We start from the raw sequence: 461,373 nt of genomic DNA, 5'->3' as shown, positions 1-461,373 counted from the left end.
ACCATCCAATATACACATCGAATTCTTAAAAATATATTTTCTCGTGCGGTGGAGTGGAAGCTTATCAAGAGCAATCCCGCCGCGGATATCAAGAAGCCAAAGGTTATTCGGAAAGAGATTGAAGTATATGATGAAGAGGAAGTCAGTATGTTGTTTGAGTTTCTAGAAAAGGAACCCTTAAAGTGGCGTATGATGATTATGCTTGCGATAACTACTGCACTTCGTAGAGGTGAACTAGTTGGATTGGAGTGGAAACACATCGATTTGAATAAGGGCATCCTCGAAGTAAAGCAAAGTATTTCGCATTCCATTAACGGTCAAAGAATCATATCCGAACCTAAAACAGCAAAGTCAAAACGAAGGGTAAGCTTGTCGGATACTGTAGTAGAGCATCTCAAAGATTACTCCCTTGAATCTCGAAAGAAACGCCTTGTGCTAGGCGATGCATGGAAAGGCGGAGATCATTTCTTCGTGTTTACTAATGATGAGGGCAACGCCTATTATCCTGAGTCACCTTACCTCTGGTTTCGCAATTTTCTTAAGAAACATGGTCTAAAGTACATTAGATTCCACGATCTCAGACATACGAGTGCAACTTTATTGATTAACAAAGGCGTACATGCCAAACTTATCTCGGAACGACTCGGGCACTCGAATATCTCAACGACGATGAATGTCTACGGACATGCTCTACAATCGGCCGATAAGGATGCAGCTAATAAACTCGATTCGCTAGTCCCTCCCAAGAAAGAAAAAAAGAATGGTTAGATAAGACCGTGCTGGACATTCCAGTGCGGTCTATTTTTTATCCCTGTTACATAACTCGGTACCTTGCTGAGCCTCTGAACACTTCTCTTATATACCCATTAATAAAATTCTCTTTCGGTATATATACCGGATGTATGGGGGCACGTACTTTTTGACCGTAAAAACGCATAAGCAACTCCTCAATTACAAATACAAATAGCTGTGTTACTGCAAAACAAAAGGCTGAATTTCAATTGATATTATAGCCATTTCTAATCAACAGAGATGTTTAAATAAAACAAATTACACTTTGACAAAAATAATTTACAAAATGACAAATATTTATTGCAATACGAGCAAGGAGGAAAAAATGCATATAAATGGAGAGCTCCAAAACAACGTATACCTCTTTAGAGCAGCAAAAAAATGGTCACAGCAAGAAGTTGCTGATCGTCTAGGCGTCAGCAGACAAACGATTGCCTCAATCGAATCAAACAAATACAACCCCTCATTAATCCTAGCCTTCAAGCTCGCTAAATTATTTGAAGTTGAAATCACGGAAGTTTTTCAATTTAAGGAATATTAAGAGGAGGGATTTAGAATGGAATGGTTGGAATTAATCACTGCGTTAATTGGCCTTGTTGTCATTATTTATTATTTCTATTATGATAGGAAATTTATTAAGGAAGAAGGCATGGACGAACGAGGAGCTAAAATTTTGGGGTTATCCTCAAGAATGTCGTTTTCATACGTTTCTGGGATGATAAGCATTTTGATTTTAGCCGATGTTTTTTTTGATTTCCCTCTTCAAGTTTATAAGCTTCTCGTTTTTGTTATTTTGATCCTTTCAAGTGTAATATCGCTCATTTCGTTGAGCAGGCTACGCAAAGATTACTAATTGCTCGTCATAGAGCGAAGATTGTTATGAATGGATAAAAACAATCACATAATTAAGAGAATGCACTCTAACTTGTAGCACCCTATTTTGAGTCCTAAAATTATGCAAGAAAATAGCCGTAAGATACTATATCTACGGCCATTTCTCGTATATCCAATGTTATCTTCATACCAGTATTCGTTATTGACAAAAAGGAACTCTTGTTGATAAGCTTGCTTTATTATTTTTGCTTTCTATATTCCCCGCCAACGCCGTTGGTTGTGGTGATTCTCTGATTGTTTAATTCAAACTCGCCATTAGCTTATGCTAATTGTGCCGAAAGAGCCTCCTACTATTGAGGCTCTTTGTCTTACTTCTCCACATTCATAGCTTAAGTATCCTTACGACCGTTCCTCCTCTGAAAAATTCCAACCAAATCCCTCTCCTGCTACAATGTAAAAAGATACTCCATTTGATCGGGATATTAGCGATACTTTGGCTATGGAAAGCAGATGGAGGAGTAATATGAGAACTAAATAAAGATTAATCAAACAACCATTTCCCTGTTAGGAGGTGATATAACGAAGGGTACTGCTGACATAATCTTCAAAGCTGCAAATACAATTTACTTGGTGGTGGAGACGTGGATGGAGCTATTTTTTAGGCGGAGGCAAAAGAATTCTTGAAGAGTGCATAAAGATCCGAGAGTGGAAAGATGGTTGTGCGGTCGGCGATGCAGTTATTACTACAGCGGGCGGGCAATCTACCTGCCTCCTATGTCGTTCACACTGTTGGCCCTGTATGGAACGAAGGAAACAACAAAGAAATCGAAAAACTTAGAAGCTGCTATCAAAATTCGCTGGCACTTGCCTCGGAGTATAAGGCCAAAAGCATTACTTTTCAGAATATCAGCACTGGCATTTATCTCATCCCTAAACAGTTAGCGGCAGAAACTGCTCTTGAGTCAGTGACAGCTTATTTGGATTCCTTAGCGTCCCAGTAGACGACGATCGAACAGATTTATTTTGTCTGCTTCGATGATGTGAATTTTAATATATATCGTAATAAGCTCGATAATACTTAAATAAGGAGTTGATCTGGATAGTGGATAACATTAGACGTTCTGATTCAAAGCAAGAACTCTCCGCATTATACAAGGAAAATAAGGATGATCTCGCTTTTAAAATCGTGAGACGTATTTTGTCTGACATTCAGGGGAGATACGGTCTAGATAGAATAATTCTTGGTGGACCAGATCGTAAGGATCAAGAGATACTCGTTTCAATGTTTGAAGAATGGAGACATCTGGTTTCCCACGAGCTATACGTTAAAGGCCTCATTAGTGAAAGCTATACACCTATGGAAATACACGAACTTGGAAAGTTAAGTCTTTACCAACTACTCGAAATACGAGAGAACTATTTGCGATTCGAAGGCGAAGATTAGTAGTATTTCCCAAAGGTTAAAGAATAAATCTGGGTAGAGGATGACAGCAATAGCTTTTTTTAGAAGATAAAAATTGCCCTATTTGAAAATGCCTGCGCGTTATTACCGAAACCGCATTTTCCTTCTTAGTAATTATTTTTCCTATCCTAGCTTCCTTAATCTTTTGAACTCTTTCTGATTTATTCTTTAGTGATACTTACTACTCCGCGCAGAACTATACAATTACTCCGTGGAGATCAATACATTCTACTCCGCGAGCAATAGCTTTCAAGATACTTAATGAGATAGTGATTTGATTCCCTTTCCTCACTTTCTTTTCCAGCTTAAAACGTTTCTCCATCTTCTGGCTTCCTCAACCTTTTGAACTCTTTCATTACGCCGATTCACTCTTTGATGATAAGCTTCTCGCCCCGCGGGACTCATTGTCTTTAGCTTTTGAATTACCTCACTGATTTCTTTATCGTACCCACCACCATTAAAGGATCCCCATGTAACACCTTGATCCCAAGCACTTTGGAGTTCAAAGGCAACTTTATCCGCAAGCTCTTCTGTCGGTAACTCCAATAACTGCACATCGAAAACACCGTCAGCTACAAGAACAAGAAACTTACCGTCTCTGACTACCGATTTGTACAAAGTCCCGATCTCCTTTCACAAACTACTTTCAAACCATCTTACTTCCTTCATAGGACGGATAAGAGAACAAATATAAATGAGTATTAACGACTGCGATGAAAACTATTGAAACTTAGTAAGCATCATACTTCGTCTTTGCTTAACCCTTTTTACCCATTCCTAGTTTGAGTGTCAATGGACGGCCAATACTCGATACTCGGTATTAATCATGAAGTTTGAGCAAATTCCTTCACTCCAGATAGGAAAGAAAACATAATAACTAGATTTAATCACCCACTTCCGAAATGAATAGAACTCCTCAAGTAACCTGTTCTATGCAAGCCATTCCCTCAATATTAGGATTTTATTGTACTCTCTTGAATCCATAAATCAATTTCATCTTTGTGAAATAATATCCTTCTTCGAATCCTCACGTGGGGAACCTGCTTCTCGCGTACCATCGTGTATATACAGTCAGTAGAGACGCCAAGATAATTAGACAATTCGATTACTGAAAAAACGGATCTTTTCTGGCTATTTTCTTTAAAATGAACAAATTCTCTTATCTCATTTTCACAAGAACTTGCTTCATATTTATTCTGATTGTCGAGATTAAGATTGGCAACCCGCTCCTCTTCTAATTCCAATAAAAATCTTAATAATTTTACTCGCAACAGATCATCATTTTTCATGATTTCGCCCCTCCGTTTATTTAGCGCAAAGCCTTAACATTTCTCCAATTTGCCAATCTTAGTTCTTTACATTTTGCAAAATAGTTATTTTAGAGATAAAGTTTTAACCAAGATAAATAGCTTTTTTAAGCTCAATAAGCATTCATGCCCATATTAAATAACATTTAACCCGCTTCTTTTAAAACTACACTCTGTTAAAGAATTAATATTGGAGATCGCAAGCTTTAATTTGATAAACAACAATAACGAGATGGATGTTTAATGCCTAAACCTTAATTGATAGGTATGATAATCTAACCTTTAATGGGGCTGGCTTTGCCGGTCTTGAAACGACCTGTCTTACGTCGCCCCATGTAAATAACTGTTCCGTATAGAGCTTCTCTATATTGGCTTCGCTTTTCAATTCTCTTTGTGCCGCTTCTTCATGTAAAAAAGGATGCCCAAATCCACTGAAGGATTCAGACATCCTATGATTATAAACGCGGGTCAATCTCCCGCTCCTGCGCAACTTCAAACAGCAAATTGGCCGCGATCTCTTTATATGCCGCGCAATCTCTTCAAATGGCACCGACAGCATTCGCATCCCAAGCTGGTACTCATTAAGGGATGTGCGAAGCTTTTGATTCAAATCCTATTCTATTTCTATCTCTAAATTCCTTTGGACCTCTATCCATTTCATACGAAAATGAACCCAATCACCCTCGGGTAATAAATCTGCGGACCATTTTCTATCTAGAAAGTGTAATACAGTCTTCACCGTTTTCAGAATGTCAATGTCAATAGAAATTGTTCTCGACAAATATTCCAAACTAGATAATAAATACCCAAATCTTAAATATATATTATTATTAAGTTCTATGCCACTCTCGATGAATATTAACATTTTTTCAAGTTCACGCTGGGCATCGTCAACTGACCTTACCTCCGGGTCTCTCTCAGCGCCATCCAGAGCATTGACTTCCATAATCTTTTTCCCTATTTTATTTATTAATTTATGTAACTTAGTTAGTATGCTTAATCTACACTTACAATAATCAATTGCTTCTTTAAGGACATTCTCCGATAAACTTTGTTCGGCTTGGTTCAGCATAAACGAGATCGATTTATTGAACTTATCAATTTCTATGTCTGATGAAATATTGTTTGCAGCAACTAATTCTTCCCCGATATACTCATGTAACATATCATTGATATCTTTCAATGAATATAGATCTTTATAACTAGCACGGATGTTTTCCCAACGACCTTTTTGTTGGTATCTATATAACCAAGCAACTCTCGAAATATCATCTAGAAAAGGAAGATTTATTTCAATATCTAAAGTTAGTTTGTTTAACGCTAAATTTTTTTCGGCATTATTTTTAAACACTATAGCACTGTCCAACCGTTCCTCCAATTTCTCCAAATAGCCAATATCCCATGAGAGGAACTCCCCGCCAATATAATGCCTGTCTAACCAACCAATTGTATCCTGCAATCTCAGTTTTCCTTCATCACAACTTTTAAATAGAACCTCAGTGAGCTTGATTAGTCGTGACTTCGTCTTTGTAGAATTTCCTTCACCCCATTGCTGCATTTTAATTGCATATATATAATTGCTTATTTGTTCAATTGCCTCCTTTTCATCGATATCAATAGGTTCATCTCTGTCTAGCTTCTCAACAAATCTCAAAGAAGTAGGTTTGAGTTCTTGCAAAATCATTTCGTTGTCCATTTGGAATATGATCTCGTTATAGATATTCAGCATCATTTCCTGTTGATATTGTTCTATCTCTCTCAGATATTTGCGACTAACATCATGTAAAACATATTTTATAAGAGGAGAATTTACTTTATTAGCGTATTGTTTTAAATCACCACTCTCTAGCATCTCCCTATATTCCAACTCGAATATTGACTTTAGAAATCCAGCAGTAAATGCTATCTTGTATAATTTCACAGTATTCCAGTTATCTGCTAACGACCCGCCATTATTATCTCTATATATATTATCTAAGTAATCAAAAATTTCTTTAATTGCACGATACATCCGTTTTATTTTACGGGGGTTATTCATATTATTATAAAAAGCCTGAATATCGTCCTTCAATAACTTGATATCATCCTGAAGTTGGAGCTTTTCGTCCTGAAGTTGTCTTTCCCTTGTCCCATTATTTGCTGTATTGCGAAGATTAACTTGCAATTCGTTTTCTTTCTTTTCAAGTTGATTTGATAAATAGTCAGTAATTGTTTCAAGCATGCCAACTATCTCTGACTCAAGTTTTGTTCCATGAAGTACAATATCGGAAGATGACCAATTAGAGTTAATTAACAAATGTTTTTCGTTAAAAAATCCCAGCATCTCAAGATGAGATATTTTTTTTAAATAAAAATGTTGCCCAATAAATTTATCAAGATAACTATTGTTTATTTTTTTTTCCTTTAAATATCCATAATGCATGGAGAAGATAACCGCACATTGTTTAAAGTCTACAACTTCCTTAATAAAAACTAATGTCTCACGCATTGCGGACTCTTCTACACGGTCAAAATCGTCAATGACTATTATAAGTCTTCCTTTTTTTCCTAACATCTGCTGAATATCAATTTCTAAATTTCCCTTGAGTTCACGGTATTCCTCCTTTTTTTCTTTAGGAATAACATCGAAAAATTCAGCCAATTTGGAAAACTTCTTATTATCCGTTAAAGCAACGAACTGGTTAATATACTCTTTATAAGGGCTCCCTTTACCGGTAAATACACCGTTTTCCAGTAACATCTTCTCAAGTTGGGAGAAAAAATATTGGCTCAACTTCTCTCTAGTATCCCAAATTAAAGGCTTTATAAATATTGATTTTGTTCCCTCACTCTTTAGTTCTTCTAGTAGTACATTTAAAAGACTACTTTTTCCTTCACCCCAAGGTGCATTTATTACTATTGCAAAAGGTTCATTGTATTTTATTTCCCGAATATGATGTTTAATACGAACAAGTTCTTTCTTCCTCGTCGGGAATAGAAGTTCCGAATGGCGGACTTCTTCGTCTGTCTCTAGAATGAGTTTCAGCTTTTCGGGATCATCCAGAAATTCATTGGTCTTTTTCTTACGTTTAATTTCAGAAAACAAGTTTGAAAGAAACACTAATATAGACCAATTTAGGATAATAATAAAAGGATTATGTTCTAATACTAATTTAATTAACAATAGCAATCCCAGGAAACTTACTAATTTGATTCCATGCTTAAACGATTTGCTTTTCGTCTTGTAATAAATAAATATATCCTTTATTAGTACGAGCCCAATAAGACTGAGTAATGGAATAATCATTGTATTGATAATAAATAAGAGAGACTTGACTAGCTTTTCATTATCTGGATTCTGGCCCCAGCGAGAAAAAGCCCAACCCAATCCTAAAGCAATTGCTATATAAAAAAACGACTTTATCGCTGAAGGCAATTTAAATTCAAACACAGGTGAAATATTAATGTTAAAACACCTGATTCCACAAATTGTCACCCAAAAGAAAAGTATCGTAAGACATAACATTGATAGAAACAAAACCCAAGGGTGTTCTCCAAAGTAAAGTAATCCTCTCCCAACCCAATCCTTGAATATAGTTAATAAATCAATAAAAATATGCAATTATATACCCCTTCTCCTATTATTAAATGTTAGAATAACTTCAATCCTGCGCTAAAAAATACCAACAATTTACCATACCACATTGTTTTTCAAAAAAAGCTCAACGCGCATCAAGCAAAAAAAAAAAAAACACTCAATCGTAAAGGGTTAAGTGTTTCCCGTTATTTTGTATCTTATCTGTACTACTCATCTGACTCGCTTCCTCAGCATAGCGATCTGTACCATCACTTACAAAGCTACCGATTTAACGTGAACGATTTACAGATACGAGTTCGTTAGAATTGGTGAGCGGATAACCCATTATTTAACTAAGTTTTTCGTATATATATCAGTCACTGCCCTTTCGATTATACCAAAAAATAAAATCTGATTATTTGTAAATCTCCTATTCCTTTTAGACCTAAATATTCAACGCAATCTTGACAATGCTTTCTGCAGGTTCATCATTTTCAATTGCTTCGGCGAACTGAGCAAAGGCGTCCATCCGTTTCCCCCGCTTCGCTTCTTGATCGTTCATGATGGTCGCAACTGTTTCATCATCAAGCTCTTTCTTCATCGTATAGAAAATCGCTTTAGTGGGCGAAGATATGAGCGATAGTTCGCCTTTGGAGCATATCCGCCACGTGTCGAAAGTCAGCGAATTAATGGATGCTCCCCGTTTTTTGCACACAATTTTCATTAACACGGTTGAAGTTGAAGCCGTAATGTCATCCAGAAACTTTTGCCCTTGGCCCCCAGCTGCCTTAAAGCACTTGAAGCTCTGCACCCCTTTGGCTAGTACGCCAATGATCCCATATTCGACCAACAAGGAAAAAGCTGTCCGTCGTTCTTCGGCAAGATCCTCATACTTGATAGAGCCGAATAAATCTCCCTGCGCGAGTTTTCGGTCTTCATACTCGTCGCGCAATGTCTTCTCTATACAAAGGGAGCTTTCAATGAGCCTTTTGCGCCCTCTCCGCGATTGACTGGTATAAAGTAAGTAACCGTATGCAGGTTCTCCATCTCTGCCAGAACGGCCGACCTCTTGATAATATTGTTCGACGGATTCCGAAATCAGGTAATGGACAACAACACGGATATCCGGAATATCCACACCCATGCCAAAAGCAGAGGTTGCGAACACTATTTTGACGCTCCCGTCTTTGAATCCTTGAAGGATCCGATCCTTCTCACCATCCGGGATATCCGCATCAAAGAAAGCACAATCAAGATATTTTTGGGAAAACTTTTCATAAAGTGTCCGAGTAGTCCCTTTATTCCCGTACTTTCTGTGAACGAATACGAGAATTTTATCTCCTTTGTGTTGCTCGAGAATCTTTTCTAGCGCCTCGTCTTTTGTATCTTCTTTCCCGGAGCCTAGATTCTTCAGCTCTAGCTTAAGATTGCTTCTTAGCAGATTCGGACTTTTGATGGTTTTCGTGATGCCAAAATCCTTACAAATCTGTGATTGATCCTCTTCGTTAAGCGTTGCAGTCAAACATAACACCCGGGGCCACTCTGAGCCGAAGACACGATCGATAAAAAGAGGAATCGTTTTGTATGCCGGCCTAAACCCGTCACCCCACTGAGAAATGCAGTGCGCCTCATCAATCACAACTAGACCGATTTTGTCCTTAACGAGATTCAGAACAAATTCCAAATATCCGTCGTTTGCGGCGCGTTCTGGAGAAATGAAGATATAATCCGGTATCATCCCTTTCGCAATAGCCGTAAGAGCCTTGAACTGCTGCTTATAATCGAGACCCGACATAAATAGACAATTGAAGCCTTTCAGCATTAGATCGGCATACTGCTGTTTCATTAGGGCGATTAACGGAGAAATCACGATAACGGCCTTTTCGAGACACACCCCGGACACTTGGTAAACTAACGATTTGCCTTCGCCGGTAGGCATTAAACAGAGAACTCTCCCGCCATCCAGCACAGCGTCTATCGCTTCTTCCTGTTGGCCGCGGAACGCATCCTTCGAAAAATACTGTTTCATAACTGAGAATTTATCCATATCTCACCATCCTAACGCAAACAAAATTATATGGAATACTTGAACTTCAATTGGTCGTCGTTGCCTAGCAGAGTTTGAATCGTCTGCTTGTTGACCTCACATATGAAATCATAAAAATCATTCGTCAATACATATCGGAAATCATCTGGAAATTTGGCATGAAAGCGGTCGCTTATTTCTTTCTCAAGGCTGCAATATATTCGTAAAGAGTACAATCCAAACGTTTGGTACGGGTAGTAATAGTTATGCTCTTGTTCGATTGTGCCAGTTTTAGAACGAATGTCGTCTTTGACCATGAGGAACTCCGAACTACCGGACTTCATGGCTATCGGCTTTTTTCCGGATAAGATGAACAAGGAGAACATCCCCATCTTGAACTGTCCTGGAAATAATCTCGGATGAAGAGTATTCAGAACAGTGGACAAAATGCCCGTACCCACAACTCCAGGCAAATAACAGGCATCCTCCGCCAGTTGAGAAAACTCCGTCGCTTCGATGCTGTCGACACCCTGAAGTACTTCTTCTGACATCTTGTCGTTATATTCCTCGGCATAGAATATCAAATTATAGAACGTATCATACAATTTCTGGGGAGCCGCCAGCTTGTAAGCTATTTTCCAGTCTTTTAGCGCTTCCGAGCTGCTGTTTAATGTACGCTGAATGACAACACATTGCCTGCTAAGCACACTGCCCTTGAAGCCGTCGACATCCTCTTGATACTCAACCATTACATCGGGCTCAAATATTTCTACGTACTTATCTCGATTTCTGGCATGTTCGTTGACCAGCTTCTGTATATAGAGGCTCATGCTCGCTTCCGGTTTCAAACTTGGACTGCCTTGTACGATTTTATCCAAATAAGCTGCAATCGTTTGCTTCAGTTCTGGCTCAATGGAGGACCAGACTTCTTCAAAATGTGCCTGATCCTCCATTAACCCTAATTCCTCGTTCCAAATGTCCGAATCTATCAAACTGTGAATCATATATGAACCCCTCCCTGTCAATGATCGATTTTCACATTTAACAAGCGCCCTAGACCTTTCTTGTTCTTCGGAACGTTTCTTGAGGAATTTATCCTTCTTAAGCAATCCCCAAGCTCTGCGGAATTGGTATCATCATAAATCGCAATACTCAGCAGATGCTTTGCCCGGGAGCATCCGACGTAGGCAAGACGTTGTTTTTCAGGGTGAGTCAATGCTCTAATCGAAACGTCGATAATCATGACCGCTTTGGCCTCAAGCCCTTTAAACTTGCGCACTGTTGTAAATAAGATACCGTCTGTCGAGAAATCGCTTTTAATAGGAATGTCGTTAACAGAGTTAATATCCGAAAACCAAGATTTATTCTCCGTTTCTACTGTCAGAAAAACAATCTCGCTGGGCTCAATGCCCGCATTGATTGCGGTATTCACAAATTTAGAGGCTGCTTGCAGCAAGTCCAATCTTGACATATAAAAGACCGCATTCGGTGTTTCTCCATGCACAGAGCTGTTCGAATTATTGCCTTCTAAAGGGATCATGCTGCATGCCGTATTATGAATCTCCACCGTATTCCGGCAATTTCGATGCAGGATGAGCCTGCATTCCGCTTTTTCCACCCACGAGGGCATCTCATTTCTCATTACATATTGATTTCGATCGTAAAATACATAGAAATTGCCGCCTTTTCCTTTGACCATCTCATTTAGGCGGTTTATCAGTTTTTCGTTCAAATCTTGCCCTTCATCAATAACAATGTGTTTGTACGACCAGTCTTCCAGCTCGAAAACCTCGATCAAATACTCTTCCAGTTCACTGAGGAGCTCATCAACTCCGATTGCTTCATCCCGCAACATTTCTCCTGCAAGCGAATGAACGTTATGAAACACAATCCCCGGCTGGGAAAAATGTTTGCGCAGATAATCCTTCAGGAAACTGTTATAACAAAGAAATAATACGTGCTCTCCTTCTTCGGCCAGCATTCTCGCCTTCTCCTTGGCCAGTACTGTTTTGCCCGTTCCAGCAAGACCGTGAATGACTGCGGTTTTCTGCTCCCTTAAATAATCCAGAAGCGCAGCCTGCTGATTGGTAAGTCGAATATAAATTTGCTCAGCTTCGTTAATGATGCTTTTCATACCCGGCACGGCATGAAAACGGGGAGCAATGATCTCCAGCACTTCATTTAGTTGCCCCAAGTCCATTGTCGCTCCATAGCCAGTCTTTATTTTCCAATAGTCAAAAGCCCTGTCGATTTCTTTCCTTGCCTCGACGAGGGTTGTCATGTCAAATACAATGTCTCTGGGTGCTTCCGGTGGAAGCTTGTCAGTCTGCTTCACCTCAATCGAAGGAAACCAAACGGCATGACATACCAACGGGGGCCGTCCTGAACGAAGTCCAAATTGGAGTCTGTCCAATATTTCAAATTGGCTTCTTTTCGCTTGAACGAATGGGGCGATAATCTTGGTGTATCTTGTCGAAGTATTGGTTTGTAGCCACTGCCCATCCATGTATTCAATTTCGCCGGATTTCACTTCAACGACCATAATTCCTTTGTTGGGATGGACAATAACAAAATCCGCCTCGCCTTGGGTTCTCCCGTTAATCCCGATCCAATTAAAAGAATGAAACACGATGTAGTTGTTATCCAGAAGGCGAAGAGCCTCAAAAGCTTTCTCTTCCCCGAAACTACCATTGAAAGAGTCAGGAGTCTTTGGTATGAATTTAGCCAAATAATTCACCTTCAATTAAGTCGTTAGACCCATTTTTTACTGTATTATTCGTTATCGCTAAAAAGCTTTAGTTGCTTTAATTCTAAAATATGACAATTAGAAGTGCAATTATTAGTTTTTATTTAAGAAAAGTTCTACAAATTCGACGAGTTCTTCATGTCTTTATAGCTTAAACATCATTCGCTATACAACTTATGAGTTGTCAATTTAATCCTTGGGCAAAATCTCTTTTTAATAGTTTAGTAAATGTATCTTCTAACTCAATAATTCTTACTAGATGGCCGAGCTTATTAATCACAAAGAATCCCGAAGCGTCACTGTCCAAATTATAATTACCATCTAATGCTGATAATACTTTTACATTCGTTTTAAAATGCTCTTGAACACGCCAACAAACTATATATTTAGCCAATGTCAGACGATGGTTCATCGTCCGCTTTAATTCCTTCTTAAGTTCAACATAAAAACAATATTCTCCGACCAAACCCGCATTATTATGCCTAGCAACACAATCGAGACCCAATCTATCATTGTAGTCTAGAATCTCAAATGGAATTGAAGTAGGAGAAAGTATTTTGATCATTTGTAATAATCCAAAAACCTCACCTTCTAAAGAAGGTTTAATAATATTTAAAAAGCATTTTATTCTATGATCAATGTCTTCAATCTCCAAAGAGTAGAAAAAACGTATAAACTCACGAGATTTTATATTCTTAACCCTTGCGTTAAAATTTGCTCGATGCTCATCTTCCGTATATTCTGGTATTTTTTTTAGCTCTTCCTCATCTAAATCATTAAAGTCGTAGTAAGTATGCTCCTTTTTAGGCTCATCAGATTTTTGATTCCTCCAATCCTGCTCTCTTTTTCCTTTATTTTGAGGAACAATTTCGGTTGAATTCGTTGATACGAGTGATAAGGGGTCGGTTTTAATAACTAAAGATCTTTCTTTTAAAAATGTTCTAACTTTTGAAGCAACAGTCCTCCCCGAAATCTCCCCAAAGTATTCGATCATTTTTTGGTATAATATTTGTTCTATCACACTTTTTATTTCTATTTTGCTCTTATTGACTTGTACTCCAAAAAGTTCATCATAAATAGGATTAAACTTAAGTTCTGCCCTGAATTGATTATAATCATTATGCATTTTGTTTATATTTTTAAATTTAACAGCCCTATCAACTTGCCTCCGATTTCTTAGAATATAAAAACCGCTATTTTCTTCATTAACTTTCATGAAACCCGGTAATGTCCTGTTTTTGACCTTATTAACTTCAAGTCTAACCATTGTCAACTCCATAATCGGTTCATTGAATTCAACTTTATAATATAGATGCCTCTTATAAAAATCACTCACGAGAATAGAATCCTGAACTTGAAGGTTTGTTTTGACGTCTTCAAAAAAAATATTAATAGTGCCTAATGAAACAGAGCATTCATCGTCACTATAAAATAGCAACCTATTGTTGTTTCTCATTAATGGATCAATCAAGTGTATTACTTCACCGTTAATAAATATACTTTTATCAATAAGATCCCTTCTGTACGTCTCACCAATGTAGTATTTGAGCATGTCTTTTAGTTGTTCCAAATCATTTACTTCGGCAAGGATAACTTTACTGATTCTTTGTATATAAAAGATTATTCCGGTAGAACTGCTCTTCAATCTATATTTAATTTGTTCTATTGCGAAGGGATCTTTCATTTTTGGAGAAGTACCATCATATGGATATTGGGTGTGATACCACGTACCACTATCTATTGAATAAATCTCTGCATAATCCGATAAAGCTCCAAGGGAAGCCGCTAACCCCCAGTGGAATTTTCCATTTTTCTTGATATCCAATGTTGAACTATCATTTCTAAACTCAATAAAATTGTTCAGTTTTCTTGAAGAGACACCCTGACCATTATCTTGAAATAAGAAGGATACACGATTTACACCTGCAAATTCTTCTTCAAAGAACCACATATGTATCTCATCTGCTCCTTGGTCAAATGAATTATCAATTAATTCACTTATACAATCCTTTACTTTAAAACCTAGGTTTCTATATCCTTCGCTCATTTATCTCACTCACTTTTCTAGGCATCTCTTCTCTGATAATAGTAAAATAAGATGTATTTCTATCTATTCTAGAGTACAAACCAGTTCTAAGCTTGGAAATTTATTGAATATAAATAAATATTTTTTTCGCCTTCATTAATTCAGAAGTCATTTGATTCTTCGAAAAATAAAGAAGGAGAGACCGTGGCTACACCATGTTATGACACAATTTTATCAGCAGACGTATAAATATAATTGATGATTGGTAAGAAAAAGCACCCATTTTAACAACAGGTGCCAAACGATATTAATCTATTAATTTCGTCAACAATCAGTCAACTCTACTATTTTTCCGCCTCTGTTTCTCACTTCCGTACCATCTGTACTAGTCACGAAACCCGTTCCATCACAGCAATCTCAGCGATCTGTACCATTCCTCACCAACAAAGCCACCGATTCTACGTGAACGGTATGCGGAAACATATCCACCGGCGTCACCTCAACCGTCCGGTACCCGCCATCCTCCAACACCCGCAGATCCCGCGCCAGCGTCGAAGGATTACAAGACACATACACCACCCGCTCCGGGCGCATGGCCAGGATCGTCTCCAGCAGCGCTTCGTCGCAGCCTTTGCGCGGCGGATCGACCATGATCACGTCCGGCACGATACCTTCCTTACGCCAACGCGGGATAACAACCTCCGCGGGTCCGGCTTCGAACGAGACGTTGGTGATGCCATTCAGCTCCGCGTTGCGCTTCGCATCCTCAATTGCCTCCGGCACGATCTCAACCCCGTACACCTGCCCCGCCTTGCGGGCAAGAAACAACGAAATCGTCCCGATGCCGCAATACGCATCGATGACTCTCTCATTCCCCGTCAGCGCCGCATAGTCCACCGCTTTGCGGTACAACGCCACGGTCTGCACCGGGTTCACTTGATAGAACGAACGCGCCGAGATCGCGAAACGAATACCGTCCAGCTCGTCATAGATAACCTCACTGCCCCATAACACGCGTGTCTCGTCGCCGAAGATGACGTTCGTGTCGCGCTTGTTAACGTTCTGCACGATGCTCGTTACGCCCGGAATCGTCTCGCGAATGCGCGCGATCCACTGCTCCACATGAGGAATACGCGCACCGTTGGTAATAAGCACGATCATCGCTTCGCCGGTCACGAATCCAACGCGGGCCATAACGTGGCGGAGAAGGCCTTGACCTGTCTCCTCGTTGTAGGCCGTAATGCCGAGCTCGCGGCCGATCGCCTTGACGCGGGCGACGATCTCGTCGTTGCTGTTATGCTGAATCAGACACTCGTCCATGTCGATGATTCGATGGCTGCCGCGGGCATAGAATCCACCGATGAGCTGCTCGCCGTTCAGATCCGGCTGAGGCAGTCCGTCCTTGCCATGGATCGCGCCGCTAACGGCCATGCCCATAGGCACGGACGCCTTGTTCCGGTACCGCCACGGCGCGTCCATCCCAATCGTCGGATGTACGATAACCGCGGACTGCACTGCTTCCTCCGCCTGCGCACCACCTGCGGCGCGATTTCCCACGTCTCCGGCAGCCGCATCACCGCCGCTCACGCGCACCGCTTCTCCCGCTGCTGCACCGCGCTCGCCGCGTACAGCCTCTCCCGCTACCCGCAGCTTCCCGATCCGCTCCAGGCTATCCACCACATGCTGCCGCTTCCAGCCCAGCTGCGCCTCGTAGCTCATATGCTGCAGCTGGCAGCCGCCGCACTGCTTGTAGATCGGGCACGGCGCCTCGACGCGGTCCGGACTCGGCGCGACGATCTCCGTCAGCTTCGCGTACCCGTACGTCTTCTTCACCTTCATCACGCGCGCACTTACGGTCTCCCCGGGAAGCGCACCTTGAACAAAAAGGGTAAAGCCGTCCACGCGGCCTACCCCTTCGCCTTCATGCGTCAAGCCGATAATCTCGACGTTGACGTCATCATTCTTATTAACCGCCGTTTCGTAGCTGACCCTGCTCTCACTGCCGCTTCTGCCAGCACCCTTACCCGCAGTCCCGCTGCCGCCTCTACCGCCACTCTTGCCTCTATACTTGCTCATTCGTTATACCCGCTCCGTTACTGATCTTTTCATTCTTTCAACATACCGACAACGCCGACCGCACTCACTTATACGTCGAATTCCCCGCCTCATCCACGAAAATATGCAGATGCGACGGCAGCACCGTGAACGTGCACGGCAGCGTTCCGCCATACTCCCCATCGAGGTTCAGCTGCACATAATCCGGCGTCGTCACCGTCATCTCGCGCGTCTGAAAATGCACCACGTGCGGATCGTTCAAATGCTCGCCGCGCAGCGCCAAGGACGCCAGGCGGATGAACTCGCCGAGGTTGCACTTCTTCAGCACGACGACGTCGAACAGCCCGTCGCTTAAGCTCGCATCCGGCGCAAGCTTCTCGAAGCCGCCGACGGAATTGCTGTTGCAGATGAGGAACATCATGATTTCCTCATGGATTTCGCCGATTTCCGCGGCTTGGATGCGAAGCTCCGTCGGCCGCAGGCGGGTCATTTTCTCGAGACCCTTCATATAATAGGCCAGCTGCCCGATCATCGTCTTCAGCTTGCTCGGTACCTCGTAGGTCAGCTCCGTCAAGGAACCGCCCCCGGCGATGTTGATAAAATACCGCTTGTTCGCCCGGCCCAGATCGATCGGGGTCGCGTACTGCTGAATGATCAGATCGCACGCATACTCCCAGTGCTTCGGAATGCCGAGCGCCCGGGCAAAATCATTCGTCGTCCCAAGCGGCAGAATCCCAAGCGGCGGCCGGACGTCTTTCTCCGCCAAGCCGTTAATCACTTCATAAAGCGTGCCGTCCCCGCCGGCCGCGATGATCATATCGAAGCCGCGGTCCGCCGCTTCCGCAGCCGCGACCGTCGCGTCACCTTCGCTGATCGTCGCATGGCAGCTCGTCTCGATGCCGCCGCGCTCCAGCCGCTGCAGAATATCCGGCAGCCGCCGTTTTATTTCCTCCCGACCCGAGGTCGGGTTATAGATCAGTCTTGCCCGCTTAATTGACACGCGTCCACCTCCGGCACATTCAAGCAGCACGCCAAGAAACGGCGCGAAGCGCCCCCGACGCGCAGGAACAGGCAGATGCCGGCATCGCCGGGCCCCTGACCTGCACGCCAAACACTTCCGCTCGGCGGTCCTGCCCTGAAGACAGACCGCCCGCCGTTTCCGCTGCAAACACCTGCTGCCTGCTGCCCGTTTATCTTCTCTCATTCACTATTCTCTACTATACACTAACGAAGCGAACTTCCCAAACGCTCGCCATCGCCCGTTTCCAGCTCTGCCAGCCACGCCCTGATCTGACGCTCCATCCAGCGGGCGATGGCCGGATTCGGCAGCAGCGCCCGGCCGTTATATCGATAGGCGAGCCCTTCAAGCCGCTTCGGAATGACGGTGCTTGTAAAATAACCCTCGCTCAGAAACAGCGGAACCACGAGGAAATCTTCCCCTGAGTAACGCCGCTGCAGCGCGCGCAGCTTGCAGGCCGCCTGATTCGGCAGGAGCATCGCGATATCCGCTCCCGCGAAACCGCCAAGGGCGCGAAGCCGCTCCGCCAGCTGCGTCATGCCGGCCCGCCAGCGGCCGTGAAACACCGCTTCGCGCGAGCCGTGCGCGACCAATAGCAGCCGCTCCCGCGCGGGTGCCGACGACAGGGACGCGATATTGCCGAGCAGCAGCTCCGCAATATCCGCATCGTCGTCGATCGGCAGCCCGAAGCGCACGCGCACGCCCTGCGGGATGCGAAATGGCTCCAGCTCGCCGGGACGTCCCGCAGCGACCGGCGCCATGCCGAACGCCTGCGCAATGTCGTCCACATGCGTGCTGCCGGACGACACAAAAAGCGGAAGGACGTATAACTCCGTCACGCCTTCCGCTGTCAGCCGATCTATGCCGTCTTGAATGAGCCGGCCGTCCACGATCTCGAGAAACGACGACACGACGGGCACCTGGTTACCGCCGGGAACTGAAGACGAACACGCCTCCGACGCGGCGACAGCCATGGCGGCGTCATCGACAAGCCGCACCCATCCCGCTTCGCGCGAGCCGTGGCTGATGACGAGAATGCCTGGCTTCATCCGCTTAGCGACCCGAGCGCTCCAGCGCCATTTTGTACCCGTCGTTGCCGTAGTTCAAGCACCGTTTCACGCGGGAGATTGTTGCTGTGCTGGCGCCGGTCTCCGCTTCAATCTGATTATATGTCGCGCCTTTGCCAAGCATGCGCGCCACCTCAAGGCGCTGGGACAGCGACTGAATCTCGTTCACCGTACACAGATCGTCGAAGAAAATATAGCATTCCTCAACGGTTTTCAGCGTGAGCACCGCTTCGAACAGCTGGTCGACCGTCTTATCATTGAGCTTCTTCAGTTGCATCGTCCATTCACTCCTACCTGATCTCACTATTAAGCTCAGTGTACTTCTTTCAGAGGGTATTTTCAACCGTCACCGTGTTGTCGCTTTACAGATTCGAAGAGTTGCAGTAAAATGCATGCGTTTGTTCAAGCTGTGCCCGCAAGGTCCGAAGCGGTAACGGCAGCGGTCCAGCGTCCTGGGACAACGCACAGTCCAAATTATTTGCCGAAAACGGGCATCCGTCCAATCCGTATGTTCGCCTATCCCATAGACTACTATCAAAACGGTAAAAAGGTTGTGATCTGCGTGAAATACCGCTACGATCCGTCCGTCAGAAGCTTCCAGCAGCCCTCCGGCGGCCAAGGTCAAGGCCTGCAAAATCAAGGACAGAGTCCTTTTCCGGGCATCAACGATCCGTTCGCGAGCAAGAGCATCGGGTTGAAAGCGCCCGTTCCCTTCGACACGTCCGAATTCTCGACCGGCGTCCCGTCCATCACCATTCAACCGGCTACGTCGCAGCAGATCATTCCGCTGCCGGAGTCGAACACTTCCGTTCTCCCCGCAGCGGCTGCTGCTGTCACGGAGACGAAGTCCGATACCAAGTCCGGCTTCAATCTCGCGAACAGCCTGAGCGACATCAAGGGCGTCGTCGACCGCATGGGCGGCATCGACGGCATCGTCTCGACGATGGGCAAGGTGCAGAAGGTGGTCGGCAGCATCACCCAGATGGCGCCGCTCATCAAGGTGCTCGCAGGCTCCTTCGGCAAGAAAGGCGCCGCAGACGCCACCATCGCGGAAGACGAGAGCAGTAAGCCGAAGCCGCGCAAAAGGAGACGCAGACGCCCCGGCGCAAGCTCTGCGCCAGGCACGAAGCGCAAACGCCCGCGCAGATAGGTAACTGCGGACTGAGTGCTTGCGCCCGCCAATACCAGCAGGCACGCCCTGCCGAGCAGTCCACGAACGGCTCCCGCCGCTTTGGACTGCTCTTTGTCAGGTGCGCCCCGCTCGCACGGGCTTCATGAAGTCCTCCAGCGTTTGGCCCTCTACCGTTATATCGGGTTGAGTGGTCCGGCCGACGACCGTCACATTCGGCATGTACGTGTGAAGACCTAGCGTCAGCAGCGCGGAGGCGCTCGCCGAATGCTCGTCGACCAGCACGCAGATGCATTTTCATGCCACTCATTCCCGCATGTTCCCCCAAAATAATAGGATGATTACACCGGATTGATAGAGTTCTTAGGAACTAGATGGCGCTCTAAATCCGCCATTCTCGACATTAATCCCGAATATATGATGATTTTTTTGAAAATATAGGATAATATTGACTCTAGCATTTGTTCGAAATTTATTCACATTTCCCTTACATGACGTGCATAGGTTAGACAGGGGAACAAAAATCAAACCAAAGGTGGTTCGCTGCAAACATGGTAACAAGTTCAGAATTGCGAGCAAGAGCAAGGCAAAGCTTAGCAGGACAGTGGGGAAGAAGCGCGCTCTTTACGCTTGTTATGTATGCCATTGCCGGAGGGCTCGGCGCCATTCCGAATATCGGCAATATCATTTCGTTTCTTATCTCCGGAGCGCTGGCCTTTGGCGTTTACGCGTACTACATGAACGTTGCGAGAGGCGAACGTCCCGCGTTCGCAGTGCTTTGGAGCGGCTTTCCGCTGCTTTGGCGCACATTCGTCTTATATTTCTTCATGACGGTTTTCACATTATTGTGGTCCTTGCTGCTCATCGTTCCCGGCATTATCGCGGCTATCCGCTACTCCCAAGCTTATTTCATATCCAGAGACAACCCCGAAATCGGGGCGCTCGAAGCCATCCGGCGCAGCAAAGCCATGATGGCCGGCCATAAAGGACGATTCTTTGTACTCTGGCTGTCATTTATCGGCTGGGCGCTGCTTTGTATCCCTACGCTCCTCATTGGATGCTTGTGGCTGTATCCTTATTTCATGACGACGATCGCCCACTTCCACGAGGACCTGCGCAGCCAGAACAGCAGCTTCGGCGGCTACAACACGCTCGCCCCTCTTGACCCGCCGCCGCATCCGCAGAGCTTCTAACTCCTCTCTTGCGAAACAAAACAAAGAGACCCTTCAGCCATTCGGCGAAAGGGTCTCTTTGTTTTGTTTGATCATGCTTGTTGTGTGATCCTATTTGGCTGCGCCGCTGTTAGATAAACAGGGCAATCACTTGATAGATCAGCGCCGACAGGATCATCGTAATCGGAATCGTAATCAACCACGAAATGATGATCCGTCCCGCGAGGTCCCATTTGACGTCGGAGAAGCGCTTCGCGCTGCCTACGCCGAGAATGGAAGAGGTGATGACGTGCGTCGTGCTGACCGGCAAATGCGTGAACGTCGCAGACAGAATGACGGAGGCGGAGGTAATATCAGCTGCGAACCCGTTGATGGGCTCGATTTTGAAAATTTTCGTCCCCATCGTCTTGATGATTTTCCAGCCGCCGATTGATGTGCCGAGCGCCATTGCCGTTGCCGCGGATAGTTTAACCCACAGCGGAATATGGTCCGTGCTGTCCTGCACATTCGCCGTCACGAGCGCGAACGTGATGATGCCCATCGCCTTCTGCGCGTCGTTCGTGCCGTGCGTAAACGACTGGAATGCCGCCGTGAAGATTTGTCCCGTGCGGAATGCTTTATTGACTTGATGCGGACTCGAACGCGCGAAGATCTTCTTCAGAATCCACATGATGACGAAACCGCCCGCGAATGCGATAAGCGGGGATAGAATAAGTGCCTTCATAATATCGATGAAGCCTGCCGCGTTCACGGCCTTGAAGCCCGCCGAGCTGACGACCGCTCCGGTGAGCGACCCGATCAGCGCATGCGAAGAGGAAGAAGGAATACCGATCCACCATGTGAATAGATTCCAGACAATCGCCCCGATGAGGGTAGCGACCACGACCTGAACCCCATGCTCAAGCACGGTAGGATCCGCGATTTTTCCTCCGATCGTCTTGGCTACCCCGGTAAAGAGGACCGCGCCCACGAAGTTCATCACCGAAGCCAGAATAATCGCCATGCGCGGCGATAAAGCCCGCGTGGATACCGTCGTTGCGATCGCATTGGCGGTATCATGAAACCCGTTGATGAAATCGAATCCAAGCGCAAGGAAAATAACGATGCCAACCCAAATGTAAATGTCCATGACTGCTCGTCTCCGTCTCCTTAGCTGTTGCGCATGATGATGGTTTCGAGTGTGTTCGCGACATCCTCGCAGTAGTCGGTCGTCTGTTCAAGGCGCTCATAGACTTCCTTGCGCTTGATGAGCTCGATCGGGTCCTTCACGTTCGTGAACAAGCTCTTCACGCTGATGCGCAGCAAGTCGTCGGCTTGATTCTCAAGCTCGTTGATATGAATGGCCGGCTCGCGCATCGCCAGCAGCTTCTTCTCTGACAAGAGATAGATCGCTTTCTTGATCTGCTGGGCGCAGCGCAGAATATTCTCCGCGAACAGCGTGATATATTCGTCCGGCTCCGTGATATCGTACATCTCGAAGCGCGAAGCGCAGGCTTCGATGCCGTCGAGCACATCATCAAGCGAAGTCGTCAGCCGCAGGATATCGTCGCGGTCGATCGGCGTTATGAACGTTTTATTCAGCTCGGTCAGTATGGTATGTACATGACGGTCGCATTTGCTTTCGTACTCTTTCATTGCTTTTGCAAACTGCGCCGCATCACTGATCTTGGAAACGTTCTGCTGAAAATAGAGCACGCCCTCCAAAATCGTATCTGCCATGGCCTCTAGTGTCGTAAAGAACACGTCATTCTTCTTCTTAAACATAACTATCCCCTTTGCCACCCGAGCTTGATTTGATGAAGTCGGTACGATTCACCACTATGGTTATGAAACCGACAATATCTTAACATAGTTTACAATGGAATTGTTAAGGTAATGTAAAGGATTTATGACTTTCTCAAAACTTCTTTCACTTTACACTGACGCTTCTCCTATTCTTTTCCGCATCAGCCGAATTTAACCGCTCTAAGGCAAATAAAAAAAAGGAAACTGGCAGTCCGGTTTCCTTCTTCTCTAGGCCTATCGTTAAAGCTTCAACGCGGCGATCGTGAACGTCTTCGGAATGCCCTGGTCGAATACGTCCGACGACTGGTTCGGCAGCTCCTCCAGCAGGGTGATGTACAGCCCCTCTGCCGCAATGCCTGTCACGATCTCGCCGAGCGTCCAGTTGCGCAGCTTCACCGTCTGCGTCTGGCCGCCATGCTCCGGCAGAAACTTCGAGAACGCCACTTCCTTCTCCTCCAGCTCCGTGCTGAAATAATCGCCCGTTACTTTGTGCTTGCGGATGTTGGCCGTCGTGCCGCGCGACGAGATGAGCTTCGTCGATACGGGATGAAAATCCTGCAGCACCAGCTTTCCGCCTTGACGTAATAACCCGCGCACGACCGCGAACAGCGGCGCCAGGTCGAGGAAATAATGCAGAATGCCGAACTCCATGAACACGATATCATAATCGGCGGTCAGCTGCGCCTCAGGCAGCTTCAGCACATCGGCCGATATATAAGTCAGCGGAACGCCCGCTTCCGCCGCCAGCTCCTCCGCATACCGCTTGTTCTCATCGGAGAAATCAATGACGGTCGACTGCGCGCCGAGCAGCGCCAGGGCAACCGCTTTGTTGCCGTTCGAACCAAGCAGATTGACGATCCGCTTGCCCGCTACGTCGCCCATATAGGATAAGGCCGTGCCGAGCCGCTTGGCTGGTGCCGCCTTCAGTTTCACCGCCGCTTCCGCCGGAGTGCCGAACCGCTGCAGCCATGCTGCATAAGCGCCCGTGTTCCACGATTGTTGATTTTGCTTCGTTGTCGATTCCAACTGCCTTGCCTCCATCTCATCCGTTGCCCGTGCTTACGGGACTGTTACCTTCATTATATGCCGAGCTTTACATGCCCCGCAAACGTCGGCGTCATCGGCACGATATGGTAGAACGTGTGCCCCGGAACGAACGGCAGCTCCTGGCCGTCCTTCATGAGGCGAATCAAGCCGTCGCCGCTTCTGACCCACTCGCACGCCACGGATTTGCCCAGCTGGATCAGCATGGCAGGTCCGCCGGATTCCAGGTCGATTTCGAGCCTGCCGTAATCGTCGTAGGTCTTATGCTTCGCGCCGAGCACGACGAGATTGGAAGCCGTCAGTTGCGCCTTCGTCGTCAAATCCGTGTGCGGCTTATCGTTGACGAAGCGGTCGTACAGCTTCGTTGCCGCATTATACGCGTAGGATACCTTGTAATCCTTCAGCAGAAAATGAATCTCGACCTTCGCGGCGTCCGTTCCTCCGCTCGTCGCACCCGTCTCTGACCATGGGAATGCCGGCAGATCGACCGTCTGCGCGTACTTCTTCTTCGCGGCGCCGGCACGCAGCTTCTCAAGATTGGAATAGAGATTATGAGGCGGCTTGCGGAACGATTCGCGGTAGAAGTACGCCCCCGCGTTCGAGATCTCGTCCAAATAATCCTTATGATGATGCTGCAGCAAATCATAGCCGTCCGTGCTCGCGCCCGAGTGCGCCAGCACCGCATGATAGGCTTCGCCGATTCGGATCAGATAAGGGCGGTTGCTTCGGATCGGACCGATCGGATCCGTGGAGGTCGTGCTCTGGAACACGGCCACGAGCCGCGTGATGCCGCCCTCGGCGAGCACTTCCCACACGACGTCGGCATTGGGCAGACCCGACTGCGGACGCGCCGAAGCGAAGTTGTTGACCATGACCGCCATCGGCCGCAAGGTCACTTCCTTCTCTAAAGGGAGCCCGGTCAGCGGCGCTATGTATTGGGGCGGGTCAACGACAGGCGGCTCCTCGGCGGCGGACGTGTCGGTTTCCGGCGCGGGTGCCGTTTGTTCGGGCGCTTGCTGTCCGCTGTTCCCTGTGTTTAATTTGTTCTCGCTGCAGCCGCCCAGCAGCATTGCCGCAGCCAGCACGAGCAGCAGGCCAAGACGAGCCTCTGGCAGGTGATTCCGTCGTTTACGCATCATAAGCTAGCCCACCTTTTGTCGAATTAGAAGGATAGAAGAGTATACCTTATTAAACCACAGGAGGAATGGGATTGTCTTCCTTCTCCAGTCGTCGACCGCCTTGGCGGTATGTAGAACGGGAGCCTCATACCGTGCGTAAACAGCAAAAAACAAGCGCACGGCCGGTCATTCGGCTGGCGCTTGTCTGCTTGTGCTTCTAGGGTTTCGTCGCTCGTTAAAGTACGTTAAGCGTGACGGGAATATTACCCTGTACCGCCTTAGAATACGGACATACTTGATGGGCCGCTTCGGTAAGCTCCTGCGCGAGCGCGTTGCCGACTCCCATCAGGTTAACATCGAGCTGAACCTCCAGCGCGTAGCCGCCGCTGTCATCCTTGCCGATCGTAACACGGGCAGTCACTTCAGTGCCGTCTACCTTCACATTCTTCGTCCTGCATACCAAATTGAGTGCGCTCTCGAAGCAGGCCGAATAGCCGGCTGCGAACAACTGCTCGGGATTGGTCGCGGCTCCGCCTTGTCCGCCCAGTTCTTTGGGCATGCGAAGCTCCAAATTCAAGACACCGTCGCTCGATGCCAGTTTGCCTTCCCGCCCGCCCGTTGTCGTTACGGCGGCTGTGTATAGATTCTGCATGTTTATACCTCCGTGATCAATGTAGAGCCGGAGTCTGCTCCGCCGATAAGCCGCGGAGGACTCGGCTTGAAAGCCGCTATCAGCGCCTTTAGTAGACTTCTCCTCGGTCATCGTTTCCATACCTGCCATCATCCCGTATATGAAGCCTTCGCTTTGGCATACTATTCCTAAAACCTGCCCTAGGAGGCCCAGCTATGCCAGCATTTCTGAACTGGATCAGCCAGCATTGGTTTTCCTGCAGCATTATTGTGCTAGCGCTGATCGCTGCCGGCTACGTGCTGAACAAACGCAAGTCGTTGTTCTATAAAGAATGATGCCGCCTCTGCAAGCAAGCCAAAAACCCGGCAGACTCGCTCCAGAATGGCGCGAACGTGCCGGGTTTTTATGTTGATCGCATGTCTCCAGCCGCTGAACTCTCGCGTAAAGACTCCAACATCCACCTAGGCATGCTGCTGCGTCCCCGTCTTCAGCAGCGGAAGCGTGATCGTTACCGTCGTACCCACGTCGACGACGCTGCCTACCATGAAGCTGCCGCCGTGCAGCTCGACGATTTCCTTGCAAATGGCGAGTCCGAGACCGCTGCCGGAGCGCTGGCTCGATCCTTTGTAGAATTTCTCCGTGACATGCGGCAGATCCTCGGGCGGAATGCCGACGCCGGTATCCCGGATCGTTATCCGGACAGCCCCGTCCTCCTGTTCGGCGCTTACGTAGATCGTGCCGCCGCGCGGGGTGAATTTCAGCGCATTGTCAATGACGTTGATGAATACCTGCTTCATCCGGTTCGCATCCACCTTCGCTGGCAGCTGAGCGTCGCCTGTGCTTTTGCTGAAGGTGATCGATTCTCGCTGCCCCCTCGCTTCGAACTGCTGCAGCGTCTCCCACAGCGTCTTGCGAACGTCCATCACTTCGGGATGCAGCACGATGCTCTTCGCGTACAGCTTGGAGAAATCGAGCAGATCCTCCACCAGCCCCGAGAGCCGGACTGTTTCCCGGTCGATAATGGCTAGTCCCAGATTCAGCTCTTCCTTATCCGCGAGGTCGCCGGAAGCGAGCGTCTCGCTCCAGCCCTTGATTGAGGTCAGCGGCGTCCGCAGCTCATGCGAGACAGAGGAGATGAAATCCTCCTTCAGCTTCTCCCGCCGCGTCAGCTCGGAGGCCATCGTATTCAGCGTCTCCGCGAGCCGGCCGATTTCGTCCCGGTCATGCAGCGCGGCACGGCGCGTCCAGTCGCCCTCCGCCATCTTCTCCGCGACCTTCGTCAGGTTGCGAATCGGCCTAGCGATCCGGTTCGCAATCAGCACGCTCGTCGTGAAGAATAGAAGCACGACGACGGAGCCGACCAGCAGCGTCAGCCATAGAATGTTGCGAATAATCGTATCGACGGTCGCGAGCGAGGCCGTGTACCGAAACATCGCCACGATTTGCTCGCCCTGCTTCACCGGCAGCGTGACGGCCGTAATCCGCTCGTTCGTAATAGGGTCGCGGCCGCGCCATATGCCCTTGTCCTGGACCAACGCCTGACGGACATCCGGCGTATCGAGCGGCGTGATGCCGTCGCCGGTAAGCCCGTCGCTGTCCACGACAAGGATACCTGAGCCTGTCAGCAGCTGCAGATGCGCAGTGCCAACGGCCATGTTTTGCAGCATGTAGCGGGCCTTCTCTTTCATCGGCTGATTCGCGATCATCCGATTGTGGATAGCCGCTTCCGTCTGCGCTCGCTGCAGCACGGAGCCGACGGCGCTGCTGTAATAATAGTTCCATACAAGTGTGCCGAACATGGAGCCGAGCATGACGACGACGAGCACGATCAGCACGCCGTAGCTCCAGACGATCCGGGCTCGGAGGCTGGTGCCGCTCATTGCTCGCCGCTCCGTTTCCACCTGTAGCCGTAGCCCCACAGCGTTTCAATATGCTTAGGATCGGACGGCTTAATCTCGAGCTTCTGCCGGATTCGGCGGATATTCACGTCGACGATCTTCAAATCCCCGACATAATGCCTTCCCCATACCGCGTCCAAAATATCGTCCCGGCTCAGTCCCTCGCCTTCCCGCTCCATCAGCAGCTTCACAAGCGTCCACTCCGTCGGCGTCAGCACGATCTCTTCGTTGTCCTTCCATAGACGGCGCTCCGCCGAAGACAGGCGGAACGGTCCCGAGACGAGATCCGCCGGCCGGCCGGGACGCTGGCCCGCAGCCGGGGACACATCAGCCGCGCCGGCGTGTCCCCCCGCAGCCCCGCCGGGCTGCACAGCCGAGCCATTGTCCGGCGCGCCAGCCATACCGGCCCGGCCCGGTGCGCCCGCATTCGAGGCGGCGCCGGCATTGTCAGGTGCCGCCGAACCGGCAGCCCCGGCAGCCGCAGCATTCCCGGCAGCACTCGCACCGCCTGCGCCGCCGTTATCCGGCTCATCGCCGTACGGCATCATCCGCCGCTTCAGCGCGTTCAGGCGCGCGATCAGCTCGCCGGGGCTGAACGGCTTCTGCACGTAATCATCAGCGCCAAGCTCCAGCCCGCGGATCTTGTCTTCCTCCTGCGACTTGGCCGTCAGCATGATGATGCCCATGCGCGGAAACAGCCTGCGCAGCTGCTCGCACACCTCGAAGCCGCTGATCGTCGGCAGCATGACGTCAAGCAGCGCAACGTCAAAAGGCGGAGATGCCGCCTGCGCAAGCGCAAGTGCAGTCTCTCCGTCTTCGGCCTCGGTTACATCCATGCCGTTTCGTTTCAAATTAATGCGGACGAAGCCGCGAATGGCTTCTTCATCCTCCAGAAATAAAATCCGCATGCGGCGGTCCCCCTTCAACGTTCGCTTATGCCTCCGGCAGCAGCTTGAACAGCCGTTTCATTTCCGCTTCATCCGGCGGAAAACTCCCTTTGGCCGTGCGCGTGCCTTGTTCTTCCGCATCCTTTGACAGCTTATCGCGCCATACCGCATAGTAGACAACCCCGTTGCTCCTGCCGAGCTCCAAGTACCGGCTGTCATCCTCCTGCAGCACCTGCTCCTTCTCGTTCCATCCGCCGAGCGGCTCCCCGCGCACCGTCAGCACTTCCTCGCGCTTGCCCGTTTCTTCGTCGTAGGCATCTAGCGCAATATCGTTGGTATCTCCATCAATGGGATGCCGGAAGGTGAAATTCGTCCAAGAAAGCGGTACGTACAGCGCATAGCTGCCGCCTGCGGTAAACCGCTTGCCCACCACGCCGAATAGATCCTTTCCGTTCCATTGCCGGTATTCTTCAATCCAGAGCAGTCCGCTGTACGGCACGTTATCCGGCTGTCCCGGCGCTTCGCTCAGCACATCCATATCCAGAATGCCGTCGCCGTTGCCGTCGCCGCTGAGCACGGTATAGGCATTCGTCTGGACGTTCTCGTCGCCCGTCGTTTTGGTCGGATAGACCGTTATGAGCTTGCCGTCCTGCCAAGCCAGCATCGTCGTCGTCGAAGAATGCGCGCCGATCGCGGCATCCGTCACGACGCCGAAGCGGCCTGGCGCGATCGTGCCGAGCTCGACCTGAATGTAGGCGTTGACCGAGCCGTCCAGCTGCGCCGTCGTCAGCTTGACCGCATTATCCTTGCGGAATTGATAAATATCGAGCGAAGCGGATATTTTGGCACGCTGCAGTTGAATCAGAGCAAGCTCCGGAATACCGTCCCCGTTGCCGTCTCCGGTGCCCATCGTATCGTAAGGCATCTCCGCAAGCGGCTTCGGCGCATCCTGGCTGCCGCCCTCTTTCCCCACGTGATACAGTGTCAAAATATGCTGCGGCTCGCCAAACTGATTCCATCCGATCATAACCTCCGGCTGACCGTCGCGGTCGAGGTCCGCGGTCCGAAGCACATCAATCCCATAGACGGACGATTCGGCAAAGGTAAACCACTGCCGCCAGCTGCCCCCGGCTGCCTGCTTCAGCACCATGACATGCTGCGTGCCCGTATCATCCGAGAAGATGACGAAAGCTTCCCGTTCGCCGTCGCCGTCCGCATCCAGCTTCAGCACGGCTGAATTGGAGTGCTCCTGCAGCGCCACCGACAGCTTCGCCCGGGCGGGCAGAATGTCCTGCAGCGCGGAAGCGAGCGCTGCATTCTCCGGCGTCGAACGCGGTGCGAGCAGCAGATCCGCCGGCGTAGCCGTGTACTGGCAGCCGGCTGTCAGCAGCAAGCCGAAGACTCCGCCGGCAAGAAGAGCGTGACGCAGCAGCCATCGTAATGCATTCATAATAAGTGCGCTCCTCCCGGACTACTTCTTCCTAGCTTGCTTGTTCTTCGCCTTCGCACCCAGCAGCTCGCTGACCGTGACGAACGTATAACCTTTGGCCTGCAGGTCCTTAATGATTAACGGCAGCGCAGCTACTGTATTGGCGATGTGCTTGCTGCCGAACGAATGCATGAGAATAATGCCCCCGGGATGCGTATGCTTGTTCACGTTCGCCCGTATTGCCGCAACCGGACTGCCGGACCAGTCTCTCGTATCCACCGTCCAATTGATCAACTCGCGGTGGTTGTCCTTCATGAGCTGCTTAAGCAGCGGCGAAGCCGCCCCGTATGGCGCGCGGACAAGCCGCGGCACATAGCCCGTCTGTTTGGCGATCAGTGTATCCGTCCATTTAATCTGATTCAAGATGGGATCGCTGTCAAGTTTGGACAGATCCTTGTGCGAATAGCTGTGATTGCCGATTTCGCTGCCTTCGTTCACGATGCGCTTGACGACGGAGCTGTAATGCTTCACCTGAATGCCTACTGCGAAGAACGTCGCATGAATTTTGTTTGCCTTCAGAATATCCAGAATCGCCGGTGTGTACTTCCCGTCCGGGCCGTCATCGAACGTCAGCGCCGCGAGCTTCGCTCCCGGCTTTCCGCTATAACTCGCCGGCGGTTCGCTCGGCTTATCCAGCTTGACCGTCGGTACGGAGGGCTTATGGATCGGCGGCTTCGGCTGGTCGGCGTTCGCATCCGAATCCGGCTTCGACGGCGCTTCGGGAGCGCTACCCTTGCCCCCGCCGTTCAAGCCTGCCTTCACGATGCCTGCCTGTTCACCGCCGCTGCCTGTGACCGGATGCGCGCTGGTTCCGCCATGTCCTTCGCCTGCAGCAGCCGGCTTACCGCCGGCAGCCGAGCCGCCCCCGGTCGCAGCGCTGCTGCTTCCATGTCCTTGATCCGCCTGCAGCGTGTCTTTCATGCCGCAGCCGGTCAGCGTCAAACTAACTATCATCAGCGTTGCCATTATCGAAACGGCTAAACGCCGTCTATTTCCGCTTTTTACCCAAGAATCCATGATGCTGCCACCTCGCGCTCTACTCTATCCTCTACTATACCTCAATCGTAATAGAATAGGCGGCTTCAGTAGTTACAAAGAGGTAACATCCCGCTGGGAAAATCATGCTGATTCCGGTTTTCATCCCCAATGAGGCCTGTGCGAGATCATAAAAGTCCATTTTTTATCCGGAAAAAGCACATTGAAAACGCTATCATTGTGCCTTATACTCTCCTTACACCTACGATTTCCCACTAGATTTATCCACTATTGGAATACTTTAAACTCTGGAAGGGGTAGAAAAAGCCATGAAGAGAACATGGAAGCTTACTGCGGGGTCAGTAGCTCTAATTTCAATGATCGCAACGGGGTGCAGCTCCGGATCATCAGGCGGTTCGAACGGCGAAGTACTGCATTTGAAATGGAGTACGTGGGGAAATCCAGGTGAATTGAAGCGTTTCTATGAATTGACCGACCAGTATAACAAGGATCATCCGAAAGTGAAATGGGAGCTCGTCGCCGTACCGAACGACGGTTACGAAGAGAAGATCATTACCCAGCTTCAAGGCGGAACAGCGCCTGATGCGTTCTATGCCGGCGATGCGACAGTCGTTAAGCTGATCGCGAACGGCTCGATTACGGAATTAACGTCGCTGATCGACAACCCGAGCAGTCCGATCAAGTCCTCTGATTTTGCCGATGGACTATGGGGTGGTTCGAAGGTCGGCGATAAAATATACGGCGTCACCGTCGACTGCAACCCGCTTGTCATGTACTACAACAAGAAAGTGCTCGCGGATGCCGGCATCACCGACGATCCGCAGCAATTGTTCGAATCCGGCGAGTGGAACTGGAAGAAGCTCACCGAAATTACCGGCAAGCTGCAAGCTGCAGGCAAATACGGCCTCGTGCTGGAAGACTGGTCCGCTCCGGTCTACTCGTGGGTAACGACGAACGGCGGCAAAGTCTACGACAAGGAGCAAGGCGGCAAATTCATCGGCGATACGGATCCGAAGACGGTTGAAGCGTTCCAATTCCTGGCTGACAACGTGAAGAACAAGAACTTCGTCTTCTCCGGCTCGCTGCCGAAGGGCCAAGGTCCGGATGCGATGTTCATGTCGAACCAAGTCGGCTTCGGCATCGCCGGCCGCTGGTGGGTACCGCAATTCAACGCCAACACCGCCCTGCAATACGACATCGTGCCGCTGCCTACGAACACGGGCAACAAAATGGAATCCGCCGGTATTCCGACAGCCTACATGGTCATGAACAAGAAAACGGCGCATCCGGATGAAACATACGACTTCCTCTCCTACTTCGTATCGAAAGAAGGCCAGCAGTTCCGTCTTAAAGGCGGCAACGCCGTTCCTTCCGTATCCGGCGTAGACGATCTGGTACTCGACAAAAACGCTCAGCCTGCCCATGCCCAATACTTCCTCGACGCCCGCGAAATCGGCTATGCGCTGTGGCCGTCCGAATCCGGCGTTCCAGGCGCTTCGGATGTCGTGAAAGACAACTACGATCTCCTGCTGCTCGGTAAGCAGGATGCGGCGACGACACTGAAGAAGATAGCCGAAGGCGTCAACAAGAAGATTGAAGAAGCTGCCGCCAAATAACGCTTATCGCCAATAGGCACGAATGGCAGAAGGGGAGGAATTCGTTCCACCCCTTCTGACCTGTTTTCACTATGCATAGTCAGGAGGGACCGCCATGAATCCGAAACGTTCCAATACGATATGGGGCTTTGTTTTTATCGCGCCGCAGCTGATCGGGCTCCTTCTCTTCTCACTCATCCCCTTGGTCAGCGCGTTTGTGCTCAGCACCTTGAACTGGGACGGGTTCACCGCCGCGAAATTCATCGGCATCGATAATTTCTCGTACGCATTCCATAACCCGGATTTCCAGAAAGCAATGCGAAACACGCTGTACTACTCTGTACTGACGGTGCCTGCGGGCATCTTTCTCGCGCTTCTGGTCGCTGTCGCCTTGAATAACGTGCGCCTGCGCGTCATGTACAGGCTGTTCTTCTTCATGCCCGTCGTGACGAGCTCCGTTGCCGTCGCCATCGTCTGGATGTGGCTGCTTAACGGCGATTTCGGGCTTGTCAACATCATGCTTCGCGAGCTCTTCGGCGTGAAGGGGCCGCAATGGCTGACGGATTTGAACCTCGTGTTGCCTTCGCTTGCGATCGTGAGCATCTGGAAGGGCCTTGGCTTCAACATGGTCTTGTTCCTCGCCGGCCTGCAGGGGATATCGCGCGATTACTACGAAGCATCCATGATCGACGGCGCGACGAAGCGCCAGCAGTTCTGGCGCATTACGGTGCCGCTTCTTTCCCCGACGACCCTGTTCGTGACGATCATCGCGGTCATCGATTCGTTCAAGGTATTCGACACCGCTTTCGTCATGACGAGCGGCGGACCGGCGAAAGCCAGCTACACGATGGTGTACCATCTGTACGAGCTTGCGTTCAAGAACTTCCAGTTCGGCAAGAGCGCGGCCGCGGCCGTTGTCCTGTTCATGCTCATTCTCGTCCTCACCATGCTGCAAACCTATTTCTCCCGCAAATGGGTCCACTACGCCGAATAGGAGGGTAACGTTATGCAACCAGCCGCAAACCCGGAAGCACCGCGAAGCAGCGTCAGCTCCCGTGCTTCTCGCGTAAAAATAAGCTACTCTGCCATTCTGCTCCATCTCGTGCTGCTCGCGGCGTCCATCCTCATGATCGCGCCGTTCTGGTGGATGATATCCAGCGGGCTGAAAGACTTGTCCCAAATCTTCCTCATTCCGCCGACGCTGTTTCCGCATCCTTGGGTGTGGTCGAACGTTCACCGCTCCTTGACTGCGATGCCCTTCGATAAGGCGTATATCAACAGCGCGTACATATCCGTATGTATCGTAATCGGGCAGCTGCTGACTTGCTCCATGGCGGCCTATGCCTTTGCCAAAATCAATTTCCCGTTCCGGAACTTCTTCTTCATTCTGTTCCTGTCCATGCTGATGGTGCCTGAGCAGGTGACGATCGTTCCGTTGTACATCATTCTCAAGAACTTCGGCTGGCTCGATACGCATCTGTCGCTGATCATTCCGGATTCGCTGTTCAGCGCGTTCGGCGTGTTCCTGCTGCGGCAGTTCTTCATGGGCATTCCGCGCGACTTGTCGGAATCGGCTTACGTGGACGGCGCCAACATGTGGACGATCTACTGGCGAATCATGATTCCTCTCGTGCAGCCGGCGCTCGCGGCGCTCGCGATCATCGCGTTTCTTGGCACGTGGAACAACTTCTTCCGGCCTGTTATCTTCCTCAGCTCGACGGAAAATTTCACGGTGCCGCTCATGCTCAGTACGTTCAAGGGACTGTTCGTGACCGACTGGACGCTCATGATGTCCGGCTCCGCCATCGCCGTCATTCCCGTGCTGATCGTCTATCTGCTGCTGCAGCGTTATATTATCGAAGGCATCACGATGACGGGGATAAAGGGTTAAGCTGAAAGTAAGTATTGATGGGGTATCTTTCCTCGATCGTGACATCGTGCACGAAATGCTGGCCGTCCGGGTTCGCGTACTTCCCTCTGTAGGCGGAAGCGGATAAGCCGAAGTTCGCAGCGAACGTTCTGGAAAAATAATGGTTCTCGGAGTAACCGCATTGGGCCGCGATTTCGTTGATGCTAAGCGTACTATGGCGCAGCGTGTGCGCGGCCCGCTCCATCCTAAGCTGGATGATCATTTGGCGAATCGGAATGCCGACCTCGCGGACGAACAATCTGGATAAGTGCTCGTGCGAGATTTGGCAATGCCTCGCGATTTCCTGCGCAGTAATCGGTTCGGCGAGATGGGATTTGATATATTTGATCGCTTTGCTGACAATGAGGGAGAAAGAGGTGTCGGATTTGCTCCCTTGCGGGAGATTGCCAAGGCGGCTTGCCGATTGCGCCAGGGCGGCCAGATGGTCGAGTTCGTTCAGCAGGGACGCAAGCAGGCTGTCGCTGCGCCTGCTGTTCTTCTCCAGGTAGGTGATTTCGAGCAAGTGACTGATCATCGCGGCGTGAAACCCGCTTTCTTTGGCGGGAATGAGGTCCGCTCCGCTCTCGAGCAGCAGATGCGGGAACAGTGCCCCGTCTGCGCTGAAATGCAGAAATTGATGCCTGGTGGCCGACGATTCGCTGAACTTATACTGATGCGGGGTACCGGCCCGCGTGATCACCCAAGCAGGTCCGTCTATCGTATACGACCGGTCTCTGACCTCATACACGGTGCCAGTCCCGATCGGGAAATAGACCAGCTCATGCTCCTGCAGTACGCGCATTTCCAGCTTCCAATTCCGTCTGACTACGAAGTCTCCGCAAAAATGAAGAACCGGCATTGTCATCGCCTCAGCGTCATCTCCTACTTATCCGTCGTGTAATGTGCCTCTTGCAATCCTTCGATTCCCGAAACAGACGACAATTAACCATAAAGAACAGAACCATTGCATGTGGTACTAACAATGCTCATCTCTATGGCTGCTAGATAAATAAGGTAAGCGTTTTCCCCATTATTCAATCATGAAACCCCTTACATTGTCAATACAGAAATAGGAACTCGAACTGTGTCCGTGGCACGCAATGACCAGCGGATTCTACCAAGATGCGAAAAAAAGCGATGCCCCGTCATCCTTAGATGAGGCATCGCTTTTTGAAGTTGAATGCGTGAGCAACGCGTTATCAGCGAAGGGCCTTCGCGGCAATATCGGTACGGCTGTGCATGCCGTCGAACTGGATGACGGATACCGCTTCGTACGCACGGGCACGCGCCTCCGCGATATCGCAGCCTCGGCCGACGATGCCAAGCACACGGCCGCCGTTCGTGACAATGGCGCCGTCCTTCAGCGAGGTGCCTGCGTGGAACACGAGCGCGCCCTGTGCCTTGGCCGCGTCAAGGCCCGTAATTGGCAGCCCTTTCGGATATGGACCCGGATAGCCTTCCGAAGCGGCGATGACGCAGACGGCCGCTTCGTCGCTCCATTCGATGTCCAGCTGATCCAATCGGCCATTCAAGGAAGCAAGAATAATATCAAGCAGATCGGTCTTGAGGCGCGGCAGCACGACCTGCGTCTCCGGATCGCCCATACGCGCGTTGAATTCGATCGTCTTCGGGCCGTCTTTCGTAATCATGAGACCCGCGAACAGTACGCCGCGGAACGGACGTCCTTCGCTCACCATGGCTTTCGCCGTCGGCTTGATGATATGTTCGATCGACTCTTCCACGATGGCAGGATCGATATGCGGCAGCGGGGAATACGTGCCCATGCCGCCGGTGTTCGGGCCTTTGTCGTTGTCGTAGACCGGCTTATGATCCTGCGCTGGTACCATCGCGCGTACCGTTTCACCGTCCACGAACGCCAGGATGGACATCTCTTGGCCTTCGAGGAATTCCTCGATAACGACGCGTCCGCCGGATTCGCCGAACACTTTGTCGACCATCATGCCGTGCAGCGCTTCTTCTGCCTCTTGCATGGAATAGGCTACCGTTACGCCTTTGCCCGCCGCTAAGCCATCGGCTTTAACCACGATCGGCGTCTTCTGCTGCTGTAAATAAGCCAGCGCAGATTCATAGTCGGTGAATGATTCGTATTTCGCCGTCGGGATGCTGTACTTTTTCAGCAGGCCTTTCATGAAAATCTTACTGCCTTCGATCTCGGCCGCATTCTTGCGCGGACCGTAAACCGGGATGTGATGCTCCTCGAACGCATCCACGATGCCTTCCGCCAGCGGATCGTCGGGACCGACGACGACCAGATCCACTTCGTTGTCGCCAGCGAATTGAATGAGATCGCTGAATCGGTTGACCGGAATCGGCACGCATTCTGCCAGCTCCGCAATTCCAGCGTTGCCCGGTGCGCAGTAGAGTTTGCTAACCTTCTCGCTCTTATTGAGCGCCCAGACGATGGCGTGCTCACGCCCGCCGCCGCCAATGACCATAATACGCAATAGAAACCCTCCTTCAACTATTCCGTTCCCAGCCGACTGCTAGTGTTTAAAGTGACGTACGCCCGTCAGGACCATCGCGATGTTGTTGGCATTGGCCACCGCGATCGACTCCTCGTCCTTGATGGAGCCCCCTGGTTGGATAACAGCCGTGATGCCAGCCTTCGCCGCAAGCTCCAGCGTGTCGCCCATCGGGAAGAACGCGTCGGATGCGAGGATCGCGCCTTTGGCTTTGTCTCCAGCTTGCTCGATCGCAATACGCGCCGCGCCGACGCGGTTCATTTGACCAGCGCCTACGCCAACCGTCATGTCATCCGACGCCAGCAGAATCGCGTTCGATTTGACATGCTTCACGACTTTCCAGCCGAATAGCAGCTGCTTCAGCTCTTCTTCCGTCGGCTGACGGTTCGTAACGACCTTGATGTCCGCTTCCGTCAGGCTGTGCACATCGCTCTCTTGTACGAGCATCCCGCCGTCCACACTCGTAACGAGCCATTCCGGCTTGCGCTCGCCCGCGGCTTGCAGCTCGCCGAGCTTCATGAGGCGGATGTTTTTCTTCTTGGTGAGAATCTCAAGCGCCTCTGGCGTAAAGCTTGGCGCAATGACGATTTCAAGGAAAATCTCGCTCAGCAGCTGCGCCGTCGCCGCGCCGATTTCGCGGTTTGCCGCCACGATGCCGCCGAAGATGGATGTCGGATCAGCCGCGTAGGCTTTCTGATAGGCTTCGTGGATATCTTGGCCGATGCCCACGCCGCAAGGATTCATATGCTTCACCGCAACGACAGCCGGCTCGTTGAATTCCTTGACGATGGCAAGCGCCGCGTTGGCGTCATTGATGTTGTTGTAGGACAGCTCCTTGCCGTGCAGCTGCTCCGCCGTCGTGATGTTGCCTTGCGAAGCAAGCGGCTTGCGGTAAAATGCCGCCTTCTGATGCGGATTCTCGCCATAGCGCAGATCTTGGACTTTCTCGTACGTCACCGTCAGGCTCTCCGGCAGCGGGTTGCCCTGCAGCTTGGAGAGGTAATCCGAGATGAGCGCGTCATAAGCGCCTGTGTGACGGAATACTTTGGCCGCGAGCGCTTTGCGCGTGTCCAGCGTCGTGTCGCCGCCGGCTTTCACTTCGTCCAGCACCGTCTGATAGTCCGCCGCGTCAACGACGACCGTCACGAACGCGTGGTTCTTCGCTGCTGAGCGCAGCATCGTCGGGCCGCCGATATCGATGTTCTCGATGGCGTCTTCATACGAAACGTCCGGCTTCGCGATCGTCGCCGCAAACGGATACAGGTTCACGACTACGAGATCGATATAGTCGAGTCCGAGCTCCTGCATCGCTTTCTGATGTTCCTCGTCGTCGCGTACGGCAAGCAGGCCGCTATGTACAGCAGGGTGCAGCGTCTTTACGCGGCCGTCGAGGATTTCCGGGAAGCCTGTCACGTCGGAGATACCGATAACCGGCACGCCTTCCTTCTCCAGCAGGCTCGCCGTCCCGCCCGTCGAAATAATTTGTACGCCAAGTCCGGCAAGCGCCCGCGAAAATTCCACAATCCCCGTCTTATCCGACACGCTAATCAGTGCTCTGCGAATAGTCACAATGAAACCTCCTAAAAGTTTTTGCTTTACTACTTGAATGGACTTCCTTGTAAGCAAAAACTTACTTCGGAAGCATGGGCTTAGTTTTTGCGTTGCTTCTTGAAATAACTTCCTGCGAGCACAAAACTCGCTTCGGAAGCATGGGCTAGTTTTTGCGTTTCTTCTGTGCGCAATTGGCTAATTGCACCCCATGTAGGTGATCTGGTAGCCTTCTTTGACGCTAATGCGCCAGTTTCGTCCAATGTGGGTGATCTGGCAGCCCTCTTTGAAAGCTATTCCGCCAGTTTCGCCCAATGTGGGTGATCTGGCAGCCTTCTTTGACGCTATTCCGCCAGTTTCGCCCCATGTGGATGATCTGGTAGCCCTCTTTGACGCTAAGGCATCGAAGACTCCTCGAAACCAGCATTCCCTAATTCACAACCACATTTCGCCCATTGAGCGTAACAGCCCCGGCCGCGATACGCCCCACGACCCACGGAAGCAACTGCCGCTCCGCGGCATGCATGCGCGGCGCCAGCGTTTCCAGCGTCTCGCCTTCAACCACTTCAACGACGCGCTGCGCAATAATCGGGCCGCTGTCCAAGCCGCCGTCCACGTAATGAACTGTCACGCCGGTCAGTTTTACACCGTATTCGAGCGCTTGCTTCATGCCGTTCACGCCGGGAAAAGCAGGCAGCAACGACGGATGCACATTGACCATTCGCCCGTAAAACGGCTCCACCAGCACCGGCGTAATAATTCGCATATAGCCTGCCAGCACGATTAGCTCAATGCCGCGGCGCCGAAGCTCCGAAAGGATTTCCGAATCATGCGCCTCGCGCGATGGGTATTCCTTCGGCCGGAACACGAACGTATCTACGCCCGCTGCCCGTGCGCGTTCCACGACAGGGGCCTCCGGCTTATCACATACAAGAAGCTCGAGGCTTGCGCCCTCGAGCCTTTGTTGTTTTGCCGCTTCTGCCAGCGCTCCAAAGTTCGAGCCTTGTCCCGAGGCGAAAACGGCAATACGCATTGCTGCCATTACACATCAGCTCCCGTGAAGGTCACCACGCGGTTTCCTTCGGTCACTTTGCCAATGATGTAAGCATCTTCGCCAAGCTCTTTCGCCGTGCGGAGTGCTTCTTCTGCTTGATCTGCGCTTACGACAACGACCATGCCGACACCCATATTGAACGTCGTGAACATGTCGCGGTTCGTGATACTGCCTTTTTCCTGCATCAGCTTGAACACAGGCTGGATTGGCCAAGAGCCGTATGCGATTTCCACGTTGACGCCTTCCGGCAGCACCCGCGGAATGTTTTCGATGAAGCCGCCGCCCGTGATATGCGCCATGCCTTTGACCGTCACGCGGTTAATCAGCTCCAGCACGGATTTCACGTAAATGCGAGTTGGTTCGATGATTACTTCACCAAGTGTCTTCTCGCCGCCAAGCTCAGGCAATTTGTCGTTCAGGCTGTAGCCGGAGTTGTCCACCAGCAAGCGGCGAACGAGGGAGAAGCCGTTGCTGTGAATGCCGCTCGAAGCGAGGCCGAGCACGACATCGCCGGGAGCGATCGTAGTGCCGTCGATGATTTTTTTCTTATCTACGATACCGACCGTGAAGCCAGCGATATCATATTCGTCACCTTGGTACATGCCCGGCATCTCAGCCGTTTCGCCGCCGATCAAGGCGCAGCCGGACTGCACGCAGCCGTCGGAGATACCTTTTACGATCGCTTCGATTTTCTCAGGCTCGACCTTGCCGCAGGCCAGATAGTCGAGGAAGAACAATGGCTCCGCGCCTTGCACGACGATATCGTTCACGCACATCGCGACCGCGTCGATCCCGATCGTGTCATGCTTGTCCATAGCAAAAGCAACTTTCAGCTTCGTGCCCACGCCGTCCGTACCGGAAACAAGCACCGGCTCCTCGTACTTGTCTTTGTTCAAGCCGAATAACGCGCCGAATCCGCCAAGCTCTGTCAGCACTTCAGGGCGGAACGTCTTCTTCACGTGCTTCTTCATCCGCTCGACCGCTTCATTGCCTGCCGCAATGTCGACGCCGGCTTGTTTATAAGCTTCTGCCACTCTGGTCACTCCCTAAAGTTTTTGCGGGCTTCGCTTACCTTCGGGATAAACCGAAGGTCAAGCAAAAACTCGCATCTTCGATTTTGCGGGCCTTGCCCATATTTCAAGCGAAAGCGCGTCATAAACGCGTCAGCTCCGTTGCATTTAAAAATTGAAAAGGTGAAGCAGCGGCCGTAGGCTGATATGAACAGGCCCGAAGCGCACTTCTTAGCAGCTGCAGCTTTTCTCCGAAGTCGGATCAACAGGCGTCGGATAATCGTTATCGAAGCAGGCCATACACATACCGCGGTTGTACTCGCCGTCGTTGCCGCCAACGGACTCGACGAAGCCTTCGTTGCTCAAGAAATATAAGGAATCCGCGTTGATCTCCTGGCGGATCTCTTCAACGGTCTTCTGTGAAGCGATCAGCTCCTTGCGGTCCGGCGTATCGATGCCGTAGTAGCAAGGGTTCTTGAAAGGCGGCGACGTGATGCACACATGCACCTCAGTCGCACCTGCTTCGCGAAGCAGGTTCACGATGCGCAGGGAGGTCGTGCCGCGAACGATGGAGTCATCAATCATGACGACGCGTTTGCCTTCGACGACTTTGCGAACGGCGGACAGCTTCATCTTCACGCCTTTTTCCCGCAGTTCCTGCGAAGGCTGGATGAACGTCCGGCCCGTGTACTTGTTCTTGATCAGCCCAAGCTCGTACGGAATGCCGGTTTGCTCGGCATAGCCGATCGCCGCGGAAATACTGGAGTCCGGCACGCCGGTCACGATATCCGCGTCGATAAACGATTCGAGCGCCAGCTGGCGGCCCATGCGCTTACGCGCGGAGTGCAGGTTGATGCCATTGATGTCGCTGTCGGGACGGGCAAAATAGATATATTCCATGGCACAGGTCGCGCGGCGTTCCAATTTCTCGAAGCGATCCTCGCGCATGCCTTCTTTATCCAATACAAGCAGCTCGCCCGGCTGCACGTCTCGCACATACTCGGCACCCACCGTTTCCAGCGCGCACGTTTCCGATGCGAACACGTATCCCTCACCCAAACGTCCCATGACGAGCGGACGCAAGCCATGCGGATCGGAAGCGACAAGCAGCTTGTCGTTCGTCATAATGAGGAACGCAAACCCGCCGATAATCCGCTGCAGCGCGTCTTTCGCCGCACTGACGAAATCTTTGCTGGAACGCGCGATCAGATGGGCGATAACTTCCGTATCACTGCTCGTTTGGAAAATCGAGCCCTGGCTCTCTAATTCCTTGCGAATAGATGGCGCGTTCACGATATTGCCGTTCGTCGCAACAGCCAAGTCGCCGTCGCGGTACTTGAACACGAGCGGCTGCGCGTTCGCCAGCTTGCTCTCGCCCGCCGTCGAATACCGAACATGGCCGATAATCCGGTCACCCGGAAGGCCTTCCAGTTTCGACTGGTCGAAAACTTCCTTCACGAGACCCATGTTGCGGTGGTACGTAAACTTGCCAGTCTCAGATTCCACGGCTGCCATTCCGGCGCTTTCTTCCCCCCGGTGCTGCAGCGCGTGCAAGCCATAGTAGCCGAGTGAGCAGGCATCCGGTATGCCAAATGCACCGAATACCCCGCACTCCTCACGCAATTTATCGAAAATATCGTCCCTGCCAATGCCTTCGTTGTAATGATCACCTGTCCACAGCTTCGGAAGCTGTTTTATTGCATCAGACATGGAATCGCATCCTTCCAGACCTTCTCCAGTTGCTCAACCGGTACGTTAACGCCCGGTTTGCCATTGATGTTGATGACCAGTCCGCTGCTGCGTACGGCGCCGATTGCTTTATTCGGAACGCCTTGCTCCGTCAGATATTGCATTAGTTGATCCGCTTGATCTGCTTTAGCAGAAAGCAGGATACGGGATTGGGATTCACTGAACAGCGCTGCATCTGCGCGCAAATCAGTTACGACATTGACTTCAGCGCCCAGCTTGCCGCTGATTGCAGATTCCGCAAGCGCGACTGCAAGGCCGCCTTCGGAAAGGTCATGCGCCGAAGCAACGAGGCCTGCCCGAATAGCGCCCAGAACGCCATGCTGCAGTTTCTTTTCAATAGCCAGGTCGATTTCAGGCGGACGTCCTTCGCTCTTGCCGTGAAGGACATATTGCAATTCGCTTCCGCCAAGCTCGTGCTTCGTTTCGCCGGCAAGAATGATGATGTCGCCGTCTGCTTTGAAGCCTTGCGTCGTAATATGGTTCACGTCGTGCACGAGACCAACCATGCCGATGACCGGCGTAGGGTAGATCGCGCCTTTCGCGTTCTCGTTGTACAAGCTGACGTTACCGCCGATAACCGGCGTTTCCAGCACGCGGCAAGCTTCGGAAATACCGTCTGCGGCTTTCTCGATTTGCCAGAACACTTCCGGTTTCTCCGGACTGCCGAAGTTCAAGTTGTCCGTGATCGCAAGCGGCTCTGCACCGGAGCAGACAACGTTACGCGCTGCTTCCGCAACGGCGATTCGACCGCCGACTTCTGGATCGAGGTATACATAACGGCCATTGCAATCTGTTGTCATCGCAAGTGCTTTACGCGTACCGCGAATCGTAACGACTGCCGCATCGGAACCCGGCGCAACAGCCGTGCTCGTGCGAACCATATGGTCATATTGGCTATAAACCCACTCTTTGCTCGCAACCGTCGGCGAAGCAAGCACTTGCTTGAGCGCGCCTGTCAAATCCGTTACTTCCGGATATGCCGTTGTATCGATTGCTGCATTTGCCGCATAATAAGCAGGCTCTTGGGATGGTTTGTCATACATCGGGCACTCGTCGACAAGCGCCGTCACCGGCATGTTCGCGACTTCTTCGCCTTGGTGGAACAAACGAAGACGGCCGTCGTCCGTTACTTTGCCGACCTTCACGCAGATGATGCCCCAACGATCGAAAATCTCCTGCGCCTGCGCTTCGTGCTGCGGTTCAACGACGAACAGCATGCGCTCCTGCGACTCCGACAGCATCATTTCGTAAGGCGTCATGCCTTCTTCGCGCTGCGGCACTTCATCCAAATACAGCTCCAAGCCGTTGCCGGCCTTAGACGCCATCTCCGCGCTGGAGCACGTCAAGCCCGCAGCGCCCATATCTTGAATACCGACAACGATGCCGGAATCAATCAGTTCGAGCGTCGCTTCCATAACGAGCTTCTCCATGAACGGATCGCCGACTTGTACCGCCGTACGCTTCTCTTCGGACTCTTCAGAGAGCTCAACCGAAGCGAAAGTCGCGCCGTGGATGCCGTCGCGGCCTGTTGCAGGACCTACGTAGAAAACAGGGTTACCAACGCCTTTTGCGACACCGCGTTGAATTTTGTCGTGATCGATAAGACCCACGCACATAGCGTTAACGAGCGGATTGCCTTCATAGCTCTCATCGAACATCACTTCGCCCGCAACGGTTGGGATCCCGATACAGTTGCCGTAACCTGCGATACCGCCGACGACGTGTTCGAACAAATATTTAACACGCGGATTCTCCAGGTTGCCGAAACGCAAGCTGTTCAGCAGAGCCACGGGACGCGCGCCCATGGAGAAAATGTCGCGGATAATGCCGCCGACGCCTGTCGCTGCGCCTTGGTAAGGCTCGACCGCGGACGGATGGTTATGCGATTCGATTTTGAAAACAACCGCTTGGTTGTCGCCGATATCCACGATTCCCGCGCCCTCGCCGGGTCCCATAAGCACCTTAGGTCCGGTAATCGGGAATTTCTTGAGGATTTTCTTGGAATTCTTGTAGGAGCAGTGCTCCGACCACATTACGCTGAATACGCCGATTTCCGTATAATTCGGCTTGCGGCCGAGAAATCCGCAAATGAGGTCATATTCACTATCCGTTACGCCAAACTGCGTATAAATGCGTTGATCCGCGATTTGTTCCGCTGTCGGCTCCTTAGCCGTTAACTGCTGCGCCATGCTGTTCCCTCCATGCGTTCAAAATCGATGTAAACATCCGTTTGCCGTCTTCCGAGCCAAGCAGCTGATCGATTGCGCGCTCCGGATGCGGCATCATGCCGACCACGTTGCCGCGCACATTGCTGATGCCCGCGATATTTTCGATCGAGCCGTTCGGGCTGGTGTCGCCCGCGTAACGGAACACGATTTGATTGTTTGCTTTGAGCTCTGCGAGCGTTGCATCGTCGCAGTAGTAGTTACCTTCGCCATGCGCGATCGGTATGTTGATAAGCTCGCCTTCGCTGTACTGGCTGGTGAAAGCCGTCCGGTTGTTCGCAACTTCAAGCTGCGTCTGCTGGCAGATGAATTTCATGCCTCTGTTGCGGCGAAGCGCGCCGGGCAGGAGGCCTGCTTCCGTCAGGATTTGGAACCCGTTGCAAATGCCGAGGATGAACTTGCCGGCTTCCGCCGCTTTCACTACTTCATTCATGACCGGGGCAAAACGCGCGATCGCGCCGCAGCGCAGATAATCGCCATACGAGAAGCCGCCTGGTACGAGAATCGCATCATAGCCGGAAAGATCTGTTGCCGTGTGCCATACGTATTCGACCTCTTGGCCGATCGTGTCTTCGACGGCCTTGAGGCAGTCGATATCACAGTTGGAGCCTGGAAAAACAAGTACCGCGAACTTCATCGTATTACCCCTCCAATTCGAAACGGTAGTCTTCAACGACTGTGTTTGCAAGCAGCTTCTCGCACATTGCTGTCACACGCGCTTCGGCTTCTGCACGGTCGGACGTGTCCAGGTTCAGCTCCAAATACTTGCCGATGCGGACTTTGCCGACTTCCTCGAAGCCCATTGTGTGCAGCGCGCCTTGAACGGCGCTGCCTTGCGGGTCGAGCACGTTTTCTTTGATCGTTACGTAGACTTTAGCTTTCATTAGGGGGTCGCCTCCTGAAAATGTTGGTTGTTTTGGATGGGAAGGTTCCGCAAACGCTGGGAGTTCCCGACTCCGTCGCTGTTGAACTTTCGGAAACTTGAACAATGTACCTGCGGTTGTTTCCGAAGTTCAAAGGCGACCGCTGACGCTCTTCGTCGGGAATCCCGCGTTTGCTCCACCCATCCGGGAAAACATTTGCAGGATGCTCTTGGGGGGCATCCTGCGCGCTGCGCGGGCTGTTCGCCGCTTGCGGCTTGTGTTCGGTTGCTGGCGCGAGCGGTGCTCCGCGCACGGTGTTGTTGTTTCGCGAGCGGCGATTCGTTCGCCGCTCGATGATTTATTTGATGCGGGACATCTTTGCTTGTCCCGCGTGTTGTAGTGATCGATTGACGCAGCGCCTGTTCGGGCCGCGCTGTTGTGGCAAGTTGCCCTTGCTTGGCGTCTGCGGTAGGCATAGCCGCGAGCAGTTGACTTCACCCATGCTGCTTGGGCCCGTTTCGCTTACAGCGACTCGCCGGTCAGCGCTTTGTAGATGGCCAGATAGCGGTTCGTCGTTTCGTCGACGACGGACTGCGGAAGCGGAGCCGGCCTGCTGTTTTGGTCCCAGTCGGAGCCGAGCAAGTACGTGCGGACCGGTTCTTTGTCCATGCTGTCGATTTCGATATCGAAGGCATAGTTCGCCTTCGCCCAAAAACGGGAGGAATCCGGCGTGAAGATTTCGTCGATCAGGATGACTTTGCCGTCGACTAAGCCGAATTCGAATTTGCAGTCCGCCAGGATGATGCCGCGTTCTTCGCAGAAGGCGCGTGCGAACTCGTACAGCCGGATGCTCTTCTCACGAAGCTCCTCGGCGAGCTCGGCGCCAACCATTTCCTGCATGCGTGTGAACGGAATGTCTTCGTCGTGACCGACGTCGTTCTTCGCCGCAGGCGTGAACAGCGGCGCCGCGAAACGCTCGTTCTTCCGCAGGCCTGCCGGCAGCTCGATGCCGTTAATTGCCGAGGTTTTCACATATTGTCTCCAACCGCCGCCAGTGATATAGCCGCGAACGACGCATTCGATGTCGATGCGCTCTGCTTTCTTAGTCACCATGATGCGGTTCTTCAGCAGCTCGGGCTCCGTTACAAGGTCACCCAGCTTGTACACGTCCGTATGCACGATATGATTGGGCATCATTTCGGCAGTTTGGTCAAACCAAAACGCCGACAGGCGGTTCAGCACGTTCCCCTTCTGCGGAACCGCAGGGTCAAGCACGTAATCGAACGCGCTAATGCGGTCCGTCACGACGATCAGATAATGCTCACCGTGATCGTACAGCTCGCGCACCTTGCCTTTGTATAAAAGCGGTGCTTTAATAAGCTCAACAGCCGTAGACAACGCTTGTGTCATTTCTCCCTCTCCCCTTCTTTTCAGAGTTTGGCTTTGGTATTCAAGGTAGTGAAGAAGCAGAAGAAAACAGTCTATAGAAGCGTAGCGTTCGCCTTTGTGTCGGTGAATGCTGCATTCCCTGGCTTCTGCCAGTGAACGCAAACCAATCACCATTAGCGATCGAAAGACGTTTTCTAATGCGCAGTCATGCCTTTAAATCAATTCCAAACGTCTGAAAATGGTATCCACATGCTTCAAATGCCAAGCCGGATTAAAGCAATCAGCAATTTCATCGGCGGACAGCTGGCTCGTAATCTCTGGCGTCGACTCGATAATGTCGCGGAATTGGCGCTGTTCTTCCCACGCCTGCATCGCGCGCGGCTGCACCGTATCGTACGCTTGCTCGCGGCTGAAGCCTTTGTCGATCAGCTTCGTCATGACGCGGCCGGAGAACGGCACGCCGAATGTGCGCTGCATATTACGTTTCATATTCTCAGGGAACACCTGCAGGTTCTTCAGGATGTTGCCCAAACGGTTCAGCATGTAGTTGAGCAGCATCGTCGCATCCGGCAAAATGATGCGTTCTGCCGAGGAGTGACTGATATCGCGCTCATGCCACAGCGTCACGTTCTCGTAAGCCGTCAGCATATGTCCGCGAATGACGCGGGACAAGCCGGAGATGTTCTCGCAGCCGATCGGATTGCGTTTGTGCGGCATTGCGGACGAACCCTTCTGCCCTTTCGCGAACGGTTCTTCCACCTCGCGGAATTCGCTCTTCTGCAAGGCGCGGATTTCCGTCGCGAACTTGTCGAGCGACGTTGCGATCAGTGCCAGCGTCGCCATGTACTCGGCGTGGCGGTCACGCTGCAGCGTTTGGGTCGAGATCGGCGCAGGCGTGATGCCGAGCTTGCGGCAGGTGAACTCTTCCACGAACGGGTCGATGTTGGCGTACGTGCCGACCGCGCCGGAGATTTTGCCGAATTGAACGCCGTTCGCCGCATGGCGGAAGCGCTCCAGGTTCCGCTTCATCTCCTCGTACCATAGCGCCAGCTTCAAACCGAACGTCGTCGGCTCGGCATGCACGCCGTGCGTACGGCCCATCATGGCCGTATCTTTGTAAACAACCGCTTGGCCGCGGAGGATGTCGATGAAGTTAATGATGTCTTTCTCCAGAATCGTGTTGGCCTGCAGAAGCAGGTAGCCCATCGCCGTATCCACAACGTCCGTGGAAGTCAGACCGTAGTGCACCCATTTGCGCTCCGGACCTACGGTTTCGGATACCGCGCGCGTGAACGCGATGACGTCATGGCGGGTTTCCAGCTCGATTTCATTAATACGGTCGATATCAAACGTAGCGCTCTGGCGAAGCGCCGCTACATCTTCACGCGGAATAACGCCTAACTCCACCCAAGCCTCGCAAGCGCAAAGTTCAACTTCGAGCCACGCCTTGAATTTGTTTTCTTCGGTCCAAATCGCTCTCATTTCCGGTCTGCTGTATCGTTGTAACATGATTATTTAAACCCTCCAAATGTTTGTTTCGTAAATCCATTCCAACGCTTGTTCCACATGAGCGGCGAGCACGTTGACATGCCCCATCTTCCGTTTCGGTTTGGCTTCATGTTTCCCATATAAATGAATTTTAGGCGCAACGCCCAAACGTTCTGCTGTTTCATCTCGCCGCGAAATCTGCTCAAGCAGCGGCTCCACGTGCTCGCCGAGCACGTTGACCATTACGACCGGCGTCAGAAGTGCCGTGTCGCCGAGCGGCAGCCCGCATACCGCGCGCACATGCTGCTCGAACTGTGAGGTACGGCAGGCTTCCATCGTATAGTGGCCGCTGTTGTGCGGACGCGGCGCCAGCTCGTTCACGAACAGCTCGCCTTCCGCCGTCAAGAAGAGCTCCACCGCAATCAGCCCGACCGCGCCAAGTCCTTCGGCAATGCGCGCCGCGAGGCGCTCAGCCTCCCGCTGAAGCTCTTCATCGATGCGTGCCGGCACGATCGACAGATGCAAAATGTTATCCACATGGATGTTCTCCGCCGCCGGGAAGGTGCGGATCTCGCCCTGCGAACTGCGCGCTGCGATAACGGATAGCTCCTTCTGGAATCGAATGAACTGTTCCAGAACAAGCTCCGTACCCGCGCGGTTCAGCGTCTCGAACGCTTCTTCGATCTCGGCTTCGCTGCGAATGACCCATTGGCCCTTGCCGTCGTAGCCGCCCATCGCCGTCTTCAGCACGCAGGGCAGGCCGAACCGGCTCACCGCTTCGCGAAGCTCGTCCGCGCTGCGCACCTCCGCGTAAGGCGCCACCTTCACGCCCGCCGCTTCGATCGCGCGCTTCTCACGCAGCCGGTGCTGCGTCGTGTAGAGCAGCTCGCTGCCCTGCGGCACGTACGCTTCTTCCATCAGCATCGCGGCTACGCCGGCGTCGACATTCTCGAATTCGTACGTGATAACGTCCGCGCGCTGCGCCAGTTCCCGAGCTGCGCCGCGATCGTCATAAGCCGCGACGATCTGCTGCGCGACCTGGCCGCAAGGCGCATCCGGCGTCGGATCGAGCGCCACGAAGCGGTAACCCATCGCGCTGCCCGCGTTCGCCATCATCCTGCCGAGCTGTCCGCCGCCCAGGATGCCGATCGTCGAGCCCGGCAAAATCACATTCGCGCTTTCACCCGCTTGGCTCATAGCGTCTCACTGCTTTCCAGCACTTCCTGCTGAATCCGGTCGCGGCGCGCCTGTACGCGTGCCTGCACCGCAGGATCGAACGCCCCGATGATCTGGCCGGCGAGCAGGCCGGCATTCGTGCCGCCCGCATTGCCGATCGCCACGGTCGCCACCGGGATGCCGCCCGGCATCTGTACAATGGAGAGCAGCGAATCGAGCCCGTTCAAATTCGAGGACTTCACGGGAACGCCAATAACCGGCAGGATCGTTTTGGCTGCGACCATGCCGGGTAGGTGTGCAGCACCGCCTGCTCCCGCGATAATGACTTTCAACCCGCGTTCTGCGGCAGATTCCGCATAATCAAACATAAGATCCGGCGTACGGTGAGCCGATACAACCTTCTTCTCATACGGAATTTGCAGTTCCTCCAGAACGTCACAGGCTAGTTTCATCGTCTCCCAGTCTGACTTGCTGCCCATGATGACGCCCACTTGTACTGACATCTGCTTATGACCACCTTTTTCATAGTAGGAAGATTCTCCGAATAAAAAAGTCCCTCAGCACGTATTCCGTTTCGCGGAATGCTTCGGGACTTCAAAAGACCAGCAATAAAGAGCTTTCGCCTTGTCCCGCCGTATGTTACAGATGGTAAACAAGAACGGTAAAGACAACTTCAGGCTGCCCCGTCACGGCGGCAACCTGTCTCTTCATTACATGGCTCGTAGTCCGAAAATTAAGGTTCTCGGGTAGATACTCTCGGGCCTGATCCCCAAGTATATACGAGTCGTTCGACAAAATAACTTCTAATCAGCTACTCCTAGTTTACCAATCCTAACGTGGAATGTCAACGCAAAAACACGAACATTAAAACGTAATATTTGTTTATAGTTCGTGTTTTTTGGTCGTTTTACCCCATTTCCTTTTCTTTTCTTCCAAACCAGCATTTAGATTTGTCTGATTATTGAAAAAGCCTTCTTCCACCTTCTAGAAGCCAAAGGAAGCTGGCGGACACTAGATGACTTTTTAAAAAAAAGAACAGCGCCGGTCCGCGCTGTTCTCCATTTCTCTATCGTTACCCCTGGCTGCCGATGAAGGCATAGCGCGCGATAATGAGGATCGCGAGCACCCACATAAGCCAGTGGACGTTGTATTTCTTCTTGCCAGACAGGTTCGCGATGACCGCAAGCACCACGTAAGACACGATCCCGAAGGATACGCCGTTTGCGATGTTGTACGTGAACGGCATCATGACGATCGTAAGGAACGACGGAATAGCGTAAACCATGTCTTGGAAGTCAATTTCCTTCACGGACTGCACCATGAGAACACCGACGATAATCAGCGCCGCCGCCGTTGCGGAACCTGGAATGAGCGAGATGAGCGGCCACAGGAACAGGGCTGCCAAGAAAGCAACGCCTGTCGTTACCGCCGTTAAGCCCGTACGTCCGCCCTGCGCGATACCCGCGGAGCTTTCGACGAATGCCGTTACCGTGCTCGTACCGAGAATCGCGCCGCCGCTGACGCCGACCGCGTCAACGAACATCGCTTTGCCGACGAGCTTCTTGCCTTTCGCCGGGTCTTTCATGAAGCCCGCGCGGTTAGCCGTACCGACCAGCGTACCGAATGTGTCAAACAATTCAACGAATGTGAATGTTGCGATGATGGACACGATACCGGTATGCCAAACGCCCTTGAAATCGAAATCCCAGAAATTCAATTGACTGAAATCCGGGGACCAGCTTTGGCCCTTCAGCGTTGCCGCTACATCTACGTTACCCGTGATGATCGCGATGATCGTCACGCCGATAATGCCGAACAGAATGGCGCCCGGCACGCGCAGCACCATCAGAATCGCGATCAGCAGCACGCCGATCAGCGTCAGGTAGACGTTAGCGTTCTCCAAGCTGCCCATGTGGAATACCGTTTCAAAGCCGAGCACATCCGTGAACGCGCCTTTCGGGATGTCGTTCAGCGATTCCACGCCGACCGACATAATGCCGCTGTTCTTCAAGCCGATGATCGTGATGAACAAGCCGATCCCGACCGTAATCGCGTGCTTCAAGCTGTCCGGCACGGCGACGATCAACATTTGACGAATCTGCGTAACCGTCAGAATGACGAAAATAATACCGGAGATAAAGACGGCCGTCAGGCCCATTTCCGGCGTGATCGGCGAATTCGTCGCTTTCGACGCAAGCACCGTTGCCGCGAAGTACGCGTTAAGCCCCATGCCAGGAGCAAGCGCAACAGGGAAGTTCGCGAACAGCCCCATCGCGATGGTGAAGATTCCGCCGGCCAGCGCGGTAGCTAGAAATACGGAGTATAGGCTAAGGCCTGTACCGCTCAGAATGCCCGGATTGACGGCCAATATGTAAGCCATCGTCATGAAAGTCGTCAAACCCGCCATAATTTCTGTCCGTACATTTGTTCCGTGTTCCTTCAAACGAAAGAATGAACCCATTTTCTAAAAACCCTCCCAAAAAATGTTCTCAGAACAAACAAGAACCTAAAAAAAAATGCCGGATTCTCGGCATCTCTCCCTAGGTTCTACGCAAAACAAGATGAGACTGCACGAATGGACCGTCCGCGCGCGCTTATCTTGCTTTTCGTAGACAGGTCATTTACGGTGACCTCGTAGAGACTCTCAAGCCGATTCTTGAGATTATACGAAAAGACATGCAATTGTTGTTTGTATTGATTCTGTCAATATTTTATCGGCACTATGCATGTACGTCAATGGAAATGCATTGCAAATAATGGGGATTCATTCTAGTTACTAAGTCCTAGCTTAATTTTTTTGCTGAAGCTGACGGGTACCGGCATCTTGTAAGCTAACGAACCGCCGCCGTCCTTAGCGACGGGGCTGTGGTCTTCAAAACACAGCGTATCCCCCTCGCGTTTGACGACATGCAGCTCGTCGCCGCGGTAGGGCACGTAAGTTCGACATTGAAAAAACTCCCTTATCCGCGAACACGCAGATAAAGGAGTTTTGTGCTCATGCCTATTCCCACTCGATCGTAGCCGGCGGCTTCGACGTCACGTCGTAGACGATCCGATTGACGTTATCGACTTCATTGACGATCCGAACGGAGATCTTCTCAAGCACGTCCCAAGGGATACGCGCCCAATCCGCCGTCATCCCGTCGATGGACGTAACGGCACGGATGCCGACCGTGTACGAGTACGTACGCGCATCTCCCATTACGCCGACGCTCTTCATGTTGGGCAGGGCCGTGAAGTACTGCCAGATCTCGCGGTCGAGCCCTGCTTTCGCGATCTCGTCGCGCAGAATCGCATCGGAGTCACGAACGATCTTCAGCTTCTCCTCGGTAACTTCGCCAAGCACGCGGATTGCAAGACCCGGACCTGGGAACGGCTGACGCCATACGATGGCTTCAGGCAGACCGCATTCTTCGCCGACTTTACGAACCTCGTCCTTGAACAGCGTCTTCAGCGGTTCAACGAGCTTGAATTTAATATCTTCCGGCAAACCGCCGACATTATGATGCGACTTGATCGTTTGTGCTGTAGCCGTGCCGCTCTCAACGATATCCGTGTACAGCGTGCCTTGTGCCAAGAATTCGAAATCATCGAATTTGGCGGACTCTTCTTGGAACACGTAAATGAACTCATTGCCGATGATTTTACGCTTCTGCTCCGGATCGTCGACACCCTTCAACTTGCCCATGAAACGCTCTTTGGCATCGATTTTGACAACCTTCATATCGAACTTGCCGACGAACGTTTCCATAACGCCCTCTGCTTCGTCTTTGCGCAGCAGACCGTGATCGATGAACATACAAGTCAGCTGATCGCCGATTGCTTTGTGCAGCAAAATCGCTACAACAGAGGAATCTACGCCGCCGGACAGCGCGCAAAGCACTTTGCCATTGCCCACTTGTGCGCGGATATCACGGATCGTGTCGTCGATAAACGTGCTCATGCTCCAGCTGCCTTCGCAGCCGCACACGTTATAGAGGAAGTTGCGAATCATTTCGTTCCCTTGTACGGAGTGACGTACTTCCGGGTGGAATTGAACCGCGAATACTTTGCGCTCCGGATGGCTCATCGCCGCGATCGGCGCATGGTCCGTGCTTGCATCAACGCGGAAGCCTGTCGGCAATTCCACGACATGGTCGCCGTGACTCATCCATACGGTTTGGTTGCTGTCCAGATCCTTCACGAGCTCGCTGCTCGCGATGAATGCTACATCAGCTTTGCCGTATTCGCGCTTGCCTGCGCGCTCGACTTTACCGTCCAGCTGGTGCGCGATCAGCTGCATGCCGTAGCAAATACCGAAGATCGGAAGACCCAGGTCATAAATCGCAGGATCTACAAGCGGCGACTTCTCTTCATACACACTTGCGGGTCCTCCCGAGAACACGATGCCTTTCGGCTGCAGCTCGCGGATCCGTTCCACCGAAGTATTGTATGGCAGCAATTCGCTGTATACACCTAAATCCCGAATACGTCTTGCAATTAACTGGTTGTACTGTCCGCCGAAATCGAGGACGACGATCATTTCATTTGGCTTGTCCACTTTTTAAAGCCTCCCTCAAATCATTGTGTCAATTATATATAGGCGCTATGGGACAGTCAAGGTAATGAGGGGCACAGCCATGATAACGACAAAAAGAGCCGCACAGTGCATTTCTGCATGCGCGGCCCGCGTTCCGGACCAGCCGTCAGGCCTGTTCGGCTGCAGCTGCAGCAAGCGCCTGGGACTGTTTGTTTTTGGCCAGCTTCAGATAGCCGTATACGTTCTGGAACTCGCTGTCCTCGACGAACCGAAGCCGAACGCTTCCCGCCGCCTCGATTAAATAACTGCGAAGCGCCGAAGCGCCGCCTCCCAGCACGTAGAAGCACTGAATATCAGGGTTCTTCTTCCACCGCTTCAGAATCAAATCCATCACCTTATTCGCCGCGCGGCCAAAATAATCGTCCACGATCGGACGGATATCCGCCTGCCCTTCGCCGATGCGATGAATGATGTAGTCGTTATGCTTCACGCGCTGAACCAGCTTCGCCCGGCTCGGGAACCGGTGGCCGAACCTGTCCTCGACTTCGCGGATGATCTGATCCAGATAGCCGGCCAGACCGAACTGCTCGCCCGTGCTGAACTGATTGTCGATGCTCATTCGCTTAATGACAGGGAAGTCCGTCGTCAGTGCGCCCATCTCGCAAATGCCGATGCAGCCGTAGTACAGCTCCTCGTTTCGAACGGAGAGATTATCGTGCGTCGCCATATGGAACAGCGCCGCAGCCCCTTCGATGGAAATGACCGCCCGCTTGATGACGACGCGGATGGAACGTCCGCGCAGCTGCGGCGTCGAGAGGAACGTAACCTCATGCTCGCCAACCAGGCGTTCCTCGAAAGTCTTATGGAAGCCGGCATAGGTCCGAACCGGAAGCCCGGTGCCGACGACGTATTCCACGATTTGCCCTCCCGGTCCCTCGGACGGCTGATAAGCCCCACTGGTCAGCCCCGTATAAGCAAGCGCCGTAAGGGCGACGATCAGCGCTTGATCGCTCGTCGCTTTGTTGTCGGTCTCCTCCAGCTCGGAATTATCCTGATCCTCCATGGCCAGAAGTCCCACGAAATAACGCTGGTTGTTCTTCTTCAGCTTCGGGCTGAAAATCCGCACGTCCAGCGCCTTGAGAGGCGAATCCTCCTCTTGGAAAATATGACGGTCATAGCCAGGAGCCAGTATGCTCGGGATGACGACCGGTTCCGCCGCCCCGTCGACGACCAATTTAATACTGTCGTTTCCGACATCAATGCCTGCAAGCCTAATCACATGCTTGTCCTCCGTTCCTGGTGTTGACAATTGCCGAAGCATCGTTTGTCTGTTATGGACATCCAATTCGCTATTATCCGACAAAATCCTTTTTATTGCACAATTTTTCCTAAAGCTAAGATTTCCGCCCGCTTCTGCCGAAAATAATCCGTATATAGGCAAAATCAGCATATTAAACGGGAAACAACGAGTAAGGGATAGTAATGCCAGCAGCACCGATACGGGGGTGCCCAGGACTGGCGATGAGGGGGATGCCGAGCATGTTCAATTGGAGAAGGGACAAGATTAGCACGCAATTGACGGATACGTTTATCGGAGAAGGCACCATCGTGGAAGGCCCGATCCGTTCTTCGGGAAGCGTTCGGCTGGAAGGTCAGCTCCGCGGGGATATTTTTTGCGAAGGCGACGTGACGCTGGGGGAGAGCGCCTTCGCCGTCTCTAACATTACCGCCCGCAACGTATACCTGGCTGGCCAAGTCACGGGCAATGTACGCATCAGCGGCAAGCTGATGATTACCTCTTCCGGCAAGCTGTACGGCGATATGGATGCGGCGACGTTCGTGGTCGAGGAAGGCGGCGTATTCCAGGGCAACAGCGCCATGGACATGGGCGAGCCCGTCATGAATCCCACCCAGCGCAGAAGCGGCCGTGACCGCCGCGTTGCCGCGGATCCCAATTGGTTCGGAAATGAACGCCGCACCGGGTACGACCGCAGGAATCCGGAGGAAGCCGGGTTTTTTCAGAAGAAAATCAATTATCGCGGGCCTGAGCCCGCCTCCGCCGGGGAAGCAGCCGAAGAAGCAGCGGTGAGCCGTGAATGGGACGATGCACAGGGGGCCGCTTCATCGACGGCAGCAGAGCCGCTTCGCGAAAACGGCCGGACGACCATGCCAAGCAGGCATGAAGCTGGTGAACTTTACGCGGAAGGGGAACCGATCCGTATGGACATCCCTGTCGCGGGCGAAGTCGGGCTGGAATTGAACGATGCCGTGCTGGATGGGTATGCGCCGGGTGCGGCTGCGGAAAAAGATCATGACGCTGCAGCTGACGAGCCGATGGCCGTCATCGAAACGGAACCTGCAGGGAGCGGTCCGCTCTACGACAAACAGCAATTTGCCGAAGCTGAACGTGCAATGAAGGCTGCTGGGAACCAGCCGGGAATTGAGGTCGCCCCAGCGCTTGAAACCTATGCACAACACCCTGTTCGAGAGCAGATTAACGAACATGAATATTTGAACAATCATGAGCATGAACATATTAACGGACTTACGTACAGCGGCGATCAGGAGCAAGCAGACGCAATGGACAGCGCTGGATCGCATGCAATCAAAAGTGAATATGAAGCCGTTCACGCGTCCGACGATGGCATTGAAGCCTCCTTGGAAGAAACGAAGCAAGCGGACGCGCATGACGGGATCGCGCCAGAGACAGCTGCTGCCGCAGCGATAGAAACCCTTAACGAAGAAGCTGGTGGTTCGGAATTTGCAGATCAATTGGGAGTTCGTACTGCGGACATCGGTGATGCGGCGTATGAGTTCGCTGTTGATTACGATGGTGATGCTGCTGAGGATGAAATAGTTAGCGAGTTTAATGGCGATGCAGAGCGAGAGTTAACTAGTGAATTGGACGACGATGCCGCTGAGAACAATGCTATGTTCTTCCATGAGGATGAGGGCAGCTTAGGGCAGAAAGATGAGACTAGCTTCGGACAAGAAGTCGAGCTTATGGATGCAAGCGGCTTCGTGCGAAATGAGGAGCGTAAGACCGCGGGCAGCTTCAGTCAGAAGGACGAGCTGTTCGACACAAGCGGTCCTTTGCCGAAGGTTGAGCAAAATACCGTCAAATCGGCGGGCAGCGTGTATGCCTATGGTTTCGAAGAAAAAACCTACGCGAACGGCAGCCAGCACGAGCAGCGCACCACTTCCTCGGCGAAAGCCTTTAACGGCCGCAGCGCCGAGGATGCCGCTGCACTGTTGAAGAACTGGTAAAGAACAAAGGAACTGTCCTGCGGGACAGCTCCTTTGTTTGATTTGCTTACGGCCCTTATCATGCCTTCCCGTTCGGCCATTTCGCGATCAGCTCGCTCATTTGATCCGGCGTGGGCAAGCCGCGGGCAATTGCGTCATAGCGCGCTTCTTCATCCCAGCGCACGAAATTCGCGACGAGCGGCGCAGTGTGCGGCGGCAGGTTCAAAGCCGCCGCGTATTCGCGCGCGGTGCGGTGCAGCGGCTTCGCGCCGCACTGCTTGTACAGCTCGCGCCATAAGGCGTCCGCGAGCTGGAGGAACTGGCTGCGGGCCGCGGTATGCCGGCCCGCCTGGATCGCGCTGCCATACCGGCGCAGCGCGGGAGCGAACGCGAAGCGTTCGTGCTTGCGCCGCCGCGCGGCCATGGCGAGCCCGGCTGCGCCTACGGCGCCTGCGGCGCAGGCCGCCTTGGCCCACGGCGGCGAAGCCATCGCGCCGCGGCCCGCTTCCGCGGCGGCATGCGCCCCGCGTACCGCGGCAGCGCGCAGCTGCGCGGCTAAGCGCCCGGCCATGCCCCGGGCGCCAGCGGCTTCGCCGCCGGCCGTGCCGGCCGCGCCGCCTACGCTTGCGGCAGCCCCGGGCTTCGCCCCCTCGCCCGCCGGCACAGGCGAGCCGGCTTCGCCGGAGGCGCCGCTGCCCGGCGCCGCAAAGCCCGGCGTCGGCTCAAATGCTGCCCAGCCGACGCCCGGGAAAAGCACCTCCACCCATGCATGCGCGTCACTCGCGCGCACGGTGTAAAGCGCGGCTTCGCCGGATCCCGCCTGGCGGCTTTCTTCGCCCGCCGCAAACCCCTTCACGTACCGCGCAGGAATGCCCTGCGTTCGCAGCATGACAGCCATCGCCGACGCGAAATGCACGCAATATCCCTGCTTCTGCCGGAACAAGAAATCATCCACGAAATCCATGCCCGCTGCAGGAATCGACGTCTTGTCGAGGTCGTATGCATAATGGCCGCGCAGATAGTCCGCGATAGCCACGGCTTGCTCGTAACGACCTTGCGGATGGCCCGCATCGGCAAGGATTTGCGCGGCTAACGCGCTCACCCGGGCAGGCAGCCCAGCTGGAAGCTGCGTATACGCCGCCTCGTCCGGATCGGAAGCCGGATGCCAGTCTGACACGCCTGCAGCCGAAGCCTCCCCCTGATCCGATTCCCGCAGCGCATGGACGGCCGGAACGGCAGTCTCTACCATATACCGCACGACTCGATTATCGTCCGATGCCGGATAAAGCGCCCCCGTTGCCTCATCCCTCTTATACTCCTGGCTGTCTTCCTTCGATCCGTTCATCAGGACCAGTGCCGTCACCTTCGCGGCTGAGCCTCCTGCAAACAGCGGCAGTCCGGCTGTCGGAACCGCGGCGGTCACGGTTTGTACGAAAGGCGTATTCGGCGCACCGCCCGCTTCACTCGAAATCGCGTTGGAATTCGCGTTTACGTCTAATTTTGAACCCGAGTCGCCGCCCTCGACAGTAACAGCCTGCCAATCATGCTCCTTCTGCTCCCAGCCGCTGCCGGTATAGATATCCTTGCTGTCCCCGCGCAGATATGCCGCCTCCTTGGAAACGACCGTCATCAGGACTGTATGATCCCGCGTAAGCGGACTGCCGAGCTTGCTGTCGTCAAATCCATAGCCCGTTTGGGCAGCGCTGTCCAAGCCTGTCTCGGCCATCGCTTCTTCAGCCGTCGTATGCGTACGCGCGCTACCTTCGCCCATACGCGCCTCACCCCATTTCAGGGCTTGGGCCGCCCACGGCGCAGGCTTCGCCGTATCTCCCTCCGACCAGCTCCACGATGCCCCGATCCCCGACGCGACAATGACGACCGCAAGCCAAGCCGAGCCGCTCCACCAGCCGAGCGTCCAGCCCGCCAAAATCCCTCTGCCGCCTTCAGCAGCAAACAGATTGCTCGTCCCCGTAAGCCGCTCAATCCGCGGCACCGTAACAAGCGCGCTCAAGAGCAGCCCCTCCGCGCAAGCGCGAAGCAGCCCCGGGAAAACCGGCAGTCCCAGGAACCCGTATAACAGCAGCAAATAGACCGCCGTCAGCGCCGTCAGCCCCAGCCCCCACTGCCTTAGCCACATCAAGGACTGTACGGCGATGGACATCATGCCGAGGCCACTGATTAACAGGAGTGTCCGGGTTTCGCCGCTCAGCATCATATTGCCCTGCGCCATTTGCAGCGCGTCATGCTGGATGGCACGGAGCAAGGCTTGAACGGCGTTCGGCACCGAATGGTACTGCGGCATAAACAAGAAGAGAACTGCACCTATCGTAATGCACCCGTTCAGCAGCAGCGCCGTCCAAGCGGGCGGCACGAAGAGACCGACAGCGAGAAACAAGCCGACGGCCGTGAGCAGCGGACTGACCTGATAGAGCTCCGTATATTGCTGAAGCTGCTGCAGAGGCAGGAGCCATTCCACGATAAGCCCGAACAGCAGCATGCTGGTGATCAGACGGCGGGTAAAATAACTGAAGAACTGCAGCCCTTCGCGTTCCGCCTGCCGCTTGGACAACCGCGAGCCCGCGGCTTTTGACGGTCCGCCGGTTCGTACCGGGGGCTTGGCCGCTCCGCCGGTTCCAACCGGCTTCCCCTTCTCTTCAGTCCCGCCCGGCTTCACCTCACCGCTTACAGCGCCTGAATCATGTTTTCCCGCATTACCAGCTCCGCCCGTCATTTGCGGTCTCGACATAATTGACGCCCCCTTCCTTGGCTGCACGCATTGAAATTTCCGCCGCCCGCGGCCTGACGCTTCTGTAGCTGTCCGGCACTTGCAGCGCCTTCACCTGGCAGCCGGTTCCTTGAAGCTGCTTCAGCCAGGATGCCTCCGCCGCGCGGCTTCCCGTCTCCGCGGCAGAGAGCAGCAGGAGAAGCCGGACGCCGCGAACGCCGGCGAGCTTGGCGCCGTAGCGCAGATTCTCAGGCGCCTCCGATTCCCCGGCTTGGGCGCCGTCGTGATCTGCATGACCCGTCGTCATGCAGATCACGACGGCGCCTCTCGGCGCTCCCGCAACGACGTCGGATAAGCACTGCGACATCGGCTTTGCCGCTCCCAAGCGCAGCTTGGCAAGCCGTACTTCCGCTTCGCGCAGCTCGGAGCTGCCGCGGCCGCCGGTATGTATTTCTGCTGCCTCCGGCGAATTCGTCAGCACGATGACGCGCTTCGCTTCCCGTTCCGCCTTCTTCATAATGGCTGCCGCACGCCCTGCATGCGCGTCAAACAGCCGCTGATTCTGTCCGTACACCTGCAGAGACGTCTCCAATACGAGCAGGATCGTCCCTGCCTCCGCAGCCTCGCCGGTGCGTGTAAGCATACCCTGCCCTCTTGCCATCGCCCGCCAATCCACGCGCCGCAGCGGGTCGCCAGGCACGTAGGTGCGCAGCTCCGAACCGGCGCCGTCGCGCCGCAGCCGCGAAGCCGCCGACGCCATTTGGCCGCCGAACGACAAGACGGGCTGGACGCCGTTCCGGTTTCGTCCTGCTTGAAAACCCGGCAGCTCTTCCAGCTGCTCGCCCTTGGGAGGCTGCGGCATTACAAGCAGCGTGCCCGGGCAGGTCAGCTTGAACGTCCGTACCGTCAGGCCGAGCATATCTCCCGTGCGTACCGTAATCGCGTGAAACGCATATTCACCCCGTTGCAGCCCGTTCACGCGATAGTCGATCGACAACTGACGGTTAATACCGGGTAGAAGCGCACCCTCAATCGTAACCGCACCGCTCTGCGCGGCAGCACTCTGATTGACCAGCTCTTCCCGAATACTCACCCACATGAATGGCAGCATCCGGCTTAGCTTCAGTGTCAGCGTAACGTGAGCACTGCCTCCGTCGACAAGGTCGCTCTCCTGAACGACCCGTTCCGCCGTTATCCGGCCGACAGCCGCATAGGGCATGATCAGGCCGCCGCCCGCAGCCAAGACCGCGACAGCCGCAAACAGCCATTCCACTGCGCCCCCGCGCTCCACGACTGCAGCGATACTTATCAGAAGCACGAGCAGCGCTGCCAGCCGCACGAACGCACGGCTTCGCAGCTTCGGCGCCTCTGCTCTGGCAGCCCCGGCTTTGCCCGGCCCCTGCTCCTTCTTCCCCGCAGCGGCTCCGCCTCCTGCCGGCGTCTTCTTCTCTCCCGCCGCTTTCATCGGCGGCGCCCGCCTTCCGAAGCCGGCATCGGCACAGCGGTCGACGACAGGATCGCTTCCAGCACCTTCGCAGGCGTACTGCCCTTAACCCATGCCTCATCCCGGAGCAGCAGCCGGTGCGCGAGAACAGGCACTGCCGTATGCTTCATATCATCCGGCACGACGTACCGCCTTCCTGCCACATAAGCAGCCGCCTGCGAAGCGCGAATCCAATCGAGCGAGGCTCTCGGACTGGCGCCAAGCAGCAAATCCGGCGAAACGCGGGTTGCGCCGGCTACCTGCACCGCATAAGCCAGAAGCGCCGGATGCACGTGCACCGACTGCGCGTCCCGCTGCATGCGCAGCCACTCCTCCGGTACGATGACGGGACGCAGCAGCTCCGGCAGCAGGCGCTGGCGGCCGGACTCCAGCATGCCGATCTCGTCCTCAGGCGCCGGGTAGCCGATGGAGAGACGCATCATGAACCGATCCAGCTGCGCTTCAGGCAGCGGATAAGTGCCGTCATCGCGCAGCGGATTTTGCGTGGCAAGCAGCATGAACGGCTGCGGCAGCTGCCTGGTTTCCCCGTCCGCCGAGACGCTCCGCTCCTCCATCGCCTCAAGCAGCGCGGACTGCGTGCGCGGCGGTGTGCGGTTAATCTCGTCGGCCAGCACCACGTTCGCCATCAGCGGCCCTTGGCGAAATACCAGCTCGCCCCGCTTCCCGTCCCAAATCATGCCGCCTACGACGTCTGCCGGCTGCATGTCGGACGTGAATTGAATACGGCGGAACTCACCGCCCATCACCCGGGCGATCGCGCGCACGAGCAGCGTTTTGCCGACGCCGGGAACGTCCTCCAGCAGCACATGTCCCCCTGCGAGCAGCGCGCTGAATACCCGGGACACAACCTCGCTTTTGCCGAGCAGCACGCTGTTCACGCGCGCCATCATCAGCTGCAGCGATTGCTGTGCTGCGGCCGGCCACAGATCCGGCTCCATGCCCTGCAGCGGCTCGGCAAGCCCGCTCTCTCCCTGCTGCGCCATTTGTTTTGGAATCATTATCGCTTCATCTCCTAACCTTTCAACCTATGACTAGTTCTACTTGCTAGTTTCGCCAGCAATCCCCCCCTTTACACCCGCTGACGCAAAACAAAAAAATCGCCCCCTGCCTAGGTCCGTAGACCACGCAGAGAGCGATACAAGCTATTCCTTACCCTATTGAATGCCAGCTAGACCCTTACTTTAACTTGCCTTACTTGTCCGACTTGCCTATTGCGGCATTCAACACTTCCTGTACATGGCCCTTCACTCGAAGGTTCCGCCATTCCTGCACCAGCTTGCCCTTCTCGTCAATGAGAAACGTAGAGCGAACAAGCCCCATGTATTCCCTGCCGTACAGCTTCTTCAGCTGCCATACGCCGTACAGCTCGCATACTCGGTGCTCCGTATCCGCCAGCAGCTCGAACGGCAGCTCGTACTTGGCGGCGAACCGCTCATGCCGCTCCGCCGGATCGTTGCTGATGCCGATAACGACCGTATTGTGCTTGCCGAACTCGGCGTAGGCGTCGCGAAAATCGCAGGATTGCTGCGTGCACGCCGGCGTTAAATCCTTCGGATAGAAGAATAGGACGACCTTATGACCGGCGAACTGGCTTAAGCTGACCTCGCGTCCGCCCATGGCCTGCAGCGTGAAATCAGGCGCTTTTTTCCCAACGATTGCTTTTGCTTTGATGACAGCCATTGCCTTCCATCTCCCTTCTCCGCTTCATAGGGCCATTAAGACCCTGCGCCCCGGTAGCGTTTGACCCCGTGATTCCAAATCAACAGCCCGATGCCAAGGACGATAACGCCCATAACCGGTGTAAACAACGCCAAATTCGAAAGCCCCGCTTCATGGCGTCCGAGGAAATACGATGCCGGGATAACGCCGACAAAGGCGAATGGCAGCAGCCAAGTCAGCAGGAACCGAATGATCTTGTTGTAAATGTTAACGGGGTAGCGTCCGTAATTGGATATATTATACATGAGCGGCAGAATGCCCGTCGGCGCATCGGAATAGAACGAGATCGCCGTCAGCGCCGTGAACAAGCCGCCGTAGATCATAACGGAACCGATCGTGAACACCGCCATCATCAGCACGTCCGTCAGGTGGAACGCGAGTCCCAGATCTCCCCAGCTCAGCACCATAATGACCAGCCCGACCAGCGAGCCGAATAGGGATGGCGGGTCCAGATTTTCGAGCAGCACTTGGTACAGATTATACGCCGGCCGCGTCAATACGCGGTCCATCTCGCCCTTGACGATATACCGTTCGCTAAAGTTCCAAATGTTGAAGAACGCTCCGAAGATGCCCGCCGGCACCATGAAATAGCCGTATACGAACACGACTTCCGCTTCCGTCCAGCCGCCGAGCGTCGGCGTATGCTGGAATACGATGAGAATAAAGATCAGGTTAACCCCTTGAAACAGCAGGTCCGACAGCAGCTCGACCCAGAAATCCGCCCGGTAGGTGAGCTTAGTTTTGACATAATTCTTCATATATTCAACCGCAAGCGACCAATAAAACATCTTCTCTTAACCCCCCTGCACGAACAACCGGGTCCGCGCCTGACGCCATACCCATGCGATCGGAATAATCAGCACGATGAACCAAATCACTTGAATGCCAAGCACCCGCACGACCTCGGAACCCGCAATGCGGCCCGTGAAGACGGAGCTCGGCAGAAACGTAATCGCTTGAAACGGCAGCCATTTCATCGTTACCGCGAGCCAGCCGGGAAAGAAGGAAATCGGCACGATCACACCGGAAAACAAGTCGACGAGCACCCGCTTCATGCGAAGCATCCCCTCGTTATTTTCTACGAAGAACGCAAACAAGCCTACAAGCATATTGATCTGCGTATTAATAAGAAAGCTGAACAGCAGCATAACAAAATAAATCGCCCAGACGCCGGGATCCGTCGGCAGCTTGACCGGAAAAATCAAGCATACGAGCGCAAGGCCCGGGCCCATGAACAAAATCAGGCGGAACAGCCCCTCGCCGAAGCCCTGCATCAGCTTGACGATCAAATAATTATAAGGACGAATGAATTGAATGGCGACGCTGCCGTCCCGGATTTCGTTGGCAATCTCGCGATCCAGGTTATTGAAGTAGAAGGCCCTCGCCATCCAAGAAACCGCGACGTACGTCGTCATCTGCGCCAGCGTGAACCCGGCCAGCAGCTTCTGCTCGCCGAATATCGCTTCCCACAGGAAATAATACGCGCCGATGTTGATCGTGTAGATGACGATGCCGCTGTAATAGTTGACGCGGTAAGCCAGCATCATCAGAAAACGGATGCGGATCAGGTCGAGATACGCACTGTTCATGACTGAGGCTCCTTGCCGGCGCCGGCGGCGACAGGTGCGGGATCCACGGCATCGTCCGAGGCCGCTGCGGCTTCTGGTCCCGCCATGTCCACATGCTGCGCAGCGGCCTGCACGGCAGCTTCGGTTTCCGGCTCGCCGGTGCTTTGACTGAGCTTCGCCGCCGCTTCGCTCGAGGCTGATCCGGATTGATAGATTTCGCGAACGATCTCGTCGGTGTTCGTCTCCGTGATCTTGATGTCGCGAATATCCGTGCTTCCGCCGACGACGCGGCCGAGCGCATCCGATACGTTCACCGCATGCGGCAGCCACATTGTCGCCGTCAATTCGTTGTCGATGCTCCACGTCACGCCGCTCAGGCCGGCCGTCATGCTCCGCAGCGCGTCCAGCGCAGGCATCTCTCCGAATTGGAATTGAATCTCGCGACCCTTGCTCCAGCGCGCCTTCAGCTCATCCAGCCCGCCGTCGTAGATAATGCGGCCGTCATCCAGCATGATAACGCGGGAGCACAGCGCTTCAATATCCTGCAGATCGTGGGTCGTCAGCAGGATCGTCGTCCCGTGTTCCTTGTTGATCTTCTTCAGAAACTCGCGGATTTCCGTCTTCACGACGATATCGAGGCCGATCGTCGGCTCGTCAAGGAACAGAATCGACGGATTGTGCAGCAGTGAGGCCACAAGCTCGCAGCGCATACGCTGTCCGAGGCTCAGCTTGCGCACAGGACGGTTCAGCAGCTCGCCGAGCTGCAGGCGCTCCACCAATTCGTCCAGCCGCTTGCGGAATTCCGCTTCCGGCACTCGGTACACTTTGCGGAGCAGCTGGAACGACTCAATAACGCCGATATCCCACCACAGCTGGCTCCGCTGGCCGAACACGACGCCTATGCCGTTTACGAATTTCTCCCGTTCCTTGAACGGAACGAAGCCGTTTACCTTCAAATGGCCCGAGGTCGGCACCAGAATGCCTGTCAGCATTTTGATCGTCGTCGATTTCCCCGCGCCGTTCTCGCCAATGTAACCGCAGATCTCGCCCTGCGGAATCTGAAAGCTGATATCTTTAACCGCCGTAATCTCGTTATATTCACGCTTGAACAAGTCCTTGAGCGCGCCTCCGAGACCTTCTCGGTTCTTCTGCACCTGAAATTGCTTGCGTAAATCTTTTACATCTATTGCCAGCATATGAGCGTGTGGCTCCTCTCTCCTTCGACATTTCCTGGGAAATATCAACTAAATTCGCGCCTATCAGATAAAACTTGCTTCTCTACGACAATCCATTTTATAATTTTATGATATGTAATGCTATACGTAATAATAAAGTTTGGTTAAATGGACCTTATACCTGCAATTATCTTCAACTTGTTCCGAAGCAGCTTCTCATACTGCTTCTGTTTCGGACCGATTACAAGGAGGAACGGAAACGAATATGTCGCGTGCGAAACAACCGAAACGAAAGAGACCTTGGAAATGGGCATGGCTGGGCGTGGCTGTCGCTATTTTGGCAGTCGTAGGCTTCTTTGTTTATCAAGGCGTCGGCACCTATAATGGACTCGATAAACTAAGCGATCCGACTAACGATCCCAAGTTTACAAACTATGAAGTGCCTGTCACCGAGAAGCCGCCCGAATGGGAAGGCACGGAACGAGTCAACATCCTCATCATGGGCGGCGACAACCGCGGCCTGAAGGAGAACGAGAAGGCGCGTTCCGATTCCATGATGGTCGTATCCATCGATCCCCAAACGAAAAAGATCCATCTGTTCTCGGTGCTTCGCGATACGTACGTGAACATCGAAGGACATGGCGACGACCGCATCAATACGGCGTTCGCGCTCGGCGGCCCCGATCTCGCGATGCAGACGATCGGCCACCTGCTCGGCCTGAATATCCAATATTATGTGTACACGGACTTTGAAGGATTCAAGTCTCTGATCGATGCCATCGGCGGCATCCAAAACTTCGAGGTCGAGAAGAATATGAACTATGTCGACAACGCCGACAAGAACCGCTATGACATTCACCTGAAGAAAGGCATCCAGGATCTGGACGGCACGAAGGCGCTGCAGTACGTTCGCTTCCGTCACGATGCCTTGAGCGACTTCACCCGCACGGAGCGTCAACGCAAGCTGCTCGGGGCGGTAGCCGACAAGATGAAGAGCGGCTGGAGCCTGCTGAAGATGAAGCAGATCGTCGACAGCGTCGACGGTTACGTCAAGACCAACATCGAGGTATCCGATATGATCAAGCTCGGCAAGCTTGGCGTCGACAGCCAGATTGCCGGACAATCGCAAGTGCCTCCGATGAACCTGATCGCCGACAAGAGAGCCGGCGGCGCGTCCGTCCTGGCCGTCAGCGACGACAACGAGCTGCTGCAGTACGTGCAGGATGAACTGCAGAAGGACACGGCTCCCGAAACCGATGCGGCAGGAACGAATTCCGCTCCGCTGACGAATTCGGGCACGAGCTCCGGAAGCCAAGACGGCGGCAACACCGCGAACGGTTCCAGTAAATAAGCATGCACAGAGAGGGTGAACGGCTCCGATTCGTCGGACGTTCCCCTCTCTTTTGTTGTGCAGCCCGGTCCGGCAGATGTACAATGGATTCATTGTGAAATTCGATTTTTCATATCAAGGAGGCACTTTATGTCCACATCGCATCGTCCGCGCTCGGAAGCTCTGTACGCCGAAGCGCTCCAGCATATCGTAGGCGGGGTCAACAGCCCGTCCCGTTCGTTCAAAGCCGTCGGCGGAGGCGCGCCGGTATTTATGAAACGCGCCCAAGGCGCGCATTTCTGGGATGTCGACGACAACCGGTATATCGATTACTTATGCGCCTACGGCCCCATCATTACCGGCCATGCTCATCCGCATATTACGGAGGCAATCACGACCGCGGCAGCTAACGGCACGCTGTACGGCACGCCGACCGAGCTTGAAATTCGGCTGGCCCGCATGCTGAAGGAAGCGATTCCTTCCATGGACAAGGTCCGCTTCGTCAACTCCGGCACGGAAGCCGTCATGACGACGATCCGCGTCGCCCGCGCCTATACGAAGCGGAGCAAAATCATTAAATTCGCCGGCTGCTACCACGGCCATTCCGATCTTGTGCTTGTCGCCGCCGGCTCCGGCCCGTCGACGCTCGGCATTCCCGACAGCGCCGGCGTTCCGGTCAGCATCGCCAGCGAGGTCATCACCGTACCGTTCAACGATCTGGACGGCCTGCGCACGGCGCTGGATACGTTCGGCAGCGATGTCGCCGCCGTCATGGTAGAGCCCATCGTCGGCAATTTCGGCATGGTCATGCCAAAGCCCGGCTTCCTCGAGGGACTCTGCCGCATGACCCGCGAAGCCGGAGCGCTCGTCATCTACGACGAAGTAATCAGCGCCTTCCGCTTTCACTACGGCAGCGCGCAAACCTACAGCGCGTTCCCGGACCACGCGGCCATCGAGCCGGATCTGACGGCGCTTGGCAAGATCATCGGCGGCGGATTGCCGATCGGCGCTTACGGCGGCCGCAAAGCCGTCATGGAGCAGGTAGCGCCGCTCGGCCCCGCCTATCAGGCAGGCACGATGGCCGGCAATCCGGCCTCCATCTCGGCAGGCATCGCCTGCCTGGAAGTGCTGCAGCAGCCGGGCGTATACGACCGCATGGATGCGCAGGCCGCTAGGCTGGCGGATGCGCTGCAGGGCGCAGCGGACAAGCACGGCATCCCGCTCACGATTAACCGGATCCGCGGCTCATTCTCCGCGCATTTCTGCGCACATCCCGTCACGAACTACGACGAGGCCCAGGAAACGGACGGCGAGCTGTTCGCGCAGTTCTTCCGGCTCATGCTGGACCAAGGCGTCTGCCTCGCCCCTTCGAAATACGAAGCCTGGTTCCTCACGACCGCGCATACCGATGCGGATATCGAGGCAACCATCGCGGCGGCGGAGCATGCATTCCGCGTCATGAAAGGCTAATCTCCGCGGGTAACTGAAACTGGGACGAATGCCTCACAACCAAAGCTAATAACGCCTCGCCAAGTATGCGGCTGCCGCATGCTAAGCGAGGCGTTTCTATGTGCTCGCCGATCAAGTCATCCGCGCAACCAGGGCGACAATGATAAACGGTATTAAAATCAGCATGCCCGTTACGATCCAGCCCGGCGGACGTCCAAGATTGACTGTCCAGCCGATGCCGTATTTCTTCGCGACGAACACCGCGGGATCCTTCGGATTATAGTAAACGATGCCTCCGGCAATCCAGTGGTCCTCATCTGGGCTGCCTGCCTGAACTTGTCGGCCTAAGCGCCTCAAGGAGAGCATCAAGCCCCCTACCCCGCCTATAATCAGGACCAGCGCCGCGATGGAGACCGCCGCCAGCGCCGATGACGGCCAGCCGTACAGCATCGTTGCCTGAATGTAGCTGAAGTATGTCGTCAGCAGCAGCGACAGTCCGTACAGGAAGACGCTGTTTGCATAGCTGAATACCCGCTGTCTATCCGCTCCTGCGCCTTCTTCCGAGCCCGAAGGACTCTTGGCGGCTGCAATCGCTGCGTTTACGACTAGCAGCGTTACAAGCAGCGAGGTCTGTACGATATTGAGCATAAACACCGTACCCCAGCTCTTGGCCTCATAGCCGTCAGGCTCGAAACGAATGTTGTAATGGGTCGTCAGCATGCCCGGAATCTTGTCCCAGCAAAGTACGGCCGCAAGGACAGATCCTAAGATCAATAGCCCTTGCAGCCCATACCATTGCAATGGAAGACTGCTTCTTCGCTCCGTCTCTTGCTTCTTCATTCCAATGCGTCTCCCATCCTAGCCAGATCGCTGCGGTATATCCTTACGCAGACTTTGCTGAATTCAGATTCCGTCATGCCTCTGGCTCTTGCTTCCCCCGCCAATACGCGAAGCTGCTGCTGCAGCCGGTCGAGAAAAGCCTCCGTCACGCGAGGCATCTCTTCCGCCGACGTCACGAGCAGCCCTGTCCTGCCGTCGTAGCGCTCTTGAAGGAACCCTTCCGCGAGCAGTCCCTGATACGCTTTATGCACAATTTGTGATTTGATCCGCAGATCCGAAGCCAACCGTTTGGCCGAAGGCAGCGGCTTGCTCGGCTTCAGCGACCCTGAAGCGATTCCTGCAATGATTTGCTGCGCAATCTGCTCATGAATCGGCACGCCGCCCTGCACGTCAAGTTCGATAAACATCCTGCCGGCCTCCCCCTGATTCCTGAAAAAACGTCCTGCGCTATACTATGCAAAAAAACGCCTCTTCTCCCGTCATATGCAGACGGTTCAAGAGACGTTCTTCGCTAGCTGCCGGCTTCCGCCTGCTGCAGGACTTGCAGGAACTCGTCATGAATATGGCCGTTCGATACCGCAATATGGCGAACACCGAGATCGTAGGGACTGCCCTTGACATCGGTTACCGTACCGCCGGATTCCTTAATCAGCAGCACGCCTGCGGCCAAGTCCCAAGCGTTCAGTCCCATCTCCCAAAATCCGGTGAGCCGTCCAGCGGCGACGTAGGCCAAATGAAGCGCCGCCGATCCCCCGGAACGGATATTGCGCACGCGGGGCACGAGGGCCTGCAGCCCTTTCATGTTCAGCGGCAGCGCATAATTCGGATCCGCAGGGAAGCCTGTAGCGAGCAGGCTCTCCCGCAGCGTCTGTTCGCCGGAAACCGCCATGCGGCGTCCGCGCACGTAGGCGCCTTTGCCCTTCTCGGCAACAAAAAGCTCATCCCGCATCGGGTCGTAGACGACGCCGACGATGACCTCGCCCTTGTAAGCAAGCGCAATGGAAACCGAGAAGAACGGAAACCCGTGCACGAAATTCGTCGTGCCGTCGACAGGATCTACAATCCATAAGTACTCTGCGTCCCGGACGCTTTGCAGCGCCTTGGTCGAGGCCTCCGGTCCCGGCTCCACGCCCTCTTCCCCAAGGAACGAATGATGGGGGAAATGGGTACCTACGAGATTGCGTATCATCGTTTCCGCGCCTTTGTCCACTTCGGTCACAAGGTCTTGAGCGGAATATTTAGTCGATAGACTTGTATGGTTCCCAAGCTTTGTCTTGATCCACTCGCCGGCTTTGGCTGCACAATTGATTGCGACGGCGGTGAAGCTCTTGCCGCCCACAGCCGAGCTGTCAAACCTTTCACTCACGGTGATCACACTACTTTCCTATGAGTTCTATTACGCTATACGACTGACTATACGTCATTCCAGAAGAAAAGTTCCGCCCCCGGGAGGTCATGGTGAACGCTTACACCTATTCTACTCCATGTTGACGGGCTCCTGCTACCCATTCACAGAACCCTCACCTAAATGGAATAATAGCTCCGATACCACGACGTGAACAAGGGAATTCCCTTGTCGATCGAAACTTGCGGCGTGTAGCCGGTCAGCTGTTCCAGCGCTTCGACCGAGGCGTAGGTTTCCACAACGTCTCCGGGCTGCATCGGCATCATCTTCAGCACTGCTTTTCGGCCAAGCGCCTGTTCCAGCACAGCGATGAAATCCAGCAGGCCCGTCGGCTCATTGTGTCCGATATTGTACAGCCGATAAGGAGCGTAGCTGCTTGATGGGTCCGCTGGCGCGCTGCGCCAATCGGCGTTCGGCTTCGGGGCAAGCGGAATCACCGCCATGATTCCGTCCACGATATCGCTGATATAGGTGAAATCCCGCCTCATCCGGCCCTCGTTGAACACCAGAATGGGCTCCCCCGCCAGAATCGCCTTGGTGAACGCAAAGGGCGCCATATCCGGCCGGCCCCACGGCCCGTACACGGTGAAGAACCGCAGTCCCGTCGTCGGTATTCCGAACAAATGGCTGTATGTATGCGCCATCAATTCATTGGATCGTTTGGTCGCCGCGTAGAGCGAGACGGGATGGTCCACGGCATCCGATTCGTTGAACGGCATCGCCGTATTGGCGCCGTACACCGAGCTGGAGGACGCGTAGAGCAGATGCTGCGCCCCGAACGTTCTGACCGCTTCCAGTATGTTAAGAAACCCCGTTACATTCGCATCGATGTACGCCTGCGGCTGAATCAGGCTGTATCTGACTCCGACCTGTGCAGCGAGATGCAGCACCGCATCCGGCTTATGGACAGCAAACAGTGCATGAAGCGCCGCTTTATCCGCCAAGTCCCCCTGTACGAACGTAAAATCGTCTTCCTGCTTCAGCAGCGCCAATCGAGCTCGTTTCAGTGCCGGATCATAGTAATCGTTTAGGTTATCGAAGCCGATCACCCTGCCTCCCGCCGCGAGCCAGCGCGCCGCGCAATGATAACCGATAAAACCCGCGCAGCCCGTAATAAGTAAAGTTGAAACCATAAGACGACATGCCTCCGCTTCCATAGACCTCTCTATCGTAGCGGTCTGCGCGCAAGTTCGCAAATGGCTGCGCGCAAGTCACAAAAAAAGACGATAACCAGCTCCCGCGCCTATGCCGGGTTGTCCGATTATCGCCTAGAAGCGTTGCCGCGCTCAAGCCTGTTCCTTACCGCCTAGAGCCCGACTATATAGCAGATTCAGTCTTACACGCCGACAATATTGTAGCCGTTATCGACATAAATCACTTCGCCCGTAATGCCGCGGGAGAGGTTGCTGAGCAGAAACATAGCCGTGTCGCCCACTTCGGAAGCATCGGTCGTCTTGCGCAGCGGAGATTTCTCCTCCACCTGCCGCAGGATCGCGTTGAAGTCCTTGATTCCTTTGGCCGCCAGCGTCCGGATCGGTCCTGCCGATACCGCGTTGACCCGAATGCCGCGGGGACCGAGATCTGCAGCCAAATAACGGACGGAGGCTTCCAGCGCGGCCTTGGCGACGCCCATGACGTTATAATTGCGGAGTGCGCGCTCTGCGCCGAGATACGTCATCGTCATGATGCTGCCGCCCTCTGTCATAAGCGGATGCAGCCGCTGCGCGACAGCCGTCAGCGAGTAGGCGCTGATGTCGTGCGCCAGCGCGAAGCCCGCGCGCGACGTGTCCACGAACATCCCCTCCAGCTCCTCCGTCTTCGCGAAGGCGATGCTGTGCACGAGGCCGTGCAGCACCCCGAAGCTCTCTCCAATCTGAGCGGCCAGTCCGTCGATCTCTTCATCCGCCGTCACGTTGCAGGGCAGCAGGATGGAGCCCGGAATCGTATCCGCGAGCTTGCGCACCCGCTCCTCCACGCGCTCGCTCTCGTAGGTAAAAGCAAGCCTTGCTCCTTGCGCCGCCAGCGACTGCGCGATCGCCCATGCAATGCTGCGGTCGTTCGCCACGCCCATTACGAGTATATTTTTCCCTGTGAGTAATCCGTTCATTTGCCACAATCCTCTCCGAAATGTGATAGACCGGGATGATTGACCAGGGTGCAGTTCATGCCTTCAGCTTTTATATGATAGCGCTTACTTACCAAAAATAACCGAAGGAGCGAAAAAGATCAAGCCCCTCTCGCTCCTGCTTGCTGCAGTCCATTGGCTCTCACAATAGCTCGATGCTTCCGCCGTCAATAACGCGGATTCCTTCGCCTTCCCCTTCCAAGCGGCGCATATCCGCCATCAGCTGGAGCAGCGCAGCGTCCTTCTGCTTCGCCTCGATCATGACATCAAGCTGCGGCACGGACCCGTTAATGCCGCGCAGGAAACGCAGCAGCGGCTGAACGTCCACGTTGTCAGCATGCCCCCGCGGATCGCGCTCGCTCTTCGGACTCGATACATGCAGCTTAGGCCCAATCGGCAGCGGGTTCCCATCCGGACCGTTCCAGGTCCGAAGGATGCGTGACCACAGCTCGCCGTGGAGCACCGCTTCGCTCTCGCCGCCGTCATTCACTGCATGGTGGTGAATATCCAGCACCATCGGCGTGCCGACGGCTTCAGCGACCGCCAGCGTCTCGCGCACGTTGAACGTCTTATCGTCGTTCTCAAGCGTCACGCGCTCCCGCAGCCGGGCCTCCAGGGCGCCGAATTGCTTCACGAAGCGATCCGCGGACGCAGGCTTATCTCCGTAAGCACCGCCTACGTGGATGTTGCATTTCGTCATGGGATCAAGTCCCATATGCTCCAGCATCGTCACATGATAGTTCAGATCCTCTGCCGATTTCGCCAGCACCTCCGGACGGGGCGTGCTGAATACGCAGAAATGATCGGGATGAAACGAGACCCGCATTCGTTTCTCCCTGGCATAGCGGCCGACTTCCTCGAAAGCCGCCTCCAGCGCTGGGTACGGGTTCCAATCCTTCAGCGCGTCATGTGTCGCGAGCGGAATGAGCTTGGACGTCATCCGGTAGACGAATACGTCATGGCCTATGCAGTGCTTCATAATCCGCAGCGTCGTCCGAAGGTTCTCTTCCGCGAGACGCTCCAATCGGCGCAGCCCCGCTTCCCTGTCATCCAGCTTGGCGAAATTCGTGTACGTCATCGTCCGTGACGGCGACGTATTCTCCAGCAGCACGCTCATGGCGACGAAGCCGAAGCGGACAATCATGCATGCTCGCCGAAGAACATCTCGTACGCCAGCGCCGTTTGCACGCGCGCCTCTTCCTCCGTCAGCTTGCGAACAAGCTCCATCTCCACTTCCGTGACCTCTTCGCCTTGAAAATTGATTTCGGCGATGGAGACAAGAATGCGTACGATGGCAATCGCTTCGTTCTCGGGCGTGTACGCAATCACTTTCTGGCCGGTCGGGTAGACGCGAAAGCCGCTTTTGACCATTTTGCCGCGGCCGTATTCCAGAAGCTCGTACAATTCTTGCTTGGACTTGAACTTGCATACAGAATTAAATTCGGATTGGAATCCCATCAGCTCACTACCTCCTAAGGGTAAAAAAACGGGGAAACCGGCGTTTATGCCGGACTTCCTCCGCTGTAATCAATGCGCTGCTTCTCCGTATGGCGCGAGATCGCAAGGGCGATCAGCGTATCCAGCAGCTCCGTGTACGACACGCCGCTTTCCTTCCACATGAGCGGATACATGCTGTACGGCGTGAAACCCGGCATCGTGTTCACCTCGTTGATGAACAGCTGTCCATCCTCCTTGCGCAGGAAGAAATCCACGCGGGAGAGACCGGAGCCGTCGATGGCTTGGAAAGCCTGAACCGCCATCTCGCGCACGGCTTCCGATATTTCCTCGGAAATGTTCGCAGGAATATGCATCATCGATTTGCCGTCGATATACTTCGCCTTGTAATCGTAGAATTCGCTCGAAGACGTGATCTCGCCGACTACGGAAGCGCGCGGCTCATCGTTGCCAAGCACGCTGACTTCGATCTCGCGGGCATCCACGAATTCCTCTACGATGACTTTGCGGTCGAATCTGAACGCGTAATCAATCGCTTCAATCAGCTCTTCGCGGTTACGCGCCTTGGAGATGCCGACGCTTGAGCCCAGATTCGCCGGCTTGATGAAGCATGGGTAGCCGAGCGCCACTTCGATTTCCATGATGTAATAGGATGAATCTTTCTGCCACTGCGTCCGGTTGAAATACCGGTAAATGCACTGCGGCAGGCCGTCCTGGGCGAATACCTTCTTCATTGTGATTTTGTCCATGCCAACCGCGGATGCGAGCACGCCTGCGCCGACATAAGGAATATTGGCCATTTCGAACAAGCCTTGAATGGTACCGTCTTCTCCAAACGTGCCGTGAAGCAGCGGGAAGATGACATCCAGACCGTCTTCGCCAGCAGATTCGCTGACAGCTGAAGAGACGGCCGAAATCTTCACCTTGCCCGGAATCGCTGACACCACTGCCGTACCTTGCGCTTCGTCCGAGCTGCCGCTGAATACCGGCATCAGCGCTTCCGTGCCGACGACGGCGCTGCCGCCCGCGAGCCGAAGCTGGGCCAAATCAGACGGAGGGGCGAGCAGCGTCTCCCCTGAGCGCCACTGCCCTTCTTTGGAAATATAAAAAGGTTTAATTTCGTATTTGGTGTAATCAAAAGCTTTCATGACCGCCAAGGCCGTTTGCAGCGAAACCTCATGCTCGCCAGAGCGCCCTCCGTAAACCAGTCCTACGCGCACTTTCTCCCCCATGATTAATCCTCCGGTTACGTTTAATTTCCCACGCTGGTGGGTCGTCAATTCATCTGGGCACAAAGCGCTTCTTAAAATTCGTCCGCAATATGGAAAAACCGGTATTTGGTGTTTTCCGTCCAAGCGTAGGAATCCTGATAGTCCCAATATCGGTGACGGCTCGGCACCGTATTCGCATTGACGAGCGGCATGCCGGCAGCATCGAATGCGGTTACGATCGTGCTGTGCTGAAAGCGGCCATCGCCGCCCCAGTCATAGATGATGACATCGCCAAGGGCGAGCTGATCCGCCGATTGAACGACCGTTGCCCGCAGCGAGGAATTGTGCGGCGCAGACAAATAATGCTGCAGCGCGTTCGCCACGGCCCAACTATAGCTCCAATTTTCCCGACCGCCGCTGAACCCGCGGTACCACCAGCCGGAAGCCCTTTTACCAGTATAGTTCATCGGCCCGTTGCCTGCAAAGAGACATTGGGAGATGTAATTGGTGCAGTTTACCTCGAAATTCTCATAGGCGGGGTTCGCTTCGTTCCACCAGCGGTCGGCATAAGCGGCAGCCAAATCGCGTCTATAACGGATTCCTGCGCGGCCATGTTTGAAAAACGGCAAAACATCATAGTTTATATAAGGTATGGATTGCGGCTTGCTTTCGGCTGCGAGCAGCTGCTCGTCGGCGAATTCGGACGCATGGCTCGATTGGGACGAGCTGAAGCGCGGGCGCCTCTCCGACACGATCGGCTCGACGCGGGTGATCGAATAGGCGTCGCCGTCCGCGGCAAGCCACAGCCGCTCGCGGTCGCAGCGCTCCTCAAGGTAAGTCCTGCCCTGCTGGTCGATCGTTCGCTTGATCCGCAATTCGATGAGCACGCAGACTTCGGAGAGCGAACCGGATTCGCTGATGCGCAGCAACTCAGCGCTGGTTTCGCTGCGGGAGGGAAGCACGCCGCGAAGGAGCTCCTGTTCGCGCAGTCTGTCTAGACGCTGCGTGAACCGGAAGAGATGGTCCCCGTCGATGATGACTTCCTCGAACGGTGCCGCATAACGGTCGATTTCAGCCTGATTGTAAAGCTTCACATAACGGTGCACGGCGGCCTTCCAGCCTTCCGGCTTGGCAGTATCCGCCGCCGCTTCTCTTCGCTGAGGAAGCGCCTGGCTGCCAGCTCTTTCCGCGCCGTGCAGCTGCACGGCCTGCACGGAAACACGTCCCGGCTTCGGCACCGTGCCCTTTCTAGCTGCAGCTTTGCCTGTTCCGGCCCGTATACGCGATCGCGGCACTTGTGATCCCTCCCATTGGTCCGATTTTTGAGCAAAAAGAAAATTGGTTCATTATATGAACCGCAGAGCAAATTCATGTGAAAATGGGCGAAACATCTTCTGATCCACATGATATTTGGTCTTTCTAAATCCGCGAAAAAACGCTATACTAAGGTCATGAATTGTTTTTTGAAATCGTGTTTCACAGAGTGAAACCGAATCTGTACACAGTCAAGGAGGCGCGAAGCGCAATGACAAAGCAAAACGAGTACTCCGTCCGCGAATCGCTGCAGGTCGGGGGTAAGCAATTCGCTTACTACCGCTTGGGCGGGCTGGAAGAGCAAGGCCTAGGAAAAATTTCAAAACTCCCATTCTCCATCAAAGTGCTGCTTGAAGCAGCTGTCCGTCAATTCGATGGCCGCGGAATTACGAAAGAGCACGTCAAACAGCTGGCAACATGGGCTGACGGCCGTGAAGACAAAGAAATTCCATTCATTCCTGCACGTATCGTCCTGCAGGATTTCACCGGCGTTCCGGTCGTAGTCGATCTGGCAGCGATGCGTGACACCGTGAAGAAATCCGGCGGAGACCCGAAACAAATCAACCCGCTTGTGCCTGTTGACCTTGTTATCGACCACTCCGTTATGGTGGATGCTTTCGGCACGCCGGAAGCGCTTGAGTACAACATGGACATCGAGTTCAAACGCAACGAAGAGCGTTACCGCTTCCTTCGCTGGGCGCAAACGGCCTTCGATAACTTCCGCGCCGTTCCACCGGGCACGGGTATCGTTCACCAAGTCAATCTCGAGTACCTGGCGTCCGTTGCCGCTACGAAAACCGTTGACGGCGAAACGGTCGTTTATCCGGACTCCCTCGTAGGTACGGATTCCCATACCACGATGATCAACGGTCTTGGCGTTGTGGGTTGGGGCGTCGGCGGGATCGAAGCCGAAGCCGGCATGCTCGGCCAGCCGCTGTACTTCGTAACGCCGGAAGTTATCGGCTTCCGCCTGACAGGCAGCCTTGCAGAAGGCGCTACGGCGACTGACCTTGCGCTGACGGTTACGCAGATCCTTCGTAAAAAAGGCGTAGTCGGCAAATTCGTCGAGTTCTTCGGCCCCGGCTTGTCCAACATCAGCCTGGCTGACCGTGCAACAGTTGCCAACATGGCACCTGAATACGGCGCAACTGTGGGTTACTTCCCTGTTGATAACGAAACGCTGCATTTCCTTCGCTCCACAGGCCGCACGGAAGAGCAAATCGCGCTTGTTGAAGCTTACTATACGGCTCAAGGCATGTTCCGCACGGACGAGACGCCTGAACCAACGTTCTCCGATATCGTGGAGCTGGATTTGTCCACAATCGTACCGTCCCTTGCCGGACCGAAACGTCCGCAGGACCGCGTAGAGCTGACAGCGATGAAAGAATCGTTCAACAGCATCGTCCGCACGCCGATCGACAAAGGCGGATACGGCCTCTCCGACAGCAAAATCGAAGAGATGGTCGAAGTGAAGCACAACAACGGCGAAGTGACCAAAATGGGCACCGGCGCTGTTGTCATTGCTGCAATCACAAGCTGTACGAACACATCCAACCCGAGCGTTATGCTGGGCGCGGCGCTTGTCGCGAAGAAAGCCGTTGAACGCGGCCTGAAGAAACCGGCATACGTGAAGAGCTCCCTGACGCCAGGTTCCCTGGTCGTTACGGAATACCTGAAGAAAGCGAACCTGCTCGGCTCCCTGGAAGCGCTCGGCTTCCACGTAGCAGGCTACGGCTGCGCAACTTGTATCGGTAACTCCGGTCCATTGCCGGACGAAGTGAGCAAAGCGATTGCCGACAACGACATGACAGTTGCAGCTGTCCTCTCCGGTAACCGTAACTTCGAAGGCCGCGTGCACGCGCAGGTGAAAGCCAACTACCTGGCATCGCCGCCGCTCGTCGTCGCTTACGCGCTTGCAGGAACAGTCAACATCGACCTGTCTACCGATCCGATCGGGTACGACACCAAGAACGAGCCTGTCTACCTGAAAGACATCTGGCCGACTTCCAAAGAAATCGCAGATGCAATCGCAACGGCGATGAGCCCGCAAATGTTCCGCGACAAATACGAGAACGTGTTTACGCAAAACGAGCGTTGGAATGCAATTGATGTGCCGACAGGCGAGAGCTACGAGTGGGATGCGAAATCCACGTACATCCAAAACCCGCCGTTCTTCGAAAACCTCGGCGCTGATATTGGCGACATCGCGGACATCAAGAGCTCGAGCGTGCTTGCACTGATGGGTGACTCCGTTACGACGGACCATATCTCGCCGGCCGGCAATATCAAGGCAGACAGCCCTGCGGGCGAATATTTGATCAAGCATGGCGTGGACAAAGTCGACTTCAACTCCTACGGCTCTCGCCGCGGTAACCATGAAGTCATGATGCGCGGTACGTTCGCGAACATCCGGATCCGCAACCAAGTTGCTCCGGGTACGGAAGGCGGCGTTACGACGTACCTGCCGACGAACGAAGTCATGTCCATCTATGACGCGTCCATGAAATATCAAGAAAACGGCAAAAACCTCGTCGTTATTGCCGGTAAAGAATACGGTACGGGAAGCTCCCGTGACTGGGCGGCTAAAGGTACCTTCCTGCTCGGCGTAAAAGCCGTTATCGCGGAAAGCTTCGAGCGGATTCACCGCTCCAACCTGGTCGGCATGGGCGTACTGCCGCTGCAATTCCAAGGCGGCCAAAGCTGGAAAACGCTGAACATCACAGGCCGCGAAACGTTCGATATCGTAGGGCTGAGCAACGATGTTCAACCTGGCCAAAGCGTGCAAGTCATCGCTACGCGCGAAGACGGCACGACGTTTGAATTCTCGGCTGCCGTTCGCCTGGATTCCATGGTAGACGTTGACTACTACCGGAACAGCGGTATCCTGCAAACCGTTCTTCGTCAAATGATTGCAGCTAACAGCAAGTAATATACTGTTGTCGCAGCAAAAGGTCCCGCTCTTCGTGAGCGGGACCTTTTTTGCTGGATATGGAAGCCGGCAGCGCGGCGTGAACCTCTTCTGCCGGCCCGTCATCTATCGTCAGAGCTGTTCTGATCGGGGCTTAGACTGCGATAAGCTCTTCAGCATGCTCATGAAATTCGTCGTGTACATCTCGCAGGAAAAATGCTGTTTCATATGCTTCATGTTGGAATACATAATGAGCTTCTGCTGCAGCTGCAGCGTATTCACCCATCGGTCGAACTGGGCTTTCTCCGCCGGTTCGTTCAAGGTCGCATCCCCGAACATCCACATGTAGCCTTCCGGGTATTTCACCAGAAATCTCGCGCCGATCAGGAGAAACTCCCGCCAGTTCTTGTTGGCCTTGGCCTCGATTCGCCCGACCCAGCCGAAGAGCGGAAACGGCGGCTTCGGCGGAACGCCATATAGCCGAAATCCTCCATATCGAGCGGATCGTCGAAGGAATAATGCGGAATGCCTTGCAAATGCGACGTCAGCAGCGTCTGTAAATGGCTGGTCAGGGGATACAGCACCGCATCGGCCGTCTGAGCGGCATGGAACAGGGTTTTGTTCTTTCTTGTATTCGGGAACCACTTGAAGGCCTTCACCGGATGCGAAATGAGCGACAGGCGGTCACTCACAGATCGGAGGAAAGATCGAGAATGTAGCAAATATAATTACTGAAGGTCTGTTCGTACGATTCTCCGGCCCGGATTCCTTCAACGGAAATAGTATCGTCAGCGACGGCGCTATGCCCCTGCGCATTCTCGCCTGATGTCTGGCCAGATGGTAGGCGTATCTCCATTTGCGGTGCTCTGCCGTCGATTGCAGCGCCGCGGATACACTGAACGTGGAATGGACTCGGTAATCGAGAGGTTCCACCGGAATATACTTCATTTCGCAATGCTCGGTTATGCGCAGCCATTAATCGTATTCTTCTTCCACTGGCGACAGTCCATAACCATCTATGAGTTTGGCATAGCAGGATTATACATGAAGGACACCCCCGACAATGGAGGAATCCAGCCTTCTGCCGCTCCTTCCGCCGCGTCCATCCTGTACTATTGTATGCCCGCGGAAGCGGTTCGCTTGTGCGGCTATCCTGCAAGGCGGCGGCCCTGCCAGGCATTAGCTGCCATTCCTCATCCCCCGAACGACTGCCGGACACATTAAATTGGCGGATGCCGCTGGGTTTTACCCGCAATCCTATAGTCGGTCACATAGGCGGGCGTCAGCGTCAGCTTCGCGTCGACGTCGCCGGGCACCTTCACGATCTTCGCGGGCTGCTCGGACGTCGTTATCCCCTAATTCATCAATGCTTTCTTATATTTGAACGCCAAAAAGACGAATCCCGGGACAATGTTCCCCGGACTCGTCTTTTTTATCAGCTCGCGCCGCATTGCTCTGTGCGGCCAGCACGGCGCTGCGCATAGGCGAATCGCTATTTGAGCATCGCGCCCAATCTGCGCGCCGCATCCATAACGGCTGGCACTTGTTCGCGCATCTTCTCGGGCGTCAGGCGGTTCGCCGGCCCCGAGACGGACAGTGCGGCCACGAGCTTGCCCGTTCGCGAGAAGACCGGTGCCGCAACGGCAGCCGCGCCCTGCTCGCGCTCCTCCACGCTCGTCGCGTAGCCGAGCCTGCGGCACTCTTCCAGCTGCTCCCGATACTGCCTGCGGTCAAACGACGCCGGCCATGATGGATCCTGCAGCAGCTCTTCGCATTTGGCTGGCACCTCGAACGCGATCAGCACTTTGCTCGATGCGCCGACATAGAGCGGCAATCTGGCGCCCACAGGCGCCACCCTGCGTATCGCCTGATCGCTCTGCACCGCCTGTATGCGAATCCGCTCATTGGCGTCACGCAGATAGAGACTGATCGTCTCACCAAGCTGGTCGCGAAGGCGTTCCATCTCCGGCAAACCGATGACGGCTGGATCGTCGGCGCCCGACATATTCGCCGACAGCTCCCATATCCGCAGACCGAGGCGGTAACGGTCGGAAGCCGGATCCCGTGCAACGAACCCCCTGTCCTCAAGCGTTGCTAGCATCCGGTGCACAGTGCTCTTATGCAGCCCAACCCGCTCAGCCAATTCCGTCATCGCCCACTCCTTCCGGGACGTAAAGCACAGCAGTATATCAAGCGCCCGTTCAACGGCACGAACGGTGGATTTGCCATCCTCCGACATCGATCTCATCCCTCTTTTTTATAGTTTCACTCAGTGAAACTTAGTTACAGTCAGTATAACGCAAATCAGGCAAGGCGGTAAAGCACCCCCATGATTTGGTCGCTATTTTACAGGACGATTACAAGACGTTAACAAGTTGTCGACATCGATTGACAGGCCTGCCCGTCGAGCCCTAACATAGGATTATAGCACTACTAAAGCGCTTCCATAATCCGGTTCAAAGCTAGATTACTTGACAGGGGGTTATCATCATGAGCACTACCATTACACCAATGCTTCCGGCGGGCGGAAGCTTCACGCCCGGTATTCTTCCCCCTCTGGCGCCCCCTAAATCTACGGAGAAGACGCTCGCCGGCACGCGCCGCAAGCATATTCTCATAGCCGTTCTATCCGCGCTCGCCGCGATGATGCTGTTTACGGCACTTGCTTTTCACGGCTACGTGGCCTGGGTCATCGCGCATCCTTACGTCCCTGCGCTGACAACCAATCCGCTTGCCGCCAAGGGATTGGCGTACAGCGATGCATCCTTCCCGAGTAAGAGCGGACGCACGACCGTTCACGGCTGGTATATCCCTGCCATCACCGGCAAGACCAATTCTAATGGATTCGCTGTCCCCTCCCGCCGCACCGTCGTATTCAGCCACGGCTACGGCGCGAACCGCGAAGAATCCTGGGTACCGATGTACGACTTGGCCGCTCTGCTTCATGGCCTCCAATATAATGTATTTATGTTCGACTACGGCTACGCCTCCTCCGGCAAACGCACGCCGGCAACAGGGGGACTCGAAGAATCCCAGCAGCTGCTTGCTTCCGTCAAATACGCGCGCGCGCAAGGTGCAGATGAAGTTGTCGTCTGGGGCTTCTCCATGGGTGCCGGCACGGCGCTTCAGGCGGCCTTGCAGCAGTCCGATGCCGATGACCGTATCGATGCGATGCTGCTCGACAGTCTGTTCCTGCCAAGCTCTGAGTCCCTCTACAACAATGTCAAACAGTACCTGAACATGCCGCGTTACCCGTCCATTCCGCTCATTGAGTGGATGCTGCCTTTCTTTACCGGCGTTCATTTCGATAAAATCCCGGTGAAGCAAGTCATTCAGACGGCCTACGCCATCCCGCTCTATATCATGCACGGCAGCGACGACGCTATCGCCCCAGTTACGACGGCAGAGCAGATCGCCTCGGATCAATATAATTCCCTATCGCGCAAATGGGTCGTTCCGGGCGGCAAGCACGAGCTGCTGTTTAGAACGCGGCCCAAAGAATATATTCAGCGCGCAGCCTTGTTTCTGAGCCAGGTTGATGCCGCTCACAAATCCGCATGATCCCATACCCATGCAGAAAAGGGCTCTCCTTGCAGTCCGCCCAAGCGGCGTGCTGCAAAGAGAGCCCTTCTATTCATTCTTCTCCCGCTAACGCGGCGCTTATTGCTTGAGCAGCGACAGAAATTCCGAACGGAGCGCCGCACTTTTGCGGAATTCGCCGCGGACAGCCGACGTGATCGTCTTGCTTCCCGGCTTCTTCACGCCGCGGGCGCACATGCACAGATGCTCGCCTTCGACGACTACCATGACGCCGTTCGGCTGCAGTACCTCATCCATAATATCAGCAATTTGCGAGGTAATGCGCTCCTGCACCTGCAGACGCCGCGTAACGGCTTCCACGAGACGTGCGAGCTTGCTGAGGCCGGCGATTTTGCCGCTCGGAATGTAGCCGATGTGCGCCTTGCCGAAGAAAGGCGCCATATGATGCTCGCACTGACTGTAATACACGATATCCCGGACGATGACCAGTTCTTCGTGCTGCTCGTCAAAGGTAACGCCAAGCACCTCGCGCGGATCTACCGCGTAGCCAGCGAAAATTTCCTCGTACATGCGCGTAACGCGGGCCGGCGTTTCGAGCAAACCCTCCCGCTTCACGTCTTCGCCGATCAAGGCTAGAATCTGACCGATATGATACTCGATTTGTTCCCGATTAGTTGAAACGACTGAATTGACGTAATCCTTCTTGCCCGCCATTTACACATCGTCCCCTTTCCCGCAACTTGGACGCCCCAGAAGATGCTTATCTTCGTTTGCCGCCCGGACGCTGTTGTTGATTTTTCATCATGTTCTGCGCTTTCTGCAGCTGTGTGTTATTCATGTTATAGCCCATTTGCTTTGCCATCTTCTTCAGCATTTCCGGATCATTCTGCATTTTCTCCAGCTGCTTGCGCAAATAATATACGCCAATGAAGAAGCCGCCGACTCCGCCGACGATGAGTGTAATGATCGAAATAATGACCGTCCACATCTTATTCTCACCTTGCCTTTGTCTCTAAAATGTCATATTGCCACCTATCATAGCATGGGAGACCATCCGTTCGCAAACCAAGAGAACAGCGCCGTAAGGCGTGTCTCCGAATGCCTCCTAGAGTTAGCCAAGCACGCGGTTCAGCACCTTACTGCTTCGACGCCGGCAAGCCAGCCAGCGCGGTGCCGATCGCCTCGAGCACCGCCTCGTCCTTCTCGCGCAGCCGCGCCTCCTCCAGCACCGCTGCGGCGGCCTCCGTGCCGATCCGGCCTAGCGACCAAGCGGCAGTTGCGCGCAGCTCGAAGCGCGGGTCGACGCGAAGCACGTCTGCGAGCGCGGGAATGGCGCTGGGATCCTTGAAGTTGCCGAGCGCGATGACGGCGTTGCGCTGAATCGGCTTGCGGCCGCGCCAGGACGAGGCGTTCGAGCCGTACAGCTCCTTGTACGCCCGGTTGCCCATCGCGAGCAGCGGTACGAGCAGCGGCTTCACCTTCTCGTTGTCCGGCGCAAGCTCCGGATGATGGTCGGCATGCTTGCCTTTATTCTCCGGGCAGACGATCTGGCATGTATCGCAGCCGTACAGCCGGTTGCCGATCTTACGCATCAGCTCGTCCGAGACGAGGCCTTTGGTCTGCGTCACATATGAAATACAGCGCTGCGCGTTAAGCTGCCCAGGCGCGACGAGCGCATCCGTCGGGCAGGCATCGATGCAGGCTGTACAGTCGCCGCAGCTTTCCGTAACCGGCTTGTCCGGCGGCAGCGGCAGATTCGTGATCATTTCGCCGAGGTACACCCATGAGCCCCATTCCGGCGTTATAATGGCGCAGTTGCTGCCCGACCATCCGATGCCGGCGCGCTGGGCAACCGCACGGTCCGACAGGGCGCCGGTATCCACCATGCTGAGGAATCGCCCTTCCGGAATGCGCTCCTGCAGCCAGAGCTCAAGCCGGCGAAGCCGGTCGCGCAGCACCGAATGGTAATCATCGCCCCATGCAGAGCGGGACAGCAGACCGCGCCTCGCGCCTGGCTCGGACTTCGGCGGATTCTTCAGCTTCGAGGGATACGCGATGGCGATCGCGATGATGGACTGCGGATCATCGAAGATCAGCGAAGGCTCTGTCCGCTTGTCCAGATCCGGCTCCTCGAAGCCGGATTCATAGCCAAGCTCCCTGTGCCGCACAAGCCGCTCCTTGAGCTCCGTGAACGGCGCTGCGGACGCAATGCCGATCTTGTCGATGCCGAGCTGTTTGGCGGCAGCTTTCATCTCGTCTTTCAATTGCTGCCAGTTTCTGCTGCCGCTTTCCAAGTTCAGCACCTCCTTCCTTCATGCCCGCCTTACAGGCGACCCCATTTCGTGATCGGCCAAATAATTAGATCCGCTCGTCCCAAGATGTAACTCCTTGGCACGGCATGGAACGAACGGCTGTCCCGGCTCGCCTTGGCATGCCGATTGTCGCCCATTACAAAATAATGACCCGCAGCGATCGTCTCGGGCCCGTAATCCAAATCCTCGATCTGCACGTCCGTATACGGCTCCACGACGAGCTTTCCGTTCCGATACAGCTGGCCGTCCCGCACTTCGATTTTATCGCCGGGCACGCCAATAATGCGTTTGACGAGATACTCCTTGCGCTGCGCAGTTTCCGCCGGGTCCTTGAGAATCACGACGTCGCCTGCGCTCGGCGAGCCCGTCAAATAACTGATTTTGTTGACGAAGAGCCATTCCTTCTCATAGAGCGAAGGCTCCATTGACTGTCCTTCCACCGTGGAGAGATTAAATACGAAGTAATGCATGCACAGCACGACAACCACGGCGACGAGAAGCGTCACTCCCCAGTCCCGCAGCTCAGCCGCCCATTCCGGGAACGGCTTTGCAGACTTCCGCGAATTCGTCAATTCAGGTTCTGATCGTTCCTTCGATCCCTTCGGCCGCTTCGCCGTTGAGGCTCGATTCTTGCGCGGTCCCAAGGCCGCTTGCTCGGCTTCTTGCGGATAATCGGTACCCGGGCCTGCATTCATCTGTCGGCTACACCTCGTCCATTTGATTCTGCCATGCTTCATAGTAAGCCAGAATGAGATTATCGTTGAAAGGAGCTTGTCCGGCCTGCGCGCGATGAAGCAGCGCATCAAGCCCCTCCATTACTTTTCGGTTAACTTCCTCGGAGTAATGATAGGCGAGTTTATGCATTTCGTATTCTTCTTGATCGACGACCTGCGCTTTCCCGCCGCGGGGAACGATCACATCGAGATCGTAGTCGATATAAGTCAGCACGTCATTTTGAAAAAAAAGCGGAGACGCCACATTGCAGTAATAGCGGACGCCGTTCTCTTCCAGCAGCCCAACGACATTGAACCATTCGCCGGGAATAAAGAAGGACACCGCCGGAACCCGGCTGATCCACTGCTTGCCGTCCGCTTCTTGAATCGGGGTCTGACGGTTGATAAATACGACCATGGACTCGGCCGCATGCTCGGGCGCGAGCAGCTCGGCGGGCACCTGCCAATTCTCCAGCCACATGCGGTGAAGATGACCGTTATTCTTGAAGCTTTTGATGACGCAGGGCCTGTACGTTGTCATGACTACTACTCCTACAAGGAAATGATTTCTTGTGTGTATATAATTCCGCTATCCTTTATTATGCCAAAATAAAAGCGTATTCTTTCGTATAAGTTAAGAAAAGCATATCTGTTCGCCAAAAGCAATGACGATCCAGATATGCTTGTCCCTCATCAAACGGTTGTATGGATACGTATTCGCAGGCACGCTAGCCGGCTACGATACTTAATTTTTGGAAGGAACGGAAAAAGTCCGCAGTGACATAACCGAGCGATTCGTATAGAGAAAGAATAGGTTCATTGTGTTCGTCAGCCGTAACCATGATCTTGCTCACGTTACGCTGAACAAAGCGCTGGCGGAGCGAAGCAATCAGCTTCTTGCCGATGCCTCGGCGTTGGAAGTCGGGATGTACGGCAATACGGTAATAGTAGCCTTTGCCATTATCGATCGTGCCGATAATAATGCCCGCAATCTCGTCATTCACAGCTGCAACAAGTACCAGTTCGCTGTCCCATGAAAGTTGACGGCCGAAAGCTTCCATCGTCTGCTCATAACATTCTTCCGACAAGACGGTTTCCAGCAGCTCTGTAACAGGTTGATAATCGGCTAATTGGAAGGATCGAACGTCCATGACTTTAAGCTCCTCTTCAAACACAGTATAGAATACGTATAGAACGAATATTTTAGGTAAAATTAATAATACAACAAATTCGATCAAATTCCTTCTAAAATCTTTAAAATTCCTTAAAAAATTTAAAAATTCTCCCCTTTCCTGTTGAAAGCGCTTCATAGGAAGCGTTTACAGACTTTATAGAGACATCAGCTGACAAAAAAGCCTCGGTCCATGACCGACGCTGATGCCTCATAACTTATTCATACCTTTTAGAAACAGGTCGTTCGCGATGCTGCGGCGCCGAGGCACCTTGACGCTTCCTCCATATATCACGGTGCATACTGAAGAGATAACCCACGTTTCCAGGAAGTTTGCGGTAACTCTTACCTAGCTGGAAGCCGAGCAGCTTCGCTGCAGCGTCCGCCGCAAGCTTAGGTATCCATAACCAATGGCGGTGGCGCACCAAATACCGAAGCTGATGCCGCACAAGGCTTGAGCCTGCTTTTCCGACGGATGCATAAGGATATACCCACTCGTTGTCCCGCATCGATACCCCGTTGTCGAAGTAACGGCGGAATTGCTGCACAATGGAGTAACGATGAGAGTGAATAACTCTAGCTTCGGCCGCGTATCCGACCGTGTATCCGTTTAGGATGCTGCGTGCCGCGAAGAAGAGGTCTTCATTGAACAGCACAGGCGTTTCGAACTTACCCAATTCGAAGAAGATCGATTTGCGATAGGCCGCACAAGCATTGGAACAAAAGAATGTTTTAAGGCCCAGATGGGGAATATCCGACTTACGCTTCCTTGCCGAAAGCGAAGGATAATTGCTTTCGCGCGCCAGCCTCTCCAGCACATCCGCATCACTGCGGGGCAGCTGTCTGGCGTATACGCACGCCGTTTCATCTGTTTCGTACAAGAGTGATGACAGCTCTTCGAGCAGGAAGGAATTCTCCGGCCAAGCGTCCTGTGTCATGAATACTAGCGTATCCCCGCGAGCCTGCTCTGCTGCCAAATTTCGAGTTCCACCGTGGTCGAACTGACTTTTATCAATCACAAGCACGCGCACGCCCGCTTCACGGGCTGTCTCTGCCGTCCCATCTGTGGAACCTGAGTCTATGACAATGATCTCAAAAGGAGGCTGAGATTGGCTCTGAAGTATGCTGAGCGTCTCTTTGAAAGCCATGCCCGCATTATATGTGGGGATGATAATGCTAATGTTGTGTTTCGTATACGAGTTAATAGGCATTTTTATTCAGCAGGCCTTTCGTTACCGTTCTCGCAATAATTTGCAGATCGAAGAAGAACGTCCAGTTCTCCATATAGAAAAGATCATGCACAATCCGATCCTCGATCGAAGTATCACCGCGGAGTCCGTTTGTTTGCGCCCAGCCCGTAATACCGGGACGAATATGATGCTTGATCATGTACTTAGGGATTTCCTCTTTGAATTGTTCCACGAAATACGGCCGTTCCGGTCTTGGGCCCACTACGCTCATATGTCCCGCCAGCACGTTAAAAAACTGCGGCAGCTCGTCAATGCTCGTCTTTCGCAGAAACGATCCGAATCGAGTTCGGCGCGGGTCGTTCTCGATCGTCCACTGCGTATCAGCAGTCTCCCGATCGAAGACATGCATCGAACGGAATTTATACATCTGGAAGGTCCGGCGGTCCAGACCGACTCTTTCCTGCCGAAAGATTACCGGTCCAGCCGAAGTCAGTTTAATGCCCAGATAGGCAACCAGCATGACTGGCGAAGTCAGCAAAATAATGAGAATGGAGAAAACGATGTCAAACATACGCTTAAGCAGCTGATTGCTTAGTTCATCAAGAGGAATATCCCTCACATTAATCAGAGGTATACCGGCGAAATTATCGAAAAATGGCCGTGCAGGCAATAAGTCGAAGAAATCTGGAATGATCAGCGTCTTCACGCCTGTCCGTTCGCATTTGTCGATAATATGTGCATATTTCTTATGAGCCTTTAAAGGCAGAGCAATGATGACCTCGTCCACGGTATGCCGGGACAACATGACCTCCAGCTCATCAACCGCGCCAAGAATGGGCTTATAGTGATGGTGCTCAGCCTCGTGTTTGACCTGAAAATCGTCCAGAAAGCCGATCACATCGTAACCAAGTCCAGGTTGCTGGGTAATATTGTCATGGAAACTGCGGCCTACCGATCCGGCTCCTAAAATGAGCAGATATCTTTTGTTATAACCTCTGCGTCGGATTCGGAATAGCACGGATTTCACCGTCAATCGGTAAAAGCTTAAGCATGCGATATTCGCCACAAGAAAAATCGCCAAAAATTCCCTCGAAATATGTACTTCCTTGGCAATGAAAAGCAAGCTAAGCAAACCTAAGAAGCTTAGTCCCTGAACCTGAACGACTTTCATGACTTCATAGGAGGCTTTCTTCCTGCGCCTAGGCACATAGAAGCGGACATAGAACCCGATGAGCACCGCCGCAAAAGAATAGATTGTCGCCCAGATGAGATACGTTTGGAAGGGAAGCGTAGTTTGATGCGGCAGGAAACCGCTGTTAAACTTCAGCCAAAATGAGGTTAGAAAAGTCAGGAGCGTGCACAGCAAATCTGAAACTACATAGATTTGAGTTAAAAATCGCTGGTTTTGCCGGATCACGGACTCTTCCTCCAATCGCTATTATTTGTCGAATCTATCAGTATAATACCAAAAAAGAAGCGTCTACAAACGGAATACACGCCTTTTGTCATCTGCCGGCGATTTTCAGTTTCAGCAATCTCCTTTTTTTCAAAAAACGGGGCCATTCTTTGAATATCGTCAACCAGCAAGTCAGTAATGAGGGCTCGAACAATGCCAAATAGCCGATTTGCAGCAACTCATAGCCTGCCAGTCTGTAAGCGTTGACGAACAACGGCCAGCCTGAAGGCTCGTTTTTGATAATCGTAAAAATCCGATTCTGATAGGAATGCCGTCTGAGGAATAGCGGAATCTGCTTGCGGCTCTTCCTGCCTTCATACTTCCAGCCACGTTGATGCAGCGCCTTGGCTTCGGCGCGGTAATACGCTTTCCAGCCTAGCCTTCTGGCCCGCCAAGCTACATCGACGTCTTCCTTGTAGGCAAAATAGGACGCATCAAAAAATTGCCCGTTGAGCTTTACATCCTCGATCATTCTTCGGGCATAAACAGCCGCTGCGGCCGTTACGCCGAATATTTCCCCGGATGTATTCCACATGGAAGCAGGCTCGCCTCCGCCGCGATCCCACGCCCGCCGAACCGCCCCCATCTCGATGCCCGTGCTGTCGATGATGGAAGGGTCAGCGCCGAGCAGCAGCTGCCCTATCGCACTGCCGATTTGCTTGTCCCTTTCCATTGCTTCAATTAGGATGGACAAATAATCGGGTTCGAGCACCACATCGGGATTAAGCACGAGGACATAGTCCGAAGAGGTGCAGGCGATCGCTTGATTCTGTCCTTGCGCGAATCCGACGTTGTTCTTGTTTTCAACGAGTAGAACAGCTTCACCGAAGCTGCGTACGACAGTGCAGCTATCGTCCGAAGAAGCATTATCGAGCACAACGATTTTCTCGATCGGATACGATAATCGCAGCACGGCCTGTAGGCATGAGGCAATATCCGAGCCGCTGTTAAATGTTACGATGCAAACGCTCGCAGTTGGAGCTGAATTCATGGTCGCCCTTCTCCTAAATAGTCAATTAACGCCTCCCGCCACGGCCGAAGGTCGTTCAAGTCATAGCGTTCGATGGCTGCATGCCTCATTACGGAATAAGCTGGTCTTGCTGCAGGACGAGGAAATTCCGCCGTCGAGCAGGCTTCGAGCTTAACCCGTGTATTCCCGCTCTCTTGTAAAATAGCGTGCGCGAAGTCGAACCACGTACAGGCTCCACGGTTAGAGGCATGAAAGATGCCAAAATGCTCAGTTTGTACCAGCCCAACCAGAAATACAGCAAGATCGAGCGTATACGTCGGGGAACCGAATTGGTCACTCACGACCTTTAACTGATCTCTATCTTCTGCCAGCTTGAGTATGGTTTTCACGAAATTGCCGCCATATTTCCCAAATACCCAAGAAGTCCGCACGATAAAATGACGCGTTGACAGGGTTTGGACCTCCCGCTCGCCTGCCAGCTTTGATTTCCCGTAAACGGTTTGCGGATTGGGAGAATCGTCTTCTTTATAAGGCCGGGTACTTGTGCCGTCAAATACATAATCCGTGCTCACGTAACAGAATTTCGCACCGGTTTCCTCGGCAGCCAGCGCGACATTGCGCGTACCTTCGGCATTAATGCGAAAAGCCTCATCCGGATCGGACTCGGCCTCGTCGACAGCAGTATAGGCAGCAGTGTGAATGACCACATCCGGTCGATTTATTGCAAATACTTCACGGCATTGCGCTGCATTCGTAATATCCAGCTTATCGCGTCCTAGACCAATGATGTGAATTCCAGGCTTATTCGTTAATCGGACTATTTCTTGACCCAATTGTCCGTTTGCGCCAGTAACGAGAATCTTCATAGTATCGTTTTTCTTCAAGGCTGGTCACCTAAACTGGCTCTCGAACGAACCTGTTCCAACCAGTCCAAATTGTCCACATACCACTGAATCGTTGCTTTCATACCTGATTGATAGTCGAATTTGGGCTGCCAGCCTAACTCGGCGCGAATTTTATCCGCATTAATTGCGTAGCGGCGGTCATGACCGGGGCGGTCTTTCACGTACGTAATCAACGATTCCGGCTTGCCAAGCTCAGCAAGTATGGTTTGGACCACATGAATGTTGCTGCGCTCGTTGTTTCCGCCTATATTGTAAACCTCTCCCGGCCGCCCACCGTGCAGCACGAGATCGATTGCGCTGCAATGATCTTCGACATACAGCCAATCACGTACGTTCAAGCCATCTCCATACACAGGCAGCGGCTTGTCATCGAGGGCCGTTTGGATCATGAGCGGAATCAATTTCTCAGGATACTGATAAGGGCCATAATTATTTGAGCAGCGCGTAATATTGACATTCATTCCGAAGGTCTCATTGTAGGCCCTTACGAGCAGATCTGCGCCAGCCTTACTGGCCGAATAGGGACTGTTAGGCGCAAGCGGCGTGTTTTCACTGAACTGTCCCGTATCGCCCAATGTACCGTAAACCTCATCGGTAGAGACTTGCACAAATTTAGCTGTCCCATGCTGCCTAGCGAGATCAAGCAGTATCTGCGTTCCCATAATATTCGTCGTAACGAATACTTCCGGTTGAAGGATACTGCGGTCGACGTGGGACTCCGCCGCAAAGTTGACCACAGCATCGATGCCCTCGGCAAATATCGGCTCCAGGACAGATCGGTCCGTAATATTCGCTTCAATAAAATGATAATTGGCATCTGTTTGAAGAACTTGAAGATTCAATAAATTCCCTGCGTAAGTTAATGCGTCAACATTAAATATTTGGGCGGCCGGATAGTTGCTGCGAAGGTAATGAATAAAATTGCTGCCGATAAAACCGGCGCCGCCGGTAACCAAAAGCTTCATTGCCTTCACCCCTTATATAAGAAATCATATTCGGACTGGACAAACAGCCCATTACGTTGATCCTTATTGGATAACACCGGTTCCATAACCGGCCAATCAATACTTAGCATGGGATCATTCCAAATAATCCCACGTTCATGTTCAGCAGCGTAGTCATTATCGACTTTATACTGGATTTCCGTATGGGGAGCGATCGTACAGAATCCGTGGGCAAATCCTTTCGGCACCAGCAGCTGCAGCTTGTTCTCTGCCGATAGCGTGAAACCCTCCCACATGCCAAACGTAGGCGAACCTCGTCGAAGATCAACGACGACATCGTAAATCGCGCCTGCCGTTACGCGAACCAATTTCGTTTGAGCCTTTGGCTCTAATTGATAATGCAGTCCTCGCAATGTACCTGCAAGAAGGGATAAGGAATGATTGTCTTGAACAAAATCAATGGATATTCCATGCTGTTGTAGCGCCTTGTAACTATAACTTTCCATGAAGTAACCCCGATCGTCTTCAAAAAGAGAGGGCTGAATGATCTTCACGTCCGGCAGTTGTGCATCTGTTACCCTCATCCCACTCAACCTCCTTTGAATCTCCATAATGCTTCATGCATGGAATTCGTCACCAAGTACAATGTATTTGGCCAGCTCGTTGGCCGTCTGCAAAGAAAGCGGCGTCCCAGCATCCGTCCACCAGCCGGGAAGAATTTCAAACCTTAGTGCATCCATGGAAATATACCGATTATTCACTTCAGTAATCTCCAGTTCTCCACGCCCGGATGGCTGAAGTGTCCGAATGATATCGAACACGCTCGCATCGTACATGTATATGCCCGTTACTGCGTAATGGCTTAGGGGTGTATTTGGTTTCTCCTCAATATTGATGATTCTATCCCCGTCCAATTGAGCGACGCCGTACCGATTCGGATCCGCTACTTCTTGCAGCAGAATCTTGGCAGCCTGCCGCTGTGCATCAAAGGCATGCACATATTCGGAGATATCATGCGAGAATACGTTATCGCCAAGTATAACGATCATTCGGTCTGAACCGACAAAATGCTCCGCTAGTCCGAGCGCCTCGGCGATACCTCCAGCCTCATCCTGCACCTTATAGGTAAACGAAAGACCGAACGTGCTCCCGCTCCCCAGCAGGCTGACAACATCGCCCATATGATCCCGGCCCGTGACGATTAAAATATCCGCGATGCCTGCTTGCTTCAGTTTCGATATGGCATGGTAAATCATCGGATACCGCCCTACTGGCAGCAAATGCTTATTGGTGACCTTGGTCAAGGGATAGAGCCTTGAGCCGGTTCCTCCGGCTAGAATAATGCCTTTCATCGAGGGCCTCCTTAATCAAGCGTAATAAACTATAACTGTGTAATCGCTTGATAGACACGGGCGGAATTATCACGATCAGTAAAAGCAAAGAATCGATTTACCCGTTCCTTATATTCTTCTTTCATTTGGCAATTTAGTTTCATATACCCTATCATGGTTTGCACGAGTTCATTATAAGTTTCGCAAATTTCACCGAACCCCATTTCACTATAGTCAAAGTATCCGCTCTTATATTGAGATGGCTCAAAGTGGCTGTATACTACTGGTTTTTTTAAATAAGCAAAGTCAAAAAAGATAGAGGAATAATCGGTAATAAGCATGCTTGATTCTTTAAAAAGATTTTGATAGTTCGCATTTAACTCTACGAATTCTACGTCAGGATGAAGGTCAAAATCCTTTAATTGCTGATGAATATTAGGGTGCGGGAAAAAGACGATCGAATATTTATATTGCTTGGCTGCTTGAATTACTCGATCATCATTGATCAGCTTATTATAGAAATTGAAGTATTTTGATTCCTTGAAAATGTCAGAATAAGGACGGATTCCTGTTTGTTGATCCACATCTCGTACGAGCGCTTTACGCCATGTGGGAGCAATTAGAATTTTTCGTTGATCCTCATTGGTTAAATTATCGAATCTCGGAAAACCTGTCATCGCAATGGCAGACTTTTCATAACCGTAGCTCCCATAAATAATGGAGTTATATTCCATGTGTGCAGCCGTAATAAAGAGTTTTATATTCTTATTGTATTTATTTAGCCAACTAGAAATATCGTCTTTAGTTATTCCATGCTGAAGAAAAACAAAATCATACTTCATAAGGTCCCGGTAGTACTTGTCCAATGTGAAATAAGGATTAATCACCCATTCGTCGACATGGGAGGAAACCACTTTGTCAGCAATGAGCTGCAGCAACTTGTGTTTGTTACTGCCCCATTTCACTACTTTCCCCTCTCGTTTAAGTCTTGAATAGTCGTCTGAGTGTTCCTGTATGACATAATACTTCTTGACCCTATCTTTCAACTTATTCGAATATTTAAACAAGTGCTCTGCATTATCGTCAGCCTTATCTTGCCGATCCATGAACAGCCATACTTCTTTCTTTTTGGTCATGCGTAGGAGATGTGAACATATTCTTGCAACCACCGCTTTTCTCGAACCAACTTCTCTATCTCTCATGACCCTCTGCAGTAATCTAACTTCCTTTTTCAATATGGTATAAGCTGATTTGGGCTCAATTATAAAAGATCTATTTATGCTATCAAACGAAGCGATCCAGTCTTCGTTGGTATAATAACTATTTTTAATTCTAGATGAAAGATGAGAAAATCGATTAAACTTTACATTTAACGGAACGCTGACCCCTTCTACTTCAACGAATAAGGTTAACGACTTTTTATTATTCAACTTCGTTAATGGTATTTTAATTTCGAACCCATAATACTCTTTTATGACTTGTCCTAGTGATCGCATTGCATGCAGATCCCTGCGAACCTCGGAAACAGGATATCGATGATTATTAAATTCGGCATAAATCTGGATTTCATGCTTCAGGAAACAAGAACCGAAATTCCCTTCTAAAATGAACATGCCATTTCTGATTTCTAAAATTTCTATTGTTGCGGCTTGTTCGTTTAATGAACAGAGATAATAACGATCCAGATATTTTTTCACGTCTTTTGTTGTAAAGACGTTGGTATATTTATAATCAAGGTTAAGTGCTTTATACTTGAGTTGCAAAGCAAATAACTTCTGATGAATATTTATATTCTTTTGCTCCATGATGATATTATTTTCAATGAAGCCAAGGACATGGCTTAATTTATTCATGTACAACTCTTGTTGTGTATTCGGTAGTGCCGAGATGTCCGTTTCTTTTAATTTCCATTGTAGGTCGTACATAATAACATATTGTATGTAGTGGGGTATTTCTGAATAATTCATGATACAATAATTAATTAGGGAAAGGCTGAAGGATTCTATACTATTCAAATACCATACCTCTGTTTTGCTAACTGATTGAATAGCAGAACTTCCGTCCAATCTTTTTCGGTAGAGATAATTTACCCCTGTTACGACGCCCAGCTTATTCGTTTTAAGCAATATACGATTGAGCAATTCCGCATCCTCTGCAAAGATCATTTTTTCATTGAAGTTCATCCCGTTAAAAGCATTTCTTTTCACAAATGCACTGGACATGGAAAGTTGTATGCTTTTATAATCCGAATTTAAATCAATGATTCTATCTTTGGTGAATTTATAATTAAGCTGGTGATCACCTGTTCTTCCATCAAAAAACAGCATTGGAATTGAGACAACGTCCGTTACCTCGCAATGGTTCTCGAAAAATTGAAAAACCCTCTCAAGCACAGTCGGGGACAACTTGTCGTCCGGATCTAGGAAATTAACATACTTTCCTTGTGCCCGCATCAATCCCTGGTTACGCGCAGAGCTCACGCCTGCGTTTTCCTGCTCCAAATAAATAATGTTCGCTGGGTATTGATCCCTAAAGGCTTTACATAATAAACCCGAATTATCCGAACTTCCATCATTAACAAGAATAAGTTGAATATGTTTGTTAAAGTTCAGGGTTTGAGTGATGACACTGTCTACCGCTTCTTTGATATAACGTTCAACATTATGTACTGCCATAATAATTGTAAACAAAAATACTTGTTCGCTCTCGTTATGTTTCTCCATGTTGCCCTCCAATTCCAATCTTTCAAAGGAAGATTTAACTATTCAAATCTCTAATCATAGCCATGAACCCAACTCGTTTATATTTTCGAGCTATTCTCTGCAAAACATTTGGACGAACAAGACCTTTGGAATTAATAATAGCTTTATATTTATCCTGTATGATTTTTTCGTACTTCATCAATTCTGTTTTTCTTCTTGTTCTCTCTTGCTTATCGTAATGAACAATATAAGCTGAAGTGACCTCATTAATGAAATAATACTGACCTGTCAGACTAAATTTTATCCACAAATCCCAATCCTCTAATAACTCCAGTGATTCATCCATTCCACCATTCCGTTGAATTAACTGTTGTTTAAACATCACCGCCTGAATGGGGAAGAAGTTCCGAAAGAAGATATTGTCGTGGTCAACCGCTTCCATATAACGCAATGTCATCCTATGGCCGACCATGATAAGTGGCTGGAGACTTTTATAGCTAGCCATAATTTCCACTGCTCCTGCGTGAGCAGCATCATAATCTGGGTTCTTTTCCAATGCCTGAACAAGCAGTTGAACATGATTAGGATAGAAAAAATCATCATCATCAAGAAAATTAATATATTTCCCTTTGGCAAGCGAAAGTCCAATATTTGCAGCCTTTACTCTCCCTATTTGCTCTCCTGTTGCATAGTAGATAATATTGAGATCCGCAAAAGCCTCCGTAATCTTCTCCGCTAGAGATGGCCCGTCTTCTATGACGACGATTTGTATATCTTTGAATGTCTGCCCATGCACACTCTCTAGTGCTCTAGCCAACAATTCATTGCGGTTGTGAGTTCGTATAATAACAGAAACGATTGGTAAGTTCATGAAGATATTCCTCTATTCGAGTTCAGTAATTGCTTCATATATCCGCAGACAATTCCCACGATCTCTTTTATTAAAAAAAAGATCAGCTCTGGCGCTGTATTCATCATTCATCCGGCTATGGTTTGCAGCTTCGGCAATGTAGGATACAACCTCTTCCTCATTCGTTACCACCGGGCCAAATCCATCTCTCCGATAGTCGAAATACCCCTTCGTATAATGAGAATTAAAGAATGCTTCTTCATCAAACTGATAGTAAACCATCGGCTTTCCCATGTACGCAAAATCAAAAAACACACTGGAATAGTCCGTTATGAGAAGGCTGGTGCTCTTGAGCAGTGCTTGGACATCATATTGTTCTTTGGACGCGATAATGACGCGGTCCGAGTCCGTTCTGAATCCGGTTAAAAATTTCTGCATTTCATAGTGAGGGTAAAAGATCAACGTATATTCATTAGCTTCCAACCAACGAAGCAATTGTTCATTCGTAATGAGTGACTGATATCTCGCATAATAATCCGATTCAGCGAATACGCGTTCTTGGTCAGCCTCACTCGGCTTCCAAGAAATCGCCTTCCTCCAGGTCGGCATTAACAGCAGCTGCTTCTCTGTCCGAAAATCCATCAGGGCATCAAATCGTGCAAATCCGGTGTTTTTGACCTCATTTTGCCGATAGCCAAAGCTAGATACGATATAGTTATGCTCGGGATGACCAGCAGTAATAAAGAGGTCGAATGGCGCATTTTCCTTCCCCAGGGTAGACGAAACGTTATCCTTCGTAATTCCATGCTGCAAGAAGATGTAATGCTGACGTTGATTGAAGCGTCTTGAAACCTTCTTATACATGTCATAATTCCACGGCTCAATTGTCCCTTTATGGGCTGTTATCAACTTGGAGGCAAGAATAAATAATATTTTATGCTTTAAACTTTTATACTGAACAATATTGCCCAGTTCCTTGATTCTCATATAGTCGCTGGATCCCCGCTTGTCGATTAAATAAAAAGCATGGACCTGCTTTTTCTGCTCTCGCAGAAACTTAAAGAACCAATACCCATTATCTCTCGCCTCATCCCCGCGCTCGCAAACGAGCCATACTTCACGGTAATGGGGATGCAGCCTGTATAAATAGGAAATCAAGAAAGCCAATGCGAAATCGGCCAGTTTCATTGTCTTCCTGCCTAGCTGAAGGACGCGGACTATTCTAGTCCTTGCCATCCGCATTAAAATCTCTGCCTGAAAGGATAAAAAACGTCTACGTTTTGCTGCTTGAATAACAAATCTGGACTGCTCGTGTTCAATGCGATTAATCGTTTGATCATCGATATTCTGGACGAGCTGTTTAACTTGATCATAGTAGTGAATTTTCTCCTGACGACTGAAGGAAGCGTTAAAAGTCATTCGATACAAAAACGGCTGGATTGATCTTACATTGAACCAATCGATCAACAATTTGTATTGCGGGAACGTGTGCAGAAGCTTTTTCATTTCGAGATTGACTGTCAAGTGATCGTAGTAATGCTGCTTTTTAACGTAATATGCGTCCGTTTTCGACTTGCCGCTTTCTTCCCTTTTTCGATAGTAGTAGGTACAGCCGTTCGTGATTTCGATTCGTTTTGCATGGAAGACAGCCAACGTAGACACGAGTACATCCTCAATATGAGAATCCGGGAACGAACCGAGCAGTTTCCTGTGAAACACTTTATTACATACAGAAGTAGCAAATATGATCTCAGGTACTGCCGTTATATCCGTAACTGACCTATTGGAAGCAAACAACGCGGCCGAAGGGTTACGGGCGTAGCTTCTTCCGGAAACACTGAAATAGGTATACTCGTAGAGAACCAATTCACAGTCGCCTTGTTGGAGCAATTGAAGCACATGCTCTGCCATATTCGATGACACATAATCGTCCGCATCCAGAAATGTAATGTGGTCAGCTTTTGCTGCCTTTATCCCTGTATTCCTTGCCTCTCCTGTTCCGGCATTATGCTCCTGCTTGATCACGTACATCGTTGGGAACCGTTCGATATACTGATTTACGAGATCAGTTGATCGGTCCGTAGAACAATCGTCAACTAATATGACCTCTATATTGTCGATGCCGATCGTTTGAGCCACGAGCGAATTCAGGCATTCTTCGATGTAGTCCTCCACGTTGTAATAAGGAACTATGATGGATAACAAAGGAACCACGTCTATCCCCCCCTCGTACGTGTTCATATCAGACGCTATTTTTAAACTTCCTGCAGACTTCTCCGGACGGACCGATCTCTCTCACACGACCGCTTTCGAGCCACATCGTCTGGCTGCACAGCTTCTCCACTTGTCCGAGCGAATGCGATACGAAGAGAACCGTTGTTCCTGCATCTAGCATCGCTTTGATCTTCGTTTCGCATTTTTGTTGAAAGTGGACATCTCCTACGGACAGCACTTCATCCACGATTAGAATATCTGGTTTGACAGCGGTTGCGATTGAGAACCCCAGTCTTGCTTTCATGCCGGAGGAATAGTTTTTCAGCGGCGTATGTAAAAACTCGTTCAATTCCGAGAAAGCAATAATATCCTCCAGCTTGCTTTCAATTGTTTTCTTGGAGTACCCAAGGAGCAGGCCGTTCAAGTAAATGTTTTCCATTCCACTTAGATCCCCGTTGAAACCGGCACCCAATTCGATAAGCGGCGCAATGCTGCCTCGTTTGACGACTTGCCCCGTTACAGGCTTCAGGATACCTGCAATAATCTTCAGCAAAGTGCTTTTCCCCGCTCCGTTTCTCCCAATAACACCGAATACTTCACCTTTGGGCACCGAGAAACTTACATCCGATAGAGCCGTGAATTCCTTGTAGGTCAACTGCCTTTTCACACGTTTTATGAAATAATGCTTTATGGAATCAACTTTTTCACTTGCAATTCTATATTTCATAGAAATATGATTCACTTCAATTGCGGGTTCCATCTTCATCCCTCAACTTCTACTGTTAGATGTAAAAAATAAACCGATCTTGCTTCTTATAAAACAAAAACAATCCAACAAGAAGATAAAACAGCGCATAGGTGCAACTTAGAAGCAATGAACTTGTATGCAACCCGCCGCCGTCATTCAATAGCGTTCGAAACATATCGAGTATTGGGTACATTGGATTTAGTTCAATAAACATTAAATACTTATGGGGAATAATACTCTCCGGATAAAAAATAGGGGTCATATACATAAGCACAGCCATGAAAATAGAATACATATGTTTGAGGTCTCTGAAGAACACCATCAGTACACTTAGAATTAATCCGATGCCGGTGGAAATGATAATCAACAATGCAAGTGGAACAACAATAAGAAAATTAGACAAATGGAAACTAACGCCGGAGATCAGCATGACGATGAAAATCGGAATGAGCGAAACTAAAGAGGTTATCGATGTTGACAGCACTCTGGCAATTGGAAAAAAATATTTGGGTACATAAATCTTCTTTATCAATTGACTGTTATCCACGATGGAATTCATCGCAAAGCTCGTGGAGTCCGAGAAAAAAGAATAGATTAATCTTCCCGTCAGGACATAGAGCGGGAAATGTTCGATGTGGTTTTTAAATACAGCGGAGAAAATAACGGTTAGAACAATCATCATAAGAAGCGGATTCAACAAGCTCCACAGGACGCCAAGATAAGAATGACGATACTTAATCTTAATATCTTTTCGTACGAGTTCGGCTAACAGGTCTTTATATTTAATAAAATTAGCGACATACCGCATTCCTTTAAAACTCCTTAACAATTCATATTTCTCACATATGTTCCCAAAATAAATGTAATTATATCAAATCTTCCTTTTCAATCGCTAGTTTAATAATTGGAAATCACACTTTCCACACATCCTTAGCATGCCAATAATTAATTTAAAATGTATACCGAAACTTTTAATGCATAACTGGCGTTATTAGACTATAATACATACTTGCATTTACATTTTTCTTACATTCCCTATTAATTTGAATACATTCCTTTTTATTGTTCACCTATTTATTCACCTTAAGTCGGCAAAAGGAGTCCATCATGAAGACCAAAAGTAAAGCCAGTAAGCCGCCAACCGATTTTTCCTTGAATAAATGGTCCGGATTAGCGGTTCTGCTTCTCTTTCTATTTGCGTTTCCTTACAGCAAGGGCTTGTTCAACGGCTATATTTTGCAGTACGAAAAACCACTGCTAGAGGCTGAGCTTGTCGTATTTGTTTTATTGTTGTTCAGCTGCGCCTACTTATTTAAAGTTTGGAAACCAGACAATTGGCGAGCCGTCCTGTCTGCAGCGATCTGGCTTATGCCAGTTACGTATATCATTTCTACGTTTCATGCAGCTTCCCAACACTTGGCGGCGTTCACTACATACACGATGTTCTTGTTGGCAGCGCTTTTCAACATATCTTTGTATTACTCCGATTCAAAAAATGCCAGGTTGGCTCTGCAATATGGCATTCTAGTATCGGGGTATGCGGTCGTAATCTACGGACTCGCTAATATGATGGGACAGGCATACCTGCCTGACGCGCTCTGGTACCAACAAAACGTATATCGGTTGACATCTGTATTCCAGTATCCAAATGCTTATGCAGCTTACCTTTCTGCATTATTTTTGATTGGCGTATATTTAATGGCAACAGTAAAGCAGTGGCATTGGCGCTTCATCCATGCATTGATGCTTGTGCCTATCTGGGTTTCTTTCATGCTGACCCTCTCGCGGGGAGCACTCGTTATCGTCCCTCTTCTTGTTTTGCTGATCATCCCGTTTCTTAAACTGAAGAACCAGCTCCTGTTCCTTCTTCATTCTCTGATAGCGGTAATTATTAGCTTTGCCATTCTCGGTAAAATTTCGACGGTACTCGATAAAGTCGGACATTTGGTCATCCCAGATGAGGGCTCCCCCCCTCATCTCATTTCTCCATGGACTGCGCCTGCGCTTTCCGGCTGGCTGTGGATTCTTGCGGCAAGCTGGATTACCGCAGCAATAATTACATGGGTTCACCGCCTTCTTGATCCATGGCTGGAACTTCGGCTATCCAGATTATCGAAATTAAAATGGTCGTTCGCCGCGGTACCGCTACTCATCATTGCGGTCACTGTGATCGGCGTTACAGCGCTGCTTTCAAGCAGCGCATTCAGATCGATTCTTCCCGATGAAATAGCAAATCGATTGGAAACGATTAATTTCAATCAACATAGCGTATTGGAACGCAAAACCTTTTTCGATGATGCCATGAAAATCTCTGCTGACTATCCGCTGTTTGGAGCAGGAGGCGGAGGGTGGAGAGCACTGTACGAGCAGTACCAACATAATCCTTACACCAGCCTGCAGGCTCACAGTTATATCTTTCAAACGCTTGTCGAAGTAGGCTGGTTCGGACTTCTGCTCATTTTGGGAATCATCTTGCTTGTCTACTGGATCTATATCCGCAATTTCTTTCGAGATTCCGACGAGCAAAAAAGCCATTTTATTTTTTACATTGCGGCTACGTCGATACTCGTCCACAGTTTCATAGATTTTGATATGAGCTTCATCTACCTGGCAGCTATCGTATTCATATCGCTCGGCGCCATGGTTTCCGTATATAGTCAGCCATTTAAACTTGAACCTTTAAATAAATTATCTTCTGCTTCTTGGAGATTCATTTACCCTTCTATTCTAGCAGCCCTTTCAATCGTTCTGTTGTATGAAACGTACTTTGCTTACAAAGCGAATAATGATTTTCGCGATGCGTTAAACTTGGCCGAGAATAACAAAGCTACATTAACGGAGTTACTACCTGTCCTTGACAAGGCGATCGCCGCCTCACCATCCAATCCAGATTATGTACTCCGCAAATTTTATTGGCTGGGAGAGGCTTACGACCAAACCCAAGACAAGAAGTATTTGGATGTTATGAAGCCGCTCATTTATAACCTGGCCGAGAAAGAGCCGCATAACCGCGACGTTGTAATGTCTTTATATAAACTTAATAAAATTGAAGCTAGTGCCGATAATATACTATCCACACTTGAACATGGACTTGTCATGTATCCGTGGGATATCCATTTCTATGAGACGACCATTATGGAATACTACTTGGCGGGTAAACAAGCAAAAGAAGCAGATCATCCTTCCAACGCTCCCAATTGGTCTCGCGCCATTGAACTGTATAACACGGTATTGGATCGCCAGAAGCAGTTAAAATCACTGCCGAAGGGGCAGCTCCAGGGAAGATCGTTCAATCTGACTGCTCTCTTGCGCCTTGGTGTAGGAAAGATCTATTACGATCAGCGGCAGTACAAGGCGGCAGCTGCCATGCTCAAACCGACAACAAGAGAAGACATGCAAGATTCTGTCGTTCGTGAAGCGTCCAGCTATTACTTAGATGCGCTCGACGCCCTCGGTAAACAGGACATCAATCTTAAAGAAAAACTATTAAAAACCGATAAGAAACAAGAAGCCTTTCTAAATCATTTAAAACGACAAAGAGTATAAGTATTTTCATCTGTAAAAACTTTATAAAATTACAATTTTTGACCTTTATCTATCTTTTTCATTCGTTTATAATGGGAATCTGATATGTTAACCATTCCTTTACATTTCCCAATGAGAGGAGGTGAAAAAGAAAATGAAAAAACTTCTGATGAACAAAACCGCGGCAGTTATCGTTTTTGCAATGATTGTTTCCGTATTTACGCCGATTATCGCTTTCGCTGCTTCATTCGTGAATGTATCGAATAATGGTAATGTCGTAACTGGATCAATTACGTTGACTGATGCTGAGTACACCTTATTGTCGGATCAGAGTAAAGTAGCAGTTAGCGTATACGGTAAAAATGGTGACGTTTCTACTGTTTATGCTACATATGATGCAAGTGTTGGACATGGTACTTTCAAGTTCACTCACACCATTACTCAGGATACTTATTTCTACTATCCTCTTGATCCTACAAAGAAAACTCAGTATTTCACGTACACGGCTCCAGTATTTGGCGGTGGTGGATTTTTCCTTCCAGAACCAATCAATGCTGACGGAACTGTAAACCGCGATGCTCTACTTGCTGCTCTGAAGGCAAGCGACAATACGGTGGTTTCTTCGAAATCAGACGTTGTGTTTCTGCCTGCAGATATTCTTATCCAAGGTAAGTCCCTGACCATCGTTTTGGAAAATGGTACTTCCTACACACTGCCAATCGCTGCGTTGAAACTTGAAGAACTCGCTAAATCCCTTGGGGTTGAGCTGAAGGACCTTGTGATTCGCGTTGAATTGAAACAAGTAACTGGCGACACTGCAACTAAAATTACAGACGCTGTTACAAAAGCAGGCGGTAAAGAGCTTGCAACTGCTGTTGACTTCAAAGTTATCGCAGTTGCAAACGGCAAAGAGCAAGTAATCGACTCTTTCAACCAGTACGTATCGCGTACAATTGTGCTGAAAGAAGCTGCTGCCTCTAATGACAATCTAGTAGGCGTTGTGTTCGATCCAGCTACGGGTAAGTTGTCCTATGTGCCAGCTACATTCGTAACTAAAGACGGCAAAACGGTTTCTACATTGAAACGTAACGGTAACAGCATCTATACTGTCATCCAAACGAAAGCAGTATCCTTCACGGATCTTGCTGGAAACTGGGCACAGAAAGATGTTGAGGCTCTTGCAGGTAAAATGATCGTTAACGGTACGAGTGCTAACAAATTCGAACCTAAACGCAGCATTACCCGCGCTGAGTTTGCAGCTATGGTCGTTCGCGCACTAGGTCTGGAAGTTTCCGGAACGGCATCCCAATTCAAAGATGTCGCTTCTAACCAATGGTACGCTGCTACAGTCGCTACGGCGGTTAAAGCAGGTCTGATCACGGGGTATGAAGACGGTACATTCAAACCAAATGCGAACATCACTCGTAAAGAACTGTCTGCTATCATTGCTCGCGCAATGAAATTCGCGGGTAAAGATGTCACGCTGACGGATGCGCAAGTATCCACGGCATTGGCAAGCTTTAAAGATGCTAGCAGCCTAGGCTGGGCGAAAGGCGAAGTTGCTGTTGTCGTAAGCGAAGGTATCGTTAAAGGCCAAACTGCTACTACGGTAGTAGGTAACGCTAATGCGAACCGCGCTGAGGCAGCTACAATGATCGCTCGCTTCCTGGGTAACGTTGGATTCTCCAACTAATCCAGTCAGTCCGAAAACCCCTGACCTCATATGAGGTCAGGGGTTTTTATTATTGTTTCGGCACTTTAATGAACTATTCTCGCATGTAAGCCGTCAATGCTGCACGCCAATGTCTGAGGGGAGTTAACCCTTGGCGTTCGATTTCCCCTTGATGCAGAACGGAATACGCCTGCCTAGATGCAGATCCCGGAATACTCGTTTCCGTACATGGTACTAGCAACCGGGTATCGCTTTTATTTTCTTCAAGAATCGCCTGAGCGAATTGATACCTGGAACAAACACCGTTCCCTGCCGCGTGGTATATTCCGTATTTATTCGTTTGCACCAGCGTAATTAAAAATTCCGCTAAGTCCCTTGCATAAGTTGGCCTTCCGAGCTGGTCATTAAAGACCTGGATCTCCTTCCCTGAATTCGCCAGTTTGCAGATATTTTCCACAAAATTGGATCCGTAGCGGCCGTATAACCAAGACGTGCGAACGATGAATGCTTCTGCCCCGTTTAACAGGACCTCCCTCTCCCCGGCCAGCTTGGAATGGCCGTACACCGTTAGCGGCACAGGTACATCGTTTTCTTTGAACGGCCGGCTTGCAGCACCATCAAAAACAAAGCTAGTGCTTACATAGAGAATTTTCACACCGAATTCCCTGGCCGCTTTGACAATATTCCGTGTGCCTTCCGCGTTAATGCGGTACGCTTCTTGGCGTTCTACCTCTGCCTTGTCAACATCGGTAAAGGCCGCGCAATGAATGACAGCTTCAGGTTGATATCGCTTCAAGACCTCACGACAACTTTGCAGGTTTGTTACATCCAGCCCTCCTCGACCAAAGCCGAGAATAGAAACTCCCTTTTGATGCAGTAGAGGCAAATTAACCAGCTCACACCCGAGCTGTCCATTCGCGCCCGTTACGATTATTCGCATTGGCTTTTTTGCATTCATGACCCTTCCAGCTCCTCGCGGGGTATTCGATATGTGAAGCAACCCATATGACTTTCTTGCACGTTTCAAAAAGTATTTATTAGATTAATAGAACTTATAGTTATGAGCATGTAAAAGAATCGATTCTGCATGCTATTTTTGCCTCGAATAGAGTGGCGTTTGGAGATGCATCACGCTTCCATCTTGGTTATTTATGTTTATTCCGGTACCGCACACTTTGCTTCGACCTTGTTCAAGCTGTATGAGAATCCTTGGATTGGTTCATGCTAGAGAAGGTTCAATGTCCACATCCTGTCAAACCGACTTTACAAACATTTATGTTGATTTATTGAGTCGAAAAAGGGATAATGGAATTGAAAATAAACGTTACATATTATAGGAGGTTTTTGACCAATGGCACACCAATTGCCTGCACTGCCTTATGCAAACAACGCGCTTGAGCCGCATATCGATGAAACAACGATGATGATCCACCACGATCGCCATCACAACGCTTACGTAACGAACCTGAATGCCGCGCTGGAGTCCGCTCCCGAGCTGCAAAACAAATCCATTGAGGATTTGATCGCAGACCTGAACAGCGTACCTGAAGCGATCCGCACAGCTGTCCGCAACAACGGCGGCGGCCATGCGAACCACTCCCTGTTCTGGGAAACAATCGGACCAAATGCAGGCGGCGCGCCTACAGGCGCAATCGCCGATGCGATCGCTAACGAACTGGGCGGCTTCGACCAATTCAAAGCAGACTTCGCGAAAGCGGCAGCTACGCGTTTCGGCAGCGGCTGGGCTTGGCTCGCGCTGAGCAAAGACGGCAAATTGAAAGTGTACAGCCTGCCAAACCAAGACAGCCCGATCATGGAAGGCGAAACGCCTCTTCTGGGTCTGGATGTTTGGGAGCATGCTTACTACCTGAACTACCAAAACAAACGTCCTGATTACATCGCGGCGTTCTGGAATGTCGTTAATTGGGCTGAAGTCGGCAAACGTTACGACGCAGCTAAATAAGTTTTCTTCTTCTAAGACCTTCGCGCTTCGGTGCGAAGGTCTTTATTCATGAAACGGCAAAAAGGCTGACGAGAGACGATTCGGAATCGTCCTCTTGTCAGCCTTTTTCCAAAATTTATTCGCTGCCAGTGAGCTGTTGCACAGCTCGCTCTTTACTGTTCTTTCATTGCTTTCTCCGCCCAGCTTAAGCTTACGCTATTCGGATGCGCGATCAACAGCAGACAGCGTAAACGCGAAGCTCATCGTCTGATCGGACGGAATCCGGTATTCCTCGTGCACCGGAGCTCCCCAACTGTCGTCGCCGCCTACGCCCATTTGACGCCCCGCAACGGTCACAACCGTATAGTGAACGTCAGGAAGCTCGTAAGGATGAGCGGCATGTTCCAGCTCGAATGCCGTATACGGCGAGACGGAACATTCCACCGGTGCGGAAGACGCGGCAGATAGCTGCAGCCCAAGTCCTTGGGCATCCGTGATGCGCAAGCGCCGGACGCCGGTCCGATTGCCAGACTCCTGGGGTACGAGGTAAGGGGATGGCAGTTCCTCCACCTTCCGGCTGAAGATACCCAGTCGCGCGCCAAATGCGCGATCGATATAATTCTCCTCGGGTCCCATGGCATACCATTCCGTATCACTGTACTCGGCGGACAGCTTGAAGGACAATGCGACAATCGGTACATCCGGAAGCCCGGCCGCGCCGGAGTAATCCATCCGTACGCGAACGCTTCCGTCCGCATGGACCGTATACGCAATACGGACGCGAAGCGCCTCGCTAATGCTGAAGGCATAATCGAACGCAACTGTCGCCCAATCACCCGCTTCTGATGCCTCCAATACAACGCTGGTGCATTTGCGCGCAAGGCTTGCAGCATACCATGCACCCGCTTCGAAACCGAGGTTCGTGCCTTTGTCATTATCGGTCGTCGCCCGCCAGAATAACGGCATCGGCGGAGCCGCAATCATTTCCCGCCCGCCGTAGCTGAGCGAGACGAGGGAACCGGCTTGCTTCGAGAACAAGACGCTAAAGCCGTTCCCGATCACGCCGATGTTGACATCGCCCTCGACGACGCGTACCGCTCCGGCCGGAGCCACGACAGCTTCCGCGGCCGCGATCTCAAACAGCCCTTCGCCGAAGGCGACCTCATGGCCCGCTTCCGCCCAAGCTTCTGCTTCCTTCAGCACGAATGCTGCATGAATCGCGTACTCACCCGGCGCAACCACAACCTCGGACGGCAATTCAAACGGAACAAAAGCCTCGCTGCCTGCTTCCACTGCCGCTTCGCCGTTCCAGCGGTACACCTCAGCGCCGTCCCGGTACAGATGGACCGACAGCGCCCACTGGTTCGTATTGGCGAACAGATTTTCGTTCACGACCTTCACGCCGGTCCGCTCCGGCTGCAGCTTCACGTTCTGGTACAGGAATTTGACCTCCTGCATCTTCGGCGTGACGCGCCGACCCGCGAACACGATGCCGTTGCCGCAGAAGCTGTAGTCCGTCGGCCGATCGTCGAAATCTCCGCCATAGGCGAAGAATTCCTTCCCGTAACGGTCGCGGGCCATTAGAGATTGGTCCATGTAATCCCAAATGAACCCGCCCTGGTACATCGGATACCGCTGCTCAAGCTCTGTATATTTGTGCATGCCGCCAACCGAGTTGCCCATCGCGTGCATATATTCGCAGCTGATGTACGGCTTCGCCGGGCCGCTCTCCAGATAGGCGATAATATCCGTCGGTTTCGCGTACATGCGGCTCTCCATATCGCTCGTCGCATCGTAGTCGCGATTATGGAACACGCCTTCGTAATGCACAAGCCGGCTTGGATCACGCTCTCGGAAATAATTCGAAGCATCCAAAATCACCTGACCCGCGTACGATTCGTTGCCGCAGGACCAAATGAGGATCGAAGGATGGTTCTTATCGCGCTCGAGCATCGATTGCGCGCGGTCCATGACCGCTCCCCGCCACTCCGGCAGGCTGCCCGGAATGTTCCAGGAAGGCTCGACGGCGCCCATCTTCTGCCAAGAGCCATGCGTTTCGAGATTCATCTCGTCGATGACGTAAAGGCCGTATTCATCGCATAGCTCGTACCACAGCGTCTGGTTCGGATAATGCGACGTGCGGACTGCATTCATGTTGTTTTGCTTAATCGTCTTGATATCCCACAGCATATCCTCTGTCGTAATCGCTCTGCCTCGGCGTACATTGAACTCATGGCGGTTCACGCCCTTGAAGACGATCCGTTTGCCGTTCAGGCACATGAGGCCGCCAAGCATTTCGAAGCGCCGGAAGCCGGCCTTCTGGACGATTGCTTCGACAAGCTCGCCCCGTGCGTCGAAGACGGACAAGCAGACGCTGTACAAATACGGCAGCTCTGCGCTCCATGTCTTCACTTCCCCGGCTTCCGCAGCAAGCGTCAGCCTGCCGTCACGAAAACCGCCTTTCGCAGCGGCAACGACTCGCCCTTCCGTATCCTTGAGCGCCAGTTCCGCGCTGGCCCCTGCATCGCGGCCATCCGTATAGGCAAGCAGCTCCAAGTCGACGTGCAGCGTGCCGGTCGCATAGCTGTCATCGAGCTGCGCACGAACCTGCAGATCCCGAACATGCACATCCGGAACGGTATACAGATAAACGTCGCGGAAGATGCCCGAGAACCGCCAGAAATCCTGATCCTCAAGCCAGCCCCCAGTGCTGCGCTGGAATACTTCGACAGCGAGTTTATTGTCGCCCTCCTGTAAGTAGGGCGTAAGCTCGAATTCCGAAGGTGTGAAGCTGTCTTCGCCATAACCGACGAATTGGCCGTTCAACCACACGTAGAAGGCCGATTCCACGCCCTGAAACGAAATATAGAGCGGTCCGCTCATCGTCTCCGGCATTCGGAACGTCTTCACATAGCTGCCGACTGGATTGCTCGCCTGTGGAATATGGGGCGGCCTAACACCGTCAAGGCCGTCCCAAGGATACATGGTATTGACGTATTGAAGCTGGCCGTAGCCTTGCAGCTGAATATGCCCAGGCACTTGAATGTCAGCCCAGCCGCTGCAATCGAAGTCCTGCTCGTAGAAGCGTTCCGTGCGGCTCGCCGCATTGACCGCGTAGCTGAACTTCCAATTGCCGTTCAGCGAATGGCGCATGCTCATCGGCGCTTGACGCGCTGCTTCCTCCATCGTGCGGTAATAGCGGTGATCGGAATGCGCGTCGAGCCGGTTCACTTGATACACCGTCGGATCGCTGAGCCATCCGATATCGGCTGTTGTTGCTTTCACTTTCCGTTCCTCCTTGGTTGATCAGCCTTTATCTCTAAACGTCTCTATTTTAGTCTTATTTGACCGAGCCTGTCATTCCTGCGACGAAATGTTTCTGCATCAGGAAGAAGACGATGGCGGTCGGAAGCGTAGCGATCAGGATGACAAGCATGTTCACGCCGTAATCCGGGGCGTAGCTTGAGCCCAGGTTGGAGATCAGAAGCGGAATCGTCCGTTTCTCCGGCGACTGCAGCACGACGAGCGGCCACAAATAATTGTTCCAGCTGGACATGAACGTAATGATCGCCGCCGCAGCGTACGATGTTCTCATCGTCGGCACGTAGATGCGGAAGAAGACGCCGAGCTCGTTCAAGCCGTCGATCCGGCCCGCTTCCAGCATGTCCTTCGGAAACATCTTCGTGCTTTGACGGAAGAAGAAAATGAGGAACGCCGTGGTGACCGTCGGCAGAACGACCGCCGACATCGTATCGATCCCGATGACGGGAATAACCTTCGTGATCGTACCGAACATCCGGTACAGCGGCACCATGAGCGCCGCGAACGGAATCATCATCGACAGCAGCAAGATATTGAAGACGATATCCTTCGCTTTGCTGCGGAAAATTTCGAACCCGTAGCCGGCCAGCGAGGCGATCAGCAGCGCAAGAATCGTTGTCGAGATCGATATTTTGGCGGAGTTGAGCAAGGCCGGTCCAAGCGCGATCTGATCGACGATTTTGCTGAAGTTCGCGCCCAGGTTTGACCCTGGCATCAGCGTCCCTTTCGTCACGTCGACCGACTTGTTCGTCGCGCTGACGATCATCCATAGAAATGGGAATATCGAAATAATAGCCGCAAGGCTGAGGAACACATAGGTGAATATCCGTTTAGCCATTTTTTTCACCTGCCAGTTTGAACTGAAGAATAGAGAAGATCACGATCAGAATAACGACGCCGTAAGAGACGGTGGCTGCGTAACCGAAGTCGGGCGTGTATTTGAACGAAAGATTGTAAATGTACTGCGACAGCGTGGTCGTAGAATTGCCCGGCCCGCCCTTCGTAATGTTCACGACTTCGTCGAAGAGCTGCAGCGTACCGATCGTCGACGTGATGGACGTGAATAGGATGATCGGCTTCAGGAGCGGCACCGTGATCTGCCGGAATTGGCGGAACGCAGATGCCCCGTCGATACGCGCCGCTTCGTAAATCGAATTGTCGATGTTTTGCAGTGCAGACAAATAGAAAATCATATTATATCCGGTCCAACGCCAGGTAATGGCGATAATAATCGTAATTTTAGCCCAGAATGGGTCAGTGATCCATTGAATTGGCGCTCCGATCAGGTGCAGCTTCGTCAGCGCCGTGTTGATTAATCCGTCATTGCCGAACAGGTACTTGAAAATAACCGAATACGCGACAAGCGAAGTGACAGCCGGCAGAAAAATAGCCGTACGGAAAAAACCTTTCAGTTTGAGCTTGCTGTCGTTCAACAGCACCGAAATAAACAGGGCAAGCACGATCATGATCGGCACTTGCACGATCAGGAACACGAACGTATTTTTGAGTGCGGTTATAAACGTTTGGTCTTTGAACAGTCGAACGTAGTTGTCTCCTCCGACATAATGAAGATTCGTGCCCGTACCCGTTTGGAACGACAGGTTCAGCGCCTTGATCATCGGATAGAAATAAAACGAACAGATTAGCAGGACAGCCAGCGCAATGAACGACCAGCTGATGGCATTCGTTCTTGCTTTGATATTCATATTTGTTCTCGCTTTGCTCACGGTGGCGACAGCTCCTTTCCATCTCAAGAATCATCATAATGACCTTGGACATGCCTCCGCGGAGGCATCCGATTGACTCGGCGGCTTCACGCGGAACCATGTCCTAAGGTCACTGCTGTCCTCGTTGCTACTTCACTTGCGCGTCGGCTTGGCTCTGTGCGTCTTTGAGCACGTCGTTCAGCGATTTGCCGTTCAGATAGTTTTGAATCTCTACGATGAGAATGTCTTCGATGGCATAGGTGTGCAGACCGTAGTTCACGTTAGGAATTTGCGTCGTCCATTCGGCAAAATCCGAGACGATTTTTTGACCGCCGAAGAATGGGTTCGCCGCCGTGTAAGCTTCGCCGGTAGCTGCCGGCTTGTACGTGCCGATCGCACCTACATCCGTCACCAGCTTCTGGTACAGATCTACATTGGAACCAAGCGTAGCTTGCAGGAACTTCGCCGCTTGTTCTTTGCCTGGCACGTTCAGCACGTACCACGAGCTGCCGCCAAGGCTTGTCGCATGAACAGAGTTCGGCGTTTTGGCCAGCTTAGGCATTGGGGCAATCGCCCATTTGCCGGACTGCGAAGCTTCTGCTGTAATGGAAGGGGTAAACCAGTTGCCCGTCGGAACGGAAGCTACATCGCCTTTGTTGTAGTTAGCGACATATTGGCTCCAATCGGAATGGACTTTAACGATATTGGCTTCCATCAGTTTTTTGTAGTCTTCGAAAGCTTCTTTCATTGCATCGTTGTTTGCGATGTTCGGCGTTTTGCCGTCTTCGTTCAAGTACCATTTACCTGCGGATTGAATCATCATGCGAATAATGCCAAGGTCGTTCGGATCAAGCGAGATCCAGTCTTTTCCCGTTGCCGCTTTGACTTTTTTACCGATTTCGATGTATTGATCCCACGTAATATCCTGCAGATCTGCGATCGTATAGCCTGCTTCTTTCAAATAATCCGTTCTCACATACAAGCCGGCTACGCCAGAGTCGAATGGTACGCCGTAATGCTTGCCGTCCACCGATGTCGGCCCAAGCTTGTAATCCGCGAAGTCCTCGGCTTTGATCGTGCTGCTAAGGTCATAGAACATGTCCGGGTACGCTTGCAGGAAGCTCTGCGCGCGGTAGTCTTCGATCAGCACGATATTCGGCAGGCCTTTCGTTGTGCCTGAGCTCATGCCCGTGTTCAGCTTTTGCACGATATCATTCTGTGCGTTCTCTACGATATCGACCGTCAAATTTGCATCCTGCGCTTTATAAGCGTCTTTAGCGAGGTTCATCGCTTTAATGTTAAAGTTGGGATCCCATGCCCAGACCGTTATTTTGCTGGCTGCATCCCCTGTATTCCCGCCGCCGTTTGTGCCGCTGTTTGCATTATCGTTCGTTTTCGACGAGCACGCCGAAAGTACGATTACGCAAATTACGAGTAGTCCAATCAGTTTCTTCACTTTCATGACCTCCGTTATCTATTTGTTGTAAGCGTTTGCTAACTCACTGCTTTATGATAGCATTCCCCGATTTCAGCTCGTTAGCACGATCTTTACAACGAATTGTCATATTCTTATAAGTTGCGGCGGGAGGCCATTTCGAGTTTGGACAATCTTTAGAAATTAGGATCATTATTAGGTTTCAATAACGGAATTCGAATTCTGACGCGCGTTCCTTTGCCAATCTCGCTCGTAATCGTCACCCCGTACCCTTCGCCGAAGAGCAGCTTGATGCGTTCGTTGACGTTGCGTACACCGATTCCGCTGAACAACTTGTGTTTGCTGATTTTCTTCGGAATTTCACCGCTTAGGTTCATGCCGTCCCCATTATCGACCACTTCGCAGACGAGCGCCGAGCTTTCCTGCGTCACCATGATATGAATATAGCCTTCTGCCTTCTCATTGAACGCATGAAAGAAGGCGTTCTCGATGAAAGGCTGGATCATCAGCTTCGGAATCCGGTATTCCAGACAATTCGGCGCGATAAAATAGCTTACGCGAATCCGCTCACCGTACCGTACCTGATTGATCAGCACGTAGTTTTTCAAATTATCGAGCTCTTGCTGAATCGTGATCATCTCGCTGACGTTGCCGATCGCATTCTGCAGCAGCGAGATCAGCGCGTTGATGGTCTCCGCCGCCTTGTCCTTGCTGCCCTGCTGCACCATGAATTTCACCGAAGCGAGCGTATTGTACAGAAAATGCGGATTGATCTGCTGCTGAAGCGCTTCGAGCTCCGCGTTCCGCTGCTGCTTCTGCGTTTCGACCAGCTTGTCCACATACTCGTTCAGCTCGTCGATCATCGCGTTGAACGCAATGCCGAGCTGCCGCGTCTCGTAGCTGCCGTCGACCTTGACGTGGCGGTCGAACTCGTATTTGGAAATCGTCGAGATTTGCTTCACGAGCCGGGTCAGCGACTTCGTCAGCTTGCGCGATATCAGGAACACGATCAGTACCGTCGCGGCCGCGATCGCCATCACAATGAGCGCAATCCGCCGCGTGTCGGTCAATTGCCCAAGCACGGTCTGCTTATCAATAACGTTCACCATGTACAGGTTCAAGCCGCCGATATACTCTGCCAGCAGCAATTGATCCTTGCCCATGATGGAGGCGTTCTTATAAGCGAGACCTTTATTGTCGATCTCCTCCGCATACTGCAGCAGGTCGGCGGATTGCCTGCCGATCCAATCGCCGCGGTTCGATGACACGATCGTCCCCTGCTTGTCCAGCACGGCGACGTCGTTGCCCACGCTCGTATTGCTGTCGTAGAATCGGGCGAAATACGGCTCGCGCACGGCAAAATACACCATCCCGTACACGTCCCCGCTCCGGTCGACCAGCGCCTTGGAGACGATGATCGCCGGCGGCAGCCCGGGGATCCCTGACTTGTCGGCATCATCATACGAGTAAATGAGCTTGCGCGGCTCTGCCAGCGAGCGTTTCGTGATAGGATGATCGGCTAGGGCGCTGTCTGGCACCGGCCAGTACGAACGGTCCGTGGAATATCGCCTTCCGTTCATGCCCGTGACCGTAATGCCGATTTCGTACGCGTCCACGCTGGAGCGGAATCGATTCATTTGCTGCCCCATCTGGTAGAACGCATTGTACATGTTCGCTGAATCCCCGTCGTCTTCGGTAAGAAATTCCCGGATCGACCCGCTTTGGGCGATTTTGTTGGCCGTGATGATAATCGAATAGTTGAAGGAGTCCAGGCTGCTCTGAATTTGCCCGATCACTTTGGAATTCGTAATGCTGAACGTCTCCATGAACACGCGGCTGGAAATGTTAATCGTGGTCCACGTCGTCGTGAACGACACCGCCACGATGCCTGCCGCCATGACGATGAACAATTTCACGAACAAGCCGTTATATTTAAACCGATCCAATACGTTTCTCATGTCCATCACTCGCTCATCTCATGGTTTGCTGCCGGTAGCGGCTTGGCGATAAGCCGGTGTGCTTCTTAAACACTTTGCAAAAATAGCTGTGATCGGAATAGCCAACCATGCCGCTGATTTCCGAAATCGAGGTTTCGCCGGCCCGCAGCAGCTCCTCGGCCTTCTCCAGCCGAACGCGGTGCAGGTAGTCGACGAACCCTTCATTATGATGCGAGGAAAAGTAGCTCGACAGATACGAAGGGTTGAAATGAAAATGCTTGGCCATCTCCGTTAAATTCAGCGGCTCGGCATAATGCGCCTGAATATAATCGAGCAGCCGCTTCATATTGGCGTTGCCGGCCAGCTCGGACTTGTCCGCGATGCATTGCCTCGCCTCCGCCACGAACGCATTCAGCAGTTCCGCCGCCGCGACGGCGTTCCGGGATTCTTCGATTGCTTTGAAATAATCGTATTTCTTGCTCTCGAGCGTCGCGATGTCGTATCCCATATTACCAAGCAGCACGGTAATGTTGAACATCAGGTTGTTAAGAAACGACTTGTACGCGAACACGTCCGTCGTGTAATCCGCCTTATACGACTCCATATAGTCGCGCAAATAACCGAATGCCGCATCGAATCGCTCCCGTTTGAACGCCTCGGTAAATCGGTTTAGATCAAACGGCTCCGGGGCCTGCGGCGGCTCTGGAAGCTCGTTGTACACAAGCAGCTTCTTGCGGGGGAAATAGAACGCGTAATCCATTAATTTCAGCAGGCTTTTTTTGTAAACCGGCTCCAGGCGCGTTAATTCCGAGAAGGGCTCGCTGACGATGACCGCCGCTTCCATATCCGGCCGACCAAGCGCGTCCGCCATCGTTCTGGCCCAGAACGGCATCAAGCTTAGAATTGGGTAGTCCAGATTGAACAGCACCACAATCATGGCGGTGTCCGTTGTAAGGCTATGGTAGACAAACTGATGGGCGTACTGCACCTGCTTGTCGAGTTCTTCCGTCATCCGCTGGCGTATATCACCGATCTCCTGCTTCGTTACCGTTCTTCCACGCAAATCCAAGCCAAGCAGACAAAACATACGGTGAGGGAAAGCTTCCGCCAGCTCAGCGCCGGCATGCGTATCCTCGATTCCGTAGCCGGACAGCAGCTTCTCGAGCACGTTCTTCACCGATGGGCCATGCTTGCCCCCGCCCCCGCCGGCTTGCAGCGAAGGAATGGTCTCGGCTACCGACTTCAGGGCGCTCAGCAGATGTCCGGTGTCGAGCTTCGGCTTCAGAATATAATCGCGGACGCCGCTTTGAAAGGTCGAACGTACGTAATCGAAGTCTCCGAAGCTGCTCAGGACAATCACTTCGATCTCCGGATGATGCAGCTTGATTCGGCGCGTCAGCTCTTCGCCGTCCATGACGGGCATCACGAGATCCGTCAGCACGATATGCGGCTGCAGCTCTTCGATGAGCGCCAGCGCTTCTTTTCCATTCGACGCCTCCCCGATAATCTGGAAGCCTTCCTGTTCCCAATTCATGTAATGCTTGATGCCTTGCCTAATCAATGCCTCGTCGTCGACGATCAGCAGCTTGCAGTAAATCGACAATTCCTGTCCCCCTCATCCAGCCGAAAATAATAGGTACATTATAACCGAAATCGGGAAAGCGATTTGGCCTTCCTTTAATTTCCACGACGGTGGTCATACAAGCTAAATGCCGGGCATGAAGGATGATGTGGCTGATATTCATATTCCATTGCAGTACCCTTCCGCCTTTTCATATCTATAGCGAAAATATGCACAGTTTGTATTGACGTTTGGAAAATGGAACACCGGATAGGCTTATGCCGCATACACTAAACCGAGATATTCACCCATCCTTGCTACGGAAAAGGAGATCAATGCATGAGCAATCATTATACGTACATTCCCGGCGCGCCCGCCGGTTATTATGACCGGAAGGCGGACTGCGGCTGCCAAGGGCCCCGGGGGATGTTTCCTGGCGGACCGGGCGGGCCTGGTGGACCCGGCGGAGGTCCCGGCGGACCCGGCGGAGGTCCCGGCGGGCCTGGCGGACCCGGCGGGCCTGGCGGATTCCCTGGCGGGCCTGGCGGACCCGGCGGAGGTCCCGGCGGGCCTGGTGGATTCCCTGGCGGGCCCGGTGGATTCCCTGGCGGTCCCGGCGGATTCCCTGGCGGTCCCGGCGGATTCCCCGGTGGACCCGGTGGATTCCCGGGTGGTCCTGGCGGATTCCCTGGCGGTCCCGGCGGATTCCCTGGCGGTCCCGGCGGCTTTCCGGGCGGACCCGGCGGATTCCCTGGCGGTCCCGGCGGATTCCCTGGCGGTCCCGGCGGATTCCCTGGCGGTCCCGGCGGATTCCCGGGAGGACCCGGCGGATTCCCTGGCGGTCCCGGCGGATTCGTAACGGTCATCATCAATGGCGGACGCTTCTTCCCATGGGTAACCAATTCATATGCGATCAGGCACTTCCCGCGCATGAGCATTGGCCAGGCGCTTGCATTGACAGGCGTTGTTCGCTTCAGCAATAACGGCCGTATCATTTCTGTAAATGGCGTCTTCATCGCAGGTAACGTGGACACGATTCTGCGGCTCAACGGCCGTCCGATTCCGCAGACCTTGCTGTATCTTCCGGTTCATAGAGGCGATGTCGTAGGGCTCCAGCTCGTCGTGACCGGTCCGCGCGGAGAGGAAGAGTATGCTCCGCTGCTCGCCGAGCAAGTCGAGAACAATTTCGAACAACTGCAGCGCCTTGAGGAAGAAGAGCAGCAATAAATAAGAAAGTCCGCAGCCATCCCGCTGCGGACTTTCTTGATTTGCTATGAATGAGTGCTCCGCCGCGTGCGCATCCACATTTCCGACTGCGATCACCGTGCCTGCAACGAGTCCCGGGAAGCCATGTCTGCTGTAAGCTCACGTGCCGCCAACTTCAACTTATACGTACATAAAGCACCTCTTCCCGCATCATCGGGGAACAATTCGCACGTTTGCCGTGGCACGAAGGCGCATCTGCCGAAAACAACGTGTTAACTGCAGCATAAAAAAGCCGTTCACAGGGCATCTCCACCCTGCAAACGGCTTGCAGCATCAGCTTCTATTCATTTTTGCCGTTCTGTTACTTGAATGACGAAAGGAACGGTGGCCACGCGGTTGTTTCGCTGAAACTGCCCCCATATCTTATACAATCCAGGCTTCGGAAATACGGCACGGAACTGGGCGATCGGCCCGTGCTCCGCCTCCCCCATAGCGTGAACATGCAAGTATTGACGAGCCTCGGCATCCATAATCACGACATGGCCGACCGAGCCCAGATAAGGCTGTAAGTCGCTTACCGGCTCCCCGCTGCCGCTGTCGGCAAAGGAAAACTGAAGCGTAGCCGCCTCGCCCGACCGCGGCTCCGATTCGAAAGACAAGCTGATCTTCATGCCCTCGGAAACCTGCACCAGCTTCTTATCGACGACCAGCATCGGCTCCGTCTGCGGCGGCTTGACGGCGCCCTTGCTTCCGCCTACCTGCACCCATTTGCTCTGCCATTGCTGCTCCCCGCCTTTCGGCTTGAAGTCGGCAATCAGCTTGTACGACCCCGCCGCCGCAAACGTAACCGGCAGCTCGAACACGCCGCGATGCGCAGTCTCTACAGGATGCAAATGCATGAACGTCGACAGTCCGCGGCTGACAATGATCAGATGCAGCTTCTTTTCGTGGCTGATTTGAAGTCCGGCATCCGGCTTCCCCTTTGCATCGGTCAACGTAATGCGAAGCTTCGAAGGCGTACCGGCCTGCGGCTGTCCCGAAGGCCAGGCCCATGACGCGCCATCCACTGCGCCTGAACTCGCATCCATCTCCATACCGGACATATCCATATCGCTCATATCCATACCGGGCATATCCTCATGCGCATGGCCGTGAGACTGCAATTGCATTGCGGACGCAGCTTCGTCTCCCGCATCGTTCACAGCCGGACGCGAATATTTGCACCCCGCTGCAACGATGGCCAGCGATAATATAACAGCCGCCGTTAAGGTGAACGCACGCTTCTTCTTGAATTGTACCTGTAGTATCCGCTTCATGGTTCGTTCTATCCTCGCCTTCATCAATTCCAACTAACCGCCGCCGTTTAGCCGCTCTTCCATATATCGGCGCACGTCAGCCGCCAAATCCTCACGTCGCAGCGCAAGATCGATGGTCGCTTGAACGAAGCCCAGCTTATCGCCTACATCGTACCTGCGTCCGTCAAACCGAAAAGCCGTAATCGGCTGGCTCATATTGAGCCGCTGCAGACTATCCGTCAGCTGAATTTCACCGCCCTTGCCCGGCTTGGCTTCCGCCAGCAGCCGGAATATAGCCGGCTCCAGCACATAACGGCCCACGACCGCTAAGTTGGACGGCGCTTCCCCAGGGGACGGTTTCTCGATTAATCCCCGCAGCAGTCCGTTGCCGCCCGGCGCCAGGTCTACAATCCCGTATTTGTGCGTCTGATCCCACGGTACCTCCATCACCGCAACCACTGACGATTGTCGCTCGTGATACATGCGGATCATTTGCGACAGGCAGGGCGGCTCCGATTGCAAAATATCATCGCCAAGCAGCACCGCGAACGGTTCATCCTCCACGAAGCTGCGCGCGCAAAGAACGGCGTGACCAAGCCCCAGCGCCTGGCCCTGACGAATATACACGATTTCCGCTAGATGCGAGATGCGCTGCACAAGCTCCAGCATCTCCTCGCTCTGACGCGCTTCAAGCTCTGCCTCCAGCTCGAAGGACTTATCAAAATGATCTTCGATCGCCCGCTTGTTACGCCCGGTGACGATCATGATGCTTTCAATGCCGGAAGCAGCCGCTTCCTCCACGATATATTGAATGGCCGGTTTATCAATGAGCGGCAGCATTTCCTTCGGCTGCGCCTTCGTTGCCGGAAGAAACCTCGTGCCAAGCCCTCCCGCCGGTATAATAGCCTTGCGAACCCTTTTCGCAGTCATTGCCGTTTTCGCCTTCTCTCTTCTATTCTGTTTTTGCCATTTTGCCCTGATTTATACAATCTCCAATTGTGACCACCGTTAATACGTCAGTCCGACAGACTGCCTGCTGTACGTCGAATCTGTTAAGGTTCGCAGCAGAAAATGAGCAACATCTGCCCGGGAAATTCGCGACTCGCCCGTGGGCACCCCTTGCCTGGCTTCCTTGTAATCGCCCTTGAGCCTGCCGCCGACGAGCTGCACCGGGCGTGCAACCGTCCAGTTCAGACCGCTTGCCGCCAGCGCGTCCACGGCGCAGCGATGATCGGCAAGCACATGGCACAGCACAATCCGTGCGAGCAAACCGGGGAGGCCGGGAATTTCTTTATGGATCCCTGCGGAAGCCACGTAGCCGATGCGCAATACGCCATGCCGCTTCATGCCGGCAATAATGCAGGCCGCCATTTCCGAAAGCTCCATCGTTCGCCCAAACCTACGCCTGCCCAGACAGGAGATGACAGCATCTTGACCCGCTATCGCCTGCGCAACTGCAGCTTCATCGCGCGCGTCGCCTTGAATAATCGACAAGCCCTGGTGCTCGAGATCAAGCTTCCGAAGCGAGCGGACGAAGGCCGTCACGGCATAGCCCTGCTCCAGTGCCTGCTGCACCACTTGCTTGCCAGTGCCCCCGCTTGCGCCGAATACAACAATTTTCATATCGATGCGCCTCCATCCTACTGAATGTAAACGTAGCATCGGAACGAACGAGAAGCAATGGGACTTGACATTTGTTCTTATTTATAATAATTTTAATTTAATAATAGTTATTATTAAGGTTCAACACAACAGACAGCGGTTAATAAGAGGAAGAGCAGTCCTAGTTACAAGAAGCGTGATTATTTCACCAAGCTCCTCGGCAAAATAAACGGGATACCTGGCGAGCGCGAGCATGATGATCCGCATGAAACACGACGCAGGAGCAGGCTGTGGAAGTTGACAAGCAGACGGATGCGTTTTTCACTATTTTATTCCGAAGGAGTGTTTAATCATGACGGCAATTAAACTGCAATCGATCCTGAACAAACAAATCTCGACGTGGAGCGTGCTCTACATTAAGCTGCATAACTACCATTGGTATGTAAAGGGGAACCAGTTCTTCACGCTGCATGTGAAATTCCAGGAGCTCTACGAGGAAGCGACGCTGCATGTCGATGACATCGCAGAGCGGCTGCTAACGATCGGCGGCTCTCCGTATGCCACCATGGCGGAGTACCTCGAATACTCCAGCGTGAAAGAAGCAACGGGCAAGGAAACCGCCCCAGAGATGGTCAATACGCTCATTCGAGACTTCACGAACGTGGCCGCCGAGCTGAAGGAAGGCATGGAAGCGGCACAGGAAAGCGGCGACGAAACGACCGGGGATCTGCTGCTTGCCATCCACAAATCGCTCGAGAAGCACACTTGGATGCTTAAAGCATTCAACGGCAAATAAATCCTGGCTAACAGCTAAGGCCCGTCAACTGCGGTTAATTTTCGCGGTTGGCGGGTCTTCTTGCTGCGTCCAGAAGACGCACCACGAGGCAAGATGGAGCGATGCTGCAGAAGCTGTACAGCAGTCCGCTTAGCCGTAAGCGAACCGCTGCCGGTATCTGCGCGGCGAGATGCCTTCGATTCGTGTAAAGCAGGACGTGAAGTAGGCAGCTTGGTTGAAGCCGACCTCCTCCGCGATCCGAGTGACCGCGTAATCCGTTTGAAGCAGCAGCAGCTTCGCCTGCTCGATTCGGTGATGCAGCAAATATTCCATCGGCGCGCAGCCGTATACCCGCTGCATGCAGCGAGCGATATAGACGGGGTGAAAATTCAACTGCTCGCCCAGCTGCTGCGCGGTGACGGGTTCTCGGTAATGCTTGCGCATATAGGCCGCGGCCTGCTCCGCGCAAGCGGCAGCCGGCGAAGACTCTTCCCCGGCCATGGATAAGGACAGCTGGCGCAGCAGCTCTTGGAAGAGCGCCTGCTGGCTCCACTTCGCGCTGCTGGAGTAGAAGCTCTGGTTCAGCTGAATGAGCTGCCCCAGCAATTCGTCGACCTTGCCGGGATGCAGCAGCTTGGCAAACTGCGGCACTTGAATCTGAAACGTGTGGGTTTCGTAAGACCAGAGCGCCTTGGTGTTCATCTCATCGTATGGCTCCAGCCCCTCCTGCCCTTGCCGCGGAAGCTCCGTCTCCGTCACGGACCAGCTCCCCATCGTCTGAAAATGAAGCCAGTAGTAGGAGGTGTAGCTGTCGCAGCCCTGCGTTCCGTAGTGGTAGCTGTCCGGTCTCAGAATGAGCGCACACCCTTCGCCGACCTCGTAGGTTCGGTCCTCCTCGCCCAAGAAGAGGCAGCCTTCCCGAACGACAAGCAGATCGAACACCTCGATGTTTCGGCGGTTGACGTGACGCCCCCCGATGCCGTAATCCGCTAAGCCGCAGAGCATATAGTGCGGAAGCGGAGGAACCGTAAATTGCAGCAAGCTCATCGCTGTCACTCCTTCCAGGAAGCCATGCTCCGGTATGAACGAAGTTTGTAATTTGAAAGTTTAGGTTGAATTCATGATACTTGCCGTTAAGTATACCATCTATAATTTGAAATGAAACGAACGGATGAAACATGCGCGGACGGCTATACTGCCGCAGGCGATTCAGGAGGCATACAAGTAGCAATGAAGAACGCAAGTAAACGGCTGACGAAACGAAATTCCTTTTCCTTATGGTCCCTCAGCTGGCCGATCTTTATCGAGCTGCTGCTCGCCACGCTGCTCGGCACGGTCGATACGCTGATGGTCAGCAAGGTTTCCGATGACGCCGTTGCCGTCGTCGGTTTCTCTAATCAACTATTTAACGCCCTTGCAGCGCTGTTCATCACCATTTCAAGCGGTGCAGGCATTCTCGTCGCCCAGCGGCTCGGATCCAAGCGGTCCGAGGAAGCACGAACGATTGCGATTATTTCCGCACGGGTATGCGGAGGAATCGGACTTGCGCTAAGCGTCACGCTGTTATTCGCACCGGAAGCCATCGCCCGGCTGATTCAGATGCCTGAGCATCTGCTGCCCATGTCCCGTACGTATATTTCCGTAGCGGGCAGCGGGCTGATCTCGATGGCGCTGACCTCCGCGTTCAGCACCGTGATCCGGAGTACGGGCAATACACGGGGTCCGATGCTGACCGTTGTCGGCATTAACATTTTACACGTTGCTCTTAATTATGGGTTTATCTTCGGGGCGTTCGGCTTCCCTCAGCTGGGACTTACGGGCGTTTCCATCTCGACGCTGGTCAGCCGGACGACGGCGATGCTTATTCTCGGCTTCATGTTCATCCATTCCTTCGAGCGCAAGGTTGGAATTGCAGATATTCGCCTTCACGATCGCAAGCTCTTCAAGGAAGTGCTGCGCATCGGCTGGCCGCTCGGCGTCAATGCATCTTGCTGGATGGTTTCGCAGCTCGTCATCTTCACGTTCCTAGCCATGCTTGGCGCCAAGGAGCTTGCGGCACGCACGTATTTAAACACGCTTGAATCCTTCTGCTTCCTGCTCGGCTATGCCATCGCGCTCGGCGTCCAAATCCAGATCGCCCACCTCTTCGGCGCGCGAAAATGGAAAGAAGCTTACCGCAGCGCCTACAAAGCGCTATGTATCGGACTTGCCGTCGTTACCGTCAACGCGCTGCTGCTCCTCCTTCTGGGCAAATGGTTTCTCGGATGGTTCACGAAGGATCCTGAAATTATCGCGATGGGTATTTCCCTGCTTGCGCTCAACCTGGTGCTGCAGCCGGGTAAGATGCTCAACATGGGTTTCAACGCCGGGCTGAACGCGGTCGGCGATACCCGTTTCCCGATGATAACCTCCCTCCTGTCCATGTGGTTTGTCGCCGTCGGCTTCTCTTATTGGTTCGGCCTTCATCTGGGCTGGGGGCTTGTCGCAATCTACTGCTGCATGATTGCCGACGAGTACGTTCGGGGTACGCTTGCTTTCTTCCGGTGGCGGCAGCGCAAGCTGCTGCGGCGCGCGGAGACGGAATCCTTGGGGAGCACTCCTTCTGCCAAGCTTCCTGCAGCCGATTCGGCCGGCCCGTCCGTGTCCGTCGTCTGATTGACGCTGACCGCAGCTGGACGCCAGCCAGGGCAGCCGGCTGCTTGAACCGCCTCATAGCCTGTTACTCCAAACAAATAAGGGCAGTCCGGAAACCATGACGCAAGCCATGCTCTCCGTACTGCCCTCTTTACGTGGACCAGTGCCGTTTTACTTCTTCTTATTCGCTGCAATCTGCTCGGCAAGCTCATTTAGAAACGCCCAGCGATCCATCAGGGCCTCCAGCTGCGCCTCCAGCTGCGCCTGCTCCTGCAGCAGCTCCTGCAGCAAGCCGGAGTCGCTGCTCGCCGCCTCCATCCGCGTCTGCACCTTCTGCAGGTCCAGCTCCGCTTTCTCGATATCGGCATCGATCGTATCGAATTCCTTCTGCTCTTTGTACGTCATTTTCATCGGCTTGGCCGATTCATTCGCGCCTGAATCGGCCGGGATGCCGTTCTTCGGCTGTGCCGCCGGAGCAGGCTCGCCCCCGCGCTTCGGCTCTGCGCCGCCCGAATCGTTCGCGCCGGAGCGGACGCCATGCGCCGCCGCATAGGCCTGGTAATCCGAGAAGTTGCCGACATGCTGCTCAATGACGCCGTTACCCTCGAAGGCAATAATCCGATCCATCGTGCGATCGAGGAAATACCTGTCATGGGAAACCGTGAAGACGACGCCGGGGAAATCGTCCAGGTAATCTTCAAGCACGGTCAACGTCGTAATGTCCAAGTCATTCGTCGGCTCATCCAGCAGCAGCACGTTCGGCGCTTCCATCAGGATGCGCAGCAGCTGCAGCCTGCGCTTCTCGCCGCCGGACAGCTTGGCAATCGGCGTCCACTGCTGCGCAGGTGGAAACAAGAACCTCTCCAGCATCTGTGACGCAGTAATGGTGGTGCCGTCTCCTGTCGTCACCCGCTCCGCGCTCTCGCGGATGTAGTCAATGACCCGCAGGCTCTCGTCCATCTCCTCTCGCTCCTGCGAGAAGACGCCGAGCTTCACCGTCGGTCCGAGCGAGACCGTGCCCTCATCGGGCTGCAGCTTGCCGGCAATCAGCTTCAGCAGCGTCGACTTGCCAAGACCATTGCGCCCCACGATGCCAACGCGGTCTTCCGGTACCGCGATATAGCTGAAATCCGCGATCACCGTGCGGCCCTCGAACGATTTGCGCAACCCCTCGATCTCCAGAATCTTCTTACCGAGCCGCGTAGAGGCAACGGACACCTCCAGCTTGCCGGAGGCTTTCTCCGGCGCGTTCGCGCTCAGCGCTTCGAACCGCTGAATGCGCGCCTGCTGCTTCGTCGTCCGCGCTTTGGCGCCTTTGCGCATCCAAGCCAGCTCATTGCGGAGCAGGTTCTGGCGCTTCGCTTCCGATGACGCCTCGCGTTCCTCGCGGTCCAGCTTGAGCTCGAGGAACTGGCTGTAGTTCGCGGTGTAGAAATACGCTTTGCCTTTATCCAGCTCCAGCGTACGGTTACTGACGCGGTCCAGGAAGTACCGGTCATGCGTAATCATAAGCAGCGCGCCCTTGCGCTTCTGCAGCATACCTTCAAGCCAAGCGACGGATTCGTTGTCGATATGGTTGGTTGGCTCATCCAGCAGCAGCACGTCGGCCGGCTGAATAAGCGCCGCAGCCATCGCAACGCGCTTGCGTTGGCCGCCGGAGAGAATGCCAAGCTTCGCATCGAAGTTCAAGATGCCGAGCTTCGTGAGCGCGATTTTCGCTTCGCTCTCGAGTCCCCAGGCGTCCAGCTCGTTCATACGCTGGTTAGCACGGACAAGCTTCTCCTGCGCCGCCTCGCTGGTCGGGTTCAGCTCAAGCGCCTGCAGCGCCGCCGCATAGGCCCGTACCGCCTGCATTGGTGCCGAGTCTCCGCCGAGCACATGCTCCAGCACTGTCTCCTCGGGGTCGAACTGCGGATCCTGCGCCAGCATCCTGACCGTCGTTCCGCCAACAACAAGAATAGAGCCCGAATCAGGGGGCTCTATGCCTGCAACGACTTGAAGAAACGTCGACTTACCGGTGCCGTTCACGCCGATAATACCGATTTTGTCGCCCATTTCCACGCCGAACGACACGTCTTGAAACAATATTTTTTCACCGTAGCTCTTGGAGATATGATCAACCGTTAATACGTGCATGCTTCTCTTCCCGCCTAACGTTAGTGAATCGCAAAACGCTGTGCAGCCCGCGCTTTGTCCGCATCCCGTCCGCGATACACATAAGCTTCATCTTATGCCGCGCCAGGACTTCCCCGGAATAAAACAGATGACGCCGCCACTTGGGATGGCGGCGCCTGCCGTTTCACCTTCTCTATTCACTTTAAACGATGAACTAAGCTGTGATCAAATCTTTCTTTACGAAATCGTTCGCGGATTCTTCCGCCTTGATCGCGATTGCCGCCATCGTACGGACGGCTTCCACCGGATATTTCCCTGCAGCCGTCTCGCCGGACAGCATGACCGCATCCGATCCATCCCATACGGCATTAGCCACGTCGCACGCTTCTGCGCGCGTCGGACGCGGATTGGCCTGCATGGATTCCAGCATTTGCGTCGCCGTAATGACGAATTTGCCGGCACGGTTACAAGCGCTGATCATGCGCTTCTGCGCCATTGGCACATCCTCGATCGGAATCTCTACGCCGAGATCGCCGCGCGCGACCATAATGCCCTCCGAAGCTTCCACGATCGCTTCCAGCTCGTCCAGGCCTTCTTGATTCTCGATCTTGGAGATGATTTGAATATGGCCGGCGCCCTGCGCAGCCAGCAGTGCCTTCACTTCCTGCACGTCTTCGGCGCGGCGGACGAACGACATGGCAATCATCTCGACCTTGTTCTCGATGCCGAAGGCGATGTGCAGCTTGTCTTTCTCCGTTACGCCCGGCAGGCTTGTTTGAATACCCGGCAGATTGACGCCCTTGCGGGCTTTGATGATGCCGCCGTTCTGGATTACGCATACGACGTCAGAGCCTTCGATGCGAACGACTTGAAGCTCGATCAAGCCGTCGTCGATCATAATGCGCGAGCCGACCGTAACATCCTGCGCAAGATCATAAGATACCGAAATCCGCTGCTGCGTGCCTTGGATTTGTTCTGTCGTTAAGGTCAGGAATTCGCCTGCCTTCAGCATGTAGGAAGGCTCCTGCAGCACACCCGTACGAATCTCGGGTCCTTTAATATCCAGCATCACGGACACCGGAAGGTTCAGCTTGCTTGCGGCCGCGCGAACCAATTGAATCCGCTGCTTGTGATCGTCAAGCTCGCCGTGCGCCAGGTTCAATCTCGCTATATTCATGCCGGCAAGGAGCATATTCTCGAGGATTTCCTCGGACATGCATGCAGGTCCCATCGTACATACAATCGCTGTTTTTTTCATGATGATCTCTCCCTGTTTTTCGAATTTATGATGAATTCGGTGTTTTCCTGTCGTAAGGTGTCCCATCTTGACGCATCGTGTAATTCTTTCTTAACTCCATTGTAAAAGAACCATTGCGCAATCGCGATGTACTATAGTACAGTGGTTGTAAAATAGTACGATGAAGAACAGGGGGCAGATGGCTGCCTATGTTTGATATATTCGATATCCGGCAGGAACGCGGTATCCTTCGAAGCGAGCAGGCTGTGCTCGGAAGCGACAGCTTTACGCTCGTATGGGTGAGATTCGGCCAAACGAGCTATCGCATAGCCGGGCAGCTGATGCAATGCCGCAAGAATGATCTGCTGCTCATCCCCGCCGGTCTCCCCGCCGCTGAACTGCGCGGGTCTGGAAGCATCCGCGAAAGCGTCGTCGTCCGCTTCAGTCCCGCTACCTCCGCGGCCGTCCGGCTGCTGCCCATCCTTGCCAGGCGTACGCCCTTGCGCTGGGTTACGCATATGCCGGAGCTGCTGCTTGAGAAGCTGTTGTACATCGTGGAGCAGTGGTCGGACCGGGATCGTTATTTCTCCGTCATGTGCGCCGCGCTGCTCACCGAGCTTATCGTGACGATCAGCCGGGAGTTCGATGAGGGCGAGAAGCCGCCTTCTTCCATCCACCATATCGAGGTCATGAAGCGTTATATCGAGGATCACTATCGCAGCAAAATCACGAAGATCGAGCTCGGCGGCTGCATCAACGTCAGCCCTAACTATGCGGCATCCTTATTCCGCAAGGTGACCGGACTTACGATCAGCGAATATGTACACCGCAGGCGAATGAAGACCGCCCACTATATGCTCCGCCATTCGCAGCTGACGGCTCAGGATATCTCGGAGCATCTCGGATACAGCGATCCTTCGTACTTCAACCGGATTTTTAAGCGTATTGTCGGCAAGCTGCCTTCAGACGTCATCGCGGAGCGCTCTGGACTGGAGTAGGGGGAACCGCTGATGAAGAATTTCCGCAGCGAATATGGTATGATTATGTTCCAATTATGAATAACGGACCCTGACTTTCAGTAAAGGAGACGACCCTTATGACTTCCCTATCCGACCAGCAGTTCTCAAGGATATCCCGTGCCCTTGCCGAACCGCGGCGATACCAAATGCTCAAGGAAATCGGGGCCTCGTCGGAGCCGCTTCCGTGCAGCGCGCTGCACGTCACCCATCAGGTGAGCGCCGCTACAATCTCCCACCATCTGAAGGAGCTGGAAACCGCGGGCCTCGTATCCAGCATCCGCGAAGGCAAATATATGAGCCTCGTCCTTGAACGCGATGTGCTTCGCGCTTATCTCGACCAGCTCTCCAAGATCTAATGCCGCCGCCCGCACGTACCGTATAAGCCAGAGGACCGCAAAACAACCGCATAGCGCTATTTACTCCATCCAAGAGGGGCGTTTGCTCCTCTTTTTTGATTCCTCCGCTCAAATACGAATGGACGGTGCCCGTGCCCGAGGATGAATAAGGCGCAGCTTCTGAATCGATATGAATCGGCTAAGAAACAAAAACAGGATGGAACAGGTGTTATTACCTGCTCCATCCTGTTTCTGTATGGGTCGATCACGGCTTGCATCCGGCTGTTAGCCGCCGCCTGGCGGGCGTCGGCGAGTATGGCGAATGATGCGCAGCGGCTGTTTTTAAACCATCTCCGTGCGCTGCGCCTCGAACTCCAGGTCCGAGTCGCCGGTTTGCGCGAGCGGAATGGCGATCATCCGCATGGGATCCATCATCCGAAGCATGCCCTTCAGCTCAAACGGCGTCCGAACGCCGCGGGTCAGCCAGCCTTCAATATCCTCCGGCTCCAGAATCGCGGGCATCTGCGCCTGGTATGGCAAGACGAGCGTATTCGCCTTCGTCATCAGCATCGTGCAGGTGCGCATCTCCTCGCCGGATGCCGGGCTGAACACATCGTAGAGCCCCGCAATGGCGAAGGTTCCGCTGCGCATCGTGAGCTTGATCCGCTGCTCCTCCTTGCCTTCCATCCGTGTCACGTAGAAGCCGCTGCACGGAATGATGCAGCGCTGCTTGTCGGCGATTCGGTCATAGATCGGCTTGTTGAACAGCTGCAAGCTGTCCATGCGTACAGAATCCTTTGCCCAGTAGGGCACCATCCCCCAGCGGAATTCATCGAGCACCCGCCCTTGTTTGCCCGCATAGATCGCGGAAATGGATTCTGTCGGATGAATCTCGTACCGGTTGGACGTATGAAACAGGACATTGCCGAGCTCGAATCGATCCGTCAGCTCGGAAGCATGCGCGGTAATGGAAATCGCTTGACACATGGGAAAAACCTCCTTTTGTTTTGGCTATTATGACCAGTTTGCCTGGAAACATGTGCGCTTCTCAGGGATTCGCTATAATAAGCCTAGAACGAGGAGGGAGCCGGATATGAAAAACGGTAATCACATGACCGCAAATTCGCATTTCTCTTATGGCGAACGGCTTCTGCCCTACGCCTCACTCATCAACGATCATCTGCCGCTCTATATCAATCGCGCTTACGAATCGTTCGAGCTGCGCATGCATGCGCATGATTTCATTGAGATCTGCCTGGTTACCGAAGGTACCGGCGTCCATTATATCGGATCCGACCAGATGCCCGTCGCGCGCGGCGACCTGTTCTTCATCCCAGTCGGTCTCTCCCATGTCTTCCGTCCGGCGGCGCAGGGTCAATCCCTTGTGATGTACAACTGCATCCTGACCGCCGAACAGCTGGAGACGCTCCTCCAAGGCATCCGCGCCGAGCCGCAAATCGCGGAAGCCTTCCGGGGGCGTAATTCGCTCAAAGCCTGGTTTCACCTCCACGACCGCGGCGAAGAAGCGCTGCGCCTGTTCCATAAACTCCACCGGGAATTCACCGCGCGTGAGCCAGGCTTTGCCGCCGCACTCTGCGCCGCGGCTATCGAGCTGCTCGTGCTGCTGTACCGCCGCATGGGCGCAGACCTGCCCCCACAAGAACCCGCTCATTCTGCCGGTCATGCCTCAAGCGGCATGCGGGAGCAGCTCGCGTTCATCGAGGCCAACTGCGCTCAATCGCTTCATGCAGCCGATATCGCGGAGCGGCTCGGCATCGGCGAACGCCAGTTCCAGCGCAGCTTCAAGAAAGCGACGGGTACCACGTTCCTTGATTACGTGCAGAGCGCGCGCATCGATCTCTGCTGCAGCCTGCTCCTGAAGACGACGGACAGCATCGTCGAAATCGCGGTCCGGTCCGGCTATCAGGACATCAAGTTTTTTAACCGGCTGTTCAAGCGAAAGACGGGTGTCACTCCCCGTCAGTACCGCATGTCCATGCAGCAGCCGCGAGTACCTTCCAGTTAATCCGTTAAAATAAGCGGCCCGCTGCTCGTGACCGCTACCGTATGCTCATACTGGGCGCCCCAAGAGCCGTCGAAGGTCCGCGCTGTCCAGCCGTCGGCATCGATGGTTATGTCGGGATAGCCCCTCACGAAGATGGGCTCGATGGTAATGACCATGCCCTCCCGCAGCCGCTTCCCAGTACCGGCTTTGCCCCTGTGATGCACTTGGGGATCTTCATGCAGCCTGCGCCCGATCCCGTGTCCGATGAACGCTTCGACGACGGCGTACTTCTCCCCGTCTGCAACGGTTTGCACCGCATAGCCGATATCGCCGATTCGGTTGCCCGCAACAGCCTTCTTGATGCCCTGATAGAGCGCGAATTTCGTTGCGTTCATCAGGCGCTGCGTCTCGCGGTCGACCCGGCCGACCGCATAAGTCCATGCAGAGTCGGCCATCCAGCCGTCCAGCTCCGCCACCATATCGATCGTCACCAGCTCGCCCTCAAGGAGCGGCGCATCCTGCGGGAACCCGTGGCAGACCACCTCGCCGACAGAGGCGCATGTCGCGTACGGATACCCTTTGTACCCCTTCTGGACCGGACGCGCGCCGCATTTCAGCATATATCCCTCTACGAACCGGTCGATTTCAAGCGTCGTGACGCCGGGCTTGATCCGCATGCCGATCTCACGATGACAGGCCGCAACAATGCGTCCGGCTTGACGCATCTTTCCAATCTCATCGATCGTCTTATATTGAATCATCCGCCACTCCTCCCTGCTTATGCGGCCGCAGCGCAGCCATGAGGAAGCCGAAAAACAAAAAAGCCTTGTCCCTATCGTACCGGGCAAGGCTTATTCACTATTATATTAGCTGACCGATGAGCGGAGACGTCCCATCTCATGCTCGACCAACAGCGTCAGTTCCTCTTCATAACCGCCCATAATGCGGTATTTGCGGATGTAGTCTCTGACGAATTTCTTCGAATCCTTGGGTTGAAAAATGCGAGTTAGTTCCATGAGGCTTTCTTTGACTTCATTATGGCTGCGTTTCGCCATGAAATCCCCTCCCTAGCATCGGTTGGTGGTTCTAACATTTACTGTACGAGAACGCGCACGGTTGAGAATCAATCGCGGCTTAACCCATTTGGTGTTGAACGATCCATATGATTGAAAGGTGAGTCCAAAAGCTTCTGATGCAGCAACGAAATCGAATTTTCGAATTTATCAATTAATTATAACATTTTAAATATGGATATAAAAGCGAACACCATATTTAATTTGTTAAAAAATCATGTTTTGTCATTGTCTGTCGAATCCGTGCCGGACCCGTCGGATTGCTGCGGGCGCGCCGTCGTAGCCGACCAGGCACTGCTCTTATACATACGCAAATACGCGATAACACCTGCGATTGCGACGATGATGCCGAATAAAATGACCGCGGTCGTTATCCAAGGGCTAACCACCATGCGCCCTCCCTTCCCTCTAGCTGAATTTCCATATATAGGCTAATTATAGAGGAAAGGGATACCGCTTTCAATGCAGCGGACAGACTACTGCATAAATGTAACATATTACAATTACGTTACTCGGCGAAACGTTCCGCTTCCCCATACAAGGAGCTCGCCTTTATTATCGGCAATACGCCCCTCAAGCGTAAGGGTTCGCCGAGATTTGTGCAGCAGCACGGCTTCGCAGGTCAACCTCCCCTCCGACGAGCTCTGCAAATAGTGGACGTTCAACCCCGTTGTGACCGTCCGCTCACCCGGACATTCTAGAATCGTGACAAGCCCCATGGCATTGTCGAGCAGCGAAGCCAGCACGCCGCCGTGCACAATCCCGGCCAGGTTGAGGTGCTCCGGACGAAGCTGCAGCCCAATGACCGCTTTGCCCCGCTCCGATGCAATCAACTCGCAGCCCAGATACCCCCAGAATGTTCGCTTCGCCTCCGCTTCCAGCGCTTCCAACGCGGATATGTCGTCAGACGGCCGGTTTGCATCTCCTGTAGTCATGTCCCCCCTCCCCGATCACCGTCACCCGAAGCGGCAAGCTCCTCTTCCTCCTGCAGCTTGCGGCGCAGCACCTTGCCGATCATCGTCATGGGCAGCTCCGTGCGGAACTCGTACATATGCGGCACCTTAAATACGGCGAGCCTTTCCCTGCACCAGCGGTCAAGCTGCATGGAAGAGACGCTCACGTCCTGGCGCAGGACGATGAACGCTTTTACCGTTTCGCCGCGGTACGGATCCTTCACGCCGATGACGGCCGCCTCCCGTACGCCGGGATGCTCATACAGCACCTCCTCCACCTCGCGCGGGTAAATATTAAAGCCTCCTGCGATGATAATGTCCTTGATCCGATCCACGATCGTAAAGAAACCGTCGCTGTCGACTGTCGCCAGATCGCCGGTATGCAGCCAGCCGTCCCGCAGCGCGGCGGCCGTCGCTTCCGGCTTGTTCCAATAGCCTTGCATGACCTGCGGGCCTTGAATGAGCAGCTCTCCCACCTCCCCGAGGGGCAGCTCCTCCCCCGTGGTCATATCTACGATTTTGGCGAGCGTGCCGGGGAGCGGCAGTCCGATCGTGCCGATCTTGCGCTTCGTCCACAGCGGATTGGCATGCGTGACCGGGGCCGCTTCCGTCAGGCCGTAGCCTTCAATCAGCCTGCCGCCGGTAACGGCTTCGAACTGCGTCTGCACTTCAAGCGGGAGCGGCGCGGAGCCGCTGATGCATACGTTGATCGAGGACAGGTCGTACTTTTTCGCGCTCGGATGGCCGAGCAGCGCGATATACATCGTAGGGGCGCCGGGGAAGATCGTCGGCTTCTCGTCGCGGATCGCCTTCAGCACAGCCGCAAGCTCGAAGCGGGGCAGCAGAATAATGGTGCCGGCCTTGAGCGCGGACAGGTTCATGATGACCGTTAGACCGAACACATGGAATAAAGGGAGCGCTGCCAGGAAGCGTTCCTTTCCCTCCTGCACACGGTAAAACCAAGCCGCGCACTGCGCGGCGTTCGCAATGAGGTTGCGATGCGTCAGCATGACGCCCTTGGCAAGTCCTGTCGTTCCGCCGGTATACTGAAGCAGAGCGACGTCCTTCTCTGGATCCTGCTTCACTTCGGACGGCAGCTTTGGCGCCTTGGCAAGGAAGGAAGCCATCCGCGTCACGCCATGCTTGCCGTATGGAATCTGAGGGTGATGTCCTGTGCGCCGCTGCTTGATGGGGAAGAGGATGTTTTTGGGGAAGGGAAGCTCATCTTGAATGGATGTAACGATTACCTTGCGCAGCTGCGGGACCGGGCCTTCCTCAGGCTTATCGCTTCTCACTCTGCCAAGACGCGGATAGAGCAAATCCAGCGTCACGATCGCTGCCGCGCCGCTGTCCTTCAGTTGATGCTCCAGCTCCCGCTCCACATAGAGCGGGTTCGTCATCACGACGACTGCGCCCGCGAGCAGGACGCCGAAATAAGCGATAACGGCCTGCGGACAGTTGGGCAGCATGATCGCGACGCGGTCCCCGCTGCCAATGCCGTTCGCCTGCAGCCCTGCGGCCATCCGCTGGGCTGCAGCCAACAGCCCTTTATAGGTGTAGGTCTTGCCGAAGAAATGCAGCGCCTCGTTAGCGGGGTAGCTGGCTGCAGCCTGCAGCAGCAAACCGCTAATGCTCATATTCGGGATGTCCACGGACGGCGCAACTTCGCCGGGATAACTGCGCAGCCAGGGCCAAGCCTGCGGTTGTTCCATCTCGTCGCCTCCTCAACGTTTTGCAGTCTTGGGGTAGCAGGCGTTCAGGCAAAAAAAGCAAAACCGCTTCGGAAGCAGGGGTTACAGCGTATACTGTTGGCTGCGGATCACGCGCGCGGCAATGCCGCGTTTGATCGCAATCGTATCGACGATCGGCGCCCGCATCAGCTTCTTCAGTATGGCAAGCTGCGTTTGCAGGGCATCGCCTTCTTCCAGCGCAGCCAGTGCGGTTTTGGCGTAGCGGTCGATACGCTCCATCGCTTCTTGGACGAAGACGACCGTCATTTCGACGGCGTTCCGGGTTCGTGCCGCCGCGGCAGGGTCGGCACGAAGGAGCATCTTGCGGGTGCGAAGAGCGGCGCTCTCCATGGCGAAGACTTGAATCATCATGTCCGCCAGCAGACAGAGCACTTCCTGCTGCTGCTCCAGCGCAAGCCCGTACTTCTGGACGGCTAGGCCGCCGATCGCAAGAAAGGTCCGTTTCGCCTGACCGATGCGGTACGTTTCCTTGGCAAGGGGCTCGCTGAACGCCGGAAGCGGCATAGGCTGCAGCAGCTCCGCCTGCAGCGCGCGCGCCTTGCGCAGCAGCGGCAGCTCGCCCTTCAGCGCCTTCTTCATCAGCGTGCCTGGAATGAGCATCCGGTTGATCTCGTTCGTCCCCTCGAAGATGCGGTTGATGCGGGAATCGCGGTAGATACGCTCGATTTTGTATTCCTTGATATAGCCGTAGCCGCCATGAATTTGGACACCCTCATCAGCGACGTAGTCCAGCACCTCGGTCGCAAATACCTTGTTGATGGAACATTCAAGCGCGTATTCGGAGATTGCCTTGGCTGCTCTGGCTCCCGCTCCGACGTCGGTTCCGGTTCCGCCGCCTTCCGCTTCGCTCGCCTGAAGCATCTCGTCAATCCAGCCTGCCGTGCGGTACACCATGCTTTCCATCACATACGTCGCGATGTTCATGTCCGCCAGCTTCGCGCCGATCAGCGGGAAAGAAGCAATCGGGCGGCCGAACTGCTTGCGGGCATTGGCGTATTTGGCCGTAATCCCGATCGTTTCCTTCGCTCCGCCTACGCAAGCCGCGGCAAGCTTGAAGCGCCCGATATTCAATATGTTGAACGCGATGAGATGCCCCTTGCCGACCTCGCCGAGCACGTTCGCAACGGGCACCGGCGTATCGTCGAAGAAGATCGGGCAGGTCGACGAGCCCTTGATGCCCATCTTGTGCTCCTCCGGTCCGATGCTGAAGCCCGGGGAACCCCGCTCCACGATGAACGCGGTAAAATAATCCCCGTTCACTTTGGCGTACACGATGAAAATATCCGCGAATCCGGAGTTGGTGATGTACAGCTTGGAGCCATTCAGCACGTAGTGCGTGCCATCCGGCGTCAGCCTCGCCGTCGTGCGCGCGCCGAGCGCGTCGGAGCCGGAAGCTGGCTCCGTCAGACAGTAGGCTGCGATTTTGGTGCCGACGCCTAGGTCGGGCAGGTACTTGGCCTTCTGCTCCGGCGTGCCGAAGAAAACAATCGGCAGTGTGCCGATGCCGACGTGCGCGCCGACGGAAAGCGCGAAAGACGATGCCTCCGCCAGCGTCTCTGCCAGCAGCGTCGAGCTGACCTTGTCAAGCCCAAGCCCGCCGTACGCCTCAGGCACATCCGCGCCGAGCAAACCCAGCTCACCGGCTTTGCGCATCAGCTCCACCGTCAGCTTATAATCCAGCGCTTCGATCTCGGCATCGCGCGGACGGATCTCACCCTCGAGAAAAGCACGCGCCGCTTCGCCGATCATAATCTGCTCGTCGGTAAAATCCTCCGGCGTAACGACCGCATTAGGCGCCATGTCCTCCACCACGAACCGGCCGCCCCATCCTTTGTTCTGAGCCATTTCATTGCCTCCCTTCTCTGTGACACAGGAACTATAGGCAGTAGTTTATGCTTCCGCTTCGAATACGCCAGCCGCACCCATGCCGCCGCCGACGCACATGGAGACGATGCCGATACCCCCGCCGCGCCGTCTCAGCTCATGAATCAGCGATACGGACAGCTTCGTGCCTGTGCAGCCAAGCGGGTGGCCAAGCGCGATCGCGCCGCCGTTCACGTTCACGATGTCCGGGTTAATGTCCAGCTCCTGAATGATTGGCAGGCACTGGGCAGCGAACGCCTCGTTCAATTCCACCACATCCACCTGATCCAGCGTTATCCCCGCGCGGCCAAGCGCCTTCGGGATCGCTTCGATTGGCCCGATGCCCATCACTTCTGGCGCAACGCCTGCCACGCTGTAGGCGCGAAAGACGGCTAGCGGCTTCACGCCCAACCGCTCCGCACGCTCCCGGCTCATCACGACAACGGCCGCTGCCCCGTCGCTCATCTGTGAAGCATTGCCTGCCGTTACTGTTCCCCCGCGGGCAAAAGACGGCTTCAGCTTTGCCAGCACAGCTGTCGTCGTGTCGCCGCGCACGCCCTCATCCTGCTCGAAAACAAAGCTGCGCGTCCATGGCCTGCCGTAATCGTCGACGCCTTCGCGCTGCGTGTGCAGCGGGACGATTTCCTCGCGGAAGCGGCCCTCGGCGATGGCTGCCGCGGCTTTGCGGTGACTGTCCGCCGCGAAGGCGTCCTGCGCTTCGCGCGTAATGCCGTACCGGCGGGCCACTTCCTCCGCGGTGTGACCCATACCCATGTACACCTCCGGCATACCGTCCGCAATGCCGGGATGCGGCGAAAGCTTGAAGCCGGTCATCGGGACATGGCTCATGCTTTCTACGCCTCCGGCGAGCACGACGTCCGCCTCGCCGAGACGGATGCGCTCCGCGGCATAGGCAATCGCCTGCAGCCCCGACGCGCAGAACCGATTAACGGTTACGGCCGGGGTCGTAACCGGCAAGCCCGCATACAGGCTCATGATGCGGGCGAAATTCAGCCCTTGCTCGCCCTCCGGCATCGCGCAGCCAATCACGACGTCCTCGACGTCGGCTGCGTCTAGTCCGGGCACGCGGTCAACGGCCGCGCGAAGCACGGCGCGGCCCAAATCCTCAGCACGGGTGTCGGCGAGGCTGCCCTTCTTCGCTTTGCCGACGGCGGTGCGCACCGCGGAGACGATCACAGCGTCCCGCGGATGTTTTATCGCGGTCATGGAAAATCCCTCCTTCTTTGGGGTTTGAGTCAAGGTTTTTGTGCTGTTGGAGCAGGCCATGTGCTCAGGGGAGCTGGGCGAATCAGGCCATGTAGGCTGCTGGGTAGACCTCTTTAGGCGTTTCCCCACTTTTTCACTCCATGTAGGCTACTGGGTAGACCTCTTTAGGCGTTTCCTCGGATTTTCACTCCATGTAGGCTGCTGGGTAGACCTCTTAAGGCGTTTCCTCGTATTTTCGCTCCATGTAGGCTACTCAGTAGACCTCTTTTGGCGGCTCCCCACTTTTCACTCCATGTAGGCTACTGGGTAGACCTCTTTAGGCGTTTCCTCGTATTTTCACTCCATGTAGGCTACTCAGTAGACCTCTTTAGGCGTTTCTTCGGATTTTCACTCCATGAAGGCTGCTGGGTAGACCTCTTTAGGCGTTTCCCCACTTTTTCACTCCATGTAGGCTACTCAGTAGACCTCTTTAGGCGTTTCCTCGGATTTTCACTCCATGTAGGCTACTCAGTAGACCTCTTTAGGCGTTTCCTCACTTTTTCGCTCCATGTGGGCTACTGGGTAGACCTCTTTAGGCGTTTCCTCGGATTTTCACTCCATGTAGGCTACTCAGTAGACCTCTTTAGGCGTTTCCTCACTTTTTCGCGCCATGTAGGCTACTGGGTAGACCTCTTTAGGCAATTCCTCGTATTTTCACTCCATGTAGGCTACTAAGGTAGACCTCTTTAGGCCATTGCCTCGCTTTTGCGGACCAAGCACGCTGCCCCACGATCTAGTTCCGCAGCGGCTTCCCCGTCGTCAACATCTGGCGCATGCGCGCTTGCGTAAGCGGCTCGCCGCACAGGCTTAAGAACGCTTCGCGCTCCAAATCAAGCAGGTACTGCTCGCTCACCTCCGCGCCGGGCGGTGCATCGCCTCCGGCGAGCACATGCGCAAGCTTGCGGCCGATCCGCACGTCATGCTCGCTCGCCTGCCCGCCGAGGCGCATCGCCTCGACCGCCAGCTGCAGCACCGCGCGCCCCTCGCGCCCGGCGACGCGAATTCGCTGCTCCGCTTGCGGGGCAGTATAGCCCTCGCGGTCCATGGCCAGCACCATGCGCTTCGCCTCCGCGACCCGCGTTTCGCCGCGGATGATGACGCGGTCGTTCGGCCGCATGAGGCCGATACGGCTGACATCGTAGCCGCTTGAGGATGTCTTCGCTAACGCGATCGTCTCGAACAACGCATTAACCTGCGGCTGCAGATCGCCCGCCGCTCCGGCCCGCGCCGATGCCAATGCCGCTGCTTCTTTGCAGCCGCCGCCAGCAGGTATCAAACCAACGCCGGTCTCGACGAGCCCGAAGTACGTCTCCGCCGAGAAAACAATCCGATCCGCCGGAAGGCAAGCCTCCACGCCCCCGCCCAGCGTCATGCGGTGAGGCGCCGCCACGACGGGTCGATCCAGCCGTTTGAGCTGCAGCATGCTGTTTTGAAATAACGAGATGATATCGTCGATTTCGTCAAAGTCGCCGTTTTGCGCCTCAATCAGGAGCATCATGAGATTCGCGCCGACGCAGAAGTGCCGCCCCTCATTCGCGATGACGAGCCCGCGCCAATTTCGGCTGACCTCCTCCGCGCTCTGCCGGATCGCGGTCAAAATATCGCTGCCGATCGCGTTGTTCGGCGAATGAAACATCAAGCACGCCACCTCATCGCCCAAATCCAGCAGCGAGGCGCCGGAGTTGCCAAGAACGACCGGGCCCGAGCGCTTCAGCGCGCCAAGCGAAATCACATCCTCCTCTTCCTCCAGCTGCCGATAATCCCCCTCGCTGACATAGAAGCGCCGCACGCCCTCTTCCATGTAAAAGCTCCGATTCCCCTCGGCAATCCAGCGCTCCAGCCATGCCGGAATGTCGTCGCCTTCCGCCCGCATTCGCTGCACGGACCGCTCTAATCCAATCGCATCCCAGAGCTCGAATGGCCCCAGCTCCCAATTGAATCCCCATACCAGCGCGCGGTCGATATCCGGAATCGTGTCCGCGACCGTACCCAATTGACGGGCGGCGTACAGCAGGACCGTCTTGATCGCCTGCCAAGCGAAGCGGGCATGCCGGTCGTTCGGGTCCGTGAACAACAACGCTTTCACTTTGCCTGCAGTACCTTTTGCCGTCTTGGCCGCTTCGATGACGGGTGAATTGACGTTCTGCCGGGGCGCGTAGGTCATCGTGTCCAGCTGGAGCGTTTCAATGTCGCTGCCCCCGCCGGGACGTTTGATTTTACGGTAAAAGCCGCCTCCCGCCTTTTCGCCGATCCAGCCTTTGGCGACGAGTGTTTCCAGCTCCGGCGGCCGTGCAAAAGCCTCCCGCTCCTCGGCGTCCTCGCTCCGCTCCCGCACATTGTCCACAACGTGCAGCAGCGTATCCAATCCGACCAAATCCAGCATGCGGAACGTTGCCGTCTTCGGCCTGCCCATGGCTGGCCCGGTCAGCGCATCGACCTCGTCGACGTTCAGCCCGAACGTTCGCATCGCCGCAATCGTCGTCAGCATGCCGTAAGTACCGATCCGGTTGGCAATGAAATTCGGCGTATCCTTGGCGCGGACGACGCCTTTGCCCAGCTGCCGCTCGCAAATTGCGGTCAGACTGGCAATCACTTCGGCCGTCGTATCCGGTCCCGGCACGATTTCGACCAGTTTCATATGCCGCGGGGGATTGAAGAAATGCGTCGCGGCAAACTGCCGCCGAAACGACTCGCCTCGCCCCTCCGCCATCGCTGCAACGGATAATCCAGATGTATTGGTCGTGATCAGCGTGCTTGGCCGTACGACGGACTCGATGCGCGCGAAAACGTCTCTTTTGACATCCAGCCGCTCGACGACCGCTTCGATGACCCAGTCCACGCTGCCCAGCTTGCCGAGATCGTCCTCCAAGTTGCCGGCGGTAATCCGCTGGATGAATGAGCTATCGTAAAGCGCCGGCGGCTGCTGAGCGGCCAGCCTTGCTATGCTTGCCGCCGCTAACCGATTGCGGACGGCGCGGTCCTGCAGCGTCGCCCCTGCGCACGATTCCTGCTCCGTCAATGCAGCCGGCGGCACATCCAGCAGCAGCACGCCAATGCCTGCGTTCGCCAAATGAGCGGCAATTCCCGCTCCCATAACACCCGACCCAATAACAGCCGCGCGTCGAATCGGCGCTTGTGTCGATCCTACTCCCACACTGCTCCCTCCTTTGTTTCGAAAGATTCGCTTGTCACGGCGCAAACAACTGCCGATGCTTTTGGGCCGCAGCTTTCACCACTGTTTCCGACTTTAACTTCCGCCGAACACACTTTCTGCCAGAAGCTCCGCGACGTCACGGGCGCGGACGGTATCCTCGGCCTCGTGCACCTTGATGCCGTCCTCCATCATCGTCAGGCAGTACGGGCAGGCGGAGCCGATGACCGTCGGTGCCGTCTCCAGCGCCTGCGCCGTCCGTGCTTCGTTAACGCGGATACCGCTGCGCTCCTCCATCCACATGAGGCCGCCGCCGGCACCGCAGCACATCGCATTCGCGCGGCTGCGCTCCATCTCGAGCAGCCAAACGCCCGGAATGGCGCGCAGCAGCTCGCGCGGCGCATCATAATTGCCGTTATACCTCCCCAGGTAGCAGGAATCGTGATACACCACGCGCTCTTTCACTGTATGAGCGGGCATCAGCCGCCTTTCCGCAACCAGCCGGGCTAACAATGTCGTATGATGCTCCACCACAACGCTTGAACGAAGCCCAAAATCGATATATTCGTTCTTCAGCGCATGAAACGTATGCGGGCAAATGGTGACGATGCGGCGGATCCCGTAACGCTCCAGGGTGGCGACATTCTCCCCGCACAGCGTTTGAAAAAGCAGCTCGTTGCCGAGGCGCCGCGCCGTATCGCCGGAGTTCTTCTCCTCGCCGCCAAGCACGGCGAACGGTACGCCCGCCGCCTGCAGCAGCCGAACGACGGCGAACAGTACCTTGCGGCTGCGCTGATCGTACGCGCCCATCGTGCCGGCCCACAGCAGCAGCTCCGGCTGCTCTCCGCTGCGGACCGCATCGCGCATCGTCTGCACAGGAGCTGCTTCCGGAACGGCCGCCGCATAGGCTGACAGCCATGCCGCGCGCTCGCCGCGGGGAAGGCCCCACGGATTGCCCTGGCGCTCGATATTTTGCATGGCGCGCTGGGCTTCGGCCGGAACGCGGCCTTCCGTAAGCACGAGATACCGGCGCATATCGATGATTTTGTCGACATGCTCATTACCGACCGGACACTGCTCCTCGCAGCTGCGGCAGGAGGTGCAAGCCCACAGCTCCGACTCCGTCATGACGTCCCCGATCAGCGCCACGTCCGATACCGGCGCAGCCTCGCGGACATTCCAAGCCTGCCGCTGCGCGGACATCGTCGGCTCGATCGTCGTCTGCGCTCCCCGTTCGCCGTGCACCCATACCGGCATCGCCCCGGCCATCACATGCGCGCTCGGCACTCCTGCCGATACACGCCTGAAGTCCGGCACCCAAGGGGATTTCGACGTAATGGCTGCGCCTTTCTCGGTCAGATGGTCGCGCAGCTTCACGATGAGATGCATGGGCGAGAGCATTTTGCCGGTGCTGGAGGCCGGACATACATTCGTGCAGCGCCCGCATTCCACGCAGGCGTAGAGATCAAGCAGCTGCTTCCGGTTGAACTGCTCCACGGCGCCGACGCCGAACGATTCCGCCTCCTCATCCTCAAGATCAAGCGGTGCCAGCCTGCCCGTTGGCGTGCGTCGCCGAAGCCATAAGTTAACGGGGGCCGTGAAAATATGAAAATGCTTCGACTGCGGCACATAAACCAGAAATCCAAGCAGCAGCGCCAAATGCAGCCACCAAAACAGCTCATGCAGCACGGTTCCAGCCGATGCGCTTAAGCCTAATTCTCGAAATCCTTCGGCAAGCGATGAAGATACCGGGGCATATCCAACATAGAGCGACACCGATGCCGAAACCGAACCCGACGTCTGTGCGGCAGACAGCTTCTCTGCCGCCATGTACTGAAGCAGCAGGTCTGCCGCGCGGAGCACGAAGACAGGCTGTGCAGTCAGCATATCCATCGACGATGAACGATCCGCATGATACACGGCAGCCGTTTGGCCCTGGCCCGCCTGAGGCGCGGCCTCACGCAGCCGGTCAAATGCCTGCGTACAGATCACGGTCAGCATCAGCCCCCCGATCAGCCACAGCACCACCGACGGCTTCCAGCCCCGTTTTAACCGCCGAAGCCGCTCCACGTACCTCCGGAAAGCGCCGTACACAATCGCAAGCAGCACGAGCGTTACCGTCACTTCCTGCGTCAGCACGAAAGCATGATACGCCGGGTACGGCAGCGCCGCGCCGGTAAGCCCTTTCCAAATCATATCCGCCGCGCCGAACTGCAGCACGATGAACCCATAGAACAAGACGACATGCATGATACCGCTGCGGATGTCTTTCAACAGCTTGCGATGGCCGAACACTTGAATCATCCAATTCAGGCTCCGATCCGACCGCGGAACCGCCGCCGAAGCCGCTGCCGCAGCTGCAGTGAAGGACGTAATCTGGAGCATTTCGTCACGGTCGTCGTTTTCCGGATCGGATGGATCGTGCGAGGCTGGGGGTTTGGGTTGAACGCTTTTGCCCAACCGCATGTAATCGACCCGCCTTCTGACCGCGGTATAAAAGAAAGCCAGCGCCGTCAACGTCAGCAGCGCGAACATCACCCATCGGATCAGCTGAACAAGCGCATGCGCGCTCCAAAATGCCATCAGACTCCCTCCTTCTCACGGATTCGCGGAGTGATTCAGTATATGTCCCGATCCGCGGCAACATGTCGGAACAAGCCCTGCAAGACAGGGCCGCGGTCTATTTCGGGGGCCAAGTTCATAAGGTAACAGGGGCGGAAGCGAGTGCGGAAGGCTTATTTCAAACGTATTCGGGGGTCGTGGAACGGTATGACTGCCGCAGACGATTACGAAGCAATCGGGAGGTGTCCGGTACCGATGAAGCTGGTGGTATTGATCAAGCAAACCTTCGATACGGAGGAGAAAATCGAGCTGGTGAACGGGGCTGTCGCCGATGACAGCGTCAAATTCATCATTAACCCTTACGACGAATACGCGCTGGAGGAGGCGCTGCGCCTGCGCGAGGCGCACGGCGGCAGCGTGACGGTCGTTTCGTGCGGAAGCGACCGCGCCGTGGAGGCGCTGCGAACCGCCCTTGCCATGGGCGCCGACGAAGCGGTGCTGCTGGAACAGGATGGGCTGCCGGACGACGGGCATGCCGTCGCTGCGGCGCTTGCCGTCGCCTTGCAGCCGATGCTGCCGGACCTGATCTTGGCGGGGCTGTTTGCCGTGGACCGCGGCGCAGGCAGCATTGCGCTGCAGATTGCCGAACGGCTGGGACTGCCGCATGCGGCGGCGGCGCTGAAGCTGGAGGTGCGGGACGGGGATTCCGCCGGAGCTGCCAGGGCGGCAGGCGGTAACGGAGCCGATGCCAAGCCCGTAAAGGCGCACAACGGCGCGTCTTGGGGCAGCGGGGACAAGGTTGCCGTCGTCGTACGGGATACGGAATGGGGCGACGAAACGGTTGAAATCCCCCTCCCTGCGCTCATCACCGCGCAGCAAGGGCTGAACGAACCGCGGTACCCGTCGCTGCCGGGCATTATGAAAGCGAAGCGCAAGCCGCTCCGCCAAGTGAGCATCCATGATCTCGGCCTTGATGCGGGTGATCTTGCGCCGCGCACGGAGCGGCTCGCGCTCCTGGCGCCGCCGCTCCGCGCGGCCGGGCGCAAGCTGAGCGGCGCGCCTGCGGAGCAGGCAGCGCTGCTCGCGGAGCTACTGCAGCGCGAAGCGAAGCTTTTCTAAGAAGGGAGGTCCGGATCAAAGATGACCGAACCATTGAAACGTACGGCACTCGTCTATGCCGAGTGCGCGGATGGCAAGCTGCGGCGCGTGGCGCTGGAAGCGCTCGGCGCCGCGCGGCTCCTGGCCGGGGACGGCGGCAGCGTGCACGCCGTCCTCGTCGGCGGCGGGCCCGAGGCGGCGCTGCAGGAAGCCGCCGCGGAGCTCGCCGCCCGGGGGGCCGGGGTCGTCCATGTCGTAGACGACCCCGCCCTGGCCGGCTTTGCGCCGGAGGCGTACGCCGCCGTCATCGGCGCCGCCGTTGCCGCGGTGCGGCCGAGCGTGATCGTGCTCGGCCACACCGCAGCGGGGCGCGAGCTCGCGCCCCGCGTGGCCGCCTCGGTCGGTGGCGGCCACGTCGCGGACGTTACTGCCATCGACCTGCAGGGCGATGGCGGCGCGGACGCGGTCTTCACGCGCCCGCTCTACGCCGGCAAGGCGTTCGAGCAGCGGCGGTTTCTTCCCGGCGCACCGGGGGTGCTGACGGTGCGCCCCAACAACCTGCCCGTCGCGGAGCCGGTCGCTCCCGGCAGCGAAGGCGTCATCGCGGCGCTGCCCTACCCCGCGCCGCCGTTATGGACCACCGTCCGCAGCGTCGTGCGCAAGACGGGCGGTACGGTCGATCTCGCCGAGGCGGACATCATCGTCGCCGGCGGCAGAGGCGTGCGCAGCGCGGAGGGCTTCGCTCCGCTCGCCGCGCTGGCCGCGGTGCTCGGCGGCGCAGTCGGCGCCTCGCGCGGCGCCTGCGATGCCGGCTATTGCGACTACGCGCTGCAGATCGGCCAGACGGGCAAGACCGTCACGCCGAAGCTCTACATCGCCTGCGGCATCAGCGGCGCCATCCAGCATCTGGCCGGCATGAGCCAATCCCGCGTCATCGTCGCCATCAACAAAGACCCCGACGCCCCCATCTTCGGCGTAGCCGATTATGGAATCGTCGGGGACTTATTCGAGATCGTGCCGCTCCTGACGGAGCAGTTTCGTACCCTTCTCAGCAAACCGGGCTAACCGCCCGGTTTGCTTTTTTTGCAGGCAAATTGTTTGTATGTGACAGTTATTAACCTAATTAGTGTCCTAACGCTCCAGCTGAAGCTTCTCCACCTTCCGCGGCCCGCCTTGCGGCATGGGCAGGCTGACGATGACGCGCACGTCATGTTCTTTCCCGCTGACCTTCAGCCGATAGACGGTTTGGCCTTCGCCGCCCGCGATAGTAACGCTGCCCCGACCGGCTTCACTATGCCCAAGTTAACCTACACCTCGTAGGATTCAAAATCGATCTCTAGAAACCGGCTAACCTCCGGAATCCAGCGGTTCTCGACGAAGTCGACATGGACCGGATGCGCATTGTACGTCTCATAATCGGCTTGACTGCTGAAAATCATGGAGAACCCGTAATCATAATCGTTCTTCGGGCTCACTTGCTTGAACACCTTGAACGATTTCACAACCGGAATCGAGGTCAGCAACCGGCTGCCATCCTGCAAAAACTTTTCCGCCTCCGGGGATCCCGCTTCATGCTTCAAATTAAAAATCACCATGTGCTGAATGTTCTTTTGTTCCATCTTCTTCATCCTCCTATATCCTTCATGAGATTAAGTTCATGCGTGATTCCTTCTTCGCCCTGCACACTGCGAAACCCAAGCGATTCATAAAGCGCGCACGCCGCCGGATTGTCCGTTCGCAAGACCAGCCGCCCGTAAGCGGGACCTGCCGATGCGATCAATGCTTGCATGAGTGTCCTTGCGACGCCTCTCCTTCGAAACTCCGGGGACACATAGACCCGCCGAACTCGTCCGACTGCAGGCAGGGGGGTCCCATTAAGGCCGCCGATACCGGCAAGCTCGCCGCCGATTTCAGCTGCGAGCAGCAGCTCCCCTTCGCGGTCGAAGCGGTTCGTTCCGTTTCTATACGCCTCGGTCAGGCGGTCAATATGGCGATAGCCTTCACGCCTGCTCTCTTGCAGCAGCTTAGACCAATCGTGGCAAGCCGAAGCCTCCAGCCTGCGGATCTGGATATCGTGCATGGCAGCCCCTCTCCGCAGCGTCTACGTAGCTGCCGAATACAACAAAATCCCATCCCGCCTCTCCCAGCCTGAATGGGCCCAGAAGCGGCTGCCGATCTCGTTATCTTCTATAACGAACAAATGACATTTTTGGATTCCTGCTTTGCGAAGATTGTCCAAACTCCGCCTGACCAACTGCCCGCCGATACCTTGACCGCGTTGGTCTAAAGCAACAGCCGCGTGATAAATGTAGCCCCTTCGGCCGTCATGACCGCCCAATAGGGTGCCGAGCAGCCTGCCGCCGCTTTCGCAGACGAAGCTGCAGCCGGGATTGCGCTGCAAATACCGGTCGATCGCTTCAGGCGAATCCGCATCACTTAAAGCCATGCCGCTCGTTGCGGACCAGAGTGCGTAACAAGCTTCATAGTCGGACAACATCATCTCCCGATAGACGGGCTCCATAGTCGTTCCACCCCCTGTAGTTCATCGCCCTCGAACGTCATGGCGTACACATCCGGCATCGTCAACTGACGCCAGAACTCCCAGCCGAAGCGTTCATCGAACGCATGCAGGATCATGGTCATGATATTGCCATGCGTGCCGACGGCAACGGTCCTTCCCCGGTAAACGCTCACCATATCGCGAATCACCGGCACAGCACGAAGCTGGGCTTCCCTGAAAGACTCTCCGCCCTCCAGCACGACATCATGATCGTCGAAAGAACGTCTGACCGCATGATAAAAAGCATCCGAAGGCAATAAGGCATCCGAGCCGTATAGCTGCCGTTCTCTCAAGTCCTCGAAGGTCGCGACAGACAACCCCCGTTCGTCAGCAATGCCCTGAACGGTCATTAATGCCCTGACATATGGACTGGAAACGACTGCGTCAATTGATACATCGCGCAGTTCCTCGGTCATGCGCCGCACCGTCTCATGGCCTTGCTCGGTCAAGCCTCGCTCGCGGTCCACGCTGACCATAGGAGAAGAATCGCCGTGCCGAATAAGCAAAATGCGGGTAATCATGCGTATCTCCTTCTTGCACCCTAAGGTGCCGCTAGTTTTCAATTATAATCCATTTCCGGTTTTACCTGCATTAGAAATTAGAAAGTGCGCAACATGTGTTCATCGGCTATAAATCTGAAGTTGCACAAGCTATAATTGGAAATAAATGTTACCAACACTTACAACGATTAAAGGAGAATGCGCATGCTGGAGAACTACCGACTAAACGAGAAACGCAAGCTGTCCCTCTCGAACATTGATCCCGAGGATACGGCAGGCATTGCAGATAAAGACGAGATCGCGGACGCGTTCGACGAACTGAAGGACAAGCTTGAGGAGCATCAGGAGAGGCTTTATGCAAGCAAGCGAAACGGCGTGCTGATCCTCTTTCAAGGCATGGATTGCAGCGGGAAAGACGGCGTCATCAAGAAGGTGCTTGCCGGGCTCAATCCGCAGGGGTTCCGGGCAGAGAGCTTCAAGAAGCCGACGCCCGATGAAGCATCCCATGATTTTCTGTGGCGGACGCATAAGGTCGCCCCGCCCAAAGGCACGATCTCGGCCTTCAACCGCTCCTACTACGAGGAGGTCCTCATCACGCGCGTGCACGGTGTCATCGACAACAAAGAAGCGTCCAAGCGGCTCAAGCATATTGTTCATTTCGAGAAAATGCTAAGTGACAGCGGTATTACGGTCATTAAGATTTTCCTTCATATCTCGCCGGATTTTCAGCTCAAAAAAATTCATGAGCGTATGGAAAATCCCGAAAAGCTGTGGAAATTCGATCCCAGCGACCTCGAGGAGCGCCGTTACTGGCCCGCCTACCAGAAGGCATACGAGCAGGCGTTCAAAGCGACTTCCACCAAACGCTGTCCTTGGTATATTGTCCCTGCGAATAACCGCTGGTTCCGCGACTACCTCGTGCTCCGCATTGTAGAGTCGGCGATGAATTCACTCCACCTAACGTATCCCGACGTCGACATGAGCCAGTTCCCGTCTATCGCCGCCGGCGAAACAGAAACGCAGCCAGCATCGCAATAGATGCGCCGTAAAGCGCAACCTCCATATCGTGCTGGGCATCCCACGGATCGCCCTGGCTGCCGAGAAACATGGCTCCTTTCTCAGGGGAAACAATAAGCGCGACCCACATTTCGATCAGCTCATAGTACGCGCCGAAGCCAAGAATGAGCCATGGCACGGCGATATGCGCCCAGCCTCTGCGCATACTCGTCAATCGGACGATGACCTCATAGACGGGGTAGGCAATGAGCAGGCCGAAAGCAAAGTGGACGACGCGGTCGTAGTTTTGACGTTCAAAATGAAACAATAGGTTTAAGAAGCGATCTATCGGTGTCGTGTTGTACGCAAAATGCGCGCCGATCGTGTGCATGACGATGAAGATCATGATTAGGAAATAAGAGCTATTACTGAAGCGGAACCAACGATAGCTTGCAGCCAAGCCAGCCAGCGAGGCTAAGGTCAGCAGATTCTCAAGCCACCAATCGAAAACGCTGTAAGGATGGAACGCGAGCAGCGTCCAGCAAATTGCAAAAAACACGATAATAGCATACAGTCCGTAATGACCAAGAAACGGCTTGTTTCCCATGATGCTCTACCTCCGGATTCGAATCGATCGCCACCAAAATGTACCACATTATCCCAGCTGCTGCATCAAAAATGAATACCCTTGAATTGACCGTTGACATTTCACCTAACACGGGGGTATAACAAGTATAATAATTCAACCATTTCGCCCAAATTCATTGACGGGAACAAGCTCGCCCGCCCGAACGCAATCTCCAGAGAGTCGGTGTCCGCTGAAAGCCGACGATTGCCTGCGAACGAAGCATCCTCCCTGAGAAGCCATGCCGAACCGACCGGGTATTGTATTCCCCGCAGCGATCATAAGCATGGACGGCTTCCGCCGTTACATGGAGCACGTACGGCAGTACGCGGCTAAGAGCTGTTAGGTCTTCGCACGAATGCGAATTCGCAAGCAGAATCAGGGTGGTAACACGAGAGATCATCTCGTCCCTTACGGGGACGGGATTTTTTTAGTTTATAGCTTCACTATCAAGTCATGGGATGAGCAAAGGAGAAAGATTCACATGGGAAACGAACGTAACTACGAGGCGCTGACAGTGGGGCTGACCGAGATTGCGCAGGCTCAAATGCACGTGAAGGAAGTATCCGCGCGCACGCCGCTGCAGCATAACCGCGTGCTGTCCGAGCGCTACGGCTGCAATGTGCTGCTGAAGCGCGAGGATCTGCAGGTCGTCCGTTCCTTTAAGCTGCGCGGCGCCTATCATCTCATCAAGTCGCTGCCGGAAGAGCGGCTGATGCGCGGCGTTGTCTGCGCAAGCGCGGGCAACCATGCGCAGGGCGTCGCATATTCCTGCCAAACGCTCGGCATCCCCGGCAAGATCTATATGCCTAGCACGACGCCGCGCCAGAAGGTCAACCAGGTCGCTTTCTTCGGCGGTCCGAACGTGGAAATTATTCTGATCGGCGACACGTTCGACGACGCGTTCAATGAAGCTCTTGCGGCCAGCCGCAAGGACGATCTTGCCTTCATCCACCCATTCGATGATCCCAAAATCATTGCCGGCAACGGCACCATCGGCAAAGAAATCATGGAGGCGGTGGAATCGGCGCCGGATTTCGTCTTCGTCACGATAGGCGGAGGCGGTCTTGCAGCCGGTGTCGGCGCGTATGTCAAAGCGGTGTCTCCAGGGACGAAGTTGATCGGCATAGAGCCCGAAGGCGCGCCGTCCATGCGTGCATCGCTGGATGCCGGAGAGGTCCAGACGCTGGAGACGATCGATAAATTCGTCGACGGCGCGGCCGTCAAACGGGTAGGTGATTTGACCTTCCGCATGTGCCGCGAGCTGCTTGACGATATCGTGATCGTTCCCGAGGGTAAAACCTGCACCGCCATGCTTGCGCTCTACAACGAGAACGCGATTGTTGCAGAGCCGGCAGGCGCCCTGCCGATTGCCGCCCTTGATCTGTACCGCGAACAAATTGCCGGGAAGACCGTCGTCTGCGTGGTAAGCGGCGGCAATAACGACGTCGACCGGATGCAGGAAATCAAGGAGCGCTCCCTTGTCTTCGAAGGGTTGATGCATTATTTCATGGTCAGCTTCCCGCAGCGGGCCGGCTCTCTCCGTGAATTTTTGGACGAGGTACTGGGGTCGGAAGACGACATCACAAGGTTCGAATACACGAAGAAGCATAACAAGGATAAAGCCCCTGCGCTGGTCGGCATCGAGCTGAAGAACCGCCAGGATTATGAACCGCTAATCCAGCGCATGAACAACAAAGGCATCAGCTACTTGGAGCTGAACAAGGACCCCGTGTTATTCAATCTGCTGATTTGAGCGCTTGCCTCAAGCCCTGAACTGCACGCTACCGTGCGGTTCGGGGCTTTTTTTCCAAATGCCTTACAATCACTTCATATGCCGCTTACCGCCCAGTGACATTCATGCGCTATGCTTGCCGGCAGGAGGTGTTCTGTACGATGAAGATCATGATTCTGTATGCCTCTTACGGCGACGGGCATCTGCAAGCAGCCCGGGCTATAAGCGACGCCATTATCGACCATCGCCTTGGAGAGCCGCTTCTAGTCGATCTCCTTGCCGAGGCGCATCCCTGGATTAATGCCATGACCCGGCGGGTCTACATGAAGAGCTACTCGCTGATGCCGAACCTTTACGGCTGGCTGTATGATGTGACCAAGCCGATGAAACACGACTCCCTGTTCGCCAACTGGCTTCATTCCTTCGGCCGCGACCGGCTTCGCCGGTTGCTGCTTCAAGAACGCCCCGATGCGGTTATCCATACCTTCCCTCTGCTTGCCATGCCCGCCCTTAAACAACAGATCGGCCTGCATATCCCGACTTGTACCGTCGTCACCGATTTCGATCTGCACAGGCGCTGGGTTCATCCCGACATCGACCGCTATTACGTCCCTACCGAAGATATGAAGCACGAGCTCAGCGCGCTCGGCATTCCCGAACGCCGTATTTGCGTCAGCGGCATTCCGCTCAAACGCGGCTTCCGGTCCGCTTCCGTTGATCCAGACTGCCGCCTGCGTTACGGCTTCTCTGCCCTCAGCCCGGTTGTGCTCGTCATGGCCGGCGCCCAAGGCACGCTTCCCGGCATTGCCGATATGATTTTGCCGCTGTTGGGGAATCCTGAGCTTACCGTTGCCGTCGTCTGCGGTCGCAACGAAGCGCTCGCCGCTTCGCTGTGCGCCCAATTCGCCGAGGCATGCGCCAGCGGCCAGCTGCGGATATTCGGTTACGTCGAAGCGATGCATGAGCTTATGACGCTTGCTGCCTGCATCGTCACGAAACCCGGCGGCGTTACGCTCGCGGAATCGCTCTCGCTGGGACTGCCGATTTTCGCATACCAGCCTGTTCCGGGTCAAGAACGTAACAACGCGCTCTATTTGCAGCGGAAAGCGGTCGCGGTCTTAATTCACTCGCCGGCGCAGCTGGAGAGCGAAATTATGAAACTCATTCATGATCCCGTTCGTTTAACCCATCATAGGGTCCGTGCGCGCAAGCTCCAGGAGAAGGATGCGGCGAATACCATCGCCTTGGATTTTTGTTCCAGCTTGCTTATAATGGGAAAGACATCAGCCCGCCCGTGATTCGTTAGCCCTTCAGGGATGTGAGGATGAACAAGGAGATGTGACCACCATCAAACTACGTCTGTTTGGCCGGGAAATGATTCTCTTCGCGGTCATTCTGCTGCTTGTCGAATTCGTCCGCGGTGCCGCGCTGATCAGCTTCCTGCCGATCTACGGCGAGAAATCGCTCGGCTTATCGCTTGATATTATCGGCATCGCCGTCACGGCGCATTACTTGACGGATACCGTACTCAAAATGGTCATCGGCTACTTGCTCGACCGCTTCTCCATTCGGTTCATCGTCCATATCGGGCTGCTCGCTTCATTAACCGGCATCTTCCTGATTCCTTTCGCCGAACAGCCCTGGCTGTTTATTACGGCCGCAGCGCTCTACGGCGTCGGCATTTCGCCGATCTGGATCGTCTGCTTGACTAAGGTTTCGCCCGATCGGCGGGCAATGCAGATGGGTTTCCTGTACACGATCTGGTTCATCGGAATCGGCGCCGGTCCGATCGCAAGCAACCTGCTCATGGATCACAGCCGATCAATGACTTACTATCTGCTCCTGATTATGGTGCTGCTGAGCTGGCTGCTCGCGCTCTTTATCACGAACAAACGGGCATCCGAAGCAGCGCCTACCCTTCCGCTTCGGGAGCAGTATGCCATTCTGAAAGAACGGCTTCGCAATATGCGTCTTCTGCTGCCCGGCATGGTGCTGCAGACGATGGGCGCAGGCATGCTTGTACCCGTGCTGCCGAGCTTTGCCGAGGATCAGCTCGGCATGAACGGCGCGCAATACTCCATGCTGCTGCTCGCCGGCGGGGTATTCACCGTAATTGGTCTCATTCCGCTTGGGCGCCTGTCCGACATCCTCGGGGGGAAGAAATGGTTTCTCGTGCTCGGCTTCGGCTTTATCGGCGTCGCCCTCTACTTGCTGTCCCTTGCGCCGCCGCTCTGGGAGTGCATGCTGCTTACAGCCATATTGGGGCTTTCCTATGCCACGCTGCTGCCTGCTTGGAATGCACTGCTCGCAAACTATGTGCCTCCTGCGCAGCAGGGGCTCGGGTGGGGAATATTCTCCACCGTGGAGGGCATCGGCGGCATGATCGGACCCGTCCTCGGCGGCACGCTCGCACTGTGGCAAGGACAATCCGCGGTACTCTGGTACAGCGGCATTATGTATGCGGTTATTGCACTATTCTATATTTGGTTTCCGTTCCGTGCGTTTCATGATAACCACGGCCATCGGTGATAGAGGCAGGAGGAACAATTGGAATGACCATCTTCGAAACTTGGATGCGCCAGCTGAAAAACATGGATTTGGCGCATTTGCAGCGGACGCTGGAGAGCTACTCGGCTTACGGCCCACTTCCCGGCATTCTGCTTCCGCTTGCTGAAGCCTTTATCCCCGTGCTGCCGCTTCTTGTTTTCGTTGCCGCAAACGCCAATATCTACGGCCTATGGCTGGGATCGCTGTATTCCTGGTTAGGGGTCTGCTCCGGATCTCTTCTGCTGTTCTGGCTTTCGCGCAGACTCGGCGGGCATTTCAGCGGCTGGCTGCGGCACAAATTCAAGCGGGCGGACAAATTACTCGGTTATATCGAGCATAAGGGCTTTACGCCGATCTTTCTGTTTGCCTGCTTCCCCTTCTCGCCTTCTGCGCTCATTAACGTGATTTCCGGCTTAAGCAGCATTCCGTTTCGTTCCTTCGTGCTTGCCATACTGCTTGGCAAGGCCGTTATGATCTTCATGGTTTCTCTCCTCAGCTTCAACATTGGAGACCTGCTTCAAGAGCCTTGGCGCATCGCGGCCGCGCTTGCGCTGCTCGTCGTCATGTGGTTCGGAGGCAAGAAGCTGGAGGCCCGGTATCAGCTCAAATAACCAAGGGGGACAAGTACAATATGATGAATACGATTGCAACCAGTATTGTCCTAATTCTTGCGGGCGGGCTTGTCGCAATCATGATCTATGTCATAAAGCTGTCGTCAGACGATTCCGGCAAGCAGTCGGAGCTGAAGCAGTTCGTGGAGGCGCTGTTCGGCGGCTCTTCCGCTCGCCAGGAGCAGTCGGCGGAGCAGGAAAGCGCCGCTGCCCGGCTGCCGGACGATGCCAATCCCTTTCAAGAGCCCTGCCCGGCCTGCGGCGAGATCGTTACGCACCGGGATGTTGACTGTCCGAGCTGCGGGCTGCGGCTCGTTTAATGGCATGCGCACATAGTTTGGACGCTCCGGTGGCAAACTGAAGGTGGATTTTCATGACTTATAGCGATCAGGAGGCTGCAACCATCATGATGTCAGGCGAACAACCTTCCCATTTGCAGCGTAAAGCGAGCCAGGCACAAGCCAAGGCGGATCAATCCGGTTCGGGCAAAGCCGCGGCAAGCAAAGCGCAATCCGAGGCCGACCGTGCCGCCGTTCCAAAGCACGGCCTGTAGCCGACAGCCGATGAGACCAGGAGGAGAGCATGATGAACGAAAGCGAACGAAACGGCCATTATGAAATGGAGCCCGTGTCCGGTGAACAAGTCGAAGTGGATGGCACTTACAAGAACGATTGGGGACGAGAAGAGAAGCTGAACCGCGGCGACGTGTTCCCGGCCGATCCGCAGCTCGGAACGACAGAGTGGCAGCTGGTCCAGCTGGATTACGACAATCACGAGTTTGGCGAGACCGATCCGCGTCTTGTGCCGAAGAAGAAGACTACGGCGCTCGAAGCCCATCTGCAGCATCCGCGCCGCCATCCAGACGATACGAAGGAAGACAACTGACGGTTTATCCAAAATAAACGCCCTTGCATGCAGGCTGAGTCAGCCGAAATGCAAGGGCATTTTGTTTGCTAAGGAGGAACCTTCTTGCCCAAGCAGCTGTGAAGGGGCAAGAAAGATTATCTCTGTCAAGGTTCAATCGCCGACAAGCTGCGAACGGATGTCGGGTTCTGCTTGATTTCGCTTGGAGACAGACCTGTCGCCTTCTTGAAGCTGCTGCTGAAATAATGGACACTTGTATAACCGAGGCTCTCGGCTATTTTCTCGATCGGGTCGCCTTTGAGTAAAGCCGTCTTCGCCTGCCTTACCCGTTCCGCGATGAGGTACTCCTTCGGATTTTGTCCTACCTCTTGGAAGAACAACCCGGTGAAATAGCTCGGGTGATAGCCGCACAGCTCCGCAAGCTCGCTTACCGACCACTGCATGCCCAGGTTGTCCCGAATCGCGGCGAGCGCAGGCTCGATCTTGCTCAGCAGCGCGCCTTTATTCTGACGGGCGAGCTGCCGGATGAGCAGCATGAGCAGCTCCATCAGCAGCGCCCGCAGCAGGAAGGGGTAGCCCGCTCCCTCGTCATGGTACTCCTTGACCATGCGGATCATAATGGAATCCAGCCCGACCGTTGAAAAATGATGCGGGATCTCCACCTCTCCCACGCCTGGAACGAATACGCTGCAGTCCTCGGGAACCGCGTTCAGTGATCTCGCCGGCACGTCCTTGATATGATAGGCGGGATGCTCGGGCCTCGGCGATGTCTCATGCCAGGAGAAATGGAAGCTGAAATATTCGGTCGGTCTCTCGACTGATAGGTAATGCGGGCTGTTCGGTCCGTAGAACACGCTCTCCCCAGGACGTATACGGTAAGATTGCCGTCCCAGCTTGAGCAAGGCTTCTCCGGACACGATCGAGAATATCTGCCAATCCGGAATCGTCCGGGGACCCCACTGATCCCCCGCCTGAGCCCGGTCCCGGCTCGCGAAATTCAATCTTGGCGTCAACTCCATCAAATTATCGATATGCATGAACGATCGCCTCCCGAAGATAGGCTTGGTAAGTTGAAATAGACGGACATGTGCGGCATGTGCCGTTCATTAGGTTAGGCTCCGCCCGGAAACGGAATCGCCTGCAGCAGCAACCTTTCCGCCCGCGAACGTCGAGGGTCCGCTGCGGCACTCAGGCGGGGGCATGACCGAATGACGATCGATAAGCCGGCACGGAAGCAAGACCCACTGCACATCATCTTCGCCGAACAACATCCTTACGGCCTGCTTTCCCATTTCCGCGAACGGCTGCACGATGCTATTCGGCGGCATGACCAAGTACGGAGACGAATCAACTTCCCCCATGACGAACAGGGATAGCTCCGTTGGAATATGGATTCCGATCTTCATTGCCCAGCCTAGAACCGCGAGGCCCGACGTGTAGTCCGCAGCAAACACGGCGCTGCAGCCGGGATGCTCTCTCATCCAGCACCCGAACAGCCCTTCAACGTCCGTCGCGTATTCAGGGCGATACACGATCCATTCCTGATCCGTTTCCAGTCCGTATTCGTGCAAAGCGTCCTCGTAACCGCGCGCTTTCTGCTCGTAATTGGGCAGACCGCGCTGCAAACCGAACAACAAGATGCGCCGGTGTCCCGCAGCAAGAAGCTGGCCGACCGCCTTACGCGTACCTTCTCGCGTGTCGGAACTTACCCATCTTCCGCCCGACTCCCGAAATTCCGAGCCCAATACGATGAATCGATCGCCGCGCAATGCCGCTTTTGTCAGTTCGGGGTAGTCCGACAACCCAGGCGTAATGATGATCCGATGATCGAGATTGATGAACCTTCCGGGATCCTGCACATTGGCGAAATCTACGGGAATCCCAAATGTTCCGGCGGCCTCACGGATGCCCTCGATCATCTTCAGCACGGAGTCATATACGCTCTCGTTGAAGCTGCACAGCAGGACGGACAGGGTTCGGGGAAGCTCTGCCCGCTCGGCAGCAGCCGGGTTGACGAACGTCCCCCTCCCTTTCTCGGCATACAGCTCGCCCTCGAGGATCAGCTCCTGAATCGCACGGTTGACCGTCGCCCAGCTGCAACCGTACTGTTCCGTAAGCTTCCATCGTCCAGGCAGCGAAACGTTAGGAAGAAGTTTCCCGGTACGGATCAACCGCACGATTTCGCGCTTTATCATGAGGTAATGTGGTACTTCTCCCATTACGTCCTCCTTGCCCAGGGCTTGTTGTCTTTGGTGGCATGGTCAGCGATCCGTCGCGCATGAAAGTACCGGCAGAGCGCATACAGAATAGCGGCAAGCACCGCCTCGAGGGCAACCGGAAGAACCGAGCGGATCGAGATCTCCGCAGCGCCAAGCAGCAAGCGGATCGCTTGGCTGCACGCCAGCAATCCGAGCAGCAGCGCGCTCATCTGCATGATCCTGCTGATCAGCATACCGCGGACGGCGCTCCGATACAGCATGTTCTGCATGAGAAAAACACCTGCCAGCCATAGAAGGCCGAAGCCGATAAACGCAAACGTCTTGATCGCATCCCACGACCATGTGCTGACGCTGCTAATGGAGAGTGCGATTTCTACCGCATGCTGGAGCGAAAGCCACAGGAGCAAAGCGAGAAGGGACGGCACAAGGACGAGCAGCCACGAGAGAAAAGCGGCGTTGGTCTTCCGCCTCTCCTGTCTGAGATAGGGGTCCAATCACGTCACTCCTTCCGGGCCGTTCTGGCGTTCTCCAAACAGGTCAGCAGCAGCGTGCGGGTTTCATCGCTGTCGACCAGCCGCGTCTTGCGGACATACTCCGCCAGCTTCTTTACTTGTTTCTCCGTTTCCGCGGGACGCTTCGAGCCGTCTGACCAAATCTTCGGCAGCCTGCCGGTATCCATGATTTCCTCCAGCAGCCGGTGCTTCTGCCCGATCACGCGATTGACCGCGAAGCGCACGAACAGCACAGTGCCGAACATAAAGGCAATCATTGCCGCGATGTAGAGGAGGATTGCGCCGATGAGGGGACTCATAAGCTCTTAGCTCCCTGGAGGGTCAACTCGTCGGCAAAGTGGCACGCGACGAAATGATCCTCCCCTACCCTTCGCCACTCCGGCTTCTGAATGGCGCAAATCTCCTTCGCATACGGGCAGCGCGGATGGAAATAACAGCCCGACGGCGGTTTGGCGGGGTTCGCGACTTCCCCCTTCAGGATGATCCGTTCGGTTTTCTTCCGGGGATCCGGTACCGGTTTGGCGGATAGAAGCGCCTCGGTATACGGATGGCGCGGCCTTCGGAACAGCTCTTCGGTGGAGCCCGTCTCCACCATCCGGCCGACATACATGACACCGACGCGGTCCGAAATATGCCGAATGACCCCCAGATCGTGCGAGATAAAGAGATAACTGAGGCTCAGCTGCTTCTGCAGATCCTGCAGCAAATTCAGAATCTGAGCTTGTACGGATACGTCGAGCGCACTGACCGCTTCATCGCAAACGACAAAGCGCGGATTCGTCGCGAGCGCGCGGGCGATGCCGATTCGTTGGCGCTGGCCGCCACTGAACGCATGAGGATAACGGTCCATATGACGACTGTTCAGACCTACCAGTTCGATGAGCTGGCGGACGCGCATCCGAAGCTCATCGCCATGCGCAAGCCCGTTGCAGATCAGCGGCTCCGCCACAATGTTTTGAACGGTCATCCGGGGATTGAGGGAGGAATAGGGATCCTGGAAAATCAGCTGCATATCCCTGCGGAGCTTCCGCATTTCCTTATTATCCAATTCGTTAAGGTCGCGTACGCTACCTTCCCGATCCTTGAACATCATGAGCCCTTCTGTCGGCTCGATGGCGCGCAGCACGCAGCGGCCCAGCGTCGTCTTCCCGCAGCCGGATTCGCCGACAAGCCCGAATGTTTCGCCTTGGCGGATATAGAAGCTTACATCGTCGACGGCCTTGACGTAGCCCTCCGTCCGCTGAAGAAAGCCTTTCCTAATCGGAAAATATTTTTTCAGCGACTGCACGTTCAAAATCACGTCATCCTGCTCGGCTTCCCTGCCGGCTACGTGCCCAAGATCGGATTCTTGCACGCTCATTGCTTCGCACCTCCGGTACTCTGGTCTTCTGCGAATAGACAGCGCACGTAATGGTTGTCTTTCACCTTGACGAGCGGGATTTCCGCCGCATTGCATACGCCTGCCTGTGCCTTCGGGCACCTTGAGTAGAACCCGCAGCCCGCGGGAAGGTTCATCGGATACGGGACCGACCCCTCAATGGATTCAAGCCGCGTATTCCGCTGTGCCACGGACGGAATGGAATGGAGCAGCGCCTTCGTGTACGGATGCCTTGGGCCATAGAACAGCGTGTCGACATCGGTGTATTCGACGACCTTGCCAAGATACATGACCGCCACCTCGTCGGACATTTCGGCAATAACGCCAAGGTCGTGCGTGATGAAAACGACCGACGTGCCGAGCTTCTCCTTCAGCTCGTTGATCAGCGTCAGCACTTGGGCCTGTACGGTCACGTCCAGCGCTGTCGTCGGTTCATCCGCAATCAGAATCTTAGGATGCGAAGCAAGCGCCATGGCAATCATCGCGCGCTGCCGCATGCCGCCGGACAGTTGGTGGGGATACTCGCCCAGCCGCTGCTTAGGGTTCGACATCCCGACGCTGGCGAGCGTCTCGAGCGCGATCTCCCTCGCCTCCTTCTTGTCGTTCGTCCGATGCAGCAATATAGCCTCCATGATCTGATTGCCGATCGTATGAATGGGCGAGAATGCCTTCATCGGCTCTTGAAAGATCATGGCGATCTCTCCGCCTCTTACGTTCCGGATCTCTTTGCCATTCGCATCCAGCTTCACCAAATCGACGACCTCCGCCGTCGATTCGCCGCCATTACGCTTGAGCAGAATTTCGCCATCCACCTTGCCCGGCTTCGGCACGATCCGAAGCAGCGCCTGCGAGGTGACGCTCTTGCCGCAGCCGCTCTCCCCGACGATGCCGAGCGTTTTCCCTTTGCGGATGACGAGGTCCACGCCATCCACGGATTTGAGCTTCCCTTCGTCCAGATGGAAGTGCACCTTCAGGCCGGTAACTTGCAGAACGACGTCATCGTCCTCGATACTAGCGGCCATAGGCCGGTTCGGCATCTCGATACTCATCGCGCGGCCTCCTTATTTGTAGGGATCGGCTGCATCGCGAAGCCCGTCTCCCAGAAAATTGAACATTAAGACAGTAATGATGATCAGCGCTGCAGGCCATAGCAGCCAAGGATGGTGCGCCAGCGTCTCCAGGTTCTGCGAATCCTGCAGCAGCACCCCCCAGCTGACGACCGGCGGAGCAAGCCCGATCCCAAGGAAGCTGAGCGCGGTCTCTCCGAGAATCGTCGCCGGGATCGACAGCGTAACTGTCACGATTGTATAACTGGCAAACGACGGAAGCAGATGCTTTCGAATGATCCGCAGATCGCTCGCGCCGGCCAGCCTCGCCGCCATCGTAAAATCCTCTTCCCGCAGTGACAGAATCTTGCCCCGTACGACGCGCGCCAGCCCGGTCCAGCCGATGATCGAGAAAATGATGACCATGCCGAAATAGATCTGGAGCGGCGACCAGTCCCGCGGAAGCGCTGCAGACAACGCCATCCATAACGGAATCGTCGGAATGCAGATCAGGAGGTCGATCGATCGCTGTACGATGGTATCGGTCACGCCTCCGAGATAACCCGACAGACCGCCGAGCAGCAGTCCGAGGATCAGTGTCAGTACGATCCCCAGCACCCCGAAGGAGAGCGAGATTCGTCCGCCGTACAGCATGCGGGACAACAGATCGCGCCCAAGGTCGTCCGTCCCGGCGAGGAACAGCGGGGCTTTAGCATCCTTTAACCCGAATAAGTGAATATCGCTCTTGAATAGTCCCCACATCGTGTATTCTGGACCTTTAACGAAAAAGTGAATGTAATATTTCTTCGACGTATCGGCTTGAAACGTCCGCAGGAAGGTTTGCTCGTTCACCTTCATTTTCATATCGTAAACGAACGGCCGCAGGCTGAAGCCCGTTGTTTTGTCGTAGAAGTGGAGCGTCTGCGGGGGCGCGTTCTTATATGCGGTGTATCGGTCAAGCGTCAGATGCGGCGACAGAAATTCACAAAATACCGCGGACATGAACAGCAGGATAAGAATAATGCCTGCCGCCATGGCGACCTTATGCTTCTTGAATTTCCACCACATCAGTTTCCACTGGGAGGCCACCTCGTAAGCATCGTCCGGCTCGGCCGTCTTCGGAAATCTTCCGAGACGGAACCATCTTCTCTTCTCCGCTTTCGTCGGTACTGCGGTATTCAATCAGCAACCCCCCCAAACCGGATACGCGGGTCCAGCCATGCTAGCAGAATGTCGGATATCAGTGTTCCGATTACGGTCAGCACGCTTACGATCAGCAGGAAGCTGCCCGCGAGGTACATATCCTGGAACATCAGCGCCCGGAGCAGGACTGGCCCGGTCGTTGGCAGATTCATGACAATGGACACGATCGCTTCGCCGGAGATCAGAGCGGGCAGCGTCCATCCGATGGTGCTGATAAGTGGATTGATCGCCATGCGGACCGGATATTTGAACAGGAGCTTCGTGCTCTCGACTCCTTTGGCGCGGGCGGTGATGACGTATTGCTTGGATAGCTCGTCGAGCAGCATGCCTCTCATCACGCGAATCAGGCCAGCCGTGCCGGACATGCCGATGATGACGACTGGCAGAACCAGCCTCGGAAGCATATCCATCACCTTCGCCATACTCCAAGGCGCATCCACGTATTCCGGCGAGAACAGGCCGCTTAACGAGACGCCCGTGTTGACAAATACGACATACAAAACGACCAGGGCCAAGAGGAATCCAGGAACGGCGAGACCGATGAACCCGATAAACGTGAATACGTAGTCGAGGATCGAATACTGCCGCACAGCGGAATAGATGCCGATCGGAATGGCGATAATCCAGACGAAAATCAGCGAGACGACGGAAATGACCATGGTCAGCATCAACCTTCCGCCAAGAACCTCGGACACCGGCTGATTCCACTGGAACGAGCGTCCCAAGTCGCCCTCCACAAGGATGTTTTTCATCCAGACGAGGTACTGGACGATGAACGGCTGATCAAGCCCATATTGCCTTTGCAGGCTCAGAATCGTGCCGGCATCCACTTTCGTGCCTGATAATTCAAGCTGCTGGATATACGTGGACAGAAAGTCGCCCGGCGGCAGCTGGATGATGAAGAACACAATGATGCTGATTGCGATCATCAGCGGAATCAGTTGGAGAACGCGATAGCCGATATAATTGAGCATGTGTTCCCTCCTCTCAACAATTTTTCATACGGCAAAGCCCAGGCGGCAATAGTGCTGCCGTTGCTCCTGGGCGGTGCCGAGCTTGATCTTACGGGGCGAAGAACAACTGCTCGCCTGCATAATCGGTTGCCACTGCAAGTGCATTCTCGTTCCCGACATTGTGCAGCTTCGCGTTCACGATCAGCGGCTGTTTCACGTTCTGAAGCGGTACGATAAAGTAGTACTTGTCGCCAATCGCTTTCTTGATTTCATTGTCAACAACCGCCTTGGCATCTTGCGGATTGGAGACGGACGCTTTGGCGAGACTCTTGAAGAATGCCGCAACATCATCCGGCGGCTTGATGCCTTTCTTCCCTCCGGAAGAATTGTACAAATCCCAGGCCGTGCCCCAAATTCCCTGTCCCCAGTCACCGTAATACCACATCGGGTCGGCCGCCCACATGACCGTAGCCTTCAGTTCATTCGCCTCACGGCGCTTGCCCCACAGCGCCCCGTCGATCTTCTTCATCGTGACATCGAGGCCAAGCTGCTTCCACATCTCGACGACAAGCTCGGTCATTGGCACGATATCGGGTGCCTGCGCTCCGATTTCAATCGGAATCGTGAATTTCTTCCCGTCCGGTCCGGTACGGAAACCGTCAGAGCCCTTCGTCATGCCCATTTCGTCGAGCAGCTTGTTGGCATCGTCAATGTTGTAGGTCGAATCCTGCCAGCTGTTCGGCTCCGCGAAGCCGTAATAGATCGAATCGATCATTTCATTACGATCCAGCGCGAGGCTAAGCGCCTTGCGGAACCGCACATCGTTCACGACCTGCGCCCAGTTCTTGTCGTTGTAGCTCATGTTCAGGTAAATGTCGGTCGGCGAAACGTGAAGATTGCTGAGCAGCGCCTTGAAGCCCTTGTCCTCGTTCTCGCGGTACAGCGGCATCTTGATCAGGGACGCCGATTCGCGGGAGAAGTCCACTTCGCCTGCGATCGTCTTCAGCGTGACCATCTCGATGTCCTGTACGAGCGTGCTCTGGATTTTATCGATATAAGGCAGTTGGTTGCCCGCTGGGTCAACCTTAAAGTAGTACGGGTTACGTTCGAAGGTTGCCGCTGTGTTCGTCTTCTTCGTCATCATCCACGGATAGAGCACGGGGAATCCGATGGACTTGGGGTTCGTGAGCTCCCAGTTCGTGATATCCTTGTCGTTGAAGAGGTTCACCCACTCGCCCTTCTTGAATCCGGCTTTCTTGATTTCCGGTTCCAGCGAAGCGACATCCGTGTATTTCTTGTGGAATTTCTCGAGGTAGTGCGCCGGCTTCAGCAAATCCGTGTATCCGCGCCATCCCTGGACAGCAAGGCTCAATAAGAAACCGCCATACGGCTGGTCGAAGCTCATCTTGAAGGTGTATTCGTCGATAAGCTCGAACGTGAACGGCTTGCCGTTCGGATCGCCCGCCGCGTTCAGCCAAGCGGGGAAGATCGGCGTTAGCTCCTTGTTGAACAGAACATCCTCGACGGCGAAGCGGACATCTTCCGTCGTTACCGGCTGGCCATCCGACCATTTGAGGCCTTTGCGCATACGGAAGGTAAAGGTCTTCTCGTCGTCACTCATTTCATAACTCTTTAACACGTTGCCCGTGACTTCCTTCCCAAGGAGGCCCGGCGTGTTCAGCAGCGCCTCGTCGTTCATGATGAATACGTCCGCGTCCCAGTCAACGACCGAGGTAACGGTGCGGAGCGTGCCGCCGTAAGTGCCGATTTCGTACTTCAGCAAGTCTTCCGGCATCTCGTTCGTTATCTTATAGTCTTCCGGCAAACGGTCCTTCACGGGAACCGAGACGCTGCCCAGCATCGGCGACTGCTTGAATTCGGTCAGCGTGCCCTCCGCCGGCGCCGCGTCTCCGTCCGTTTTCGTGGCATTCGTATCGTTCCCCTGCTTCGTATCCTCTGCTTTCGTATCCGTTTTGCCCGTGCCTCCGGCGTTGTTGTTACCCTTGGATGCGTTATTGGCAGCCCCGATATCGGTGCCTCCGCCTCCGCCCTCGCATCCGCTTAAGACAGCCGTCAAAATAAGCAAGACGGCGAGCAGCAGCGCGATCGGTATCATCTTCTTTTTTCTCATAGACATCCTCCAACCCGTATTGTTTGGTGTACCATGCAGGCCAGCCTTGTTCAACATCGATGTCGGGGTCGAATAAGTGAAGTTAGAAAGCGTTTACATAATAAGTTGGCAGTCGATCGTTCCACCTATATATATAAGTTTGCGCAAGTCTGCGGAACGACCGGGAAAACCGCGCGATCGACGAATCCTCCCCTTTTCAAGAATTGCCTCATCGGCACATGATTGCGCTATCATCATACATAACAGGCAATTCCCATGTATTTAGGAAAATAGAAGGTTTATTTGTGTTTTTTCCAGATTCCGCTTCGTTTGACAGAATGATTTTCGATTCGACAGGCCTCCGTTCCTCTGGCATCCCCCCGTAAATATTGAAATATCGCAAATCTATATGGCTTTATTCTAAATACAGGCGGGCACTGGTTTAGTACGATGAAATTGTTGACCTATCCATTCGAATCTGTGAGGTGCAGTCTCTATGCTGACGCAAAGCAAGATCGAAGAATTCGACCGAAACGGTTTTCTTAAAGGGGATGTCGTGCTTAGCGAGGAAGAGGTGGAGGTACTCCGCCGCGAGCTCGACGACGTCATGGAAGGCAGGTCCGTTAAGAAGCCTGTCTTGAACCACAACATGCTCGAAGGCGGCAAGCTCTACGACAATATGAAAATGACCGTCAGCGAACGTGTCGTCCAGATCGTGAATATCTGGATGGCAAGCGACGCCTTCTTCAATCATGCGGCCAACACGCGCATTTGCGAAGAAATCGCGCAGCTTTGCCGGACCGGCGAAGTCCGCGTTTGGCATGATCAGATCCAATATAAACCGCCCTTATCCGGAGGGCCCACAGGCTGGCACCAGGACCACCCGCTGTGGCCGATCATCCAGCCCGCGGATTTGGTCAGCGCTTGGGTGGCGCTCGACGACGCCATAATCGAGAACGGATGCATGTGGATGGTGCCGGGCAGCCACAAGTGGGGCAACCACCAGAAGCACCTGGCAAGCACGAAGGAGTTCAAGCCCTATCATAAACAGCCGGAGCTCCTGCCGGATGGCGCGGTCGTGGAAGCCGTACCGTTCGAAATCAAAAAAGGGCAGGTCGGTTATCATCACAGCCTGACCTGGCACGGCAGTCCGCATAATCGATCCGATATGAAACGCCGCGCAATCGCGGTCCACTATATGCCGGGCCATACCCGCTATGAACCTCACGCCGATCATCCCATGCACAACTACGTTACGGTGAAGGCTGGCGAGCTGCTCACGGGCGATCACTTCCCGCTCGTCTACACAACCCGCACGACCGAACTCTCCGGCTGAGAGCTTGCAGCCGGTCGAACAACCGGACATGCACGAAAACACGCAAAAAGCCATGCAGCGCATGGCTTTTTGCCTTAGAATCATGGTTCCTCCCTGTCGGCCGAGCGATTATCCAGCTTCAGCTTCAGTCTCCCGCCGGTGCAAGACCTGATCAGTTACCCGGTCGAGCCGGCGCAGATGAAAGGCGTATTCCAGCATGGCGGACGCAACGAAGACAAGCCGCTTATGGTTATCGGGATCCTGCTGCAAATAATCACTGAGCTGCCTGATCAAGCGGGATTCCCGCTCCTCTTCCGGCTCGATGGCGGCGTTCGGCTTCATTTTGCCTTCCAGCTTGAGCAGAATATGCTCATGATATTTGGCCAATTCTTCGATCTGGCTGTCGAACCGGTTCGCCCACGTCTCCGCATCCGCCATGGCGAAATAATGTTCTTCCACCACGTCAAGCAGGCTGACGCCTTGATGCAGCGCCTTAATCATATGCCTCGATAAGATGAGCTGTCTGGCATTCGCCTGCTTGCGGCCGCGCAAAAAGGGCCGCTCCTCCTCGAATAACCGGTAGACTTCATCGAGCTTGCGAAGCGTGCCCTGCAGCTTCTCTTTCTCCTCGCGGTGCACGTCCTCCCGCATCTCGTTCGATATCGCCATCCGCAGCAGCAGCGACAGCTGGCCGTAGGCCTCATGGACCTGCCCGACAAACTGCTTGCGCGGGCGCGGCGGGTAAACGAGCAGATTAACCGCGAAGGCGGCACCCATTCCCGTCAGAACCATCAGAAACCGCTCCACCGCAAACCACCAGCCGGCCGTGTTCGCTTCCATCACGGCAACGACCGTTACGAGCGTAAGGCCAATCGTGCTTTCCATGCGCAGGCGGATGTTGATCAGAATAACGATAATGCAGACGATGCCAAGCGCAATCGGCGTCTGGCCGAACAGCCGGACCGCGGCCAGCGCCACCGCCGCGCCCAGCACATTCGTCTGCAGCTGATCCACCACCTGCTGCCATGAGCGGGAGATGGACGGCTGAATCGTGAAGATCGAAGCGACCGCCGCGATAATTGGCGAAGGGAACGCAAGCAGCGAGCTTAAGTAGACGGCCAGCGCGACCGCAAAGCCCGTCTTCAAGACGCGCGCGCCGATCGTCATGCTTCTCCGCTCCCTCCGCCCAATGTGCCGACGGCAGCGTTATTCGTCGCTTGAACGGGTGCAGGCTCTGCTGCCGTGTTCAGCGAATCGTGCAGCAGCACGGATGTTTCCGCGACCGGCGTGCCGTTCACAACGAGCGCGATCCGGTGAAGGCCCGCATAATGCTTCCGGGTCGACAGGTTCTTCCAGTCGAGCAGCTTCACGTTGTTGACCGCCGAGCCGGGTCTTAGCGTCTTATCGCTGAGCAGGAATCGCTTCTGCGACGTCTTGCCGCCCGATTTCACGTAGCTTACGCCAAGCTCGATTCGCAGCCGAAGCGGATCGCCGTCCCCATCCGCAAGCCGCAGGCTGTAGCGCAGCTCGCTGCTGCCGCCGATGACGGCCTCCTCCTGCAGTGCATGAATGGCTGCCGAAGCAACGGCGCTTGCGGCCGCATCCTCCTCGTAGCCGAACAACGCCAGCACTTCAGGGTCCGCCGCCTTGATTAGCGAACGGCAGCCGTGACGGACGATCCAGTCCGTGAACGCGGTACTGCCCTTCCATTCGGAGGCAATCGCTTTGACGACGGCAGGGTTGTCCTTGGCAATGTCGTTCAAGTTGTTCGCCACGCTCTTGCGCACATAGAGCGAAGGGTCGGCTTTCAGCTGCTCCAGAATCGGCAGGATCGGCGATGGGTCGCGCTTGAACATCGGCAGCATCTGTCCCCAGGGCAGGCGCGGCCTGCAGCCTTCGCTGGCGAGCCGCCGAATATGCTCATTCTCATGCAGCGACCATGCCTGCATCCGAGCCATGGTCCGCTCGGTATCCTGCATGATGAATGCGCGAATAGCAAACTCCGCAGAGGACTGCGAAGTGAATTTCTCCAAGGCGTCCATGGACCGTTCCCAGTCGTGCAGCCCGTACACCTCTACAAAATCAGGGAAAAATAAATAAGGAAATCCGCTGCATTCCTGATGAATCGCAATCAATACGGCAAGCGCTTCCGGGTATGCATCTGGCAGCTCCGCCCCAAGGGACGTCGCAATCCGCCGAATGCGGGCCTTGAGCTCCAGCGCTTCCCAGCCTTCGCCTGTGACGCGCTGGACGAAGCGTTCCCCATCGAACGGCGCCCACGCGGAAGTTACGCGCGCCGCAAACTGCCGCAGAAACGGCAGGTCGTACATCGCTTTTAATGGTTCGGCCATCTTCATTCTCGCCTCCTCCCGCTATTATAGCCCATACCTTGCCGCAAAAAGAAGTTTGCAGCCCCTGATTTCCCCCGTATAATGAGTCCATTACAGAAAAAAGAGGGGCACCTATGTGGATATTTGCAGTAAATGAGAAATCCGGCGGCGGCCGTGGACGCAAAGCATGGCGGATCGTGGAAGCCGAGCTGAAGCAGCGCGGCGTGCCGTATACGGCCGTGCTTGCCGCATCGCCGGAAGAGGCCTGCCGGGAGATTGCCGGCTTGCTTGAACGCTATAGCCATCCATCCGAAGATGGAGCGCATTCCTCCGTGAAAGCGGTTGCAGTTATTGGAGGCGACGGCACGATTCACAGCATTCTGCCCGTGCTTCAGGCTGGCGGCGTACCGCTCGGCATCATCCCGGCCGGCTCCGGCAACGATACCGCGAGAGCCTTTCGTCTACCGAAGCGACCGCTGGAAGCGCTTCGGATTCTGCTTCAAGGCAGCCCCGTGCCGATTGACCTTATCGCGCTGCGTTCGCCGCTCGCGCCAGCGGACATGCCTGCTCGGCCTGTGCTGACCGCGCTCGCTGCCGGCTTCGATTCCGCCATCGCGGCAGCAGTGAACCGTTCAGCACATAAGAAGCTTTGCAATGCTGCCGGCGTCGGCTCGTTCGCTTACGTAATCGGCCTCTTCCAAGTGCTGCTCACCTATCGGCCGTGCCCCATGTCTGTTACCGTCGATGGTGTCCGCCATGACTATTCGCATGGCTGGATGGCAGCCGTCTGCAACGTTTCCGCCTACGGCGGCGGGCTGCGCATCTGTCCAGACGCTTCGCCGTCCGACGGCCTGCTGGATGTATGCGTCGTCCATTCCTGCACGCCGCTGCAGCTGCTGCGTTTATTTCCGACGCTGCTTCAAGGCACCCATGTGCGCCTGCCCTACGTCACGCTGCTTCGTGGTCGAGCCATTTCCGTGGAAGCGCAGGAGACAGGAAGATCTTCACCGATTGCCGTCTACGGTGACGGCGAACCGGCCGGCCAATTGCCCCTATACGCAGAAGCAGCCGGCAACCGCATCTTCGTGCTGCGGTAACCGGCCTGCTGATTGAGGATGGATCTATGAAGCGCTCTCGCTGTCCTGACGAAGCCGGTGAATCTGGGTCGCCTTGCTTCGCTCCGATTCCGCAGCGTCGCCCGGCTCTTGATAGGGCAGAATAATATCGAACGTTGTGCCTTCTCCAAGCATGCTCCTTACCTCGATGCTGCCTTGGTGATTGTCGACGATTTTGTACGTGACCATAAGACCAAGCCCCGTTCCCTTCTCCTTCGTCGTGTAGAAGGGCTGACCGATCTTCGCCATCTGATCCTGCGAGATGCCTGGACCCTTGTCCGCGATTCTCGCAATGATCCGCTCGCCCTCGCGCAGGCAGATGACTTTAATGCTGCCGCCGTCCAGCATCACCTCGATCGCATTCTTGAGCACGTTGATGAATACCTGCTTCAGTTGATTCTCCACGCCGCGCACCCAGAGCGGTTCGTCTCCGAAACTCGCTTCGATGACGATATTGTGCAGAATCGCCTGGGCTTCCAGCAGCGTAATGGTGTCGGCCATGATATACCGTATATCCCGATTAGCCAGCTCGTAAATCTGCGGCTTAGACAGCATCAGCAGCTCGCTGACGATCGATTCAATCCGGTTCAGTTCCGACTTCATAATATCGTAATAATTCTTGCCGCTTGTTCTGCCCGATGCAATGAGCTGCAGGAACCCTTTCAGCGACGTCAGCGGATTGCGGATTTCATGGGCGATCCCGGCGGCCAGCTGCCCTGCGACATACAGCTTCTCGGAATTAATCAGCAGCTCCTCGTTCTTCTTGCGCTCCGAAATATCCCGGATGATGACCTGCCTGATCGGCTTGCCTGATAGATTCGTGCTGGATTCAATGACCTCCGTGTTCAGCGACTTGCCATGAACGGTGAACCAATCCATCTCCAAGGGCGTCTGATGGCCTTCCGGCTTGGACGCGTACAGCAGCCGCTTCATCGCCGCGTGGTGCTTTGGCTGCAGATGCAAGTAGATGCTCTTGCCGAGCATGACTATCTCGTCCTTCGCCCCGAACATTTCAAGACCGGAGCGGTTAATATATTCCCAGCGTCCTTCATGAATAATCGCAATCATATCGATGGAGTTCTCGACAAGCAGCCTGTAGCGTTCATTCATGGTCACGTACCTGCGGTCAACATAACGGGCAACGAGGCTAAGTCCGAAAATAACCATGGTCGCCAGCCCAAGCACGATGGACAGCAGCTGCATGTAATCGTTCAGCCGGTCGGCCGTCAGCACGATGGTATCGATCGCCGTGACGGTTTCCAGTCCGAGCAGCTGCATGATCATACCGGATATGCCGAGCAGAAGACCTGGCAGGAGCAGCGACCCGCTTTTGCGTTCGAACAGATAGAACGAGCATGCCGTGCCGGTAAAGCTGAACACGAACGTGAAGAACGCGAAGCTGAAATCGATGTTGAACCCTTCCACCTGATGGCTGAGCAGCGCCGAGTAGAGCATCAGATTGGTCCCAAGCGCCATCAGCAGACTGCTGGCGAATAAGCGGACGGGATAGACCGCGCGCGAGCCGAGAACCCGGAAGGAAACAAAAACGCTGGCCATGATGCCCACCAGCTTGACGATAATAGTCCAGTCGATCATGATCATGGAATTCGAAGTCAACAAGATAATAATGTGACTGACCCATAGGCCCAAGGCATAGACAAGTGCTCCGCTCAGCCGCCAATAGTGCTGCATGGCGCGTACCATCTTCTGGTGTCCGATCATGCTGTAAATGGTGATGGAAGCAAACAAATGAATCGCCAGCGCAAGCACCAGCAGCATCCATTTGTCGCCGATCATAAGTTCACTCATCGGGTGTCTCCGTTTTCATTGATTTAGTCGTTCACGGTCTGAGATTCGACATTTTCCCATAAAATCCTTTTTTACACGACAAGTAATCTCGTGTTCGACAAACACGATTCTATGCTTTTGCGCTCGCTTGCTAGTTGGTTATAATAGAGTACGAAAAGGAGTGAAATCATGGTTAAAATTTTAAAAGAGTTTAAGGAATTCGCCGTGCGCGGCAACGTGCTCGACCTTGCGGTCGGGGTTATCATCGGCGGTGCTTTCGGTAAAATCGTCACCTCGCTTGTCAACGATATCATCATGCCGCCGATCAGCAGACTGCTCGGCAGCGTCAACCTTGTGGACCAATTCATTCAGATATCCAAGCTCGACACCGAGCAGCCGCATACCTTGGCCGATGCGCAGAAGGCATCCGTTTCCGTTATCGCATACGGTAATTTCCTGAACGTCATTCTCGACTTCACGATCGTCGCATTCTGTATTTTCCTCATCGTTAAAGGAGCGAACACGCTGCGCCGCCTCGGTCAGCCGGAAACAGCCGCTCCTACTGATCCGACGGACAAGACCTGCCCGTACTGCTTGTCCAAAATTCCGATCAAAGCGACGCGCTGCTCGCACTGCACCTCCCATTTGGATGCAGAGCCCGAGCTTGAGGGAGGCTTGTCCTAGCCATGGTCAGTCCACTGCAAGACGAAGAAGAGGAGCGGTTCGATTACTACGACGAAGCCGGCGCTTGGCTCGGCACCGCTCCGCGCAGCGAGGTCCATGCCCGCGGCCTCTGGCACCGCTCCATACACTGCTGGCTGGCGCGCAGCGAGAACGGCCGCAGGCTCGTCCTGTTTCAGCAGCGTCACGCGGATAAAGATACGTTTCCGCTGCACTTCGATATTACCGCCGCCGGCCATCTGACCGCAGGAGAGACGATGCAAGGCGCAGCCCGCGAAATTCAAGAGGAGCTTGGCGCAGCTATCCCGTTCGATGCGCTGCTTCCATTCGGCGAGGCGCGCAAGGAGGCCGCCGGAACGGCACAAGGCATGTCCTTCCTTGACCGCGAGATCAGCGGCGTATTCGGCTTTGTCTATGAAGGTTCGCTGTCATCGCTTACACTCCAGGCAGAGGAGGTCGCCGGCATTTACGAAGCGGAGCTGGGCGACATGATCGCCTTGTTCGAAGACCGGCTGCATGAGGTGCGCGCAGCCGGCTTCGAACTTGATAGCAGCGGCCGTCCCGCCGCCGCAGAGGCGCTGGTTAGGGCTTCCGATTTCGTGCCGCGTCCAGCTTCTTACTACTCAGGCGTATTCCGCGCTTTGCTGCTCCATTTGTGAGCGGCAAGGCCGGCGCCTGCTTCAGGCTCATGATGCGTCCCCTCTTCGCTCGTAACCCCGGTATTTCCCTGCTGCCCGCGCCCCTTGATTTCCCGGCAGACCATGCCCGATTCCCTCGCGCAAGGCCCTGAGCACGTTCCCAATTCGCATACCACTGGTCGATCATACCGTGGATGTTATAGAACATCGTGCTCCGAGGCGCGATGTCGAAATCATTTAATGCTTCTTCGCCGAAAGCTCTCGCCGCTTCCTGATGAATGCACCCGTGCAAATTCGATCCCTCGATAAACAAGCCGAGCTGGTCGAGCGTTGCAAATGAACGCGGGTTGTACAGCACCCTTGCTTCGGCTCCTTGGTTGTAGCAGGACGATCTGCGGATGACCTCCGGCACGCCCTGCCATGCGGCAACAAGCTGAGGGTCGTAGCCCTGCTGAACGTACCACTGCAGCGCTTTGGTGATGTATTGCCGGTGAAACTGCAAGAAATTCTGTCCGTACCCCGTTGGCAGCTGCGACGGGTCATTAACGTGATTGGCATGATGCCAACGCATATGCTCCTGCAGAAGCGATGACGGAAAATTCGGAATTAACGGCATACCTGTCCCTCCCTCTCCTCGCATCCTTTTCAACCTAGCTTATGCCTGGCATCCCGGAACGGTTCGCAATTGGTGCCCGAGGAACGATGCGGTCTTCTCTTCATTGCAGCCATCTTTCGCTTCCCTATGCCTTATACCTCGTACCAAGTCAATTCTTGATCCTTTGTCAGCACAAGCGGAGATGCAAACGCAAGTCCGCAGATCGCCGGTTCCGCCAAATCCGCTGCCATCAGATCCACCTTCATTCCCTCGGCGGCAGCATGAACGGTTGACAGGCGCCATGTCTCCGGCAGACCAAGCCTCTTCAGCGTCAAGCTTCCGCCGATCACGCGAAGCACCCCCTGCGCAGCCGTCAGCTCGAAGGTCCCCCATGCCCCGTCAATCGACCAGAATGTTCGGAATCCTCCCTCCGGCATCGTAACCGGCCGGAATCCGATCTCGCCCTTCGTCATATCGAACGAGAATCCGCTGTAGGCGAGCAGCAGTGAATAGCTTGCCATAGACCTCGCATAGTTGCTGCCGCACTCCACCTCGTTCCAAGGATTTCGTTTCTCGCCGTCATAACGGTCTCGAATCGCCCTTACGATCTGAAGCCCTTCCTCCAGCATGCCTTCCTGAATCATGTGGCAGGCCGCTTGATATTCGAAGCCGGTCATCGTCTCGGACGCATAAGTCAGCGGGACGGCCGGCCGTAAGCTCCCCTCCGGCCAAGAGCAGATGACAAGCCCGCCCTCGTCATTCAAGGCGAATAACCGCCAAGCATTTGCCTCGTCGCGCATGTGCGCTTTGAAGTTACTGACGTATAGCTCGCGAAGCGCGTGTCTCGCCTGCTCCGGATCGAAGATTTCACCCAGTCCGCACAGATTGGCGTGCCACTGCGCGACAAGCTGATCGATGCCGCAGCCCTCGCCGATCTGATATTTGATCTCTCCCGCCTCGTCATTCCAGTAGGCGGAGACCGCATTATCTCCGAATAGCGATCCGCCTGTATCGAATTGCTCCAGCAGGCTTCGATCCGTTAGATCGATGCTTTGTATGTAATAACGTCCGTTGTACAGATGGGTATCCGTCCATGCCTTGCCTCTGCGGAACAGCTCGCCGTACTCGGCGGACAACGCTTCTTCTCCAAGATAGGCAGCGATCTCGGATGCGGCCTTCAGCGCAGCCAAATAGAAGCCGGTCAACCAAGCGTTCGGACCGAACAGCTCCATATCGAGCGTATGATGCTGCCGGCCTTCAATCACCCCGTCCCGATCGGCGTCCCATTTGTCGGGGTTGCTCTCGCTCCAAGCATATTCGATGGATTGGCGGATAGCCGGCCAGTTCTTCCGCAGCCAAACGTCGTCGCCGGATATTTTCCAATCCCGATACGCCTTGATCACGCCGCCCATCTGACCGTCCACGCAGGCGCGGAAAGGACCAGGGTCCCTGCCGAGCGGCAGCATTAACCGAAACGCCATGCTTCCGTCCGCGCGGGCATTGTACTTGAAATCCAGGTCGCGCATGGATCGCTCCAGCGCCGGGAAGAGAAACGGCATCGCGTACGCATAGTTCCATACATGCGTGCAGGACCCCTCGCAGGAGCCGACATCCTCGATGCAGCCTTCGAATCCGTAGAAGGAACCGTCGGTCAAACGCAGCGAGGTCGGCGATTTCAGGACGGACAAGTTCGCGGAGACCGCTTCCAATACTTCTTCCGGGAGAGTCGAGCCGAACAACGCCTCATGAAATTTCTCCGTCTCCGCCAGCAGCCGGTCCCACTGCGACAAGGCATAGGAAGCCACGGCAGCGGAATCGACAAATTGCCCTGCATAATAATTACGCCATATCGTCCTGCCTTCCGGCTCCGGGTTCCAGCTGTTGTAGACGTTCGGATAATGCCAGCCCAGCACGAAACGAACACGTTCCGATGCGCCGGGCGCGAGTGTAATTCGTACAGCCAGTGTTCCGTTATCCTTATGTCTCGGGTGATGCGCCTGCTCCGAAGCATACGTCCGGTTCCGGAACGGCCCTGCTTCGGTAAAATCGCGCCAGTACATTTCCAAGTTGTCGCACCAGCCGCCTCGGTACCAAAATTCCTGATAGCTGACGCCCTCGCCTGCATCCGTGGCAATCGAGATGTCGCCGTAGGAAGGGTCGTCCGCTTGATGCGCCTCCGATCCGAGCTTAAGCGTATGCAGACCCGCTTCGTCCTTGGCATAGCGGTTAACGATGCGCTGCCCCGCCTTGGGGTTAGACGCGGTTAACGCGGCCGTATACGTCACCGGGTACGCTAGCGGATTATCGAACCGCACCTCGAACAGCGCGCAGGGAAGGCTGGAATCCGCGTCATTCAGCGGGATAAAGGGATTAAACGCCTGCAATCGCACCGTCCCGGGGAAATTCGTATCCTCGAACGTCATTTTCGCCAGCGGAAATTCGCCCTGGAACGTATGTCCTCTGAAATGCGGCATCCCCGCCATCGTATTATTCTCCGGTCCGTAGCCGTAGCCGCTGTGAAGCGGGCCCCCCCGAAGAGGCTGCCCCATATAAGGCGACGGAAAGTCCCCATTCAGCACCCTGGCATCCAGTAATCGGCCGTCAGCCTCGGCCTTGACGGCAAAATGGCTGTAGCCGTTGAAGCTGCGCTTGTTCGGCGCATTGAAGATTTCCCAATCCACCAGCCGGCCGTTGCCCGCAAGACCGATACTGCCCGTACCAATGCCGCCTAGCGGAAACGAAATCTCTCTCGTTTGATTGCCCGCATACGTTCGCCATGTTCTGCTCATGTTCATCGCTCCTCTTTATCCTTTGACCGCCCCGGCCGTTAAGCTGCTCGTCATTTGCTCCGTAAACAAAGCGTAAAAGAGAACAGACGGAATGGCAATAAGTTTCATCTTTCGGACCATCTCCGAAAACAAAACGGGCTGCCCCCGCAGTAGCGAGGACAGCCGCAGCCGAACCGGTTCGTCAAAAGAAAGAAGTTACACGTTGCTGCAGTTACCCATGGATACGCAAATATCGAAGGATATGCGGACACTGCAGCAGTCACCGAATACGCAGGCAATACGGACGCAGGCGAAACGACCTTGATGGAAGAAGCAAACCACATTACAGTTGTTTCCAATCAAATCTTCGATGACTTTACGATTTCTGCAGCGAATCGCACGTACAAGCTTGGCAGCGGCTTCCGGGTTTTTCAATTGACAGAACAAATCACTCAGATCTGCACCTGCTTCTTGAATTCCTTCAACGGCACCATCTCTGCGGTGGCAGCAGCTGCTGCTGCTGCTGCTGCTGCGGACTTGATTCGACACCCGGACATTGCTGCTGCGAACAGTTTTCTTGACGTTTTTCACTTTCATTTTAACTGACAACTAAATTCCTCCTTTTAACGAGCTACAATAATCTATGAGGGGAATGACGGTTTGGTATAAGACAACTTTCCCCTGTCAAACGCACAATCTGAAGCGCAGCAAGGCTTTGCGGCATGTGCCTTGGCTGTTACGAGCCGACGAAGGCTTCATTGATTGAGAGATTGGCAGGGCAATCGTATAGAGGTTCTGAGATGGCGGGACGTGGGCAGAGACGGTTGGCGGGATAAATAGCAGCTGGAGATACCGGAGGGCTTCCGCCGATGGCGGGGAGGGCTTGCTTCGGCTTTTATGACCATTATCGGGAGGTGGGAGACGCTTACCTGCGAGCAACAAAAAAACGCAATCTCCGAAATCTCGGAAACCGCGCCGTTGTTGAATTTGAACGTGCTGATGAAGGGAATTGCCCCGCCTACGCATTACGAGTGCGTTACACGCAATTGCTGTAAGTTCTACCCATGCATTCCACTTAGCAGTGTTATTGAATATCCCATTTCCTTAACGATACGACGCGATTTTTGCCCTCTGAGAAGAGAATAATCCCTCGCGATTCTTGATCAGGATAAATACGTGCCGTCATAACCGTTTCCCCGTTGCCTGCAAACACTTCAATCGACGATTTATCTACGAATATCCTCAAGGCCAATTTACCGTCCATTAGAGGCACGGCTGCCTTCCGTTCTCCTCCTGGCCCTATCCCCGAATGATTGCGGTCCAGACTTAAAAGACCCTCAGCGGTTTGATAGGTCAATACGGTCTCTTGACCCGTTGCTTCATTGACACGCAGCTTCAGTCCGAACGTCTTCGTCTGACCGGCCTCAAACTCCACCTCAAGCTCATAGCAGTCTCCTATTGTGTCTACCGTCTGTTTGCCACTAAACGCAACATCCGTGATTTCGAACACATTACAGCGGGAAGCTTCAATCTCTTCAATCGGTCTAAATAAGATTCGGTCGCCATCCAGCACCATTTCACGCGGAAGACTCATGGCCCCTGCCCAGTGATGGCCGTCTTGTGTCGGCATATCGCTTTCCCACATATCCATCCAGCCGATCACAATTCTTCGGCCCTTGCTGTCGATCGTGGACTGCGGCGCGTAAAAATCAAAACCATGATCAACTTGCGCGAAGCGTTCAGTCGTAAAGGTTCCCGCCTTAGAATCAAATTTGCCGACCATATACATCGTGGAATGGAGGTTCGTATACTCGTTTCCCTGCGCAGGCATTCGCTGAGGCGAAAACATGAGCACGTCCTTATCTCCTAAATGAAACAAATCGGGACACTCCCAGTTATCGCCGAATGTCCCGTCACTCTTGGCGAGGATGTTCACGAATGTCCACTGCTTCAGGTCATCTGATCGGTATAGAAGAATAAGTCCATTGCCCTGCGTGTCGTTTGAACCAAGCACGACATAATATTGGCCATCATGATGAAATACCTTGGGATCCCGAAAATCACGTTGGCTAACCCCGCTTGGAATGAGATCGTATCCGATGACCGGGTTGTTTACGTACTTCTTGAACGTTTGGCCGTCCTTAGAATAAGCAAGACCTTGGGCTTGTTTATAATCCATCGTGTTATCAGGACCCGTAACCACATGTCCGGTATACATTAATACGAGTTCTCCATCTACAACAATGGCGCTTCCCGAGAAGCAGCCCCCTGCATCGAACTCTTCGTCTGGGGCCAGAGCGATCGGCAGATATTCCCAGTGAATGAGGTCGCGGCTGACAGCATGTCCCCAGTGCATCGGTCCCCATACCGGCTTATACGGGTAATGTTGGTAAAACAAATGGTACTCCCCATTAATGTGCACAAAACCATTCGGATCGTTCATCCAGCCATACTCCGGCGTTAAATGATATGTTAACCGGTAGTCCGGCTTAACCAAATGCTTATTCTCCTGAATGAATGCATTCGCTCGTTCTACTGAATACGCCGTTTGCGTGTCAATAAGTCATCAACCCTTAATTTATATTGAAGAACCTTCCGTGCTGTTACTATTGTCCCGAGTAATGGCTCTATTCTTTTCTATTTAACCGCGCCTTGGGTGACCCCTTGCAAAATAAAGCGCTGCGCAAAAAGATAAATAACCAGAATTGGCAGCGTAACCAGCAATACAGCCGGTAAAAACTTCTCGTAGTCAGAGGAGTAGGTTCCATTAAACACCGATATCGACAAAGGCAGCGTCAAGCTGTCCGTGCCGGCATTTTGAAGAACCAGGATCGGCAATAAAAAATCATTCCAAATCCAAAGCATGTTCAGTATTCCAATTGTGACCGTGGTCGGTGTCAAAATAGGCAGGACGATTTTAAAAAAGGTTTGCCGGCTGTTGCAGCCGTCAATGCGCGCAGCCTCTTCCAGTTCGGTTGGAATGCTTTTCACAAATCCATGATAAATAAACACGGCAAGCGAGCTGCCAAAACCAAGATACAAGAACACAAGGGTAGTCAAGGGATTCGATTGAATCCAGCCTAAATATTGACCGTAAATGGATACCATCGGGATCATGATCGCCTGAAAAGGAATTATCATCGCCGCAACCATGGTAAAAAAGAAGGTATTGTTAAACTTGGTTTTATTTCGAACGATATAATGGGCGGTCATGGATGAGAAGAGCGAAATGAGAACCACGCCTGAAACCGTAAGGAAGAACGTATTTCGTAAGCTGGAAAAATAGTGCATCTCGGTTATGACGCTTCTCAGCGTATCCCAGTGAACTGCCGTCGGCAGCGATAAAGGCGAATCAATAATTTGCGCATTGGTCTTGAATGCATTCAAAAAGAGCAGTACAAAGGGGAAAACAAACATAACCAAGCAGACAATGAGGATCAAATAGATGAACCCTCTTGATAACGGCATGCGTTTGGTCATTATGATTCCACCTCCAGCTTCTTGCTGAAATACACCTGAAGAACCGTAACGACAGCCACGATAAAGAATAAAATAAACGCTTCGGTTTGTCCAAGTCCATAATCATAGCTTCTAAACGCTTTGTTGTAGACATGCATGGAACCCATTGTGGTACTGCCGAAGGGGCCGCCCTGCGTCAAGGAGTAATTAAGGTCGTACACCATAAATGTTCCTTTAAGCGTGAGAAATACGGTTACAATGAATGACGGCACCATGAGCGGAAGAACCATCTTGGTTAACCTCGTCCATGCCCCGGCGCCATCTATTCTCGACGCCTCCATAATATCCTTGGGGACACTCATAAGCCCCGCAACGAAAATAACCATCATATAACCTGCATACTGCCACACGGAAACAAGGACGATCGCCCAGAAGGCCATTTTCTCATCACCCAGCCAGGACGTGGAGAGAAAGGGAATTCCCAATTTTTCTCCGGCACGAACAAAAATGTTATTGAAGATGAATATCCAAATAAACCCAAGGACCAAGCCGCCAATCAGGTTGGGCGTGAAGAAAGCAGTTCGGAAGAGATTCTGCCCCTTGAGTCCGAACGTCAGCAGGTAGGCTAGCAAGAAAGCAACAATATTGACAAGCAAAACTGTGACAATGACATATTTCAGGGTAAGCCCCATAGCCATCCAAAATTCCTTGTCCACAAATGCCGTTGCGTAGTTACTGAAACCGACAAAAGGCATTTCCTTCGATATCCCGTCCCATTGGAAAAGGGTTAAATAGATTCCATACAAGAATGGAATCACAATTACAGCAAGAAAAGCCACAAGCGTGGGCCCTGTAAAAAAGAGCTGGTTTCCAAGACGCCTCGCTGCATTCTTCTCCGAAATCATTCGCATTCCCTCCAAAAAGCTTCATTCAAATCCTAATGCTGTTCCTAAAAAGTCAATGTCGATGGACGAAAGCACAATCGCAACCCTCATCCATCGACATCAAGGGAAAGTCTTACTTCAAATGTTTCCAATAATTCTCAACGTCATTTGCCAATGCTGCCTTGTCTTCTTTACCGACCAAATATTTCTGCATGGAGGTTCCAAGAACCTTCCAATGGTCGCCAGGCACGTAGTTGCCCCCGAATGGAATCGCGTTTCCGGCGTTGTTGTATGCTTTGATTGCCTTGGGCAAAGAATCTTTAGGCTCAAGCGTAATGTTCTTAAATGCAGGAATGACGCCGGCTTTGTTGACCAGGAAATCTTGGCCGGCTGGATCATAGACAAGCCACTCTAAAAATTTCTTAGCTGCTGCTTGCTGTTGTTCCGTGCTTTTGTCTTTGTCAATAAAGATTTGTTTCGTTGCACCGATTGCAATGGAGTGATTGTTTTTATCGTTGGCGTCGTTGCTGACCGGTACCGGAATGAAGCCAAACTCAGTCGTTTGGTTCGATTTTTGAATTTCAGGCATCATCCAATTACCGTTAAACGTAATGCCGGCTTCTCCTTTCGCAACCGCTGCTGCAGAGGCTTCGTACGTTACAGTCATTGGACTTTTACTTCCCATGTTATATTTCTTCATTACATCAAAGGTATCCATCAGTCCATTGAATTGCGCATTGTCCTTCAGCTTAACCGTTCCTGCCTTCAAGCCGTCGAGGAACGTCACCACGTCTGTTCCTGACTGCGTGGCGTAAGCAATCGGCAAGAAATGATTGCCGAGGGACCAATCCATGCTTCCGATAATAAGCGGAGCCGCACCGCTCGATTGAATTTTTTGGAACAATTCCTCAAGCGCTTTCGTTGAGGATACGGTCTTGGGATCAAATATACCGCCGACTGCTTTATCCAGAACAGCCTTGTTGTAAATGAAGCCATAGCCTTCGATCGCAAAAGGAAATGCCAAGGTCTTGCCGTCGATTTGGTTCGGTTGTGCCAGATCGGCAACCCATTTCTCATTCGATAAATCAACAGCACGGTCTTTAAACTTCACGATGTCGCCGGCATCCATCATATTAAGCGTAGCCGGCGTTCCTGCAGCATACAAGGTGGATACTTTCTCGAAAGGAGACTGCGAGCCGCCCGTCACAAGTACCTCAATTGATATGGTTGGGTTGGCTTTCGTAAATGCATCTGCAGCGGCAACAAGTTGGGGTTGAATTTCACTCTTGGAGTTTACCATGGTAATCTTGATTTTTTCCGATCCGGAAGTATTACCTGAAGCTGCCCCGTTATTAACCTTATTGTCGTTTCCCTCATCATTGCTCTTACCGCAGGCTGTAACAACTAATGTAAGTACAAGGAAAAGCATGAATATCGCAAAACCGAACTTTTTCATTTTAACGTTCCCCCGTTAATGTGTATTAAGTAAGCGATTCATTTCTTTAGATAACGAATTCACATCAGGATGTGAATGCTTGATGCTTGGATATTCGAGAAGTCTCTCACCTCCTTAACATTGCGTTCCTAAAAAAATTAATACATGAAACGTTTTGGTTTTAATGAACATGGATCAGCGAAGGTTGTGATAATCCTTTGACATATAATGAAAACGCTTTATTAATTTGTGGCATTCCTATCTTACATGTCAAACGATCGTCATGTCAATCGTTTGACATAAACCTTTTTTCAAACTATAATAAATTCATTTTCTGCTTTCGGGATTTTAAAAATGCTTGTAATACGTTATCTTAGTAGCAGTATTAACTATTTGAAATGAGGAAATTATCCGATGGCTACCATACATGACGTAGCGGAAATAGCTGGAGTTTCTGTTACGACCGTTTCTCGTGTCCTAAACAATCGAGGGTATATCAGTGATAAGACCCGAAAAAAAGTGTTCGAAACCATGCAGGCGCTAAATTACCATCCCAATGAGATCGCTCGATCGTTATTAAGAAAACAATCCAATCTCATCGGACTTATTATTCCGAACGTCTCCCATCCATTTTTCAGTGAGTTCACTTTACATCTTGAAACTTATGCGTATCAGAACGGATTTAAGCTGTTGCTTTGCAATTCGCTATCAGAACCTGATAAAGAAAAAGATTACATCGAAATGATGCGTAAGAACAGGGTAGCTGGCATCATCATGGGAAGCCATACGCTAGATGTAAGCGAGTATCTTAACCTTAACTACCCGATCGTCACGTTAGATCGAAAAATCGCCGACAGCATCCCTTACTTATCTTCTGACAATTACGCCGGCGGGCAAGCAGCTACGCAGCTTTTAATCGACTGCGGCTGTAAGAAGATAGCCAATATTTGCGGCAATCTTTCCTTGCCCCAACTGGCCAATGAAAGAACGTCCGCCTTCAGAGACATCGCAACTTCTAACGGAATAGAATATGTTATCATGGATACCGAGACAAATGTATTTGAATACGGCCAATATGAGACCCTTGTTCGTAAGCTTTTCGATGAGCATCCTGACGTCGATGGTATCTTTGCAACAAGCGATGTTATGGCTTCCTACGTCATCAAAGTCGCTCGATCTCTAAATCGCCAGATTCCGAACGATCTGAAAGTGATCGGTTACGATGACACCCAATTCGCAACCTGGACCGCCCCTTCCATCACATCGATCAAACAGCCGATCGAAGAACTTAGCAATCTCGCATTCGACATTATTTACAAACAAATTAACGAAGAAGCCATAGAGATGCACAATGTACTTCCCATCACGCTAGTCGAAAGAGAAACAACCTCGTTGCTGTAACGATTCAAACCAGCATAAAATTAGTAGTATACGTGCCCAAGTGTTCACCAAAGTTTTCATGCTCGAAATCATAGGACCGAAGAACCGGCTTTGTTTTAGATACCCTCTAATGTGACATATATCTAGTTTTAAGAGAGATGAGAAGCAGAAGGGCTTCGGCCAGAGCATTCCTAAACCGCGTTTTGTAATTGATCCCATTATTTTTTCGTTTAAAACTGCAACTAAGTAAAGTTGAGGCGTAACTCAAGACCTGATTCGCTCCATTAAAATAAGCCCTGGCGATTAATCGCTAGGGCTTATTTTATACAAAAGGCTTGAAAACCAATGACGGCAACGCAATCATCGAATTAGAGTTACCCGCGTCTGATGCGTACCACAGCTGAAAGGTAGATGAAATAAAAAAACGCGATCCCCGAAGTCTCGGAAACCGCGCCGTTATTGGATTAGATGGTGCTGGTGAAGGGAATTGAACCCCCGGCCTACGCATTACGAGTGCGTTGCTCTACCCCTGAGCTACACCAGCAGCTTGCTGCTTCAGTCGCCGAAGCGACTTTTATAATATACTGCATCTGCTGCTCAGAGTCAATGGTAATTTACCGAATTTCATTTGTTCGACATGTCCCCCTGCTGCTCCCGAGTCTCGGTGCCCGCCGGAGTCACAGCGGCTGCCGCTGCCATAGGCGCGGCGGCGGGAAGCCGCAGTGTAAACTTGCTGCCCTCGCTCTTCTGGCTCTCAAGCGAGAGCGTGCCCCCGAGCAGCCGAGTCAGTGACAGACTGATCGAGAGGCCGAGACCCGTGCCCCCGTAGTTGCGGTTAATGGAGCCGTCCTCCTGCCGGAAGGCTTCGAAGATCAGCCGCTGCTTATCCGGTTCGATACCGATTCCCGTATCCATGACTGTGAAGGCCACCCGCTGCGGCGAAACCATTCGAACGGCCGGACGAGCCCACGCGACAGGATTCCAATTGCGCAGCCGCCGCTTCTTCAGCGCGGACGGCTCGATCGGCAAGCCGCCCTCCACCTTCACCTGAAGACGGACACCCCCCGTTTCCGTGAATTTAAAGGCATTCACGAGCAAATTGCGCAGAATCTGATTCACGCGCAGCGCATCCGTATGAATGGCCTCGGGAACCTGTGGGGCTATTTCCACGTCGAACTTCAAATTTTTCTGCCCGGCCACCGGCAGAAACTGCTGATACAGCGTCTGTACCAGCTCATGCGTGGAGTGCGGCTCAATACAGACATCCATTTTGCCGGCTTCGACTTTGGACAGATCCAGAATATCGTTAATGAGCTGCAGCAGGTCGTTGCCAGCGCCGTAGATCAGCTCCGCATAATGCAGATCCTCCGAACCGCCGCGATCCTCTTCATTCTCCTTCAAGAGCTGCGACAGCAGAATGATGCTGTTCAGCGGGGTTTTCAGCTCATGCGACATATTTGCCAGAAACTCCGACTTATACTTGTTCGCGAGCATCAGCTCATGCGCCTTCTCTTCCACGTCGCGCTTCGCTTCCCGCAGCTCCCGGGTCTGCCGACGCAGCAGCATGTTCATTTTGCGCAGTTCATCCACCCGCTGCTGTTCTTTCTGAAAATCGCGGATGATGAAGACGATTAAGCCGCTAAGCAGCAGACGAAGCGGCAGCGCGTAGACACCGATTTTCATCCAGAAATCCGCCAACGGCATATTCGGTACAATCGCCACGACCAGCGTTGCATTGAGGGCAAAGACGGCGTTGATAATCATCACCGTTATGATGCTCTTCGCGTAAAATCGCCACGGTTTCCAGCGCAGCCACGCGCTGAGCCACGCGCTGACGAGGCCAAGCACGGTCATGTTGATGAAAGCGCCGATCGAAGCTTCGTCCACGCCCATAAACAGCCGTCCAAGGCCAATCCCGAAGCCGACGATCGCAATTGCCGGCGGCACCGGAAATACAAGCACGGCAACGATCAAGGGCAGAAACCGCAGGTCGAGCACAAGCAGTCCGTCGACACGAAGGCCGAAGGCCATCGCCAACCATCCCCCAATAATGAGCACGGCAGTGGTCAAGCCGTACTTCACGCGCACGGAAGCATATTGAAACAGATATCGGTAGCCCAGATCGAACATATAGGCCAGCGCGATCAGTAAACTAATATTTGCGAACAATGATTTGGCAAATGCGAATGTCAACGTGAAATCCTCCTGCCTTCTATCTCCGGGTCATTACCCTGATTAATGCCATTTGAAGCATTGGCGGATAAATCCATTTCCCCTGCACATAATACGTGTACCCCAAAATCAGACCCACCCGAAACCAGGTTTATCCAGATGTTAGAAAAGGGTAAGCAAACCAAACAACTGGCTCATGTTCATTTTATAAGGGACTAAAAAATATCCTATACAATGGCATTATTAAAGAAACGGAGGTGTCTTGCAAATGACAAAAGTCATTACCTTCAAAAATCGTTCCGTCCCTGTTTATTATCCTTCTGAACAGCTCTCTTACATGGAGCTGCTGCACAATAAATTGCTGGAGATGGAATACAATTTTGATTTCCGCAAGAAGTGGAAGCGTATAAAATCCGTTGAAATGATTCGCGATGTGGCGATTCTTCAATACAGCGATGGTACCAAGCTTTACTTGGAAGTGTGCTGATGAATTGACCGCTCCTCCTGCCGCATGATTGCAGAAAGGCAGCCTATACGTAAGGCGAACCGGCTGAATGCCCAGCTCGCCTGACGTATAGGCTGCCTTTTTCCTTGTACCTCGTACTAGTGCTGCAGAACTGCCGGCCGCTCATGCTCCGCTATCTGGAAGCATCCGTGCTTGGCTTGGAGCAGCTGTACGTGCAGCTCCTCCTCCGGCAGCGGGCTTGCCAGCAGATAGCCTTGGAAGAAGTCGCATTTCCACTCGCGAAGAAGCTGGAACTGCTCGCTTGTCTCGACGCCTTCCGCAACGACCTCGATACCCAGCTCGTGCACGAGCGAGATCATCGTCTTGACGATAGCATGCTCCGCCCTCTCCTCGCCGATATGCCGAATGAAGGACCGGTCAAGCTTCAGCGTATGCAGCGGCAGCTTGCATAGATAGGTCAGTGAAGCATAGCCGACGCCAAAATCATCGAGTGCCAATCTCACGCCCATTTCCCTCAGCTGGTTCAATGCGGCTTCAATATGGCCGTTTCCGTCACCGTCGATCATCATGCTCTCCGTGATCTCAAGCTCGAGCGATTCCGGCTTGGTTCCAGTCTGCGCCAATATGCCGCGAAGCTTATCCGTGAAGTTCGGCAGCTGAATTTGGAGCGGAGACAAATTGACGGACATGATCAGCTGATGTAGCCCTTTGCTCTTCGCGCGATTCAGCATCCGGCAGACTTCTCCGATCACCCAATAGCCGATCTCGACGATTAGCCCGCTCTGCTCAGCAAGCGGAATAAACTCCGAAGGAGGCACATCCCCAAGCTTCGTATGCCGCCAGCGCAGCAGTGCCTCGAACCCTCTAAGCTCGCCAGTTACCTGATAGAGCGGCTGGTAACGAAGCGACAGCTCGCTCCTGGCGAGTGCGCTGCGCAGGGCGCCACGGAGCTCGGCGACGCGATTGACCTGCGCAGCGCCGATTATGGTGTACCGCACGATCCGATTGCCTCCGGCTGCCTTGGCCTGCTGCAGCGCCGTATCCGCATGACGGACAATGAGCTCTGCCGTGCTGCCATCCTCGGGAAAACAGCTTGCCCCGATGCTGCAGAACGGATGCAAGAATTCTCCCCTCACCTTGAGCGGCTGCTCGACCGCGCCTTTCATCTCTTCAATGGACGCGTCGGCGTTCTGCCCTGCCTCCTCGCTGCGGATCATGCGGAACATGAGGAACGTGTTGCTGCTGAGACGAAAGACATTGTAGGACCATTGACTCATTCCACGCAGCCGATCTGCCATCCTGCGAAGTGTCTCGTCTCCGAAGGCAGTACCTTTTGCCTCGTTTATCATATAGAATCGGTCCAGATCCACCAGCGTGACCAGCACGTCCATCCCGCCGTGCTTCGCGAGCAAGATTGCCCTTGCAAGCATAGCAAAAGCTGCCCTGCGGCCAGGCAGCCCTGTAAGGGAATCCAATAATTCAACCGAAGTCACACCTCTTCGATGACTGTGCTCTTGTCCTAAACTAAGCTGCACTTCTCTCATACATCCTCCGATCAATGTCTTATGGACTACGGACTTCCGACCCCTTCTTCTAGGTAAATTTTCACACAAATGTATTAGGAAAGAAGCAGGGATGTATGAGCTGTCTGTTAGATTATACAGAAAAGCCCTTTATCGCAGGCAGCTGCTGCGGTAAAGGGCCCTTCGGTATGAATCAATTCACAGCTTCGACATCCGTTACGTATTTGTAGCCGACGCCCCATACGGTGCGAATGTAATGCGGTTCCTTCGGGTTCTTCTCCACCTTGCGGCGCAGATTGACGATATGTACGTCGATGGCACGATCCGTAACGAAGGAATCGAATCCCCGAATGGCATTAATCAAATCCTCGCGGCTGAACACTTTGCCGGGATGGGTCAGAAACAGCTTCATTAATTCGAATTCGGAGAACGTGGTTTCGACGAAATTGCCTCTCACAAGAAGCAGTCGCCGCTCGGCATCCAGCCGAATTGCCATTTCGGATTGCTCCGGGACTTCCTCGTGCTGGCCTCTTGCCGCTGGCTGCATGAGACGGGCTCTGCGTATCAGAGCTCCTACGCGGGCGCTGAGCTCATGCATGCTGAAAGGCTTGCATAAATAATCATCTGCACCTGCACGCAGAGCCTGCACGCGTTCGGATACTTCCGATTTCATGGACACGATCATAATCGGCACAGAGGAATGCTGTCGCATTCGGATGCAAAGCTCTGTTCCATCCCAGTCAGGAAGCATGAGATCCAGTAAAACGACATCCGGCGCAAACTGCTCCAGCAGCCGCAGCCCTTGCTCGCCATTCTCAGCCTGTTTGATTTCATAGCCCTCTTCAGACATGTACATGGACAGCATATCGCTCATCATCACATCATCTTCGATAACTAGTATCTTGTACATGAATACTTCACCTCGTGAAGGAATTCGCATTTTAACGCAGAACGCAGTCCAAACGACTATGCGTATAAAATCATCTTACTAACTAATATACAATAGGAAGATGAACCCAACAATAGATTGTTAGAAAATTGTTAGGAATCGGTGTCGAACCCTGGTATATCTGTCATTAATCTGAAGAGCAGCTTCTGGAGGATCTCATTCACTTCCGCTGCCGCTGCATAGAGCGCCCCATCCGGCTGCTCGTGTTCGGGCTCCTTTAGGATCCGTTCCAGTATTTGCGCGGACTTGGAGAGCTCAGAAGCCGATAAATTACCAGCTACGCCCTTCAGCGTGTGCGCCATTCTGCGAGCCCCCGGATAGTCGCCGGCAGCCAGCGCTTCCTTCAATCGATCGTCGAAACTTCTGTAATCTCTTACAAATAACTTCAGCATATGTGTCAAAATATCGCGCTTGCCGCTCACCCGCTGCAGCGCTTCTTCGAGGTTCAGGCCGGGGATGCCCCGCGCCAGCCATTCTTCATCCACGACCTGCACCGGCACGTAAACGGAGCTCGGCGCCTCGCGTTCCTTCGGCTTGCTCTTCGGCGTCTCTCCCCGCAGCTCCCTGCCGTACCGCAGCCATTTGTAGATGGCCTGCTGCAGCAACTCCGGCGCTACGGGCTTGGTCAACACATCGTTCATGCCAAGCTGCATGTAACGGTCATGATCTTCCTGCATAATATTGGCCGTCAGCGCGATGATCGGAAGCCGGTCATACTTGGACTCGAGCCGAATGATGCGGGCTGCTTCGTCCCCGTCCATCTCCGGCATGTGAATGTCCATCAGAATTAGGTCGTAGCGCCTTGTCGTCAGCATACGAAGCACCTCAACGCCGCTCTCAGCTACATCCACGGTAAAGCCCCATTCCCGCAGCTGCTCCACGGCGACGACTTGATTAATTCCGTTGTCCTCCGCAAGCAGAATCGTGCCCGTCGGACGGATCGTTTGCTCCGCTGCCGCAGCCGCTTCCGCGTGCGCCGCCGCTTCCCGCTCCGTGCGGTCAAACAGTGTCAGCAGCGATTGGTACAAGCTGATGCGCGTTGCGGGCTTGACCAGAATCGTGTCAGGGCGATTCTCCTGCGGCAGCTTCAGCAGTTCTTCCCGGCCGAAGGCAGTTGTCAGCGCGATGGTTTTCACGCCGGCTTCCTTGGCCGCAGCGTGCATATCCTGCCAGGTCTCCTCGCCGTACATATCCGGCATCTCGAAATCCAGCAGCAAAGCAAACGGCCGGACGCCGATGCCCGATCGAATCAGCCGCTCATGGGCGGTCTTCCAGGATTGGAGCGGAATCGGCATCAGCCCGCTCTCTTCAATGGACGTGCATAGCCGCCGGCTCATGTAAGGATGATCCTCCACGACCCATACGGCGCAATCCCCCTCCAAGCTGACCGTAAACCGCCCTTCTCGCGGCGGTTCCGCAATCGGAAGCTCCAGCGTAAACGCAAACTCGCTTCCCCGGCCGATTTCGCTCTTCACTTGGATCGTGCCGCCCATGAGCTCAACCAGGCTCTTGACGATGACAAGGCCGAGGCCTGTCCCGCCGTACTTGCGGTTTGTCGCCGCGTCAGCCTGCATGAACGGCTTGAACAGCTTACTGAGCTGATTCTCCGTCATGCCGATGCCCGTGTCCTCCACGATGAAAGCAATGCGGGCAAACCGTCCCTCAGCAGCCGCGTCGGACGGCAGCAGCTGCAGCTGCAGTCTCACATGCCCTTGATCCGTGAACTTAATGGCATTGATGCATAAGTTCAATAGGATCTGTTCGATGCGCAGCCAGTCGCCGATCAATAACGCCGGTAGATCGCTCGGCGTGTCGACCACGAATTGAAAATGCTCTTTGCCCCCGACAAATACACTTAACATCTCCGTCAGCTTATGAATCATGCTGTACGGGTCGAACGGCATTGCGTTCAGCTCGATTTTTCCGGCTTCAACCTTCGAGAAGTCCAAAATATCGTTAATGATGGCCAGCAGCGCTTCCGAGGAATCGCGTGTCTTGTGCAAATAATCGAGCTGCAGCGGCGACAATTCCGTCTTCTGCAGCAGCCCCGTCAGTCCGATGATGCCTGCCAGCGGCGTGCGGATTTCATGGCTGATCTGAGCGAGGAAGTGGCTCTTCGCGGTGTTCGCGCTTTCGGCTTCTCGCTTTGCCTGCTCCAGCTCGAACTGCGAGCGCTTCGTCTCGGATATATCTCTGGCGATGCAAGAATAGAACGTTTCGCCTGTTTCCTCGTCCCGGTGGATGACCAGAATTTTGGAAACGGGGATAAGCTCGCCCTGCAGCGTTCGCAGCAGCACTTCATTCTCCTGATAACCCGCTGCCTGCACATGCTCAATTCCGTCAAGTAGCTCGCTGATCGTTTTCATCGGCAGCTCTTTCTTATCCCGGGCGGATCCTTCGATGCCAAGCAGCGCCCGGCCGGCTGCGTTAATGTAAAGCAGCTGCCCCTGCTCATCGAAGGTGGCAATCAAGTCCTTGGCCGAGCCCATGACCTTGAGCTGCTGATTGCGCGCTTTCTCGGCCTGCTTCTGTGACGAAACATCGCGGGCGATGGAGGCGACTCCGATAAACCGCCCAGCGCGGTCACGCATGCCGTTCGCACTGTGGGCAACCGGGAATCGGGTGCCGTCCTTGCGGATATAGTGCCATTCCCGCTCGTAGGAGAAACGTTCGCTCCGCAGCAGGTCAAGCACCGTAATATCCGGCGGGATGGGCCTGCCGTAGCGCCCGCTCAGTCTCTCGGCTTCGAGCTTTATATCGGCCGGATCGATAAACGTAAGCCCCGTAGCCTTATTAATGACCTCTTCGGCGGTGTAGCCGAGCATTTTCTCCGCGGCTTTGCTGAAATAGGTGACCCGGTACTGATTGTCGAGCACGATGAAAGCAAACTGGTTCTGATTAATCATTGCATCCATCTGGCCGAACATATCGCTCAGATGTACCTGCATCTGATTAACGGACTTAGAGAGCTGAGAGATTTCATCGCCGCCCTCATCCCTCACGTTATTCACGTCGAACCGGCCTGCCGCGGCGGCTTCCGTCACGCTTAGAATCCGTTTGATCCGCCGAATCGTCTGATCGGAGAACAAGAAGAATAGAATGGTTAAGATGGCTTCGGCGATGGCAATCGAGAGGATGGAACGCCATTTGATCGCAGAGAGCGGCGCCTCGATTTCTTGCAGCGGCACGTTGAGCGCGATATGCCAGGACGTGCCCTTGACCATCGCGTAGAAGAGAATGGAGTTGCCGGAGTTGCCGCTCAGCGTGAAGCTGCCGTGATCATTCGTCAGCATGTCGAGCGAAGCCGGCTGAAAGGGCAGATTCGGAGACAGAATCGAATCCGATGGCCGAATGAAGCCATTGCCGGCAGGCGCCTCCACGATCTCCGCTTTATCGTTATACATGAATAAATAATCAGTTTTGCCGACCTGAATATCCAGATGTTCCCGATAAACCCGCTCGGCTAGCAGCGAAGCGTCGATAATGCCCACGATGGTGTTGTCGGCCCCATATACCGGCACCTGCATGACGATGATATTGACACCGTTTACCTGGCGGAGAAACGGATCCGTAATGACTACTTTGCCGTTGATGGCCGCGGGGAAGGACGGCTCGTCGAAAATATTGACGACAGCGCCGCTGCCAAGGCGCATACGGCCTTCATGATCCGCAAATCCAAGCGTTTGAAACGGCGAGGCAGTCCGCCTCGTTTCATTCGCGAAGTACGTCTGGCGCACGATATCGGAGCCGAGGCGCACTTGATCGGTACGGCTCATAACTTCTACCTCGGCGCGCCGTGTGTCGATCCATGATCCCAGATTATTCGCCGTGTTCTGCACCTTCGAGCCGGCTTTCTCGATAAGCGCTTCCATTATGGTTTGCTTTGCCGCCGAGTAGTTGCCGTATCCGACAATCGACAGCACGCCGGAGGTAACAAAAAGGATAAGAACGAGCACCTTCGTCCGCAATGAAAAATGACCCAAACACAGCCCTCCTGTATGGCTAATGGCAAGATACTGCCTGCATCGCCGCACTCGCAGCGCCGCAAGCCGCCTCCTTCTATTTGCAGGTCGTGCAATGGATCCGGTGCACGCGCCTATAAATGAGATCAAGGATATATTGCCCTATTATACCTTGGGAAGGAAATGCTTTCATAGTTAAGAGTTTGGCAATTGCTCCGGCTTATTTTGCATCATCTGCATTCTGTGTATGTAATAGTGTTTCGAGCAAAAGCCTTTGCTGATCGATGTTTTGCCGCAGTTGATCCACTTGCAGTCTGACGGCCCCGAAGACTGGCGAACCTTCGTAATTTCCGGGCTCCCGTGCCTGCGCCAACGCTGGTGGTGCATCGAACACATCTTCTTCGCTTTCACCGGTTTTCCACATTCATAAACAGTACAATTTCCCATGCAAAATTTCCCCTCCGGTGTTTGATTCACATGATGTAATAATGTATTATTATGAGCTAAAAATTTTACTTTGGAAAGCATGAAAAGTATGTCTCCTATGTGAAGGCCATATGTTCAGCTCTCGTATCCGGCAATTGTAAAACGCTAAAAAATTAAACATTAATAAAAATTCATCATTACTTATATATATACCAGTTGAAAAGTAGATTCCGCCCTCTTATACTGTTCTATAACCAGCTTGTTCAGATTGTGAGGGGTTGCAAGTGATATTAACTACCGCCGTCTTTCAAAGCTTAAAAACACCGCTGGCCGTCGTCATCGGCCAAGGAGATCAATTCCATTTCAATTTGGCGAATAAAGCCTTCTCCGCGTTGGTCGATTGTCCGGAAGAAGTGCTTGAAGGATTGCACCCGGGCAGGCTGTTCGCGGAATGGAACAGCAGTACGCTGCAATCGTCAACGCACCACGAAACATCCCTGCTGCAGTGCAGAAGCGACGAAGAATCACCGCGCCTGCTGCTATCCTGGCAAGTGCTTGAGAACACCGTCGAACCCGCCTATCTGCTTACCGCGGAAGACATAAGCGCCAAATCGTGGATTGATTTGATGAGCGAAACCCACAAAGTGCTGCAATCCGGTATCTTGAATGACAAATTTGTCGTCGAACGCTACTTTCAATACTATCCTTCTCCCTTGTTCGATCGGCTGTTTGTTGAAGAGGAATCCCTCAGCAGCTTCTTCGAGGAGTACGAGCGTGAACGGATCTTAGCGATGATGGAACAATCGATTCGTCACCGACGCACCAACACGATCATTGTTCAGACCAAACGGTTAGCGGACTCCGCCAAGCTTGAGCTCCACATCACGTACCGTCCTTTCTTCAACGGCGACGGCAGTCTCAAACAGATGGGCTTCATCGTTACCAACATCCAGTCCATTACTGAATCCGCAGTTGTCGATTCCTCTGTCACCCTGAAAGTGCTCATGGCGAGGAATTATATCTCGGCCCAGGAGCTTGCATCCACGACCGGCATTTCACTTCAAACCATCTCGAAACTGCGTAATGGCAAGATCGGGAGGCCTCAGCGGCAAACCGCACTTCAGATCGCTAAAGCACTAAAGGTTTTGCCCCAGGATATTTGGCCCTAGGCAGCAGTGGGGGGGACAGTCGCAGCGCAAATACGAAACCGCTTCATGGCAGGATCGGAAGGCCTTAGTGACGATTGGGACTTCAAAGCAATAAAGCGTTAACGATTTCCCGCGGGAATTTATTCACGGAAAGCAGGAGGACATACGCCGCTTGCTGCAGCAGCCGCAGCCCAAAAACGAAACTGTGCAATGGCAGGATCGGAAGGTCTCAGTGACGAATGAGACTTCAGGGCGGCAGAGCGTTAACGGTTTCCCGCGGGAATTTGTTTGCGGGCAAGAGGACAATCGCCGATTGCTGCAGCGGGTGCAGCGAAAAAAACCGCGGGGATCTTTGTCCCTCGCGGTTTTTTCTATTGTGCAGCTTTATGAACAAGCCGGATCGTGCGGTCGCTTGCGGCGATTTCCCGGAGAAATTCCGCATCGGTTGAGGACAAACGCTGCCAAGCTTTGACACAGGAGGGGCAGAAGTGAACGCCGCTGCCTTCGGTAATAATTTGCATGGCGTCCTCGTGCGACATCGCCTGCCGGTACGAACGCGATGACGTCAGTGCATCATAGACGTCGGCGACGGCGGTAATCCGCGCCAGCAGCGGAATGCTTTCACCGCTCAGACGGTCGGGATAGCCGGTCCCGTCCCATTTCTCATGATGGGAACGGATGACGGACAGCTCGTCGTTAAGAAAGCCCAACTGCTTGCAGATATCATAACCGGATACCGGGTGCCGTTCAATTATCAATCGCTCTTCCTGTGTAAGCTTCCCGGCCTTATTCAAGATGGCATCCGGCACCTTCAGCTTGCCGACGTCATGGACGACACCGCCCTGCGCGATCGCGCGCAGCTCGTCCTTGGCCAGCTCCATCTCCTCTCCAAGCCGAAGCGCGTAGAGGGCAACACGGTTGTTATGGCCGGCTGTGTAGGCATCGCGCGCCTCCGTTGCCATAATTAGCGCCCGTACGCTCGGCGTCTTGCAGGCTTCAAGCCAGGCCCTCGGGTCTGATTGGAACAACACGCGGAGCGAAGAACTGAACGAGCCTTGCGAGAAGTACTGCTGCAGCAGTCCGACGAGCATAACCAGCATGGAGCCGAGAAGCAGCAGGTGGTACAGCCACCAGCTGAGCTTCCAGGTGGAGCCCGCGATTACGATATATTGCGCCGCGATCAGAAGGCTTACGCTGTAGACGATTGCCTTCTGCAGCGGGAATCCAGCATGCACATACGATTGCCAGTACCTGTACATTGTCCATAAGCAGGCAGCTATCGTAATTGCAGCCGCAATCCACTTGTAAGGATCGCTGTTCAGCGGCATCATCTCCATGTCATGCGGCATCCGGAACGTGTAGAGGCCGATCAGTCCAAGCAGCACGAGCCAGATCGGGATAAGCCATTCCCGCCATCTGGACAATCGCCGGATGAGCCAATGATCCGATGAGGTTGCCGATAAGCAAAGCCAGAGCGAGGTAAGAAGAAGACTGAGCTGGGCGAACATTGCAGGTAAATCACCCCCGTGAATGACGAATCCCGGCGTCGTTAGGCCGTGCAGCAGAAATATACCTGCCAGCGACAAGTACGCCAGCGACATGAATGCCACCTTGATGTTGCGAAGCCGATGGCCGGTAATGCCCACGGCAATTGCCACAATTGTCGCGAGCGCAGCTACGATTGTCACGAAGAAGAAATGGCCCTCAGGTGCGCGAATCGTAATATCTGCATGTCGTTCAAACCGCAGACATTCGAATAGAATAACCGGAACAAGGACTGCTAGTAGAGGCCCAATGGCAGCTTTGCGTTGTACCTGCATGTTCCAAACTCATCTCCTTACACTTTCTTTCATTCGTTCCCTTGCGGGCATCAAATCGTCCTGGACATCCCGCCGGTTTGCAAAGGTAAAATTATTGGCATTGTGATGGGGAATGTGATAATGAAACGGCCATCTGCCGGGATTCCAAGCTACGAACTGCACATTTATGATCTGAAACGTATAGTCCATCGAATAGCTCGGCTAAATCAGCGGAGAAGACTCAATGCCGGGAACGCCGTCCTTCGCGTTCGGCACGTCAAGTCCATGCCAATGGACGCACGCCGCATCCGGCAACTGGTTCAAGACGGAAATGAATGAACCGTCCCGGCAGCAGCTCCTGCCGCACAGGCGATGCAGCCAGCTCAAACCAATTCATGCCATCCCTGTGCCGATACGGCGGCAGCGGCACATCCGGCGATTCCACCATCCTAAATCTCCCCCATGTCTGAAACAAGGAAATGTATGCATGGAAGTATTCGAAAATGTCTGACAAAGGCGAATATATTCCTTCTTCCAGAATATCGGTTTTCGGCCGGACAAAATGTAGTTCATTCGATGCAAAAAAAAGGGTCCGCTTGCCTAATAGCAAGCGAACCCTTTGCCAATTAGCAAACGTCCCCTACGAAAAGCGCTTATGAGCGGGCGCCGACATCCAGATCACCCGAGCCCGTGCGGATATGCACCGGCACCGATCCGGTTCCGAACGTAAGATGGCCGTTAACATCCTCATCCCGAAGTGCCTTTGCATCCGGCCAGTCGTTGTCGAAGCTGCCCGAGCCTGTGCTGTAGGTAATTTCAGCCTGCGAGGGCCGGCTATCCGTCATAAGCGACACATTGCCGCTGCCTGTCTTCAAATTAACCGGCTGCGTGATGTCCTTCTGCGCGAGCGAGACGTCGCCGCTGCCCGTGTCGACTTTGACCTCGGCCTCGACGTCCGCGGCATCCACATTCCCGCTGCCGATATCCACGGCCAGCTGCTTGGCTGCAAGCCGCTCGACCGCGACGTCGCCCGAGTTGGCCTTGACCGTCACATTCCCGCCCGAAGCGATATCGGAAGCATCCACATTGCCGCTGCCTAAGGAAACGAGCAGCTCCTTCGTTTGCAGCTGGCTCAGCTTCATATCGCCCGAGCCGCCATCCAGTGCAATTGCATCGATTGCCATGCCGCTGAGCTGAATATCGCCGCTGCCGGAATCCAGCTTCAGCTGGCGGTATTGCTGCTGCGGCAGCTCCAGCTTCATATCCAGGTTAAGGATGCTAACGCCCATGCTGAAGCCGGTATGTCCTTCGAAGGCTACAATCAGCGAATCGCCTTCCTTCTTCAGCTTGAGCTTGAGCTTAAGCTTATTCATATACTTCTTGCTGGCGCGGCCCGTCAGCGTCGCTTTGACCTCGCTGCTGTCAGTGGGTACAATCGTTAGATCGATACTGCCGCTGTCAATTGCAACGGTGTTAATGCCTGCCGCCGAAATTTGCTGCTGTTGATGAACCTCTTCCGTGCCGAACGAGAAATCCCCGCCTAGCTGCAGCGTGCCGAATGCCCCGATCAAACCGACGACCAGCAAAATAATGCCTACGAGCAGCCAGTTTCTCATCCTCTTCTCACCCTTATCACTTTGGAATTGAATTTCAAATATTGCAGCGTCAGCTTCGCAAATGCACGCGTCAGCCAGTTGGCCCCTGCGCCGAGCAGCATGCCAAGCCCAATAAGCGCCATGGAGATAAATGTCGCCTGTAAGCCCGTAATCGCGCCGCCAAACGAACCCTCGTACATCGCCATCAGCGAAGACAGCGCCACGGCCGCAGCCACGGCCCAAAGCGAGAGCAGCACGCCAAGAATCGCAATAAACGGCCCGAGGACGAAGATCAGATTAAAAAAGCCCAAGCTCACGGCAGCGAAAACTGCGCGCGATACAAGCGTGATGCTGCCGCTCTTATGGTTCGCTTGCTCCACGCGGTAGTTCAGCAGCAGCTCCTTGGCAATCAGCCGAGGGTCTCCCAGCTCGCTTGCCGCTTCCTCCTCGCTGCGGCCAAGTTCCGCGGATGCCCGGAAATGCTCTTCGTAATCGTACGTCCATTCCCGGCGCAGCTTCTCGGGCACGGGCGCAAGAAGCTCCCACAATTGCCGCAAATACGATTCTCTTATCATCGTTCGACACCTTCCTTAATGAGTTCATCAACCGCGACGGAGAAGCTCCGCCATTCGCTGATCAACGCCATCAAATGCGCGTGGCCCTGCGGCGTCAGCTTATAGTACTTTCGGGGTGGACCCTCGGACGATTCTCTCAGGTACGTGGAGAAATACCCCTCCTGCGTTAGTCGGTTCAGCAGGGGATACACACTGCCTACAGCCACCTCGAATTTCGCCGACATCGTCACCGCAAGCTCGTAGCCGTACCGGTCTTCCCAAGCGGTCAGGGCCAGCACGCACAGGTCGAGCACGCCTTTCTTAAATTGCACATTCATAAGCAGCGCTCCTATTAGTTATCACTTAGTATTCATCATTATAGAATAGCTGACCAAAAATAAAGGAGCGGTTCCGCTCGTTAGCTATACTATATCACCAGCTATTCTGCATTGCAATATAGTGTCTGCAATTAGGCTCACTTTGGATGGCGTGCCGCAATATGGTATGCTTTCACTATCGCAAAGAAGATAACTTGGAGGTAGAAGAAGATGAGCCGCAATAACTATGAAGTTGAACAGATCGACGATACATATGTCCTGTACAAGCTGAAGGACGCCCGCACGAATTCTTCCGTCACGGTGTGCCCGGAGCGCGGCGCCATCGCCACAAGCTGCATGCTGCACGGCGAGGAATTGTTTTATTTTGACCGCCCCACGTTTCTTGACCCGCAAGCGAATATCCGCGGCGGAAACCCTATCCTGTTCCCCATCTGCGGACAGCTGGTGGACGGCAAATACGAATGGGAGGGACGCAGCTACACCATGCGCAACCACGGCGTTGCCCGTAACCGTCCATGGGAGGTCGTGTCCACCAAGACGGATGGCGAAGCTTCGCTTACCGTTCGGCTGCGCAGCAATGAGAGCACGCTTGTCGAGTTCCCTTTTGCCTTCGAGCTGCTGTTCACGTATGCCCTGGTTGATGGCGAGCTCCAGATCCGCCAAACGTACAGCAACTTGTCGGATCGCAGCATGCCGTTCTATGCCGGCTTCCACCCTTACTTCCGTACGGAGAACAAGAACGTGGTCTATGCTACAGACGCGACGAAATACCTCGATTATAACGACAATGTCGTTAAGCCGATCGAAGGCATCATTACGCTGGATGGTTTGAAGGAATCCGTCGCGCTGCTGGATGCAACCGATCGCAGCATCGCTTTCCCGCGTCCGGGCATCGGCACGATCAAGCTGACCTACAGCGAGGCGTTCAACTACGTCGTGCTTTGGCAGGTGAATGGTTCGCCGTTTATTTGCGTGGAGCCTTGGATGGCGCTGAACAGCGCGCTGAATACCCGCGATGGGCTGCCTGAGCTCGAAGCCGGCGGCAAGCTGGATTTAACCTTTGCAATCGGGTTCATGAAATAATAAGCAGCTCATTTAGGGAGAAGGAGATGCGGACATGGAACAGACGAGGTTGACGCACGAGACGCAATCGGAGAAGGCAGGCGCGAATGAAGCAGAGAAGAACGCCCAGATAGCTGCAGAAGACGCTTCGATGCGCAGACGGATGGGCAATTCGGATTTAATGCTGTCTCCGCTCGGACTCGGATGCTGGCAGTTCAGCAAAGGCAGGGGTCTGGTCGGCAAGTTCTGGCCGGTGCTCGGCGACGACGCGATTACAGCAATTGTGCGCACCAGCCTCGCCGGCGGCATCAACTGGTTCGACACCGCCGAGGTCTACGGCGGCGGACGTTCTGAGGAAGCACTGGCGGATGCACTGAACGCGGCAGGGGATGCGGCGCGCGGCGCGCATATCGCAACGAAATGGTGGCCGATCATGCGGACCGCCGGCAGCATCGGGCGTACGATCGGCGAGCGGCAGCGGAGGCTGAAGGATTGGCCGATCGACCTGTATCAGGTGCATCAGCCGTTCTCCTTCTCCTCGGCTACGGCCGAAATGAAGGAGATGGCGAAGCTAGTGAAGGACGGCCGCATTCGGCATGTCGGCGTCAGCAATTTCTCCGCCGCGAAGATGCGCGAAGCCGATCAAGCCCTGCGCGCGCAAGGCCTGCGGCTCGTATCCAACCAAGTCAAATACAGCCTGCTCGATCGGCGCATCGAACGCAGCGGCATCCTGGAAACGGCCAAGGAGCTCGGCGTCGCCATCATTGCCTACTCGCCTCTCGAGCAGGGATTGCTAAGCGGCAAATTCCATAAGAACCCGGAGCTGGTACGGGGCATCACCGGCCCGCGCAAGCTCTCCGCCAGCTTCAAGCCGGCCGGCCTGCAACGGACGCAGCCGCTTATCGACCGGCTGGAAGAGCTAGCCGTGAAGTACGATGCATCGCCAAGCCAAGCGGCGCTGAACTGGCTGATTCACGCGAACGGCGACACCGTATTCGCGATCCCCGGCGCCTCCAAGCCGCATCACGCGGAGGAGAATATACGGGCGATGCGGTTTCGGATGAGCCAGGATGAGCTGCGGGAGCTCGCGGACATTTCGGAATTTTGCGGGAAGCGTTAGTCGCAGCGAAGCAGCAGGTTATACCTATAAATGGCCGTCCCAGCTGCCGTTAGGCTGGGACGGCCGTTACTATTTCCGCCGCCGGACAGGATTTTGCGGCACCACGCGCATCCTGCTTCTTCATCGGCTGCCCGTCTGCTTGGAGACTATCGTATCCTGCAGCCAGTTGTTCGCCTTCTCCAGCATGCCAAGCGTAATGTGGTGGTTAACTCCAGCATATTCCACCAGCTGAAGGCGTGACAGCGGTAGGTGCGGCTTTGTTTGCACGACGTATCTCTGGCTGTCGATCGGGACTGTCGTATCCTCCGTGCCGTGGAGCATCAGCAAGGCCCTCTCGTCTTCAAGCGCCAAGCGGGTGTACGGATCATGCTTCGCCAGAAATGCTTGTTCGCCGGCATCCATGGGACGTCTTCCGGTCTTCTCCCGGTACAGCTCCTCGAACTTGGCCCATGCGCATGAGCCGTTAATTACAATTCCGGCTTGTATTCGATTACTGCGGATCATGGCCCCTGCCGCGATGAAGCCGCCGGCGGAATGTCCGATGACCGCTATGGTGCCGGCGGCTTCGTTCAGCTCGGCCGTGATTGCAGCCGCCTCTTCCGCGCCCTTCAGCACCACCTGCCAGAAGTACCGTTCCAGGACGATGGTATCTCCATAATCCAGCTTCCCCCGTACGCCATGCTCGGGCAGCTCGGGTACGATAACATCATAGCCCCAATCGGCGATCATCGCCCCGAAGAACAGATAATGATCGATTGCAGACCCCCAGCCATGATACAGCAGAACCGTTCCCTTCGATTCTCCCCGCGGAGCCAGTACATGGCAAGGTATGCCCGCTCTATGGCAGCTCTCCGAACTACTCATTCTTCTTCCTCCTAATTGGCGCCTCTGCTGCAAGCCTATCCCCTGCTGCAGGCGATAATCTGCCGCTCAAACTTGCCTTTGCGAACGACGCAGCGGTCTTCGATCCGCATACCCGACTGCGTAATAGCCTCATCGATCGGCTCCGTCGTCACGATCACGATCCTTCGTGCCAAGCCGCGCACACTCCGCAGCATGGCGAGCCGCTCTTCTTCAGGAAGGACAGAACACAGGTTGTACGGCAGATCGAGCACTGCCGCATCATACGGCCCTTCCGCACCTAGCTCCAATGACGTCATATCCGCCTTTCTCACGACGTCTGGCATGCCAAAATGCGCCAAATTCAGGCGCGCCCCCTTGAGCGCCAGCGGGTTTAAATCGAAACCATCGATCAATATCCCCATCGACATCGCCTCAATCAGAACGGTGCCGATGCCGCAGCAAGGGTCAATGACGCGCAAGCCCTCATAAATTTCGGGAGCCGCGATATTGACCACCGCCCGCGCCACCCGCGTGCCGAGCGCCGTGGAATATGGCTGCGGCTTGTCGTTATGCCTCAGCCAGACCGGCTCGCTCTTCTCATACGCTCCGAACCAATAGCTTCCCCGTACAAAGGCAATGCCAAACAGCCGCTCTGGGCGGCGCATGTCGGCTTTCCCTTGAATACGCCAGCCGATTTCCTTCTCTACGGCTCGCTGGCTGTCATAATCCAAGCCTCCCTGAATGAACGTTAGCTTGAACGTCCGGCCGTCCAAATGAACAGCATCCGCTGCCTGCTCCGCAATTGCGGCAGACGACGTCTCGTTCAGCAGCACCTCTAGCTTTCCTCGAATGAAGGGACTGCGGCTGACCTGAATGTTTTTATCAATTATCACACAACCCTCTTCTGCTTCAACGCCGAATAAGGATCGCATCTCCATGCTGCATAACTCCAATTCATCCTCATGACAAGCGACCGTGTACAGATACAGGGTTCGGTTATTCGTTTGCATCATCTCAACCATTGTTTGCGGCACTCCGATAGGTGCGGAAGAGGATGGATTGATTGTAATTGCCGAACCCTTCGCCATAGAGGGTCAAGCCGCCCACATGCTCGGCATCATCGGGTACGGCAAGACGCAGCAGCCAGTCCTTGCGCTGGAGAAGGACATCCTGCAGCGTCACGTCGGAGAGGCGCTGCCCGTCGATGAAGGTGCCGCCGCTTGTCACGCGGATCACCTTCAGCCAGCCGTATTGGTTGACGGTCCACCAGGCAGGCGTAAGCTTGCCGCGTCCTTCCCCGGAATCGCCGGGGCTTGTCCAGACGCCAAGCAGTTTCTCGTTGAGGTAGACGTGTATGTCCGAAGGCCAATCCGCGCTGACGCCCGGCGCTTCCGATCCGATTTCAAACGAGATCTCGATCTCCTCCAGCGTTTGCCCCGCCAGCATATAGTTAGGGATGCGGTATTCCACGTACCCTTTGCCGAACCATAGAATCTGCGCGTGCATCCGTTCGGGCTCGATGAAATAACGAGGGTCGTCGAACTGGCCGATTACCCGCTCCGTGGTCGCCAGCCCGCAGGTAGGATGGACGTCAAAATCGGTGTAATGCCCAATCGGAACAGACACTTCGTGAAATTCCCGTGCCGGCTCAGAGGTATGCGGAATCGTCAGCTCTACGTGGCTGACGGCGATGGAGCAGATTTTGTGCGTACCGCCTCCCCGCCGGACAAGCTTCGTGTCGATGAGCCCGCCTTTCTCCAGCTTCTTCGTATGCATCGTCACAATCGCGCTGCTGAGGCCAAGCGCTCCGGCAAGCTCCTTCACGTTCATCGGCGTCTCCGAGAGCAGCTCCAAAATGCGCAACCGCACCTCGCTTGCGAGCGCCTCGTATAGAGGGAGCCATTTTCGATTTAAATTCGCGCGTATCATCCTTCTCACTCCGATGCCGTCTAGTTAAGTTAACCATTATATTAATTCAATTTTTGCAGAAAGAAAAGCTTGCGCAACGCTGAGCGGATACGCTTTAATAGACTCAAGGTGAGTTTATTCATTAATCGGTTAATAACATTATTAATTTAACTACGAGGTGAGCAATCGTGTCAATGAAAGCCAAGATGATTGTAGACAAGGATTTTACGATCGGCGAAGTCGACAAACGTATTTACGGCTCGTTCATCGAGCATTTGGGACGCGCGGTTTACGGCGGCATTTATGAACCGGGGCATGCAACCGCCGACGAACAGGGCTTCCGCGGCGACGTGCTGGAAATGGTCAAAGGCATCGACGTGCCGATCGTTCGCTATCCCGGCGGCAATTTTGTTTCCGGTTACAATTGGGAGGACGGCATCGGTCCCGTGGAGCTGCGGCCTAAGCGCCTGGAGCTCGCTTGGCGGACAATTGAGCCCAACTTGATCGGCCTCAACGAATTCGTGGACTGGTGCCGCAAGGCAAATACGGAGCCAATGATGGCGGTCAATCTGGGGACGCGGGGACCGGACGAGGCGCGGCAAATCGTGGAATACAGCAACCATCCGTCAGGCTCCTACTGGAGTGACCTCCGCGTGCAGCACGGCTACAAACAGCCGCATGGCATAAAAACGTGGTGCCTCGGCAATGAGATGGACGGACCGTGGCAGATCGGCGCCAAGACCGCAGTCGAATACGGCCGGGTCGCCGCCGAAAGCGCGAAAGTGATGAAGTGGGTCGACCCCTCGATTGAATTGGTTGCCTGCGGCAGCTCTAACCTGAACATGCCGACCTTCCCGGAATGGGAGCGCACGGTGCTGGACCTCAGCTACAATGAAATCGACTATCTGTCGCTGCACCAATATTACGGCAACCGCGACAAGGATACGGCAAACTTCCTGGCGCAATCGATGGGCATGGACAGCTTCATCAATACGATTATCGCGACATGCGACTATATGCAGGCCAAGAAGCGCAGCAAAAAGAAAATTCACCTCTCTTTCGACGAGTGGAACGTATGGTATCACTCCAACGACGCGGATTCCCACATCGAGCCGTGGACCGTCGCCCCGCCGCAGCTGGAGGATATCTACAATCACGAGGATGCACTGCTTGTCGGCAGCATGCTCATCAGCATGCTTAAACGCGCGGACCGTGTCAAAATGGCCTGCCTCGCGCAGCTGGTCAACGTCATCGCGCCGATCATGACGGAAACGGGCGGCGCCGCTTGGAAGCAGACGATCTACTATCCGTACATGCACACGAGCATTTTCGGCCGCGGCACGGTGCTTGCTCCGCTCGTCTCCTCGCCGAAATACGACGCTAAGGATTACACCGACGTCCCTTACCTTGATGCGGTCGCGGTGCATAATGAGGAAGCCGGCGAAGTGACCGTCTTCGCGGTCAACCGGCACCTTAGCGAGTCACTGCCGCTAGAGATCGACCTGCGCAGCTTCGGCGATTTCCGCATCACCGAGCATATCGTGCTGGAGCACGACGATCTCAAAGCCGCGAACACCAAGGACGCACCGAACCGCGTAACGCCGCATACACGCGGCAATGCCGCGAAGGACAACGGCGGCATTCAAGCCTCGCTCGGCAAGGCGTCGTGGAATGTGATTCGCGTAAAACTGGCTTAAGCAGATTGGTTTCCGTTTGAAGCCAAAGCTTCGAATGGAGCATTCTGCTGAGCAGGATTTGCGATGGCGGATGCGTGCCGCGTATAGGGAGCGTACGGGAGTATAGGGCTACGGGCTCGACGGGTCAATTTCTCGTGCGCAGAAGCAGGCGGAGGCCTGCTCCGACTGCTGGGTGACAGGACAGCCGCTGCTGCTTTCGGCAGCGAGCCTTTTAGCAAGCGCAGTTGAAGTTGATGCTACCAGGCATCGACTTTAACTGCGCTTTTTGCGCTTTCGATCGGGGTTGAGTGAGGTCCATTGCGCCATTTTCGCGGAATGGAGACCAATGTAGGCTGCTGGATCACCCTTTTGCGCCATTTTCGCGGAATGGAGACCAATGTGGGCTGCTGGATCACCCTTTTTTGTCATTTTCGCGGAATGGAGACCAATGTGGGCTGCTGGATCACCCTTTTGCGTCATTCTCGCGGGATGAGGCCCAATGTAGGCTGCTGGATCACCCTTTTGTGTCATTTTCGCGGAATGGAGACCAATGTAGGCTGCTGGATCACCCTTTTGCGCCATTTTCGCGGAATGGAGACCAATGTGGGCTGCTGGATCACCCTTTTGCGCCATTCTCGCGGGATGAGGCCCAATGTAGGCTGCTGGATCACCCTTTTGTGTCATTTTCGCGGAATGGAGACCCATGTGGGCTGCTGGATCACCCTTTTGCGCCATTCTCGCGGGATGAGGCCCAATGTAGGCTGCTGGATCACCCTTTTTTGTCATTCTCGCGGGATGAGGCCCAATGTGGGCTGCTGGATCACCCTTTTGTGTAATTTAGGCTGATGGCCAGTCACGTATGGGGCAAATTTGGTACATGCGGAGAGATCGGATGCGCAGGGTGAACGTTGCAGCTAGCGGGAAGACGCGGTCAATGGAGAACCAGCCTAAGATTGTGCCCCTCAAATTTTCCCTATATTTGGATTTTAAATAACCAACCCATTATACTAATACTATCATTAAATAAAACTAAGTTTCATACAATAAAACTAACTAATGCATGATCCAACACCAGCACCACCAACACCAACACCACCAGCACCACCTCACCATACCACCTAGGAGGTTTATCCATGAACTTCGAATTCATCGGCATCGATCATGTACAGCTCGCCGCTCCTGCAGGATGCGAAACGAAAGCGCGCGCATTCTTCGCCGAATTGCTCGGCTGGCCGGAGCTGGTGAAGCCGGAGAGCCTGCGGCAGCGCGGCGGCGTATGGTTTCAATGCGGCGCGCAGCAGGTGCATATCGGCGTTCAGCCGGATTTCTCGCCTGCGAAGAAAGCCCATCCTGCCTTCGCGGTCGCGCATATCGACGCGCTTCGCGAGCATCTCTTGCGTAACGGCATCTCGGTAATGCGCGACGATGCTCGAAGCGACGAAGGCGTGCAGCGCTTCTTTGCCGATGACCCTTTCGGCAATCGTCTCGAATTCATCGAGGCATCATAAATACCAGCCGGGCATGCCTTCGCGCACCGGTTTCTCCGCCGTCGAGCTCAGCCGCCGGTTTGGATTCAATAACGCTAATAAGGCGGGGGCCCCAGTCATGATGGCTCTGCATAGCTCCGCTCCACACCGCTCCCGCTGCTCTCACCCCGCAGCAGCAAAAAAAAAGCTCCCTTGTTCTGCTCCAACACAGCAGAATAAGGAAGCCTCTCACAATCACAGCCTGTTCCCCCACCAGCGCCTGCACGTAGTCGCCTGGAACACTCATCGCAGCTCCAGCCCGAATCTTACGCGCCATCCAGTGCGCATTGTACGAACGATGCCGCATGGCGCGATTCGGTCAACCCGGCTCACACGGCACACACGCCGCGGTACAGGTCCATACCCCGCAGCACCGCCTACGCCGCGCCTTGCAAAAGCACGCTGAACCGCACGCCCTCCGGCGTATTGCCGATGCTGTACTGCGCGCCATGCGCATCCAGCACTTTGCTCACGATGTAGAGGCCAAGTCCGCTCCCTCCGGTGGAGCGGCTGCGCGACTGCTCCGCACGGTAGAACGGCTCGAACAGCCGCGGGAGCTTCGTCTCGTCCAGCTGCACGCCTGTGTTCAGCACCTCTAGCCGGTACCTTGGCCCGCCGCCGTCCTCGGAATTCGCAAGCAGCTGCTGCCGTTCCTGCACTACCCGATCGCTTGCATCCTCCGCTTGTCCAGCCTCCGCAATAGACGTCGCTGGGACCGCCTCGACCAGCCGCACAACGACAAGTTCCTCTTCGCCCGAATACTGCACCGCATTCGTAATAATATTCGCCACAGCCTTCGACATCAGCCGCTCGTCGGCAATGACCATCGCTTCCTTTGGCAGCTCGTACTCGAGCTTTATCCTTTTCATGTCGGCCAAGTAGCTCATATGATTTACAGCCTCCCTCACAAGCTCCGTCAAATCGATTTTGCGCATTAGCGGGCGAAAATCGCGGCTTTCCAGCTTCGACAGCTCCAGCAGCTCATGCACAAGCTTATCCATGTCCTGCATGATGGAATACGACTTGCGCAGGTACGTATCCCTGTCGCGGAACGGACCCACATTGCCGATCATCGCCTCCAACTGGCCGCTGACCGCCGTTATAGGCGTCTTCAGCTCATGCGATATCGTAGCGACGAACTCGCGGCGCCGCGCCTCCTGCTCCCGCTCCAGCTCGATATCGCTCTTGAGCTGGGCATTAGCCCCCTGCAGCTCGCCCATCGTCGACTGCAAATTGACCGCGAGCTTGCTGAGGCTCAGCGACAGCTCGCCAAGCTCGTCGCGGGACTTCAGCGCAGGCTCCGTCACCGTGAAATCCAGCTTCGCAAGCCGGTGCGCTACATCGTTCAAAGACAATAGCGGCCTCGCGATCAGCCTCGCATAGATGAAGGCGCCGCCGATGGCGATGAACAGAATCGGAATGAGCATGTACGGCAGAAACAGCAGGATCACCTGCGCCGCTTCGCCGATCGGCTGCAGCGGCGCATCCACGTACAGCGTATACGCCTCGCCGCCGTTCTCCGCAAACGAAATCTTCCGCTCCACGCTCATGATCTGCATCCTCGGCCCGCTGGTCCCGCCGCCGCCCGCGCCGTCGCGTCCATCCTCGAACCGTCCCGAGTCCATCTGCTTCCGGAAGAGCGGATTACTCGTATTCCCGCCAAGCCAGCTTCGGAAAGACCGGAAATTCGGCGGGATGTAGTAGCCTCCCCCGTCCTTGTCGCGAAGCATCATGACCGCGTTATGGTCCTGCCCGAACTTCGCGATCTGCGGCAGCGCCTCTTCTTCGCCTTCTCCGTTCACCGCGCGAATCAGCTCGCCCACGCCGCTCTCAAGCCGCGACTGCTTGATGTGCTTATAGTAGCTCGGCAGCATGAAGTAAAGCGTCAAGTAGATTAGCACCGCCGATACGACGAGCAGCGCCGTCGTAACCAGAAAGATTTTGAACCGGATTCCTCTGCGCTTGATCATCCCCCCACACCTGCCAGCTCGGATTCCAGCGAATAGCCGACTCCTTTTACCGTGCGGATGACGGAGATGCCCAGCTTTTTGCGAATATTCTTAATGTGGGCGTCGACAATGCGGGAGTCGCCGAAGTAATCGTAGCCCCAGATTTTGTCCAGCAGCATGTCTCTTGTCATAATCCGCCCTGCGTTGTGGATAAGCGTATGCAAAATATCGAATTCCTTCGTCGTCGTATCGATCAGCTTGCCATCCACGAATACTTTATACGCGTCCGCATCGAGCCGCAGCCGGCCGTCGAACAGCTGGTCACCGGACTGCACGCTCCGCGTGCGCCGAAGTACCGCCTCTACCCGCTTCATGAGCACATGAAACGAGAACGGCTTCGTAATAAAGTCGTCCGCTTCCTCCTCGAACGCCTTGAGCTGATCCTTCTCTTCACCCAGCGCGGTCAGCACGATGATGGGCGTATCCCCCTTCTCGCGAATATGCCTGCAGATTGCGTAGCCGTCCATCGATGGCAGCATCAGATCAAGAATGACCAGATCATAGGCCTTGCTCTGGCATTTCCCCCAGCCTTCCAGGCCGTCGCTGGCCGTTTCTACTTCATACTGCTGCGCTCTCAGAAACTCCGCAATGAGCTCTTGGATATAATAATCGTCTTCAATGACAAGAATAGCCGCGGGCATAGCGAACAACCCCCATTTTACCGATGATAGCTTTAAGTCTAGCCGCCTAGGCTGAAACCAGGCTGAAGCGAATCTGAAAATTAGCTGAATACACGTAAAAAACCGCCGGCAATCGCTGCCCGCGGCTTCATCTCGTCCTCTTCTACGTGTGCTGCTGACCCGCCAGCTTCTCCTGCGCCATGCGAATCATCTCTTTCACCATCGCGCCGCCGATCTGTCCGCCGACTTGGCCTGCCGATTCCGTCGATAGATGACCGTTATAGCCTTGCTCGAGCGGAACGCCGAGCGACTTAGCCACCTCGTACTTCACGTCGTCCGGCTGGTTCGGGTTCACAACAAAGCCTTCCCGCCGCATCACCTCAGCCTTGAACGCGCTCATCGCAGCATCCGCGCCGGGCACAAGATGCTTCCTTCGACTCCGCCTTGCCATATGCCATCGCCTCCCTGAGAGTATGTACCCTTTACACTCCCCAATCGAAGCCTGACCTATGCAGCGGCGCGCCGATTAATCGAACCAGCCCTTCACTTTGAACCAGACATACATCGAAGCAGCCAGCAGCGCCATCACCGCGAGCACCGAATAATAACCGAAATGCCACGTCAGCTCGGGCATGTTGTTGAAGTTCATCCCATAGATCCCGACGATAAACGTAAGCGGCATAAATATCACCGTGATGACGGTCAACGTCTTCATGATCGTATTCATCCGGTTCGCGCTGAGCGACATGTAATGATCCCTCAAATCGGAGGTCATATCCCGGTTGGCATCCACCATTTCCGTCAGCTTCAGCAAATGATCGTAAATATCGGTGAAAAATAAATGGTAATGGCTCAAAGCCGGAATCCGCTGCGTATTGATCACGCGGTACAGCAGCTCCCGCATCGGAATAATCGTTTTGCGCAGCTTGAGCAGCTTGTTGCGGATCTCAAACACATCGCTGAGCTTCTCTTGGATGCCCTGCTCGGCAGGACCCGTCTCAAACTCTAGAATCTGATCCTCGATCGCTTGCACCGCCGGAAAATATTGATCCACCAGCTCATCCATGACCACATAGGCGGCATGCAGACAGCCATGCGCTTCCATGCGCGGCTTTATCGATACCTTCTCCCAAGCATGCTCGAGCTCAGGCAGCGGCTTCAGATGGTAGCTGACCAAATAGTTCGGACCCAGGAACAGATCTACCTCAAGCGTCTCCAAGGTTGTTTCGTTCATCGCATGCAGTACCAGGAAATGCACATCGTCGTAATGGTCCATTTTCGGCCGCTGCAAGTAGAACAAGCAATCTTCAATCGCCAAGGGGTGGAAGTGAAATACATCCTCCAGCAGCTTCGACTCCTCCGATGAAGGCGAGCAAAAATCGACCCAGAACCAGCTCACATGGCTGCGGTCAAATTCCGCAAGGGAAGACAAGCGGACGATCCGTTGATCGTTCATAACGGCAAGCACTTTGATCATAAACAAGAACGCTCCATCTGTTTTTCATCTATTGTAGCATGATCGGATCACGGGTTCGAAATCGGCTTCGGCTTGCCGGTTGCGCCAACGACCTTGCCGAGCACATGCACGGCGCTGAGGGGGCCGAACAATGCACTGTCCAAGCTGCGGTCCGAGGTATCTCCAAGCACGTACACGGATCCCTCCGGAATTATCATCTCCGGTATCGACTTGCTGAAGATCGCCTTCATCGTTTTCACGCATGCCGCCGGGCAGCTCTTCTCGTCGCTGTTGGCCAGAAATTCCCGCTCCGTCTGCCCCCAGAACAATATGCGGCCGTAGAAGGTAGACAGTCGTTTCCCGTTAATATAGATCTGCCCTTCACGGATCGAGAACCGCTCGCCGGGAAGCGCGATAACCCGGGCCGCATTCTGCTTTGGGGGCGTGGTCCGCTCTCCGTAATCAAACGGAGGCAGCGAGAACCAGACCACGTCGCCCCGCTGCGGCGGTGATGACACATAAGCTCCCGCATCCACGACAAGCTGTCCGTCTGTATCTGTTGAATAGCTGCCCTGCTTGCCCGTCATGCCGTCTGAATAGAAATCGACGAGCAGCATTCCGCTTGTCTGAACGCCTTTGGGTAAGCTGATCGGGGTACGGGAATCCGTGATGCCCCTGTCCCTTTGAATGGTATACCACAGGCTCACGGCCATCACCGCGATTGCCGCTGCTGCATATAAGAGACGCTGTGAAGACCGAATAGGCATAGAAGGAGCTCCTCCTCGTAACTTAACGGTAATTGAACTTAAAGCTTACAACGCCGCTGTTGTCCATCGTATATGAGAATCTGGAAACGTTTCCATGTTTCATGATCATGCCATACCAGCTCTTCGGGCCTTCTTCGTCGGGGTATGTACGCTTCAGCGTGATTGACGGTGCACCTGCATTAATGGCGGTATCCAGCCGTGCCTCGAATTCTCCGGCCGAATCCACGGTCAGGCCGTTGAACGTAAAATAGTTATACGTCTTGGCCGTCGCCCGCGGCAGCTTGTCCGTGTACGGCCAGTCATGGTCGCGGCGGAGTTCGTCATCGGTTACGTTGAAATAACCGTACGTGAGCCTGCCGGCAGCATCCGGAACGGGGTCATCCCATGTCACGTCCAAATTATAGTACTCGCCGCCAATCTTCACTTTATTCCAGGCATGAGCGCCGCCGGCCACCGTTCCTGTTACGTAATAAGTTTCAACCCCGGCCATCCGAAGCAGCAGCAGTGCCGTGTACGCATAGCCTTGGCAGACCGCGATGCCATTGTGCAGCAAGCCGTAAATGGTATAGGAATCCAGCGGCACCGTGCCTTTGCGGAAATTATCGTAATCGTAGGCGGTGTGCAGCAGCAAGTAATCGTGAATCGCCAGCTCCCGCTCGTAGTCGGTCATGCCCGGCTTCACGATATCAGCCAGCACCTCGCGCGCCCGTCCATCTACGAACCTTGCCCGATCATTCTTGATGACTACGGGCTTGGCTTGCAGGAGCGCATCCAACAGATCTTGTTCGTCGCGGACAAAATAGCGCCCAAAGCGCTCAAAGATCCGATATACGAGCACGATGGACTGCTCTCTTGTCGTCGTCTTGCGCGGCAGAAACCGGGCTTCCGAACCGGAGCCGTCGCCTTTCATAATGCCGCTAGCCGTCAGCAGCCCAATCGCTTCGCTCGACCAAGCCGCGATCTGCTTCGCGTCCGCAAATACGGGCACCTCCGCCATGGCCGCCGCTGATAGCTCCGCTTCAAAACCTGCCTTCGCAAGCGTATTGCAGAGCATCAGCGCAATTTGCTCCCGCGTAACCGGCGCTTTCGGCGAGAACGTGCCGGTGCCGGTGCCTTGCACGATGCCAAGCGCATAGGCCTGCAGCACACGCGGGTTGTTCGTGTCGCGGAAGGGATCCGTTCCCGGAACCGGCGCCTGCTCGTCCGTCAGCACCTCGTAAAGCTGCACCGCCATATCGCTGAATTCCTGCCGGGTCAGCGCCTGCTGGTAGCTGTTCGTCAGCCCGTACGGGATTAGCCCGCTTGTAATCGCGGCATCAATCTCCTGCTTCGCCCATTCGCTCGGTGCGCCCTTGGCAGCCTCGGCGGTGTGCGGCGCCAAACCCAGTTGACTCGTTACCAGACCCGTTATAAGAAGAAGTGCTGTCCACGATTTTCTCATCCCAATTTTCACAATCCTCCTGCATGAAGCAGCGTTGTCAATGATGCTATGTTTCTACTCTATTGTTTCTGTTATCGTTTAAGTTCATTAATAGCTTACCATAAAAATGGGCATGATTTACAATTCTCTACCTTAAATTCTCATGAATTAATTTCGTCTCCTAACGACAAAATAACCATACAGGGTCAGCACCTGCATGGCTATTTAAATACGGAAACCTTTCTTCTATCAGTAAACTTTCATTGAATTGTTAGAAGCTTCCGCTCGATTTGCTCTGCATCACAGCCATCCATTCTTCTCCGCGATCCCGATGGCATCAATCCGATTCTTAGCTTCCAGCTTCTGAATCGCTTCCGACAAATAATTGCGCACCGTACCCGCGGACAAAAACAGCTTGCCGGCGATGTCGCCGGCGGATAAGCCTTCCGACGCCAGCTTGAGTACTTCACGTTCGCGCTCGGACAGCGGATTCTCGCTCTCGAAGAAGGTCATCGCAAGCTCGGGACTTACGGACCGGCCGCCCTTGTACACCGTTCTCAGCGCAGCGCCAAGCTCGTCAATCGGCGAATCCTTGAGCAGGAAGCCGCGAACGCCCGCTTTCATGGCCCGCTGGAAATACCCTGAACGCGAGAAGGTCGTCAAGACAACCACCTTGCAGGAATGATTCATCTCCTTCAACCGCTCCGCAACGTCCAGTCCGCTCATGTGCGGCATCTCAATATCCATCACGCAGATGTCGGGATTCAACTGCTCGATGACTTCGAGCGCCTGCCGTCCGTTCTCTGCTTGCGCGATGACCTCGATATCGTCTTCCAAATCGAGCAGCGCGCTGAGTGCGCCGCGAAGCATCCCTTGATCTTCCGCTACGATGACTTTCATGATTTATCCCCTTTCCCTGCTTTTTCCACCACAGGCACCGTGAAAACGAGCCGCGTTCCTTGACCTGAGCTCACAGGCTCGATCGCCAGTACGCCCTCGATCAGCTTCAGCCGGTCCCGCATTCCCTTCATCCCGTTGCAGGTGCTTAGGGCTTGCTCCCCTTCCCCATTCTTCTTGAGCAGCCCGACGCCGTTATCTTCGATCGTCAGAAGAAGGCTGCCCGCTTCACGCTGCAGCTCTACCCTGCATAACCCGGCCCGGCTGTGCTTGACGACGTTCGTAACGGATTCCCGCAAACACATGCCGAGAATGTTATCGATCAGCGGCGATGGAATCGGGCTGTCCAAATCCCCTCGCTGCTCCAGTAGAATACCCGCCGCGGCGAGAATTTGCTTCGCATGATCCACTTCCAGCCGGATCGTAACGGCATTCATGCCCGATACCAGTTCGCGCACTTGCTTTAGCGCAGCCCGCGAGGTCGCCTGAATATCCTTCACTTCCTGGGTGGCACGCTCGGGATGCTTCGTGATGAGCTTCTCGGCCAGCTCGCTCTTCAGCGTAATGAGCGACAGCGTATGACCGAGCGTATCATGAAGGTCCCGGGAAATCCGCTGCCGCTCCTCGTTCTTGGACAGGCGCGCGATCTCCTCGTTGGCAAGATTCAGCTTCTGGCGCAGCTCCTTGGACCGCTTGCCCAGCTTGAAGCCGATCGGCATGACGAGCATGACGAACATGGCCGGCAGCAGCTGCACAAGCTGATCCTGGTCCAGGTAGACCTGCCAATGAACGAGGTCGAACGCGAACAGCGCAATCAAGGCGGCATATCCGATGATCGTTTGCCTGCGCGACTTCAGGAGACCGATAATCGGCGTGGGATAGAAAGCCAAATAAATGCCGCTCGCATCGAGCTTCAGGCAAAACAGAAGCGTAATGAAGATCAAGCCCAGAACAGCGAACAGCCGCGTGCGTTCGTACAAATAGCCGCAAATGTACAACACGATGAAAACCGCTATGACCACCAGACCTTCGATCAGCTCCGGCAACGGCTGCTTGAATAAGCTCACAAGCGGGAACACAAGATAAATAAGCCACACCATTGTAAAAATGAGAGGCGGTCCTTGATCGGGCCGCCTGCTTAATTTGCGCATGAAGTTAACACCGCTTCCGTGGTCTTTATGTCGTCAAGAGAGGCTCGAGCCGCAGACTCTTACACTGCTTCTTGCTTTCTCATGATATAGGAAGATAATAGCATAAACACGACCACGTAGGCTGCGAGAATACCGACGCTCGACCACTCGACCGTACCGCCGCCCAGCATGCTCCAGGCACCTTGGCCCACCCGGTAGGTTGGCGTCAGCTTAGAGATGTCCTGCATGGTTTGCGACATCGTGGACGTCGGCATCCATAAACCGCCGAGCACAGATAAGCCCATGTAAACGATGGTGCTGAGCACTTGAACCGCATCGGGATTGCGCATCGAGCCGAACAGCGTACCGAGCGCCATGAACGACATGCCGCCCGCCCAGATCCAGGCGCCGCATGCAAGCCAAGTGGAGATTGGCAGATCGATATGCTTTGCTAATCCGCCGATGACGAACATCATGATGACAATGAAGAAATTAATGATTGCCTGCGCACTTACTTTGGACACAATGTAGGCCCATGACGGCAGCGGGGTGATTTTGAGCAGACGGATCCAGCCCTGGGAGCGTTCGCGCGATAATCGGATACTGAACGTCGAGAAGCTGGCGCCGATAATGCCGTAGCTGGTCATGGACATGAGATAATACGAGGTGAAATCTACGCCATTATCCATCTTCTGGCCGCCCATCGTACCGGAGAACAAGAAGAAGAAAGCCACCGGCATCACAATCGAGAAAATAACAAACCGTTTATTGCGCACGGTACGAAGCAGCTCAGCCTTGCACTGGGCCACTGCAGCCCGAAATGTCGTATTCATTTCTATTCATCCCCTTGTTTATCGTGGAATATTAATTCGCTTGCTGGACGAGGGCTTGGAACGCATCCTCTAGTCCGCCGCTTTGAATCTCGATATCGCGCATGTCGAGCCGCTGCTCAATCAGTGCCTTGATCAACCGGTCCGTATCGCCGCTGAAGAGCCGCACCTTGCGTCCGCTCCATTCCACGTCCGTAACGCCCGGCAGCGCGCGAAGCGCTTCGGTTGTAACTGATGCACCAGCGATGAAAGAGATCACGCGGCCGGTTGTCTCGGCTTTGATCTCGCTCGGCGTACCGTCGGCGATGATACGGCCGTTATTGATGACGACGATCCGGTCGGCGACGCTGTCCGCTTCATCGAGATAATGCGTCGTGAGCACGATTGTCCGCCCTTTCCCCGCCATGGCGCGAACCGTATCCCAGAACAGCTGGCGGGAAGTGACATCCATGCCCACCGTGGGCTCGTCAAGGAAGATGACCTCCGGATCGCCTGCAAGTGCCAGGGCGAAGCCTAAGCGGCGCTGCTGCCCGCCGGAGAGCGCGGAGGCCATCTTATCCTTCTCGGCTTCTAAGTTGGACACTTTAAGCAAATAATCGAGCGCCAGCGGCTTCTCATAATAGCTGCGGAACAAATTAATGCTCTCCGCCACCTTCAACCCGTCGATGACGCTCACATCCTGCAGCATCGCACCGATCCGGTCGCGGACGCGCGTATCGCCGGGATTGCCGCCGAGCAGCTTCACGGTTCCTTTCGTCGGCTTATGCAGACCGAGAATCATCGACACCGTGGTCGTCTTGCCCGCGCCGTTCGGACCGAGCAGGGCAACCACTGTTCCTTCCGCGATCGACAACGTCACATTGTCGACAGCTTTCTTGTCCTTATAAATTTTGCTGACGCCGCTAAGCTGAATCGCTGCTTTCATTCCTGTTCACTCCCGTCATCATTTCGGAAGAAACCTGCGCCGCTGCCCCAGCAGAACCGGCTTCGTCCGTCTCTTCTTGATCTACACTCATTGTACCTGCCGGCAGCATAGGCGCGGTACACACGAATGTAATACCTTTGATATGACAAATGTCATACGGGTCTTCTGCTGTCATATGAACGAGAAACACTTGCTATCCTCCTGCTTTGCGTGTATAATGAATCCTTGTATCAAGTGTAACCTCTGGTTTTTTCCTCGTATTGGTAGTGATACCCTCTAGATCACCACAGATAATTTCCTTTTATTCACGGCTGCTTGAAGGAACACGGATTCACACTGGCGCGGTCGAGGAACCGCAAGGACGTAAGAGAGGTTAGGGCTTTCGTTGCTTTCGTGCATGATTTATTAGTTATGAGAGTAGGAAGACATTGGCGGTTACGCTTACTATACAGGGCAGCGCTGCATGATCGGCGCTAGGCCCCGCTTACATGAACAAATAGACCCCCGCTTCGGGAAGAAGCGGGGGTCGTCCAATTTTACAGCGTTATAACCGGTGCCGCCGGCTCTCTTCGTTCCAGGCTGATCCACACAAGTCCTGCCGCCATGAACACGGTGCCTGTCAGCTGCCACGTACTAATCGATTCGTCGAAGAACAAGTACCCTGCGGCCACAGCGGAAGCCGGAACCACATAGCGGAAGAAATTCGCACGCGCCGCCCCGATTTTAAACATGCTTGCATTCCATACTACGAACGCGAACACGGTACAGATTAGAACGTTGTACACGATAGCCGTGTAGTGGCTGCCTGTCAGCGAGCCCCAATCGACCTTCCCCCAAGCGTGCAGCGTCAGAGGAAACATAAAGATCACGCCGAAGGTAATGAACCAAGTGCTGACGCGCAGGGCGGAATACTGCCGCATAAGCGGCATACAGGCCAGATTGAACAGCGCGCCGACGAAGCTGATGCCGAGCGCCAAGAGATTGCCGATCATATGCTCTGACGATAGATCGAACCCTTCCGAGCCGCCCAGAATGATGAGGCATACCCCTGCCATCGCAGCAATTCCGCCAACGACTAGACGCGAGGTGATCCGTTCCCGCAGGAAGAGCGGCCCAAGCAGCGCGGCGAAAATCGGCCACGGTGCCACATTGAGCAGCGATGCGTTGGCAAGCGTCGTATATTTGATGGAATACATAACTGCGATTTCAAGTCCCGTAACGCCCACAAGCCCAATAAGTATCAGCTTCCATGCTGCCTTGAGCGGAATGCCGACACTGCCTTCCTTGATCTTCAGCAGCAGGAAGAAAAACGGCAGCGACAGCGAAAACCGCAGGAAAGCGAACAGTACCGGATCAAAGGTATCCATCGCTTTACGCGATACGCCGAAATTCGCTCCCCAAATGGCGGCGACCAATGCCAGCCCCATATAGTACATCCATTTGCGTTCATGTTTCATTTGTCTACCGATCCCCATTCCTTATCCTTTGTAGCCTCGTGAACAGTTTGACCGATTCAGGGCGGAAATTCAATAGAAATTCGGCAGATGGATGCCAACGCGTTTCAGCCCCGTCCGGACCGTCACGCCTTCGGTTCTGGAACAACCCGCGAGAGTCGAAATAGCGGCAGCGCCCATTCGATCCAATCAAGCTCTTCGCTTACGAGGCGAAGCTTCCGCTGGTAGAGCAAATACCGTCCGAACTGTTTGGAGGCGAAGTCCGTGACCGGCAGCTCTTCTGCTTCCATTAACCGAATCTCGCCCTCGAGCCGGCTTCTCCGTGCCGCTAGCGCTTCGCTCCGTTCCCGGAAGAGTCCCTCGGCCGCCTCCGGCTGAATCAGACCGATCGCGTAGACCTTGATCAGAAACTCGTCACGCTCCAATTGCATCGATGGGGGCTGATTCTGGATCCAGTGCTTCAGCTCGGCGATGCCTCGGTCCGTGATGCTGTAAATTTTCTTATCCGGCTTGCCGGTTTGCCCGACCAGCTCGAAGGTGACCAGCTTGTCCTTCTCCAGCTTCGCGAGCAGCGGATAGATTTGACTATGCTGCGCCTGCCAGAACAGCTGCAGCAGCTTCGTCAGCTCATAACCCGAGCAAGGCCTGCGCGCCAGCATGCAGAGCAAGGCGTATGATAATGCGTTCATTCTGCGAATCCCCCTAGAAAGCACTCTTTTGCCGAGAATCGTACCATAATTCATGCGAAAACGCATGCCGGAGGGATGCGCTCCTTCCCACTGCCCCTGACACGTTCTCCGGGGTTCTACAAAAGTTAGAACTTCGCCCGCGAGGCTCAGCTGAGGTACGCTAACCTCAATACAGATGAGGAGTGATGAAGCATGCCGCTTTCCCGGCTGGTTCTTCCATGGCTTTACCGCAAACTAACGAGCGCCGCAATCTCGGCGGTCCTGACTTCCGTCTACTTGGCAGTCGCCATGCTTTACAATGCCGGATCGGACCTCGGCGTCAAACCCTTGCTGAGCATGATTATGATTGTGCTCCTCTATGTAACTCCGATGATGTATATCTATGGCGTTGCCTCCTCTATGATCAGCGAGCTGCTGCTCTATAGACTGTTACGGCGCAAATGGCTGCATGGCCCCTTATCCGCCGCTCTTCATATGTTTTTCGGCTATTGGGGACAGCTGCTGCTGCTTGGCTTCTTCTCCTATAAATCCGGCATTCTAGGTATGCAGTGCGCACTGCTCTACTTCCTCATTGATCTGATTTTGTCGAAATTCCTTACAAACGCCGCACTCTCCCGCGCAATACAAGCCTTCATTTTCCTTCCGCTGCTCCTGTTCTTCATTTCAATAATTGGCATAAATTTGTAGAAATAGCATTGCCTTGATTACGCTTTCTTGCTAAGATAAACCTAAGCTTTAGGGCGATGCCGCTTGATACGAAACAGCGATCCTGTCACCGGTTCTGCGGCTGTTAATGAGGTGTAACGCATGAATCCAATCGAAGCGGAATTCAGCAACCTGGTCAAAGCCTTCCGCAAACGCCATATGGGCAAAGGCCCGAGCCGCATCACGACAACCTTCTGCAAGCGCTGGGCCATCTGCGAGATGGAAGGCAATCTCTCGCCCGTCGAGAAGTTCATCGCGGCAGCGAATGACGGCAAACAGCTGCTTCGCGAGGCGCGCACGCAATGGGTGAAAGATATTTACCGCAAACATCCGCCGTTTGAAATGGAAGAGCTGCTCGGCGCACGCTACGTGGAGCTCTATCTCGATATTGATATCGACAAGGACTTCGGCATGTCGATCTTCGTCTTCGATCAGGATATCGAGCGCAAGTTCGGCGGCAACCGCTAGAGACGAGTTAGGCGTTGGCGCTTGGCAGCGAACCTGCGAGAGACTAGCCGCAAAGAGACGATTTTTTCTTCAACTATGAACCATGTGCCTCTTCCATCCGGAGTGAGCGTGCTTGCTTCATTCCGAAGAAAAGGCCGGGGCTCCGCGCGGTTTTTTTAATGCCATTTTGCAGTCGCCGCGGCTTTGATGCGACAGGAGGTATATAAGTCATGGGGAGAACAAAGCATACCGGACCGATTAAGCTGCCGAGTCTGCCGAATTCGAAGCTCTGGGTAAGCAAAATACCTTTCGGGCTCGGCAAGGTGAAGCCGCATCACATTCGCGATACGCTGAAAGTCATGGCAGACAACCGCGATAATTTGCCCTATGCGTTACGCATTCTGACACAGGGCGTTTGCGATGGCTGCGCGCTTGGCGTATCCGGCTTGCATGACCAGACACTGGCCGGTCCCCATGTGTGCACGACACGGCTGAATTTGCTCCGGCTGAACACCATGCCTGCCATCAAGCCTGCCGTGCTGCATGCCGATATCGACGAGCTCCGCCGGATGGACAGCACCGCGCTGCGCAAGCTGGGGCGATTGCCTTACCCGCTCATTCGCCGCAAGGGCGAACGGTCCTTCAGCCGCTTGTCGTGGGACGAGGCGCTGGGCCTGATCGCGGCGCGGATTCGCGCCATCGATCCGAAGCAGCTGGCTTTCTACCTGACCGCCCGCGGAATCACGAATGAATCCTACTACGCGGCGGCCAAGGCAGCGCGCTTCCTTGGAACGAACAATATCGACAACGCTTCGCGGATCTGCCATTCGCCGTCCAAAACAGCGCTGAAGCGCTCCATCGGCATCGGGGCTTCCAGCTGCAACTACAAGGATTGGATCGGTACCGACGTGCTTGTGTTCTGGGGAAGCGTTGCGGCGAACAACCAACCGGTATCCACCAAATATATGTACGCCGCCAAACGCAAGGGGACGAGAATCATCGTCATCAACCCTTACCGCGAGCCTGCGATGGACGGCTACTGGGTACCTTCTATTCCTGAATCCGCCCTGTTCGGAACGAAGCTTGCCGACGATTTCTACCAAGTCAACATCGGCGGAGATATCGCCTTCATGCACGGGGTCATGAAGCATTGGTTCGACATGGAGGCCGCTAAGCCCGGCTCCGCCATCGATCATGCTTTCGTGCGCGAGCATGCGAACGGCTTCGATGCGCTTCGCACGCATGTACTGGCGCAAGACTGGGCGCAGCTTGAACGTTCTTCCGGCTTGTCGCGTGCGCGCATGACGGAATTCTCCGAGCTGCTCGCGGCGGCGAAATCAGGCGTCTTCGTTTGGAGCATGGGGCTGACGCAGCACCGCTTCGGCTCCGACAATATCTCGCAGGTCGCCAATTTGGCGCTGCTGCGCGGCTTCCTCGGCCGCGAGCACTGCGGCCTCATGCCGATCCGCGGCCATAGCGGTGTCCAAGGCTCCGGCGAAATGGGTGCCGATCCGTTCAGCCTGCCCGGCGGCGAATTTAAGGGTATGGACATCGCGCGGATGGAAGCGATATGGGGGTTCCAGCTGCCGCGGTGGCAGGGGGACATTGTCGGCGTTACGCTGGAGAATGCGCTGCTGCCCGATGAACACGAGCGAAAGCTCAAGCTGTTCTATACGTCCGGCGGCAATTTCCTCGAGACGATGCCTGAGCCGGATTTCGTCCGCTCCTGCTTGGAGGCCGTCGACATCCGCGTTCACCAGGATATCGTACTGAACACATCGACGCTCGCCGATGCCCGTGAAGCCGTCATCGTCCTGCCGGCCATGACGCGCTACGAGCAGCCCGGCGGCGGCACCTCTACATCGACGGAACGGATGGTGTATTTCTCGCCGGAGATTGAAGGCCCACGCATTGCGGAAGCACGCGCGGAATGGCAGATTTACTGCGACTTGGCCGCGCGGGTCTATCCAGCCCGAGCCAAATCCATTACGTTCAAGAGCGCCAACGCGCTGCGTGCGGAGATTGCGCTTGCTGCGCCGAACTACGATGGTATCCAGTTTCTGAAGAACAAGGGCGATGTGTTTCAATGGGGCGGCGCTTGGCTCTGCGAAGGAGGCATCTGTCCCACGAAGGACGGACGCGGCCAGCTCCTGCCGATCGAGCTGCCGGAGCTCCGTAAGCCGGACGGCCATTTCTACTTCACGTCCCGGCGCGGGAAGCAGTTCAATTCCATGATCTACGGCGGCACCGATCCTTTCAATGCCGCAAGCCGGTACGATGTGCTGATGCATCCAAGCGACGGTCTTAAGCACGGCATCGCGGAAGGCGAGGCTGTCGTGCTGTACAACAGCTCCGGCACGTTCCACGGCAGAGCCAAATACGCCTCCATCGCCGAAGGCAACCTGGAGCTCTATTGGCCGGAATGCAACGCCTTGCTTCCGAAGAAGGTCTATGAGCCGCATGCCGGCATTCCGGAATACAATGCGGCGGTTATCATGGAACGCGCGGAAACCTATCATTCGCTGAAGGACACCCGTTACGTGGAGAAGCGAATTGCAGGGCTCGACCATGAGCTGCACGAAGAGGACTTACAGGAAGTGAAATAGACGGTGCTGCAAGCGAGACGTCAGGGGAGGAACATCGGATGCTGCCTAACGCGACAACCAGCTGGTCCATTCGCAAATATACGGCAGGCGAAGCCTCGATTCAGGAGGATGAGATCGCCGCGGAATACCCGCTGACCGTGCAGCTCGACGGCGAAGAATTCGCGACGATTGTCTGCTCGCCGACCGATCTCACGGAGCTCGCGATCGGTTTCCTGGCCTCCGAGGGCGTCATTCGAGAGGTCAAGGACATCAAGGAGCTGCGAATCGACGAGGAACGCGGCTATATCTATGCAGAGCTGCACCATAAGCAATCGACCGGCAAAGACGATTACGCGAAGCGGTTTATCGGGTCCTGCTGCGGGAAGAGCCGTCAGTTTTATTTTCGCAGCGATGCTCGGACGGCCCGAACCTCGATGACGCGCATGACCGTCACGGCCCCGCAGTGCATGACGCTTATGCGGCTGCTGCAGCAGAGCTCTGCGGCGTTTCAGCTGACCGGAGGCGTGCATAACGCGGCGCTCTGCACGTCATCCGCGCTCATCGCCGTTCGCGCCGACATCGGCCGGCACAATGCGCTCGACAAGCTGTTCGGCTATGCCCTGCAGCAGCGCCTTCCCGCAGCGGACAAAATCATCGCCTTCAGCGGCCGCCTCTCCTCGGAGGTTGTGCTGAAAGCGGCCAAAATCGGCGTCGGCATCCTGCTCTCCAAATCGGCGCCGACCGACCTCGCACTGAAGCTGGCGGACGATCTCGGCATCACCTGCGTCGGCTTCATCCGCGGAGGAGACATGAATGTGTACACGCATGGCTACCGAATCGTGGACAGTCCGGATGCCCAGCAGACTAAAGACCGCTAAAGAGTGGGGCAATAAAGCCAACACAAAAAAAAAACCAGTGCCACGGTTGAACTGTGCACACTGGTTTTTTCTATTCCGATGAAAGCTCGGCTTTCGTTTACACGACCGGCGTTCCCGTCTTCACGTCAGCAAGCAGCTTGCGGATATACGCTTCGAATTTCAAAGGTTTGGTCGCCGGCGAGAAGCGCTTCACGACATGGCCTTCTGTATTCACGAGAAATTTAGTGAAGTTCCACTTGATGGACGAGCCGAGGAAGCCCGAAGCTTCCTTCTTCAAATACTTATACAGCGGGTCCGCATCCGGACCATTGACGTTGATTTTGCCTAGCAACGGGAAGGTCACGCCGAAATTGATTTGGCAAGCCTCCTGCATGTCACTGTCTTTCACAGGCTCCTGCTCCCGAAACTGGTTGCACGGAAAGCCGAGCACCGTCAGGCCTGCATCCTTGTACGTCTCGCTCAATTGCTGCAGCTCCTTGAACTGCGGGGCTAACCCGCACCCCGTCGCCGTATTTACAATGAGCAGCACTTGGCCGCGGTAATCGGCAAGTGATTTTGCTTCGCCCCGGGACGTCTTTACCGTGAAGTCGTAAACGTTCATCACGATCACCTCGTATTTGAATTGGATACAATCTTATTTTAAACAATCAACGGCCATTTGAACACTGTTTAACCTCTATTATCGTTATGCCTGCCCGCAAGCGTCCATGCCTTTGTCACAATTGCTTCATGACTGGCCCCCATGAGCATGTTATCCGCACAGATCGCGCAAAGAAGACAAGGAACCGGGTCATAACCACCCGTCTCCTTGCCTTCTGATTCGCACGGACAGCCCTCAAGCCCCGCAGTCTCAAACAGCGGTCAAGCGCAGCTCTCCCCGCTTCGCATCCCATGCGGCGGCGATACCCATCTGCTTCAGCAGCGCAACCGGCACCATCATAACACCGGAGAAGCCCGGCATGACCGCGGGAAGCTCCACCCGCTTGCCGTTGATTTCCGCGGCTCCATCGCCAAGCCATTTGACATGGATCGCTTTATACTGAATCGTCATCGTATAATCGCTTGACGTGGACAGACTGCCTCCAAGTGCGCCTAGGATATTCCGAAGCGGAACCGAGATCGAGAGATTATCCATCCGGGCCGGAAAAGCGGACGTAAACAGCTTCCCGTTCACATATACGGTAATCGCCGGTTGAATGGGAAGCGGTCGATAAACCATGCCGTCGCCGGCTGGACGAACTTGGCCGGTCTGATGCCAATTATCGCTGCCCCATCCCCATATTCGCCCTTTCGAGTCCAGCGCCAGATTGTGATGGCCGCCGGACGCAGCGGATACGATATCCCGCAGCCCCTCTACTTTGCCAGCCTTGCCGTTCGGGCCTTTCCCAAGCGCCCATACCTCGCCTTGCTCGGTAATGAGCACGTCGTAGCCGCCGGCATGAATTTCCTTTACCTTCAGCTTCGGAAAGACGCGAACCGGCTTGCTCTGCCTGTTCCATTTCCATGCTGCGCCGAGCTTGTCCACGCCGTAAAGCTCGACGGAGCTGTCGCTGAAGGAGAGCTGTTTCATCTCCGGAAGTCCGGTCAGCCGAACAGGCGGAAGCAAGATGAAGCGGTCTTGTTCCCGCCGCTCGTCGAACAGCCAGACGCTGCCGCTGTTATCCAAAGCATAGACCGCGCTGCCATCCGACTGGAGACTTGCCCATTTGCGGCTGTCGTCCACTTGGACGATCTTCACGTCCCCGCCTTGACCGGTATGCGTCCAAGCGGCCATCGTGCCGTCACTCTTCAGCGCCAAGCCCGTACCGCTCAGCATGGCGGCTGCCTTTACGCCCGACAAGCCTGCCACCTGCACCGGCAGCACGGAGTTCCGGATGGTCGCCTTCAGTCCGGCGATCGAGCCCCACTCCCACACCGTCCCGTCAGCTTTGCGTCCCACCTGGGCGCCAGTCCCGTTCGAAGCAATCGCGGTCATTTCCGACAGGCCCGTCAGCCGGACAGGCGCAGCGATGCTGGTGACCGTATTATGCGCCAGCACGCCGAGCTCGCCCCATAAATTGCGGCCCCATGTCCAGACGGTCCCGTCTGCTCGCAGCGCAGCCGAGTAATAGTCGCCGGCTACAATTTGTTTGAATGCAGTGCCATCGGCCTCCAGTGAAGAATGAGCACCTGAAGAGAGCTCCACCGCATGATTCGCGACTGCCTGCTGCATTGTAGATACGTCAGAAGCTGCGGCTGCATACGTGAGACTTACGGCCGGAAGCATAATGGCGGCAAGCGCGTCGATCAGAAGTGATTTTGCCCGATAAGCCACTATATTTCCTCCTTTGCGAAACCGTACTTGGGTCTTCGACCTTCTATACCAATGGACGAAGCTTACCATGAAAGGTTGCGAAAAAAAAAATCCGCCGGGAAACGGACATTGCAGCCCTCTTGGCTTCAATGCCGGCCCCAGCGGACCTCGCAGCTTTGCTGTATTCAATTGCCGATACGGTTCGTGCTAAGGTCATGCTCATCGCTGAGCCCCGTACCTGCTACCATCGTTGTTTCTTGCCGCAATCCAGCGCTAGACAAGCTCCTGCAAACGGTGAACGGTTCCCTGAAGCAGCTTAATCGCTTTGGCCGTGCCTGCCTTCTGCTCTTCCTGCCCTTCATACTCCACGCTCATCCAGCCCGTGTATCCGATTCCGTCCAGCTTTGCGACCAAGCCGGCTACGCCGGCATCGCCTTCGGTCGGCGCTTTGCCGACGTACGTCTTGCCGCCAAGCGAGCGATAGCCGTCCTCGCCTTCAATCAATTTGAAATCCTTCGCATGCACATGGGAAATAGAAGTCGCAAGCTCTTGGAAAGCCGCATCCGGCACATCGTCCACCAGCAGAAAATTGCCCATATCGAATGTGCTGCGCAGCGCCGGCGAGCCGACTTCCTCAATCAATTCCTTCACCTGCGCGCTTCGGCCGGCAAACACGCCGTGGTTCTCCAGACAGAGCAGCACGCCGCGGCTTTGCGCGTAAGCAGCCCCCTCCGTCAGTCCTTCTACGATCCAGACTTTGCCCTGCTCGTAGCTGACGCCTTCCTTGGCATCGCCGGCGAATACGCGAACGACCTCGGCCCCGAATAGGGCCGCGGCATCCACGGCAAGCTTAATATCTGCCAGCGCTGCAGCACGTTCCCCCGCGGAGGGTCTTGCAAAATCATTGCAAGCTCCGAAGCAGGCCAGCTTAAGTCCTGTCCGGTCAAGCGCCTCGCGAACAGCGGGCACGTCGGACTCGGCATCCCAGAATATGCTCAGCAGCTCTACGCCCTGCGCACCCGCGCTTGCTGCATAATCGATAAAATCCGAATTGGTCCAAGAGCCATCCTGCAAATATTGATGACAGCTCCACACGCTGACGGCGATCTTCATGCGTTCAACATCCTCCTTCGGCATCCTAGCGGTACCGTTTAATAAATTCAACCGCTCTGCGAATGTCCAGCTCCGGCTGATCGCCCACTTCGCGCTCGATCGTCAAGTACCCGGTATAGCCAATCGACTGCAGAGCAGCAAAATACGCGTCGAAATCCACGCCGCCCTCGCCGAGCGGCAGCTCCGCAAAGTCCGGACCGCCCGATGCCATATCCGCGATTTGCTCATGCGACATGCCCTGATAGCCGAGGAAGCCGTACACTTGGCGCGGATCGACGATGCGCAGTCTTTGGCCGTCCTTCACATGCGTATGCACGATGTAGTCCTTCAGCGTAATGACGCCCTGCACCGGGTCGTCGCCCGTCACCATGACCATGTTGGCGGGATCGAAGTTAACGGAAACGCCGTTCGTGCTCAGCGTATCGAGGAAGCTCTTCAGGTGAGCCGCAGGCTCTGGTCCCGTCTCGATCGCAAAGAAGGCGTTCATGCTCTTCGCGTATTGCCCAAGCTCCTCGCAGGCGCCCTGCATCGCCGCATAGATCTCGCTATTCTGGTCATCCGGCACGATGCCGATATGCGTCGTTACGATCGGCGTGCCGAGTTCGACCGCAAGGTCGAGAATCCGTTTGGATTTCTCGACTTTGGCCGCATTCGCCGCCGCATCCTGGAAGCCGTGGCCGCCCAGATCGCCGCACAGCGCCGAAATCTCGAGTCCTAGTCCGCTGATCCGCTCCCGCAGCTCCCGTCTAGCCGCCGCGTTCAAGTTGGCCGGATCCATCTCGCCCGACACCGCATAGATCTGCACGCCCTCCGCGCCGACCTCTTTCGCTTTCAGCAAGCCCTCGCGCACGCCGATGCCAAAGCTATCGACAATGACACCGATTTTGTTCCGCAATGCAATCGTCATCTCCATCAACCTCTCTATATTGAATGACCCGCGTGCCTTGAGCGGATACGGACGTATCTGCTCTCTTCGTCTGCGCAGCGCTGTCTCTTCCTAGACTTAAAAATGAATTTCTTTGCCCGTGGCTGCCGACTCATATACGGCGCACAGCATGCGCGTAACCTCCACGCCATCCTGAACGGGACTAAGCGTCTCGCAGCGGCCCAGACTGCTGTTCACGAAATGCGTGATCTCCCGTCCGAACGCATCCGTCATATCGAAGCTGGCATGATCTACCTGGGGCGTCATGTTCACGATCGTATTATGCTTCTCCGACATGATCACGAGCGCAGGCTCGATCTCCGCGCCGCCCTGATCGCCGTACAGCTTCACGGACAGCTCATCCTTCGCCGCATGCAGCGTAAAGCTGACGTCCACCATCAGCGAAGCGCCGTTCTCGAATCGAATGACGGCATTCGCCATGTCTTCCACGTCGTTGCGTTCCGAATTGTAGTCAGCCGCTTTGTAGAAGGAAAGGTTCTCGATCTGCGACCGGTTGCCGAGCTTGCGGTAAGTGTTGCCGCTGACGGACTTCACCTTCGGTCTGCCCATCATGTACCAGCATAGATCGATAATATGAACACCAAGGTCGATCAGCGGACCGCCGCCGGAGCGCTCCTTGTCCGAGAACCAGCCGCCGGGGTTGCCGAGTCTGCGCAGGCAGGATGCCTTCGCATAGTAGATCTCCCCCAGCTCGCCCGCATCGATGAACCGCTTCAGCACATCGATGCTGCTGGCATAGCGGCGAACGAATCCGACCTGCAGCACCTTGCCCGAACGTTCAACCGCAGCCTGCACGCGCTCGGCATCCTCGACCGTCTTGCAGAGCGGTTTCTCGCACAGGACATGCTTGCCCGCTTCGAGCGCGGCGATGGCGATTTCCGCATGCGTGTTGTTCCACGTACAGATGCTGACGGCATCGATCTCGGGATTGCGCAGCAGCTCGCGGTAATCCGTATAGCTGCTCGGCGCGCCGTATTTGGCCGCAGCCGCCTTGGCCCGCTCCTCGTTCAGATCACAGATTGCCGTTATCACCGCATCCGGGCATGCCCGGTACGCCTCCAAATGCAGACCGGATATCGATCCGGCGCCAATTACGCCAATGTTCAATCGTTTACCTGCCACTGTCACGTTAAACCGCTTCCTTCCTCTTCGGCCAGCTGCCCGTTATAATAGACTTGCATGACTATCGTAATTAAATCTGCCCTTACCATACCACGCCGAATCCGATGGGAGAATGCACATCTTGTCAACTTACATGGATTATATGATCAGCCCGCTGCCGATCAGGCTGTACGATCATTTGATCGATTCGAAGAAGCTGCTCGTACAGTCGCTCCTCATTCGGAATGCCGGGCATTTACCGGGCAGAACGCTGCAGCGGTCGGACGCCGTCTTCGAATATTGGGCCTTCGTTTACATCGGCGCGGGACGTGGATATTACCAAGCTGGAGACGGCATCCGCCAGACCGTCGAAGCGGGGTCGCTGTTCTGTCTCTTCCCCGGCGAGGTGTTTCAATACGGGCCGGAAGCCGGCGGATTCTGGGACGAATACTATTTCACGCTGGAAGGCGAGCGCGTGCAGGAGTGGCTGGCGAGCTGGTACGAGCAGCCGCAGATCGTCAAGTCCGTCGGTGCCGACGAGAGCTTCTTCAGCAAAATCGAGCTCATCTTCCGGCTGCTCGACAGCGCCGTTCCCGCCAATCAGGACCGCGCCGCTCTCACGCTGGAATCGCTGCTGTTCGACATGGCGCTTCGATTCCAGCAGCCGGAAACAAGCAGCCGCGCGCTGTTCGTTCATCAGCTGCTGGACGATCTGACCTGCGGCGTCTACGGCAAGCTCGACAGCGCCGAAGTTGCTGCACGGCGGCATATCTCCGTTCCCACGCTGCGCCGGATCGTTCACGACTACACCGGTTACCCGCTCGGAGAATTCGTCCACCGGCTGAAGGTGGCGGAAGCCAAGAAGCTGCTGCTCGGCACGGATAAGACGGTAATTGAAATCGCAGGCCTGCTGGGCTACACCGACACCTTTTATTTCTCCCGCCTGTTCAAGAAGTTCACCGATACGTCGCCGACGGTCTACCGGTCCCAGATGGGCTGACGATGCGGTGTACAGCAAAAGGGACCCCTTAGCACATGGCTGAGGGGTCCCTTCATCATATCGCTACTCGAATCGTACGCCCGAGTAGTTCTTCTTGCCGCGGCGAAGAATCAAGTACTTGCCGTGCAGCCGCTGGTCGCGGCCAATCACGGTATCGATGCCCGCTTGCTTGACGTCATTGACGTAAACCGCGCCGCTCTCGATATCCTGTCTCGCCTGCCGCTTGGACGGAGCCAAGTTGGCCGCAACGAGCAGGTCGATCAGCAGGACGCCTTCTTCGTCCGTCACGACGGCGCTCGACATATCCAGCATCGCCTCGAGCAGATCGCTCTCGCTTAGCGAGGATACTTCGCCGGAGAAGAGCGACTGAGTGATTTTCTCCGCGCTCTCCACCGCTTCCGGTCCGTGCACGATACGAGTCACTTCGCGGGCCAGCGTCTTCTGGGCCGCGCGTTTCTCTGGGCTCGCTTCCAGCTGAGCAGCCAGCTCCTCGATTTCCTCCCGGGAGAGGAACGTGAAATACTTGAGGAACCGGATAGCGTCGGCATCGTCGGTATTGAGCCAGAACTGATAGAACTGGTACGCGGTCGTCTTGTTCCGGTCCAGCCAGACAGCGCCGGACTCCGACTTGCCGAACTTCTTGCCGTCGCTCTTCGTCACGAGCGGCATTGTCATGCCGTACGCTTCGCCGCCGCCCATTTTGGCAATGAGGTCGAGTCCTGCCGTGATGTTCCCCCATTGATCGCTGCCGCCGATCTGCAGCGAGCAGCCGAATGCTTGGTGCAGCTGATGGAAGTCATACGATTGAAGAATCATGTAGCTGAACTCCGTGAACGATATGCCGTTCGCAAGGCGCGAATCCACAGAATCCTTGGCCAGCATATAATTGACCGTGAAGTTCTTGCCCACATCTCGCAGGAACGCAATGATGTCCATCGGCGCGAGCCAGTCATAGTTGCTGATCAGCCGAGCTGGATTCTCCGGCGCTTCAAAGTCCAGGAAGCGCGAGAGCTGGCGCTTCAAGCTCTCCGTCCATGCCGCGACGGTTTCCGGTCCGTTCAGGGAGCGTTCATTGGAACGACCGCTTGGATCGCCGATGAGGCCTGTCCCTCCGCCGACGAGCGCAATGGACTGATGGCCGGCCTGCTGGAAGCGGACCAAGGTTAGAATCGGCAGCAGGCTCCCGATATGAAGGCTGTCGGCAGTAGGGTCGAAGCCGCAATAAAGGACGACCCGATCCGAAGCCAGCTTCTTGCTCAAATTCTCCCGATTCGTCACTTGGTGCAGAAGTCCGCGGTATTCCAGTTCTTCCAATACGTCCCGAACGGCATTGCCGCCGGATGTCGTTGTCGTCATCGCAACTCACCTCAATTTTATTGTCGGGCACAAAACAAAAGACTCGTCCCTTTCTTCCATAGACCGGGACGAGGCATCATGTGCTGCGCTGATTGAACAGTTCTCTAGGCTCCATGAATCGATTGCTGCTAGTTTCCCATGATCATGTATCGAACACTTTTTAACATATTTACGAACAGGTGTCAACTGCAGCATGGAAATCACTGATCTACAGCTGTCTTGAGAAAATAAAGTATTAGACCGTGAATATACAGTTGTAGACTGCGCGGGCGGGCGTTAAGCTTTCGGGGGACAATAGTTGAATAATTGAATAATCACCAGATCGAGGCTGCCGGCACGAACGGCAGCCTACGGTCTGGATAGTTTAATTTCCTCGCGAATAGTTTACGGAAACCCGGTCAGAATTGCGGGAGAGATAATGGGGACCACATCTTGCCGTAAGTTGAAGCCGATGCGCTAATCGCGTTCTACCAAATTCCGCTGCAGATAATTCTCCAGCGTGTTTGAGATATCGAACACTGTATGCGCGAGATCGTAATTCTCGAAAGCGTGCTCGCAGTGCTGCTGATAAGCGATCGCGGTTTCATACTGACCCATATTGGATCTCACGATATCCGCATCGATACCCGCTTCCTGCTGGCGCTCCTGAACGGTTCGCCGGTCCGCATAGATAAACAGCCGGACGACCTGGTCGCCGTACAGTTCCTTGAGCAGGTGCGCACCTTCGGGATTGAGAATGAGGTAGATGCTGCCTCCCTGCCGCAGGCTCTGCTCGATATCCTTGCCGCGAAGCCCATAGCGGTTGCCGTTGATGACGACGCTTTCGATGAAATCGCCCGTGCGGTCGAGCTGTTCGTACAGCTCCTGGGTTATAAAATGATAATCTTGGCCGTTTGCCTCGCCCGGCCTCGGCCTGCGCGTCGCGTACGAAATGACTTTGGAAATGCCGAGCGTTGTGCCGACGCTGTCTGCAACGGTTTTGCGCCCGGAGCCGTCCGGTCCTGTAAATATGAAAATCAGCTTGCGATCCGATCCCTCACTCATCGTCCCAGCCTCCCTAATCCGGTAGATTTTCGATTCAAGTCCTCTGAATTCCAGCATTTTGTGCCTTCATTATACCGTATACCGCAAAATTCCAGCAATGGCTCCAACTGCATCCGCTTGACTAATCCAGGGGAATCGGCTATATTTTACAAAATAACGAATATCGCGGTTCTCTTACGTTGGAAGCACCCGTAAGCAAAGGCATACTCTGCCTTTCTTACGGGTTTTTTGCGTTCCTCGGGGAGTGCCGCGGCTAAGGAGGAGTTTTGTTGTTATGTTACAGTCTATGGGAATGAAGGCGTTTTCATCCGTATTACTTGTATGGCTTGCTTTGCTGTCGATGCTGCCTGGCGCCGCGTCAGCCGCTTCCGTGAAGCTGACGGACAGCGCGCAGGCCGCGCTTACCAAGCACATTGCCGCTGCCGCTCCGGCGATGAAGGAGAGGCTGAACACCCAGACGCAGATTCTGCAGTCGTATCAGACGCAGGAAAACGGCTTGGACAGCCAGTACAGCGCACTGCATGCCGCGAACGGCAAGGCGCTAGAGGCCGTACGCCAGCGCATCAAGCTGGTTGATGCCCAGAAGCTGAACCGAATGACGCAGGAAGTAGCCGCTTTGCGGGAGCACTATAAGCCGCTGCTGACGCTGTATACGTCGCTGAATGAACGGATTGCCGACGCCAGAGCGCTGAAGCTGAAGGCACTTACCGCCATGCTGAAGGAGCAGGCTGATGCTCTGAAGCCAGCCGTTCAGATTGCCCGCGCTGAAATCAGGTGGAAGGAGGACCAGCTGAAGGCAGCCAAAGCCGCAACTGCGAAAACCGTGAAAGCACTCAAAGCGAATCTGACCGAGATCGAACCGCTGCGCGATCAGACGAAATCCGTCCAAGCAGTCGTATCCGGCACGAAGAAGAACATTCCAAGCGTCGTGAAGACGCTGAATGCCGCGGTGAAGGCCGGCTCCCATGAAGGTTCGCTGCAATCGCTGAACACCTTGTCCTCCCTTGCGCGGACCATCGTGGAGCAGAAGGGCCGCATCATCACCTTCGAGAATCGGATATCCGGTATTATCAGCCAGACAAATGCGCTCATTCCTTCCAAATAAGACGCGTTCCTCTTTCTCGCAAACGCCTGACATGGGCGAATGTGCGCACGAAGGCGGCCCCGTGGCGAAATCACTCAGCCCGCAGGCCGCCCTCGCGCTGGCGAGGCAGCGCAATGCCGAAATTCTGTACGAGGCGCAGGCGCCCTATTTCTCGTACTGGGACGACGCTCGGCAGGAGCATCAGGTTTGGTTCGAGGATGCCCGCTCTATCCAAGCCAAATTTAACCTCCTGAAGCAGCTGAAGCTGCGCGGAATCAGCTATGGGAAGCTGGGTCTCAGCTTCCCGCAAAACTGGCTCCTGCTCGAAGACAATTTCCAAGTCGTCAAGCTGCTCCCGTAATCGACCGAAGGCATCCCGTACCCGCTCATGCTGAGCAGGGACGGGATGTTTTTGCGTTGATAGCCGTTAAGAACACGGCCATTTCCCGGATTCAGCCGCCTTAGGTCGGAGGCTATCCCCGCCTTAAGGCTGGATTCCAAAACCGCCGCTGGACCGTTTCTCGCTGCTCTCCCGCGACTTACACTAGAGATACAGGTTATACGAACCGCATCGCTTCCGCGAGCCGCAGCAGCCGGGCTCGAATCATAGTCAGCTCACACTAAAGGAGATGTTCGATATGAAAAAGCTTTACCGCTCCACGCTTGACCGCAAACTGACGGGACTAGCCGGCGGCATCGGCGATTGGTTCGGCGTAGACGCCACGATCGTCCGATTACTGCTTCTCGTATCCGGCGTATTCAGTCTCGGAACGACGCTGCTGCTCTACATCGTGGCCAGCCTCCTCGTCCCGAAAGCGCCGTTCGAAGTGCTTACGCCGGACAGCCCGTTCCGCCATTACGGGTGAGGAGCTTCCAAAGTCAATTTTTGCTCCGCCCGTCGAGAACTTCGACGGGCATAATCACAAAAATCAAAGCTTATCCTTCCGAAGTCAATTTTTGCTCCGCCCGTCGAGAACCTCGACGGGCATAATCACAAAAATTTTAGGAGATGACAAACATGGGAATTTTGAATCGATTGTTTACGCTGACGCAGGCTGCGGCTAACGAGCTGCTGGATAAGCTGGAAGATCCGACGATGATGTTGAACCAATACGTACGCAACATGCAGAACGAAATTGCCAATGTGCAGCACGAGCTTCTGAAGCAGGAAGCGCTGGCCAAAGGGCTGCAGCAGCAGGCGCTGGAAGCCTCCGCATTGGCTGATCACAGCGAATCAAAGGCGCTGGAAGCGATGCGCGCCGGTCAAGAAGCGCATGCCCGCGATGCGCTGGCAGCGAAGCTGCATTATGCGGAGAAGGCGCAGGAATACGGCGCGTGGCATGACAAGGCGAAGCAGCAGATTGCCGAGCTGAGCGTCCGCCTTGAGGCGGCCAAAGCCGAGCTCCCGCATCTGATCAAGAAACGCGACGAGCTTGTCGCCCGCATTCAGCAGACTGCAGCGAAAGCCCGCACCGGAATGCCCAGCTTCAACGCCGGCCCCGCTCATCTTGACGGCGGCTCGGCTTCCCGCGGGTTCCAGCGCATCGAGGACAAAATCGCGCAGTGGGAAGCGCATGTGGCCGCCTCCCGCACCCCTTACCCGGCAAACACCGGCATATCGGCTTCAGCGTATCCAGCTGCCGAGAAAGCCTCGCTTGTGGATGAGCAAATGGAGCTTCTTCGCAAGAAACTGCCGACGGAGTAAAGCAATACAAGAAACCCCGAAGCTTCGCACTTAGCGAGGTCTCGGGGTTTTTTACGTATTTCAGCTGACTGATCCTTCCTTACACCAGGAAAAACCCTTCCTCATGCAAATACTGCTCGGCTTCCTCGTACGTTTCCAGCACCATCTCCAAATTAGGTCCGGCGTAGACGTACCACAGGTCATCCTCGTGCTTCAAGGTCAGCGTTTGTTTATCCGTGCCGTGCCAGATCGAGGTGTTGCCTTTGCCCTTGCTGCCTCCGCCGCGTGCCGCCGATGTTTTGGCGGTATTCGCAGCCAGCTCCGGCTCCCGGACGGACAGCGAACGGATGGAGGCTTCCACCAGCTTGCGGAGCGACGCCTCGTCATAATCGCGGATGTTCACGAATCCTTTGTCATCTGTATCGTAACCGCTCAAGTGCCCCCCGTAAATAAACCCGTTGCCGTTCGGGTGCAGGTGAAACGCTACATTTTTTTTGTCATAAAGACTTTCTTCAAACTGGTAATTAACGCGGCCAAGCGACACGTCCTTCCGGCTGAGCTCGGGAAAGGACTCCAATATCGACAGCTTCTGTTCAAAACTAAGCATAATCGCCTCCGGACTACGAGATTAGGATGCCAGTGATTATACCATAGCTGGCCCCGCAAGGCCAAAATCTTACAACCTGGTATGACATTTTATGTCGTACCAGCCGGTTTACACTGATACAGCAACGATAACAGCATTTCAAGAAAAGAGGGTCCATTTACATGGCAAAAACGAAACGAGGACACATCTTATGGAGCCTGCCTTCAAGGGGGCGCGGCACGTGCCCGGCCTGCAGCCGAACCCGCATCAAGCTGCTCTACCCCCGCGCCAAATCGGACGGAACCGCAGTCAAAGTATGCAAACGATGCATCCATGCGCCGCAGGTCAACATTGATGCGATTTCCGGTTAATGCGCAGGATGATCGGCTGATGCACACGACTGCCCTTCGCCAGGATTCATGAAGGAACGGCGCTCGGCTCGAAGCTTCCTTGCCCGAGCGTCAATCCCGGTCAGCCCTTGCTTCAACAAGCACCTGCTCGCCTGCCTGCTGGCCAAGACCAGCATGCCGCACGGCAAAAATAGCTTGCCATGCCCAAACCGCAATGGTGTAATAAAGCCAGCATGACGTACATTTGTATGCGCTCTCATAAATGAGGTGGTTTCCATTGGGCAACACGCACCGGATCAGATGGTTTGATGGTCAAATTAGAGAAGGCAAGTATCCAAACAGCTCGCTGCTCGCCGAACAATTCGAACTTTCGAAGCGCCAGGCGCAGCGGGATATCGAATATCTCGCCTATTCATTATCAGCCCCCCTGCTCTATGTAGCCAAGCGTCGCGGTTATTGCTACGAGGATAAAACATACGCGCTTCCGCTCCTGTATATGACCGATGAAGAGAAGAAGATTTTGAACTACTTAGCCCGCCGATACCGGCAGTACAATTACGACGGTGCGCCTGCCGTCAACCGGATCGCCAACTTGCTGGACCGCTTCGCGCCGGACGAGGCGCTGGCGGCTGAGCTTCGGCTGCCGGTCTTCGAGACGAACCCGCAGCTTATCGACAAATTCGACCGGCTGACCGCGGCGATCGCCGCCCATTCCGTCGTAACTTTGAGCTACCATGAAGATGCCGATGCAGAAATGCTCACCTTCTGGCCGCTTACGCTCTTCTCGCGTTTCAACTGCGATTATGTTGCCGGCTATTCCGTCACGCAGCAGAAGCAGCGGACGCTTCGGCTGGACTGCATCGCAGGCCTTACCGTCACGGCTTCTTGTTTCGACCCCCATACGGTCGAAGCCGTTGAATGGCATAGCGGCGGCAGCAACGGACCCGTCAAGAAGCCGTTTGCCGCCAGACTCCAATTTGACACGCCTCTCCCCGGTGTCACATGGCACGGCTACCGCATTCAGGCGGCAGAAGAAGACTTCGTCTACACCTTGGAGTTTCACGATACCGACGCCTTCCTGCGGCAATTATGGTCCTCGCCATGGACTAAGCTTCTGGCGCCGAAATGGTTGAAGGCCAGGCTGGTAAGCCAGTGCGCCGATATCCGTCGGCGTCTGACAGACGATGAAAAAGAGGTGAACTTCCGGTGACATCCATCATGCTGAACGCGATTCATATGCAGCGGCAATCCAAATCGTACATCGACAGCCTGTACACCATACTCACGGCTGCAGGACTGTTTGACGGACCCAAATACATGCTGTCCGGCTTGACCGGCATGGCCTTCAAATTCACGGTTCACGAGAAGCTGCTTCCCTTATCGGTGTCCGCTTATGGCCAATGGGGCAACGAGCATAATCCTGCGATTGCAAATCTCGGCTTGTTCACGATTTGGGACGGCGGAAGATCGCGCCACCCGACCTTCCCCCACTACCAGAAGGATGCAGTCAACTGGGTCAAAGCTTCGCTGGATGCCGGAATCGGCGTCATTTACTGGATTCCCGAGTTCGGCGTTATCTACGGCTATGACGATGAAGATGCCGTATTCTACGTGCAGGACGGCTCGTCAGCCGAGAGCGAAGTCGTGCTGTACGACAACTTCGGCCTGAATTTCACCTCGTTCTGGTACGCGCAAAGCTTCGGTGAGCGCGTACAAATTCCGCTGCGGGACATGGTCCTCGAATCGATCCGACTGGCCGTTCACGACTGGGATACGCCGCATAAGACGCTGCCGGACACCGATCTGGCCTCCGGCAAGCTGGCTTTCACGTACTTGATCGACGGGCTGAGGAAAGGCGCGTATGACGAGGGCGGAGCCGTCTACATTATGAACGACTACATCTACACAAGAGGAGAAGTCGCTGCTTATTTGCACGATGTGCAGCATACGCTGCCAGGTTTGGATCAAGCTGCGGCAGCCTATGCTTCGCTTCGAACCGTCTTGGCCGCGGCAGCGGAATGCTTTCATACCGGCGCGGAAGGCACACGCGTTCATCCAGCTCGTATCGAGCAACTCTGCAGTATAATGCAGCAGGCCGCCATGCTCGAGCAGCAGGCGATGACGATTTGCCGCAGCATTGCCGACCAGTACCCGGATCGCAAACGATCCACCCTCCCCAGATGGGGCTCCCATACACCGCGTTGAAGTCAGGAGGCAGTCGCTGTTCATGAACAAGCATCAGTTAACCGGTCTATCCATGCGCCATGAATCACATTCCTATGTCGATGCCATGCACGCTATTCTTACACATCGCGGCTCCGTCAATCTCCCCAAAGCCACGCTGGCCGGCATGACCGTAAATGCTTTCCGCTTTACGGTCAGCCGCAAGCTCGGCGCTGCCTCTTGGCATGCATATAACTGGATGGCGGAGCACTTCCTCGCGGCCGATTTCATTGGTATTACGTCTTCCCAGATGGCCGGCTTCAGCTTCGACCCTACCTTCCCTGTGTACCAGAAGCACGCCATTTCTGCCATCAAGCGCTCCATCGACGACGGGACAGGCGCCGTGTTCTGGAAGGACGATTTTGTCGTTGCCGCGGGCTATGACGATGAGGCCGGCATCCTCCTGTACGCAGATGGTGCCGATACGCGGGACGACGAGTTAAAGCGGCTCCCTTACGAGCAATTCGGCCGCAACGATGAGCCGTATTGGTATTTCCAGACACTCGAGTCGCAGGTACCGCTTGACGAGCGGGAAATTTACCGCGAATCGTTCATGCAGGCGATCTACAAATGGGAGACGCATGATCCCATGCTTCCTGCGCGTGATTATGCCTGCGGGCAAGCGGTCTATCCTGCGTTTATCGATGCGCTGCAAAGCACGGATTGCGACGAAGCCGGCGCGGCCGCCTTAATTCGCCGATACGCAGCAGCCAAGTCGGATCTCGCCGCGTACACCGCGCATCTCGCATGCATTTGGCCCGCCTGCGCTGTCATTGCGGCAGACTACGAGCAGTTGGCCGCGCTGCTTGGCCAGCTTGTGCTTGAAGCACGAACCGGCAGCGCCGCACGGCTCGTTCCCCTGCTGCGGCAAGCCTGCACGCTGGAGACCCATGCCATCCAAGGCATGAAATCAATGCTGCGCGAAACGCTCCATAACCGGTTCCACGATATCGGTTTGCGCTGAGTCGCGGCTAAACGCCGGCTGCAGGAAAGGCAGACCATTTTGAGTGTAACGGCCCGCAACGGGGCAAGCTACCCGTGAAGCACTTGGAACAGTCCCCCAAATCATGCAAAAGGCGGTGAGCAGCATTGAATTTGAGAAGCAGCTATGGCGAACGATTTAACGAAACCTCGAATACCGTGGCAGGCATCAATACACCCAAGGACCACGAAGCCTTCGGACCTCTGGATATGCTGAGCGGAGCGGTCGAGAAGATCGTCGACAACGTGCAGCATGAGTTCGACGATGGCGAGAATGACGGCGACCTCGAAGAGGTTGACGAGCCGGAACGCGACCATCATGACCATCTTCGGCACAAATATCCGCGCTACGACAGGCATTCCTATTAATGCGCAAGAAACGCCCTCTGGATTTGGAGGGCGTTTCTATATCTTGCTGTTTATCTACATCCGTTAAGCCAGAGAAGCCCAGGCACGCTCGAGATCTGCGGTCAGGTCTGCCGGATTCTCCAGTCCAACGTACAAGCGGACGATGCACGCCTCGTCATTCTCTCTGCTCCGCGGGTTGACGGTGACCAAGCTCTCGAAGCCGCCCCAGCTGACGCCGATCTTAAACAGCTGCAGATTATCGGCCCACTGCTTCATCTTCTTCAGCGGCTCGCGCGTAACGAACGAGAACAAGCTGCTGTAACCGGACATTTGGCTTCGGCCCAGCTCATACTGCGGGTGCGATGGCAAGCCGGGATGATTGACATGATGCACGAAAGGCAGTGTGCTCACGTGATTCGCCACGACTAGGCCGCTCTCTTCATGGCGCTGCATGCGCAGCGGAAGCGTCCGCAGTCCTTTGGAGATGAGCGCCGCCGTCTGCGGCGTCATGATGCCGCCGAGCAGCATGTATTCGTTATAGCCGATATGGTCGACGAGCTCCTGCGAGCCGAGTATAACACCGCCGACGCAGTCGCTGTGTCCGCCGATATACTTCGTGATGGAATGCACGACCAGATCAATGCCGAGCGCTAGCGGATTTTGGAAGCATGGGGTTGCCCACGTGCTGTCGATAATCGTCCGTGCTCCGAAGCTTTTGGCGAGTTCAGCGCATGCCTGCAGATTCTGCAGCTCGAAGAGCATCGTGGTCGGGCTTTCCAGATAGAATAGCTTCGTGTTCGGACGAATCGCCTCGCGCCAATGATCGATGGAGCTGCCGTCGATGAACGTCGTCTCAATGCCGAACCGTGTCAGGTAGACGGAGAAAAACTCTCTCGTCGGACCGTACGCTTGATCAACGCAGATGACATGATCCCCTTGCTGAACGACGGACAAGATGGACGAAGAGATAGCCGCCATACCGGAGGCGAAGCATTTTGCCCCTTCGGCCCCCTCCAATTCCGCCAGCTTCTTCTCCAGAAATTCGACCGTAGGATTGTTGCCTCGCGAATACACATGATTGTGCATAAGCGATTGAAACGCTTGCTCGAAAGCTTCGTACGTATCGAAGGCAAACAAACTGTTCTGATAGATCGGCACATGGATCGCGCCGTGATGTCTCAGATCGATTGGATCATGGGCCGCTTGCGTAAACTGCCGCTCTCTGCTGTCTTCTCGATTATCTGGTTGGTTATTGGTGCTGCTCATCCTTTTTCTGCTCCTTGTGTTAGTCCTTCTACGATGAAACGCTGAGCGATGGCAAAAATAAAGATGGTCGGAATAATCGAAAGTACCGCTCCTGCCGACATGGCACCCCAATCGACGTCAAACTTCAGAATGAACGAGTTCATCGCAACCGGAAGCGTCTTAAGCGCATCATTGTCGATGAACATAACCGCCACGAAGAGCTCATTCCAGTTCTGTACGAAAGCGAAGATGAAGGTTGATGCAATGCCCGGAAGCATAACTGGGATGATGATACGAAGCAGAGCCGTCCAGCGCGAGCAGCCGTCGATCATAGCCGCTTCCTCAAGGCTCGAGGGTATCCGCTGGAAGAAACCGCGCAACATGATGGTGGAGAACGGAATCAAACCGACCGTATACATGAGCACGAGCGAGAATAGATGATTCGTCAAATGAAAACTGCTCATCATCCGGTAGAGCGGTGCGAGCGCGATAAAGCCCGGCAGCATCTGAGTCAAGAAAAAAGCAAGCATGATTTGGCGATGGCCGCGGAACGTAAACCGTGCCATAACATAAGCGCTAAGCACCGAGATGATGATAACGACGAATGCCGCCGCGATCGCAACAATCAAGCTGTTGCCGATATAAATGTGGAATTTAGAAATTTTGAAGATGTTCTCGTAGTTCTGGAACGTGAACTTACCCGGCCAATACTTAAGCGGGAAAGAGAAAATATCCTTCTGCGGCTTAAGCGACGTGATGACGATCCAATAAAGCGGGAAGATCATGACGATCAAGTAGATCGACAGGAACAAAAACTTGATTGACCCTAGAAGTTTCTTCATTAGAAATCACCTACTTTCTCAGCTTTGGTGATACCTAGGAAGAAGATGGTGTAGAGCAGCAGCAGCACGATCATGATCACGCCGATTGCCGAGGCCGCGCCGTAATCGCCGGCATAAATAATTTTGTCGAGCATGAGCGAGGACAAGATATGCGTGCTGCCTGCCGGTCCGCCGTTGGTCAAACCGTAGATGAGCGTCGGATCGTTGAAGATCCAAATGGCCCGCAGCAAGGTCGTGGAAATAATCGTTGGCATAATATAAGGAAGCGTAACGTTCAGCAGCTTGCGCGTACCGGATGCTCCATCCATGTCGGCGGCCTCATAAAGATCCGCAGGCACGGATTGCAGCGCTGCAAGCAGCATGATGGCGAAGAATGCGACGCCGTACCAAACGTTCGCGATAATAGCGGAAGCCATGGCCCAACTCGGATTCGAAAGAAAGCCGATCCGATCGTGAATAATGCCCGTGCGAAGCAAGAGATCATTGAAAACGCCGATTTGAGAGTTGAACATCCATTTCCAGATCATCCCGATCAGGAAACCGGATAACGCCCAGGAATAGAAAGCAAAGCCTTGATAAATCCCTCTGCCTTTGAACTGTTTCTTCATGAAGAGCGCAAGCGTTAGACCAATGAGAAATTGTGAAATAAGCGAGAAGAATACCCAATAACCGCTGTTTTTTAGTGCGAGTAGAAATTTCGGATCCTGGAAGGCATCCTTGAAGTTGGAGAAGCCCACGAACTTGATATGACGAAGATCAAACAACTTATAATCCTGAAACGCCATGATGATTCCCCTAAGGAAAGGGTAATACGTAAACGCCAGAACTAGCAACAAGGCGGGGATTAGCCCCGATAGTATAAAGATCTTCTGATTTTTCATGTCCACACCGCCTTGCTTCTGAATATAGTAAGGGCGGCTATTGCCGCCCTCCTTGGGTTTTCATGACCGATGATTATTTCTTCAGGTTTGCTTTCTGTTCATCCCAATACTTCGACCAGCTCGCGAGCGTGTCATCGATATTGGCTTTGCCGAGAATCAGCGCTTGGCCGGATTCCATCTCGACTTGTCCCCATTGTCCAGTACCTGGGTAATCAAACGGCGGTTTGAAGTTCAGGAATTTGTCAGGAGCATTGGTCATGTCGAGCAGCGTTTTGTAAGGACCTGTTTTGAAGAAATCATCCTCAGCAGCCGATGTGTGGATCGGAATCAAGCCGTATGCTTTAGAGAATTCCGTATTCTCTGCCGGACTCGACAGGAAGGAGATCAATTTCCAAGCTTCGTCTTTATGCTTGGAGTTTGCCGTTATGCCCCAGCCTGCTCCGCCAGCCGCAAGAAGCGCTTTGCCAGAAGGACCTGCTTGAAGCGGTGCTGTTGCCCATGTTCCTGCTTCCATTTTCTCCGACAGGGATTGGATGACGTCCGGATCTTGAAGCAGCATGCCCGTTACGCCTGAAGTAAAGGCTTGCACCTGCTCTTGGAAGCCCCAGCTGATGGAGTCTTTAGGAGAAGCGTCTTTGTACAGTTTAAGGTACAATTCAATAGCAGATTTTGCTTCAGGCGTCGAGAAGATGCTCTTGCCGTCTTTCGTGAACATGGAGTCATTCAGATCTACATTATCGCCGTTGTAGGCAAGAACCATTGCATCTGTCGTTCCGTTCGAGCCTGCGCCGCCGCGGAACGAGAAGCCGTAACGGTTTTTCGCTGGATCTGTCAATTTTTTAGCTGTATCGTAAAGCTCTTCCCACGTTGTCGGCGGGTTCAGACCTTTCTCTTTGAACCAGTCTGCACGGTAGAACAATTGGCGCTCGTACAAGCCGTTAGGAACGAAATAAAGCTTGCCGCCTGTAGAACCGAGCGATTTCGAGATTGCGCTTACAGTAGAGAAATCGGACCAGCTTGCCGCATACGTATCAAGCGGTTCAATAAAGCCGTTATTCACGAGTTCAGCTACAGTCAAATCGCGGACTTCGACAACATCAAGGTCTTCATTAGCACCAAGCATCGTTCTGATCTTGTTGTCCGCTTGGTCAAACGGGGGTGAAATCAACTCTACCTTGATGTTCGGGTTTGCAGTTTGAAACTTGTCAATGGAAGCTTGCAGCAACTGTGTTCTCTTCGGACTCGTCAAGCTTTCGATCATTCGAAGCGTAACGGGTTCGTCCTTGCTGCCGCCGTTATTGCCGCCGCCATTGTTCGATGTTGTCTCGGTATTACTACTTCCGCAGCCCGCCAAAAGTCCGGCAGACAAAGCTCCAACTAGCAATAAAGCTGAGTATTTCTTATGCCTTGTCATATCGTTCTTCCCCCCATCTAAATGTACCCTACAAAATGTATCATACAGTCATCCTGTCTGATAGGTTGATTATATTGAAAGCAGGAATCGCTGTCAATATAAAACATATCTTATTTGGCACTTTTTAAGATGCCCTCGATGCAGTCCATCATTTTGTAGAATTCGGCCATGGCGTTATCCGTATCATGCGATTTGATGGCGTCGAACATCGTGATGTGGAACGGATATGTCTCATCGAACAGCTGCTTGTTGCCGAGCGGATCATTGAAAAACTTCTCATACAGCCCCGAGATGGAATCAAGTACCGTCTCCAAAATCGGATTGTTGGCTGCCTTAATGACATGCCGATGAAAGGCAAGATCGATCTGCGACGTATCTTTGCCGCTTTCCTTCCGCCTGTGGTATTCTGCCAAGCAAACTTCGATTTCAGCGATTTGCTTGTCCGTTATCCGCTTGGAAGCAAGGAAAACGGATTGCCCTTCCAGCGCTCTTCGAACCTCAAGCGTATGTAGCAGGAAGTTGCGCTCCCGCTCTATTTTGACTTTGCCCATGAATCGGAAGGTATTCATATCCAAGACGAAGATCCCTTTGCCGTTCTCGACCCGGATGATATCCATGGCTTCCAGATACCGAAGCGCTTCGCGGAGCGACGAGCGGCCAACCCCGAACATTTTGGTCAATTCCTCGACAGAAGGAAGCTTGTCGCCTTCAGACAGTTCTTTCTCCTGGATATAATTTTGAATTTCTTGCGAGACTTGTTCATGCACAAGAATTTTTTGGATTTTACCCATGGCTCATTTCCCTCCTCCTTACCTTGCAACCTATCTGACAGGCTAATAGTAATGGACGAACCAACGAAAGTCAATAAAACCTACCGCATGATGTCAGAAATTCACAATCCAGGAGGCTATCCTATGCAGCTGAAGCCCCCTCGACTGGCGTTAGCGCAGCGGATGCACCCGTACACTGACGCTTTTGCCGCTCATTTGAATACCTGTTTCCTTACTGCCCCGGTCCGCGAGCTCCTTCAGCAGCCGCTCCAGCAGCTCCTTGGCCTGCGGTCCTTCCTTGCCCTGCATACGAACCGTAAGATCCACGGCATTGCCGGAATCCAGCAGCTTCTCCACCTGCCGCAGCTTGGTGTCGTAATCATGCTCCTCGATTTGCGGGGTCAGGCGGATTTCCTTTACCTTCTGCGGCTGTTCCTTTCGCTTCGCTTCCTGCTTCTGCGCATGCATGCCTTGCTTCGCAGCTCCGCGGCTGATCAGCCTGCACGGCGGCGGACTGCTCATCAGCGAGACGCACACGAGATCCACGTTATGCTGCTTGGCCAGCGCAAGAGCCTCGTTACGCGATACGATGCCGAGATCCTCTCCGTCAATGCCGGTTAACTGCACCTCGGATGCTCGAATTTGCTCATTCACGATCATATCGATTCCCGTCCTCCTGTCGAATAGTCTAGCGGGACCGTACCTGCAGCCCGCATGCTGTTGCTTCTATCTTGCCTATTTCCCTTCGCCTTCAGAACTTCGAAAAAAATCACCCATGAACCGGGTGATTTGCTGCTAATGATTGGGACGCTCTTGGATGATTTGAACCGCTTTCGTAATTTCCCGCAAAATATCGGACTGCTGCTGCGGATTGAGATAGTACGCTTTAATATAAGCTTCGCCTTCTTGACTGGAGGTATAGTGCGGCGGCAGATGATTCAGCGTGAGGAGGAGAATATCCAGCGTGCACTTATCGCAGGCACAGCTCAGGATTCGCGTCTGCACATAATGCTCCTCCAGCATGTCGCGCACTATCGGCTCCATCACGTTCAGGAAATTTAGCTCATGCGAATACTTCATTTGCACACTCCCATGCAGGTATCTTTTTCTCCTATTATACGGTCTGCGAAGCAAAAGCGCAGCACATGCTTTCGTTGTCTGTTCTGTTACTACGCTTCTGCGTCTGCGACTATCAAGCCGGAGGTTCCCATCAGCAGGGTACCTAATGCGCCTTCTGAAGATAGCGCATGATCTCTATCGGCTTCCATGCGAGATAATCCGGCTCGCCCTGCCGCAGCAGCTCAGCTGAATCATAGCCCCAGGCGACCGATATAATGCGGATGTTCGACTTTCGGCAGGCTTCGATATCCCTAAGTTCATCTCCCACGTAACAGGCGTGCTCCGGGGATATCCGATGTTTCCTGAGAAACGCGTTGATAGCCCTATGCTTCCCGAACAGGTTGCTTGCCGTCGTCACATGCGCGTATTCATTCATATCATTCCGATTCAGAAAGGCTTCGATATTGCTCGTCGTGTTGGACGAAATCACGCTCAACTCGTAACCGTTTTCTTTTAATTGAAGCACTAACTCTCTCATGCCGGGGTTGGCCTTCAGGGATTCGATCTTCTCTTGATACCTGCTCTTGGCCTGTTTAGCCAGCAGCGGCACGCGGTACAGCGGCACGCCCAGAGCATGGCATCGCTCGGGAATCGACAGCTTGCTTAAGCCGTTCACTTCCTCAGCCGCAATGATTTTATAGTTATGCGTGACAGCCAGCTCATTATACAGGTCAATCATTAATCCTCTGGAATCGACAATCGTGCCGTCGAAATCGAAGATCATGTGCTTAATCGGCGAATTACTGTTCAAGCGCACTGCTCCTCTGCCTATATTTAGAATAGTATGGAACTCACCGTTCAGCAACAAGATTGTATTTGGATACTTGCAGCAGATGAGTCGGCCAGAAAATGTCGGATTCTGCAACCATTCATCCTGACCTTTCGTCTATTCGTGTAGAATCGCATAGATTCATCTGGAGCATCCTTTAATCAACGGTTTGATGCCTAATTATACCACTCGGGATGATTAATATTTCGTATAACGTTTCTCGGATTCATGCTCGCGGTCATTGCGCTGGACGGCGCGTTTCACGCACAAAAAAACCAACCTCTGAAGGTTGGTTTTTTTGTGCCTATCTATATTTGAGCTGTTTACCGCTGAATCGGTTCGATTTGATAAACGCCGGCTTCACCGGGACGCTCTTCGCGGACCCTCCAGCCAAAGGATAGGACGGACTCCAGACGCTCCTTCTCCGCAGGAGAAAGCGTTGCGATCACGGATTCTTGGCCCTCATCGAGCACGAGCTCCGGCTCCTGTACATACGTGACGTTGATCCAAGAGCGGATGCCTCGAACCGTACTGTATTTGATGGAATAGCCTTCTTTAACCGCAGCTTCGAACGTATCCGGATGCGCAGCGGCGAAATCGGCCAGCGCCTCATAATCGAATTGATAGATGCTCTCGTCGACCGGCAGCTCGCGCTCCCGAACCTTGCGCAGCAGCTCCTCGTCGGATCCGCTCCGTTTCCGCAGCCCCTCCAGCATAAGCGCATCCCATTGGGACAGCTTTACCGCATGGTTTGTTTCCATTGCCTCTTCCTTCCTTTCTCTTCGTTATTCGTAGTCGGCGACGAAATGCCCCGGACTCACTTCCCGAAGCTGGCCGCCCGTCCCGTTATCCGGCGCACGATACGTGTAGGTGAGCGAACGCTGTTCCCTGGCCGCAATGGGATCCGGGATCGGAATCGAGGACAGCAGCGCCTTCGTATACGGATGCAGCGGATTCTCGTACAATTCATCACTGTCCGCCACCTCCACGAGACGGCCGCCGTACATAACGCCGATTCGGTCCGAGATATGCCGCACCATCGACAGGTCATGGGCAATGAACAGGTACGTCAGGCCGAATTCGTCCTGCAAGTCCTCCAGCATATTAATGACCTGCGCCTGCACGGATACGTCCAGCGCGGAGATCGGCTCGTCGCATACGACGAAATCCGGCCGCACGGATAAGGCCCTGGCGATGGAAATCCGCTGCCGCTGGCCGCCGCTGAATTCATGCGGGTACCGGGTCAGATGCTCCCGCTTTAGCCCCACCTTCTCCAGCAGCTCGCCTACCTTCTCCCTGCGCTCGTCTTCCCGCTTGAACACCCCGTGGATGTTCATCGGCTCGCCGATCAGATCCAGCACGCTCATACCCGGATTCAGCGAGGAATACGGGTCTTGGAAAATGGTCTGAATACGTCGCCGGAACGGCTTCAGCTGCTTATCCCCGAGCTTCGACAAGTTCTGCCCGTCGAAATACACTTCGCCGTCCGTATAATCATACAGCCGGATCAGGCAGCGTCCGACCGTCGACTTGCCGCTGCCGGATTCGCCTACAAGTCCAAACGTTTCGCCGCGGCGAATCTGGAAGCTGACGCCGTCGACCGCCTTCAGCACATCTTTGCTTCGACCCCAAATATCCGTGCCTTTGGAGAAATGCTTCTTCAAATTCCGCACATCCACGAGAATTTCACTCTTGCTCATGTGACCGCGCCTCCTTCCGTTAACGCCTGCCGGAGCGTTTCCTTGCCGCCTTCCAGCAGCCAGCACAAGGATCGATGATGATCGCCCTGCTCAATCAGCGGCGGAAGCGTCTTGCACTTCTCGAACGCGTAGGGGCAGCGTTCCATGAACGGACAGCCGCTCGGCGGATCGATGAGATCCGGAGGCGTTCCTTCGATGGGAACAAGCCGCTCCCGATTCTCGCCGCCGTGCTTCGGCAGAGACCGAAGCAGACCTTCCGTGTAAGGATGGCCGGTCCGGTAGAAGATATCCTCCACGGTGCCTTCTTCCATGAGCATGCCGCCGTACATCACGACGACGCGCGTGCAAACCTTCGCGACGACGCCAAGATCGTGCGTAATCAGTACGATCGCGGTGCCTGATTGCTGCTTCAGGCTCTGAAGCAGATCCAGCAGCTGCGCTTGAATCGTGACATCGAGCGCCGTTGTCGGCTCGTCCGCTATGAGGAGCTCCGGGCTGCAGGAGAGCGCCATGGCGATCATGACGCGCTGGCGCATCCCGCCGCTGAATTCATGCGGGTATTGCTTCAATCGCCGCTCCGGTTCCGGGATGCCGACTTTGCGCAGCATCTCGGCCGCTTCCCGCAGCGACTCATCTTTACCTAATCCCCGGTGCCTGCGGATAACTTCCGCCAGCTGAAATCCAATCGTCTTGACGGGATTGAGCGACGTCATGGGATCCTGGAACACCATCGCGATCCGGTTGCCCCGGATTTTGCGCCATCGCTTCTGCGGCAGGCGGTTCAGCGACTCGCCGCGGAAGCTGATCTTGCCGCCGAGCACCTCGCCCGGCGGAGGAATCAGATCCATAATCGCCTTGGCCGTCACGCTCTTGCCGCTTCCCGACTCTCCGACAATGCCTACGGTTTCGCCGGCATCCACATGAAAGCTGACACCGCGAACCGCTTGATTTTCCCCGCTCCGGGTATGGAAAGACACCTTTAATTGCTCGACCGTCAGCAGCCGTTCTGTCATAACCTCTTCACTCCTTTGCTCCTTCGGTCGCCGTGCATGCTATCGCTTGCCCAGCTTAGGCTCGAATCCGACCCGCAGGATGTCCCCCAGCACATTGAAGCTGAACACCGTCAAGAAAATAAGCAGGCCTGGGAATATCGCCAAATACGGCGACTGAATCATATACCCCTGCGCTCCGTTCAGCATACTGCCCCACGTCGCGTTCGGCGCCTGAACCCCGAAGCCCAGGAAGCTGAGCGAGGATTCCATCATGATTGCCGACGCGATATTATTCGTCGCACTGACAATAATGACGGATACCAGGTTCGGCAGGATATGTTTGATAATGATACCGAATGCGCCTTGACCGGAGGCTTTGGCGTAGAGCACGTATTCGCGCTCTTTCAGTGCAAGCGTCTCCGCGCGGACAATCCGGGAAATATTCATCCACATCAATAACGAAATAATAACGATCAAATTGCCAACACTCGGCTTCAAATACACGCTGAGCAGCAGCAAGACAAGGAAAGAAGGAATCGACATGATGATTTCAACCAGCCGCATCAGCAGGCTGTCGATCAGTCCGCCGAAATAACCGCTGATGATGCCGACCGTCACGCCGATGCTCGTAGACAGCACCATCACGGCAAACCCGACCATCAGCGAAACACGCCCGCCGAATAACGCGCGTGTGAGGTAATCCCGCCCGTAATCGTCCGTACCGAACCAATGACCCGCTCCGGGAGGCATCAGCTTCTCCATCACGTTCATCTCATTCGGGTCCTTGGACGACAAGAATGCAAGTGCAGCGGCCAAAGCGAACACAACGAGCATCAGAATCGCAAGGATTCCCAGCTTGTTCGCCAGCAGTTCTCTGCCGACATTGCGCCATTTACTCCGATTCATGTACTCACCTCGTTATTTTGATTCTTGGATCGGCAATGCCGTACAGGATGTCCGCAAGCAAATTGCCTACGATCAGCAAGATAGAAGCGAATAGCGTAATGCCCAAGATGATGGGGTAATCAAATCCTCGGACCGCTGTCACCCCAAGCGAACCGATACCGGGCCAAGAGAATACCGCCTCCGTCACAATCGCGCCTGTCACAAGATCACCTAGGGACATCCCAAGAAGCGTTATGACAGGAAGCAGGACATGCTTCATAACGTGGCGGAACAGAATCGTCCGCTTCGCTGAGCCGAAGGCATATTGAATTTGCACGTAATCTTCCTTCAGCTGGCTGATCGCACTGGAACGAATATACCGTACATACACGGAGAGGAAACTGATTGTCAGCACCGAGCACGGCAGGATTGCATGCTTGATCACGTCCAGCGCGCCCTTCTTGCCGATCGTATGCATGCCGAGGCTAGGAAGCCAGTGCAGTTTAATGGAACAGAAATAAATAAATAAGATCGACAGCCAGAACAGCGGAACCGAGATGCCGATGTAGGCCAATAAATTCACGAGCTTATCCACCCACCGGTTGCGGTTCGAGCCCGCCAGCAATCCAAGCGGAATGGATAAGAGAACGGCAAGCGCGATGGAAGCGCCCATCAAGCCGGCGGTTGCCGGCAGCCGTTCCACGATTTGCGGCATTACCGGCCTATGGTTAACGAGCGAATAACCCAAATTGCCGGTTAAGCTATCTTTCAGCCATATCCCGTATTGCACGTAACCGGGTTGATCGAGGCCAAGGTTGTGGCGGATGCGTTCGATGTCGTCCGCATGCATATTCGGCGTAACAAAAGACAGCACCGGGTCTCCCGGCGCCGCCTTGACGAGCGCGAAACAAACAAGCGAGATGAAAAATAGCATCGGTACGCTTTGCAATAATCTTCGGACAATTAGTTGTCTCATGTGTCTGCTCTCCTAGAACGCGATAGGACAAAAAAATAAGCTGGATGGACCCCAGCTTATTTTCCCGTGCATCCTTATTTCAAATAAAGTTTAGATGGATCTTCGAAGATGACGACAGGCTTCAGTACAGCTTCTTGCAAGCCGCCGTATTTCTTGTCGACAGCCACGATGGTTTTGGTGTATGCGATCGGGTAAACAGGTGCGTCTTCCGCTACAAGCTCTTGCAGCTTCTTGTAGATTTCGCCGCGTTTCGCAGCATCGCCTTCGCCTGCTCCTTGTTTGAACAGCTCATCTACAGCTTTATTGGAGTAGTGCGTATAGTTCGCATCTCCGCCTGTTGTGTAGAGGATGCTATAGGCATCCGGATCGTAACCCATGATGTAGCCTGCCGCTGCCAATTCGAAGTCGGCCGCTTTAGGATCCACGAACTTCGCACCGTAAGCCGAAGCATCAAGTGGTTTGATCTCGACGTCAACGCCGATGGCTTTCAGCTTTTGCTGCACGTATAGGGCAATGGCTTCTTGCGCTTTGTTCCCGCTCGACGTCATGAAACGAAGCTTCAAGCCGCTTACGCCTGCTGTTTTCAATAGTTCTTTCGCTTTCTCGGCATCGTTGTCGAAGCTCGCGACATCATTATCGAAGTAGATGTTGTCGGAAGCCAGAATCGATTTAGCAGGATCTGCGTAATCGCCGGACATATAGGCCGTTGCAATCAACTCGTCGCGGCTCAGCGCATACGACAACGCCTGGCGAACTTCTTTCTTGCCCATAACGCCTGTGTCACTGTTTTCATTGAAGAGCAGGTAAGACAAACGGCCTTCGCTGTAAGGCGTGATTTCGAAATTATTCGTCGCTTGAATTGTCGCTACGTCTTGAGGATCCAAGTATTTAATGTTGATCTCGCCGTTTTGGAGCGCCAGATTGGCTGCGTTCGTATCTTTGGCGATCCGGTAGGTGATGGAATCCAGATGCGGTTTACCCGCGAAATAATTGTCGAAGCGCTCGAGCGTCACGTACTCGCCCGTTTTGTATTCTTTGAACTTAAATGCGCCGGAGCCTACAGGCGTGCTGTTCTTCGGGCTCTTCTCGATATCCGCTTCGTTCTCGAAAATATGCTTCGGAATCGGCGTGACTTGAACGAGTGTAGCTTCGAAAGCAGGGCTCACTTGCGGAAGTTTGAATTCGACGGTCGTATCATCGACTTTGACCGCTTTGATCGGTTTGCCGCCAATGATGAAGTTAGCGCGCAGGAAGCTGTTTTGCTTCTCGTCAAGAATTTTGTCGATTGTGAACACGACGTCATCAGCTGTCAGCTTCTCGCCGTCATGCCAAGTCAGACCGCTTTTCAATTTCAATGTATACGTTAAGTTATCGGCAGAAGGCTCCAGGCTTTCCGCGAGATAAAAGGTTTTCTTGCCGTTATTAACTTGGAACAGCGGCGCGTACAGCGCCTGGTCGATCGTCAAGCTGACACGGTCGCCTGCATAGTTCGGATTCAGAAGAACCGGGTCCGCTCCAACGGCGATAATCAAGTTTCCCCCGTCTTTGGGTTGCTCGTCCGCAGCAGGTTGTGTATTATTGGTTGATGGGTTTTCGGACGGCGCCGCTCCGGAATTGTTATTGCCATTTCCTGAAGAACAGGCGCTGAGCAGCAGGGTCAATAGTATTGCTGCAGCAAACAAAGGTTTACGCATGATGTCTCTTCCTCTCTCGACTCTCTATCTTCTCTCTCAATCTCCTAGTATTGTATACTGGTTTACTCGGAATTGCAAACCGCGGCGAGATGACTTTTCTACCTTCCTTATCCGTCATACTTATCGTTCCGCTTTTGCAAATTATTATCACTCTCCGAATCTAAGAACTCTCCATTCTCCCGCACCAGTCTTCAACTATCTACTCACCTTCTGCCCGCCCCGCAGTTGGTTGTGACAGCAACGGTTCTTTCTCCAGCATAATCGGCGACTTCAGCGCCTTCTTACTTGTTAAGCCATGAGTCAAAGGAAGCGGCTTGCCCCGTGGAAGAGACGAATTTTCTGTCATAATCCTTTTTCATTAAAGCATCTTTAAAATATAGTTTATTTTGATCTATTTGAATCTGACCTTGAGTACCGCCTTTTATAAAGAATGTATCTGCTTGATCATCAGTTTGTTTCCCTAAGAATAGTAGATAAGATTGGCCAGGAGATAAAACATCATCGCTTCCAACAACTCCGAGTTGAAATACTTTGATTACTTCTGGAGCTATTCCTTTTCTGTGTTTATTGACATTAATTGTTGATTGAACAGCAGAATCGCTATATTGAATCTGCGAAGTGACTTGACCATAGACAATTAGGTCCGCATTCTTTTTCAAGTCATCAATTGTCGTAACACCATCGGAATAATCTGCATCAACGTTTACGACTCTGCTTGAATTATTATTTACTGAAGGAGTTATTGCTACAGTAGGGCTTGTTTGATATGTGGCTTCTGCATCTGATGTATTTTTATTTGGATTTAGTTGTAGAACACCATATGCACCGCAAATTATAGCAGTAACTATTGTAATAGAAAGAACTTTTTTCATTTAATAGCACCTCATATTTTTTAAACAAACTATTAATTGCGTTTCTTAATAAACGTTATCATGTGGTTGATATCTTTTGTTTACGGAGACTTTTCTAGAGTGAGAGATTATTCATACCGACCACAACTCGTTTCATTCCATCATCTCCCTTTGGTTATTTGCGGGGATTCCTGCGACGATCTCCTCCTTATGGATCGTTTCTGCCAAGTAGTCAGCCGGCTTCATCGAGCCGGTAAAGTTATTCATCTCATACTGTACAATTAATCACATAATTTTGGGCTAGAATGGTTATTCCTAACTGTAAGGTTGTGAAAAGAAGGCGGCATGAGGACATGCCACCGCCTCGTCAGTTTATGAATAGTCAATGGATTTATGGTGGATCAGCTCGACTCCATATTAAGAAAACGGCGGTTGGGATGATTTTGTTGAAGGTACCAACTCAGAAATCAACCGAAGAAGCTATCAGTAATGTAATTTCCAAACTTCAAGAGAGCTTTACTAAAATAAAAATCAAGCGAGTCAAGTTTAGATCTAGGCCTCTAACAAGGGAGGCCTGTTTTTATTCATATCTTAGCTATATCGGCCGCGGCAGCTTCAGCAAATCCTCATAAAGTTCGCTCCTCAACTCAGCGAAATTGTTGATGTCGCAGCCAGGCGCTTACTAATAGTTAGCAGCTTGATATATTTTTGCGACTGCTCCATAATATGAGTTACAAATCAAACGTTGCGGCTTCGCCCGCAAAACTTAGCTTATGCTTCCGATGTGTTTTGCTTTTCTTGCCGGGTTCCCGGCTGCGCGGCTTCGCCCGCAGAACTTAAGCTTATGCTTCCGATGTAGTTTTGCTTTTCTTGCCGGGTTCCCGGCTTCGCGGCTTCGCCCGCAAAACTTAAGCTTATGCTTCCGATGTAGTTTTGCTTTTCTTGCCGGGTTCCCGGCTGCGCGGCTTCGCCCGCAAAACTAAAGCTTATGCTTCCGATGTAGTTTTGTTTTTCTTGCCGGGTTCCCGGCTGCGCGGCTTCGCCCGCAAAACTAAAGCTTATGCTTCCGATGTAGTTTTGCTTTTCTTGCCGGGTTCCCGGCTGCGCGGCTTCGCCCGCAAAACTTGGCTTATGCTTCCGATGTAGTTTTGCTTTTCTTGCCGGCTTCCCGGCTTCGCGGCTTCGCCCGCAAAACTTAAGCTTATGCTTCCGATGTAGTTTTGCTATTCTTGCCGGGTTCCCGGCTGCGCGGCTTCGCCCGCAAAACTTTTAGGAGGTTTCTTATGTCGAATCGATCTGTTCCTATTTCCGTGTTGGACTTGGCTCCTGTCGTAGAAGGCTCGACGCCGGCGGCTGCTTTCCGTAATACGCTGGAGCTGGCACAGCTTGCCGAGCGCCTCGGTTATAACCGCTACTGGCTTGCGGAACATCACAATATGTCCGGCATCGCGAGCTCCGCTACATCTGTCGTCATCGGCTATGTGGCCGGAGGCACGAAGCGCATTCGTGTCGGCTCCGGCGGTATCATGCTGCCGAACCACGCGCCGCTTGTCATTGCCGAACAATTTGGTACGCTGGAATCCATGTACCCCGGCCGAATCGACCTCGGACTTGGTCGCGCGCCTGGCTCCGACCAATTGACAGCTCGCGCGCTGCGGCGCGATTTCGCGATGCATGGGCAGGATTTCCCGGAGCTGCTGGCTGAGCTTCGCGACTTCTTCCAGCCGGAAGAAGCCATCAAAACCGTTCGCGCCACGCCTGGAGAAGGCTTAAACGTACCGATCTGGCTGCTCGGCTCCAGTGGATTCAGCGCTAAGCTGGCTGGCGAGCTGGGGCTGCCATTCTCGTTCGCGAGCCATTTTGCCCCTGAATATCTCATGCCTGCCATCCACCTCTACCGCAGCAGCTTCCGTCCGTCCGAAGTACTGGATAAACCGTACGTCATGATCGGTATGAACATCGTCGGCGCCGAAACCGACGAGGAAGCCGCACGGCTGGCCACTTCTCAGCAGCTGCAATTTCTCAATCTGGTCCGCGGTCGTCCTGGCAAGCTTCAACCGCCGGTGGACAGCATGGAAGGCATCTGGCATCCGCATGAACGCGAAGCGCTGCAGTCCAAGCTCCAATTTTCAATTGCCGGGACCAAGGCCAAAATTGCCAGCCGCCTGCAAGAGATTCTTCAGGAGACAATGGCTGATGAGGTCATTGTCCACTCGCAAGTGTATGACCATCAGGCACGGCTCCACTCCTATGAGATTATCGCCGAAGCCGCAAACCTCAAGGCTTTCTCATCCTAAACAAAGAAGCACTCCTTTGCCAGCGCAGAGGGTGCTTCTTTGTTTCTATTCAGTGCGTCAATCGGTGCAGCCGATTACATGCGTCATCCACCCGATTACGCATGCCGCTACTGCAATGGAGGCAGCATCGCAGCGCATTGCACTAGGCTGTCTCGCGTCTCTTTCCGCTGCCTTTGCAGCTGCTCGGGCGACCATTTGGCTGGAATATGAGAAACCGCCAGCGATGCAAGATCCTTCTCAATGAGGAGCAGCATCCACAGCGAGAATACTGCGGAGAAGCGTGCATATTCCCCCTTAAACGCAGCCGGATCATAGACGATCCCCCGCACGGCCGACTCTTGTACGTAGAGATCGAGCATCCGTTCCCGGACCTTTGCATCCGCCGGCTTCGGAAATACGGGATGGGAGAGATCGAGCACATGATAGAGATCCCAATACGGACTGTTCAGATGAACATGCTCCCAATCGAGCACCTTGATTTCTCCGTTCACGAACGTATAATTGCCGAGATGAAGATCGCCGTGCGACTGCACGCGCTTCATCCAGCCCGGGGGCATGATATCCCCATCCGCAAGTACACGCTCCACCAGCTCTACGCCCGCCGGAAGGTCCGACAGGGCTCGCCGGAGCTCTTCTTTCCTCGCGTACACGTCACGAAGGAGGACATCGATCATCGGCTTCGGACCCAGCAGCGGTGCATCCAGCAGCGCTTCAACCGGTAGAGCATGCCATGCCGCCATATGCAAAATCAATTCCGACACAATCCGCTCGTCGAAGGCATGCGACAATGGCCCCAAATCTTCAAAAAGACACCAAGGCTCTATCGCTTCCAAGCTTTCTCCACTGTGCGAAACGGCAGAAGCACCTGTTTGGAGCTCGCCAGAGGCCGAATCTGGCTCCTCCACTTCACTCTCCGCGCCGCTGCCGTCCGAATGGGCCAGCAGCCTTGGATAGATCGACGGGAAATGCGGCAGCACGTTCGCGTACACCCAAGCCTCTTTCCCCAGCTGGCTGTCGTTGGTCAAGGGCTTATAGACGACACTGTCACCGGAAACGAGCAAGAACCGCTCTACGCGCTTCCCGTTCATGCCTGTATAGAGCGTCTCCCGCCGTACAATCCGCGTTTCATCCAATGATCCGTCCTGCTTCAACCACGCATTCATCGCCGATTCTCTCCCTTTAATCTATCGCCGGTTTTGCACTCCCCTGCAAAGACCCGCCCTTTCGGACCGCCATCGTTATATAATGACCGGCGCTCCGCCCGAAAGCGGCGCTGCCTTCTCTCCTGTTTGCAGCTGATACATTTTGTAATAACGCCCTTCAAGCGCCATCAGCTCGCGATGGTTTCCGCGTTCCACGATTTCTCCGCGGTGCAGCACAAGAATTTGATCGGCTTCCCGGATGGTCGATAATCTGTGCGCGATCACAAGCGTTGTCCGCCCTGCGCTCACGACCTTCAGCGCCTGCTGAATGAGACCCTCCGTCTCGCTGTCGATGCTCGCCGTCGCTTCGTCCAGAATGAGGATGGACGGGTCGAACGCCAGCGCTCTGGCGAACGAGATAAGCTGGCGCTGTCCCGACGACAACGTGCTTCCCCGCTCTACCACCTGCTCGTCATACCCGCCGGGCAGCTGCTCGATGAACGTGGATGCGCCTACTTCGCGAAGCGCGTTCTTCACGCGGTCGATCGTAATGTTCTTGTTATAGAGGCTGACGTTGAACTTGATATCCCCCGCAAACAAGAAGGGATCCTGCAGCACGATACCCATATGCTTGCGCAGCGCCTGCTTCGAAAACGAAGCGATGTTCCGGCCATCGATGGAAATTTCGCCCTGCTGCGGCTCATAGAAGCCGAGCAGCAGGTTCATGATGGAGCTCTTGCCGGAGCCGGTGTGACCGACCAACGCAACTGTCTCGCCTTTGCGAGCTTCGAAGGAAATACCTTTCAGAACGTTCTCGCCTTCTTTGTAAGCGAAGGTCACGTTATCGAATTTCACGACGCCTTGAGGACGTTCGACGCCATCGGCCTCATCAACAGCCTTGCCTTCAAGATCCATGATCGCGAACACTTTCTCCGCGGAGACGAACGCCCGTTGCGCATTCGTCAGCTGATCGAAGATGCCGATGATGGGGTTGAAGATGCGTCCCAAATAATCAATGAACGCGTAAAACACGCCGAACGAGATCGACGCCTCTACCAGCGATTGACGCCCGAAATACCAGATAATCATCGCCGTTACCAATGCACCGATCGTACCTACGATATTCCGCGAGGACAGCGAGAATACGCGGAACTGCTTCACTTGATTGACGTAGCGATCGTTGTTCAGCACTTCGAACTCTTCGACCGTTACTTTCTCCCTGCGGAAGGCTTGAATGATCGGCATGACGTTGATCATTTCATTGAACATTGCGTTCATGTCACTCAGTCTGGCACGCATGATCGTAATGAAGATTTTGGAATACTTCAGGTGAACGTACATAATAACGACGAAGATCGGCGGCAGAATCAAGGTAAAGAGCGCAAGCCGCGTATCCAGTACGAACAGCGCCACATAGATGCCCGTCAACTGCACAACACTCACGACGAAGGTCGCCATGAAGCTCATGAACAGATCGCGGATTGCTTCCGTATCGTTGGCGATGCGGGAGACGACCTGACCAATCGGCGTATTGTCAAAATACCGCAGCGGTATGCGCGCAATATGACGCATCAAGTCCATCCGCATGTTCTTGATGATGCGAAGCGCCGTAGCTTGCAGCAGGTAGGACTGCGTGAAGTTGCAAATGCTCGCGGTTAGCAGCAAGCCCAGGTACAGCCCGAGCAGTTTCAGCACCGCGCCGATGTCATTCACCTTCTGGGACAAATGCTGGTCGATAATGATTTTGGCAATGTAGGGCCCGCCTAGCTCGGCGCCGACGGCGCAGCATAGAACGAGAAGCGCTGCAATAATGCGGTATTTGTAGACGAGCGCATAGCGGTACAGCCTTCTCGTCGTGGATGGATTCATAAGTAGGGTACCTCCTGACAGTTCGTACCCGCTTAACGGGTGCGTTAGAATATTGATTATCCGATTGCTTGAGTCGTGGGACAGGTCGCTGAATGCGGTGCCTGTATGGAGGCTTGAAATCTATTCCTCCAAGCTGGCTTCCATCTGCTGACGATCCCATTGCTGTCTGTACCAGCCGCCGATATGCATCAGCTGCTCGTGAGTGCCTTCTTCTAGAATTCGGCCCTCGTCCAGCACGAGTATCCAGTCGGCGTGACTGACGGCCGACAAGCGGTGCGTCGAGATGAAGGTCGTCTTCCCGGCACGCTCCTTGCGGATGTGGTTCAGAATGCGGCTCTCGGTTCTTGCATCGACAGCCGAGAGGGAATCGTCCATCGCTAGGATTTCTGCGTCGATCAGCAGTGCGCGCGCAATCGCGAGCCGCTGCTTCTGGCCACCGGAGAGCATGACGCCGTTCTCGCCGACAATCGTGCCCATGCCATCCGGCATGCCCTCGATGTCGGTGGTGAACGATGCCATCTCCACTGCTTTCGCGATTTCCGCGTCTGTCGCGTCCGGCTTGCCGAGCGCAATGTTGTCGCGGATCGACTTTGACAGAAGCAGATGCTCCTGAGGCACATAGGCGACCCATGCCTTCACGCGCTCAAGCGCGAGCTGCTCCACAGGCACGCCGGAGATGAGCAGCTGCTCCTCCGCTATCGGATACTGCCGAAGCAGCTGCTTCAGCAGCGTACTCTTGCCGCTGCCCGTCCGTCCCACGATCCCAAGGGTCTGCCCGCGTTCCAGCCTAAATGAAACCTGCTGCAGGCTCGGCTGCACCGCCGACGGGTAGGTAAACGTAAGGCCGCGCATCTCAATGCTCACAGGCAGATCGACTTCGACCGGCACCGCAGGATTAACGACATCCGGCTCTTGGACGAACGACTGCTCCACACGGTCCGCGGACGCATTGCCGCGCTGCAGGACATTGATGAATTCACCGAACGAAATCATCGGCCATATCAGCATGCCCAGATAAATATTGAACGAAATCAGCTGCCCCAGCGTAATCTCGTCATGGAAGACCAGATAAGAGCCGTAGCCGATGCCGATGGAATAACTGACGCCTACGATAAGGGAGATCAACGGTTGAAACAGTGCATTAAGCTGAGATACCTCCCGGTTGCGCTCCATCACTTCGGTCGTCACATTGTCGAATGCGTCAAGATCATGATTCTCCTGCACGTAAGAACGGATGACGCGGATGCCGGAGATCGATTCCAACGCATGATCGTTCATTTTGCCGAAAGCATTCTGCGCGGCCAAGAAGCGCGCCCTGACCTTCTTACCGAGCAAGTTGATGATGACCGCCAGCATCGGAAGAGGAACGAGCGCAGCCAGCATGAGCTTGTAATCGATCAACGAAATCATCGTCACGATAACGACCGATGCGCCGACAAGCGTATTGACGAGCGTCATGACCCCATAGCCCGACGTATTGCCGATTGCCAAAATATCGTTAGTCGCGAGCGCCATGAGCTGCCCCGTGCTGTTACGTTGGAAGAAGCTCGGCTTCATGCGCGTCAAATGCGCCATGAACCGCCCGCGAAGCAGCTTCTCGAGCAGGGCGGAGTTGCCGAAAAGCGTCGTAATCCATGCATATACAAGCACGTACAGCAGCAGCGCAAGTCCAACCAGGAGCAGCACTGTCCGGCTTAATTCAGAGGCGGTCAAGCCGCCCTTCTGGATATGGTCAATCGTATTTCCGATCATTTTCGGAGGGATCGTTTGCAGCAGGCTGACCGCCGTCATTAAGCTGATCGCCAGCGTATAATGTAACCATCTCGTTTTGAAAAACCATTGAAGCCGCGTCACGAAAGACAAGCTTTACACCCCTTTTCTATTGCCCTTGCGGGCCATTCACTTCAACAGCGCATCTGCACGCTTCGTACTTAAGGCCGCAGGCCGTCCCTTACGTCCGGCAAGGAAGACGCCTGCGAGAATAATGACGAGTCCAGCGAGCATGTTCCATTTAATCGCTTCATGAAGAAGCGTATAGCCCCAAATCAGCGCGGTGGACGGTACGAGATACGTTACCATGGAGGCGAATTCGGCGCTCCCTTTCTCCACCATGTAATAAAACAGAATGTACGCGAATCCGGATCCGAACATCCCTAGTCCGACGATCATCGGTACATTGGAAGCAGACGTCAGCTTCGCCAGCGTAATCGATTCCGTTGAACAGGCAATCACGCCGCTCACAACCGCGCTGCTGAGCAAGGTGCCGTATGTAATCTGATACATGGAGCAGCCTCGCTGCGACAGCTGCTTGGACAACTGGGAACCGACGGCGTAACAGCAGGTGGCGCCCATCATGCCAAAGAAGCCGATTCCGTCAATAGAAAGCAGCGAGCCCGGCCTTACGCCAAGCAGAATGAGCAGGCCTGCCGTTGCGATGGCAAGTCCCGCCCATTGCATCCGGCCCGACTTGCCGCGGAAGAACAAGATACCGACAAGCACGGTCCATACCGGCGTCGTCGCATTCAGAATCGATGCCATGCTGCTCGTCAGCCGCTGCTCGCTGAAAGCGATGAGCGTCCACGGGACGGCCGTATTGGTGACGGCCATGATGAACATGGCGGACCAAGGGATATTGCGGAAGCCGAACGGCTTCTTGAACAGCAGCATGACGAGCAGCACGATCACGAGCCCGAAGGACGAACGCAGAAACGCGATGGACCAAGGTCCGAAGTCGTGCAGCAGCACTTTGATAAAATAAAACGAGCCGCCCCAGATGAGACTTAAACCTATAAGCGCGGCATAGATGAGTCTGGGCACTGTAATCCTTCTTTCCCTTGCTAGGTTGGGGATGATCCCCCGCTTGAATCATGCCGGTACGCCGTCAAATCGACGGTTCCCGCCGGGCTGACGTACACGCCCTCTTCTTCCAGCAGCGCGCGCTGAAGAAACCGGCCTTCGTCGCTGCCGATCGCGATTTCGCCCCGGGCATTGATGACGCGGTGCCAAGGCAGATCATGCTTCGCGCTCAAGGAATGAAGAATGCGTACGACCTGCCTCGCGGCGCGCGGACTGCCCGCCTGCTCCGCGATTTGACCGTAAGTCATGACGCTTCCGGCCGGTATGGCCTTAATTGCATGAAGTACGCGTTCGGTGAACGGTGTCATAGGTACTTCTCCTTCTGTGGACTTGGCAGCAGACGCTGCAAGACTAAAGCCGGCCCGCAGCATGGTTTACTGGCAGCTCGTATACAAAGATTCGAAGCTTCTCGAGGTGGACATGGGGCCGGTCGCTTTTGTCTTCCTAGTATACCTCAATTCTTCGACTAATAGTGCATTTATACGAAAATACGTTCGTAATTATCAACCTCTGCCCTAGATAATTCAGCCATCCATTCTCCCTGCTGCGAGCAGTTCAATCTCGTTCTTGGCCGCATTACGTCCCGCATACCCCTGTTTCACAAGCTGCATGACCTAAATCCGCCCACATTTAGGGTTTACCGCGTAAATATGTTAAAATAGGACTATTCCGTTTATGAGGAGTGGACCCATTGATTAATTTCCAAGAAAAACTCGAGCGCTATGCAGCGCTGGCCGTTGAGGTCGGCGTCAATGTGCAGCCAGGCCAGACGCTGGTCGTTACCGCATCCATCTCATCCGCACCGTTCGTTCGGATGGTTGTGAAGAAAGCCTATGAAGTGGGCGCCAAAAACGTACACGTTGAGTGGAACGACGATGTTGTGACCCGCACGAAATACGAGCTCGCTCCCGACGAAGCCTTCAATGAATTTCCGCAGTGGCGTGCGCAAGGCTGGGAAGACATGGCCAAGGACAATGCGGCGTTCCTCAGCATCGTCGCTTCCAACCCCGATCTGCTGAAGGGCATCAAGCCCGAGCGGATTGCGAATGCCAACAAAGCTGCAGGCATCGCGCTCAAAACATGGCGCACCTACACCATGTCGGACAAAGTCAGCTGGTCCATCGTAGCCGTGCCATCCCCGGATTGGGCGGCTAAGGTGTTCCCTGACGTGGCTGCCGATCAACAAGAAGATACGCTGTGGGATGCCATCTTCGCCGCAACGCGCATCAACGAGCCGGATCCGGTTGCCGCGTGGAAATCCCACATCGAGGTGCTGGATACGAAAGCCTCTCACCTCAATGAGAAGAAATTCCGCGCGCTGCGCTACACGGGCCCGGGCACAGACCTGACGATTGAATTGGCTCCCGGCCATATTTGGATCAGCGCCGGCAGCGAGAACGCCAAAGGTGATATTTTCGTGGCGAACATGCCGACGGAAGAAGTCTTCACCGCTCCGCTCCGCGGCGGCGTCAACGGCACCGTGACGAGCACGAAGCCGCTCAGCTACGGCGGCAATCTAATCAAGGATTTCGCGCTCACGTTCAAGGAAGGCAAAGTCGTTGACGTGCAAGCGGAAGAAGGACTGGAAGTGCTGAAGAACCTGATCGGCACCGACGAAGGCGCCGCTTATCTGGGTGAAGTCGCACTTGTGCCTCATCGTTCGCCGATCTCGGATACGAACGTCATCTTCTACAACACGCTGTTCGACGAGAACGCTTCCTGCCATCTTGCAATCGGCAAAGCGTATGCGTTCTGCATCGAAGGCGGCAAAACGATGTCCGAGGAAGAGCAAGTCGCGAACGGCCTGAACTCCAGCCTCGTTCACGTTGACTTCATGATCGGCTCTGCGGAGCTCGACATCGACGGCATTCGTGCCGATGGCACGACCGAGCCGCTGTTCCGCGGCGGCAACTGGGCATTCTAATCGGGCTGGCTGCGCCGCTGCAGCGCCGCCCGAAGACCCTATCGAGCAAGCACCAATTCGACGCTTTGCGGCGCCGGATTGGTGCTTTTTTTTCGTCTCACCCACTCTGCAATAGAAAAGCCAGACGTCAGTAAGCCGTCTGGCTAATCGTATTTATAATTTCGCGATAAGCACCGCGGCTTCGTTGCCTACAGCACCTTCGACAAGAATGCCTTCGTCCGCTCCTGCTGCGGACGCTCGAACAAGTCGCTCGGCGTACCTTGCTCCACGATGTAGCCCTGCTCCATGAAGACGACGCGGTCGCCGACTTCGCGCGCGAAGCCCATCTCGTGGGTGACCACGACCATGGTCATCCCTTCCTTGGCCAGCTGCTTCATGACGGCAAGCACCTCGCCGACCATCTCGGGGTCAAGCGCCGAGGTCGGCTCGTCGAAGAGCATGATCTTCGGCTCCATCGCAAGCGCGCGGGCGATCGCGACACGCTGGGCTTGACCGCCGGAGAGCGATGGCGGGTAGACGCCTGCCTTGTCCTCCAAGCCAACCTTGCGCAGCAGCTCCATCGCTTTCTCCCGCGCCTTCTGAATCGGCCATTTGCGGATTTGCACCGGCGCCAGTGTGATGTTGTCGATCACCTTCAAATGCGGGAAGAGGTTGAACTGCTGGAACACCATGCCGACGTCCGCACGGATCGTTGTAATATTCGTCCGCTTGTCCATCAGCGATTTGCCTTCGATGAGGATATCGCCGCCTGTCGGCTTTTCAAGCAGATTAAGGCAGCGGAGGAAGGTGGATTTGCCCGAGCCCGAAGGACCGATCACGACGACCACTTCCTGGTTCGCAATCGATGCGGAAACGTCTTTGAGCACGACGTTGTCGCCGAAGGCTTTGGACAAGCCCGTTACTTGAATAATCGGGTTCATGGTCAGCTCACCTTCCTTTCTATCGCTACCAGCACCTTATTGAGCGTGTACGTGAGGATGAAATAGATAACTGCCGCCGCCATGTACGGCTCCCAGATCCGAATATATTGATTCTTCATCGCATTGCCCCAATACATAATCTCGGGAACCGTAATGAGCGCGAGCAAGGAAGAATCCTTGAGCAGCTGGATAAACTCGTTGCCGAACGCCGGAATCATTCGTCTGATAGCCTGCGGAAGCACAATGAACCGCATCGCTTGAAAATGCGTCATCCCAAGCGACTGTGCTGCCTCCATCTGCCCTTTATCAATGGAGAGAATACCTGCCCGGTAAATTTCAGCCGAATAGGCCGCTGAATTGAGTGACAGCGCTACGACAGCCGCAATAATGGCATTCGTCTTGCCGTAGATAAGCGGAATCAATCCGAAGTGCACGATAAAGATTTGCACCAGTAGCGGCGTTCCGCGAAAGAAGTTGATATACGATTGCATCGGCCAGCGCAAGAACCAATACCGCGACATTTTGCCCAAGCTTACGCCAAGCCCAAAAATCGAGCCCAGCAAAATCGAAGCTATGGATATCCAAATCGTATACAGCGTGCCCCGCAGCAGCAGAGGCGCATAATCCCAGATGATATCAAATCTAAAATCCATTCGGATACGTCCTTTCGTTATCATCAAGAAACGGAGGTTATGAAAGGAAAAAAGAGTATGCGCAACGTTACGGCACGCACACTCTTCTACTCATTCTTATTTCAAGTTTGCCGTATTCGGCTCTTCGCCAAACCATTTCTTGTAAATTTCTGCGTATTTTCCGTTTTCGATAATCGCCTTGATTGCAGGGTCCAGCTTCGCCTTCAGCTCGCTGCCTTTCGGGAAAGCGAGGCCGTAGTACTCGGAGTTGAAGTTCGTAGAATCCGCAATGCTCTTCAGCTTCTTGCCAGGGTTGTTCTTCACGTAGTCTCTGACGATAGCAATGTCGGCCACGACGGCATCCGCGCCGCCTTGATCGAGCTCAAGCAGCGCTACAGCGTTGCTGTCGAATTTCTTCAGATCCGTGTTGCCCTCCCCCATGATTTTGGTCATGAGGATATCAGCAGTCGTTCCGCCCTGCACGGCAACCTTCTTGCCCTTCAGGTCAGTCGCGCTCTTAATGTCGCTGTCTTCCTTCACCATGATAACGTTCGTCGATTCGAAGTACGGCATGGAGAAATCATACGTTTGCTTCCGATCGTCGGTAATGGAGATACTCGAAATACCGGCTTGATACTCTTTGCCTTGCTTCACGCTCTCAAGCATCGCGTCCCAAGCAACGTTGTGCAGCTCGTACTTGAGGCCTGCTTGTTTCATGACTTCATCAAGAAAATCGACGTCGAAGCCTTTCAGCTCGTCTTTGTCCATATACTCCATCGGAGCGTAGCTCGCATCGCTTGCAAACATGTACGTCGTCGCATCGCTGCTGTTGCCCGCTGCGCTTCCGGCGTTCTCGATTCCCGTGTTCTCGCTTTTCTTCGCACCACAACCTGCTAGTATTAACATGGCTACTAATGTCACGATTGCTGACACATACCATTTTTTCATCTTGTTTCCCCCTCAATCAATAATAATCTATGAAGATTCTATCAGGAATACGAGGGGGATTCAATTTAAATATTTAAATATGTCATCTTTTATCACATATTACCAAATTCCGATATATTTTCTCCCTTTAAACGACAATTGGCTACTCATCCTCTTCGCCAAGCGCCATATTGGGGTTGAAATCCGCCACGACGAGAATATCCATATGGCGGCCTTCCCGCAGCAGCGTTTCGATGACAGGCTTGTGCGTCAATTTACTCCAGAAGCTGCGGCCGCATTGACCCAAAATAATTTGGGTGCTCTTGAGCGCATTGGCTTTCGCAAGTAATGCTTCCGGTACCTTCTGCTCGGAAACGCCTGCCTCCGCCTCAAACGTACCGCCGAGACGTTCGACCAGCTCCTTGATCTCCGCAATCCGCTTGCGATGCTCCTCCGAGTGATTGCCGTGCTCCTGCACGTAATGCACATGCCAGTCGGCTTTCAGCCGATAGGCAATCCGGAAGCCGCGGCGGATCAGACGCTCCGCATTCATGCTTGCGGTAACTGCGACGAAGATCGATTCGTGCCTACGCCACGGTCCCCGCAGGGAGCCGTTCCGTTCCCATGCTTCGAGCCGCTCATCCACATCGTCGGCAATCTCTCGCAGGGCGAGCTCGCGAAGCGCAATGAGGTTGCCTGTTTTGAAGAAACCGGCGAGTGCCCCTTCCACGTCCTCGCTCTTATAGATGCTGCCTTCCCGCATCCGTTCCTGCAATGCGCCCGGAGCAACGTCGATCAGCTCCATCTCATCAGCCAGACGAAGGAAATTATCCGGCACGGTTTCGGCAACCGTGCAGCCCGTTATTTTCTCCACGGAGTCCTTCAGGCTCTCCAAATGCTGCACGTTCAGCGTGGAAATAACGGAAATACCGGCGTTCAGAATTTCCTGAATATCCTCGTAGCGGCGTTTGTTCCGGCTGCCCGGCGCATTCGCATGCGCGAGCTCGTCAATCAGCACGACCTCCGGATTGCGAGCAATGATAGCGGCGACATCCATCTCCTCGCTGGATTTCCCATGGTCTTGGATGACCATTCGAGGGACGAGCTTCAGCTGACCGAGCTGCGCCTCCGTGCCTGGACGTCCATGCGTCTCGACAAAGCCGATCACGACGTCGATATCTTTGCGCAGCAAGTCATTGCCTTCGCGCAGCATCATATACGTCTTGCCGGCCCCCGGCGCTGCTCCGATATACACCTTGAACGTGCCGCGGCGGATCCGCTCGATCTTCTTCTCCACTTCCTGCGTGCTCAAACGGCGATACGGCTCGGAGGGAGGCTTAGGCGCCGAACGCTTCGTCTCCAGCACCCGTTCGCCTTCGTGCTCCGCACGGTCGGCCATGAAGTACACGTCGATGTTGCGCGACTGCTTCAAGACGCTCCGGCCGATCGAGCCCTGCCGCAGCTCCTCCGCACGCGTCTGCTTGGAATGTCCCATAACAATACGCGTCGCGTTAATGAGCATCGCGTAGCGGATGAGCGCGCGAGGAACCTGGCGGCGGTTCGTAATCGAAATTTCACGGAAGCCCGCGCCGACCTTTTCTACCAGCTTCAGGATGGATTTCTTGAATGCATCCCGCTCCTTGGTCGGCTCCTGGGAAGCATCGTCGAAGACGACAACCTGCAGATCGCCGCCGAGCCGCTTGGCGATTTGCTGGCCGCGCCTAATATAGATCGAACCGTTGATATGATACTGTGCGGCGACAAGAATCCGTTCCGACGCCCCGGAAGGACCGATGAACCCCTGCTCCGCGCGGTATTTCTCCAGCGACTCGTTGACGCCCTCGGCAACTAAGCGAAGCGTCAATTCACGCAACTTGCCGACGTTCCCTCGCTTCAACAACTCAGGATCTTTAATGTTATTCAGCCGGCCTTCGTTCAAACGGTTCAGAATCGTCTCAGGCGATACGTCGATTAGACGCACCTCGTCCGCAAGCTCCAGCAAATCCGCCGGCACCGTGCATTCCGCCGAGATGCCTGTCAGCTTCTGAGCCTGCTCCGTCACACCTTCAAGCTCGTAGACGTTGACGGTCGTAATAACACTTATTCCTTTGCTGAGCAGGAAGCGAATATCCTCCAGCCGTGTTGCAAACCGGGCATTGGGGCGGTTCTCATGCGCCAGTGAATCCACCAGCAGCACCTCGGGATTGCGTTCTACGATGGCATCCAAATTCAAATCCTTCTTCTCGACGTCGCCTTTCATCCAGTGGATGCTCGGAATACGCTCCAAGTCCGCGAGCTGCTCCACGGTTTCCGGACGGCGCATCGTCGATACGGCACAGACGACGACCTCGATCCCCTGCTGCTTGAGCGCCTGGCCTTCGCGCAGCATATGATAGGTTTTCCCGGAGCCGCTGACGGCGCCGATGTAGATTTTAAGTCGACCGCGATGGATTTTAGAAATGGATAACAGCAATTCCTCCGGAGTTTTACGGCGGTAACCGGCCATAACAACGCCCCCTTTTCCTGCTTGTATCTATAAATTTACTAGTTCGCCTCTAACTTATACGCATACCGAAAATGAACATCAAAAAAGAAGCCTGCAAAAGACTGCCTCTAAACAGAGGAACGCCTCTCGCGGCTTCTAGGCACATCTATGATGAAGTGTCTATTTGCACGCACAATTCGTCGCCTCTCCCGGTTCGCTTACGAGGTTAGCTGTCGGATTCGGGCATGAGAGTTGCCCTACTTGAGCAAGGCTCAAGATTCACCCCTAATGGCAAGCATTCCGTACCTGTTACCGGCCGTATGCCTGGCATTCAATGGTTCCCCCGATTCTCAATTAAGTGAGAATTCAGCGTAATCAATTACGTCGTTTAAGTTTAAGCATGACTCGTATGTTACGCTTGCGACTGCCTTTTGTAAAGGAAACCTATGTACGCTCCGTTCTCGTTTTCGATCAACCCCTGCGATAATAACGCTTACAACCCAGGTATTCGCCAGCAATCTCGCTCTACCTCACTATATGGCTGTTTCTCGCAAATAGGGAAAAGAGCGGATTTACTGGATTCCAGGACATAAGCGGGCTGATACAGAAGCATGACCCGCGCCTGCAGACGCTCAGATGTAGCCGGAGATCATTTCGATGCCGCGTAGCACCAGACCGATGAGAAAGCCGCAGACCGCGCCGTTCACGCGAATCCACTGCAGATCCTGGCCTACCTTGTCTTCAATTAATTCCACGAGCTGATCGTTATCCAGCCGATCGAGATTCTCCTTCACGAAGGCGCCGATCTTGGCGTGATTGCGTTCGATCAAGCCGGCCGCCTGTCCCTTGAGCCATTGCTCGGCATCCGCGATGAGCGCTTCATTCTCCTCCATCCGATTCAGGAAGCGCTCCAGAAACGGCCATGCCTTAGCTGCAAAGTCCTCCGAATGAAGGAATGCAATTCCCTTCTCGCGCAAGTGCTCGAACAGCTTCGTCAGCTCGCCGTCGATATCAAAGGCTTGCAGCAATTCATCGCGAATAACGTCCAGCTGCCCGGATTCCGAGAGCCTGGTAATAAGAAGCTCGAGCGACTCCCGCAGCTTATCCATGACGAGCATGCGGCGCTGCGTATCCGGTACCTTCAGCTCGTGAATTTTGGTTAAAATAAAGGACTGCAGCATCGTTCCGAGCTTATCCTCGTCCAAATAACCGATGAAGGCATTGATCGCGAACGACATCAGCCCGCCGACGTTCAGCCCTTTAACGAGGTTCATGACTGCGTTGCCCAGCTCGCGGCGCATCCCTTCCGTGCTCACCCAAGTCTCGGCGCGCTCCAGCAGCAGATCCAGCATGCGCTCGTCCGTGCCGTTCTCGGCGGCTTTGCGCAGAAACCCGCGCAGCACGGCTTCAAGGTCGATCCGCTTCGCCGCAGCACGGATCTCGCCGGACAGCATCGGCACGATCTTCTCCGCATCTACGCTGCGCAGTACGCTTGTCAGCAGATGGGGCAGACGCTCGCTGTGGACGGCTGAATGCAAGGCGCTTCGAACGGCGGGCAGCAGCTGCTTGGCCAGCTCGATCTGCGTCAGCTTCTCGATCATGCTCTCTTTGGCAAGCAGACGGTCTTCCAGAACGCGCACGATGCCCTCCGACATTTTCTTCCGGTTGCGCGGCAGGAGTGCCGTATGCGGTATAGGGATGCCGAGCGGATGGCGGAATAACGCCGTTACGGCGAACCAGTCCGCGAGTCCGCCAATGACGCCGGCCTCAAACCCCGCATGCAGCAGTCCGAGCCCTCCCGTACGGAACGGAATCGTCGCCGCGAAGCCCGCAGCCATCACACCGAGCGATATATTCGCGATTTGCCTGTTTTTCTTAGATTCCTTCGCCATGATCTTCCTCCTAGGATTGCTCTTTACACCATACCACTACAACCGGATCCGTTGCAAAACTGGGATCATCGCAGGACCCGGCTGGTACACACGTCCTGTTAAGCCCGCTGCAGGTTCACCGGAGCAGCCGCTCGTGGGCGACCATGCGATGTAAGGTTATGGGAACACGCCAAGCAAAACAAGGACGCAAAAACGCCGCCATCGCCACTGCGATGTGGCGATGGCGGCGTTTTGTCGTGACTAGCGGTTCTTCCAGCGTTCCAGCTTGGGGATGCCTCGCGTGAACAAGCCTGTCGTGAATTTCGGAAAACCCATGCTTACGAGCTTCTCTTTGACCCGTTCCTTCATCCCTTCCGCCGTCAGCTCAGGCAGCGTGAAGCTGCCGTTCACGTAACAGTGGCTGCAGTATTTCATGCTTTTCGAGCCGTTCGCTTCCGTACCGTTCTTATCGCCTTTCGCAATCGGCATGCCGCAGCTTTGGCAGTTCTTATACGCGTTCGCGATCATTCCACTGTCCCCTCTCGTAATCGTTTACGTTCATTATAGAGCATGAGCGGAAGGCCTGTATATCGTAAACGCGGCGCTTATACAGTTGCGCATCAATCCGCGTCCGGTTAAGATAGATTTAAGTTCAAAAGTTAAAGCGGTTTAATTTTAGTTGAATATGAATCCTTTTTGTTTGTCGTTTTCACATCAGATGATGACCCTGCCAAAGGCCATTAGATCGGATAGCTTCGATCCGTCGCCTAGCTTCAGCGTGGAGATATGTTTCACTATCTATCACCTATACAATCATATGCCTGACCGCTGTATTGTAATATCGCTATGCCAAGACGAACGGTCCGCAAGGCATCCATACTTTTGATTAATCCGGAATGCTTTTCTTCAAAAGTTAAAGCGCTATAAGTATGATCACGCCATTACCATTATCGGAAAGCAGGCTGCCCTCGCATGAAAATCAGTATTTTCGACGTTGCCAAGAAATCAGGACTGTCCGTCGTCACGGTATCCCGCGTGCTGAACGGCGCGGAATCGGTGCGCGAGAGCAACCGGCAGAAGGTGCTCGCCGCGATGAAAGAGCTGGACTATCGGCCAAGCGCAGCGGCCCGCAGCCTTGCGAAGGGCAAGACGGGCATTATCGGCCTCATTCTGACCACGCTGCAGGATTCGTTCTTTGACGCCATCATTAACGAGCTTAATCGCATCCTATCGTCGCACGGCTACTTCCTCGCGCTATCGGTATCCACGGAGACGGAGCAGGGCGAAGAGCACTATCTCATTCAAGAGGACCGGGTGGACGGCATTATCCTGCTCTCACCTCTCGCGGAGGACCGCTTCGTCATGGAGATCAAGCGGCGAAATATCCCCTACGTGCTCATCGACAATCAACAACCGGAGCATGATGCCAATGCCGTCAACGTTGATAACAGCAAAGGCGGTTATATGGCATCGAAGCATCTCATCGAGCTCGGACATACCTCGATCGCGCATCTCAGCGGCAGCGAATGCTTCCGAAGCACACGGGAACGCCGCGACGGGTTCCTGCTCGCGCTCCGTGAGGCAGGCCTTGAGCCTTTCGAGCTCGCGCCCGGCGATTACGATACGGAATTCGGCTACCAGACCGCGAAGCGCTGGGCAGAAGCCAACCAGCTTCCCACTGCGGTATTTGCAGGGGACGATTACATTGCCGCCGGCGTCATTAACGCTTTAACGGAGGCCGGCGCAGCGGTCCCCGGCGACGTGGCCGTGATCGGCTACGACGACCAGCGGATCGCCTCGCAGCTCCGCCCTTTCCTTACCACGATCCGGCAGCCGGCGGATACCATTGCCGCCGCAGCAGCCGACATGCTGCTGAAACGACTGGACGGCACCTTGAAGCGCGCCTCCGGCGTCCGGGTGGAGCCCTCGCTTATTGAACGCCAGACCACCGCCGGACCTCGTTCTTCATCCCGGCCGCATACCCATAGAAATTAAGGAGCTGGAGCACATGCCCTATTATCTTGGCATTGACGGCGGCGGCAGCAAGACGCATGCGCTGCTGACCGACGAGCACGGCTTTGTGCTTGGCAAAGGCCAGAGCGGCAACGGCAATCACCAGATCGACGCCGCGGAAGCCAAGCGGCATCTGGCCGGCGCCGTGAACGAAGCGCTGAAGTCCGCGGGCGTGAAGCATGACGACGTGCAGCACGCGTACTTCGGGCTGGCGGGCGCCGACCGCGAAACGGATTACCGCATCCTGCGGCCTTTGGTCGCGGCGATCGGCCTTCCCCGCCATTCCATCGACTGCGACACGATGATCGGACTTCGCGCGGGCACAGATCGTCCTTACGGCATTTCCGTCATCTGCGGCACCGGGACGAACTGCGCGGGCCGCAATCGCTTCGGCGAGCATCTGCAGATCGGCGGCTTCAATTATATGTACGGCGATTTCGGCGGCGGCGGCGCGCTCAATATTGAGGTATTCCGCTCCGTCGTCCGCGCCTGGGACGGACGCGACGAGCCTACGCTCCTCACGGACCCGCTTCTCCGCCTGCTTGGGTATGCCAGCGTCGAGGCGATGTTCAACGATTACCTCGACCATAACAAGACCGTGCCCGTCGACGCCGCTAAGCTGCTGTTCGAGGCCGCGGCGATAGGGGACGCAGCTTCGCTTGCCATTCTGCGACGCCAAGGAACAGAGCTGGGCCAAGCAGCCGCAGCCGTCGCGAGACGGCTTGGCATGTCGCAGGACGTCTTCGACGTCGTCCTGGCAGGAAGCTTGCTGACCCGCGGCGACACCGGCGGCTGGATTCGCGGCCCGCTGGAGGAGCTTGTGCATGCCGCGGCGCCTGGCGCTTCCGTCGCCCTGCTTAAGGTGGATCCTGTCTTCGGCGCTGTATGGTCCGCGATGGAAGCAGACGGGGGAACGATTGCGCCTGAGGTGTGCGAGCGGATGCGGGCGCTTGGTGATTTTGCAGCTATCTAAGCCTTGACCAAAATCGATAGAACAGGATGTGGCCAGCATGAGTAAAGGATTGAAAGTTGCCGTCATCGGGGGCGGTTCCTCGTACACCCCGGAGCTGGTGGAAGGATTTATCCGTTTCCATCAGGAGCTGCCGATTAAAGAGCTGTGGCTTGTCGATATCGAGGCAGGGCTTCATAAGCTGAGCATCGTGGGGAATTTGGCCAAACGGATGGTCGAGCAGTCCGGCCTGCCCATTGACGTGCACCTGACGACAGACCGCAGGGAGGCGATTCGGGATGCCGATTTCATCAGTACGCAGATGCGTGTCGGGATGCTGGAAGCCCGCGGCCGCGATGAGTCCATCCCGCTCAAATACGGGGTCATCGGGCAGGAAACGACCGGCCCCGGAGGCATGATGAAGGCGCTGCGGACGATCCCGGTGCTGCTTGATATTTGCCGCGATATGGAGGAGCTTGCTCCGAACGCATGGCTGCTCAATTTCACCAACCCTGCCGGTATGGTGACGGAGGCCATTCATACCTATACCAACGTTCGCAGCGTCGGATTGTGCAATGCTCCCATCGGCTTGACCAAATGGCTGTCGCAGACGTACAATACGCCGCCCGCCCAAATTTATACGGAATTCGTCGGTCTTAATCATCTGCACTGGGTCACGCGGGTTGACGTGAACGGCGAAGACAAGCTTCCGGAGCTGCTGAATAATCCTGCGGGGTTTACCGGCAAAAACGTGCCGCAAAACGGCTGGAATCCTGATTTCCTCCGCTCGCTCGGCGGGCTGCCGTCCTATTATCTGAAATACTTCTACATGACCGACGAGATGCTGGCGGAGCAGCAGGAAGCGCTTCTGCGCGATGGCCACCGCGCAGCTGTCGTCAAACGCGTCGAGGATGAGCTGTTCCGGCTCTACAGCGATCCGGAGCTGAACGAGAAGCCGAAGCAGCTGGAGCAGCGCGGCGGCGCCTTCTATTCCGAAGCGGCGGTCAACCTGATGAAGTCACTTCATAACGGCACGAACGACATTCAGACGCTCAATGTCGCGAACCGCGGCGTAATCGACTTCCTGCCGGTGGAAGCGGCCATTGAGGTCAACTGCGTCGTGACGCGGAACGGTCCGCTTCCGCTGCCGCTCACGCGAGTTCCCGCGCATGTGAAGGGTCTGATCCATGCGGTCAAAACCTACGAGCAGCTGGCCATTCGCGCAGCGGTCACCGGAGACCGGGATCTCGCGCTGCAGGCGATGGTCCACCATCCGCTTGTGCCGAACGTGAACACTGCCATTCCGCTGCTGAACGAGATGCTGGAGGCGAACAAAGCGTATTTGCCGCAGTTCTTCCCGCAGGGATAAGCGCTGCCGCATGCATGATAGGCAAGAAAGCCGCCGGAGACTTGTCCGGCGGCCTTCTTATATGCTTGGGAGCGATTATGGAACGATCGTCACTCGTCGTTTCCCTGGGATGCTCTGTACATAACGACAAATTCGGTTGAACCCTTCGTAAATTGGGCGGTCTCAATGAATTGAAAATGTCGATACAGCCGTATAGCTCGCTGATTAAACGCTGCAACCGTTAATCGCAAAGGCTTATTGGCATATTGCTCCTTAATCGATCTGAGCACGAAGGAAAGGAATTCGTTCCCTTTCCCCATTCCTGTCCGATCAGGTCTCATTCCGAGTCCGATATCGAGATACGAATCCACATAGTCGTAACTTTCGCTCGGAACTTGGGCCGAGCTGCCCACGCAATAGAAACCGAGCAGCCCATCGTGATTATCGAATACCGTATAATAGTTGCCCGCCAGAAGTTCCTGGACGGCTTCAGGCGTCGATTCATGATCGTAGAAATGATACGGCTGCTCGTATCTCCATTTCACGATCGACTCCGCATCCTCCGTCCGCATCTTCTCCGCATGAACATTCATAAACAGACGTCCTTTCCGATAGCCGTGCCGTGCTTACGTTATAACGCTGCAGCAGCCCTAGCGCTCCGCCAGAAACTGCTGCCTGTACTCCGTTGGCGTGACGTTCATCTTCTTGCGGAACACCTGCGTGAAATGCCTGACGTCGCCGTAACCGATACGTTCCGCGATCTCCGCAAGCTTCAGGCTCTGCTGCTGCAGCAGCTCCTTGGCCTGCTCGATGCGCAGGCTGATGACGTAGTCCTTATAGCCCTGGCCCGTCTTTTGTTTAAACAGCTGGCTGAAATAAATCGGGTTCAGGAACACGACGGAAGCAACTTTCTCCAGCGACAGCTCCTCGTTGTAGTGCGCCTTCAAATACTGCAGCGCGACCTCGATCGCTTTATCGCCGCTGCCTTCCAGCCCATCCGGGCTCGTCGCCCCAGCCGCATGCCGCAGCCACTTCACTTCCGCGGCGATGCGCTGAAAATCATCGATTTCGCCGGAATACGTAATATGGAACGGCACCTTCAAGTAGTGGCCCAAATGGGTCTTGAGCTCCGAAAGCAGCTTCATTTCTGCCTCCGCGCCTTCGGACTGAACGACGCCTAGCAGGCTTTGCCGGTCGAAATTGACCACGAACCCCTGCCCGTGGCGCTCGACCAGCTCGGAGAGCACGTTCTCGATAATAAAATGCTCCAGGTGCACCTGTTTGACCGCTTCCTCGATATGCACCATGATGAGCTTGAACCGCGGGAAATGCAAGGCAATCGGCTCGATGTCGATATTGCCCGTATCGAGACCTGTGGCCAGTCGCTGAAACACCGCCTCGCGGAGATACTTTAAATTCGTCTTCAGCATCTCCCCTTCACGAGAGAGCTTCGTCTCGACCTTAGCTTCGTTGACCAACTGGTCTATCAGCTCGACGAGCCGCTCCTTGCCGATCGGCTTCAGCAGATAGTCCTTCGCTCCGAGCCGCACCGCCTTCTGGGCGAAAGAAAATTCGGAATGCGCCGAAATAACGACCCATTTCACGTGGGGGTATTTGCGGCGTGACATCTTCATGAACTCCAGGCCGTCAATGCCCGGCATCAGAATATCGGTCAGAACGATGTCGACAGGATGACTGTCCATGATTTTGACCGCTTCCTCCGCCGAGGCGGCTAGGTGCACCGTATGTTCTGGGAAAGCCCGCTTGATCGTTCGTTTCACGCCTTCGCGGATAACGTTCTCGTCATCCGTGATAAGAATGCTCACTTCCATGGACAGCTCCTCCCTCCTTCGTGATCGGCCGCGGGACCGTTATGATCGCCGTCGTCCCGACATTCGGCTCGCTTCTTAGCTCCAGCCCGTAAGCTTCGCCGTACATGTGGCGAATGCGCCGCTGCAAATTGACGAGTCCGATGCCGCCGCCTCGTCTGCCCTCATCCTCGTATTCCCTGCGAACCGGCCCGTCCGGCCGGCTCAGCATCGCGTTTAATCGGTCGCGCGTGTCCGCACTCATCCCGACGCCGTTGTCCTCGATCATGATACGCAGATGGCGCTCCGCTTCCTTCGTATACACGCGCAGCATGCCCGGACGGTCGACAAGCGGCTCCAGGCCGTGCTTGACGGCATTCTCGATGATAGGCTGCAGCGTCATTTTAGGCAGCGGAATGTTCAGCCACGGATCGGCTGCATCCACATCGACGGTAAGCCTGCCCTCAAGCCGCGTCACGATAATCGTCAAATAATGCTTCGTCTGCTCGATCTCCTCACGGAGGCTGACGGCCGCGCCCTCATCCCAATGGCTGCTGTAGCGGAATAACCGGGACAGCGACAGCACCACCTTGCCGAGACGGTCATGTCCCTTCTCGTCCAGCATCCAATAAATCATGTCCAGCGTATTGTACAGAAAATGCGGATTGACCTGGGACTGCAGCGCATGCAGCTCCGCGTTCTTCTCGCTGACGGACGATATCTTCACTCGCTCGATAAGCTCCGCAATTCGATTAACCATCTGATTAAAGGAGGCCACCAAAATATTGATTTCCTGATACGAGGTCACGTTCAGCGAACCGCGGAAGTTTCCGATCTCGACCTGCTTCATCTCCGAAATCAACCGCTTGAGCGGCGATGAAATGGTCCGGGAAAAAATCGTCGCCAGCAGCGTCGATACCATGACGAGAATCGCGCCGACGATGATTAGAAACCGCTTCGTCTCCACCAGCTCCACGTTCAAATCCTGATCCGGCGTTACGCTGAGCACCGTCCAGTCGGCATAAGGCAGCATGGACGCCACGACCAGCTGGCCGTCGCTCTCCGCTACGACCGGCATGCCATCCGCTGGACGCGGTAGTTTTGCAAGCCACGGCTCATCCCACGCCTGAGCGGTCGTCGAGATTACGCTGCCGCTGCTCGACATCAGGTACACCTGGCTGTGCGCGCCGAGCTTCAGGTTGTCCATCGCGGCAGTGATCGCCTGCGGACTCGTCTCGAACAGCGCAATGCCGACAGGCCTATGATTGTTCAAATCGAAGATGGGGCGCCCGAACGCGAAGACCGCGTCGCTCTCCACCTGATCAATGATCGAATGCTTATAAACGCCGAGCCAGACCATGTCGCCCGTCGACTGCTTGATTTCGCTGTACCAGCTGCTCTCGGCGAAATGAGGATCGATTACATTGCCGTAATTGCCGTAGTTATACACTTTCCCTTGGTCGGTCAAAACATGAATGCCGATAATATCTTCCTTCGACAGGAAGACCGCGGCCAAGATATTCGTAATGGCCTTATCATTAAAATAATCGACAGCAGGGCTGTCGACTGAAGGATTGCTCAAAATACGAGCCAAATCATTATTGCCGATGACGGACTTCGACAGACTGTCGTACCCTTTCAGAAGAAGATCGAACAGCCCTGCCGTCTGCGATACGTTCTGCTTCGAGAGGCTGCTGATCTTCTCATGAAATTGTACCGTCGTCCGGTTATAGTACAGAATGCTGACCGTCAGCACAATAGCCGACATGCTGACCAGAAACAGCATGAACAGCCGATATTGAATGGAATGAAATCCACGTGCCACTAGCGATACCGCCCTTCCCTCCAGCAGCACTCTTCCTCATTACCCTTTGACCGCGCCGGCTACCATGCCCTTCGTAATTTTCTCGGAGAGCGTGAAATAGATAATCAGCACCGGAAGCGCTCCAAGCACGAGGAATGCGCCGATTGCGCCATAGTTGACGTTGTACTGGCTCACAAAAGTATATATGCCAAACGGGAGAGTTTTCAACTTCTCGGACGAGATAAAGGTCGCGGCCATGATATATTCGTTCCAAATCGTGATGAACGTCAGAATGACGACCGTCATGATCGGCGGCACTGAGATTGGCAGGATGATGCTGCGGAAGATCCGATAGACGCTTGCACCGTCAATGAACGCCGATTCTTCGATCTCGGCTGGAATGCCCTTCATGAAGCCGCTCATAATGAAGACGGCAATCGGCGTCGAGAACGCGATATACGGTAGAATGAGGGCCCAACGCGTATCGAGAAGATGCAGATTTTTGAAAATGAGCAGCAGCGGCAGCAGCGTTGCCTGCAGCGGAATCATCATACCGAGCAGGAAAATGAGCGAAACGATGGGTGCCAGCTTCCATTTGAAACGCGAGATCGCATAAGCGGCCATGGATGCGAGCACGATGACGCATAGCAGCGTCACGAGCGTGACAAGCACGCTGTTTCCGAGGTATTGCAGATAATGACCGCTCTTGTAAGCGTCTCTATAGTTACCCCATTGCGGCCACGTCGGCAGCGAGAAGAAGCTGGATCCAAGGATCTGCTCGTTCGTCTTGAGCGAGTACATAATCAGCCAAAACAATGGGTAAATTTGCGTAATGACGAGGATCCCGAGAAGTAGATACACGAGCCATTTTGAGATTGCCTTCATGATTCCGTTCTCCCTTCTAGCTGTACTTCGCTTCGACTTTTTTGAACACGAAATTGATAACGACCGTAAACACCAGACACACGAACACCAGGAAGGTTGCAAGCGCGCTTCCGTAGCCGTATTTGAACGACAGGAAGGACATGTTGTACATGTGCGATGCGATCGTATCCGTCGCGTGCGCAGGACCGCCGCCGGTCATAACCCAGACCAGATCGAATGCCTGCAAAGAGCCGATGAACGCGAGTACGATAGAAATTTTGAAGATCGGAACAGCCATCGGGTACGTAATGTACCAGTCGGATTTGAAGCCTTCGGCGCCGTCGATTTTAGCCGCTTCGTAGACTTCCTGCGGAATGTTCTGCACGCCCGTGAATTGAATGAGCAAATGGTAACCGAAGTATTGCCAAAGCGAAACGAAATAAAGCGCGTAAATGGCGATTTTGGGCTCCGTGAGCCAAGAGTGCGTCCAGCTGTCAAGCCCGACTGCGATCAGAATGCTGTTCAGCATGCCGCCTGTCTCCGCTGGATTATAGATGGTTTTCCACAATTGGCCGATGATGACGACGGACAAGATAACAGGTACGAAATAAATTGAAACGAGTGTGTTTGCTTTCTTAACGTAGCGATTCATCAGTGCTGCGACAAACAGACAAACCGGAATTTCAGCCATCGAAAATACGGAATACATCAGGGTACGCCTAACAGAGGGCCAGAAATTCGCATCATGGGCGAACATCGTTTTAAAGTTGTCTAACCCGATGAATTTCGCCGTATTGATGCCGTCCCAATCCAGCAGGCTGTCGTAAACAGAAACGACGATCGGCACAAATACAAGACCGACATAGATAATCAGACACGGCAGGACGAATAAGGCGATTGTACGGGCCGGGACTTTTAAAACATTCACTGGGGTAGCCTCCTGATTGTAAAGAATGAAACATCGGCTTCTTAATAGAGAACCGCTGTTTTTATTTAATAAAGCCGATTTAGGGTGGAGCAGCCTGAGCGCCTCCACCCACCATCGACTTGTTCGTTCATGCCTTATTTATTCGAATCGAATGCCGATTGGTGCTCTGCTGCTACCGCTGCAGGATCTACCTTTTGAACGAACATGTTTTGGATGCTGGAAAGGTGAGCTTGCGCGATCGCCGGTTTCATCGTGTTGTCGAATGCCAGGTCGCCGCCTTTAACGTTTTGGAACAGACCCAGCACGTCTTGAGCCAGCTGCGAGTAGCCTGCCGCTTTGAAGTCGCCCGTGATGATTTGGCCGCTGCCGACTGCGTTTTTCAGCTCGAATTGTTTCTTCGGCATTTCCGTCATGAAGTAGTTCAGGAAGTCCTTCGTTTCTTTCAGGTGCTTGCTGTTAGCGGATACCGCGAACGCGCTGCCTGGTGCAAGCATGAATTGGTCAGGATCGCCTTTGCCGCCGACTGTCGGGAATTTGAAAACGCCGACTTTGCTGCCTACGGAAGAAGCGTCGATGGCGCCAGTTTCCCACGTACCCATGATCATCATAGCTGCTTTGCCTGTTTTGAAGATGTTGCCGCCTGTGTTGTAATCGATCGACGTTGCGCCTTCTTCAAACGCTTTCGCTTGAATCAGATCTTGGAATTTGGAAACCGCATCTGTAAACGCCGCGTCTTTGAAGGTTTTTTTGCCGTCCAGCACGTCCTGCAGGAAGCCAGGGCCGCCGTTCGTGCGAAGCAGGATGTTCATGAACAAGAACGAGCCTGTCCAAGAATCTTTCTCGCCGATCGCAATTGGCGTGATGCCTTTCGCTTTCAGCTTCTTCACGTCGTCCACGAGCTCTTCGTACGTCGTAGGCGTTGCCGTGATGCCGGCTTGCGTGAACAGGTCTTTATTGTAGTAAACGACTTCGATGTTGTTGCCGTCAGGCAGCGCGTATACGTTATTATCGAAGCTGTAATAGTCGAGAAGGCCTTTTTGGAACGTATCTTTCAAGCCGTTCTGGTCGAGCATGTCGTTCAGTGGCGCAAACAGCTTTGCGTCTACGAAAGGCTTCATTTGTGCCGCCGGATTCACGATTGTAATGTCCGGTATTTCTTTGGAAGCGGCTTGCGTTTTGAGCTTCAGCTTCTGTTGGTCCGTATTGAGGGAGTCAAGCTCGATCGTTACGTTCGAGTGGTCCTTCTGATATTGGTCTACAATCTCGTGAAGCATTTTATAGGATGGCGTCGCCGGATCCGGATAGATGTTTTGGAAGGTGATTTTCACTTTCTCGCCGCTGCTTGCATTCCCGCCGCCGTTCGTACCTGCGTTTGTATTTGAATTTGCCGAGTTGTTGCTGTCCGTTTTGCTTCCGCAAGCGGTAGCGCCTACAAGAAGTACTGCGGCTGTCAATGCGAATGCCGCTGTTTTAGTCGATTTTTTAACCATCTGTTAATCCCCCTTGGGTTAATATACGCTAATTATCATGTACCAAGCCCTTTCCAACAATGCGCGAAATCAAGGAATGAGGTTTGCTTTTTTAAGATGCTATTCACGCTGGCTGCCTTAAAATATCACCGGATCTGGGCGGATTACCCTTGTTAGGAGGAGGCAAGAAATGTGGGGTTTCGCTTCATGGCTGCCATTCATGCTATCATGAAAGCAAAGAAGATGACCGCTATGAATAGAGAGGAAGCTGTATATGGAAAACATCCGCAATATTTATTGCGTTGGCCGCAATTATGCCCTTCATGCGAAGGAGCTTGGCAACGACGTGCCGAAGGAGCCGATGATCTTCGCCAAGCCGACGCATGCGCTGCAGCCGGCAACCGGCAAAATCACGGTGCCGGGAACGATCGGCAGCGTGGATTATGAAGCCGAGCTCGTTGTGCGCATCGGCGCCGGCTACAAGCCTGGCATGACCGTCTCCGACATCGTCGACGGCATCACGCTCGGCCTTGATCTCACCGCGCGCGACGTGCAGACGGGGCTCAAGGAAAGACGCCATCCGTGGCTGCTAGCCAAAGGCTTTCTCGGCTCCGCCGTTCTGGCCCCGTTTCAGCCGTACCCTGGCGAGGCTGCATTAGCCGGGTTAACCTTTAATCTCATTAAGAATGATACAGTCGTGCAGACCGGCTCGCCGCTGGATATGATCTTCTCCATTCAGCAATTGATCGACTTCATCGGCCCGCGCATGGGGCTTGGTGCAGGCGATATCCTCTTCACCGGCACGCCTGCGGGCGTAGGCCAGATTGCGGATGGCGACACGCTGGAGATGAAGCTGACGGTCGACGGCAGAGAAGAAACGTTCGGTCCGATGTACGTGGACATGGCCTGAGCGCGGAAGAACACAAATAAGGGCAGCCTCGCCGTCAATGAGAATTGACGTCCGGGCTGCCCTTATGCTCTTGCTCTTTACTCGTACATTTTAAGCGAATTCAGGTTGATCGCTGTCACCTTGCCATTCTTCAGCTCGAACTCCAGCGCGCTGCGCCTCGTTTTATCGATATAGCCGATCGTGTCCGACTTCCCTTTGCTCCGCGTGTAGAAGCGCTCTCCGTACATCTTCACCACATCTGCCTTGGCATCGCCGAGCTTTACGCCCTTAGCCGTCTTCGACGCCGGCCCAAGCGAATAGCCCAGCACCTCGTCGTCCATGGACGTATATTGATACGCCTCGTACATGAAGATAAAGCTCCGCCCGCCGTCGTTTAGCGTCCGCAGCGGCTTTCCTTGGCTCTTCACCAGCTCCTGCTCGCTCATGCCCAGCCGGACCTCACTGCCACCGTCCTGCTCGGCGCTCAAATCCGTCGACTGCACCCCGTCGAAGTAGGTGAGCGGCGTCTCGCTTCTGCCTCCGCAGCCTGCCAGGAGCAGCATGACGCCGAGCATGCAAGCCAGCAAGGCGAAGCCTCTATTCAAACGTATCATTTTCTCTCCCCTTTACGAGCTGTCGCCTACTACCCTTCGGCGACTGTAACGCCGAATCCTGCCCCCATAGCACGCAAAAAGGCACGAACTTGTTACAGTTCGCGCCCCGCCTTGATTTCTATTCCCGATGTGCCGCGTTGATTCCCGACTGCGAGGCATCCCCCGACGCCTGATAGGCGATGACTATGATTTCCTCCGAGGTCTGCTTGCGCAGCTCGCTCTCGAACTGCTGCAGCTGAGCCAGCGCCGCGCCGTCCAATTGGGCCGGTTTATAATCCATTCGCGTCCCTCCTCACATAGTTGGCCTAAAGAGGCCATGCTATGTTTCAGTGTTGACGGGAAAGCCGGCTCTTATGCAGGCAGATCAATCAGCATAAACTGCGCATCCTTCTTGCCCTGAATGTCCAGCTTGGACAAATCCGTAATGCGCGCCGAATCGCTCTTCGCGAGCGTATACTCGCCGTTCAGCGTCACCTCTCCGCGCATGACGAAGACGAAGATTTTGCGGGATGCATCGCCTTCGAAGGTTACCGATACCCCGTCGTCCGGTTCGGAGAGGTAGATCGTCATATCCTGGTGAATCGAGACGATGGATTCGCCCGGAATGGATTTGGATACGATCGGGAGCAGCGCGTTCTTCATCCCTTGCTGGTCATACTTCTTCTGCTCGTATGACGGCTTAAGACCCTTCGCTTCCGGCAAAAACCACATTTGGAGCAAATTCGTTACTTCCGTCTCGGACGAATTCACCTCGGAGTGCAGAATGCCTGTTCCCGCACTCATGCGCTGCACTTCGCCAGGGCGCATAATCTCGGAAGCCCCCGTATTGTCTTCGTGTTTCACTTCACCGTGCATGACGACCGTCACGATCTCCATGTCCCGGTGCGGATGCGTGCCGAAGCCGCGGGTCGGCTGGATGAAATCTTCGTTGAACACGCGGAGCGGACCAAAATTCACATTGCCTGGATCGTAATAATCCGCAAATGAGAAACTAAAATTAAATTGAAGCCAGCCCAAATCACCTGAAAATCGGGAAGCAGCCGGATAAACGTCAATCATGCTTAACACGCTCCTTAGAGAGAAATAGTTGAGATCGCAAACCTAATTTTCAGCTATGCTTATTAACTTACTTTATGTAAGCATCATAGGTGTGGTATAGTAACATTGTCAAGGAGGGGTATTCATGGATCACTTGTATATTCGCCACACTGTCGGCGGCCGGCTGTTTCTGGATTCCAAGAAACACGAGACGAATTTCACGGTAGAACCGGCAGGCAGCCGTGAAGGTTGGAAGCTCATCATCGATGTGCCTGATCAGACGCAGGCCGAGGATATTATCCGTCATCACGACGACCTGAACATTTTCTTCGTTCCCGAAGGCTCGGAGAACCGCAAGACGTGGTTTTTCACGACGCACGGACACGTCGAGTACGACGAAGCCGCCAAGCAGGTCATTATTTGGGCCGATGGCCGGATCGACTACGACGTCTAATCCGTTCTACACCCAGCCCCAGAAGAAGCCTTCCCGTTCCCAGGCTGCGCGCCCGCCGTGCAGCTTCTTAAACCGTTTCTTCACTTCCTTATCGATGGACGCATGGCCATTCTCGTTCACATAAATCAGCGCCTCGCCAAAATGCTCCCGAATATAGTCCACCGCCTGCTCCTGCCGCAAAATACCGGCCGACTGCAATTCCCGCAGCATCCACTGTGCCGCTTCTTCCGCTGTATCGGACATCCCGCATTGCCCCCTCTCAAAAAAATTTCCAGCATTTGTTGTTACTTTCTCCCCATGCCGTCGTATCATCTACTACATAAGCACGCCAGCTGGTGTGCCGCGTTTGTCCACATGAGGAGGGAAAATGCATGCAAGTTGTAGAGCCGCATACGAGAAAACCAAGTTTCAACCTAAGACCGCTGATTTGGACCGCCGTTCTGCTGATCGCGGGACTGCTGGTCGCCTTCAACGCCTTCGCAACCGTCCAGTACGGCAACGTCGGACTGTACAAAACGTTCGGTAAATTGAATGATAGCACACTGTCACCGGGCATTCATCTGAAAATCCCTTTCGTGCAGTCCATCATTCAAGTTAACGTGCAGGTGACCAAGGCCGAGACGGACACCTCCGCGTCCTCCAAGGATTTGCAGCCGGTCTCGACGCATGTCGCCGTCAACTATTCCGTCGACAAGGACTCCGCCTATAAGCTGATGAACAACATCGGCGGCTCCTTCGGCAATGTCATTGTGAACCCGGCCATTCAAGAAATCGTCAAGGAAGTGACTGCACGCTACCCCGCGGAGGATTTGATTGCGAAGCGCGATGTCGTCGCCGGCGAGGTGCGGGAGCATCTGACGGCTCGGCTTGCCAGATATAACCTCATCGTAAACGACATTAATATCGTCAATTTCAAGTTCTCCGATGCATTCAACCAATCGATCGAAGCAAAGCAGGTTGCCCAGCAGCAGGCGCTCAAGGCCGAGAACGATCTCAAGCGCGTCCAGATCGAGGCGAAGCAAAAGGTTGCACAGGCGCAGGCGGAAGCCGAATCGCTCAAGCTGAAGAAGCTGGAGGTGACGCCGGAGCTCGTGCAGCTGAAGCAAATCGAAGTGCAGGAGAAAGCCGTGGATAAATGGGACGGCAAGCTGCCTACTGTAACGGGCGGCGCAACGCCGTTCATTGACGTGAACGCGTTCACCGCGGGCACCGGCGCAAGCACCGCTGCACGTGCAGGCGGCAGTTCGGAAGGCGTCGCGGGCGCAGATGCCGGCGCGGACGCAAACTCGGCCGGCGAGACAGCAGCAGCGCAGCCATAAGCTGTCCCCGTGCGGGAATCGAATTTCAAGAAAGAGGCACCGATCAAGCTAACAGCTTGCTCGGTGCCTCTTTTTCTTGCAAGTATTCGCGTAAAACCACTTTGTTTAGCGAATAGCCACTACCTTTGTCAGCCTTGCAGGGAGGTGACCGCTTCACCGCGAATAGGCTAAGCAAAACCACCGGAAGCGAGTGATTAAGAATGGAACTTGTGAAGAGCAAGGACGCCGCTGCATCGCTGAACGTCAGTCAGACGACAGTTAAACGCTGGGCCTCGCACTACCCTGATATTTTTCGCAAAGACCGCTTTGGTCATTATATTTTTAACGAGCGGGATATGAAGCTGCTCGCTTTCATTAAGACCGCCATCGAACAAGGAGAGACGATGGAGCAGATCAAGCTGCCCAGCGAGCCGGCCGAGAAGCCGCGGCTGCAGGACGCTTTCCTCGAGACGGCGGCCAGTGCGGAGCTGCTTCGGCCCGCAGAGGATGATATGCTTACGCGGATTCTCCACATGGAGCGCCGGCTGGATCAGAAGGCCGATGAAGTTGTCAGCGCTCAAATCCTGCAGCACCGCGAAGAGTTGGAAGAGCTGCGCCGCATGATCGACCAGCTGTCCGCCGCGATCGAAATCGTGCGGCAGCCGGCACCATCCAGTGAATACACGCGCAGCACCCCTGAAGCCAAACCGCCCGTCAGCCAACCATCGCGTAAACGCGGGCTTTTCCGCTCCATGTTCATCTGGTTCTAATCGGCTCCGGGTCGCCTCAGCTTAAGGCGGATTGGCATCCGCAGGCAGGATGCCTTCCGTCTTAAGCTCCTTCGACGCTTGAAGCGTACGCTGCAGGACGCTGTAGATCAGAATTGGATCGAACGGTTTGGTCAAATAGTAGTCCATCCCGGCTTCCAGCACCGCATCCTCCACGCCTTTCATCGCATCCGCCGTCATCGCCACAATCGGTGTACCCTTCACATGATCCAGCTGCCTAATCCTTCTTGTCGCTTCATAACCGTCCATGATCGGCATCTGCAAATCCATCAGGATTACATCGTACCGCTTCAGCCCGGCCATGCGCACTGCTTCCTCGCCGTTATCCGCAACGTCGATCAGCATGCCCTTGCCTTTCAGAATCTCCACGGCAACCAGCTGGTTGATACTGTTGTCTTCCACGAGGAGGACGGAAGCACCTTGAAGCAGCGCGAAACGATCGGCTTGCTCCTTCTTCTCATCCAGGCTTTGCTTGGCCGCAATGTGCGGCTGAAGAAGCGATATGACCTCATCGAACAGCTGGGACTGGCTCATCGGATAGAAGAGTACCTTCTCGACCGCGTTCGTAGGCACGCTGCGATAGAGTTCAACATCGTGGTAAGCGCTGATAAGCACGAGCGGACCGGTTTTCTCGGCCATTTCCTGCTTCATCCGTTCGGCCAGCTTCGCCGTATTGCCGCCCTGCAGCTGCCAGTCCAGCATCACCAAGTCATACCGGCTGTGGAGTGTAATATTGTAGATGGCCTCTTGTTCGGAGGCTGCCAGCGTCACGATGAACTTGAACTGCTCCAGCTGATTACGCATCACCTGTTGCATGCCGAGATCGTCGCAAATCAACAGTACGCGCAAAAACTTCATATGTATGTCCCTGCCGGCAAACGGCAGGAGCGAAGAACTTGAGCTTGTTTGGAAAAAGGCGTTGAAGAAAAACCGGCTCCCTTCGCCCTCCGCACTCTCCACCTCTAATGTGCCGCCCATGAGCTCGGCAAATTTCCGGCTGATGGCAAGGCCCAGGCCCGTACCGCCGTACTGCCTGGTCGTGGACATATCAGCCTGCGTGAACGTCCGGAACAGCTTCTTATGCTGTTCGGGGCTGATGCCGATACCCGTATCCCGCACCGAGAAATGCAGTTGAACCTCGTCGGCGTTTCTCGATACCATCTCTACCGAAATGGTGATTTCCCCTTCATGGGTGAATTTCAGTGCATTGTTTATCAGGTTGAGCAAGATTTGCTTCAGCCGCAGCGGGTCGCCCTTCAGCACTTGAGGCACGCGATGGTCGATGACGATATGCAGCTTCAGCTCCTTCTCGAATGCTTTGACCGCCACCATATCGGAGATATCATGGATGACCTCATAAAGATTAAAATCAACCTGTTCCAGCACTACTTTCCCCGCTTCGATCTTGGAGAAATCGAGGATATCGTCGATAATGCCGAGCAGGCTGCGCGTCGAGAGAATCGACTTGCCGACATAGTCTCGCTGCACTTCATTCAGCGGCGTATTCTGCAGCAAATAGTTAAGCCCCAGAATGATATTAATCGGGGTCCGAATCTCGTGGCTCATCTGCGCCAGGAACTGGCTCTTCGCTTGGTTCGCGCCATCTGCGTCCAGCTTCAGCTTCCAGTCCGTTAAATCGTGGAACGATACTTCTATGCAGGATTTTCCCTTGAAAGTCATCGGCACCATCGTTACCGAATAGCTGCGCGGCTCTTCGCCGCCGAACCAAATGTCCAGCTCGCAGCGCTGCAGCACCCGCATTACCGCCGTCTCTTGAAAATGCCTCTCCCACTCCGCCTCGTCGCTGACCGTGACCAAGTCCGTCAGCTTCTTATCGTCGATTTCCGTTATATCCGGCCCCAGCATAGACGTAAACTGCGTATTCGCCGACATGATGCGGCCTTCCGGATCGAAGCCAATAAAGATATCCGATGAATGTTCGACGATCGAACGGTAGCGTTCCTCGCTCTCCCTCAGACGTTCCTCCGCCTGCTTCCAATCCGTTATATCCGTGCTGGAGAGAATGATTTCCGTGACAATGCCGTTTTCGAAAACAGGCTGCAGGCTGTTGAACATCCGAAGATTGCTGTACGCGAGTTCGAAGGTCGTCTCCTTCCCCTGGAAGGCTATGTCGAAATAGCCCGCTATGGATTCAATTTGGCTCGGCGCGAGACCTTTCAAATCATTCAGCCGATTGTTGATCATTTCGTCATAGCTCCAGCCATACCTATACAGGAGCTGCCCTTCTACGAGGGCGAAACGGTAGGCGCCCTCCGGGTCACGGATGATTTTCGCCGTCAGGCCAGACTGAAGATGAAGCAGTCGGTGCATCTCATCGCGTGCGGCGCGGTTCGCGCTCTCGAGCGCATGGGCCCGAATGCGGTAGTCGAGCAGCTTAGCGATTGTAATTACACCGATCAAATTAAATAGACAGAAATTGACCAATGCGGTTGTGGGGAGATGAATCATCGCGGGACTTAGCACGAGCATGCCGAGATCTAGTGCCAGAATTGGATAGATCCATTTTCGCCAATAGTTCCGTTCCTTATGGTGAATAAGTGCATTAGCGGCTAATAAGACAACCATAAGAATGACCGCCCCCCACGATCCAACCGTAACGGGGTAGAAGGACAGCCTGAACAATAGGATAAGAACTCCAGCCAGGCTTGCAGAGGAGAGCCCCCCGAAATAGGCAGCGGTGAGCACGGTAACGAACCGCAAATCAATGCGCGCGCCGTCTCCCACCTGAACCCCGTAATAGACGAGAACAGCCCCGAACAAGCCCTGCAGCAATCCAAGCTGAAGCTTATATTTCCACGTATGCTTCCGACTGTTGTTCAGAAGCAGCCTGCTGGATAATAACGTAACGACGGTCATTAATGCTGCGTTTACGATAAAATCTTTCCACATTGCAGCTCACCTGTCCCCTAGTTATCTGTTACTGGAGGATTTCGACAGGATTCGAGTTTTTTCCTGCCTGTGGAAGAAAGGTCTTCAAGCTGCTGTAGAATCGGTCTCGTCAGCGATAGCAAGCAAAAAGAGACCCGCAGCAACGGGCTGCGGGTCTTAAGAAAAACTATATTAAAAGGGGGGTTGGTCTTAGTATAGGCGCCGAATATTAAGGGAAGATGAAAATCACATGTCAGGCGGATTACATTTCCGTTGCAGAACCTGTCAATTTGGAGCCAATTTTTGCAATACAAGCTGCCTTACAACCGTTTCTCAAGTTAAATGAGAAAAAGAAAAAGGCGCAGTCTCCGAATTAGCAGAGCACCATCGCCTTTTTCATGTTGGACCTATTCCCAGCCGTTATGCCGGTTGCATGCACTTGCACTAATACGTCTTGCTCTCCAGTTCATTCAGTGCCCTGAACGTGTACCCCTGCTCCCTTGCCGCGTCGATGATTCGGCCAAGCGCATCGGCATTGTCCTTCGACACGGAATGCAGCAGAATCACAGCCCCCGGATGCAGCTGCGCCATGACGTTGTCGTAGGCGTATTTCCAGCCCCGCTGCGCGCTCGGCTCCCAGTCCCGGTAAGCGATTGACCAGAACACGCTCGTGTACCCCTGCTCCTTGCTCACCGCAAGCACCCGATCGCTGAAGATGCCTCTCGGCGGCCGAAGGAACGGCATGTCCTTCTGCCCGGTTAGATCGGCGACGGCTGTCTTCACTTTCGCGAGCTCCATACCGATCTGCCCATTGGAAATCACGCTCATATCGGGATGGCTCCATGAGTGGTTGCCGATGAGATGACCCTCCGCCGCCATGCGTTTGACGAGCTCCGGCTTGTCCTTTACGTAATGGCCGGTCACGAAGAAAATCGCCGGTACGCCCTTCGCCTTGAGCACGTCCAGGATGCCCGGCGTATAGCCGTTCTCATAGCCGTTGTCGAAGGTCAGATACAGCTCCCGCTGCTTCGTATCCCCCAGGAAAATCGCTCCGTGCTGCTGCAATATCGTCTGGAAGCCTTCTTCTTTAATGGATGGCAGCGCTCCGCCGACGCTCTTCTTAAATCCAAAATGGTAAGGTCCGCCGGCCGGTGCTGCACCTGCGGGCTTCAGCAGCATCAGGCAGGATACGATTCCGAGCGCTGCAAGGAGGATGATCCATTCTTGACGTTTGATCATTGTTTTCACCACTTTCCTGCTTGAACGTTTCATGTTTCACTCCCTTATTATGCCGCAGGCATCGGTAAATTATGTGAAACGAACCAATCGCAGCGGCGGGAAATTAGCAGCTCGGGTGTGTTAAACTACAAGAATGGAATCTGTTCAAATGGGAGTGAGCACAACGATGGCGTTATATCGCCGATTAGTGACGAATGAGGATTTTACGGAGGCGATGGAGCGTCAGTTCAAGCTCCGCGTCTACAAAGACGATCATATTATTGACTCCGGCGGCATGATTATCCGCTTCGACGACGCCATCGTCGTCTGCCAGTCCAGCGTCAGCGATGTCGCTTATCATGATCGGACCGCCTGTGAGTTTTTCGAAATTCGCAGGCGTTAGGACGAGTCGGGCTTCATTTGCCGCGCCGGCCCGTACATCGAGGCTCGCCGGCCTTCGCGCAAACGACCTCAGGCAAAAAGGATGCAGCCGTAATTTAACGGCTGCATCCTTTTTGCCTTCCCACTTATTCGGCTTTGCGATTGACCGGCACGTAGATATCCATCTCCCACAGCTCGTTGCCCGGACCACTGCGGCTGTCGTACAGCTCGAACTCCGATTTCCCTGCATGCTCGTAGCCGGAATGCGGGAACCACTCGCTGAAAATAGCCTGCCAGGTGCTTTGAATCGATGACGAGAACTGATCCTCCGGCACTTTAGGCGTCGTAAACACCGCATATTCGGCTTCGCCGAACGCTCGGCATGACAAGCCTTCCGGCACATCTTCAAAATGCTCCGCTTCCATGCCGATCGTATAGATGAACGTTCCTGCCTCCATATTGAAGGTATGGCAGATGCCAAGCTCCACCGGACTGTCCTTGTGTACCCGGTTCGGGATACGCTGCGACCAGCCGTTTCGCAAATACTCCTGCCAGAATGCCGGAATTTGCACGTGGTTCTGCCCTTCGTTCATCGACGTCTGAAGATCGTAGCCAATTACCTTGAAAGCAGGTTTCGTAACGATGCGATACTCCATTTGAATGCCTCCCAAATAAGGATTGTACTTGCGCTGCAGCACGTCCAGCTTGGCATAGTCCGGCGTTCGGATGCCGCGCTTGCGATACGCCGCGGGCGTCATCTCGAACATCCGTTTGAATGCCCGCGTGAACGTTTCGTGACTTTGAAAGCCGTTAGCCAGCGCAATGTCCAGGAGCCGTTCATCCGTATGAGCGATCTGATAAGCGGACCGCGCCAGTCGCCGCCTGCGCACGTAATCCATGATCGTGTCTCCCGCCACAACTTCGAATACGCGGTGAAAATGGAACTCCGAGAAGCCCGCCGTCTTCGCGAGCCGCGGCAAGGACAGATCTTCGTCCAGATACGCCTCCACGTAATCGATGGTCGCTTGAATCCGTCTCAAAATATCCTCATTCATCGGTAGGTTCGGCCCTTTCTCTTGTACTGCACTTATTGTAACGCAGCATGCCTTACGGAAGCTTGACGTTTCTTGCTTTCGTGTCTCTATAGCCTCGGCGAGTCGAACTTTCCTGGGGCATTCGCTAGATTCAGAGACATTCACCCTACCATTTCTGCACCTCTCTGCATCTACTATTACTAGCACGCATAGGAGCACTCGTGAGAAGAAAGCAGGGATGGTAGATGTTGATTGCTAGACAATCAAACTTAAAGGACGGCGCTGCACCGGACCAAGCGGAAAGCAGCCGCTCGGCCAGCAGCAGCGCCGTCCTACGCACGTCTGTCGCGAGGAAACCGCAGCGCAAGCCTTCGGGGAACATTTCGCCCAAACGGCCGAACTGCAAGCAAAGGGCAAGGGCAAGGGGCAGCACAAGAATTGTATTTACCACAGGGGTGCTTCGAATCAATCCCGACACGACGTTCGTCCTGGTTGATCTGGTCAACATGGGCTCGAATGTTGCGTCCAATATCTCCATCCAAGTCTTGGATTGGTCGACCGGCAGGCCCTACGCACTCCCGTTGACCCCTTGGAATATGAACGAAAGCTTGCTTTCGATTGCCCCATTTACATCGATTTACGTGTACGCGGACGACTCTACCGTCGAATTCAAGTATGAGGTGCGCATTGCTCGGTCGGCTGCAAGCCGAAACGTCATCATGATGGAGGCTGACGATGCCGACAACCGCTAGCAGGCGCGCCAGGAGCGCTCAGAGCACACCATGCCCTGATTGCTGCTGGGCAAAATCCCGCTCTCCCCCGCTGCGCTGATCAGCAACGCAGGGCAGCAGCACTTACGCAGGCCCGATCGGCTGAATCTCAATCCGGTGCCAGACGGCACGCCAGTTCTTCTTCGCCATTCGATTCTCATAAAGGCCGAACATCGCCGGATGCGCTTGAACATACGGCGTCGGTCGGACGATCATGAGCACGAGATCATCAATGCCGCAAGGCGCAGCCAGGCGCATATCGCCTTTGTCATCCATCGACAAGCCAAGCGCCGTGACCGTCTCGGGAAACTTCGAGATCGCATCGACGGAGGAAGCGTACGGCGGATTGCCGTTCAACGTATGCATCCTCGCTTGATTCTTAACGGACCAAGGAACATCGGGCATGACCACCCTCAGCTGCCGCTCGAATTCCTTCTCCGCGGCCTCATCCGTGGATTCGGAGTCGAAATAAACGATATCCACATCCGGCAGCGGCGTCCGCACCTCGAAACCATGAAGCGTATCCCACACCTTGGACCGCACAAAGCCCGCGCACGCCCACCAGTCCGGTAATGCAAGCGAGCGGGCGGCCCGCAGCACGTCCATCATCCATTCATCTTCGGCTGCGAGCCGGATAATATCCCGTTCATTCATCATCATCGAAGCCGCTCCTTCACACGCGAACATATATTCCTATTATACACCAGCATCCATTGGCTTCAACCTGGAATTTCCAATACCGGCATTGAGCCTGCCTCTCTAAACCTTGGACCCTTCCTTGTACCGCGTCATGAACTTGATATAATCGCGGGCAATCCGAAGGTCCTCCAGCGCTTCACTTGCCGTGCATGGAGCCGGCCGCTCGCCGCGAACGGCGGCCAGGAAATTGACCGCCTGCCTGCGCATGGCGCCTTGATTCGGCAGGACAGGCTCCGTAAAGCTCGGCAGTCCATTGCCGTTGTCGCGGAATACCGTCACTTTACCCGCGCGCTGACGAACGAGCGGCGCCGGGAGCTCGACCTGAATAAAGCCTTTATCGAACGTAACCAGGATACTCTCCTGCCAATCGGTCGACGTTACATACGTCCCCATCTCCAGCGTCACGCATTTGCCGCTGTCGCTCTCGCCGACAAGCAGCGCTCCCGAACGGGCAGCATACGTGAGTTTATAGGATTCACCCAGCATGAAGCGGATCGCGTTGACCTGGTGAATATAGTAGTTAACGAAGACATCGTAGCTTGCCGCCTCCTCGTCCGTCATCCCCTCCGGCTTCGGCTCACGCTCCGAGGCGCCTGCGGGCTCGTTGGAATAAAGCGCGTTGTCCGCCCCTCCGACCCAATCGCCAGGCGGCATAGATACCCGGACATAGTTCAGCTGGCCGAACTCGCCGCTTGCCTGCCATTCCTCGATGATCGCCTTGGCGTATTCCACGGCCGGATCGGAACGCTTATGGTACCCGATCATATGCAGCGCTCCGTATTCCTCGCCAATCTGAACAAGCCGCTCGCCGGCTTCCACCGACAGCGCGAGCGGCTTCTCCGTGAAGACCGGTACGCCAGCACGGAGCAGATCCGGAATGAGGATCGCATGCTGCTGATACGGCTGCGACGCAATGATCGCATCCACCTTCTCATGGGCAAGCAGCTCCGTATGATTGGCATAGATCCGCGGAATACCGTAACGCGCCGCGACCTTCTTCGCAAGCTCGGCACGCGGCTCCGCCAGCGCCACGACCTCGCATTGATCGTGCAGCATGGCGTAATTGAATAAATGCGCGTTCTGGCCCATGAAGCCGGAACCGACAAAACCGATTTTCACTTTGCTCACTGCTCGCTCGCCTCCGCATCTCTTCCCAAATTTTCGAATAGGTACAGGCCGTCTTTGCCCGGCGCAACAAGATCCGGATAACCGTTGCCCGTTATATCCTGCACCCAGAAATAAATGCCGCAGCCAGATGCCTCGCCCGCCGTTCCGTAATCAATGACATGTTTCTCAAACGCGCCGTTCTTGATTTTGTAATAGTAGATGCCGATGTCGTCGAACGCGCCGGGGTCGCCGTCGTTATGGGCGCGGTACCGCTTGCCGGTCACGAGCTCCTGCTCGCCGTCGCCGTCGATGTCGACCAGCTGCATATCGTGAAACTGGGACGCCGTCATATCGATCTCATGCTTGATCCACGTCCGATTGCCGCCTTCGTCGATCCGCTGCTCCAGCCAGTGCAGACCATAGTCATGACCCTGGCCGACGATCAGATCCGTCAGGCCATCGCCGCCCACGTCATAGCCGAGAATCGGCACGCTCGCAGAACCGAGCTCAAACTCGGCATGGAAGGTCCACGGCCGCTGCGACGGATCCTCCGGCTGCTCCAGCCACCCGCCGGACAACACGATGTCCATCCGTCCGTCACCGTTGACATCCGCGAAGCCCATGCCGTGTCCCGCCTGTGCCGCTCCGATCACGACCGTCTCGAATTGCCCCGTGCCGCGGCCCTCCGCGTCAACGACAAGCTTGAAGTACTTCTGCGGCTCGTTCACCGCGTTCGGGAAAATCTCCGGAATCCCGCAGCCGTCGATATCGAAGAACCTTACCGTCTCGTTGCACGTGCTCGGGCCGACGTCGAACGTCTGCCATGCTTCGCCGGTCACGCCGGGGTTCTTGCGCCAGCGCACGGCATCGCTCCAGTAGGAAGCCGTAATGATATCGGTCCAGCCGTCGCCGTCCACGTCCATCGGGAAATCGCTGAAGTCGTCATGGTAACCGTCGATGGCCTGTACGTCGCTAATCAGATGCTTCTTGACGAAATCCGGCCCCTCGTACCAGAAGGCCCCGCTTACAATATCCAATACACCGTCATTGTTCACGTCGAATACGCTGCATGCCTCATAGGCTGTATCATCGATCTTGCGCTTGCGGAACTGAATGGACACGTTTCCTACCTCCTGCGGGATTGTCGTTTCGAGTTTCGCCTTCATTCTAAGCGAAGCCCGTACGCACTTACAGCCAATACTCGGACACAATCATACGAAAGTCAGACCAAATGTAAGCCCTTCCCATGGTATACTGTTGCTAACAAGCACAAACCGTGTTGACAGTAAAAACTGATGCGCAGCACGGGGACCGGAGGAGGAGCGGATGCGGGTCAACTACGAAGGCGTCGAGATCGGGATTATAGGCGCAGGGCGGATTACACCCGATCCGGATTGGACCATCGCGCCGCACAAGCATGAGCATTACGAAATCCACTTCATCACCGAGGGCATCGGCCGCAACCTGCTCGAAGGCGGCGAGATCGAGCTCTACCCCGGCATGGTCTACTTAGCCCCGCCCCACGAAATACACGCGCAATTCTCGGACAAATCCTCGCCGCTCGGACTGTATTTTGTCGTGTTCGACCTGCAGCTGCCGGAAGGATGGGAGCCACTGCCCCGCATCTATGCACCCTACAGCTTCTCGAGCGGGGACCTGCTGTCGATCTTCGAGAGCATGAACGGCATCGGTGACGCGGGCATGGGCAGCAGGCTGCTCGGACATATGCGCCTGATCGAGATGATCTGGAAGGTGCTGGAGTCCCGCTTGAGCAACGCGTCGTCCCTTCCATCCGCCCAGCCGCTCAATGGGCATGGCCAGCCCTCTCCTGTTCTGCAAAATGCCGTTCTCTACATCCAGCAGCATTTCTACCGCAATCCCACCGTGGCAGAAATCGCGGTCGCCTGCTTCGTCAGCGAGCGGCATCTGTCGCGCATGTTCCTTCGCCAGATGCAGATGACTGTCAATCAATACGTCCAGCATGAACGGCTGTTCTACGCCTCGACGGAGCTGAAGCACTCGAACGCATCGCTGCAGGACATCGCCGAGCGGCTGCAGTTCTCCTCCGTGCAGTACTTCGCGCAGTGGTTCAAAGGGCTGTCGTCCGCGACACCTACGGAATTCCGCAAGAAGCATTTCGGCTCCTGATGAACACTGGAACCGGCTGTTACAGACCCCCCGCGGTTCCGATGCCGGCGTCGAGCAGCAGAACGTCCGGTTCATCCCGTATTTCGCTTGGGCCAATCGCGGCCCCGGAGAGATGACGGTCTGGGTCCGGGATGCACGCTAACGCCAAAGAGCCGGCCGATGTCATGCACGATGACATCGGCCGGCTCTTCTTCATGAGGCGTCGTCTCTCGCGCCCGCCGCTTATTTCTTCTTCCACGCCTTCTCCCGCTCTCCGATCAGCGGGAATTCGCCGATGCGCAGACGAGCGCTGCCGTAAGGGACTAGCGTCAGCTCTGCGATCTCCTGCCCTTCCACGTTCGGGTAGATCGGCGGCGTACCGGCATTGTTTCCTACCATCTTCCAGTCGCGTACCAGCTGCCCGGCAGCCTTGAGCTTCACCGGCGCATGCGCCGCGTCGAACGGCTGGTACGGCACCTCGGCTTCGCTCACCTCGTACGCGCTGTCCGCACGCAGGCCGTATTTCCACGGCGAGCCCGGGTAGAGCTCCCAGTCGTGGAATTTCTCGCGCTTCTTCAGCAGCTGCCAGTTCTCTTGAATCGGCAGCGCGTAGACGAGCGGTCCGCGTTCCACGCTGACGGCGTACAAATTGCGGGAGGTCGTCTTCACTTCCATTGCCAGCGCCAGCAGGATCGTGTCGCCGTTCTTCCACTCGCGCTCGACTCGCGCATAGCCGTTAACGACGTTAAGGGCGGCGTTAACGCCGTTAATCGTCAGCGACGGCGCTTCGCACCAGGCCGGGATGCGAAGTGACACGGCGAAGACTTCGCTCGGACGGTCCAGCTCCACGCGCATGCTGACCGTATCGCGGAACGGATACGCGCCGTCGACGGTAATCGCTGCCCCTGCGCCGCTCCCGACTTGCGCGCTCACCGTGCACGGCGCATACGATACGGCGGCAAGCCCGCCGCGTCCGTCGCTCATCCACAGATGGGACGTGAATTTCGGCCAGCCCTGATGCATATTGGCCGTGCAGCAGCCGAAGTTCGGCTCCAGTCCGAAGACGTTCGCGTCCGGGCCGTTGCTCCAGTTGCGCGGCGCCACGTTGCACAGGATTTGGTTAACCTGCTGGTCGTATTGATGGGACGTCCAATCCTTGGCAATCGTGGCGGGAAGCGCGTTGAACGCCACCTTCTCCAAAATATCGCCGAAGCGCCCCTCGCCGAACACGCGCGTCAGATGCTCCATGGAGAACATATATTCCACGACGGCGCACAGCTCCACGCCTTGGCTCGGGTGTGTCCCCGACAGCCATTCGTCGCCCGAGAACATCCCGTGCGCCTGACCGTGGTAGGTCATCAGGCTGTCGATCCCGCGGTGCACCGCGGCCCGCTCCGTCTCATTGCCGGTCAGCGCAAAGCGGATGCCCGGTGTCTTGATGCCCATCGCCACATTCACGACATGCGTCGTCCAGTCCCATTCTTCGACCTTACGCCAATACGGGAAGTCGTGGAACACGTCCGTCCAGTCCGTCGTCTGCTCCGCCGCCTTGCGGGCAAGCTCCAGCAGGAAAGGCTCCCCCGTCACTTCATGCAGCCACTGCACGCAGAGCACCAGATCCGCGCCGCGCGCTTTCGCCCAGCCCTGCAGCGGATGGTCATCGATCATGCCGTCCATGTAGCGGAAGAATTTCGTGAGAAACGGTACGACGCGCTCGTCGCCGGTCGCTTCCGCATACTGCGTGAACACCTTCAGCATGATGGTGTAATGCCACCAATCCTGCTTCTTGTCCAAATCATTGTTAACGGTCCGAATCAGCCCCGCGGGTCCAAAATAACCGTCCTCGCGCTGGCTCGCGAGCGACCACTCGATCCAGCGCTGCGCTTTGGCAATCAGTTGTTCATCCTCCAGCAGATAAGCGAGCGGGAGCAGTCCATCCAAGTAGTACGGCCCCCGCTCCCAGCTCTCGCCCGCGCCGCCGATCCAGCCGTTATCCGGCCCCACGTCGCCCCAATGCTCCTCCAAATGCCCCGTGAACCCGTCCGCTTGAATGCGCAGCTGATTGCGCAGCCAGCCCGCAGGCTTGATTGCGCCGAGCGGCAGTGCCCGGAAAGCGGTTTGCTGTCCTTTGCTTGTCGTCGTCTCCATCGCGATGATCGTCTCCCTTATCGGCTAAGTTGGTTCCTATGCTCTGAATATAGCATGATCGGGTGCGCGGAGCCGATAACGGAAGACAACCATTTATTGTCCAATTACAACATTTCGATCATTAACGCAGGCATGACAAAGAGCCCCTGTATTCCTTATACTAAAGGGACTGCCAGTCAACAGGGGGTACTCTTAATGTTCCGATTCACTTCTCCGCCGATGCCGCATTATATTACGTCCGGCGAAGATACCTACTCCGCCGGCGGCCGGCATCCCAACCGTACCGGCATCGGCGTTTTCGACCTGCTCGTCACGACGCGAGGCTGCCTGTTCCTCGAGGAGGAGGGGGTAGCGCTGTCGGTTCCCGCAGGGAGCTTCGCCATTCTGCGCCCGGACCGTTCTCACCGGACGGCGATGCCGTGCAGTGAAATAACGCATTTCCACTGGCTGCATTTCCAGACCCTCGGCGCGTGGAACGAAGCGACGGAGCACGAGCCCTACGCTCATCCAGCGCCAACCGATGCCTACATGCAAATTGAAACGTTTGTCTTCGATGTACCGCGCTCGGGCGAGCTGCATGCGAAGGAGATCGTATACGAGTGGATGGAGGAATTAACGAAGCTATGCGCCGCACCGGGAGTGCAGGATCGTTTTAGGCAGCAGCAGTTGTTCCAGCAGCTCCTGCTTCATTTGCAGGAGGAGGGCGGCACCGCGGCCAAAGACCCTCAGCTGGCGCTGGCGGACGAAGCGGCCGCCTACTTGCGCCGCCATTACCGGGAGCAGGTAAGCTACAAGGCGCTGGCGGAACAGCTGCATTTTCACCCCAATTACATCGCCCTCTGCATGAAGAAGGCGTTCGGCTGTACGCCGCTCGACTACCTGACCCGCTACCGCATCGAACAAGCCAAGCAGCTGCTCATCCACACGAGCGAGCCCATCGGCAAAATCGCCGAGGCGGCGGGCTTCCTCACGTTCCCGTATTTCGTCCGCTGTTTCGCCAAGCATGCGGGCTCGCGGCCGAAGGCGTTCCGGATGCGGTACCGCAGCTGACGGATGGGATTGTCAGTCTTTCACAAGACCGGTCCTCAGCTGGACGGCCCCGCTTTCCAGATGGCCCTTCAAGCAGGTCAGCACGAACACCCAGCCTTCCTTGTTGTCGACCAGCTTGGCCAACAGCTCGGGATCGTCGTCCCGGAAGCCCGCCTCGACGATCTCAAGAATCGTAACCCCCGGCTCCGGTTCGCGGAACGTCATTGTCACCGTATTGGCTTCCCCGCCCCAGCGGAACACGATCCGCTGACCCGCCTGCGCCTCCAGCACGTGGATGTCCACCTGCGCGTTGTACTCCTTGTAGATTAATGTGATTATCTTTCCGGACTCCCATCGTTCCGAGCTGGAGGAGAACCAGAAGTTCCCGATTCGCGCCGGGTCGGCGAACGCCTCATAGACTTCACCTGCGGGTTTGTTGATTCGCATCTTCGTTACATTTTGCATTGCGATACATCCTTCCGATTTGGGCTATGTTCCAGTTTACAGGGTTTCCCCCGTCCTGCGGCTTATACTTGTTGGGGATGCGGTGCCCTTCACCCATTAGACACGAGCCCCGCACCCCTTCATAATGGAATCTGACGATATAGATTCGGTATGACGACTGCTAATTCTTGCTTGACGTTAAAAATAAACCAGCTGAACAATCAGCCCCGTTAAGGAGTGTGTCCGCCGCATGAACCCTACGCTCAAATTATCCGCGATTCAGTCCATGTGCGGCCAGCTTTCCTATAAGAAAGGCGAAGCGGCTTTCCGCAGCGGGAAAGTCGCGGTCACGTACTACGATGCCGACGCCGGCCATTGCGAAGCGGCCGTCAGCCTGCAGGAGCGCTTCGAGGTGACGCTTCGTTACGGCGAGGACGGCGACGTGAGGGCCGCCTGTACCTGCCCCTCGCTGTCCTCCTACGATAAATATTGCGCGCATATCGCAGCGGTGCTCCTGCTTCTATACGATGCGCAGCAGGCCGGGCGCACGCCTGGCGCGCCGCACGTAGCGGGCAGCCGCGAAAGTACCGCGAGCTCCGAGACCGGGAGCGGCCCGGTAGCGGACAGCTCCGCTCGAGGGAAGACTGGCGAGCGGACGGACGGCAGCGACGAGCGAGCAGGCGAGCTGCTGCGGCTGTTCGCGCCGCAGGCGCAGCGACCGCTCGGCGCAGTTCAGTCGAGGTTCGATACGCGGACGCCGCTCGGCGCGGCGTTCGTCTGCAAGCCCTTCGCATACGCCGGCGGCAAACGGCTGCTTGGCGTGGAGATGAAGATCGGCGATAAGCGCACGGCCTCCGTGGCGCATATCCGGGATTTTCTAAGCTGCGTGGCAGAGGGAGAAATGCACGCCGTCTCCAAGTCCATCAGCTATGTGCCGCAGTTGCATTGTTTTCTGCCGCAGGACTATGCCGTCATTGAGCAGCTGATTGCCATTGTGAAGCAGGAGCGGCTCTTCCGGGAAACATCCAGCGTCTACGCCGTCCATGCCGCGCCGATGAGCGGCGACCGCATGCTGCTTATTCCTCCCGACAAGTGGGAAGCGCTCTTGCCCGCGCTGACGGCGGCGACCTCAGCGGTCATGGAGCTGAACAAGGTCATCTACGCGAACATGGCCGTGACGGACGAGCGAATTCCGCTGCATTTTGAGCTCGAAGGGAACGAATCGGAGCATCCCGGAGCATGCCTGCGCGTCCAAGGCTTGCAAGAGATGACCATCCTCGAAGCCTACGGCCTGATCTTGACGGGCGGCAAGCTGCTGCGTCTGCCCGCCGATGACTGCAGCCGGCTGCTGGAACTGCAGGCGCTCCTGGAGCGTTCGCCGGAACCCGAGCTCTCCCTCAACCCCGCGCAGATCGGGCCGTTCATGGAACGGGTCATGCCGGGACTGCTCAAGCTCGGCAGCATGTATATCGCGGACGCGGTGGCGGAGCGGATCACGCAGCGTCCGCTGCGCGCGAAGCTGTTTCTTGACCGCGTGCGGGACCGGCTGCTTGCGGCGCTCGAATTCCATTACGGCGATCTGATCGTCAATCCGCTGGAAACGGAGCACGAACACCGCAGCGACGGCCCGATTCTCGTGCGAGACGGCGAGCGAGAACGGCAAATTCTAGCCCTCATGGAGGGCGCGTCCTTCGCCAAGACGGAGGCGGGGTATTTCCTGGGCGACGAGGACAGCGAGTATCATTTTCTCTACCATGTCGTGCCGCAGCTGGAGAAGCTGCTCACCGTCCATGCCACGTCCGCGGTACGAAGGCGCATCCATACCGGGAGCTTGCCGCCAAGCATCGCGGTGCAGCTGAACGAGCGCACCAACTGGCTCGATGTGACGTTCGATATCGAGGGTATTCCGGAATCGGAGATCAAGGCGCTATTGAGGTCAATTGACGAGAAGAGACGCTATCACCGCCTTCCGAACGGCTCTCTCATGCCGCTCGAGAGTGAACAGATGCAGGAAATTATTCGGCTCATTAATGAAGCCCGGTTTACGGTGAAGGATTTGCGCGCTTCCGGCATCCATATCCCTCTGTACCGAGGCCTCCATCTGATGGACACCCCGAGGCAGGGAAGCGCGGTTAAGCTGGACAAGGCGTTTCGCCGCCTGCTGGACAACCTTCGCAATCCGGAGCATCTGGATTTCCAGATGCCGGAGGGACTGCAGCACCCGCTGCGAGACTATCAAGCCTACGGCTATCAATGGCTGCGGACGCTGGCCTACTACGGCTTCGGCGGTATTCTCGCCGACGATATGGGCCTTGGCAAGACGGTGCAGGCAATCGCCTTCCTGTTGGCTATGCTGCCGGAGATCCGCGCGGAGCGGCTTCCGGCGATCATCGTTGCGCCCGCTTCCTTGACGTACAACTGGCGCAATGAGCTGCGCAAGTTCGCCCCGCACATACGCGCCGTCGTCGCGGACGGAACAAAAACGGAGCGAGACGCCGTCCTCGCAGCCAGCGGTACGGCTGACGTCGTCATCACATCGTACCCGCTGCTGCGGCGCGACATCGAGCGTTATGCGGGCCTCGCCTTCCATACGCTGTTCCTCGACGAAGCGCAGGCGTTCAAGAACTACACGACCCAGACCGCCCACAGCGTGAAGCTGCTGCAGGCCCGCAATCGGTTTGCCCTAACGGGAACGCCGGTGGAGAACCGGCTGGAGGAGCTCTGGTCCTTGTTCGATGCCGTATGCCCGGAGCTGTTTCCGGGACGCAAGGCCTTCGCCGATCTGAGCCGCGAGACGATCGCCAAGCGCGCGCGGCCGTTCCTGCTCCGCCGGGTCAAATCCGAGGTGCTCAAGGAGCTGCCGGAGAAAATCGAGACCGTGCAGGCGTCCGCGCTGCTGCCGGAGCAGAAGCGGCTGTACGCCGCCTATCTGGCGAAGCTGCGGCAGGAAACGCTCCGGCATCTGGACAAAGACACGCTGAGTCGGAACCGGATCCGCATCCTCGCCGGACTCACCCGCCTGCGCCAGCTCTGCTGCCATCCCGCGCTGTTTGTCGAGGATTACGAGGGAAGCTCGGCGAAGCTGCAGCAGCTGCTTGAGCTCATCGACGAATGCCGCAGCGCCGGCAGGCGCGTGCTCGTGTTCTCGCAGTTCGTCGAGATGCTGAAGCTGATCCGCAAGGAGCTGCAGCAGCGCGGCGTCACGCATTTCTATCTGGACGGCAGCACGCCGCCTAGGGAACGCGCCGAGCTGAGCAGCCGGTTTAACGAAGGCGAGCAGGAGCTGTTTCTCATCTCGCTGAAGGCCGGCGGCACGGGGCTTAACCTGACCGGCGCGGATACGGTCATTCTCTATGACCTGTGGTGGAACCCCGCCGTAGAACAGCAAGCCGCGGACCGCGCCCACCGGATCGGTCAGAAGAAGGTTGTCCAGGTCATCCGCCTTGTTGCGGAAGGCACCGTCGAGGACAAGATGGTGGAGCTGCAGGAGCGCAAGAAGAACCTCATCGACGAAGTGATCCGCCCCGGGGAAGAAGCGCTCGCCGCGCTCACCGAGGACGAAATCAAAGAATTGCTCGCGCTCACCTAGAACGCCGAAGAACGCCGCGCTTACCGCGCGGCGTTCAGTTCAATGATGTTATGGTCGGGGTCCAGCAGGAAAATCTGGGCGAAGCCCGTGATGCTGTTCCGGTTATTGCGGTGCTCGATGCCGCACCTGTCGAGCCAAGCGATGGTCTCGTCGAAATCGGCGACCCGTATGGCAAAATGCCCGTCGCGTGTATCAATGCCGCCGCTTCGCCCCATCTCTCCCGCGTGCACGATCAGATGCAGCTGCTCTCCGCTGCCGCCGATCGCGTACCACGCCCCGGGAAAATCAAACGCCGGCCGCACGATCGGCTGCAGCCCGATAACCTCTTCATAGAATCGTTTGGCCCGTCCTAGGTCGGTTACGATCAAGCTGACATGATGAATGCCTTCGTGACGTATCATTGCAGGGCTCACCGCCTTTTTGTCCCTATTATAGCACCAACCGCATGAAAGCGGTTCAGCCCGTAAATAATGAATGGCAATAACGAATCAGGAGGCATGCCCGAAATGAGACTTGGCGGCGTCAAACTTTTCGCTATCCTGCTTTTCTTGGCCGTGCTCCTATCAACAAGCCGTTCTTACGCAGCCCCCGGACAGCCGGAGCAGCCGCTTCGAACCGATGCCGTCGCATCCGTGCAAATAAGAGGCGGTCTGCACAGCACTGCACCCTCCCCGCTGTACACATTCCAGACGCCAGAGGGGAGAAGCGTAATTGCCAAGATCCGGAATTGGTATAATGCCGCAGTACCTCTTGGCCTTCAGCCTGAATACGGCAGGCACGGCTACCCGAGAACGCTTCATATTCGATTGCAGACGGGAAAAGAAATCGTCATTGAACCTGCCTATGACTGCTTCTCCAAGTCATTGTCCAATGGATTCGTCGAAAAATCCTGTTTCTCCGTTGGCGGAGAGATTGCAATCTACGCCGGCTCCTTAAGCCTTCGCGCCAAGTCTGCGGAATTGTATGACTGGATCAATACCGGCTGGAAGCAAGAGCGCGCAGCTAAATGATGTAGCAAGATACAGAAAACCTCCAAAACCGCAGGCTAAGCCATGGTTTTGGAGGTTTTCGCCTTTCTGGGACGCCTAGGCCTTCGCGCAGCTGCAGTCAGCTACAACTTGACCGGCAGGGAGAACACCTTCGTCCAATTCTTGCCGCCGTTATCAGTCTTATAGACCGCCGGCTTCTCGAAGCTCGTCACAGCCAAGTAACCTGCCGTGCGCGAGACGAAGGATAGCTTCCCGTCATAGCCAGGCGCCGCGCCGGGGAGATTCTCCCACGTGCTGCCGTCATCCAGCGAACGGCCGAATTGAAGCGCGTCGATCGCGCCGCTGCCCGCGACGAGGAAGGCCGCTTCATGCCCGATGACCGCCATATCCGTCGGCCTGCCCGCTGGTCCAGCCAGCTTGCCTGCCGGAGCAGCCGGTCCCGGCGCAGGACCGCCGCCAGCCGTCGGATGCGAGATCACCTGCTTCCAATGCGCGCCGCCGTCCTTCGTATGGAAGAGCGAATACGACGTCTGCGACATCCCGGAACCCCCGTACAGCAGCACCCAGACATCGGCGCTGTCTGAGCCGTAGATCGCTCCACCCAGATTTGTCGCCGCCTTCACGTTCAGCGAATCCGTCCAATGGATGCCGCCGTCAAGCGTCCGCTTGATTTCGTACCCGCCGGTCGCAAGCACGATTACCGCCCAGCCCTTCTGCTCCGTCATGAAATGGACGTAACGGGTATTAGGCAGCGTGTTCAGCTTGGTCCACGTTTTCCCGCCGTCTGCCGTCTTATACGTGAAAGCCCGCGTGAACCCGTAGCCCGTACTCGCATTCAGGAATTGAATCCGGTCAAACGGATGCTGGCCCGTGGGAATCCATGTATAGCTTTTGCCGCCGTCCATCGTCTTGAGCAGCGTATTCGGCTTGCCGTAGGCGACCTGCGCCAGTACGTAGCCGACCGAGTTCGTCAGAAATGCCAGCTGCGTAAAATTCAGCTTGCCCGTGTTATAAATCGCCTGCCAATGGCAGCCCGCATCGGACGTGCCGATCATGAAGCCGTTGCCTGCCGCGCGTCCGACCTTGGCGCTTAGAAATTGAATGGACTGCAGATTGGGGTCGGACGTGTCCTTCATCGCATTCAATGTCAGTCCATGGTTATCCGTGCGGCATACCGCGGTCGACTTCGGCGCGCTCGCAGACGCAGTTTCCGCGCCGCTCGCGAATCCCGTAAACGACGCAGCCGGCAGCATCGCAGCCAGCAGCAGCACAAGCCATTTTCTTCTCATTCGTCATCACCTCGTCTTGTTATTACCCCTAAGAAGCAAATTTCTATCTTTTCCTTACATGACGTAGAACGGGAACGCCAAGTTGCAGGACGAATGCCCGAATTACAACTTCTAACATTCCCTTCACACTTCCCGCAATCGTCGTTAATAATCCATTGCTATACTGAGTTCAAACACATTAAAAGGAGCTTACTTCCATGTCCTCTAGCCCAGCCATCGTGTACGCCAATCGCATTTGCGACAGCGAGACAATGACAAACAAACTGATTTACCAAGTCAGACAAGATCAACTTTCCCCCGCAGAGCTGAACAAACTGCAAGCCCGCTGCAACCGCGAGCTGAACGAGCTCCGGCAAGAGCTGGACGAGCTGCTGCACGAGCTTCGCGACATCGCCCAACGGAACGCCGTACCCGTACCTCAAACCCCTTCCCGCAAAGCCGCCTAATCTTCCATTCCAAATGCATGACAAAGCCCCGATGCAATGGCTGCTCGGGGCTTACGCATGTTTAAATTCGAATATCAATCCCTCTTGCCGCGGTTTGAACACTGTTTCCGTTCGAAGCCGGCGCAGCTTGCTGCTGCGAATCGCCCTCCTGGTTTCCCGTGGGCGTCTCGTCGGTTTTCGTGTCCTTAGCATCCTGGATGTCCTTGGTATCCTTCGTATCCTTAGTACCTTTGGTATCTTTGGAATCATCCTCGGATTCCTTCGGATCATTGGCTTCATCGATGGTATCCTTGATCTCCTCCAGCTTATTGCCGAATCTTTGATCCAGATCTTCGGCTTTCCTGCGCAATTCGCCGATTGCCTCCATCTTGCTCCTAATTACAGTGGACTCCATATTAGCCTTCATCTCAGCGCGGCTCTTCTTCTCTGCAATCATATCTGCAAGGCTCTTATTCTCGCCGGAGCTGCTGCCGATTTCCATCATTAAGCGATCGGTACGCACCTCGCCTTCAATCGACTTGGATTCCTGCTCGAACCGTTCCTTCGCCTTCGTCAGCGTCTTCGCTTGATCGAACGCAATGCTGACTTTCACAGCAATATCGAGCTTCGTATCGTCTTTTGAACCGTGGCTCTTGTCCTCTTTTTCTTTCTCCTTCTCTTTCTCCTGCGCTTCCCTCATCTGCTCCGAGCGAAGCTCGATAATCGAGGATTCGATCTGCTGCATTTGATCCTGTAATGCACTTACCCGCGCGTTACGTGTATCCTTGTCGAGCTCTTTATTTAGGGCGGTTCTCTGAAGCTGTTCCTTCAGCTTCGCCGATTGCTCCATCAGGTTTTTAATCCGCTTCTCGTAGTCGACTTTAAAGTTCTTCATCGAATGTGACACATGATTTTGATTATGATTCTGATTTTGAGGTGCAGATGCGCTTGAAACTCGGTTCACGCCGTAACTCCCTTTCAAAGTTGGATATGATTTACATCGTCATTCCGACCGGAAGTTTAAAGGCATTTATGGTTTTTTTTGAGAATTAACGTTGATCATGTGCATCTTGCTCTTATAGACGGACTGCTACGTCCGCTTCGCCACGTCCCAGCGATGCCTGAATTTCGCAAGCCGCGGGTGCAGCGTCTCCGGCTCCGATGAGAGCAGAAGACGGAGCTTCACGATCCATTCCTCGAACGAGTTGAACGAAGCGAACAGGTTCGCCATGTCCGGCGTGAGAAGCAGGAAGTACGGCGACGGATAAGCCTCCGCCAAATGACGCAGCGCCGCCTCCATCGGAGTATACTTTTTTCGTTTCCCCTCCAAGCCCTCGACGACAACGGCTAATGTCCCGCGTCCGTGATTTTCTTCATATTCGCGTTTCCATGCCTGCAGGCGGTTCAGCCGCTTATGATAAGGCAGAACGGGCTCCTTCGTCATCCGCCTCACCGTCTCCTCATGCAGCGGATACAGCACGAGTTTGGCAAAAGCATGCAAGACGGCCGTCTCTGCCGCAAACGAAAGCGCATCATCCGCCAAACGCTGAAAGGTATCGTAGACGATGAGCGTTCCTTTGCGTTTGTCGGCGGGCGGCTCGTAGCCGTACGGAACTGTTTGGGCGATAGGATTCATGGACGTCCCTCCTCGTTTAGAAGTATTTGGTATTCAGCTAGTATAGCCCGATTTCGAATGAAAACATATGACAGCGGCCTTCCTCTTATAAGGCGATCCCTTAAAAAGAAAAAGAAGCTGACAGTTGTCACATGAACGCGACCACTTGAACAGCTCCTCCGTCTTCCTAAATGCCCCAAACGCAATCAGCTCCCGGCTCTAGCGGCATCCGGCTTCGCAGTCCCGCTCAGCACGAATCCCTTACGATCAATTCCGTCGGCAGGCTGTATTCCTGCGGAGGCTTATCGACCTTCGCAATACGCTCCAGCATAATCTCCGCCGCCTTCTCCCCAAGCTCGTAGGAGGGCTGCCGAATAACAGTCAGCGGCGGTGTCGTTATCCGCGTCCAGTCATAATCGTCGAACCCAATGACGGCCATCTGCTCCGGAATCCGAATTCCCCGCTCCTGCAGCGCTCCCATTACGCCCATGGTCAAAATATTGTTCGTTACGAACAATGCCGTTATGTCCGGCTGTTCCAGCATCCGCAGCCCGCAGGCATAACCGTCCTCGAAGCTGGATCTTCCTTCGATTATTCTCCCCGGCATATACGAAATACCGTAATCCACCAGTGCTTGCTTGTAAGCCCGCACTCTGTCATTGTTTGTCGAAACGCCTCGATTGCCCGTTATCAAGCCGATTTTCCGATGCCCCTTTTCGATCAGAAGCTTTACCGCTTCATAGGAGCCCATGTAATTGTCGGAGAGAATGCAATCCGCTTCATAGCCTCTCGCCCGGCGGTCGATGAACACCACCGGATATTCATTGGAGACAATTTCCTTCAAATGACTGAGCTCCTCCGATGCCGGCGCAAGAATAAGCCCATCGATCAGCTTGCTGTTGAAAAGCTCGATCTGCTCCTTCTCATCCTCCACCGATTCCGTGGAATTGGTGCTGAGCAGCAGCTGATAGCCGTGCTGCTTCATCTTGGTCTGAACCCCGTGCGCAACGTTGGCGAAGAAGAAATTCGACGTATCCGACGGCAGTACCGGGAAAATCAATCCGATCGTATTGGACTTGTGGCTGCGCAAGCTCCGGGCTACCGAATTCGGTTTGTACTGAAGGGCCTCCATCGCTTCTTGAACCTTCTTCTTCGTACCATCCGTCACGTACCGGGTGTTATTAATGACATGGGATACCGTTGCAATCGATACACCTGCCAGCTCCGCGACCTGTCTTATATCTGCAGGCATCCTATCCGCCACCTGTTCCATAGTTGTTACGATGCAGCCGTCGTCTCCTTAGCTCCCAAACAAAATAAGCGCCTGGCTTTCGCCGGGCGCCGATTTTCTATATTTTATCGAGCGGCACGTTGAAATCATCAACGTTACTATGCCCCTTAAACAAACCCGCCATTCGCGCGAAGCGTCTGCCCCGTTACCCATTGCGAATCTTCGCTTGCGAGGAACAGTACGATTCTTGAGATATCGTCCGGCTCCCCGAGGCGTCCGAACGCATTCATGCCGCTCATCGCTTTCAGCTGCTCCTCCGACTTGCCTATCGTGAAGAGCTCCGTGTTGATCGGGCCAGGGGCGATTGTATTGATCGTAATGCCCTTCGGCCCGAACTCTTTCGCCAGCTGGCGGGAGAATTGTTCGACAGCGCCCTTGGTACCGGCATATACGCTGTACGTCGGAAACATCGCGCCTACCACCGAGGTGGAGAAATTAATGATGCGCCCGTTTGGATTCATGTGCAGAGCGGCCTGCTGAATCGCAAAGTACGTGCCTTTGACGTTGATATTGAATTGTCTGTCGAAATCGTCTTCGGTCATATTCACAATCGGCTTCGTAATCATGATGCCTGCGTTGTTAACGAGGATATCGAGCCCGCCGTATGCGTCCAGCGTCTGACGGAACAAGTACTCGATCTCAGCCAGCTTGCTGACATCAGCTTGAATGGCAACCGCTTCTCCGCCCCGCTGTTTGATGCCGGAGACGACTTCCTCCGCTTTATCCGGGCTGCTTGCATAATTGACGACGACCTTCGCTCCGGCTTCAGCCAGCTGCTCGGCGATTTTCCTGCCCATACCTCTTGAAGCCCCTGTGACCAATGCGACTTTGCCTGTGAAGTTATTACCCATGCGTTATCCCGCCTTTTCGGATTATAGGTTCATTCAAATAAGGACGATGTGATGGTATGAGTATATGACGACACAAAACAAATGTCAAATAACATATTTGTTATTTTGTCATTCAATTGATAATTAAGTTCGCTGCTTTCCAGCCTGTTCCCATACAAAAAAGACACTTCTAACCACATTAAATTGTGTTAGAAGTGTCTCTCTTATTCAAGTGCCGCTTTACACAAGTCCGAGAAGCAGCAGCTGCCAGACCGACTCGAATTCAGCCTCCACGGCTTCTCCCGTCCATTCATAAGCATGCGACGGGTGGTGAAACCGTGACGTGGCGACGAATACCGCTTTGGCTAGTGCGAGCGGCTGTCCAGGCTTAAACTCGCCCGAGGCCATGCCCCGTTCAATAATGAACGCAAGCTGGGCTATCAACTGTTCCACATGAACGGCGATGATCTCCACGGCGGAAACCGTGACCGCCGCGTACATACCGAACATCTCCGCATCCTCTAGTGCGAATTTCCATTTGGCGCGTATGAGCGTTTCTATCCACAAACGCAGCTGAGCGGCAGCACTGCCTTCCGTTTGTTCGGCGATCTTCGCCAGCGGAATCGAAATGCTGGATTGCAGCCATCGCTCCGTAACAGCTTCGCGCAACGCGGTTTTGCTCGCGAAATGCCGGTACAGCGTGCCGTGGCTGACTTGCAGTGCCTTGGCAATATCGACGACCGACGTCTTATCCGGACCGTAACGACGAAGTACGGTTTCCGCCGCATCCAAGATCGCGTTTTTCGTTAATGGCAGCTCGTTCGTTGTCATCGTGAATCGGCCCCTTCATAATCTTTGCTTCATCATAGCATCAATTATTGTCCGATACAAAGAACAATATCATTATTTTGTCATTTGTATTGCAAATTCTATACGCAATCACATCTGTATCTGCCTGTGATCGCAAGTAAAAAAGCAGCCCGTCCACGATGCTCCTCGTGTCCGGGCTGCCGCTGATAATGCTTATGCTTTTGCGCCAAGCGCGCGCAATCCAAGTGCTAACGAACCGCTTAGGCCGGCATTGTCGCCCAGGCCCGGCGGTACGATGTAATCGTCGATGCCGGCCAGAACCGCTTCCGCGCTGACGTAGCCGTTCAGGTTCTTGCGCACTTCTTCGCGAATAAGCGGGAACAGCTGCATCTGATGCATGACGCCGCCGCCCAGAATGACCTTCTTCGGCGACAGCAGCAGAATCGCGCCTGCAACGGCTTGGCCGATATAGAATGCTTCCATCGCCCAGGCCGGGTGATCGACAGCCAGCTCGCTGCCCTTCACTTTCCAGCGGCCTTCCAGCGCAGGTCCGGCCGCCATGCCCTCCAGGCAATCGCCGTGATAAGGGCAGAATCCTTCATAATGATCCTCCGGATGGCGGCGTGTCAGGACATGTCCGCCTTCGGGATGGACAAGGCCGTGCACGAGCTTGCCTTCAGCATAAACGCCTACGCCTACGCCTGTGCCAATGGTGTAGTAGAGGCAGCTGTCGAGGCCTGCCGCTGCCCCCCATGTGGCTTCGCCAAGCGCCGCTGCATTCACGTCGGTATCCCAGCCGAACGGAACATCGAATATGTTACGAAGCTCAGGCAGGAACGGATAGTTGCCCCAGCCCGGCTTCGGAGTCGTCGTGACATAACCGTACTGCTCGCTTGACGAATCGATGTTGATCGGGCCGAAGGAGCCGATACCGATCGCTTCCACTTCCTTGTCACGGAAATAGTTAATGACGTTAGCAAGCGTCACTTCCGGACGCTCCGTCGGGAAGCTTACCCGCTCCAGGATCGTCCCTTCCTCGTTACCGATTCCGCAAACAAACTTCGTTCCGCCTGCTTCAATTGCTCCAATACGCATAGCCTTATTCGTCCTCCTCTAGTCTCTCTCTCAGCCAGGGCAAGAGCGCGCGAAGCGTAAGCCACTGGTTGGTCAATCCCAATCCATTGATGTAAGGTTCATGTTCGCGGAAATAATCCGCATGCTTCCCGATAATCGGCACGCCGCAGCCTGCAGCCGGCGCATGCTTGTTCTGCTGCCAGCCCATCCTGCCTGTCCGGCGTCCGCTGCCCGCTTCAGCGCGGCCCCAGCCGCCAAACGTGCCTAAGCGGCAGATGGAATCGACCGTAACCGCAGCTGCTGCCGAAGGCCCGGCATCCGGCGATATCGCATATATGTACAACACCGACTGCCGAAGCGTCTCCGGTATCCGGCAGCGCGGCGAACCGATCATGATCACCGGGCTCGGCGGGCCGCCCTCTGTCTCCAGCAGCTGCCGGGCGGCATGAACGGCGGCAACGCCGCCGCCGCTGTGGCCGATGAGAATACGCCGGCCCATGGTACGTCCTGCCTCCCGGCCGGCGGCGATGGCTTCCACGGCTCGCTTGCCCCCGATGGAGCGCCCGAACCGTTTCACGTCGAGCCGCATATCCCGGCCGATCTCCCAAACCTGCCGAATGACGTTCCGACTCCAGTCTCCGTAAGGAAAGAGCAGCTGCGATGTCCGGACATGATACCCATCTCGCTCCATTATACCATGCAACGCGCCGCGAAAGCTCTCCATGAATTGCGGCGCCGTCGCAAGACCGCCAAGCAAATACAGCGACACATCCTTCGCTTCCCCGGATGACGTCATATTAAGAGCCCTTCTTCCCATGCGGCTTCTCGAACGCCATCGCCGCGATAATCCGTTCCATGTCGCTGGGATGATCGTCGCGGAACCAACGCACGAGCAGCGGCGGGTTCACGTCGCTCAGCGTAATAACGCCCGTCTTCTGCTGCATGGACACCGAGCCGTCCGCGCTGTTCAGCAGCCGCAGCGCATAAGCGTCCGCCGAAGATTCCGCATGGCGGGACACATAATTGCTGACGGGCAGCGCCGCGAAGGAGAGCACCGCCAGAATGAGCAGCAGCAACGGCAGCGCCGCAAGGTCCGAGCGGCTGCGGATGCCCCACGCTTCGCCCCAGCGGCGGAGGCTCCAGACGTAGATCCACCCGCCCACGGCGATGACAACAAGGGAGGAACCAACGGCGCCTAGCGCGCTCCATTCCAGATGATGCATCGCGTAATGCCCCATCTCATGCGCCATGATAAGCAGAATTTCCGGCTCCGTCAGCTGCTTCAGCGTCGTGTCCCACAGCACGATGCGCAGCGAGGAGCCGATGCCGGTCACGTAGGCGTTGATCGCGTTCGTCTTCGTGGACATATCCACTTCGTACACGCGGTCTGCCGGTATGTCGGCTTTCGCGGCGAGCGCCAATATTTTCGACTCTAGCTGCGGATTCGAGAGCCGCGTGAACTGATTGTACAGCGGATCGATAATGACCGGCTGCACGAACATCATGAACACCGTGAACGGAATGGAGAGCAGCCACAGCTTGAGCCACCATCGGCCTCGGCGCGACAGCAGCCAGAACACGACCGCCGATACGGCGAGAAGCGTCACGTATCCCACGCCGAAGGCTATGAGCTTATCGCGGATCCAGCCTGCAACCGGCTGGGTGGAGATACCATACGCCTTCGACAAGCTGTAGCCGTAGATGCGCAGCGGCAAGTACAGCAGGAACGAGGCGGCATCCACCAGCAGTACGAACAGCGGGAACCGGATAATAAGCGGCAAACCGCGGCGTTCCAAGGCATCGCGCCAGTATCGGGCCAGTCCGCCGGCCAGCAGAAACAAATAAATCAACCACTCCCACGGCACGCTGGTGAAAAATATCCAATTGCGCTGGGCATTCAGAACCGCACTGTCCTTCAGCTGCTGCGGCGTGAAGTACGTCGCGGGATCTGCAGCGGTACCCGCATAACGGACAGGCACGTTGTTCGGTGCGGTGTACCATACATAGGCCGCTGCGATGAGGGCGTAGACGAGCAGAAGCAGCAGCCACTTGGCGGGGGAAAATCGCGGTCGAGTCAGCATATCGGCATCTCCTGTTTCCAGAGCTTAGTTGCTTCCATCATAGCATGTTTGCGCCTCAAAACAGAATGCGGGCGCCCAGGGACGATAACGTCCCGGAGCGCCCGTTCCTACGCCTTATTGCCGCTTCATCCGCAGCTGTTCCTTCCAGAACCCGTCCCACGCGGACAACGTCTCTCGGATCGTGGAAGGCCCTCCGACCAGCATCGCCTGTCCGGTCTCCGTCGTGAACTTCGACCAGTCCGCATAGCCGGGATACGACGATGGCAAATGATAATACAGATACGTGTCGGGATCATTCGTCATGTCCAGCAGCGGCCGGTACGGCCCCATCGTGAAGAACGGATCCTCCTCGGCGGTGGTATGCACGGGAACCAGCCCGTATGCCTTGCAGAGCTCCGTATTTTGGACGGGACTCGACAAGAAGGCAATCAGCCGCCATGCTTCTTCCTTATGCTGCGACTGCGTGGATATTCCCCAGCCTGCTGCGCCGACCGTAATCAGCGCCTTGCCGCTCGGCCCTTTCGGCATTGGCGCAGTTGCCCACGCCGCGGGATTCATGCTCGCCTGCAGCGTGCTTATGATATCAGGGTCCTGCAGCAGCATGGCGGTTTGTCCAGTGACGAACGCGTTCACCTGCTCATTGAAGCCCCAGTAAAGGGAATCCGGTGGAGAAGCATCCCGGTAAAGCTTCGTGTACAGTTCCATGGCCTGCTCGGCTTCCGGCGAAGCGTAGATCGTCGTGCCGTCCTTCAGCAGTACGCTGTCCGCTCGGTCCACGCGCTCTCCGTTGTAGGAGCGGATGATGGCATCACTTATCCCGGACGAGCCCTTCGCACCGCGGAAGGAGAACCCATAACGGTTCATGGGGCGGTCCGTCAGCTTGACGGCCGTTTCGTACAGCTGCTGCCAGGTAGCCGGGGGCTCAAGTCCCAGACGGTCGAACCAGTCTTTCCTGTAATAGAGCTGACGCTCGTATAAGCCGTTAGCCAGGAAATACAGCTTCCCGTTCGCGCTCCCCGTTTCAAGCGGAATCGCGCTTATCGTCGCAAAGTCCTTCCAGCCGGCGGCATATGCATCCAGCGGCTCAGCATAGCCATTCTTCGCATAATCCGCAACGTTGACATCCCGGACCTCCATGACGTCCAAATCCTGTTTCGTCATTAGCATCGTCTCGATCGTCGCGTCCGCTTGATCAAATGGGGGCGAGATTAAGTCGACCTCAATACCGGGATTGAGTCCTTCGAACTGCGCCAACTGCCGTTTCAGGATGGCCGTGCGCTTGGGATTCGTGAGGCTCTCCATCATCGTGAGCGTCACAGCGGGCTTCACCGCAGACTTGGTGCGATCCTGCTCCGCAGGCATACGGCTGTCTGGCTGGGCCGGCTGGCTGCAGCCTGACACAGCTAACGCGAGCACGAGCAAAGCTGCGGCTGCGGGCCGATTCCCTTGTTGCTTACGAACGCCCATCGTCTTTCCCTCCGTCCCCGTCGATAACTCCCTCTGACAGCCTTTGCGCGTACGCTTCGGGCAGAAGCGGATAGCTGAACACATAGCCCTGCGCATCATCGCACCGGAACTGCCGCAGCAGCTCTGCCTGCTCCAAGCTCTCTACGCCTTCTGCCGTCACTTCCAAATTCAAGCTGTGGGACATGACGATAATTGCGCCGACGATTGCGCGCTCCTTATCGGAATGGACCATATTATCCAGGAACGCCTTGTCCATCTTGAGCCGGTGAATTGGAAAATCCTTTAAGTAGCTTAGAGAGGAATAGCCTGTGCCGAAATCGTCGATCGAGATTTTGACGCCCAGCTCCGAGAGTCCCTTCAAGGTGCGAATCACCGCCGTTACGTCATGCATGGCGATCGTTTCCGTAATTTCAAGCTCCAAATACTGCGGCTCCAGGCCGGTCTCCTGCAAAATCCGGGCTACCGTATCGATAATATGGTTCTGCTGAAACTGGTGAATCGACAGGTTGACCGAAATTTTCACCTTAGGTAAGCCCGCATCCTGCCAAGCTTTGTTCTGACGGCACGCCGTGGTCATAATCCATTCCCCGAGGGGAATGATATAACGGGATTCCTCCGCGATCGGGATAAATACGGACGGCGAAACCATGCCAAGCTCATGGTGGTTCCACCTGACAAGCGCCTCCGAGCCGATAATCCGCCCTGTGGTCAATTCAACCTGCGGCTGATAAAACAGCTGCAGCTGCCCTCGTTCGCGGGCTTTGCGCAGGTCCCGCTCCAGAGACAGGCTGCCGTACGCCTTCTTATCCATCGCCGCCTCGTAGAACTTATAGCTGCTCCTGCCGCTTTCCTTGACGCTGTACATCGCCATATCGGCATTCTTGATCAGCGTTTGAGCGTCTTCGCCATGCTCCGGATACAGACTGATTCCGATACTGGCAGAAACATACAGCTCCTTGTCCTGATAAATCACCGGCTGCTGCAGAAGCGTGATGATGTCCTGCGCAACAGCTTCGATTTCCGCATGATCCGCTGCCTGCGGCATGAGCACGAGAAATTCATCCCCGCCGAACCGCGCCGCGAGGCCCATATGTGCCAGCCGTTTCCTCAGCTTGTCCGCCGTTTCGATCAGCAGCTTGTCTCCCGCGCCGTGGCCGAACGTATCATTCATAATTTTCAGCCTGTCGAGATCGATGAACAGCACGGCAAATGTCCGCTCGAGCAGCTTTGATTTCTTGATTTCGCGTTCCAGCCGTTCGCTGAACTGCTTACGGTTTGCCAAACCGGTCAGATGATCGTGGAAAGCCATATAACGGATCTTGGCCTCGCTTCGCCTGCGCTGGAACGAATAGTTCAGCAGAAAGGTGACGACTGCGATCAGCAGCACGCTCAGCAGGCTGGTGTTGCGGATTTTGTCCGTATCCCGCACAAGCTCGGCCATAGGCACGACCGCCTGCACCTCCCAAGCTGCATCGTTAAGCCTGCCCGTTGCCACCAACTGCAGCTTACCGTCCTGGCGGACCGTTCGCGATCCCATGGCCGGCGCATTCTCGCCTCCGTCAGACGTCTGCTCGGAAGGAATATAGAAGCGCTCGCCGATCGCCGCTTTGCGTGACGAGCTGAGCAGCCGGTTATCCCAGTTCAGCAGCACCATCTCCCCGCTGTCGCCGAGCTTCGTTTCCGACAGCACCGCGTTCAGGGCATGCGCGTTGATTTCAACGACCAGCATGTATTTCAAGCCGGAAGCGAGTGTCACTACGCGCGCGATTGCAAAGGAAGGGACGCCCGATTGCAGGTAGCCTTGCGGCATTGTCTGCAGCCAGCGAATGCGGCCGTTCGCGCGGCTCGCATCCTCGAACCAGCCCTGGCGCATGTACTGCTCCGCGGGAACGACCGTGCTTCTCGTCGAGATCTCTTGACCGTAACCTTGCATCGGCAGCAGATGTACGCTGGTCATGTCGCTCTTATTGAAGAAACGGACGGCAATCGTCGTCTTGATCCGTTTGGCCGCCGTAAAACGATCCATTGGCCCGCTCAGCTCACTGCCGTAGTCAGCCAAATAGCTTAGTATGGCGGCATCCGTGACGAAGTTGTAGGTCAAATCCTCATAGCTGTGCAAGATCATCGTCAGCTTGTCGACCGTTTGCAGGACAGACTGCTGGGTGGCCAGCGTCATTTTCTCCTTGAGGATTGCCTTGGACTGGGAATAGGAGAATACGCTGATGCCCGCAACGAGAACCGCAGCGCACAGAACAATAAATAGCAGCGGCTTCACGTCGGCCGGTAATACGAGCGGTTTGGCAAACCTGCCTGTTTGCTTGTCTTTCAAAGACTGTCACCTCCCGGTGATGTTCAGAAGCGTCTACTACTCTGGATTATCGACAATGTACCACACAACCGTTAGCAAATTACGTTCTATCTGTTAGATAAGTGTGTGCACCGATATAGGCCGCTGGAACCAGGCTTCCTGCTTTTAGTAATAAAAAGTTTCGCGAAATGCATTGACAGTTGGCCGTAATTTTATTAACATACATTTTGTAAGTAACTTATCTTAACTTTAAGTTTCTCGAACATGTTCTTCTTTGCCGGCAGATAGGTTAGTGAGCAAGATGGCTTTTCCTCAGGTACTGCGCAGTGCCCGAGCGTCTCCCGTTCCTTTGTTCCGTTTTGTTTGCACAAACTTTTTCATATTCTACAAAAAACTTATTATAAGGACGTGTATTTTTATATGTTGGGCAAATTGAAATCTTTGTTCTCTGGTTCTTCCGTTAAATCCGAAACTCCTGGTAAAAAAGTACTGTATATCACTGCTAACCCGAACGGCACTGAAAATTCCTTCGGCCTTGCAGTAGGTAAAGAGTTCGTGGACGCTTACCATGCAGCAAATCCGAACGACGAAGTATTTCACATCGACCTGTTTACCGCAGAAATCCCGTTTCTGGACGGCGACGTATTCGGCGCTTGGGGCAAGCTGCAATCCGGTACTGCATTTGATCAACTGTCCGCTTCCGAGCAAGCCAAAGTCGGCCGTCTGGGCGAGCTGGTTGACCAATTCGTTGAAGCTGATAAATACATCTTCGTAAACCCGATTTGGAACTTCTCTTACCCGCCAGTGCTTAAAGCGTATATCGACGCGATCTGCGTAGCCGGCAAAACGTTCTCGTACACAGCTAACGGCCCAGTTGGTCTGCTCGGCAGCAAAAAAGCATTCCACATCCAAGCAAGCGGCAGCGTATTGTCCGAAGGCGGATACGCTGGCTTCGAAATGGCTCACCGGCACCTTGATGCTGTTATGAAATTCATCGGCGTACCAAGCTTCGAAGCGGTATACGTTGAAGGCATGGCTGCTCAATCCGACAAAGCGCAAGAAATCAAAGCTAACGCAATCGCAAAAGCACGCGAAGCAGCAGCACGCTTCTAAAACCTGTTCCACAAATACGTTTCTATATAAAATGCACCCCGAATCGTCGGCGGATTAATTCCGCAGGTGATTCGGGGTGCATTTTGTGCGTTTGTCACGAAATTAATCATAGCCTCGTTATATCTCCGAAGCGCGGCGCTGATGCAAGAAAGGCAGCACAAAATAAAAATAAAGCGAGGTACAGCAAATGACTCAACGTATCAATTATATGAAGGAATCACCGGAATTTTTCAAGAAAATGATGGAGCTGAGCGGAGTCGAGAATAACAGTGCCATCGAACAAAGCATTATTCACCTTGTTCACATCCGAGCATCGCAAATGAACGGCTGCGGCTTCTGCACGGACATGCACATCAAGCAGGCCAAGATTCATGGCGAACGCGAGCTGCGCCTTCACCACCTTCCGATTTGGCGGGAATCGACGCTGTTTGCTCCTCGTGAACGCGCAGCGCTGGCTTGGACCGAGATCCTGACCAAGCTGCCTGAGCACGGCGTACCTGATGAACTGTATGACCGTGTCCGCGGGCAACTTTCCGAGAAAGAAATCTCGGACTTGACCTTCTCGATCATGACGATCAATGCCTGGAACCGAATCAACATCGCGATCAAAACCGTACCGGGCTCGGCAGACGCAGCGTTCGGTTTGACCAAAGCAGGCTTAAGCTAGGCGAACCAGACTATTCGCACGGATAATTTCCGTCATTCATAAACGTATACTCTCATAAAAAAGGACGTGCTTTTCAACATGTTGGGCAATTTGAGAACTCTATTCACAGGTACATCCGCTGCATCCGAAACGCCAGGCAAAAAAGTATTGTACATCACCGCTAACCCAAGCAGCGCCGACAACTCTTACAGCCTTGCCGTCGGCAAAGAATTCGTGGATGCTTACCATACTGTGAACCCGAACGATACCGTGTACCACATCGACCTGTTCCAAACAGAAATCCCGCTGCTCGACGGTGAAGTATTCGGCGCATGGGGCAAGCTGAAAGCTGGCACCGCATTCGACGGGCTGTCCGCTTCCGAGCAGTATAAAGTCGGCCGTCTGAATGAATTGGTGGAACAATTCTTGGAAGCTGATAAATATATCTTCGTTAATCCGGTTTGGAACTTCTCTTACCCGCCGGTACTTAAAGCTTATATCGATGCCTTCTTCATAGCCGGCAAAACGTTCCGCTACACCGCTGAAGGCCCGATCGGCCTGCTTACGGACAAAAAAGCATTCCAAATCCAAGCAAGCGGCAGCGTATTGTCCGAGGGCGGCTATGCCGACTTCGAAATGTCCCACCGGCACCTTGACGCCGTCTTGAAATTCCTAGGCGTGCCAAGCTTTGAAGCGGTCTATGTTGAAGGTATGGCTGCACAGCCCGACAAAGCGCAAGATATTAAAGCCAATGCCATCGTAAAAGCACGCGAAGCTGCAGCCCGCTTCTAAGCTGCAGACTTAACAGCTGATTAATATAGGGTACGAAAACAAAAATGCAGCTTGTTCATTTGAACGAGCTGCATTTTTTTGCCACGAAAGGCTTATCCCCTGTTAATACGCAGGCTCTATTTCACGCGACATCGCCTGAAGCTTCTTCTTGGCCCGATGGATTTGCGTCTTCACGGCGCCGAGCGATTTTTTTTGCATGGACGCCAGCTGTTTGTAAGTCAGTCCGCAGCCGTATACGAGCAGCAGCGCCTTCCGCTGCTCCGGGTTCAAGCCTTCGAGCAGCTCGTACTCGTCCGACTTCTCGAAGGAGCTATCCAATCCCATGTCGACGGCACCAGAGATGACTTCCATGCGGTCGCACGAGAATTCCTGGCTTCTCATCCGCTTCCTGTACAGATCGATCGCGGTATTTCTGGAGATGACGTTCAGCCATCCCTCCTGTATGTCATCCACCTTCCGGGCGCTGAACCATCGGAATATTTTGATAAACGTTTCTTGTACCGCGTCTTGCGCTAGAAAGTGGTCTCGCAAAATCGAATAAGCATAAGAATAGACTTTTTTGTAGTGCTTCTGATAAAGCGTGTTGAACACGTCGCTCATCGTTTCATCCCTCATTTCCGTTTATCCTTGTACGTGCAGAGCGCCTGCGGCTTGCTCCGGTATGGTTTGCTCATCTTGAAGATCGCTTGGTTCCGTTCGCGTCGCTGCCGTCCAGAATTTGAACAGAGCGCAGCCCATCAAACCGCCGAGAGCATTCAGCAGGAGATCGTCGACATCGAAGCTTCCGATCGCGAATACGGCTTGCGAGCCCTCCAGAACCAGACTTAGGCCGAGCGAATAGAGGAACGCGCATAGGAGCGATAATTTGCGGCTTGCGAATAGCAATCCGAGAATTACGCCGAACGGGACGAAAAGTGCTATATTTCCGATCAGATACGCCAGTTCATAGGGCGATAATTCATGTATCGTTCTGTCTATTTCTTTAAAGGGGGTCAGATTGCTTCCTTCTATTCGCGAACGCACATAACCGGGATGAGTCAGGCTCCGCATCAGCTGCTCTCGAAGATAGGCGGCGTCGATCACGCGGAACTTGAACAGAATGATTTTGAACAAGGCATACAAATAGATGGCAAGCAGCGCGCGAATGATAAGGCCCGTTAAGAATCGTTTTGCGTTCATACCGCTTCCCCGCTTTCTTGGCTGCAGCATTTAGTATAAAGAAAACTTTTTAAAGAGAAAGTGGGTAAATCTTAAATTTTCATAAAACCTCAGCTCCAATTAGCCCGTATAGGCGCTATTCAGCTATGCGGGCCGATCTTTCGCGGATCAGGATTGCACGGTTATGATAATGCCGTCCGTATTGTTGCCGGAAATATCGTAATCGCCGGTCAGCGGCACATGTATGGTCTTATCTCCGGCGATGGGATAGTAGAAGATGTCATACTTACGCCCTTCGACCGTCACGGAAATCGTCTTCTGCTGCTTCAAATAGTCCAGGTATTCTTCCAAGACAAAATGATGCTCCGCCATGATTGCGCTGTGAGGCAAGCCGACATAGCGAAAATGCCAGGGCTCGAACAAGGTGCCGGTTATGGCCGATTTGTCCTTCGGATACCGCAGGATGAACCCATACTTCCATCCGTTCGCCGTCAGCCATTTCCCTTCGGGTGCCGTTCTCATCTCTCCAAGCGTGGACCCAATGTCAAGCGACAAGCCAAGATTATGTTCGCTGTAGCCTGCCGGCATCGCGTAATCGGCGCCCTTCTCGCGATAAAGCTCCTTCTGCTGGTTTTCGTCCCGATAGCCGCTGCTAATCATGAAATGGTTCACGCCGTCTTTCGCGGCTGCTTCGACCATCGCGGAGAACTTCTCCGCTAAGCTTGGCGACAAGCGAATCGTATTATTAAGCAGTCCGAAGCCGTTCAGCAGCTCTTTGTGCCGATAGAGCTCGACCGCTTCGGACCCCGGTTCCCCCGCGGGAACGGGGATATCCCTGTTGACCAGCAGCAAATCGCCTTCGTGAATCTGATTCTCGGTTACGTGTACTGTGAGCTCGTTCTTGGCTGCATCCTGTTCGGGAGGCTGGCCCTGAACTTGCTCGGCGGTTGTCGCAGGCGGTGTATTGTTGTTCCCGGCCTGCTTGCCGTGCTGCAACTGCACGGCTTTGTAGCCGACCAACAGCAGCACGGCAAGCAGCAAAAGCCATTTCTTCATTCCTTCTTCCTCCTGATCGTTCGTCCAGCTAAGAATAAAGCGAACTGTTTAAAAGAAACAACGTTAGAAATAAAATCTTTCTTAAGTTTCCGCAGTGACGCGCGCATACGAAAAAACCCCCGGCTTGTCTCCAAGTCGAGGGCTGACTGCTGCATACCGTTACCGGAAAAACTCCCTAAACAGCTTTATGGTGGCTTGCGGGTTCTCCTCCGCGATCCAATGTCCGGTTTTTTCCAGCTTCACGGTTTTCGCGTTCGGCGCATGTTCGCGCAAGAACAGTTCAAGCATTGGATAACCGGACACGCCGCCGATTCCGAGCGCCGGGACGGAAAGCGGCTTATACGTTTTCAAGTCTTCGATGTCCTGCCTGAACGCCTTATACCATTCGTTTCCTGCGCGAAGCGCCTCAGGCTGGGAATAGGCTGCGAGGTAGACCTCCCGTTCCTCTTTGCTGAGCGCGTTCTTGTTGTAGCCCATGTAATCATAGATCCAGTTATACGCGATATCCAGCTGCTTGCCCTGCAGCAGCTTCTCCGACAATCCCGGTACGGTATTCAGCGCAAACCACCAGTAGAACTTGGGGCGCTCGGGGTTATTCTCGTCGTAAACGCCCGGCGGCGGCAAAATAGGGATTTTCAAAAAGTTTTCGTTAGGGTGGGAAGCATCCATCAGCACGATTTTCTGGGTAGCCTGCGGGTAATTGGCTGCATAAGCGTAAGCGATCGTGGCTCCGATATCATGTCCAGCTATATTCAATTTCTTGTAGCCAAGCGCCTTGCCCAAGGCATAAATATCCGAAGCCATCGTTTTCTTGTCGTAGCCTGATTTAGGCTTGCCTGAACTGCCCATGCCGCGATAGTCAATCGAATAAACATGATAGTTCTTGGCCAGCTCCGGCATGATTTTGCTAAACGCGTACCAAGTTACCGGCCAGCCCGGAAGCAGGAACAATGGCTCGCCTTTCCCGCCTTCGACATAGTGAATCGTGAATCCGTTCACTTCTTTGTAACCGTTTCGGAAGCCCGGAAGCTTCTTGACGAGGTCCTTGTCCGAATAACGTGCTGCAGGCCGCTTGGCTAGAGCGGTTGTATTCAAAGCTACTTTCTTCGGATTGACATCGGCAGCGCGCTCTCCGCCTTGCCTCTCGTTATTTCGCGAGCAGGCCGATAGCAGCATGAGTGCCGTAATCAGCAGCATCGACATGCACTTGACCAGCAAGCTCGATTTTGTCCGGATCATAACCATTCCTCCCTTGTACGTTCCTGTGGCGGGCAAGCCTACAGCATCCCTTACAACGGCTATCATTTCCCATCCCCAGCAATGTATGCGAAGACAAGCTCATACAAAAAGAGAACCCGCGTCACTGCACGGGTTCTCTATAACATGCCTATGGATTCGCAGCAAATTCCTTCAACAGCCGGTAAAGCGTATCGACCGAACGCATCGCATACTCGGCATGCACGGGTTCGCCTTCCCGCACCAAGAACAGGGCGGGCACACTCGCGATTCGCCACTCGTCCCTCAAGAAAGGAGCAAAATTAATGTTCACCTTCGACACCGCAATGGGCAGCTCCATCGCATCGATCACCTCAAGCATGCGCAGCGCCGCCTTGCATGTTCCGCATAAGGGCGTGTAGAAAAACACCGCTTCGCGCCGTGCCCGCTCTCCTTCAAGCCATTCCCGTTCGGTCCATTCCCGCAGAGTCATAACCGTCACCGCCTCTTTCGTGTCTGGCAGGTTGTTTGTGCTGCCGGCGGATCAAGCGCCTTCGGACAAATCCACACAGCAGCTCTCACCTCGGCGCATCCCAAGCTGCCTGCAGGAGCCTGCCTGCGGCAAGCCGCTGCAGACAGGCTTATTTCCGTCCGTAATCCGCTTTGATTTCGCCCCATTGCTTCGTCTGCCATTTCAACACTTTATTCGTATACGTATTGCTTTCCAGCCAGCGGACCGCCCGGTCCACCATGCTCCAAATCTCCGCCGTGGAGGCATCTCTCGGCAGCGTCGAAGAGACCGCCTTCTGCTTGACCCATTTCAGCGCATTGACGGAGTCGCTGTATACCGTCTTGCTGCTGCCCTGCTGCTTCAAGAATGCCAATCCGTGCACGATGGCGAGAAACTCGCCGAGATTGTTCGTCCCCTTGGCAATCGGCCCCACGGAGAAAATCACCTCGCCCGTCGCTGTGTCCACGCCCTTATATTCCACAGGGCCGGGATTGCCGCTCGTGCCCACGTCGACGGAGATGCTGTTGTAGTCGATCTCTGCGTTCTCCGGATCTGGCTCAGACGCTTTCCTGCCGAACTGCGAGCTGCCGCTCTTCGCTGCCGCGCCGCTGCCCTGCCCCCAGTGCTTCTTCCAGCCGCCCTTATAGGCTTCATCCGCCTCGGCGCGGCTCTCGTAGGACTTGAATTTGGCATCGTCGAACTTGTTGATCTGCTCCTGGCACTCGCCCCAGTTCGTGTAGATGCCCGGCTGTCTGCCTACCCAGACGACATAAAATTTCTGCTTGGCCACTCATGCACCTTCCTCGACTCGGATTTCATCTGCATCTTTATCCGGCAGCAGCGCAATAATTGCCTCGCTGCCGCACCTCTATCTGTCATTATACGCTTTAACATACGCGGTGTCGCTTAGGATGATTGACCGCTGCCTTGCGGATTGCTGTCAGCGAACGCAAAAAGGGCGGCTCCAAGAGGAGGCCGCCGCACGAATCAAACGATGAAACTGAGGATAAACGGTTTGAACGAAAAATAAAAACAGCTGCACCCGGAGCCGTATAGGATGAAGTTTGCGGGTCTTGGTGAAGCGGACCTGATTCTTCGGAATAATGCTCATGCTGTCTGGATCCGCCCCTATGCGGCGCTGCGGGAATAGCTGTAACCCTACTGTAGCAGATAATTGTTAGATAAGTTTCGGGATCGGCAAGCTCATACTTTCTTCACACTTTCGCTGGTTCCAGGTTTGAATTTTAGCTTGCGTTCGGGTCGTGCGGCTGCAGGAACTGGTATAATGGAAAGAACGATTGAGAGTAAGGAGTCTAGGGACGAACATGACACAAATGACGATCGACGACGCGGCTTGGCGCGGTCTCCTGGAGGATATCGCCGGCTATTTCGATGAACTGACGCTCATGCGCGGGTTTCAATATTATAAACAAAATCGTGTGGACGAGCTCGCCATGGAAGAACCGGAACGGCTCAGCACGACCGTAAGGGGAAAGGCGGCTTATACCGTCTCGCTTGATCTCGCAAGCTTGAAGAAGAGCAGCTGCGACTGCCCCATGAACCGCGGCTGCAAGCATATGGTCGCGGCGCTGATGGCGTATGCCGCGCTTGGCGGACGCCCGGTTCCCGCGATCGTGAATGCGCGCTCCGCGGCCGCAGCCGCGCGAGGAACCGGGGCGGCGGCCGGCAAGCGGACTGACGCGGCCGGCGCTGCTTCCGCCCGAGCAGGCGCACCAGCCGGGGACGGCACAGCCGGCAGAACGCCGGCTGCCGCCTCCAAGGCCGCGCGTGTGACATTGACGGAGAACGAGCTTGCCGAGCTGCCCGTATCGGAATGGCATGAGCGGTTCCAGCAGCGGATCGGCCCGCTTCATCTTCATGTGCGAAGCACGCAGGAAGCGAAGGAGCTGCTCTCGGAGCTGCAGGCCATGAAGCCTGAGCTGCCGCTGGCACTCGAGCAGGTCTTCAGTTTGCACGCCGCCTTCTTCGTGCTTGAACGCATGGTCAAGCCCGCGCAGGCGGACTGGCGTCAATCCGGCTTCTTCATGGGCTACCACACGCAGATTGCCGCGGACGAGCTGCTCGCTTCCACCGAGCGTAGTCTGGAGGAGAAGCTCGTGATGAGCCCCGGGGACTCCGCCTATTGGAGGCTGCTGCTGGAAACCGCGGATCATCTGCGTAACCGCATGCTGGTGGAGGAGAAATCCTTGAACTGCTTCGCCGCGCTGTATCAGTCGCTGTGGCTGAACTGGCTTGGACCTGCCGCCGGCGGCAGCAGCCCGCTCTACGAGGAGGAACTGCTGCGGCTGAAGGCTGCGGAGCTCGAACATGGCGCGGCTTTATCGCGCGTGCCTTGGACGCTTGCGCAGTGCTTGCTGTGGATCTATCTGGGACGCGACCGCGAAGCGCAGAAGCTGCTGGAGCAGACCGGCGGCAAGCTGCTGCTGAAGCCGGCCTTGGTCGTGCCGCTGCTGAACGTCATCCAGCGGGACGGGCAATGGGAGCGGCTGCGAGATTGGCTCGTTGCGACCGGCCCGCTGCTGAGCGGGCACCGCAGCGAGGACTTATCGCCGTACTGCGATTATTGGACGGCTGTCGTTGAACGGCTGCCTGAGGCCGAGGCTGCCATGTGGCAGACGCTCGCAGGGATGCTGCCTTATTCCCGCACGATCTATGAGGAGGCGCTGGTCGCCCATTCAAGATGGGAACGCTGGATCGATTATCAGATGAGCTGCGGCCGGGAGCCTTTGGATTTTCGCGCTGCCATGCTGAAGCCGATGGAGAAGGAGGCGCCGGAGGTGCTGCTTCCCTTCTATCATCAAGCGGTTGAGCGTTACGTGCTGCTGAAGAACCGCGACGGCTACAAATCCGCCGTGAAGCTGCTGAAGCGCCTCGCCAAGCTGTACGCGCGGATGAAACGCGAAGAGCGGTGGGAGCTGTTCTTTCATGCCTTCGCAAGCCGCAACAGCAGGCTGCGCGCCCTGCAGGAAGAGCTGCGTAAAGGAGGTTTGCTGTCATGAGCGCCTATACGGAAACGATGACGATTCAGGTCAGTCTGACGGCGCATGGCGATGCGCTGCTTTATGGCGCCATTGCCTCATCCGGCTATGTGCCCGGCGTATTCGTCAAGCAGCGGCTGTTTGCCTGGCATGAGCCGTCCTTCTACGGGACGGAGCTGGAGATCGAGAAGCTGCAGGAGCTAGAGCTGGTCGTGCTGCCGGCGGAGCAGGTGATCCCGTTCTTCGCCGCCCGCAAGCTGCTGTCGCATATCGAGTGGATCTGGGAGGGCGACGCGGCACAGCTGGCCGAGCTCGCTCCCGTACTGGAAACATGCATCGACGAGCGGAAATACGTGCCGAGCTTCAGCGCGTTCAAAGCCGGAAAGCTTAACTGGATTTGGGATGAGGAAGCGCTGGATTTCAAAGCGCGGCGGATGCTTCGGCCCCTGCGCGATGCCGCAGACAAGACGACCGGAGAAGGTCGTGGATTCGGCGCAGATGCCGGATTCGACGACACCGAGGATGAGGCGGAGCTGGCTGCGATCGACGGATTAAGCGGCGGCTCTGACCGCAGCGGAGGGGATGACGCGGAGCTTCGCGGCGACAGCGCCTGGGACGGCGCCGCTGCTGATGCTGCCGCCATGGATGCGGAGCCCGGCTTCGCGGGCGGCGTCCGCGCGGCGTTCTCCGCTGCGGTGTTCCAGCGGTATTACGCCACGGAGGAAGCCGCCGGCGATTTGCGCCGGGACTTCCCGCTGCTGTTCGCGCGCGACCGCGGAGCGGCAGCAGCCGGCATGGATGCGCGCGCATGGCTTGTTGCCGCCGGCTGGAAGGCCGATACATCGCCGTTCCGGCCGCTGCTGCAGCTGATGGAGCCGAGCGACGGCGAGTCCGTCTGGCGGCTTGCGCTGATGCTGCAGGACAAGCTAGATCCGGCGGTACTCGCGCCGGTTCGGCTCGCCGCGGACGGCGAAGCCCTCGGCTCGTGGCCCTCGGGCTGGACGCCGCATGTGCGCGAGCGTTCCGCCGCATGGCTCGCGCATCTTCAGGCGAGCCTTCCGTATGATCGGCTGGCTGGCAGCAGCACCGATCTGCTGAACGCCCCGCTGACCGACGAAGCCGCGTGGCAGTTTCTGACCGTCGACAGCCAGCGGCTGCTGGCCTCCGGCTGGCAGGTGCTGCTGCCCGCATGGTGGGAGGCGGCAAGCCGCAAGAAGCCGCGCCTGCGGGCGAAGGTCCGTCCCGGCGCGGGCGAGGCTTCGGGTGAACGCGCGGGCGGCACCTCCTTCTTCGGCCTCGATTCGCTGATCGACTTCGATTGGCGGATCGCGATCGGCGATACTGAGCTAAGCGAGGCGGAATTCGCGGAGCTCGTGGCTCGGGGGGAACGGCTCGTTCAATTCCGTGGCCAATGGGTGCCGCTTGATCCCGTTCTGCTTGCGCAAATCCGCAAAGCGATGGCGGGCGTCGATCCCGAGAAAGGCCTCTCCTTCCAGGACGTCCTGCAGCTGCATTTGCTTAGCAGCGGCGGTGCAGCGGAGCAACCGGGGACTGCCGGAGCGAAGGACACGGACGCGCCGGACGCATCCGAGGACGAGAACAGCATCCGGCTCGAAGTCGAACTGAATGCTCATCTCATGCAGCTCATGGGGCAGCTGACCCAGCAGACAGAATGGCCAGCTATGGACGTGCCTTCCTCGCTGCACGCGGAGCTGCGCAGCTATCAGCGCGACGGCTTCGCCTGGCTCGCTTTCCTGCGCCGGTTCGGGCTTGGCGCATGCTTGGCCGACGATATGGGGCTCGGCAAAACGATTCAGTTCATCACGTACCTGCTGCATGTGGCCGAACAAGCCGCGGTGAACGGAAATCGCCGGCCTTCCCTGCTCATCTGCCCAACCTCCGTACTCGGCAACTGGCAGAAAGAAATTCAGCGCTTCGCGCCTTCGCTGCGCGTCATGCTGCACTACGGCAGCAAACGACTGAGCGGCGAAGCCTTCTTCGAGGAAGCCGCAGAAGCCGATCTCGTCTTGACCTCCTACGCGACCGCGACGCTGGACCAGGAGAATCTCGGGAGCTACACGTGGTCGACGATCTGTCTCGACGAGGCGCAGAACATCAAGAACGCGGGGACGAAGCAGTCCATGGCCGTCCGCAGCTTCCCGGCGCGCCACCGCATCGCGCTTACCGGCACACCGATTGAGAACCGGCTGTCGGAGCTGTGGTCGATCTACGATTTTATCAACCCAGGGTATTTGGGCAGCTCTCGCGCGTTCAATGATCAGTTCAGCCAAGCGATCGAGAAGGCACGCGACGAAGAGCGCACGCAGGAGCTGCAGCGGCTCGTGAAGCCGTTCATGCTCCGCCGCAAGAAGAAGGATCCGGCCATCCAGCTGGACTTGCCGGACAAGAATGAAATGAAAACCTATATCCACCTCACCGGGGAGCAAAGCGCGCTGTACGAACAGACCGTGAACGAGCTGATGGAGCAGGTGAAGAAGCTCGAGGGCATTCAGCGCAAGGGCGCCATCCTGGCCGCGCTCACGCAGCTGAAGCAGCTGTGCGATCATCCCGTGCTGCTGACGAAGGAAGTGTTGCCGGAGTCGGAGGATCAGGACGAATCGGCAGCGGATACCGCCTCGCTCATCGGCCGGTCGGCCAAGCTGGAGCGGCTGCTTGCCATGGTGAAGGAGCTGCGCGAGGAAGACGAGCGTTGCTTAATATTCACGCAGTACATCGGCATGGGCCAAATGCTGCAGAAGGTACTGGCGCAGGAGCTTGGCGAGCCCGTCATCTACCTGCACGGCGGCACGTCCAAGACGGCCCGCGACCGGATGATCGAGCAGTTTCAATCCCGCGAGCTGCCGCCCGAAGCGCAGCCGAACGTATTTATATTGTCCATTAAAGCCGGCGGCGTCGGCCTCAACCTGACCGCTGCGAACCATGTCTTCCACTTCGACCGCTGGTGGAATCCCGCCGTCGAGAATCAGGCGACCGACCGCGCTTACCGGATGGGTCAAACGCGCGACGTGCAGGTGCACAAGTTCATCTCGCTCGGCACGCTGGAAGAGCGCATCGACGAGATGCTGGAGAGCAAGCAGCAGCTGAGCGACAATGTCATCACGAGCTCGGAGGGCTGGATCACGGAGCTGTCGACGGATGCGCTGCGGGATATGTTCACGCTGCGCCGCAGCCTGACCGACTAATTAAGGCCTTCGCAATTTCCAATGCACTAGATACCTCTCGCTGAAAATTCGTGAAGCCCCGAGGTACTGCGGCTCGGGCCGCTTCGAGCGTTTACAAAAAAATGGCTGCCGGAATTCCGGCAGCCATTTTGCGCGTTATGATTCCATTTTATGCTGGAAGGCCGCCAGGTCCATATCCCCTGAAATGAACAGTCGTTTCAGCAGGTACGGATTTTGCGAGGAGGACGTCCATCCGTCGTCGAAGGTGAATGCGTAGACGTAGCCGCTCTGCTTCGCGAGCTTCATCGTTTCTTCGCTGCGCAGGCCGTACGGGTACGCAATCGCCGTTACCTCGGTGCCGAGATGGCGTTCTATTGCTGCCTTGGAGCCCGCGATTTCATCCGTTTGGCTCTTCGCCGTATGGAGCGGCAAATACGGGTGCGTGCGCGTATGCGACATGATGTCCCAGCCCGCCGCATGCAGCGCCTTGACCTGCTCCCAAGTCAGGTAACCCGAGCCTCCGACCCAGTTCGTGACGATGAATTCCGTCGCCTGATAGCCGTACTGCTTCAGGACGGGCAGCGCATCGACGTAATTGTTCTTGTAGCCGTCATCGAAGGTAATAAGCACCTCATGGCCGGTCGGCTTCGCCTTCCCCGTCATCAGCTGCTGAAACTGCTGCAGGCTGATGCTCTCGTAACCCTCGTCATGCAGCCACTTCATCTGCTCGCGAAACCGCGCCGGCGATACGACATATTCATTATCCGAGCCCTGATCGGCGATGGAATGATAGCAAAGCACCGGAATCTGCAGCGGCGAGGAATCCGACGCAAATGCGACCGTGCGCTTGAACTGGAGCAATTGATCGGCGGTAACGAATAATGATCCTGCCATAAATAGCAGGATCGCAGTCGTAACCAGCCATTTTCTTCTCCTCATGTCAGTAAGTACCCCCGCTGTCAGTCGTTCTATGTTTCCTTAATATACGAAATCCGAATCGATGGCGTATGCGTGCCTGTCCATCGTACTATGAAGCCGGCGGCGAGGGAATAGAGAAGGCGTTGGAAAATCCGGAAAAGATGCCGTATTGATTTTTTCCCTAACCGGGTTTACGATTAACCTAATCCAACTATTGGGAGGCGTGCGACTATGAAAAAGAAGCAGAGGATTCGTCCCGTTTCCATGGTTCATTTTCATATTCGCATTTCGATGAAACACTAAAGCGTTCGCTGCTTTAGTGTTTTTTTATTGGAACAGGAGGCGGAAATATGTCCAGGTACAAACGTGTGCTTATTAAGCTTAGCGGCGGCGCCGTCGCCGGCAAGACGGAATTCGGTTTCGAGCCTGAACGATTGAATCACATCGCGGATGAAATCCTGTCCGTCACGAGCCTCGGCGTAGAAGTCGCCCTCGTGATTGGCGGAGGCAACATCTTCCGCGGCAGTATGGCGGAGAGCTGGGGCATCGAGAGGGCCGAGGCGGACAATATCGGCACTCTTGCGACCGTCGTGAACAGCCTGATGCTGCGCGGCGTGCTGAAAGCAAAGCTTGGCAAGGAGGTTCGCGTCATGACCTCCATACCGATCGCGTCGGTAGCCGAGCCCTACATTCGTCTCCGGGCGATTCACCATCTGGAGAAAGGGTACATCGTCGTCTTCGCAGGGGGAAACGGTCAGCCATACGTAACGACCGACTATCCTTCGGTCCAGCGGGCTATCGAGGTGAACTGCGATGCGATCTTCGTTGCCAAGCAGGGCGTAGACGGCGTTCTCGATGCAGACCCGCGGCACAACAAGTCGGCCAGACTGTTCAAATCCCTTCATTACGACGATGTCTTGAAGCACAACCTGAAGGTCATGGATCAGTCCGCTTTCATCTTGGCCAGGGACTACAAGCTGCCCATGCATGTGTTCAACTTCGACAGAACGGGTGTCATGAAACAAATTTGCCAAGGGCAAGATAACGGCACGATCATCAGCGGCGCATCCGTGCTGGCATTCGAATAACAGGGCAGCCGTAAGTCCTATGATTATGCTGCCCTGTTACGCAAATCACCGCCTGTAACGAGCTGCTCGGCTCCCATCGCAAATAGACCTGAAGCGAGAAGGTCATTCTCACTTCAGGTCTTCTGTTTATACTTCTAATACGCTTACCGCTCCGCTGACGCGATATGTCCCCTTCGCTCAGGTGCGCGTCGCTTCGTACACGAAATACTCCGTCGCCTTTGTAGCCGCGCTGCCGTCGACATAATCGGCCGATACCTTTATGTCCGTGAAGCCAACGCTCTCCAGCACGTACTTGAACTCCTCAATGCCGTACCACCGCAGCGCGAAATACTGCAGCTCCGTTCCGATCAGCACGCCGCCGCGCCATTTCTCGTATTTCATATGCGAGACCTTCCGCTGATGGAACAGGTCAGCTTCTACAAGCTTGCCCTCCATCGTGATGATGTCGCCATCCGGTAAGTGAAAGGTCGACGTGCCGCCGAATCGGCCGCATTCGAAATTCGTATCCGGCAGAAATAAATCCAGAAGCAAGCGCCCGCCGGGCTGCAAGTGCGCATGAAGACGCTTCAAGGCCTGCACAGATGCCTCCCGATCATCGATCAGCAGGAAGGAGCCAGCCGGTACGATGATCGCCTCATAGCGTTCAGGCAAATCCAGCTTCTGAAGCTCCGACTCGTACAGCCTTGCAGCGAGTCCACGTTCCTCGCATCGCTGCCGGCAGGAAGCCAGCATGTGCGGCGAAGCGTCAACCCCGTCCGCAAGCAGGCCTGCTTCCAGCAAGGGAATGTACATGCGCCCCGATCCGACCATAGCCTCCAGAATACGTCCTTTGCAGTCCTTCACCTTATCCCGGTAATACTCGATATCTCCGCCGATCGATTGACCGATCTTCTTCGTATGATCGTAAACTTCCGTGCACAATTCTCCGTAATAACTAAACGACATTCCTAGTCCCTCCGCAAATTCATGATTTCGCGGAAAGGCATCCGTAAGGCGGTTAACCCTTCCGCACCTTATTCGTACGCGCATCGGTCATAAGCAGCATTTGCATGAGAATCACTCGCCTTCTTCTATGATGAGCCTATTATACACCGAAGACCATATTCTCCCATATAGCTCGAAAGGAATTTTATTCCCTGTTTCGAGATTATCCGCTATACTATCCGATGCGGCATGCCTCTCGAACGGTTCGGAGCGGCGCATTTCATTCATGGAGGTTGACCATGACCCTATTCCCTGATTTCACGACGCATCCGGCTTACCTGCGCGGGCAGACGCAGGCATGGTGCAGGCAGCTGGCAGCCATGACCGGCAAGTATGAATTCCCTTGGAATGTTCATTACGAAGGCCCGCCTGCCGAAGAAACGCTGAGCAGCAAGCTTGCCGAGGTGCTGCACGGCAGGGTGCTGGATGTCGGCTGCGGGCATGGTGCCTATACGAACCGCTGGGCCGGCTATGCAGACGAGGTGATCGGTTACGACATGACCGAAGGTTTCATCGCCACGGCGAACCGGGACCACCACAAGCCCAATGTCCGCTACGTTGTCGGCCGCACGCATGACGGCCTCCCGTTTCCGGGCGATTATTTCGACGCCGCCTTCACGAAGAAAGGACCGACCAGCTGGTTTGCCGAGGGTAACCGTATCGTCAAGCCCGGCGGGCCGCTCGTGCTGTTCCATCCGGGAGACGGCGAGGGCGAGGGCGGCGAGCTCGGTCTCGCTTTTCCCGGACTCTTCGCACCCCCGTCGCCCGGCACGCCAATTCTGGATAAGATTCAAGAACGGCTGGGGCAGAGCGGCGTTACGGCGGTCCAAATAACCCGGCTTCAAGAAACCGTCTGGCTGCCGTCGCCCGAGGACGTGCTTGAAATGTTCGTATTCGGACAGAATGAAAGCTATAAGCAGCATGTGCGCGAAGCCTGCATGGACGGAATCGCATCGCAATTCGAGAAACACGCAGGCAGCAAGGGACTCCGCACGACCGGTTTCTATTACTTGCTAACAGCACGGGCCGCAGAGACGCATGGCGTTTGAATGGCCCGACGGATACGCCTCCTCCCCCCTTGCTTCTTGGACGGAGAATCCTTATAATCACTCTACATCCTATTTCGAAGGAGATTGCACGCCATGAAATCCGCCATTCGAATGAACTGTAATCCGCTTCATCATCACAAGCAGCGTTAGCACACCTGTACACATTCAGGGTGGGCTAGCGCATTTCGCGCTTCCCTCCCTGCCGCATACCGGGCGCGCAGGACCAAGAGGTCCGGCGCGCTTTTTATTTTATCCCCTCAATAACGAAAGGATGGTTTCCCATGCAGAACGTCAAAGGAACCTATGATTATTTCGGCAAGGAGCAGGCGCTCCGCAAGAAAGTAAAGGATACGCTCGTAACCTGGTTCGAGCGCTATGATTTCGACGAGATGGATTCAACCCTGCTGAACGAAATCGAGCTGCTCGCATCCAAATACGCGGGCGGCGACGAAATCCTGAAGGAAATGTACCAGCTGACCGATCAAGGCCAACGTAAGCTTGGGCTGCGGTATGATCTCACTATCCCCTTCGCCAAAGTCATCGCGCTGAATCCCGGCATCGACCTGCCGTTCAGACGGTACGAGATCGGCAAAGTATTCCGCGACGGTCCCGTCAAGCGCGGACGGCTACGGGAGTTCCTGCAGTGCGACGTCGACGTCGTCGGCATTGCCGGTCCAGAAGCGGAAGCCGAGCTTATGCAGCTGGCCGCGGACGTATTCCGCACGCTGGATATTGCCGTGGCGCTGCGGTGGAACAACCGCCGGTTCCTCGGCGAGGTGCTTGCCGCGGTCGGCGTGCCGGACACCGAGATGCTGACCGTCATGCTGACGCTCGATAAGATTGAGAAGATCGGCGCAGAAGGCGTCAGAGCCGAGCTTGGCACCAAAGGATTGGATCCGGCCGCGGCAGCCGCCATCCTCGATCTGATGGCCATGGAGCGCCCCACGCTTGAGCAGCTGACCGAGAAATACAAGCTCGGCGGCTCCCCCGGCGCCCTGGAGGCAGCTACCCTGCAGCGGCTGATTCGCGATATCGGGCTGGAAGCGTCGTGCCGGTTCGATCCTTTCCTATCACGGGGATTATCGTTCTACACGGGGACGGTCTACGAGATCTTCGATGCCTCTGGCACCTTCACATCCAGTCTCGGCGGGGGCGGGCGCTATGACGCCATCATCGGACAGCTCGTCGGCCGGGACGATATCGCCTATCCGACCGTCGGCCTATCCTTCGGCATGGAATCCATCATGGCGATGCTGGAGGGCCGCTCCATAGAGACGAGGGCGGCCGAGGCCGTCGTCATTCCCATCGGGGAAAATGTCCCTGAAGCGCTTCGGGCGGCGGACGTACTGCGCAAGCAGGGCATCCGCACGCGCACGGAAGCCGGACGCAAGCTGAAGAAAGCGCTGGCAGCCGCTTCCGCCAAGGGCACTCCGTATGCCATACTGATAGGTGAGGAAGAAAAATGCAACAATCAGGTGAGGTTAAAAGCTATGAACGAGAAATCGGAATTCGTTCTTACCATCGAAGAAGCGGTCGCCTACATGAAGGAACGTCGTCCGAACTAGCATGTATGCGGGAGGAGAAACATGAGAAGCGAAGCCGATATGTTCAAGCTTATTGTGGGGACTGCACAGGAGGATGAGCGCGTTCGCGCAGTCTACATGAACGGATCGAGAACGAATCCGAACGCGCCCCGGGATACGTTCCAAGACTATGACATTGTTTATGTGGTAAAGGAAACGGCATCGTTCCTGCGCGATCCCGACTGGATTCGCCGGTTCGGCGAGCTTCGGATGGTGCAGGAGCCGGACGGACTGGATGCGCTTCTGGGGAAGAACGTGGATACCGCAAGTTCCTATGGGTATTTAATGCTGTTTATGGACGGCAATCGAATCGATCTGCATCTTCGCACTATCGCGGATATGCAGGATACGTACCTCGCGGATAAGCTGACTCTCCCGCTGCTCGACAAGGACGGCTGCCTGCCTGCGATTCCGCCCCCTTCCGATCAAGATTATTGGGTGAAGCAGCCTACCGAGCCGCTATATGCACACTGCTGCAATGAATTCTGGTGGTGCATGCAGAACGTGGCCAAAGGGCTTGCGCGCGACGAGCTGCCTTATGCCAAGGATATGTTCGAGACGGTCATCCGGGACATGCTGAACCAAATGGCCGGGTGGTGGATCGGCATGGATCAGGGTTTCCGGCTGTCCATCGGCAAGAAAGGCAAGTATTTGAAACGTTATCTTCCTCCTGCTTATTGGACGCAGTACGAGAGGACCTATGCCGACGGAAATACGGAGAACGCATGGCAGGCTGTTTTTGCAGCTTGTGAATTGTTCCGCGCCATGGGAGAAGAAATCGCCGAGCGGTTCGGCTTCCGCTACAGTATCGAGGATGACAGGCTTATGACCGCTTATTTGGAGCAGGTGCGGGACATGGGCAGCACGATCCAGGAACGGATTGTCTAAGTTATTCCCCGATTGATAGGAGAGCCTTTGCCGCGCTGCCCGCGGCAGAGGCTCTTCTTTGTGCTAAGCCCAGATGCAAGGCCCATATCACCCAATGGTCGTCAAGGCATCTGGCCTGCCGACCGACGGCAGCGCGGCCACTGGCTACGCCGACGATGCGTCGGTGCCCGGCTGGGCCCGCGGCGCGGTCGCCGTCTCCGGCAAGCACGCGCTGCTCGACGGGCTGCAGGATAACCGCTTCGCGCCATCCGTCAAGACGACGCGCGCGGAAGCAGCCGCAGCCATCGTGCGGATGCGCGCGGTCAAGTAAGGGCCAGCGGGCGCAAGCAACAAACAAGGAGCAGCCGCGGCCTTCATGCATGGCCGCTGCTGCTCCTTGTTCTGATTGTTACCTGTTCTATAAAGGCAAATCCCTGCGGCGAAACAGCACAGCCGCGAGAACGAACGCCGACGCTCCGATCACAAGCAGCAGCAGGAACGGCAGCGCCACATTCACGCTGCCCTGCACGATCTCGGCCGGCCGGTAGAGGGAGAAGATCGATAGGCTCCGCAGCCAGCTAATGCTGTCGCCGAGCTTCCCGAGCAGGTCCAGGCTGAAGAAGCCGAAGGTGATTGCGCCGGATATGCCGAGCGCTCTCTTGTCGTCGTTCGTCAGCGCCGACACAAGGAACGAGATGCCGCCTACGGCGAAGAAGAGCAGGAAAGCAGCGGCGTTCATTTTCAAAAACAGCTCCGTATGAAAGGCATATTCCGGGCCAAGCAGCCAGGCGTTGCCGATAAAGCCGGCGATCGTCGTGGCGGCCATGATCAGGAACAGCCCGGTCACGAGCACGCAAGCCTGCGTAACGGCAACCTTGACTCTCGTCGTCGGCGTCGACAGCAGGTACCCCATGGCGCCTTGGCTCACCAGCTTCGCCATCAGCTGCGTGGACAGCTGCACGCACAGAATCGATAGGATCAGCACCAGAATCAAGCCGTAATACTCGCCCGAGATGAACGCCTCCGCGCTTCCGAAGCCGCTCAGGCCGAAGGCCTGCCCTACCCCCTCCGGCATGGACTTCACGAGCTGGTCGATGGCCGCCGCATTGGTCGCGATGCCGGGATAGAGCCAGAACATCAGCAGCATATAAAACGCAGAGCCGATCGCGTAGTTCATGAAGCCCTTTAGGTTCACCTTCATCATCTGCATGTACAGCACGCCGTTCATGACTTCCTCTCCTTCCGGTCGTAGTAGTGCATGAAGATTTCCTCCAGGCTTTGGGTGAACATATCGATGTTTCTCACCCTGTATTTGGCTGTCTCCGCCGCGAAGGTCTCGTAATCGCCTTGAACGGATACGCGCACCCGGGTCCCTTCATACGATTCCACTGCCAAGCCGCTTTGCCGGAAGAAGCTCGCTTCCTCCTCGCTTGCAAACGTAACCTCGAAGAGCTTCCGCTGCATCGACTGCAGCTCGTGGATATCTTTGACCGTAAGCAGGACGCCGTCCCTAATAATCGCCGCCCGGTCGCATGTCCGCTCGATTTCCGGGAAGCTGTGCGACGACAGGAGGAAGGTTTTGCCGCGCGCCTTCTCCTCCAGCACGAGCTCGATGAACGTCTGCTGCATCAAGGGATCAAGCCCCGACGTCGGTTCATCCAGAATGAGAACAGCCGGGTCATGCATGAACGCGGCCACGATGCCGACCTTCTGCTTCATGCCCTTGGACATTTTGCGGATAGGCGTGTCGATATCGAACTGCAGCCGCTCGATCAGCCTGCTGCGCCGCGCGGGATCCTTGACCCGCTGCATGGCCGCCATGAAATCGAGAAACGACCTGCCCGTCATGCCTTCGATAAATGAAATCTCGCCCGGCAAGTATCCAACGCTGGCCTGAAACCGGCCTTGTTCCTTCCACGTATCGAGTCCGTTCACCTTCGCGCGGCCGCTGTCTGGCTTCATAAAGCCCATAATATGCCGGATCGTCGTGGATTTACCCGCTCCGTTCGGTCCAAGGAAGCCAAACACCTCGCCTTGCTTCACCTCGAAAGAAACATCGACAATACCTTTGCCGTTCGAAAATCGCTTCGTCAATTGCTGAACACTCAGCATACCGGCACCTCCGCGCGCCAATTTAGAAAGCATACATACGAAATCATGAAATATTCTAGACCATATAGTTCATATGTTATAATAATCCTGGGCCATACAGCCGTCAATGATTTTATGAAATATAAATATGCTTCAAGTTCATAAATTAGATGCTAGCGATAGCGTAAAGGTGGACGGAAATGAACGGATTTGAGAAACGAGCCAGCTCGATCAAAGCGAAAATCATGAATACAACCTTGGAGCTGCTTCGGACAACGGAGCTGAAACGGATACGGGTTGCCGATATCGCGCGGCTCGCCAATGTCTCGCAGGTGACCATCTATAATTATTTCGGCAGCAAGGAAGCGCTCGTCCGCGAAACGTTCCAGACGTACTTCGACGGCGCGATCGCCGACTTCGAAGCCTATTTGGCCGAGGGCCATCCGCTGAAGGAGAAGATCGAACATATTGTTTTCCTGAAGAAGGCATCTTTCCGCGATTTTCCTCCCGGGCTGATCAAGGAGCTGATGGCCGGTGACCCGGAAATCGCCCTTTATATCGAGCGGCAGTACAGGGAGAAGTCGCTCCCCATGACCGCGCGCATCATCGAGGAGGGAAAGGAGAGCGGCGAGATCGCGTCGTCGGTATCCACGCCGAACGTGCTGGCGTTCATCCAGCTGTTCATGAACCAGTATGATCGCATTTTGGATATGGCGCAGAACAGCGGGGACCGTGACGGCTTTCTGGAAGGGATGCTGGAGCTGTTCTTCTACGGACTCTCCGGGAAAAGATGACGGCCCGGCAACACATAAGCCGGTCGCCAGGTTTGAGCCGAGACGAACGCAGAAAACCCGCAATCGATCGCGATTGCGGGTTTTTCGCCGTGCGGGTAGGGGGCATGTGGATAGGGGTCAAACGTATGTGGATCCTGCCGACAGGTCACCTGAGACGAACGCCTAGCAATAATGACCGTCAGCCGCGCTCCTTACACGCAGCCTCAATAGCTGCCGTAATAAGGCGTATCCAGCTCCTTCTCCGTATAGACGGAAATCAGCACGACAGCTAGTTCATCGCCGGCGTTGCGCACGCGATGCGGCACGCAGGCGTTCCAGCTGAAGGAATCCCCTTCGCCGAATTCAGCTGCGTCCTCGCCCTGTTCAGCATAAATCCGGCCCTTGAGGACAACGTGAACCTCCTCGCCTTCATGCGCGTGCGGCTCATCGCCGGTCGACGCGCCGGGCGGAATCTCGACGATCATCATCCTCATGTTCCTCGCGGCGCTTAAGTGCTCGACCTTTAACTGGCCCGAACCGCTGGTTGTCGTTTTGCGGTCCGTTTTGCGGACGATGCCCATACGCTCTTCTTTCTGCAGCAGCAAATAAGCGAGCGGCACGTCCAGCGCTTTCGCGATATTCTCAAGCGTTGCAATGGAAGGCGAGGTTTTATTCGTCTCCACCTGGCTCATGAAGCCTTGGGACAAGCCCGTTTCCTCGCAAATCTGCGCGATCGTAATGTTCTTGCGTTTCCGGATCGACCGGATGGCGGAGCCGATATCCATGTCCATTCACTCCCCAAAATATTAGCGATACTAATGTTCCTTTCATATTAACAATTTTTCTGTTGACATGCTACATTCGAAGGTATAAATTATTGATATGAAATAATATTTAGTATTACTAATATAAACGTGATGATCAAGGAGGCAATCGCCATGACCTCGCCATTTCATTTTGATATCCACCTGCCAGCTCACATGGAACCCGGCAAAAGGTATCCGGCGGTTTTCACGCTGCACGGCAAAGGGTCTAACGAACGTAATATGTTCGGCCTCGTGCAGCCGCTGCAGGACGAATTCATCATCATCGGCATTCGCGGCAATCTTACGCTTGGAGCCGGCTATCAATATTACGGGCTGATCAGTCTCGGCAACCCGATTCGGGAGCAGTTCGATCCGGCCATCGCGGAGCTTACGGCCTTCATTCACGAGATAACGGCACACTATCCGATCGATCCGGGCAAGCGTTATCTGCTCGGCTTCAGTCAAGGCGCAATACTGGCCATGACGCTGGCCCTCACGATGGGGGCTGAATTGAAGGGCATCGTCGCGCTGAATGGCTATGTGCCATCCTTCGTGAAGACGGAATATCCGCTGCGCAGCGTAAAGGACATGTCCATATTTATTTCCCACGGCGAATTCGACTCGGTCTTCCCGGTTGGGATCGGCCGCGAATCAGCTGATTATTTCAGAACACGCACGGAACGCTTGACGTTTAACCTGTACCCGACTGACCACGGCGTCTCTCCCGAGAACCAGTAGGATTTTGTACGATGGCTCTCCCAGGATGCCGGAACATACACCAGTTAAGGAGTGAATATAACCATGATGCCAGCTTATTTCTTCGCCCACGGCGCGCCGTCGATCGCAATCGAGGATAATGCCTATACCGATTTCTTACGCAGCTTCGCCAGCCATACACCAAAGCCCAAAGCCATCGTACTCTTCTCTGCACACTGGGAAGAGCAGGTGCAAACGATCAGCGCCGTCGATGCGCACAGCATGATTTATGATTTCTCCGGTTTCCCAGAGGCGCTTTACCGGATAACCTACCCTGCCCATGGGGACCGTAAATTAAGCGAAGAGATTGGGTCGTTGTTTGCGGCGCACGGCATCCCGAGCCAGCTGGATGAATCCAGAGGCCTCGACCACGGATCTTGGGCCATTCTGTCGCTCCTTTCTCCCGAGGCGGACATTCCGGTTATTGCGTTATCCGTCAACCGCCATCTATCCAATGAGCAGCAGTTCAACATCGGCAAGGCGCTTGCCAAGCTAAGAGAGCAGGATGTCCTTATTATAGGCAGCGGAGTCACCGTTCATAATTTGCGGCGCGTGAATTGGGGCGCGACCGATGCCGAGCCTTGGGCCGTTGCGTTTGACGACTGGCTGCAGGAGAAGCTCGAGGCTTGGGATACCGAAGCGCTGTTCAACTACAGGCAGCTCGCCCCCTATGCGGTGGATGCCGTGCCGACGAACGAGCATTTTGTCCCGCTGCTCATCGCCATGGGCGCCGGAAGCCAGAACCGCACAGCCCGGGAGCTTCACCGCAGCTATCAGTACGGCACCCTGACGCTGAACTGCTGGCAGTTTGGTTGATTCCGCGCTTCGTGGGTGAGCGGCAAGATAGGCCGCACTAACGGAATTAGATATTGAAGGACATATACTGCAACGCAAATAAACCTTCATTCCTTAATGGGATTAAAGGTTTTTCGCGTGTGTATCAAATGCCGTAAAAGGAGCTGGCCAAGGTGGAAGGAACGTAGCGGAGCGGAGCGGAGCTCGCTAGTCAGCAATGGACTGTCAGCTATGGACGTCACAGAAGCGCCAGGAGAAGCTTTGCCTCCTTAACTGTTCACGCTGCTAAACATTTACAGCAGCGGCGATTCGCATTTTATTTTGCCGCCAGACGGACATTCGCCGCACCTCTTTTTCCTGTATCAAGCCCATTGTAGCTGGCCAACCTGAAGCTTCGCTTAGCGGCAGCTAATTGTTTGCTGAAAGGGCTGCGGCTGCGCGGCCATGAACGCAAGAAAGACGCCCTAGCTAACGGGCGCCTTTCGTTCCTGCTATTCAATTGCCGGCTAAGGTATATTGACGGTAAGCTTCTGCTGCTCCCCGTCCTCCGAAACCGTTATCGTCGTGTCGCCTATCAGCTCATACTCCGTTTGCTGAAGCCTATATCTGCCCAGCTTGTAGGTTCCCGGTGGGAGGGATAAGCCGAACTGCCCGTCCGCGACCTCTACGCCCGTCGACATCGTGCCCTTCTCATTTTGGACGTCAATGAAGCCGCTCTTCTGATCGGCACCGGCATTATCGATCGTAAACGTAACATTGGCTTCAGGAAGCTGAATGGCGGGCTCTGTGGTTTTACCTTGTTCAATATGAATAACCGTATCCGCGAACAAGTAGGAGGATCCCCATCGCGCAACATTTAGCAGCTTATAATCACCATCCGGGACTTCCAGATAGGCAGTCTCGCCTGACCAGCGATAGAAGTAGGTATTAAAGTCCGTTTGATTAACCGCTTGAAGCGAAATGCTTCCATCCGTAATGATTTTGCCTTTAGCATCCAGAATGGATAGATGCGGAATGTTCGGATTCGCACCGAGCGTGAGCCAGCTGCTAATTCCTCCCCATCGCGCCTTCTCATACGGCGTATTCCCCAAGGAATCCTTCCTGTAGGGTTCAGCCCCATGCTGAAGCAATAATTGTATGACCTCATAGCTGCTCGCTTGGACGGCATTGGAGAGCGAATTATCCTGTGACGGGTCCCCGCCGTGATCGAGCAGAAGAGTGACGATTGGTACGCTTGGATGGATGATCGTAACGGAGTTGTCAGGATTCATGCTCCAAATATTGCCGCACGCCACAGCCAGCAGCGATCCGCTTAAGTTGTCCAGCGGCATGTTGGGATTAAGTCCATGCGCCAGCAGCACGTCCATAAGTCGCTCGTTCCGATGGAGAAGTACCTGAAATACGCGCTGATGGTCATACGTCGCGCCATGCTCAAGCAGCACCCTCGCCGCGTCCGCATGGTCAAACAATATCGCGTAGTCCAGCGCCGTATTGTCGAGGAAAATAGAAAACAGCTTCTTATTCACGTCAACGCCGCGGCTGATCATAACTTCCAGCGTGGCGACGTCGCCGCTTCGGGCAGCTTCGAAGAGCAGCCTTTGAAAGCCTGCCATTTGCGCTTCCGTGTAGCCGATCGTCACCTGTTTCTTGGCGCTGTTATAGAAGACATCCTTGTCCAGCACCAGCGAGACGAACTTTGCGGCTACATAGGTGCGCCCATCCTGAATGACCGGCGCCGAGGACAGCTGGAAGGTCTGCTTGCCTTTGACCGCTTTATTCGAATTCAGCTTGCCCTCCACGCGAGTGGAGCCATTGACGGCGACTAGACCGCCGGCGCCCATTTGAAAGCGAATGCCTAATGCATCGAAGACCGCTTTGGCCGGAAACATTAAGTTCCCTCGAATGATCACCGGCGGAACGGCGAGCTTCAGCGGCTGCCGGTCGAGAATGACCGAGATCGGCGCGGCCGCCGGTGCCGCGGCAGCTGCTTGAGGCGCGGCCGTTGCAGCCGGCATTCCCGAAGTTAACAGCATCGTGCCCGCTATACCATAGATGGCCAATCGACGAAATTTGCGGCTTGAATTCATTTTCTCTTCTCCCCTTGAATGCTAGATGAATGATAGGATCTTATGGATGTTTACTTCCTTTTATATAAAGTTTTACCATGTATCTGCTAGAATCGTCCACCAAACGCCGCAAAAAAAGCCCCGCAGCGTCTATTAGACGACTGGGAGCTATGCATGATTGATAGGAATCGCTATGACGGCTGTTCAACCTCTTCGGTTGCGGGCTCCTGCATAAACTTCGCTTCCACCTTCTTGCACAGCCAGAACGAGACAGCGACGAACGCCGCCACGTAGAGCAGCTCCGCAGGCCGCTCCATAAATCTCGTCACGTCGTGGCCGATCAGCGAGACGGAGAACGCCATAATCGCTTTGCCGAGCGAAACGGCGATCAGGAAGGAGCGCAGACGCATGCGGGCAAGCGCCGCGGCGACATTAATGACGACGAACGGACCGACGGGGAACAGACTCAGCACGAAGACATATCCGAATGCATTGCGCCGAATCCAGCCCATGCTGCGGCGAACAGCCGGCTTGCGCGACCAGCGGTCCACCCACCGCGACGAACCGATCCGGCGAACGATCAGGAAGGTCAGCATGCAGCCGGCGACCAATCCGATCCAGGAATAGAGAAAGCCAAGCCAAAGGCCGTAAGCCGCCGCGTTGCCGCCTACGATGACGATCGTCGGAAGCGGCGGCACGAACGACTTCATGAACGTGAGCGCGATGCCCGGCAGGGGCCCGAGCTGCTCATAACGCTGCAGCAGCTCCTGGAGCTTGGCCTCATCCAGCGATGAGAGCCAGTCTATGAGGCGGCTCACACTATTCCCACGGATACTTCGTTAGCAGATAGTCGGCAAACTTCTTGCTTTCTTCCCTGCGGTGCTTCCGCATCTCCGTCCGGGAATCCGCCGTTTCGAACAGCTTACGCTCCTCTTCCGTCTCCGGAATGACCTGAGGCACGGGCGTCGGGTGATTATTCTCGTCGAGCGCAACGAAGGTTTGGAACGCCGTTGCCGCGATTTTGCGTTCGCCGGTCTTCATGTCTTCGCAGATGACCTTCACGAACACCTCCATGGAGCTCGTGCCTGTGTGCGTGATGAAGGACTCCAGCGAGACGGAATCGCTTGGCCGAATGGGGAGGAGAAAGTCGACGGAGTCCGTCGACGCCGTAACGGCGGACACCCGGCACAGCTTGGATACGGAGATCGAGGCGATGTCGTCGATATATGACATCAGCTTGCCGCCGAACAGTGTATTGTGATTGTTGACATCGGTTGGAAAAACACGGGAAACTTTGAAGCAGCGCGTCTCTTTGATGTATTTCGGTTCCACTTCGTTCACTTCACTTTCTTGAGATAGGCTTGTAATTTGGAATTATTGTAGCATACTCCGGCGGGATTGCCAGAATCTTCTTCTAGCTGCATGCCAAAAAGAGACCCCATAAAGGGTCTCTTCAACGGGCGCAGCTCTGGCGAGAGCCTCGTCTCTATGCAATTAAGTCGATGGCTTATTCGCCGGCCGCTTCTGCGAGGAATCAAAATGCTCCATGTCGATCCCGCTCCAGATGTTGCCCGCGTTCACACGCTCGGGATGATCGAATACGAGGAACGCAGTCGGCAAGTAACGCATGCCGTACTTGCTGGAAGGCTTGTTGACAACGGCATTGTCCTTCACCAGCACGGTCGAGGAACCACCGTCAAGATTCGCCGCCGTTACCGCACCCTTCTTAAGCAAGATCTTCTGCACGTCGTACAGCGTCGCGCCGACCGAATAGCCCGGCTGGCGGCCGTCGATGACGACGAACATAATCGTTCCGTCCTTCTGCTGCGCCATGACGGTACGCGGAGCAATACCCCAGCCGTCGGCTTCACTCTTGATCAAGCCTTTGCCGTTGACGATGAATTTGGGCTGGAACGTGACGGCGTCACTGACGCCCATATCCAGCAGCTGCGCAGGCGTATACCGCCCTGCTACCATCAGGCCGTCCCGGTCGATGCCGACGACGTTGACCTTGGCTTTCATCCCGTTTCCCTTATACAGCAGCTTGCCGCCGGACATCACGATGCCTGCCGGCTTGAACCCGTTGCCGCTCCAGTTCGGATCGTCGAAAGCGCCCCCGTTCACGCCCGCAATGGCGCCTGTCCGCTGCACCATGCTGAGCACCGTTTCCCCGGAGCCCACCGTATTCGTCGTGATGACGCGGAGCATCTTAGGATCGTGGACATACATAATGAACCCCTTGAACCGACTAGTCGAGATCGGCTCCACCTTCACGGCGCTGTCTGGATGCGCCGCAAGGTTGACGTTATGATTGTCCTTAACCTGACCCATTTGGTCGAATTCGTTCGCGTAATCCGCGACCCGCTTGTCCAGCTCGCTCTGTCCAATCAAATATTTGGCCATATACCGGTGCTGGCTCGTAATGAGCGTATCCGCCATCATGTAGCGGATATCCGAGCCGGATGGCGTCAAATAAAACCAGCCGCCGGCGCCAAGTATAATAAGAAGCGCTCCTGCAAAAACTTGTGTTACCCTTCGTTTCCACCGTTTTCGTTTTGGGGCAGGCGCTTTCCTGCTGCTTTTTCTGTTATCTATTTTCGGCCCGTTTACGGGCTCTATTTGAGTCTGCATGACCTTCTCCTTCACTGTGTCAGAGTCGCGTTGTAAGAAGCGAAGGCAGGCGGCCTTCGTCCATTGAACACTATACGCCCCGCAGCTTAAAAGAAGCTGAAAATAACCCGTGTAAATGATGGTAAGCCATTTTCTTCAATGATTTCGGCACAACCTGCATACTTGAAAACAGTTGAAAAAACGCCGCTGCACGGCTCATTTGGCCATCGCAGCGGCGTTTCGTGGTTACATAAATTACACCATGACTTTGCAAATATCGTTCGTGAAGGCGACCGGATCCTGGATCGGCAATCCTTCGATAAGCAGCGCTTGATTATATAGCAGCTGCGTGTAGAGGCTCAGCTTCTCGCTGTCCTTCTCTGCGGCATCCTTGAGCGACTGGAACACGGGATGGTTCACGTTGATCTCCAGCACTTTCTCCGCCTGCACGTTCTCGTTGTTCGGCATCGCGCTCAAGATTTTCTCCATCTCGATGGATACCTCACCCTCGCTCGTGAGGCAGACCGGATGGCTCTTCAGACGCTTGGACGCTTTCACCTTCGTCACTTTGCCGCCCAGCACCGTCTGCATCTGCTCGAACAGCGCCTTGCTGCCTGCTTCTTCAGCTTCCGGTTTGTCGCTGTCGGCATCCGGCTCGATGCCAAGGTCGCCGCTCGATACGGATTTGAACGCCTTGTCCTTGTACGTCATGATCGACTTGATCGCAAACTCGTCGATATCGTCCGTAAAGTACAGAATCTCGTAGCCTTTGTCCGCCACCATCTCGGTTTGCGGCAATTTCTCAATGCGCTCGATGGAGCTGCCGGATGCGTAGTAGATGTACTTCTGGTCTTCCGGCATTCTGGACACGTACTCATCCAGCGAGACCAGCTTGTTCTCCTTGGACGAATGGAACAGCACCAGATCCTGCAGCACGTCCTTGTTCATGCCGTAGTCGTTGTACACGCCGAACTTCAGCTGGCGGCCAAACGCCTTGTAGAACTTCTCGTAGCCCTCGCGCTCGTCCTTCAGCAGGCTGAGCAGCGTGCTCTTGATCTTGTTCTTGATGTTTTTCGCGATCAGGGTCAGCTGGCGGTCATGCTGCAGCATCTCGCGGGAGATGTTGAGCGACAGATCCTCGGAATCCACCATCCCTTTCACGAAGCTGAAATAATCCGGCAGCAGGTCGCCGCACTTGTCCATGATCAGAACGCCGTTGGAGTACAGCTCGAGGCCTTTCTCGAACTCCTTCGTGTAATAATCGAACGGCGTGTTCTCCGGAATGTACAAAATCGCCCGATAGACGACCGCACCGTCCGCGCTGATATGGATATGCTTCAGCGGCTTATCGAAGCCGTAGCGTTTCTCGTGGTAGAACTGCTCGTAGTCGGCGTCGGTCAGCTCGCTCTTGTTCTTGCGCCAGATCGGCACCATGCTGTTGATCGTCTGCTCTTCCGAGTACGACTCCAGCTCCGGCTCTTCGCCTTCGGCTGTGTCTGCCTTCGGACGTTGGCCTTTGACGTCCATCTTGATCGGATAACGGATGAAATCCGAATATTTCTTAATGACGGAACGGAGACGGTACTCCTCCAGAAACTCGTCGTAGTTATCGTCTTCGGTGTTCGGCTTGATGTGCAGCACGATTTCAGTCCCTACGGTCGTCTTGTCCGCGCCTACGATCGTGTAGCCGTCAGCGCCTTCGGACTCCCAGCGGAACGCATCCGGGCTGCCAAGCGCGCGGCTCGTTACCGTTACGCGGTCCGCGACCATGAACGCCGCATAGAAGCCGACGCCGAATTGGCCGATGATGTTGTGGCCGTCCTTGCTCTCGTTCTCCTTCTTGAACGCGAGCGAGCCGCTCTTCGCGATGACGCCGAGGTTGTTCTCGAGCTCCTCCTGCGTCATGCCGATGCCGGTATCGGCGATCGTAAGCGTGCGGTTCTCTTTGTCTGCCGTGACTTTGACGTAGTAGTCGGCTGCATTGAAGACGAGACCTTCGTCGGTCAGCGCCTTGTAGTAAATTTTATCGATAGCGTCGCTTGCATTGGAGATCAGCTCCCGCAGGAAAATCTCGCGCTGCGTGTAGATGGAGTTGATCATCATTTCCAGCAGTCGCTTGGACTCTGCTTTGAACTCTTGCTTCACCATAAAACTGGATACCCTCCCCAAAGTGTTCGGATGATATTAGCACTCTCATGATTGGAGTGCTAACGCTACTCCTTTTATAGCATAGATTAGGGTCTAGGCTCAAGTCTGAATGCAGAAAAATTCCAGTTTATGCGTGAACCTTTCCTGACATGAAAAATCAACTGCTCCCGCCGCTGTCTCCGTTCGCCGCTGTCCCTAATCCGGATGAGCGCAGCAGGTGAAATGGATACCGAAAATGTGCTACAATACGGGAATTGAACCGCCAAGGAGGCACATCACGACACTATGCTTATCATCGGTATCGCCGGAGGCACCGGCTCCGGCAAAACAACAGTCGCCCGCTCCGTCATCGAACGGCTCGGATCAGATAAAGTCACGTTTATTTCGCAGGACAATTACTATAAAGACCATCCGCATCTCTCAATGCAGGAACGGGAGGCGCTGAATTACGATCATCCGCTCGTATTCGACAACGAGCTGCTGATTGCCCATTTGAAGCAATTGAAGAACGGTGAATTTGCGCATGCGCCCGTCTATGAATTCACGATCCATGCCCGCTCCAAGGAAGAGACGCTTGAGCTGAAGCCGAACCATATCGTCATCCTTGAGGGACTGCATGTGCTGTCGGACGAGCATTTGAGGTCGCTGCTGGACATCAAGGTGTTCGTCGACACCGATCCCGACGTGCGCATTCTCCGCAGGGTGCTGCGGGACATCGAGGAACGCGGCCGGACGATCCAGTCCATCCATCACCAATATTTAACCACGGTCAAGCCGATGCACGAGGCCTTCATCGAGCCTTCCAAGAAATACGCGGATATCATTATCCCTGAAGGCGGCGAGAACGAAGTCGGGATCCAGATGCTGTCCATCCTGACGGAGAAGTACCTGAAGGACGGCGAGGCCGGTGAAGCGGAGCAGCTGTAACAGCGAAAAGCGGCAGTAATGGAGGCTTACCTTTAATACTGCCGCTTTTTTTTGGCTGCGTTATGGTTTGAACGCGTCGACGATCAGCGATACAACAGCCAGCCGCCCGTTACGATTGCGGTGATCGAATTGCTTGGAACGATAAATAAAGCCGTCAGCCGCATCCCATTCATTGGCGTGAAACTCACCTTCCTCGTCGCAATACTCCAACAGCCTTACTTGAAAGCCGGCTTCCGCGAACATCCGTCCGAGCGACCGATAGTCGTAGATGATTTGATGCGAAGCAGCCGGGTGATCAGCGGCCCAGGGCCGCCGATTTGAACGGTGCGTTGGTAGGCCTCGTCTCGAAAGAACGCATCCGGCACCGCGCAGCGAATGTAACCGCCAGGCTTCAGGAAACGGCAGCAGATTCGTGCGGCCTGTACGCCCTGCTCAAAGGTCAAATGCTCCCAGACATGTTCGGCAAGTATGGCGGCAACCGTGTCTGGAGCAAACTTAGCCGACCAATCCGACTCATGAAGCAGATGAAGCTCATGCTCCTGCGTATGCAGCCAGCCCGGATTATTGCGATACTCCCCTGCGCCGATGACCACCTTAATAGGCTTCCACATCGAACCCACTTCCTTTTTGACCTCATTATATCGGAGCAACCATGTACATATTAATGGCCTCATATGACCCCGATATGGAACAATATGCATTTTCATCAACTCAATCGTATATTCACAGCCCCAGCTTCGCCCCTCTAATATAAAAAAGCGTCAGAAGCACACGTTGCCGTGTCCATCTGACGCTTTTTCGCCTGCTCAAAGTCTCCTCGCATGCCGCCCTGTCAATCCTTACGCCAAACATCCGCATATTCCGAATTCCGCTTGAATTGAGCGAGCGCATACGAGCAAGCCGGAATGATCTTGCGGCCTTTCTCTCTGGCCTCGTCCACGACGAGATTCAGCAGCCGCTTCGCCAGATTGCCGCCCCGATACCTGGGATCGACGTAGGTATGATCAAGCACCCAAGTGTCGGCATCCACCAGCCGGTACGTTATCTCGCCAACGGGACCTTCGGCGCTCTTCAGAATGTAGCCGTTGCCCTGCTTCTCCGCGGCAATGTCTTCCTCCGGCACGTTCGCAAGCTGCGGTTCTTCCCTATTCTCGCTCATCGACATCTGCCTCCTTCGCTGCATTATGCATGCCATCTTGTTATTCTATACCCTTTGCGGCTGGTTTTGATACGTCTTTTATCCGAACCGGCCTCCCCCGTCAAAACATATCGACAACCCAATTAACGACCGCTCCATAGCCATGCTCAATGCCGCTTGCGGCCGCTTGGAAGCCTTGATTCGTGTTCCGATAAAGCAGCATCTGCTTGCCGCCGTCCTCCAGCAGATTCAGCTGCACGTCCTGGAATCTGCCGTCATAGATGTTATCCTTCACATTCAGCTTGCTCGCTTCGGCCGACAGCGCGATGTCTCCTTTGGCAATAGAATCGTCAATCAGCTCGCCTTCGCCCTTCAGCAGCGTCTGGCCGTCTACGGTCAATTTCAGGCTGCACCCTAAGAGATCGATGCCGATTTCCCGCGTGTGCTGCACATTAAACGGAATACCCTTGCTTACAGGCGCGCCTGCGGGACCCTGCACGTTCGTATCGATCGCTTTGTCGCTGAGGTCCATATCGGCGTCCCTCCACGACACATCGTTTAATTGGCGGCTGAACAGCCGCTCCGCGGGATGGCCCGCTTCCTTCTGCTCCACGGTAATCCAATTATCCTTCAGCACGAGCCGAACGTAGCTGTCATTCTTGATATCGTAGCGCAAATAGATGCTTTGCTCGCCGATGACGTTTCCTGCCAGCTTGGCTGTCAGCGCGACATCGCCGAAGCTCTCGCTGCCCCGCAAGTAAGCGAGGCCCGCTTCGCCCGGAGGAGAAGTCAGCACGATTTCATTCCCGTTGAATTCCGCTGCACCGGCAGCTGTCTTCCAATCCTCGGCACGGCCGGCTTCGCCTTCGGCAAACGTCATCGGCTGCCCAGTATCCGCTCCGATCCTCATCATCACATGGTTCGTCGACCAGTACGGCGCCGGCTGCAGCCGCGTCAAATCGTAGACGCTGCCTTTCGACCCGTTGAACGCGTTCCCTTCGCGGGCAAAACCAAGTTTGTACAGCTGCTCGATATTCTTCTCGTTAGCATGCTCAACGAGCTCGGGTATGCTCTGCTGCAGCGTGTTCGCATGCTTAATCATGTAGAGATCCGGCACATAACCAAGCTTATCCGTGTAGACTTCTTTCATTTGAGCATACTCTCTTGCGATTCGCGTCTCCATGACGCCGCGGTCTTCGGTCGGAACCCAGTTGCTATCGCGGATGAAATCCATTAACGGATAATTGTAATAGCGAATGTCGTCTTGGCTCTGAAGCTGCTGCGCGTCCAGCTGTCCGAGGAACCGCCCTCCCTGCTCGAAAACATTCGAATAGGCCAACCGATAGCCGCTGCTGCCTAGCTCCCAGTAGCCATTTTTCTTCATTTTGTCGATTACATACGGCTGCAAATACGCGTTATTGTCTTCATCGATGTTATTGGCATAAGTAAGGAAGGTCGCTTTATCGTTATACCGCTCCAGCATTTTCTCCGCCAGTCGGCTGGAATCGCTGCGTCCATCCTCGAAGGACAAGAACAGCGCTTTGTCCGGAAGCGGCTTGCCCTTCTCGTAATAGTCCAGCACATCCTGCTGCGAGATCGTACGGTAACCCTGATCGCGAAGAACCTTCAGCTGTTCGTTCAGATCGCTCTTCGCCATCCGCTTCGACGAACCGTCACTGCTGACGCCGTAATAAGAGAGCGCGATAAAGCCCTGATGGCTCTTCCACGCGCTCTTGTCCGGTTCCTTATACACGTTGGCATAAAATACGGCAAGATAGATCAAGAGCGCCACCAGCAGTAAAATAACGCCCTGCAGCAGTGACTTCCGTGTTTTTCTCCGATTCTTCCTCTGAATAACATCCAGGGCAGAACGTTGTTCCCCTGTTTCCTCCATTTCCGCCATCCCCCACCTTATAATCAACCGGCCGATACGCTTGCTGGCGCACGGCCGGGATTCGATTCCTTTTTAGTTATGGTTCGTTTCGGGTACCGTAATGTTTACATGCTCACTCACTTCTGCTGCCTTCAATTGCGGCATCCCTGAAGCGCCTCCCGGCGATTTCCAGCACGTGACCCAGGCGACCGGCATCTGCCAGAGCAGCGCCAGCTCGGTGAACAGACAGCGGATCAGACCGAACAACCAAAGCCTGCTTTTGCGAAGCAGGAGATGGGCAAGGCCCATAATCAGCAGCATCACGAGCAAGCCGAGCAGATAGCCTGACGGAAAAAAATGATGCGCAATCGGCTCATAGACGAGGTAATCGACCACGATGACCGGTGCAGTGACCGCTATCAGCAGACCGATATAGAAGAATAACGCCATGAACGGTTCTTTGCGCCAAATGAACGTGCCGGCCCGCAATGATCCGCGCAGCCACGCACGTTTGGCGTGCATCCGCTCCATGAGGAGCGCGCGTTTCTCTGAAGGCACGAACACCGAGCAAACCGCCGAATCCTGATACGCGGTGCGGTGCGTCCGCAGAACGAAATTGGTCAAGCTCCGGTTGTCGCCGATGATGCCGGGCTGTCCTGTGTATTTCAGGTTCCGTCCGCTGTCCATGTACTGAAGAATGAGCTCCTTCCGGTAGCAGGACAGCGATCCGGACAAGCTCGTCACGCTGTCGAACTTCGATTCCGCCGCTTTCGCAATCCGAAAGCTCGAGTGGTACCGGACTGCCTGCAGCATCGTAATGCTATTGGTGAATTTATTTTCCACGTCCATGCGTCCGGAGACGCCGCCCACTTGAGGGTCCTGAAACGGCTGAACCAAACGCCGGATCGCCGCTGGCTCCAAGAAGCTGCCTGCGTCGACGGTGGCGACAAGCTTATGCTTGGCATGCGCTGCGCCTTCAGCCAGCGCTGCGCGTCTGCCCTCGTTCTCCGGCATGAAGCGCAAACTCATTCGCTCCTTCGTGAAGAATCGTGCTCCTTCATGATGGATGCGGGCAATGACCGCTTGAACCCGTTCAACCGCTTCAGCAGACGCCTGGTCAGCGACGATGATGATCTCCAGCTTATCAACGGGATAATCCTGATCGACGCAGCTTAGAATTGTTCGTTCGATCCATTTCTCCTCGGTCAAGCCATGGATTACGATGGAAACGCCAGGCGTGTACTGCGGGTCGACCGGCACCTCCCGGTACAGCGCGCCGAACAGATAGCGGCTGATAAGAAATACGGCCGCGAGCAGACTGTACAAATACAGAATCAGGTTATATCTATAATAAATAACGTTCTCCATTCGCATGAGCATGGTAAGACAGGCCACCGCGAATACCGCGCCGACGACCGTGAAGGCAGACATTCCCCACCGCTTGCGGCGGAAGTACTCGGTAAGCGGCCTGGTAAATTCAAAGGCCAGCATCAGCTGCTTCTGCCCGTCCTGCTCCCGGGTAAACATCCGCACGAGCGCCGCCTCCATCTTCACAGCTGACTCGAACGGCTCCGGCATCGTGCCCGGCGGTATCCGAAATCGAAGGCCGGCGCGTTGACCGACGATGTAATGCTCTTCATCCGATTCGAGCGCCACAAGAATGCCTGTCGAGGAAATATCGACTGCTTTGCCCTGCAACGCATGCTTCTTCTTCCTTCTGTTGCCGATGATCACGACGTCAAAATCAGCCTCATAACGGATGCTCAGCCGTTCTTGCTGCCGCTTGAAGGACTCCTTCGCATCTGCCGGAATACCCTTAGCTCCTCTGCGGTCGGCAGGTGAACGGTTCCCCTCAGGGTCAGGCACATGCGGGAGCAGCCGCCGATCACGCTTCGGAACGGAAATGACATCGAGCAGCTTTGTTTCTTCTTGGTTCTCCTCCTGTTTCATCACATTAACAGTCTCCCTTCCCGGATATCCGGCGCTACTCTCCGTCCTGCATCAGCTGGTTCAGCGTAACAAAGGCATACTCCTGTTTGCGGACGCAGTCGGCGACGAGCTTGACGGTTTCGTTCAGATCCGGGCGGTCTTCCGTGTCCAGCGCAAAGATACCGCCGTGATGAATGAACGTGCGGACAAGCTTAGCCTTCTCTTCCTCCGTCTCATTGTGCCAGTTGTGCAGGTATAAGCTGCTGCCGATCACGGCCTCATGGCCGCTCTGCGCAGCCGCAAGCCGCACCTGATCCGTAAAATCCCGCGATGTCGTTCGTACGTAATGCGGAATGACGCCGGTTTTCTTCGCAATAACATCGCCGCTCAGCTTAATTTCGTTATACGTCTGCGCGTACGTCAGCTTGCTAAGATCCACCCTGTTCAGCGTGTTGTTCTCAATCTCATGGCCGCGGGACTTTATTTCCTGCGCGATATCGGGCTCTTCGGCCACCCGCATACCCGGCAGGAAAAACGTAGCCTTGATACCGCAGCTGTCCAGAACGTCGAGCAGCTGCTCCATCGTTTCTTTATCCGCCATCCCGTTAAAGGTCAGCGCCAGCTCCCGCTCGTTCGTGAAGATTATGTTTATAGCCTTGCTCTCTGGACCGCCGTACGGCGCAGCAGCTGAATTGGCCGTATTGCCGGCAGCTTGGCCGCCGCCTGCTTCCGTCCGCCCACCTGACGTGCCGCAGCCGACAAGCAGCCCTAGCATCAGTATGATGACCAAAACCCCTTTAGCTTTCATTGGGCCCTCCCTTGATGTGAAAATTTGACCCGCACAAAGCAAAACAGCGCGGTGCTGCAATTATCAACTTAAATTCATAGGTCTATTGACCTATTATAAATAATCCACTTCATTTTGAGAAGTCATTTACCATTATGTACATTTCTATTATCATATAATGATAATTTAAACCTTTTCCATACGAATGAAACCCAACAGCTGCATTAAATACGAAAAAGACACAAGAAGCATGCGCCTCCTGTGTCTCCTTCTATCCGTTATTCGATTATTCGATCAGCAGCCTGGCAAGCTCGTCATAGCTGGCCGCTTCATGCGTCGGGGTATGCTCCGATTCCGGCTCTGCGCGCCGATGATTAAACCAAATGACCCGCCAGCCGGCCTCAAGCGCGCCCACCACGTCATTACGCCATGAATCGCCCACATAGATACAGTCGGCCGGCCGCGTGCCTGTCTGCTCGTTTACATAGTGGAAGAGCCTCGGATCGGGCTTATCCCAGCCGTGCGAGCCGGATATGAATTGCCGCTCGACTGCCACGATGCCGTCCAGCTTCATCGCATCGATCTTGAGCTGCTGATGCGAAGGAGCGCCATTCGTAATGAGTCCTATCAACCAACCGGCTTCCGCGAGTCGTGTCAGCAGTTCTCTCGCACCGCTGAACAGCTCGATGTCGTACTGACAGCCGATGTAAGCCGCCTGCATGGCTTCCGCCTGCTCGTCGCTGAGCGCTAGACCGAATTCCGCCATCGTGAGCTGGAACCGGCGCATCCGCATCCGCTCCGTCGCCGCTCCGGCCTCCATCGCACCCGCGCCGCCAAGCTGAAGCGACAGCATGTCACTGTGGTACCGGAGCCGATGATACGCCGCCGGATACGGGAATCCCTCCAGCGGCAGAAGCGGCCCGGCAACCTGCTCCACCGCCTTGCGGAAAGGCAGTAAATGATCATACAGCGTATCGTCCACGTCGAAAAAAATCGCTTGCTGGTTCTGTTCCTGTTTCATTCTGCAGCTCCTGAGCTCATGGTTGTCCTCCCGGTGACGGGAAATGCGTCTCGTCAAAAGATACCCCAATGCGGCCTCGTTCATAAACGGACACCGCCTGGATAGGCTGTATGCCCTGCGGGCAACCTTTAAGAAAGCTGTGCTTCAATGCGCTTGATATAGGCGATCGACTGTTCCGTGTAGCGATCGAAGAATTCCCTTCCACCGCCGCGCTCCATGACGCCGAACGGGTCCGCCGCTGCAGGTAGCAGCTCGAAGGTGAGATAACCGTCGTAACGGATCTCCTTGAGCGAGCGAAGAATCGGCACGAAATCCGTATGCCCGGTCCCCGGCGCCGCACGATTGCTGTCCGCCAAGTGAATATGGATGAGCGCATCTCCGCTTTGCCGGATCGCCTCCGCCGCATCGGACTCATCGATGTTCATATGAAACGTATCGCCCATGATGCCCACGTTCGCGAGCCCAACCTCCGCCCGCATTGCGGCAGCTTGATCCAGCCTGTTCAGCATATAAGACTCGAAGCGGTTCCAAGCTTCAATGCACAGGCTCACGCCAAGCGATGAAGCATACTCCCCCGCCGTCCGAATGCCTTCTACCGCCCATTTCCATTCCTCTTCGCGGCTGCCCAGCTCGCGAATACGCATATTCGCGACAGGCGCTGCAATGATGGTCGGAGCTCCGACCTCTGCGGCCATCTCGGCCACTTCCTTTACGTAGTTCACGGCCTGCATCCGCACGGCTTTGTCCGGATGCCCCAAGTCCCGCTGCGCGTTGAAGATGGAGCAAATCGACGAGACCTTCAAGCCATGATCCGCAGTCAGCCTCCGTACCTCGCTATAATCGTATCCGCTCGGTTCGCCAACCAGCTCGATGCCGTCATAGCCGAATCGCCCCAGACGTTCTACACTCCGCGCAAAATCCTCTCCATAGTAAACGAGCGAATTATAGCTGTACTTAAACATCATCGCTTCTTCCCTTCTCTATCAAACTATGTACTCGTAATTAGGCTCCGAGGCAATCTTGCCTACAGAATGCCTAGTATCCAGCCTTCCAGCGGAACGACTTTTTCCCGTTCCCTGTCCGTAAGCGTCCGCAGCTGCATGTAATGCGAGAGAGTGCCCTCAAGGTCCTGCTCCCTCACATTTCTCCGCCAGCCTCAGCTCTGTCGGGTTATTGTAGGGCAGCGTCGGCGCTTGAATCGATGATACAGGCCGTTCCTTGACCCCGCTCCACAGCGCGCCCGAAATGATCGAGAAAAGCCATCCACGAGTGAAGAACCGGGTTCCCCGGCAGCGAATCCCGAAAATACGAGATCGGAAAAGAAAGCCCGTGGTCAATGCCAACGATCATCGCGCCGATCCGACCGGCCCGCTGAGCCTCCAGCCTGTCCGCCAAATAGCGGTAGACGCCAGCCCTCGACCAGCTTCGCCGGCCCAAGGCCTGACGCGGCGGCTCATCGGCCGTTGATTCGAAGATTTGGATCGCGGTATGCTTCTGCGTCGGCAGCGCCTTGCCTGAATAATCGATGCCTATATAATGCTGGAACATAAGAGCCTCCGGGATTCGTTTCGTACAGAAATTCGCTTTCTCCTTGACGCGCACCTGACTACTCCAGCTCCAGCGGCGTCAGATAAACCGTCTCACCGAGACGCCGCCTGCGAAACGCTCCCGGCGTCGTGCCGGTCCACTTCACGAACTGGCGAATAAAGCTTTGCGCGTTGTCGTAACCGATACGCAGGGCGATCTCGTCGACGGCATGCTCGGTGCTGAGGAGCAGGTGCATCGCCTCCTGCTGCCGCAGCACGGCGAGATATTCGCGAGGCGACAGCTGGTACGCTTCCCGAAATACACGGTAGCAGTGACGGCGGCTGAAGCCGAGGCGCCCCGCCATCGCTTCCATCCAGCCTGCGGGGATGACATCTTCAGGCTGACGCTCGGCGACGAGCGCTTCGATCTCCTTCGCAATCCGAATCGGCAAATCGTCCGCAGCCGCTGCGCCCTCATCGTGCTCGGTGATGTACGTCTCAAGGATATCCATAATCGTATAGACCGTTCGAAATAATTTGGATTTCGATTTAGACTTGGGTGTCTCTTCCTCCATCAGCATCTCCACGACGCGCTTCACTTCGGGAAGCAGCAGCCCGTGCAGCTCCTGTCCCGGCTCCAGCAGCAGAAGCTTCGCACGATTCAGCGCATTGAGGAAGACCGGGTCGTCAATCTGGACATGCATCACGAAGAAGGAGAACGGCTCGACTGCCTTATAGGCATGCAGAAGCATGGGCGGAACCAGAATAAGATTGTCCTTGCTTTGACGATAGGCCGTACCGCCGACCTCCGCCAGTTGCGTCCCCTCCAGCACGAGGTTTAGCTCGAACATCATGTGATGGAGATGCCTGCTGCAGGACCAGCCCGCTTGGACCGTGCCCATCTGCGCCCCGTACAGATACGTCTCGGATTTACGGTTCGCGAACAACCGAATCGGATTCGGCACATCCAGCCTGTCAGCCATGGTTGCAACCCCTCTTTCCCTGGTAATGTCTCAGTTGGTTAACTATTTAAGAGGTTAACGGCCCGTTCTGTTATTCAATCCGAATGCTGCGTACAGCTATACTTTTGTCATTGTCCCTATTATAGAGGAGGTTGACGGATGGAAGCTAGGTTTGAATTAGGAGCGCCGGACGCCGTGGTCGTTCGTACAGACGAGGGTTGGAAATCGTTGTCCGGCGGAGGATCCGGGAGCTGGTCGTCTGCAGGCATAGCCGTTACCTTGACCGCGAACGGCAGCGCATATGCGCTGGAAGTAGAGGCGCCAAGCGAGGCGATTCGCCTCATTAAACTTCGTTGGAAGGTTCGCCAGCAAGGAAGCCCGCTGATCTTAGGCGATCATTGGGAGCGCGGCTACGGCGATTTGGAATGGCGCGGCATCGCGCCGGAGCGCGTCATGCCGTGGTATTTTCTCCGTTATGACGGCACCCGCACGGCGGGATACGGCGTGAAAACAGGCCCAAGCTCCCTCTGCTTCTGGCAGATGGATGCCGACGGCATTACGTTCACGGCGGATGTCGCAAGCGGAAGTGCCGGGGTTCGGCTTGGCGCGCGCAAGCTTCTTGCCGCGGAGCTGCTCTATGATGAGGGACGGGAGAGCGACACGCCGTTCGCGGCCGCGCAGCGCTTCTGCCGGCTGATGTGCGAGAATCCCGTCATGCCGAAGCAACCGGTATACGGCGGGAATAACTGGTACTATGCGTACGGAAACAGCTCCCATGCGGAGATATTGGCGGATTCGAGGTTCATGTCCTCGCTCTCCTCGCACAAGACAAACCGGCCGTTCATGGTCATCGACGACGGCTGGCAGCTGCGAAGCGGCGTCGGCGCATGCAATGGCGGACCCTGGGTCGGCAACGACAAGTTCCCGGACATGGAGCGCCTCATCGGCGAGATGAAAGAAATCGGCGTCAAGCCGGGCATCTGGTGCCGGCCGCTGTTGACGGAGGAGCAGGTGCCGGCCGAGTGGGTCCGTTATGCCGGGAGCGGCGGACAAGTGCTGGATCCGAGCCTGCCTGATGTGCTGGAGCATATCCGAGCATCCGTCGAAACGATGGCCGGCTGGGGCATTGATCTGCTGAAGCATGATTTCACGACGTATGACCTGCTCGGTCAATGGGGCATGACCATGAAATCGCATCCGCACGGACTGCAGCACACCTTCAGCGACCGCTCCCGGACAACGGCCGAGATTACGCTTGCGCTGTACCGCACCATTGCCGAGGCCTCCGGGCAAGCCGATATTATCGGCTGCAACACGTTCAGTCATTTGTCGGCAGGCGTGTTCAGCATTCAGCGGACCGGCGACGATACGAGCGGCAGATGGTGGGAGCGCACCCGCTACATGGGCGTGAACACGCTGGCGTTCCGCATGCCGCAGCACGGCACCTTCTACAGCCATGACGCCGACTGCCTTGGCCTTACGAAGGATGTGCCGTGGGCGCACAACGAGCAGTGGCTGCGCATTCTGGCCGGTAGCGGCACGCCCTTGTTCGTCTCCGCGGACCCTTCCATCGTCACGAAGGAGCAGGAGCTTGCGATCAGCCGCGCGTTCGAGCTGGCAGCCGAACCGATGCCTGTCGCGGAGCCGCTGGATTGGCTGCATAATACATGCCCGAGCCGCTGGCGCATGAATGGTGAAGAGGTAGTCTTCGAATGGAACGGCGTGACCGCGGAGCTGCTGGAAGAGAAGGAAGAAGGCTGGTGGCTGTAAGAGTCCCCTCATCGATCGATTAACGACTTCCCCTGGCCTCCGCGGTCAGGGGTTTTTCGCGATTTGCCGCGCACATTCGGCGTTCCTTCATCGGCTCGCCTTGTTCTGTTGTCAAACGTAGTCTAATGCCGTCGCATCCGCGAATAGACATAAGCGAGCAGCAACTTGACGTTCAGGGGGGCGGACGGAATGCGGATTGCGGTAGGTATTGTGCATGGCATGGGGCAGCAGAAAGGCGACTTTCATATCGAAATGGCGGGAGCGCTCTGCAAGGCGATGGCGAAAGTCAATCCGGACATCCAGCTTGTTGTGGAGGGGATCTACTGGGGGGATATTACGGACAATTTGGAGAAGAAGCTTTGGCAGCGGACGGATGCGGCGCAGCTCCACTGGAATGACGGACTGAAGCTGCGCGCCTTCGTCATTAACTATTTGGGGGATGCCGTCGCTTATCAAGCGATTCCGAAGGAGCACGATCCTTGTCCGCACGATTATATTTATGATGACATTCATACGCGTTTCGCCCAGCAGCTGCACCGGCTCTCCTGCCGTGCCGGAGACGATGCGCCGCTCTGCATCATCGCTCACAGCCTTGGCACGATCATTGCAAGCAACTTCTTCTATGATCTGCAGCATCGTAAAATGCGCCCCAAAGCATCCTCGTTCATTCATGCCTGCGGCTCCAGGCTCGTGAACGGAGAGACGCTGACGCATTTCTATACGATGGGCAGCCCGATTGCACTGTGGACGATGCGCTTCGAGCATTTCGGGCTGCCGATTGCCGTACCGGCACCTCGGCTTCAGAACCGCGGCTTCGGCGAATGGGTCAATTTCTATGATAAGGACGATCTCATTGCCTACCCGATCAAGGCGCTGAATGCCAGCTACGCCGAGTCGGTAACAGCCGATATCGTCGTTCGCTGTCCCGGTCTCTTGGGATGGACGCCCGGCTCGCACGGCGGCTACTACAAATGCAAGCCGCTCATCCGCCGCATCGCGCAGGGACTGGACCAATTAAGTCAATCGCTTCCCGAGGGACTGCCCGATTGACGTATAGGGCCTATGTCCTGTTTTTCATGACGTGCCGCTCTCCGAGAGGTAATTATAGTAAAATATAAACAGCTAGGAACCACGATAGGAGGATGAACACGCTTGAGCAGCAATTCGACAGGTAACGACTTGCGCCCCAGAACGTCGCGCAGCTCGCGTAATAAGGAAGATAAAGCCCCTTCCAAAATGTTAATGGCAACCATCGCGTTTCTAATTGTCATCTGCGCCGTGCTTTACGGCATCTATTCGTCGCATTCCGGCTCCGGCCAAAAGCATGATACGGAGGCGCTTGCGCCCGCGGACGGCGGACAAGGACAAGCCGGCAGCGCTGCGCAGGGCAATACGGACAAGCCTGGCACGGGCAACAACGATACGGCCACAGGCGGCACGACCGACAACTCTGATGCATCAAATCCTCCGGCTGCCGACAATGCCGGCGGTACAGCGAATGCATCCGATTCTGCGGGTGAAGCTGACGGTACGGATGCAGCCTCATCACCCGAAGGAGATACAACCGGCAATGCAGCAGCCGATGCACCGGTTGACGCCGGCCAAGGCGAGCCTACGCAAGGCAAGCCGGCGCAGCCAAGCAGCAGCAACGACAAGCCAGAGCATGCCGACAGTCAAGCGCCGGCAGCTTCCGGTCATGCGGACAAGCTCCCGACGACCTACGTCGTGCAGAAGGGCGACACCCTCTCTACGATATCCATGAAGTTCTACCATTCGAAGCGGCATGTCGCCTTCCTGGCGAAGAGCAATCATCTCGTATTCATTAATGACATGAAAGTCGGAGATACGATCAAGATCCCCGTCTTGTCATCAAGTGCAGGTTCCTCGTCCGGGAACGCGCAGGATAACGTCGATTACTCCAAAGTCACGCTGCCCGCGTCGTATTTGGTCCGCCCCGGCGACACGCTGTACCGGATTGCCATGCTATTCTATCATTCCGATGATGATATCGATCTCATCGTGAAGGCAAACAAGCTGAAAACAAACGAAGATTTGAAGGCGGGAACCTCGCTCATCATCCCTGCCAAGCCGAGAGGCAAATAACAAGCAGCCGCTCTGCCCAGCTGCAAACAAAGGAGCTGTCCACATTCGGATGATACCGAATATAGACAGCTCCTTCGCATTTTCCCGCCTCACGGCGGCATGCCCCATCTATTCCGCTCCGCCCGCTGCCCACGCTTTCAGCGCGGGGTGGAGCCGCTTAGCATCCCCGTAGCCCTGCAGATACAGCTCCCTCAGCTTGGCGGGATCCCGCTCCATCCGCCCAACTTCGAGCGGCTGCTGCGGCCGGATGACGAAGGCTGCGCCGCTCTGCTCCTGCTCGTTAATATAAGCGGCTGTCCCGTTATAGATGTCATGCCGCTTCAGCATGACTTTGACGAATTCCGGGAACCTGCGGTATGCCCTTCGGACAAACCACGCGAAGCGGTTCGGCGATTTTCGGTACCCGGCATCCCGTGTCAGTACGACGACATTGCGCTTGTAGCCGTCCCTCTCCGCCTGCCGGAGAGGAATCGGATCCGAAATCCCGCCGTCCAGCAGCTGCTTGCCGTCGTATTCGACGATCGGAGCAATGAACGGAAGCGAGCTCGACGCCCGCAGCACCTTCAGGAGATCGAATCCGGGCTCACTCTTACGGTAGAACACCGTTTCGCCGGTGACGCAGTCCGTCGTGCCGACCACGAATTCTTCTTTGCTTTCATAAAAGGCTTTATAATCGAAAGGGACCAGCTTATTCGGAATTTCGTCGAAAATAAAATCCATTCCGAACAGCTCGCCCTTCTTCCAGTAATTGCCCCACGAAATATATCTCGGGTCCGTCACCCACTCGATGTTAACGACATGGTTACGCCCCGGCTGCCTGGAAAAGTAGCTCGTCGCGACGCATGCCCCCGCCGAAATGCCGATCGTGTAGGGGAAATAAATATGATGCTCCAAAAAATATTCCAGCACCCCCGCCGTATACACAGCGCGCATGCCCCCGCCTTCCAACACCAATCCGATGGAATCCATTGCTTCGCCTCTTTCCGCGCCACAACCTTAGGTCAGCTCCATTCATTTTACTCATGCAGGAACAAGCTCGTCAATTTCAATACTGATCCGCTTCCAAATTATTGCATAACAAGCAGACGTTCTCCTCATACTAGTTTGTAATCAAGGGGCGGCCTGTGGGGCAGAACGATTCAAGGCGGTGGGACAATGGAACAAACGAATACCTCCATTCAAGCTTCCGCGGCGCGCAACGTGCTTTCGATTCGGCAGCAATTCATTCATAACGATTTTCTCGTCGTCCGGGACATCAGCCAGGACGCGGGAGCCGGGCATGCAGTCCTTGTCTATCTCAATGTATTGATCGACGAGAAGGCGCTCAATCAAGTCATCATTCGCAAAATCAGCGAGGATCTGACCCAGCGGAACAACGCTTCAGCCGGCGCGATTCTAGACTCGCTCTACACCGTTAGCAACGTGACAACACTGCCGGAGCTTAAGGCAGCTGCAGACTTCATTACCGATGCCGGCGTCATCCTGTTTGTAGAAGGACACACCTCCGCCTACGGAATCAAGCTGCCCGGCTTCGAGACCCGCAATATCGGGGAGCCGAAGATCGAAGTCAATGTCAGAGGCCCGCGCGAGAGCTTTATCGAGGATCTTCATACCAACCTAAGCCTGATTTTCCGAAAATTAAAAACGCCTCATCTGAAAACGATAACGTACATCATCGGAACTCAGAGCCAAACGAAAGTTACACTGCTCTATCTCGATAACAAGGCTGACCCGAACCTATTGAACGAATTGAAGCGAAGACTGGAGACCATCCAGCTCGATATCCTGGTCGTAAATACGCAGATCGAGGAATGGATTCAAGACAGCACCTGGTCGCCCATCCCCCAATTGTTCAACACGGAGCGCCCCGATCGGGTCGTCACGGCGTTAAACCGGGGCAAAGCCGCGCTCATTGCGGACGGAACGCCGATTGCGCTGATTGTACCGTCCACCTTCTTCGAAATGCTGCATCCGAGCGAAGACTTATACGAGCGGTTTTATTTTGCCAACTTCCTGCGTGTGCTCCGCCTCATCACGCTGTTTATTTCGTTGTTCGGACCCTCCCTGTATATCGCGCTGACGACCTTCCATCTGGAGATGATTCCAACGCCTCTAATGATGGCGTTCATCTCCTCGAAAGCAGGCATTCCGTTTCCTACGTTCGTGGAAGCGATCCTGATGGAGGTATCTTTCGAAATTCTCCGGGAAGCCAGCCTGCGGCTGCCCCGGGCGGTGGGACAATCCGTCAGCATCGTCGGTGCGCTCGTTATCGGAGAGGCCGCCGTTCAGTCCGGGATCGTCTCCCGTCCCATGGTCATCGTCGTCGCCATGACAGGCATCGCATCGTTCACGATTCCTGCCTTCAGCACCGCCATCTCGTTTCGGATCCTTCGGTTTCCACTCATGCTGCTCGCAGCATATGTCGGCGTTCTCGGCATCTCCCTCGGGATGCTTGTGCTGGTGCTTCATCTGTGCTCGCTGCGGTCCTGCGGAGTGCCGTTCCTGAATCCCGTCAGCCCCAGCGGATTAAAAACAACGCTGCAGAACTACATCCAACTGCCTGTCAAATACAGGCCCCGGAACAAGGGAGGCTCCTGACTTGACTGTCAACCGAATCCGTTTACCCGGCATGAAGATAAAGAGCCTCCTGATGCTGAGCCTGCTCCTCCCCTTTGTCTCAGGCTGTTCGCCCGATGTGATCGAAATCAGCGACATCGCGCTTGTCATGGCGCTTGGAATCGACTATGACCAGCAGACGAAACTCTATACCTTCTCGACCTACAACGTCATGCCGACGGCATTAAGCACGGACAAAGCAGGCAAGCTCACGGGCTGGACCGCCAGCGTCACCGGGAAATCCGTCATCGATACAGGCCGAAACCTGCGAGGCCGTCTCGGCAAAACGCTTATTTTCCAGCACAATAAATTTGTGTTGATCGGAGAAGAAGCAGCCACTCACTCCTTCTACGAGATCATGGACTTCCTGATGCGCAACCGGCAAATTCGTCTGACAAGCTATCTGGTCGTCACCGAGGGACAGGCCTCCGACAAGCTGAAGGTGAGAACGCAAAGCGGGGACTTGCTTTCCAATGATCTGTTCGGCAAGGTTCGCAATGAGAAGGAGTGGGGGAAGAGCATGACGCAGAGCATTCAGATGGTCGCCAACTGGTACACCGATCCCTGCAGAGGATTCGTAACCGGAAGACTTGGCGTCACGCGCCAGAAGAACGATACGCAGCAAGCGCTGGCTCTCCGTGGAGGGGCTGTTTTCAATAAAGGCAAGTTCAAGCAGTGGATCCAAGGCGATGACGTGCTCGTTATTCAATTATTATCGGAGCGGAACCGGTGGAAGAATCTCGAATTTCCAAGAGTCGTCAGCTATAAGGGACACGATACCTCCATCTACTTCAAGCCATCCAAGCAATCCATCCGCAGCCGCTTTCGTCACGGAAAGCCCAGCATCGAAATCGCACTGACGATATCGGCAGCATTGGGAGAAATCGGGCAGCCGCTGCCGCTTAACAGTCCGGCTGTCATTGCATCGATGGAGAAGGCGGCTTCCAAAGAAATAGAGCGGTTGATCCAAGCGAGTCTGGCTTCTTTCCAGCATGTCATTCGAGCGGACGTGCTCGGCTTCTCGCAGCTGCTCTCGCAGTATCATCCCACGGGATGGGCAGCCATTAAGCAGAACTGGGATGAGGTCTACCCCTCCATGCCAGTTACCGTTCATGTGAACGTCAAGATTGAGAAGGTAGGCATGATTCAATACGCAAAGGAACGTCAGTATGCTGAATAATACCGTTTGTTTGGCGGCGCTAGCGTACGGAATTGCAACATGCGTCTGGTTGCAGAGACGCCGGCGTTTCCGCGACGGCATCGTGATGCTTCTACTATGCGGCGTTATCGCGCTCTATTGCGCACCGGTCATCGGCAAGGCCTTGCCGACGGCAGCATCCGTCTACACGTACATTTATCATCCGGTCTCCAGCTATATGCTGAAGGTAATGGGGATCAAACAGGAGGGCTGAAGCAAGCCATGCAAGAAAAAATCACCCCCGGCTCGTTCAGCTGCTTGTTGTTCAGCGTTATCTCGGGCTTCTCTACCGAGTTCCTGCTTGAGGGTAAGCTAGTCGAGCAGGATGTATGGATGTCAGACCTGATCGGGATCAGCGTCACGTTCTTCATTCTTTCTCTGCTGTATTATGTGCAATTGCAGCATCCGGACTTGACCATGGCGGAAGCGTTCGACCGTTTGCTGGGCAAAGGAATCGCCAAGCTCGCCCTATGCTTCTTTCTGATTTACATTCTGGAAATTCAAAGCGCGGCTTACCTTGCGATAACGTCCTTCTACCGGGTCGTGGTGCTGCCGAACACCCCATCGGGTCAAATTATGCTGCTGATCACGTTGACTGTTTCTTATGCAGCCTATCTGGGCCTCGGTACGATCGCACGCACATCTCAAATACTGCTCCCGATCTTCATATTCTTCATCACCATCATTTTCCTCTTTATTTATCGCAACGTAAACTGCAACCCGTTCCTTCCGGCCTTCCAGCACAGTGCATCCGAGATTGCTTATGGAGGCATGATTTCTTTCTTTTTCCCTTTTGGCAAATCGATCCTGCTCTGTTTTCTATTCTCCCGCGTAGCGAACAACCGCCGCCCCCTGCTCAGCGTGCTGATTCCGCTGTCGCTGTCCGGGATCTACCTGTTTACGGCAACCTATCTGACCTTCGGTTCGCTCGGCATGAATCTGATGAACAGTGCAACATTCCCGTTCTTCTCCGCTATTCAGCTCGTCAAATTCGGCGAATACCTGGAGCGTATCGAAATCATGATAATCGGCATTTGGACCGTGTTTACGATGTTTGAGCTCATTGTTTTTCAGTATTTATTTACAAAACTGTTCGGCCACATTTTCGGTCTCAAGGGGACGAATCCCTTCATCTTCCCCATCGGACTGTTGTTTTTTGCCCTGGCGCAGCGAAGCTTCCCGCATCTTAATGACTTGACCATCTACAATTCAACTATCGCTCCGTTCTCTGCGCTTCTCCCTACGGCAATCATCCCGCTGCTGCTTGCCGCGCTGACGCTGCTCAAGCCAAAAAGGACCTAGGAGGTACGCTCCAGGTCCTTAGCGGTATTGCATGAAGGGCGAGCTTTCGTTCACCCGTACTAGGCGCGATTGGCCAGATAAGCCGCAACCTCGGCTAGTCTCGAGGCATAACCCCATTCATTATCGTACCACGCTGCGATGGAGACTAGCTCCCCTTGCACCTGCGTAAGCGGCAAATCGATGATCGAGGAATGCGAGTCGCCGACGATGCGCGAGGATGCCCACTCGCCTTCTAAGACGTCAAGCACGCCGTTCAAGTCGCCTTCCTTAGCCGCGCTGCGGAACATCTCATTGATCTCCTCCGCCGTGCACGGCTTCTCCGTAACCAGGTTCAGCTCTGCAATGCTGCCGGTGCGCGTCGGAATTCGGTACGCCTTACCCGTAATCTGGAGATCCTTCCAGATGAACTTCAACGCCTTCGCTGCTCCGGAGGACGATGGAATGATATTCTCTGCTGCAGCCCACGAATCACGGCGGGACTGCATCGGCTGATCTGTCAACGATTGTGTATTCGTATAGGAATGCACCGTGGAGAACAACCCGTATTTGATGCCGAAGTTTTCACGTACAAGCTTCACCACAGGCGCTAGTGCATTCGTCGTGCAGCTGGCCATACTGATGATCTTATGCTCGTCCGGATTGAATTTGTCCAGGTTGATGCCCTTCAGCAGCACCGCGTCGCAATCCTCGAGACTCTTGCTTGGCCCACTGACGAGCACATGCTTCGCGCCGCGGTCCAAGTGAATTTGAGCAACCGAGCGGGTAACGGCTCTTCCCGTACAATCGATGACCAAGTCGACGCCGAGCGCCCGCCAGTCCGGCACTTCATTCATCGAATTGATGTACTTGATATGGCGGCCCCCAATGACCATAGCCCCCGTCTCCGCTTGCACTTCTTCCGGCCAACGCTTGTAGTTTGTATCGACTTCAAATAATGCGGCTAGCGTCTCCTCGTCCCTGATATCCGAGATGGACACCGGAACGAAGAGCTTTTCTTGCAATGCGACGCGCAGCAGCTGTCTGCCGATGCGGCCAAAACCGAATATCGCTATTTTACCCATGGTTACCTCCAACGGTTAGCAAATTGTTAAAGCCTCAGTGAGAGTGTACGAAATGACGGCTGTATCGTCCATACGACTTTACACCTATTCTATTCCTTACTCCCGCTTGCCGGGTGTCAGCTCCCTAACCTCAATCGGCAGCAGGTTAGCTTCGATTTTAGCGCGGTTCGGTTCGAACCAGGAAGGCAGCATAATCTTCTGTCCCAGCTGGTCGGCTGTTTCGTCATTAGCAAAGCCCGGCGGATCAGTAGCAATCTCGAATAAGATGCCCCCGCCTTCGCGGAAATAAATCGCGTTGAAATATTGACGGTCGATGACAGGCGTCGGCTGATAGCCGCTGCCAGCTACTTTGGTTTGCCACTGTACATGCTCTTCGAAGTCCTTGGCTCTCCAAGCGATATGGTGAACCGTGCCGGCGCCGCCAACGCCCCAATCCATATTCTTCGCAGGGACGTCAATGATATTGCCGATGTCCCCTTCCGCTTGCAAACGGATATAGCCCGCTTCCTCGCCAACCTTCTTCAAGCCGAGGACATCCGTTAACACGGAGACCGTTCTAGCCGAGCTTGTGCTGAACAAGACGGCGCCGCCGAAGCCTTTGATCGCTTTGTCCGCAGGGATGCCGCCGAACGACCACTCGCTGTTTGCTCCGCTCTCACGTTCGACGAGCTCCAGATGCAGTCCTTCATTATCATCGAATTGCAGATACTTCTCCCCGAATCGTTCTGTTTGCTTCACGGCAATGCCGAAGCCTGAGAGCCGCTCTTCCCAGAACGAAAGCGCGCCTACAGGTACGACGTACGCCGTAATACCAACCTGGCCGCCGCCGATTTCACCCTTGCGGGAGCCGGGCCACGGGAAGAAGGTAATGATCGTGCCGGGGCTGCCGGCTTTGTCGCCGAAATACAGGTGATAGACCTCCGGTGCGTCGAAATTGATCGTTTTCTTTACAAGGCGCAAGCCGAGCACGCCGGCGTAGAAATCAACGTTCTCCTGCGGGTTTCTTGCAAATGCAGTAATGTGATGAATACCTGCCGTTTGTAATGACATTTACACTCACTCCTCAATGTTTAGGTTAACGAGACGTTATAAATAATAGTGATTGTGATTTGGTGCTAAATGCTTCATGAGGATTTAATTACTCGGTTCCTCAATCGTAATCGGCTGCAGCACAGCTTCAATTTCGGCGCGGCGCGGCTCGAACCATTCCGGCAGCATAAGCTTCCGACCCAGCTCATTCTGACGCTCATCTCTCGCGAAGCCCGGCGCGTCTGTTGCGATTTCAAAGAGAATGCCGCCGTGCTCGCGGAAATACACGGCTTTGAAGTATTGGCGATCCTTGATTTCCGTCGGTTTATAGCCGCTGGCTGCTACGATCTCTCTCCAACGCGCATGCTCCTCGTTATCCTTTGCACGCCAAGCAATATGATGGACGGTTCCGACGCCGCCGCTGCCCCATTCCATATTGGACAACGGAACGTCGATTCGATTGCCGAGCTCCGCGGACGATTGGAACCGGGCAAAGCCGTCTTCTTCCCCGACCTTGGCAAGGCCCAGCACTCGCTCTAGAACATCCATCGTCTGAAGATAATCTCTGCTGAACAGGACGGCGCCGCCGAAGCCCTTAATCGCCTTGTCCGCTGGAATACCGGCATACGTATCCGTGCGGACCGGACCCTCCGACCGCTCCGTCAGTTCCAGGCGCAGCCCGTCGGGATCCGTGAATTGAAGATAGGACTCGGAGAATCTCGTCTCATGTCTGAAGGCGATGCCGAGCTCCGTGAAACGCTGCTCCCAATACGCGATCGTACCGACCGGTACGACGAAGGTGGTGACGCCCACTTGGCCTCCGCCGATACGCCCTTTACGGGCCTTCGAGGAAGGGAAGAACGTGATGACCGTGCCCGGGCTGCCGGACGCGTCGCCGAAATACAAGTGATACGTATCCGGGGCATCGAAGTTCACCGTCTTCTTCACCAAATGAAGCCCCAGGATGCCGGTATAGAAACTCGCATTCTCCTGCGGGTCTCTTGCAAAAGCCGTAATGTGGTGGATACCTGTCGTCCGGTCTGACATGATCGATCGCTCCTTATCGAAATAATTGTAGTAACTCCCGCGCTTTGCCGCTGCTTACATCAACGCATCCAGCGAATATGCGCCAGCGCCGGTCAGCGCAACGCCGATAACGACAACAAGCACTACAAGCGGATATTCATATCCGTTAGAGGTTGCCCAAAGCCCATTTGCACCATGCACCTTCACGATCGCGCCCAGCATCGTCAACGCAAGCAGGATTGCGGCTAGCACTGTCAGCAGGCCTGCTCCGAACATCGCGCCGCCAACCAGCTCCAGCAGTCCAGCGAATACCGCCATCGCTACGCCAGGCTTAATGCCGACCGACTCCATCCAGCCTCCGGTTCCTTTCGGTCCATAACCCCCGAATAAGCCGAACAGCTTCTGCGAACCATGCCCTACGAACAACAAACCAATAACGACGCGAATTATTAATAACCCTAAATCCATCATGTACATCCATCTCCCTTACTAATAGTTTTTGTTTAATAATCTTTAATTAAAGATATTTCGTCAAAAAAAAATGATACTTCCCTTTCACCGGCTTCTAACCTTCACGCCAACCGTTACGGATATGGCGCGCTGCTCGCAAATGCCTTGCCATGGCACCAGCTCCTTTTTCATATGCTTTGTATTTAATTATCTTGAATTAAAGATAATCGATTTTCGAGTATCTGTCAATAGCTTTTTGACGAAATATTTGCACGGTACCTGCCCAAGCTGCGCCGTATGCTGCAGCGTGACTCGGGCCGGCTTCAATCGTACACCGCACGCGCCTGCAGCTACGCTTGCTTCAATTCTTGAACACTGCCGTCCATCCTTCCAACAATGACGCCGTCCGCCATCCGCACGAACAGACCGTTCTCGACGACGCCGGGAATGCCGTTGATTGCAACCGACAGCTTGCCGGGATCCGCGATGCTGCCGAACGCGCAGTCCACGATGAAGTTCCCGTTGTCCGTGCGGAATCGCTCTTCTCCCTGCAGCCGAACCGCCGGCTTGCAGCCGAGGTTTTCCAACTGCCGCAGGGTCATTTCCCAGCCGAACGGCACGATTTCAACAGGCAGCGGGAATGCACCCAGCCGCTCCACAACCTTGCTTTCATCGACGATCACAATCATCCGCTTGCTAGCAGAGGCCACGATCTTCTCCCGCAGCAGCGCGCCACCGCCGCCTTTCGTCAAGTCAAACGCTGCATCTACCTCATCCGCACCGTCTATCGTCAGATCCAGCTGCCCAGACAGCTCGGCGAATGTAATGATCTCGATGCCCAGTTCCTTGGCGAGCACCTCGGATTCCTGCGAAGTCGCGATAGCTTTAACCCGCAAGCCCTCCTGTACGCGTGCGCCGAGCTTCTTAATCGCCCAATACGCCGTAGAGCCTGTTCCCAAGCCAACCGTCATGCCATCTTCAATATAAGCAACCGCTTGTTCCGCGGCGATTCTCTTTGCTTCCATGCTTGTGCACCTGTCCTTCCGTCCCTAAGCCTGTACCGTTATATGCTTCTCCCCAGCTTCTTCAACAGCTCCGTCGCATCCTGCTTCTCTTCCAGCGTCAACCCGTGCAGAAGGCGGTGAATGACACCGGCGTGATCAGGGAAGATGCGGCCGAACAAAGCATCGCCTTCGGGGGTGACCTCCACGAAAACAATACGGCGGTCTTCCGCGCTAGGCACCCGTTTCAGCAGCCCTTTCTGCTCGAGCTTATCAATATTATAGGTCATACTGCCGCTCGTCACCAATATCTTCTCGCCGATCTGCTGAATCGGAATTTTACGTTTGGTGTACATCACTTCAAGGATCATGAATTCCGAGGCTGACAGCCCGTACTGCTTCATGTCCTTAAGCGCGCGATCCATTATGGTTTTATATGCTTTCGACAGAACAACGAACAGTTTCAAGGAAATCAGGTGCTCGTGGTCTACGTCGATTCCGTCTGCCATCACTAACCATCTCCAACTGATATAAGTTAACATTCATTATCTTAAATATGAAACTATACGAAGGAGCCGCTCCTGTCAATGTTGTACGGTGGAAATAAAATTTTATATGCATAAATCCCTACCTGAAAACTATGTTATAGAGTATGATCAAAGTAAGCAATCTAAAATCTTGAATGGAGGTTGACCTATGGCGCAGCCCCTTCCAAACCTATCCTTTGACTGCGTAGATGAAATTCCGATGCACCGCGTGCGCGGCAATCAATTAGGCATTCTGCTCAGCATTATTGCCGCTTCCGCGACCGGACAATTGTGGATTCTTGTTCTGCCGCTGGCCGTCCAGCTGATCAGCCGGTTCTACGGCATCCGGTACAATCTGTTCGTCCGGCTGCTATCGCCGCTCTTCCCTGTCAGCGCCAAGACCGAAAGCCGGGAGCTGCTGCGGTTCAATAACCTGCTCGCAATTCTGTTTCTGCTCATCACGCTCGCCGCCTCCGCCGCTCAAATCCGAATCGCAGCGTACATCACTCTCGCTATGCTTACGGCTGCCGTCGTACTTGCCTTGGGCGGCTTCTGCATCGGCTGCTTCGCCTATTTCCAATACAAACAGTTTCTCGCAAGACGCAAAGCTTCATCCTGATCGGCTAAATGCAAAAAAAGGCTCCGACCTTGATTGGTCGGAGCCTTTCTCGTCTCTATATGATGCAGACAGTTTACTCCACTAGATTAGTACGCCAGCGAGAACAAGCCATTGATGTGCGTCAAGTAACGCGCGTTACTTGCTTTCTTCATGAGCGAAGCAGGAACACCCTTAAGCTCGATGCCGGTTTCGCCGATCGCGCCGATACCGTCTTTGCGGCCAAGGCTTGCAAGTGTACCGGAGAAGATCGGATTGAATGTATCCATCTTCACGTTCTTGTACGATGCAGCGATGTTCGCGCCGACCAGCTCGCCCATTTGCCAAGCCAGTTGTGCAGTCGGCGGGTATGGACGGCCTTCAGGACCGAACACGACCGCGCAGTCGCCAGCCAGGAATACGTCTGGGTGCGATACGGATTGCAGGAATTCGTTGACAGTTGCACGGCCGCGGTTTACTTCTACGCCGCAGTTGCCGACAAGCGTGCTGCCTTGAACGCCGCCCGTCCAAACGAGTGTGCTCGTTTCGATCGTTCTGCCGTCCTTCAGCGTTACAACATTGCCGTTCACTTCCGTGATTGCAAGGCCTGTCAGGAATTCAACGCCGCGCTTCTCAAGGCTCGCTACCGCGCGCTCGATCAGATCAGGCGAGAAGATCGGCAGGATCGTCGGCATTGCTTCGACCAAGGAGATCGATACGTCCGCGAAATCCACGCCGTATTGACGGCAAATGCCCGGAAGCTCGTCAGCAAGCTCGCCCACAAGCTCTACGCCCGTCAGTCCGCCGCCGCCGATAACGAATGTTGCATCCGCTTTGTTCTTGCTCGCAGTGTATGCTTTGATGCGGTCTTTCACGTGGTTGAACACGCGGTTCGCATCCACAACGGATTTGAGCGTCAAGCTGTTCTCTTTCAGGCCGGGAATGCCGAAATAGTTCGTTTCGCTGCCCAGTGCCAGAACCAGGTTGTCGTAACGGTACGACGAACCGTCGTTCAGCGAGACCTTCTTGCCTTCGACGTCGATCGCTTGCACGTCGCCGACGACGATGTTAACGCCTTTGCCTTTCAGCAATTTCTCGAGCGGAAGCGCGACGGCTTTCTCGTGAACGTTGCCTGCGGCGAGGCGGTGAAGCTCTGTAATGATTTGGTGCGAACCTACGCGGTTAATGAGCGTAATGCCCGCTTCTTCTGTCGACAGATGCTCACGTGCGGACAGAGCGCTGAGCAAGCCTCCGTATCCGGCACCTAGAATAAGTATTTCTTTTCTCATGGAATATCATCCTCCGTGCTTGAATAGTGGAATTGCGCTTGCTAAGTTAGCCCTTTTTTCTTTCGCCTAGAATATCCAGGTAAGCTTGGCCGAAACGAAGCATCTTTTGAAGCTCCGGATCTTTCATTAATTTGAGCATGCCGAACAAGCCGATGACGGATTCGCTCTTCTCCGCGCGGTCGTTCGCTTCGATCGCCGCGGATGCGTACCCTTTCACTTTCTCTTCAAGCGGTTTGACGACTTCCTTGACCGCACCCAGCGTGTCTTGGATCAGCACGCGGTCCGAAGCCACCTTCTGCGCCAGGTCATACGTTTTGGTCAGCAGATTCATCATTTCGGCTAACTTCGGAAGCTGATCCACCAGCGCCGTCAGCGCTTCCTGCACTTCGGGCTTCAGGAGTTGATCCAGTACATCCGATTTCGCAGCAACTGCAGCTGCCTGCTCTTGTTGGTCCACGTTCGTTACCAATGTTTCAGTCATTCTATTTCCTCCTTCAGGTGTAGTTCACTCCGCTGCATCTTGGCTAATCGAAGTCTTGTGAAATAAATCACATAGCGCTTTGAAGCAGAAAGCAACATTAATCTTGTTTCTATGATATCACTTTAAATGCTTTCGTTTATAAAATATATTTTATAGGGTCAATAAATTATTTCTTTCACCTATACCTTCGGTGATCTCGTGATATCCCTGCCGGCTTCTTCTTGGATGGCAGCCTTATTTTACCCGGTTGAGGCTCAAGAAAAACAGCTTCCGGGTCATAATCGTCCGCGGAAGCTGTTCTTTTGTTTCCAATTGAAGCAGCAGCCGAAAGGTTACGGTTTTGCCGGCAGTCCGTTCGCTTCGCGTACGAGCGAGAAGTACTGATCCGCCCGTACCGCTTGGAATTCCGCACCGAGGGAGCTGTTCAGCGCCAGAACATCCGTCGGCGTCATGCTCCATGCGAGCAACCCAAGGGATACGAAGAGCGGCGACTTGCCGTCCCACTTGGCTTTGGCGTCCGCAAGGATTCGCTGTCCGTCCTGCACCGTGCTGATCCCTTGGATCGTGGAAATCGGCAGCCCGTTCTTGATTTCGACGCCATAGCGGTCTTCCCAGCTGAGGAACACGCCCGGCGCATGGTATTCATTTGCGTATGCATCGATTTTCGTATCGCTGAGCGGCACGTTTTGACCGGCGACGCGGTTAAGGATATAAGGAATCGTCATGCCGGTTTTCTTAATGTAGGCATTCGTTTGCTTCAAATAAGGCACGAAGGTGCTGTCCGGCCAAGCGTTGGCGTAGAAATAGCCGGCGCCGGACGGGCCTGCGATCAGTTGATCGTTCGCTGTCGCCGTGCTCAGATAATGATCCAGCATCACCGGAGCGCCGTCATAGAGCAGCGGGCTCGACGTCCAGTTGACCGCTACCTTTCCGCGGTTCGGGTCATCCCACAGCACGCGGAGGCGGTGCTCGTTATATTGGAAGTTGTCGCCTTCGCTGAACGTGTACGTGACATAAATTTTGTTCTCGAGCTTCGGTGCTATCGCCGGAGCCGGCAAATTAGCGTTCATCTTCGTACCGGAGAAGACGGACAGGTTGCTGAACCAGTCAGCTGCGAGCACGGAAACGCTGTGCTTCGAGGTGATTTCAACGGAATTGAACTCGCCTTGGACATCGTTACTGAACCAGCCCAGGTAAGGCGTACCCGGCTTCACGTCCGACAGAATGCGTTCGAACAGCTGCAGCTGCTCGGGCACGTTCGCGTCGAGCCAGAATACCATGGCTTTGTTCGCGACCGCGTAATCGCGCAGGTAACCGTACGGCTCCTTCTGCTCGGAGGATACCGGCTGTTCGCTGCTCGCCGCAACCTTGTACTGGTTCCACATGTCGACGGAAGCGGTCAGCTGCTTCGTGCCGGCAGGCGCTGCGAATTTATAAATGAAATAACGGCCGTTATCGGCAAAACGGTGGCCGCCGCTTCCCGTGGATACCTGCGAGCTCTGTCTGTCATAGAGGAATGGCTCCTCTTCAGGCGTGCCGGGAATGAAGTGGGCGATCTCCTGGCCGTCGGCCTTGATCGTTACTTCATGGACTGCGGTGCCCCAGCCGTCCTGCGTGAAGGCATCGGCAAATTGCAGGTAAACCGCGTCTTTGCCGAGATATGGCGTCAGATCGAGATCATATACCTTGCGGTTCTTGGCATCGCGCTCTTGCGTCGTATCCTGCGCGATTGTTTTGAACGAAGCGAAGTTGTTGTCGGGAAGACGGACGGACGTATCCGGGCTCAGGCCGATCAGCATCCGGTGGGTTGTTTGACTCCACAGGTTGTCGAACTGCCAGGTGTATGCATCCAAGCGGTCTTTGAACTTGCCGCGCAGATCATCCAGCACCTGCAGTCCGTAAGGCGCGCCGGCAAGCTTCTGCGCCAGCTCGGGGCTTGCGACGACCGCATCCTTAATGCCCGCAATCGTCGTGGCCACGTTTATGGAGTCGGGCACCTTCGGATCGTACACGATAACGCCTTTCACTGCGCTCTTGAACGTTTTGACGATATCCCAGTAGTTGTCGCGCACCTTATAGGGCACGTCGAGATCGTTCAGCCACGTGAACTTGCCTTCTTCCTTGCTTTCGAGCAAATACATGCGGGGCTCCGTGCGGTTCACGATACCCTGCAGCGTCGCCAGCAGGATCTTGATGTCGCCCGGCGCGTCAATAATATCAGCAACCTCAAGCTGCTTTACTTTGGCGAAGCTCGGCAGTACTTGATCCGCCGGCCATGATATCGTGCTTCCGCCCGGCTTGGCCTCCTGCTGCGCAGGGGCTTCTGCCGATGCGCCGATACTGAAAGACAGCGTACATGCGATTGCAAGACTTACAGCTGCAAGCTTTCGAATCACGATTGAACACCTCATCTTCTCATGGTATTGTGATGTTAACCCACATTCATCATTTCATTAACCGCTTAACACTATCATTGCAAAGCTATTCCCGCCTTGCCCCCCTCCTCCTTTACCATAAGTTTACAATTCAAAACAGTTTCAATGTATATTAAATATATTTTATATAATTATAACAAGCCTTTCGACAAAACTTCCTATGATTCTCCCTACATTTGATTCCTTCGATAGGACGATTGACGTCATTTCGACCTATTTATAGGGCGATCGGGCCAGTGAATATTCGATTGCATAGCAGCGATTAACGAATATAATATATATATACAAATACGAGACCGAAAATTGGTGATTATGATGAACACAGCAGACCGGATTCCGCTCTATCAGAAGATCCAGGATTACATCCGAGAATTAATCGACGCTGAAGAACTCAAGGAAGGCGAACGCATTCCAACGGAGAAGGAGCTCATGGAGCAGTTTAACGTGAGTAAGATTACCGTCGTCAACGCGCTGACCGGCCTTGCCAATGAGAAAATCATCACACGCGTGCCGGGCCGCGGCAGCTTCGTCAGCGAACGAACACAGGAGATTGGTCCCGATCCGCAGCCAATGCCGACCGGCAACGAAGCCTCGGCCGCCTTGTTTAGCGAGCCGGTTCGACGGTCGGGCCTGATCGGCCTAATTATGCCTACGATCTATGATTACTTTGCCATCCGCCTGGTCGAAGGCATCCGATTGACGCTGGAGGCAAGAGGCTACCGCAGTGTCATCCTGCTCTCCGGCGGGCTTCTCCAGCTGGAGAAGGAAGCAATCAAAACCCTGAAGGAGATCGGCGTCGAAGGCATGCTGATCTTCCCCGTCGACGAAGAACAGTACAACGAGAAGATCCTCACGATGAAATTCGCCGGCTTTCCTTTCGTGCTGATTGACCGTTACCTGCCCGGCGTGGAGACCAACTTCATTGCCGCTGACGGCAGAATGGGCGCGGCCTTGGCGGTGGATCATCTCTGGGAGCTTGGGCACCGGGAAATCGCGATCTGCTCCGACTCGCCGCTGCAAACCGTCACGGTGCAGGAACGGATCGAGGGCTACATGAACGCCCTCAAAAACAAAGGCGCCTTGATCAATCCGGCTCATATTATTACGGATTTCAGGGTGGACAGCCTGAAGGACGCGGAGAGTCATCCGCTCTACAGGTATATCCGCAACCGAATGGCCACGGCGTACATTACGCTGAACGGCCGCCTCGGCGTGCAAATCTATCAGATGGCACGACAGGCCGGACTAGACGTGCCGGGTGACTTGTCCATCGTCAGCTTCGATGATCCGACGTCGATCGTCGATGAATTCAGCATCTTCACGTCCATTAAGCAGTTCGAGCAGGATATGGGCTCCCGCGCAGCCGAAATGCTGCTGCAGGTCATCGAGCGCGGAGGCGGACAGAGCGGCGGTTACACCAAAACGCTCATCGAGCCGGAGCTCGCCGCGCGCCAAACCTCGGGGCCTCCCCGCCTCGCTGAAACGCCTTAACGTCATAAACAGCATGAAGCATGGGCTTTCCGCTTAAGCGGAAGGCCTTTTTTTATTCCCAGAAATGAAAAAGAAAAATACAATAAATATATATTGAATATATAAAATAGATATATTATCATTATATTAGTTTGGAAGGCATAACGGATACTTACAACGACCCGCAGCCAAATGAACAAAACCGGCTATGCCGATGCGAATCCAGTTTGATAACCAGCTGCCGCCGCGGCAATCCTGCACGGCGGCAGTCTATTTTTAGGAGGCGATACGCGAATGAGCCGAAAAACGAAAACGAAACCCGAATGGACAGGGTTTCAAGAATCCCGGCCGTACGGGCCGAAATACGATCTTCGGACTGATTTCGTCATGGTGTACGGCATCGGAGACGATCTGCCGGCACGCATTGAGGGCTGGAAGAAAGCCGGCTATACCATCCATCTGATGACCGGTGTCTCATGGGGAGAGTATCAGGATTACCTGTTCGGCCGATTCGATGGGCGCGACCATTGGGACGAAGCACAGACCGAGCGCAGCGGCAAGCAGTTCCTACACGGCAAGGATGTTCCTTATATGGTCCCGACCATCTCATTCGCGGAATATTTGGCCACGTATATCAAGAAAGCGATCGACTGCGGCATCGAGGCCATTCATATGGAGGAACCGGAATTTTGGGCGCAATCCGGCTACGAAGAAGCCTTCAAACGCGAGTGGCTGAATTACTACGGGGAGGATTGGATCCCGCCCCACTCGTCTCCGGATGCGCAGTACCGCGCTTCCAAGCTCAAAGCAGCGATGTATTACCGGGCGCTTGACCGGATCTGCAGCCAAATGAAGGAGTACGCGCTCGTTACATACGGACGCACGGTCCGTTTCTATGTCCCGACGCACAGCCTGATCAACTACACGCAGTGGCGTATCGTCAGTCCAGAGGCCATGCTTGTCTCCATGCCGGCCTGCGACGGCTTCATCGCCCAGATTTGGACGGGAACGGCTCGAACGCCGAACGTGTATCAAGGCGTACGCCGCGAGCGGACCTTCGAGACCGCGTATTTGGAATACGGCATCATGCAGGAGCTGACGCGCGGCACGGGACGGGAAATGTGGTTCCTGCACGACCCCATCGAGGACAATCCGCGGTATACGTGGAGCGACTACCGCTTCAATTACCGGCAGACCGTCGTTGCCTCCCTGCTTCATCCTGAGGTTAAGCAGTATGAGGTATGCCCTTGGCCGAGGCGCGTGTTCGAGGGAAAATATCCTACCCAGGACGGCACGGGCAAAGAAACGATTCCCGACGATTACGCGACCGTCCTGCTGACGGTCATGAGCGTGCTGCGGGATATGCACAACCACGAGGAAGAAGCCGGCGGCGCGGCGTATACGCGCGGCATCGGACTCTGTCTCGCCAATTCGGCGATGTATCAGCGCGGAGACGTCATTCGTGACAACGAAGGACACGGCAGCTTTAAATACGACGGCACGGAATCCGCCGACTCGCTGACGGCGGAGCAGCGCGACCTGCTCGACTGGTCGGCCTTCTATGGACTTGCGCTGCCGCTCGTGAAGAAGGGCATCCCGCTTCGACCTGTGCAGCTCGATAACATCCTGACCTTCCCGGGCTACATCGAGGATTACCGCGTGCTGCTGCTCAGCTACGAGTTCATGAAGCCGGAGCACCCCGGCATTCATCAGGCGATCGGGCAGTGGGTGCGCGAAGGCGGCGTCCTGATCTACGTCGGCGACGGCTCCGACCCGTTCCATAACGTGCAGGAATGGTGGAACCGCGCCGCCGGAAGCCGGACATATGCCCGTCCGGAGGAGCATCTATTCGAGGCGATGGGACTTGGCCGCAATCCAGAGGAAGGCGAGCATGCCGTCGGCAGCGGCTCCGTCCTGTACCTGCAGGCCAATCCGGCTTCGCTGTCTAAGTCCGAGCAGGGCGCGGCGCTCGTAACGGACAGCGTAAGCCGCGCGCTTGCCCTGCGCGGGGAAGCGCGCGATTACCAGGAAAGCGCAGCGCTGCAAATCCAGCGCGGACCTTATGTAATCGCCCAAGTGCTGGACGAATCCGCATCGGAAGAAGGCGCGGTACTTCACGGCTCCTTCCTCGATTTGTTCGAGGCCGACCTGCCGGTACTGAACCGCATAACGCTGAAGCCCGGCGACAACTGCCTGCTCTATGATCTGAATTACGCGGCGCAGCCGGCAGCGTCCACAACCGCAGCGGGCACGCCGTCCGTGCTGATCAGTTCATCCCGCATTCGGGATGAACGCTTCGAAGCCGGCGTATTCCGATTCGTATCGGAATCGCCGTCCGACATGAACGTCAGCATCCGTATCCGAGCCGGCGCGTCCCCTAAGCGTGTAACGGCCGGTCAAATCGAGGCTGAGTTCCATCACGATTCCGCTTCCGGCACGACGCTCATCCGGCATGCCGGATCACCGGAGGGCGTGGCGATTACGCTGGAGTGGTAGGAGGTCGCCGCCCCATGCGGCAAGCGTGAAATAAGCGGCAAGCGTGAAAAATAAACAAGAACCCGGCTGAGGTCAGCCAGGTTCTTGTGCGTTGTTTACGTTCTATGCCTCGCAGGGAAAGGACGGCAGCTGGCCCCTGTGACCCTGAAACCGCTCCCGTTAAATGAGCGCGTGCAGCTCGCCCATCGGCCGGATCAGATTCTGCTTCATAATCGCGGCCGCCGTGGAGGCATCCCGCTGCTCAAGCGCCGCGATTATTGCGTCATGATCCTCCACGGAGGCCGGCGTCCCCGTGACGGGCTGCTGCAGGAAGACATACTTGAACCTGCGGATATGAATCTGCAGCGACGCGCTGAACGAGGCAATATAGGGATTGCCCGAAGCATCGATGACAATATCATGAAACTGCTCGTCGATCTCCATCGCTTGATAAGGATTCCCGCTTTCGATGGCTTCGGCGAACTGCCTGTTGCAGACCTTCAGTTTCTCGATCTGCTCCGGCGTAATCCGTTCGGCGGCGGTTTCCGCAGCAAGCGCATAAAGCGCCGCGAGCGTCGGGTACATCTTCAGGATATCATCCTTCTCGATACTCGTTACCCGCGTTTCCTTGCCCGGGTGCATGGCGACAAGCCCCTGTACTTCAAGCAGCTGAAACGCTTCGCGGATCGGCGTTCTGCTCACAGCCAGCGCTTCCGCCAGCTCCGAGTCGACAAGCTTCTCGCCTGGCCGTAGCGTGCCGTCGATGATCCAGCGCTGTATTTGCGATAAGACGCGTTCCTTGGCCGACAGGCGGATCGGCGTGGCGAAGTTATGCGGTACAGGCATGCCCAATCAAGCTCCTTCGTTCATTAGGGTATACATGCAATATATCGCATTCCGAAGCCTCAATCAATGAGCCGATGCCTGTACCACTTCTTCCCGCGGAAGCGCATCAAGAAGACGCCGCCGCGGATGCCCCATTCGCAGTTCATCGCCAGCCAGACGCCGATGATGCCGAAGTGCAGCACGATGCCGAGCACATAACCGAGTACGATCCGGAACAGCCACATCGACAGCATGGATACGATCGACGTAAACCGCGAGTCGCCCGCGGCTCTGAGCGCGGACGGCATAATAAAGCTGATCGACCAGAGCGGGATTTGGGCAATGGCATTAATTAACGTAATCATAAAGATATCGTCGATGATCGCCGCCGGCGGATGAAACAAGCTGACGAGCGGACGAAACAGCGGCAGAATGATAAGCGCAGTAACGAGGAGACAGGCTGCCGACAGCACCAGGAACGCTTTGGTGAATTTGCGGGCATCCTCGATGTTTTTGCGCCCCATGCATTGGCCGACAACCGTAATCGTCGTCAGCGACAAGGCGGCGGACGGAATTTGAAGCAGTCCGGCGAACGTTGCGCCGATGGCATTCGTTGCGATCGCGTACGTCCCCATACTCACGATGAAGATCTGCGTTACGATTTTGCCGCCGTTGAAGAACATCTGCTCCGCGGCGAACGGAAGGCCGACGTACATGATTTTGCGAAGCATCGCCAAATTAACTTTGACCAAATCCTTGATTTGAATATGCAGACTGGTATCCATGCGCACCAAATAGTAAATCGCGAAGACCGCCGCCGCGTACCTGGAAATATTAATGGAAATGGTCATGCCGAGCACGCCCATATGCAGGAAATTAATGAAGACGATATTCAGCAGCACGTAGGATGCATTCATAATCAAGGAGAGGATCAGCGAAACCCGGCTCTTCCCGATTCCCCGCAGGGCGCCGCATACCGCTTCCATCATGGCAATGCCGACGAAGGAGATGCCGCTTCCGATCAGATACGTTTTGCCCTCCGCGAACACTTCGGGCGTCGCCGCGCCGAACAGCAGATTGAGCATCGGATTATGGGCGAGCACGACGACTGCGCTAATGCCAAGAGCGAACAAGGAAACCGAAGCCACGGAGCTGGCTGCCGCCTTGGACACCATGAGACTGTTCCCGCTTCCCTTGTACTGCGCGACAATAACCGTGCCTCCGGTCGACACGGCCACAAACACGCTGATTAGAAATATATTAAGCGAATCGACCATATTCACCGCGCTGACCGCCGCCACGCCCGAGGAGCTGATCATGGCCGTATTCACGAGGTTCAGGCAAACAATGAAGGCCTGATCAATCAGAATCGGCAGAAACAGCGCCATAATTTGACGGTAATCAATTGACTCGCCGGAGAGGTGCTTCTCGAGAAAAGCCTGCCTCTTCCTTCTTAATTGGGGTAAATCCATCCGTATCACATTCTTCTCGTGTAATTTATCGTGCTTGTCTATATGTCTCTATTAGTATATCAAACATCTGTCGGCGGCGGGTCCCCAATTCTGAGCAAAAATGTTCCAGCTCCCGCCGTCAGCCTTTCGCACCGCACCGGAAAGCTTGAATCCGGCAGCCTTATATGTCACAATCGATAGGGGATGAACGGTCATCCCAATCAGGCTTTCTTTACATACACCCTCATTACAAATTAGGAGGACAACCATTTATGAGAACGATGAAATTGGGCAGCAGTTCTTTGGAAGTGCCGGTACTTGCGGTCGGCTGCATGCGCATTAATTCCTTGAGCAAGACCGAAGCGGAGCGCTTTGTTCAAACATCCCTGGAAGAAGGCGCGAATTTCTTCGACCACGCGGATATTTACGGCGCAGGCGCATGCGAGGAAATCTTCGCAGACGCCATCCATATGAGCGACAGCGTACGCGAGAACATCATTTTGCAATCCAAATGCGGGATCCGCAAAGGCATGTTCGACTTCTCCAAGGAGCATATTTTGGACTCCGTCGACAAGATCCTGCAGCGTCTTCGCACCGACTATCTGGACATCCTACTGCTGCACCGTCCCGACACGCTGGTCGAGCCGGATGAAGTCGCGGAAGCATTCGATAAGCTGGAGAGCTCCGGCAAAGTCCGCCATTTCGGTGTATCCAACCAGAACCCGATGCAAATTCAGCTGCTGAAGAAATCGGTCAAACAACCGATCGTAGCTAACCAGCTGCAGCTCAGCATTACCAACTCGACAATGATTTCGAACGGCTTCAACGTCAATATGGAGAACGATTCCGCAGTGGGTCGCGACGGCAGCATTCTTGATTTCTGTCGCCTGAACGACATCACGATCCAGCCTTGGTCGCCGTTCCAATACGGCTTCTTCGAGGGCGTGTTCCTGGACAACCCGAAATTCCCGGAGCTGAACCAGCAAATTAACGAGGTTGCAGCCAAACACGGCGTCAGCAACACGACCATCGCAATCGCTTGGATTCTCCGCCACCCTGCGCACATGCAGCCGGTAACAGGCACGATGAATATCGACCGTCTGAAGGACTGCATCAAAGCAAGCCACGTGGAATTGACGCGCGAAGAATGGTACAGCATCTTCCGTGCAGCGGGTAACATTCTGCCTTAACCTCGCGAAGGCGAGGGGGCTTGCCCCCCCTTCCTCTCATGCATGAACAGCCCCAAGCCATTCGTTGGCTTGGGGCTGTTTTTCTTATTAAACGGGCATGTTGACTTTCGGCAGCGCCGGCTTCTCCCCTGGACGGTGATACAGCTGGTAATAAACGGCGGCGCACAGCACGGCGATCACCGCGGCACTAGCGTACATCATGCGGTAATCCGTATACGATGCGATCACTCCCATCATATAGGAGCCGATGCCGTAGCCGGTCTCGAATAACAAGAAGAACGTGCCCGTTGCTTTGCCTTTGCGATGCGGGGGCGACAGCTTTAAGGCCAGTGTCTGGCAGCATGGCAGCAGCGCTCCGTACCCTGCGCCCATGACGACGCCAGCCCCTAGAATCGTGACCGGCGCATGCGCTTGGCTGAGCATGAACAGGCCTGCTGCAAACAGCCCCGCTCCGGGATAAAACAGATAATGCGCCGGATAGCGGTCGAAGATACGGCCGATGAGCGGACGGCAGAGAATAATCATGGCCGCGAATGCGACGAAAAAAGCACCTGTTGTCTGCGATTGATGGATTTCGGACGCATATACCGACATAAACGCGGGCAGCGAGCTGTAGGAGATGCCAAGAAACATACCGACAAGCGAGATTGGGAGCGCCTTGGGCTCAATCAGCCGGCACCAGCCCTTCTCTTCGCGAAATTGGACTGGCGCAGCCATGTTCGCCGCCTGCGGGCCTGACCTCTCCGGCATCCGCACAACGGCGGTAAGGAGCAGCGACAGCACGGCGAAAGCGCAGATCGCCAGCAGCAGATGATGAATGTGCCGATCACCCCACAGGAGCAGCCCGAGCGCAGGTCCCGCGACCATCGCAATGCTCATGAACATGCTAAAATAGCCGATGCCTTCGCCTTGGCGCGATTCAGGTACGAGCGCCGCGGCAATGGTGCTTGTTGCAGTCGAGGCTAGTGCATAGCCCATGCCGTGAACGAAGCGAACAACCAGGAACAGCATAATGCCGGGCGTGCCGAAATATCCGATGCAAGCCAGCAGGAAGACGATCATGCCGATGACGGCCATTCGCTGCTTGCCGAAGCGATCGACCCACTGACCGGAGAAGAGCCGTATCAGCACGCTGCCGATCACGAAGACCGTCATGGCCAGCCCCATCTGCTGTTGATTGCCGTGCAGTCCTTCTTTGACATAGAGGGGAAAAGCGGTCGCGAGCATATAGAACGTAAGAAACATAAAAAAACTGCCAAGCGACAGGGCGACGAAATGCCTCGTCCATATGCGATCTCTAATCAACAGCCTCTCTCCAATCTCCATAGGTCCTTTTTCTCTATCTACTGGAGATTATAAGAGGATCGCTTTATATAAAATAATACTTATTTTATAATGAAATGATCATATGAATATGATGAGGAATGAGAGGGCTTACATGGAATTTCTGCAGCTAAAATACTTTCAAGCCGTCGCGAGGCTGGAGCATATGACGAAGGCAGCCAAGGAGCTGAACGTCTCCCAGCCGTCGCTCAGCAACTCCATCCACCGTCTGGAGCAGAAGCTCGGCGTCCCCCTCTTCGAACGTCAAGGCAGGCAAATCCGATTGAACGCCTTCGGCCGCGCCTATCTGAACCGGGTCGAACGGGCTTTCCGGGAGCTGGAGTCCGGGGAACGCGAGCTTATGGATATGGCCGGTCTCGAACGGGGCATCGTCTCCATATCCGTAACCTTGCCGTATGTGCTGCCGACGCTGCTCCAGGAATTTCTCACCCTGCATCCGCATGTTCAGATTGTTCAGCGGCAGCTCGGCTCCTTTCAGGAGATTAAGAACGATCTCGAGAACGCCGCGATCGATTTCTGCATCTCCGGCAATCCGATTTCAGGCCCGAACCTGGAATGGCAGACCCTCGCGGAAGAAGAGCTGTGCTTAACCGTACCTAAGGATCACCATTTGGCCTCCCGTGCGAGCATCGATCTCGCCGAAGCCGCCAACGAGCCATTCATCTCCTTGTCTTCCCGGTCTAACTTCCGCCAGATTACGGACGGATTTTGCCGACAGGCCGGCTTCGAGCCGCATGTCGCCTTTGAGCTGGAAGAAGTGAGCGCCATCCAGACGCTGGTCGAAATGGGCCTTGGCATCACCTTCACGCTCCCCCTCTCCCTAGGAATGAAAGCCTCCAGCCCAAAAACGACGCAGCTGCGCATCAATAATCCGATTTGCCAGCGACGCTTCGGCATCTCTTGGAACCGGGAGCATTACTTGTCCCAGGCGGCAATCGAGTTCAGGTCCTTCGCGATTGCATTCTTTGGGCGGCGATAGCGGCGGCGATAGAGCGACACGCTGCAGATCTATGAAACTCCCTACGGACGAAGTTTAACTTTTTTGTAACTTTTATCGTATGCATATGTTTTAAGATGAGTACATCAAGAGGGAATTCACTAACAATCCAACTAATGAGGTGCTCAATAATGACAACTATAAAACGCAACGCTATTCGCAAATGGTCCACGATCGGCATGGCCGCCATGATTTCACTCGGAACACTGGCAGCCGTAACGCCCGCTCACGCATCAAGCACGTCTGTTCCCGCAGTATCCACGACTGTTCACCCGGTAACTGCGACGCCGCCTGTTCGAGCGGCGGCAGCTGCGGCGAAGGAAAACGGACCGGCCTATATCAAAAGCATCCTAGCGCTCGCAAAACAAGGCAAAGTGCCGAAGAGCAGCTTCGTATCCGGCAAAACAACCATCAAGGAAGTGCATAAAGTCTGGGGCGAACCGACGCTCTCGGGCGGCGGCTATGAAACCTTCAATTTCGGCATGGGACAAGGCGCATATGCGGTAGGCATCAGCAGCAAGACCGGCGTCATCTACGATCTGCGCGACTTCGGACAAAGCATCGATCCTTCCATGGGCATCAAATCAATGACGTTCACAGCCGTCGCAGCCGCACTCGGCAAGCCCAAAGAAATCAAATTCATCGGCAACGACAAAATCTACCTGTATGCCGCAGGCAGCCATCAGCTGAAATTCGTCGGTCCGAAGAGCGCGCCTGCCGGCAAGACGGCGCATATCGACCATATTAACGTCTATACGCCCGCAGCGAATAAATAATCGACAACAACCCTGCAAGGCTTCTAAGCAGCGACTGCTTCTCGGTGATCTACCGGGGGGCGGTCGTTTGGTCTATTCGGGAACGTACGAAGCTTCGTTCAGAACGGTTGTCTATAATAGAAACCAGCATTATGGATGATTTCTTGCGCCGTCTCGAGCGGAGTCTTGCGGGTGGTATCCATGATAAACGGGATATTGGCAGGCGACGTCGTGAGCTTGTTCAGCAAAAACAAAGAGCGATCCAGCGCATCCATATCCCCTCTTATTCTTAGGCGTTCGACGATTTGTTCTTGATCCGCACGCAGCACAACATATTTTACGCTCACATTCAGATCTGCGATCTGTTCACAAAACCAATCAAGCTCATCCTCCACGACAAAATCAATAATGACATTAAACCGATGCCGGATGACATTTCTCGTTACCGCCGCGATGTTGGTCCAAGCGAGATTTAAACGTTCTTCCCATGGAGGCTGCACCTCCCCGTAGAACATGTCCAGCAGGTGATCGCCCTCAATGAGAACGCTCTGCTCGGTGATTCTTGCGAGCTCTCTCGAGGTCGTCGATTTACCAACCCCGAGCGGGCCTGATAGGAGGTATACAATTGTTTGCTGATCCTCTTTCAAATGCTGCCATCCTCTCTCGCCGCTTCTTTGCGGCATGTTCGTTTCCTTCAAGAAGATCCGAATAGACTCATAATAAACCTCTTAACACTGGAATAACCAGCTTCATGAATGATTAATGAGCTGAATGATTCTGAAAGCGACTGCGAATGTAAATTCCGAATTATTCGGCGCAGCTGCCTTCACCGGAAAAGGACCTCGGACCGCGAGAAACAAAACGGGGCGGCGCAGGATTCTTCCCTGCGCCGCCCCGTTATCGATTCGACGATCCATTCCTATACGCGTACAAGCAGCATATGCTGTGCTTATTATTTCGCGGCCGTGATACCGACCGTGTAAATTTCAGAAGGTCCCAGCTTTGCCGTGAATGCGCTGCCCGCAGGCTGCACGTCTTCGACGGCACGCTCAAGTACATCACTCTTGTAGACATTCGCCGCTGCGTCTGCAGCTGGGCGGAATGTAAGCTCCGCCGCTTCAGGACGCAGGTTGAACCAGCGTAGCATCAGGTCGCCCGTAGCTTCAGCGATTTTCACGGAGGAGAACGCAACGCCTTCGCCTTCCCAAGCCACGAAGGCATGAACCGGTGCCAGCGTTCCGCCATGCACGCCGGTCTGTACCGTCGTCCACGGCGTCTGGAATTGATAAGCCGACGCGAACGCGCCCGATACCGCTCCGTCCCCTTGATGCGGGAGGATCAGCAGCTCGACCGTATGCTCGCCGAGGCACTGCGCTTCAGGCGTCGGGAAGACGCCCCAGTCTCCAAGCTCTGCAACGGAGCGAAGCAAGGTAACTGCAATCGTATTGCGGCCGTCTCTGAGCACTTCGTATTCATTCAAGCCTTTGTTCGCGATCGTAAGACCGCCCTCGTCGTTGCTGACATCGGTGAATGCCTGCTGATGCTGTGCATTGCTTGGGTTCTCCCACTCGGCGGCCGGCTCGTTATCGCGAACCGCTACCTCGAAGATCGCATCGGCACGGTGCACCGTCGTAACCAAATCGGTCGGGAACAACGCGCGAACGCGGTGGTCCTTCGCCCCGTTATTGAACGTCGTGCGGATACCTACGCCCTTGCCCGAACGCTCCAAGCTGACAACCGTGCGAATCGTGAACGGCACGAATTCGCTGGAACGTCCTGCCTTGCGCTCCGGATAATAGACGGCTTCCTGCTTCTCCTGCTCGAAGAGCTCGTCAGCCGAAGCCGGTACGGACCAGTGGTGCACGATCTCGAATGCCGCACGGTACGCGTTGTCTTCGATGACGCTGATTTCCGCAGGCAGTCCCTTGGTTGTCAGCGGCTGCTCGCCGTCCGGCTGCTTGTACATATATTCGTTGCCGATATCGCCCGTGTCCTCGAAAACAAGCAGGTCGCGATACGTCCGTCCGCTTGCGACGTCGGTAACCGCAAGCGAGCCGTCCTCGGCGATTTCGATGCTGAGGTTACCGTTCGCCAGCGAGCGAGCTCCGGTAATCAAGGAATTCGCGGAAACCGGCTTTGCCGCAGCTTCCAGTACCCATGCGTAAGCTTGCAAGCCAAGCGCAGGCACGGCGGCCGCTTCGAACGTCAGCTTCACGCGGCGCGCCCAATACGGCTGGCGGAATTTATCGTCCGGCAGCTCGTAATCGAACTTCAAGCCGAGATCCTCCATCGTGTACGCGATGGCGGCGCCGTCTGCGTCCACGAGCGCGCGGCCTGTCACGTCGATCGCTTTCATCCGTGCAATCATTTCATTCGGGCTGATTCCATCGCGATAGTAGATTCGTGCGACGTCCAGCTCCACGTCCACGATGCCGCTGTGCGCCCAGCCCGTCGTATTATAGACGACGAAAGGCAGCGCGTCTTGGCCGTAGCCCGCGAAAGCATTCGTATCCACGATGCCGGCAACCGCATGCTTGCTCGCATCGACGATCGTTTCCGCCACGTGGCGGCTCTTATCGAAGCGCGTCACCATTTCACGGTGAACCTCATCCACGCTGCAGCCGCAGATGCTGTCATGCGGATGGTTCTGCATGAGCGTTTTCCATGCGTACTTAAGCAGATGCTGCGGGTAAGCAGCCTTGCCCGTCACATGGGCGAAAGCGGCCAGCGGCTCGGCGACTTTCTCCAGAATCGTCTGCCCAACCTGATTCATCTGCTTCAGGTAGACCCGGGCCGAGGCTGTATTCACGAGCGTGGACCAGCCGTCCGTGCGCTGGCTGCGCAGCTCGCCCTTTACGACCGACAGCTCCGTCTCCGTGCCGATCGATTTGTTCAGCGATGCCAAATAGTCAGGGAAGTTCGAGTGGACGAAGTCCGTATCCGGATACAGCTTGCGCGCCACGCGGATCGCTTCCGATAGATCCGTCTGAATCGGCTGGTGATCGCAGCCGTTCATGAACAGCAGCTGCGGCGTCGAAGCGTATTTGCCGGCATCCGCCAGCTTGCGGTCCCAATATTCCTTGGCTTCCGCTTCATCGACCGGCACTTCGTTCCCGTTGCTGTACCAGTTGGCGAATAGAATGCCGAGTACGCGCGAGCCGTCCGGGCCTTCCCAGATCAGCTCGGAGAAAGACGATTCGTACGCGGAATCCGTTACCGTGTTATTGAAGCCCGTCGGCTTAACGCCGCGGCCGAATACCGCATTATCGATGCCGGCCTGCTTCATGAGCTGCGGCGCTTGGCCGATGTTGCCGAACGTGTCGGGGAAGTAACCGACCTTCGCGATCGTGCCGTAATGAGCTGCATCCTGGTGGCCGATCTGCAGATTGCGCACGTTGGCCTCGCTGCTCGTCAGAAACGCATCCTGCAGCACGTACCAAGGCCCGATATGAATGCGGCCTTCATGAATCCATTTCTCGAGGCGCTCCCGTTGATCCGGGCGAACCTGAAGGTAATCCTCCATGATGATCGTTTGGCCGTCGAGATAGAAGCTGCGGTACTCGTCATCCTTCTCGAGCGTATCCATCAGCGTATCCACCAGCTCGATGAGCTTTACATGATGCTTCTCATAAGGCAGATACCATTCGCGGTCCCAGTGCGTATGCGAGATGATATGCGCCGTTCTTCTCTTGTTATCGTTCGCCAAAATAAACAGCTCCTCTCTATATAAACCAACATCCGCGCCGAATGCAGCTTGGCTGCGCTCGGCGCGGATTGGCCTAACGGCAGCTGCCGTTCCCTTATGGACCGGCTTATGCCTTCGTTGCTTGTACTTCTACTTCGCTCGGACGATAGATCGACGTCACGCGACCTTCGCGGTCCACCGCGAACATGACCGCGCGTTCGCGCTCCAGCACGAATGCATACGACATGCCTGTCGAAGCGGATTTCACTTCGATGGCCGCATCATGCGCATATTCGGAGACGAACACATACAGCTCGCCGTCCTTAAACCGCAGGCTTCGGCCGTATACACCGGCCAACTCGCCGCCTTTGATCCATTCCAGCTCGCTGCGAACGCCCGCTGCAGCCAGCGCATGCGTATACAGCGCGGCAACCGGCTCGATCCGCTCGTTCAGCTCCACGGGCAGCGGACACCAGATGAGGCGTCCTTGTCCGTATGCCGCTTCAAGCACCCGGTCCGTCCCGGCAGAGACGGCACCGCTGCCGTCCAATGCGGCTTCCTTGAACACTTCCGCAATTCTGCGCTGACCGTAGGAAACGGCGTACGCCCGATCGCCGATCGTGATCCGCTCTTCGCGGACGACGTTGCTCAGCTGACGCTCGCCGAACGCAGCACCGAGACGATCCGCCTTGCGCCAGTACGCGTCCAGGCCGAGCGGCCCTGTGAACAAGAGCGTGGCTCCCGTACGATCCACGATATCGAGCAGCTTCGCAAAGGCCCCGTCATCGAAATTATGCGCAGACGGCACGATAATAAGCTTCGCAGGCGCCGTTTCCAGCTGATCGAGGTGATACTCCGACACGCCGCGGAAAGGCATGCTCAGCTCGTAGCTGAGCACGCGCGTCAGCCGCGTCGTCGCGTCGTATGCCAGCTTCCGGTTGGAGAAATCGTTGGAATACGGGAATACAACCGCAACGTCTTCCAGCTCCCGATCCCGGAACAAGTCCCGGATCTCTTCCATGAAGCTGCCGAACCGGTAGGATACGTCCGCTTCCGGCTTCTCGGTCCCGTCGGCGCGCAGCGCGCCGATATGGGATTCATTGGCGTTGTCCATATAGAAGTTGGTGTTCCAAATCCACTGCACGGCTCCGGCGCCGCCCGTCGCGAACGCATAGGCATACTTGCGCTCCAGCATCGCGCGCAGCTCTTCCTCCGACCGCTTGGCGAATCCGCCCGGCGTCTCCACGTACATGATGCCCGTCTCTTGGATGACGTTCGGCTTGTCCGCCGTCTTCGCGAAGATGCCGTCCCACAGCAGATGATCGTTCAGCCACCAGGAATGCACGGTCGTATAGTCGACCGCTTCCTCGTAGAAGAACGGCGACGGACGCTGCGCGCCAAGCGCTTCGTCCTGGCCGACCACGACCAGCTGATCCGGATTCCCGTCCTTGATCGTATCGACGAGCTGCTTCGCCCAGCGGTTATGCATGTCCATGGAGAACAACGCATAATCGAGCCAGCGCGTGCCTCGTTTGCCTTGATGCATATCCTGCACGTCGAAGTTGATTTCCTCCGGCTCGGGAATGGAGGCCGATGCAAAATCCGGCAGCTCGCCAGGCGTCATGCCCCATTTCTCGCGCAGCTTCTCGATGGAGCCGTGGCGTTCCGCAAGCCATGTCGCATACGCCTCTTTCTCGAAGCGGTCCCGGCTCGACCGCGGACCGTTGGAGAAAATACGCGGCGGATCGAACATCGACGGCTCGTTGATCAAGTCCCAATCGACATTCGTCGTGTCGCGGTGACGGCTGACGATGGAGCGGATGAACCGCTTCTGCGCTTCCACGCTGCGCGGATCCAGGTAAGGGTTCGTCCCCTCCCACGTCTCAGGCGTGAAGGAGAAGAACGTAAACGTCACCTGCAGCCCATGCTTCTTCGCTGTCATGAAGAACGCGTCGATGGAACGCAGCACTTCCTCGGATGCATGTCCGTCCACCTGCATCACGTTGCGGTACGCCGTCCAAATTCCCGTGCGAATCCAGTTAATGCCCGCTTTGCGCATCTGCGCCATGTCGCGGTCCCACGCCGCTACATTCGGCAGGAACAGGAATTTGCGCGCCACGTCGGACGTCATGTACGTCATACCGACGACAGGGAACGGACGGCCGTCCTTCTCGAAATAGTCCCGGCCTCGCTTCAGCAAGCCGCCTGCTTGAAGCAGCCCGGCATCCTGACCCCAGAAGCCTTGGCGAATCACGCGCGTTTCGCCGTTCGCGGACTTCGCAACGCATTCCACCTGGTAGTGGCCTGCACGCAGATCGCCAAACAGCGGAATCCGCTTCAGCTCCAGCTCGCTTCCGACTTCCAGTTCTTGTTGATAGACGAATACGGCAGCATTCTCTTCCTCGTGCCGGACTTGAATCTTGAACGTCCAGCGCGTCTTGGCTCCGCTCGCCTCGGCTAAGCCGCGGCCCAGCTTCTGCGCTTGCAGCGTTAGCATCGGACGTTCGTGCAGCTCATACGATGCGTAGCTCGGCTTCAGCCACAGCTCGGTAACGCCGGCTGCGCAGAACGCCGTCCAATCGCGAAGCGCATCGGCGCCGCCGTTCGCGAAGAAGTCCGCGCCTAGCGGCTGGTTGATGAACAGCCAGCGGCCGCCGGCGAAATCGCCCTTCGTGTTCTCCCACAGGACGGCAGGTGCGGCAACCTCGCGGCCCTCAGCCGAGATGCCCTTCAGCACCGGATAAATATGTGCGTCCATCGGGCCGGCTGAGCCCATCTGATGCGGCAGGTCGCTCGACTTGGTCACATGCGGCACAAGGTTCCATGTAGCCGATACGTCCAGTAAGGAATTGCGGCCCTTGAACAACGGGAATTCTTCCGTCGCCGCAAGCTTCGCGATCGGCTTCGCCTGAACAGGCAGCATCTCGTGAATGCGCAGCTGTCTGTGGTACGCCGTTTGTTCCGGTTCAACGACCCATGCGCCGTCTACCCGTCTGACCGGCTGCCGGAACGGAGCGCCGCCCGCGCTGATCAAGCCGCCGCCGCGCTTCAGAAACGCAAGCAGCGCGTCCCAGCTCGCGGATGGAAAATAAGGCGCGTGCAGCGACACAAATACGCCGCCGTCCGCACCCTCCAAGCGGGCCGTCAGTTCCTCGGCGCCGCATACTTCCCCTACCGTACGAAGCTGTTCAATCGCAGACTCCGTTACGCCAGCGGCGCCCGGGAAGGCGCCGTCATAGAAAATAATCGGTTTACGCATCCAGCAAACCCGCTTTCATTGACGTGTAGACCAGCTGCGAGAACAAGCTGTTGGACCATGCAAACCATTTGCGCGTAAACACGGTCGGATCGTCAGAGTGGAAGCCTTCGTGCATGAAGCCTGTATCGGCGTCCGTCGCTTCGAGCAGCGCGATCATCTCGAGCTTCTCCTCAGCCGAAGTCGCCGTCAGTCCCTGCATCGACAAGGCCATATGCCAGACGTAGCCTGGAGGCGTGTGCGGGCTGCCGATGCCTTTGGCCGCCGTACCTTCATAGTAGAACGGATTTTCTTTGCTCAGCGCAAAGCGCCGCGTATTCTGATAAATCGGGTCATTCGCATCTGCGTAGCCTAGGTAAGGAATCGAAATCAGACCCGGCGTACCCGCGTCGTCCATCAGGCAGTAATTGCCGAAGCCATCGGTCTCGTACGCATAGATCGGGCCGAATTCAGGATGACGATAGATGCCGTACAGCTCGATACCGTGGTCGATCTCGCGCTCCAGCTTTGCCATCTCCTTCTCGAACGAGAGGTCGCGGAACACGAATTCGGCGATCTCGCGCATTTGGCGCAGCGTAACGACAGCGAACATGTTGTCCGGAATGTTGTAATGGAAATCGCAGGCGTCGTCGCTTGGACGGAAGCCCGACCAGATCATGCCCGTGTAGTTAACCGGCATGCCGAGGCCGTCGTTCATCAGCGAGTCGGTCATGATGCCGTTATCCCGCTCGAAGCGGTAAGGCGAACGCTCGAAGTGGTACTGTTCCACTTTCCACAGATCAACCGCCGCGCGCATCGCTTTCTTGAATTCCGCGTCGAAGATGTCCGCGCTGCCTGTCTCTTTCCAGTAGGCGAAAGCAAGGCGCATCGAGAAACAGATGGAATCCAGCTCAAACTTGCGCTCCCATACCCACGGCGACATGTCCGTCTTGTCGTCGGTGTTCCAGTGCCAGTCGTTCGCCATTTCGTTGAACGCATTGGCATAAGGATCGATCTGGATGTTACGCATATGAAGCTTGATCAACCCGCCGATAATGCGGCGCAGATCCGCGTCTTCCTTGGCAAATGGCACGTAGTGCATGACCTGCTCCACGGAGTCGCGCAGCCACATAGCCGGGATGTCGCCTGTAATGACGAACGTCGTGCCGTCATCGAGGAGCTTCGTCGTCGTCTCCAGCGTATTCGGGAAGCAGTTCTTGAACAGCTGCAGCAGCTTCGGGCGGTGAGCCAGTCTCGTCTCTGCTTCTGCCAGCGCGTCTTGTACGGATTGCGGCAGCGACAGCTCCGGCATGGCGATTTTGGGCAGTCTGAATTGTTCCATCGTTATATTTTCCCCTTTGTCGTCTGTTGAATGAATGCCGCGCTTCCGTCACGCGGGGCGGAAGCGCACGTCCCTAATGGTTAACCGCGTTACTCTTTAACGGCACCAACTGTCAGACCTTGTACGAAATAGCGTTGGAAGAACGGATAAGCGAGTACGATCGGTCCGGTTGCCAGCACGACCATCGCCATCCGCGACGTATCCTGCGGCATCGACTGCAGCACGCCTACGCCGATCGATGTGTTGTTGCTGTTAGCCAGAATGAACGACATGCTGTTCTCGATCCGCATCAGCATCGATTGCAGCGGAACGAGGTCCGGGTTCTCGATGTAGAGCAGGGCATTAAACCAGTCGTTCCAGTAGCCGAGCGTACTGAACAGCGCGATCGTCGCGAGGCCCGGCAGGGCGAGCGGCACGATCAGACGGAAGAAAATGCCGAATTCGCCGGCGCCGTCGATTTTACCGGATTCCACGATGGCATCCGGGATCATGGTGGAGAAGAACGTACGCATGATCATGATGTAGAAGGCGTTGACCGCCAGCGGCAGAATAAGCGCCCAGATCGAGTTTCCCAGACCGAGCAGCTTCGTAGTGACGATATAAGACGGTACGAGACCACCGTTGAAGAGCATCGTGAAGAAGGCGAAGAAGCCGAAGAAATTGCGGTACTTAAAGCCTTTGCGCGAGATCGCGTAGGCAAACAGCGAGATGACAATCAAGCTGATCGCAGTACCAACGACCGTGACGAGAATCGTTATGCCGTAGGAGCGAAGCAATTGATCGCCCGCTTTGAACAAGTAATTGTAAGCTTCTACGCTCCATTTTTTCGGGATTAACGCATATCCGTCACGCGCCAGCGTCTTCTCGTCCGTGAACGAGATGATCATGACGAACAGAAACGGGAAGACGCACAGCAGTGCGAACACGCCGGCTACAAGGTTAAACAAGAGATTCCAGACAGGCGAGAGTTTGTGGAAATCCTGCGGTTTGCTTACAGATGCCATGAAGAGCAGCTCCTTTCTGGTTGCTTGGTTTAGAACAACGCGTTGTCTTTATTGAATTTGCGTACCACATAGTTGGATGTGATAACAAGCACGAAGCCGACAAACGATTGATACAAGCCTGCCGCCGTGCTCATGCCGATTTCGCCGGTCGTTTTCAGACCGCGGAACACGTACGTATCGATAACGTTCGTTACGCCGTACAGCGTTCCGGAATCGCGCGTAACTTGATAGAATAATCCGAAGTCGGCGTAGAAAATACGGCCGATCGCAAGCAAGGTTAGGATCGTCATAAGCGGTGTCAGCATCGGGATCGTGATATTGCGGATCTGCTGCCATTTGTTTGCGCCGTCGATCATGGCTGCTTCGTACAGCGATTTATCGATACCCATAATAGCCGCCAAGTAGACGACGCTGCTATAGCCGAGCGATTTCCACAAGAATACGATTACGATAATGAGCGGCCAATACTTCGGTTCGGAATACCATTGCAGCGGATCAAGACCGAAGGTCACAGCGATTTTGTTCACCATACCCCGGTCGAAGCTTAGGAAGCTATATACGAAATAACCGACGATGACCCAAGACAGGAAGTAGGGCAGGAACATACCGGTCTGGTACCATTTCGCCAGCTTCTTATTTGCGATTTCGGAAAGGACGATCGCCATTGTCACGGCTAGAACGAGACCAATAAAGATAAAGACGATATTGTACAACAACGTATTGCGGGTGATGATATAGGCATCATCCGTGCTGAACAAGAATTTGAAGTTATCGAAGCCGACCCAGCGGCTATGAATAATACTGGAGAGGAAGCCTCCATTAACGCGGTACTCTTTGAATGAAATAATGGTGCCGAGCATCGGCAAGTAAGAGAAGAAAATAAACCAGATCGTTGCCGGAAGCACCATCAAAAGCAGTGCTTTATTGCGATTAATGTCTTTAAAAAAGCGCCCAAGGGCTTTCATTGGGGTCACCCTTTCTATGCGAATTCGGTTCGCAGCTCTGACTGCTCTGCGGTTGTTCGTCCGTAATCGGCTGTACCGAGTCCCGCAGATTCAAGCTGCGGGACCGTTACATCCCTTGAATTCATTGGGAAAAGACCCAAATCAGGACCCTTTCCCAATGAATCAAAAAAACGGGCGAATGACCGAACATTCGCCCTTTGTGCTATGATACTTACTTCGCTTTCGTTGCTTTCCATGCATCAAGCTGCGTTTGCGCTTCAGCCATGATTTTGTCAAGGCCTGCTTCGTTGATTTTCTTGATTGCTTGCGGCAAGTATTTCTCCGGATCAACAGTACCTGTCATCAGCGGTGCCCAGAATGCTTCTTTGGCATTTTGTACAGCGGCGATTTCATTGGATACTTTCGTTGGATCGAAGTTGAAGCCGAGCAGGATGGAAGGCTTGCCTGCAGCGTTGTATTTCTTGAATTGTTCCCATTTGTCAGCTGGATCCCCTGGGTTCAGGTAAGTCAGCATGATGTTGCCGAGCGAGAACGTAGGCATGTCGTAGTTCTTGGATTCCGGCAGGTTTTCCATGTAGTTGCCGTCCGTTTTCTTGTAGTGCGTGCCTTCGATACCGGAGTCAACCATGTTGCGAAGAACCGGATCCGTATTCAGCAGGTTCAGGAATTCCATTGCTTTCTCTTTGTGCTTGGAGTTAGCGGAGATCGCTTGCATGGAGCCCATTACCGACGAGTTGTAGATCAGCGCGTCGCTTTGCGGCGTCGAAACGATCGGGTAGCCGTAGCTTGTCGACCATACGTTGTCCGCGAACGGCTGCGTCGATGCTTTGTCGGCGAACCATTTGCCTGTCGCTTGAACGTCCGAGGACGATTCCAGCGTTGCGGCTTCAGTCGGAACGTAACCTGCCAAGTAGTACTTGTGCATCGTCGTCAGGGCTTGTTTCATTTCAGGCGTTTCGAAAACATTTACGACTTTGTAGCCCGTGTCGTCCAATTTGACAGCCAGCGGGAACTTCTCGATCAAGTAGTCGTAAGGAATGTACGGCGTGAAGTTCTTGTCCACTTGCATCGGCGTTACGTCCGGATTCTTTTGTTTAACGGTCTTAAGCAAAGGCTCAAGGCTTTCCAGGGAGCGAATCCCTGTGATGCTGAGCTTGTTCTCGTCAAGAATCTTCTTGTTGAAGCGCCATACTTCTTGAGCCGGAAGCTCTTTGTACGCCGGGATGCCGTAGTTTTTGCCGTCTACTTTGGAGCCTTCCAGGAAAGCCGGATCCAGCGTATCGGTAATGCCTTTGCCGTACTGTTTCAACAGATCGTCAATTGGAGCAAATGCGCCTTTACGCGCGTTTTGCACATAATCGAACGCCCATGCAGCCGTGAACATGATGTCCATATCTGCGCCGGAAGCCGTCAATACTTGCAGCTTCTGGTTGTAATCGCCCCAGTCGATCATCGTCATTTTAACCGTTGCGCCGATTTTGCCTTTCGTGTAGTCGCTGACAGCTGCCATAACTTTGTCAACGTCTTTCTGAGGCGTGCCGATCGTGTACCAGTTCAGTTCAACTGGTTCCGCGCTGCTGTTGCTGCCGGACGCATTGCCGGATGCAGCGTTATTGGAAGCTGTGTTGCCATTGCTGCTGTTGCTGCCGCTGTTGCCGCAAGCGCTGAGCAAAAGCATTGCAGCCAAGCTGGACGTAAGTCCGATAGTCATTTTCTTGCTTGTGAATTGCATGGTGTTGCCTCCCTTTTGTCTTTGTGCTGCGTCTTGTGTTGCTGTAACTCATAGTTCAATCTTAGAGGATGAAAACATTTTCAAAAATAAGACAAACCAAAGAATAAGTGTACAAAATAAAGAAAGGAACCGCTGCCGCGCAGATTGGCGCTACAGCAGGTCCTTATATTCGCCGGGCACGATACCGACATGTTTCTTGAACTGTTTATAGAAATATCCGATTTCCCAGTACCCGACTTGTCTCGCGATTTCATTGACCTTCAAGCTGCTCCCGGCCAGAAGTTCCTTGGCTTTGTCGATGCGGTACTTGTTCAAGTAATCCGTGAACGTATCGCCCGTTTGCTTGTGAAAGAGCTGGCCCAAATAATTGGGATGGATATGAAACTGGGTGCCGAGCGATTTCAGCGTCATCGCTTCCGCGTAATGCTCTTGAATAAATCGCAGCGCCTGCTTGATGACCGGGCTCATATCTTCGCCGGAGAAGGAATCTACGGCGAAGAAGGAGGCCGCCTTGACGGCTTCTTCCACGTCCTCCAGCACATTTGCGGCTACGACTTGGGCAAGCAGCTCCTTATAGATCTCGGGGGAGTCCGCGCGTCCGAGCTTGTCGACCTCCATCTTCATCCGAATCATCAGCTCCACAGCCGCGGCTTTCGCACGCCCCGGATTCATGCCCTCCGCAGAACGTATCGCTGTAAAATCGGCTTGGATCCGGCTTAGCAGCCCCTCTTTGTCCTTCGCCATAATCGGCTTCGCGTAGGCTTCCCAATCAAGCAGCCCAGCAGGAAACATCGATGCCGAGGACGAGATTTCAGCATAATGGAGCAGGAGCTTGTCCGGCAGCACGAGGAAGAACTGCTGCGCCTTGCGTGCCTGTTCGTAGCTTTGCGCAGCTAGGGCCATCGGCTGTACCTCTCCGATCGCGATGCGGAGACGGATATGGCGGCTTTCCCAATGCGCCGCCAAGCTTTCCAGCGCCTGCGTCACCCTAGCTTTTCCTTCATCCGCGCCGTCTATGCAGCATGCCACGACGAGCTCGCCCTCTTCATTGTAGAACGGGACGAACGTCACGCCGTCCGCCTCGGGCAGCACAGCTGCAGGATCGGGATTAGCTGCCCCCGCGCCAGCCGTCGCATGAGGCCGAATAATGGCCAGCGCGACGTAAGGCTGCGAAAGATCGATGCCGAGCAGCTCGGTCCGCTCCGTCAGCTCGGAGAGCATAATTCGCCCGTTCGCCCAGCGGGTCATGATGTTATCGCGCAGAATGCCGAGCTCGTCCTGTCCGAAGGAAGGCGCCGGCTTGTCCGCGTTCAGCTTGCGGACCGTATCGCTCAGCGTCGCTTCCAGCTCCTCGAAGCGGATCGGCTTCAGCAGGTAGTTCTCGATGCCAAGGCGCATGCCTTCCTTCAAATAATCGAATTCATTGAACCCGCTCAGAATTATAACCTTCAGCTGCGGCAGCAGCAGTCTTGCTTCCCGGATGAGCGCAAGTCCCGTCATAATCGGCATGGAGATATCCGTGATCAGCAGATCGACAGGCACCTCGTGCAGCCGTTCCAGCGCCTCCTCTCCGTCCTCCGCGCTGCCCACGATCTCAAAGCCGAAGGACGACCAGTCTACCGCGTCGCTCAGTCCTTCCGTGATGAATGGCTCGTCGTCCACGAGCAATACTTTATACATCGCCAGTATCCTCCCTCATCTCCGCGGCCGGCCAGCTGACGGTCACCGTGGTTCCTCTCCCAGGCAGGCTCTCCATGCTCAGCCCGTGGGCTGGCCCATGTATGAGCCTGATTCGTTCATGCACGCTGCGCAGTCCGAAGGATTCGCGTCCCTCAGCTTCCGGCAGCTTTAATCTATGCATGATATGCCCAAGTTTATCCGGTTCAATGCCTTTGCCGTTGTCGCGCACGCGAACGAGAATCAAGCCGTTCTCTTGGACGGCCTCGATTGTCAGCCGATTATCCTTGCGCCTCGACTCCATGCCGTGGACGATGTAGTTCTCCACGATCGGCTGCAAGAGCAGCTTCGATACGGGAATCGACAACAGCTCCTGCTCGCAGTGGATGGCATACGTGAACTTGTCCTTATAGCGGATGCGGAACAGCTCCAAGTACAGTCTGCACATCTCAAGCTCCTCGCCGAGCGTGATCTCCGTTTGAAGACTGACCGTATTGCGAAACAACGCGGCCAGGCTGTAGATCATAGCGCCGACGTCGACCGCCCCCTGGGACACTGCCCGCATGCGGATAACCTCCAGCGTATTATAGAGAAAATGCGGATTGACTCTCGCCTGCAGCGCGGCGAGCTCCGTCTGCTTCAGACGCAGCTCTGCCTTATATTCCCGGTCGATATGCCGGCCGAGCTCATCCAGCATATCGTTGAAGCTGTGCGAGATTTGGCCGAGCTCGTCCTCTCTGGCGTCCTGCAGACGGGCATTCAGATCGCCGCCTTCCACCTTCCGCATGAAATGCACGATCCGGTTCGTCCTCCGCGCGATATTGAAGATGACAAGGGACGGAATAATGACCGCAACGAGAATGCATACCGAGCTGATCAGGATGATTGTTCGCTGCAGCCCTGCATAGGCTTTGGCGACTTCACTCTTCGGGGCTATGCCCACGACGATGAACCCTGCTTTGTTCTGCGTCAGCGTAAAGAGATACGAAGGCTCGTCCAGCAGGACAGTCTCCTTGAGCGAGCCGACCTGCTTCATATAAGGAAATACTTTGCCATAATAATGGTTGGAGGAATCGGACAAAACCTGTCCGTCCGGCGTCAGCACCAGAATGGTCCCTGTCAGGGGCGAACGCTTCTGATCGAGCGAGCGGTTCACCATGCCGGCGTCGAAATAAACGAGCAGCTGCCCGATATTCTTCAATGTATTCTTATCGTTCACCTGGCTGCGCATGGAATAGAGCTGCGTGTTCCACTGGCCGATCAGCTTCCGAATCCAGAAGTTCGGTGTCGCCGCTACCGGCCCCTCCGCCGCCATAATCTCGGGAATATACGAGCGGGCCGAATTCGTCGAATAGAGCCTGCGCGGGCCGTTCAGGTTAAAGGCGTACATCTGCTGCAGCTCTGGGCTGTAGAGCAATATATTCTGGATATCGGGGTCGGCATCCATCCGGCTCTCCAGGTAGCTTAGAATATCCACCGCGCTTGCGTTGCCCACCGCGTAATCCTGATCCAGCATGTACTGTGCGTAATCGTTGTACGAATGTCTTAGAAAAAAAGACGCATTGCTGGAAAGCATGCCGTTCCGGTAGATATCCTGCACCGTGTTCTGTACCCATTCATACTTCTGTTCCATATAGCGATTGACCCGCTCCATCGCCTGCTTCTGGTTGTTCAGCTCATTATTGACAATGGAAGCCGACATGATATTAAAGAGCAGATACGAGAGCGTAATAATAGTCAGATTGATAATAATCGCAAACACAAGGATGACTTTGACGAACAGGTTATTCTGAATGTAGTTCCTGTAAATCTTGCGAAATCTCAAGGGCCTGGGCCTTCTCTCGGAGCAAATTATAGGATTGCCGACATTATAACATTAACGGCCTGCGGCTTGCATGCGAAGCAAAAAGCCCGCTGTGGAGGCGGGCCTTGCGCGGCTTCAATTACAAGCCTCCTCCGTTATCAGACCGAAGGAGCCGCTGCGCGAACTACATAAACCCGAGCTTCCGGGACGATGCTTCCGTCATCCATTCGCGGCTGCGGCCCTTGGCGATTATTCTCTTCTATTCACAGGTCAGCGAACAGGGCGCAAGTATTGCGATTGCTTGGATTTTCAAGTATTTCGGCGATGATTCCAGCATTCTCTTCCTGCAAGGGGTACGAGCGACCACACGCGCGGCTGCAAGGCTGAATAAGATTGGTTAGGAAAAGAACCGCCGTGTACGCCAGTCTACCAGAGGGATGTGAATCAATGGAGCAGCGTTTGATTCTTCACGCCAGCCGCATGGGACAGCGATCCCGTCAATTTCGGCATTTTATCAAGAAGCTTGGCTGCAAGCGAAAGCAGACCTTGCATTTCACGCTCGTCCATGACACGATGGCGCGCAAGCCCGTCCTGCCCACCTCACAGAGCAAGACGCGGGCGATGACGCTGCATAAGCCGATGAAGAAGCTCGAGCGCCGGCTGTCGCGGATTACGCTGCTGACCCGCACGAAGCAGAAGGTGCCGCTGCTGCGCAAGAACGACGAGGGCTATGCGGTGTTCATGACCGTCAATTACCGGGAGCAGGCGCGCGGTGACTTCCAGGCGGTACGCGCTCATTTCATCGATGTCGATCTCAACAAAATCTCCGAAATGCTGCCGACGCGCGAGGAAGCGGAGCAGCGCTTGCAGGAGCTGCAAGCCGACCCCGTGGAGCAGATCGAATCCGTCACCGTGACACGCACGAAGCAAGGGCGCTATCGGCTGCTCGCCCAGCGCGGCAAACGGAGAGTGCGGCAGCTCAAACAGAAGTTTCTTGCCAAGCACCGGAAGCTCATCCGCGGCGCGATGATCGTCGAGACCAAGAACGGCTTCCACATCTACTGGACCATCCGAAACGGATCGATCAGCCGGTTCGTTTCCATTCAACAAGCGCTCGCCCGCAAGTTTAACTCCGATCCCAAAATCACGGACCTCACCCGCGTCATGCGCGTACCCGGCTTCTATCATCGGAAGAATCCGGCAAGCCCTTATCTTGTTCGCGTCAAGCGCTGGGGGCGGAAGCAGTCGTTTACGCAGCCCGAGCTCATCCGGAAATTAGGGTTATCCTTATGACGACTCCGCGGTTAGGCGACCCTCGCGCCGCAGTACGCAAAAAAGGCTTTACAACGCGAATTGCGCTGTGAAGCCTTTTTTGTGATTTTGCCGGCCCTTCCAGACTGTGCGGCCTGCAGCCGCAGGCAATTACTGCTCCGCAGGCTGCGGCTCGACAAATAAATGCTGGTATTTCTCATAATCGACCCGCTTGCACTCCATCGTCAGCCGGGTCCCGTTCTCCTCATAGCTCGTAGCCTGCACGTTTCCATTCGCGTTGAAGAAGGCGATCAAGCGGCCTTCCGAGAATGGAATGACGACCTCGACCTGCACGTAATCCTGGAAGATCCGATCCCGCACGAGCGCAACCAGCTCTTCCAGCCCTTGATTCTCCTTGACGGAGAGATAGACCTTATCCTCGTCCGTCCGCGGATAACGCTCGCCGGTGAGATCGGTCTTGTTATACGCGTAAATCATGGGGATATGACCGGCCCCGAGCTCCCTGAGCGTGTCATTGGTCACCTCGATGAGCCGCTCGTATTCCAGGTTGGCGTAATCGACGACCTGCACGAGCAGGTCGGCCTCAGCCACCTCCTCCAGCGTCGAGCGGAACGCCTTAATCAAATGATGCGGCAGCTGGCTGACGAAGCCGACCGTATCCGTGAGCAGGAACGATTTGTTATCCGGCAGCTCGATGCTGCGGACCGATGTCTCCAGCGTCGCGAACAACATGTCTTTGGCCAGCACCTGCTTGCTGGAATCCGGCATATAGCGGCTTAGAATCGCGTTCATGAGGCTTGATTTGCCTGCATTGGTGTACCCGACGAGACAGATGACGGGCACGCCGGTTTTCTGGCGCTGCTTGCGCTGCACTTGGCGCCGCGAGACGAGCTTCTCGAGCTCGGCCTGCAGGGCCGAGATGCGCTCTTCGATGCGGCGGCGGTCAAGCTCCAGCTTCGTCTCGCCCGTCCCCTTGTTCTTCATGCCGGAGCCGCCGCCCTGACGACCCAGCGATTCACGCAGGCCGGTGAGCCGCGGAAGCATATACTGCAGCTTCGCAACCTCCACCTGCAGCTGGGCTTCGCGCGTCTGCGCCCGTTCGGAGAAGATATCGAGAATGAGCAGCGTCCGGTCCATGACCTTCTTCTGCAGCGCGCTCTCCAGATTGCGGAGCTGCGAAGGTGACAGCTCGTCGTTGAAAATAACGGTCGAGGCATCCACGCCCTCCACGAGCGCTGACAATTCCTCAATCTTGCCGCTGCCAAGGTAATGCGGGCCGTTGATCTTCGGCATCTTCTGGGTCAGCTCGCCGACAACCTCGATATTGCAGGCATCCGCCAAATTGCGGAGCTCCTCCATCGAGTAGGCAAAATCTGCACGGTCATTCAAATTCACGCCGACAACAACGGCTCTATTGTTCACTTGTTCCATATCGTAGTTCCTCCTTCGATTGAGACGGGTGGACGATGACAAAAACACGCACGGGCGCGCAAGCCTGTGCGTGTTTTCGGCTAAGAAAAGAGGAGTTCGCAGGACACCCGATGCCGGAAGCGCGAGCTTCCGGGCAGCGGGCCAAACGGTCGATTCGTTCAGCACTCCGAAAGAAACTCGCCGCGAATGGCAAGTTATATTCGGCGCTCACCGAATCCTATTCATCCCTAAAGGCGGCGCGGGCTCCGGACCTTCATCCGGCTGCAGCTCGCGCTCAAGTCATCTATGGGCTACCTTATGGGACAGACCTATCCTGAGTCCTCTGCACGCAGGCAGAGCCTTGGCGCTATTCAATTAGCCGCGCAAAGATTTAACTCGGATCCAGTCTATCACACGTAACCCTCCGTTCCAGTTGAAGTAAGGCCATTCTAACACGCGTTTGCCGGATTTGCAAACAACTGGAAGCCGTGCTCGTCCGGCCTCGCATAGCAAAAAGAGGCATCGTACGATGCCTCTTTTTGCATGATGCTCTCCTCGCAGCGATCGCCTAATCCCCTGCATTCGGGCTTAAGCGCACCCGAACGGCACACATTCCATAAGCCGCGTCAAACAAATGCATGAAATATGCGCTTTATGACATCGACAAGTCCTTCCTTATTTGCCATGCTAAATAGATGGACGCGCAGCATCACTCGCTCCCGCTATCTCTTACTCATGAGGAGGCCTCGACACTATGAACATTCTTATCCAGCCGCTCAGCGAGATCGGACCGTACATCGCCGATCGCGTGGTGCGCGTTGCAGCCGCGAAGCCGCAGGCGCTGTTTGCCTGGACGACCGGCAATACGCCGCTTCGGACCGGGATCTACCAGGAGCTCATCGCGCGCGAAGCGCAGGGACAGCTCGATTTATCCTCCAGCTGGTTCGTGAATCCGGACGAGCAGCTCGGCATTCCGCAAGCGCATGAGGAGAGCTATTACACGTATATGAAGCGTCATTTCTTCGATCATATCCGCCACGCGGAAGACAGGCGTTTCATCCCGGACGGCATGACCCTTGACCCCCTTGCAGAATGCGAACGCATGGAGCAATTCATCGAGGCGCACGGCGGAATCGACTATCAGCTGATCGGCCTTGGCATGAACGGGCATATCTGCTTCATCGAGCCCGCGCCCGCCCTTCCGGCGCGCAGCTTCGTGACGGAGATCGCAGAGGTGAACCGGGAGCTGTATGCGCCGTTATTCGGCGGCGTGCTGGCCGATGTGCCGAAGCAAGCCATTACCTTCGGCTGGGGAACGGTCATGAAGACCAGACAGATCAGCTTGGTCGCCGTAGGCGCAGAGAAGTCGGACATGATTGCCCGCGCGCTGACGGGACCGATCACGACCGAGGTGCCCGCGAGCCTGCTGCAGCTGCACCCGAACGCCGAGGTTGTGCTGGACGAAGCCGCTGCCGCAGGCTTGCTGCGGGCGGAAGAGGAGTTGACTAAGCGGGGAATTTCCTCCGGCCTGAAGTGGGAGCGGATGCAATGAGAATCGCCGTTGCCGGCATGATGCACGAAACCAACACCTTCACCTCGCTCCGCACCGGCTTGGCCGACTTCACCCTTGCCGAAGGCAGCGGAGTCTATGCGGTCGAACGCTGGAGGGGAACCGTATTCGACGGCGTCCTTCGTACGCTTGCGGACTTGAGCGCAGAGGTGCTGCCCGTTTATTTCGCCCGCGCCCTGCCTTCCGGTCTCGTGGAGGCCGCGGCGTTCGAAGCCATAATTGGCCGAATTGCATCAGGTATCGCCGCTTGCGGGCCGATCGACGGCATTTGCTTAGCGCTGCATGGTTCCATGTGTGCGGAAGGTTACGATGATGCTGAAGGCGAATTGCTGGGGAGAATAAGGGAAATCGCAGGCGCGGATATGCCTATCGTTTGCGCGCTTGATATGCACGCGACGATCACGGCGGCCATGATGGAGCAGGCGAATGCCTTCGCCGCCTACCGCACTGCGCCACATATCGATGAGTTCGATACAGGCCGTAGAGCTGCAGCGATGCTGCATGAATCCATTACAACGGGGATTCGCCTTGCCAATGCATGGCTTCCTATTCCCGTTCTGCTCGCAGGAGAGCAGTCGGAGACGGGCGTTCAACCTATGCAGGATCTCATGGAGGCGCTTCGCCGCGAGGATCTTGAGCCCGGCGTGCGCAGTGCATCCTATCTGCTCGGCTTCCCCTGGGCGGATTCGCCCTTCGGCGGCTGCGCGGCCGTCGTCAGCGGACGTGCTGACGAGCTGTCGCAGCTTCACGAGTCGGCGAAGCGGCTCGCAGACATGTTCTGGGGCAGGCGCCATGACTTTGCCTTCTCGACCGAGGCGGCGACGCTCGAGGAAGCGATCGACCGCGCCGTACAGGAACCGAACAAGCCGGTTATCCTCTCGGATTCCGGCGATAATCCGACGGCAGGCGCGTCGCAGGATGTCGCGCTGATCGTCCAAACATTAATCGAGCGGGGCGTGCAGCATGCGCTGGTTGCCGCGATTTATGACCCCGGCGCCGTGCTGACCTGCACGGCGTCAGGCGTAGGTGAAGAAGCGCATCTAATGCTTGGCAGGCTTCATCCGGATGAAGCCTCGCCTTCGCCGCTGCCGCTCGCGGTCACGGTCATGCAGCTCGGAACCGTTATGGCGGTGAATTACGCCGTCGTCCAAACCGCCGACGGCGGCGTAACCGTCGTCCTCTGCGATAAACGCACCGCCGTCTATGATCCAGGTATTCTCGAGCAGCTTGGTCTTATCCTCGCATCCTACGACATCATCGCGGTGAAGAGCGGCTACTTAAGCCCTGCTTACAAAGCACTTGCCGCCAGAACCATCCTGGCGCTGACGCCGGGTGACACCAACGAACGGCTGGCGGAGCTGCCGTACGAACGGCTTCCGCGCCCGATCTATCCGCTGGATTCGATGTGAGGCCGCTACTGGCGCAGCGATTCCCGGTAATGCTTCGGCGTGCAGCCGAACCGTTTCTTGAATAGATACGAGAAGTAGGCGGGATTATCCAAGCCCACGCGCTCGGCAATTTCGTTCGTGCGGATATTCGAATGGGCCAGCAGCTCTTGGGCCTTCGTCATTCTGATCCGCGTAACGGCTTCCGTGATCGTCTCTCCCGTTTCCTTGTGAAACAGCTTGCTCAGATAGCTGCTGTTAAGGTAGACTGCGTCCGCGATCGACTGCAGCGAGATGTCTTCGTGATAACGATCTTGAATATGCGCGTAGATTTTGCCGATGACGGCGCCGCCCTTCGCGGAAGCGGTTGGAATGGCCGTTTTCTTGACATACGCAGCGAGTGCAGCCGCCACCTCGTCGACCGTTTCGCAGGCGATGATCCGGTCATGCATGTCGCTCACCGATTGCTGCGAAGCATCGCGCAGCAGTAGACTGAGCTTGATCCCGGCGAGCTTGCAGGTCTCGAGCGATCGCTTGAACACGCGTTTCGACTCGAATGTTTCATGGATGTTGTGAAGCGCGTCGTCGAGCCGGTTGTCCGTGAGCAGCGCAGCAATCCGCTCGAAGAACGACTGGACCTGCCACTGGGAAGACTCTTCCCGATCATTCATCTCTCCCCGGAAACAAGTAATCACAGCCTCGTTCTCGGCACCGGCCGCTAATGCCGCCAACGCTTCCTTGTAAGCGGGATGAATACCGTCGAGCCGAGGATGCGAGCCGCTGATGCCGATCGACATCCTGAAGCCTAGCAGGCTTCCGACGGATCCGTTCAAGCCGGCAAACGCTTCGGCGAGCTGAGCCGGCTCGGCTCCCGCTGCGATGCCGATCTTGTCGCTTCCAATCGCGAACGCGCAGGCAGGATAGGCTTGGACGGCATGCAGGATCACACGTTCGACCGATTTTATCGCTGCGTGGTTTCCCGCTCCCTCTAAGGCATGCACCTCGATCAAACCGAGCGAGAACGACTGGAATCCGATTCGATACTCCTCGCTCTTCTCAAGAATCGCTTGCCGGTCCGCCAGAATGCCGTACACCATGTCTTGAAAAAACTTCTCGCGCACGAGCGCAAGCCGTTGATCCGCTTCGCGTTCCTTATCGAGCAATCCCGTTGCTTTGCCGATGGCGCGTATGACCTGTTCGTTTGTCGTCGGCTTAAGCAGGAAGTCGACGACGCCGTATTGAATCGCGGACAGCGCATAGCTGAAATCGGCGTGGCCCGTCAGCATGATGATTTTGACAGCCGGGTGCTGCACGCTCAGAAAACGAGACAACTCCATCCCGTCGGCACCCGGCATTTTGATATCCGTGATGACGATATCCGGCAGCAGACGCGCGACCTGCTCTTGTGCCATGAGACCGTCGCCCGCTTGTCCGGCAATTTCGCAGCCGTACTGCTTCCAATCGATAAAGTGAACCAAGCCCGACCTGATAATCGGTTCGTCATCCACGATAAGCACCCGATACATAAGCTTCTCTCCCCTCCGCTTGAGCGCCCTTCCCGTCCAGTTCCCGCCCGTCGTCCGGAATCCGGACCGTCACTTCGGTTCCTTGTCCCGGCTCGCTCTCTATGGCGACGCCGTAAGCGCTGCCATACATCAATTGAATTCTGCGATTCACGTTGTAAAGCGCGATATGATTATGTTCGCCGCCGGAATTGCCTTGATCCGGCACGAAGCCGACACCATTATCCTCCACGACGAAGACCAATTGCCCGTCGTCCTCGAAAATCGAGATACTGACTAGCCCTTCGCCAACCTTCGGTTCGAGCCCGTGGACGATGGCGTTCTCGACGATCGGCTGAATGCTGAGTTTGGGTAGCGAACTGTCCAGGATCCGCTCGTCTTGAATCCAGGTATCGACGCGCAGCTGTTCTCCGAACCGTTTCTTCTGCAGCAGGACATAGAAGTCAATATACGCCAGCTCCTCGCGGACCGTCGTCATTTGCCTGCCGCTCCCGGCAAGGCTCGTCCGCAGCATGTACCCAAGCGAAGTGACCATCTCGTAAATCTCCGTATGGCCGCCCATTCTCGCGTGCCAGCTGATCGTCTCCAGCACGTTGAACAGAAAATGCGGATTCATCTGCGCATGCAGCGACTTCAGCTCAGATTCCTTGATCAGCAGCTGGCTCTCGTACACGTTCGTAATCAAATACTGGATTTCCTCCGACATATGATTGACCACCGTCGCGAGCTTGTTCAGCTCCATCTCCTTGTAAGCCGGAATTTGCCCGGAATAATCGCCCCGCCGAATCGCTTCGATCCGCTTCATCATATCAATGATCGGCCTCGTCGCCTTCGACGAGAAGAAATAGCCGGCAATTAAGAAGAATAGCAGAATGGCAGACGCAATAGGAATAAACCGGGCAAAGGACTCCGACAAATGAGAGAGCACCTGCTTCTGCGGAATCGCGATAATCGAGGTCCAGTTGTAGACGTCGAGCTTCTTGGCCGCGACGAAATAGGACGTGCCGTCCAGCGTCGATTGGCTGAACCGCGTCGTGTTCAAGAAAGGCGCGTAGTCCGCTCCCAGCTTGCGGCCGAGCAGGTAGTTGTCCGCTGCGGCAAGGATCGAGCCGTCCGCGTCCGTCAAGTACGCCAGCGTATTATCGTAATGAGAGATGCCGGTGTAGAGACCGGTAATTTTGGATTCGTCGATGCCGAAGATGATTTTTCCTTTATAATCGTAATTCACGATGCTGCGGATGCTTTTGACGAAATAAAGATTCGGAGACTTGGAGGTAGGATTCACGACCTGCGTCTTTTCGGAGCGGCTCTCTGAGCTGTGGAAGACCTCTAGACTCCGTGCAATCTGCGTGTTCAAATGCCCATAGCTCTTGAACACGTAATAACTGTCGCCGGACGCATCGACGATCATGGCCGAATTCAGCACGTTATTCTCCCAAAGGTAGTTGTTCGAGAGCAGGTAGATCATCTGCTCTTCGATTTCCGACTTCGCGACGAGCTTGGAGTAGGAGTCCCGTCCCGGCTGGTTCTCGAGATACGCGTTGATGACAGGGTTGGAGATGACCGAAACCATCGACGTCTCGATGAGACCGAGCTGGGATTCGAGGTTGTCATTGGTCTGCTCGAGAAGACGCGTCAAGTTCTCGTCGGCATTGGTTCTCAGAATGCCGCCGATGGAATGGTAAAAGTACAGCCCGATGACCGTAAGCGAGAAAAAAACGATGAGCAGCGTCATGGAAATGATTTTGAACCGGATGCTGTTGAACGAAAAGATCTGGAAGATTCTCACGGCCTCTGACACCCCTATATCTTATCGCGTAATCTACGGAAGCTAAGAGAAAGCCATCAAATTAATAGAAAGTCGAAATCGTGATAGAATTTTCAGGTGAATCGCGTATTTTCAACCTTTTTCAAGCTGCGGGGAAGCAGAAATAACCAAATTTTCGATCAATTTTGACCGTGTTTTTGCATTACCAATCTCAGTTTGCTTGATTATACTGAGAAAGTCAAACGATAGAGGAGGGTGTATATGTTAGGTAAAGTGACAAAATGCGTCATGATTTCGACAGCAGCAGCCTTGTTGTTAGCCGGCTGCTCCAGCCAATCATCCAACGGCTCCGCATCCGATACCGGCAGCGAGGCCAGCAAGGTGAAGCTGAAAGTACTGAATTACCATGTCGGCGAAGACTACGCGGCATCCTTCTTCAAGAAGCTGTTCGATGAATTTCCTAATTCTCCTCAAGGCAAGGGCGTCAGCTTCGACATGCAGGAAATTCCGACAACTGACGCATACGCTCAGAAAATCAAGGTGCTGTTCGCGACGGGCGATATCCCCGACGTCATCCTGACCTCCGGAAACAACATTCTCGACCTTGCGGTCAAATCTGGGAAAATTGCGGATCTAACGCCGTATTTCGATGCCGATCCGGCATGGAAGGCGACCTTCGATCCGGGCGCCCTCGAGCGCAACAGCATTGACGGCAAAATCTACGCCGTGCCGAACCAGAAGGAAATCGCCATGATCTATTATAATAAAGCGCTGTTCAAAAAAGCGGGAATTCCCGAGCCGGCCACATCGTTCGCTTCGTGGGATGAATTTTTTACGGCCTGCCAGAAGCTGAAGGCAGCAGGTATCACCCCGTTATCCCTGGATACGAACGATTTTGCATGGCTCTCCTCAATGTTCCTCGGTGCCATGATTGGCACGTCAAGCGATGAGGGCAACAAGTTCATGAACGAGCTGCACCCGGTTCACTTCGATACGCCGGAGGTGGTCGACGCGCTCAAGAACCTGCAAACCATGCTCAAATCCTACACGACGCAGGATGCCGTCGGCGGCAAATACGATCCAATGGCCGCGCACTTCCTCATGGGCGACGTCGCGATGATCGCGAACGGACCGTGGATGGTACCGGATTTCAGCAACAAAGAAAAAGCAGCCGACGGGCTCGCGAGCCAAATCGGCGTCATGCTCTTCCCGAAAGACGGCATGGTGAACGTCCCGGGCGCAGGAGACATGGTTTCCGCCGCCAGCAAGGCAAAGACGGACGCCGCGGTCAATTTCCTGAAATACGAGACGTCACTCGACAATCAGATCACCTCGCTCAAAATGACCGGCATCATTCCCGTTTCGTCCAAAGCGGTCGTGCCGGGCGATTTCAACAAGGAGAATCCGCTCATCGGCCGAATGCTCGAATTGTCGGTGAAAGCCAAATACCAATTCGGCGAGAACCAAGCCAACTGGTATCAAAATACGCTGGACACGCTGAGCAAGCAGCTGCCTGAGCTCGCATTCGACAAGATCACGCCGGAGGATTTCGCCAAGAAGCTGGAAGAAGCGGCGCAAAAGAACCACTAACCCCACTACACTACAGAAGCTTGAGTGGAGGCGCGGCTAAGCCAGCGCTTCCGCTTCGAACGGAGGTACCGCCGCCCATGCCAACCAACCGGCTATGGATGACCGCTTTCCTGCTGCCTTGTCTGCTCATGTTCGTCGTTCTGATCGGTATCCCGCTCATCAACGTCGTATGGACATCCTTCGCGGACTACTCGACATTCTCCAGTCCGGTCTTCTCCGGCTGGCACAATTACGACCAGCTGCTGTTTCATGACGCCGACTTCTGGGCCGCCGTCCGCCATACGCTGCTCTGGGTCACGCTCCAATGCACCGTGGGTGTGGCCATCGGCGTCACGGTCGCGCTGATGCTGTTCCGCAAGCCCGCGGGCTGGAAGTTCTTCCGGGCGATCTATATGATTCCGAGCATTATCCCCACCGTCGCTTCGGGTATTATGTTCTATCTGCTTCTGAACCCCGAATTCGGCATCGTCAAGCCGCTGCAGCGGCTGCTTGGCGCCCACGGCCAGCCGGTCAACCTCTTCGGCAACAGTTCATACGCTTTCTGGGCGCTGACGCTGACCTGGATTTTCTATTCCGCCATCTGTACCGTCATTGTCATGGCGGAGCTTGGAACCGTTTCCGGCTCGCTGCTCGAAGCGGCTCGGATCGACGGTGCATCGCGCCTGCAGATTGATCTATTCATCCTGGTTCCGCTGCTTCGCGGCGTCATCGGCACCTGCGTCATTCTTGCCGCGGTCAGCATGATCACCCAATTCGACACTATCTTCGTGACCACCAGAGGGGGACCTGGCGCCTCCACGCTAAATCTGTCCGTCTATCTCTACAACACCGCGACGCTGAATAACGACTACGGTATGACCAATGCCATCAGCGTCATGCAAATTCTGATCGGCCTGCTCATCGTCTTCATCACGGGAAAAGCTTTCAAGCTGGGTGAAACCCATGACTAAGCGTAAAGCAACCGCTAGACGTCTTGCGCCCTTATTGCTCTACGCGGCGCTCATCGTCATCCTGCTGCTGTCCCTGGGTCCGATTGTATGGGTGTTTCTCGGCTCGTTCAAGACGCGAGGCGAGATCTATGCTTCCGCCTTCGGGCTGCCGTCCCGCATCTCGTTCGGCAATTACGCGGCTGCCTTCCAGATGGCACCGATCGGCAAGTTTTTCTGGAACAGCCTAGTCGTCTGCACGCTGACGACCGCGCTGAACGTGCTGGTCGTCGCTCCGTTCGCCTATGTGCTGGCCCGCTTCCATATCGGAGCGAAGAAGCTGCTCGTCGCCGCCGTCGCGTCGGTCATGCTGCTTCCTTCCCAATCACTTGCCGTTCCCATATTCACGCTGCTGCGCTCCTTTCACCTGCTCGATACCAAGACAGGCTTGGTGCTGATCTATGCCGCGTTCGGCATTCCGATCTCGTTCTTCATCCTGCGCAGCTTCTTCCTTAGCATTCCCAAATCACTGGAAGAAGCGGCCGGCATCGACGGCGCGGGATTCCTAGTCACCTTCATCAGCGTCATTCTGCCCTTATCGGCCCCCGGCCTGGTCACGGCCGCGATCCTTCAGTTCTTGAGCGCCTGGAACGAATTTTTCTTCGCGCTCGTCCTGACGAGCGGCGATCAGGCACGTACAGTGCCCATTGCGCTCAGCTATTATCTCGGCACCTTCTCGAACAATTATCCGGCGCTATTCGCCGCCGTCATCCTTACGATCCTGCCGCCGATCGCCATCTTCGTCTTCTCGCAGGAGAAGGTCGTTGAGAGCCTGACCGCCGGCGCGGTAAAAGGCTAAGCATCCTATCCCTACTGAATGGAGTGAACCCTCTATGCAACCTACGACAATCGCGCTTATCGGCGCAGGCCAGCGCGGGCATGTCTATACCGAATATGCCTTGCTGCACCCCGACAAACTCAAGGTCGTCGCCGTCGCCGAAGCGGACCCAGCGCGCAGAGCGGCCTTTCAACACCTGCACGCGATCGATAATGCTAATGCCTACGCGGACTGGAGCGACCTGCTGGCCGCTCCGAAGCTAGCCGAGGCAGTCTTAATCTGTCTGCAGGACCGCATGCACTTCGAGCCAACCAACATAGCGCTCGAGGCCGGCTATCATGTCCTGCTGGAGAAGCCCATGTCGACCGATCCGGCGGAATGTCTCTTGATGGGACGCAAGGCCGCGCAGACGGAACGGCACTTCGATATTTGCCATGTGCTGCGGTACTCTCCGTTCTTCGCCAAACTGAAGGAGCTGCTGGACGGCGGAGCGGTCGGCAGACTCATGTCCATTCAGCACAACGAGAACGTGGCGCACTGGCATCAAGCGCACAGCTACGTTCGTGGCAACTGGCGGCGCAGCGACGAATCGAGCCCCATGATTTTGGCAAAGTCCTGCCATGATCTCGACATCCTGCTGTGGCTGGCGGGTGCCGACTGCGTCCGGATCTCCTCCTTCGGCTCGCTGTCTCATTTCCGCTCGGAGAATGCGCCTGAAGGCGCGCCGACGCACTGCCTGCACGGCTGCCCCGTGCAGGACGAATGCCTGTACTATGCGCCGCGAACCTATCTGACCGACGACACGTCCTGGCCGACCGCCGTCATCAGCAACGATATGAGCTACGAGGCGCGTGAGGAAGCGCTGCGGAACGGCCCGTACGGACGCTGCGTCTATCGCTGCGATAACGACGTCGTCGACCACCAGGTCGTCAACCTGGAATTCGCCAACGAAGTGACGGCGGCGTTTACGATGAGCGCGTTCACGAACGAGAACCACCGGACGCTCAAGCTGATGGGCACCTTGGGGGAAATCCGCGGCGCGATGGATAAGAACGAGATCGAGCTCATCCGCTTCGGCGGCGAAACGACCCTGATCGCCCTCGATGATACCGGCGGCCATGTCGGCCACGGAGGCGGCGACCTGCGCCTGATCGAAGGCTTCGTCGATTCCTTGCGAAACAGCGAAGCCGCGGAGAACCGCACCTCCGCCAAAACCTCCGTGCAGAGCCATCTAATGGCATTCGCCGCCGAGCATGCGCGGGTAACGCATCAGGTCGTGGAGATGGATGTCTATACGGAACAGCTGATGGCTGCGGGGAGGGACGTACGATGATCGAGATTCGCCTCTTAACCGAGGAAGAAATGCAAGGCGCCGCGGACGGCGCCGACGCAGTCTTCCGGGATCGGGACATGAGCTCCATGAAAGAAGCCTTCCCTTTTATTTTCAATTCCCGGACATCCCACTCCCACGGATTGTTCATGGAGAACGAGCTGCTCGTCTTCATGGGCCTCGTGCCCGCCACCGCAAGGCTCGGCAGCGCCCGCTTGTCGGTCCTCTCTCTCGGCGCCGTATACGCGGTAGAAGCCGCTCGGAACAAAGGCTATGCAAGCCGTCTGCTGGAGGCCGTCAAGACTTACGGACGCCAAGCCGGCGCCTCCTTGCTGCTTGTATCGGGCGACGGTCCGCTTTACAGCCGCGCCGGCTGCCGGAAGTTCGGCGATGCGTACCGTTTCGAGCTGAACCGCGCCTTCGCCGAAGCGAACAGACCTGATTCCGTTAAGCTGCAGACGAGGGAAGCGCTGCACCGGGACGAGCTCGGGATGCACCGGCTCGCCGCCGAGCGCCGTTCCGCCTTCGAGCAGAGCATCTGGGACTTCTCCGTCCTGATCCGCACGGAATCGAATATCAGCGGGCATAAAATGAAACAGCGCGTCTATCTTGCAGGCAGGGACGGATCGCCAGACGCGTTCGCCGTCATCGCGCACCCGACCTCCCTGTCCAACCAGCCGCCGCGGGTTATCGAATGGGCCGGGGAGCCGGGCGCGCTCCTGAAGCTGCTCGCCCATGTGATGCTCGATACGGACATGGATCGGCTGACGTTCACCGTTACCGCCAGCGAGCACGAGCTGCTCGGTGCATTGAACACGCACGCATTCCGCAAAGAGCGGATCCGCAATCAAGGCACGCTGCTCGTCCTCGACGCAGCCCGGCTGATCGATCAATTACGCCCGTATCTGGAAGAAGCCGCTCCCTCCTCCGGCTCAAGGCTTTCCGCGCGGTCATCGGAAGACGGAAGCACCGTTCTCTCGCTGCCCGGACTGCCGGATGCCGTCTTGACGCACGAAGAGCTGGTTTCACTCTTCTTCGACGCCAAGCCCGGCCCGCCGCTGCCTGATGGCTGGGGAGCCGCGGCAGCCAGTCTGTTCCCGCTTCCGTTCCCGTATACGGACGGGCTGAATTTCATCTAATCGGCCGAAGTTTCTAAGCCGCGAACAACCATAGAAACGAAGAAACGCGCAGGCTGGCCTGCGCGTTTCTTCGTTGCTCCGGAACTTTACTGCATTAAGGATTCACCATGACCATCTTGATCGCGGAGCCGCGGTCGTCGCGCAGCTCTTTCATTGCATCCGCGAACTGCTCGAGTCCGAACGTATGCGTGACGAGCGCATCGCCGTCCACCGCGCCCGATTTCAAGAGCTCGATGCAGCGCGGGAAGAACAGCGCCGGCGTCGCGTGCGAGGCGCGCAGCTGCAGCTTCTTGAAGTGAAACTCGTTCGCGTCGAACGTAATGTTAGCCCCGGCACCGAATTCGATGCCGATGAAGCCGATCACGCCGCCGGTCCGAGCCGCCTTGAACGCGGACGGAATCGTGGACGGCGGCGCCGTCACGAGCACCCGGTCCACGCCGCCCCGCTCGAACGGATATGTCTCGAGCGGCGTCTTATCCGTATAGATGATCTCGTCCGCCCCGAAGGCGAGCGCCGTCTCGATGCGCTTGACGGAGTGCGAGCGGGCCGCGGCGTAGATTTTGCGGGCGCCTCTCAGCTTCGCCAGCCGCAGCGCCATCAGGCCGATCGGTCCGAGGCCCAGCACCAGCACGTCGTCACCCATTTGAATATCGACGACCTCGGTCAAATCTACCGCAACCCCCAGCGGCTCCACAAGCGAAGCGACCGGGAACGAAAGCCCTTCGTACGGCACGACAACTTCCTTCGGCGCCACGATATAATCCGCGAACCCCATGGAGAAATTCCGTCCCCAGAAGCTCGGTCCCTTATTGCACAAATCGTACCGTCCGTCCCGGCACCAATCGCAGGTACGGCAGAACGTGCTCGTCTCCAGCGTTACTGTGCTGCCTGCTTGCACATGCGTGACGCGCGCGCCTGCTTGCTCGACAATGCCCGAAATCTCGTGGCCGATCGGCTCCCAATCCGCCGCGGCCGTCTTCGCGCTCGTCATGTCCGTGCCGCAAATGCCGCAGGCTTTGACCCTTATTAAGACTTCATCCTCACCGATCTCGCCAAGCTCGCCTTCGCGAAGCTCGAAGTCGAATGGGGCTTTGACATACCATGCCTTCGTTCTCATTCGTATGGCCTCCCTCTCCGAAATGCCGATTTCACCTTGCCGCGTGCCGCCGCAGAACGGCGGACGCAGGACAACTTCATTATAAGCAATCTTCTGCAGCACCGAACAGCCTCCCTGCCCTTTATTTAATCACCTCAATTTTTATCGTCATGAACGAACGAGCCGGCCCGCGTATGCGGCCGGCTCGAGAAGAGAAGTCATTTTCGGATTCTCACTAGGTTGCGCTGCAGCACCGTATCGCCTTCTTGCGGCGTATCGCCTTCTTGCGGCGTATAGGCGGCCTTCGTCAACCGATCACATTCGTAATCAGCCTGCGGTCCTTCGCGTGCGCGAGGACGGTCGGTGTCCAGCGGCCAACCTATGCCTGCAATTTTATTTTTGCACTGACCTTCGCCGCTTCCCCGACTGGCATCACGGAATCGTTCGACTGCTGCTGCGCGATGATGAAGCCGATCACGCCGAGAAGCACCAGGCACACCAGAACGAATGCCGCGATCTTCCAGCCGCTCCGCGGTACGCGGCCGGTAACGCTCCCGGTTTCGCCGTTCACCATATAACGGTACGTTTTGCTTTGATACAGATAGTTCGCATTCCAGATCGGCAGTAGAATATGCTTGTAGGTCTGATCGAAATAGCGCGTATCGATGCTCAGAAATCGCACCTCATCTCCGCTGATCCCGCTTCGAATCTCGCTCTGCAGCTCGGCATCCACGCGGGATTTGGCTTCTTCCCAGCCTGCCGGGAGGGAAACCGAGTAACGCTCCGCGATAAACCCGCTTAGATATTCGGGTTTGTACGGGGTGAGCTGGTTAAGCTTGAAATCGTTCAGTTTGTGCAGCAGCTTACTGTCGTACTGGCCGGAAGCCGGGATAAGCACATCATTGAAGAACTGCCTGTAGGTGCCGCTGGTCCAGTGCCATACCGTGTAACGGACCTGCTCCGTATAGGTTTCGGTCTTGCCGTTCACGACGCGGGTACGCGTCTCCATCCGATAATGATAAACGCCGACCTCCGCCCGGTACGAGGAATCCGTATTCGTATCAAAGGTCCAGAACGGCACGTAGATGCCATTCAAGTTAGAGCTGACCGAGCCTTTCTTGAATGCATTCGGTATGAACCATTTCTTCTTGCGCCACGCGTTGAACGCTTGGGCGGCCTGTTCCCGGGAAACATGAAACGGAATGACCGATTCCGGGCGAATGCTCCCCGGATTGCCTTGCGACAGCACCTTGGGCGACCCGCAGAACGCACATACCGCCGCGGTTTGGTTCGCCGGCAGCAGCATTTCGCCGCTGCAATTGCCGCACTTGATCACCTGCTGCTCCGCGCCCCAATCCTTCATGGAAGCCTTGTCCTCGTCGTTGAAATCCAGCTCGTACTCCACCGGCGCTTGTTCCGTGCCGTCTTCAACCTGCCGTTCGCTGCCGCAATAACGGCATTTCAGCGTTTGGCTGGCCGTGTCGTACATCATCTGACCGCCGCATCCCTGGCAGGGGAAAACGGTCGTCTGCTCTTGCGCTGCACCACGTGCATTTTCATCCATCTTGGATCACCCTTTACACTTTGGTGCCGCAGCCGGAGCAGAACTTCGCTCCCGCACTCAGCGGGCCGCCGCACTCGTGGCAGAAACGGCGTTCCGGGCGGGCCGTTCCGCACTCGGGGCAGAATTTATCGTTCGCTCGAAGCGTATGGCTGCAATTGCAGCACGGCTCGGTCTTATCCTCCGGGTTCGCGGCTGACGGGTTCGGCTGCGATGCCTGCTCCGTGCCCGCAGTCGGAGGAGATTGCTGATTGGACCCGGCAAACGCCTGGCTCATGATCTGTCCCATGGCCATGCCGGCGCCTAGCCCCGCTCCGGCGCCGGCAATGCCGCCCGGATTGTTCGCCGCCTCGCGCATCGACTCCGCAGCTTGAAACTTCATGTATTGATCGAGGTTTCCGGCAATATTCATCGACGACCTGCGGTCGACCATCTTCTCGACCTCTTCGGGAAGCGAGATGTTCTCGATGACGAAGCCCGTCAGCGCAAGCCCGATCGCCGCGAAATTCGATTGCAGCTTGGTGTTCCCGAGCGAGCTGAGCTCATCATAATGCATGGCCAGATCAATGATTGGGATCGCCGATTCGGCCAGCAAATCGCTCACGCCGGAAACGATCATCGTCTTGAAGAAGCCGCCGATTTGCTGCGGATCAAAATCCGCCTGCGAACCGAGAATTTCCCTCATGAACAAGGCGGGGTCCTTCACTTTGAAGGAATAGTTCCCGAAGCCGCGCACACGCACCATGCCGAATTCCTTGTCGCGCATTAGAACCGGATTTGTCGTGCCCCATTTCTGGTCGGTGACGTTGGTCGTATTAACGAAATACACATCCGCCTTGAACGGCGAGTTGAACGCGTGCTTCCATGCTTTGAGCGCCGTCAACACCGGCATGTTCTGCGTGCTCAGTTCATACCGCCCCGGTCCGAATACATCGGCGATGGTGCCTTCGTTCAGGAAGATCGCCGCCTGTCCTTCGCGCACCGTCAGCTGCGCGCCCATCTTGATCGCATTGTCGTACGCCGGGAACCGATACACGATGGAATGCGTATCCTCCACCCATTCGATAACCTCGATAAACTGGCCTTTGATAAAAGAAAACAGTCCCATTTGTCATCCTCCATTCCATCCTTATACGCATGACGGCAGCCTATTCCCCAACAAATCTTTCCCTTTTTATCATTATACGGTAAATCGCCGAAGCAGGCCTAATTAGAATCTTGAATGTGAACGGCGAGAAATCAATCAAGCAAGCCAACGCTTCAACGTGCCATCCGGCAACGAAAAACTCCCTCCGCAGGCAGGAGGGAGTTGGCAGTTAGACGTCGTAATTCACGACGTAGTGATGGCGTTCGGTATGATAGAAGCCTTCGCTGTATTCGATCAAGTCCCCGCTCTCGTCATAAGCGAATCGCGAACGCTTTAGAAGCGGCGTCCCTTCCTCGATTCGCAGCGCGGCCAGAACGGAAGCCGGCGGCGATGCAGAGACGGAAAATTCATCCCGGTACTTGTCCAGCGACACCCCCTGCTCCTCTAATAAACCGTAGAGCGACTGCGCGTTCAAGTCGGACAGCTCGATGTTCGCGGCCTTGCTGGACAAATAATGCGTGTAATGAATATAGGGCTCGTCGTTCAGATGGTACAGCCGTTCGATCCGCAGGCATCGCTCGCCGAACAAGCGGTGCGCCATCGACCCTTCTTCGTTGCCGGCATGCTCGGCATGGAACAGCTGCTTATGAATCCGGTGGCCTTCTTCGACCAGCACCTCCGTGAACCGCTTCAGCTTGGACAGCTTGGAGGCGGACGTGCTGCGGATCACCTTCGTTCCCTTGCCGCTGCCCGTCTCGACGTAGCCATCCTGCGCCAGCAGCTTAATCGCGCCTCGCACCGTCACTTTGCTGACCTGAAATTCATCCTCGAGCTGCGGCTCCGTCGGGATATTCGTTCCTACCGGATACACGCCGTGCAGGATCCGGTCCTTCACGATGTTCGCGATTTGCGCATATAAAGGCTTCTCGATGCGGGATAACTTCATTATCGGATCACGTCTCCGTTCGCGTTCGTCATGGCGTGCAGAATTTCGTTCTCGCTCGACATCGGCGTGTCTCCCGCTACCGTGTGCGCGAGCATTGCGGCCGCGGCCGCAAAACGAACCGTCCGCTCTGCTTCGAACGAGGCAAGCTCGCCATGGATGATTCCGCTCGCGAAGGCGTCTCCCGCGCCGATTCGATCGTATACGGCAAACGTAAGCTGGTCGGAGAAGGAGAAGGCTTCGTGCTTATATAGAAAACCTTGCAGCGTGTGCGTATTGCCGCTGTTAATGGTTCTGTGAGTTCCCGCGATAACGGCGATGCCGAAGCGGCACGCCGCCTGCGGGATCAATTCAGTGAGCTGCTCCAGACGGTCTGTCTTGGTCGTCGGCATGCCGAGAATACACATCGCATCCCGTTCGTTCATCATCACAATGTCCGCGAGCCGCAGCATGCGCTCATAGTACGGCTTCGCTTTGGTATAACCGTCCTCGCCCCAGTGGCCCGGCCGATAATTGCAGTCGAAGACGACTGTGCCGCCCTTGGCCTTGACGGCCGCGGCTAGTTCAAGCATATGCCGCCTGACGGCATCGTTCATCGCAAGCGTAATGCCGCAGAAATGAACGACATCAATGCCGGCGGCTAGCATGGCGTAATCATATGCATCATCCGGCGCCGTGTTAAAGCTGCTCGCCTGCCGGCCCGCATACGTGACGCGGCTCGGCCTTGCGCCGAAGCCGCTCTCCAGAAAATACATCCCGAGGGAGCTGCCTCCGCGGATGACATCAGCGGTCGAAAGCCCCAGCTTCCGCAAGCTCGCAGCCGCAGCGTCTCCGAGCGCGTTGCCTGGCAGCCTCGTGATGAGCGAGGCATCATACCCGAAACTTGCCAGCGCGGAGCCGACGTTCACGCCCGTGCCGGAGAACGAATAGTCCAAGCTGCCGGCTTGAGACAATAGTTGGTATCCCGGCACTTGCAGGCGCATCATGACTTCGCCGAACGCAGCGACGCGCACGTGCTTAACCATAGCTTTCGACCAGCTTCTTCATCGTCTCAAGCAGCACGCGCACGTCCTGTACGTTCGTGCTGCCGGACGCCTTATCCATGATCGAGGAGTAGACATGCGGAATAACCTGCGGCACGCCCGCTTCAAGCGCAATTCGCAGGATGGGCTCGAAATTGTCCATATCGATGCCGCCTGTAGGCTCGAGAGCGAACCCTTCCTCGGCGCATGCCTTCGCCACAGCGCGCAGTTCAGCCTCGCAGCTTAAGCCGTTCATCGGGAAGTACTTCAGCGCGTTGCCCCCCATGTCGCGCACGAGCGCGATCGCCGTCTTCACGGGAACGATCGCCTGCTCGGGCTGCGCAGCGCTCACAGGGCCTGTCGAAATGTTCACGAAGCCGGCTTGCCCTGTCGGCGAAACAAGGCTGTTAATCCAGCTGTCTCGCCCGCCCAGATTCGCTCGGGTAGCACCTACAGCCGGGAAAACTTGATTAATATGCGTACCGGGGTAGTGCTTCACGATCTCCGCAACGACAGCCGCCTGCCGGTTATCCCCGGCACCGAGTCCGATCGAGACCGCATCGTCGATCGCTTCGCCGTACTGCTTCATCGCCGCGACTGCCGCTTCGACGGTCGGGTAGTCTTTCGAGAGGACGCCGATAAGCACGAAGCCTTCGGCTGCTTCGAATACCGCCTTCGCATTCTGGTCGCTGTTTGCCAGCACGTTTAGCGCCGCTCGGCCCTGATAGAATCGTTTCGTCATTGTGGACATGTTAATTGCCTCCCGTCAGCGTATGAATGCGAGCCGCAATCACGTCGATATCGTCACCCATGAGCGGACGGGGATCGATATCGAAATACCCTTGCTTCACGCCGTAATCGCGCGTATAGACGGCGATTTCCCCTTCGCGAAGCCCGTCGACGACGGCCTTCGCGGTCGTCCCCGACAGCGCTGGATCGATGTGAATGCGAGCCCGGTAAATCGCGCGTCCCGCTTCATCCTGGACGATTGACACCTTGACGCCGGATTGCTCGTTCAGCGGCAGGAGCTTCTGCAGCGCCGCTTTCTCTAGCTCGCTGTTATCCGCTTTGACCTGGTATTCATCGAGCGCCTGAAGGAGCCCGAACGTCGTCTCCTTGCCGACCTTCATGCTGCGGCCGATGCCATGCAGCTGTACCTTGACCATATCGATGAAGACCGACTTGCCGCCGATAATACCGGACGTCGGTCCTTCGATGGCTTTGGAACCGCTGTAGATGGCGAGATCCGAGCATTGCACGTATTTGCGGACGTTCTCTTCCGCGGCGGCATCCACGATCAGAGGAATTCCGCAGCGCTGCGCCACAGCCCAGGCTTCCTCCACGCTGATCATGTTCTTCTGAACCGCATGATGAGATTTGACGTAAAGGATCGCAGCCGTGCGGTCGCCGATCGCGTCTTCGATATGCTCCGCCTTGCCTTCGTTCGCATACCCGACTTCAACGAGCTTGCCGCCCCCCAGAAACACCATCGTCTCGACCGGGGCACCGTACTGCACATTATGGCCTTTCAGAATGAGGATCTCGTTCTTCGCGATCGGCTCTTGATGAAGGCGCTCGCTCAGGCGCCGGTTGCCCTGCGTCACGATGCCTGCGACGGATAAGGCGATGCCGCTCGACGCCGAGTTAACGACAACCGCAGCCTCGGCACCCAGCAAGCCGGCGATATAGCCGCCCGCCTTATCGACGAGATCGGCAATCTCCACGTAGCTTTGCCCCCCCTGCTTCATCGCTTCCATGACCGTGTCGGAAGGTGCCGACACGCCGAGAATGCTCATTCGCCCGCTGGCGTTAATTACACGTTTCAGCCCGTATTTAGCAAGCAGAGAACCGCCCATTGGCAAACACCCCTTTTGGTTTAATTTGATGATCGCCTCTGCGCGTACCGCCTTCGGAATCGACGAAAACCACAGGCTCTTCTTCGATGGCGAACAGCGTCAGGTTCGCATGGTCGCCGGCTTGAATGCGGCCCAGCTCCGGTTTGCGCAGCCACGCGGCTGCTCGTACCGTCACTGCATCGACCACCTCTTCGAGCGGATAACCCAAGCATAGAAATTTCGACATCACATGTGCCAAGCTGTAAACAGGTCCGTTCTGCCGATTCCCCCGATAAATGTCCGAGCTGATCGTATCGAACCCGATGCCGCTTTGCAGCGCCGCCTCCGCCGTTCGGAAGGAGAAGCTTGCCGTCCCGTGTCCGACATCCAGCCGTACGCCTCTGGCAACAGCCTCGGTCAGCTCCTGCAGCGGCCGGCCGTTTCCGTCAAACAAATTGTTGCTTTTCCCGTTCAAATAGTGCGTCACGACATCCTCTTTCTCCAATAGCGGGAGAATGTCTTCGATGCGCGGCGGCGCAGAGCCGATATGGACCATTAACGGCAGGCCGCTTGCTTCGGCCAATTCCCTTGCGATAAGCAGGGGCTGAATCCCGTTGTTCCGAACGACGCTGCCGCTCATTCTCGCCTTCCATCCGACGATGAAATCCGAATATGCATGCACCGTATGCAGCGCAAGTTCGCGATCGAGCCAAGCCAAGTCGGACAACTCGTCGATTCGCTGCAGACCGATCTTGGACACGTTTAGCAGCGCGAAGACGGTCGTCATCGCTTTCTCGCGGCTCGCTGCCAAATCGCCGATTCGATCCGCACCGCAGCTGCCGGCGTCGACGATCACGGCAACGCCCTGCTTCACCCCGATCTCGTCGATCTCGTCCCCGTACGGATGAAATGCAGGGAAAGCGTGGACATGCAGGTCAATCCAGCCGCTCGACACGTACCATCCGGTACAGTCCATCGTTTGACCGTCCGCAGTGCAGCCCACTGCCGTCACTGCCCTGATGACCCCGTCTTCAATTGCAATATCGACCGCCCTGCCGTCTGTGAGCTTTGCCCCGCGCAGCACCCATCTATCCGTCATCGTAAGCCACCCTCAGTTCTAACTGACCAGACACGCTGTTTTAGATTATAACGTTATAATGTTATGCTACATGCCAAATAAATCCTCGTCAACAAACAATTGTCATGTTCGCTTACTGCAGCCGTATTCGATTTTGCATAACCTTGCCTCCCCGGGGTAAATATACAAATCAGGTATACATCGAACCCAAAGGGGAGCGTTTCACCATGAAGAAGACCATGCTTGGGGTGTGGATCGCCGTGTCTCTCCTGTCCGCAACCGCTTGCGGAAACAAAGCGGCCAACGAAGGCGCACCATCCTCGCCGAACAACGAAAAGAAAACGCTGACAATCGTGAATTGGAAGGGCTACGGCTCCGACGATCCCGAGGTCATCAAGACGTTCGAGACGAAGTACAACGTTAAGATCGTCCATCCCTACATGGCCTCCGAGGAAGAGCTGCTGACGAAGCTAAGAACCAGCAAGCCGGGCGATCTCGATGTCGTTCTGCCGAACGCCTCCATCCTGCCTGTTGCCATTAACGATGGACTGCTCTCGCCAGTCGATACCGCTAAGCTCAGCAATTACGCCGCCATCTATGAACCGTTCAAGCACCTGGCCGAGAACGCCAAGGACGGTGCCGTGTACGCCGTGCCCTGGGTATGGGGTTCAACAGCCATTGTCTATAACCCGGATACCGTAAAGGGACCCATCGACTCCGTGCAGGCGTTATGGGATACCGCGCACAAGGGCAAGATCGCGTTCCGGGACGATTTCAACGATGCCGTCATGACGGCCGCGCTCGCCCTGGGGCAGAATCCGAACCATCCTTCGGATCTGGATGCCATCAAGCAGAAGCTGATCAAACAGAAGCCGCTTAATCGCACCTACTGGAAAACCGGCGATGAATTCGCCAAGCTGTACGCCGGCGGCACGGTCGACATCGGCTTAATGTGGAGCGGCCAGACGGCCGCGATGAAGAAGGAAGGACAGCACATCAAGTACGTCATTCCGAAGGAAGGCGCAATCGGCTGGGTCGATAACTGGGCCATCGTCAAAGGCACGCGCAATCCGGAGCTTGCCCATCAATTTATCGATTTCATGATCGATAAGAAGTTTCAGGAGGACTGGGTAAATCGCGGCGGCCCAGCGCCGGTCAACAAGAATGTCACCCGTACGCTGGATCCGGCTTTCGTGGAAGAGATGGGATTGGACGAGAAGACGATCGGCAAGCTGACCTTCATCTCCTACCGCTCGGATGAGGAGAAGAAGAAGTGGAACGAGCTGTGGCTCGAAGTGAAGTCGCACTAAGGCCGGCCCCGGGAGTGAACGCGTTATGGATAAAAAAATATGGCTGATGAGCCCGGCCGTCATCCTGCTCCTATGCTTCTGCGTGGTTCCGCTCTTCATCATGGTTTATTACAGCCTGCTGAGCGACGGGACCCGCGGTCATTTGACGCTTCAGAACTATGCGGATTTCTTCGAGAAACGCATCTACCTGAAGCTGACTTGGAAGACGATCCGAATCAGCTGCTGCGTGACATTGATCAGCCTCCTCATCAGCTATCCGATGGCGTATGTCATGGTCAACCTCATCCACAGCGGCAAAAACCTGCTGCTGCTGGCCATTATCATCCCGTTCTGGACCAGCCAGCTCGTGCGGGCTTATGCATGGCAAAACCTGCTTCGGGAAGGCGGCATCCTCGACATTATGCTGCGGAAGCTCCATCTGATCGGCTCCGAACCGCTCGGCCTGCTGTTCACGCCTTATGCAGTAATCATCGCGATGGTCCATATTTTCTTCCCTTACATGGTCATCACGATCTACTTGTCGCTGGAGAAAGTGGACATCGCCTTGGTGGAAGCCTCCAAAAGCCTGCAGGCCGGGCCGCTGACCACATTCAGACGCGTGGTGCTTCCGCTTAGCAAGCCTGGCATCGTTACCGGCTGCATTCTCGTGTTCGTGCCAAGTCTCGGCGTCTTCGTCGAGCCGCGGATTCTGGGCGGAACAGAAGGCTCCGTCATCGGGATGGTTATCGAGGATCAATTTTTTGAAATTTACGGCTGGAACTTCGGCGCTGCCGTTTCCTTCATTCTGCTTGCGATCATTCTCCTATCCATGGCCGTGCTTTCCCGCTTGGCGAAGAAGGAGGCTTAGCGATGCTGAAGAAAACCATCGGCTGGACGTATGCCGCCCTTGTCCTGCTGTTCCTCTACGCGCCGATTCTCGTCCTGATGGCCTTGTCGTTCAACGCGTCTAAGTATAATGCGCTCCCCTTCACGTTCAGCCTGAGCTGGTACAAGGCGTTAGCCGCCGATACGACGCTGATCCGCGCATCGTTAACGAGCCTGTCGATCGCAGCCGGAACGGCGATCATCTGCGTCGTGCTCGCCGCGATGCTGATGCTCTGGGCCGTGCAGACAACCTCCAAGCTGAAAGGCTGGATCGATGCGCTCGTCGTTCTGCCGCTTACGATCCCTTGGCTCATTCTGGGCTTGTCCATGCTGCTTCTGCTGAGCGCCGCCGGGATCGACAAAAACTTCACGGTGCTGCTGATCGGCCATGTCGTGGTTTCCCTTCCTTACGCGGTGCTCGTCATCAAGGCCAGGCTGCAGAGCATGGATCTGTCGATCAACGAAGCCTCGGCAAGCCTTGGGGCAAACGAATGGACGACGGTGCGGCGCATCACGCTGCCGCTGTTGTTCCCCGCCATGCTGGCAGGCGGGTTTCTCGCATTCGTCATCTCGTTCGACAACTTCATCCTGTCGTATTTCCTCATTCCGAGCGGGTCCAGCACGCTGCCGATCGAGATCTATGCCTCGATCAAGTTCGGCTTTACCCCTGAAATCAATGCGGCATCAACCCTCTTGCTGGCAGCTACGACGCTGATGATTCTGCTGATCGTGGTCATCATGCGGTCTTCGCTCAAATTCTTCTTGAAATAGGAGGCAGCCATGGCTTATCTGGACATCAAGCAGCTGACCAAGTCGTATAACGGCAGCCGGGTCCTAGGTGGAATCGACATCGAGCTGGAAGAAGGCGTCTTCCTCTCCCTGCTCGGACCGTCGGGCTGCGGCAAAACGACGACGATGCGCATTGCGGCCGGCTTCGAGCATCAAGACGCGGGCACGATTGCGATTAACGGCCAAGCCATCGACAAGCTCCCGCCCTACAAGCGGAACATCGGCATGGTGTTCCAAAGCTACGCCCTCTTCCCGCACATGACCGCTGCGCAGAATATCGCCTATGGATTGGAGCAGCAAAGCCTGACCCGGGAGGAGATACGCAAGGAGACGGCGAAGGCGCTCGAAATGGTTCAGCTCTCCGGCTTCGAGCAGCGCAAGCCGAGGCAGCTCTCCGGCGGGCAGCAGCAGCGCGTTGCGCTCGCGAGGGCACTCGTGACCAAGCCTTCCCTGCTGCTGCTCGATGAGAGCTTGAGCGCGCTGGACAAGAACCTCCGTTCCGCCATGCAGATCGAACTGCGCATGATTCAGAAGAACACCGGAATCACGACGATCTTCGTGACGCATGATCAGGAAGAAGCCATGACGCTGTCGGATCGGATAGCCGTCATGCGAAGCGGCAAAATCGAACAGACCGGTTCTCCGCACACAATCTACGAGCAGCCCGCTAACATGTTCGTAGCCGGCTTTATCGGACGCTCGAATTTCTTGAAGGGAAAGCTGCTGCCGCATGCGGACAGCCAAGCCATTCTGGAGCTTGCAAATGGAGACCGCTGGCCTGTACCTACGCCGCCGGAGCCTTCCGCTTTGAAGCACAGCAGCGGGCAATCGGTTGTGCTTTCTATTCGGCCGGAGCGTATTCAACTCCAGAAGGATGATGCCTTGTCCCCTGTTCCCGGCCTGAAGGGGACTGTCAAATTGATGACTTATGCCGGCAGCACGTCTACCTATGTAATCGATGTCAGGGGGCAAGAGCTGCACGTGCAGCGCCAGAACGATGACGAGGGACAGGACGTTCGCCAAGGCGACGAGGTCTATCTGAGCTGGAGCGCCGAGAGCCAGAACATACTGCTGGAATGAGCAGAAGGGGAGGACGAAGGAGAACATGACGGACAGCACAACCATCCTGCTATTCGGCGGCATCATTATCGATCAGTACGTGCTCGTGGACCAAAGCCCTCCAAGAGGCGGGGACGCGCTCATTCATGATTCGTTCTTCCGGGTCGGCGGCTGCGCGATCAATGTCGGAACGACGCTGCAGAATTTAGGAATCCGTCCCTGGATCGTGTCTGCGGTCGGCGACGACGCCTGGGGGCTGAGGATCAGAGCTTACTTGGAAGAGAAGCAGTTTCCCGCCGAGGCCATTCGATATGGAGAGAAGCAAGCCTCCGGCTACTGCCTCTCCATCGTCGAGCAGGACGGTGAAAGAACCTTCCTGACTTATAAAGGGTGCGAAGCGGTTTTCATGCCTTCCATGCTGGAAGGGGCAGACTTCAGGCAAATATCCCATGTTTACGTAACCGGCTACTACTTGCTGGACCCGGCGTACACGGACGCCATCGCCGGCGAGTTGAAGAAGCTAAAAGCCGCCGGGGCCTACCTCGTGTTCGATCCCGGCCCTCTGGCCGCTTCGATTCCGACTGAGACGCTGCTCACTGTATTGAAGCTTACCGACCTGCTCCTCCCGAACGATGCCGAATGGACGATACTGGGCGAGCTGCTGAACGGGGGCACGGCCGGTGAACCGCCTTGGCGGGAGCTCGGCATCGGAACCGTCATCTTGAAGCAGGGCAGCCGCGGCGCGGACGTCCGAACGGCTGACGGCGGTTACCGTGTTGCGCCTTACTCGGCCGAGAGCATCGATACGTCGGGCGCAGGCGACAGCTTCGCCGGGGGCCTGCTGTACAGCTTGGCGCGGGGTGACGACATGAGAACAGCCGTTCAAATCGCCGCCGCATGCGGCGCACTTACGACGACCCTCATGGGTCCGCACGGCGCGTTCTCGCTGAACGACATCATGAATTTGATACAGAAGGCAAGGTGAACGGGAATATGGAACACGATCCTATGCTGCTCGACAGAGCTTACGGATGCTTGGTCGCAACGGCGATCGGCGATGCCATGGGTATGCCCGCTTCGTTCATGTCCCCCTCCCAGATTCGGCGAATATATGGCCGAATTACGGATTTCTTGACGCCGGATCAAGAGCAGACGGCGCACGGCGCAGTAGAAGCAGGGGGCATTACGGACGATACGCAGGAGAGCTTGATCGTCTCGTCCGTCCTGATCGAAGCCGGACGTTTCGATCAGGCGTTGTTCGCGGCCAAAATGAAACAGTGGGCCGTGCAGTACAAGATGCTGGACTCCACGGTGATCGGACCCAGCACGCGCAAGTTTCTGGAGACGCTTCTGTCGGGCGGCGACTACGTGGAAGCCGGCAAACACGGGGATACGAATGGGGCCGCTATGCGCGTCGGACCGATCGGCATCTTTGACCATGGGAACGTCGCTCATGCGATCGAGGATGCCGTGTTGTCCGCGCTGCCGTCCCACGGAAGCCGGGCCGGCGTTGCCTCCGCTTGCGCCGTCGCGGCCGCGATCGCGAGAGCCGTGGAGGGCGGCTGTACGCCAAGGGAGGTCATGGATGCCGCGCTCCAAGGGGCAGAGACGGGCGAGCACAGAGGCTTCGATAAGCCCTCGCCGTCGATTGCCGCGCGCATCCGCTTGGCGATTGATGTGGTCGACCAGGAGCGGAATAAGCCATTGCAAGAGGTGTGCGAGCGCTTGTACGCATATATCGGCGCCGGCATGAAGAGCTACGAATCCGTGCCTCTGTCGCTCGGCGTGTTCTATGCCGTGTCCGGACAGGTGAACGAAGGCATTATTGCGGTCGTAAACATCGGCGACGACGCGGATACGAACGGCGCCATTGTCGGTTCGTTGTGCGGGGCTTACAGCGGCGCTTCTGCCATCCATCCCGCCTGGATTGCCAAGGTGGAAGGCACGAACGGGATTCCGTTCAAGCAGATCGCCGCGGATTTACTGCGTGTGCGCAGGGCTGAACGAATTTGAAGCAGTAGCAGCCGTTTGCGGTCAGGGTCATGCCGGACAGACGAAAAACCCGACCGGTTCCGGTCGGGTTTTTGCGTTTGCCGAGGACGAGCAGATATGCGCGCTTGTTCGAAGACAACGCCGCACCGGCCTCCTCTATGGACGGAAGCACCGTTTAAGGGCACTCCCGACATTCCCGAGCTTCTTCGCGGGAACGGTTAGGAACGTTTACGTAGTGGTACCCGCGTTTTTCGCACCGGTTTTCAAGCCATTGTTTGCGTCCGGCAATACAGGAAGTTCTCTCTGGCTGTGAATCATCGGAGACTTGCACTGCGCGCAGGTCGGTACATCTTCAAAGGAATAGCTGATCCTCATCCAACCGTTGCAGTCTTCCTTCGTACACGACCATATTGTCGTCATTTCAGTTGGATAATTCTCCATGGGTCTCTTACGGGAATAATACATCAGCGCGTCCTCCCCCTTTTATTGGACTTTCAAAAAAAAGTCACCTATCGAAAAAGGCGGCGTCGCAACCCTTTCAATATGTGACGTGACGTCTCATATACGAGACTTTAAGTATACCATAATTTTGACGAATTTGCGAAGCCAACCTTTGGAAGCAGGTTAACGCACGGTGGCGCCTTTCTTTTGCGCAATGATTTCGTCGATTTCGCTCTTCAGCAGCAGATAACGATGAACGCTTCTCATGATGGGAACTTTGGTCAGGTTGTTTTTTTCCACGTATTGCTTCATATGATCCTTGGAGAGACCGAGCGATTGACCCGCTTCCGTTACGGTCAACACCACTTCGTTGCTTGTTGCGTTAAACGTTTCTTTCACCTTCAGATTCCAGTCCTTAAACGCTTGCATATCAGGTACCACGCTCGTTTCTATTTGATCCGTACGTTGATTATACCATGAATCCAAGCCATTCCCCCAAAAAAAACGGCTGCTTGCGGCGAACAAAGTTATTAAACGCTGCCGCAGCTCATAATTTAGTTAGGTCGGGACAGGATCGTTACGGAAAGGAAGTTGACCGCATGGTGCTTTATAAAAAAATGAAAATCGACGGCTTGCATATTTTCTTTCGCGAAGCGGGTTCTCCGAGTCATCCCGCCATTATCCTGCTTCATGGATTTCCAAGCTCTTCCCATATGTTCAGAGACTTGATTCCGCTGCTCGCGGACCGGTTCCACGTCATCGCTCCGGACTACCCCGGTTATGGCAGCAGCAGCATGCCGACAACCCAAGAATTCGCGTATACCTTCGAGAACATCTCGATAATCATGGAGAAGCTGATCGCCGGGCTCGGTATTGCTCGCTATTTCTTGTACATGCATGATTACGGAGGCCCGGTCGGATTCAGGCTGGCGATTCGCCATCCGCAGCGCGTGCTTGGTTTTGTCATACAGAATGCAGTCGCAGATGAATGCGGACTCGGCAAGCCGTTCGACCTCTTCAAGGCGCTGTGGGCGGATCCGAACCCGGTAACGGAAGCGGCGTTCGCCCAGCTGGTTACGTACGATTTTACCAAGAAGCAGTATCTGACCGGCGTATGCCAGCCTTACCTGATCAGCCCGGATGGTTATAATATGGACCAATTTTTCCTGGACCGCCCCGGCAACAGTGAAATCCAGCTCGCGCTCGGCTACGATTATCGAACAAACGTCGAGCAATATCCCGCCTGGCAGCAGTACATGCGGACTTATCAGCCTCCTACGCTCGTCGCCTGGGGTAAAAACGATTTTATTTTCACGTTGGAAGGCGCGCTCGCTTTTAGCCGAGACTTGAAGGTCATTGAAACGTGTTTCTTGTGCGGCGGGCATTTCGTGCTGGAGGAACAAAGCCGGCATGTCGCGGAGCTGATCAAGCGTTTCTTCGGGCACGTATAGGGTTGGAAATAAGGAACATGCGGCATGCCGTTTCGCTTCTGAATCGTCAGTTGTAGCCGGTCAGTACCATGCCGGGCAGGGCTTCTTCACCGCTGCCGGATGCAGTGTCCAGCCGCAGCACATCGTAGAAGCCCCTAACGAAATACCGGTGGAGGCCAAGCGTCTGACGACCGAGCCTCACGACTTCCGTAACCATCTTGGCGCTCGCCTCTTTCCCGTTCGACTGCCCCTGCCGATCGAAGTCCATCTGATTGCTGTGCAGCAGGAAGTAAATGCTGCCCTTATGCACCAACAATTCGCCAATGTCCGCAAAGCTTTGCCGGAACACGGTCCTCGCTTCATTCCGCTTCAGATCGATGCCGAGAACCCGATAGCCTTGCACCAGATAGATGGTTCCTGCCGCTTCATCCATCACCCATGAATTCTCGCCTTGCGGGGTGCTGGCATAGATGCCGTCCGGCTGGACACGCGGGTAAGCCAGCGTGCTGATCCGATGGCCCTGCCTGTCGAACCGCTCCATGCGCCGGTCCAGCAGCACCAGTACTTCGTCTTGATAAGGAATAATGCGCGCATGTGCCCTTGCGTTCTCGTTCATGCCCAAATAGAAGGACCGATACGTCTGCTTCCCTTCATCGTACTGGTACAGCCAGTCTAGAACCACATACCAGGTCAGCCCGCTCTTCGCATCCCGGTACCACTGCTGCGGCAGGAAGTCGGATGCAACCTTCTTCTTGCTGCGCGTAGACACATAAGGCTGCGCTGCTCTGTCCTTCAGCTTCAACGCCGAATCGACCGACAAACTCCGGTCCATGGAAGCCACCTGCAGCTACCCTCCCTTGACCGTCAGCCGGTAAGGCGTTGGCACGGCAAGCTCAGCCTCGACCTCGAGCTTATCATTCAGCTTCACCACGCGCGAGGCTTCCGTGTCCGCGACATACCAAGCATCCTTCCAGCGGACGAAGTCGCGCGCGCCATGACCGCCGGCGGCTTCTCCGATTTGAACGGCAAGGGTAATCGGCATATCTCCGATGGCCTTCAACGCGCCGTCCTTAAACGAATAGAAATGGTTGTCGATCAGCACGTACCACTGGGGTCCCCATTTACGAAACGCCTTGGCATAGCCGTAGTCTTCTTCGCGGTAAGCCTTATCCAAGGCTTCCATAAGCTTCTCCGGAATCGGCGCGTTCGTATTCAGTCCCTCGAAGCTCCATGCCGGAATCTGATGGCTCACGGTATTCGGGCTCCACGGCGGCCGGGTCGTTTGCTTGGTCGTAAGCTCCGCGAAATCCGGAAGCGAAGACGACCAGAGCTCTTCCGGCTTGGCATTCTCGGCATGGATCAGGTCATACCACGAAATCGATTGCTTAACGCCGTTAATCCCATACGTCAATAGCGTACCTTCGGTAGACAGCAGCTTCGCTCCTTCGGTCGAGAACGCGATACGCCGCGGCGGATCGTCCCGTTCCTCCCGTCCTGCAACCTTCTCCTCGTATTGAATTGCTTCGAGCTTGCCCGAGGATACATGCGTGAACGTAAAGGCATTCAGCGCCTTCCAATCCTCTTGCCACATCCCTGGCGGCGCCGGGAGCAAGACAAGATCATTGGGATGTGACAGCCATTCCGCGCCCGCTTCATCCCGAAGCAGTGCCGTTAACTGCGGCGGGTCCTCCAGCTGGGGCATCAGCTTCACATCCACCAACTCAAGCCCCCTGTAGCGCCTGACCCAATAGGGCTTCCCATCGTACAGAACGACGCTGTCCTTATCTTTGAAAGCATAGATCACCCTGTCTCCCGGCAGTCGGTAAACCTTGAGGACCGAGAGCGCGTATACATCCGGTTCCAGCTGATTTGCCCATTCGGCATCCAGCCGCCCGCTGAATGCGGTCGAACGGCCGCTGGACGTATCAAATACCAGCTCGACATAATCGCTGCCGCTGCGCGCTTTTACGAAGAACAGGCACGGGTCTTCGACAAGACCGACAGCGAGCACCTCGCGCGGTCCGAAGAGCTCACTTTCCTCGTACAGAACAGCTGGTGCTGCGCCAGTCTGCACGATAAGCCAAACGCCAGACAGCTGCGACTCCCCTGCATCCGCCTCTGGAAGCTGCGCAGCGATCATTAACTCATCCCCATTCAGCCAAGCACGGCAGGGAAGCGCGGTTTTCCAATCGTGAAGCACCTGCTTGGCGGTTCCGTCCTTCGTATAGTAGAGCTGATAGTTCTGCACGTAGATCATTCGCTGCTCTTCCTGCCACAACACCTGCGGTTCGTTCGCCCCCATCTTGCATGCCGGGCTCAAGGCATCTTCATGAGGTGCTGCGGGAGGTGAGTTTACTTCGGCCTGAGGAGGCGTAAAGTTAGCAGCAGTCGATGCAGCTGCGGAGGAAAGAGGCGGCGGGGACGGCGCAGCTGCCGGTGCGGATGGAGGAGATGCATGGGAAGGAGGATGCACGGATTCCCTTTGCCCCCATGCAAGGTGAATGACCGCGATCAGCAGGAGCGGAGCCAACACAGCGACACTAATTATCCATGATCGTTTATGAGGTTTCATCATAGCCGCCCTTCTATACCATCCCTAATTACTACAACTATTCGACGCATGTATATGGAAAAAGTTTCAATAAATGGACGGGGTGTTACAGAAAATACGTGAGACGAGCACGCAAAAAATCCCCCGTCGAACGACGGGGGATTAGCTGCAAGCATATAGGCCCGGTGGGGGTCGAACCCACAACCTACCGGTTAAGAGCCGGTTGCTCTGCCATTGAGCTACGGACCTGCAATAAAGTTAGTTATACACTATATGGACAATGATTGCAACCGGCAATACATGTAAGGTTGAAATATCGCGCTATTATGTGGCAAAAAAACGCCGAAGGCAGCTGCGTTTCAACGAGAAATTTCGCCTGCGATTTCTCACTTACGGCATTATATCGGCAGCGCCGCATGCTGCCCAAGCAGAGCGACCTTGCTCACCGGTCACTATCCATCCCTGCACGGCGTCAGCCAGACGACCGGGGTTGCCAAGGAAGCGTTTGATTCCGATATGTTTTGGCTTGGCAGAAACACCCTGCCGACGATGGGCAATTATTTTCGCGAGGCCGGCTACCGGACATACTACAAAGGAAAGTGGCATATCTCGCAAGCGGATATCACCGTTCCCGGTACGCACCAAGATTTGCCCAGCTACAATCCAGTCAACGGCGTTCCCGATCGTCAGAAGTCGGCTCTGTACAAACATGCTGACCCGCTTGACAGCTACGGCTTCTCCGGATGGATCGGCCCGGAGCCCCACGGGAAGAATCCGCGCAATTCCGCTTCCTCCGCCGCATACGGCGTAAGCGGAAGAGACGTTGTGTATGCTGCGGAGGCCGCTCAGCTGCTAGCCGCGCTCGAACAGCAGAAGCAGAGCGGCCATGCCGCGGCACCATGGCTCATCGTGGCTTCCTTCGTCAATCCGCATGGTATCGTGCTGTACGGCGACCTCACCGAACACCTTCCCGCCTTTCATTTCGATGCGGACGGTACGCCCCCTATCCCTCCCCCGCCGAGCATGAACGAATCGCTGCATACGAAACCGCGCTGCCAAGCAAGCTACCGGCATATCTATCCGCGAGCACTGCAGCAGATTACGAACGAGCCGTTCTACCGCAAGCTCTACTACCGCCTGCAGCGGAAAGCCGACCAAGCCATGCATCGCGTATTCGAGGCGCTTACCCGCTCTTCCATGTACGACAATACCATCGTCATCTTCACCTCGGATCACGGCGATTTACTCGGCGCCCACGGCGGTCTTCACCAGAAATGGTACACCGCTTATGAAGAGGCTCTGCATGTCCCGCTTATCATCCACAGCAAGCGGTTGTTTCCGTCCTACGTAAGCTGTCATGCGCTGACGAGCCATGTCGATCTCTTGCCTACCATGCTGGGGCTCGCCGGTATCGATCTGGGAGCCGTTGAAGAGCGGCTTCGTGCCAAATTCAGCGAAGTCCGCCCTTTCGTCGGCCGAGACTTAACGTCTGCTTTCCTTGGAGGCGCCGCACTTGTTGATGAGCCCATCTATTTCATGACCGACGACGACATCACCCGAGGCCAGCATCAGACGAATACGCTTGGCGTCCCCTATCCTGCCGTCATTCAGCCGAACCATATCGAGACCGTCATCGCCGTTCTGCGTTCGCATGACCGGCAGGAGACGTGGAAGCTCTCCCGATATTTCGATAATCGCGACTTCTGGAGTCAGCCGGGGGCTAAGGACGAGATTGTTCAGCCCGGCCATCCGGCCTCCAGGATGCCAGTCAAATCCGTAAAAACCATCCCCGTCCAAGAAGAGTATGGGCTGTATAACGTCACGGCAGACCACCTCGAGCTTCGAAACCTCGCCCATCCCGCCTTCGCCTCGCCTCAAACGCTGCCTGTCCTGCAGTTGATGATACGGCTGCTGGAAGAGCAGCGGCAGGCGAAGCGGCTGCGTCCGGCAGCCCCTGGCGGCAATTAAGGGGCGGATGGGAATCAAGCCGCACGAGACCTTAGTGGTCTCTAGGTTTCTTTACTCCCTTGTTTGGATTCGACCCCTCCGCCTTCCCGACTAGCTGCTCTAAACGATCTCGGACCGTCTTCGGGAGCGGCACTCCGATCTCGCCCAAATGCTCCATGACCGACAGTCCCTCTCGACCACTATAGAAATAAATCGCCGTCATGCGGAAGAGCGGCATACCTGGCTGATTCCAATCGTCCAGCAGCGAAGCCAGCCCGACAACGAACAGGCAAACCGCCTTGCGAATGCCATTCCAATACAGGACTTCGCTGTTCAGCTTCTTCTGCCGAATAGCACCGAGGATACCTATCGCATAGTCGGACAGCATGAGAACAAGCAGTACCTGAAGCGCCTTATCCCAGCCGCCCAGCCAGCTCGTAATGCAGACGCCGGCCGAAGCCGCTGCCGAGCTCCAGATCGTTTCTTTACCATTACCGGCTGCCGTAATCATGCCGTTCAGCAGTAGGTCTTTGAGTTGATTCATCATTTCTCCTCCTTTGAATAATGGAATAGCGGGACGGGTATACCCGCTCTCTTTCACGAACATCGTAACACATAAACAAGAACACATGTTCTTATTTATGTGCGATTTCTGTCCGCTGTTTGTCCAGAATTCACCAGCCGGCGGCGCTTTCTACTCGCTTAACAGGGAAAAGGACGAGCTGACTGCTCGTCCTTTTCCCTTCAAACCCGATGCAAGCGGGATCAGTCTGATACCTTAATCCCAGTGATAGACTCGTATGCTATAAGCGCTTTTTGCCTCCAGGCATACAGTGTCGAGCGGGAAATACCAAGGTCGTACATCATCGCCGCAGGCGTTTTATCCTGCGTGAACTCCAATCGAAGCAGTCGTCCGTATTCGGGCTTGTACTCCTCCATGACATCGAGCGCCCATTCGATTTCCTTTTTCTTCTTCTCCAGCTCCTGAAGCTCGTTCAAGCGCGCAATTGCCGCATCATCCCCGGTTCGTGCATCCGACATGCCGTTCCCGACCGGATGCCGCTCCAATATTTTAATGCGTGCATTTATACGCTTATAGGCACGAAGCTGATCGATAACAGCTTGTTCCATTTGAATATGTGCGGCTGTTTTCTTGGCATGCTCGCTCATTCCTTTAACATCTCCTTTGATTGTTCAGATTTGATAAATAAATTATCCTCACTGCCATCGTTAAGCAGCACCGCACCAAGAAATGCGTTGACTTACAAAATAAAATTATCTAAACTATTAGATGAGCATCGAAAAGATATTTATTTTATCACTAATACGGGAAGGAAAAGTTTTCCCCACCGGTGACCTTATTATAATGGATAATTAATTTATCTGTAAATTGTCTTTATCATTTCTTTGGAGGTCTTATGATGAGTATGGGGCCATTACTTATACGGCTTCGGGAAGACAAGGGAATCACGCAGTACGAAGTCGCGGATAAACTGGGCATCAAGCGCGCGCGATACAATGCCTGGGAGAATAACATTGCCAAGCCCCGCGTCGAAATGCTGAACCAGCTGGCGAATTTCTACGGCGTCAGCCCGGATTATTTGCTCGGGTTCGAACGGCCTGCCGATATTCCGGCATGGGCAACCGCCAAGGACAAGCGCGACTTTAAGCAGATGCTCGAAGAAGACGAGGAGGTCATGTTCGACGGGGTACCGATCAGCGACATCGGGCGGCAGCGCGTCATGGATGTATTGACCGGCTTGTTCTGGGAAGCGAAGCAAATGAACAAACGAAAAAAAACGAACGCATCCGAAGATTAGTGACGTGAATAGGTGATGCCATGAATGAAATCATATCCAAACTCACCCGGCGCTTCCAATCCAACGATCCCTTTGAAATCGCCGCAGGGCTCGGCATTCATATTCGTTTTGCCGATCTGGGTCCGGGCACGCGAGGCCTCTATTTCAAGAAATTACGCCGCAGATTCATCGTGATTCACGACCAGCTGGACGAGAACTGGCAGCGCTTTGTTTGCGCGCATGAACTGGCTCATGATCGGCTGCACCCCGGCTTCAGCCGCTTCTGGCTGGACGAGCAGTCCTTCTTCAACGTGGGCAAGTACGAGCGCCAAGCGAATAAATTTGCCGTTCGCCTGCTTACGGCCGGCGATGCGCTGGCCAAAGGCGATACGATCGAATCCCTGCTGCAGCGCAATGGGATTCCGGAGGAAATGCAGAAGTATTATTTTTAATGGCCGATGCCGCGGGAGCGGCTTGCCTAATGGTCGCCGACCGTCATAAAATTTTCCATGACTTGTTTAGCAGCCAAGTAGGAAAGGCAACCCTGATAGGAGAAAGATATGAGGAAGCCAAAATACAGGAGGAAATCATGGGAAGATTGGTTCATTTCGAAATTCATGTCGATGACATGGAGCGTGCGAAAGCATTTTATGGCGGCGTATTTGAATGGACCTTTGAGGATTGGAGCAGCTATGCCGGCATGCCTTATTTTGGTGCCGTGACAGGCGATGCCGGCCAGCCTGGCATCAACGGCGCATTGATGCAGCGCCAAGGCGCTTCCCCGGCCCCAGGCCAGGCGATGAATGGTTATGCCTGTACCATGGGCGTGGGAGATTATGATGCCACGGAAGCGAAGATTCTGCGTCTTGGAGGCAAGGTCGCATTACCGAAATACGCTCTTCCCGGCATGGCCTGGCAGGGCTATTACATGGATACGGAAGGAAATGTTTTCGGTATTCACCAGCCGGATGAGAATGCAAAATAGCTGAGCGTAACGTGAAAAACCCGGCCGCTCATGGCCGGGTTTTTCGCATTGGTGACTAAGCAAAGCCGTTCGTCAATTCGGAGCTGCAATTGAATTTGAATTTAACCAGACAGATAATCTGCTCCATCACTTGGGCCAGTACATCCCGACTGAGCGTACGTTTATATTGCAGCGCCCCTTTAATGCAAGACAGAATGGTATACGCCAATAATTCAATATCCTGCGGGCTTTGAAGCATACTACTCCCCTTCGGACACTTTTCCGAAAAAATACTCACTAATATCTTTAATTCCAGCTTGCTTGCTTCCTCTACCTTGTGTTGAATCACTTCAGGCAGGGAAACAAAATCCGATTGCAGCGACGAGATCGGGCATATCCCATTCCCGCTCATCATGATCTGCTTCTCCATGAACTGCTTCATCTTCTCTTCTACAGTCAAGGCTGCGTTGTTAATATGCAGGAAGAAACTTTGCAAGCTTTGCTGCACCCGTTCGGTAATGGCGACTCCTAAATCTTCTTTTTTCTCAAAATAGTAATGAATGCTCGCCTTGGTTATGCCCAGCTTCTTGGACAAATCATCGTAGCTCATGGCCACGTAACCTTTTTCCCGGATTAGCTGCAGGGTCAAATCTAGAATCTCTGTTTTTCGATTCATCATGATTGTTAGTTTAATTTACTCGTATATACGTGTCAAGACGATCTGCCTGCTCCCGCGCAGCGCAAAGAGCTGCCGAGAACATCTCGGCAGCTCTTTGGAGGACCTGTGGGTATTGTTAGTTAATCCGCCCGGATGCTTGAAGCAGATCGTGCAAGACTTTCGCCACGGCTTCGCGCGTCGCCGTGTCGGCTGGACGGAAGTAGTAGCTGCCTTGCGATTCGATGCCCTTCATGAGGCCGGCATCGGTTACGGCGCGAATGCTCTCTTGCGCATAGCCGCTGAACTGCGCGGCATCGGCATACACATGCTTGTCGGATGTACTCGGCGTTTGCAGGCCGATGAGCTTGATCGCTCTCGCCAGCATCACCGTCAAATCTTGACGGGTAATGGCCGCATCCGGCTTAAACTTACCATCCGCCCCTGTGACAAGTCCAGCCGAATAGGCCGTCGTCACGTCGGAAGCGTACCAGCTGCTTGCCTTCACGTCGCTGAACGGACTATTCGCCGCTTGCGCTTGCAGGCCGAGCGCTCTAACGAGCATCGACGCCAATTGCGCGCGCGTCACGTTGGCCTTCGGCGAGTAAGCGTGATCGGACGTGCCGTTCAGCAGGAATTGGTCCGCGAGCGACTGGATATCTTCGCGAGCCCAGGATTTATCGATATCGGTGAAAGAGACATGTCTCGAAGCCGCCGCGTAAGTCGAGAAGCCTGGTCTGCGAACGGTCATGATGGATGCTCCGTCGCTCGTTTTTGTGATTTTGGCCGGCAGCGGATAGGCCTTGCCGCCTTCGAGGTAGAGCGCACCTGCCCCACTCGTATCGATGCCCTTCTCGATCAGGAACGATCTCACTGCAGCTTCGCCGGCTTTCAGCGTTAGCGGCTCGGAATCAGCGCCATGAACGCTGCTTACCTCGAAGACGTAAGGCGTTCCAAGAATAGAAGCGTCTTTCACTTGCTTCGTAAACGCCGATTTGCTGTCGTCATCCTTCTTGATTGTGATGACAAGGTCCGCGCCTTCGGAAACCGAACTCATGGCCGAGAGCGGCAGGGAGACGGATGCATCGTTCCAGGCAAAGACGATCGTGCCTGTAAGTGCCGCTTCCTTCAGCTGCTTCGCCTGCGCGGCCGTGATCGTCACCTTCGCGGAGGAAGCGTCCTTGGAAGCTGCTCCGATCGTCAGAGCAACAGGCGACTTCGCGTCTTTAAGCGCCGCCTGAAGGTCAGCATCCTTAACGGACACGGACAATTGCGTGCCTTCTTGGCTCGATTGTGCCTCGATGGCGATGCCGGTTTGCCCATCCTCGATTACGGATGCGGCGACATCTTTATTGTAGGCCGCGTCGTTTGGCGTGATCGGGAAGCTCGGATACGATCCCGTCGGCGGTGTCGGAACACTGCCTGAATCGCCGCTCACGTAGAACGTTTTAAATGCTGCCGTATCTTCGAGTACATTAAAGTCCTTGTCATATTGAATACCAACAAGCGCTATCTTGTACCGCCCTTCCGGAAGCTGCTCGTTATACTTGTTGCCGTCGTTCAAGAAGATACCAACGTTATAAGAGCCGTCAAATTCCGGAATGATGAAATCCGAAGGAAGCGGATTATAGACGTCCTTCTCTTTATCCAAATCATAATATTCAGCCAAGAAGCCCAGCGCCTGGTCGTTCATATCATAGATCGCGGCGTACATGTAATTGATTTTGCCGGTCGGGAGTGATGCCGTAATGTCGATCGGCGCGTCCTTGGACACGGTCGTGCTGCTGAGTGTCAGGTTCTGAATCGGGAAGTCGTTGTCTTCGGACGATTTGCCGACGTGAATGACGAACGGCAGGTGCAGGGAAGGAATCCCATTGCTCTCGAGCAGCACTTCGCCTTCGTACACGCCGTCCTTCGCCTCTGCGATGGCAGCCGCGGACAGGTTAAACTCCACGATGCCATTCGCGCCTACCGTGATTTGATTGCCGGAAATCCCTCCCAGCTTCGCTGTGATTGCAGCGGGGTCCGGCGTCGGAATCGGATCCGACGGATCCGACGTCACCGACGAATGCATCACGACCTTAGCGTTGTAGGTCACGGACACGTTCGATAGGTTCTTGACGCGCAGCGGCTTACTCTCCGCATTGGCCCCTGGTTTCACCATGCCGAAGCTTACGCTGCTCGCTTCGCTCGGGATGACCGTCGGGTCCATTTTATCGTCGTAAATCGTAATATTGTCCAGGGATTCGATGATGGCGCGCGTATCGATCGCGTTCATCACGTCGACCCGGCCTGCGCCTTGCGAATAAACGTCGTACGGCTTGCCGTTCTCATCGACGATTTCTTCCGCCGTGTTCGCCAGCGCCGCACGGATGTCGGTCGGCGTCCATGTCGGATGCGCCTGCTTAATCAGCAGGGCGAGACCCGCCACATGCGGCGTCGCCATACTCGTGCCGCTCAGCTTGGCGTAAGCCTTGTCGTAGCTCGCATCGGGATTCGCCAATCCGTAGGCAGGTACCGACGAGAAGATCTGCACGCCAGGCGCGCTTAGATCCGGCTTGATGCCGTAGTTGCCGTCCGAGTTCGGGCCTCTGGAGCTGAATTCCGCCATGCGGTCGCCTGCCACCGTCGTTTTCGCGAAGTCGTTCGACATCGTAAATTGCAGCACCTGACCCGGCTGGTTCTTCAGCGCGCGGGCTAGGGAACGGCCCATCTTGCCCGGCATGTCGAATGTCGGGATATAGTCGTAGGTGTCACCGAGGAACGCGATCGGTCCGATTGCACCGTTTCGATCCTTGATGTCATCCGAAAGGTCGACTTCGAAGACATTCGGCGCCACCGCGTTGCCGTTGAAGATGACCGCGGCTTTCGCGCCGTGCTTAGCGGCGTTCTTCACTTTCTCGTCGAAGGTAAGGTTTCCTCGGGAGATGAAGACGATTTTGTCGGCCAGGAACTCTTTTGTTAGACCCTTATACTCGTCATTCGATCCGAGACCGACATAGACGCCCTGAATCGGACCTGTGCCGAACATCTCGTTGAAGTTCTCTTTGTCCGACTCCCAGCCCATCAAGCTGAGGCTGTTATCGTAAGCTTCTGTTCCGACGGCGCTGTGCACCGTTCCCGCCACGCGGATGCTGTTGCTCGTGACCGCACCGACGGAGATTGCCAATTGCGCGGACGCCGGTGAACCCATGGAATAATAATAATGATTGCCTGCGCCGGCATTGCCATTCGCAACGACCGCCACGACGCCCGCCAGTACGGCGTTGTTTACCGCAATAGAGTCGGGAGAGTTGGGATCCTTCTCAAGATCGCTCCCCAAGGAGAGGTTGATGACGTCCATCTTGTCTTCGACGGCATGCTCGATCCCGTCGATGACCTGAGCGGACGTACCGCCTTCCGGCCCTAGCACTTTGTAGGCGTACAGCTTTGCTTCATAGGCGACGCCCTTCTGTACATGCTCAGCCGTATTCGAAGCCGTCCCGGCGATGGTGCCCGATACGTGCGTACCGTGGTGAGATCCTTCGTATTCGCCGTCGGGCAAATCTTCGTACGGATCGTTGTCCTGGTTGATGGCATCGTAGCCGCCATCCTTGACGTAATTGCCGACGAGATCAGGGTGCATGTAGTCAATGCCGGTATCGATAACGCCGACCTTCAAGCCCTTGCCCGTGATCCCCCGCTCCCATGCCTTCGTGACACCGATTTGCTCGAGCGGCACCGTATCGATCGTAGACGAGCCCGCTGCGGCTTGATAGCTGTCAGGCACATCGGCCGGATAGTACCGGATGTTCGGATGAACGGACTTCACGCCGGGCAGCTTGGCGAGCTGCGGGATCTGGTCTGCGCGGATCGTAATTTCCATCCCGTTCAGGACCGTGTTGAAGCGACGATCGACCTTAAACGAAACGCTGCTCGTCTGCGCGCTGCGCACGAAAGCATCCTGCTCGGTCTTAACGGCAGCCTCTGTCGACTCTGCTGCCAGCTTCTTGAAGCCGAGCTGGCCCGCGTACCGCCCAACTGCGGCCGGCTGGCCGCTTAATTGGACAATGACGTTGATTTCGTTCGTGGACTTGATGTTGATGTCCTCGGATACATACACCTCACCCGGAACCGCGCTGGTACTGGCTTCGGGTCCAGCCGCTTGCAGCATGCGGCTTACCGCCTGCAGGTCTTCCTTGGTCACGGATGGTCTTTCTAACGAGACGGCGTGCGCTGCAGGCAAGCTCGGAACGGCAAGGCTCCCGGCGAGCAGCGAGACCGTCGCGAGCGACAATGATTTTTTGAGAAGTGATCGATTCACGTTCAGGTACCCCATTTCGGATCAGATTAATAGCCTCTCGCAGTTAGCTCAAATTCAGGACATCCAAACCGTCGATCGTGACAACACGGCCGCTCGACTTCGGATTGGCCACTCCCGCATGCACGATTTTGATTTTGTGATAACCGGCGGCGAGTTCGCCCGACGTGAAGACTGGCACCTGATAGTGAAGCTTCTCGCTGTACAAATCGACTGGCGTCGGCGTTACCGATCTGCCGTCGATATAGATATTCACCATGCCGCGGTTGCTGTTCGTCGTGGACCAGAGCGTGACCTTCGTGCCCGTGAAACCGAATTCGGCGGAGCTGCCCTGCGTCGTCGTGTAGCTCTCGGAGCCGTCCGGATATTGCTTGCCGAATTTGTACGCCCACGGACCGATGTAGTCCGCGGATCTCACAGTCGGCGAAATTAAGCTGGAGAACGCGAAGGCATCCACGTTAATAGCCTTGACTTGACCCGAGCTGCCTGCGGCACGAATGAGAATGTCGTGATGTCCGTTCGGGAGCACCATTTTGAACACCGACTGCTTCGGCTGCGTCGTCTTGCTGTACAGATTGCCGTACCCCATCGTGAAGCCGTCGATGACGACCTCGGCCATGCCTTGCTTGTCGTTCGTTGTAGCGATCCATTCGAACAAGTTGCCTCTAAAACCGAATTGTACGCTGCCATCTCCGTTGAGCTGCTTGATGGTACCGCCCGAATAGGAGGCATCCGTCAGCGTTGTCCAATCTCCGTCATAGAGCAGCGACGGATCGTTATCCTCGAGCGAGCTCGACGTATTGCTGTACTGCACGTTCAAGGAGTACGTGCCGGCACCGGCGATCGCATAGACGTTGATGTAATATGTGCCCGCCTTATCCGCGCGATATGTGATGGATTCGGCAGACGTGCCCGGCTTCTCGGAATAAGCGACCGCGCCTTCGTTGCTCGCCACCGTTGTCGCGGATGAATCGTAGAGGATGAGATCGAAATCCGTTCCTGCCGCGCCTGTCAGGGAGAAGGTCGCTTCCTCGCCGGCGTTCAGATTGACGGAGTACACGTGATTCGGATCATTCGCTTGATCAAGTCGTCCTGTCACGGACGCATCGATCAGCGACATGCCCGGGATATCCTTGTTCCAGAGCGCGCGGTACGCACTGATCAACTTACCGCTCACCGTATTCATCTTCAGGCTGTCGAGGGATTTACCGCTCGTCATGACGCGTTGCTTAATGTCGACGGCGCTCATGTCTAGATTCTGGCTTTGCACCAGCCCGGCTACACCGGCAGCGTAAGCTGCGGCGTACAGCGTGCCTTGCGAATAGCTATATTTACCGTTGCTGTTCTTCAGGTTGATCGTGGTCATTCCCGGATTATTGCTGATGACCGTGTCGTAGAACAACGCAAAATCCATTAATCTATAGGTTTGACCGTCGTAGATGGTGCCCGGCACGCCCCAACCCTTGAAAATGTATCCGCCTTCCTTGACGATCGTCAATCCAAGCACATCCCGCACGAATGGAGATCTCGGACTTTGGTCAATGGCGTCCTGACCCGTCAGCATCAAGTGTCCGCCGCCGTTCAGGTAAGCCGTCAAGTTGGCCTGGTCTTTGTCGGTAATCAGCTTGGCGCCATTAATGGTCCCCGCCGTCCCAGTGAACCAGATAACGATGTCGTGCCCCTGCAGCTTCTCAAGCGGCGGTCCTTCAGATTTCTCGTCCTGCGTCGTGAAGGTTTCGTACGAATATCCGGCTTTCTGAAGCAGCCCTTCGTAGACCGCCATCGGATCGCTTTCCCAATCTGTCGGTCCGACGCCGCCGCCTATACTGCGCTGACTGTCGTTTACGAGCAGGATGGTCGGCGCGGCGCCGCCTGCAGGCTTGAGGAAATTCATGGCGCGGTCGAACATGTCCTGCCGCTGGCCGGCGTATAGCGGATCGCTAATCGGAATTTCTTCAAACCCGATGCCGTTGTAGTAGGCTTTATAGGTGCCGTTATCGATTTGGGCAGCATAGCCGGCATTAATGTCTGGCACCGTCGAGATAATCAATTCAGACGGCGCGGCGACGTCAACGGACGATTGGCCGATCGCGTTGTTCAAAGCCAAGCTGCCGAGGATATCGACGCCGGTCACCGACAGCATGTTCGGACTCGCGTAGGAAGCCGGATACACGGGATCCAAGTCCGTATTTAAGATCTGACCGAAATTGCCCATGCTTTCGCCCGCCGGAGCGACGAATAACATGTGGGAGGCGTTGATGGCATCCTCGACCAGCTTGCTGCGGTATTTGTACACAATGCCGAGCGTGGCAATCTTGACGCCGTGAGACTCGGCATAGTGGATCGCATTTACGACATCCGTGAAGTAACCGCCATCCGGGGAAACGACCTTGAGCGGCATGACGTTCACATTGGGCGCGACGCCGGCAATGCCTTCACTATTGTTCATCGCTGCGGCGATTTGACCGGTAACCGTTGTACCGTAGAGGTCGCTCAGACCGTCGCTCGTATCGAACAACGTGTTGTCGCCATGAATGAAGTCCCAGCCGTTCACGTCGTCGACGAGACCATTGTCATCATCGTCGATACCGTTACCAGGCGTTTCCTTGTCGTTGGTCCAAATTTGACCAGCCAGATCGGGAACGTCGATTTTGGCACCGTTGCCGATGACCGCTATGGTGACGTCCTTGCTGCCCTGGGTGATTTCCCAGGCTTCCGGCAGGTCCATATCGATATCAGGCGTACCGCCGGGCACTGCACCATCATTAAGCACTTGACCAGTGTTATTCAGAGCCCATTGCTCGTGGAACAGCGGATCGTTCGGTATTATCGGCGAACCGACCGCAGCCGCGGCGCCTGCGGAGGAACCGACCGGGGCATCTGCAGCCGCTCCGGCCGCTTCTTCCGCCGGACGGAACGTCTGCGGATTCAGCGCAGAGGACACCTTGTAATCAGGTTCCGCATAGAGCACGTTCGGATCCTTCAGCAGCTCTTGAATGACGCTATGTACATCGGTGCCGGCCGCGAGCTTCAGCAGCTCCGCATGCGGAACGGACAGCGAGCTGGCGCCAATAATTTGCGTGGAGAGCGACTCGGTAAATGCGGAAGCCGAGTCCGTCCGATATTTCACGATGACACGGTCTGGAGCATACACTGGTGTTTCGGACAACGGGCTTGCGAACGGAGGAAGCGCGGCAGAAGCTTGCTCCGCGGCTTGCGTATTCGAGCTGTTGTGAATTGTAGGATCAACAGCCGCATGCGGCTCGGTCCATTGGCTTTTTCTTATGGGATCGTTTGACTGAGATTCCATGGCTAAAGCAGGTGTTACCACTCCAAATGCAAGCAGCATAGAAAAAAGAGCAGAAGCCATTTTCTTACTTTTTCTAGTCAAGCCTTGTCACCTCTTCACCGAATTAGTTAAATAGGACCGTGAATGAATACCTATTTACCACTTAATAGAATTACATGATTGCGAAGCTATTTCATTCTGTTCCCGCCGTGCTGTACCACCTCTCTATCTATATCTTCCAACTAGTTAATAAGTCTACTGCCTAAATACCTACTTACCAGTTGATAAAATAACGCATCTCTAGCTCGAAGCGGAGCTTGTCGCAAGAACTCGAACCCATGTCACTATTTATGACACGGCTATCCAAATTATGAGAAGATTATATAATCTCTTAATATTTCGAGTCAATAAATATATTATTTTAAACTTTCGTGAAAATAGTATAGCAATTATAAAATTTCGTGTTATATTGTATTACGTATAGATTTTTCATTCCCCTATTTAACCAGTTTTTAGCCCTCTAGAAAATAGCCATATACCTTGTTATCGAAGTCTCTTATTCAGCATCAGCTCCTTCAGAATTGTGTTTATGCATCCCTCTGCGGCGAGCACGGTATGGCCGTCTCATCCCCTTTTTCCTATCTTTTTATCGTATTCATTCACTTAGTGAAGCACAGACTCTATTGGGCTCTATTTAACATGTGATTCTTGCGTATCTCTGACACCAAAATCCGAAATAGATATATCAGAGCGAGCACTAGATTTACGCAGCTGACCATTAGCGGTGAGCCGTTTGCCGTACAACTCCCCTGCCTATATAGGCTATCTCTGATCCGCACAGCCAGCTGGCTCGTTATTTTGTATACGGACGATACTAAGGCAGAGAACGCAAAAACCACATCCTCGAGCGGATGTGGTTTTCATGGTGGAGCCGGACTTACTTCCTATTCGCTACGCTACTTTTTCGGTTTCCCCTGCCCTCTCTGGGCTTTCGGCAATTGCTTTTATGGTTTCATCTTCGATTTTGAACGCGCTTATTTCCTGGTACAGCCTTTGCGATAATTCATTGATGTCGACCGCTTGGCGGGCAATATCGCGAATCGCACCGTCCTGATGCAGACTGGAAGCATTCACTTCCTGAACTGCCGCCGCTGTTTCTTCCGCAATGGATGCTACGTTTTGAACGGCTTCGGCGAGCGTCGCATTTCTAGCCTGGGTCGTATCTGCCTTGTGATGAATTTGCCCGATCTGCCTGCTGATTTCCTGAATCGATTGATCGATTACAGTGAAGGAGAACAGCGTTTCCGATACTTTATGATCCTGTTCCTCCAAGCTTGCTTTCGTTTCCAGCATATGAGTTTGGAACGTTTCCATGCCGGAATGTAATTCGCCGATCATGATACCAATATGTACGGATGACTCCTTTGTTTGCTCCGACAGCTTCCTAACTTCGTCGGAAATCACCGCAAAGCCTTTCCCATAGGTCCCCGCCCGAGCCGCCTCGATAGCCGCGTTCAAAGCGAGAACATTCGTTTGATTCGATACTTCCGTAATGGAATTCGTGATTTTCGAGATTTGGTTCGATAACTCGGTCAGTCTGCTTAAAGCCTCATACACCTTGCCAATCGAATCGCGGGAGAACTCGGAGGCTCTCTTCAATTCGGTAACAGCCGCAGCTCCTTTGCGGGTATTCTGATTGGCCTCATTACTTGTCGTCAGCATAGCTTCGGTATATGCCGTGATCGCATGGATTTCCTGGTTCAGCTCCTGAATCAGTCCGGCGCTTTGTTCCGTTTGCCCAGCCTGCTGCTCTGCGCCTACGGAAATTTCCTGTATGGTCTTTACGATATCTTGGTTCGAATTGGCGGTAATCGAAGAGGATTGTTGAAATGAGCGCGAGTAAGCGGAAAGCGAAGATGCGACGGCAAGCGTTTGCTGAAGCATGTCCCGCACTCTGTTCACCATGTGATCGAAATGATGGCTCAGGCGGCCTAACTCGTCGTTAGAAGAAGAGTTGATCTGATGCCTCAGGTCTCCATCGGCGATCTTCCGCAGCGCCGATTGCAGCTTGTTCACAGGGAGCAAGAAGGAACGGATAAGCAGGAACGCGACCACAATCGTGAATATAAATACGAATACCGCCGCGTACACGGAAATCGACATCGTCTGGTTCAGCAATGCAAAAGAATGGCTCTGCGCCTGCTCGGCATTGTCGGCAGCGGCCGTATATAATTGTTCATTGTCCTTCAGCATCGTTTGGTTCAACGCAATAGCCTTCGTATGCAGCTCGTCGATTTTATCCAGAGCAGCCATGGGATCCAGATCTACATCGTTCATCGTATCCACCAGACCGTCAAAGTAGGCCGTATACGCCTTACCCTGACTTTGCAAGCCTTGCAATTTTTGATAGGAATCCGTATCGGCCGCAAACGTAATCAATGCCATTTCGGCAAACAGCTGTTTTTTCTTCTCTGCAAAAGGATCAACGGCTTCCAAATCGCTTGATTTGGCCAAGTTGGTTTCCAAACCGTTCATTTCTTGCAGCAGCTGCGTGATTTTAGCCACCGTGATACGGTTCTCCATCTCCGCTTTTTGCGTTTCCATCGATACTTCTACCAGCTTCGTTTTATTGCCTTGGTAAAGAGCCGTTCCCGCAAAGAGAAGAGCAATGGCAGCGAAACTTAAAATCAGCTTCCATTTCATCGACAAATATACGACATTTCGCCACATAATGACATCCTCCAATAGGTCTGTTTAACTAGAAGTTTATGACTTGGGTATTAAATGCCTATCATTTTTATGTAACGGAGATGTTAAATATTTCTTCTAGTGGGCAAAGGTCCGATTTGATCGAATTAGATATATTGCCTATGGAGGCCCATGCGCATCGCGGGTTGCTCGTTGATCTAGACAAGCTCGGAGATACCGCGGCAATCGCCAAGACTGGTGTACCGATTAACGACAGCAGCTGGACGTGGAAAGATTTTATGGATGTGGAACAGCAATTGCGGGAAAAGGGGGAGTTCAAGCAGCATTGATGTAGCGCAGTCGGTTGCCGATGCGTCTGCCGACAGCCGCGGATTCCCGATCAACAAGAATGCTTACGACATGCAGGTGGACAAGCTGAAACAATCGGGTACGATCCATGGAGTGGCTGTGTGGACAATGAAAAGCTGGATGTGTTGAAGGGGAATTTAACGGGAGCTGTTCACTGGGTCAGAACGCCTTCGAAAATAAACGAAACGATTATAAATGAAGCCAGAGCCTTCTTCTGCGGGTCAGAACACAACGGGGCAAACGTCAACGCTCATTGCAAACAGAATCGACCTCATTCTGAACGAATAGCCGATGAAAACAGACAGGCCGGGGCAAACCTTAAAGCGTCATGGCCTGTCCGTATCGCGCCAGATACGCTTCCTTCTCTTTATAGTCCGGCATAATACTCCCTACCAATCTCCAGAATGACCGATCGTGATTCATATGCGCAAGATGGCATAGCTCATGAATAATGACGTAATCGATGACCTCGATCGGGGCCATGGCTAGCCGGTAGTTAAACGTTAGCTGCTTCTTCGAGCTGCAGCTTCCCCACTTCGTGCTGGACTCGACAATTTCAATCGATTTAGGCGTTACTTTCAGCTGCTTTTGATATATTAGAATACGTTCCAAAACAACCTTCTTGCAGCTTGCAAAATAAAACTTTTTCAAACGCTGTCTAAGTTCTTCTTCATTCCGTGCCGTTGTATTAATTAAATCACTCAAAAGGCAATATTGCCCCAGGTGGAGGAACTTGCCCTCCTCTTGATAATCCTTCATCTGCAGCGCCTCACGGGCTTTCTCAAGCCGATCCAGTTGTGCCGTAATGGCCTGTCCGTGCTGTCTTACTGCGCGCAAGATCTGCTCGTCGCTTGTACCGTTGGGGGCCTTCACCGTAATGAACCCGTTAGGCTCGATATGGATGGAAAGCTTCTTCCCAGCGCCGTATGCGACATGAACGTCAATGGTTCGCTGCTCAAGTTGAATCTCCATAATCTCCATCTTTTCTTTTGCGTATTAATAAAGCTATTGCGGGATTCTTCAATTCTAACGCTCTGTTTATCAGGCGTCTACCTGGCGGTACGCAGCAACCGTAAACAACAAGAAGCCTTTCATCCGGATGGATAAAAGGCTTCTGTTAAATAGGAAAGCGGGTGATGGGAATCGAACCCACACCATCAGCTTGGGAAGCTGAAGTTCTGCCATTGAACTACACCCGCAATAATAAGGATATGGTCGGGATGACACGATTTGAACATGCGACCCCCTGGTCCCAAACCAGGTGCTCTACCAAGCTGAGCTACATCCCGCGATCGAAAACAAAACATTCAAGGCGCCACCCAGATTCGAACTGGGGGTGAAGCTTTTGCAGAGCTTTGCCTTACCACTTGGCTATGGCGCCATGATGGAGCGGAAGACGGGAATCGAACCCGCGACCCTCGCCTTGGCAAGGCGATGCTCTACCGCTGAGCCACTTCCGCAGATGGTGCGGTCAAGAGGACTCGAACCTCCACGTCATTGCTGACACTAGAACCTGAATCTAGCGCGTCTGCCAATTCCGCCATGACCGCATATGTGATTGATGGTGCGGTTGATGGGACTCGAACCCATACGCCTGGTGGGCACTACCCCCTCAAGATAGCGTGTCTGCCAATTCCACCACAACCGCATAACAAGAAAAGTGAGCCATGTAGGACTCGAACCTACGACACCCTGATTAAAAGTCAGGTGCTCTACCAACTGAGCTAATGGCTCAAATAAATGGCTGGGGATCTAGGATTCGAACCTAGGGAATGACGGAGTCAAAGTCCGTTGCCTTACCGCTTGGCTAATCCCCAACATAAAGCTTTTGGTTTAGTTAATATGGGGCGACCGATGGGAATTGAACCCACGAATGCCGGATCCACAAACCGGTGCGTTAACCACTTCGCCACGATCGCCATATAACAACTAACAACATTCAATTGGCAGGGGCAGCAGGAATTGAACCCACACTAACGGTTTTGGAGACCGCTGTTCTACCCTTAAACTATGCCCCTAGGTAAGAAAAGTGGTGGAGGATGATGGATTCGAACCACCGAACTCAGAGAGAGCAGATTTACAGTCTGCCGTGTTTAGCCACTTCACTAATCCTCCATGATGGTGCCGGCGAGAGGATTCGAACCCCCGACCTACTGATTACAAGTCAGTTGCTCTACCAACTGAGCTACACCGGCAAGTTATTCCATTATTGCTTGTCTAAAATGGTGGCTCGGGACGGAATCGAACCGCCGACACGAGGATTTTCAGTCCTCTGCTCTACCGACTGAGCTACCGAGCCGTACTTGGTTATAATGGCGGAGCCGACGGGATTCGAACCCGCGGTCTCCTGCGTGACAGGCAGGCATGTTGGGCCACTACACCACGGCTCCACATTATAATTCTCGGCTCACACCGAAGGTAATTGGTTGCGGGGGCAGGATTTGAACCTGCGGCCTTCGGGTTATGAGCCCGACGAGCTACCGGGCTGCTCCACCCCGCGTCATTGTAAACATTTATGGTGGAGGCTGACGGGATCGAACCGCCGACCCTCTGCTTGTAAGGCAGATGCTCTCCCAGCTGAGCTAAGCCTCCAGAAAGAAAGATGAAGATGGTGACCCGTAGGGGACTCGAACCCCTGTTACCTCCGTGAAAGGGAGGTGTCTTAACCACTTGACCAACGGGCCTGATCACGATAAAAGTTCTGGCGGAGAGCGAGGGATTCGAACCCTCGATACGCGGTTAACGTATACACGATTTCCAATCGTGCTCCTTCGACCACTCGGACAGCTCTCCAGAAATGGCTCCCCGAACAGGACTCGAACCTGTGACAACTCGATTAACAGTCGAGTGCTCTACCAACTGAGCTATCAGGGAATAGGTTGAACAATCTTGGTGGAGCCAAGCGGGATCGAACCGCTGACCTCCTGCTTGCAAGGCAGGCGCTCTCCCAGCTGAGCTATGGCCCCAAAGGGAATGGTTGGCCTTAGTGGACTCGAACCACCGACCTCACCCTTATCAGGGGTGCGCTCTAACCAGCTGAGCTAAAGGCCAATAAAAAACCCACTACGAGGTGGGTGTACCTTCAATCTATGTAAAGATGACACCCTAAAAACTGAATATGATTTCATGCAAAACAATTAGCTGGTTGTCTCTGTGAAAGACGTTAGGATAAGCCCTCGACCGATTAGTATTCGTCAGCTACATGCATTACTGCACTTCCACCTCGAACCTATCAACCTGGTCGTCTACCAGGGGTCTTACGAATTGGGAAATCTCATCTTGAGGGGGGCTTCACGCTTAGATGCTTTCAGCGCTTATCCCGTCCGCACTTGGCTACCCAGCGGTGCTCCTGGCGGAACAACTGGTACACCAGCGGTGCGTCCATCCCGGTCCTCTCGTACTAAGGACAGCTCCTCTCAAATTTCCTACGCCCACGACAGATAGGGACCGAACTGTCTCACGACGTTCTGAACCCAGCTCGCGTACCGCTTTAATGGGCGAACAGCCCAACCCTTGGGACCTACTTCAGCCCCAGGATGCGATGAGCCGACATCGAGGTGCCAAACCTCCCCGTCGATGTGGACTCTTGGGGGAGATAAGCCTGTTATCCCCAGGGTAGCTTTTATCCGTTGAGCGATGGCCCTTCCATTCGGTACCACCGGATCACTAAGCCCGACTTTCGTCCCTGCTCGACTTGTAGGTCTCGCAGTCAAGCTCCCTTATGCCTTTGCACGCTGCGAATGATTTCCAACCATTCTGAGGGAACCTTTGGGCGCCTCCGTTACATTTTAGGAGGCGACCGCCCCAGTCAAACTGCCCACCTGACACGGTCCCTGTACCGGATTACGGTACCAGGTTAGAACTCCGATACGATCAGGGTGGTATCCCAACGTTGCCTCCACCGAAGCTGGCGCTCCGGCTTCTTAGGCTCCCACCTATCCTGTACAGATCGTACCAAAGTCCAATATCAAGCTGCAGTAAAGCTCCATGGGGTCTTTCCGTCTTGTCGCGGGTAACCTGCATCTTCACAGGTATTAAAATTTCACCGGATCTCTCGTTGAGACAGCGCCCAAGTCGTTACGCCATTCGTGCGGGTCAGAATTTACCTGACAAGGAATTTCGCTACCTTAGGACCGTTATAGTTACGGCCGCCGTTTACTGGGGCTTCGGTTCATAGCTTCGCCTTGCGGCTAACCACTCCCCTTAACCTTCCAGCACCGGGCAGGCGTCAGCCCGTATACTTCGCCTTACGGCTTCGCACAGACCTGTGTTTTTGCTAAACAGTCGCTTGGGCCTTTTCACTGCGGCCCCCTCGGGCTATTCACCCTACCGAGGCACCCCTTCTCCCGAAGTTACGGGGTCATTTTGCCGAGTTCCTTAACGAGAGTTCTTCCGAGCGCCTTAGCATACTCTGCTCGACTACCTGTGTCGGTTTGCGGTACGGGCACCTTCACCTGGCTAGAGGCTTTTCTTGGCAGCCTGAACTCATGACCTTCGCTACTGCAATTTTCGCTCCCCATCACAGCCCAGCCTTATCGATGTGCGGATTTGCCTACACATCAGCCTCACTGCTTGGACGGGCATCCATCAGCCCGCGTCACTATCCTTCTGCGTCACCCCATTGCTCGTAACGGCTTACGGTGGTACAGGAATATCAACCTGTTGTCCTTCGACTACGCCTTTCGGCCTCGCCTTAGGTCCCGACTTACCCTGAGCGGACGAGCCTTCCTCAGGAAACCTTAGTCTTACGGCGGACAAGATTCTCACTTGTCTTTTCGTTACTCATACCGGCATTCTCACTTGAATGCGCTCCACCAGTCCTTACGGTCTGACTTCAACGTACATTCAACGCTCCCCTACCCCTGCAACATAAGTTGCAAGCCATAGCTTCGGTGGTGTGTTTAGCCCCGTTACATTTTCGGCGCAGAGTCACTCGACCAGTGAGCTATTACGCACTCTTTAAATGGTGGCTGCTTCTAAGCCAACATCCTGGTTGTCTTTGCAACTCCACATCCTTTCCCACTTAACACACACTTGGGGACCTTAGCTGATGGTCTGGGCTGTTTCCCTCTTGACAATGGATCTTAGCACTCACTGTCTGACTCCCGGATATAAGTACATGGCATTCGGAGTTTGACTGGACTTGGTAACCCTTGGCGGGCCCCGCACCCAATCAGTGCTCTACCTCCACGACTCTAAATTCCGAGGCTAGCCCTAAAGCTATTTCGGGGAGAACCAGCTATCTCCGAGTTCGATTGGAATTTCTCCGCTACCCCCACCTCATCCCCGCATTTTTCAACATGCGTGGGTTCGGGCCTCCAGTGCGTGTTACCGCACCTTCACCCTGGACAGGGGTAGATCACACGGTTTCGGGTCTACGTCCACATACTCATTCGCCCTATTCAGACTCGCTTTCGCTGCGGCTCCGGCTCTTCACCTTAACCTTGCATGGGAACGTAACTCGCCGGTTCATTCTACAAAAGGCACGCCATCACCCATATAGAGGGCTCTGACTTCTTGTAAGCGCACGGTTTCAGGTTCTGTTTCACTCCGCTTCCGCGGTGCTTTTCACCTTTCCCTCACGGTACTGCTTCGCTATCGGTCGCTAGGGAGTATTTAGCCTTGGCAGATGGTCCTGCCGGATTCCCACGAGGTTTCACGTGTCTCGCGGTACTCAGGATCCGTCTCGGAGAGTGCTGACTTTGGACTACAGGGCTTTTACCTCTTATAGCGGGCCTTTCCAGACCTCTTCGTCTAGCCAACACCTTTGTAACTCCATGTGAGACGTCCTACAACCCCAAGGAGCAAGCTCCTTGGTTTGGGCTAATCCGCGTTCGCTCGCCGCTACTGACGGAATCACTATTGTTTTCTCTTCCTCAGGGTACTTAGATGTTTCAGTTCCCCTGGTGTGCCTCCATGTTACCTATGTATTCAGTAACAGGTGACTGGATATTACTCCAGCCGGGTTTCCCCATTCGGACATCCCCGGATCAAAGCCTGCTTACGGCTCCCCGAGGCATTTCGTTGTTCGCCACGTCCTTCTTCGGCTCCTAGCGCCTAGGCATCCTCCG

General features: G+C 54.7%; 402 protein-coding genes, 23 tRNA genes, 1 rRNA gene, 5 pseudogenes and 3 riboswitches (2 of these 434 cut by a window edge). Of the genes and pseudogenes, 124 read left to right on the top strand and 307 right to left on the bottom strand.

What is annotated here, in order from left to right:
- Positions 1–768, top strand: partial view of a tyrosine-type recombinase/integrase gene (locus KXU80_RS22335; protein WP_219835363.1) — the 3' portion only. It extends 414 nt beyond the left edge of the window; the window shows 768 of its 1,182 coding nt (coding positions 415–1,182); its start codon lies off the left edge, out of view; it ends in the stop codon at positions 766–768.
- Between the two features lie 46 nt (positions 769–814).
- Here the strand turns inward: KXU80_RS22335 and KXU80_RS28505 are convergent.
- Positions 815–949, bottom strand: a pseudogene (locus tag KXU80_RS28505) (restriction endonuclease); the annotation flags it as partial.
- A 168-nt stretch (positions 950–1,117) separates the two neighbouring features.
- On the opposite strand from KXU80_RS28505, the gene KXU80_RS22330 reads away from it, so the two are divergent.
- The 4 genes from KXU80_RS22330 (at position 1,118) to KXU80_RS22315 (ending at position 3,070) form a co-directional block, all read left to right on the top strand.
- The gene (locus KXU80_RS22330) at positions 1,118–1,333 is read left to right on the top strand and encodes a helix-turn-helix transcriptional regulator (RefSeq protein WP_219835362.1); all 216 of its coding nucleotides are present in this window, start codon (positions 1,118–1,120) and stop codon (positions 1,331–1,333) included.
- Positions 1,334–1,348: 15 nt separating this feature from the next.
- Positions 1,349–1,645: a hypothetical protein gene (locus KXU80_RS22325; protein ID WP_219835361.1), complete on the top strand. Its 297-nt coding sequence runs from the start codon at positions 1,349–1,351 to the stop codon at positions 1,643–1,645.
- Positions 1,646–2,339: 694 nt separating this feature from the next.
- Complete coding sequence (locus tag KXU80_RS28180) at positions 2,340–2,627, top strand: macro domain-containing protein (protein ID WP_258171106.1); 288 nt, start codon at positions 2,340–2,342, stop codon at positions 2,625–2,627.
- 101 nt (positions 2,628–2,728) lie between these two features.
- Entirely contained in the window at positions 2,729–3,070 is a 342-nt protein-coding gene (locus tag KXU80_RS22315) for a hypothetical protein (protein WP_219835360.1), read from the top strand.
- A gap of 306 nt (positions 3,071–3,376) precedes the next feature.
- Here the strand turns inward: KXU80_RS22315 and KXU80_RS22310 are convergent, their stop codons facing one another.
- From KXU80_RS22310 to KXU80_RS22255, 12 genes are all read right to left on the bottom strand, one after another.
- On the bottom strand, positions 3,377–3,706 hold the full coding sequence (locus KXU80_RS22310) for a hypothetical protein (RefSeq protein WP_219835359.1): 330 nt from the start codon (positions 3,704–3,706) through the stop codon (positions 3,377–3,379).
- Between the two features lie 335 nt (positions 3,707–4,041).
- A complete protein-coding gene (locus KXU80_RS28325) occupies positions 4,042–4,377 on the bottom strand; it encodes a helix-turn-helix domain-containing protein (protein ID WP_219835358.1) in 336 nt (111 codons plus the stop codon).
- A 631-nt stretch (positions 4,378–5,008) separates the two neighbouring features.
- On the bottom strand, positions 5,009–7,996 hold the full coding sequence (locus KXU80_RS22300; RefSeq protein ID WP_219835357.1) for a P-loop NTPase fold protein: 2,988 nt from the start codon (positions 7,994–7,996) through the stop codon (positions 5,009–5,011).
- A 400-nt stretch (positions 7,997–8,396) separates the two neighbouring features.
- Complete coding sequence (locus KXU80_RS22295) at positions 8,397–9,998, bottom strand: RecQ family ATP-dependent DNA helicase (RefSeq protein ID WP_219835356.1); 1,602 nt, start codon at positions 9,996–9,998, stop codon at positions 8,397–8,399.
- Positions 9,999–10,024: 26 nt separating this feature from the next.
- On the bottom strand, positions 10,025–10,981 hold the full coding sequence (locus KXU80_RS22290) for a hypothetical protein (protein ID WP_219835355.1): 957 nt from the start codon (positions 10,979–10,981) through the stop codon (positions 10,025–10,027).
- A 17-nt stretch (positions 10,982–10,998) separates the two neighbouring features.
- A complete protein-coding gene (locus tag KXU80_RS22285) occupies positions 10,999–12,705 on the bottom strand; it encodes a nuclease-related domain-containing DEAD/DEAH box helicase (protein ID WP_219835354.1) in 1,707 nt (568 codons plus the stop codon).
- 202 nt (positions 12,706–12,907) lie between these two features.
- The gene (locus KXU80_RS22280; protein WP_219835353.1) at positions 12,908–14,770 is read right to left on the bottom strand and encodes an ATP-binding protein; all 1,863 of its coding nucleotides are present in this window, start codon (positions 14,768–14,770) and stop codon (positions 12,908–12,910) included.
- 396 nt (positions 14,771–15,166) lie between these two features.
- Complete coding sequence (gene rlmD, locus KXU80_RS22275; RefSeq protein WP_219835352.1) at positions 15,167–16,825, bottom strand: 23S rRNA (uracil(1939)-C(5))-methyltransferase RlmD; 1,659 nt, start codon at positions 16,823–16,825, stop codon at positions 15,167–15,169.
- Positions 16,826–16,889: 64 nt separating this feature from the next.
- Complete coding sequence (locus KXU80_RS22270) at positions 16,890–17,804, bottom strand: diacylglycerol kinase (protein WP_219835351.1); 915 nt, start codon at positions 17,802–17,804, stop codon at positions 16,890–16,892.
- Positions 17,805–17,823: 19 nt separating this feature from the next.
- Positions 17,824–17,976 carry a hypothetical protein gene (locus tag KXU80_RS22265; RefSeq protein ID WP_219835350.1) on the bottom strand — a complete coding sequence of 51 codons (153 nt, stop codon included), beginning with the start codon at positions 17,974–17,976 and terminating at the stop codon, positions 17,824–17,826.
- Positions 17,977–18,028: 52 nt separating this feature from the next.
- Complete coding sequence (locus KXU80_RS22260) at positions 18,029–18,871, bottom strand: sirohydrochlorin chelatase (RefSeq protein WP_219835349.1); 843 nt, start codon at positions 18,869–18,871, stop codon at positions 18,029–18,031.
- A gap of 4 nt (positions 18,872–18,875) precedes the next feature.
- Positions 18,876–19,166, bottom strand: coding sequence for a YerC/YecD family TrpR-related protein (locus KXU80_RS22255; protein ID WP_162355398.1), 291 nt, complete (start codon positions 19,164–19,166; stop codon positions 18,876–18,878).
- 111 nt (positions 19,167–19,277) lie between these two features.
- Here KXU80_RS22255 and KXU80_RS22250 point away from each other — a divergent pair, with 111 nt between their 5' ends.
- Positions 19,278–20,039 carry a hypothetical protein gene (locus KXU80_RS22250; protein ID WP_219835348.1) on the top strand — a complete coding sequence of 254 codons (762 nt, stop codon included), beginning with the start codon at positions 19,278–19,280 and terminating at the stop codon, positions 20,037–20,039.
- 530 nt (positions 20,040–20,569) lie between these two features.
- The gene (locus tag KXU80_RS22245; RefSeq protein ID WP_219835347.1) at positions 20,570–21,211 is read left to right on the top strand and encodes a DUF975 family protein; all 642 of its coding nucleotides are present in this window, start codon (positions 20,570–20,572) and stop codon (positions 21,209–21,211) included.
- Positions 21,212–21,320: 109 nt separating this feature from the next.
- Here the strand turns inward: KXU80_RS22245 and KXU80_RS22240 are convergent, their stop codons facing one another.
- From KXU80_RS22240 to KXU80_RS22195, 10 genes and pseudogenes are all read right to left on the bottom strand, one after another.
- Positions 21,321–22,319: an inorganic phosphate transporter gene (locus tag KXU80_RS22240; protein ID WP_219835346.1), complete on the bottom strand. Its 999-nt coding sequence runs from the start codon at positions 22,317–22,319 to the stop codon at positions 21,321–21,323.
- Positions 22,320–22,339: 20 nt separating this feature from the next.
- Entirely contained in the window at positions 22,340–22,954 is a 615-nt protein-coding gene (locus tag KXU80_RS22235; RefSeq protein WP_219835345.1) for a DUF47 domain-containing protein, read from the bottom strand.
- A gap of 261 nt (positions 22,955–23,215) precedes the next feature.
- Positions 23,216–24,016, bottom strand: a complete 801-nt coding sequence (locus KXU80_RS22230) for a class I SAM-dependent methyltransferase (protein ID WP_219835344.1) — start codon at positions 24,014–24,016, stop codon at positions 23,216–23,218.
- A gap of 38 nt (positions 24,017–24,054) precedes the next feature.
- Complete coding sequence (locus tag KXU80_RS22225; RefSeq protein WP_258171105.1) at positions 24,055–25,158, bottom strand: DUF3048 domain-containing protein; 1,104 nt, start codon at positions 25,156–25,158, stop codon at positions 24,055–24,057.
- A gap of 214 nt (positions 25,159–25,372) precedes the next feature.
- Complete coding sequence (locus tag KXU80_RS22220; protein WP_219835343.1) at positions 25,373–25,789, bottom strand: organic hydroperoxide resistance protein; 417 nt, start codon at positions 25,787–25,789, stop codon at positions 25,373–25,375.
- A gap of 440 nt (positions 25,790–26,229) precedes the next feature.
- Positions 26,230–27,648, bottom strand: coding sequence for a sensor histidine kinase (locus KXU80_RS22215; RefSeq protein ID WP_219835342.1), 1,419 nt, complete (start codon positions 27,646–27,648; stop codon positions 26,230–26,232).
- Positions 27,645–27,845 (bottom strand): winged helix-turn-helix domain-containing protein, encoded by a 201-nt coding sequence (locus KXU80_RS28170; RefSeq protein ID WP_258171484.1) that lies wholly within the window; start codon positions 27,843–27,845, stop codon positions 27,645–27,647. Before KXU80_RS28170 ends, KXU80_RS22215 begins: the two co-directional genes overlap by 4 nt.
- Positions 27,846–28,202: 357 nt before the next feature.
- Positions 28,203–28,574, bottom strand: a pseudogene (locus KXU80_RS22205) (response regulator transcription factor); the annotation flags it as partial.
- Between the two features lie 25 nt (positions 28,575–28,599).
- Positions 28,600–30,003, bottom strand: coding sequence for an FG-GAP repeat domain-containing protein (locus KXU80_RS22200; protein ID WP_219835341.1), 1,404 nt, complete (start codon positions 30,001–30,003; stop codon positions 28,600–28,602).
- A 21-nt stretch (positions 30,004–30,024) separates the two neighbouring features.
- Complete coding sequence (locus KXU80_RS22195) at positions 30,025–31,059, bottom strand: polysaccharide deacetylase family protein (protein ID WP_219835340.1); 1,035 nt, start codon at positions 31,057–31,059, stop codon at positions 30,025–30,027.
- A gap of 287 nt (positions 31,060–31,346) precedes the next feature.
- On the opposite strand from KXU80_RS22195, the gene KXU80_RS22190 reads away from it, so the two are divergent.
- From KXU80_RS22190 to KXU80_RS22180, 3 genes are all read left to right on the top strand, one after another.
- On the top strand, positions 31,347–32,654 hold the full coding sequence (locus KXU80_RS22190; protein WP_219835339.1) for an ABC transporter substrate-binding protein: 1,308 nt from the start codon (positions 31,347–31,349) through the stop codon (positions 32,652–32,654).
- Between the two features lie 94 nt (positions 32,655–32,748).
- On the top strand, positions 32,749–33,627 hold the full coding sequence (locus tag KXU80_RS22185) for a carbohydrate ABC transporter permease (RefSeq protein ID WP_219835338.1): 879 nt from the start codon (positions 32,749–32,751) through the stop codon (positions 33,625–33,627).
- Between the two features lie 12 nt (positions 33,628–33,639).
- Positions 33,640–34,524, top strand: coding sequence for a carbohydrate ABC transporter permease (locus KXU80_RS22180; protein ID WP_219835337.1), 885 nt, complete (start codon positions 33,640–33,642; stop codon positions 34,522–34,524).
- Here KXU80_RS22180 and KXU80_RS22175 read toward each other — a convergent pair.
- The 16 genes from KXU80_RS22175 to KXU80_RS22100 all read right to left on the bottom strand — a co-directional run bounded on the left by KXU80_RS22175 (position 34,499) and on the right by KXU80_RS22100 (position 55,325).
- The gene (locus KXU80_RS22175) at positions 34,499–35,407 is read right to left on the bottom strand and encodes a helix-turn-helix domain-containing protein (RefSeq protein ID WP_219835336.1); all 909 of its coding nucleotides are present in this window, start codon (positions 35,405–35,407) and stop codon (positions 34,499–34,501) included. The two genes, KXU80_RS22180 and KXU80_RS22175, sit on opposite strands and share 26 nt — an antisense overlap.
- A 334-nt stretch (positions 35,408–35,741) precedes the next feature.
- The gene (purD, locus tag KXU80_RS22170; protein WP_219835335.1) at positions 35,742–37,007 is read right to left on the bottom strand and encodes a phosphoribosylamine--glycine ligase; all 1,266 of its coding nucleotides are present in this window, start codon (positions 37,005–37,007) and stop codon (positions 35,742–35,744) included.
- A gap of 39 nt (positions 37,008–37,046) precedes the next feature.
- Positions 37,047–38,594, bottom strand: coding sequence for a bifunctional phosphoribosylaminoimidazolecarboxamide formyltransferase/IMP cyclohydrolase (purH, locus tag KXU80_RS22165; RefSeq protein WP_219835334.1), 1,548 nt, complete (start codon positions 38,592–38,594; stop codon positions 37,047–37,049).
- Positions 38,595–39,003: 409 nt separating this feature from the next.
- Positions 39,004–39,615, bottom strand: a complete 612-nt coding sequence (gene purN, locus KXU80_RS22160) for a phosphoribosylglycinamide formyltransferase (protein ID WP_219835333.1) — start codon at positions 39,613–39,615, stop codon at positions 39,004–39,006.
- Positions 39,615–40,661 (bottom strand): phosphoribosylformylglycinamidine cyclo-ligase, encoded by a 1,047-nt coding sequence (gene purM, locus KXU80_RS22155; RefSeq protein ID WP_219835332.1) that lies wholly within the window; start codon positions 40,659–40,661, stop codon positions 39,615–39,617. The genes purN and purM overlap by 1 nt, the downstream gene beginning before the upstream one ends.
- 207 nt (positions 40,662–40,868) lie before the next feature.
- On the bottom strand, positions 40,869–42,347 hold the full coding sequence (purF, locus tag KXU80_RS22150; RefSeq protein ID WP_219835331.1) for an amidophosphoribosyltransferase: 1,479 nt from the start codon (positions 42,345–42,347) through the stop codon (positions 40,869–40,871).
- Positions 42,332–44,575, bottom strand: a complete 2,244-nt coding sequence (gene purL / locus KXU80_RS22145; protein WP_219835330.1) for a phosphoribosylformylglycinamidine synthase subunit PurL — start codon at positions 44,573–44,575, stop codon at positions 42,332–42,334. The genes purF and purL overlap by 16 nt, the downstream gene beginning before the upstream one ends.
- Positions 44,553–45,248 (bottom strand): phosphoribosylformylglycinamidine synthase subunit PurQ, encoded by a 696-nt coding sequence (gene purQ, locus KXU80_RS22140; protein ID WP_219835329.1) that lies wholly within the window; start codon positions 45,246–45,248, stop codon positions 44,553–44,555. The genes purL and purQ overlap by 23 nt, the downstream gene beginning before the upstream one ends.
- Positions 45,249–45,252: 4 nt before the next feature.
- Positions 45,253–45,495: a phosphoribosylformylglycinamidine synthase subunit PurS gene (purS, locus tag KXU80_RS22135; RefSeq protein WP_219835328.1), complete on the bottom strand. Its 243-nt coding sequence runs from the start codon at positions 45,493–45,495 to the stop codon at positions 45,253–45,255.
- A 501-nt stretch (positions 45,496–45,996) separates the two neighbouring features.
- Positions 45,997–46,884, bottom strand: coding sequence for a phosphoribosylaminoimidazolesuccinocarboxamide synthase (locus KXU80_RS22130; protein ID WP_219835327.1), 888 nt, complete (start codon positions 46,882–46,884; stop codon positions 45,997–45,999).
- Positions 46,885–47,076: 192 nt separating this feature from the next.
- On the bottom strand, positions 47,077–48,372 hold the full coding sequence (gene purB / locus KXU80_RS22125; protein WP_219835326.1) for an adenylosuccinate lyase: 1,296 nt from the start codon (positions 48,370–48,372) through the stop codon (positions 47,077–47,079).
- Positions 48,373–48,378: 6 nt separating this feature from the next.
- Positions 48,379–49,548: a 5-(carboxyamino)imidazole ribonucleotide synthase gene (gene purK, locus KXU80_RS22120; protein ID WP_219835325.1), complete on the bottom strand. Its 1,170-nt coding sequence runs from the start codon at positions 49,546–49,548 to the stop codon at positions 48,379–48,381.
- Positions 49,545–50,030, bottom strand: a complete 486-nt coding sequence (gene purE / locus KXU80_RS22115) for a 5-(carboxyamino)imidazole ribonucleotide mutase (RefSeq protein WP_219835324.1) — start codon at positions 50,028–50,030, stop codon at positions 49,545–49,547. The genes purK and purE overlap by 4 nt, the downstream gene beginning before the upstream one ends.
- 199 nt (positions 50,031–50,229) lie before the next feature.
- Positions 50,230–50,330, bottom strand: a riboswitch (purine riboswitch).
- Positions 50,331–50,599: 269 nt separating this feature from the next.
- On the bottom strand, positions 50,600–51,988 hold the full coding sequence (locus tag KXU80_RS22110) for an NCS2 family permease (RefSeq protein WP_219835323.1): 1,389 nt from the start codon (positions 51,986–51,988) through the stop codon (positions 50,600–50,602).
- A gap of 128 nt (positions 51,989–52,116) precedes the next feature.
- A riboswitch (purine riboswitch) is annotated at positions 52,117–52,217 on the bottom strand.
- A 311-nt stretch (positions 52,218–52,528) separates the two neighbouring features.
- Entirely contained in the window at positions 52,529–54,067 is a 1,539-nt protein-coding gene (gene guaA / locus KXU80_RS22105) for a glutamine-hydrolyzing GMP synthase (protein ID WP_219835322.1), read from the bottom strand.
- Positions 54,068–54,212: 145 nt separating this feature from the next.
- Positions 54,213–55,325, bottom strand: coding sequence for a ParM/StbA family protein (locus tag KXU80_RS22100; protein WP_219835321.1), 1,113 nt, complete (start codon positions 55,323–55,325; stop codon positions 54,213–54,215).
- A 260-nt stretch (positions 55,326–55,585) separates the two neighbouring features.
- Between KXU80_RS22100 and KXU80_RS22095 the strand changes: the two genes are divergently transcribed.
- Positions 55,586–57,313, top strand: coding sequence for a bactofilin family protein (locus tag KXU80_RS22095; RefSeq protein WP_219835320.1), 1,728 nt, complete (start codon positions 55,586–55,588; stop codon positions 57,311–57,313).
- A 58-nt stretch (positions 57,314–57,371) separates the two neighbouring features.
- Here KXU80_RS22095 and KXU80_RS22090 read toward each other — a convergent pair whose 3' ends face one another.
- The 7 genes from KXU80_RS22090 to KXU80_RS22060 form a co-directional block, all read right to left on the bottom strand.
- Positions 57,372–60,038, bottom strand: coding sequence for a transglutaminase-like domain-containing protein (locus tag KXU80_RS22090; RefSeq protein ID WP_219835319.1), 2,667 nt, complete (start codon positions 60,036–60,038; stop codon positions 57,372–57,374).
- A complete protein-coding gene (locus KXU80_RS22085; protein WP_219835318.1) occupies positions 60,004–61,482 on the bottom strand; it encodes a DUF58 domain-containing protein in 1,479 nt (492 codons plus the stop codon). Before KXU80_RS22085 ends, KXU80_RS22090 begins: the two co-directional genes overlap by 35 nt.
- Positions 61,479–62,519, bottom strand: coding sequence for an AAA family ATPase (locus KXU80_RS22080; protein ID WP_308858118.1), 1,041 nt, complete (start codon positions 62,517–62,519; stop codon positions 61,479–61,481). Before KXU80_RS22080 ends, KXU80_RS22085 begins: the two co-directional genes overlap by 4 nt.
- A gap of 193 nt (positions 62,520–62,712) precedes the next feature.
- A complete protein-coding gene (gene bcp / locus KXU80_RS22075) occupies positions 62,713–63,201 on the bottom strand; it encodes a thioredoxin-dependent thiol peroxidase (protein WP_219835317.1) in 489 nt (162 codons plus the stop codon).
- A gap of 35 nt (positions 63,202–63,236) precedes the next feature.
- Positions 63,237–64,028 (bottom strand): ABC transporter permease, encoded by a 792-nt coding sequence (locus tag KXU80_RS22070; protein WP_219835316.1) that lies wholly within the window; start codon positions 64,026–64,028, stop codon positions 63,237–63,239.
- A 6-nt stretch (positions 64,029–64,034) separates the two neighbouring features.
- Positions 64,035–64,829 carry an ABC transporter permease gene (locus KXU80_RS22065; RefSeq protein WP_219835315.1) on the bottom strand — a complete coding sequence of 265 codons (795 nt, stop codon included), beginning with the start codon at positions 64,827–64,829 and terminating at the stop codon, positions 64,035–64,037.
- Complete coding sequence (locus KXU80_RS22060) at positions 64,826–66,004, bottom strand: ABC transporter ATP-binding protein (RefSeq protein ID WP_219835314.1); 1,179 nt, start codon at positions 66,002–66,004, stop codon at positions 64,826–64,828. Before KXU80_RS22060 ends, KXU80_RS22065 begins: the two co-directional genes overlap by 4 nt.
- A gap of 244 nt (positions 66,005–66,248) precedes the next feature.
- Here KXU80_RS22060 and KXU80_RS22055 point away from each other — a divergent pair, with 244 nt between their 5' ends.
- Together KXU80_RS22055 and KXU80_RS22050 are read left to right on the top strand one after the other, a co-directional pair.
- Positions 66,249–67,334, top strand: a complete 1,086-nt coding sequence (locus tag KXU80_RS22055) for an LCP family protein (protein ID WP_219835313.1) — start codon at positions 66,249–66,251, stop codon at positions 67,332–67,334.
- Positions 67,335–67,463: 129 nt separating this feature from the next.
- Positions 67,464–68,783 carry a glutamate-1-semialdehyde 2,1-aminomutase gene (locus tag KXU80_RS22050; protein WP_219835312.1) on the top strand — a complete coding sequence of 440 codons (1,320 nt, stop codon included), beginning with the start codon at positions 67,464–67,466 and terminating at the stop codon, positions 68,781–68,783.
- A 111-nt stretch (positions 68,784–68,894) separates the two neighbouring features.
- On the opposite strand, the gene KXU80_RS22045 is transcribed toward KXU80_RS22050, so the two are convergent.
- The 9 genes from KXU80_RS22045 to KXU80_RS22005 form a co-directional block, all read right to left on the bottom strand.
- Positions 68,895–69,602: a DUF5808 domain-containing protein gene (locus KXU80_RS22045; RefSeq protein ID WP_219835311.1), complete on the bottom strand. Its 708-nt coding sequence runs from the start codon at positions 69,600–69,602 to the stop codon at positions 68,895–68,897.
- The gene (locus tag KXU80_RS22040) at positions 69,599–70,009 is read right to left on the bottom strand and encodes a GntR family transcriptional regulator (RefSeq protein ID WP_219835310.1); all 411 of its coding nucleotides are present in this window, start codon (positions 70,007–70,009) and stop codon (positions 69,599–69,601) included. The genes KXU80_RS22045 and KXU80_RS22040 overlap by 4 nt, the downstream gene beginning before the upstream one ends.
- A 104-nt stretch (positions 70,010–70,113) precedes the next feature.
- Positions 70,114–70,968: an inositol monophosphatase family protein gene (locus tag KXU80_RS22035; protein WP_374987716.1), complete on the bottom strand. Its 855-nt coding sequence runs from the start codon at positions 70,966–70,968 to the stop codon at positions 70,114–70,116.
- A 158-nt stretch (positions 70,969–71,126) separates the two neighbouring features.
- Positions 71,127–72,140 (bottom strand): NAD-dependent epimerase, encoded by a 1,014-nt coding sequence (locus KXU80_RS22030; RefSeq protein ID WP_258171104.1) that lies wholly within the window; start codon positions 72,138–72,140, stop codon positions 71,127–71,129.
- A gap of 203 nt (positions 72,141–72,343) precedes the next feature.
- On the bottom strand, positions 72,344–73,114 hold the full coding sequence (gene fabI, locus KXU80_RS22025) for an enoyl-ACP reductase FabI (protein WP_219835307.1): 771 nt from the start codon (positions 73,112–73,114) through the stop codon (positions 72,344–72,346).
- 160 nt (positions 73,115–73,274) lie between these two features.
- The gene (gene uvsE / locus KXU80_RS22020) at positions 73,275–74,276 is read right to left on the bottom strand and encodes a UV DNA damage repair endonuclease UvsE (protein ID WP_219835306.1); all 1,002 of its coding nucleotides are present in this window, start codon (positions 74,274–74,276) and stop codon (positions 73,275–73,277) included.
- A complete protein-coding gene (locus KXU80_RS22015; protein ID WP_219835305.1) occupies positions 74,273–74,590 on the bottom strand; it encodes a hypothetical protein in 318 nt (105 codons plus the stop codon). The genes uvsE and KXU80_RS22015 overlap by 4 nt, the downstream gene beginning before the upstream one ends.
- Before the next feature lie 44 nt (positions 74,591–74,634).
- Positions 74,635–75,819 carry a D-alanine--D-alanine ligase gene (locus KXU80_RS22010; RefSeq protein ID WP_219835304.1) on the bottom strand — a complete coding sequence of 395 codons (1,185 nt, stop codon included), beginning with the start codon at positions 75,817–75,819 and terminating at the stop codon, positions 74,635–74,637.
- 71 nt (positions 75,820–75,890) lie between these two features.
- A complete protein-coding gene (locus KXU80_RS22005; protein WP_258171103.1) occupies positions 75,891–77,093 on the bottom strand; it encodes an amidase domain-containing protein in 1,203 nt (400 codons plus the stop codon).
- Positions 77,094–77,323: 230 nt separating this feature from the next.
- On the opposite strand from KXU80_RS22005, the gene acnA reads away from it, so the two are divergent.
- Positions 77,324–80,041, top strand: coding sequence for an aconitate hydratase AcnA (gene acnA, locus KXU80_RS22000; RefSeq protein WP_219835303.1), 2,718 nt, complete (start codon positions 77,324–77,326; stop codon positions 80,039–80,041).
- Between the two features lie 111 nt (positions 80,042–80,152).
- Here the strand turns inward: acnA and KXU80_RS21995 are convergent, their stop codons facing one another.
- From KXU80_RS21995 to KXU80_RS21985, 3 genes are all read right to left on the bottom strand, one after another.
- Positions 80,153–80,665: a hypothetical protein gene (locus KXU80_RS21995; protein ID WP_219835302.1), complete on the bottom strand. Its 513-nt coding sequence runs from the start codon at positions 80,663–80,665 to the stop codon at positions 80,153–80,155.
- Between the two features lie 39 nt (positions 80,666–80,704).
- Positions 80,705–80,968, bottom strand: coding sequence for a hypothetical protein (locus KXU80_RS21990; RefSeq protein WP_219835301.1), 264 nt, complete (start codon positions 80,966–80,968; stop codon positions 80,705–80,707).
- A gap of 544 nt (positions 80,969–81,512) precedes the next feature.
- On the bottom strand, positions 81,513–82,259 hold the full coding sequence (locus KXU80_RS21985; RefSeq protein ID WP_219835300.1) for an IclR family transcriptional regulator: 747 nt from the start codon (positions 82,257–82,259) through the stop codon (positions 81,513–81,515).
- A 251-nt stretch (positions 82,260–82,510) separates the two neighbouring features.
- Between KXU80_RS21985 and KXU80_RS21980 the strand changes: the two genes are divergently transcribed.
- On the top strand, positions 82,511–83,581 hold the full coding sequence (locus tag KXU80_RS21980) for an alpha/beta hydrolase (protein WP_258171102.1): 1,071 nt from the start codon (positions 82,511–82,513) through the stop codon (positions 83,579–83,581).
- Between the two features lie 99 nt (positions 83,582–83,680).
- On the opposite strand, the gene folE is transcribed toward KXU80_RS21980, so the two are convergent.
- The 18 genes from folE to KXU80_RS21890 form a co-directional block, all read right to left on the bottom strand.
- Complete coding sequence (gene folE / locus KXU80_RS21975; protein WP_219835299.1) at positions 83,681–84,274, bottom strand: GTP cyclohydrolase I FolE; 594 nt, start codon at positions 84,272–84,274, stop codon at positions 83,681–83,683.
- 46 nt (positions 84,275–84,320) lie between these two features.
- Positions 84,321–84,548 carry a YneF family protein gene (locus KXU80_RS21970; protein ID WP_219835298.1) on the bottom strand — a complete coding sequence of 76 codons (228 nt, stop codon included), beginning with the start codon at positions 84,546–84,548 and terminating at the stop codon, positions 84,321–84,323.
- A gap of 148 nt (positions 84,549–84,696) precedes the next feature.
- Positions 84,697–85,812 carry a tRNA epoxyqueuosine(34) reductase QueG gene (gene queG, locus KXU80_RS21965; RefSeq protein ID WP_219839166.1) on the bottom strand — a complete coding sequence of 372 codons (1,116 nt, stop codon included), beginning with the start codon at positions 85,810–85,812 and terminating at the stop codon, positions 84,697–84,699.
- Positions 85,813–85,883: 71 nt separating this feature from the next.
- The gene (lepB, locus tag KXU80_RS21960; protein ID WP_219835296.1) at positions 85,884–86,567 is read right to left on the bottom strand and encodes a signal peptidase I; all 684 of its coding nucleotides are present in this window, start codon (positions 86,565–86,567) and stop codon (positions 85,884–85,886) included.
- A 7-nt stretch (positions 86,568–86,574) separates the two neighbouring features.
- Positions 86,575–87,126, bottom strand: a complete 552-nt coding sequence (locus KXU80_RS21955; protein ID WP_219835295.1) for a DUF402 domain-containing protein — start codon at positions 87,124–87,126, stop codon at positions 86,575–86,577.
- Positions 87,127–87,313: 187 nt separating this feature from the next.
- Positions 87,314–87,736 (bottom strand): GNAT family N-acetyltransferase, encoded by a 423-nt coding sequence (locus KXU80_RS21950; RefSeq protein WP_219835294.1) that lies wholly within the window; start codon positions 87,734–87,736, stop codon positions 87,314–87,316.
- Between the two features lie 238 nt (positions 87,737–87,974).
- The gene (locus KXU80_RS21945; protein WP_258171100.1) at positions 87,975–88,904 is read right to left on the bottom strand and encodes a glycosyltransferase family 2 protein; all 930 of its coding nucleotides are present in this window, start codon (positions 88,902–88,904) and stop codon (positions 87,975–87,977) included.
- A gap of 52 nt (positions 88,905–88,956) precedes the next feature.
- Positions 88,957–90,363 carry an undecaprenyl-phosphate glucose phosphotransferase gene (locus KXU80_RS21940; protein ID WP_219835293.1) on the bottom strand — a complete coding sequence of 469 codons (1,407 nt, stop codon included), beginning with the start codon at positions 90,361–90,363 and terminating at the stop codon, positions 88,957–88,959.
- An 88-nt stretch (positions 90,364–90,451) separates the two neighbouring features.
- Positions 90,452–91,393, bottom strand: coding sequence for a glycosyltransferase family 2 protein (locus KXU80_RS21935; protein ID WP_219835289.1), 942 nt, complete (start codon positions 91,391–91,393; stop codon positions 90,452–90,454).
- Positions 91,390–92,238: a dTDP-4-dehydrorhamnose reductase gene (gene rfbD / locus KXU80_RS21930; protein ID WP_219839164.1), complete on the bottom strand. Its 849-nt coding sequence runs from the start codon at positions 92,236–92,238 to the stop codon at positions 91,390–91,392. Before rfbD (KXU80_RS21930) ends, KXU80_RS21935 begins: the two co-directional genes overlap by 4 nt.
- A 14-nt stretch (positions 92,239–92,252) precedes the next feature.
- Complete coding sequence (rfbB, locus tag KXU80_RS21925; protein ID WP_219835287.1) at positions 92,253–93,242, bottom strand: dTDP-glucose 4,6-dehydratase; 990 nt, start codon at positions 93,240–93,242, stop codon at positions 92,253–92,255.
- Between the two features lie 5 nt (positions 93,243–93,247).
- The gene (gene rfbC / locus KXU80_RS21920) at positions 93,248–93,805 is read right to left on the bottom strand and encodes a dTDP-4-dehydrorhamnose 3,5-epimerase (RefSeq protein ID WP_219835286.1); all 558 of its coding nucleotides are present in this window, start codon (positions 93,803–93,805) and stop codon (positions 93,248–93,250) included.
- A gap of 33 nt (positions 93,806–93,838) precedes the next feature.
- A complete protein-coding gene (locus KXU80_RS21915; protein WP_219835285.1) occupies positions 93,839–94,573 on the bottom strand; it encodes a sugar phosphate nucleotidyltransferase in 735 nt (244 codons plus the stop codon).
- A gap of 29 nt (positions 94,574–94,602) precedes the next feature.
- A complete protein-coding gene (locus tag KXU80_RS21910; RefSeq protein WP_219835283.1) occupies positions 94,603–97,275 on the bottom strand; it encodes a bifunctional glycosyltransferase/CDP-glycerol:glycerophosphate glycerophosphotransferase in 2,673 nt (890 codons plus the stop codon).
- A gap of 34 nt (positions 97,276–97,309) precedes the next feature.
- A complete protein-coding gene (locus KXU80_RS21905; RefSeq protein WP_219835281.1) occupies positions 97,310–98,125 on the bottom strand; it encodes a glycosyltransferase in 816 nt (271 codons plus the stop codon).
- A 12-nt stretch (positions 98,126–98,137) separates the two neighbouring features.
- Positions 98,138–100,318 (bottom strand): bifunctional glycosyltransferase/CDP-glycerol:glycerophosphate glycerophosphotransferase, encoded by a 2,181-nt coding sequence (locus KXU80_RS21900; protein WP_219835280.1) that lies wholly within the window; start codon positions 100,316–100,318, stop codon positions 98,138–98,140.
- 28 nt (positions 100,319–100,346) lie between these two features.
- Positions 100,347–101,045, bottom strand: a complete 699-nt coding sequence (locus KXU80_RS21895; protein WP_258171099.1) for an ABC transporter ATP-binding protein — start codon at positions 101,043–101,045, stop codon at positions 100,347–100,349.
- Between the two features lie 55 nt (positions 101,046–101,100).
- The gene (locus KXU80_RS21890) at positions 101,101–101,874 is read right to left on the bottom strand and encodes an ABC transporter permease (protein ID WP_219835279.1); all 774 of its coding nucleotides are present in this window, start codon (positions 101,872–101,874) and stop codon (positions 101,101–101,103) included.
- Between the two features lie 299 nt (positions 101,875–102,173).
- On the opposite strand from KXU80_RS21890, the gene KXU80_RS21885 reads away from it, so the two are divergent.
- The gene (locus tag KXU80_RS21885) at positions 102,174–104,612 is read left to right on the top strand and encodes an O-antigen ligase family protein (RefSeq protein ID WP_219835277.1); all 2,439 of its coding nucleotides are present in this window, start codon (positions 102,174–102,176) and stop codon (positions 104,610–104,612) included.
- A 133-nt stretch (positions 104,613–104,745) separates the two neighbouring features.
- Complete coding sequence (locus KXU80_RS21880) at positions 104,746–106,284, top strand: S-layer homology domain-containing protein (RefSeq protein ID WP_219835276.1); 1,539 nt, start codon at positions 104,746–104,748, stop codon at positions 106,282–106,284.
- 73 nt (positions 106,285–106,357) lie between these two features.
- Here the strand turns inward: KXU80_RS21880 and rfbD (KXU80_RS21875) are convergent, their stop codons facing one another.
- Positions 106,358–107,221: a dTDP-4-dehydrorhamnose reductase gene (gene rfbD, locus KXU80_RS21875; RefSeq protein WP_258171098.1), complete on the bottom strand. Its 864-nt coding sequence runs from the start codon at positions 107,219–107,221 to the stop codon at positions 106,358–106,360.
- A gap of 393 nt (positions 107,222–107,614) precedes the next feature.
- On the opposite strand from rfbD (KXU80_RS21875), the gene KXU80_RS21870 reads away from it, so the two are divergent.
- Positions 107,615–108,226, top strand: a complete 612-nt coding sequence (locus KXU80_RS21870) for a superoxide dismutase (protein WP_219835275.1) — start codon at positions 107,615–107,617, stop codon at positions 108,224–108,226.
- A gap of 195 nt (positions 108,227–108,421) precedes the next feature.
- Here the strand turns inward: KXU80_RS21870 and KXU80_RS21865 are convergent, their stop codons facing one another.
- The 6 genes from KXU80_RS21865 to KXU80_RS21840 all read right to left on the bottom strand — a co-directional run bounded on the left by KXU80_RS21865 (position 108,422) and on the right by KXU80_RS21840 (position 118,207).
- The gene (locus tag KXU80_RS21865) at positions 108,422–111,490 is read right to left on the bottom strand and encodes a beta-galactosidase, LacZ type (RefSeq protein ID WP_258171097.1); all 3,069 of its coding nucleotides are present in this window, start codon (positions 111,488–111,490) and stop codon (positions 108,422–108,424) included.
- 55 nt (positions 111,491–111,545) lie between these two features.
- Positions 111,546–112,364 carry a carbohydrate ABC transporter permease gene (locus KXU80_RS21860; RefSeq protein WP_219835273.1) on the bottom strand — a complete coding sequence of 273 codons (819 nt, stop codon included), beginning with the start codon at positions 112,362–112,364 and terminating at the stop codon, positions 111,546–111,548.
- Positions 112,357–113,232 carry a carbohydrate ABC transporter permease gene (locus tag KXU80_RS21855; protein ID WP_219839160.1) on the bottom strand — a complete coding sequence of 292 codons (876 nt, stop codon included), beginning with the start codon at positions 113,230–113,232 and terminating at the stop codon, positions 112,357–112,359. The genes KXU80_RS21860 and KXU80_RS21855 overlap by 8 nt, the downstream gene beginning before the upstream one ends.
- A gap of 148 nt (positions 113,233–113,380) precedes the next feature.
- The gene (locus tag KXU80_RS21850) at positions 113,381–114,688 is read right to left on the bottom strand and encodes an ABC transporter substrate-binding protein (RefSeq protein ID WP_219835272.1); all 1,308 of its coding nucleotides are present in this window, start codon (positions 114,686–114,688) and stop codon (positions 113,381–113,383) included.
- Positions 114,689–114,843: 155 nt separating this feature from the next.
- Positions 114,844–116,625 (bottom strand): cache domain-containing sensor histidine kinase, encoded by a 1,782-nt coding sequence (locus tag KXU80_RS21845; protein WP_219835270.1) that lies wholly within the window; start codon positions 116,623–116,625, stop codon positions 114,844–114,846.
- Positions 116,626–116,638: 13 nt separating this feature from the next.
- Positions 116,639–118,207 (bottom strand): response regulator transcription factor, encoded by a 1,569-nt coding sequence (locus tag KXU80_RS21840; RefSeq protein ID WP_219835268.1) that lies wholly within the window; start codon positions 118,205–118,207, stop codon positions 116,639–116,641.
- Between the two features lie 297 nt (positions 118,208–118,504).
- Between KXU80_RS21840 and KXU80_RS21835 the strand changes: the two genes are divergently transcribed.
- The gene (locus tag KXU80_RS21835; protein ID WP_219835267.1) at positions 118,505–119,392 is read left to right on the top strand and encodes a hypothetical protein; all 888 of its coding nucleotides are present in this window, start codon (positions 118,505–118,507) and stop codon (positions 119,390–119,392) included.
- Positions 119,393–119,715: 323 nt separating this feature from the next.
- On the opposite strand, the gene KXU80_RS21830 is transcribed toward KXU80_RS21835, so the two are convergent.
- From KXU80_RS21830 to KXU80_RS21820, 3 genes are all read right to left on the bottom strand, one after another.
- A complete protein-coding gene (locus KXU80_RS21830; protein ID WP_219835266.1) occupies positions 119,716–120,687 on the bottom strand; it encodes a DUF8832 domain-containing protein in 972 nt (323 codons plus the stop codon).
- Positions 120,688–120,720: 33 nt separating this feature from the next.
- The gene (gene galU / locus KXU80_RS21825; RefSeq protein ID WP_219835264.1) at positions 120,721–121,596 is read right to left on the bottom strand and encodes a UTP--glucose-1-phosphate uridylyltransferase GalU; all 876 of its coding nucleotides are present in this window, start codon (positions 121,594–121,596) and stop codon (positions 120,721–120,723) included.
- 78 nt (positions 121,597–121,674) lie between these two features.
- Positions 121,675–122,289, bottom strand: coding sequence for an NAD(P)-dependent oxidoreductase (locus tag KXU80_RS21820; protein ID WP_219835263.1), 615 nt, complete (start codon positions 122,287–122,289; stop codon positions 121,675–121,677).
- A 331-nt stretch (positions 122,290–122,620) separates the two neighbouring features.
- Between KXU80_RS21820 and KXU80_RS21815 the strand changes: the two genes are divergently transcribed.
- Positions 122,621–123,064: a Dps family protein gene (locus KXU80_RS21815; RefSeq protein ID WP_219835262.1), complete on the top strand. Its 444-nt coding sequence runs from the start codon at positions 122,621–122,623 to the stop codon at positions 123,062–123,064.
- Positions 123,065–123,193: 129 nt separating this feature from the next.
- Here the strand turns inward: KXU80_RS21815 and KXU80_RS21810 are convergent, their stop codons facing one another.
- The gene (locus KXU80_RS21810) at positions 123,194–124,090 is read right to left on the bottom strand and encodes a helix-turn-helix transcriptional regulator (protein WP_219835261.1); all 897 of its coding nucleotides are present in this window, start codon (positions 124,088–124,090) and stop codon (positions 123,194–123,196) included.
- Positions 124,091–124,273: 183 nt separating this feature from the next.
- Here KXU80_RS21810 and KXU80_RS21805 point away from each other — a divergent pair, with 183 nt between their 5' ends.
- The gene (locus tag KXU80_RS21805; RefSeq protein ID WP_219835260.1) at positions 124,274–125,698 is read left to right on the top strand and encodes an MATE family efflux transporter; all 1,425 of its coding nucleotides are present in this window, start codon (positions 124,274–124,276) and stop codon (positions 125,696–125,698) included.
- Between the two features lie 150 nt (positions 125,699–125,848).
- Here KXU80_RS21805 and KXU80_RS21800 read toward each other — a convergent pair whose 3' ends face one another.
- Together KXU80_RS21800 and pyk are read right to left on the bottom strand one after the other, a co-directional pair.
- Positions 125,849–127,813 (bottom strand): ABC-F family ATP-binding cassette domain-containing protein, encoded by a 1,965-nt coding sequence (locus KXU80_RS21800; RefSeq protein ID WP_219835259.1) that lies wholly within the window; start codon positions 127,811–127,813, stop codon positions 125,849–125,851.
- 238 nt (positions 127,814–128,051) lie between these two features.
- Positions 128,052–129,050, bottom strand: a pseudogene (gene pyk / locus KXU80_RS21795) (pyruvate kinase); the annotation flags it as partial.
- Positions 129,051–129,238: 188 nt separating this feature from the next.
- Here pyk and KXU80_RS21790 point away from each other — a divergent pair.
- Both KXU80_RS21790 and KXU80_RS21785 read left to right on the top strand, forming a co-directional pair.
- Entirely contained in the window at positions 129,239–130,027 is a 789-nt protein-coding gene (locus tag KXU80_RS21790) for a helix-turn-helix transcriptional regulator (protein ID WP_219835256.1), read from the top strand.
- A 98-nt stretch (positions 130,028–130,125) separates the two neighbouring features.
- The gene (locus tag KXU80_RS21785) at positions 130,126–130,404 is read left to right on the top strand and encodes an ArsR/SmtB family transcription factor (RefSeq protein ID WP_219835255.1); all 279 of its coding nucleotides are present in this window, start codon (positions 130,126–130,128) and stop codon (positions 130,402–130,404) included.
- 321 nt (positions 130,405–130,725) lie between these two features.
- On the opposite strand, the gene KXU80_RS21780 is transcribed toward KXU80_RS21785, so the two are convergent.
- Positions 130,726–131,370 (bottom strand): SOS response-associated peptidase, encoded by a 645-nt coding sequence (locus tag KXU80_RS21780; RefSeq protein ID WP_219835253.1) that lies wholly within the window; start codon positions 131,368–131,370, stop codon positions 130,726–130,728.
- 106 nt (positions 131,371–131,476) lie between these two features.
- Here KXU80_RS21780 and KXU80_RS21775 point away from each other — a divergent pair, with 106 nt between their 5' ends.
- Positions 131,477–132,409 (top strand): AraC family transcriptional regulator, encoded by a 933-nt coding sequence (locus tag KXU80_RS21775; RefSeq protein WP_219835252.1) that lies wholly within the window; start codon positions 131,477–131,479, stop codon positions 132,407–132,409.
- Here KXU80_RS21775 and map read toward each other — a convergent pair.
- The 9 genes from map to KXU80_RS21730 form a co-directional block, all read right to left on the bottom strand.
- Positions 132,406–133,149, bottom strand: coding sequence for a type I methionyl aminopeptidase (gene map, locus KXU80_RS21770; RefSeq protein ID WP_219835251.1), 744 nt, complete (start codon positions 133,147–133,149; stop codon positions 132,406–132,408). The genes KXU80_RS21775 and map overlap by 4 nt on opposite strands.
- A gap of 105 nt (positions 133,150–133,254) precedes the next feature.
- Positions 133,255–133,443: a hypothetical protein gene (locus KXU80_RS21765; protein ID WP_219835246.1), complete on the bottom strand. Its 189-nt coding sequence runs from the start codon at positions 133,441–133,443 to the stop codon at positions 133,255–133,257.
- Between the two features lie 233 nt (positions 133,444–133,676).
- Positions 133,677–133,853: a hypothetical protein gene (locus tag KXU80_RS21760; RefSeq protein ID WP_219835245.1), complete on the bottom strand. Its 177-nt coding sequence runs from the start codon at positions 133,851–133,853 to the stop codon at positions 133,677–133,679.
- Positions 133,854–133,964: 111 nt separating this feature from the next.
- Positions 133,965–134,396, bottom strand: coding sequence for a PaaI family thioesterase (locus tag KXU80_RS21755; RefSeq protein ID WP_219835244.1), 432 nt, complete (start codon positions 134,394–134,396; stop codon positions 133,965–133,967).
- On the bottom strand, positions 134,393–136,126 hold the full coding sequence (locus KXU80_RS21750; protein ID WP_219835241.1) for a long-chain-fatty-acid--CoA ligase: 1,734 nt from the start codon (positions 136,124–136,126) through the stop codon (positions 134,393–134,395). Before KXU80_RS21750 ends, KXU80_RS21755 begins: the two co-directional genes overlap by 4 nt.
- 81 nt (positions 136,127–136,207) lie before the next feature.
- Positions 136,208–138,010: an acyl-CoA dehydrogenase FadE gene (locus KXU80_RS21745; RefSeq protein ID WP_219835238.1), complete on the bottom strand. Its 1,803-nt coding sequence runs from the start codon at positions 138,008–138,010 to the stop codon at positions 136,208–136,210.
- Between the two features lie 45 nt (positions 138,011–138,055).
- Entirely contained in the window at positions 138,056–139,255 is a 1,200-nt protein-coding gene (locus KXU80_RS21740; protein WP_219835235.1) for an acetyl-CoA C-acyltransferase, read from the bottom strand.
- Positions 139,256–140,027: 772 nt separating this feature from the next.
- The gene (locus tag KXU80_RS21735; RefSeq protein WP_219839159.1) at positions 140,028–142,388 is read right to left on the bottom strand and encodes a 3-hydroxyacyl-CoA dehydrogenase/enoyl-CoA hydratase family protein; all 2,361 of its coding nucleotides are present in this window, start codon (positions 142,386–142,388) and stop codon (positions 140,028–140,030) included.
- 153 nt (positions 142,389–142,541) lie between these two features.
- Positions 142,542–145,028 (bottom strand): (Fe-S)-binding protein, encoded by a 2,487-nt coding sequence (locus KXU80_RS21730; protein ID WP_258171096.1) that lies wholly within the window; start codon positions 145,026–145,028, stop codon positions 142,542–142,544.
- 234 nt (positions 145,029–145,262) lie between these two features.
- Between KXU80_RS21730 and KXU80_RS21725 the strand changes: the two genes are divergently transcribed.
- Both KXU80_RS21725 and KXU80_RS21720 read left to right on the top strand, forming a co-directional pair.
- On the top strand, positions 145,263–146,126 hold the full coding sequence (locus tag KXU80_RS21725) for an electron transfer flavoprotein subunit beta/FixA family protein (protein WP_219839157.1): 864 nt from the start codon (positions 145,263–145,265) through the stop codon (positions 146,124–146,126).
- Between the two features lie 33 nt (positions 146,127–146,159).
- On the top strand, positions 146,160–147,170 hold the full coding sequence (locus tag KXU80_RS21720) for an electron transfer flavoprotein subunit alpha/FixB family protein (RefSeq protein ID WP_308858325.1): 1,011 nt from the start codon (positions 146,160–146,162) through the stop codon (positions 147,168–147,170).
- A 242-nt stretch (positions 147,171–147,412) separates the two neighbouring features.
- Here KXU80_RS21720 and KXU80_RS21715 read toward each other — a convergent pair whose 3' ends face one another.
- The 4 genes from KXU80_RS21715 to KXU80_RS21700 are packed head-to-tail and all read right to left on the bottom strand — an operon-like array spanning position 147,413 to position 149,186.
- Positions 147,413–147,724: a Dabb family protein gene (locus KXU80_RS21715; protein WP_219835229.1), complete on the bottom strand. Its 312-nt coding sequence runs from the start codon at positions 147,722–147,724 to the stop codon at positions 147,413–147,415.
- Between the two features lie 5 nt (positions 147,725–147,729).
- The gene (locus KXU80_RS21710; RefSeq protein WP_219835227.1) at positions 147,730–148,185 is read right to left on the bottom strand and encodes a GNAT family N-acetyltransferase; all 456 of its coding nucleotides are present in this window, start codon (positions 148,183–148,185) and stop codon (positions 147,730–147,732) included.
- Positions 148,186–148,206: 21 nt separating this feature from the next.
- Positions 148,207–148,626, bottom strand: coding sequence for a GNAT family N-acetyltransferase (locus tag KXU80_RS21705; RefSeq protein ID WP_219835226.1), 420 nt, complete (start codon positions 148,624–148,626; stop codon positions 148,207–148,209).
- On the bottom strand, positions 148,602–149,186 hold the full coding sequence (locus KXU80_RS21700) for a histidine phosphatase family protein (RefSeq protein ID WP_219835225.1): 585 nt from the start codon (positions 149,184–149,186) through the stop codon (positions 148,602–148,604). The genes KXU80_RS21705 and KXU80_RS21700 overlap by 25 nt, the downstream gene beginning before the upstream one ends.
- Positions 149,187–149,369: 183 nt before the next feature.
- On the opposite strand from KXU80_RS21700, the gene KXU80_RS21695 reads away from it, so the two are divergent.
- Positions 149,370–150,203, top strand: coding sequence for a PPK2 family polyphosphate kinase (locus KXU80_RS21695; RefSeq protein ID WP_219835224.1), 834 nt, complete (start codon positions 149,370–149,372; stop codon positions 150,201–150,203).
- Here KXU80_RS21695 and KXU80_RS21690 read toward each other — a convergent pair.
- The gene (locus KXU80_RS21690) at positions 150,160–150,768 is read right to left on the bottom strand and encodes a DUF2238 domain-containing protein (protein WP_219835222.1); all 609 of its coding nucleotides are present in this window, start codon (positions 150,766–150,768) and stop codon (positions 150,160–150,162) included. The two genes, KXU80_RS21695 and KXU80_RS21690, sit on opposite strands and share 44 nt — an antisense overlap.
- 502 nt (positions 150,769–151,270) lie before the next feature.
- Here KXU80_RS21690 and ilvA point away from each other — a divergent pair.
- The 7 genes from ilvA to KXU80_RS21655 all read left to right on the top strand — a co-directional run bounded on the left by ilvA (position 151,271) and on the right by KXU80_RS21655 (position 156,564).
- On the top strand, positions 151,271–152,542 hold the full coding sequence (ilvA, locus tag KXU80_RS21685; protein WP_219835221.1) for a threonine ammonia-lyase IlvA: 1,272 nt from the start codon (positions 151,271–151,273) through the stop codon (positions 152,540–152,542).
- A 140-nt stretch (positions 152,543–152,682) separates the two neighbouring features.
- The gene (locus tag KXU80_RS21680; RefSeq protein WP_219835220.1) at positions 152,683–153,819 is read left to right on the top strand and encodes an MGDG synthase family glycosyltransferase; all 1,137 of its coding nucleotides are present in this window, start codon (positions 152,683–152,685) and stop codon (positions 153,817–153,819) included.
- A 40-nt stretch (positions 153,820–153,859) separates the two neighbouring features.
- The gene (locus KXU80_RS21675; RefSeq protein WP_258171095.1) at positions 153,860–155,050 is read left to right on the top strand and encodes an MFS transporter; all 1,191 of its coding nucleotides are present in this window, start codon (positions 153,860–153,862) and stop codon (positions 155,048–155,050) included.
- A 23-nt stretch (positions 155,051–155,073) separates the two neighbouring features.
- On the top strand, positions 155,074–155,679 hold the full coding sequence (locus KXU80_RS21670; protein WP_219835219.1) for a TVP38/TMEM64 family protein: 606 nt from the start codon (positions 155,074–155,076) through the stop codon (positions 155,677–155,679).
- 20 nt (positions 155,680–155,699) lie between these two features.
- A complete protein-coding gene (locus tag KXU80_RS21665; protein WP_219835218.1) occupies positions 155,700–155,999 on the top strand; it encodes a zinc ribbon domain-containing protein in 300 nt (99 codons plus the stop codon).
- 53 nt (positions 156,000–156,052) lie between these two features.
- Positions 156,053–156,232, top strand: coding sequence for a hypothetical protein (locus tag KXU80_RS21660; RefSeq protein ID WP_219839282.1), 180 nt, complete (start codon positions 156,053–156,055; stop codon positions 156,230–156,232).
- A 29-nt stretch (positions 156,233–156,261) separates the two neighbouring features.
- On the top strand, positions 156,262–156,564 hold the full coding sequence (locus KXU80_RS21655) for a transposase (protein ID WP_374987714.1): 303 nt from the start codon (positions 156,262–156,264) through the stop codon (positions 156,562–156,564).
- Positions 156,565–156,689: 125 nt separating this feature from the next.
- Here KXU80_RS21655 and KXU80_RS21650 read toward each other — a convergent pair whose 3' ends face one another.
- From KXU80_RS21650 to KXU80_RS21610, 9 genes are all read right to left on the bottom strand, one after another.
- On the bottom strand, positions 156,690–157,580 hold the full coding sequence (locus KXU80_RS21650; protein ID WP_219835217.1) for a helix-turn-helix transcriptional regulator: 891 nt from the start codon (positions 157,578–157,580) through the stop codon (positions 156,690–156,692).
- Positions 157,581–157,649: 69 nt separating this feature from the next.
- A complete protein-coding gene (locus KXU80_RS21645; protein WP_219835215.1) occupies positions 157,650–158,762 on the bottom strand; it encodes a substrate-binding domain-containing protein in 1,113 nt (370 codons plus the stop codon).
- Positions 158,762–159,256: a hypothetical protein gene (locus KXU80_RS21640; RefSeq protein ID WP_219835213.1), complete on the bottom strand. Its 495-nt coding sequence runs from the start codon at positions 159,254–159,256 to the stop codon at positions 158,762–158,764. The genes KXU80_RS21645 and KXU80_RS21640 overlap by 1 nt, the downstream gene beginning before the upstream one ends.
- A gap of 5 nt (positions 159,257–159,261) precedes the next feature.
- Entirely contained in the window at positions 159,262–159,573 is a 312-nt protein-coding gene (locus KXU80_RS21635) for a hypothetical protein (RefSeq protein ID WP_219835212.1), read from the bottom strand.
- A complete protein-coding gene (locus tag KXU80_RS21630; RefSeq protein WP_219835210.1) occupies positions 159,570–160,634 on the bottom strand; it encodes an ABC transporter ATP-binding protein in 1,065 nt (354 codons plus the stop codon). Before KXU80_RS21630 ends, KXU80_RS21635 begins: the two co-directional genes overlap by 4 nt.
- Positions 160,631–161,701, bottom strand: a complete 1,071-nt coding sequence (locus tag KXU80_RS21625) for an ABC transporter ATP-binding protein (RefSeq protein ID WP_258171094.1) — start codon at positions 161,699–161,701, stop codon at positions 160,631–160,633. Before KXU80_RS21625 ends, KXU80_RS21630 begins: the two co-directional genes overlap by 4 nt.
- A gap of 12 nt (positions 161,702–161,713) precedes the next feature.
- Positions 161,714–162,880, bottom strand: coding sequence for an ABC transporter permease (locus KXU80_RS21620; protein ID WP_219835209.1), 1,167 nt, complete (start codon positions 162,878–162,880; stop codon positions 161,714–161,716).
- Positions 162,877–163,875 (bottom strand): ABC transporter permease, encoded by a 999-nt coding sequence (locus KXU80_RS21615; protein WP_219835205.1) that lies wholly within the window; start codon positions 163,873–163,875, stop codon positions 162,877–162,879. The genes KXU80_RS21620 and KXU80_RS21615 overlap by 4 nt, the downstream gene beginning before the upstream one ends.
- An 88-nt stretch (positions 163,876–163,963) precedes the next feature.
- Positions 163,964–165,985, bottom strand: a complete 2,022-nt coding sequence (locus KXU80_RS21610; protein ID WP_219835204.1) for an ABC transporter substrate-binding protein — start codon at positions 165,983–165,985, stop codon at positions 163,964–163,966.
- Between the two features lie 475 nt (positions 165,986–166,460).
- Here KXU80_RS21610 and KXU80_RS21605 point away from each other — a divergent pair, with 475 nt between their 5' ends.
- The gene (locus KXU80_RS21605; RefSeq protein WP_219835203.1) at positions 166,461–167,300 is read left to right on the top strand and encodes a phytanoyl-CoA dioxygenase family protein; all 840 of its coding nucleotides are present in this window, start codon (positions 166,461–166,463) and stop codon (positions 167,298–167,300) included.
- Between the two features lie 108 nt (positions 167,301–167,408).
- Here KXU80_RS21605 and KXU80_RS21600 read toward each other — a convergent pair whose 3' ends face one another.
- The gene (locus tag KXU80_RS21600) at positions 167,409–168,446 is read right to left on the bottom strand and encodes an FUSC family protein (protein ID WP_219835202.1); all 1,038 of its coding nucleotides are present in this window, start codon (positions 168,444–168,446) and stop codon (positions 167,409–167,411) included.
- A complete protein-coding gene (locus tag KXU80_RS21595) occupies positions 168,443–169,630 on the bottom strand; it encodes a DNA alkylation repair protein (RefSeq protein ID WP_219835201.1) in 1,188 nt (395 codons plus the stop codon). Before KXU80_RS21595 ends, KXU80_RS21600 begins: the two co-directional genes overlap by 4 nt.
- 113 nt (positions 169,631–169,743) lie before the next feature.
- On the opposite strand from KXU80_RS21595, the gene KXU80_RS21590 reads away from it, so the two are divergent.
- Positions 169,744–170,706 carry a diacylglycerol/lipid kinase family protein gene (locus KXU80_RS21590; protein ID WP_219835199.1) on the top strand — a complete coding sequence of 321 codons (963 nt, stop codon included), beginning with the start codon at positions 169,744–169,746 and terminating at the stop codon, positions 170,704–170,706.
- 24 nt (positions 170,707–170,730) lie between these two features.
- Here the strand turns inward: KXU80_RS21590 and KXU80_RS21585 are convergent, their stop codons facing one another.
- Positions 170,731–172,533 (bottom strand): ATP-binding protein, encoded by a 1,803-nt coding sequence (locus tag KXU80_RS21585; RefSeq protein WP_219835198.1) that lies wholly within the window; start codon positions 172,531–172,533, stop codon positions 170,731–170,733.
- 168 nt (positions 172,534–172,701) lie between these two features.
- Between KXU80_RS21585 and mscL the strand changes: the two genes are divergently transcribed.
- Together mscL and KXU80_RS21575 are read left to right on the top strand one after the other, a co-directional pair.
- Complete coding sequence (mscL, locus tag KXU80_RS21580) at positions 172,702–173,196, top strand: large conductance mechanosensitive channel protein MscL (protein WP_219835197.1); 495 nt, start codon at positions 172,702–172,704, stop codon at positions 173,194–173,196.
- A 2-nt stretch (positions 173,197–173,198) separates the two neighbouring features.
- Positions 173,199–173,852, top strand: coding sequence for an NUDIX hydrolase (locus KXU80_RS21575; RefSeq protein WP_219835196.1), 654 nt, complete (start codon positions 173,199–173,201; stop codon positions 173,850–173,852).
- Here KXU80_RS21575 and KXU80_RS21570 read toward each other — a convergent pair.
- The 7 genes from KXU80_RS21570 to KXU80_RS21540 all read right to left on the bottom strand — a co-directional run bounded on the left by KXU80_RS21570 (position 173,776) and on the right by KXU80_RS21540 (position 182,993).
- Positions 173,776–174,447 carry a hypothetical protein gene (locus tag KXU80_RS21570; RefSeq protein ID WP_219835195.1) on the bottom strand — a complete coding sequence of 224 codons (672 nt, stop codon included), beginning with the start codon at positions 174,445–174,447 and terminating at the stop codon, positions 173,776–173,778. The genes KXU80_RS21575 and KXU80_RS21570 overlap by 77 nt on opposite strands.
- 131 nt (positions 174,448–174,578) lie before the next feature.
- The gene (locus KXU80_RS21565) at positions 174,579–177,215 is read right to left on the bottom strand and encodes a GH116 family glycosyl-hydrolase (protein ID WP_219835193.1); all 2,637 of its coding nucleotides are present in this window, start codon (positions 177,213–177,215) and stop codon (positions 174,579–174,581) included.
- Positions 177,216–177,410: 195 nt separating this feature from the next.
- On the bottom strand, positions 177,411–177,803 hold the full coding sequence (locus KXU80_RS21560) for a hypothetical protein (protein ID WP_219835192.1): 393 nt from the start codon (positions 177,801–177,803) through the stop codon (positions 177,411–177,413).
- A 475-nt stretch (positions 177,804–178,278) separates the two neighbouring features.
- Complete coding sequence (locus KXU80_RS21555; RefSeq protein WP_258171093.1) at positions 178,279–179,691, bottom strand: glycoside hydrolase family 32 protein; 1,413 nt, start codon at positions 179,689–179,691, stop codon at positions 178,279–178,281.
- Positions 179,692–179,831: 140 nt separating this feature from the next.
- Complete coding sequence (locus tag KXU80_RS21550) at positions 179,832–180,674, bottom strand: carbohydrate ABC transporter permease (RefSeq protein WP_219835190.1); 843 nt, start codon at positions 180,672–180,674, stop codon at positions 179,832–179,834.
- Positions 180,674–181,558, bottom strand: a complete 885-nt coding sequence (locus KXU80_RS21545) for a carbohydrate ABC transporter permease (protein WP_219835188.1) — start codon at positions 181,556–181,558, stop codon at positions 180,674–180,676. The genes KXU80_RS21550 and KXU80_RS21545 overlap by 1 nt, the downstream gene beginning before the upstream one ends.
- 112 nt (positions 181,559–181,670) lie before the next feature.
- Complete coding sequence (locus KXU80_RS21540; protein WP_219835187.1) at positions 181,671–182,993, bottom strand: ABC transporter substrate-binding protein; 1,323 nt, start codon at positions 182,991–182,993, stop codon at positions 181,671–181,673.
- Between the two features lie 393 nt (positions 182,994–183,386).
- Here KXU80_RS21540 and KXU80_RS21535 point away from each other — a divergent pair, with 393 nt between their 5' ends.
- On the top strand, positions 183,387–184,373 hold the full coding sequence (locus KXU80_RS21535) for a LacI family DNA-binding transcriptional regulator (RefSeq protein ID WP_219835186.1): 987 nt from the start codon (positions 183,387–183,389) through the stop codon (positions 184,371–184,373).
- Between the two features lie 448 nt (positions 184,374–184,821).
- Here the strand turns inward: KXU80_RS21535 and KXU80_RS21530 are convergent.
- A tRNA-Thr gene (locus tag KXU80_RS21530) sits at positions 184,822–184,896 on the bottom strand.
- Between the two features lie 80 nt (positions 184,897–184,976).
- The gene (locus tag KXU80_RS21525) at positions 184,977–186,545 is read right to left on the bottom strand and encodes a sensor histidine kinase (protein WP_219835185.1); all 1,569 of its coding nucleotides are present in this window, start codon (positions 186,543–186,545) and stop codon (positions 184,977–184,979) included.
- A 247-nt stretch (positions 186,546–186,792) separates the two neighbouring features.
- Here KXU80_RS21525 and KXU80_RS21520 point away from each other — a divergent pair, with 247 nt between their 5' ends.
- Complete coding sequence (locus tag KXU80_RS21520; RefSeq protein WP_219835184.1) at positions 186,793–187,011, top strand: hypothetical protein; 219 nt, start codon at positions 186,793–186,795, stop codon at positions 187,009–187,011.
- Between the two features lie 116 nt (positions 187,012–187,127).
- Here the strand turns inward: KXU80_RS21520 and KXU80_RS21515 are convergent, their stop codons facing one another.
- From KXU80_RS21515 to KXU80_RS21500, 4 genes are all read right to left on the bottom strand, one after another.
- Entirely contained in the window at positions 187,128–188,525 is a 1,398-nt protein-coding gene (locus tag KXU80_RS21515) for a putative bifunctional diguanylate cyclase/phosphodiesterase (RefSeq protein WP_219835182.1), read from the bottom strand.
- A gap of 181 nt (positions 188,526–188,706) precedes the next feature.
- Positions 188,707–189,423 carry a response regulator transcription factor gene (locus KXU80_RS21510; protein ID WP_219835181.1) on the bottom strand — a complete coding sequence of 239 codons (717 nt, stop codon included), beginning with the start codon at positions 189,421–189,423 and terminating at the stop codon, positions 188,707–188,709.
- A 131-nt stretch (positions 189,424–189,554) separates the two neighbouring features.
- Positions 189,555–193,445 (bottom strand): response regulator, encoded by a 3,891-nt coding sequence (locus KXU80_RS21505; protein WP_219835179.1) that lies wholly within the window; start codon positions 193,443–193,445, stop codon positions 189,555–189,557.
- Between the two features lie 174 nt (positions 193,446–193,619).
- Positions 193,620–193,952: a hypothetical protein gene (locus KXU80_RS21500; protein ID WP_258171092.1), complete on the bottom strand. Its 333-nt coding sequence runs from the start codon at positions 193,950–193,952 to the stop codon at positions 193,620–193,622.
- 182 nt (positions 193,953–194,134) lie between these two features.
- Between KXU80_RS21500 and KXU80_RS21495 the strand changes: the two genes are divergently transcribed.
- A complete protein-coding gene (locus KXU80_RS21495; RefSeq protein WP_219835178.1) occupies positions 194,135–195,019 on the top strand; it encodes a helix-turn-helix domain-containing protein in 885 nt (294 codons plus the stop codon).
- 350 nt (positions 195,020–195,369) lie between these two features.
- Here KXU80_RS21495 and KXU80_RS21490 read toward each other — a convergent pair whose 3' ends face one another.
- The 6 genes from KXU80_RS21490 to KXU80_RS21470 all read right to left on the bottom strand — a co-directional run bounded on the left by KXU80_RS21490 (position 195,370) and on the right by KXU80_RS21470 (position 199,284).
- Positions 195,370–196,818 (bottom strand): HD-GYP domain-containing protein, encoded by a 1,449-nt coding sequence (locus KXU80_RS21490; protein ID WP_219835177.1) that lies wholly within the window; start codon positions 196,816–196,818, stop codon positions 195,370–195,372.
- Positions 196,819–197,019: 201 nt separating this feature from the next.
- Positions 197,020–197,112: a cupredoxin domain-containing protein gene (locus tag KXU80_RS28165; RefSeq protein WP_258171483.1), complete on the bottom strand. Its 93-nt coding sequence runs from the start codon at positions 197,110–197,112 to the stop codon at positions 197,020–197,022.
- Complete coding sequence (locus KXU80_RS28160) at positions 197,075–197,245, bottom strand: hypothetical protein (protein WP_258171501.1); 171 nt, start codon at positions 197,243–197,245, stop codon at positions 197,075–197,077. The genes KXU80_RS28165 and KXU80_RS28160 overlap by 38 nt, the downstream gene beginning before the upstream one ends.
- A 205-nt stretch (positions 197,246–197,450) precedes the next feature.
- Positions 197,451–198,413, bottom strand: a complete 963-nt coding sequence (locus KXU80_RS21480) for a DUF4097 family beta strand repeat-containing protein (RefSeq protein ID WP_219835176.1) — start codon at positions 198,411–198,413, stop codon at positions 197,451–197,453.
- Positions 198,410–198,967 carry an HAAS signaling domain-containing protein gene (locus KXU80_RS21475; protein WP_219835175.1) on the bottom strand — a complete coding sequence of 186 codons (558 nt, stop codon included), beginning with the start codon at positions 198,965–198,967 and terminating at the stop codon, positions 198,410–198,412. Before KXU80_RS21475 ends, KXU80_RS21480 begins: the two co-directional genes overlap by 4 nt.
- Positions 198,964–199,284 (bottom strand): PadR family transcriptional regulator, encoded by a 321-nt coding sequence (locus KXU80_RS21470; RefSeq protein WP_219835174.1) that lies wholly within the window; start codon positions 199,282–199,284, stop codon positions 198,964–198,966. Before KXU80_RS21470 ends, KXU80_RS21475 begins: the two co-directional genes overlap by 4 nt.
- A 210-nt stretch (positions 199,285–199,494) precedes the next feature.
- Between KXU80_RS21470 and KXU80_RS21465 the strand changes: the two genes are divergently transcribed.
- Both KXU80_RS21465 and KXU80_RS21460 read left to right on the top strand, forming a co-directional pair.
- On the top strand, positions 199,495–200,367 hold the full coding sequence (locus KXU80_RS21465) for an aldose epimerase family protein (protein WP_219835173.1): 873 nt from the start codon (positions 199,495–199,497) through the stop codon (positions 200,365–200,367).
- A gap of 160 nt (positions 200,368–200,527) precedes the next feature.
- The gene (locus tag KXU80_RS21460; RefSeq protein WP_219839150.1) at positions 200,528–201,466 is read left to right on the top strand and encodes an aldo/keto reductase; all 939 of its coding nucleotides are present in this window, start codon (positions 200,528–200,530) and stop codon (positions 201,464–201,466) included.
- Positions 201,467–201,586: 120 nt separating this feature from the next.
- On the opposite strand, the gene KXU80_RS21455 is transcribed toward KXU80_RS21460, so the two are convergent.
- The 3 genes from KXU80_RS21455 to KXU80_RS21445 are packed head-to-tail and all read right to left on the bottom strand — an operon-like array spanning position 201,587 to position 204,238.
- Positions 201,587–202,330, bottom strand: a complete 744-nt coding sequence (locus KXU80_RS21455) for an alpha/beta hydrolase family protein (protein WP_219835172.1) — start codon at positions 202,328–202,330, stop codon at positions 201,587–201,589.
- A gap of 35 nt (positions 202,331–202,365) precedes the next feature.
- Complete coding sequence (locus KXU80_RS21450) at positions 202,366–203,331, bottom strand: TRM11 family SAM-dependent methyltransferase (protein WP_258171091.1); 966 nt, start codon at positions 203,329–203,331, stop codon at positions 202,366–202,368.
- On the bottom strand, positions 203,324–204,238 hold the full coding sequence (locus KXU80_RS21445; protein ID WP_219835171.1) for an ArsR/SmtB family transcription factor: 915 nt from the start codon (positions 204,236–204,238) through the stop codon (positions 203,324–203,326). The genes KXU80_RS21450 and KXU80_RS21445 overlap by 8 nt, the downstream gene beginning before the upstream one ends.
- A gap of 173 nt (positions 204,239–204,411) precedes the next feature.
- Here KXU80_RS21445 and KXU80_RS21440 point away from each other — a divergent pair, with 173 nt between their 5' ends.
- Together KXU80_RS21440 and KXU80_RS21435 are read left to right on the top strand one after the other, a co-directional pair.
- Entirely contained in the window at positions 204,412–205,914 is a 1,503-nt protein-coding gene (locus tag KXU80_RS21440; RefSeq protein ID WP_219839148.1) for an arabinosylfuranosidase ArfA, read from the top strand.
- Between the two features lie 1,112 nt (positions 205,915–207,026).
- Positions 207,027–207,401, top strand: coding sequence for a VOC family protein (locus KXU80_RS21435; protein ID WP_219835170.1), 375 nt, complete (start codon positions 207,027–207,029; stop codon positions 207,399–207,401).
- 395 nt (positions 207,402–207,796) lie between these two features.
- On the opposite strand, the gene KXU80_RS21430 is transcribed toward KXU80_RS21435, so the two are convergent.
- From KXU80_RS21430 to KXU80_RS21370, 13 genes are all read right to left on the bottom strand, one after another.
- The gene (locus KXU80_RS21430) at positions 207,797–208,846 is read right to left on the bottom strand and encodes a sensor histidine kinase (RefSeq protein WP_374987798.1); all 1,050 of its coding nucleotides are present in this window, start codon (positions 208,844–208,846) and stop codon (positions 207,797–207,799) included.
- A gap of 539 nt (positions 208,847–209,385) precedes the next feature.
- Positions 209,386–210,069 (bottom strand): response regulator transcription factor, encoded by a 684-nt coding sequence (locus tag KXU80_RS21425; protein ID WP_219835168.1) that lies wholly within the window; start codon positions 210,067–210,069, stop codon positions 209,386–209,388.
- A gap of 142 nt (positions 210,070–210,211) precedes the next feature.
- Complete coding sequence (locus KXU80_RS21420) at positions 210,212–210,499, bottom strand: alpha/beta-type small acid-soluble spore protein (RefSeq protein WP_219835167.1); 288 nt, start codon at positions 210,497–210,499, stop codon at positions 210,212–210,214.
- 75 nt (positions 210,500–210,574) lie between these two features.
- The gene (gene corA / locus KXU80_RS21415; RefSeq protein WP_219835166.1) at positions 210,575–211,525 is read right to left on the bottom strand and encodes a magnesium/cobalt transporter CorA; all 951 of its coding nucleotides are present in this window, start codon (positions 211,523–211,525) and stop codon (positions 210,575–210,577) included.
- Positions 211,526–211,572: 47 nt separating this feature from the next.
- Positions 211,573–212,271 (bottom strand): signal peptidase I, encoded by a 699-nt coding sequence (lepB, locus tag KXU80_RS21410; protein WP_219835164.1) that lies wholly within the window; start codon positions 212,269–212,271, stop codon positions 211,573–211,575.
- Positions 212,272–212,293: 22 nt separating this feature from the next.
- Positions 212,294–213,712, bottom strand: a complete 1,419-nt coding sequence (locus KXU80_RS21405) for an S-layer homology domain-containing protein (RefSeq protein WP_219835163.1) — start codon at positions 213,710–213,712, stop codon at positions 212,294–212,296.
- A gap of 279 nt (positions 213,713–213,991) precedes the next feature.
- Entirely contained in the window at positions 213,992–214,594 is a 603-nt protein-coding gene (locus KXU80_RS21400; protein ID WP_219839147.1) for a response regulator transcription factor, read from the bottom strand.
- Positions 214,588–215,739 carry a sensor histidine kinase gene (locus KXU80_RS21395; protein ID WP_219835162.1) on the bottom strand — a complete coding sequence of 384 codons (1,152 nt, stop codon included), beginning with the start codon at positions 215,737–215,739 and terminating at the stop codon, positions 214,588–214,590. Before KXU80_RS21395 ends, KXU80_RS21400 begins: the two co-directional genes overlap by 7 nt.
- Positions 215,740–215,798: 59 nt before the next feature.
- Entirely contained in the window at positions 215,799–216,551 is a 753-nt protein-coding gene (locus KXU80_RS21390; protein ID WP_219835161.1) for an ABC transporter permease, read from the bottom strand.
- 31 nt (positions 216,552–216,582) lie between these two features.
- A complete protein-coding gene (locus KXU80_RS21385; RefSeq protein WP_219835160.1) occupies positions 216,583–217,473 on the bottom strand; it encodes an ABC transporter ATP-binding protein in 891 nt (296 codons plus the stop codon).
- Positions 217,451–217,663: a hypothetical protein gene (locus KXU80_RS21380; RefSeq protein ID WP_219835159.1), complete on the bottom strand. Its 213-nt coding sequence runs from the start codon at positions 217,661–217,663 to the stop codon at positions 217,451–217,453. The genes KXU80_RS21385 and KXU80_RS21380 overlap by 23 nt, the downstream gene beginning before the upstream one ends.
- A 346-nt stretch (positions 217,664–218,009) precedes the next feature.
- Positions 218,010–218,930: a DMT family transporter gene (locus KXU80_RS21375; protein WP_219835158.1), complete on the bottom strand. Its 921-nt coding sequence runs from the start codon at positions 218,928–218,930 to the stop codon at positions 218,010–218,012.
- A gap of 122 nt (positions 218,931–219,052) precedes the next feature.
- Complete coding sequence (locus KXU80_RS21370; protein ID WP_219835157.1) at positions 219,053–219,616, bottom strand: PadR family transcriptional regulator; 564 nt, start codon at positions 219,614–219,616, stop codon at positions 219,053–219,055.
- 192 nt (positions 219,617–219,808) lie between these two features.
- Here KXU80_RS21370 and KXU80_RS21365 point away from each other — a divergent pair, with 192 nt between their 5' ends.
- From KXU80_RS21365 to fdhD, 4 genes are all read left to right on the top strand, one after another.
- Positions 219,809–220,303, top strand: a complete 495-nt coding sequence (locus KXU80_RS21365; protein ID WP_219835156.1) for a hypothetical protein — start codon at positions 219,809–219,811, stop codon at positions 220,301–220,303.
- Positions 220,304–220,423: 120 nt separating this feature from the next.
- A complete protein-coding gene (locus KXU80_RS21360; RefSeq protein WP_219835155.1) occupies positions 220,424–220,789 on the top strand; it encodes a Na-translocating system protein MpsC family protein in 366 nt (121 codons plus the stop codon).
- 209 nt (positions 220,790–220,998) lie between these two features.
- The gene (locus tag KXU80_RS21355; RefSeq protein WP_219835154.1) at positions 220,999–223,374 is read left to right on the top strand and encodes an FdhF/YdeP family oxidoreductase; all 2,376 of its coding nucleotides are present in this window, start codon (positions 220,999–221,001) and stop codon (positions 223,372–223,374) included.
- Between the two features lie 38 nt (positions 223,375–223,412).
- Positions 223,413–224,231: a formate dehydrogenase accessory sulfurtransferase FdhD gene (gene fdhD, locus KXU80_RS21350; protein WP_219835153.1), complete on the top strand. Its 819-nt coding sequence runs from the start codon at positions 223,413–223,415 to the stop codon at positions 224,229–224,231.
- A 97-nt stretch (positions 224,232–224,328) separates the two neighbouring features.
- Here the strand turns inward: fdhD and KXU80_RS21345 are convergent, their stop codons facing one another.
- The 5 genes from KXU80_RS21345 to KXU80_RS21325 form a co-directional block, all read right to left on the bottom strand.
- A complete protein-coding gene (locus tag KXU80_RS21345) occupies positions 224,329–224,832 on the bottom strand; it encodes a glutathione peroxidase (RefSeq protein ID WP_219835152.1) in 504 nt (167 codons plus the stop codon).
- Between the two features lie 249 nt (positions 224,833–225,081).
- Entirely contained in the window at positions 225,082–226,545 is a 1,464-nt protein-coding gene (locus KXU80_RS21340; RefSeq protein WP_219835151.1) for a stalk domain-containing protein, read from the bottom strand.
- Positions 226,546–226,797: 252 nt separating this feature from the next.
- The gene (locus KXU80_RS21335) at positions 226,798–227,637 is read right to left on the bottom strand and encodes a sugar phosphate isomerase/epimerase family protein (RefSeq protein ID WP_219835150.1); all 840 of its coding nucleotides are present in this window, start codon (positions 227,635–227,637) and stop codon (positions 226,798–226,800) included.
- A gap of 25 nt (positions 227,638–227,662) precedes the next feature.
- Positions 227,663–228,544: a sugar phosphate isomerase/epimerase family protein gene (locus KXU80_RS21330; RefSeq protein WP_219835149.1), complete on the bottom strand. Its 882-nt coding sequence runs from the start codon at positions 228,542–228,544 to the stop codon at positions 227,663–227,665.
- Positions 228,545–228,640: 96 nt separating this feature from the next.
- Positions 228,641–229,705 (bottom strand): Gfo/Idh/MocA family protein, encoded by a 1,065-nt coding sequence (locus KXU80_RS21325; RefSeq protein ID WP_219839146.1) that lies wholly within the window; start codon positions 229,703–229,705, stop codon positions 228,641–228,643.
- Between the two features lie 112 nt (positions 229,706–229,817).
- On the opposite strand from KXU80_RS21325, the gene KXU80_RS21320 reads away from it, so the two are divergent.
- Entirely contained in the window at positions 229,818–230,684 is an 867-nt protein-coding gene (locus KXU80_RS21320) for a helix-turn-helix domain-containing protein (protein WP_258171090.1), read from the top strand.
- Positions 230,685–230,747: 63 nt separating this feature from the next.
- On the opposite strand, the gene tyrS is transcribed toward KXU80_RS21320, so the two are convergent.
- Entirely contained in the window at positions 230,748–232,040 is a 1,293-nt protein-coding gene (gene tyrS, locus KXU80_RS21315) for a tyrosine--tRNA ligase (RefSeq protein WP_219835147.1), read from the bottom strand.
- Positions 232,041–232,496: 456 nt separating this feature from the next.
- Positions 232,497–233,084, bottom strand: a complete 588-nt coding sequence (locus tag KXU80_RS21310) for a guanylate kinase (protein WP_219835146.1) — start codon at positions 233,082–233,084, stop codon at positions 232,497–232,499.
- 274 nt (positions 233,085–233,358) lie between these two features.
- Here KXU80_RS21310 and KXU80_RS21305 point away from each other — a divergent pair, with 274 nt between their 5' ends.
- The 4 genes and pseudogenes from KXU80_RS21305 to KXU80_RS21290 all read left to right on the top strand — a co-directional run bounded on the left by KXU80_RS21305 (position 233,359) and on the right by KXU80_RS21290 (position 235,873).
- Positions 233,359–234,189, top strand: coding sequence for a coiled-coil domain-containing protein (locus tag KXU80_RS21305; RefSeq protein ID WP_219835145.1), 831 nt, complete (start codon positions 233,359–233,361; stop codon positions 234,187–234,189).
- Between the two features lie 49 nt (positions 234,190–234,238).
- A pseudogene (locus KXU80_RS21300) lies at positions 234,239–234,529 on the top strand (spore gernimation protein); the annotation flags it as partial.
- A gap of 277 nt (positions 234,530–234,806) precedes the next feature.
- Positions 234,807–235,034 carry a PspC domain-containing protein gene (locus KXU80_RS21295; RefSeq protein ID WP_219835144.1) on the top strand — a complete coding sequence of 76 codons (228 nt, stop codon included), beginning with the start codon at positions 234,807–234,809 and terminating at the stop codon, positions 235,032–235,034.
- A gap of 152 nt (positions 235,035–235,186) precedes the next feature.
- Positions 235,187–235,873, top strand: coding sequence for a PspA/IM30 family protein (locus KXU80_RS21290; protein WP_219835143.1), 687 nt, complete (start codon positions 235,187–235,189; stop codon positions 235,871–235,873).
- Positions 235,874–235,952: 79 nt separating this feature from the next.
- Here KXU80_RS21290 and KXU80_RS21285 read toward each other — a convergent pair whose 3' ends face one another.
- Positions 235,953–236,459, bottom strand: coding sequence for a hypothetical protein (locus KXU80_RS21285; RefSeq protein ID WP_219835142.1), 507 nt, complete (start codon positions 236,457–236,459; stop codon positions 235,953–235,955).
- A 161-nt stretch (positions 236,460–236,620) separates the two neighbouring features.
- Here KXU80_RS21285 and KXU80_RS21280 point away from each other — a divergent pair, with 161 nt between their 5' ends.
- The 5 genes from KXU80_RS21280 (at position 236,621) to KXU80_RS21260 (ending at position 240,361) form a co-directional block, all read left to right on the top strand.
- The gene (locus KXU80_RS21280) at positions 236,621–236,809 is read left to right on the top strand and encodes a hypothetical protein (protein WP_219835141.1); all 189 of its coding nucleotides are present in this window, start codon (positions 236,621–236,623) and stop codon (positions 236,807–236,809) included.
- A gap of 256 nt (positions 236,810–237,065) precedes the next feature.
- Positions 237,066–237,998: a helix-turn-helix transcriptional regulator gene (locus tag KXU80_RS21275; protein ID WP_219835140.1), complete on the top strand. Its 933-nt coding sequence runs from the start codon at positions 237,066–237,068 to the stop codon at positions 237,996–237,998.
- Positions 237,995–238,993 (top strand): BtrH N-terminal domain-containing protein, encoded by a 999-nt coding sequence (locus KXU80_RS21270; RefSeq protein WP_219835139.1) that lies wholly within the window; start codon positions 237,995–237,997, stop codon positions 238,991–238,993. The genes KXU80_RS21275 and KXU80_RS21270 overlap by 4 nt, the downstream gene beginning before the upstream one ends.
- Before the next feature lie 22 nt (positions 238,994–239,015).
- Entirely contained in the window at positions 239,016–239,975 is a 960-nt protein-coding gene (locus KXU80_RS21265) for a hypothetical protein (protein ID WP_219835138.1), read from the top strand.
- 125 nt (positions 239,976–240,100) lie between these two features.
- The gene (locus KXU80_RS21260) at positions 240,101–240,361 is read left to right on the top strand and encodes a hypothetical protein (RefSeq protein ID WP_219839281.1); all 261 of its coding nucleotides are present in this window, start codon (positions 240,101–240,103) and stop codon (positions 240,359–240,361) included.
- Positions 240,362–240,424: 63 nt separating this feature from the next.
- On the opposite strand, the gene KXU80_RS21255 is transcribed toward KXU80_RS21260, so the two are convergent.
- The 15 genes from KXU80_RS21255 to KXU80_RS21185 form a co-directional block, all read right to left on the bottom strand.
- A complete protein-coding gene (locus KXU80_RS21255) occupies positions 240,425–241,606 on the bottom strand; it encodes a trans-sulfuration enzyme family protein (RefSeq protein WP_219835137.1) in 1,182 nt (393 codons plus the stop codon).
- Positions 241,603–242,427 carry a carbohydrate ABC transporter permease gene (locus KXU80_RS21250; RefSeq protein ID WP_219835136.1) on the bottom strand — a complete coding sequence of 275 codons (825 nt, stop codon included), beginning with the start codon at positions 242,425–242,427 and terminating at the stop codon, positions 241,603–241,605. The genes KXU80_RS21255 and KXU80_RS21250 overlap by 4 nt, the downstream gene beginning before the upstream one ends.
- Positions 242,427–243,212: a carbohydrate ABC transporter permease gene (locus KXU80_RS21245; RefSeq protein WP_258171089.1), complete on the bottom strand. Its 786-nt coding sequence runs from the start codon at positions 243,210–243,212 to the stop codon at positions 242,427–242,429. The genes KXU80_RS21250 and KXU80_RS21245 overlap by 1 nt, the downstream gene beginning before the upstream one ends.
- Before the next feature lie 169 nt (positions 243,213–243,381).
- Positions 243,382–244,722 carry an ABC transporter substrate-binding protein gene (locus KXU80_RS21240; RefSeq protein ID WP_219835134.1) on the bottom strand — a complete coding sequence of 447 codons (1,341 nt, stop codon included), beginning with the start codon at positions 244,720–244,722 and terminating at the stop codon, positions 243,382–243,384.
- Between the two features lie 110 nt (positions 244,723–244,832).
- Positions 244,833–245,513 (bottom strand): FadR/GntR family transcriptional regulator, encoded by a 681-nt coding sequence (locus tag KXU80_RS21235; RefSeq protein WP_219835133.1) that lies wholly within the window; start codon positions 245,511–245,513, stop codon positions 244,833–244,835.
- 150 nt (positions 245,514–245,663) lie between these two features.
- Positions 245,664–246,152, bottom strand: coding sequence for a translation initiation factor IF-3 (gene infC / locus KXU80_RS21230; protein WP_219835132.1), 489 nt, complete (start codon positions 246,150–246,152; stop codon positions 245,664–245,666).
- Positions 246,153–246,287: 135 nt separating this feature from the next.
- Positions 246,288–246,572, bottom strand: coding sequence for a late competence development ComFB family protein (locus tag KXU80_RS21225; protein ID WP_219835131.1), 285 nt, complete (start codon positions 246,570–246,572; stop codon positions 246,288–246,290).
- Positions 246,573–246,714: 142 nt separating this feature from the next.
- Positions 246,715–247,362: an HAD-IA family hydrolase gene (locus tag KXU80_RS21220; protein ID WP_219835130.1), complete on the bottom strand. Its 648-nt coding sequence runs from the start codon at positions 247,360–247,362 to the stop codon at positions 246,715–246,717.
- 341 nt (positions 247,363–247,703) lie between these two features.
- Positions 247,704–248,141: a hypothetical protein gene (locus KXU80_RS21215; RefSeq protein WP_219835129.1), complete on the bottom strand. Its 438-nt coding sequence runs from the start codon at positions 248,139–248,141 to the stop codon at positions 247,704–247,706.
- Positions 248,142–248,165: 24 nt separating this feature from the next.
- The gene (locus KXU80_RS21210; RefSeq protein WP_219835128.1) at positions 248,166–249,080 is read right to left on the bottom strand and encodes an ABC transporter ATP-binding protein; all 915 of its coding nucleotides are present in this window, start codon (positions 249,078–249,080) and stop codon (positions 248,166–248,168) included.
- The gene (locus KXU80_RS21205) at positions 249,077–250,093 is read right to left on the bottom strand and encodes an ABC transporter ATP-binding protein (protein ID WP_219835127.1); all 1,017 of its coding nucleotides are present in this window, start codon (positions 250,091–250,093) and stop codon (positions 249,077–249,079) included. The genes KXU80_RS21210 and KXU80_RS21205 overlap by 4 nt, the downstream gene beginning before the upstream one ends.
- Before the next feature lie 39 nt (positions 250,094–250,132).
- Positions 250,133–250,978, bottom strand: a complete 846-nt coding sequence (locus KXU80_RS21200; RefSeq protein WP_219835126.1) for an ABC transporter permease — start codon at positions 250,976–250,978, stop codon at positions 250,133–250,135.
- 4 nt (positions 250,979–250,982) lie between these two features.
- Positions 250,983–251,933 carry an ABC transporter permease gene (locus tag KXU80_RS21195; RefSeq protein WP_219835125.1) on the bottom strand — a complete coding sequence of 317 codons (951 nt, stop codon included), beginning with the start codon at positions 251,931–251,933 and terminating at the stop codon, positions 250,983–250,985.
- A gap of 74 nt (positions 251,934–252,007) precedes the next feature.
- Positions 252,008–253,627, bottom strand: coding sequence for an ABC transporter substrate-binding protein (locus tag KXU80_RS21190; protein WP_219835124.1), 1,620 nt, complete (start codon positions 253,625–253,627; stop codon positions 252,008–252,010).
- 281 nt (positions 253,628–253,908) lie between these two features.
- Entirely contained in the window at positions 253,909–254,499 is a 591-nt protein-coding gene (locus tag KXU80_RS21185; protein WP_219835123.1) for a hypothetical protein, read from the bottom strand.
- A gap of 1,262 nt (positions 254,500–255,761) precedes the next feature.
- Between KXU80_RS21185 and KXU80_RS21180 the strand changes: the two genes are divergently transcribed.
- Entirely contained in the window at positions 255,762–256,775 is a 1,014-nt protein-coding gene (locus KXU80_RS21180; protein WP_219835122.1) for an LLM class flavin-dependent oxidoreductase, read from the top strand.
- Positions 256,776–256,882: 107 nt separating this feature from the next.
- Here KXU80_RS21180 and KXU80_RS21175 read toward each other — a convergent pair whose 3' ends face one another.
- The 5 genes from KXU80_RS21175 to KXU80_RS21155 all read right to left on the bottom strand — a co-directional run bounded on the left by KXU80_RS21175 (position 256,883) and on the right by KXU80_RS21155 (position 262,950).
- Positions 256,883–257,938 (bottom strand): phosphotransferase family protein, encoded by a 1,056-nt coding sequence (locus tag KXU80_RS21175; RefSeq protein ID WP_219835121.1) that lies wholly within the window; start codon positions 257,936–257,938, stop codon positions 256,883–256,885.
- A gap of 75 nt (positions 257,939–258,013) precedes the next feature.
- Positions 258,014–259,786, bottom strand: a complete 1,773-nt coding sequence (locus tag KXU80_RS21170; protein ID WP_219835120.1) for an ABC transporter ATP-binding protein — start codon at positions 259,784–259,786, stop codon at positions 258,014–258,016.
- Between the two features lie 120 nt (positions 259,787–259,906).
- On the bottom strand, positions 259,907–261,649 hold the full coding sequence (locus tag KXU80_RS21165) for an ABC transporter ATP-binding protein (RefSeq protein ID WP_258171088.1): 1,743 nt from the start codon (positions 261,647–261,649) through the stop codon (positions 259,907–259,909).
- Positions 261,650–261,685: 36 nt separating this feature from the next.
- A complete protein-coding gene (locus KXU80_RS21160; RefSeq protein WP_219835119.1) occupies positions 261,686–262,603 on the bottom strand; it encodes a DMT family transporter in 918 nt (305 codons plus the stop codon).
- Positions 262,604–262,623: 20 nt separating this feature from the next.
- A complete protein-coding gene (locus tag KXU80_RS21155; RefSeq protein WP_219835118.1) occupies positions 262,624–262,950 on the bottom strand; it encodes an MGMT family protein in 327 nt (108 codons plus the stop codon).
- A 386-nt stretch (positions 262,951–263,336) separates the two neighbouring features.
- Here KXU80_RS21155 and KXU80_RS21150 point away from each other — a divergent pair, with 386 nt between their 5' ends.
- Positions 263,337–264,566, top strand: a complete 1,230-nt coding sequence (locus tag KXU80_RS21150) for an aminopeptidase (RefSeq protein ID WP_219839144.1) — start codon at positions 263,337–263,339, stop codon at positions 264,564–264,566.
- Between the two features lie 188 nt (positions 264,567–264,754).
- Here KXU80_RS21150 and KXU80_RS21145 read toward each other — a convergent pair whose 3' ends face one another.
- The 6 genes from KXU80_RS21145 to KXU80_RS21120 all read right to left on the bottom strand — a co-directional run bounded on the left by KXU80_RS21145 (position 264,755) and on the right by KXU80_RS21120 (position 271,929).
- A complete protein-coding gene (locus KXU80_RS21145; RefSeq protein WP_219839143.1) occupies positions 264,755–265,477 on the bottom strand; it encodes an amino acid ABC transporter ATP-binding protein in 723 nt (240 codons plus the stop codon).
- 11 nt (positions 265,478–265,488) lie between these two features.
- Complete coding sequence (locus KXU80_RS21140; protein WP_219835117.1) at positions 265,489–266,139, bottom strand: amino acid ABC transporter permease; 651 nt, start codon at positions 266,137–266,139, stop codon at positions 265,489–265,491.
- Between the two features lie 96 nt (positions 266,140–266,235).
- Positions 266,236–267,066: a basic amino acid ABC transporter substrate-binding protein gene (locus KXU80_RS21135; RefSeq protein WP_219835116.1), complete on the bottom strand. Its 831-nt coding sequence runs from the start codon at positions 267,064–267,066 to the stop codon at positions 266,236–266,238.
- Between the two features lie 142 nt (positions 267,067–267,208).
- Complete coding sequence (locus tag KXU80_RS21130) at positions 267,209–269,551, bottom strand: histidine kinase (protein WP_219835115.1); 2,343 nt, start codon at positions 269,549–269,551, stop codon at positions 267,209–267,211.
- A gap of 178 nt (positions 269,552–269,729) precedes the next feature.
- A riboswitch (cyclic di-AMP (ydaO/yuaA leader) is annotated at positions 269,730–269,912 on the bottom strand.
- Positions 269,913–270,162: 250 nt separating this feature from the next.
- Positions 270,163–271,422 (bottom strand): DUF445 domain-containing protein, encoded by a 1,260-nt coding sequence (locus tag KXU80_RS21125; protein ID WP_219835114.1) that lies wholly within the window; start codon positions 271,420–271,422, stop codon positions 270,163–270,165.
- 240 nt (positions 271,423–271,662) lie between these two features.
- Complete coding sequence (locus tag KXU80_RS21120; protein ID WP_258171087.1) at positions 271,663–271,929, bottom strand: zinc ribbon domain-containing protein; 267 nt, start codon at positions 271,927–271,929, stop codon at positions 271,663–271,665.
- Positions 271,930–272,373: 444 nt separating this feature from the next.
- Between KXU80_RS21120 and KXU80_RS21115 the strand changes: the two genes are divergently transcribed.
- The 3 genes from KXU80_RS21115 to KXU80_RS21105 are packed head-to-tail and all read left to right on the top strand — an operon-like array spanning position 272,374 to position 275,732.
- Entirely contained in the window at positions 272,374–273,396 is a 1,023-nt protein-coding gene (locus KXU80_RS21115; RefSeq protein ID WP_219835113.1) for a LacI family DNA-binding transcriptional regulator, read from the top strand.
- A 13-nt stretch (positions 273,397–273,409) separates the two neighbouring features.
- A complete protein-coding gene (locus KXU80_RS21110) occupies positions 273,410–274,387 on the top strand; it encodes an N-acetylglucosamine kinase (RefSeq protein ID WP_219835112.1) in 978 nt (325 codons plus the stop codon).
- A 37-nt stretch (positions 274,388–274,424) separates the two neighbouring features.
- Positions 274,425–275,732: a 6-phospho-beta-glucosidase gene (locus KXU80_RS21105; RefSeq protein WP_219835111.1), complete on the top strand. Its 1,308-nt coding sequence runs from the start codon at positions 274,425–274,427 to the stop codon at positions 275,730–275,732.
- Positions 275,733–275,821: 89 nt separating this feature from the next.
- Here the strand turns inward: KXU80_RS21105 and KXU80_RS21100 are convergent, their stop codons facing one another.
- The 6 genes from KXU80_RS21100 to KXU80_RS21075 form a co-directional block, all read right to left on the bottom strand.
- Positions 275,822–276,304 carry a GNAT family N-acetyltransferase gene (locus KXU80_RS21100; protein WP_219835110.1) on the bottom strand — a complete coding sequence of 161 codons (483 nt, stop codon included), beginning with the start codon at positions 276,302–276,304 and terminating at the stop codon, positions 275,822–275,824.
- Between the two features lie 57 nt (positions 276,305–276,361).
- On the bottom strand, positions 276,362–277,537 hold the full coding sequence (locus KXU80_RS21095) for a response regulator (RefSeq protein WP_219839141.1): 1,176 nt from the start codon (positions 277,535–277,537) through the stop codon (positions 276,362–276,364).
- On the bottom strand, positions 277,515–279,344 hold the full coding sequence (locus tag KXU80_RS21090; RefSeq protein ID WP_219835109.1) for a sensor histidine kinase: 1,830 nt from the start codon (positions 279,342–279,344) through the stop codon (positions 277,515–277,517). The genes KXU80_RS21095 and KXU80_RS21090 overlap by 23 nt, the downstream gene beginning before the upstream one ends.
- Positions 279,345–279,383: 39 nt before the next feature.
- A complete protein-coding gene (locus KXU80_RS21085; RefSeq protein WP_219835108.1) occupies positions 279,384–280,208 on the bottom strand; it encodes a carbohydrate ABC transporter permease in 825 nt (274 codons plus the stop codon).
- Between the two features lie 16 nt (positions 280,209–280,224).
- A complete protein-coding gene (locus KXU80_RS21080) occupies positions 280,225–281,115 on the bottom strand; it encodes a carbohydrate ABC transporter permease (protein ID WP_219835107.1) in 891 nt (296 codons plus the stop codon).
- 134 nt (positions 281,116–281,249) lie between these two features.
- Positions 281,250–282,605: an extracellular solute-binding protein gene (locus tag KXU80_RS21075; protein ID WP_219835106.1), complete on the bottom strand. Its 1,356-nt coding sequence runs from the start codon at positions 282,603–282,605 to the stop codon at positions 281,250–281,252.
- A 253-nt stretch (positions 282,606–282,858) separates the two neighbouring features.
- Between KXU80_RS21075 and KXU80_RS21070 the strand changes: the two genes are divergently transcribed.
- Positions 282,859–283,494, top strand: coding sequence for a fumarylacetoacetate hydrolase family protein (locus tag KXU80_RS21070; RefSeq protein ID WP_219835105.1), 636 nt, complete (start codon positions 282,859–282,861; stop codon positions 283,492–283,494).
- Positions 283,495–283,571: 77 nt separating this feature from the next.
- On the opposite strand, the gene KXU80_RS21065 is transcribed toward KXU80_RS21070, so the two are convergent.
- The 3 genes from KXU80_RS21065 to KXU80_RS21055 all read right to left on the bottom strand — a co-directional run bounded on the left by KXU80_RS21065 (position 283,572) and on the right by KXU80_RS21055 (position 285,146).
- Entirely contained in the window at positions 283,572–284,087 is a 516-nt protein-coding gene (locus tag KXU80_RS21065) for a hypothetical protein (protein WP_219835104.1), read from the bottom strand.
- 118 nt (positions 284,088–284,205) lie between these two features.
- Positions 284,206–284,367, bottom strand: a complete 162-nt coding sequence (locus KXU80_RS21060; protein WP_219835103.1) for a hypothetical protein — start codon at positions 284,365–284,367, stop codon at positions 284,206–284,208.
- Between the two features lie 71 nt (positions 284,368–284,438).
- Positions 284,439–285,146, bottom strand: a complete 708-nt coding sequence (locus KXU80_RS21055) for a pirin family protein (RefSeq protein ID WP_219835102.1) — start codon at positions 285,144–285,146, stop codon at positions 284,439–284,441.
- A gap of 124 nt (positions 285,147–285,270) precedes the next feature.
- Here KXU80_RS21055 and KXU80_RS21050 point away from each other — a divergent pair, with 124 nt between their 5' ends.
- Positions 285,271–285,579 (top strand): hypothetical protein, encoded by a 309-nt coding sequence (locus tag KXU80_RS21050; protein ID WP_219835101.1) that lies wholly within the window; start codon positions 285,271–285,273, stop codon positions 285,577–285,579.
- Between the two features lie 6 nt (positions 285,580–285,585).
- Here the strand turns inward: KXU80_RS21050 and KXU80_RS21045 are convergent, their stop codons facing one another.
- A complete protein-coding gene (locus KXU80_RS21045) occupies positions 285,586–285,822 on the bottom strand; it encodes a DUF6953 family protein (protein ID WP_219835100.1) in 237 nt (78 codons plus the stop codon).
- Between the two features lie 128 nt (positions 285,823–285,950).
- On the opposite strand from KXU80_RS21045, the gene KXU80_RS21040 reads away from it, so the two are divergent.
- Both KXU80_RS21040 and KXU80_RS21035 read left to right on the top strand, forming a co-directional pair.
- Positions 285,951–286,898: a prohibitin family protein gene (locus tag KXU80_RS21040; RefSeq protein WP_219835099.1), complete on the top strand. Its 948-nt coding sequence runs from the start codon at positions 285,951–285,953 to the stop codon at positions 286,896–286,898.
- 200 nt (positions 286,899–287,098) lie between these two features.
- Positions 287,099–287,647, top strand: a complete 549-nt coding sequence (locus KXU80_RS21035; RefSeq protein ID WP_219835098.1) for a MerR family transcriptional regulator — start codon at positions 287,099–287,101, stop codon at positions 287,645–287,647.
- A gap of 21 nt (positions 287,648–287,668) precedes the next feature.
- On the opposite strand, the gene KXU80_RS21030 is transcribed toward KXU80_RS21035, so the two are convergent.
- Together KXU80_RS21030 and pdaA are read right to left on the bottom strand one after the other, a co-directional pair.
- Entirely contained in the window at positions 287,669–290,575 is a 2,907-nt protein-coding gene (locus tag KXU80_RS21030) for a response regulator (RefSeq protein WP_219835097.1), read from the bottom strand.
- A gap of 423 nt (positions 290,576–290,998) precedes the next feature.
- Entirely contained in the window at positions 290,999–291,793 is a 795-nt protein-coding gene (gene pdaA, locus KXU80_RS21025) for a delta-lactam-biosynthetic de-N-acetylase (protein WP_219835096.1), read from the bottom strand.
- 166 nt (positions 291,794–291,959) lie between these two features.
- Between pdaA and KXU80_RS21020 the strand changes: the two genes are divergently transcribed.
- On the top strand, positions 291,960–292,175 hold the full coding sequence (locus KXU80_RS21020; protein WP_219835095.1) for a hypothetical protein: 216 nt from the start codon (positions 291,960–291,962) through the stop codon (positions 292,173–292,175).
- A 124-nt stretch (positions 292,176–292,299) separates the two neighbouring features.
- Here KXU80_RS21020 and KXU80_RS21015 read toward each other — a convergent pair whose 3' ends face one another.
- Complete coding sequence (locus KXU80_RS21015; protein ID WP_219835094.1) at positions 292,300–293,208, bottom strand: AraC family transcriptional regulator; 909 nt, start codon at positions 293,206–293,208, stop codon at positions 292,300–292,302.
- 224 nt (positions 293,209–293,432) lie between these two features.
- On the opposite strand from KXU80_RS21015, the gene KXU80_RS21010 reads away from it, so the two are divergent.
- On the top strand, positions 293,433–293,939 hold the full coding sequence (locus tag KXU80_RS21010) for a hypothetical protein (protein WP_219835093.1): 507 nt from the start codon (positions 293,433–293,435) through the stop codon (positions 293,937–293,939).
- Between the two features lie 102 nt (positions 293,940–294,041).
- Here the strand turns inward: KXU80_RS21010 and KXU80_RS21005 are convergent, their stop codons facing one another.
- The 3 genes from KXU80_RS21005 to KXU80_RS20995 form a co-directional block, all read right to left on the bottom strand.
- On the bottom strand, positions 294,042–294,617 hold the full coding sequence (locus tag KXU80_RS21005) for a nucleotidyltransferase family protein (RefSeq protein ID WP_219835092.1): 576 nt from the start codon (positions 294,615–294,617) through the stop codon (positions 294,042–294,044).
- Positions 294,618–294,716: 99 nt separating this feature from the next.
- A complete protein-coding gene (locus KXU80_RS21000) occupies positions 294,717–295,784 on the bottom strand; it encodes a Gfo/Idh/MocA family protein (RefSeq protein ID WP_219835091.1) in 1,068 nt (355 codons plus the stop codon).
- Positions 295,781–296,884: an FG-GAP repeat domain-containing protein gene (locus tag KXU80_RS20995; protein ID WP_258171086.1), complete on the bottom strand. Its 1,104-nt coding sequence runs from the start codon at positions 296,882–296,884 to the stop codon at positions 295,781–295,783. The genes KXU80_RS21000 and KXU80_RS20995 overlap by 4 nt, the downstream gene beginning before the upstream one ends.
- A gap of 205 nt (positions 296,885–297,089) precedes the next feature.
- Between KXU80_RS20995 and KXU80_RS20990 the strand changes: the two genes are divergently transcribed.
- Together KXU80_RS20990 and KXU80_RS28500 are read left to right on the top strand one after the other, a co-directional pair.
- Complete coding sequence (locus KXU80_RS20990) at positions 297,090–297,911, top strand: helix-turn-helix transcriptional regulator (RefSeq protein ID WP_219835089.1); 822 nt, start codon at positions 297,090–297,092, stop codon at positions 297,909–297,911.
- Positions 297,898–298,053 (top strand): hypothetical protein, encoded by a 156-nt coding sequence (locus KXU80_RS28500; protein WP_374987797.1) that lies wholly within the window; start codon positions 297,898–297,900, stop codon positions 298,051–298,053. The genes KXU80_RS20990 and KXU80_RS28500 overlap by 14 nt, the downstream gene beginning before the upstream one ends.
- A gap of 80 nt (positions 298,054–298,133) precedes the next feature.
- Here KXU80_RS28500 and KXU80_RS20980 read toward each other — a convergent pair whose 3' ends face one another.
- Positions 298,134–300,038 (bottom strand): beta-L-arabinofuranosidase domain-containing protein, encoded by a 1,905-nt coding sequence (locus KXU80_RS20980; protein WP_219835087.1) that lies wholly within the window; start codon positions 300,036–300,038, stop codon positions 298,134–298,136.
- A gap of 195 nt (positions 300,039–300,233) precedes the next feature.
- Between KXU80_RS20980 and KXU80_RS20975 the strand changes: the two genes are divergently transcribed.
- Positions 300,234–301,088, top strand: coding sequence for a helix-turn-helix transcriptional regulator (locus KXU80_RS20975; protein WP_219835086.1), 855 nt, complete (start codon positions 300,234–300,236; stop codon positions 301,086–301,088).
- A 12-nt stretch (positions 301,089–301,100) separates the two neighbouring features.
- Here KXU80_RS20975 and KXU80_RS20970 read toward each other — a convergent pair whose 3' ends face one another.
- Complete coding sequence (locus tag KXU80_RS20970; protein WP_219835085.1) at positions 301,101–301,532, bottom strand: SRPBCC domain-containing protein; 432 nt, start codon at positions 301,530–301,532, stop codon at positions 301,101–301,103.
- Between the two features lie 229 nt (positions 301,533–301,761).
- On the opposite strand from KXU80_RS20970, the gene KXU80_RS20965 reads away from it, so the two are divergent.
- Positions 301,762–305,100, top strand: a complete 3,339-nt coding sequence (locus KXU80_RS20965) for a DEAD/DEAH box helicase (RefSeq protein WP_258171085.1) — start codon at positions 301,762–301,764, stop codon at positions 305,098–305,100.
- Between the two features lie 20 nt (positions 305,101–305,120).
- Here the strand turns inward: KXU80_RS20965 and KXU80_RS20960 are convergent, their stop codons facing one another.
- Positions 305,121–305,501: a VOC family protein gene (locus KXU80_RS20960; protein ID WP_219835084.1), complete on the bottom strand. Its 381-nt coding sequence runs from the start codon at positions 305,499–305,501 to the stop codon at positions 305,121–305,123.
- A gap of 105 nt (positions 305,502–305,606) precedes the next feature.
- On the opposite strand from KXU80_RS20960, the gene KXU80_RS20955 reads away from it, so the two are divergent.
- Entirely contained in the window at positions 305,607–306,110 is a 504-nt protein-coding gene (locus tag KXU80_RS20955; RefSeq protein WP_219835083.1) for a hypothetical protein, read from the top strand.
- A 101-nt stretch (positions 306,111–306,211) separates the two neighbouring features.
- On the opposite strand, the gene KXU80_RS20950 is transcribed toward KXU80_RS20955, so the two are convergent.
- Positions 306,212–307,378 (bottom strand): sialidase family protein, encoded by a 1,167-nt coding sequence (locus tag KXU80_RS20950; RefSeq protein ID WP_219835082.1) that lies wholly within the window; start codon positions 307,376–307,378, stop codon positions 306,212–306,214.
- 197 nt (positions 307,379–307,575) lie between these two features.
- On the opposite strand from KXU80_RS20950, the gene KXU80_RS20945 reads away from it, so the two are divergent.
- Complete coding sequence (locus KXU80_RS20945) at positions 307,576–307,824, top strand: hypothetical protein (RefSeq protein WP_219835081.1); 249 nt, start codon at positions 307,576–307,578, stop codon at positions 307,822–307,824.
- Between the two features lie 61 nt (positions 307,825–307,885).
- Here the strand turns inward: KXU80_RS20945 and KXU80_RS20940 are convergent, their stop codons facing one another.
- The 10 genes from KXU80_RS20940 to KXU80_RS20895 all read right to left on the bottom strand — a co-directional run bounded on the left by KXU80_RS20940 (position 307,886) and on the right by KXU80_RS20895 (position 319,300).
- Positions 307,886–308,698: a FlxA-like family protein gene (locus tag KXU80_RS20940; RefSeq protein ID WP_219835080.1), complete on the bottom strand. Its 813-nt coding sequence runs from the start codon at positions 308,696–308,698 to the stop codon at positions 307,886–307,888.
- A gap of 195 nt (positions 308,699–308,893) precedes the next feature.
- Entirely contained in the window at positions 308,894–309,439 is a 546-nt protein-coding gene (locus KXU80_RS20935) for a hypothetical protein (protein WP_219835079.1), read from the bottom strand.
- Between the two features lie 226 nt (positions 309,440–309,665).
- Positions 309,666–310,670 carry a LacI family DNA-binding transcriptional regulator gene (locus tag KXU80_RS20930; RefSeq protein ID WP_219835078.1) on the bottom strand — a complete coding sequence of 335 codons (1,005 nt, stop codon included), beginning with the start codon at positions 310,668–310,670 and terminating at the stop codon, positions 309,666–309,668.
- 146 nt (positions 310,671–310,816) lie between these two features.
- Positions 310,817–311,560 (bottom strand): SDR family oxidoreductase, encoded by a 744-nt coding sequence (locus tag KXU80_RS20925; protein WP_219835077.1) that lies wholly within the window; start codon positions 311,558–311,560, stop codon positions 310,817–310,819.
- A gap of 219 nt (positions 311,561–311,779) precedes the next feature.
- Positions 311,780–312,370, bottom strand: coding sequence for a TetR/AcrR family transcriptional regulator (locus KXU80_RS20920; protein WP_219835076.1), 591 nt, complete (start codon positions 312,368–312,370; stop codon positions 311,780–311,782).
- A 192-nt stretch (positions 312,371–312,562) separates the two neighbouring features.
- Positions 312,563–313,444: an ROK family protein gene (locus tag KXU80_RS20915; protein ID WP_219835075.1), complete on the bottom strand. Its 882-nt coding sequence runs from the start codon at positions 313,442–313,444 to the stop codon at positions 312,563–312,565.
- 4 nt (positions 313,445–313,448) lie between these two features.
- Positions 313,449–314,219, bottom strand: coding sequence for a lipase family protein (locus KXU80_RS20910; RefSeq protein WP_219835074.1), 771 nt, complete (start codon positions 314,217–314,219; stop codon positions 313,449–313,451).
- Position 314,220: 1 nt separating this feature from the next.
- On the bottom strand, positions 314,221–315,504 hold the full coding sequence (locus tag KXU80_RS20905) for a M48 family metallopeptidase (RefSeq protein WP_219835073.1): 1,284 nt from the start codon (positions 315,502–315,504) through the stop codon (positions 314,221–314,223).
- 114 nt (positions 315,505–315,618) lie between these two features.
- A complete protein-coding gene (locus KXU80_RS20900) occupies positions 315,619–316,971 on the bottom strand; it encodes an ABC transporter substrate-binding protein (RefSeq protein WP_219835072.1) in 1,353 nt (450 codons plus the stop codon).
- Positions 316,958–319,300 carry a putative bifunctional diguanylate cyclase/phosphodiesterase gene (locus KXU80_RS20895; RefSeq protein ID WP_219835071.1) on the bottom strand — a complete coding sequence of 781 codons (2,343 nt, stop codon included), beginning with the start codon at positions 319,298–319,300 and terminating at the stop codon, positions 316,958–316,960. The genes KXU80_RS20900 and KXU80_RS20895 overlap by 14 nt, the downstream gene beginning before the upstream one ends.
- A 399-nt stretch (positions 319,301–319,699) precedes the next feature.
- On the opposite strand from KXU80_RS20895, the gene KXU80_RS20890 reads away from it, so the two are divergent.
- The 3 genes from KXU80_RS20890 to KXU80_RS20880 all read left to right on the top strand — a co-directional run bounded on the left by KXU80_RS20890 (position 319,700) and on the right by KXU80_RS20880 (position 321,830).
- On the top strand, positions 319,700–320,392 hold the full coding sequence (locus tag KXU80_RS20890) for an NAD(P)H-dependent oxidoreductase (protein ID WP_219835070.1): 693 nt from the start codon (positions 319,700–319,702) through the stop codon (positions 320,390–320,392).
- Between the two features lie 187 nt (positions 320,393–320,579).
- Positions 320,580–321,059, top strand: coding sequence for a carboxymuconolactone decarboxylase family protein (locus KXU80_RS20885; RefSeq protein WP_219835069.1), 480 nt, complete (start codon positions 320,580–320,582; stop codon positions 321,057–321,059).
- Between the two features lie 78 nt (positions 321,060–321,137).
- Entirely contained in the window at positions 321,138–321,830 is a 693-nt protein-coding gene (locus KXU80_RS20880) for an NAD(P)H-dependent oxidoreductase (RefSeq protein ID WP_219835068.1), read from the top strand.
- A gap of 102 nt (positions 321,831–321,932) precedes the next feature.
- Here the strand turns inward: KXU80_RS20880 and KXU80_RS20875 are convergent, their stop codons facing one another.
- From KXU80_RS20875 to rnhA, 6 genes are all read right to left on the bottom strand, one after another.
- Positions 321,933–322,445 (bottom strand): RNA polymerase sigma factor, encoded by a 513-nt coding sequence (locus KXU80_RS20875; protein ID WP_219835067.1) that lies wholly within the window; start codon positions 322,443–322,445, stop codon positions 321,933–321,935.
- Positions 322,446–322,451: 6 nt separating this feature from the next.
- Positions 322,452–323,009: a VanZ family protein gene (locus tag KXU80_RS20870; protein ID WP_219835066.1), complete on the bottom strand. Its 558-nt coding sequence runs from the start codon at positions 323,007–323,009 to the stop codon at positions 322,452–322,454.
- 147 nt (positions 323,010–323,156) lie between these two features.
- Positions 323,157–324,044, bottom strand: a complete 888-nt coding sequence (locus tag KXU80_RS20865) for a M15 family metallopeptidase (RefSeq protein ID WP_219835065.1) — start codon at positions 324,042–324,044, stop codon at positions 323,157–323,159.
- A gap of 159 nt (positions 324,045–324,203) precedes the next feature.
- Positions 324,204–325,283 (bottom strand): alpha/beta fold hydrolase, encoded by a 1,080-nt coding sequence (locus tag KXU80_RS20860; RefSeq protein WP_219835064.1) that lies wholly within the window; start codon positions 325,281–325,283, stop codon positions 324,204–324,206.
- Positions 325,284–325,431: 148 nt separating this feature from the next.
- Entirely contained in the window at positions 325,432–325,752 is a 321-nt protein-coding gene (locus tag KXU80_RS20855) for a thioredoxin family protein (protein ID WP_219835063.1), read from the bottom strand.
- A 148-nt stretch (positions 325,753–325,900) separates the two neighbouring features.
- A complete protein-coding gene (gene rnhA, locus KXU80_RS20850) occupies positions 325,901–326,560 on the bottom strand; it encodes a ribonuclease H (protein WP_219835062.1) in 660 nt (219 codons plus the stop codon).
- Positions 326,561–327,095: 535 nt separating this feature from the next.
- On the opposite strand from rnhA, the gene KXU80_RS20845 reads away from it, so the two are divergent.
- Complete coding sequence (locus tag KXU80_RS20845) at positions 327,096–328,790, top strand: SWIM zinc finger family protein (RefSeq protein ID WP_219835061.1); 1,695 nt, start codon at positions 327,096–327,098, stop codon at positions 328,788–328,790.
- Positions 328,787–331,972 (top strand): DEAD/DEAH box helicase, encoded by a 3,186-nt coding sequence (locus tag KXU80_RS20840; protein ID WP_219835060.1) that lies wholly within the window; start codon positions 328,787–328,789, stop codon positions 331,970–331,972. Before KXU80_RS20845 ends, KXU80_RS20840 begins: the two co-directional genes overlap by 4 nt.
- Before the next feature lie 135 nt (positions 331,973–332,107).
- Here KXU80_RS20840 and KXU80_RS20835 read toward each other — a convergent pair whose 3' ends face one another.
- Complete coding sequence (locus KXU80_RS20835) at positions 332,108–332,890, bottom strand: polysaccharide deacetylase family protein (protein WP_219835059.1); 783 nt, start codon at positions 332,888–332,890, stop codon at positions 332,108–332,110.
- 329 nt (positions 332,891–333,219) lie between these two features.
- Here KXU80_RS20835 and pyrH point away from each other — a divergent pair, with 329 nt between their 5' ends.
- Complete coding sequence (pyrH, locus tag KXU80_RS20830) at positions 333,220–333,957, top strand: UMP kinase (RefSeq protein ID WP_219835058.1); 738 nt, start codon at positions 333,220–333,222, stop codon at positions 333,955–333,957.
- A 177-nt stretch (positions 333,958–334,134) separates the two neighbouring features.
- On the opposite strand, the gene KXU80_RS20825 is transcribed toward pyrH, so the two are convergent.
- A complete protein-coding gene (locus tag KXU80_RS20825; RefSeq protein WP_219835057.1) occupies positions 334,135–334,902 on the bottom strand; it encodes a class I SAM-dependent methyltransferase in 768 nt (255 codons plus the stop codon).
- Positions 334,903–335,180: 278 nt separating this feature from the next.
- On the opposite strand from KXU80_RS20825, the gene KXU80_RS20820 reads away from it, so the two are divergent.
- From KXU80_RS20820 to KXU80_RS20805, 4 genes are all read left to right on the top strand, one after another.
- Positions 335,181–335,990, top strand: a complete 810-nt coding sequence (locus KXU80_RS20820; protein ID WP_219835056.1) for a class I SAM-dependent methyltransferase — start codon at positions 335,181–335,183, stop codon at positions 335,988–335,990.
- Positions 335,991–336,271: 281 nt separating this feature from the next.
- Positions 336,272–337,555: a histidine--tRNA ligase gene (locus KXU80_RS20815; protein ID WP_219835055.1), complete on the top strand. Its 1,284-nt coding sequence runs from the start codon at positions 336,272–336,274 to the stop codon at positions 337,553–337,555.
- A 21-nt stretch (positions 337,556–337,576) separates the two neighbouring features.
- A complete protein-coding gene (locus KXU80_RS20810) occupies positions 337,577–338,461 on the top strand; it encodes an aminoglycoside 6-adenylyltransferase (protein ID WP_219835054.1) in 885 nt (294 codons plus the stop codon).
- A 94-nt stretch (positions 338,462–338,555) separates the two neighbouring features.
- The gene (locus KXU80_RS20805) at positions 338,556–338,771 is read left to right on the top strand and encodes an S-layer homology domain-containing protein (protein ID WP_219835053.1); all 216 of its coding nucleotides are present in this window, start codon (positions 338,556–338,558) and stop codon (positions 338,769–338,771) included.
- Positions 338,772–338,858: 87 nt separating this feature from the next.
- Here KXU80_RS20805 and KXU80_RS20800 read toward each other — a convergent pair whose 3' ends face one another.
- A complete protein-coding gene (locus KXU80_RS20800; RefSeq protein WP_219835052.1) occupies positions 338,859–339,668 on the bottom strand; it encodes an ABC transporter permease subunit in 810 nt (269 codons plus the stop codon).
- On the bottom strand, positions 339,665–340,552 hold the full coding sequence (locus KXU80_RS20795) for an ABC transporter ATP-binding protein (RefSeq protein ID WP_219835051.1): 888 nt from the start codon (positions 340,550–340,552) through the stop codon (positions 339,665–339,667). The genes KXU80_RS20800 and KXU80_RS20795 overlap by 4 nt, the downstream gene beginning before the upstream one ends.
- Before the next feature lie 179 nt (positions 340,553–340,731).
- On the opposite strand from KXU80_RS20795, the gene KXU80_RS20790 reads away from it, so the two are divergent.
- Positions 340,732–341,325, top strand: a complete 594-nt coding sequence (locus KXU80_RS20790; protein ID WP_219835050.1) for a TetR/AcrR family transcriptional regulator — start codon at positions 340,732–340,734, stop codon at positions 341,323–341,325.
- Between the two features lie 203 nt (positions 341,326–341,528).
- On the opposite strand, the gene KXU80_RS20785 is transcribed toward KXU80_RS20790, so the two are convergent.
- On the bottom strand, positions 341,529–342,089 hold the full coding sequence (locus KXU80_RS20785) for a helix-turn-helix domain-containing protein (protein ID WP_219835049.1): 561 nt from the start codon (positions 342,087–342,089) through the stop codon (positions 341,529–341,531).
- A gap of 153 nt (positions 342,090–342,242) precedes the next feature.
- On the opposite strand from KXU80_RS20785, the gene KXU80_RS20780 reads away from it, so the two are divergent.
- Positions 342,243–342,848, top strand: a complete 606-nt coding sequence (locus KXU80_RS20780; RefSeq protein ID WP_219835048.1) for an alpha/beta hydrolase — start codon at positions 342,243–342,245, stop codon at positions 342,846–342,848.
- A 63-nt stretch (positions 342,849–342,911) separates the two neighbouring features.
- Complete coding sequence (locus KXU80_RS20775) at positions 342,912–343,682, top strand: DODA-type extradiol aromatic ring-opening family dioxygenase (protein WP_219835047.1); 771 nt, start codon at positions 342,912–342,914, stop codon at positions 343,680–343,682.
- Between the two features lie 485 nt (positions 343,683–344,167).
- On the opposite strand, the gene KXU80_RS20770 is transcribed toward KXU80_RS20775, so the two are convergent.
- The 5 genes from KXU80_RS20770 to htpG form a co-directional block, all read right to left on the bottom strand.
- The gene (locus KXU80_RS20770) at positions 344,168–345,748 is read right to left on the bottom strand and encodes a copper amine oxidase N-terminal domain-containing protein (RefSeq protein ID WP_219835046.1); all 1,581 of its coding nucleotides are present in this window, start codon (positions 345,746–345,748) and stop codon (positions 344,168–344,170) included.
- Between the two features lie 170 nt (positions 345,749–345,918).
- Positions 345,919–346,545, bottom strand: coding sequence for a TVP38/TMEM64 family protein (locus KXU80_RS20765; RefSeq protein WP_219835045.1), 627 nt, complete (start codon positions 346,543–346,545; stop codon positions 345,919–345,921).
- Position 346,546: 1 nt separating this feature from the next.
- Entirely contained in the window at positions 346,547–347,059 is a 513-nt protein-coding gene (locus KXU80_RS20760) for an acyl-CoA thioesterase (protein ID WP_219835044.1), read from the bottom strand.
- A 162-nt stretch (positions 347,060–347,221) separates the two neighbouring features.
- Entirely contained in the window at positions 347,222–348,358 is a 1,137-nt protein-coding gene (locus KXU80_RS20755) for a phosphodiester glycosidase family protein (protein ID WP_219835043.1), read from the bottom strand.
- 234 nt (positions 348,359–348,592) lie between these two features.
- The gene (gene htpG, locus KXU80_RS20750) at positions 348,593–350,485 is read right to left on the bottom strand and encodes a molecular chaperone HtpG (RefSeq protein ID WP_219835042.1); all 1,893 of its coding nucleotides are present in this window, start codon (positions 350,483–350,485) and stop codon (positions 348,593–348,595) included.
- A 285-nt stretch (positions 350,486–350,770) separates the two neighbouring features.
- Here htpG and udk point away from each other — a divergent pair, with 285 nt between their 5' ends.
- A complete protein-coding gene (gene udk / locus KXU80_RS20745) occupies positions 350,771–351,412 on the top strand; it encodes a uridine kinase (RefSeq protein WP_219835041.1) in 642 nt (213 codons plus the stop codon).
- Positions 351,413–351,472: 60 nt separating this feature from the next.
- Here the strand turns inward: udk and KXU80_RS20740 are convergent.
- From KXU80_RS20740 to KXU80_RS20700, 9 genes and pseudogenes are all read right to left on the bottom strand, one after another.
- Positions 351,473–352,023, bottom strand: a pseudogene (locus KXU80_RS20740) (methyltransferase domain-containing protein).
- Positions 352,024–352,244: 221 nt separating this feature from the next.
- A complete protein-coding gene (locus KXU80_RS20735; protein WP_219835040.1) occupies positions 352,245–352,571 on the bottom strand; it encodes a GNAT family N-acetyltransferase in 327 nt (108 codons plus the stop codon).
- Positions 352,572–352,671: 100 nt separating this feature from the next.
- Positions 352,672–354,444, bottom strand: coding sequence for a polysaccharide deacetylase family protein (locus tag KXU80_RS20730; RefSeq protein WP_219835039.1), 1,773 nt, complete (start codon positions 354,442–354,444; stop codon positions 352,672–352,674).
- A 72-nt stretch (positions 354,445–354,516) separates the two neighbouring features.
- A complete protein-coding gene (locus KXU80_RS20725) occupies positions 354,517–356,373 on the bottom strand; it encodes a glycosyltransferase family 2 protein (RefSeq protein ID WP_258171481.1) in 1,857 nt (618 codons plus the stop codon).
- 34 nt (positions 356,374–356,407) lie between these two features.
- Positions 356,408–357,160 carry a polysaccharide deacetylase family protein gene (locus tag KXU80_RS20720; protein WP_219835037.1) on the bottom strand — a complete coding sequence of 251 codons (753 nt, stop codon included), beginning with the start codon at positions 357,158–357,160 and terminating at the stop codon, positions 356,408–356,410.
- Positions 357,161–357,425: 265 nt separating this feature from the next.
- Positions 357,426–358,160 (bottom strand): HAD family hydrolase, encoded by a 735-nt coding sequence (locus KXU80_RS20715; RefSeq protein WP_219835036.1) that lies wholly within the window; start codon positions 358,158–358,160, stop codon positions 357,426–357,428.
- 128 nt (positions 358,161–358,288) lie between these two features.
- Positions 358,289–359,125: a sugar phosphate isomerase/epimerase family protein gene (locus tag KXU80_RS20710; protein ID WP_219835035.1), complete on the bottom strand. Its 837-nt coding sequence runs from the start codon at positions 359,123–359,125 to the stop codon at positions 358,289–358,291.
- Between the two features lie 205 nt (positions 359,126–359,330).
- Positions 359,331–359,708 (bottom strand): hypothetical protein, encoded by a 378-nt coding sequence (locus KXU80_RS20705; RefSeq protein ID WP_219835034.1) that lies wholly within the window; start codon positions 359,706–359,708, stop codon positions 359,331–359,333.
- Positions 359,709–359,766: 58 nt separating this feature from the next.
- Positions 359,767–360,669 (bottom strand): helix-turn-helix domain-containing protein, encoded by a 903-nt coding sequence (locus tag KXU80_RS20700; protein ID WP_219835033.1) that lies wholly within the window; start codon positions 360,667–360,669, stop codon positions 359,767–359,769.
- A gap of 138 nt (positions 360,670–360,807) precedes the next feature.
- Between KXU80_RS20700 and KXU80_RS20695 the strand changes: the two genes are divergently transcribed.
- From KXU80_RS20695 to KXU80_RS20685, 3 genes are all read left to right on the top strand, one after another.
- The gene (locus tag KXU80_RS20695; RefSeq protein ID WP_219835032.1) at positions 360,808–362,418 is read left to right on the top strand and encodes an alpha-amylase family protein; all 1,611 of its coding nucleotides are present in this window, start codon (positions 360,808–360,810) and stop codon (positions 362,416–362,418) included.
- 189 nt (positions 362,419–362,607) lie between these two features.
- Positions 362,608–363,468: a chemotaxis protein gene (locus KXU80_RS20690; protein ID WP_219835031.1), complete on the top strand. Its 861-nt coding sequence runs from the start codon at positions 362,608–362,610 to the stop codon at positions 363,466–363,468.
- Positions 363,469–363,570: 102 nt separating this feature from the next.
- Positions 363,571–364,521, top strand: a complete 951-nt coding sequence (locus tag KXU80_RS20685) for a LysM peptidoglycan-binding domain-containing protein (RefSeq protein WP_219835030.1) — start codon at positions 363,571–363,573, stop codon at positions 364,519–364,521.
- Positions 364,522–364,629: 108 nt separating this feature from the next.
- Here the strand turns inward: KXU80_RS20685 and KXU80_RS20680 are convergent, their stop codons facing one another.
- Positions 364,630–365,490: a patatin-like phospholipase family protein gene (locus tag KXU80_RS20680; protein WP_219835029.1), complete on the bottom strand. Its 861-nt coding sequence runs from the start codon at positions 365,488–365,490 to the stop codon at positions 364,630–364,632.
- Positions 365,491–365,676: 186 nt separating this feature from the next.
- On the opposite strand from KXU80_RS20680, the gene KXU80_RS20675 reads away from it, so the two are divergent.
- From KXU80_RS20675 to KXU80_RS20660, 4 genes are read left to right on the top strand one after another with little or no spacing between them, the layout of a single operon-like run.
- The gene (locus KXU80_RS20675; protein ID WP_219835028.1) at positions 365,677–367,119 is read left to right on the top strand and encodes a spore germination protein; all 1,443 of its coding nucleotides are present in this window, start codon (positions 365,677–365,679) and stop codon (positions 367,117–367,119) included.
- 1 nt (position 367,120) lies between these two features.
- Positions 367,121–368,317, top strand: coding sequence for a Ger(x)C family spore germination protein (locus KXU80_RS20670; RefSeq protein ID WP_219835027.1), 1,197 nt, complete (start codon positions 367,121–367,123; stop codon positions 368,315–368,317).
- Complete coding sequence (locus tag KXU80_RS20665; protein ID WP_219835026.1) at positions 368,307–368,549, top strand: hypothetical protein; 243 nt, start codon at positions 368,307–368,309, stop codon at positions 368,547–368,549. The genes KXU80_RS20670 and KXU80_RS20665 overlap by 11 nt, the downstream gene beginning before the upstream one ends.
- Positions 368,550–368,557: 8 nt before the next feature.
- Positions 368,558–369,637 carry a GerAB/ArcD/ProY family transporter gene (locus tag KXU80_RS20660; protein WP_219835025.1) on the top strand — a complete coding sequence of 360 codons (1,080 nt, stop codon included), beginning with the start codon at positions 368,558–368,560 and terminating at the stop codon, positions 369,635–369,637.
- Between the two features lie 59 nt (positions 369,638–369,696).
- Here KXU80_RS20660 and KXU80_RS20655 read toward each other — a convergent pair whose 3' ends face one another.
- From KXU80_RS20655 to KXU80_RS20630, 6 genes are all read right to left on the bottom strand, one after another.
- On the bottom strand, positions 369,697–370,698 hold the full coding sequence (locus KXU80_RS20655; RefSeq protein WP_219835024.1) for a type I glyceraldehyde-3-phosphate dehydrogenase: 1,002 nt from the start codon (positions 370,696–370,698) through the stop codon (positions 369,697–369,699).
- 96 nt (positions 370,699–370,794) lie between these two features.
- Positions 370,795–371,748: a ring-cleaving dioxygenase gene (locus KXU80_RS20650; RefSeq protein WP_219835023.1), complete on the bottom strand. Its 954-nt coding sequence runs from the start codon at positions 371,746–371,748 to the stop codon at positions 370,795–370,797.
- A gap of 84 nt (positions 371,749–371,832) precedes the next feature.
- Positions 371,833–372,774 carry a ring-cleaving dioxygenase gene (locus KXU80_RS20645; RefSeq protein WP_219835022.1) on the bottom strand — a complete coding sequence of 314 codons (942 nt, stop codon included), beginning with the start codon at positions 372,772–372,774 and terminating at the stop codon, positions 371,833–371,835.
- 54 nt (positions 372,775–372,828) lie between these two features.
- Complete coding sequence (locus KXU80_RS20640; protein ID WP_219835021.1) at positions 372,829–373,224, bottom strand: DoxX family protein; 396 nt, start codon at positions 373,222–373,224, stop codon at positions 372,829–372,831.
- 329 nt (positions 373,225–373,553) lie between these two features.
- Entirely contained in the window at positions 373,554–374,228 is a 675-nt protein-coding gene (gene rpiA, locus KXU80_RS20635) for a ribose-5-phosphate isomerase RpiA (RefSeq protein ID WP_219835020.1), read from the bottom strand.
- 38 nt (positions 374,229–374,266) lie between these two features.
- A complete protein-coding gene (locus tag KXU80_RS20630) occupies positions 374,267–374,713 on the bottom strand; it encodes a MarR family winged helix-turn-helix transcriptional regulator (protein WP_219835019.1) in 447 nt (148 codons plus the stop codon).
- A 187-nt stretch (positions 374,714–374,900) separates the two neighbouring features.
- Here KXU80_RS20630 and KXU80_RS20625 point away from each other — a divergent pair, with 187 nt between their 5' ends.
- A complete protein-coding gene (locus tag KXU80_RS20625) occupies positions 374,901–375,350 on the top strand; it encodes a DUF4395 domain-containing protein (RefSeq protein ID WP_219835018.1) in 450 nt (149 codons plus the stop codon).
- A gap of 86 nt (positions 375,351–375,436) precedes the next feature.
- Here the strand turns inward: KXU80_RS20625 and KXU80_RS20620 are convergent, their stop codons facing one another.
- The 3 genes from KXU80_RS20620 to KXU80_RS20610 form a co-directional block, all read right to left on the bottom strand.
- Positions 375,437–376,615, bottom strand: coding sequence for an NAD(P)/FAD-dependent oxidoreductase (locus KXU80_RS20620; RefSeq protein ID WP_219835017.1), 1,179 nt, complete (start codon positions 376,613–376,615; stop codon positions 375,437–375,439).
- Between the two features lie 46 nt (positions 376,616–376,661).
- Positions 376,662–377,096, bottom strand: a complete 435-nt coding sequence (locus KXU80_RS20615) for a DUF1641 domain-containing protein (protein WP_219835016.1) — start codon at positions 377,094–377,096, stop codon at positions 376,662–376,664.
- 332 nt (positions 377,097–377,428) lie between these two features.
- On the bottom strand, positions 377,429–379,492 hold the full coding sequence (locus KXU80_RS20610) for a GxGYxYP domain-containing protein (RefSeq protein ID WP_258171084.1): 2,064 nt from the start codon (positions 379,490–379,492) through the stop codon (positions 377,429–377,431).
- A 354-nt stretch (positions 379,493–379,846) separates the two neighbouring features.
- Here KXU80_RS20610 and KXU80_RS20605 point away from each other — a divergent pair, with 354 nt between their 5' ends.
- Both KXU80_RS20605 and KXU80_RS20600 read left to right on the top strand, forming a co-directional pair.
- Complete coding sequence (locus KXU80_RS20605) at positions 379,847–381,022, top strand: GntR family transcriptional regulator (RefSeq protein WP_219839139.1); 1,176 nt, start codon at positions 379,847–379,849, stop codon at positions 381,020–381,022.
- A gap of 273 nt (positions 381,023–381,295) precedes the next feature.
- The gene (locus KXU80_RS20600; protein ID WP_219835014.1) at positions 381,296–383,497 is read left to right on the top strand and encodes a hypothetical protein; all 2,202 of its coding nucleotides are present in this window, start codon (positions 381,296–381,298) and stop codon (positions 383,495–383,497) included.
- A gap of 159 nt (positions 383,498–383,656) precedes the next feature.
- Here KXU80_RS20600 and KXU80_RS20595 read toward each other — a convergent pair whose 3' ends face one another.
- Positions 383,657–384,322, bottom strand: a complete 666-nt coding sequence (locus KXU80_RS20595; protein WP_219835013.1) for a GntR family transcriptional regulator — start codon at positions 384,320–384,322, stop codon at positions 383,657–383,659.
- A 59-nt stretch (positions 384,323–384,381) separates the two neighbouring features.
- A complete protein-coding gene (locus KXU80_RS20590) occupies positions 384,382–385,773 on the bottom strand; it encodes an MATE family efflux transporter (RefSeq protein ID WP_219835012.1) in 1,392 nt (463 codons plus the stop codon).
- 251 nt (positions 385,774–386,024) lie between these two features.
- Here KXU80_RS20590 and KXU80_RS20585 point away from each other — a divergent pair, with 251 nt between their 5' ends.
- A complete protein-coding gene (locus KXU80_RS20585) occupies positions 386,025–386,942 on the top strand; it encodes an aldo/keto reductase (RefSeq protein WP_219835011.1) in 918 nt (305 codons plus the stop codon).
- 87 nt (positions 386,943–387,029) lie between these two features.
- Here the strand turns inward: KXU80_RS20585 and KXU80_RS20580 are convergent, their stop codons facing one another.
- Complete coding sequence (locus KXU80_RS20580) at positions 387,030–388,247, bottom strand: MFS transporter (protein WP_219835010.1); 1,218 nt, start codon at positions 388,245–388,247, stop codon at positions 387,030–387,032.
- 133 nt (positions 388,248–388,380) lie between these two features.
- On the opposite strand from KXU80_RS20580, the gene KXU80_RS20575 reads away from it, so the two are divergent.
- Entirely contained in the window at positions 388,381–389,265 is an 885-nt protein-coding gene (locus tag KXU80_RS20575) for a LysR family transcriptional regulator (protein ID WP_219835009.1), read from the top strand.
- A gap of 149 nt (positions 389,266–389,414) precedes the next feature.
- Positions 389,415–390,059 (top strand): YjgB family protein, encoded by a 645-nt coding sequence (locus tag KXU80_RS20570; protein ID WP_219835008.1) that lies wholly within the window; start codon positions 389,415–389,417, stop codon positions 390,057–390,059.
- Positions 390,060–390,157: 98 nt separating this feature from the next.
- Here KXU80_RS20570 and KXU80_RS20565 read toward each other — a convergent pair whose 3' ends face one another.
- The 9 genes from KXU80_RS20565 to KXU80_RS20525 all read right to left on the bottom strand — a co-directional run bounded on the left by KXU80_RS20565 (position 390,158) and on the right by KXU80_RS20525 (position 405,503).
- Complete coding sequence (locus KXU80_RS20565) at positions 390,158–390,721, bottom strand: P-loop nucleotide/nucleoside kinase family protein (RefSeq protein WP_219835007.1); 564 nt, start codon at positions 390,719–390,721, stop codon at positions 390,158–390,160.
- 269 nt (positions 390,722–390,990) lie between these two features.
- The gene (locus KXU80_RS20560; RefSeq protein ID WP_219835006.1) at positions 390,991–393,744 is read right to left on the bottom strand and encodes an alpha-mannosidase; all 2,754 of its coding nucleotides are present in this window, start codon (positions 393,742–393,744) and stop codon (positions 390,991–390,993) included.
- A 106-nt stretch (positions 393,745–393,850) separates the two neighbouring features.
- Positions 393,851–396,982 (bottom strand): alpha-amylase family protein, encoded by a 3,132-nt coding sequence (locus tag KXU80_RS20555; RefSeq protein WP_219835005.1) that lies wholly within the window; start codon positions 396,980–396,982, stop codon positions 393,851–393,853.
- The gene (locus tag KXU80_RS20550; RefSeq protein ID WP_219835004.1) at positions 396,975–398,300 is read right to left on the bottom strand and encodes a glycoside hydrolase family 125 protein; all 1,326 of its coding nucleotides are present in this window, start codon (positions 398,298–398,300) and stop codon (positions 396,975–396,977) included. Before KXU80_RS20550 ends, KXU80_RS20555 begins: the two co-directional genes overlap by 8 nt.
- 89 nt (positions 398,301–398,389) lie before the next feature.
- The gene (locus KXU80_RS20545) at positions 398,390–399,304 is read right to left on the bottom strand and encodes a carbohydrate ABC transporter permease (protein WP_219835003.1); all 915 of its coding nucleotides are present in this window, start codon (positions 399,302–399,304) and stop codon (positions 398,390–398,392) included.
- Between the two features lie 29 nt (positions 399,305–399,333).
- Positions 399,334–400,269: an ABC transporter permease gene (locus KXU80_RS20540; protein WP_219835002.1), complete on the bottom strand. Its 936-nt coding sequence runs from the start codon at positions 400,267–400,269 to the stop codon at positions 399,334–399,336.
- A 211-nt stretch (positions 400,270–400,480) separates the two neighbouring features.
- On the bottom strand, positions 400,481–402,001 hold the full coding sequence (locus tag KXU80_RS20535; protein WP_219835001.1) for an ABC transporter substrate-binding protein: 1,521 nt from the start codon (positions 401,999–402,001) through the stop codon (positions 400,481–400,483).
- Between the two features lie 150 nt (positions 402,002–402,151).
- Positions 402,152–403,681: a response regulator transcription factor gene (locus tag KXU80_RS20530; protein WP_219835000.1), complete on the bottom strand. Its 1,530-nt coding sequence runs from the start codon at positions 403,679–403,681 to the stop codon at positions 402,152–402,154.
- On the bottom strand, positions 403,674–405,503 hold the full coding sequence (locus KXU80_RS20525; RefSeq protein ID WP_219834999.1) for a sensor histidine kinase: 1,830 nt from the start codon (positions 405,501–405,503) through the stop codon (positions 403,674–403,676). The genes KXU80_RS20530 and KXU80_RS20525 overlap by 8 nt, the downstream gene beginning before the upstream one ends.
- 104 nt (positions 405,504–405,607) lie before the next feature.
- Here KXU80_RS20525 and KXU80_RS20520 point away from each other — a divergent pair, with 104 nt between their 5' ends.
- A complete protein-coding gene (locus KXU80_RS20520; RefSeq protein WP_219834998.1) occupies positions 405,608–405,883 on the top strand; it encodes a hypothetical protein in 276 nt (91 codons plus the stop codon).
- A gap of 46 nt (positions 405,884–405,929) precedes the next feature.
- The gene (locus KXU80_RS20515; RefSeq protein WP_219834997.1) at positions 405,930–406,775 is read left to right on the top strand and encodes a DNA-primase RepB domain-containing protein; all 846 of its coding nucleotides are present in this window, start codon (positions 405,930–405,932) and stop codon (positions 406,773–406,775) included.
- Between the two features lie 129 nt (positions 406,776–406,904).
- On the opposite strand, the gene hflX is transcribed toward KXU80_RS20515, so the two are convergent.
- Positions 406,905–408,185 (bottom strand): GTPase HflX, encoded by a 1,281-nt coding sequence (gene hflX, locus KXU80_RS20510; RefSeq protein WP_219834996.1) that lies wholly within the window; start codon positions 408,183–408,185, stop codon positions 406,905–406,907.
- A gap of 733 nt (positions 408,186–408,918) precedes the next feature.
- Between hflX and KXU80_RS20505 the strand changes: the two genes are divergently transcribed.
- Both KXU80_RS20505 and KXU80_RS20500 read left to right on the top strand, forming a co-directional pair.
- On the top strand, positions 408,919–409,716 hold the full coding sequence (locus KXU80_RS20505) for a glucosamine-6-phosphate deaminase (protein WP_219834995.1): 798 nt from the start codon (positions 408,919–408,921) through the stop codon (positions 409,714–409,716).
- On the top strand, positions 409,713–411,143 hold the full coding sequence (locus KXU80_RS20500; protein WP_219834994.1) for a M81 family metallopeptidase: 1,431 nt from the start codon (positions 409,713–409,715) through the stop codon (positions 411,141–411,143). The genes KXU80_RS20505 and KXU80_RS20500 overlap by 4 nt, the downstream gene beginning before the upstream one ends.
- Before the next feature lie 5 nt (positions 411,144–411,148).
- Here the strand turns inward: KXU80_RS20500 and KXU80_RS20495 are convergent, their stop codons facing one another.
- Complete coding sequence (locus KXU80_RS20495; RefSeq protein WP_219834993.1) at positions 411,149–412,645, bottom strand: response regulator transcription factor; 1,497 nt, start codon at positions 412,643–412,645, stop codon at positions 411,149–411,151.
- Complete coding sequence (locus KXU80_RS20490; RefSeq protein ID WP_219834992.1) at positions 412,620–414,431, bottom strand: sensor histidine kinase; 1,812 nt, start codon at positions 414,429–414,431, stop codon at positions 412,620–412,622. The genes KXU80_RS20495 and KXU80_RS20490 overlap by 26 nt, the downstream gene beginning before the upstream one ends.
- Before the next feature lie 240 nt (positions 414,432–414,671).
- Between KXU80_RS20490 and KXU80_RS20485 the strand changes: the two genes are divergently transcribed.
- The 5 genes from KXU80_RS20485 (at position 414,672) to KXU80_RS20465 (ending at position 420,233) form a co-directional block, all read left to right on the top strand.
- Entirely contained in the window at positions 414,672–416,000 is a 1,329-nt protein-coding gene (locus KXU80_RS20485) for an ABC transporter substrate-binding protein (RefSeq protein ID WP_219834991.1), read from the top strand.
- 77 nt (positions 416,001–416,077) lie between these two features.
- Complete coding sequence (locus KXU80_RS20480) at positions 416,078–416,950, top strand: carbohydrate ABC transporter permease (RefSeq protein ID WP_219834990.1); 873 nt, start codon at positions 416,078–416,080, stop codon at positions 416,948–416,950.
- Positions 416,943–417,785 carry a carbohydrate ABC transporter permease gene (locus KXU80_RS20475; RefSeq protein ID WP_219834989.1) on the top strand — a complete coding sequence of 281 codons (843 nt, stop codon included), beginning with the start codon at positions 416,943–416,945 and terminating at the stop codon, positions 417,783–417,785. The genes KXU80_RS20480 and KXU80_RS20475 overlap by 8 nt, the downstream gene beginning before the upstream one ends.
- 34 nt (positions 417,786–417,819) lie before the next feature.
- Positions 417,820–419,097 (top strand): Gfo/Idh/MocA family protein, encoded by a 1,278-nt coding sequence (locus KXU80_RS20470; protein ID WP_219834988.1) that lies wholly within the window; start codon positions 417,820–417,822, stop codon positions 419,095–419,097.
- On the top strand, positions 419,094–420,233 hold the full coding sequence (locus KXU80_RS20465) for a GNAT family N-acetyltransferase (RefSeq protein ID WP_219834987.1): 1,140 nt from the start codon (positions 419,094–419,096) through the stop codon (positions 420,231–420,233). Before KXU80_RS20470 ends, KXU80_RS20465 begins: the two co-directional genes overlap by 4 nt.
- A 94-nt stretch (positions 420,234–420,327) precedes the next feature.
- Here KXU80_RS20465 and KXU80_RS20460 read toward each other — a convergent pair whose 3' ends face one another.
- The 8 genes from KXU80_RS20460 to KXU80_RS20425 all read right to left on the bottom strand — a co-directional run bounded on the left by KXU80_RS20460 (position 420,328) and on the right by KXU80_RS20425 (position 428,876).
- Positions 420,328–421,452 carry a zinc-dependent alcohol dehydrogenase gene (locus KXU80_RS20460; protein ID WP_219834986.1) on the bottom strand — a complete coding sequence of 375 codons (1,125 nt, stop codon included), beginning with the start codon at positions 421,450–421,452 and terminating at the stop codon, positions 420,328–420,330.
- Positions 421,453–421,708: 256 nt separating this feature from the next.
- The gene (locus tag KXU80_RS20455) at positions 421,709–422,893 is read right to left on the bottom strand and encodes a TFIIB-type zinc ribbon-containing protein (RefSeq protein ID WP_219834985.1); all 1,185 of its coding nucleotides are present in this window, start codon (positions 422,891–422,893) and stop codon (positions 421,709–421,711) included.
- Positions 422,894–422,906: 13 nt separating this feature from the next.
- Positions 422,907–423,998 (bottom strand): SPFH domain-containing protein, encoded by a 1,092-nt coding sequence (locus KXU80_RS20450; protein WP_219834984.1) that lies wholly within the window; start codon positions 423,996–423,998, stop codon positions 422,907–422,909.
- Between the two features lie 208 nt (positions 423,999–424,206).
- Positions 424,207–424,923: a GntR family transcriptional regulator gene (locus KXU80_RS20445; protein ID WP_219834983.1), complete on the bottom strand. Its 717-nt coding sequence runs from the start codon at positions 424,921–424,923 to the stop codon at positions 424,207–424,209.
- On the bottom strand, positions 424,923–425,945 hold the full coding sequence (locus KXU80_RS20440; protein ID WP_219834982.1) for a sugar kinase: 1,023 nt from the start codon (positions 425,943–425,945) through the stop codon (positions 424,923–424,925). The genes KXU80_RS20445 and KXU80_RS20440 overlap by 1 nt, the downstream gene beginning before the upstream one ends.
- A complete protein-coding gene (locus KXU80_RS20435; protein ID WP_219834981.1) occupies positions 425,938–426,693 on the bottom strand; it encodes a 2-dehydro-3-deoxy-phosphogluconate aldolase in 756 nt (251 codons plus the stop codon). The genes KXU80_RS20440 and KXU80_RS20435 overlap by 8 nt, the downstream gene beginning before the upstream one ends.
- Before the next feature lies 1 nt (position 426,694).
- Positions 426,695–427,798: a DgaE family pyridoxal phosphate-dependent ammonia lyase gene (locus KXU80_RS20430; protein WP_219834980.1), complete on the bottom strand. Its 1,104-nt coding sequence runs from the start codon at positions 427,796–427,798 to the stop codon at positions 426,695–426,697.
- The gene (locus KXU80_RS20425) at positions 427,776–428,876 is read right to left on the bottom strand and encodes an amidohydrolase/deacetylase family metallohydrolase (RefSeq protein WP_219834979.1); all 1,101 of its coding nucleotides are present in this window, start codon (positions 428,874–428,876) and stop codon (positions 427,776–427,778) included. Before KXU80_RS20425 ends, KXU80_RS20430 begins: the two co-directional genes overlap by 23 nt.
- A gap of 206 nt (positions 428,877–429,082) precedes the next feature.
- On the opposite strand from KXU80_RS20425, the gene KXU80_RS20420 reads away from it, so the two are divergent.
- The 6 genes from KXU80_RS20420 to KXU80_RS20395 are packed head-to-tail and all read left to right on the top strand — an operon-like array spanning position 429,083 to position 434,890.
- Positions 429,083–430,165, top strand: a complete 1,083-nt coding sequence (locus KXU80_RS20420) for an ABC transporter substrate-binding protein (protein ID WP_219834978.1) — start codon at positions 429,083–429,085, stop codon at positions 430,163–430,165.
- Between the two features lie 25 nt (positions 430,166–430,190).
- Positions 430,191–431,012 carry an ABC transporter permease gene (locus KXU80_RS20415; RefSeq protein ID WP_219834977.1) on the top strand — a complete coding sequence of 274 codons (822 nt, stop codon included), beginning with the start codon at positions 430,191–430,193 and terminating at the stop codon, positions 431,010–431,012.
- A 2-nt stretch (positions 431,013–431,014) separates the two neighbouring features.
- A complete protein-coding gene (locus tag KXU80_RS20410) occupies positions 431,015–431,800 on the top strand; it encodes an ABC transporter permease (protein WP_219834976.1) in 786 nt (261 codons plus the stop codon).
- 9 nt (positions 431,801–431,809) lie between these two features.
- Entirely contained in the window at positions 431,810–432,898 is a 1,089-nt protein-coding gene (locus tag KXU80_RS20405) for an ABC transporter ATP-binding protein (RefSeq protein ID WP_219834975.1), read from the top strand.
- Positions 432,899–432,923: 25 nt separating this feature from the next.
- Entirely contained in the window at positions 432,924–433,862 is a 939-nt protein-coding gene (locus tag KXU80_RS20400; RefSeq protein ID WP_219834974.1) for a carbohydrate kinase family protein, read from the top strand.
- An 8-nt stretch (positions 433,863–433,870) separates the two neighbouring features.
- Positions 433,871–434,890 (top strand): ADP-ribosylglycohydrolase family protein, encoded by a 1,020-nt coding sequence (locus tag KXU80_RS20395; RefSeq protein WP_258171083.1) that lies wholly within the window; start codon positions 433,871–433,873, stop codon positions 434,888–434,890.
- A gap of 207 nt (positions 434,891–435,097) precedes the next feature.
- Here the strand turns inward: KXU80_RS20395 and KXU80_RS20390 are convergent, their stop codons facing one another.
- Positions 435,098–435,289, bottom strand: a complete 192-nt coding sequence (locus KXU80_RS20390) for a cold-inducible protein YdjO-related protein (protein ID WP_308858320.1) — start codon at positions 435,287–435,289, stop codon at positions 435,098–435,100.
- Positions 435,290–435,493: 204 nt separating this feature from the next.
- On the bottom strand, positions 435,494–435,739 hold the full coding sequence (locus tag KXU80_RS20385) for a helix-turn-helix domain-containing protein (RefSeq protein ID WP_219839137.1): 246 nt from the start codon (positions 435,737–435,739) through the stop codon (positions 435,494–435,496).
- A gap of 170 nt (positions 435,740–435,909) precedes the next feature.
- Here KXU80_RS20385 and KXU80_RS20380 point away from each other — a divergent pair, with 170 nt between their 5' ends.
- Complete coding sequence (locus KXU80_RS20380) at positions 435,910–436,761, top strand: alpha/beta fold hydrolase (RefSeq protein WP_219834972.1); 852 nt, start codon at positions 435,910–435,912, stop codon at positions 436,759–436,761.
- Positions 436,762–436,807: 46 nt separating this feature from the next.
- Here the strand turns inward: KXU80_RS20380 and KXU80_RS20375 are convergent, their stop codons facing one another.
- The 3 genes from KXU80_RS20375 to KXU80_RS20365 all read right to left on the bottom strand — a co-directional run bounded on the left by KXU80_RS20375 (position 436,808) and on the right by KXU80_RS20365 (position 439,540).
- Positions 436,808–437,572, bottom strand: coding sequence for a hypothetical protein (locus KXU80_RS20375; RefSeq protein WP_219834971.1), 765 nt, complete (start codon positions 437,570–437,572; stop codon positions 436,808–436,810).
- A 15-nt stretch (positions 437,573–437,587) separates the two neighbouring features.
- Positions 437,588–439,315, bottom strand: coding sequence for a hypothetical protein (locus KXU80_RS20370; protein WP_219834970.1), 1,728 nt, complete (start codon positions 439,313–439,315; stop codon positions 437,588–437,590).
- Positions 439,316–439,468: 153 nt separating this feature from the next.
- Positions 439,469–439,540 (bottom strand) — tRNA-Lys (locus KXU80_RS20365).
- Between the two features lie 66 nt (positions 439,541–439,606).
- On the opposite strand from KXU80_RS20365, the gene KXU80_RS20360 reads away from it, so the two are divergent.
- Positions 439,607–441,259, top strand: coding sequence for a sulfatase-like hydrolase/transferase (locus KXU80_RS20360; RefSeq protein WP_219839136.1), 1,653 nt, complete (start codon positions 439,607–439,609; stop codon positions 441,257–441,259).
- 31 nt (positions 441,260–441,290) lie between these two features.
- On the opposite strand, the gene KXU80_RS20355 is transcribed toward KXU80_RS20360, so the two are convergent.
- Entirely contained in the window at positions 441,291–441,785 is a 495-nt protein-coding gene (locus KXU80_RS20355) for a phage holin family protein (protein ID WP_258171082.1), read from the bottom strand.
- A 218-nt stretch (positions 441,786–442,003) separates the two neighbouring features.
- Complete coding sequence (locus tag KXU80_RS20350) at positions 442,004–442,408, bottom strand: DUF1492 domain-containing protein (protein ID WP_219834969.1); 405 nt, start codon at positions 442,406–442,408, stop codon at positions 442,004–442,006.
- Between the two features lie 257 nt (positions 442,409–442,665).
- Between KXU80_RS20350 and KXU80_RS20345 the strand changes: the two genes are divergently transcribed.
- The 3 genes from KXU80_RS20345 to KXU80_RS20335 all read left to right on the top strand — a co-directional run bounded on the left by KXU80_RS20345 (position 442,666) and on the right by KXU80_RS20335 (position 444,022).
- Positions 442,666–443,058 (top strand): helix-turn-helix domain-containing protein, encoded by a 393-nt coding sequence (locus tag KXU80_RS20345; protein WP_219834968.1) that lies wholly within the window; start codon positions 442,666–442,668, stop codon positions 443,056–443,058.
- Positions 443,059–443,078: 20 nt separating this feature from the next.
- Positions 443,079–443,489 (top strand): ImmA/IrrE family metallo-endopeptidase, encoded by a 411-nt coding sequence (locus tag KXU80_RS20340; RefSeq protein WP_219834967.1) that lies wholly within the window; start codon positions 443,079–443,081, stop codon positions 443,487–443,489.
- A 137-nt stretch (positions 443,490–443,626) separates the two neighbouring features.
- A complete protein-coding gene (locus KXU80_RS20335; protein ID WP_219839134.1) occupies positions 443,627–444,022 on the top strand; it encodes a VOC family protein in 396 nt (131 codons plus the stop codon).
- A gap of 55 nt (positions 444,023–444,077) precedes the next feature.
- Here KXU80_RS20335 and KXU80_RS20330 read toward each other — a convergent pair whose 3' ends face one another.
- The 4 genes from KXU80_RS20330 to KXU80_RS20315 all read right to left on the bottom strand — a co-directional run bounded on the left by KXU80_RS20330 (position 444,078) and on the right by KXU80_RS20315 (position 454,975).
- Complete coding sequence (locus tag KXU80_RS20330) at positions 444,078–444,611, bottom strand: TetR/AcrR family transcriptional regulator (protein ID WP_258171081.1); 534 nt, start codon at positions 444,609–444,611, stop codon at positions 444,078–444,080.
- 184 nt (positions 444,612–444,795) lie between these two features.
- Complete coding sequence (locus KXU80_RS28320; RefSeq protein WP_219834965.1) at positions 444,796–448,959, bottom strand: S8 family serine peptidase; 4,164 nt, start codon at positions 448,957–448,959, stop codon at positions 444,796–444,798.
- Between the two features lie 43 nt (positions 448,960–449,002).
- Entirely contained in the window at positions 449,003–452,347 is a 3,345-nt protein-coding gene (locus KXU80_RS20320) for a S8 family serine peptidase (RefSeq protein WP_219834964.1), read from the bottom strand.
- Positions 452,348–453,196: 849 nt separating this feature from the next.
- Positions 453,197–454,975, bottom strand: a complete 1,779-nt coding sequence (locus KXU80_RS20315; RefSeq protein WP_219834963.1) for a methyl-accepting chemotaxis protein — start codon at positions 454,973–454,975, stop codon at positions 453,197–453,199.
- A 38-nt stretch (positions 454,976–455,013) separates the two neighbouring features.
- Here KXU80_RS20315 and KXU80_RS20310 point away from each other — a divergent pair, with 38 nt between their 5' ends.
- Positions 455,014–455,283 carry a hypothetical protein gene (locus KXU80_RS20310; protein WP_219834962.1) on the top strand — a complete coding sequence of 90 codons (270 nt, stop codon included), beginning with the start codon at positions 455,014–455,016 and terminating at the stop codon, positions 455,281–455,283.
- A 337-nt stretch (positions 455,284–455,620) separates the two neighbouring features.
- Here KXU80_RS20310 and KXU80_RS20305 read toward each other — a convergent pair whose 3' ends face one another.
- From KXU80_RS20305 to KXU80_RS20195, 23 genes are all read right to left on the bottom strand, one after another.
- A complete protein-coding gene (locus KXU80_RS20305) occupies positions 455,621–456,274 on the bottom strand; it encodes a M48 family metallopeptidase (protein ID WP_219834961.1) in 654 nt (217 codons plus the stop codon).
- 156 nt (positions 456,275–456,430) lie between these two features.
- Positions 456,431–456,501 (bottom strand) — tRNA-Gly (locus KXU80_RS20300).
- A 13-nt stretch (positions 456,502–456,514) separates the two neighbouring features.
- Positions 456,515–456,591, bottom strand: a tRNA-Pro gene (locus tag KXU80_RS20295).
- Positions 456,592–456,612: 21 nt separating this feature from the next.
- Positions 456,613–456,683: transfer RNA gene (locus KXU80_RS20290), tRNA-Cys, on the bottom strand.
- 4 nt (positions 456,684–456,687) lie between these two features.
- Positions 456,688–456,762, bottom strand: a tRNA-Gly gene (locus tag KXU80_RS20285).
- 3 nt (positions 456,763–456,765) lie between these two features.
- Positions 456,766–456,852 (bottom strand) — tRNA-Leu (locus tag KXU80_RS20280).
- Between the two features lie 12 nt (positions 456,853–456,864).
- Positions 456,865–456,950 (bottom strand) — tRNA-Leu (locus KXU80_RS20275).
- 13 nt (positions 456,951–456,963) lie between these two features.
- Positions 456,964–457,036: transfer RNA gene (locus KXU80_RS20270), tRNA-Lys, on the bottom strand.
- 7 nt (positions 457,037–457,043) lie between these two features.
- Positions 457,044–457,119: transfer RNA gene (locus tag KXU80_RS20265), tRNA-Gln, on the bottom strand.
- A 26-nt stretch (positions 457,120–457,145) separates the two neighbouring features.
- Positions 457,146–457,221, bottom strand: a tRNA-His gene (locus KXU80_RS20260).
- A 25-nt stretch (positions 457,222–457,246) separates the two neighbouring features.
- Positions 457,247–457,320: transfer RNA gene (locus KXU80_RS20255), tRNA-Trp, on the bottom strand.
- Positions 457,321–457,332: 12 nt separating this feature from the next.
- A tRNA-Tyr gene (locus KXU80_RS20250) sits at positions 457,333–457,417 on the bottom strand.
- Positions 457,418–457,421: 4 nt separating this feature from the next.
- A tRNA-Thr gene (locus KXU80_RS20245) sits at positions 457,422–457,497 on the bottom strand.
- Positions 457,498–457,525: 28 nt separating this feature from the next.
- Positions 457,526–457,601 (bottom strand) — tRNA-Phe (locus KXU80_RS20240).
- Positions 457,602–457,615: 14 nt separating this feature from the next.
- Positions 457,616–457,692, bottom strand: a tRNA-Asp gene (locus tag KXU80_RS20235).
- Between the two features lie 33 nt (positions 457,693–457,725).
- Positions 457,726–457,802, bottom strand: a tRNA-Met gene (locus tag KXU80_RS20230).
- A 16-nt stretch (positions 457,803–457,818) separates the two neighbouring features.
- Positions 457,819–457,894, bottom strand: a tRNA-Val gene (locus tag KXU80_RS20225).
- A gap of 17 nt (positions 457,895–457,911) precedes the next feature.
- Positions 457,912–457,986, bottom strand: a tRNA-Glu gene (locus tag KXU80_RS20220).
- An 18-nt stretch (positions 457,987–458,004) separates the two neighbouring features.
- Positions 458,005–458,095 (bottom strand) — tRNA-Ser (locus KXU80_RS20215).
- A gap of 5 nt (positions 458,096–458,100) precedes the next feature.
- A tRNA-Asn gene (locus KXU80_RS20210) sits at positions 458,101–458,176 on the bottom strand.
- Positions 458,177–458,192: 16 nt separating this feature from the next.
- Positions 458,193–458,268: transfer RNA gene (locus tag KXU80_RS20205), tRNA-Ala, on the bottom strand.
- Between the two features lie 8 nt (positions 458,269–458,276).
- A tRNA-Ile gene (locus tag KXU80_RS20200) sits at positions 458,277–458,353 on the bottom strand.
- Positions 458,354–458,466: 113 nt separating this feature from the next.
- A 23S ribosomal RNA gene (locus KXU80_RS20195) occupies positions 458,467–461,373 on the bottom strand (it continues 21 nt past the right edge of the window).

The organism is Paenibacillus sp. R14(2021) (genome assembly GCF_019431355.1).
In the GTDB taxonomy this organism is placed as follows: domain Bacteria; phylum Bacillota; class Bacilli; order Paenibacillales; family Paenibacillaceae; genus Paenibacillus_Z.
This window is presented reverse-complemented; position numbering and strand designations above follow the sequence as displayed.

Excerpts from the sequence above, each read along its gene's own strand:
- KXU80_RS22330 (WP_219835362.1), top strand. The coding sequence starts at position 1,118 with ATGCATATAAATGGAGAGCTCCAAAACAACGTATACCTCTTTAGAGCA.
- KXU80_RS22325 (WP_219835361.1), top strand. The coding sequence starts at position 1,349 with ATGGAATGGTTGGAATTAATCACTGCGTTAATTGGCCTTGTTGTCATT.
- KXU80_RS28180 (WP_258171106.1), top strand. The coding sequence starts at position 2,340 with ATGGTTGTGCGGTCGGCGATGCAGTTATTACTACAGCGGGCGGGCAAT.
- KXU80_RS28325 (WP_219835358.1), bottom strand. The coding sequence starts at position 4,377 with ATGAAAAATGATGATCTGTTGCGAGTAAAATTATTAAGATTTTTATTG.
- KXU80_RS22295 (WP_219835356.1), bottom strand. The coding sequence starts at position 9,998 with ATGGATAAATTCTCAGTTATGAAACAGTATTTTTCGAAGGATGCGTTC.
- KXU80_RS22290 (WP_219835355.1), bottom strand. The coding sequence starts at position 10,981 with ATGATTCACAGTTTGATAGATTCGGACATTTGGAACGAGGAATTAGGG.
- KXU80_RS22280 (WP_219835353.1), bottom strand. The coding sequence starts at position 14,770 with ATGAGCGAAGGATATAGAAACCTAGGTTTTAAAGTAAAGGATTGTATA.
- rlmD (WP_219835352.1), bottom strand. The coding sequence starts at position 16,825 with ATGAGCAAGTATAGAGGCAAGAGTGGCGGTAGAGGCGGCAGCGGGACT.
- KXU80_RS22260 (WP_219835349.1), bottom strand. The coding sequence starts at position 18,871 with ATGAAGCCAGGCATTCTCGTCATCAGCCACGGCTCGCGCGAAGCGGGA.
- KXU80_RS22255 (WP_162355398.1), bottom strand. The coding sequence starts at position 19,166 with ATGCAACTGAAGAAGCTCAATGATAAGACGGTCGACCAGCTGTTCGAA.
- KXU80_RS22250 (WP_219835348.1), top strand. The coding sequence starts at position 19,278 with ATGCATGCGTTTGTTCAAGCTGTGCCCGCAAGGTCCGAAGCGGTAACG.
- KXU80_RS22245 (WP_219835347.1), top strand. The coding sequence starts at position 20,570 with ATGGTAACAAGTTCAGAATTGCGAGCAAGAGCAAGGCAAAGCTTAGCA.
- KXU80_RS22240 (WP_219835346.1), bottom strand. The coding sequence starts at position 22,319 with ATGGACATTTACATTTGGGTTGGCATCGTTATTTTCCTTGCGCTTGGA.
- KXU80_RS22235 (WP_219835345.1), bottom strand. The coding sequence starts at position 22,954 with ATGTTTAAGAAGAAGAATGACGTGTTCTTTACGACACTAGAGGCCATG.
- KXU80_RS22230 (WP_219835344.1), bottom strand. The coding sequence starts at position 24,016 with ATGGAGGCAAGGCAGTTGGAATCGACAACGAAGCAAAATCAACAATCG.
- KXU80_RS22225 (WP_258171105.1), bottom strand. The coding sequence starts at position 25,158 with ATGATGCGTAAACGACGGAATCACCTGCCAGAGGCTCGTCTTGGCCTG.
- KXU80_RS22220 (WP_219835343.1), bottom strand. The coding sequence starts at position 25,789 with ATGCAGAATCTATACACAGCCGCCGTAACGACAACGGGCGGGCGGGAA.
- KXU80_RS22215 (WP_219835342.1), bottom strand. The coding sequence starts at position 27,648 with ATGAGCGGCACCAGCCTCCGAGCCCGGATCGTCTGGAGCTACGGCGTG.
- KXU80_RS28170 (WP_258171484.1), bottom strand. The coding sequence starts at position 27,845 with ATGGAGCGGGAAGGCGAGGGACTGAGCCGGGACGATATTTTGGACGCG.
- KXU80_RS22200 (WP_219835341.1), bottom strand. The coding sequence starts at position 30,003 with ATGAATGCATTACGATGGCTGCTGCGTCACGCTCTTCTTGCCGGCGGA.
- KXU80_RS22195 (WP_219835340.1), bottom strand. The coding sequence starts at position 31,059 with ATGGATTCTTGGGTAAAAAGCGGAAATAGACGGCGTTTAGCCGTTTCG.
- KXU80_RS22190 (WP_219835339.1), top strand. The coding sequence starts at position 31,347 with ATGAAGAGAACATGGAAGCTTACTGCGGGGTCAGTAGCTCTAATTTCA.
- KXU80_RS22185 (WP_219835338.1), top strand. The coding sequence starts at position 32,749 with ATGAATCCGAAACGTTCCAATACGATATGGGGCTTTGTTTTTATCGCG.
- KXU80_RS22180 (WP_219835337.1), top strand. The coding sequence starts at position 33,640 with ATGCAACCAGCCGCAAACCCGGAAGCACCGCGAAGCAGCGTCAGCTCC.
- KXU80_RS22175 (WP_219835336.1), bottom strand. The coding sequence starts at position 35,407 with ATGACAATGCCGGTTCTTCATTTTTGCGGAGACTTCGTAGTCAGACGG.
- purN (WP_219835333.1), bottom strand. The coding sequence starts at position 39,615 with ATGGCAGCAATGCGTATTGCCGTTTTCGCCTCGGGACAAGGCTCGAAC.
- purF (WP_219835331.1), bottom strand. The coding sequence starts at position 42,347 with ATGTCTGATGCAATAAAACAGCTTCCGAAGCTGTGGACAGGTGATCAT.
- purL (WP_219835330.1), bottom strand. The coding sequence starts at position 44,575 with ATGGCGCAGCAGTTAACGGCTAAGGAGCCGACAGCGGAACAAATCGCG.
- purQ (WP_219835329.1), bottom strand. The coding sequence starts at position 45,248 with ATGAAGTTCGCGGTACTTGTTTTTCCAGGCTCCAACTGTGATATCGAC.
- purS (WP_219835328.1), bottom strand. The coding sequence starts at position 45,495 with ATGAAAGCTAAAGTCTACGTAACGATCAAAGAAAACGTGCTCGACCCG.
- KXU80_RS22130 (WP_219835327.1), bottom strand. The coding sequence starts at position 46,884 with ATGACACAAGCGTTGTCTACGGCTGTTGAGCTTATTAAAGCACCGCTT.
- purB (WP_219835326.1), bottom strand. The coding sequence starts at position 48,372 with ATGTTACAACGATACAGCAGACCGGAAATGAGAGCGATTTGGACCGAA.
- purK (WP_219835325.1), bottom strand. The coding sequence starts at position 49,548 with ATGAGCCAAGCGGGTGAAAGCGCGAATGTGATTTTGCCGGGCTCGACG.
- purE (WP_219835324.1), bottom strand. The coding sequence starts at position 50,030 with ATGTCAGTACAAGTGGGCGTCATCATGGGCAGCAAGTCAGACTGGGAG.
- KXU80_RS22110 (WP_219835323.1), bottom strand. The coding sequence starts at position 51,988 with ATGGGTTCATTCTTTCGTTTGAAGGAACACGGAACAAATGTACGGACA.
- KXU80_RS22095 (WP_219835320.1), top strand. The coding sequence starts at position 55,586 with ATGTTCAATTGGAGAAGGGACAAGATTAGCACGCAATTGACGGATACG.
- KXU80_RS22090 (WP_219835319.1), bottom strand. The coding sequence starts at position 60,038 with ATGTCGAGACCGCAAATGACGGGCGGAGCTGGTAATGCGGGAAAACAT.
- KXU80_RS22085 (WP_219835318.1), bottom strand. The coding sequence starts at position 61,482 with ATGAAAGCGGCGGGAGAGAAGAAGACGCCGGCAGGAGGCGGAGCCGCT.
- KXU80_RS22080 (WP_308858118.1), bottom strand. The coding sequence starts at position 62,519 with ATGATTCCAAAACAAATGGCGCAGCAGGGAGAGAGCGGGCTTGCCGAG.
- bcp (WP_219835317.1), bottom strand. The coding sequence starts at position 63,201 with ATGGCTGTCATCAAAGCAAAAGCAATCGTTGGGAAAAAAGCGCCTGAT.
- KXU80_RS22070 (WP_219835316.1), bottom strand. The coding sequence starts at position 64,028 with ATGTTTTATTGGTCGCTTGCGGTTGAATATATGAAGAATTATGTCAAA.
- KXU80_RS22065 (WP_219835315.1), bottom strand. The coding sequence starts at position 64,829 with ATGAACAGTGCGTATCTCGACCTGATCCGCATCCGTTTTCTGATGATG.
- KXU80_RS22060 (WP_219835314.1), bottom strand. The coding sequence starts at position 66,004 with ATGCTGGCAATAGATGTAAAAGATTTACGCAAGCAATTTCAGGTGCAG.
- KXU80_RS22055 (WP_219835313.1), top strand. The coding sequence starts at position 66,249 with ATGTCGCGTGCGAAACAACCGAAACGAAAGAGACCTTGGAAATGGGCA.
- KXU80_RS22050 (WP_219835312.1), top strand. The coding sequence starts at position 67,464 with ATGTCCACATCGCATCGTCCGCGCTCGGAAGCTCTGTACGCCGAAGCG.
- KXU80_RS22045 (WP_219835311.1), bottom strand. The coding sequence starts at position 69,602 with ATGAAGAAGCAAGAGACGGAGCGAAGAAGCAGTCTTCCATTGCAATGG.
- KXU80_RS22040 (WP_219835310.1), bottom strand. The coding sequence starts at position 70,009 with ATGTTTATCGAACTTGACGTGCAGGGCGGCGTGCCGATTCATGAGCAG.
- KXU80_RS22030 (WP_258171104.1), bottom strand. The coding sequence starts at position 72,140 with ATGGTTTCAACTTTACTTATTACGGGCTGCGCGGGTTTTATCGGTTAT.
- fabI (WP_219835307.1), bottom strand. The coding sequence starts at position 73,114 with ATGAACGGATTACTCACAGGGAAAAATATACTCGTAATGGGCGTGGCG.
- uvsE (WP_219835306.1), bottom strand. The coding sequence starts at position 74,276 with ATGATTGTCCGCTTCGGCTTCGTCGCCATGAGCGTGCTGCTGGAGAAT.
- KXU80_RS22015 (WP_219835305.1), bottom strand. The coding sequence starts at position 74,590 with ATGGGATTCCAATCCGAATTTAATTCTGTATGCAAGTTCAAGTCCAAG.
- KXU80_RS22010 (WP_219835304.1), bottom strand. The coding sequence starts at position 75,819 with ATGGGGGAGAAAGTGCGCGTAGGACTGGTTTACGGAGGGCGCTCTGGC.
- acnA (WP_219835303.1), top strand. The coding sequence starts at position 77,324 with ATGACAAAGCAAAACGAGTACTCCGTCCGCGAATCGCTGCAGGTCGGG.
- KXU80_RS21990 (WP_219835301.1), bottom strand. The coding sequence starts at position 80,968 with ATGAAGTATATTCCGGTGGAACCTCTCGATTACCGAGTCCATTCCACG.
- KXU80_RS21985 (WP_219835300.1), bottom strand. The coding sequence starts at position 82,259 with ATGTCGGAGGATGGCAAATCCACCGTTCGTGCCGTTGAACGGGCGCTT.
- KXU80_RS21980 (WP_258171102.1), top strand. The coding sequence starts at position 82,511 with ATGAGCACTACCATTACACCAATGCTTCCGGCGGGCGGAAGCTTCACG.
- folE (WP_219835299.1), bottom strand. The coding sequence starts at position 84,274 with ATGGCGGGCAAGAAGGATTACGTCAATTCAGTCGTTTCAACTAATCGG.
- KXU80_RS21970 (WP_219835298.1), bottom strand. The coding sequence starts at position 84,548 with ATGTGGACGGTCATTATTTCGATCATTACACTCATCGTCGGCGGAGTC.
- queG (WP_219839166.1), bottom strand. The coding sequence starts at position 85,812 with ATGAAAGCTGCCGCCAAACAGCTCGGCATCGACAAGATCGGCATTGCG.
- lepB (WP_219835296.1), bottom strand. The coding sequence starts at position 86,567 with ATGAATGCAGGCCCGGGTACCGATTATCCGCAAGAAGCCGAGCAAGCG.
- KXU80_RS21955 (WP_219835295.1), bottom strand. The coding sequence starts at position 87,126 with ATGACAACGTACAGGCCCTGCGTCATCAAAAGCTTCAAGAATAACGGT.
- KXU80_RS21950 (WP_219835294.1), bottom strand. The coding sequence starts at position 87,736 with ATGGACGTTCGATCCTTCCAATTAGCCGATTATCAACCTGTTACAGAG.
- KXU80_RS21945 (WP_258171100.1), bottom strand. The coding sequence starts at position 88,904 with ATGGCTTTCAAAGAGACGCTCAGCATACTTCAGAGCCAATCTCAGCCT.
- KXU80_RS21935 (WP_219835289.1), bottom strand. The coding sequence starts at position 91,393 with ATGAATTCAGCTCCAACTGCGAGCGTTTGCATCGTAACATTTAACAGC.
- rfbD (WP_219839164.1), bottom strand. The coding sequence starts at position 92,238 with ATGAAGATTCTCGTTACTGGCGCAAACGGACAATTGGGTCAAGAAATA.
- rfbB (WP_219835287.1), bottom strand. The coding sequence starts at position 93,242 with ATGAAGCTTTTGGTTACCGGCGGCGCCGGTTTTATCGGCAGCAATTTT.
- rfbC (WP_219835286.1), bottom strand. The coding sequence starts at position 93,805 with ATGAGGGTAACAGATGCACAACTGCCGGACGTGAAGATCATTCAGCCC.
- KXU80_RS21915 (WP_219835285.1), bottom strand. The coding sequence starts at position 94,573 with ATGAAAGGCATTATTCTAGCCGGAGGAACCGGCTCAAGGCTCTATCCC.
- KXU80_RS21910 (WP_219835283.1), bottom strand. The coding sequence starts at position 97,275 with ATGGAGAAACATAACGAGAGCGAACAAGTATTTTTGTTTACAATTATT.
- KXU80_RS21905 (WP_219835281.1), bottom strand. The coding sequence starts at position 98,125 with ATGAACTTACCAATCGTTTCTGTTATTATACGAACTCACAACCGCAAT.
- KXU80_RS21895 (WP_258171099.1), bottom strand. The coding sequence starts at position 101,045 with ATGAAATATAGAATTGCAAGTGAAAAAGTTGATTCCATAAAGCATTAT.
- KXU80_RS21890 (WP_219835279.1), bottom strand. The coding sequence starts at position 101,874 with ATGCGGTATGTCGCTAATTTTATTAAATATAAAGACCTGTTAGCCGAA.
- KXU80_RS21885 (WP_219835277.1), top strand. The coding sequence starts at position 102,174 with ATGAAGACCAAAAGTAAAGCCAGTAAGCCGCCAACCGATTTTTCCTTG.
- KXU80_RS21880 (WP_219835276.1), top strand. The coding sequence starts at position 104,746 with ATGAAAAAACTTCTGATGAACAAAACCGCGGCAGTTATCGTTTTTGCA.
- rfbD (WP_258171098.1), bottom strand. The coding sequence starts at position 107,221 with ATGAATGCAAAAAAGCCAATGCGAATAATCGTAACGGGCGCGAATGGA.
- KXU80_RS21870 (WP_219835275.1), top strand. The coding sequence starts at position 107,615 with ATGGCACACCAATTGCCTGCACTGCCTTATGCAAACAACGCGCTTGAG.
- KXU80_RS21860 (WP_219835273.1), bottom strand. The coding sequence starts at position 112,364 with ATGGCTAAACGGATATTCACCTATGTGTTCCTCAGCCTTGCGGCTATT.
- KXU80_RS21855 (WP_219839160.1), bottom strand. The coding sequence starts at position 113,232 with ATGAATATCAAAGCAAGAACGAATGCCATCAGCTGGTCGTTCATTGCG.
- KXU80_RS21845 (WP_219835270.1), bottom strand. The coding sequence starts at position 116,625 with ATGAGAAACGTATTGGATCGGTTTAAATATAACGGCTTGTTCGTGAAA.
- KXU80_RS21835 (WP_219835267.1), top strand. The coding sequence starts at position 118,505 with ATGAGCAATCATTATACGTACATTCCCGGCGCGCCCGCCGGTTATTAT.
- KXU80_RS21830 (WP_219835266.1), bottom strand. The coding sequence starts at position 120,687 with ATGAAGCGGATACTACAGGTACAATTCAAGAAGAAGCGTGCGTTCACC.
- galU (WP_219835264.1), bottom strand. The coding sequence starts at position 121,596 with ATGACTGCGAAAAGGGTTCGCAAGGCTATTATACCGGCGGGAGGGCTT.
- KXU80_RS21820 (WP_219835263.1), bottom strand. The coding sequence starts at position 122,289 with ATGAAAATTGTTGTATTCGGCGCAAGCGGGGGCACTGGCAAGCAAGTG.
- KXU80_RS21815 (WP_219835262.1), top strand. The coding sequence starts at position 122,621 with ATGACGGCAATTAAACTGCAATCGATCCTGAACAAACAAATCTCGACG.
- KXU80_RS21810 (WP_219835261.1), bottom strand. The coding sequence starts at position 124,090 with ATGAGCTTGCTGCAATTTACGGTTCCTCCGCTTCCGCACTATATGCTC.
- KXU80_RS21805 (WP_219835260.1), top strand. The coding sequence starts at position 124,274 with ATGAAGAACGCAAGTAAACGGCTGACGAAACGAAATTCCTTTTCCTTA.
- KXU80_RS21800 (WP_219835259.1), bottom strand. The coding sequence starts at position 127,813 with ATGCACGTATTAACGGTTGATCATATCTCCAAGAGCTACGGTGAAAAA.
- KXU80_RS21790 (WP_219835256.1), top strand. The coding sequence starts at position 129,239 with ATGTTTGATATATTCGATATCCGGCAGGAACGCGGTATCCTTCGAAGC.
- KXU80_RS21785 (WP_219835255.1), top strand. The coding sequence starts at position 130,126 with ATGACTTCCCTATCCGACCAGCAGTTCTCAAGGATATCCCGTGCCCTT.
- KXU80_RS21780 (WP_219835253.1), bottom strand. The coding sequence starts at position 131,370 with ATGTGTCAAGCGATTTCCATTACCGCGCATGCTTCCGAGCTGACGGAT.
- KXU80_RS21775 (WP_219835252.1), top strand. The coding sequence starts at position 131,477 with ATGAAAAACGGTAATCACATGACCGCAAATTCGCATTTCTCTTATGGC.
- map (WP_219835251.1), bottom strand. The coding sequence starts at position 133,149 with ATGATTCAATATAAGACGATCGATGAGATTGGAAAGATGCGTCAAGCC.
- KXU80_RS21765 (WP_219835246.1), bottom strand. The coding sequence starts at position 133,443 with ATGGCGAAACGCAGCCATAATGAAGTCAAAGAAAGCCTCATGGAACTA.
- KXU80_RS21760 (WP_219835245.1), bottom strand. The coding sequence starts at position 133,853 with ATGGTGGTTAGCCCTTGGATAACGACCGCGGTCATTTTATTCGGCATC.
- KXU80_RS21755 (WP_219835244.1), bottom strand. The coding sequence starts at position 134,396 with ATGACTACAGGAGATGCAAACCGGCCGTCTGACGACATATCCGCGTTG.
- KXU80_RS21750 (WP_219835241.1), bottom strand. The coding sequence starts at position 136,126 with ATGGAACAACCGCAGGCTTGGCCCTGGCTGCGCAGTTATCCCGGCGAA.
- KXU80_RS21745 (WP_219835238.1), bottom strand. The coding sequence starts at position 138,010 with ATGGCTCAGAACAAAGGATGGGGCGGCCGGTTCGTGGTGGAGGACATG.
- KXU80_RS21740 (WP_219835235.1), bottom strand. The coding sequence starts at position 139,255 with ATGACCGCGATAAAACATCCGCGGGACGCTGTGATCGTCTCCGCGGTG.
- KXU80_RS21735 (WP_219839159.1), bottom strand. The coding sequence starts at position 142,388 with ATGGGAGCGGGAATTGCCGCTCATTTGGCGAACGCAGGCATTGGCGTG.
- KXU80_RS21730 (WP_258171096.1), bottom strand. The coding sequence starts at position 145,028 with ATGGCATTTTGGAGCGCGCATGCGCTTGTTCAGCTGATCCGATGGGTG.
- KXU80_RS21725 (WP_219839157.1), top strand. The coding sequence starts at position 145,263 with ATGAAGCTGGTGGTATTGATCAAGCAAACCTTCGATACGGAGGAGAAA.
- KXU80_RS21715 (WP_219835229.1), bottom strand. The coding sequence starts at position 147,724 with ATGGAACAAAAGAACATTCAGCACATGGTGATTTTTAATTTGAAGCAT.
- KXU80_RS21710 (WP_219835227.1), bottom strand. The coding sequence starts at position 148,185 with ATGCACGATATCCAGATCCGCAGGCTGGAGGCTTCGGCTTGCCACGAT.
- KXU80_RS21705 (WP_219835226.1), bottom strand. The coding sequence starts at position 148,626 with ATGGAGCCCGTCTATCGGGAGATGATGTTGTCCGACTATGAAGCTTGT.
- KXU80_RS21700 (WP_219835225.1), bottom strand. The coding sequence starts at position 149,186 with ATGATTACCCGCATTTTGCTTATTCGGCACGGCGATTCTTCTCCTATG.
- KXU80_RS21695 (WP_219835224.1), top strand. The coding sequence starts at position 149,370 with ATGCTGGAGAACTACCGACTAAACGAGAAACGCAAGCTGTCCCTCTCG.
- KXU80_RS21690 (WP_219835222.1), bottom strand. The coding sequence starts at position 150,768 with ATGGGAAACAAGCCGTTTCTTGGTCATTACGGACTGTATGCTATTATC.
- ilvA (WP_219835221.1), top strand. The coding sequence starts at position 151,271 with ATGGGAAACGAACGTAACTACGAGGCGCTGACAGTGGGGCTGACCGAG.
- KXU80_RS21680 (WP_219835220.1), top strand. The coding sequence starts at position 152,683 with ATGAAGATCATGATTCTGTATGCCTCTTACGGCGACGGGCATCTGCAA.
- KXU80_RS21670 (WP_219835219.1), top strand. The coding sequence starts at position 155,074 with ATGACCATCTTCGAAACTTGGATGCGCCAGCTGAAAAACATGGATTTG.
- KXU80_RS21665 (WP_219835218.1), top strand. The coding sequence starts at position 155,700 with ATGATGAATACGATTGCAACCAGTATTGTCCTAATTCTTGCGGGCGGG.
- KXU80_RS21660 (WP_219839282.1), top strand. The coding sequence starts at position 156,053 with ATGACTTATAGCGATCAGGAGGCTGCAACCATCATGATGTCAGGCGAA.
- KXU80_RS21655 (WP_374987714.1), top strand. The coding sequence starts at position 156,262 with ATGATGAACGAAAGCGAACGAAACGGCCATTATGAAATGGAGCCCGTG.
- KXU80_RS21650 (WP_219835217.1), bottom strand. The coding sequence starts at position 157,580 with ATGCATATCGATAATTTGATGGAGTTGACGCCAAGATTGAATTTCGCG.
- KXU80_RS21645 (WP_219835215.1), bottom strand. The coding sequence starts at position 158,762 with ATGGGAGAAGTACCACATTACCTCATGATAAAGCGCGAAATCGTGCGG.
- KXU80_RS21635 (WP_219835212.1), bottom strand. The coding sequence starts at position 159,573 with ATGAGTCCCCTCATCGGCGCAATCCTCCTCTACATCGCGGCAATGATT.
- KXU80_RS21630 (WP_219835210.1), bottom strand. The coding sequence starts at position 160,634 with ATGAGCGTGCAAGAATCCGATCTTGGGCACGTAGCCGGCAGGGAAGCC.
- KXU80_RS21625 (WP_258171094.1), bottom strand. The coding sequence starts at position 161,701 with ATGAGTATCGAGATGCCGAACCGGCCTATGGCCGCTAGTATCGAGGAC.
- KXU80_RS21615 (WP_219835205.1), bottom strand. The coding sequence starts at position 163,875 with ATGCTCAATTATATCGGCTATCGCGTTCTCCAACTGATTCCGCTGATG.
- KXU80_RS21610 (WP_219835204.1), bottom strand. The coding sequence starts at position 165,985 with ATGAGAAAAAAGAAGATGATACCGATCGCGCTGCTGCTCGCCGTCTTG.
- KXU80_RS21605 (WP_219835203.1), top strand. The coding sequence starts at position 166,461 with ATGCTGACGCAAAGCAAGATCGAAGAATTCGACCGAAACGGTTTTCTT.
- KXU80_RS21600 (WP_219835202.1), bottom strand. The coding sequence starts at position 168,446 with ATGACGATCGGCGCGCGCGTCTTGAAGACGGGCTTTGCGGTCGCGCTG.
- KXU80_RS21595 (WP_219835201.1), bottom strand. The coding sequence starts at position 169,630 with ATGGCCGAACCATTAAAAGCGATGTACGACCTGCCGTTTCTGCGGCAG.
- KXU80_RS21590 (WP_219835199.1), top strand. The coding sequence starts at position 169,744 with ATGTGGATATTTGCAGTAAATGAGAAATCCGGCGGCGGCCGTGGACGC.
- KXU80_RS21585 (WP_219835198.1), bottom strand. The coding sequence starts at position 172,533 with ATGAGTGAACTTATGATCGGCGACAAATGGATGCTGCTGGTGCTTGCG.
- mscL (WP_219835197.1), top strand. The coding sequence starts at position 172,702 with ATGGTTAAAATTTTAAAAGAGTTTAAGGAATTCGCCGTGCGCGGCAAC.
- KXU80_RS21575 (WP_219835196.1), top strand. The coding sequence starts at position 173,199 with ATGGTCAGTCCACTGCAAGACGAAGAAGAGGAGCGGTTCGATTACTAC.
- KXU80_RS21570 (WP_219835195.1), bottom strand. The coding sequence starts at position 174,447 with ATGCCGTTAATTCCGAATTTTCCGTCATCGCTTCTGCAGGAGCATATG.
- KXU80_RS21565 (WP_219835193.1), bottom strand. The coding sequence starts at position 177,215 with ATGAGCAGAACATGGCGAACGTATGCGGGCAATCAAACGAGAGAGATT.
- KXU80_RS21550 (WP_219835190.1), bottom strand. The coding sequence starts at position 180,674 with ATGACCAAACGCATGCCGTTATCAAGAGGGTTCATCTATTTGATCCTC.
- KXU80_RS21545 (WP_219835188.1), bottom strand. The coding sequence starts at position 181,558 with ATGATTTCGGAGAAGAATGCAGCGAGGCGTCTTGGAAACCAGCTCTTT.
- KXU80_RS21540 (WP_219835187.1), bottom strand. The coding sequence starts at position 182,993 with ATGAAAAAGTTCGGTTTTGCGATATTCATGCTTTTCCTTGTACTTACA.
- KXU80_RS21535 (WP_219835186.1), top strand. The coding sequence starts at position 183,387 with ATGGCTACCATACATGACGTAGCGGAAATAGCTGGAGTTTCTGTTACG.
- KXU80_RS21520 (WP_219835184.1), top strand. The coding sequence starts at position 186,793 with ATGACAAAAGTCATTACCTTCAAAAATCGTTCCGTCCCTGTTTATTAT.
- KXU80_RS21510 (WP_219835181.1), bottom strand. The coding sequence starts at position 189,423 with ATGTACAAGATACTAGTTATCGAAGATGATGTGATGATGAGCGATATG.
- KXU80_RS21500 (WP_258171092.1), bottom strand. The coding sequence starts at position 193,952 with ATGCTTTCCAAAGTAAAATTTTTAGCTCATAATAATACATTATTACAT.
- KXU80_RS21490 (WP_219835177.1), bottom strand. The coding sequence starts at position 196,818 with ATGCAGGTACAACGCAAAGCTGCCATTGGGCCTCTACTAGCAGTCCTT.
- KXU80_RS28160 (WP_258171501.1), bottom strand. The coding sequence starts at position 197,245 with ATGGTGGAATCGCCGGATGTGCCGCTGCCGCCGTATCGGCACAGGGAT.
- KXU80_RS21480 (WP_219835176.1), bottom strand. The coding sequence starts at position 198,413 with ATGAGAAACTGGCTGCTCGTAGGCATTATTTTGCTGGTCGTCGGTTTG.
- KXU80_RS21475 (WP_219835175.1), bottom strand. The coding sequence starts at position 198,967 with ATGATAAGAGAATCGTATTTGCGGCAATTGTGGGAGCTTCTTGCGCCC.
- KXU80_RS21470 (WP_219835174.1), bottom strand. The coding sequence starts at position 199,284 with ATGAATGTGCAATTTAAGAAAGGCGTGCTCGACCTGTGCGTGCTGGCC.
- KXU80_RS21465 (WP_219835173.1), top strand. The coding sequence starts at position 199,495 with ATGAGCCGCAATAACTATGAAGTTGAACAGATCGACGATACATATGTC.
- KXU80_RS21460 (WP_219839150.1), top strand. The coding sequence starts at position 200,528 with ATGCTGTCTCCGCTCGGACTCGGATGCTGGCAGTTCAGCAAAGGCAGG.
- KXU80_RS21455 (WP_219835172.1), bottom strand. The coding sequence starts at position 202,330 with ATGAGTAGTTCGGAGAGCTGCCATAGAGCGGGCATACCTTGCCATGTA.
- KXU80_RS21450 (WP_258171091.1), bottom strand. The coding sequence starts at position 203,331 with ATGGTTGAGATGATGCAAACGAATAACCGAACCCTGTATCTGTACACG.
- KXU80_RS21445 (WP_219835171.1), bottom strand. The coding sequence starts at position 204,238 with ATGATACGCGCGAATTTAAATCGAAAATGGCTCCCTCTATACGAGGCG.
- KXU80_RS21440 (WP_219839148.1), top strand. The coding sequence starts at position 204,412 with ATGAAAGCCAAGATGATTGTAGACAAGGATTTTACGATCGGCGAAGTC.
- KXU80_RS21435 (WP_219835170.1), top strand. The coding sequence starts at position 207,027 with ATGAACTTCGAATTCATCGGCATCGATCATGTACAGCTCGCCGCTCCT.
- KXU80_RS21430 (WP_374987798.1), bottom strand. The coding sequence starts at position 208,846 with ATGCTCATTCCGATTCTGTTCATCGCCATCGGCGGCGCCTTCATCTAT.
- KXU80_RS21425 (WP_219835168.1), bottom strand. The coding sequence starts at position 210,069 with ATGCCCGCGGCTATTCTTGTCATTGAAGACGATTATTATATCCAAGAG.
- KXU80_RS21420 (WP_219835167.1), bottom strand. The coding sequence starts at position 210,499 with ATGGCAAGGCGGAGTCGAAGGAAGCATCTTGTGCCCGGCGCGGATGCT.
- corA (WP_219835166.1), bottom strand. The coding sequence starts at position 211,525 with ATGATCAAAGTGCTTGCCGTTATGAACGATCAACGGATCGTCCGCTTG.
- lepB (WP_219835164.1), bottom strand. The coding sequence starts at position 212,271 with ATGCCTATTCGGTCTTCACAGCGTCTCTTATATGCAGCAGCGGCAATC.
- KXU80_RS21405 (WP_219835163.1), bottom strand. The coding sequence starts at position 213,712 with ATGAGAAAATCGTGGACAGCACTTCTTCTTATAACGGGTCTGGTAACG.
- KXU80_RS21395 (WP_219835162.1), bottom strand. The coding sequence starts at position 215,739 with ATGCGCAAATTAAGCAGGCGGCCCGATCAAGGACCGCCTCTCATTTTT.
- KXU80_RS21390 (WP_219835161.1), bottom strand. The coding sequence starts at position 216,551 with ATGAATACGACATTTCGGGCTGCAGTGGCCCAGTGCAAGGCTGAGCTG.
- KXU80_RS21385 (WP_219835160.1), bottom strand. The coding sequence starts at position 217,473 with ATGAAAGCAGCGATTCAGCTTAGCGGCGTCAGCAAAATTTATAAGGAC.
- KXU80_RS21375 (WP_219835158.1), bottom strand. The coding sequence starts at position 218,930 with ATGAAACATGAACGCAAATGGATGTACTATATGGGGCTGGCATTGGTC.
- KXU80_RS21370 (WP_219835157.1), bottom strand. The coding sequence starts at position 219,616 with ATGAACGCATTATCATACGCCTTGCTCTGCATGCTGGCGCGCAGGCCT.
- KXU80_RS21365 (WP_219835156.1), top strand. The coding sequence starts at position 219,809 with ATGCCGCTTTCCCGGCTGGTTCTTCCATGGCTTTACCGCAAACTAACG.
- KXU80_RS21360 (WP_219835155.1), top strand. The coding sequence starts at position 220,424 with ATGAATCCAATCGAAGCGGAATTCAGCAACCTGGTCAAAGCCTTCCGC.
- KXU80_RS21355 (WP_219835154.1), top strand. The coding sequence starts at position 220,999 with ATGGGGAGAACAAAGCATACCGGACCGATTAAGCTGCCGAGTCTGCCG.
- fdhD (WP_219835153.1), top strand. The coding sequence starts at position 223,413 with ATGCTGCCTAACGCGACAACCAGCTGGTCCATTCGCAAATATACGGCA.
- KXU80_RS21345 (WP_219835152.1), bottom strand. The coding sequence starts at position 224,832 with ATGAACGTTTACGACTTCACGGTAAAGACGTCCCGGGGCGAAGCAAAA.
- KXU80_RS21335 (WP_219835150.1), bottom strand. The coding sequence starts at position 227,637 with ATGAAGATCGCCGTCAGCGTGTGGAGCTGTCATCAATATTTGCAGGAT.
- KXU80_RS21330 (WP_219835149.1), bottom strand. The coding sequence starts at position 228,544 with ATGACGATTGCATTGCGGAACAAAATCGGTGTCATTGTCGATAGCTTT.
- KXU80_RS21320 (WP_258171090.1), top strand. The coding sequence starts at position 229,818 with ATGCACATCTTGTCAACTTACATGGATTATATGATCAGCCCGCTGCCG.
- tyrS (WP_219835147.1), bottom strand. The coding sequence starts at position 232,040 with ATGACGACAACGACATCCGGCGGCAATGCCGTTCGGGACGTATTGGAA.
- KXU80_RS21310 (WP_219835146.1), bottom strand. The coding sequence starts at position 233,084 with ATGAGTGAGGGATCGGATCGCAAGCTGATTTTCATATTTACAGGACCG.
- KXU80_RS21305 (WP_219835145.1), top strand. The coding sequence starts at position 233,359 with ATGTTACAGTCTATGGGAATGAAGGCGTTTTCATCCGTATTACTTGTA.
- KXU80_RS21295 (WP_219835144.1), top strand. The coding sequence starts at position 234,807 with ATGAAAAAGCTTTACCGCTCCACGCTTGACCGCAAACTGACGGGACTA.
- KXU80_RS21290 (WP_219835143.1), top strand. The coding sequence starts at position 235,187 with ATGGGAATTTTGAATCGATTGTTTACGCTGACGCAGGCTGCGGCTAAC.
- KXU80_RS21285 (WP_219835142.1), bottom strand. The coding sequence starts at position 236,459 with ATGCTTAGTTTTGAACAGAAGCTGTCGATATTGGAGTCCTTTCCCGAG.
- KXU80_RS21280 (WP_219835141.1), top strand. The coding sequence starts at position 236,621 with ATGGCAAAAACGAAACGAGGACACATCTTATGGAGCCTGCCTTCAAGG.
- KXU80_RS21265 (WP_219835138.1), top strand. The coding sequence starts at position 239,016 with ATGAACAAGCATCAGTTAACCGGTCTATCCATGCGCCATGAATCACAT.
- KXU80_RS21255 (WP_219835137.1), bottom strand. The coding sequence starts at position 241,606 with ATGAGCAGCACCAATAACCAACCAGATAATCGAGAAGACAGCAGAGAG.
- KXU80_RS21250 (WP_219835136.1), bottom strand. The coding sequence starts at position 242,427 with ATGAAGAAACTTCTAGGGTCAATCAAGTTTTTGTTCCTGTCGATCTAC.
- KXU80_RS21245 (WP_258171089.1), bottom strand. The coding sequence starts at position 243,212 with ATGGCGTTTCAGGATTATAAGTTGTTTGATCTTCGTCATATCAAGTTC.
- KXU80_RS21240 (WP_219835134.1), bottom strand. The coding sequence starts at position 244,722 with ATGACAAGGCATAAGAAATACTCAGCTTTATTGCTAGTTGGAGCTTTG.
- KXU80_RS21235 (WP_219835133.1), bottom strand. The coding sequence starts at position 245,513 with ATGGGTAAAATCCAAAAAATTCTTGTGCATGAACAAGTCTCGCAAGAA.
- infC (WP_219835132.1), bottom strand. The coding sequence starts at position 246,152 with ATGATCGTGAATGAGCAAATTCGAGCATCCGAGGTGCAGTTAACCGGC.
- KXU80_RS21225 (WP_219835131.1), bottom strand. The coding sequence starts at position 246,572 with ATGAAGTATTCGCATGAGCTAAATTTCCTGAACGTGATGGAGCCGATA.
- KXU80_RS21215 (WP_219835129.1), bottom strand. The coding sequence starts at position 248,141 with ATGGAAACAAACCATGCGGTAAAGCTGTCCCAATGGGATGCGCTTATG.
- KXU80_RS21210 (WP_219835128.1), bottom strand. The coding sequence starts at position 249,080 with ATGAGCAAGAGTGAAATTCTCGTGGATGTGCGGAATTTGAAGAAGCAT.
- KXU80_RS21205 (WP_219835127.1), bottom strand. The coding sequence starts at position 250,093 with ATGACAGAACGGCTGCTGACGGTCGAGCAATTAAAGGTGTCTTTCCAT.
- KXU80_RS21200 (WP_219835126.1), bottom strand. The coding sequence starts at position 250,978 with ATGAATCGGAGTAAATGGCGCAATGTCGGCAGAGAACTGCTGGCGAAC.
- KXU80_RS21195 (WP_219835125.1), bottom strand. The coding sequence starts at position 251,933 with ATGAGACAACTAATTGTCCGAAGATTATTGCAAAGCGTACCGATGCTA.
- KXU80_RS21190 (WP_219835124.1), bottom strand. The coding sequence starts at position 253,627 with ATGCGTAAACCTTTGTTTGCTGCAGCAATACTATTGACCCTGCTGCTC.
- KXU80_RS21185 (WP_219835123.1), bottom strand. The coding sequence starts at position 254,499 with ATGAAAAAAGTTCTTTCTATTACAATAGTTACTGCTATAATTTGCGGT.
- KXU80_RS21180 (WP_219835122.1), top strand. The coding sequence starts at position 255,762 with ATGTCGAATCGATCTGTTCCTATTTCCGTGTTGGACTTGGCTCCTGTC.
- KXU80_RS21175 (WP_219835121.1), bottom strand. The coding sequence starts at position 257,938 with ATGAATGCGTGGTTGAAGCAGGACGGATCATTGGATGAAACGCGGATT.
- KXU80_RS21170 (WP_219835120.1), bottom strand. The coding sequence starts at position 259,786 with ATGAATCCATCCACGACGAGAAGGCTGTACCGCTATGCGCTCGTCTAC.
- KXU80_RS21155 (WP_219835118.1), bottom strand. The coding sequence starts at position 262,950 with ATGACACCGTTCACCGAACGCGTACTTCATGCAATTAAGGCCATACCG.
- KXU80_RS21140 (WP_219835117.1), bottom strand. The coding sequence starts at position 266,139 with ATGGATTTTAGATTTGATATCATCTGGGATTATGCGCCTCTGCTGCTG.
- KXU80_RS21135 (WP_219835116.1), bottom strand. The coding sequence starts at position 267,066 with ATGAAAAAATGGTATGTGTCAGCAATCGTGACATTAGTAGCCATGTTA.
- KXU80_RS21130 (WP_219835115.1), bottom strand. The coding sequence starts at position 269,551 with ATGGCCGGTTACCGCCGTAAAACTCCGGAGGAATTGCTGTTATCCATT.
- KXU80_RS21125 (WP_219835114.1), bottom strand. The coding sequence starts at position 271,422 with ATGGCGAAGGAATCTAAGAAAAACAGGCAAATCGCGAATATATCGCTC.
- KXU80_RS21120 (WP_258171087.1), bottom strand. The coding sequence starts at position 271,929 with ATGATCGCGAACGCGTATAAGAACTGCCAAAGCTGCGGCATGCCGATT.
- KXU80_RS21115 (WP_219835113.1), top strand. The coding sequence starts at position 272,374 with ATGAAAATCAGTATTTTCGACGTTGCCAAGAAATCAGGACTGTCCGTC.
- KXU80_RS21110 (WP_219835112.1), top strand. The coding sequence starts at position 273,410 with ATGCCCTATTATCTTGGCATTGACGGCGGCGGCAGCAAGACGCATGCG.
- KXU80_RS21105 (WP_219835111.1), top strand. The coding sequence starts at position 274,425 with ATGAGTAAAGGATTGAAAGTTGCCGTCATCGGGGGCGGTTCCTCGTAC.
- KXU80_RS21100 (WP_219835110.1), bottom strand. The coding sequence starts at position 276,304 with ATGAATGTTCATGCGGAGAAGATGCGGACGGAGGATGCGGAGTCGATC.
- KXU80_RS21085 (WP_219835108.1), bottom strand. The coding sequence starts at position 280,208 with ATGAAGGCAATCTCAAAATGGCTCGTGTATCTACTTCTCGGGATCCTC.
- KXU80_RS21075 (WP_219835106.1), bottom strand. The coding sequence starts at position 282,605 with ATGGTTAAAAAATCGACTAAAACAGCGGCATTCGCATTGACAGCCGCA.
- KXU80_RS21070 (WP_219835105.1), top strand. The coding sequence starts at position 282,859 with ATGGAAAACATCCGCAATATTTATTGCGTTGGCCGCAATTATGCCCTT.
- KXU80_RS21065 (WP_219835104.1), bottom strand. The coding sequence starts at position 284,087 with ATGATACGTTTGAATAGAGGCTTCGCCTTGCTGGCTTGCATGCTCGGC.
- KXU80_RS21060 (WP_219835103.1), bottom strand. The coding sequence starts at position 284,367 with ATGGATTATAAACCGGCCCAATTGGACGGCGCGGCGCTGGCTCAGCTG.
- KXU80_RS21055 (WP_219835102.1), bottom strand. The coding sequence starts at position 285,146 with ATGATTGACGTTTATCCGGCTGCTTCCCGATTTTCAGGTGATTTGGGC.
- KXU80_RS21050 (WP_219835101.1), top strand. The coding sequence starts at position 285,271 with ATGGATCACTTGTATATTCGCCACACTGTCGGCGGCCGGCTGTTTCTG.
- KXU80_RS21045 (WP_219835100.1), bottom strand. The coding sequence starts at position 285,822 with ATGTCCGATACAGCGGAAGAAGCGGCACAGTGGATGCTGCGGGAATTG.
- KXU80_RS21040 (WP_219835099.1), top strand. The coding sequence starts at position 285,951 with ATGCAAGTTGTAGAGCCGCATACGAGAAAACCAAGTTTCAACCTAAGA.
- KXU80_RS21035 (WP_219835098.1), top strand. The coding sequence starts at position 287,099 with ATGGAACTTGTGAAGAGCAAGGACGCCGCTGCATCGCTGAACGTCAGT.
- KXU80_RS21030 (WP_219835097.1), bottom strand. The coding sequence starts at position 290,575 with ATGTGGAAAGATTTTATCGTAAACGCAGCATTAATGACCGTCGTTACG.
- pdaA (WP_219835096.1), bottom strand. The coding sequence starts at position 291,793 with ATGATCAAACGTCAAGAATGGATCATCCTCCTTGCAGCGCTCGGAATC.
- KXU80_RS21020 (WP_219835095.1), top strand. The coding sequence starts at position 291,960 with ATGGCGTTATATCGCCGATTAGTGACGAATGAGGATTTTACGGAGGCG.
- KXU80_RS21015 (WP_219835094.1), bottom strand. The coding sequence starts at position 293,208 with ATGAATGAGGATATTTTGAGACGGATTCAAGCGACCATCGATTACGTG.
- KXU80_RS21010 (WP_219835093.1), top strand. The coding sequence starts at position 293,433 with ATGTTGATTGCTAGACAATCAAACTTAAAGGACGGCGCTGCACCGGAC.
- KXU80_RS21005 (WP_219835092.1), bottom strand. The coding sequence starts at position 294,617 with ATGATGATGAATGAACGGGATATTATCCGGCTCGCAGCCGAAGATGAA.
- KXU80_RS20990 (WP_219835089.1), top strand. The coding sequence starts at position 297,090 with ATGCGGGTCAACTACGAAGGCGTCGAGATCGGGATTATAGGCGCAGGG.
- KXU80_RS20980 (WP_219835087.1), bottom strand. The coding sequence starts at position 300,038 with ATGGAGACGACGACAAGCAAAGGACAGCAAACCGCTTTCCGGGCACTG.
- KXU80_RS20975 (WP_219835086.1), top strand. The coding sequence starts at position 300,234 with ATGTTCCGATTCACTTCTCCGCCGATGCCGCATTATATTACGTCCGGC.
- KXU80_RS20970 (WP_219835085.1), bottom strand. The coding sequence starts at position 301,532 with ATGCAAAATGTAACGAAGATGCGAATCAACAAACCCGCAGGTGAAGTC.
- KXU80_RS20965 (WP_258171085.1), top strand. The coding sequence starts at position 301,762 with ATGAACCCTACGCTCAAATTATCCGCGATTCAGTCCATGTGCGGCCAG.
- KXU80_RS20960 (WP_219835084.1), bottom strand. The coding sequence starts at position 305,501 with ATGATACGTCACGAAGGCATTCATCATGTCAGCTTGATCGTAACCGAC.
- KXU80_RS20955 (WP_219835083.1), top strand. The coding sequence starts at position 305,607 with ATGAGACTTGGCGGCGTCAAACTTTTCGCTATCCTGCTTTTCTTGGCC.
- KXU80_RS20950 (WP_219835082.1), bottom strand. The coding sequence starts at position 307,378 with ATGAGAAGAAAATGGCTTGTGCTGCTGCTGGCTGCGATGCTGCCGGCT.
- KXU80_RS20945 (WP_219835081.1), top strand. The coding sequence starts at position 307,576 with ATGTCCTCTAGCCCAGCCATCGTGTACGCCAATCGCATTTGCGACAGC.
- KXU80_RS20940 (WP_219835080.1), bottom strand. The coding sequence starts at position 308,698 with ATGAAGAACTTTAAAGTCGACTACGAGAAGCGGATTAAAAACCTGATG.
- KXU80_RS20935 (WP_219835079.1), bottom strand. The coding sequence starts at position 309,439 with ATGAATCCTATCGCCCAAACAGTTCCGTACGGCTACGAGCCGCCCGCC.
- KXU80_RS20930 (WP_219835078.1), bottom strand. The coding sequence starts at position 310,670 with ATGCCTGCAGATATAAGACAGGTCGCGGAGCTGGCAGGTGTATCGATT.
- KXU80_RS20925 (WP_219835077.1), bottom strand. The coding sequence starts at position 311,560 with ATGGGTAATAACTTCACAGGCAAAGTCGCATTGGTCACAGGGGCTTCA.
- KXU80_RS20920 (WP_219835076.1), bottom strand. The coding sequence starts at position 312,370 with ATGACAACGAACGAGCTGCCATTAACGAAAAACGCGATCTTGGATGCG.
- KXU80_RS20915 (WP_219835075.1), bottom strand. The coding sequence starts at position 313,444 with ATGCGTATTGGAGCAATTGAAGCAGGCGGAACGAAGTTTGTTTGCGGA.
- KXU80_RS20910 (WP_219835074.1), bottom strand. The coding sequence starts at position 314,219 with ATGACGTCATCCGGGGAAGCGAAGGATGTGTCGCTGTATTTGCTTGGC.
- KXU80_RS20905 (WP_219835073.1), bottom strand. The coding sequence starts at position 315,504 with ATGCTGACTCGACCGCGATTTTCCCCCGCCAAGTGGCTGCTGCTTCTG.
- KXU80_RS20900 (WP_219835072.1), bottom strand. The coding sequence starts at position 316,971 with ATGGGCGTTCGTAAGCAACAAGGGAATCGGCCCGCAGCCGCAGCTTTG.
- KXU80_RS20890 (WP_219835070.1), top strand. The coding sequence starts at position 319,700 with ATGTTGGGCAAATTGAAATCTTTGTTCTCTGGTTCTTCCGTTAAATCC.
- KXU80_RS20885 (WP_219835069.1), top strand. The coding sequence starts at position 320,580 with ATGACTCAACGTATCAATTATATGAAGGAATCACCGGAATTTTTCAAG.
- KXU80_RS20880 (WP_219835068.1), top strand. The coding sequence starts at position 321,138 with ATGTTGGGCAATTTGAGAACTCTATTCACAGGTACATCCGCTGCATCC.
- KXU80_RS20875 (WP_219835067.1), bottom strand. The coding sequence starts at position 322,445 with ATGAGGGATGAAACGATGAGCGACGTGTTCAACACGCTTTATCAGAAG.
- KXU80_RS20870 (WP_219835066.1), bottom strand. The coding sequence starts at position 323,009 with ATGAACGCAAAACGATTCTTAACGGGCCTTATCATTCGCGCGCTGCTT.
- KXU80_RS20865 (WP_219835065.1), bottom strand. The coding sequence starts at position 324,044 with ATGAAGAAATGGCTTTTGCTGCTTGCCGTGCTGCTGTTGGTCGGCTAC.
- KXU80_RS20860 (WP_219835064.1), bottom strand. The coding sequence starts at position 325,283 with ATGATCCGGACAAAATCGAGCTTGCTGGTCAAGTGCATGTCGATGCTG.
- KXU80_RS20855 (WP_219835063.1), bottom strand. The coding sequence starts at position 325,752 with ATGACTCTGCGGGAATGGACCGAACGGGAATGGCTTGAAGGAGAGCGG.
- KXU80_RS20845 (WP_219835061.1), top strand. The coding sequence starts at position 327,096 with ATGACACAAATGACGATCGACGACGCGGCTTGGCGCGGTCTCCTGGAG.
- KXU80_RS20840 (WP_219835060.1), top strand. The coding sequence starts at position 328,787 with ATGAGCGCCTATACGGAAACGATGACGATTCAGGTCAGTCTGACGGCG.
- KXU80_RS20835 (WP_219835059.1), bottom strand. The coding sequence starts at position 332,890 with ATGAGGAGAAGAAAATGGCTGGTTACGACTGCGATCCTGCTATTTATG.
- pyrH (WP_219835058.1), top strand. The coding sequence starts at position 333,220 with ATGTCCAGGTACAAACGTGTGCTTATTAAGCTTAGCGGCGGCGCCGTC.
- KXU80_RS20825 (WP_219835057.1), bottom strand. The coding sequence starts at position 334,902 with ATGTCGTTTAGTTATTACGGAGAATTGTGCACGGAAGTTTACGATCAT.
- KXU80_RS20820 (WP_219835056.1), top strand. The coding sequence starts at position 335,181 with ATGACCCTATTCCCTGATTTCACGACGCATCCGGCTTACCTGCGCGGG.
- KXU80_RS20815 (WP_219835055.1), top strand. The coding sequence starts at position 336,272 with ATGCAGAACGTCAAAGGAACCTATGATTATTTCGGCAAGGAGCAGGCG.
- KXU80_RS20810 (WP_219835054.1), top strand. The coding sequence starts at position 337,577 with ATGAGAAGCGAAGCCGATATGTTCAAGCTTATTGTGGGGACTGCACAG.
- KXU80_RS20805 (WP_219835053.1), top strand. The coding sequence starts at position 338,556 with ATGGTCGTCAAGGCATCTGGCCTGCCGACCGACGGCAGCGCGGCCACT.
- KXU80_RS20800 (WP_219835052.1), bottom strand. The coding sequence starts at position 339,668 with ATGAACGGCGTGCTGTACATGCAGATGATGAAGGTGAACCTAAAGGGC.
- KXU80_RS20795 (WP_219835051.1), bottom strand. The coding sequence starts at position 340,552 with ATGCTGAGTGTTCAGCAATTGACGAAGCGATTTTCGAACGGCAAAGGT.
- KXU80_RS20790 (WP_219835050.1), top strand. The coding sequence starts at position 340,732 with ATGAACGGATTTGAGAAACGAGCCAGCTCGATCAAAGCGAAAATCATG.
- KXU80_RS20785 (WP_219835049.1), bottom strand. The coding sequence starts at position 342,089 with ATGGATATCGGCTCCGCCATCCGGTCGATCCGGAAACGCAAGAACATT.
- KXU80_RS20780 (WP_219835048.1), top strand. The coding sequence starts at position 342,243 with ATGACCTCGCCATTTCATTTTGATATCCACCTGCCAGCTCACATGGAA.
- KXU80_RS20775 (WP_219835047.1), top strand. The coding sequence starts at position 342,912 with ATGATGCCAGCTTATTTCTTCGCCCACGGCGCGCCGTCGATCGCAATC.
- KXU80_RS20770 (WP_219835046.1), bottom strand. The coding sequence starts at position 345,748 with ATGAATTCAAGCCGCAAATTTCGTCGATTGGCCATCTATGGTATAGCG.
- KXU80_RS20755 (WP_219835043.1), bottom strand. The coding sequence starts at position 348,358 with ATGCAGACTCAAATAGAGCCCGTAAACGGGCCGAAAATAGATAACAGA.
- htpG (WP_219835042.1), bottom strand. The coding sequence starts at position 350,485 with ATGGTGAAGCAAGAGTTCAAAGCAGAGTCCAAGCGACTGCTGGAAATG.
- udk (WP_219835041.1), top strand. The coding sequence starts at position 350,771 with ATGCTTATCATCGGTATCGCCGGAGGCACCGGCTCCGGCAAAACAACA.
- KXU80_RS20735 (WP_219835040.1), bottom strand. The coding sequence starts at position 352,571 with ATGAGCGAGAATAGGGAAGAACCGCAGCTTGCGAACGTGCCGGAGGAA.
- KXU80_RS20730 (WP_219835039.1), bottom strand. The coding sequence starts at position 354,444 with ATGGAGGAAACAGGGGAACAACGTTCTGCCCTGGATGTTATTCAGAGG.
- KXU80_RS20725 (WP_258171481.1), bottom strand. The coding sequence starts at position 356,373 with ATGAAACAGGAGGAGAACCAAGAAGAAACAAAGCTGCTCGATGTCATT.
- KXU80_RS20720 (WP_219835037.1), bottom strand. The coding sequence starts at position 357,160 with ATGAAAGCTAAAGGGGTTTTGGTCATCATACTGATGCTAGGGCTGCTT.
- KXU80_RS20715 (WP_219835036.1), bottom strand. The coding sequence starts at position 358,160 with ATGAAACAGGAACAGAACCAGCAAGCGATTTTTTTCGACGTGGACGAT.
- KXU80_RS20710 (WP_219835035.1), bottom strand. The coding sequence starts at position 359,125 with ATGATGTTTAAGTACAGCTATAATTCGCTCGTTTACTATGGAGAGGAT.
- KXU80_RS20705 (WP_219835034.1), bottom strand. The coding sequence starts at position 359,708 with ATGTTCCAGCATTATATAGGCATCGATTATTCAGGCAAGGCGCTGCCG.
- KXU80_RS20700 (WP_219835033.1), bottom strand. The coding sequence starts at position 360,669 with ATGGCTGACAGGCTGGATGTGCCGAATCCGATTCGGTTGTTCGCGAAC.
- KXU80_RS20695 (WP_219835032.1), top strand. The coding sequence starts at position 360,808 with ATGGAAGCTAGGTTTGAATTAGGAGCGCCGGACGCCGTGGTCGTTCGT.
- KXU80_RS20690 (WP_219835031.1), top strand. The coding sequence starts at position 362,608 with ATGCGGATTGCGGTAGGTATTGTGCATGGCATGGGGCAGCAGAAAGGC.
- KXU80_RS20680 (WP_219835029.1), bottom strand. The coding sequence starts at position 365,490 with ATGGATTCCATCGGATTGGTGTTGGAAGGCGGGGGCATGCGCGCTGTG.
- KXU80_RS20675 (WP_219835028.1), top strand. The coding sequence starts at position 365,677 with ATGGAACAAACGAATACCTCCATTCAAGCTTCCGCGGCGCGCAACGTG.
- KXU80_RS20665 (WP_219835026.1), top strand. The coding sequence starts at position 368,307 with ATGCTGAATAATACCGTTTGTTTGGCGGCGCTAGCGTACGGAATTGCA.
- KXU80_RS20660 (WP_219835025.1), top strand. The coding sequence starts at position 368,558 with ATGCAAGAAAAAATCACCCCCGGCTCGTTCAGCTGCTTGTTGTTCAGC.
- KXU80_RS20655 (WP_219835024.1), bottom strand. The coding sequence starts at position 370,698 with ATGGGTAAAATAGCGATATTCGGTTTTGGCCGCATCGGCAGACAGCTG.
- KXU80_RS20650 (WP_219835023.1), bottom strand. The coding sequence starts at position 371,748 with ATGTCATTACAAACGGCAGGTATTCATCACATTACTGCATTTGCAAGA.
- KXU80_RS20645 (WP_219835022.1), bottom strand. The coding sequence starts at position 372,774 with ATGTCAGACCGGACGACAGGTATCCACCACATTACGGCTTTTGCAAGA.
- KXU80_RS20640 (WP_219835021.1), bottom strand. The coding sequence starts at position 373,224 with ATGATGGATTTAGGGTTATTAATAATTCGCGTCGTTATTGGTTTGTTG.
- rpiA (WP_219835020.1), bottom strand. The coding sequence starts at position 374,228 with ATGGAAGCAAAGAGAATCGCCGCGGAACAAGCGGTTGCTTATATTGAA.
- KXU80_RS20630 (WP_219835019.1), bottom strand. The coding sequence starts at position 374,713 with ATGGCAGACGGAATCGACGTAGACCACGAGCACCTGATTTCCTTGAAA.
- KXU80_RS20625 (WP_219835018.1), top strand. The coding sequence starts at position 374,901 with ATGGCGCAGCCCCTTCCAAACCTATCCTTTGACTGCGTAGATGAAATT.
- KXU80_RS20620 (WP_219835017.1), bottom strand. The coding sequence starts at position 376,615 with ATGAGAAAAGAAATACTTATTCTAGGTGCCGGATACGGAGGCTTGCTC.
- KXU80_RS20615 (WP_219835016.1), bottom strand. The coding sequence starts at position 377,096 with ATGACTGAAACATTGGTAACGAACGTGGACCAACAAGAGCAGGCAGCT.
- KXU80_RS20605 (WP_219839139.1), top strand. The coding sequence starts at position 379,847 with ATGAACACAGCAGACCGGATTCCGCTCTATCAGAAGATCCAGGATTAC.
- KXU80_RS20600 (WP_219835014.1), top strand. The coding sequence starts at position 381,296 with ATGAGCCGAAAAACGAAAACGAAACCCGAATGGACAGGGTTTCAAGAA.
- KXU80_RS20595 (WP_219835013.1), bottom strand. The coding sequence starts at position 384,322 with ATGCCTGTACCGCATAACTTCGCCACGCCGATCCGCCTGTCGGCCAAG.
- KXU80_RS20590 (WP_219835012.1), bottom strand. The coding sequence starts at position 385,773 with ATGGATTTACCCCAATTAAGAAGGAAGAGGCAGGCTTTTCTCGAGAAG.
- KXU80_RS20585 (WP_219835011.1), top strand. The coding sequence starts at position 386,025 with ATGAGAACGATGAAATTGGGCAGCAGTTCTTTGGAAGTGCCGGTACTT.
- KXU80_RS20575 (WP_219835009.1), top strand. The coding sequence starts at position 388,381 with ATGGAATTTCTGCAGCTAAAATACTTTCAAGCCGTCGCGAGGCTGGAG.
- KXU80_RS20570 (WP_219835008.1), top strand. The coding sequence starts at position 389,415 with ATGACAACTATAAAACGCAACGCTATTCGCAAATGGTCCACGATCGGC.
- KXU80_RS20565 (WP_219835007.1), bottom strand. The coding sequence starts at position 390,721 with ATGCCGCAAAGAAGCGGCGAGAGAGGATGGCAGCATTTGAAAGAGGAT.
- KXU80_RS20555 (WP_219835005.1), bottom strand. The coding sequence starts at position 396,982 with ATGCGTAAACCGATTATTTTCTATGACGGCGCCTTCCCGGGCGCCGCT.
- KXU80_RS20550 (WP_219835004.1), bottom strand. The coding sequence starts at position 398,300 with ATGGAACAATTCAGACTGCCCAAAATCGCCATGCCGGAGCTGTCGCTG.
- KXU80_RS20545 (WP_219835003.1), bottom strand. The coding sequence starts at position 399,304 with ATGGCATCTGTAAGCAAACCGCAGGATTTCCACAAACTCTCGCCTGTC.
- KXU80_RS20540 (WP_219835002.1), bottom strand. The coding sequence starts at position 400,269 with ATGAAAGCCCTTGGGCGCTTTTTTAAAGACATTAATCGCAATAAAGCA.
- KXU80_RS20535 (WP_219835001.1), bottom strand. The coding sequence starts at position 402,001 with ATGCAATTCACAAGCAAGAAAATGACTATCGGACTTACGTCCAGCTTG.
- KXU80_RS20530 (WP_219835000.1), bottom strand. The coding sequence starts at position 403,681 with ATGTATAAAGTATTGCTCGTGGACGACGAGCCATTCATCACGGAAGGA.
- KXU80_RS20515 (WP_219834997.1), top strand. The coding sequence starts at position 405,930 with ATGGAGCAGCGTTTGATTCTTCACGCCAGCCGCATGGGACAGCGATCC.
- hflX (WP_219834996.1), bottom strand. The coding sequence starts at position 408,185 with ATGGAACAAGTGAACAATAGAGCCGTTGTTGTCGGCGTGAATTTGAAT.
- KXU80_RS20505 (WP_219834995.1), top strand. The coding sequence starts at position 408,919 with ATGAACATTCTTATCCAGCCGCTCAGCGAGATCGGACCGTACATCGCC.
- KXU80_RS20500 (WP_219834994.1), top strand. The coding sequence starts at position 409,713 with ATGAGAATCGCCGTTGCCGGCATGATGCACGAAACCAACACCTTCACC.
- KXU80_RS20495 (WP_219834993.1), bottom strand. The coding sequence starts at position 412,645 with ATGTATCGGGTGCTTATCGTGGATGACGAACCGATTATCAGGTCGGGC.
- KXU80_RS20485 (WP_219834991.1), top strand. The coding sequence starts at position 414,672 with ATGTTAGGTAAAGTGACAAAATGCGTCATGATTTCGACAGCAGCAGCC.
- KXU80_RS20480 (WP_219834990.1), top strand. The coding sequence starts at position 416,078 with ATGCCAACCAACCGGCTATGGATGACCGCTTTCCTGCTGCCTTGTCTG.
- KXU80_RS20475 (WP_219834989.1), top strand. The coding sequence starts at position 416,943 with ATGACTAAGCGTAAAGCAACCGCTAGACGTCTTGCGCCCTTATTGCTC.
- KXU80_RS20470 (WP_219834988.1), top strand. The coding sequence starts at position 417,820 with ATGCAACCTACGACAATCGCGCTTATCGGCGCAGGCCAGCGCGGGCAT.
- KXU80_RS20465 (WP_219834987.1), top strand. The coding sequence starts at position 419,094 with ATGATCGAGATTCGCCTCTTAACCGAGGAAGAAATGCAAGGCGCCGCG.
- KXU80_RS20455 (WP_219834985.1), bottom strand. The coding sequence starts at position 422,893 with ATGGATGAAAATGCACGTGGTGCAGCGCAAGAGCAGACGACCGTTTTC.
- KXU80_RS20450 (WP_219834984.1), bottom strand. The coding sequence starts at position 423,998 with ATGGGACTGTTTTCTTTTATCAAAGGCCAGTTTATCGAGGTTATCGAA.
- KXU80_RS20445 (WP_219834983.1), bottom strand. The coding sequence starts at position 424,923 with ATGAAGTTATCCCGCATCGAGAAGCCTTTATATGCGCAAATCGCGAAC.
- KXU80_RS20440 (WP_219834982.1), bottom strand. The coding sequence starts at position 425,945 with ATGGTTAAGCACGTGCGCGTCGCTGCGTTCGGCGAAGTCATGATGCGC.
- KXU80_RS20435 (WP_219834981.1), bottom strand. The coding sequence starts at position 426,693 with ATGTCCACAATGACGAAACGATTCTATCAGGGCCGAGCGGCGCTAAAC.
- KXU80_RS20430 (WP_219834980.1), bottom strand. The coding sequence starts at position 427,798 with ATGGGCGGTTCTCTGCTTGCTAAATACGGGCTGAAACGTGTAATTAAC.
- KXU80_RS20425 (WP_219834979.1), bottom strand. The coding sequence starts at position 428,876 with ATGACGGATAGATGGGTGCTGCGCGGGGCAAAGCTCACAGACGGCAGG.
- KXU80_RS20420 (WP_219834978.1), top strand. The coding sequence starts at position 429,083 with ATGAAGAAGACCATGCTTGGGGTGTGGATCGCCGTGTCTCTCCTGTCC.
- KXU80_RS20415 (WP_219834977.1), top strand. The coding sequence starts at position 430,191 with ATGGATAAAAAAATATGGCTGATGAGCCCGGCCGTCATCCTGCTCCTA.
- KXU80_RS20410 (WP_219834976.1), top strand. The coding sequence starts at position 431,015 with ATGCTGAAGAAAACCATCGGCTGGACGTATGCCGCCCTTGTCCTGCTG.
- KXU80_RS20405 (WP_219834975.1), top strand. The coding sequence starts at position 431,810 with ATGGCTTATCTGGACATCAAGCAGCTGACCAAGTCGTATAACGGCAGC.
- KXU80_RS20400 (WP_219834974.1), top strand. The coding sequence starts at position 432,924 with ATGACGGACAGCACAACCATCCTGCTATTCGGCGGCATCATTATCGAT.
- KXU80_RS20395 (WP_258171083.1), top strand. The coding sequence starts at position 433,871 with ATGGAACACGATCCTATGCTGCTCGACAGAGCTTACGGATGCTTGGTC.
- KXU80_RS20390 (WP_308858320.1), bottom strand. The coding sequence starts at position 435,289 with ATGACGACAATATGGTCGTGTACGAAGGAAGACTGCAACGGTTGGATG.
- KXU80_RS20385 (WP_219839137.1), bottom strand. The coding sequence starts at position 435,739 with ATGCAAGCGTTTAAGGACTGGAATCTGAAGGTGAAAGAAACGTTTAAC.
- KXU80_RS20380 (WP_219834972.1), top strand. The coding sequence starts at position 435,910 with ATGGTGCTTTATAAAAAAATGAAAATCGACGGCTTGCATATTTTCTTT.
- KXU80_RS20375 (WP_219834971.1), bottom strand. The coding sequence starts at position 437,572 with ATGGACCGGAGTTTGTCGGTCGATTCGGCGTTGAAGCTGAAGGACAGA.
- KXU80_RS20370 (WP_219834970.1), bottom strand. The coding sequence starts at position 439,315 with ATGATGAAACCTCATAAACGATCATGGATAATTAGTGTCGCTGTGTTG.
- KXU80_RS20355 (WP_258171082.1), bottom strand. The coding sequence starts at position 441,785 with ATGATGAATCAACTCAAAGACCTACTGCTGAACGGCATGATTACGGCA.
- KXU80_RS20350 (WP_219834969.1), bottom strand. The coding sequence starts at position 442,408 with ATGAGCGAGCATGCCAAGAAAACAGCCGCACATATTCAAATGGAACAA.
- KXU80_RS20345 (WP_219834968.1), top strand. The coding sequence starts at position 442,666 with ATGGGGCCATTACTTATACGGCTTCGGGAAGACAAGGGAATCACGCAG.
- KXU80_RS20340 (WP_219834967.1), top strand. The coding sequence starts at position 443,079 with ATGAATGAAATCATATCCAAACTCACCCGGCGCTTCCAATCCAACGAT.
- KXU80_RS20335 (WP_219839134.1), top strand. The coding sequence starts at position 443,627 with ATGGGAAGATTGGTTCATTTCGAAATTCATGTCGATGACATGGAGCGT.
- KXU80_RS20330 (WP_258171081.1), bottom strand. The coding sequence starts at position 444,611 with ATGAGCTACGATGATTTGTCCAAGAAGCTGGGCATAACCAAGGCGAGC.
- KXU80_RS20315 (WP_219834963.1), bottom strand. The coding sequence starts at position 454,975 with ATGTGGCGAAATGTCGTATATTTGTCGATGAAATGGAAGCTGATTTTA.
- KXU80_RS20310 (WP_219834962.1), top strand. The coding sequence starts at position 455,014 with ATGACTTGGGTATTAAATGCCTATCATTTTTATGTAACGGAGATGTTA.
- KXU80_RS20305 (WP_219834961.1), bottom strand. The coding sequence starts at position 456,274 with ATGGAGATTCAACTTGAGCAGCGAACCATTGACGTTCATGTCGCATAC.